The organism is Anaerotignum propionicum DSM 1682 (genome assembly GCF_001561955.1).
In the GTDB taxonomy this organism is placed as follows: domain Bacteria; phylum Bacillota; class Clostridia; order Lachnospirales; family Anaerotignaceae; genus Chakrabartyella; species Chakrabartyella propionicum.
This window is the reverse complement of sequence record NZ_CP014223.1, coordinates 1,787,819-2,249,191: the sequence shown is the minus strand read 5'-3', so window position 1 is coordinate 2,249,191 and position 461,373 is coordinate 1,787,819. Positions and strand designations below refer to the sequence as shown.

Genomic DNA, 461,373 nt, shown 5'->3' with positions numbered 1-461,373 from the left:
TTTGACAAAAAATTGTTTTTTTATATGAAAATTAATTAGAAATATCATTGACATTCCCCTTACTGCAATGCGTATAATCAGGCTATGATTATTGTTAAATTACAATAATATTTTAGAAAATAAAGGCGAAAAATTGACATAGGTTTACAGAGGAAAACATGAATCCATCTCGAATATTTGAAATATACATAATAATTCCGTTTTATTTTTAAAATATTTGTAGTTTTTTGTTGATTCAAAAAAAAGAATAATATTTTTTATTTCCCAAGAAATAGTGTGTTTATTCTCGTTTTCTATGGTAAAAAAATCGCAAACATCCAAGCTTATTGCTATGAGGATTCTTTCATAGTTTTTAATAAGTATAAACATAAAAGCTATCGATAAAAAATGATTGGAAGGGGGCAGGATGGAGAAGCGGGATTGGAAAATGGAAAGCTATTTACTAACAAGGGAAGGTGAGCGTTAATGGACTTAATGATTAAAAACGGTACTATTGTAACAGAAAAAGAAATGTTTCGAGGCGATATTGCTGTGAAAGACGGAATCATTGCTGCAATTGGAAAGAACCTTTCAGACATTCCTTGTGAAAATGTTGTGGATGCAGAAGGAAAGCTTGTTTTGCCGGGTGCGATTGATGCCCATACCCATTTGGCGATGCCCTTTGGCGGAACAATTTCTGCAGACGGATACTATGCAGGAACAAGAGCGGCAGCCTGTGGCGGGACCACCACGGTTTTTGATTTTGCGCTGCAAGACTTTAACGAAAAAATGTTAGATGTAGTAAAAAGAAGAGATGCCCTTGCGGCTCCCGAAGCCGCTGTGGATTATGCCTTCCACGTTGGCGTAAAGGACGTTCATGGTGATCTCTTGGATTCTATGAAAGAGGCAGTAGAATTTGGTGTTCCATCCTTTAAAGTTTTTATGGTTTATGATTTTGGCGTAACAGACGGTGTTTTTTATCAGGTTCTTGAAAAAGCAAAAGAAATAGGCGCACTTATTTGTGTTCATGCAGAAAATAATGAATTGGTAAATACTTTAGTAGAAAGATATACTTCCGAAGGAAAAACAGCTCCATGGTATCATTACATGTCTCGCCCTGAGTTTGTAGAGGCCGAAGCGGATTTTAGGGCTATTTCATGGGCGAAATCTCTAGATGCTCCACTTTACATAGTGCATTTGGCGAACAAAAAAGGTGTGGAGTACGTAGCGAAAGCAAAAGAAGAAGGCTACCAAATCTATGCTGAAACTTGTCCCCAATATTTGAATTTCACCTGCGATGTCTATAAGAGAGACGACGCAAGAAACTTTGTCTGTTCACCACCTATGAAGGGGCAAGAGAGTCAGGATGCCCTTTGGAAGGCATTAAAGCAAGGCGTAATCGACACAGTTGCCACAGACCACTGTCCATTCCAGCAGTCTGAAAAGGATTGGGGTAAGGATGATTTCAGAAAGATTCCAAATGGCTGTGCTGGTGTAGAAAATATGTATCCTTACATGCTGGCAAAGGCAAACAATGGCGAATTAACCTTTATGAAAGCGGTTGAGGTATGTTCTTCAAATCCTGCAAGAATTTTCGGTTGTACCCAAAAAGGCAGCTTAACCATTGGTAAGGATGCAGACATTGTAATATATGATCCAGAAAAAGACTTTACGGTGGCCTGCGAAACCATGCATTCCGATTATGATCACACCATTTGGGAAGGCACAAAGCTTCATGGGTATCCTGTGAAAACCTTCTCCAGAGGCCGCCTTGTTTACGATAATGGAGAGTTCAAAGGGGAGCCCGGCTGGGGGAAATTAATTAAAAGAAGTTTAAGTCCAAAAAATCTAAAATAGATGGAGAGGGTTATATGAGTAAATATACGCAGCAGGAAAAAAACGGTCTTTATGAATTAACACCCGAAGCAACCGCCGAGCTCAGCAATTCTCATTATTATAACTCGGATTTGGCGCCAACCACTGTAAATGAAAGAACATGGAATGCCTTTAGCATTTGCAACCTTTGGGTTGGTATGTCAATTTGTGTTCCATCCCTTGCCCTTGCATCTTCCTTGGTTGCTTTGGGTATATCACCAATGCTTGCAGTGGTGAACGTTATTTTGGGTAACCTGATTGTGTTAATTCCCATTCAGCTAAACTCTAAAATCGGAACAAAATATGGTATTCCATTCCCCATTTTCTCCAGAATGACCTTTGGAAATAAGGGAACCCAGTTACCTACTTTTTCAAGATCGATTATAGCCTGCGGGTGGACGGCGGTGCAAAGTTGGGTAGGTGGCGGAGCCATTGCTGCATTAATTGGTGTTGCAATCCCCATGTTTTCTGACCAAAGCATGAAAGTTGCTCTTCCTGGTAATGATGGCGTTGTTGTCGGACAATTAATCGGATTTTTCCTCTTCATGCTTTTGGTTTTCGTTGTTGCTTATAACGGTATGGAGAAAGTAAAATGGGTTCAAAATATTGGCGGCCCTATCTTGATTATCGTTATTTTAGGTTTATTAATGTGGTCATTAAATGCGATTTCCGGTTCGGGGCATTCCTTAGGGGATGTATTTGCTGTTGGAAATGATGCAACACTCATTGAACAAAATGGAGGTTTTACCTTTGTATTTATGGCGGGACTAACGGGAAATATTGCCTTCTGGTCCACCATGGCTCTGAATATTCCGGACTTCTCCAGATTTGCAAAGAGCCAAAAGAGCCAATTTATGGGGCAGTTGGTGGGCATGCCAATTCCTATGGCGCTGTGTGCGTTTGTTGGTGCTTTATTTGCACAGGCAACAAAATATACGGTGGGTGAAGCGCTGTTTGATCCTACAAGTGTATTCTATTATGTAGATAACAAGCTTCTTGTTGCAATCTGTGCAGTTGGTGTAATCATGGCAACCATAACAACTTGTGTTGCTGCAAATGTAGTTGCACCTGCAAATGGTTTTTCTAATATGTCTCCTAAAAAAATCAGCTACAAAAAGGGCGTAATCATCACTTGCTTGATTGCAACCTTCGTAACCCAGCCTTGGTGGATTTACGGTTCGGGCGCAAGCTATATCTTTAACTGGCTGAATAATTATGGAACCATTATTGCTCCTGTTGCTGCAATTTTGATTGCTGACTACTTTATCTGTAAAAAACAGCTTGTAGATGTTGCAGGCTTATATCAGGGCGAGGGTGGAAGATATTGGTACAGCGGTGGTTGGAATAAAAATGCAATGATTGCATGGGGTGTATCCTTCATTATTCCTTTAATAGGAAATACTGCTTTAAAATATCATGCTGGTTCCGGTTTAAAGCCTAACTTTATTCAATTCTTAGCTGCCAACGGATATATGGTTTCTTTCATAATTGCCATTGTTGTTTATGTGGCTTTAATGAAATCGGCACAAGGAAACGTAAGCTATGGCTTCGTAAGTCAAGAGGAGCACGAAGGATTTACGATGAATGACAATTAACAATTGTTTCATCATCAATGTGTTTTGAAGATTCGTTCATAACGGACAGTGTATATTGCACCTCTGTATTGCCTATTGGGATTGATTGCAATACAACTGGGGATACCGTTTTGGAAGCGGATAATCCCTAAAAGCCCGTTAAATAAAGAGAAAAAATATAGAAAGAAGGAATGAATGATGTACAAATGCAGTTTAGAGCGAACCAGTGACAAAATCAGAACTTTTTCTAAGTTTGGTGATGCCGGCCACGGAGGAATTACCAGATATTCTTTATCTGACGAGGCAAAACAGGCAAGGGAATATTATATTGAAAGAATGACAAAAATCGGTGCAACCATTGAAACTGATGATTTTGCCAATATGTATGCAACACTACCGGGCAGTGATCCCAATGCAAAAAGAATTGTAATGGCATCTCACGCGGATTCTGTTAAAAATGGTGGTAATTATGACGGTATTTTAGGCGTCATTGGAGCTATGGAGGTTTTGGAAACCGTAGCGGCAGACAATATTCCTCATAAGCATCCCTTGACAGCAATGATATGGACAAATGAAGAGGGTTCCTTATATCCCCCTGCAATGATGAGTTCCGGTGTTGTATGCAATGCTTATCTGCCGGAAGGAATTGCAAAGAATTTTAAGGAAGAGAATATGCTTGCTTCCAAAAGTGTTTTAGATAAAATATCAACCTTTGGCGAGGCTCTTGAAAAAAGCGGTTATAAAGGCAAAAAAGAGAACCGTTTAAGCCCTGACAACTATAAGGCAATGTTTGAATTACATATTGAACAAGGTCCTATTTTGGAAAATGCCGGTTTAGACGTTGGTGTAGTTACCTGTGTTTTGGGTATGTTTAACACCAGAGTGAAATTTTATGGTCAGGCGGCTCATGCAGGCACATTCCCTATGCAATACCGTCAGGATGCCCTTTATGCGGCGGCACAGGCGCTTTGCTATCTTCATGAGGAAATAGATAAGCTTGGATATCCTGAGCTGGTATATACCACGGGGGAGGTAGTTGTTCATCCCTGTGTACATACTGTAATTCCTGATTATGTCGATTTCTCCCTTGATGTACGCCATGAGAATCCCGAAGTGCTGAAACAGGTTTATCAAATCGTTCGGAGCTTGGATGGTCAGGAATGGGCAAAATGCCGTTGTGAAGTGGTGGATCAGTGGAATCGAGATACCGTTTATTTCGATAAAAAGCTGGTGGGCTATGTGAAAGAGGCTGCAGAGGAATTAAATACGAAGCATCAATATATCAATAGTGGTGCAGGTCATGATGCACAATTTGCCGCATATGTTTTGCCAACCACCATGATATTTGTTTCTTCCGAAAAGGGTTTATCCCATTGTGAACCCGAGCATACAAGTGACGAGGTTTGCGCTGAAGGAATTAGTGTATTGCTGAATGCAGTTTTAAAGTGTGATAAAGAATAGTTTTTGAAACTTATCATTTTTTATGACTAAGACTGCCGGGAGGCGTCTGAAAATTTTGAGGCGCCTCCCTCTTTCATCACATTTTTAATGATAATAAAAAAGAAAGAGGGGTATGGAATGACTGAGTGGGAAATGATTTTTAAAGATGAAAATAATTTCTTATGCTTCAGTGACTGAATTTTATTGATACAGAAAGAAAAATGTGATTCATTTTCAGTTTATTCCAGAAAAAACAGAATTGGGTGAAAGTTCAGGTTGATATAATTTGTAGCCTGAAGATATGAGAGGAGTTGAGGAATTTGAGTAAAGTAATTAAATCAACGTATGTTTCTGAGGCTGTTGAAGGCTTTACGCCAAGAACAGCAATGGAAGAAGCTTCAAGATGCTTACTATGCCATGATGCCCCTTGCAGCAAAAGCTGTCCCGCAGGTACAGATCCTGCAAAGTTTATTCGCTCTATTCGCTTTAGAAATGTGAAGGGTGCGGCAGAAACCATCAGAGAAAACAATGTTCTGGGTGGCAGCTGCGCAAGAGTCTGTCCTTATGATCGTCTTTGTGAGGAAGCTTGCAGCAGGTGCGGCATTGATAAACCTATTGAAATCGGAAGATTACAGAGATTTGCTGTGGAACAGGAAGAAGCTCTGCAAATGAATATTTTAAAAGCCCCTGAAACGAAAAAAGCTGGAAAGGTCGCTTGTGTTGGTTCCGGGCCTGCCTCCCTTGCTTGTGCAGCAAAGCTTGCTTTGGAAGGCTATGAGGTTACAATTTATGAAGCTGAAGAAAAAGCCGGTGGTGTTTTGACCTATGGCATTGCACCTGCAAGATTACCTCAGCATGTTGTTGACCATGATATTAATACAGTGAAAAACTTAGGTGTGAAGTTTGTATTTAACACAAAAGTTGGAAAAGATATTTCCATTGAAACCCTTCAGAAAGAATATGAAGCAATCTTTATCGGTGCAGGTTTATGGATGGAAAAACTGCCTGAAATTCCCGGCACAAAACTGACTGGGGTGTTGGCAGCGGCGGATTTCTTGAAAAAAGCGAGAAAATCTGAGGGTACATATGATCCCGGCAGAAGGGTTATCGTAATTGGCGGTGGCAACGTAGCCATGGACTGTGCGGTTTCCGCAAAACTCTTGGGTGCAGAGAAGGTTGATATTTATTATAGAAGAACCCTTGAAGAGGCTCCTGCGGATATGGCTGAATTCCAGTATGCGTTATCTTTGGGTATCTCTATCACCACAAACTTTGCCCCTGCAGAGGTAGTAGGTACGGATAAGGTAGAAGCCATGAAGTTCAATGGTAGAGATGGGGAATCCGAAGCGAAGGTTGCTGTAGACACCGTTGTTTTTGCCATTGGACAAGGGGCTGAGGATATGACAAGCTTGGCACCCTTCTCAGTGAACGAAAAAGGCTTGATTGTGACCGAAGGTGGTTGCAAAACAAATATTGATGGAATTTTTGCCGGCGGTGACGTTGTTTTAGGCGGAAAAACCGTGGTTGAAGCTGTTGCATCTGGAAAAGCTGCGGCAGAAGAGATGATGAAGTATCTTGCACAGAAAGAGGTGAACTAAAATGGGGATTAAAAAAGATTTATCTATTGATTATTTAGGTGTTAAATGTGAAAATCCGTTTTTCCTGTCCTCATCCCCTGTAGGTAGCAATTATGAAATGGTGGCGAAGGCCTTTGAAACGGGCTGGGGAGGTGTTTTCTATAAAACCATTGGTATTTTTGTTGCAGACGAGTGTTCACCCCGTTTTGACCATGTGAAAAAGGAAGGAATGCCTTGGCTAGGCTTTAAGAATATGGAGCAAATCTCAGACAAGCCCACAGAGGTGAACTTTGAGAATATGTATAAGTTGAAAAAGGCTTATCCTGAAAAAATTATGGTTGCCTCCATTATGGGTTCCAATGAAGATGAATGGCGTAAGCTTGCTAAAATGTGCGATGAAGTAGGTGTGGATTTGATTGAGGGAAACTTCTCCTGTCCTCAGATGACATCTCATGCCATGGGTTCTGACGTTGGCTCCAATCCGGATTTGGTGCGGGCGTATTCCAAGGCAGTTGCAGAAACCACCAAAATTCCTTTCATTGCAAAAATGACGCCTAACATTACAGATATGACTATTCCTGCCATTGCAGCAATGGAGGGTGGTGCAAAAGGCATTTCTGCAATCAATACCATTAAGTCCATTACCAATATTGATTTGGATAACATGACGGGTATGCCTGTTGTAAACGGTAAATCTTCCATTTCCGGTTACTCCGGCGCCGCAGTAAAGCCTGTTGCATTACGCTTTATTGCACAAATGCTCCAGCATGAAAAGCTGAAAAATGTGCCTATGTCGGGTATTGGTGGTATTGAAACATGGAGAGACTGTTTGGAGTTCTTACTGCTGGGCTGTAGAAATTTACAGGTAACCACATCCGTTATGCAGTATGGCTATCGTGTGGTTGAGGATATGTCCAACGGTTTGATGCATTGGATGGATGAAAGAGGCTATGATAAGCTGGATGATTTTATTGGTATGGCTTTAGGCAATGTAATTCCAGCAGAAGATTTAAATCGTGATTTCAAGATTTTGCCGGATTTTAATGATAAAAAATGTGTAGGCTGTGGAAGATGTTATATTTCCTGCTATGATGCAGGACATCAAGCAATTGATTGGAATACAGAAAAACGCAGACCAGAACTGAATGATAAATGTGTTGGTTGTCATCTTTGCTTAAACGTTTGCCCTGTTGCAAACTGCATCACACCCGGCGAAGTAAAATGGAAAGATGGCAGACAGGAAGTTGAAATTGCAATGAAAAAAGATTATGAATAAATAACGTTTCATGCCGTTATAAATTCTCTTCCCAATTTAAAATATGAAAAAGCACTCTGAATTGCAGAAATGCGGTTTAGGGTGCTTTTCTGTTTAAGGGGCACTATTCTGAAAGCTTGGGTTTCATTATCAAAATAATGGTACTGATTATAGCAGTACATTCTAATCTCAAATTCCTAAGAAGTAAACTAAGTCTAAAACCCCCTTGCATCGCATAGGACAAGAGGGTTTTTTATATAAATGGAGTAGGAGACTAGGAGGTATTTTATGTTTACACCAAAAGAACTGAAAGACTTAAAAAAAGTGGATCCTCTTGCAGTAAATCTTGATGATTTGATTGATATTAATGATGTTGAAATACAAATGCAACTTCCAAGAGAAGAACGAATTGCGGATTTTATAAGACAAATTAAGAATCCATATTTATTTAAGTGTGGGAATGTCGTTGTTAAGATTGAATTTTCTCAGGCAGAGGTAACTCTGACTGAGCGAATGAAGCAATATATGAGATTGAAGTAGTGACCCAAGATTTTTCTGAGCACAAAAAAGCAGTTTTACCCTTGTTTACTGCCTATTTATACAAATTAGGGAGGGTTTTTATGTTTGGCAATGAAACGCCGAAAGCGTATCGGGCGGGAATTTATTTGCGTTTATCAAAAGAAGATGGAGACAAAATTGAAAGCAATAGCGTACAAACCCAAAGAGCATTGATTCATTCATATATAAAAAACAAAACGATATTCAGTTAGTCAGTGAAAAAATTGATGATGGTTTTAGTGGAGTTACTTTTGATAGGCCGGCATTTCAGGAACTTCTGGAGGAAATCAAACATGGGGTTGTAAATTGCGTTATTGTGAAAGACCTCTCTCGTTTTGGCAGGAACTATATTGAAGCAGGGAAATATATTGAGCAAATTTTCCCTTTTTTAGGGGTACGATTTATCTCAATTAATGACAATATTGATACAGCTAAAGAAAATGGTTATACAAATAGCATGATTGTCCCATTTAAAAATTTATTAAACGATGCTTATAGTCGGGATATTTCAATAAAAGTTAGGTCTCAATTGGAAATGCGGCAAAAGCGTGGTGACTTTGTAGGGGCATTTCCTGTTTATGGATATATACGTGATGAAGAGAATAAACATAAGCTGAAAATTGATGAAACTGCGGCAGAGATCGTTCGGAATATATTTGCTATGCGCATGGATGGATATAATAATTTATACATTGCCGATTATCTTAACCGTTTAGGGGTTCCCTCTCCCATGGAATATAAAACATTAAAAGAAGAGGGTTTTTTTACTTCATTTAAACTGAATCCAAAGGCAAAATGGTCTCCTATGGCTGTGGACCGTATATTAAAAAATGAGCTATACACAGGAAATATGATTCAAGGGAAAGAAACAACGTTGAATTATAAAACGAAAAAAAGGATGGGGAAATCCAAAAAAGATTGGATACGAGTTGAAAATACCCATGATGCCATTATTCCCAAAGAGGATTTCGCCATTGCACAGCAAATGATGTTAAATGATACAAGAACGTCTCCCCAGAGAGACAGTCTTTATTTACTTTCAGGAATGCTAAGGTGCGGTGGTTGTGGAAGCGGTATGGTTCGGAAAATTGTGAAGGCAAGGGGAACTACATATACCTACTATATTTGTGCGAAAAATAAAGAAGATAAAAAGGAATGTTCCAGCCATAGAATCCGAGAGGATGCTGTTTTAGAGGCTGTGTCGGTATTATTGCAAAAGCACAAGGCTATTTTTAATCAGTTAAATGGGGAAAGCATTGCATGGAAGTATGCTTCAAATGAACTTGAAATACAAAAAATATCGGAGCAGATAAGCTGTAAAAAAGAGGAATTACAAAAATATCAGGCCTTAAAAAATTACATATATGAAGATTATAAAGATGGTACTTTGACAAAGACTGAGTATCAAAATATGAAGGCGTATTATGAAAAAATATGTACAGAGACTGAACAATGCATGCATTGTTTAAAACTGGAAAAAGAAAATTTAGAGAATGAGAACTTTAAGAAAAAATCATATAGAATAGAAGCTCAAGCAAGAGATTTTTCTGTGGAATTAAGAAGGTCTGCTTTGGTTTTGATGATAGAGAAAATCATTGTTTTGGATGGGAAAAAAATAAAAATGGTATTGCGTTATCAGGATGAATTTTTCATAAATAGTGAAGGCTGAAATAAGAAAGTCGGAACCCAAAAAATCTTTTTATTTCTGTGTAAAGGGGAAATAAAAATGGCAAGAAAAAGCAGAAAAAATTTGGAACATGAAGTGTTACAAGAACCAATGCACTATCACACAGGTATCTATGTGAGGCTTTCTGTTGAGGATACTCTTTCTGAGGGTAGCTCTATTGAAAATCAAATTTTACTAGGACGAAAATTTATAGAGGAACAGAAAGACCTAATTTTCTTTGATAGTTATATTGATAACGGACAAACAGGCACTCATTTTAATAGGCCTGCTTTTTTAAGGTTGATGGAGGATGTGGAAGCGGGGCGAATTCAATGTGTAATTGTCAAAGATTTTTCGAGATTTGGTAGAAATTATCTCCAAGTAGGAGAGTATTTGGAGAACATATTTCCCCGTAAAAAAGTAAGATTTATTTCTGTGAATGATAATTTTGATAGCAATTTTAAAGGGAATCAAGATGATTTGATTGTACCGCTAAAATCTATATTACATGATAGCTACGCAAAAGACATTTCTAAGAAAGTTAGCACCTCCATAGATGTAAAGAAAAAAAATGGTAATTTTATGAGCGGAAAGCCTCCTTATGGTTATATCCGTTCAAAAACCCATCCATATAAGTTAATCATACAAAAGGAAGCGGCAGAAATTGTGAAAAAAATCTTCTGCTGGAGAATTGAGGGCTTAGGTGTTTCTGTCATTGCTGCAAGATTGAATGAAATGGGAATCCCTACTTGGGGGAAGCTTCATTTGAAGCAGTGGAATCAAACAGATAAAGACTTTTGGTATGGCTCTACGGTTACGAATATTTTGAAAAATCCCTGTTATCTGGGTTGTCTTGTGGAACGTAAATCAGAGAAGGTGTTATACAAGGGTGGGGTGTCCAGAGTGATTCCCCAGGAAGAATGGAACATGATTGAACACACCCATGAACCAATAATTTCTCCAGAAACATTTTATCAGGTTCAAAGAATCATGAATCAAAGGGGTGAGAAAATTTGACTCCGACAATTGGGATATATCTCCGTCTTTCCGATGAGGATGAAAACGGTAAGGAAAGCGACAGTATAAAAGGGCAAAGGGAAATCATTCATGATTACTTATTAAAAAATCAATACCTTGCATCATATGAAACATTGGAGTTTTGCGATGACGGTTTCAGTGGTACAGATTTTCAACGTCCGGGGGTAACAGAACTACTTAGACGTGCCCAAGACGGAGAAATTTCTTGTATCATCGTTAAGGATTTTTCCCGTTTTGGTCGAAATTATATTGAGGTAGGCAACTATTTAGAACAGGTCTTTCCTTTTTTAGGCATTCGTTTTATATCAGTAAACGATAATTTTGATAGCGATAAGGTTTCTAATAATGGGGAGTTCATTGGTAGAGCATTTCAGAATTTAATTTATGACCTTTATAGCAGAGACCTCTCTGTGAAAATTTCCACTGGGAAACGTGTAAAGGCAGAACAGGGAAAGTTTATCACTGCCTTTGCACCCTATGGCTATCAGAAATCCAAGGAGCAAAAGCTTGTTGTTGATGAAGAGTCAGCACCTGTTGTGGAAAGGATTTTTGATTTGGCTTTACTGGGGATACCAAAGGCAGAAATTGCCCGCATGCTGAATAGAGAGCAGGTACCCAGTCCCTTATTGCTGCGAAAAATTCGAAAAGAAAAGCTTTTCTGCCATTGTGTAAATGAGGAATATTTGTGGCATCCTGCAACAATATCAAAGATTTTGAAAGACCAACGATATATAGGGGATGGCATATACGGACGGGTGAAACCAAAGGAAGTAGGTAGTAGATTGGGGAGAAATGTACCAAAAGAGGAATGGATGATTGTATCTAATGCCCATGAAGCAATTGTGAAAAAAGAAGTCTTTGAAAAAGTAAAAGCTGGGTTTAAAAACTATCATGCAAGAGAAAACGCCGAGGTATATCCGCTATGGAAAAAGGTTCGGTGCGGTGTTTGTAATCACGGAATACCCAGAAAAGCTTCCCACAAAAAAAATAAGGCGGACTCTAAGTCAACCTACTGCTGCACTGCCTCAAGGTATTCAGATCGTTTTTCTTGCTATTGTGAAAAGATTGAGGAATACTGTATTACAAGTGCCATTTTAGACTGTTTCAATCAATTATCAGCATTAACGTATGATGAGGAGTTGGATATACAACATCGCCAACAAGTAGAAGAAAAGATTCAAATTGCTCAGAGGCTAATTGTGCAAAATGAAAGGAAACTAAAACAAATAGCCGTTGCCCAGATAAAGCAATATGAAGCATATAGAGACAGTAATATAGATAAGCAGATATTTGTAGAAAAAAAAGCTGAGATACAAAGAGAACTTGGGGAAACAAAGAAAGCATTGCAAGGTGAAAATATTAGGCTGGGTGAATTGCAACAAGAATTAGAAGAGGCATTAGATAAGAAAAGGCCTTATTTGTTATCAAGCTTAACCAGAGAAGCAGTGGAGACTTTTGTTAATGAAGTAATGATTGAGAAAAATGGTTCTATTCGAATAGTCTGGAGTTTTAGAGACGTTTTTTAGGAAAAAGATGAAATATGAAATTAAGTACAGTCATTCATGCATGCACAATAAGGATATGCAAAATGTTTAGCCCTATAATATCAGAAGAGTATGATCGGGATATTCCTAAGCGTTCAGCAATTTCTTGTTGGGTTAAAATGTCTTGATTGGATAAACCATATCGTAGGATAATTACTGTCCTTTCCCTGGGGGTGAGGACTGTTTTTATTGCGTTTAACATTTTTTCTGATTTAATGGAAAAATCGATGGCTTCCACAAAATCCGGATTGTCACTATTGATGATATCCAGCATGACAATTTCATTTCCGTCTCGATCGGTGCCGATAGGTTCGTGGAGAGAAATATCGTTTTGATATTTTTTTCCACTTCTTAGCCACATGAGCAATTCGTTTTGCACACACTTTGCGGCGTATGACACGAGCCGCACATTTTTTTCTACGTTATAGGAATCTACGGCTTTGATGAGACCGATAATGCCTATTGAAATGAGTTCTTCGGGTTCTCTTGCACTGCCGGAATATTTTTTTGCGATGTGAGCCACTAATCGAAGGTTATGAAGAATCAACTTATCTTTAGCTTCTTTTTTTTCTTCCTGGGTTCCTGATTGATAAAGTTTTAAATAGTAGGCCTCATCTTCTTTTGATAGTGGTTTTGGAAATGCGCCGGAAGAGGAAAAGGCAAATAAAAATGGCAAAACAGCAAAAAAAGCGAACATACACTCACCCCCGAAAGATTGAAAATGCTCTGAAACCATGGTATAGATTTATTGTATGTTGCAATTTTGTGTTGCGTGCGTGTCTGAAAAAAAGTTTTTATGTCCTTTTTTTCGAGGACATGTCGTGACAAGGGAGAATTTGATGATGGATTTTGAGAGCAGAGGTCAAAAAATCATGTATAGTTATTAAGGAAGGAGGAATTTCATGGAGCTAAAATTTTTAAAACGGAACAGAACACTGATTATCAAAATAGACGGAGAGATTGACCATCATACTTGTGAGGTTTTGCGAGGGGAAACGGATCGTGCTTTTGAAAAGATGGGAGGGAAAAATATTATTTTCCGCATGGGAGGCGTTTCTTTTATGGACAGCTCCGGGATTGGCGCAATCATTGGACGGTATAAAAATATCCAAAGGCTGGGAGGCAGAATTGCAGTTGCGGAAGCGAATGAAAGAGTTGAGCAGATTTTTCGTCTATCAGCGATGCAATCCCTTATTCCATCATTCCCCAATATAGATTTGGCTTTGGAATATGTGGAAGGAGGGAAGAATTAATGGAATATGAAAATGCTTTTCGCGTGTTTTTCGCCGCAAAATCTCAAAATGAAGGCTTAGCAAGAATTATGACGGCGGCATTTTTATCTCAATATGACCCCACGTTATCAGAAATAACTGATGTAAAAACGGCAGTATCCGAGGCGGTTACAAATGCCATTATTCATGGGTATGAGAATAAAACCGGTGAGGTTGAGTTGTTTTGTGGTTACAGCCAAGGAAAGATTTACATAGAGGTTGCGGATCAAGGAATGGGGATTGCCGATATCAATCAGGCAAGAGAACCCTTATTTACCTCCAAACCTGAGTTGGAGCGTTCGGGTATGGGATTTACCATTATGGAAACCTTTATGGAAGGAATCAGAGTAGAAAGCAAACAAGGAGAGGGTACTAGAATTTTTATGGAGAAAACATTGACTACGGAATGAGGGGATGCCATGGATAGGACACAGGAACTCATTCGGCAGGCAAAAGAAGGAGATCGGCAGGCGAAGGAGACACTATTACAAGAGAATGCCGGCTTGGTATGGAGTGTTGCCAGGCGTTTTCAGGGTAGAGGCGTAGAATTGGAGGATCTTTATCAAATCGGATCAATTGGACTGCTAAAATGCATTGAAAAATTTGATTTTTCCTATGAAGTGAAATTTTCAACCTATGCCGTTCCTATGATTATTGGCGAAATTCGCAGGTTTCTAAGGGATGATGGAGCAATCAAAATAAGCCGAAGCTTAAAGGAACTTGCTGCAAAGGCAAAAAGAATGCAAGAGAAGCTTCAGCAGGAGACCAACAGAGAGGTAACCTTGCAGGAACTGGCAGCCGCACTGGAGGTTGAGGTTGAGCAGCTCATTCCCGCCTTGGAAGCAAAAAAAGAGGTGGAGAGTCTGAATGCGCCCATTGCCCATGAGGAAGATTTGCAGGTGCAGGACAAGCTGGCGGCTAAGGAGGATGGGGAGCAGGTAATTAATCGAATTTGCCTCATGGAGGCGTTGGATAGCCTTGAGGCAAAGGAGAGACAAATTATTGTTCTTCGCTACTTTGAAGACCGCACACAAACGGAGGTCGCAAAGCGCATGGGTATTTCGCAGGTTCAGGTTTCACGCATTGAAAAAAAAGTTTTGGAGCGTATGAGGAAGCGACTGTCCAGTGAATAATATAGCAGCAGAACGATATCTATCAGAGGAATGGAAAAAAGGAATGGGTTTCTTTGGAGGAAGACGCATACAATTAAAATTGAGTGAAAATCAAATGTTATTTTATGAAGATGACCGATGAAATAAAGAGTGAAATTCCTTTTATTTCTTGTGTTTTTAATGTAATACAATAGAAAGGTATATGAATTTTATGAATCTATAATATAAACTCAGTTAAGGATATGGGGGCAGTATTTGTCACGTAAATATGAACAAGAGCTCATGGAAAGCATATTATGCTGTCATGAGCTCATTTTTTTTAAATTTTAGTTATAATTTTTTACCGCATTTGGGACAATAGGTATATTCAGGTGATAGTAAAAAGCCGCAGTCAGGGCAATATGTGTTGTAGTTTTGCTCCATACCCACTATTTCTAAATCATCTTCCCTTAAAGTTACGTTTTCTCCTCGCTCAATGGATTTTCCAATTTCATGGGGAATGGAGAAAGTCGTTTGACAGCAGCTTGAAACGGCATAATATTTTTTTCCCCATTTGAACAAAGGAATAAAGAAAAAACTAAAATATGTGTAAATCATAAAAACAGAAACACTGCCGTAGCGCCCGCATTTTTTGCATATTAGAGTTTGTAAAAAGCCCAAATCTTTTTGGCCTTGGGCGATTCCCCCGATAAAAATCATAAAAAGAGCACATCCTTTGAAATATTTAATGAATTTATTTTACTTCTTATGGCTAACATGATAAAATATTTCCATAAAATTTGCAAGCTTTTCCGAAAGGAGGTAGTTTAAATGAAGGTTGCCCGTTTGGTAATGAGTGCGGTTTCTTTGGCAGTTTCAGCTGCACTTTTGACTTTATCCATTATTGATATGCTCTGTTCCGAAGAGTACTAAGATGAATTGTTTTTCCTCACGTGGGAAAAATAAAACTATGCTGTTAATATGAAATAACAGAAAATTAAGAAGCAAAATGCCGTTTTTTCTTTTTAAAAGTAGAAAAATGTGGTATCATGTTAATAGATAATTGTTATGCCGAAATTTACAATTGTCTATTAAAAACGAGGAGGAATTTATATGGTAAAAGTAGGTATTAACGGATTTGGCCGTATTGGTCGACTGGTATTTCGTGCAGCGATGGAGCGTGGGGACGCTGATGTTGTTGCCGTAAATGATCCATTTATCGATGTGGAATACATGATCTATATGTTAAAGTATGATACAGCTCACGGTCGGTATAATGCGAAAATGGAAGAAAAAGATGGTAAGCTGATTGTAAATGGTAAGGAAATTATTGTTTATAACTGCATGGATCCTAAGGAAATTCCTTGGAAAGAAGCCGGCGCTGAATATGTTTTGGAATCAACCGGTTTGTTTACAACGATGGATAAGGCAGCAGCTCACTTTAACGGCGGGGCGAAGAAGGTTGTTATTTCTGCACCCTCTGCAGATGCGCCAATGTTTGTTATGGGTGTAAATCATAACACCTATACAACAGATATGAAAATTGTATCCAATGCTTCCTGTACAACAAACTGCTTGGCACCTCTAACGAAAGTTATTAATGATAACTTTGGTATTATTGAGGGCTTAATGACAACTGTTCATTCTCAAACTGCAACACAAAAAACTGTAGATGGACCTTCTAAAAAGGACTGGAGAGGCGGACGTGCCGCTTCTGCAAACATTATTCCTTCTTCTACAGGTGCAGCAAAAGCGGTAGGTAAGGTTATTCCTGAGATGAATGGGAAATTAACAGGTATGTCTTTCCGTGTTCCTACAATTGATGTTTCTGTGGTTGATTTAACCTGCAGATTAGAGAAGCCTGCAACCTATGAAGAAATTAAGGCTGCAATTAAAAAGGCTTGTGAAAACGAAATGAAGGGCATTATGGATTATACGGAAGACGATGTTGTTTCCTCCGACTTTTTAACCGATGCACATACATCTATTTTTGATGCAAAGGCGGGTATTGCACTGAATGATAATTTTGTTAAGCTTGTTAGCTGGTATGACAATGAATGGGGCTATAGCAATAAAGCACTGGATTTGATCATTCATATGAACAGTGTTGACAACGCATAATAAAAAAATAAATTGAATGAAGATAAGCTCCCTTTCTTCACAAAAATAGTGAAGAAGGGGGCTTCTGCTATAAAGAGTTATACAAAAATACAAGCTTAAAACTTGTTAAAGACGGGTAATGAAAAGAAATTAAATTAAACTGCTAGTTTTATTTTCTGAGAGATTTTTTTCGTTTAAAAAAGAGTAAATATAATATAGGACAAAAAACGTCCCACAAATTTATGCAAAAATAAGGTTTAGGACGAAAAACGTCCCGCTTTCATATCTAGTTTTCATAAACTTAAAAACATAAAATGGAAGGATTCTGGTTAGAGTTCTGAAAATTATTTATTTGCTGATTTTCAGCTTTTTTTTTTGCTAATTGTGCTACAATATTCATTGCAGAATAGTTTTTCGAACAATGAGAGGGGATACACTAATGGCAATTAAGGTTGGTATCAATGGTTTTGGGCGGATCGGCAGAGTTGTTTTCAGAGTTTTAATGAACCGTCATGACGAATTTGAACTTTGCGGCATAAATTTAAGAAATGCTGAGTTAGACTATATGGTTTATCAGTTAAAATATGATAGTGTTTTTGGACGCTTTAATGGAGAAATTGAAATCGGAGAGAATTGTATCATCGTCAATGGTAAAAAAATTCGTGTATTCAGTGAGAGTGATGCTGGCTTAATCCCTTGGGCAGAATGTGGTGCAGAGTATATTATTGAATCCACAGGGGCATATAATACAGTTTTAAAAGCAGGATTACATAAAATTGGAGGAGCAAAAAAAGTAATTTTAACTGCTCCATCTAAGGATGATGTTATGCCGACCTTTGTAATGGGTGTAAATCATTTGGAATATAAGAAAGAACAGGATATTGTATCCAATGCTTCTTGCACAACAAACTGTTTGGCACCGCTGGTAAAAGTTGTTCATGATAACTTTGGCATTGAGCAGGGTTTGATGTCTACCATTCATTCTGCTACGGCAAAGCAAAAGGCAGTAGATGCCAGAGCGGGACGAGACTGGAGAACAGGACGTTCTGTTTTTGGAAATATCATTCCATCTTCAACGGGAGCAGCAAAAGCAGTTGGACGTGTTATCCCCGAATTGCAGGGCAAACTGACTGGTATGTCTTTCCGTGTACCTACAAATGATGTTTCTGTAGTGGATTTGACGGCAAGGTTAAAAACACCTGCTACCTATGAGCAAATATGCGAAAAGCTGAAAGAGGCTTCCAAAACAACAATGAAAGGTATTATCAGTTACATGAACGATGAAATCGTTTCTTGTGACCTTTTGGGAGACCCCAACACCTGTATTTTTGACGAAAAAGCCGGAATCATCCTGGATGATAACTTTGTAAAATTAATTGCGTGGTATGATAATGAATGGGGTTATAGTAATAAAGTTGTTGATTTAATTGCCCATATGTATTCTGTGGATAACCAGTGAAATCAGTAAATTTTGAGTTTTTGTAAACTTTATATTTATTAATACTAAACCTCTATTATGATAATCATTAATTTAGTATGATAAGCACTAAAGTTGTTTAAAAATCAATTATGATAATGAAATAGTCTTTTCCTTTTGTTAAAAACTAGCGAGAGGAAGGGACTATTTTTATGGATTTAAGAACAATAGCAAATGAATATTTATTTGAGTGTGAGTACAAAAAGTTCTCTCCAAGAACATTAAGAATTTATAATTTGCACATAAATTATTTGATTGATTATTTGAATCAGAAAGGGATTACTGAAGTTGAGGATGTAACACCACAGCACATTAAGCAATATCTTATGGCAAAACAAAGAGCTAGAAATAAGCCAAATTATATCAATAGTATCCTAAGCACATATAAAACAATGTTTAGATATTTTTACAAGGAAGGTTATATTGATAACATTCCAACAGAAGAAGTCGGAAGTATTAGAAAAGAAAAAGTAATAATCAGAACCTTCACTAAAGAGGATATAAGAAAAATGCTTGAGTACTATAACGGAAGAACCTTTTTGGATGTTAGAAACAAGACTATCATTGCAATGTTTTTTGATACTGGGATTAGGTTGTCTGAATTAATAGATTTAAAAGAGGAAGATATTAAAGATGATTATATATTAATCAAGTGTGGTAAGGGTAGCAAAGATAGGGTTGTACCTAAAAGCCCATTTCTTGCGAAGTATATCTTTAAATATCAAGTCATAAGAGAAGAACGCTTTATGGATAGAAATTTAATTGAAAAAGAATTTTTTCTCAGTAAGAACTGTAGAAAACTTTCACGGGAAATGGTGGAGAGAATTGTAAAAGATGCAGGAGAATATGCAAACGTATCAAAAGATATAAGGGTTTCGCCCCATACTTGCAGACATACCTTTGCTCATATGCAACTAATGAACGGATTGGACATTTATTCACTCAGTAGACTATTAGGGCATGAAAATGTCTCAATAACACAAATATATCTGAATGGCATTAAAGACGATGATGTGATTTATCAGAGTAAGAAAACAAGTGTACTAATGAATTTATAGTTAATAAAACCAATACCCCTTTTAAAGCATTTATACAGCTTTCTAAGGGGTTATTTTTTACCCTATGAATTAGTCACCTGTGCTATCAAAATTTTCTACGCTAATGTATACGTTAGATATGCGGGGTAAAAATGGAAGTCTGAAGCATAGCCTATAATTTTGACTGAACACGATTTCGTGTTGACACTAATGATTATCTTAGTACGAATTTCGTTCTGACATTGTAAAGGGGTAGCCGAAACGTCCATACCCCAAAATAGGGTATCATCTAAAGCTATCAATACTATTGATGAATTAACTGAAAAAGGTATCGGTGTTTTACAGACCCTCACACTAAACAATGTTTACTTTGATTTCTTTACCTATATCCTTAGGGAAAATACACGTTTTCCACCTCTAATTTCAACGATAATACTTTTCTTGAGCAATTCATTACTTACAATATTACAATCAATTCTAGGGTGATATATTGCATTTTAAGTCAAGGCTATTTTTGATTCACCTTCAAAGGGGTATCAATCTTTTATTGATTTGACTTTGAAATCAAACCAATTTAAACCCCTCGTACAAAATATACGAGTGCTGCATGAAATTTAATGCACCATGTCTATATTAAACTTTCACGTTCCCCCTTCAAAGGGGTATCGGTATAACACCGACACCTCCCCGTTTTGGGGTACTCGGTGAGACAACCAAATGGCAGTCTCTAACGAGTCCAAGATTGGATTGGTTAATCAGTTACCCTCAAAGTGAGGGGTACTCAGCACGAAATCGTATTCAGTACTTACCAGTTTGTCTACTACTTAACCTCGATTCAATCCAGTAAAATCCCCATTATAGCGATTCCAACATTATTTTGTTGTCTGTACTTAAGTAGCTTATAGCGATTCCAACATTATTTTGTTGGATTTGCTATTTAAATAAGTATTAATCATTAGATAAGTATTAATCATAATTTTAACCACTCCTTTCGGAGGTGATTAACATCTGTACATTTATCTTCTTCTTTTGTTCTATTTTTTACCCATTGGATAATCAAGCAATAAAAAAAGGTGCTATTCAAAATAGTACCTTTTACTTATATAACTCATCTTCATCAATTTCAATTTTTCCATGTTCATTTTCATATTCGGAAACTGCTTTTTCAATTAAATATTCAATTTGCATAGCAATAGAGCGTTTGTTTTGTTCTGCTAAAAATTTAATCTTTTCAAAATTATCATTTTGCATTCTCATAGTGAATGCTCTTTTTTCGGTTGCCATTCTAAACACTCCTTAGTATTCATTCTGACATCATTATAAATCAAAAATAAATAAAAATCAATATTGCATATTGACATCACTATGAAATATGAGTATTATAATAATCAAAGTGACATCACTAAGAAATAAAAGTGAATAATCTGTTTTATACATAAAGGTTTGAAAGCATACAATTTCCTTGTTTTAGCATTTCTTTTTTTTCGGAAATGTGAGAACTAAATAATATAAGGTGTAATGAGCCGATGCACAAAATCATTCGCAGTAATTCCCTAAACTGTACTAGGGATTATATGCGTCAGTGAGATTTCAGTCTTATGCAAACTCACAATAACTAAAGAATAAGAGGGTGGAACGGTATAAGAGGATATAAGCTGACAAGGGGATATACCTACTTGGCTATTAGGCTTATTAGCAAAAGCTAAACTCGTACAGGATTAAGCGACGGGCAATGGCTCCAGAGTGATATTAAATAGAGGTATCTGTCCCGACATTGGGAAAACTCTATTTTCGCTCAAAACAATCCACCTGAATGATATTTTTAAAACCAATGTTGTCAAGCGTAAATTAAACTTTTTTATCCTAAAGGAGGACAAACACAATGAATACAGCAATGAACGCAAACAGAGCAGAACAAGAAGCAATGGGCTATGAAGACTTGCTAGACATTATAGAAGCACAAAATTTTCTTATATCTGAACTTCAAAAGGATATTGACAAACTTCACAAGGAAAAAGAGAAGTTACTATCAGTACCGCCAGTAATTGAGAATGGGGTAGTGGTACAATTGGGGAGGAGTTTTTATTAATGCTTATTAGAAAGTACAAAATACATCGTCAAAGTTTGGTCGCAGAGTCGGGAAACCTTCCATAAACACTTGTAAGATGAATATAAAAAGGGTACACATTGTAAAGGTGCTACCCCAAAACAGGGTATACCTAAGTCGTTCACAACGACTTGTCAGGTACAACGGGGAATTCAAGCTGTCGGGTTTCACGACACCTGAAACGGTAGATATGTAGGTGGGTAACGAAATGCGACATACCCCATGTGTGATATTTAATACACACTATCATGTTGACGTTATTTGTCGAAAAATAATTTGTTAGCAGTCATTTACAACGAGTGCTAACAGGAGTATTATATTAGCGTAAGGAGAACAAATATTCTTTAGTTGGTAAGTAAAGAAAGTGGTGATGTAAATGACCTAGCGAAGTACATAAGAATTAAGTAGAAATGTATTATTAGTCACTGTCAAAAGAGTTAATTAAAAAAGGAGAACAATTTATGGACAACAAAAAAATGATGGAACTTAAAAGAAAAATTTTAGTAACAATGGAAAATATGAAAGAATCAGAAGATTATAATGGTGCGAAGTATCCAATTATTCAACCAGATGATGCTAATGGTTATAACTTGGAAATGATAAAAACTGCATTAGAAGAGATGCTCGTAGATAGACATATAACAGATGGTTTTACAAAAACAATAATTAAAGTTGAAGAAAAACTTTTTGACATAACTAGAGATGGTTTGCAATTAGCAGAGCATTGGAGTAATGATGATAGATGGAAAAATGCAATGGAAGTTTGTAATTACCTTGGTGATTTCAGTACTAGAACTATTCATATGGTATATGACGAACTTGAGAGAAAAGATGTATTGGCTTATATTGACAGTACACAAAAATAAAAAGCTGCCAATATCTAATATACTGACAGCCTAGCCACTCACCATAGGATGAATGATATGTATTAATTTTCTGATAAATCATTATAACATATCATTTAATCTTATGGAAGATTAAATTTATAAAAATTTGATAACCACATAAAACCACAATTTCAAAAGGAGAAAAATGGAAATACAAGAAACTTGGAAACCAATAAAAAACGTAGAATTGCTGGAAGGATTTTCAGCAAGTAATAAAGGTAGAATTAGATGTGATAAAGGTTACAAAAAGAAAGGCGCAAAAAGATATACATTTATTATGGAGCAACATATTGAAAAATCATTATGTAAACATGACACATATATTCTTTTTAAACGAAAAAAATTTTGGGTGAAAAGTTTAGTTGCCAATGCTTTTGGATTATCAGGAACAAAAGAAAAATATATTTTGAAACAGATAGATATGAACCCATGGAACAATTCACCAGACAATTTAATCTTTGTTGATACTTGTACCAATATTGCACTTAAAAGAATTAATCCCTCTAAAATAGATTTGAATGATGCAAAGCTGAAAAAGGAAATAGAAGAAGTAAAACATGAATTACATGAATTTTTAGGTTATAGAAAACGAAGAGCAAAGGACACAGATGTAAGATATAAATATCAACCAAAGCATCCTTTGACAAGTAATTTCAAGTATGTTTTACTAGGGAATTTCTTTAATGATTATGATGACTATGATTCTTGGGATGGCGATGATGAAATGATGAACCCCTATAATGGAGATTTTTGAAAAATCCATTGAAACCCTTGAAAATACAGCAAAAACTAATATTTTTGTTTCCCTACATATTGTGGAGAGCAAGTAATCAAAAAGAAAAATATTTTAATTCTCGTAATTAGAAAATCTTGCAAACCTAGTAAAATCAAGGATTACAAGTATTTTTATTTTTATCTATATTATGGTAATAGTAAATAAAATTTTGCATAATTTTTCAGCTTTAGGGGACAAAAAAATGAGGTAGTCTAGTCTAAACACCTATAAAATGTAGGTTTTTCAAGGGTTAGCAACCATTTTCAAAAACAGAGATAATGACAATAAGGGGACGAGCAAAAAGTGTAATAAAAGATGTGAGAATGCAATTTGTGAATCCCCAATTATAGCGAAATAGAAAACCCTAGTTTTCGTTGATATTAAGCCATTTGTGGACAATTCATTTTTTCTGTATATTAGGGTAAAGGTGAAAAATATATCAGATGTGCTGATTGTGGGATATTAGTTAGACGAAACACAAATAACCAAAAATATTGTAAAGCTTGTGCTTATGATAAGCAATTAGAACGAAATCGTGAATATAAATCAAATTTAGCAATTTAGGATATATTCTAAAATTCTTATAAATCGTCTACATCCTTTGATTTTACAGGCTTTTCTGGACATGCATTTTCAAATTGAGATTTTCCTATATGGTAATAGTATATATAAATTGTCACGATGATTAGAATTAAAATTTTTGCTTGCAACCCTTGATTTCTCTAGCTTTACAGGTGATACCTAACAAGACTGAGATTTTCCTATAAGGTAGAGAGTATAAAATGTAACGATATGTCCCACGAGGTTCTTCACCCACAACTCATGGATTATTTTAAACGACTAAAAATAAAATAGTCCACATTTTATGGGTTTTAAAATACCGCTACTATGGAGGACATATTTAGAAAATTTAATAGTAACGTTTATCCAACCATTAAGAGAAATAACTCTTAGTGGTTTTTTATTGTCCAAAAATCGGAGGTGCCAGTTTCGGCACATGCGATGCGTTTCCGAAAAAAAAGAAATGCACAATATGCATATCCAAAAGTCGACTATCCCGACAATTCAAAAGTATACCAAAGATACTTTAGAATTCTAATGTGACAATTAGTAACTTTTCGGATGTCTGAATTACCGACAACCAAACTCACCACACAAGAAAGGAGGACTCCCCATGAACAAAGATTCAATCGTAATTTTCACAGCCAAAGCAGCACGAAAGTTATTGAAAGAAGGTTTTACCATGATTGATATTAAACCAGATAAGAATGATATTGACGGCAAGAGAAGTGTATTCGTATTCGAGTACAGTAAAGAATTAATGGAGAAGTTAATGGAGAAGTGATTTTAAAACACAAAAGGAGCGAATCAAAAATGACAAACGAAATTAAAGTAATGCAAGATGATGAAATTAAAGTAATGACAAAGGAATTTATTAGACTTAAAGACGCAACAATGAACAATGTTATTAAAATGGGTGAAATCTTAATCAAAGTAAAAGAATCACTTCCACATGGTAAATTTGGAGAATGGCTTGAAAATGAAGTTGATTTTAGCCAACGTACAGCGAACCAATTAATGAAAATTACTCGTGAGTTTGGTTCAAATTCGCAAGCGATTTCTAATTTGGATTCAACAAAGTTATATCTTTTAGCTGAGTTACCAGTAGATGATAGAGAAGATTTTATGAATGAAAATGATTTGCAAAACATTTCCACAAGAGAAATGAAAGAGAGAATTAAAGATTACAAGAAGAATGTAAATGATTTCTGGAACATTGTTGATAGAACACTTGATGAGAATACATATGAAATTTTTGTCGACGAGTTAAAACCATTTCCAAATCATGATTTTTATTTTCCAGAAATGAAAGGAAGAAATTATTTAAATTTTCTTACTAGCATAGAAAAATATGGAATCATTCAACCAGTAATTATTACTCGTGATAATACTATTATTTCTGGACACCAACGTGTTAGAGCGTGTAAAGATTTGGGAATTGTAACAATACCAGCACATTATTTACATAGCGAAAATAAACGCAACTATTCATTAAATGATTTATTGTTAGATGATTTCTTATCTTCCAATTTTCATACTAGAACATCTATTTTTTGGTTAGCCGTTGCTTGGCGTGAATTTTATTTTGGTGACAAAGAGAAGTCTCAAGAATATATGGACAAGTTCGTTAATGAAGGTGATGAAATTGACAAGAAACTTGATGATTGGATGGAAGAAAAACGTCAAGAAATTGCTCAATTAAAAGCAAAGCATAACTAAGACAGATAAATATAATATATCTCCCTGTCCAGTTATTCAGTAATTGGATAGGGTGATTTTCAAAAAAAGGAGACTAAACACATGAGCCAAAAAAAGTATATTTACAATCCCACACAAGCAAGATACTACATTGAACATGGTGTATTGCCATTAGATGTAGACATCCATTATGGAACGATGAAAAAGTTTTGGGTATTCGACACAGCCGCCAGTGCAAAAGTATATGACATGTGGTGTATCAAGTGTGAGGAATTCAAGAGAAATAAGAAAGGATAAGATTATTGTAATATGGTTAAATCAGAAAAAGTTAAGACGGGGCATAATGTAATTGATATTACTACTGGTGAAATCATCATGGAATTATGCGAGGGTGACAGAATTGTTACCAAACAACAAGATGAACACGTTGCAGAATACATAACTAATTTTAACAAAACAGTTCCATTTGTCAAAGTATACCTTTGTGACTGCAATGAATTATATGAGGAATTAACAGGCACAGAGGTTATAACAATTAGTACACTTATTAACTACATATCATACAACGACAACATATTAAGAATTAATGATAAACCTATGAAAATAACAGATATTGCAGACATAATACATAGAGATTATACCAACGTAAAAAAATTAGTTGCATCATTAGAGAAGAAAGATGTCATAAAAAAAATAAAATGGTTTGATGAAAAATGTAATAAAGAAATGAATTGTATTGCTGTCAATCCTTATTTATTTTTTCGTGGTAGAGACATAAAAAGGGGTATAGTTGAACTATTCAAAGATAGCAAATGGAGTAAAGTTTCTTACAAAAAGGGGTAAAAATTACCCCCTTTTAGAGAAAAAAAGGGGTAAAAATTACCCCCTAAATTTTCAAAGAAATGCTGTATTTACAAGCTTTACGGCCGTTTTGTCCTTCTTATATCTTATCAGAGTGGTAACAAGTGTAAAGTACAATAGTTAGGAATAATCTTAAAGGTTAATTATTTAAAGTTAAAATGTAATATCCAGAGTAAATTATCTAAATAAAAACTAAAGGTTAATACTGGCTTGTGGAACACAAGACAAGGTGTGAACTTGCTGACAAGCAAGTTTGCAGCTAAGGGTTTTAACTTATAGAGCAATCCTTATAGGGTAAACAACAAACAACTAACGATGGACACAAAGAAAGGTAAGCGTGGATTAACAGAATGAGCAATTTGCAATTTAATAAAGACTTAGAGCATGGTAAAGTAGGAGAGAAATGGTTTCATGATTTCTGCATTGACAAAGGTATTATTTGTATTAATGTAGGTACAGACGGATTTCTGGGAATTGAAAGTGGTATTGACTTCATTGTCCAGTATCAAGATGGCACGACAGCAAGATTTGATGTAAAATTTGACTCTGTAATGCACAGGTCAGGGAATATGTTTATCGAAATGTATCAGGACACAGGTAAAAAAGGTTGGTACTATAATTCCAAAGCTAACTGTTATTGTTACATTGACGAATACAATGGGATTTTATGGATGTACACTAAGAAAACGTTAGAGGAATACATAGACAGCCATAAGACTATGCTGAGAAGCATTACCAAGACTATTGATAATAGAGAGGTAACAGGCTTACTTGTAAATATCAATAAATTCTCTGTGTGGTGCGAAAATAATAATCATAGGTTGGTTAAATATGTAAGAATGCTTGATGTTGAGGACATTGACGATATTTTATAATTCAGCACTAAACATTGTTTAGGGGAGGGTGTTAAATTGCTCTCTCCTTTTTCTATACACATAAGGAGGTAAATATTTATGAGTTTTTTAACATTTTCGGTACTATGGACATTGGTAAGTATGTTTGTTGTTTCTTCATTGTTTGTTGTGCCAGTGATTATTATTATTGTAAGCTTGATTGAGTTGTTCATTAAATTTTTATATCTATCATGCAAGAAAATTTATTTTAAACTTAAGGCAGGTGTAAGTAAACATGAGAGATAATTCAAAGGTGACAATTCAGAATTTGTTGACGGTGAAAAGTATTATTACAATCTTATTGAGTGGCGTATTTTCCTATTTGGCTATTGTAGGTAGGATAACAGGAGAACAGTTCCTTACCATATTTACAGTTGTAATTGGTTTCTATTTTGGCACTCAGATTAAGAAATTGAATGACAAAGGGGATAATAACAATGAGTGATATTATCAAAGCTTGCAGAGACATTAAAGAGTTATCTCCATTGGCTCAAATAGCTTGTAATCTCTTCCTTGACGAGTGTAAAAAGGTAGGCTTGAATGTTTGCATTACTGAAACTTACCGTCCTCAGATTCGGCAGAATTGGCTATATGAACAGGGTAGAACTAGGGCAGGGAATATTGTTACATGGACAAAGAATAGTAGGCATACTGATAGAATGGCATGGGATATTTGTCAAAATGTTCGTGGCCGTGAATATTCAGATAATACTTTCTTCTCCAAGTGTGGAGAGGTTGCTAAAAGGTTAGGTATAACTTGGGGTGGTACTTGGAGTACACCAGATAAGCCGCATTTTGAGGTTAGTAAGGAATGGAAGTCACCAAAGGAGAATGAAATGGTAGAACAGGGTACAATTATTGTTGATGGTAAGGAATGTAAGGTTGATATGATTCGTAAGGACGGAATTACTTATATTAAGACTAGAGATTTTGCGGACGTGTTGGGCTTAAGGGTTGGCAATAAGGGAAGTGTGCCAGTGATTGAAAGATAATATTACAGGAGGTTAATAAAAATGTGTGTACCTTGGAGTAATGAAACTGAACGGGCTGAATGGTATAAAGATAGATGTGAATTGTATTTAAAATGGTTAGAGACAGCAGAAAAGAAAATTATTGAATTAGAAAAAGAGAATATAGTTTTTGATGTCAGAAAGGAGCAGAAAAAATGACAATTACAAAAATTGAGTTTTGTCCAATTAGTTACGAAAGATATTATGAGCAAATTCAGAATGACACTATGTTAAAACTTGATGGTTTGCCAAGAGACAAAATTCTCCTCTATTCCGACAATGTAGGGATGTTAAAATATGATGGTTTCTTTCGCTTAAATGATGAAGGGGAACTATGTATTTTTAATATCCAACACAAGAAAAAAATGTCCAATGAAAAGCAGCTAGAAATCATAAACGAATGTTTAAGGGAATTGTATTTTATGAATAGAAACAAATGAAAGGAAGTGATAGTATGGCTAACAATGAAAGAGATGTAAGAGGAAGATTCAAAGTTCATGAAGAGTTATCACCGATTCAGTTAAAAATGATTGTAGAATTATTGGATAACGGTGGTAATAAGAGGGAAGCGTGTAGAAAGTTAGGCGTATCTCGTACAACTTTGTACGGATGGATTGACAATACAATTTGGCAGGAAGAGTATAGAAGAGCGTGTGAAAGATTGTATAAGGTAAGTTTAGCTAAATACATGGATAAGCTTGATAAAATGCTCGAATGTAAGGACAATAGAACGGTAATGAAAGCGTTGGAAACTGGATTAAGGTTAAATGGATACTTGAAAACCGATTTGAACATAGAAAAAAATACCACAGAAAACATTGTAGTTTCGTTCTTTGATGGTAGTAAAGATGATGAAAATGAGGAATAAAAGCGTTCGTTTGAGGTATATTCTAAAAAATCATTTTATGAACGCTAGTTTTTGTGATAGATTCGTTGTAAATTCATACTAAAAACGTTCGTAAATAATATTGACTCTAAACGAACTATTTGCTATAATCATTCTAAGGGGTGATTGTATGCAGACTTATTTTTATATCAGAGTATCCACCAAAGAACAGAATACAGCTAGGCAAGAGGTTAAAGCTAAAGAGCATAATATACCTGTTGAGAATGTGTTTATTGAAAAGGTTAGCGGTAAGAATGTTACTGATAGAGTAATGCTCAAACGCTTAATGGACAAGCTACATAGAGGGGATAAGCTTATAGTAGAAAGTATATCAAGGTTTGCTAGGAATACTAAGGACTTATTAAGCCTAGTGGAACAGTTAAAAGAAAAGGGTGTTGAGTTTATCTCTCTTAAGGAAAGCATAGATACAACTACACCAACAGGAAAGTTTATGCTTACTGTATTTGCTGCCGTTGCTGAATTGGAAAGAGATTATATTCTGGACAGACAAAAGGAAGGTATTGCTATAGCCAAGGAGCAAGGCAAATATAAAGGCAGAAAGGCTATTGAATACCCTGTACAATGGGATAAGTATTATAAGCTGTATAAAAACAATTCACTCAAAGCAGTTGATATGATGAAGATATTAGAATTAAAAAAGACAACATTCTATAAGCTACTTAAAGCGTATGAGGGCAACTAATAATGGTTGCTCTCTTTTATTTTGCGTAGATAGGGGGGGACACCCTCATAGGGGAGTATGGGGTGGGGTGTTTTACTACCAATATTTTACGCACACGATTTTTAAACCCAAGTAGAAAGAGGTGATTACTAATTGTTAAACATAGACAAAAGAAATTTTAATCCTGTATATTTTCCCCAAATTACAGACTATTCTCACCGCTATAATGTCTATTACGGGGGACGTTCCTCTGGCAAATCTTACTTTATTGTAGACAAGCTAATCATAAAGGCATTAAGTTCAAAATGTAAAATGCTATTTATGATGAAGCAGGACAATAAAGTTGAGGACACTGTTTGGAGAATGGCACTTGATACATTACATAAATTCAAGCTTTACGATAAATGTAAAATTAATAAGTCTAACCATACAATAGAATTACCTAATGGCAGTTGGATAAAATGTGTTGGCTTGCAAGATTCGGAGCGTATCAAAGGCTATGTAAATATTGATACGGTGTGGCTTGAAGAATGTACAAACTTTTCTGTAGATGATGTGGAACTGATTGACGGTACTATCAGAGGTAAGGCGAAGAATAAAGAAATTTATTTCTCCTTTAATCCTGTAAGCAAGCAAAATTGGGTATATAAATATTTTGGATTTGACACAGGTATTATTCCAGAGGATACATTTATTCTCAAAACTACTTACAAAGATAATAAATGGTGTGATGATGCCACTATGAAACGACTTGAACGATTAAAGGAGCGTAATCCAGCTAGATATAAAATTGAAGCTGAAGGTGATTTTGCTACACTTGACAAACTTGTTATACCTTCTTATGAAGTAGAGGAATTTAATTGGAAAGACAAGCTATACAATGGAAACAACAGAACATTTCTAGCGTTGGGCTGTGATTTTGGTTATCAAGACCCGACAGCGTTTATTGCTGCCGTTGTGGATGATACAGATAAGAAACTTTATATCTTTGACGAACATTATCAGAGGGGAATGCTTAACACAGATATTGCACGAATGATTATGAGCAAGGGTTTCCACAAGGAAAAAATATTCTTTGATTGTGCAGAACCAAAGTCCATTCAAGAAATAAAGAGACTTGGCATTGACAGGGCTACACCATGCCGTAAAGGTAAAGATAGTATTAAACATGGTTTGCAGAAATTATTGCAGTATGAAATCATTGTTCATCCTTCATGTGTTCATACGCAAGATGAATTTGACAATTATTCATATAAGAAGGATAAGAATACCGATGAATATACAAGTGAGCCTTTAGACAATGGGTATTGTCATTTGGTGGATGCCTTAAGATATTCATTACAGATTGTAAAGAAGAAAGCCAACATATTAACCATAAAATTATAAAGGGGTGAAACATTGTATTACCTAGACAAAAACATAGCACTAACTATTGAAAGAATAGAAAAATATATAGAAGATTTCAAGTTTCGTTATCAGCCACGATTGCTGAAGAATAAGCGGTATTTTGACTGTAAAAACGATACCATCATGAGCCGCACATTTGTTGATGTTACGAAACCAAACAATAAATGTGCCCATCCATTTTCCGAGTATATCACAACTTTAATTAGCGGCTACTTTGCTGGAGCACCTGTGACATACGACACCAAAAGCGAGGACTTGAAAAATATTTTATCTTCATACACAGTAAAAGAAGTTTCTCACAACCAGAGTTTAGCAAAGGATTGCTCAATTTATGGTATAGCTGCGGAGCTTCTTTTTATTAATGGAAATAAACAAGTCCAGTTTGAAAAGATTGAGCCTAGTACAGTAATTCCTATTTATTCAACGGATATTACAAAGGAATTGATTTACTGTATTCGTTTTTGGGATTCAACAGACATTCTTACCAATGAAACTACAACCAACATTGAAGTTTATGATAGCCGAGAAATTACCTATTATAGCAAGTCTGTAAATGGAACGGTTCTCACTGGCAAGGAACAGCACTACTTTAAGGAAGTTCCCATTAATATCTATTATAACAATGAGGATTTAATAGGGGATGCCGAGAAGGTACATACTTTAATCGATGGGCTGGATACCTGCGTTAGCGATGACATGAATTTCAGGGCATTATTACAAGATTCATATCTGGTATTCCGCAACACTCACCTTGACGAAGAAGCAATTATTACAATGAAACAGAATAGAATTATCTGCATTGAAGACACTGAAAATGGTATGCAATCCGATGTTTCTTGGCTGAATAAGGATAGTAATAATTCAGAGAGCGAAAATATTAAAAATCGCCTTGCAAGTGATATTAAGATGTTCTCCTGTATCAGTGAGTTAGAAAATAAGTCTCATACAACGGCAACGGCAGCCCGATTAAGTCTTTTATCTCTCGAGCAGAAATGCGCCACCAAAGAAACTTATTTCCGTAAAGCCTTATTAAATCGGTGGGAGATGGTATGTAATTATTATAATCTTTTAGGTAGCAACATTACTATTGAGGATTTGAAAATTACGTTTATTAGAAATTTGCCCACAGATTTTACAGCACTGTCTGATAGTATTGCAAAATTCGCTCCTTATATTAGCAAGCGTTCGCTATTATCTCAAATTCCATTCATTAATGATATTGACGGGGAATTGTCAGCAATGGAACAGGAAAATTCTATTAATTCATATGATGATGATATTCTAAGTGGTGATGATGATGGACAGTAAAACCTATTGGGCTGAAAGAATGGAAAATGCGCTTAAGCTATCTGAAAAGCAAGTGGCACGTCCACTAAAATTATTGTATAGAAAAGCATTCAACAATATTAAGGGTGAATTGCTTAACATATGGCTTGATATGGCGGCAGAGGGTGAGATTTCACAATCAGCACTTTACCAGAGAAATAGAATGTCCAACTTACAAGCCTTGTTATCCAAGGAGTTAAAAAAACTTGGAGAAACGAATATTGAATTTATGCAGACAAGCCTTTATAATACTTTTCAAAATGGCTATGAATCTATGGATAAATTTCTAGGCATTGCAGGTACATTCTCATTTCTGGATGAGCAGGTTGCAAGAGAAATTATTAGCCAAAATTACAAGGGTGCTATATTTTCAGAGCGCATATGGAACGATATGGACAAATTGCGTTTGCAGATTGAGGATAGTGTTACTAAGTCAGCATTACAGGGTAAGGACGTAAGAAAAGTAGCAAAGGAATTGCAGGAAAGAATGAATGTTGCTTATTCCAGTAGCAAACGGATTACTGTAACGGAAACGGGACGTGTATTTAATGAATCTGCAAGGCAAAAGGCTATGGACAGGGGATATACAAGCTATAGTATTTTAATTGAACCAGATGCCTGTGAGGATTGTGTTAGAGAGTTTACAGGGAAACATTTTAATATTAATCAGAGTGTTTTACCTTTGCATCCACATTGTCATTGCACCGTTCTTATAGATGTTGATTAAGGCATTCTCTTAATTTGGGAGGGTGTTATTTTTATGCCTTTTTAGGGGTTAGGCTTTAAAGAAACAACTAATACAACATAAAAATTAAGGGTTGTCGCATAGTGACAAAACTAAAATAGGAGGATTTTAACATGGAAGAAAATACAGACATTAATGTTAATGAAATGCAGGAAGCTGAAAATACTGAAAACAAGACATACACTCAAGAAGAGGTTATGGCTTTACTTCAATCTGAAGCCGACAAAAGAGTTACACAGGCTTTGAAGAAACAGCAAAAAGATTATGAAAAGAAACTTTCTCTTTCTGGTTTGGATGAACAACAGCGGAAACAGGCTGAAAAGGATATGGAAATTCAAGAGCTGAAAGACAAACTCAGGGAGTTTAACGTAATGCAGACTAAGACAGAAATCACCAAAGTATTATCTGCGAGAGGTTTAGATGCTCGTTTTGCAGATTTAATTGAGATTGGTGACGATGTAGAGGAAGCACAAGCTAGGATTGATAGTCTGGACAAGCTTTTTAAGGCGGCCGTGAAAGCAGAGGTTGAAAAACGTATCGGTAGCAATACACCAAAAACTTCTACCATTGGATTAGAAACAGGCATGACAAAAGAGAAGTTTGCACAGTTAAATGACAACGAAAAGATTGCTTTTTTAAAGAGCAATCCAGATTTTTTAAAATAAGGAGACGATAATATGGCAACAATTAACGGAAGTGTAACAACAGTACAGGATACAACAGCAGGATACATTGAAGCATTGGTTGTAAAAAATGCATTTGAAACAGCAATTACTTCTTTGATTAATGCAAAGAATTTATTCACTACAAAATTTACATTGCAGGGTGAAGATGGTGATTTGATTAGAAAGATTACATACACCTATGAGGGTGGTGTGGTAGATGCCGATACGGGCGAAGTAGTTCCTTCAGAGCAAAGAGGTAAATTATCTTATAAGATTCAAGAGTTAAGAATTAAAGCAAAAAAGCAGGCTTTCGACATCACCGATAAAATGAAACGTCAGAATAGCAACACATTAACAATGATGGCACAGGGCAATGCAGAAACTACATACAACTTTATTAATGATAGTTTCTATACAGCATTAAGAACCATTACAAAGACAAGTGAATACACAACATTTAATTGGGATGCGGTAGAGGACGCACTTGCAACATTGAATCTTGAATCAAGAGAAGGAATGTTTTTACTGGTTTCTCCTAAGATGTACTCACAGTTGAAGAAATCAGCGGAGGTTAAAGCTGCAAACAACGGAGAAATTATTTTCTCTGGACAGGTGAAAACTGTTGATGGTTTGAGTATTGTTATTTCTAATAAATTGGCTGAAGATGAAGCTATTATTGCATCTAAGGATACAGTTGTTTATGAATGTAAAACCGATGCAACGGTTACTACTGACGTATATAATGAATTGGAGAAGGAAACTTTTGTAACTAAGTTCGCTGGTATTGTATATCTTGATAACGAGAAAAAGGCTATTAAGTTGACAAAGGCAGTCTAACAAATGGTTAGGGGGTGCGCCAAATTAGGCGTACCCCTTTTATAATGAGGTGAGAAAATGGAACAGTATTTAGAAGTAGCAAAAGCTGTATTTGAAGCCTATACCAACATTCTATATGATGAAACGAATGCGAAGCACCTTACTATTATTCAAGAAATGGCGAAGTGTCACAAGTCCAAAGAAGGTAATGAAGGTTTGAATAGTGTTTCAATCTCTGGGATTTCAGAAAACTATAACGAGTTTTATCCTTATTATATAAGGGTTATGTTGGACAGTGTTTCACAGCCGAAAAGTAAGGTGAGATTCCTATGAGGTATGAAACTTATAAATTGTATCAGCTTGTAGAAACCTTTGACGAATATGGCAATAGCAAAAATGATTTTGAATTTCTTGAGGATATTCAAGTCTATGTCAATGAACAGCACCTAAAAGTAATGGGTACAAATACTTGTTATTTTGTGAAAGCCTTGCAAGGGGTTACACCTTTTAATCAATTTGAATTAGGCGCAGAATACAAGATTTCTAATTCCTATCATGAGTATAAGATAACCTCCTTTATCAATGGGCGATTATCTCAGCTTGTATTGGAAGAGGTGAAAGTATGAATGAAATTTCTTTGAACCTAGAAAATATTATAAACAACATACTTCCCTCTGCGATTCAGCAAGGACTTGATAGAGCTGGGTACATTGTAGAGAACAGCGCAAAAGTAAAATGTGGCGTTGACACTGGCACACTTAGAAGAAGTATTACTCATGATGTAGAGGGCGATACTTGCTACATTGGCAGCAATATTGAATATGCACCCTACCATCATGAAAAGAATCCATTTCTTGAGGACAGTATACAGGAAAACATACAAGAAATTAAGGATTGTTTTAAGGGGGTGCTTGACAATGCTGAATGAAATTTTAACAATTCTAAAAGCTGACAGTGAATTATATTCCCTCTTGGGTGCTACTGTATCAGACAGTAAAATTTATATGAATCAAGGGAAAGCTGAAACTTGTATCAGCTATAAATATTCTATCATTTCGAGTGATGGAATTAAGGCACAAAGCAAGCTAGAAATGAACTGTATTAGTCCCGATTATGGTAAAGCTGAGAGTATATTGAGTAGAGTAAAACAGCTATTAATTACAGTTGGAAATAAACAATTAAACAATGACATTTTAAACGTAGCCTTGAATGGTGGAGGGAGTCTTTTTATTGAAGAAACCAAACAACACATCATTAAGGCTTATTTTATTTTGTCAATTCGAGAAAGGATGATTTAAACATGGAAAAAATCGTATTAGGTAGTGGCAAACTGTACATTGATGAATTTACTGGTGCTTTACCTGAAGATGCTGTTTTGGAAGTCGAAACTAAACTTTTGGGATACATTCAGGGCGGTGCAACGTTGAGTTATAAACCTAGTTTTTACGAAGCAAAGGATGATTTAGGTATAGTATCTAAAAAAATGATTACCGATGAAGAAGCCGTTTTAAAATCTGGTGTTATGACTTGGAATGGAAAAACATTGCAAAAACTTTGTTCTACTGCGAGAGTGACAGAGGATGCAACAAAGAAAATCAGAATTGTAAAAATCGGTGGTGCATCTAAATATGATGGGAAGAAATATGTAATCCATTTTGTACATGAGGATGCGGTGGACGGTGATATTCGTATTACAATTGTCGGCAGCAATGAAGCTGGATTTGAACTTGCATTTGCTAAAGATAAGGAAACGGTTATCAACGCAGAATTTAAAGCGCAGCCACAGGATAACGAAGGAACTCTGATTCTGTACAAGGAAGAGGATAGCAGCATTGTAGCGTAAATGATGATGAAGGGGTACTGTATTTTACAGTATCCTATTTATTTTATAGGAGGAATGTAAATGATTAATCTAGAAAAATTATCCAATCCAACGGTTATTATTGACTTGGGTGGACAGACAATGGAATGCTATTTGCCCACAGAGAAACTTCTCAGAACAATGATGTCTATGGGAAATCAGAGCGAAGAAAAAGCCCTTGATGTATTTTATCTTTGTTTACAAGAGATTTTCAATTCTAACATTGATGGTGATGTTTACGAATATGAAACCATTAAAAAATTCGTCACTTTGTCTTTAGGTAAAAGCATTATAAGTCAGTATTTAGAGGGAGCACAGACACAGTTGGGAAAATAATCATCCCTTGTATGCCATCCAATACAGGGGATGAAATACCTAGTTATTTATTAGTTGAAACGGAGGATATTAAAGCTGTATCGGAATATGCAGGGTTAAACTTTAAGGAATGTCTTGAATTGAACTGTTATGAGTATAGGCAGTATTTTAAAGATGCTTTCGTATATAAATATAAACAATTTAAAGAGGGCAGAGAATACCTTGAGGATTGTTGGCTTTTACAACAGACAAAACCTGATAAAAATAAATTAAGAGAGAAATTCGGAAAGGCGGTATAGTTTTATGCTGTCTTTTTTAGTGCCTTTTGGGAGGTGAGAAATGAATGATAGATTTAGGCAGTTTAGTAGCAAAGGTTGTTGTGGATAGTGGAGACGGTACAAAGAAATTACAAGACTTTTCAACACAAGCCGAAAATACAGATGGCAAGATGAAAACCTTTGCAAACAATGTCTCTGGTGGTGTTAAGACTGCTGTTTTAGGCATAACTGCCGCCGTTAGTGCAAGCGCAGTAGCTTTATATGGGATGGCTACAAAGTCAGCCGAAGCCACAGACAGAATAGATAAAATGTCCCAAAAGATAGGCATTTCAAGAGAAGCCTTTCAAGAAATGGATTTTGTTTGTTCTCAATCGGGTATGTCGGTTGAACAGTTACAAGTAGGGATGAAAACCCTTACTTCTGCTATGGATGGGGTAGCCAGTGGCAATAAAAATAATATAGAACAATTTCAAAAGCTAGGGGTTGCTGTAACAAATGCAGATGGCTCATTGCGTAAACAAGAGGATGTAATGTTTGATGCTATGTCAGCATTACAAAGCATGGAAAATCAAACGGAAAAAGCAAGATTGGCTACTGAATTGTTCGGTAAAAGTGGCTCTGAAATGATGCCTATGCTAAACGGTGCCGCTGGAAGCATTGAGGAAATGAGACAAAAAGCACACGATTTAGGTCTTGTAATGGGTGACGATGCCATAGACAGCGGTGTGGCTTTTACTGATATGGTAGACCAGATAAAGCGTAGTTTCGGGGCTGTTACTACGCAGGTAGGTGTTGAGGTAATGCCTATTTTAATGGAATTGGGGCAATTCATTCTTGATAATATGCCTACCATTCAAGAGGTTGTGAGTACGGCATTTACAGTCATTCAGGAGGTTGTTAGCGTAGCAGGGCAACTTATAGGCGGTTTAATTGATGTCATAAAGGCATTGGTAAAGAATGCACAGACTGAAGGTGCTTTTTTCAATGCAGTATGGGAACAGATTAAGATTTTCATTGATACTACGTTTAGGGGAATACAAGCCTTATTTAGCGCCTTTACAGCTTTATTCAATGGAGATTGGGAAGGATTCTGGAATGGAGTAAAAGAGTTTCTTTCTATTTTGCTTGATGGGCTTATTCAATTGATTACCAATTCAGCAAAGTTTTTTCTTAACGCAGGAAAGAGTATTTTTACTTCACTATGGGATGGCTTGAAAAGTGTATGGGAAAACATAAAAAAATGGGTGCAAGATACAGTAGATTGGCTGACTGATAAATTAACATTCTGGAGAAAAAGTAAAAGTGAAATGTCGGAGGACGATGACGACTCAGACGGCAGCCATAGAAACGGCTTGTCCTATGTTCCTTTTGATGGGTATAAGTCTATTCTACACAAAGGGGAAATGGTACTGACACAAGCCGAAGCCGATAGATACCGCAATGGAGAAAACGGTGGAAGCAAGACGGAAAACTTTATTGTAAACATTGAAAAAGTTGAGAACAGCAACGGCAGAACTACAGGGGACTTAATGAGAGAAATGGAATTTTACAGGAAATCTAAGAAATTAGCTACAGGAGGTGTTTAAGGTGTATCAATATTTTACGTTTAAAGGGATAAATTCCCTTGATATGGGTGTGGTTATGCTGAAAGCACCCTCCATTTATAAACCAACAAAAAGGGTAAATGAAATCCAAATTGCTGGGCGAAACGGTATCTTACATGAGGATACCAATACATATGAAAACTATACAAAAGAAGCCGAATGTCAGGTGATGGACAGAAGCCGTATTGATGATGTTAGCGCTTGGCTGAATGGTTATGGCGAAGTTATTTTCAGCAGTGAACCAGATAAAGTATATCGGGCATTCATCAAGAACCAGATACCTTTTAATAACATTCTGCTGAATTTGAATGATTTCCTAGTACAGTTTGATTGTTTCCCTTTTAAATATTCTGTGGATAAAGCAGATGAGGAATTGAGTCTTACTGCACCCACAACGATTTACAACCAAGGAACCATTTACAGCGAACCAATTATCACAGTTTATGGTACAGGGAATATCGCACTTACGATTAATGAAAAAAACTACACGATTACTGGAATTGACGGCTATGTCACTATCAACAGTGAGATTCAAGAAGTTTATAAGGATAGTACAAATAAAAACAATTCCTTTTCAGCGTTGGATTTCCCTAAATTTCAAGAGGGGGCGAATACAATCAGTTGGACGGGAAGTGTAACAAGATTAGAAATAAAACCGAATTGGAGATGGTTATAAGATGGCGCAAGTCTATAAGAAATTAGAAATTGATGTAAATAAAGAAGTAACAAGTATTATTACAGCCGTGCAAAATGATACCAAAAGCCGATATTTAGATGTTATTTTATTAGACGGCAGTACAGCAATTAACCTCACAGGGCATGAGGTTAGAATATATGGGAAAAAGGCTGATGGGACGGAGTTTTATAACAACGGAGCCATTACCAATGCAACCGCAGGAAGGTGCCAGTTTGAATTGACTTCTCAGGCGTTGGCCGTGGCGCAGGACTTGGAAGTGCAGATAATTTTGTACAAAAATAATTTGGAAGTTCTCAGCACACAGCCCTTTAAGATACATATAGTGAAAAGTCTGATTTCTGCAGGAGCTGTGGAAAGTAGTAACGAATATGGCGCATTGGTGGTGCTATATCAAAACCTTTACGAAGCCCATGACTTAATGACTACCATGGTGCAAAATATCGGTGTCCCCGGGGAGATTGCAGGGCAGCTTACCATTGATACCATGTGGGATGCTTGGGAATATCTTTGCAACTATGTTTCCAAGGATTTGACAACATTGCTACAAAATGCAATCAATAACAACTCTGTGGATGGGGTTGTGCAGAGGTTGGGGAATACTGCGGACACAGGTGGAACGGCAACGGCAGGGACGGTAATGGGGAAGCTAAATGCATTAATCAACAAAAAGCAAATGTTTTTATCAAGGAAGATGGCGTCTGTAACTGCAGGAGTAAGCAGTAACAACACAACAGTAATTAATGGGGCTGGTTTATTTTATAGCGTAACGGCATTATCAGTTAATATTTCTGACAGTATAACAATTAGCGTTGATGGTAAATCGTATACTAACACGATGGGTTATAGTTCTGGGAATGCAATGGCTTGGTTGTATTTGACTACCTCGATGAGCGATATGGAAATTCTAAAAGCAAGCTCATATTCAGGATACTCTGGACAACATTTTTCAGTTATAGAATTTAATAATAACTTAACCATAACTTACAACCCCACCTCAACAAGAAACATAAGAATTTTTTATGCTTTATACGAATAGGAGGCTATTATGTATTATAAAAAACAAGGAAATGTACTTCCAGAAATAAAAGCTGGATGCGTATACGAAGAAAGTTATTCTTATGAAGGATATATATTTTTGAAATATGAAGTAAACAATATTCCGTCAGAGGAAATAGTGGAAATAACGAAAGAAGAATACAAAGCAAATAAACCTATTATTCCAGAATTGGAGCCAGACCCAATGGAACTCATAGAAGATGAAGTCCTACAAGCTGAAATGCTGTTAAATCAGCAATTGATTCTAAGCAAGCAGACAGAAATTGATATAACATTAGCAGAATTACTGCTGAATCAACAGGGGGTGGTGAGATGATTTATAAAATTGTAAAGCGGTATTTTGATTCTCAGATTTATTCTGCTGAGAATGTAGGCATGTTCGTAAAAAGTGGCAAAATCACAGCAGAGCAGTTTGCAGAAATCACAGGGCAGGAGTATGAGGTGGTTTAATGATTACCATACATGAAAAGAATAGCACAACATTTGATACTTTGGGCTTGGGGGCATTGCTTCCGAGCCTTTGTACTGTAAAAGAGGAGTTAAACGGCCTGTATGAATTGGAGATGGAACACCCTTATGATGAGTGGGGGAAATGGGAGGACATTGAAAAGGGACGTATTTTATGTGTAAGTACGCCAAGGGGAAAACAGCCTTTCAGGATTTATAACATTAAGCCTACTATGGAAAGTATTGCAGTGAATGCCCGTCATATCTTTTATGATTTACTGGATAACTTTATTCAATCATGCGGTATCACAGCACAGACACCACAAAGCACATTGAATAGCTTGAAATCAAGTTTTAATTATTCTATGCCATTTACATTTAATACCACACTGACAGGCACAGGAAGCATGGCAGTATCTAGTATCAATCCTATAGCTGCACTTTTAGGAGATGGGAAAGACAATGATAGTTTTGTTTCTGTTTTTGGTGGTGAGATATTAAGGGATAATTATAATATTTCCTTCTTACCCTCCATTGGCAGTGATAAAGGGGTTTCTATCCGATATAGTAAAAACCTTATAGGCTTAGTGATTGAGGAAGATATTAGCGAGGTAGCCACAAAAATATTTCCTATTGGTAAGGATGGCTTAATAGGTTCGCCTGTGAGTAGTTCACATATCAATGACTATCCGTATCCCAAAGCAAGAAAGTATGAAGATTCTTCCCTTACCACACAGGCACAACTTACAGCTTTTGCCCAAAGTATATTGAATAGTGGGGTAGACTTGCCAACGGTAAATATTAAGGCTGATTTTCAGCTATTGGCAAAGACAGAGGAATATAAGAACTTTGCTATCCTTGAAGATGTTCAATTAGGGGACGTTGTGACAGTGGTAAATAGTAAGATGAACTTTAGTAAGAAAGCGAAGGTTATCTCTTATGAGTGGGATTGTTTATTGGAGAAATACAGTACCGTTGAATTAGGGGATTTTGTGGCAGATATTACAAGCAGTATTACCAGCGGAGAGAAAAGCCTTTCAACTGCTTTGGGTGCAAGCACTGAGGTAAAACAGGTATTAAACCTTATCAGTGGTAATATTACCATAGCAAACAATACACTTTATATCAGCATGGATAATGTTAATTACACACAGGCAACAAAATTGTTTCGCTGGGGTACTGGTGGCTTGCAATTCAGTAGCACAGGGGTTAATGGTACATGGAAAACAATAATAGATAGTAATGGAAATTTAGTAACATAAAGGGGTTGATGGAATGAATCATGATGAAATGTCAGTAAGAATTGAGAATGTAGAGGTACGACAGGATAAGTTAGAAAAACGTCAGGATAATTTAGAGCAGCTTACAAATGCTTTCGCAAAAATGGAAACTGAGCAAAGTTACATAAAGAAAGATGTTGGAGAAATTAAAGCAGATGTAAAGGCTTTAGCTGAAAAACCAGCTAAGAGATGGGAAAGTATTGTTGAGAAAGCAATTACTTTTATTGTGGCTGCTGTGGTTGGGTTTTTGTTGAGTGGGGGAACGATGTAAGAAAATATTAGGGTATATAGTGTGATGGCTATATACCCTTTTTTTTACTTCTAAAAGTCTATTTGACATAAGGTTTCTAGTATGATAATCTTCATTGTAGTACGAAAAATAAAGTGTGTTTTAGTATGATAATGATGTGGTTTGAAAAAACAATGGTTTTTAAGATAAGGAAACTCATTATCATAATTGGATTTTTAGACAAAAACTCTTGAAACCCTTGATTTTACTGCGTCCCCAACACCTGTATTTTTGACGAAAAAGCCGGAATCATCCTGGATGATAACTTTGTAAAATTAATTGCGTGGTATGATAATGAATGGGGTTATAGTAATAAAGTTGTTGATTTAATTGCCCATATGTATTCTGTGGATAACCAGTGATTTGAAGATTTCTAAGTTTTTATAAAAACGTATTATTTACCGATACTAAACATCAATTATGACAATGATTGATTTAGTATGATAAGTTTTAAGCGTTGTTAAAAAATCAATTATGACAATGATAGTCTCTTTCTTTTGTTGAAAATTTACAGGAGAAGGAGGCTATTTTTATGGAAATAAAAACTATTGCCAATGATTAAAATTTTCACTTGACTTTATAGGAAATAAAGGAATTACTGAAATTGAATTATAAGATAATGTTCCGATATTTTAAAATTCCTACACAAGAAGTGGGGAATGTAAGAAAGGAAAAAGATATTATAAGGACTTTTACCAAAGAGGATATAAGAAAAAAGCTTAAATGTTACAGCGACAATACATTTCTGGATGTAGGAATAAGATTATCATTGCAATGTTTTTTGATACTGGTATTAGACTTACTGAGTTAATAAGTACCTAAAATCCCATTTCTTGAAACGTTTCGTAGACAGAAATTTTTAGGTGGATAAATAAGTCAACCCATAAAATTGAACATCTATAATTTCTGTAAATTTCATTTTCTCTGTGGAAAATGGACTGACAAATGCGTACCCCATAGAAGACACCTAGTTAAAACGCTTGATAATTTTAAATAAATGATGTATTTTTATATTATTGGAAGGAGTTTAATACAATGAATCGTAAGGTAACAGTACTTAATATATTAACTTTTTTTTGTGCATTAAGCACTTTTATTACTTATGTGATTTTAAATGAACGTTTAATAGGGTGCGTATTAGCATCTGTGTTATGTTGTTTGCAGTGTCTGCTAATGAAACTTGCAAAAAAAGAAAGAGAAGCAAACAACTATGAAGACAAAATTGAAAAATAACTTCGAACTGACCATGATAGTTGATTATTGTGGGGGCAGTTAGGTGCTAGAGAATATTAAATAATTGGATTAAACAATATATTTGGATATGGATTTAGAAGATGATTTAAAGTTCGCCTTCAAAGGCGTTCGTAAAAATGTCAAAGAACATATTTATAATATCACACAAGTGTGGTGTTGATAATTACTTTCTTTTCTTTGACTTTTATAAAGCTAGGTATTACGGTTGGTGTTAATTCATTAAATAAAGTAAGGCAATAGCGCAGTTTAACTATAACACCCATTTTGGGTGTTTTTTTGTATTCTTACAGGGTAAAGGAGAAACAATTTAAACCAGTTGTTTTTATTTTTTCGCTTAAATGAGGATTTTTAAAATATTGGCAGACGGGACTGGGTATAATTAATGGAAAGGGATACAAATTCAGTGAAAGCATTTACGATTTGTGAAATTTTCAAATCATCCCATTTTTATTCATTCTGTATTTGTTAAAATGCATAGATATTATAGAACCAATAATTTTGTAGAGGCTTATTTATAAACGGGGTTACATAAATTACAAAATATAGAAAAAAATTGTACAAAAACAAACAAATATTTTCTACTAACATTTGCTTGTTTTCAATGAAAAAAGAATGTATATTATATAATGATAGTAAAAAATGTAATTGGAATAGAGATTTTGAAAAAGTGAACCACAGTTTTTGTCACAAAATCAGATTGTGAGGACAATATATGCATTGGTATAAGAAATTTAGGCATATTTTTCTGATTGCTATTATTTTTTTTGTAGTCACCTCTTTTCAAACATTTGAATATTTAAGTTATAGCAAAAGTATAATGCAAGAGCAAAGAAAGATTGCGTTTCGTGAAGATGCTGAGGTAATGGGATATCGATTTCAGCAGAGAATGGAGCAACAATTGATTATGCTGGAAGCTTTGGCTGATTATGTTGTAAAAGAAGATGATTTTTCAAAAGAAAATATAATTCATTTCAGAGAATATAATACTTTATTAAGTGACTTTAAGCAAATTGCAATTGCTGATATTGAAACGGGAGAGGCGGCATATTTGGATGGCATAATTGTGGATATTTCCCAAAAGAGATTTTTTCAAGAGGCACTTGGAAAAAGCCGTAGCATACAGTTCTTTCAAGAGGAAGGACGTGGGGATGAGGAAATTATCTTAACAACACCTCTTTATTCCGGAAATATATTAAAAGCCTTATTAATTGCCCATGTGAATTATGAGTCCGTGGAGAAATACATTCTTTCTGACTCATATGGCGGAGAGGGTTTTTTGTGCGTAACAGATAAACAGGGAAATATTATGGGCTGGCATCCGGGGAATAGACATTTTGATGGACAAAACAATATTTTAGCTTTTTTTAACGCAAATAACATTTCCTTAGAAAAAACTTTGGATAATGGGGCGGAGAAAGAAAATTTATTTATCTATAGCAGTGAAGGCAAGGTTTGGTATTCCTCCTATACACCCCTTGAAATAAATGGGTGGTATTTATTTTCTACGTTACCAGAGTATCTCGTTACACAAAATGATGATTTATTTGAGGAATTAAAAATAGACTTAATTGTAAAGATGCTGTTTATAAATATTGCCGCATGCATACTCATTTATTTTTTAATTAGAAATGAAAAGGCGGCGGTTGAAAAGGAAAACAATTGCTTAAGAACGGCAGAGGAAGTTGCCGGAATGATTTCCTTTGAGGGAGATTATCGAAAGGATACCTTTGTAGTCAATAATAATTATTTCAAACAATTTGGAAGAAATCCGGTTATGCACAAAATTAGTGATTTTGCTAAGCCTCATCCTTTTATCTTTGAGGAAGATAGAGAGGTTTTCATGAAATTGGGACAAGAGCTAATTGATGGTAAGGTAACGGGTAATGCCCAATATCGACTGCTGGGGAAAGATGGAAACATACAGTGGCATCAGTTTGTTTATCGTGTATGGCACGATAGACATGGCATACCATTGAAGTGTTATGGCATGATTGTACCCATTGATCAGCAGATGAAGGTAATATCAAAATTACAAATGCAGGTAGAAAAGGATCCGTTGACAGGGGTGCTCAATCGAATGGCATTTGAAATTTATGCGAATTTAAGCCTCAACGGAGAATCGGGGAGCCAGAACCATGCGTTGCTTTTACTTGATTTAGATGATTTTAAGCAGATAAATGATGGATATGGTCATGTATTGGGGGATCATGTGCTTGTTGCGACGGCAGAGCTTTTAAAGGCCTGTGTTCGTAACAGTGATTATGTTGGGCGTCTTGGCGGAGACGAATTTGCGGTGTTTCTTAAAAATGTAAATAAAGAGCAGGCTGCAAAAAAAGCTGCTGAAATATGTGAAGCCCTTGAAAAAGAAGAAATGAAGTCCGATGAGGCAATTGTTACCTGTAGTATAGGGATTGCTTGTTTTCCCCAAAATGGGGCTGACTTTAATGAATTATATTTGCGTGGCGATCAAGCGCTGTATAGAGTTAAGGGAAAGGGCAAAAACAGTTTTATGTTGGCAGATTAGATTTTGTGTAAGTATTGGAATCTGTTTGAGTATGTCAGGAAAATTTTCAAAAGGCTAGCAATAAATTTTGAAAAAACACTTGCATTATGTTGAAATATATGTTAATATGGTCAAGCAGTTTTCCATGCGGATGTGGCGGAACTGGCAGACGCACCAGACTCAAAATCTGGCGGTAGTGATATCGTGTGGGTTCGAGTCCCACCATCCGCACTAGCGAAAGCCATATATGAGTTTATACTCATATATGGCTTTTTTCGTTATTTATGACAATGTGGGATCAATGAAGATTATTATTGTTGGAGAAGAAGAGAGATGAAAATTATTAAAGTTGAAGATAGAGATTGCTGGTAGGACAACTTGTGAATAGTCAGGGAAGATTCTGTGAAAGAAACCCATTTGTTTTTGTCGTCTTGGAGATAGACAATATTCAAAAATATATTTCATAGACTTTAGCAAATATTCCGAAATAAGTGTACACAGTGAGGCAATCAGTTTGACGATCTCTTTCAGCATAATGGCTAAAGAAACTTATTTTCAATTCGGATACTAAATAAAAGATAGAATATTTCCAACCGTTAAATAACATATTTCCTAGGTTAACTTTCGCATATTCTTTTTTATTATAAACTTCATATATATATTTTTATAAAAATTATTAAACGGGGGATCAATAATGTGCACTTCTATAACAATGAAAACAATTGAAAATAAAAGTTTTTTTGGGAGAAATATGGATTTTTCTCATGATATTGACCCTCATTTTTTTGTAGCGCCGCGGCAATATACATGGAAAAGTGCTGCAGATATGAAAAGAATTACAACAAAGTATAAATTTATTGGCATCGGGCAACAGCTAGAAGGGCTTTTAGCCTTTTTCGATGGAGTGAATGAAACAGGTTTTGCAGCTGCGGCTCTTTATTTCAGCGGATATGCAAAATATGATTCCCTTTACCATAACACAAAAAAAATTCAGCTTGCTGCTTTTGATTTTTTGAAATATTTGCTTGGAGGATGCGCAACAGTATTTGATGTAAAGCAAGCCGTTAAGGAAGTAAGCCTTATCGGCATCGCTGATCCTGTAACAAAGACCGCCGCCCCCCTTCATTGGATTGCCACAGATAAAGGCGGAAGATGTGTTGTTATTGAGAAAACCGAAAAGGGCTTTGCCGTTTTTCAAAATCAAATTGGCGTGCTTGCGAATGCACCGGATTTCCCCTGGCATATGGCAAATCTAAATAATTATTGCAACATCACTTCGACTCAACGTGAAGATGTCCAATGGGGGAAGTTGAAGCTTTCTCCACCCAGTCAAGCAGGAGGCACCCTTGGACTGCCAGGAGGATTTGCTTCACCTGAAAGATTTGTGCGCACAGCATTTATAAAAACCCATGCATCTACACCCCCGGATGATGATTCAGCCGTTGAACTTTGTTTTCAGTGTCTGAAAAGTGTAAGCATCCCTAAGGGTGTTGTAATCACAGGACGTAATACATCAGATTATACCTTGTACACGGCTTTTGTAAACCAAGAAAAAGGGGAATATTTCGTGAATACCCATACCAACCAGCAAATTTACAAGGCATCCATAAATGAAAGAAAATACGAACAATTGGGTCAAGAGCTTTTGGATTTGGGCTCTATATTTAAGCCTGTAGAGTTTCTGCCATTTTGCCATTAAATCTTACGATATTTTTTTTCAGCGTTGATGTATTTGACAATGAAAAGTTAGAAAACAAATTAGAGAGGCTCATGTAGTTCCACAGGTGAAAAATATTGGTTTCTTTTTTATAATAAAGATATACATTAATAAAACACAGCAATTACCCCCCGTTTACAGCTCGAGGTACTTTGCTGTGTTTTTAGTTTAAACTGCGAAGCAGGAACAATTGCCTAGTATCCTTATTTATTGATAAAGTTATTATATAGGGTACTTGGATATGATTCTTAAGGGTTGGAGTAAAACATTATTAAAGCATGTCCGAAAATGGCTGGATATTATGAATGAAGAAGTCTATAATTTGAAATAAGGAGGCGAGCATGTATGCCAGAAAAGGATAGCGCTCTTTATGCCGCATTTGTAGCAAAGGATTCACGTTTTGATGGACGTTTTTTTGTAGGTATTTCTTCCACGGGCATATACTGCCGCCCTGTATGTCGGGCTCGGCAACCAAAAGAAGCGAACTGCACCTTTTATGCTACTGCAGCACAAGCTGAACAAGAGGGATACCGTCCTTGCCTTTTATGTAGACCCGAACTTGCACCGGGAACCTCCATAACTGACGCTACAGCTATGCTGGCACACAAGGCGGCAAGAGTGTTAGAAGAAAAATGTGGAACCGGAGATCGTTTAGAGGAAATTGCCGGGCTGCTTGGTTGTACGGATCGACATTTACGCAGAGTGTTTACAAAAGAATATAATGTGACCCCTCTTCAGTATCTTCAGACATGTAGGCTGTTGCTTGCTAAAAATTTACTTACTGACACAAATCTAAATGTATTAGATGTTGCATTGGCGTCTGGTTTGGAAGCCTAAGGCGGTTTAATGATGTTTTCAAAAAGCATTATCAGCTTACCCCTACATCATTAAGAAAACAGGCTGTAGCAGAAAGTCAAAGAAATGGCGAAATTACCTTAGCGTTAGGGTATCGCCCGCCTTATCGTTGGGAAGAAATGCTGAAATTCTTGGCAGGGCGGGCAATTGAAGGTATTGAGGTGGTAAAGAATGACGAATATATGCGCACTGTTCATTTGAAAAATGCAGAGGGGATGTATGCGAGCGGCTGGATACGGGTGGGGCATAAGACAAAAAAGAATGCAATAAGTGTTACTGTAAGTGAATCTTTATTGCCAGTACTTCCTATGGTTTTAGCTAGGATACGGCATTTATTTGACTTATATTGCAATCCGGAAGCAGTGTATGAAACACTGAAGGTTATGAACGACATCCGCCCCGGACTTTGTGTTGCAGGAACCCGTGTGCCCGGGTGTTTCAATGCTTTCGAGATGGCAGTGCGAGCGGTACTTGGACAGCAGATTAGTGTCAAGTCAGCCAGTACATTGGCAGCTAGATTGGTTCGTCATTATGGTACACCGATTCAAACTGGAATAGAGGGTTTAACTCATGTTTTTCCTTCTCCTGAAGGGATATTGGCACTGGAGGGACCTATCGAAACTCATTTTGGTCCACTGGGTGTTATAGGCACTCGTTCCAGAACAATTCTTGAACTCGCGCGGAAAATTACACAGGGAGAAATTAATTTTACCTATTGCCACCAACCGGAGGATGAAATGAAAAAGCTGATGGATATTCAAGGCATTGGAAGCTGGACAGCCCAATATATTGGTATGCGAGCCATGGAATGGCCTGATGCTTTTCTTGAAACTGATGCTGGTGTAAAAAAAGCATTACAGCCTTATACTTCAAAAGAAATATTAAAAATGGCTGAAATCTGGCGCCCCTGGCGCAGCTACGCAACGATTAACCTTTGGAATTCACTGTAAGGAGGTACACTATGTATTACGCAACGACATATATGTCCCCTGTTGGTATGATTACCATGGCGTGTGACGAACACAATCTTGTTGGATTATGGAACGAGGGGCAAAAATATTTTGGTGGAACCATAGCTCAACAGATGACTGAAAAGGAGGACATGCCTATTTTTGAAGGGGTTAGAAAATGGCTAGATCGATATTTTTCAGGTGAAAAACCCCTGATTTCTGAGTTGCCCTTGGCACCCATAGGTGGAGAATTTCGGCAAATTGTATGGTCTTTTTTATGTGAGATACCTTATGGTGAGGTGATTACCTATGGCGAAATTGCCAAGAAAATGGCAGTGAAGATGAAGAAAAGCCAAATGGCAAATCAAGCAGTGGGCGGAGCAGTTGGACATAATCCTATTTCTATCATTATTCCTTGCCACAGAGTTGTGGGTTTCAATGGTAGTTTAACAGGGTACGCAGGGGGTATTCAAACTAAAATTAAATTGCTTGAATTAGAGGGTGTGGACATTTCTCGTCTGTTTATACCCAAAAAAGGAACGGCTCTTTGAAGTTTGATTACACTTTTATGGAAGAACTTTTTTGTTTGAGGGAAATTTTTGATGCACGTTCCATGGGCGATTTAGCTAAAAAAGATTTGGGTAAAAATTTAGAAGCAAATTCTATACCCATTGGATTATGAGAGTATAGCGTGCGAATGCCAGATTTCTTTGTATGATGGTTATTCGCAGCATTTGATGGTACTAATTTAGGTAAAATCACAAATTGTTACTTCCTAAAGTGCTTTGTTTTATCTAAAAAGTAAAATAATTGTATTAAACTTAATTTGAAGAGTTCCTATGAATGTCATTTATCTGATTTATCAGAGTGAATGACATTTTTTTGAAATTATGATAAGATAATTATAGTGATTTACAAATCTTTAAGGGTGGAGATCGTATGAAGGAGAATAAAGTAACATTAATCGTTTTAATAAGTTGCGTATTACTTTTCGGTTGTGGCAGTGATTCGAAGAAAGAAGCGGAGCTTTTGACATTGAAGCAGGAAAATGTCTATTTATTCAAAGATGGATCAAATGTTAATTTGTGGCGGATGGAACGTATTGGTCGAGATGTATATAAACTTTCGGATGGCACAATCCTATTGATGGTAGCAGAACCCAGTGTTCCTGTTGAAGAAAATCAAGAAGGAATAAAGAATTCCAGTTCTCTATATCTAAGTGAAAAGGTTCAAAAGGCAGTATCAACTTTTTATCAAAAACAGGGATTGTTATATGATATTCAAGGAGAATTAGAAAAAGCCTATACTTATTATTTAAGCTGCAAAAAAACAGGGAAAACATTTGACCACTTTTTTATTAGTCAAGATAGCTTTTTTTCTTGTACAAGCAATAATATTGTATGCTTTGATACTTCTGTAACATTGGTTCGTGAAAACAGGGAAGCACAAGATATTCTATTGAGTGCCATATTCGATAAAAGTACGGGTGAGCAACTAAGTATTTGGGATTTATTCGTATATTCGCAAAGTGAGAGTAAAAAGCGATTGCTGAATGCTTTGAAAATTGATGATAAAGTTCTCTTAACAGAGATGGAGAAAACATTTAAGGATGAATATATTTTTCTTTCCCCCAATGGTCTGGTCATTTCTTTCCCAGAAGGAGCATTGCCAAGTGAGAATGCCAGCCTCAGTGTAAAAATTGAGTATATTGATCTTCAAGGTATATTGCAAAGCTGGGCAATTCCACACCCTGGAAAAAAGGGTTAAATATTTATCTGCAAAAAGATGATTCAAATTCTATAAAAAAATGAACTCTGAATCAAATCTAGCATTTTAAAAAGCAGTATGCTTCGGCAAAAAACTCATTTTACGACCCTTTGTTATTTTCATTTGTTATTGGTTAACATAAACTAACTGTATAAATATGTTTTTATATCTAATAAAGGGGCTAGGCGTAATGTATATCCTAAGTTCATAAAGCACATTGATTGTGGGATTAAAAGTGTTATTTAGAAAAATCTAAGCTGGATGGAATTTCTCGATTTAAATTAGGTTACAAATTAAAATTATCCGTTCTAAAGATTTGCAAATGAGAGTGTAAATTGTTTTGTGAGCTATTTTAGTAGATAATTTTGGCTTTTTTTCAATTTAAAATCATTTAATTCAAAGAGCTATTAAAAGGGCATAATCTTCATTCATTTTGAAAATACACTGTTTTGTAGTCAAAAGCTGAGCCACGGCACATATCATTTGCTATGGTTCAGCTTTTACCTTGCGTTTATGAAGAAATAAAATAAACCATAGTTTGGCGTATAGTAATTAAGAATTGCATAGTTTGGAGTTCTTGACATTATTATAGATAGGGGGTAACATGGAAATGAGTTAGCTTAAACTAATTATTAAAGAAATTTGCTGTGGAATAAGGTTTCCTTTTGTTTGGAAGATATCTAAAAGATTATAATATTGTTGGAAGGGGATTGGAAGGTGAAAGACATGACTGCCACAGAAAGAGAAAAAAACTTGTATGGCCGTTCTGTGCAGATTGTATCTCGCTCAGAAGAGCAAATTGTGTATAAGTTGACAGATAAATCAGGGGATGTGCTCATGACAAGCTATCAAATATTTCCGGGAGTTGAACTAATCTATAACGACGTTCATGCCAGAAGATGTTATGTTGAGCGTGCACCCAGAGGAAATTATATAGAAATTAATCATTGTCGTGAAGGGCGTATTGAGTTTACATTTCATGAAGATTATTTCTATTTAACAAAAGGAGATTTTTCCCTGAATGTAAAACATGAATCACCCCATGAATCTTATTTTCCCCTCAGTCATTATCATGGGGTTTCTGTTTTGATTGATCTTGATAGAGCTCCAGAAAATCTGAATTGCATTTTGGAGGATATTAATGTTTCTCCCAAGGAATTGGGGGAAAAGTTCTGCAATGACAGCTTTTGTTTCATTGCCCGCCCCACAGCGCAATTAGAGCATTTATTTTGGGAATTATATTCTGTTCCCATCAGCATTCGCAAAGGTTTTTTTAAAATTAAGGTGTTAGAGCTGTTATTACATTTATTTCATTATGAGGATACTTCCCAGAATGAGATTTGCAAACGAAGTGTAAAAAGATCCAGTGTAAATCTGGCGAAAAATGTATGCAATTATTTGACAGAGCATATGGAGAGTCATATTACCATTACGGAGCTTGGGGAGATATTTCATGTATCTCAGACCACCTTGAAAAAAAGCTTTAAAGATGTTTACGGCGTTTCTATATATTCTTTTATTCGAAGGCAGAAAATGCAGGTTGCGGCTTTGCTGTTACGACAGACTGAGAGTACAGTTTTGGAAATAGCAGGAAAATGCGGTTATGATAATGGGAGCAAATTTGCGGGTGCTTTTAAAAATGTGATTGGGATGACTCCAAATGAATATCGAAATACCCATGTTGAGGAAGATATTTTGCATTTTGGTGCTGTTTATGTTGAGAATTAAGACGAAATAATTTCTTTGACTATTATGTGATTTGAAATATTTCTATAGCTTGTATCAATAAGCTTATTTATTTTGATTCTGAACTTGTGGGTATGTTGTTTTGTTTATCTGATAAAGAATGAAAATTGCCCATTTGGAGTTATAAATAACACAAATGGAGCGGATTTTTAAGCAGGATTAATTTAAGATAATACAAGTGACGCCGAAAGGCGTCTAATATACATTTTAGGTTAGTTATGACTAATCTTAGGAAAGAGGGTTAGAAATGAAAAAGCAATCAGATATTTCAAAACTATTTGAATATGCAGGGAATTTTAAATACCTAACAATTCTATCTTGGGTATTATCTGCCGCCAGTGCACTGGTGGCACTTCTTCCATTTGTTTATATATGGAAGTTCATCAAAGAGGTATTGGAGGTTGCACCAAATTTTAATCAAGCTATCAATTTGGTACATAATGGTTGGATGGCTGTTTTATTTGCGGCTTTGTCTATGGTTATTTATATTGGCGCATTAATGAGCTCTCATATTGCCGCATTTCGGGTACAATCCAATATTCGCTCCCAAGCCATGGGGCATATAACTACCTTACCCCTAGGGTTTATGGACGGTATCGGCAGTGGCAAAATACGTAAAATTATCAATGAATCCAGTGCGGCAACAGAATCTTTTTTGGCACATCAATTGCCGGATACCTTTGGTGCCGTAGCAACTCCATTGGGTCTATTGTTTCTTTTATTGTATTTCGATTGGAGGCTGGGTCTTTTAAGTTTAATTCCTATTGTACTTTCTTTTGTAATTATGGGACTGATGGCCGGACCATCTATGAAAGGCAGAATGGAGGAATATCAAAATGCCCTAGACCAAATGTCTAACGAAGCAGTGGAATATGTACGTGGTATTCCCGTTGTAAAAACCTTTGGGCAGTCGGTTTTCTCCTTCAAACGCTTCAAAGCTTCCATTGAAAACTATGAAAAATGGGTATTGTCTTATACAAAGGAGTTGCGCCTGCCCATGCTTTGCTATACCACAGCAATCAATGGGGTTTTTGCCGTTTTAATTGGTGGGGCATTATTTTTTACATCCTGTGGCGTAACAAATGAATTTCTGCTAAATCTACTTTTTTATATCATTATTACACCAATTATCACAGTCACTTTGAACAAGATTATGTATGCAAGTGAAAATAAAATGGTGGTTGCAGATGCGTTACAGCGTATTGAAAGTGTCATGGATCTACAACCCCTGATAGAGGCTAAAATTCCTAAGCATCCAAAAAACAATTCTATTTCCCTACGGGATGTATCCTTCCGTTATAAGGATTCCAAGAGAAATGTCTTGGATGGAATCAACTTGAACATTGCCAGTGGGGAGGTTGTTGCTTTTGTAGGGCCTTCCGGTGGAGGAAAAACCACGCTAGCCAGCATCATTGCAAGGTTTTGGGATGTAAAGGAAGGGGAGGTTTGTGTTGGTGGCGTGAATGTGAAGGAGATCGGGAAAAAAGATTTGATGGATGCGGTTTCCTTCGTATTTCAGGATAGCCGTCTTTTGAAGGCTTCGATACTGGATAATGTGCTCATGGGAAGACCAGACGCTACCAGAGAAGCGGTATTAAAGGCGCTTCATGCGGCACAATGTGATGATATTATTGAGAAGTTGCCTAATGGAATTGATACTGTGATTGGTGCAAAGGGTGTGTATCTTTCCGGTGGAGAGCAACAGCGCATTTCCATTGCAAGGGTTATGCTGAAAAATGCTCCTATCTTAATTTTGGATGAGGCAACAGCATTTGCTGATCCTGATAATGAAGCAAAGGTTCAGAAAGCCTTTTCTGAATTGTCAAAAGGGAAAACTGTGATTATGATTGCCCATCGACTTTCCACTGTTACCAATGCCCATCGTATTTTTGTTTTGAAGGACGGTAAAATTTGCGAGTCCGGTAGCCATGATGAACTTATGAATGATTCCGTTCTTTACGCACAAATGTGGCAGGAATATAACCGTGCCGCTCAATGGAAGGTAGGTGTTATCAATGATTAAGTATTTACAGCATAAATATGCCCTCTCTGAAGTTGGAGCGAAAGATATGCTAAAAGCCTGTGTCACTTGCATTTTTTCCAATATAGCGCTAATGCTTCCCATTTCCTTGCTCTATTATCTTACTTCCGATTTGATGCAAGGAGGGGTGCCTGATGGAAGAAGGGCGTTTTATATTGCAGGATCAATCATTTGCTTGATACTGATTTTTGGAACCACTTATTTTCAATACAACACTACATTTCTTGCAACATATGTGGAAAGCGGAAAAAGACGAATCACACTGGCTGAAAAACTGAGAAAAATGCCATTATCCTTCTTTGGGAAAAAGGATTTGAGTGATTTGACCAGCACAATTATGGCGGATTGTGCTTCGCTGGAAACGGCATCATCCCATTGGATTCCTCAATTAATTGGGGCAATTGTTTCTACAATTTTAGTTGCAATCAGCCTGTTCTTTATTAACTGGACTATGGCCGTGGCAGCTCTTTGGGTACTTCCTGTTGCTTTTCTTATAGTGCTGTTTTCATCGAAGGTACAGCATTCCTTAGGGGTTAAAGAGATGGCTGTGAAAATGGCATGTGCTGATGGCATTCAGGAGTGTTTGGAATCTGTAAGGGATTTGCGGGCAAATAATGCGGAAGAAATATATCTAAAAGGATTAAATAAAAAGATTAAGGCCGTAGAAAAACGTTCCATTATTACAGAGCTTGGTACTGCTGTTTTTGTGGCATCAGCACAAATGGTTTTAAAACTGGGTATTGCCACGGTAGCTTTGGTGGGAGGATTTTTGTTGACAGAGGGAAGCCTTGATATTTTGACCTTTTTTATGTTTTTATTAGTGGTATCTAGGATCTATGATCCAATGCAGTTAGCTTTGCAAAATCTGGCGGCTATGATTGCCACAAATGTTCAATGCGATCGGATGAATGAAATTTTATCCCATCCCATTCAAACAGGAATTGACCGCTTGAGCAATAAAGGCTATGATATTGAATTTGACCATGTAGGTTTTGGATACCTTCAGAAGGAGCAGGTGCTTCAAGATATCTCCTTTACTGCAAAGCAAGGGGAGGTAGCAGCTTTAATTGGACCTTCCGGTGGCGGGAAAACAACGGTGTCAAGACTTGCTTCACGGTTTTGGGATATCACGAAGGGTAAGATTACAGTGGGTGGAATGGACATTTCTGAAATTGACCCTGAATGCCTCATGACTCTATATTCTATTGTTTTTCAGGATGTAACATTGTTTAATAATTCTATTTTGGAAAATATCCGCATCGGTCGGATGAATGCAACAGATGATGAGGTGATCGCCGCAGCAAAGCTTGCCCATTGTGATGAATTTGCTAATAAACTGCCCCAAGGCTGGAACACCTTAATAGGCGAAAATGGCTCAGAGCTTTCAGGAGGAGAAAGGCAGCGCATTTCCATTGCCCGTGCATTTTTAAAGGATGCCCCTATCATTTTACTGGATGAGGCTACGGCTTCCCTTGATGTGGAGAATGAATCTAAAATTCAAGAGTCTCTTTCTCGCCTGATTCAGAAAAAGACTGTTTTAATTATCGCCCATCGTATGCGCACGGTTGCGGGTGCCGATAAAATTGTAGTACTAGATGGTGGTTATGTTGCGCAACAAGGAAAGCCGGAAGATTTGCTTGCAGTACAGGGGATTTATCAGAACATGGTGCGAATTCAGGCAGAAACGAATCATTGGAAATTAGTTTAGAATTACTATAAAATCTATTTTTCTGACTAACATGGGTTAAAAACAAAAATTTGCTTGTAAGTATTTATAAAAAGACTGTCTATACGGAAGAAAAAGACCATCACATTTCGGTGGTCTTTTTTGTTTTTCAACAGTCCTTTAGAAGATATTAAGAATTTATTGTACTTTTTAAAGAACTTTATCACATTGTGTAGATAAATTTTGAAAGTAAGGAAAACCCCATGAAACCTATCATATTTATGGTTTTTATTTAAAAAATTACATAATTATGGAGAATTACAGTTGACAATTTTCTTAATATTCTTTATACTTAAGTTAACAATTATGTAACAATTTGATTTGATGACTACGGAGGAGAATCTGTTATGATAATTACCAAGGCGTTAAAGCATGTTTGTATTACAACATCAATGATTATGGCTGCTTCCACAGTGGCTTTTGCTGCAGATGCGGGACAAGCTACCGATTCTGCTGTAAATGTTAGAAAAGAAGCGAATGCTGGGGCTGATGTTGTTGGGAAAATAGATAAAGGCTCTGAGTATACGGTGGTTGGAAAAAGTGGAGACTGGTATCAAATCTCTTATGAAGGTGAGAACGCTTTTGTTTCTGCTGACTACTTTGAATTGACAAAAACAGATGCAGTGGCTACAGGCAGCAGCATTAATGTTAGAAAGGCACCTTCGGCTTCGGCAGATTCCTTAGGCAAGTTAAAGGAAGGACAAGAGGTAGTTGTTACTGGTCAAAGCGGCGATTGGTATCGCATTGAGCTTGATGGAGAAACTGCCTATGTTAGCAAGGATTATATCTCAGGAGATCTTTTAACTAAAATTACTTCCGTTGCATCCGCAGCTACAGAAAATGCAGGACAGGAAATAGAGGATACCTATGGTGTGGTTACTTCCTCATCAGGCGTTAAGCTTCGTAAAGAGGCATCTATGATTTCCATTGTTTTAGAAGTATTGCCTTATGGTGCGGAAGTGAATGTTGATCGTGTTGGACAAGACTGGGTTAGAGTTGTAACGGATGATGGTGTAAAGGGTTATGTTAGTTCAGAATTCCTTTCTGTACGTAAAGGCGAACGCACCACCAGATCCAAGGATTCTTCCAAAGGTGCAGAGGTTGTTTCTTTTGCTAAGCAGTACATTGGTACACCTTATGTTTGGGGTGGAACAAATCTTTCTAAAGGCGTAGATTGCTCCGGTTTTGTTTATGCAGTTATGAAAAATTATGGAATCAATCTGAATAGATCTTCTTACTCCATGGTTTCTAATGGAGTTGAGGTTTCCAAGTCTGATTTGCAGGCGGGAGATTTGGTTTTCTTTAATACAGGCGGCAACAGCGGAATCTCTCATGTTGGAATTTATATGGGTGATGGTAATTATATTCACTCAACAGATGGTGCGGCTTATGGCGTAACAACCACTTCTTTAAGCAGCAGCTATAGCGCAAATACATATGTTACAGCAAGACGTGTAATTAGATAATTCTATAGTTGGAAAAATTTTAAGGGCAGATTATCTGCCCTTTTTTGTGCGCTTTATTATATCTTTTGCAATATGAATAATGAACTGTATTTCATGTGGAAATACCAATGTCTGGTGTCTAATTCTTGTGAGTGTATTTTGTATAGAATGAATATGTGTTTCTCCAAAAGGATAAAGCAAAAAATACCCTGTATAGGGTATTTCACATTTTTAGAATGTTTTGACAGGCGTTATTTTCAAGGCACCATTGGAAATGTAACCGCTAACCGGTTTACTGATGTTAACTGTAAAAATGAAATAAATGAATTTCGGTTGTTACAAGAAAAATTCATCAAAATCATCAAAATTTATTCAATATTGAAATAAAAACCTATCTTCTATATTTTTTTCTGCGCAAAGTACGCAGTCTTTTTCTCCTTTTTCTTTTCAAATGGCCGATAGTACGTGTCATTGCAAAGACAATTAGGCATGATAGAAGAATCCCTAATGAAATGGTACCTATTGTTTTAAGAAGTTTCACTTTTGATTCTTTTTCTTGTGTTAAACGAGCTTCTTCAGAGGTTGCGGCTACAGCTGATTGAGCTACAAAGGATGTGGTTATAGTATCTTTTCCTGTTTTTGCTGTAATGGTACCTATTTCTTGTCCCTCTGAAATAGGAGCATCAATCGTTTCTGGGCAGTTGACATCAATTTTGAGGTCTGACAGTGTTGTGTTAGCCGCAATGGTCTTATAAACGTCTTCCTTTGGTACAACCTGAATACTACCCAAGGTGGTTGTTTTATTTTTGTAGGTTTCCACCACATTTACAGTCTTTATGTAATCTCGGGCAGAAAAAACCTTTACAGTTTGAAAATTCGAGAAACCGTATTCAAATAAAGTTTTTGAATCTACATAGTGCTCGGCACCCTTACATTTTAATACAACAGCGATGAGCTGGGTATCTCCCTTTTTTGCAAAGGTAACCAGTGTATTAAGTGCTTCCCAGGTATAACCTGTTTTTCCTCCGGTGGCATATTCATAGTAGTAAATGGATTTTGGGTTAAGCATTTGATGCTGTCCATGAAGATAACGGGTTTCTGTTTGCTTATTTGTTGGTGGGATTTCATAATAAGTATTGCTCATCATTTTTTGATAGGCTTCTTGCTTTAATAGTTCTCTGGCGATGCAAGCCATGTCGTAGGCAGTGGTATAATGGTTTTCATCAAAAAGACCATTTGCATTCAAAAAATTTGTTGATTCACAGCCTAATTCCTTTGCACGTTGGGTCATGTGCTGGGCAAAGGCAGGGATGGATCCATCCACGTATTCCCCGACGGCATTGGCCACTTCGTTGGCAGATCGGAGCAATATGCCATATAAGGCTTGTTCCAAGGTAATCTGCTCGCCCTCTTGCATGGCAATATGGGCACTGCCGGGTTCTATACTGTAAACAGCATCATGGGAAAATGTAATGGTGTCGTTTAGATTTCCTTTTTCCAAGGCTAATAGCACAGTCATAATTTTTGTAATGCTGGCGGGATACATTTTGCTCTTACTATTTTTTTCATATAATATTTCCCCTGTGGTTGCATCCATAAGGATGGCAGCCTCTGCGTTTAACTCAGGGGCTTTTATGGTTTCAGTTGTTACTGGGTTTGTTGGGCTATCCCCTTGTATTGTTTCGCCAAAGGCAGAAAAGCATGGCATAGTTAGAGACAAGGATAGAATAAATATTAAAAATGATTGTTTCATTGACATCTCCTATATAACTTTAACTTTTGGGATTTTTGTGTTAGAATAAAAAGACTTAGGGAGAGAATTAAGTATCTGTTTTAATTTGTAATTTTGATGCGGTAAAAAGTATAATTACTTGTGTTTGCTCCCTGATTTTGTGATAAAATATAAATGTTTGTAAGGGTGTATATCATAATGAAATCCCATTGAATTCATTTTGTTTTATACATACTTTCCAATTATAACAAATTAAGGTGCAAGACAAAAGGGGTTTTTATAAAAATTGGATAAAAAAATGGAAGATTTATCTCTCAAGAAAAAAGGATTACAAATTCTTTTTGCAATTGTTCTGGTTTTTGCAATTACTCTGATTTTTCTTTCAATAAAAGGAGGAAAATCTTTGTGTATGGGCTCTGCCGTTACGGTGGAGGAATTGGAGACCAGATGGACTGGGGAGTACAAGCTTTTTTTACCGGGCACAATTGGGGCAATTAACATTAATACGGCTAACCAAGAAACCTTGGAGTCTTTGCCCGGTGTGGGGAAAAAGCTTGCAAAGGAAATCATAACTTATCGAGAAAAAAACGGACTTTTTCATGGTACAGAGGAAATGATAAATGTCCCCGGAATTGGCATCAAAAAGCTGAATGCCATGAAAGAGTATATTATAGCTGAATAAATAGGAGGTTCTTATGGCATTTCATGTTTTGGTTGTGGATGATGAAAAACTCATTGTAAAAGGTATAAAGTTCTCTTTGGAGCAAGATGGTATGGAGGTTACCCCTGCCTATGATGGCGAGGAAGCCTTGCAGTTGATTAAATCCTCCAGCTTTGATTTGATTGTATTGGACGTAATGTTGCCCAAAATGGATGGGTTGCAGGTTTGCCAGCAGGTAAGAGAGTTTTCTCAGGTGCCTATCATTATGGTTACGGCAAAAGGCGAAGATATGGATAAAATTATGGGATTGGAGTATGGTGCGGATGACTATATTACAAAACCCTTTAATATTTTGGAGTTGAAGGCGAGAATCAAAGCTATTTTACGCCGTAGTGTGAAGAAAGGTCCCGCGGAGGGTGTTGCCAAGAATATTTTAAAGGCAAGGGACTTGGAACTTTCTTATGATAGCCGCCGTGTGTTTATTCAAGGCAAAGAAATTAATCTTACAGCCAAGGAATTTGATTTATTGGAGCTTTTGATGGAGAATCCCGGGAAAGTTTACAGCCGGGAAAAGCTGCTAGATACTGTATGGGGTTATGACTACCCGGGGGATGTGCGTACGGTTGATGTTCATGTCCGTCGACTAAGGGAGAAAATTGAAGCAAATCCCAGTGAACCCAAATACATTTTTACAAAATGGGGAGTTGGTTATTATTTTAATTAAGAGTAAACAACCTGAACGGAAAGAGAAGAAACCTCATTTTCTTAGCTTGCGTTGGATTCTCTTGGCCACCTACGTTGTGGTAGGTATTGTTCCTCTGCTTTTAATTGCAAGTACTATACTACATTCCGTACAGGATTATTTTATTGAAGAACGGAAAAAGGAATTACTCAGCGAGGCAAATGTGATCTCCGGGCAGATAACCTCCCATGATTATATGTTTAATAAGGATGATCGGGATTCATTGGAAGAGACCATGCTAGAGATGAGCCATCAAAATGATTTTCGAGTTTTGGTATTAGATTCCTCTTGCTTGGTAGTGTATGATACCGGTTACAGTGAAGTTGGAAAGACGGTTTTCATCTCCGAAGTCATAGAGGCTTTAGGGAATAAGGATATTGCCAGAGTGCAGGAGGATGGCGTGGTCTATGCGGCAGTTTCCATTTCCGGAAGCAACAACAGCCGTGTGGGTGTGGTTTTGGTTTCTGATGATTTGAGTGATATTTCGGTGACTGTAAGCAATATTGCAAAGAAGGGTAACTTGCTTTTGGCAGGCCTTGCCATTATTGTGATAATCATCATGATTATTATGTCTCAAATTTTTACAGAGCCAATCAAGAAGCTGATCAAAGTCATTCAAAAAATGTCTGAGGGCCATTTTGAACAAAGGGTTCAGGTGCATTCTCAAATTCATAATGAAATGGTGGATTTGGCCTTGGCATGTAATCAAATGGCGGATCAGCTTGAGAAGGTGGAGTCTACAAGACAGCAGTTTGTTTCTAATGTTTCTCATGAATTAAAAACGCCGCTAAGCTCTATTAAGGTTTTAAGCGAATCCATCTTACTGCAAGAGGATGTGCCGAAAGAAATGTATGTTGAATTTCTCCATGATATTAATTCCGAGGTTGATAGAATGGCGGCAATTATTAATGATCTTTTGACTTTGGTTAAACTGGATCAAAAAGAGGTTCCTTTGAACTTTAAAGAATTGGATTTGAATGAGATGCTGGAGGGGATTATCAAGAGGCTTCTTCCCTTGGCAAAAGAAAAAAATATCCACATTCGTTATGAAAAAGTAAAAGATATCACAGCCACAGTAGATGAAATGAAGCTGACCTTAGCTGTTGCAAATTTAGTTGATAATGCAATTAAATATACGCCTGAGGGCGGTGAAGTGGAAATGAAACTGGATGCAGATCATCAAAATGTTTTTATTAGTGTGGCAGATACAGGAATTGGTATTCCTGATGATGAGGTAGCCAGAGTTTTTGAGAGATTTTACCGTGTAGACAAAACTCGAGATAGAGAAACAGGAGGCACGGGTTTGGGACTTTCTATCACCCATAGTACAATTATGATGCACAATGGGAGCATAAAGGTTTACAGCAAGGAGGATGAAGGTACTACCATATTGGTGCGAATTCCGATACGTCAAAATGTATCATAAAATTTGTAATAAGGCCTTTTTATAGAAAGCTAAGAAGGAGGATGGATTTTGGCAAAACTAAAAAAAGTAATTTCTATTATTGTAATTGTAGGGATGGCTTTACTGGTTATCGTTTCAGTGGGTTTATTTTTAAAGGAACAATTCTTTGATGATGGGGAAAGTACCACTGAGCTTTACTATATGAGTGCCAATGGAAAAATGAAAGCAACGGAAATAGATATCCAGACGGGGTCTGAGGTTGATATGATCCATGCAATTTTGGAGGATTTAAGAGCTGGAGTGAAGTCAGATGGAATTAAACCTACGATTCCTCCGGCTTTGGGAGTAAACTCTGTTGTCATCGCAGAAAATGTTGCTACGATAGACTTTAATTCCGCTTACTATGGCTTAAGCAGTGTGGACGAAGTGATTTGCCGCTCATCTATTGTATGGTCGCTGACTTCCCTTAAGTTTTTGAATTCTGTGGTGTTTACCGTAGAGGGTGTACCCCTGAAATCAAGAACTGGCGAAGTCTATGGGGAAATGAATCGTGAGAATGTATTGATTGATCCTTCTGTTTCAGCTACCACAACGGAATATGCTATTTTGAAATTATATTTCTCCAATGCCGATGCCACAGACTTGATAGTGGAAGATCGGGTAGTTGAAGTTAATGCAAATCAACCAAGAGAAAAAACAATATTAGAACAGCTGATAGCGGGGCCTAAGGAAAAAGGCAACTACGCAACGATACCAACTGAAACAAAAATTATGGATATAACCACCACCAGCGATGGTGTTTGCTATGTAAACTTAAGTCAGGAATTTGTTGCAAAACACAATGGAGGCTCAACAGGAGAATTGCTTACAATCTACTCTATTGTTAATTCTCTTTCAGAGTTGGATAATGTGAAAAAGGTTCAATTTCTGATTGAGGGGGAAAAAGTAGAGGCCTTCAAAGGCCATATTGATTTTAGCACCCCTTTTGTTGCTGTTAAGAGTTTAAAAACGGTAAGTTAAGATATTGCTATGAAAATAAAAAGACCGGCCCTTTGGGCACTGATATTCATGATGTGTGGAATATATATGCGGCTAGGTATATCTAAAGAGATATGCCTCGCTTTTTTCGTTTTTTCTCTTCTACTAATTTCACATTTTGTGATGAAAAAGAACATAAAAATGGCAGGCACATTTATTGTAATGGTGATCCTTGGCTTTTTTTTAGCAGGAGATGCTGTGAAACCCTCCTATTCAGGATTAGAGGGACAAGACTTTGTCAAATATGAGGGGATAATTTTTGAGGAAGGGAAAACTTCCTCAGGAAATCAAAAGCTGTTTATGCGTTTGCAGCTGCCTTTTCAAGAAGAGCAGAATAAGACAGTAGGACTATATGCAATTTGGACAGGAGAGAATTCCTTTCAAATTGGAGATGAAATTTTGATTACAGGAGCGGTTTTGCCCTTAGAAGGGAAAACAGTTCCTGGTGGTTACGATGAGAGGTTATATCTAAAGACAAAGAGTATTGATTACAAAATGTATCCTGAGATGATTGAGAAGATTGGTGAAAACAAAAATCTTTTTATGAAATTGCAAGAGATAAAACAACGGGTCTTTGCTGTGTTCGATACGGTTCTACCTCAGAGAGAAAGTGGGATACTAAAAGCAATGGTAACGGGGGAGAGGGATGATATAGACCAAGAAACCAGAGATTTATACATAAAAGCTGGAATCAATCATATTCTCTGCGTTTCAGGTCTTCACGTTTCTATCTTTGTGCTCTTGATTCATTTTCTTATGGAAAAATGCTTGAAGCAGAGTAAGCGGACAGTGTCATTGGTCACTATAGCCTGCTGCTTGTTTTTTTTGATTTTTACAGGATTTTCCCCTTCCTCAGTTAGAGCGGTCATTATGATTACTGTAGCTTTACTTGGGCGGGTTTTCTTTAGAAGAAGTGATATGTTGAACAATGTGGCTATTGCCGCCCTCTTTCTTTTACTTTATCAGCCGTTATATTTATGGAATGCAGGTTTTCAGCTATCATTTATTACTGTGGTGGGCATTTGGATGGGTTTACAGGTTGTTTCCAACGAAACAGATATTATGAGCAAAATGAAGAAAACTTTCATTCTTTCTTTATATGCATCGCTGTTTAGCTATCCCCTTGTGGCATATCATTTTTTTCATATTTCTTTGATTGGCGTTTTTTTAAATTTACTGGTTTTGCCTCTTTGTGCTCCTTTGCTTTTCTTCGCTTTTTTAACGGGGATAGGGGGGCTGATTTTTCCGCCCATAGCAGCAATTTCCGCAGGAGGAGCCTACGGGATTTTAAAGTTTTATCAAATAGTATGCACCATTGGGGTTTCTGTTCCCGGAGGCTATCTATTGATTGGAGCGCCTTCCCTGCTTACCATTGCGATATATTATATTATTTTGTATATGTGTAGTTTTTACGGTAGGAAGTTATGCAATGAAAAAGCCATCCTTTGTGCAATGATTGCTTTGGGATTTTCTGCATTTGGGAATAGGATGATTTTTCATAAGAATACCGTCGCCTTTTTGGATGTGGGACAAGGGGATTCCACGGTTATTTCTACTTACGATGGTAGAGCTGTGGTGATTGATGGCGGCGGCTGGTTCGGTACGGAAATAGGGAAGAATTCGGGAATGAAAGTAGTAAAGCCTTATTTAGAATATCTGGGAGTAAAGGAATTGGATGGAATTTTTTTAACCCATTTTGATTCCGATCATATGATTGGCGTTGTTGAGCTTTGCCAAAGCTTACCCACAAAAGCCGTATATCTGTCGGAGTATCCTTGTTCTGATATGGAAAAATGGCATCTCTTAAAAGAAGTATTGGAAAAACAGGGAATTATGCTGTATACTGTGAAGGAAAATGACATATCAAATTGGGGGAACCGCGGAGAGATTTCTTGTTATTATCCTCCCGATGGTGTGAAATTTATTGGCGAAAATGATAACCATGGATCACTGGTTTTAAAATACGACTATGGTGGAACAAAGATTTTGTTCACTGGAGATGCAGCAGTGGAGGACGAGAGAATTCTTCTTACAAAAGGAGTGGATGTTTCGGCGCAAATTTTAAAACTGGGACATCACGGTTCAAAAAATTCAAGCTGTGAAGCTTTTTTAGAGGCTGTTGCCCCTCAGGTGGGTATCATATCCTGCGGCAACGAGAATCGATATGGTCACCCCCATGAAGATACATTAAATAGAGTGAATGAACAGAGGATCACTGTTTATCGAACGGATAAGCAGGGAACTATTTTAGCGGAAATATCTCCAAAGGGCAGCTATGAATTGGATGCTGTTGCAGAAAGGGAGGCAGTTTATGAAGGAATTAAAAAAACAATGGAAAAACGGTGAGTTTTTGAGTTGTTATCTATTTTATGGCTCCGAAACCTATTTAATTAAAAATTATGAGAAGGCACTTATGGATGCAATATTATCTTCCGGTTCTGAAATGATGAACCACGATATTTTTGAGGAAAAGCGGGCAAGTGCTGACGCAATTATGGATGCTGCTGATACATTACCTTTTTTAAATGAAAAACGACTGATTACCATTAAAAACAGTGGTTTCTTTCAAAAAGGAAATGCTAAGGAGGAAGGGGAGAAATTGCTTGACTATTTCTCAAATTTGCCTGAAAGCGTGTGCATTCTTTTTATAGAAGAAAAGGTTGAAAAAAATAGTCGCCTTTACAAAGCTGTAACGAAAAATGGAGAAGCCGTTGAGTTTAAAACGCCCACTGAAAAGGAATTAACAGCTTGGTTGAAAAAAGAATGTGCCAAAAATGGGGTTTCCATTGAAAATAGTGTCATACAGTTCTTTCTTCAGACCGTTGAAAGTGATATGGAAAATATCATACGAGAGCTGCAAAAGCTAATTTCTTATAAAGGTAACCAAGGCAGTATTGAAATAGAGGATGTGAAGGAAGTCACCACGCCCTCGTTGGAGGCAAAGGTGTTTGATTTGGTTCGTGCCGTAGCAGAGGAAAAGCCGGCAAAGGCTATATCCATTTATCGGAATTTATTACTTTTAAAAGAATCGCCTTATATGGTACTTTCCTTGATTACAAGGCAATTTCGAATGATTTTTACCAGTTCCCTTTTGTTTGAAGATGGATTATCCTATGTTGAAATTGGGCAGAAGCTGGAAATCAGAGATTTTGCTGTAAAAGAATATGTTAGACAGGCAAAACGTTTTTCGAAGGAAGAATGGAAAATGGCTCTTGAGGATTGCTTGAAGACGGATTTGGACATAAAGACAGGGCGAGCCGCTGAAGAAGGGGCTGTGGAACTGCTGATTATGAAATATAGCAGTAAAGCGCTGAGAACCAGTGGGTAAAATAAGGATAGGGACATCCAATTGAATTTAAGGATGTCCCTTTTTATGTACTGTAAAGAGGAGGAATGGAATAGGAATCTTGACAATGCCCCTCCTTAAATGGAAAGGGAACATATATAGTAAGTGTATGAGCTTAAATTAACACTTCTTACAGCTTTGCAACTACACGGCAAGGTAAGCCTGTCATTTCCGCAAAATTCATAGGGCATATATAGGCTTGAAAATAAATGCCATACTTGAGTAAATCTGAAAGATTACACAAGTTTTCCACTATGAAAAGTCCTCTTTCGGCGCAAAATTGATCCATTGGGGTATGCTCCTGCCCACGGCGAACCCCAGCAAAATCAATTCCAATGATAGAAACACCTTTTTCCACCAATGCTTCAATTAAGTCGACAGAAAGCTGAGGATGCTCAGAAAAATAGGCATGGCTACCGTAGCCTACTTTTTCAATAAAGCCAGTGTAAAAAGCAATAAACATTTCTGATTTTACCTTTTCTAAGTCAATATCTAATGTTTCAATTTCTCGATTTACAATTTGGCTGACATCAAAGACAATTGCATTGCGCTCCATATATTCTAAAGGAAACTCTTTGTTCATCACATCAAAATGGGTTCCTAAGTGTCCAAAGAGAGCTTTTTTCTCATTCCCTTGAGCATCAAAAACCATTTTTGGTGTGATTTTTAACGTGATATCAATTAGCATTGTATTCCTCCGATTTTGTTGTTTACTTATTCAAGTAAGTGTCTGATAACTTTGTGAATAACTAAAACGTTTGTGTATTTTAGATGGTAAGAAACGTTAAACTTCTTCCACGGAAGGGACTTTTACATGTTCACCTTTTAAAGCCATATTTTTATAATCTTCTTTGCATGGAATGGTATGTTTAATTTTACTGAATATTATAATTTTGAGGCCACTTCTTTTCAAAAATATTGGACTTGGTTTTCAGCGTTGCTTAATTTAATGAATGTCTATATACATATAAATTCATAAGAAAAGCGAACTTTCAAATTTTAGTTTTCTGCATATTTGATATCAAATCTATTGAGCAAAGAAAAATTTTCTTCCTTGACCTTTGTTCTTTAAGTCCTTGTACACATTATATTGCAAAATTTTATTCTTATCAACAAAAAACAACGGACATTTAGTATAAGAAATAAAAAACAGCGACATCCCTAATTACTTGGATATCGCCATTTAAGTTTATATTTCGTGATAAGATTTTAAAATATTGTTTGCAACTTCCAGCTTACTTTGTCTGCAATCCATGGCATGCTTTTCAATATAGCGATGGGCCTGAGGCTCAGTCATGTGCAGATGCTGAATTAACAGACATTTTGCCCTGTGAACAGTACGGAATTCAGTAAGCTGCTTTTGAAGCTTTTTATTCTTTTCCTGTATTTTTGCAATGCGATTTTCAAAAGCAATTGCAAATTTTACAGTGCGCTCAAATTCTGAACGCTTAAAAGGCTTATAAAGAATAAGAATGCCGTAGTCTTCTCCGCTGTATTCCTTTATGTTTCTATAGGATTCAGGTAGCAACAATACAACAGAAGCATCTGTTCTTTGTGTCATAAAAATCGCTAAATCCTGGGCGGATTCACTTGGCAGAGGAGCATTTATGATAATGAGAGAAGGTGTTTCGGAAGCAATTAATTCTTTTGCCTGCTTGCTGTTGGAAGCGTAGAAAATTTGAGACGAAGAATAGTAGTCCAAAAGGCCAACCAAATTTTCTTTCTCCGTCTCCTTTCCTGCTATAATCAATATCTGATTCATAAAGCTCCTCCTTTCAATTTTTAGTTGTTAAAACATAGTAATATATGCATCTCTTTCTGCTCCAACGGAAACATACTTTATGGGGCAACCAACGGCTTCTTCAATATATTTGACATAATCAAGAGCTTCTTTTGGTAAATCTGCAACACTACGGCATCCGCTGATATCACAGTTCCAACCCTTTATGGTTTCAACAATGGGTTCTGCATCTTTCAAAACAGCGGAGTAAGGGAATTCTGTTACTTCTTCTCCATTGATTTTATATTTTGTGCATACGGGAATTTCATCTAAATAAGATAAAACGTCCATTTTTGTCAATGCGATTTCACTACATCCCTGTACACGAATGCCGTAACGGCTTGCTACAACATCAAAGGGACCTACACGACGAGGTCTGCCTGTTGCAGCACCATATTCTCCGCCGGCTTCTCTTAAGGCATCTGCCCCTGCACCAAACATTTCACAGGTAAAAGGACCTTCACCAACGCAGCTGGAATAAGCCTTCATGATACCGATAACGCTATCCAACTGCAAGTTGGGAACACCTGCACCAATAGGCGCATAGGCAGCAATGGTTGAAGATGAAGAGGTGAAAGGATAGATACCAAAATCGATATCTCTCAGTGCACCTAACTGCGCTTCAAACATAATTTTCTTGCCTGCTTTTTCGGCCTCTGTAATGTACAAGCCGGTGTCAATAATGTTATCCTTGAAAGGCGTACCAAAGGTATCCAACCACTGCAAAACTTCTTCATACTGAACGGGGGCAGCATGATAAACACCTTCGATAACCAGATTTTTATAAGCCACCAGATTTTTGAGTGTAGCTGGATAAGTTTCAGGATGGAGCAAATCACCCATACGTAAGCATTTTTTCATATATTTATCGCCGTAAACTGGGGAGATACCTCTACGGGTTGAGCCAAACTTGGCATCCCCTAGGCGATCCTCCTCCAAGCAATCCAATAGCTTATGATAAGGTAGGCAAATGATGGCCTTGTCACTGATTTTCAGGTTCTCGGCTGTGATTTTTACGCCGGCGCTTTTCAAGCGGTCAACCTCATGATAAAGATGCTCAAGGTCAATAGCCATGCCATTTCCCATGATGTTTACTACATCTTCCCGCAAAATGCCGGAAGGAAGAAGATTTAAAACAAATTTTCCTAAATGGTTAATTACGGTATGCCCGGCGTTATTACCGCCCTGATATCTGCAAACAATATCATAATCATGTGAAAGCAGGTCAACCATACGACCTTTGCCCTCATCTCCCCAGTTGGTTCCAACGATAGAAGTTAACATGAAGATAGCCTCCTTAAATTTTGATATAAAAAATAATGATTGAACTTTTGTATCATATAGAAATTTTAATAGCGTTAATGAGGAATGTCAATGGAGCGCATAATGAATTATTATGCTATTTTTTAGAATTATTAATCATTAGTAAATTTTTATTTCAAAATTACAGGCATTTTGGTTCGTAAAAAGGCATGTTTTTCTATTTTGCTGCTGTTTTTATTTTCGCAAAAAATAAAATAATATGAAAGTTTATGCAAAAAAAGCGGAATAAATAAATTCAAATTTGGCATAGAAATTTTTTATACCCACTATTAATAATCGAATGAAAAAAGCACCGATGACATTTTTAAATGCCATTGATGCAGATTGTATTTTATAATATAGATAAATGCTAAGGTTACAAGTTGTACTTCATAAATTTTCTTTCCCATCCCATTTTTTACTTAAACTAGTTTTCAACGTTCTCAGTTGTACGTTTTTTCTTCTTTTTTTCTGAATTTTGGCTGTCAAATGTATGGGCACGGCCTAGAAAATATGCAATTTTAATCAGTTTTTTTTCTTCCGTTGTTAATTCCTTTTCCGTTAAATCAGCAATATGACGTAGCAAAGCCGCCATGTTTGTTCGGGGTGCCTTGGGCACTGAAATCATCAGAGCTGCAGGTTTAAAGGTTGCGGGAGACAGCTCTTTGGGTCGCACAACTTTAAAAACTTTCGCTGTATATATTGCATCAAATAAAGCATCGTGAAAGGGTGAGTCAACGGTGATTTTCAGCTCTGTCACTGCGTTTTTCAGTCCGATTGCTTGTCCGGCTTCATAATTCAAAAATGCAGAAGCGAATTTTTGTACATTCAGATATTTATTGGGTATGCTGTTGGTATCCAGTTTATAGTATAAAATATTCCGAAATAGGGATTTAATATCATCCGTGCCCCAAGTGCAAAGGATTGCATCCTTATCTGAGATAAAAGAGGCAAAGTGCTGAAAGGCTTCGGTAAAGTCCGGTTGGGCTTTTAACTTTTCTTCGGTGATTCCGGTTATTTTTTCAACAAAAGGATGTAATCTCGGATAGATTTTAGGCTGAATCAATGCATTAAAAGTATCTATTTGCTGAAAAGAATCATTTAATTTTACAGCGCCGATTTGAATGATTTCAAAGGGACATTCAGGCACCGGAGCAACTGCCTCACCTGTTTTGAAAGGAAAGGATTGATTGAACTCTAAATCCAAAACGATATAATTCATGAAAGTTCCTCCTGTCTGAACCAAGTATACACCATTTTTCATATGAAGGGAAGAAGGAAATTTGAGCTTTGGATTATCTATTTTTGTAAAAATAGCATGAAAAATATGTAGTCTTTCGGGAATGATAGAAGGTTATGCTAGAATATTTTTAAGTGTGGTCATACTGGTTTTATCCGTGCACATTTTAGTCCATAATGGTTTGAAATGTTTGGAATAGTCATTCACCATGGTTTAGCTAAACGGGGAAAATGGCTTATTGAATACTTTACAGGGAGAATTGAATTATAAATTAAAGTTCTTTTATGATTGAATCATGAATTATCTTGTAACTATAATTGTCAGGTGATAAAATGAGATGAAAATGGCATACAAAAGCTTAAGGAGGCAAAACATGAAGCTTCATTTTACGGAAGAACAAAAAAAACAAGAACTAAACAAACTTTATTTGGAAGAGGATGACCTTCTCTTGGAAGCTGAATTTGTGGAAGGGGAAGGCAGAAAATTTTTAATTTCCGGTGTCGCTACTATTGAAGGAGAAAGATACCACGAGTTTGAAATTATATGTGAGTTAGCAGAGGATGCTTCTGAAGATCCAGTTTCTGTTATAAATACAGATTGGGTTTGGTATGATTTTAATTTCTAACATAAAAAGGAGGAAAAAATATGGATCAATTTAAATTTTTTATGCCTGCGGAAACTTTTTTTGGCCGCGGATGTATCCTTGAAAATAAAGAATCTTTTTTGACATTGGGCACTAAAGCAATGCTGATTACAGGACGCAGCTCTGCCAAGAAAAATGGTGCGCAAAAGGATGTTACGGATGCGTTGGATGCATGCAAGATTCCTTGGGTGTTATTTGATGAAATCGGTGAAAACCCCGATGTGGAAACCGTGGTAAAAGCAGCAAAGATGGCTCATCAGGAGAAGGTTGACTTTCTGATTGGGATTGGGGGAGGTTCTCCTATGGATGCGGCAAAGGCGATTGCTGTTTTGGCAGCAAACCCCCAAGCTGACAGTGAAATTTTATTTACTCAGCCAGATGCAAAGGCTTTGACTGTGGCGGAAATTCCAACAACAGCAGGAACAGGCTCAGAAGTAACCCAATATTCCATAATGACCCTTCATGAGAAACGTACAAAGCGGGCCATCATACAAAAGGTCTTTGCCAAGGCTTCTTTCTTAGATCCGAAATATATGGATGAGCTTTCTGCAGAAATTACAAATAACACTGCTGTGGATGCGTTAACCCATCTGATTGAAAGCTACTTATCTGTGAATGCCAACTTTTTTAGTGAAAAAATCGTTGAGCTGGGACTATCTTTATTTAAAGATTGCATACCTGCGCTTAAGGAGAGGGTATATACCTCTGAAGTGAGAGATAAGCTCATGCTGGCATCCGCTTTGGCAGGGGTTGCCATCGCCCAGACCAGTACCTCCATTCCCCATTGTCTTGGTTATTTTTTGACTTATGAAAAGGGCATTCCCCACGGGAGAGCAAATGGTATCGTGACACAGGCTTATTTAGAAATGTTCCCCAAGGTAGATAAAAAGGTGGGGCAGCTTCTGCATTGCTTGGACATGAACAGTATTGAGGATATGGGTGCATTTTTGAAGGATGTTTTGCATACTTCAGAAACATTTACCGTTGAAGAAGTGGCTTACTACACAGAGCGAGCCATGGAAAGTCCCCAGAAAATTGCAACCTTCCCATATCCTGCTGTAAAAGAAGATATTTTCAAGGTGTATGAAAAGAGTCTCCTTTCCTAAGAAATAGGACAATTTTCAAAATTCCCCTTTTTTCATAAGCTAATAGAAAAACGTGGGGGGAGATTTTATGCCGAGAGTATATCTTAGCCCATCCTTGCAAAACTATAATCTTTTTATAAATGGCGGCAGTGAAGAGGAATATGTAAACCTAATTGCGGATGCCATGGAGCCATACCTGTTTGCTTCAGGAATAGAATTTACAAGAAACGAGCCGGAGATGCCGTTATCTCAAGTGATTGTAGATGTAAATACAGGTGACTATGATGTGTTTTTTTCCATCCATACAACCACAGCGCCTCCTTTCTTAACGGGTAAACTGCAAGGAGCAAAGGTGCTTTACTATTCCAAAAATCCTTATGGAAATGAGCTGGCTCAAGCCGTTGTGAAAAATATAAAAAGCCTTTATCCCGTTCCCAAGAAGGTGAAGGTTTTACCCTCTGCCACACAAAAGGAATTAATGCAGACAACGCCGCCGGCAGTGGTAGTGGCATTGGGATATAATGATAACATAGATGACGCGCAGTGGATTAAGGATAATGTTCACTATCTTGGAAGGGAGCTTTCTCGTTCCTTGGCAGAATATTTTGGGATTTCTTTTGTAGAACCAGAAGAGGATTAACGTTCTTTGTGGACATATGGAAATTAAATGGACAGTATAAATTTTAGATGATATTAAAAAAGTACGCCCCTTCTGCAGACATTTTTGCAAAGGGGGCATTTTTTATATGAAAGCTCAGAATAAAACCTCGCCAATGCAGCGAGGTAAAGTAAGTTCCTTATGAAAGGTAATCTATAATTGAAGAACAAGTTGTCACTGAATTTTATTTATAATAATTTGCTATCACGTTACGAATCATCGGATAGAGCAAGGCATACCCTGCGTTACTCAGATGAATTCCGTCAAATTGAAAGAAGTCCTCAAAGGCTTCTTCTTTTTTTTGACCAAAGCTCAGAAAAAAAGTCAATTACAGGACAGTTATATTCTTTGGCAATTTTTTGAACGGACTCTGCATAAAGTTTTACACGGTCTGTGGTAGTAAATGGGAAAAAGTCCGTATCAACCACAGGAGGTGGTGTAATGAAAATAGGCAGGGAGGTTCCATTATTAAATTCTTTCTCATGTTGCAAAGAAAGTACAAGTTCTGTAATGGAACGCAGATTTTTTTCATACTCTATTAAAGGGCGGTAGTAATCTTCCAACATTGCGGAATCATTTGAACCAAAAAAAATGAGTACAATTTGGGGATGAAATAACAACACATCCCTGTGAATGCGCTCTAAGGCTTCTCTGGTGGTATCCCCGTTAATGCCCTTATTAATGATACGCCACTTGGGGAAATCTTTCTTAAGGCACGCAGGGTAAGCAATATGATCTAAAACGCCGTATCCATAAGTAAGACTGTCACCAAAAGCGACGATGGTAAAAGGATCCATTTCCTTCACTCCGTTTCATTCAAAATTGTTTGAAGATGCCTCGTCATCCATACTCGGGAAAAAAGGTAAAATCGTTTTCTTATGACTTCGGCTGACAAAGGCCTCCTTGTCTGAATTAAAAAAGAATATCCCCCAAGGTTCCTTTGACTTATCAACATAGGAAATATTCTCTAGGTTAACAATAAATGAACGATGTGTCTGCACAAAATTTTTGTCAGAAAGAGTTCGTTGAATTTGATAAAGGGGACATGGAACATGAATTGCATCATTCTTAAGATGAATGATTGATTTTTTCATGGTGCTTTCAATATATAGAATTTCGCTGTAAGGCAGATTATAAAGTCCCTTAGGGGTATTAATCTGACAAAACTTGCGTTCAACAGAGTGCATTTTTTTGTACATGCCCACATAGTATTGTAACAAACTATTTAATGCTTCTTTCTTTTTATTGTCCAAAGGCAGTAAAAAACATTCGCATGACCGCCAATGTACAAAAGCAGTTACAAGATATTCGATTTTGCTTGAAAAAAGCAGAATCGGTGTGTGTTGATGTTGCTCATGGTTTCTTAATGAGAAGATGACACTGCGCACGGGCATGATGTCTTCTTCAAAACTGAAAAAGAAACAATTATATTCATGTTGTTCAAAAAGAGTGAACCATTCTTCTTTTGTACTAGCACAAGAAACTTCGATATGACCGCATTTTCCACAGAAATCCACTAAATATTCTCGGGTGGGTGCGTCAAAAAAGCCTAGCAAAATCGAAAACATTTTGGCACCTCTCTAAAAAAATTTTATAATCAGTATATCACAAAGCATGAATGAAAAAAAGATATTTTGTTAAAAAAACGAAATATTTGCATGGAAAGAAGGTGATTTATTGCAAAAGCTTGAAGAAATTTATAAATTACTGCCTACCGATGTAGAAAAAAGGCTAAAAACAGAGGTAGCATTTCAGGATGAGCAGATACAAGAGATACGTCTTCGTGCCCTAAGACCCCTTTTTGTAAAAACAAATAAGAAAAAATATTTCTTATCTGATGAAAATGGGGATTGGATCATCACCAGTAGGCATATTAAGGAAGCGGTGGAAAAGTTAGGAGGTTACTCTTTATATGCTTTTGAAGAGGAGCTAAAGCAAGGATATTTAACCGTTTTAGGCGGACACCGTGTAGGATTTTGCGGCAGGGCTGTTCTGGAAGAAGGAAGGGTAAAAACCCTTCGGCAAGTCAGCAGTTTAAATATACGAATTGCTGGAGAGGTAAAAGGCTGCGCAGAGGAATGGATTCCTTATTTATTTGAAAACAACCGACTGTGTCACACGTTCATCGTATCCCCTCCGGGGTGCGGAAAAACAACCCTATTACGGGATATCATACGCTGTCTCAGCTATGGAATAGGCTGTAAAGAGGGATATAACGTGGGGGTTGTTGATGAGAGAGGCGAGCTTGCGGCAATGAAGGATGGTGTCCCTCAAATGGATATTGGACCTTGTACGGATGTGCAGGAAAATTGTCCGAAAGGAGAGGGAATGCTTTTTTTACTCAGGAGCATGACACCTGATGTGATTGCAGTGGATGAGCTTGGAAAGGAGGCGGATTTTATCGGAGTTGAGGCATTGCTTCATGCCGGAGTTACGTTAATATCCACGGTACATGGAAGCGATATGAATGGCATGTTAAAAAATTAAAAAATAAAACAGATGCTGGAGGAGATGGAAAATGGAAGAATCCTGTTTCTTAGTAATAGATGGGGGATAGGTACTGTGCAGGAGATATGGGACAACTTGGGGCAAAAACGATACGAAAGAAGGGTGGAATCATGCTCATTCAAGGAATAGGCGCAATTTTAATTTTGGCGGCAACAACCCTTTGTGGGTTTGCCTTCGCAGCCAAAGAAAAATACAGATTGAAAGATCTTGAGGAAATTGAACGGGGAATCTTACTGATGAAAAATCAAATATCCTATTTGGGCACGCCGCTGACGGAGCTCCTTGAGCAAATCAGTTGGAAAACAGAGGGAATCACCGGTCTGGCATTTCAGGAAATATCTCGACAGATGGAAGAACGGCGGGGGAATTCTGCAGAGGAAATTTGGGAAGGCGCATGGCTTAAGATAGGAAAAAAATCCTATTTGACTGCTGTGGATTTAGAAGAGCTGGTTTCCTTTGGACGAACTCTTGGCTTTATAGAAAAGGAACAGCGTGAAGGCAGTATGGATATGCTTTTGCATTATTTACGGGAAAAACAAGAAGGAATCAAAAAGCGTTTAGAAAAAAATGGACGACTTTATTACAGCATGGGCGTGCTCAGTGGTTTATTATTGGTCATCACATTGCTGTAAGCATATGGGGGAGGATTTGGTATGGAAATCAATATTGTATTTCGTATTGCGGCAGTGGGTATTCTTGTGGCCGTATTGAATCAGGTTTTAATTCGTGCCGGCAGGGAAGAGCAGGCAATGATGACCACTTTGGCAGGGCTTGTAGTGGTTCTGTTTTGGGTAATTCAGTATATCAGCACTCTTTTTGAAACGGTACAGACGCTGTTTCAACTTTAGGGGGGTCAAGCCATGGAGATGGGGCGAATAATTGCACTGGGACTGGTGGGGGTGATTTTTGCGGTGATGCTGAAAAAGGAAAATCCACAAATCAGCCTTATGGTTTCAGTGGTTACCGGGATTTTGATTTTTTTTATGATTTGCACACCGTTAAGCGGACTCATTGGGCTTTTAAGAGATGCCGCAGAAAAAGCCGGCGTCAGCAGTGGATATTTCGGAATCGTACTTAAGGTAATTGGAATTGCTTATTTGGCTCAATTTGGTGCACAGCTTTGCGCTGATGCCGGAGAAGGAGCTGTGGCCGCTAAGGTTGAGCTGGCGGGGAAAATATTGATTATGGCCGCTTCTGCGCCAGTATTAACGGCTTTATTAGAGTTAGTAATGAATTTGGTTTAAAGGGGGAGGAACATGAAAAGAATTTTTATCGTTTTTTTACTATTCCTTGCATTGTTACCTTCACCTGTGTATGCAGAGGATCTTTTGGAAAATCAATTGGACTCTTTGGGGCTGGAAAATGTGGATGCCCGATTAGATGACGGGACAAGCTTCGCCTCCCTTGTGCGGGATATTATCTCGGGTGATTACTCTTTCTCTTTTGAGGACTTACCTCGAACCATTATGGATTTGGCATTTGGAGAATTTAAAACCCAGGGGCGATTGCTAACCCAATTGTTATTGGTTGTCATATTGAGTGCTGTTTTAAAACAAGTCAGTGGTTCTTTTCATGGGAAGTCCGTGGGGGAAATGGGGTTCTACATATGTTATATGGTTTTGATTGTAGTAATCATTACTTCGTTTTACAGCATTTCTGCATCGGTAGTAGATCGAGTTGACAGTACCTGCAAGGTATTTTTAGGGATGCTTCCGATTTTTCTGGTGTTATCTGTTTCTGGGGGAAATTTTACACAGACAGCTTTAATGGGCCCTACCATTATGGGTGGCTCCACAGCCCTATCTTTTGGAATAAGAGATTTTATTGTGCCGGCAATTCTTTTGGCAGTGGCTTTAGAAATGGCAGACCATATTTCGGAGAAACCAATCCTATCCCGTTTTGCACAGTTGCTTCGTCAAGGGATTTCTTGGACTTTAAAAGGCGCAGCAGTCCTTTTTATGCTTTTGCTTTCTTTACAAAAGGTGGGTGGTGGTGCGCTAAACGGCCTTGCGGCAAAAACCGCCAAAATTGCTGTGGGCTCTGTGCCTGTTGTTGGCGATGTTATGGGTGGCGCCATAGAAACAGCGGCGGCAGTGGCGAAAACATTAAAAAGCGGAACATTGGTGGGTGCAGCCATTTTTTTGTTATTGCTGTGTATTCCACTGTTGGTCAAGCTTGCTGTCATACTATTGGTGTTTAAAGTGACGGCAGCGGCGTCAGAATTTATTTGTGAAGAACGGCTGGTGGACTGCATTAGTGCGGCGGGGGATTATACCGCTTTGTTGCTGGGAGTGGTTTTTCTTACGGAGGGAATGTTTCTTTTTTCCGCCTTACTACTTTTAGGCGGGTTATAGGGGGGAATTGGAATGATGGAGGCCTTAGGCGCATATATAAAAACTATAACGGCTTTGACCATTTTCTCTGCGCTGGCTTGTATGCTGATGCCGGATGGCTCCTTTCGCAAGTATGTGGAACTGGTTCTTGGTGTATTGGTATTAACTGCTGTAATCAGCCCTTTTTTAAGAATTTTTGGTACAGATCAAGGGCATTTGGAGCTTGGTTTACTTCAAAATCAAGCCCGACTGGAAAAAAATTTCTTGTCAAGCAAGGAATATGAATCAGTTGAGCAACAGCGGATATCAGCGGCGTATGGTCAAGTGCTGGAGGATAGAGTCAAAGAGGATCTGACAAAAAAATATAAGGATATAGATTGGGTAAATGTTACCTTTTGTCAGGACTTCAAAGATGAAAACTATGGCACCATAGAAAGCATTACCATCGGTTGTGCCGAGGGAAATGTAGAAAAAATACAAACCTACGCCGCCAATAGGTATGGATTGGCAGAGGAAGCAGTAACAGTGGAAAAATGACGAAAGAAGGGTGACATAAGATGCAGAAAGACTTTTGGCGGGATTTATTCCGGCCGGAAAATAAAAAGACAGGCAATAATATCATTTTGGCATTATTGATTGGTGTGCTTTTGATTATTTTGGGAAAAACATTCTTCCCCACGGAGAAACCTATGGCGGAAGTGAAACCGGATAAGCAAACAGCCCAAGTACATAAATCAAATGAACAGGATATGGAAGTTCGTATGGCAGAAATTCTTTCGAAAATTCAGGGTGCGGGACAGGTTGATGTCATGTTGACTTTTCGTGTAAGTACTGAAAGTGTGGTGGCTCATGAAGAAAAAACGGAAGAATCTCGTTCTCAGGAAAACGGAAAAACCAGCGAAAATTTAAGTAAAGAAACGACTGTTGTTATGACTGAGGATGGAAAGGGAAATACATCACCTTTGGTGCTGACGGAGAACTCTCCACAAGTAGAAGGGGTGGTGATTGTGGCTCAGGGCGGCGATAATGCCGTTGTCTGCAAAGCGTTAAGCAGTGCGGCTCAGGCATTATTGGATGTACCGGCTCATAAAATTGCTATATTAAAAATGAAATAAGGGGGAAAAAGAATGTTTGTCATTAAAAGAAATCAGGTAGTGGTTACAGCACTGGCAGTTATGATTGCAGCGGCAGGTTATTTGAATTTTCAGGATAGTAAGGCTTCCCAGCAAACAAAAACTGCGTTACAGCTCACGGAAGAGGGGGATGCGTCTGCGGCAATTAAAGATTATGACACCCTTCCCGATGATATTTCCGCAAATGAAATTGGTTTAGACCCCATTACTGCAGAGGCTTCCAATACCACTGGAGATGGGGCGGCAGTGTTTGTAAGTGCAGATGCAACCTTGGCAGGCTCGCAATTTTTTGCTGAGGCAAAGTTAGATCGGGAGCAGGCAAGAGCAAAGCAAAAAGATATTTTGACAGAGATGATGAATAACGAAAACGTTAGCCAAAGCCAAAAAGACAAGTGTGGCGACAGTATGCTGCAATTGCAGGAAAGAATAGAAAAGGAAACTGCCGCTGAGGCAATGATTGAAGCAAAAGGCTTTACTGAGGCTTATGTGCGCATTGATGACCAAACCGTTGATGTCGTTGTAGATAAGGCAACATTGTCGGATTCGGAGGTTGCGCAAATTGAAGATATTGTAAAACGGAAAACAGGTTTTAAGGCTGACCAAATCAGAATTAATCCTTTGAAAAAGTAAAATATACTGAAACATGCAATATCAATACATTCTTGTACATCATATTTGTTATTTGGGGCATTACTAAATTCATGTCAAAAAAGATAATGCCAACATATAAGAGCAAAAGTTTTTTAATGAGGCATTTGCAACAAAATGATTGAGACGTTAAGCGGCTAAAACAGAAACATGTAATATACCAAAAAACGGTTCCGCAACTGCAAAGAATTGCAGGTATTCCACTAGATTTTTTCTGTGGGGACTTGACAAGAGAGCGGCTGCAAAACTGCTGTTGGGCATTTATGTTTCGGATTGAGGCCGCTTAATTTTATTTATTTAAGTATGATTAAAGGATGTATATTTCATTGCATTCCAAACCCTTTTCTGATATAATGAAACCCGATAATGCTTATTTTGTATGAATTTTCTAGGAATGCATAGAATCATGTATAAAGAAGACAGGAGGTAGTTAAAATGTCTGAAAATAAAGTGATGGGCGGTCAAATAGAAATTGCCGATGAAGTCATTGGCGTTATTGCGGTTACTGCTGCCCTTGAAGTTGAGGGCGTTTCAGGAAATGCACCGAATAATGCTTTAACAGAGCTTTTTGGGAAAAAAGGGCAAACAAGATGTTTGAAGGTTGCCAAAGATGAGAATGAAGTTGTTCTTGATATGGATATTATTGTAAACTTTGGCACAAAGGTTCAGGTTGTGGCAGAAGAAGTGCAAAAGAAAATAAAAAATGCTGTGGAAACCATGACAGGGCTTCATGTTCCCGTTGTAAATATTAGTGTTTCGGGAATTGTAAAAGAAAAAACTGTCAAGACTGCAGAAGAACTGTAAACAGTGAGTTGTCGGGATACCACTCCAAATTTCGGGGTGGTATTTGTCCTTTTTATTTTTGTGGAGGATTTAAAAATATGAGCCGTAGAAGTGCCAGAAAAAATGCGTTTTTCCTTTTGTTCCAGATGGATTTCAATCAGGCGGAGGAATATGAACAGGTGAAAGAAATTTTCTTTGCGGAAGCGGAAGAACCTGTGGAAGAAGAAGATAAAGACTTTATTGTAAACGAGGTTGAGGGTACAAGAGCCCATATGGAAGAAATTGACCAAATTATTGGAGAATGCGCCAAAGGCTGGAATACAGACAGAATGTCTAAGGTTGACTTAGCAATTCTCCGATTGGCAGTATATGAGCTTCGTTTTAGCAAGGATACCCCCGTGGGCGTTGCCATTAATGAAGCAGTGGAATTGGCGAAAAAATTCAGCTCTGATGAAGCACCAGGGTTTATCAATGGTATTTTGGGCAAGGTGGTACAATAACAGAAATACTCGAGAAAAATGGATCCTAGACTTTTAGACTTGTATACAAGATAGAAGAAATTTGCCTGAAAATTGTATTTTTCCTGCATTTTCTCTTTTCTATGAAACACTGTTTTTGTTAGCTTGAGTATCCCCCTTTAATACTCGAAAAAAGAAACTGAGATAATTATATGGGAATTCAGTATGATTATTTTCCAAGAAATATCATTCGGGAATAAAGATAAATGGAAATGAAGGATAAAAACTTCTTAAATCTGTCAATATTAAGAGAAGAGCTGTCTGGAATGAAGGAGCGGGCTTATGATTGAACCAAAGGTTTTTTCTGTGGGGCAAATAAATAGGTACATTAAAAACCTAATGGAGAACGACTTTATTTTGAGCAGTCTTTTGGTAAAAGGAGAAATCTCAAATTTTAAAGCCCATTCAGGTGGACACCTGTATTTCAGCCTAAAGGATGCCGTAGGGGCGATTTCTTGTGTTATGTTCCGTCAGGATGCCTTAAGTTTACCCTTTGAACCGGAAAATGGCATGAGTGTCATTTTGTATGGTCATGTTTCCCTTTACGAAAAGACAGGGCAATATCAGCTCTACGCTGAAATGATGGAGCCCATAGGCATTGGCTCTTTGCAAATTGCGTATGAGCAATTGAAGAGGAAGCTGGAAGAGGAAGGTTTGTTTGATGAGGATTTCAAACGGGAAATTCCTCCCTATGTGGAAACTATTGCTGTCATTACTTCCCCTACAGGGGCAGCAGTGAGGGATATTATACAAATTGCAAAACGACGAGACCCTAGAGTGAAGATTGCTGTTTTTCCTGCTTTGGTGCAAGGAGAAAGGGCGGCGGAGGACATTGTGCAGGCGTTAAAGCTAGCCAATGAATGGGGAAAAGCCGATGTGATTATTCTTGGTCGTGGCGGCGGTTCCATTGAGGATTTATGGGCGTTTAATGAGGAAAAGGTGGCAAGGGCAATTTTTGCTTCTGAAATCCCTGTGATTTCTGCCGTGGGGCACGAAACGGATTTTACCATTGCAGACTTTGTTTCTGATTTAAGAGCACCCACACCCTCTGCGGCGGCTGAATTAGCTACCCAGCCTTTGATGCAAAAAATAGAGTTTGTTTTACAGCTTGAAAAGCGTTTGGAAAGAAACTGTATGGCAATGATAGAGGATGCCAAGCGCAGGCTGTTATATATAAAGGAGCGCCCAGTGTTAAAACGTCCCTTGGAGCGCGTTTACAATGCACAACTTCTATTAGATAAGATGGAGTTGGCTATGTCAAAGGCGACAAAACAAAAGCTCCTGCGTTATAGTGAAAAGATAGGAACGCTTGACACAAGGTTGGTTGCATCTTCTCCCTTTTCGGTGATGAAGCGGGGCTATATGATTGGGATGAATGAACATAATAAAGCATTTGTTTCTGTAAAACAGGTTGAACTTGATGAAGTGATTCGTTTAAGGCTTCAAGATGGACATTTAAAAGCAAAGATATTGGAAAAGGCGGTGATAGATCTTGGCGAAGAAAAAGCTGACATTTGAAGAATCCATAGAACGGCTGGAAGAAATCGTGGAGAAGCTGGAGCAAGAAGAGGTTTCTTTAGACGAAGCTGTTGCTTTCTATAAGGAGGGCTTGGCTCTTTCCGGATTTTGCAAAGAGAAACTGGCTGTGGCAGAAGGGGAAATTCTTCTGTTACGCAAGGAAGCAGGTCTATGGCAAGAGGAACCTTTTCAATCAGAGGAGCAGGAGATATGAATGATTTAAATAAACAAATGAATCAATGGATTGCATATATTGAAGAAAAGCTGGAAGTATTCATGCCGAAACAAGAGCAATTTCCTCCCGTTATTTTTGAAGCAATGGCATACAGCCTTTTTGCTGGTGGAAAACGTTTGCGTCCCATGATGCTTTTGGCGGCCTGTGAGGCTGTTGGCGGTGAAAAGGAAGAAGGGCTGCCCTTTGCTTGCGCAATGGAGATGATTCATACCTATTCCTTAATTCATGACGATTTACCTGCCATGGATAACGATGATTATCGCAGAGGCAGACTGACCAATCACAAGGTTTTTGGTGAAGATATGGCAATTCTTGCAGGAGATGGCTTGCTGCATAACGCTATGGAAATAATGGCGGATGCTTGCTATCATAACCCTTCCAAAAAAACTACGGGAGCTATGCAGGCGATTGCCCATGGAGCAGGTATTCATGGCATGTTAATCGGTCAAGTGGTAGATGTTTTTTACGAAGGTAAGCCTTTGGAGGCAAATATTCTTGAATTTATTCATATAAATAAAACAGCGGCTATGATTCGGGCGGCCTTAAAGGCCGGTGCCATTCTGGGTGGTGCAACAGATACAGTAGCAGAAAGTTTTGCATTGGCCGGTGAAAAAATTGGTGTAGCCTTTCAAATTTTAGATGATATTTTAGATGTAACAAGCACCATGGAGGAATTGGGTAAGCCCATTCATAGTGATGAAAGAAATGAAAAAACCACCTATGTTACCCTTTATGGCATTGAAAAATCCAGAGAGATTGCTTGTAAACTTTCGGATGAAGCAATTTCAATTTGGAATGAGCTGGGAGAAGGCTGCATATTCTTAAAGGATTTAACCGAATATTTAACAAAAAGAACCTATTAAGAATCTGGGATGACGGAAGAAAGAAGATGGGAGTATGGGATTCGGAGAAATCACATATAACGTGCCGTTATGGGCGGCAATCATATCTTGGGCCATTGCTCAAGGTTCAAAAATTATTTTGACATTAATTATTGATAAGCGTTTTGACGCTACCCGCATTGTGGGAACAGGCGGTATGCCAAGCTCTCATTCAGCTTTGGTTATGGCTCTTGCTTTTAGTATAGGGAAATATAATGGGTTTGGTTCTCCCCTATTTGCTATGGCTTTGATATTTTCCTTTGTTGTAATGTATGATGCAGCAGGGATTCGAAGAGCGGCGGGAAAGCAGGCTGAGATTATCAACATGCTGTTGATTAAACATGAAGTGCCTGATATGGAGAAGTTAAAGGAACTATTGGGACATACACCGTTGGAAGTTTTTGTCGGTGGACTTCTTGGAATCGCGGTAGGCTTTTGGATATAGAAATGGTAGAGAGCAGGTGAAGCTGTGGGAGGATTATTAGACAGAATCCAAGCCACTGGAGATATTAAAAAAATGAAGGAAGAAGAATTGGAGCCTCTCTGTAAAGAGATGAGGCGCTTTCTGCTGCAAAATGTTTGCAAAACCGGTGGACATTTGGCCTCAAATCTAGGGGTGGTGGAATTAACCGTAGCACTAGAGTACATCTTTAACCTTCCTGAGGATAAAATCGTATGGGATGTGGGTCATCAAGCCTATATCCATAAAATATTAACGGGGAGAAAAAAAGATTTTTCTACCCTTCGCCAATTGGATGGTCTTAGCGGTTTCCCAAAACCCAAGGAAAGTGATGCAGATGCTTTTGCCGCAGGGCATAGCTCTACATCTATTTCAGCAGCACTGGGCATTGCGAAGGCAAGAGATTTGCAAGGAAAAAATAATAACGTGATAGCTGTCATTGGGGATGGCTCCATGACGGGCGGTCTTGCCTATGAAGCGCTGAATAATGCAGGGCGGGATAAAACAAATTTCATTGTAATTTTGAATGACAATCAGATGTCCATTGACAATAACGTAGGTGCGATCAGTAAACACTTAAATAGTCTGCGCACCAGCAACCGATATCGCACCCTGAAGGAAAACTTTAAGCAGTTTAGAGATCAGGTCCCTGTTCTTGGTAAGGCGACTTATTTGGTTTTGGAAAAAGTTCGAGACAGTGCAAAACTGCTTTTTTTAGAGGGAGCAGTCTTTGAAGAATTCGGTTTTAAATATATTGGCCCGGTAGATGGCCACAATTTGGAAGAGATGCTTGAGATATTTCGCAATGTTAAAGATGCACAAGAGCCTATCTTGATTCATGTTAAAACAACAAAAGGCAAAGGCTATTTGCCAGCAGAAAATAATCCTGGGCCCTTCCATGGCGTTGGACCCTTCGATATGAAAACAGGAAATGGTTTGAGCAAGAGTGAGCATCCCAGTTGGTCTGCAGTTTTCGGGAAGAAAATGGTGGAGCTGGGCGAAAAAAATCCCAAAATAGTTGGGATTACAGCGGCAATGTGCAGTGGAACAGGTTTTGAAGCCTTTCAGGCTGCCTTTCCCGACCGCTTTTTTGACGTTGCCATTGCCGAACAGCATGGAACAACATTTGCAGCAGGTTTGGCGAGTCAGGGTATTATTCCTGTATTTGCAGTATATTCTTCCTTTTTGCAAAGGGCGTACGACCAAGTAATTCATGACGTTTGTATGGAAAATTTACATGTAGTATTTGCTATTGATCGGGCTGGAATTGTTGGCGCAGATGGAGAGACCCACCAAGGTGTTTTTGATCTATCCTACTTGACTCATATACCCAATATGACAGTGCTATCCCCCAAAAATGCTTGGGAGCTGGAGGAAATGCTGGAGTATGCTGTGAATGTATGTGAGGGGCCTGTTGCAATACGCTATCCCAGAGGGACAGCTGAAATAGATTTTGCGGAACATAAACAGCCCATTTGCTATGGGAAGGCAGAGGTTATACAAAAAGGCAAGGGAATTGCTATATTGGCAGAGGGACATATGCTGCAAGCTGTGAAGCAGGCGGCAGAACGGTTGACTCAAGACGGACTGGATGCCCCAGCTCTGGTGAACATGCGGTTTATCTCACCCTTAGATGAGGAACTGCTACTTGAAATCACGAAGGACTGCAATGAAATTTTTACGGTGGAGGATAATCTTCGAAAAGGTGGCTTTGGCTCAAAAGTTTTAGAGTTTTATAGTGATGGTGGTTATCGGATTTCCGTGACCAATTTGGCGTTTCCTGATAAATTTATTGAACAGGGTTCTCAAAGCCAGTTGTTTGCTCGTTATGGTTTAGACGCTGAGGGCATTTACAGAAAAATCAAGGGGAAAATAGGAGAAAGCTATGGCAGATAAGGAAAGACTTGATGTCTTACTGGTAGAAAAGAACTTAGCCACTTCGAGGGAGTTGGCAAAGGCATATATTATGGCAGGAAATGTATATGTTGATGGAATGAAAGAGGATAAAGCAGGCACAAAGGTTTCCGTTACGGCGTCCATTGAGGTAAGAGGTCCCCAAATGAAGTATGTGAGTCGTGGCGGCTATAAATTGGAAAAGGCCATAGATTCCTTTGGTATTTCATTAGAAGGGAAAATTTGTCTGGATATTGGTGCATCAACGGGCGGTTTTACGGATTGTATGTTACAAAACGGAGCTATTAAGGTATATGCCATTGATGTGGGATATGGGCAATTTGCGTGGAAGTTACGGACAGATGAACGGGTAGTGTGCTTAGAAAAAACCAATGTACGTTACATCACTCAAGAGCAAGTGCCCGATGCGGCAGATTTTGCCTCTATCGATGTTTCCTTTATTTCCTTAACCAAGGTGTTGCCGGCGGTTTTGGGAGTTATGAAGGAGGACGGTCAGCTTGTATGTCTGATTAAGCCCCAATTTGAAGCAGGCAGAGAAAAGGTTGGCAAAAAAGGTGTGGTAAGGGATATTGCGGTGCATAAAGAAGTTATTGTTGCAATAGCGGATTATGCATTTGAGCAAGGGATTGGTATTTTGGGTCTTAGTTTTTCTCCAATTAAGGGACCAGAGGGTAATATCGAATACTTAATCTATTTGGATAAAAAACAGCAGGGTATGACAAGGGAGGAGGTTTATTTCCTTTTAGAAGACATCGTGGGGAAATCTCATGACGCACTTCAATAGGAAATAGAGTAGCCTATGATAAAAGTCGGATTGATTCCCAATATTGAAAAAGATAAGGATTTGGCTGTTACCAAGCGTTTGGCAAGGCACTTATTAGATAAGGGATGTATCCCCCAGTTGCCGGAAAAAATTGCGGAGCTTGCTGGCTTGGATATGTATGCAAGAAAAGAGCATGAAATATATGAACATACAGATTTTATCATTTCCCTTGGGGGAGATGGAACCTTGTTGGGCGTGGGCAGAAGAGCCAGCCAATTTAACACACCAATATTAGGGGTTAATTTGGGCACGCTGGGATTCTTGACGGCAGAGGAAAAAAATAGAGCCGAGTATGCCATTGATAAAGTATTAATGGGAGACTACAAAAAAGAAAAAAGAATGATGCTGGAAACTTCGATTTCAACGGACGAAGGACGCATAGACGGTATTACGGCATTAAACGATATTTGTATTTCAAGAGGTCTGCTTTACAAAATTTTGGAATTCAATGTATTTGTAAACGACGAATATGTAGATACTTTGCGGGCGGATGGAGTTATTATTTGTACGCCTACGGGATCTACTGCATATAATTTATCTGCGGGTGGGCCTGTTTTAAAGGCAGATGCACAAATCATTGCCATTACGCCCATTGCACCCCATACCTTGACTAGCCGTTCCATTGTGGTCTCCGCTGATGATGTTGTAACGGTAGAGGTGAATCCCAGAGAGGATACAGCTTTTACGATCAGTGCTGACGGACAGGAGAGCTGGAGTCTGACTGGTAAAAAGGTAGTTCAAATCCGCAGGGCAAGGGTTTATACAACTATAATGAAAACGAATCCGCAAAACTTTTACGATGTTTTGCGTCATAAACTATCGAGATAAAAATGGCATAAAAAAAGGAGGCGCGGGCTATGAAAATTGCCAGACATGCAAAAATTCTTGAGTTAATCGAGAATTATGATATTGAAACACAGGACGAATTGGCACAAAGGCTGTGTGATGAAGGATTTATGGTTACACAGGCAACGGTATCCAGAGATATTCGAGAGATGAAGCTTACAAAAATTGCTACAGAAAAGGGAAGACAGAAATATGCGGTTATTTCCGGTAATGATACTGAAATAACAGAGAGATTGACCCGTGTGTTTAAGGAAGCAGTAGTCAAAATGGACTATGCACAAAATATGATTGTCATTAAAACCTTAGAGGGCATGGGGATGGCTGTTGCCGTTGCCCTAGATAACATGCAAAATTCAGAAATTTTAGGTACAATTGCCGGAGATGACACAGTTTTTTGTGTGGTTCGTACTCATAATCAGGCGGCTGTTATTATAGAAAAGCTGTACCGTATCATTCATAGTGCATAAATTCCGATAGGAGGGAATGTCTATGCTGGAAAATCTGCATATTAAAAATGTTGCGCTGATTGAAGAATGTCAGGTTTCTTTTGGAAAAGGGCTGAATATTTTAACAGGAGAAACGGGAGCGGGTAAATCCATGCTGATTGACTCCCTTCAATTTGCATTAGGCGGAAGAATGGGAAAGGATTTCTTGCGCAGAGATCAAAAAATGGCTTTGGTAGAAGCTCTTTTTTCCATAAAGGATTCCGGTTTTGAAAACAAACTTCTGGAAAATGGGATTGAACCTGAGGAAGACGGAACTGTGCTGATAAGTCGTACATTAAGCGATACGGGAAAATCTGTGTGCCGTATCAATGGCAGTATGGTAACAATCAGTATGCTGCGGGAGCTTGCCACGGATTTGATTGATATTTATGGACAGCATGAACACCAATCCCTTCTAAATCCATCGAAGCATATTCGTTTATTAGATCGGTTTTGCAATGGGGATTTTGATAAGGTGCTAGAGGCTTATAAAAAAAGCTATGATAAAAGAAAAGAAATTGATGCTCAGCTGGAAAAATTGATGGGCGATGAGGCACAAAGAGAACAGCGTATGGATATTTTAAACTTTCAAAAGGAAGAAATAGAAAATGCTGCTCTATCTCCTACTGAGGAAGAGGACTTGATAGAGAAAAAGAAACGTCTGACTCATATGGAGCGTCTGATACGTTTAACAATAGAGAGTACAAATCTTTTGTATGATGGTTCGGAGGACATGCCTTCTGCCTGTGACAATGTCAGCATGGCTGTTGGAAAGCTTAGAGAATGTGCTGCCTTAGATACAGCCATTGAAGGTTATTACAATGATCTTGAGGATGTTTATGCAAGGCTTGAGGATATTTCCAGAGAAATAAAGCGATATGCCCAAAATTTAGAGGATGATCCCTCTGAATTAGAGCGGGTGGAAGAGCGATTGCAAACCATATATAAAATGAAGCGCAAGTATGGTGGAAGTGTAGAGGCGGTTTTAGAATTTTATCATAAGATTTCCAAGGAGATTGAATTTTTTTCAAACAGTCAGGAGCGGGTGATTCAACTAAGTACGGCAAGAGAAAAGGAGCAGCATCTTTTAGAAGCTTCCGCCAGACAATTAACTGCTTTGCGTGAAGCAGCTGCGGAAAGAGTTGCTAAGCAAATTGAGGAATCTTTAAAAGATATGGAAATGAATAATGCCAGATTCTACATACAGGTGACCCCGCGGGATGAGTGGAATGCCATGGGCAAGGACAAGGTAGAGTTTTTAATCTCACCAAACAAAGGGGAGGATTTGAAGCCTCTTTCCAAGATTGCCTCCGGTGGGGAAATGAGCCGTGTTATGTTGGCATTAAAAGCTGTTCTGGTAGATGCAGATGAAATAGAGACTTTTATTTTTGATGAAATTGATACTGGAGTCAGTGGCAGAACCGCAGCGAAGGTGGGAAAGAAAATGAGCCTGATTGGTGAGAAAAGGCAAATTCTTTGTATTACTCACTTACCGCAGATTGCGGCAATGGCGGACAAGCATTTTCTCATCGAAAAGAAAACAATGAATGATCAGACCCTTACTATAGTAAAGACTTTAGATGAGGAAACTTCCATTGGGGAAGTTGCTCGTCTAATGGGAAGTACAACGGTAACGCAAGCTACCCTGACAGCCGCAAAAGAATTGCGGGAAGGAAAGAAAAGTTCTATTTGCTGATGGGGTTAAAAAAGCGACATTATCGTTTAGGCGAAAATGCCGCTTTTTTGGAAAAATTTATAATTTAAATTCCTCTGGTTTTTGGGCAACCTGAAGAGGAGAGTTCTGAAAAATGTTGTTGCTTGCATAAGGATCCCCACCGTCATTATCTTGCCTGCTTAGGAGCCATTGGATATAAAGAAGCAATTCTTTTTTTCCACGGTCATCTAACTTACCGAAATATTCATTCAGAATTTCGTATTCATCTGTTTTTTTGTCGGGTTCATAGGGTCGTCGGATTTCATTCACTCCCAAAAGAAAATCCAAAGATACATTGAAAATAGATGCAATTTTTTTTAAGTCGGAAATAGAAGGTTGATTATGACCTGACTCATAGTTTGAAATAGCGGTTGCGCCATAAGTTAATTCTTTTGCTAAAGCCGCTTGTGTAATTTTTTTTTCTTTTCGAAGCTGTCTAAGCCTTTCATGAAATTCCATAGAAACACCTCATTATAGTAGAGAGCATATTTTATATAAGAATGATTATAGAGTGAAATATCGTAGGGCGAAAGATATAATCATAAAAACGGAAAAAAAAACAAAAAAAATCATGGTTTATGGACTAAAAGGGAATCAATATTATTATTGATGTCTTATGTCAAAAAAAACGTAGAATGTATTGACAAGTCTAGAAAAAAATGATATTTTTAAATCACAGAAATCATATAGGAATACTATGATATAAAAAAGACGCCGAAAGGAGCATTTTTATGGCAACGAAAATATATATGGACAATGCGGCAACAACACCGGTAAGGGATGAAGTTTTAGATACGATTCTCCCTTATTTTAAAGAGTTTTACGGCAATGCATCCAGTGTGTATAGTATTGCAAAAGAGAGTAAAAAAGCGCTGGAAAAGGCAAGAGAACAGGTAGCAAAGGGAATTGGTGCAAAGGCAGAAGAAATTTATTTTACTGCTGGAGGTTCTGAGAGTGATAATATGGCGCTGAGGGGCGTTGCAGAAGCTCTTGCGAAAAAAGGCAACCATATCATCACCACTAAAATTGAACATCATGCAATTTTGCATACCGGTGAATATTTAGAGAAACAAGGTTGTGAAGTAACCTATTTACCAGTAGATGAATTTGGAAAGATTTCTTTGGAAGAACTTGAAAAAAGTATTCGCCCTGAAACGATTCTAATTTCCGTTATGTTTGCAAATAATGAAATTGGCACAATCCAACCCATTGCAGAGATTGGCAAGCTAGCCCATGAAAAGGGAATCTTGTTTCATACAGATGCAGTGCAGGCTGTTGGGCATGTTGCTATTGATGTGAACGAAATGAATATCGACTTGCTCTCTATGAGTGGTCATAAATTGGGTGCACCAAAGGGCATCGGTGCAATTTATATTCGCAAAGGCATTCCCATTCTACCACTGATTTTCGGTGGAGCTCAGGAGAAGAAAAAACGTGCAGGCACAGAAAACATTCCAGGGATTGTTGGATTAGGTAAAGCAGTAGAGTTGGCAGTTAGTGAAATGGAAACTGAAACAAAGCGTCTCATTCATTTAAGAGATAAATTGATTAACGGAATTTTGGAAAAGGTGCCTCATAGCCGTTTAAATGGACACCCTACAGATAGATTACCCGGTAACTGCAATATTTCCTTTGGCTATATTGAAGGAGAATCCATGTTGTTATTGCTTGATGCCATGGGCGTTGCTGCTTCCAGCGGTTCTGCTTGTACTTCAGGCTCTTTGGATCCTTCTCATGTATTGATGGCTATTGGTTTGCCTCATGAAATTGCCCATGGTTCTTTAAGATTGACCTTGGACCGTGGCAATACAGAGGAAGAAGTTGATTTTATCTTGGAGAAAATCCCTGATGTTGTTCAAAAATTAAGAGACATGTCTCCCTTATATGAGGAAGTAGCGAATAAAAAAGCCTGATGTTAGAAAACGAAGGAGGAAGTTTAGATGGAATACAGCGAGAAAGTAATGGATCATTTTATGAACCCCAGAAATGTTGGTGTCATTGAAGATGCAAGCGGCGTAGGCCAGGTTGGCAATGCAAAATGCGGCGACATCATGAAGGTTTATTTAAAAATAGAAGATGGACGTATTGAAGATGCAAAATTTAAAACCTTTGGATGTGGTGCTGCTGTGGCAACCAGCTCTATGGCAACAGAATTAGTAAAGGGGAAAACAATTCAGGAAGCATTAGAGGTTACAAACAAGGCTGTTATGGAGGCATTGGATGGTTTGCCCCCTGTAAAAGTACACTGTTCCTGTCTTGCAGAGGAAGCACTTCACGCAGCTTTGTGGGATTATGCGGAAAAAAATGGCGTGAAAATTGAGGGTTTGAAGCCACCTGTGGATGATGTGGATGAATTGCATCACATGGAGAATGAAGAATAAAATAGCGTAGTTTTTAAAATAGACGGCTGAATCAGAGCCGCCTATTTTTTTATTGTTCGATTTCCCTAGAAAAAGCTACCTGCTCATCATAGGGCAGGATAAACCACCAGTTGGGCTGGTGATTTTTACTTCATTCTTAGACGCTGGATCATTTTATTAGAATTTGTTGGTTTTCGCTAGTTTTTTATTTCAGATAATAAACAGAAAGATAAATGAATATAAATGAATTTAATATATTTTCAGTGAAAGGCAAGTAAATATGGAAAGATACAACATGACATTCCTATTAACCTCTCTAATGATAGTGAAAACCACCACCCAAACTGATAGTCATGATTTCTAAGAAAAATTGTCAAAAAAACAACTTGAATATTGGAGAAATAACTTTAATTTCAAATTATAAAAGAAAACGATATTTATTTACACAATTTTACTATTTATGACAGTTTGGTTATCAAAAAATTACTAATGTTTGTTTATTTGTTTGGTATAAAGTGACAAAAATTTAATTTGGATATTTAATTTAGAGGGAAATCGGTACAAGTGAAGAAAACTATTATATGTATATATTGTTTAATAATGATATTATGTATACAAAATTATGCAATGTGGCATTTGCCATTAAAATTGAATTAGGAGGTTGGTATTATGAAAAATTACACTGCAGACAAAGTTAGAAACGTAGTTCTATTGGGTCACAGCGGTTCCGGTAAGACAACATATGCCGAAGCAGCTCTCTTCTATTCCGGCGCAACGAAGCGCTTTGGAAAGGTTGATGAGGGCAATACCGTTGGTGACTATGAAGCAGAAGAAATTCGTCGTAAGGTATCAATCAATACATCTGTATTACCCGTTGAGTGGCAGGATACAAAAATCAACTTCCTAGATACCCCAGGTTATTTTGACTTTATTTCGGAAGCAAAAATGGCAATGAGCGTGGCAGATACAGCGTTGATTTTGGTTTCGGCAAAATCAGGCGTTGAAGTAGGAACAGAGAAAGCATGGGAATCTATTGAAGAGATGCATCTTCCAAGGTTTTTCTTTGTAAATCAAATGGACGATGAAAATGCAGATTTTGAAAAAACTTTGGCAGATTTGAGAAGTAATTTTGGAAAAGCAGTTGCTCCCTTGCAAATTCCTTTTAATGATGAAGATGGTAAATTTGTTGGTTTCATTAATTTAATTAAAAGAGATGCAAGAAAAAAAGTGAACGGCAAATTGCAGGCTTGTGAAGTGCCGGAAGATAAAATTGACGAAGTAGAGGTTCTCCGTTCTATGTTGGTAGAAGTTGCTGCTGAAAGCAGTGAGGAATTAATGGAGAAGTTCTTTAATGATATAGAATTGACAGAAGAAGAAATTTACGATGGTTTGTTATTAGGTATTGAAAACCGTAGCATTGCTCCTGTTATGTGTGGCTCTGCAACATTGGGCTATGGGGTGAAATTATTAATGAATACCCTTGTTAGATTTACACCTCCGGCAATGGAATCAAAGAAGAATTTCCATGCTTTTATAGACGGTACAGATACGGTGCTTTGCAGTACTGATGATAAAAATTTTTCTGCTTTTGTCTTTAAAACTATTTCAGACCCCTATATTGGTCGTCTGAATTTATTTCGGGTTATGACAGGTAAGCTGGATAACACCATGAGTATCTATAATGTTGAAAAGGATACTATGGAAAAGGTGGGTCATCTTTATATTGTTCGAGGGAAAGAGCAAATTGAAGTAAATGAATTACATACAGGAGATATTGGGGCATTGGCCAAACTTTCTAATACTTCTACCCAAGACACTTTGACTTGTAAAGAGCATCCCATTGTTATTCCAAAGCTGCCTTTGCCAAGCTCTGTTCTATCCATGGCAATTCAGCCGAAAGGAAAGGGTGATGAGGATAAGCTTTCTGCCGCATTGTCAAAAATCAGGGAAGAAGACCCAACGATCAAAATGGAAGTTAATAAAGAAACAAAACAAACTATAATTTCCGGCATCGGTGAACAACAGCTGGATGTTATGGTGAATAAATTAAAGACAAAGTATAAAATCGAAGTTGAAATGATTGATCCTATTATTCCATATAGAGAAACGATTAAAGGAAAGTCATCTGTCAGAGGGCGCTATAAGAAACAATCCGGTGGACACGGACAATTTGGTGATATTGTTATGGAATTTGAGCCTAGTGGTGATATGTCCTTGCCTTATGTATTTGAGGAGAAGATTTTTGGCGGTTCTGTGCCAAAACAGTATTTCCCCGCTGTTGAAAAAGGCTTGCAAGAATGTGTTTTAAACGGCGTTTTGGCAGGGTATCCTGTTGTTGGTTTAAAGGCTACGTTGACAGATGGTTCTTATCACCCGGTGGATTCCTCTGAAATGGCGTTTAAGATGGCAACCTCAGTTGCGTTCAAGGAAGGTGTGCCCCAGGCAAAACCTACCTTGCTGGAGCCTATTGATCATGTTGAGGTGCTTATTCCGGAAAAATACATGGGAGACATTATGGGGGATATTAATAAGCGCAGAGGCCGTATTCTAAGCATGGATTCCGTTGGCAGTAAGAAATGCATTGTGGCAGAGGTGCCTGCATCGGAAATGCATAAATATGCTACCGATCTGCGTTCTTTAACCCAGAGCCGTGGCGATTATAAACATTATTTTGAACGCTACGAGGAAGTGCCCGCCGAGATTCAGAAAAAAATTATTGAACGTAGAATCGCAGAGAAGGAGAAATAAAGTTCTAACTTACTTCATATAATCATGACAGACACGAACCGCAAAGGGTGACTTCTATATTCTCTTGGCGGCAAGTGTCTGTTTTTGATGGAAAAATTGTTAAAACATATTTTTTTGCAGAAGAATCATTTTATTTTATTTGTGCTCCGTTTATATTGCGTGCAAAAGTCACTGACAAATCAATAAAAATATGTTATGATTAATTCCAACGTAGGAAACAATTGGTATGATGAAATATCATTTATCATTGGATACAAAAAATAACGATGTTCCGTCCTTCTATGAAAACCAATGGAAGGGTAATTTGTACAATGCTAATGAATGATTATTTCCTATGTTTAGAATGAGATATCGTAAATTGAGAAGAATATGCTTAAAATTGACTTAAAGAAGTAAGGAGGTTTATATATGCTTGATGTTGCAATTATTGGCGGTGGCCCTGCGGCACTATCTGCAGCGTTAAACTGCCGACAGAGAAATAAAACCGTATGTGTTTTTGGCAGAAGCTTGGACAGTTCATTATTGTTTACAGCGGAAAAAGTGGATAATTACTTGGGAATGCCTGATGTGAATGGCGAAGAACTGCTTAACCATTTTTATGCTCATGCTGTAAAAAAAGGCGTAGAATTTCAGGAGTGTCGTGTTACCCAGATTTTAAACGTTGGCGAACATTACATGATCAATGCAGAAAATAACTTTATTGAAGCGAAGGCCATTATCCTTGCAACAGGCCTAAGCAAAAGCAAAGGCATTGCAGGGGAGATAGATTATCTGGGCAAAGGTGTGAGCTATTGTGTAACTTGCGATGGCATGCTGTATCGCAACAAAAAAGTCGTGGTTGTAAGCGAGAATGAAGAAGGAGAGGCAGAAGCGAATTTTTTGGCTGATATTTGCAAAGAAGTATCCTACATCCCTCTTTATAAAAATATTACATTTTTGAAAGATAACGTAAAGGTTATCAATGCGGCACCTAAGGCAGTAGTTGGTGCTGAGGATAAAGTTGCGGCGTTGGAAACGGATAAAGAAACGGTTTCTTGTGATGGTATTTTCTTTGCAAAAAATACAATGCCGCCTGACAGTTTGTTATTTGGTTTGAAAACGGATGGAAAAAATATTGAGGTAGACAGACGTATGGCTACAAATTTACCACGGGTTTATGCTGCGGGAGACTGCACCGGTGCACCCTATCAAATTGCAAAGGCAGTTGGAGAAGGCTTGGTAGCAGCACTGTCGGCGGTTTCTGATATAGATAAAATGAAGAATGTATAATAGACTCCCTTCAGGCAATAAAAAAAGAATGGGCAGAAGCTTTGTCCTTCTATTTTGGGAAACTAATTGGATATTCCCAAAACTTGAATAGCCTGAAGGGGGTTTTTTGGTTCTTTTAGAATAAGGAAGAAATAGCCTTTATTGATTAAAATTTACTAAGAAGAGTTTTGTTTTAGTAATAAAGCAGTAAATGAAAGAAAATAAGAGATATTTTTAGAAAAAATGAAGTGTATTACTATTTTTAGCATAATAAGTTCTAATTTAACCAAATTGTGGCTAAAATGAATGTAAATATAATTTGAATATTCTTGAAAAAATGCTAATATAATATCAGAAATCAGCACTCGGTTAGGTTGAGTGCTAACAGATACAAATAAGGAGGTAATGATATGAAACTTTCACCATTAGGAGATAAGGTAGTATTAAAGCAGTTGGAGGCAGAAGAAACAACAAAATCAGGTTTGATTTTAACTTCTCAGTCCAAAGAAAAACCCCAGGAAGCAATTGTTGTTGCGGTAGGCCCCGGTGGCATGGTTGGGGATACCAAGGTTGAAATGGTTCTAAAAGAAGGGGATCATGTTATTTTCTCCAGATATGGCGCTATGGAAATCAAGTTTGACGGCGAAGAATATCTGGTTATGAAGCAAAATGATATTTTGGCAGTAGTAAAAGACTGATATAGGAGGCGTTAGAGATATGGCAAAGGAAATCAAATATAGTACAGAAGCCAGAAGTGCAATGGCTGCAGGGGTTGATAAATTAGCAAATACAGTTAAAGTTACATTAGGGCCCAAAGGACGTAATGTTGTTTTGGATCGCAAATTTACATCCCCATTGATTACAAATGACGGTGTAACAATCGCAAAAGATATCGAGTTGGAAGATCCTTATGAAAATATGGGTGCTCAGTTAGTAAAGGAAGTTGCTACCCAGACAAATGATGTTGCCGGTGATGGTACGACCACCGCAACTGTTTTGGCACAGGCAATGATTCAAGAGGGCTTGAAAAATATTGCAGCAGGTGCAAATGCAATTATATTAAGAAAAGGTATGCACAAAGCAACAGAAGCGGCTGTGGCTGAAATTAAGAAAATGAGTCAGGCTGTTACAACAAAAAAACATATCTCCAATGTTGCTGCAATTTCTGCAGGAGATGACGAAGTTGGTGATATGATTGCCGACGCCATGGAAAAGGTTACAAACGATGGCGTAATTACAGTAGAAGAATCCAAAACCATGAAAACCGAGTTGGAATTGGTGGAAGGTATGCAGTTTGATAAAGGTTACCTTTCTTCCTATATGTCCACAGATATGGAAAAGATGGTTGCTATTTTGGAAGATCCATATATCCTTGTAACAGACAAAAAGATTTCCAATATTCAAGAGTTGGTACCTGTTTTGGAACAGGTTATGCAGGCAAACGGCAAAATTTTAATTATTGCTGATGATGTGGAAGGGGAAGCTTTGGCTACCTTGGTTGTAAACAAATTAAGAGGAACCTTCACTTGTGTTGCTGTAAAGGCACCTGGTTATGGCGAAAGAAGAAAAGCTCAGCTTGCTGATATTGCCGCATTGACAGGCGCACAGGTTATTTCTGAGGAAATTGGTTTGGACCTGAAAGAAACAACATTGGATATGTTGGGTCGTGCGAAAACAGTTCGTGTTGAAAAAGAATTGACAATCATTGCTGATGGCGCTGGGGCAAAAGATGAAATTGAAGGCCGTATCCATCAAATTAGAAAGGCAATTGACGAGACGGATTCTGACTTTGATAGAGAAAAATTGCAGGAAAGACTTGCAAAACTCAGTGGCGGTGTAGCTGTGATCAAGGTTGGTGCAGCTACAGAAACTGAAATGAAAGAAAAGAAGCTTCGTATGGAGGATGCTTTGGCGGCAACAAGAGCTGCTGTGGAAGAAGGCATCGTTGCCGGCGGTGGTACAGTTTTGGTTCATGCAATTGAAAGTGTGAAAGCTGCGTGTGAGAATTTAACTGGTGATGAGAAAACAGGCGCAGCCATCGTTATAAAAGCGTTGGAAGCACCTTTGCGTCAGATTGTAGAGAACGCAGGCTTAGAGGGTTCCGTTATTGTGAATAAAGTAAAAGAAATGCCTGAAGGTGTTGGATTTAATGCATTAACAGAGGAGTATGTTGAAATGGTAGAGGCTGGTATTCTTGATCCTGCAAAGGTAACAAGAAGTGCATTGCAAAACGCAACATCTGTTGCATCCTCTTTCCTGACAACAGAAGCTGTTGTTGCAGAATTGCCTTCAAAGGCTCCTGCTATGCCTGATCCCGGTATGGGAGGAATGGGCGGCTATATGTAATAAAAGATGCAGTCTGTTGATAGTGAATTTTAGAAAGTCCTCCTGCTTTTGCAGGGGGACTTTTCAATGAATCTAACTTATCAAGGCCATACTGAAATAAGGAAAGCTTCATCTAAATTTATAAAAAATCAATTTGTCATACAAAGATTTTGAATCATTCCTAGTTTTCTAAGGAAAGCACTAAAATATATGTATAATTTGGTTGGATAATGGAAAAACTTCGAAAAATAAGAGAATAATTCATAATATTGCATACTGAATTCATAGAAAGGTGGAAAGGGGGAGAAAGAGTTTCATGTATGGATTAGCAGAAAAATGAAATATTTTTATTAAAAGAAAAGGGAAAAGGACATAATAAATTAACATAATATTTAAAATTTGTATTTTTTGTCGAATCTTTTGCAAAATGTCCTTGAATGGAAAACACATGTACAAATCATGAAAAAAATGTCCGTCCAGAAAAAACTTTTTTGGGTTTTTCTATTGACTTTGACAAAAAAGTTCATATATAATTGCTGTACTAGGAAAAAAAGATTTTTCATTCAACAGTATAATTTAAATTTTGAAGTTGAATTGGAAGGGGGAATTTAGTTTGCTGCAGGTATTCGATATTATCGGTCCTATTATGATTGGACCATCCAGTTCACACACTGCCGGTGCCGTTCGTATTGGGAAATATGCACGTTCTATTCTGGGGGACACGCCTATTTCTGCTCTTATTCGTTTTAGTGGTTCTTTTTCAAAAACTTATAAAGGGCATGGTACTGATAAGGCAATTGTTGCCGGTATTTTAGGCATGGAAACAGATGATGAGCGAATTCGTACAAGCTTGGAAATTGCAAAAGAAGAGGGGCTTGCGTATACCTTTGAGGAAACTGAAATTGACGGAGCCCATCCAAATACAGCGGAAATCATTTTGAAGTCTGCTGATGGCAAGGAGATTTTGGTGCAAGGAGCATCAATTGGCGGTGGTAACATCATTATCAATAAAATTAATAATACAGTGGTTTCTATTACGGGAAAATCGGATACGCTGATTATCCCTCATGAGGATGTTCCTGGTATGATTGCAATTGTAACAAACATCCTTGCGGAACATTCTGTGAATATTCATGGATTTTCTCTATGCAGAGATCACAAAGGTGGTACAGCAGTAATGACCATAGAAATTGATGGTGACATTGATGAATCTATTAATAAAGTCATTTTAGAACAACCCAATATTTTGGCTTCGACAATATTAAAAGCTATTTAGTAAATTTTAAAATAAAATATCAGCTTTTGTGTGTTAGTTTCAGATGCGTCAATGAGGCAAGAGAAAACCCATTGGCATGTTAAATTGAATTGAAACACGAGAATATTTAATTGAAAGCTGCATTTTTGATTTTTTACAAGGAAACAAATAGCTTTGATAATAATTTGCATTTAAATAAGTCTTTCGAAATGGGGTTAGGAAATGAAATATGATTCTTTAGCAGATTTGGTTGTACAGGCCGAAAAGCAAAACGTGCCTCTTTGCAGGTTGATTTTAAAAGATCAGGCTGAATCAACAGAGACAGATGAAACTGTACTATTTGAAAATATGAAGCGTTCCTTAACTGTTATGCGTGAGTCCGTAGAAACAGGCTTGGATAGTCAGAAGCGTTCTGCCAGTGGGCTTACCGGCGGAGATGCTTTTAAAATGAATGAAGCTGTTAAGGCAAACAAAAATATTTGTGGAAAAATTTTCGGAAATGCGATGGTAAAAGCCCTTGCGGTTTCCCAAACAAATGCCTGCATGGGAAGAATTGTTGCTGCGCCTACTGCGGGTAGTTGTGGTATATTGCCTGCTGCACTTTTAACAATTTCCGAAGATAGAAATATTCCTGATGATGATGTTGTGATGTCTTTATTCACCGCATCAGCAGTGGGATTGGTCATTGCAAACAAGGCAAGTATTGCCGGTGCGGAAGGCGGATGTCAGGCAGAGTGTGGTGCAGCAAGTGCAATGGCTGCGTCGGCTTTGGTTGAGCTTTGCGGGGGGACACCCAAGCAGAGTGAACATGCTTGTGCCATCGCATTAAAGAACATTTTAGGCTTGGTTTGTGATCCTGTTGCAGGTTTAGTTGAAATTCCTTGTATTAAGAGAAATGCAATGGGTGTTGCAAATGCTTTTGTAGCCGCAGAGTTGGCTTTAGCGGGCGTGGAGAGTGCAATTCCTGCCGATGAGGTCATTTATGCAATGAAAAAGATTGGGGAGGCAATGTCTCCAGCTTTAAAGGAAACGGCTGAGGGAGGCTTAGCTGCCACACCAACTGGTAAAAAGCTTTGTGAAAAAGTTTTTGGTCATAGTTAATCATTATTTTATCTTTCGTACAACCATTGTTACTGGAATAATAATATTAAAAAAATAGGAGAATGGATAAAATGGGTAGTTTATTACAAAAATGGAATTCTATCAGTCTTGTTAAGCGTATCTTGGCAGGTTTGGTTATTGGTGCTATTCTTGGCAAAGCAATTCCAAACATAGCAGTTATTGCTCTTTTGGGTGATTTATTCGTTGGTGCATTAAAGGGTGTTGCGCCAATCTTAGTATTTTTCTTGGTAATGAGCTCTTTGGCTCAGCATAAAAAGGGTGCAAAGACAAACATGGGTACTGTTATCGCCTTGTACTTAATTGGTACGTTCTCTGCTGCTGTAGTTGCAGTTATAGCTAGCTTCATGTTCCCTGTAACTTTAACTTTGACAGATATAGCTACTGAAGCTAGTGCACCTCCAGATGGTGTTGGCACAGTTATTAAAACTTTGCTTTTGAACGTAGTTCAGAATCCAATTGCATCTCTTTCAACAGCAAACTACATTGGTATTTTAGCATGGGCAGTTGTTTTTGGTCTGGCTTTGAAGCATTCTTCAGATCATACAAAAACAATGCTGGGCAACTTTGCAGATGCAGTTTCTCAGGCAGTTAGATGGGTAATCAGCTTTGCACCTTTTGGTATTTTAGGTCTTGTTTATGCAACAGTTTCTACAAGTGGATTAGGTATTTTCACAGACTACGGCAAACTTTTATTAGTGTTAGTAGGATGTATGGCAGTTGTTGCTTTGGTTGTAAATCCTTTGATTGTTTTCTTGAATATCAAACAGAATCCATATCCTTTGGTATTTAAGTGCTTGAAGGACAGCTTCATTACAGCATTCTTTACACGTAGCTCTGCTGCAAATATTCCTGTTAATATGACTCTTTGTGAATCTTTAGGCTTGGATGAGGATAACTATTCTGTATCCATTCCTTTGGGTGCAACAATCAACATGGCAGGTGCCGCAATTACCATCACAGTAATGGCTTTGGCAGCGGTAAACACATTGGGTTATACTGTTGATATCGGTACAGCTGTTGTATTAAGTGTTGTTGCTGCAGTTTCCGCTTGTGGTGCATCCGGCGTTGCTGGTGGTTCCTTGCTCTTGATTCCTCTGGCATGCTCCCTGTTTGGTATTTCTAATGATATCGCTATGCAGGTTGTAGGTGTTGGTTTCATCATCGGTGTTGTTCAGGATTCTTGTGAAACAGGCTTGAACTCCTCTACAGATGCATTGTTTACAGCAGCTGCAGAATTTAGACAGTGGAAGAAACAAGGAAAGCCTATTAAATGGTAATATATTTTAAGCTATGAAATCGTAAATGGTTGTACGAAAATAGTTTTTAAAGTATAACAAAGGTGTTATCTATATGTAATGAAAAATAAGATTTATTGAGAGAAGCGGTGATTGCATCACCGCTTTTTGAATGTAGAAAATAACGCACTCAGTGGTGGTGACGTTAAATGGTTTAATGATCGATGAAAAAAATAAGTAGTAGTTGGACAAAAAAATGAGAAGTATTATATTTGCGGTAAACACGAAAGTGGTAGAAAAAAAAATTATGAATAAGCCTTTGCTATTGAAAGGGAATAAAAAGTACATTTATGTTCAGAAAGTATTTAAAAAAGCAGACATGGAGAAAGAAGATTTCGTTGCTCCATGTTTGCTTCGTAATTTGTTATAAAAGCTTATTTTGTTTGGCGAGGATAGACCATATTTTCTTCTTTTAGGCAGGCTAAAACTTCATCTGCGAATTTTTTACACTCAATTTTAGTTATTTCTAAATTGTGATCTAAATAATTTCCACACATTTCTGCTTTTGCAGCAGGAAGCTCATCTGAGAAGTGACTCATATAGTTATAGCATTCTTTAAAAATATCTGCCACATCTTTGGATTCTAAATCTCCTTTAAAGATTGCATACATGCCAGTACGGCATCCCATTGGACCAACATAAATTGTTTTTTCTGCCCAAAGGGAATGGCTGCGAAAGAAGGTAGCCATTAAATGCTCAATGGTGTGCATAACCGCAGTATCCATAACCATTTCACGGTTGGGTTCCTTCATACGGATATCAAATGTAGTCAATACTCCGTTTTCAACAGTATCCTTTCTGGATACATAAATTCCTCTTAGTAGTATATTGTGATCAATGCCAAAGCTGGTAACATCCATAATTTCCGTCCTTTCTTTTTACAATTTCAAACAAGGTCATTCTAACTGTTTTTTTAAAGAATTTCAAGTAGAACTTTATATGCAAGGGGTTGTTAGGCAGAGATTTTTGGGGTAAAATGTTTTATAATGTGTACAAATATAGAAGATAAAGGAGAATGTATATGGCAAAGAAAATTACAAGAGATGAAGCATGGGAAATACTCACAAAATATAATAAAGAACCCTTTCATTTGCGTCATGCAGAGACGGTGGAAGGTGCAATGCGCTATTTTGCCAAGGAGCTAGGCTATGGAGAAGATGAGGAGTTCTGGGGCAATGTTGGCTTACTCCATGATGTGGATTTTGAAATGTATCCTGAGGAACACTGTATCAAATGTCAAGAGATAATGAAGGAGCATGATTTGGAAGAGCCCTTGATTCATGCTGTGGCTAGCCATGGATATGGCATCTGCTGTGATATTGAGCCAATTCATGAAATGGAAAAGGTTCTTTTTGCGGTGGATGAGCTGACGGGCTTGATTGGTGCGGCGGCATTAATGCGTCCATCAAAAAGCGTGCAGGATATGGAGTTGAAGTCAATCAAGAAAAAATTTAAGGATAAAGCTTTTGCTGCTGGTTGCGACAGAGATGTAATTCGAAAAGGTGCAGAGAGACTTGGTTGGGAACTGGATGATTTAATGGTTAGAACGTTGGAAGCCATGAAGAGTGATCCTAGAAATTAAAATTCATTTGTGAAGTGAAATGAAAACGATAAGCGGCATACAAAGGTTTCTTTTGAAAGACAATAGTTTGTGAATGGCGAGAAATATTTTAAGCGTAAGAAATTTCAGGCTGAGGGTATAATATAAAGGGCATCCTTGCGAATGGGACTTTCTTTTATAATTAGTAATTGGCAAATTTTTTGATTTACAGCAGGAGAGAGTGTCTAACAAGAGAAATGCAATTCCTTTCAATTATTATACAACAAATTTTTTATCAATAAAAAATAAAGAACTTTTTTATTTGGCATTCATATCGTCTATGAATGCCAAATTTTTTTAAAAACTCCTAATAAATACAGTAATAATTATTTTTATTGGGGACACAATAATATTGAAATAAAAACAAAGGAGGGAACAAACATGGAAAAATGTAATGAATGTATTAAATGTACTGTAGAAAAATGTAGACATCACCACAACGCAAAAAATTACTGTACACTTGACGCAATTCAGGTTGGTACACACGAAGGAAATCCTACAATGGATCAGTGTACAGACTGTCAATCCTTCGTAGTAAAATAAGATAACCGGTTATTTTTTTGATAGCGGGCTTCTTTTTATGAATCGTCATAAAAGGGAGCCTGCCTTTTTTATTTTATAAAAGAATTAACTTGCTAGGATAAGCGGCTGTGACGTAAAATATAGCAGAGGTGATAGTAGAATGAAGCTTTATCTTATCAGACATGGAGAAACGGATTGGAATTTGCGCAACATGTTTTATGGCTGGACAGATTGCGATATTAACCAAGAAGGAATTAATCAAGCACATAAATTGAAAAATTTTTTTAATACTGTTACTTATGACAAAATATATTCCAGTGATTTGCGTCGCGCTGCCCATACGGCTGAAATTATTGCTAGGGACAAAATGATTCCTGTGCGGAAAAATAATTGCTTTAGGGAACTGTTTTTTGGAGATTGGGAGGACAAAGAAGGCTCCTACATAAAAGAAAACCATAGAGAGGAACTGAATCGTTGGATTAAGGAATGGAAAACATCATCTCTTCCCGGCGGAGAGGCTTTTTTAGATTTTTATGACCGAGTGACAGTGGGACTAACCGGGGTTATAAAAGAAAATAAAGGTAAAAACATCATTATTGTCTCCCACAACGGCCCCATGAGTGCTATGCTTTGCCATTTGACAGGAGCAGGCCCAGACGGTTTTTGGAGATTCTTTTCAGAACAAGGCTGTTATAGTTCCGTATTGGTTTCGGATGCAAAAACAACCATAGAAAAAATAAATTGCCCCGTAAAATAATTGAAAGCAACACAGACCTAATTCGCGGCTGATGCTTTCACAGGATAAAAACTTGACAGCATAGATGAATGCACGAATATTTAAAAAAAATCAGGCTGTAAAGGAAAAGTACTTGACAGCCTCATTTTTTTTAGTATGATGTCTTAGGTAGTTGTAAAGTGATTTTCCTTTACAGGGGGAATGAAAGATGGACGAGATATTAAGGCTGACCTTTCTCTATGATTTTTATGGAGAGCTTTTGACAGAAAAACAAAAGCTGGTGTTTGAGATGCATTATCAGAACGATCTTTCTCTTTCTGAAATCGGAGAAGAATTATCAATCAGCCGACAGGCCGTGCGAGATCAGCTAAAGCGCACAGAGAAAATTTTGATTGGATACGAAGAGAAGCTGCGTTTGGTAGAACGCTTTCAACAGCAGCAAAGAGCTGTGCTTAAAATGAAGAATATTCTTGATGAAATTGGCACAGGTGAAGTTAGTAGAGAAACAACGGAAGCGATTGTTACCATGAAGCAGATTGCTGATGCAATACTATCCTAAAAGGAGGGCGATCTATTATGGCATTTGAAAATCTTTCCGCTAAGCTGCAGGAAGTATTCAAACAGCTTCGGGGAAAAGGTGTTTTGACTGAAGATGACGTAAAGGCTGCAATGCGAGAAGTAAAGATCGCGCTTTTGGAAGCAGACGTAAACTTTAAAATAGTCAAAGACTTTATAAAGACGGTTACGGAACGTGCCGTTGGCGTTGAGGTTTTACAGGGGTTAAACCCGGGACAGCAAGTTATAAAAATTGTAAATGACGAGTTAATTTCGCTGATGGGGAGCACCCAAAGCAGATTAACTTATTCAAACCGCCCCCCTACAGTATATATGATGGTAGGCTTACAGGGTGCTGGTAAAACCACCAGCAGTGGCAAATTGGCAGGTCAGCTTAGAAAGCAAGGAAGAAATCCTCTTCTGGTAGCCTGCGATATTTACCGCCCTGCCGCAATTAAGCAGTTACAGGTGGTAGGGAAAAATTATGGTATCCCTGTGTTTGAAATGGGTACCGAGGTTAGCCCTGTGGAGATTTCCAAGAAAGCTCTGGAATATGCCGCAGAGCAGCACCATGATGTAGTTTTGATAGATACCGCAGGTCGTTTGCATATCAATGAAGAGTTGATGCAGGAGCTGTTGGATATCAAAGCCACAGTAAGACCACAAGAGGTTCTTTTGGTGGTTGACGCTATGACTGGGCAGGATGCCGTAACCGTAGCGGGTAGTTTTGACAGCCAATTGGGTGTTGATGGTATTATTATGACGAAGCTTGATGGCGATGCCAGAGGCGGTGCCGCACTTTCTGTCAGAAGTGTTACCAACAAACCAATTAAATATATCGGTATGGGTGAAAAAATGGAGGATCTTGAGCCTTTTTATCCCGACCGCATGGCTTCCAGAATTTTGGGGATGGGCGATGTTCTTTCCCTGATTGACAAGGTACAGCAAAATATCGATGAGCAGGAAGCAATGGAGATGCAAAAGAAAATGCGCTCCAATGAGTTTACTTTGGAAGACTTCCTTTCTCAAATGCAGCAAATTAAGAAAATGGGTCCGCTGAAGGATTTAATGGGAATGATTCCCGGGATGAACGGACTGAACCTTGAAAAGGCCATGGAGGGGGTTGACCCTGCCAAAGAAATGGTGAAGGTAGAAGCCATTATACAATCCATGACCAAAGAGGAGCGTTCCAATCCATCCATTCTCAATGGCCCAAGAAAAAAGCGCATTGCCAATGGCTGCGGCAGAACTATTGCCGATGTGAATCGTCTGTTGAAACAGTTTGAAGAAATGAAAAAAATGATGAAGCAGATGAACAATATGCAAAAAGGCAAAAAAGGAAAACTTCCTTTTTTCCGATAAATTTAGTTTAATTTTTTAGGAGGTGAAATGATATGGCAGTAAGAATCAGATTGAAAAGATTGGGTGCAAAAAAAGCTCCTTTCTATAGAATCGTTGTTGCGGATTCCAGAACATCCAGAAACGGTAAATCTATCGAAGAGATCGGTTACTATGATCCTACAAAGGAACCCGTTGTTCTGAAAGTTGATGCAGAAGCAGCTAATAAGTGGCTTACAAACGGTGCACAGCCTTCCGAAACTGCAAAGGCTCTGTTGAAAAAAGCTGGCGTAATCGGCGAATAATCCGAAGGCGGGAGGCTTGACTATGAAAGAACTATTAGAGGTCATTGCAAAAAATCTTGTGGATTATCCGGATAAGGTTCAGGTAACCGAAACTGAAAATGAACGTACTTTGGTGCTGGAATTGAAGGTTGCTCCTGAAGATATGGGTAAGGTTATCGGTAAACAAGGAAGGATTGCCAAAGCAATTCGTACATTGGTGAAGGCATCCGGCGTTCACGAAGATAAAAAAATTATCGTTGAAATCATTCAATGAAATGTTTACCCATATTTTGGGTATTATAAGGGTGTCGACGTAGTCGACACCCTTTGAAAAAGCACGGTTTTCAAACGAGGAGTTTAAAATGTTGTTATATGGCAAGGTGCTTGCATCCTGCCTGTTTTTGTATGAAGAATTCATAAATTTTTGAGGTGTGTATGGAACAGTATTTTGAGATTGGAAAAATTACGGGTACCCATGGGATACGAGGAACAATGCGCGTGTTTCCTACAACACAGGATCCTACCAGATTTGAACGATTAAAAGAAATTATTGTGGAAATCAGGGGAAAGAGAGAAATCTTTCATATACAAAAGGTGGCATACCATAAGCAATTTGTTTTGCTTACTGTAAAAGAAATTACTGATATAAATGTGGCGGAGCTTTACAAAAACGGAACAATTATCATTCCAGATTCTGCGGCGATTCCCTTGGAAGAGGATGAATATTACACCAGAGATTTGTATGGATTAAAGGTTATAACAGAAGATGGGGAAGCATTGGGTGAACTGACAAAAATCTATGTAACCGGTGCCAACGATGTTTATGGAGTACAAAAAAGTCCCGAGGATAAAGAGCTTTTGATTCCTGCTATCAAAGATTGTATTAAGAAAGTAGATTTGGAAGCAGGTATTATGACAGTGGCACTTCTGGAAGGGTTGAGGTAATGAAGCAGTTCTTTGTTTTAACACTATTTCCCGAAATGGTTCAGGAGACACTATCCCATAGTATTTTGGGACGAGCCCAAAGGGATGGGTTAATTACTGTTGAATCCATAAATATTAGGGATTTTTCCAAAAGTAAGCATTTGCAGGTAGATGATTATCCCTATGGCGGGGGAGCCGGCATGGTTATGCAGCCCCAGCCTATTTTTGATGCCTATCAAAGTGTTATGCCAAAGGCAGGAAACAAGACCCGTGTTCTTTATATGTCGCCTCAGGGTAGACCTTTTACCCAGCGTGTGGCGGAGGAATTGGCACAGGAGGAAAGCCTTATATTTTTGTGTGGACATTATGAGGGCGTAGATGAACGAGTGATTGAAGAAATTGTTACAGATGAAATTTCCTTGGGAGATTTTGTTCTTACAGGAGGAGAACTAGCGGCAATTACTATGATTGATGCCGTTTCCCGTCTGATGCCCGGCGTTCTTGGAAAAGAGGCTTCCTTTGAGGATGAGAGCTTTTCTCAAGGGCTTTTGGAATACCCCCAATATACTCGTCCTCCTGTTTTTATGGAGCATGAGGTGCCTCAGGTGCTTTTAAGTGGACACCATGGTAATGTTGAGAGATGGCGCAGGGAGCAGTCTCTTCTTCGTACTGCTCAAAAGCGACCGGATTTATTAAAGACAGCTGATTTGAACCAAAAGGATATGAAATTTTTAAAAGAAAATGGCATCGAGGTTTAAATCACCGGACATGCCTTTTTTATGGTCGTATATTAAGGTCAACAGCCACAAATTTGCCACTGATTCCTTGTCTATCTGACTCCATTATTTCCTCAGCCTTCGCAAAAAGAACTCTGAAATACCTCTAGTATTTTTGAGCTTTTGATTTGTCTGATGAAAAGTCTGGTGAGATAATTGCAGGAATTGAAAGAAACTGAATATAAAGTCAATATTTTAGGAGGAAATTTTTTATGAGTAACCACGCAAGTACTGTTGCAAACCCGGCGCCCCTTGGTCTTCTAGGCTTTGGTATGACCACAATTTTATTGAATTTACATAACGCAGGCATTATATCATTATCGGCAGTCATTATCAGCATGGGTCTTTTCTTGGGCGGCTTTGCGCAAGTTGTGGCAGGCATTATGGAGTTTAAGGCGGGCAATACCTTTGGCGCAACAGCATTTACTGCATATGGAACCTTTTGGTGGTCTTTGGTTGGAATTTGGCTCTTGCCTTCTGCGATTCCTCAAGGCAGTGTACAGAGTGCAGATGAGCTCTCTATGGCTTTTTATCTGCTACTGTGGGGCATTTTTACACTGGGCATGTTTATTGGTACCTTAAAGCATAATATGGCTTCAAGGGTTGTATTTGGTTCTTTGACGGTATTATTCTTTTTATTGGCGTTAGGTGATTTTACAGGCAGTCATTTTATCAAAATGATAGCCGGATATGAGGGGATTTTCTGTGGCAGTAGTGCAATTTATTCCGCTATTGGTCAGATTTTAAATAATGAGTTTCAAAAAGAAGTTGTAAAGCTATAAAAATGAAGAAAGCAGCCATTTCCTGTTTGTCACCAAAGGAAAAGACTGCTTTTTTATTTCTTACTTTTTGATGCTTATTTATTCATATTACGAATATGCATGTAAACGGTGTTTTTAGAAATACCCAAATGATCTGCAATGGTTACAACAGAATCTTTTAAGTTAAAAATACCCTTTTGATATAAAGTAGAAACGATTTCTTTATTTTTATTTGAAGAGGAAATAGAGAGATTACTATAGACTGCTTTTTTTGCTTCTTCCAGAGCGTGAAGCATCAGTTCTACTGTATTTTCGACAAAGGTCTCTGAAATATTTTCCTGTTTTGTACTTTCGGATGGCGTCATAAAATGTACCAAATCGGAGATAGGTGATGATAAATACATATTGATACACAGTAACCCAATAATATTCTCTTTTTCTCCCATAATAGCTGAGATTGAGGATTTAAAGGTTTCGCCTCGTTTATTTTTTGCGAAATAATAAAGATGATTTAGGTTTGGTTCTGCCATCATACGGTTGAGAAACGATAATGTAACTTCAGAAATAGAAGCGCCAACCTGCCTGCCGGATAGGTGACCGTTAATGATATGCATAACGGAATGATCCATGTTTTCAAGATTATGTATAACCACTTCACAAAAGTTTCCTAAGAATTCAGCAACACCTTCTGCTACATTTACATATGAATATAAGATCGCTCTGTCATGATCTGATAATGAAAAGCTCTGACTTTCCATGGTACACCTCCAAAAATATTATAAATTAAAGTATATCAAAAATAGTGTATCTTTTCAAGTGCAGAAAAGGTTTCCTTATAAAAGGCAAGCAAAATTAGAATGAAAATGCTACTAAACAAAAACAATCTTAAAATAAGTATCATTTGGAGGACAAAAATTTTAAAGTTTGACTTTGAAGTGGGATCATAATTTAATATTTTCGTTAGTAAAAAAGTTGAATCTTTTTTGTGCGGTATAAATTGTTTTATTCCCATTAAAGATGAAGGCAAAGGCGCAAACAATGATGAAATAAATTGTATTTTGGGATCCAAACACCTCCGCACCAATCAGAATGGGTGCTAATAATGTATTGGTTGCGCTGCCGAAAACTGCGGAATAGCCAAGGGCAGCAACAAGAGTAACAGGTAGGCCCAAGAGGCTTCCTAATACCATACCTAGGCTTGCACCGATAGAAAATAGAGGAGTAACTTCACCGCCCTGAAAACCCACGGATAGGGTCAAAACAGTCAATAAAAGCTTAAGAAGCCAATCGTATTGATATATTTGTTCACCCATAAGGCTAAACTGGATTAGGTTGGTACCTAGGCCACAATATCTGCCGCTATGCAGCAGCAAAAACAGCAGAGATAAAATACAACCCCCCATAAAGATTCTTTTCATAGGATTCTCAATAAGGATAGTTAATTTATTTTTGCAAAGGTTTAACAAAAGAGCAAAAATACCTCCCACCACTCCAAATATGATTCCCAAAAGGACAAGCTTAAATAAAAGTTCAGATGAAAAGGTTAGTGTATTTGGAAGGTCAATAGAGAATTTTTCTAGGCCCAATAAATGAGAGGTCATGCTTGCTGTATAAGATGCAACCAACGCAGGAAGCAAGGCTTCATATAAAAATACACCGGATACAAGTACCTCCAAAGCAAAAAAAGTTGCAGCGATTGGTGTTTGAAATAGACCGGCAAAACCCGCAGCCATGCCGATTACCAACAGAATGCGAGGATTGTTTAAAAATATTAGCTTTCTGGCAATGGTATGAGCAACTGTGGCGCCTAGCTGTACAGCAACGCCTTCCCGCCCTGCGCTCCCGCCAAATAGATGGGTAATCCATGTGGTAAATATGATTAAAGGAACAAGCATTTTTGGAATACGTTCTTTGTCACCATGGCCGGTCTGAAACACAAGGGTCATACCTTTTATGCTTTCTTTACTGAAATAACTGTATAAAAATGTGATACTCAGGCCTGCAATGGGCAAAAAGGGAACCAAAAGGATAGCATGCTCGCCTCTGAATTGGGTAATTTTCAGCAACACTTTCCCAAAGAGTGCATCAATACCACCGATGATGATTCCGACGAATAGGGCAATCAGGGAATATAAAAATATTTCTTTGTACTCTTGAATTATATTTCGTATCAATAGTATCCTCCTAAATGCAAATGAATAAATGCCCTATTTATGTAAAAAAAAGACATTTCTTTGCGCTGTGATTAAAAAATGGTTCATTTTTATTATAGCAGTGTGGATTTGCTATGACAATGTTTTTGTACATTCAAAACGGAGCGATTCCTTAAAACAAAAGGATTGTATGATAAGGAGATTGGCGCAAATAAAAATTGCTCTTTTGGTGTAACTTCATAAAAAAATCCCCACTGCAAGGTATTTCCTTACAATAGGGCTTTTCAGTTGTTATGCGTTATGGAATAAAGCCATAGTGAGGTAGAAGAAACTTATCAATTCTTCTACCAATAAAAAATGAGTCACCCGGGGCTCGAACCCGGGACACCTGGATTAAAAGTCCAGTGCTCTACCAACTGAGCTAGTGACCCGCAACGAAATTTAGTATATATGAAAATAAAAAAAATGTCAATCATTTTTTTTAGAAATTTGACAAAAAATTTATATTTCTTTTCTGTTTGGATTCGGATAGAATAAAAAGAATATTAAGAATTCTGTAAGGAAGTTTGTTTTATTTTGTAAAACTATCCTGTTATGATAAAATAGTAATAATTTGCGAACATAGGGGGGATTTACTGATGGATAAATTTAATATTTTGGTTTGTGATGATGACAAAGCAATTGTTGATGCAATAGAAATTTATTTGAAACAGGAAGGGTATCATATCATTAAAGCTTATAATGGTTTAGAGGCTTTAAAGGCGTTGGAGGAAAATGAGATACATTTGATTTTGCTGGATATCATGATGCCAAAGCTGGATGGTTTAAATACTACGGTTAAAATTCGGGAAACCTTAAATATTCCTATTATTATTTTGTCAGCTAAATCTGAGGATACAGACAAAATTTTGGGGCTTAACTTTGGTGCAGACGATTATATAACAAAGCCCTTCAACCCACTAGAGCTTTTGGCAAGGGTGAAAAGCCAGATGCGTCGATATACCGCCCTTGGCAGTATTGCGGAGAAAAGTAATGTAATAAAAATTGGAGAGCTTGAGTTGGATAAGGATGCGAAGGAGGTTCGTGTCAGCGGAGAACCTATTAAGCTTACAGCAACAGAATATGGCATTCTACAGTTGTTAATGGAGAATGCTGGAAAAGTGTTTTCTATTGATCAAATCTATGAAAGGGTTTGGAATGAGTTATCTTTTGCCCCGGAAAATACAGTTTCAGTACACATCCGCCGCATCAGAGAGAAAATCGAAATCAATCCGAAGGAGCCTAGATATCTAAAGGTGGTGTGGGGCATTGGATACAAAATTGAAAAAATATAGAAGCTACCAAAGAAAATGGAAAATAGCAGGGATAGCTCTCCTTTTTATTTGTGCCATGGCCAACTTTTTTTGTGGGATTATAACAGCAAATATTTCAAAGCACTGGAATAGGGATATTATCGAAGCACATTCTGTTTATGATACCTATGAGTTTAAAAACAGCTTTGCCCAGGCACTGGATGAGGTTATACTTTCAGAAGTGTATTATCGCAACGAAAGTCGCATTAGTAGTGGTGAACTGATAGACAGGGAGGAACTGCTTACCGATTTCAAACGATATTACGGCATTAAGGAAGGCATTATCACAGGGAATACGTCCATCAATGAAACCTTTGACGGATTGATTACCCATGGAAGTATCCCAAATTCTTTAAAACATAATTTTGATGAGTATAAAGAGCTGGTAGAAAGCCGCCTGCCCCTCTATCGGAAAATGTACATTCAAAATCAGTTGGATGACTTTAAAAGCAGCATTCGCTATTTAAACGGAATGACAAACTTTCTTTATTTTGTGGAAGATAGCAGTGGTAATGTTGTTGCCGGTAATACAACAAGGGGAGAAATGAGCAATATTGATCGTACCATTGTTCTTTCTTCAGGCTTTAGTAGCGATAAAATTGGGGTTATGGGCTATACCAGCAATAACTCTATCATGGAAACCAGTGATTATAAGATATATGCGGGAATTCGGGAACCTTTTGTATACGGGGATGCTTTTTATACCCTTGGCCAGGAATATGTTTTTGCAAAGGCAGGTTTACCCATTTTGTTTGGGGTATTTACTGCTTCTACTATTATCATAATTTTTTGTTTGGTTTATTTGATACGTGTTGCGGGACAAAGTGAGAAGGGTGGAAAGGTTACTTATTTAGCAGTAGATAAAATTTATAATGAGATTCATTTTTTACTGGTAATTGGATTAACAACCTTTGCAGTATTTTTTGGAGTTGCAATTTTAACAAGCATTTTAAATGAAACGGCCATTTTTTGGGCATATATTTTTAATACCATATTGGGGATTATTTATATTTGTGATATTGCCGCTATCATTTCATATATTATGTCTGTCTCAAGGCAAATCAAAGGCAAAATCTTTCTGCGAAACACTTGGGTTTCTGTAACCATTCGCCGCATGTCAGAATTGTTTACAGGAAAAACCTTCCGAGGCTGGATGATTTTCGTTATGCTTAGCTATGGATTGGGAAACTGCGTGATTATGGGGTTCATTATTTTTGCTGCGCAAATGGGATATTACTTCATTTGTTTCTTGTGTGTGCTGGGTTTATTTCTTTTCAACGCTTTTTGTATGTATCTATTTTTAAGGGCTTTGCGTTCATTGAAAAGAATAATGATTTCTGCCAGAGAAACATCAAAAGGTAATCTGCAATATAAATTAAATTTGGAGGAAATTTCTCCTTCTTTTTCGAATTTTGCAATGGATATTGCTAACATACAGGATGGACTAAAAAATTCCGTAGAAGATGCGGTAAAAGGTGAGAGGATGAAAACGGAGCTTATCACCAATGTTTCCCATGACTTGAAAACGCCTTTAACCTCCATTATTTCTTACGTTGATTTGCTTCGAAGTCTTAGTTTGGAAAATAAAGTGGCTTCACAATATGTGGAAATATTATATGAGAAGTCTTATCGATTAAAGCAGTTGATTGAAGATTTGATTGAAGCCAGCAAGGTTTCCAGTGGTAACATTACAGTTTCAAAAATGAGGATAGATTATCGGCAAATAACGTTGCAGGCTATTGGAGAGTTGGAAGAGAAAATTGAGGCTGCTGGGCTTGAAGTGAAGGTAAGCTGTCTCGAGCCGTTGTATATCTCTGCTGATGGTAGGCATTTGTGGCGGATATTGGAGAATTTAGTTTCCAATGCGGTAAAATATTCTATGCCCGATTCTCGTGTGTATATCGATATTTTTCAAGCAGAAGGACGGGGTATTTTGGTTATGAAAAATATTTCTGCCACTCCAATAGATTTCGATGAAACCAGATTGACTGACCGATTTGTTCGAGGGGATGCTTCCAGAACCACCGAAGGCTCGGGACTGGGGCTTTCCATTGCACAGAGCTTGGCAGAAGCCCAAGGAGGCACCTTTGGCATTAAGGTGGATGGAGACTTATTTAAGGCAATCGTCAGTATGCCCCTTTGGGAAGATGGAGAAGAAATTTTTGCAGAGGATGAAGTTGAGATGCAATAGAGAGAAGATGAAGTCTTTAAATCTCTCACATTAGCATTTCACTATATATCAGTTTTTTAATGCTACAATAAATAGTAAAAGGACTACGTTATGCACTTAAGAGTAAATATCTAGTTTTAAAACGGATGTGATGCGCCTAAGGGAAATAGGGCGTTTTAAGACCTATTGGTTACTTGCAGGAACGCATCATTTTGTTATAGACTAATTTGTAAAAAGATTGAAAGTGCTGAAAGGGTGTCGATTTTATCGACACCCTTAACTTTTGTATTTTAAATTTCTCTTTTGTAGATTATTATTTTTATCTGAACGGTAAGGAGAAGTACAAAAATTAAATTACGGAATTAAAATTGCTTTACAGCATTCTCCGCTTTTCATTAAACGTAAGCCTTCTTGGAATTCTTCCAATGGCAATGTGTGGGTGATAATAGGGGAGAGATCTAAACCTCCAGCAATTAAGCCCTTTGCATCTTCCCAAGTTTTATACATCAGTCTTCCGGCAATGCCCTTAATCACTTTTCCGCTGTAAACAAATTCGGAAAAGTTAAAATCAACGGAACCGTCAGGTAGACCTGCCGCTGCCATTTTACCTTCGGGAGCCATGCACTCAATGGCTGTTTTGATTGCTCTGATGTTTCCTGTAAACTCGATTACAACCTCTGCACCATAAGCAGTTTTTGCTTTAATCTCTTTTACCACATCAACTTCCATGGGGTTTAAGACTTCATCAGCGCCCATTTTTAATGCCAGTTCACTACGCTGTTTGTTGATTTCAACAGCAAACACCTTGGCAGCACCGCATTTTTTTGCAACTGCGATTGCCATAACACCGATGGGGCCGCATCCATTCACTAAAACAGTTTTTCCGGCAACGGGGAATTCCATTGCGGCATGAACTGCTACACCAAAGGGTTCCATAATGGAGACAATTTCCACAGGAGTAGAAGGATCATAAACAATGGCATTTTCAGCAGGAATAGCAATATATTCTGCAAAACAGCCGTCTCTCGCTACACCGATGGTTTTTGTATTAGGGCAGACATGCTCGTTGCCATTGTGGCAAAGGGAGCAGGAATTACAAACAATATGTGTTTCTGCTGAAACCAAATCGCCGATTTTGATTGTTGTTACATGATCACCCACTGCAATCACTTCTCCGGCAAACTCATGGCCAATAATAGTGGGGGGATTGATGCGTTTTTGGGACCATTCGTTCCATTCCATAATGTGAACATCGGTACCGCAAACTGCTGCAGCCTTTACTTTTATCAGTATGTCGTTGGCACCATAAGTTGGAACGGGTCTTTCTACAAGAGCTAATGCACCAACTTCTGGTCGTTCTTTCACTACACATTTCATCATTTGTGACATAATGTTTCCTCCTTGGTATAAAAAAAATGAGAAAATAGCACATTCATTTGTTTTCATTTTAAGATAAGTACATTGTTTTGTACAATACATAATTTTTGTCTTAAGATAACTTTTTTTTATCATTAACAGTAATGATCTTAAGATATATTCATTTACGTTTTTAACTCAAAAATTTATTTTATCTGGAAAATAGAAAAGACCCCAAAAATGTGTACATACCTTTTTGGGGTCTATCTGTTGATTATATTGATGATTTTGCAGAATTCTCAATGAAATCGAGAATTCTTTTGGTAAGTGGCTGGAGATGACCATCCTTTTGATATAAAATACCGATTTCCAGATACATTGGTTCCTGAAAAGGCCTTGTGACCAGTGCTTTGTGGGCATATAAAGCACGGGACATATGGTTTCCATCCACATTGATGATGCCGGAGCTATTGCCCAAAAGGATTTCTTCAATATAACTGGTTTGATGCAAATGCTTTGAAACAACCTTCAAATGAATGTTTCTTTTTGCAGCTTCCATTTCCAATCGTTTTGGTAAATAAGAGGATGCACCAAGGCTGGTTATGGGAGTGGAATTTAGAAGTTGTATGGGAATTTTATCATATTTCGCCAATTCACTATCTTCCCTTAGCAAGAGACATATTTCTTGCCTGTATAGTGGGATGGAGGCAACAGGAAAATCTGAAATATCTTCGGGAATTACGTTAATTGCAACATCAACTTCTCCGTTGGAAATTTTTTGAATGTGATAATAAGCACCTCCTTCATCGAAAAAAACCTCCTCGTTTTCTGCTAACGAGGGCAGAAAAGTTTGATAGATTCGATGAACAATATCAGGGGGAGCTGTTGGGGAAAGGCCTAAGCGCAGAATTTGTTTTCGATTTCTGCTTTTTGCAAGCATATCCTTTTCAATGGAACGTAATTCTTCCAAAATGGGTATAATTTTTGCAATAAAGGTCTCTCCGTCAGGGGTAAAAAACAGTTTTTTTGGGGTTCGAATGATTAATTTTACATTAAAGTCATCTTCAAGCTTGCGAATTGCCGCAGAAATAGCAGGCTGAGAAACAAAGAGTGCTTCAGCCGCTTTTGTAAAGCTTTTATATTTATAGATTGCTTCTAAGTATTCCAACGCTTTAAATTGCATATCTATACCCCTTTATTTTTTGCATCATAAATTTTATTTATCTTTATTATAACACAAAGAAATTGTAAAAACAGTATCTCGGAGATTTGTTTATTGAAAAAACAACTTGGTGGGAATCGATGGAAATTATAAAATGTCGAGGATGAAAATTGAATTGAAAAGAATAAAAAAAGCAGTTTTTGTCGAAAAACATCTAAAGTTATGTTAACAGAAAATACTTGTAGTTAACCACGTAAAGTTTGGATTTTTTGTGGGATAATAATCATCGAAAATTCTTTGGCGTTTTTGTACTATGGTGCGAGATAGGTTAATTAATGTAAATTTTATAAATTTAGGATAAATGTGATTTCCAAATATTTATAATGTTGATAACGATGATAAATAGACTTCCTTTATCAGTTGATCGACAGAGATTGAATATAAGTTATGTTAACTTTATAATTTTTAAATATATTGGGAATTATCACAGCAAAATATTGGAAATTCAAATTTGAAAAAAATTTTATGTCAAATCTATTGACAAAACCTAAATTTATGAATTAAAATAAACCTGTTTTCAATCGCATATAGCGAGAACACTTTTGACCAGTTTCGATTAAGTATGAAACTCAAGGCCATACGGACAGCCGGGTCAACTGCCGATTGTGGAAATTAATTCCACATTATTGATTGCGTTAAGAGCGCAACTTTTATAAGTTGGCAACTCAATTGCCAGTTGGTTACTTCATAACCAAGTGTACTAGGGTACACACTTGTGAAACGGTCAATAGCAGGAGTAGTAAAAGTAGTTCTTACTATATAGACTCTGAAAACATTTTGGCGACAGGCGAGAATCTCTCTGCTGTAAGGGTAGAGGTATATAGATTTTTGCGTATGCCTTAATTCAATTGAGCGATTTATAAGATGTGCCATAGAATACTGTGGTGCATCTTTTTTTGTTTGGGGGGTTCAGAATGGAAGATAAAATGAAATTATATGGCTTTAATAATCTTACAAAATCTTTGAGCTTTAATATTTATGATATTTGTTACGCCAAAACGGCAAGAGAACAGCAGGATTATATTAAATATATTAACGAGCAGTATAATTCCGAGCGTTTAACCGCCATTTTAACAAAGCTTACGGAAATGATTGGTGCAACGGTGCTGAATATTTCCAAGCAGGATTATGAGCCTCAGGGTGCCAGTGTAACTTTTCTCATTGCAGAGGTGAATATGGCAAAATCCAGAAGCGGCGAGACCGTTGTGGCACATTTGGATAAAAGCCATGTTACCGTACACACCTATCCTGAGTATCATCCGGAAACCTCCATTGCAACCTTCCGTGTGGATATTGATGTGGCAACCTGCGGGGAAATCACACCTCTTTCTACTTTGGATTTTTTGATTGGCAGTTTTGATTCCGATATTATCACCATGGATTACCGTGTACGGGGATTTACTCGAAATATGAAGGGTCAAAAGCTGTTTATAGACCACAGCATTACTTCTATTCAGGACTATATACACAACGATATTCTCCAGAAGTACGATGCTATTGATGTAAATATTTATCAGTCTAATATTTTTCATACCAAAATGCTGATTAAGGATTTGGTATTGCAAAATTACTTGTTTAATTCCGATGTTTATGAAATTCCTCCCAAAATTCGTTTGGATATAACAAACGCTTTGCGACAGGAAATGATAGAAATATTCAGTGGTACCAACGTTTATCAGGAGGTGAAGCCCCTTGAAAGATCAAAGTAAAATGCCTTTAATGGAAGCCTTAGAGCGGATGAGACACGACCGACTGGTTCCCTTTGATGTTCCCGGGCATAAGCACGGAAAGGGAAACCCCCAACTGACGGAATTCTTGGGTGAAAAGTGCATGTCTGTAGACGTAAACTCCATGAAGCCTTTGGATAACCTTTGCCATCCGGTTAGTGTGATTAAAGAGGCTGAGGAACTTGCCGCAGAAGCCTTTGGTGCGGCGCAAGCCTTTTTCATGGTAGGGGGTACAACCTCTGCGGTGCAAACCATGATACTTTCCAGTGTAAAATATGGAGATGAAATCATATTGCCCAGAAATGTACACCAAAGTGTAATCAATGCATTGGTTCTTTGTGGTGCAGTGCCTGTTTACATCAATCCGCAAATGAATAAAAAGCTGGGCATTGCATTGGGAATGTCTGTTGAGGATGTGAAAAGAACCATTGAAGAGCATCCTAACGCCAAAGCCATATTGGTGAATAATCCCACCTATTATGGCATTTGCTCCAATTTAAAGCAAATTACCCAACTTGCCCATGAAAAGGGCTTACTGGTTCTTGCAGATGAAGCTCATGGCACCCATTTTTATTTTGGGAAGGACATGCCCATTTCTGCTATGGCGGCAGGTGCGGATATGGCGGCAATCAGTATGCATAAATCAGGAGGTTCTCTAACCCAAAGTTCCCTATTGCTTTGTGGCAAGGGCGTAAATGCAAACTATGTAAGGAAAATCATCAACCTTACCCAAACTACCAGCGGCTCTTATTTATTGCTTTCCAGTTTGGATATTTCTAGGCGAAATCTTGCCCTGTGGGGAGAGGATACCTTTGAGAAGGTAAAGAATTTTGCCCAGTATGCAAGGGAAGAAATTAACGCCATCGGTGATTATTACGCCTATTCAAAAGAACTAATCAACGGCGACAGTGTGTTTGATTTTGATACCACCAAGCTTTCCGTAAACACCTTGGATTTGGGGCTGGCGGGCATTGAGGTTTACGATTTGCTGCGGGATGAATATGGCATACAAATTGAATTTGGAGATTTGGGGAATATTCTCGCCTATATTTCTGTGGGGGATAAAAACAAAAATATTGAACGCCTGATTAGTGCCCTTTCTGAAATTAGGCGAATTTATAAAAACGACAATAAAGACATGTTAGATACGGAATATATTAGCCCCACCGTTGTCATTTCTCCACAAAAAGCCTTTTATGCGGATAAAATGAGCCTGCCTTTGGCAGAGTGTAACGGCAAGGTTTGTACCGAGTTTGTGATGTGCTACCCTCCGGGCATCCCCATCTTAGCCCCGGGGGAGCGTATTACCCGGGAAATTATTGCTTATATCCAATATGCCAAGGAAAAGGGCTGTGTTATTACGGGGCCGGAAAGTATGGATATTACCCGGTTGAACGTATGGAAAGGAGAAGAAAATGGATGATTTATGGTATAGCGAATATCACACGCCTCATGTGCGTTTTTCTGTAAAGGTTTCCCGCCAGCTTCATTATGAGGAAAGTAAGTATCAGAAAATATCAGTGTTTGAATCTCCTGAATTTGGACGTTTTTTAACTTTGGACGGTATTATGATGCTTACGGAACGGGACGAATTTATTTATCACGAGGTGATTACCCATACTGCCATGGCTGTGAATCCTGAGATAAAAAATATATTGGTCATTGGTGCGGGAGATGGCGGTGTGGTTCGAGAACTGGGAAAGTATCAAGGTATAGAGTCAATTGACGTGGTGGAAATTGATGAGCGAGTTGTGGAAGTTTGCAAGGAATTTCTTCCCCAAACTTCATGTGGCTTTGAAGATGAAAGGGTACATTTGCATTATCAGGATGGATTGAAGTTTGTGCGTCATACGGATAACCTTTATGACCTGATTATTGTGGATTCCACAGACCCCTTTGGCCCCGGTGAGGTGCTTTTTACCAAGGAATTTTACGGGAACTGTTATCGTGCTTTAACGGAGCAAGGGGTTTTGATAAATCAGCATGAAAGTCCTTTTTATGAAGAGGATGCAAAAGCAATGAAGTCAGCCCATCGCCGCATTTCACATGCATTCCCAATGAGCTTTGTTTATCAGGCGCACATCCCTACCTATCCTTCAGGACATTGGCTGTTTGGATTTGCATCTAAATCACTCCATCCCCAAAGGGATTTGAAAGCAGATGCATGGAATGCTCTGGAGATAAAAACAAAATATTATAATACAGAGTTGCACCAAGGAGCCTTTGGCTTACCCAATTACGTAAAGGAGATGCTAAAGGATGAATAAAAATATACAGACATTTTTGGCGTGCGAAGCTGAATATGAAGCTGCGGAAATGGTGCTGTTTGGCGTTCCCTTTGATGGAACCACCTCTTTTCGTCCCGGTACACGCTTTGGTCCTTCAGCCATCCGTAGCGAATCCTTTGGGATAGAAACCTATTCTCCATACTGCGATAAAGATATGACGGAACATCAAATTTTTGACGGTGGAGATTTGGAGCTCCCTTTTGGCAATACGGAAAGGGTGCTGGAGATGATTCAAGAATATGCGGCGCAAATTCTGAGTGATGGCAAACGCTTTGTCATGCTTGGTGGGGAGCATTTGATTACATTGGGGGCAGTACGTGCCGTGGTGGAGCGTTACCCCGATGTTCATATTATTCACCTGGACGCTCATACTGACCTTAGAACGGATTATTTGGGAGAAAGTCTTTCCCATTCTACCGTAATCAAACAGGTGTGGAACCTTGTGGGAGATGGAAGAATTCATCAATTTGGCATTCGCAGTGGCGAAAAATATGAATTCGAATTTGCCAAAAAGCATACCAATCTCCATAAATTCGACCTTGGGGGCTTTTCAGAAACGATAGCTCAACTGAAGGATAAGCCTGTATATTTTACGCTGGATTTGGATGTATTGGATCCCTCCGTTTTTTGCGGAACTGGCACTCCGGAAGGGGGCGGCATTACTTTTAAAGAATTAATGGAAGCGGTTTTACAGTTGCATCAGTTAAACATTGTAGGCTGTGATATTAACGAGCTTTCACCTCACTATGATCAAAGCGGCAGTTCCACTGCCATTGCTTGTAAAATTACACGTGAAATATTACTACAAATTACAAAGTAAAGGAGACAGAAAAAATGGGAAAATGTATGATTATCGGTTGCGGCGGCGTTGCCAGTGTTGCAATTCACAAATGTTGCCAAAACAGCGAGGTTTTTGAGGAAATTATGATTGCCAGCCGTACCAAATCCAAATGTGATGCATTAAAAGCAAAGCTTGATGGCACAACAAAAACAATCATTCACACAGCACAGGTAGATGCGGACAACGTGGCGGAATTGGTTGTGCTCATCAACGAGTTTAAGCCTGATGTTGTGCTGAATCTGGCTTTACCTTATCAAGATTTGACCATTATGGAGGCTTGCCTTGCCACAAAAACCCACTATGTGGATACTGCAAACTATGAACCTTTGGATACTGCTAAGTTTGAATATAAATGGCAGTGGGATTACCGTGAGAAATTTAAGGAAGCAGGTATTTGCGCATTGCTAGGCAGTGGTTTTGACCCCGGCGTTACCGGTGTGTTCTCCGCTTATGCACAAAAGCATCACTTTGATGAAATCAATTACATTGATATTCTTGACTGTAACGGCGGCGACCATGGTTATCCATTTGCAACCAACTTTAACCCCGAAATTAATATCAGAGAAGTAACCGCAAACGGCAGTTATTGGGAAAATGGACAATGGGTAGAAACAGAGCCAATGGAAATCAAGCGTGAGTACGATTTTGCGGAAGTTGGTAAAAAAGACATGTATTTGCTCCACCATGAGGAACTGGAAAGCTTGGGCTTAAATATAAAAGGGATTAAGAGAATCCGTTTCTTCATGACCTTTGGACAAAGCTACTTGACCCATTTGAAGTGCTTAGAAAATGTGGGCATGACTTCCATCGAGCCTATTGAATTTGAAGGAAAGAAAATTGTGCCCTTGCAGTTTTTGAAAGCAGTATTGCCCGATCCTGCAAGCCTTGGTCCTCGTACCGTTGGAAAAACAAACATCGGCTGTATCTTCCAAGGAATGAAGGATGGTAAAGAAAAAACGTATTATCTCTACAATGTTTGCGATCATCAAGAGTGCTACAAAGAAGTAGGCAGCCAAGCAATTTCTTATACCACAGGTGTGCCTGCCATGATTGGAGCAATGCTTGTAATGACCGGAAAATGGAATCAGCCTGGTGTTTGGAATATGGAAGAGTTTGATCCCGATCCATTTATGGAAGCGTTAAATAAATGGGGCTTACCTTGGGTGGAAGATTTTAACCCTGAGTTGGTGGACTAATGGATAAGCGCTTATATTCAATAGAAACACCATGTTATGTGGTTGATGAGAAGCGTTTAACTGAAAATCTGGTTATTTTAAGAGACGTTGCCAATCGTGCCGGCTGTAAGATTCTGCTGGCACAAAAGGCGTTTTCCATGTTTTCTGTGTATCCTCTTATTGGGCGCTATCTGGACGGAACAACCGCCAGTGGTCTATTTGAGGCAAAGCTTGGCAATGAAGAGATGGGCAAGGAGACCCATGTTTTTTCGGCGGCATATATGGAAAAAGAATTTGATGAGATTGTGAAGATTTGCGACCATATTTCCTTTAATTCATTTGCCCAGTGGCAGAAATATGGGAAAAAAGCGCTTGATGCGGGAAGAAGCTGTGGCATTCGAATTAATCCTCAGCATTCCACCCAAGAGCATGGTATATATGACCCATGCGCTGAAGGCTCTCGTTTAGGCGTGACCATAGAGAATTTCAGGCCTGTGTTGCTAGAGGGAATTGATGGTCTGCATTTTCATACGCTGTGTGAACAAAACAGTGATGCTTTAATTGAAACCGTGGCGGCAGTGGAAGAAAAGTTTGGCGAATTTCTTCCCCAAATGAAATGGGTGAACTTTGGCGGTGGTCATCATATCACCCGTGAGGATTATGATAGGGAAGCCTTGATAGACTGTATATTACGGTTTAAAGAAAAATATCATGTGGAAGTATATTTGGAACCGGGGGAGGCAATCGCCTTGAATGCAGGGTATCTGGTGACCTCTGTGTTGGATATTGTTCACAATGGTATTGATATTGCTCTTCTGGACGCATCTGCAGCATGCCATATGCCTGATGTGATTGAAATGCCCTATCGCCCGCCTTTGTGGCAGGGAGGAGAGCCTAATGAGAAGGCCTATACCTATCGATTGGCAGGGGCAACCTGTTTGGCGGGGGATGTCATTGGGGACTTTTCCTTTGCACAACCTCTTTCCATAGGGGACAAGCTGGTTTTTATGGATATGGCAATATACTCTATGGTGAAGAATAACACTTTTAATGGAATGTGCCTCCCATCCATTGCAGTTTTACACGAAAGTGGAGAATTAAACATCATACGAAAATTTGGATATGAAGATTTTAAAGGCAGACTTTCTTAGAAATAGAAGAGTGACTTAAACTAAAATTTGAACCATAAGTGTAGAAAAATGTTGTAAAAAACTATGGTATTAAGTAAAATAATAAATAATTTTATGAATGAAATTTTAAGTTAACCTCCATAACCGTTATTGTTATGGGTAGATGATAAAAAAAGGTAATATCTATGGTTATAAATTTTGTTGGAAGGCTTTTGTAATAAGCAGAGGGAAAATATATTCACCCCTCTGCCCAGTGGTTAGGGGGAAGAATAGGATGATTGTAGCAAAATTCGGCGGCAGTTCACTTGCAGATGCAGCACAGTTTCAAAAAGTTAAAGACATTGTTTTCGCAGACAGCCGCCGAATGCTTATCATTCCCAGTGCGCCTGGTCGTAGATTCGATAAAGATGAAAAGGTAACCGACCTTCTTTATCGTTGTTATAATCAGCAGATGGCAGGAGAGTCCTTCCAAAAAACCTTTGAAGAGATTCAACAGAGATATTATGACATTGCCTCACAGCTTCATTTATCTTTGGAGCTTAAGCCATATTTTCAGGAAATTCACAAGCAAATGGAAGCGGGAGCTTCGGCGGATTACTGTGCCAGCCGAGGGGAGTTCTTAAATGGATTGCTGTTATCAAATTATTTAGGATATGAATTTTTAGATGCGGCAGAGGTTATTTTCTTTGACGAGCTGGGTGAGTTTGATGCGGAAAAGACCAACGATATATTGAAGCAGAGATTAGAGTTGCTGGATAAGGCAGTGATACCCGGCTTTTACGGAAGCAACCCTGACGGAAGCATACGTGCCTTTTCTCGTGGGGGAAGTGATATCACGGGAGCCATTGTTGCCCGTGCTGCCCAAGCAGAACTATATGAAAATTGGACTGATGTTTCTGGCTTTCTCATGGCTGATCCTCGTATCGTTACCGATCCTCGTCCAATTAGCCACATTACTTATCATGAAATGCACGAGCTTTGCTGTGCAGGAGCCACAGTGCTTCATGAGGACTGTGTGTTTCCTGTAAGCAGTGCAGGGATTCCCACGAATATTCGCAATACCAATTTGCCCCAGCACCCAGGAACCATGATTACGTGTAACGCTTTGCAACGAGAGGATTTTGCTATTTTTGCTGGTGTTTCAGGTAAGAAAGGTTTCAGTATTCTGGTGCTGGAAAAGGAACAGACAGATCATACATGGTCATTTGTTCAAGAGGTTTTATACGTTGCGAAAAAGTACGGAATCAAATTTCAATATCTCCCGTCAGGAGCCCATTGCGTTTGTTTGCTTGTAGAAACCAGACAGTTTCTTGAGAAGCAAGATGCTTTTGAGAGTGAAATTAGAAAAAGCAATGTGCCGTTTTCTATGACAATTCAGCCGGATATCGCAGGTATTGTTCTGGTGGGATATGGGATTATTCATAATCGCTTGGCAGTCAATCGAATTTATAAGGCCTTACAGCGGCAGAATATTGATGTTGTTATGATTAATCAAGGCAGTGGTGAGCTGAGCACATGGGTAGGTGTCCCGGAGAATCAGATGGAAGAGGCAATTTGTGCAATTTATGAAGAGTTTCTTTGATTTTGATGCTAGGGACAGTTGTTGTTGGTGTAAATTGACATACATATAAACCCTATGTAGTTACAATGTGGATTGTAGGATTAATTTGCGTTGGCTTTATGTAAAATTCAATATTAAAGTGTACTCTTAATATATGAAAATTCATTTATGTGCAATGAACTACAAAACATGCTTTTTCCGCTCAATAAAAAAAGAAGCCAAAATGGCTTCTTTTTTATTGATTAAATTGGCATTGCGCCTTCTTCGTTCATTTTTCTGTTATATCTATGCTCGTTTAAAACAACCTGCGAAATATTCATGGCATGGTCAGAAATACGTTCCAGATTTGCAAGTACTTCAAGGTAATGGATACCTGCATTTACATTACATGCTGCATTGGAAAGTCTTTCGATATGGCCTGCACGCAATCTCTTTTCTAATTCGTCAACCTGTTCTTCATAAACAGCAGTTTTTGCCGCCGATGCGATGTCATCGTTTTCCAAGGCTTTTAATGCGTTATCATAGCTGGAAAGGGCAGCATGAATCATTTCTTGCAAATCTTCCATGGCATTATGGGTAAAGCTCAAATCTTCATGCTTCATTTCCTCTGCCAGCTCAGCAATATTTTCTGCATGGTCACCCACACGTTCCATATCACTGATGGTATTTAAAAGAGAGGTTACGATTTGATTTTCGCGATCACTAATTTGTAATGTGCAAAGCTTAATGAGATATTCAGAAATACCATCACACACTCTGTCAACCACAGATTCTCTTTGCTTTACCTCTTCAAATCTTTCTGGCGTGGCATCTTGCAATGCATCCAATGCGCATTGGAGATTTTCTCTTGCAATGCGTCCCAAACGGATAGTTTCTTTTTTTGCGCCTTCTACTGCAAGACTTGGTGTTTGCAACATACGTTTGTCCAAATGAAGGAGCTGACCTTCGTCCCCTGTTGTAGATTCCGTTACACCATTGAGCTTCATAGCAATACGGATGATCCAACCGGAAATAGGGAAGATTAATAATGTTGTACCAATATTGAAAGCGGTGTGGATTGCACTGATTTTTGTTTGGGATATGATTCCTAACCCAACCTCTGGACTTGCAGAAGAGAAGTAAATCATCGCAAAGATACTGAATATAAATGTACCAATAATATTAAACATCAAATGCATATATCCTACGCATTTTGCATTTTTACCTGCACCAATACCACTGATTAAAGCTGTAACGCAAGTGCCGATATTCTGGCCCATGATAATAAACACCGCAGCATTAATGGGCACTAAGCCTGTTGCCGCAAGAGAGAGTAAAATACCCTGAGATGCAGAGGAGCTTTGAATAATTGCTGTAACACCAGCACCAACTAAAATACCCAGCAATGGATTCTGACCTAATGTTACAAAGGCATCTCTAAAGACTTGAGATTCTCGTAGAGGAGATACACTATCGGACATTGTATGCATACCGATAAATAAAATACCAAAACCAATAATAATAGAAGCAATTTCTCTATGCTTCATTTTCTTTCCGCCGATTTGCAGAATAACACCAACCATTACCGCCAAAGGAGCCATCGTGGTGGGGCTGAACATTTTTGCCCATTCGGAACTGGAAACCAGCCAGCCTGTTACTGTAGTACCAATATTGGCACCCATAATAACACTCATGGCTTGTGTTAGGTTCATCAGGCCTGCGTTTACAAAGCCTACAACCATAACAGTTGTTGCCGATGAACTTTGGACGATTGCCGTAACGAGGGCACCCAATCCAATACCCATAACTTTATTTTGCGTTAAAGCTTCGAGAATAGACTTCATTTTTGTGCCTGCTGCATTTTGTAAACCCTGGGCCATATAGTTCATACCGAAGATAAACATGGCGAGCCCACCAATAAATGGGATGATTATATTTACGTAATCCATTTCTTCCTCCAATAAAAGTATCTAGTAGTAACACCTGCAAAATAGCCACAGTTATCATAACATAACGTGACAACTGTCGCAATCAACTTTTATCTGCTTTTAACATTTTGTGCAACTATATGAATTTTAAGTAAAAATCCTGTAAACTTTTGCTGATATGTTCATATTGAGAAGGGGAGGATGATTCCACCGCCGGCTACATATTCTCCATCATACAAGACAAGAGACTGCCCGGGGGTAATTGCTCGTTGAGGCTCATCAAAAGTGCACTCCATAATATCTGTATCTACCATTCTCACGGTACACCAGGCCATTTTATTCCCATAACGAATTTTACCTTGCAAACGCATTCCATCCTCAAATTTTTCCAGTGCCATATGGGCTAAATCCCCAACACGAAAAGTCTTTTGAAATAACGATTCATTCTCACATAAGACAACTTGGTTTAGCTTTGGATTAACAGCGTAAACATACATGGGCTTTCCAAAGGCAAGACCTAAGCCTTTTCTCTGACCCACGGTGTAATGAATAATCCCCTTATGTTTCCCTAAAACATTTCCTTTCAAATCAACGAAGCTTCCGGATTTTCCACTATTACCACTCTCATTGATAATAAAGGACGCATAATCTCCATCGGGAATAAAACAAATATCCTGACTGTCCCCTTTTTTTGCAATAAAGCCATCAATCTGCTGAGCGATATTTCTTACCTCGTCTTTTGTGTATTCTCCAATTGGTAAAAGCATTGCCTCCAATTGTTCCTGTGTTAGGCGGTATAAGGCATAGGTTTGGTCTTTTTCCGCTGTTTCTGAATTGCGAATGGCATAGCGTCCTGTTTTGGGATGTTTCTCAACCTTTGCATAGTGTCCTGTGGCAATATAGTGGGCACCAAGCTGGCGGGCTTTTTGCAAGAGAGCCTCGCCTTTAATATATCGGTTGCATACCACACAGGGATTTGGCGTAAGCCCCTGGAAATACCGACGAATAAAATCGTCAACCACATTTTCTTTAAATTCCTTTCTGAATTCTAAAACAAAGTGAGGGATTCCTATTTTTTCTGCAACCATCTTTGCATCTTGAATTGCCTGAGCACCGTTTTCACCTGGCCATAGGTCCATGGTGACGCCAATGACATCATAGCCCTGTTGATTTAGTAAGTAAGCGCAAACGGTACTGTCTACGCCGCCGGAAAGTCCTACAATTACTTTTTTATTGTTCACTTTTTCCTTTTCCTCCCTTTGATATGATTCTCAATAAATTGCTTCCGTGCATGTTTTCTTTCAAGCTTTAAGTATTTTTTCACGTATGCAAAAGTGACGTCTTCACCACATTCCGCAAGCATCTTCAAAAAGTGTTCCAAAAGCTTTAAAGAATCTATGTGCATAATCTCATGAACAAGACGGCTTTGCAAATGATATTTCCAAGGGCTTGCATCTGTATATTTGTCCTTCTGATACGTCTTGCAAGCAGCAATCCGATCCATAAACATTTCTGCCACAAAGCGGACAGGCATTTTCATTCCACCCAACAAGCGATCTTGGCCTCTGCTGTAATCAATCCAATATTCAAAGTGGTGTTTATTTCTTCCTTTATGATGCAACCATGAGCTGGAATACCCTTTATCCTCCCGTTCGGCATTGTTTGGACTACGATCTCCTTGAAAATATTTTGCGCCTACCAAAAACTCGGTGGGTGAGAATTTAGAAAGATCATGGGTCAATCCCTGCCAATAAAGCCCCACTCGAAAACAGTGTTGTCGAACTAAATATCTGTGGTGCGTAATTGTTTTCAGGTGCTCCATTGCTTTCATTTTTATACCTCCATATATAGAGCTTGTGATTAATTATAAAGCTCTTACCTTATTTGAAATTAAAAAAAAAGAACTATGTAAAATTTTTCTTCTGCACAAAAAGACACTCCTGCCGAAGACAGAAGAAACCAAGAAATGATGATTTACTCCGAGAGGATATCCAATGGGAACATCCCCCTTGTAGGATTTTTAAAGCCTATCTAGCAAATGGGCTTTTCGATAGCAATATCTATTATATTTTTTGACAAGCACAACTCATATGCACCGTAAACAACGGTAAATAAAGAAAAACAAATTTCACGAAAGGCGGTAGGAGAAAAAGAAATAATGCGTGAGCCTACGTTGGGTACATATTCCACCAAGCCTTGCTTTTCCAGCATGGTAAGTGCTTCACGTATGGGGGAATTGCTCACATTTAATTCAGCTGTTAATGTGTCAATATTGATTTTTTCTCCTAAATTGAAGCATTTTTGTCTTGCCAATGAAAAAAATTCAGATCATCTGAATATGGTTTTTGGATAATACTTGTTGTATTTTTAGCTTGCTTGTTCTTGGTATATAATATAGGAAGTTTCCCAATTTTTTTGGGTGTAGTATCCTCTGAATCTTGTTGCATACCACCATAAGTACTTTGGGAAGCCAATAAAATGAGCGGCACAGGCCATTGCCCGGCCGCTATATTTTTGCCAAAGCTTTTATTTTACTAATTTGGAAATTACTTTAAAGTGGGGGGATTTAGCTCCGCCGGTTAATTCAAAAAGGGCAGCCTCACATGTTGTTAAAATGGCACCTTCTGCCTTCATTCTTTCCAACCCAATTTCTTTGTCATATGGATTTCTGGAACCAACGCAATCCGCAACAACAAAAACCCGATAGCCATCGTCTAAAAGGTCGAGCACTGTTTGCAAAACACAAATATGTGCTTCCACACCACAAATCAAAATGGTTTTCTTTTGCTGAGCTTTTACCCAATTTGCAATTTCTTCACATTCAAAACAGCTAAAGGTATGTTTTTCCATATACTGTAAAGACTCTATGGCACCACTGAATTCGGGAACAGTTTCGCCTAATCCCTTGGTGTATTGCTGGGATACCGCAAAGGGCACTCCAATTTCAGTCAAACCCTGTGCCAACATCACTGCTTTTTTTACTATTTCTGCATTCTGGTTGATAACAGGTACCAATTTTTCCTGAAAATCAATAAACAGTGCCGCTGTATCTTCTGCATAAATTCTCATCTGCAATTTCCTCCTAAAATCAATGTTATGTGTAAAAGCGAATGCAGACGGAATCATTCAAAAATGATACCTTAGGACATTACGCTTTTTACCTACATTTTACATGATATTAAAAGGGTTGTCCATTGAATTACACATATTTTTGCATATGCTTTAATGCGCTTTTTTCCAAGCGGCTTACTTGAGCTTGGCTGATTCCGATTTCCGTACTAACCTCTGTTTGTGTTTTTCCTTCAAAGAAGCGCAGGGAAACAATTCTCTTTTCTCGGTCAGAAAGATGATGCATTGCTTCACTTAACGAAAGGTTTTCCAGCCATAGCTTATCTCCATTTTTTTCATCACTCACTTGATCCATTACAAACAAGGTGTCGCCACCGTCATGATAAACTGGTTCGTATAATGAAACGGGATCCTGGATTGCATCCATGGCAGTGACAACACTTTCTCTTGAAATTCCCATTTCCCTTGCGATTTCTTCTATTGTAGGCTCTTTTTCACGTTCAGCCATGAGGCGTTCCTTTGCCTGTAATGCTTTATATGCAGTATCCCTTAAAGAGCGACTTACCCGAATGGAATTATTATCCCGAAGGTATCGTCTGATTTCACCAATAATCATTGGACAACAATAGGTTGAGGGCATTACTTGCATATTGATATCAAAATTGTCGATCGCCTTAATTAATCCGACCACACCAACTTGAAATAAATCATCCATATTTTCGTTTCTGTTTTCAAATCTTTTTATGATACTTAAAACCAATCTGAGATTTCCTTCAATTAATTTTTCTCTGGCAGACTCATCGCCTTCTTTAAATTTAATAAAAAGCTCTCGTGCCTCAGCACCACTTAAAGTTGGTAAATTTGAAGTGTTAATACCACTGATTTCTACTTTTCCATAATAACCCATTATGCCAACTCCTATCAAGCAATTTGGCAACAAAAATGGCGAACCATTTCAGTTGAAGATAATAAAAATCTCCCCCTGAATGTAGTAATTTATACCTTGCAAATATCGTCATTTTCTTTTCGGTTTTATTGTGAAATTAAGAATTATGAGGTTTTGGGGTTTTTCGAAATATATTTCATGGTCTGTTCTTAATTTAAAGCCAGATATATGAATAAGGCATATAGGTTTTCTGGGAATGAGGGGTGAGGGAAGTACTGACAGTCATTAATTTTTAAATCGTAGAGTACACTTTAATAAATTTATGTATGGAAATGATAGAAAATAAACTGGATTATATTTCACTCGTGGGCGGCTCGTTTTTTTAATACAATTCAATATTACATTGTGCAAATAATGCACAATGTATACATATTTTTGCAGATTTGTTGACAGATTCAAAGACAAAAGTGCGCTGTAGGAAATATGTTTTAAGAATACTACTTTATTTTTGAAAATTAACAAGTAACCTTTGTTAAAAAGCGCTAAAAAATAAAAAAAGAAATTAGTTATAAAATTAATAAAAATTAGTTTATTGTGCACAAATAATGTAACTATATTTTATATAAATACAACAAAAATGTTTTAAAATAGTATTGACAATATTTTTTTAAGGTGGTAAACTGCGTTAAGTAAAGGCAAAGGTGCTGGGTCATATTCTCCCGGCGCCTTTTTTTGTTGTCTAATTTAAAAGGGGGTAGTGTATATGGATGCGATAGGGTTATTTGAACAGGCGTCGTCCGATCTATTTGGTGTTTGGTTTTTGATGGGCGCGGTATTGGTATTTTTTATGCAAGCTGGGTTTGCCATGGTTGAAACAGGATTTACCAGAGCAAAAAATGCCGGTAACATTATTATGAAAAATCTTATGGATTTTTGTATCGGTACTGTGGTGTTTTTGCTCATTGGGTTTAATCTCATGATGGCAGAGGATACCCTATTTGGGTTTGTTGGAATTCCAAATTTGAATCTTTTTACTGATTTTGCGAATTTCCCTTGGTCCTCCTTCGTTTTTAACTTGGTTTTTTGTGCAACAGCCGCCACCATTGTTTCCGGTGCAATGGCAGAGAGAACAAAGTTTAACGCTTACCTGATTTACAGCGGGATAATCAGCTGTCTGATTTATCCCATCGAGGCAGGCTGGATATGGAACAGCAACGGATGGTTATTCAAGATGGGTTTTATTGATTTTGCTGGCTCATCGGCAATTCACATGGTTGGTGGTATTACAGCTCTCATCGGTGCTAAATTATTAGGCCCACGTATTGGAAAATACACAAAAGGGAAAGATGGGAAAACAGTTGTACACGCAATCCCTGGGCACTCTTTGACATTAGGTGCGTTGGGTGTATTCATTTTATGGTTTGGTTGGTATGGATTTAATGGTGCTGCTGCAACTCAGGTTGGGCAGTTGGCACAAATCTTTGGTACGACTACAATTGCAGCAGGATTTGCAACGGTGACAACAATGATTTTCACTTGGCTGAAGAATGGGAAGCCTGATGTTTCTATGACATTAAACGGTTCCTTGGCAGGGTTAGTGGCAATCACTGCTCCTTGTGCAAACGTTGATGCTTTCGGTGCAATTATAATAGGCATTGTGGCTGGTTTCTTAGTTGTTTTGGCTGTTGAATATATTGATATTAAGTTACATATTGATGATCCCGTTGGTGCTGTTGCAGTGCATGGTGCAAATGGCCTTTGGGGAACGTTAGCCGTTGGTCTATTTAATATTTATGAGAGCGATGGTATTACAAAAGGGTTATTCTACGGTGGTGGTGTTGAGCAGCTTATGAAGCAGTTTATTGGCGTTCTGGCAATTGGTGCTTGGACGGCTATTACCATGTATATTGTCTTTACAGTAATAAAGAAAACAAACGGCCTTAGAGTAACACCCGCTGAGGAAATTGAAGGGCTTGATGTAAGTGAGCATGGTCTTGCAAGTAGTTATGCAGATTTTATGCCGGTTACCAATTCCTATGGCGGTTTAGTCGGCAGTGCGCCGTCTAACGAGTTGATTGAGGAAAAAGTTTCGGTATCTTCGGTATCTATGGATGAAGCGGTTCCTGTGGAATATAACTTCCCTGGCAATTCTCTTGTGAAACCGAAAATTACAAAGGTTACGATTATCACACGTCAGAGCAAGTTTGACGAATTAAAGAGTGCCATGAATGCAATTGAAGTAACAGGCATGACTGTCATTCAGGTTGTTGGTTGTGGGTTACAGAAGGGCAGCAGTCAATACTACCGTGGTGTACCTGTTGAGATCAATCTTTTACCCAAGATTCAGGTGGAGATTGTTGTTACAAAGGTACCTGTAGAGCGGGTTATTGAAGCGGCGAAGAAAGCGCTTTACACTGGCAACATTGGCGACGGTAAAATCTTTATCTACAATGTTGAGGATGTTATCAAAATCAGAACCGGAGAGACTGGTTACGACGCAATGCAGGGTGAAGAGTAAAAGGCTAAAGACCAAGACCCTGGGCTTTGCAAAAGGAATTAAGACCTTGGGCTTTGCCCAAACCCACTTGCTTTTTGAAAAAAGCAAGACCAAAAACTTTTATGAAACCCGCATAGATATGCGGGTTTCAATTGGTTATGGGATATACGTGTTGGCTGTTATCATATATCTGTTATTATGGCTGTTTATTGCTCACTTATTGTCACTATATAATTTAATTCCTCATTTCTCAGGATACAGATAGTACAATTCCCTAAAATTAGGGATGGTGTGGTGTATAATTACATCACAGGTGGTGATATTATGAACGAAAACTTTTTTAGCAGGCGGATCTCACAGTTACGGACTGCAAAAGGGGTTTCTGCAAGAGATATGAGCTTATCTTTAGGGCAAAGTGAAAGCTATATCAATAAGATAGAGAATGGGAAAGCCTTTTTGTCTATGCAAGCATTTTTCTATATTTGTGAATATTTCGGCATTGCTCCCAAGGATTTTTTCGATGAGGAAATAAGCAATCCCATTTTAATCCATGAGGTATTGAAGGACTTAAATATGCTGGATGACAAACAAATCGGAAACATTCATGAGATTGTAAAGGCTTTAAAAAAGTAAGGCAAGTACATGGAAAAATCTATAGGGTGTCAATAAAGTCCATGACACCCTATAGATTTTTTATTTTTTTCTTGGTATTTAAATTTGTGAGAAATTGCTTCAATAAACTCATCTACCGTAGGAACTTCCCCGTGATATGTAATGCTTTTTTGTAAAACCATTTCACTTAGTGTTTTGTCCTTTTTTTTATAAGAATTCTCGATAGCATCCTGCATTTCTTTCTTCACTTCAGTTACAGATATTCCGTCCTCTTTTGCAATTCTTTGATAGATACGTTTCATATTCAAGTGAAATCTCTCCTTCTTAAATATTTAATATTGTATTTAAACAATTTTACAACATTTAATATTGTAAGTCAATTATAATAAGATTTTAAAAATTGTACATAGTATAAAATTAAAAGGTACAATGTTGTATATAAGGAGATGATGAGATATGTATGATAGGTTTATTTCAGAAAGAATATCAAAACTACGAATAGCAAAAAAGGTTTCTGCCCGTGACATGAGCTTGACCATTGGGCAAAACGAAAATTACATTAATCATATAGAAAATGGCAAATCTATGCCTTCTATGCAGGTGTTTTTCTATATTTGCGAGTATTTCAATATTACCCCAAAAGATTTTTTTGACGAAGAAACCAATAACCCCTCATTACTGAATGCCGTTTTGAAAGACTTGAATGCGTTAACCGAACATCAAATTTTAAATATACATGAAATTGTGAAAGGACTAAAAAAATGAAGCAAGTGGTTAATACCACATGCTTCATTTTTATTTGGACAATTTCAGTCATTCTGATTTTTAGTGCTTCAATGTTACTGTTTTTGCTTCTGAATTCCATGAAACGTGAGTGCCGTCAACTTCCATAATCTTCATCCAATCCCTTAGAGATACGAATAGACGACCATCTTGAATTTCAGCGGCTGTAGCAAGATCAACTGTTGCGCTATCTTTTGTCAAAGTCTTTTGATTTGCAACAAGAGTAAAGAGTTTATTGTTATAAGAAATTTGTGCTGTTTTTGTGGTTGCATCCCATTTGATATCAACGTTGGGGTCAGAGAGAACCAATAAAGCCCGTAATGGCAGCATGGTGTAACCGTTGGTGATATAGGGTACAGCATCTGAAGTATAGGCAGTTTCGCCATTCTTTTTGATTTCTTTGTTACCAATTGTAATCAAATAAGTATTTTCCGTAACTTCTTCTGTAGGCTTTTCTTCAGGATTCTCCGTGGGCTTTTCTGGAGTTTTTGCTTCAGCTTTCGATAAAGTTACAATTTCTTCATCTTTGTCGCGGGTTTCTTTATAATCGAAGGTAATGCTTTTGGGATCAACCCCGCTTTTTGTGACAACAAAAACTGCATCATCATTTAGGTCATCGGGGAAAGTAAGTTTTGCATCATCTTTTACGGTAACCGCAACTTTATTTGCTTTTAAGTCATAAATATAAATTGCATGTCTGGGAGAATCCACATTAATTTCGGCTTTGCTATCGATAGATAATACGCCGCTGTTTACATAAATTCCACTGGCACCTGCACTTTCAATATTGATTTCCAATTTTCCTTTCCCATCAATAATCAAATCACCCTCACTGTAAACGCCGTTGCAGTGATAAGAATTGGTGGTGATTTTATTATTTTTTCCTTCTAAATAAAGGGTACTGTCTTTGGGGAGTAAAATAGCTGAACTTTTTTCACGGACACCTGTTTTTACCACACCTTGAAAATTGTTCAGTGTTAGAATTTTATCACTGGCGTCCCAAGTCCAATTATCCCCTTGCTGGTCAGCTTTCACCTCTCTGAAATCCATCATCATAAGACTGATTTCTGTTTCTGCATCTGCCGCTAAAGCGGTAACAGGAGCAAAGCCCATTACTGTGCAACAGCATAAAAGAATAGAAATAATTTTTTTCTTCATTTTGAAACCTCCTTTTGATATATTTTAGCATGTTGTGTAAAAAAGTGAAGGAAAAAAACTTTTTTTATTCTGACGAGTAAATTTTGGAAAAGTTCCCAGAAGATTAAAATTGAGTGTGTTTCTTGTAGCATCAACATTTTATATGGTGTATAATAAAGTTTAATGAGAATTTGAAAAGGAAAAGAAGTGGAGGATTTACATGAGATATATCAATGAATTAAGGGAAGGCGAAAGCATTGTGGAGCACTATTTGTGCAAAAGCAGACAAAGCCTGAAATCAAAAAACGGGAAAACCTATTTATCCCTTAAGCTACAGGATAAGACGGGTATGGTAGATGCTAAGGTTTGGGATATGAATAAGGATATTCAAAGCTTTGCGGAAAATGATTTTATTAAAATAGACGGTTCTGTTACTGTTTTTAATAATGATTTGCAGATTAATATAAAAAGAATCAGACGTAGCATGGAGGGGGAATATGACCCTGTGGATTTTATTCCATCTACGGATAAAAATATTGATGAAATGTTCCAGCAGCTTTTGGATTATATTAAAACCATCGAAAGTCCTTACATCAAGGAAATGCTAGAGGAAATCTTTTTGCGCCATCCTTTGATTAGTAAAGAATTTAAGTTTCATTCTGCCGCAAAAAGTATGCATCATAGCTTCCGTGGCGGCCTGGTGGAACATACATTGTCTGTTACTCAAATTTGCGATTTTATGTCAGGGAGATATCAATTTGTAAATCGAGATATTTTGATTGCATCTGCTATGCTTCATGATGCGGCAAAAATTATGGAATTGTCAGATTTCCCGGAAAATGATTATACCGATGATGGTCAGCTTTTGGGGCACATTTTCTTGGGTGCCGAATTGATTAAGGATACAGCGGCAAAAATTAACGGCTTTCCTAAACAGTTGGAATCTTTGTTGAAGCATTGCATCCTCTCGCACCATGGAGAATTGGAATATGGCTCTCCTAAGGTGCCTGAAACAATTGAGGCATTTATTTTGCATTGTGCCGATAATATGGATGCAAAAACAAAGATGATTGAAGAAATGCTGGCGGCGGATAATACCCAAGGGAATTGGGCAGGCTTCAATCGGATGCTGCAAAGAAATATCCGACGTTCGGATTATAAATAAGAGGAAAAAACGATGGAGAGAAAAACGATTTCAGCCCACGAAATCAATAAATATTCTTATTGCCCTTATCAATGGTACTATGAAAAGCTGTATGGCAGAAAGGAATTGCGTCGCCTATATCAGGAGCGAAACGAGGCTCTGGCATTGGGGGATGGTATGAACGCTAACTTTACAAAGGGGCTGGAATTTCATAAACGAAATTATGCAGAGCTTCGCTTGAGAAATTTGGCGTGGAAAATAGCGGTTCTGCTTTTAATCCTAGGTGCAGTGATTTACTATTTGATGCAAAGTGGTGTAGATGTTGGATTTTATTAAGAGCTTAGAGTGGGCAGATTTATTTTTGATGATAGCAGTTCTGATTTTATTGGTACTGTTTTTGTTCCGTGGCCGTGGTTGGTCCATAAAAAAGCTTCCCTCATCTAATCGTATGGGGGGATACGCTTTATTTTATGCCGACCAAAAGCAAAACGGAAAAAATGAAGAAAATTTCGGCAAGTTATTGCATTCTGCTGAATATGAGTTGCAGGGTAAGCCGGATTATATTTATAAAAAAAGGTTAGGGAAGGGATTAGTCCCTGTGGAGCTGAAAAGCGGCAAAATTGGGGACGATCCTCTGCCCCATAGAGGAGATTTGCTGCAACTTGCGGCGTACTTTTTGATTATAGAAGATGTTTATGGGGTTCGACCTAAGTTTGGTAGATTGGTATATAGTGACTATATGTTTGTTGTAAAAAATATTAAGAGCTTGCGTAAAGAAGTTTTGAATACAACGAAAGAGATGCGGGAAATGCTGATTTATGGTGTAGGTAAAGCCAACCCAAGCTTTGTAACTTGCCGTTATTGTGTATGTAACGGCACAGTTTGTGAATATTCAGGGACAGAAATTATTGGAGGAAAAGGAAATGAGTCTTCCTGTAGAGAAGAATGAAATATATGAAATGACCATTGATGCATTGGGTAGCAATGGAGAGGGTATCGGTAGAATTGATGGTTTTACCATTTTTGTAGAAGGGGCGTTACCCGAGGAAAGAATTAAGGTACTCATTCTAAAAATAAAAAAAAGCTATGGATATGGAAAATTGGTAGAAATTCTTTTAGAATCCCCATATCGCGTGGAACCTTCCTGTCCCGTAGCAAAGACTTGCGGAGGGTGTCAGTTGCAACACTTATCTTATGAAGGGCAACTAGAATATAAGGCAAAAAAGGTAAAAGATGATTTGGAACGCATCGGGGGATTGAAAGATATTGGGGATGTGCCTATTTTAGGAATGGAAAATCCTTGGAGATATCGAAATAAGGCTCAATTTCCAGTAGGAATGAGAAAAACTGGCGCAACTGAAATTGGTTTTTATGCAAAACGTAGCCATCGGATTGTAGATTCGTCGGTATGCTTCTTGCAGGATATTGTAAATGATGAAATAATTTCCGTGGTTCGAGAATTCATGGATGAATTTAAAATATCAGCTTATGATGAAGAGAAGCATAAGGGTCTGGTGCGCCATATTTTGACCAGAGTGGGAAAAAATAGTGGCGAAATCATGATTTGTATTGTACTAAATGGGAAGAAGCTTCCATATAGTGAGGTTTTGGTGGAACGGTTAAGAAAAATTGATGGTGTTGTCTCTATTGTGATTAATGTCAATAAGCAACAAACCAATGTAATTCTGGGTGAGAAAGTGATTACCCTCTGGGGAAAAAGTTCTATAGAAGATACCTTGGGTGATATTTCTTTTGAAATTTCTCCATTATCTTTTTATCAAGTAAACCCAACACAAACTGAGGTTTTATATAATAAGGCTGTTGAGATGGCAAACCTGAATGGCGAAGAGACAGTTTTGGATTTGTATTGTGGAATTGGTACAATATCTCTATTTTTTGCAAAAAAGGCGAAGAAAGTTTTCGGCGTGGAGATTGTGCCAGAGGCGATTGTTGATGCAAGAAAAAATGCAGAACGAAATGGTATTCAAAATGTATCTTTTGAGGTTGGTGCAGCGGAGGTCATAATCCCTAAATTATTTCATGAAAAGGGGATTACTGCTGATGTCATTGTGGTGGATCCACCAAGAAAAGGCTGTGATGAGATTCTTTTAAACACCATTGCATCTATTAAACCGAAGAAATTAATTTATGTTTCTTGTAACCCTGCAACGCTGGCGAGAGATGTATCGATACTAACGGAAAAAGGGTTTAAGGTGGAGGATGTTCAAGCGGTGGATCAGTTCCCAATGACGACCCACGTTGAAGCGATAATAATGATGACGTATTGTGGTGACAAGACGAAAAAAGAGGATTGAACCACAAGATGTTGTGGTTTTGGAGCGATTTTTGAGCGAAAAAACAGGCAAATATGTCATCTGTTTGAGGGCGGAAAATAAGCAAAAATATAGATGACATATCAAAAAAGAGGAGAATTTCATGGTATTAAGGCTAAGTGGTAGGTCAACTGATGATCTGCAACTTAGCCTTTTTATGTACCTTAAAATTAATATTAATCTATAACAAGATCTACTATGAAAGCGTAAAATCATTTACATTCCTATTTATATAGTGCCGAAAATTTCCCCATCATCGCAAGAAGGCAAACGGAGAAGAGAGATACCGTTGCCATACCAGCCACTTTTTCTGAGAAATATTCATATGCAATACATGTGAGTATTATTTCAATTATAATAATGACCAATGCTCTCATTCTCATTTGTGACATTCTGTTTTCTGAAACAGGATGATTGGGGTGAACCACTGGGGCAATTTTATATACAATAAAAAAACTAACTATTAATATGATTCCCATTAATGCTGGGATTTCAACTAAGGGATATGAAAAAATACATAAATAAGATAATAAAATAGATGACAACATGCATTTCAAATGAGAGGATGCATGCATTCCCCCTAGATGAATCCGCAGAGGTGTAAAAAATAGCATCCATAGAATCATTTCAAATGTTTTGTGAAACATCAATGCTGTTAAGATTAACAAAATATCTGAGAATAACTCATTAAGCATGCACTCTGCGCCATATGTATATATTTCATGGTCATCTGAATTTGCTCCATTTTCCACGAGCCAGTCAGCCCAAGTATTTGCAATTTTAAGTATCATGATTGCCTCCTCATAAAATAGTGTCTAAAAAAGCCTTTCTTACATGTTCAAGGTAAGTATTGCTAATGGGTAGCGTTGCGCCATTAGAAAGAAATATTTCATTCTTCACAATTTTCTCTACATGGTTCAAATTTACTAAAATTGAACGATGACACTGGGTGAAGTGATAAGGAAGATGACTGATCATATCTGCCACTTTTGCTTTATGAGAATAGGTTGTCTCCAATGTATAGATATCTATGTAATGGTTTGCGCTGGAGAAATAAAAAATCTGATGATACGGAATTTTTATTGTCTGATTGTTATTTTGAATAATATAGTTTTTTTGTTTAGTCAATTGATAGACCATATTCATGCATTTTTTGATGTCTTGTTCTTGTACAGGTTTCAGTAGATAGTGCAGAGCTTGAACATCATACCCCTGAAAAACATATTCTTTATAGCTCGTCAAGAATACGATGGAACCTTGATATTCGTTTTTACGCAGACTTTGAGCCAAAGATAATCCGTCCATTGTTTCGTCTAATTGAATATCTAAAAAAGCCACGTCATACAGATTAAAATCAGTTTTCAAAAAGTCAGATGCACTTTTAAAATGCACCAAAGAAAGCGTGCAATTCAGTTGTTTCGCCCAATGGTTTAAGGTTTTATCTAACTGCTCCGCATATATAAGTTCATCTTCAACAACAGCAATGTAAATATTCATTTCTCTTCCTCCTCACGTTGAAAGGGGATCATGATAGTAGCTGCAAAAGAACTGTTTTCAGGCTCATAATTGAAAAAACCACCGTAATTCTCAACAATTTTATTGATGTTATGAAAACCATATCCATGTTCAGGTTGTTTTTTCGTGCTGATAAGTTTTTTATTGTCAAAAAGGTAAATGCCATTCGAACTATTAACTACTTTAAAATAAAGCATGCCTTTATGTATCTTAATTGTGATATTGATATAAGGTGGTTGTTGTTGGTTTGGTTTATTGCAAGCCTCTATGGCATTATCCAATAAATTTCCTAAGACAATACATAAGTCTGTTTGTGGTATGGAAAGCTTTTCAGGTAAAAAAATAGCTTGTTCCACAGCAATGCCGTGGGATTTTGCTATAAGGATTTTACTAGAGAGTATTGCATCTAAAGTAAGATTTCCTGTTGAAACCATAGAAGTTAAATTTGTAAAATCAGAGTTAAACTGCGCCAAATATGTATTTAACTCAGAATATTGCTGGTTTTCTAAAAGCATTTGCATAGCCTGTGTGTGATGATGATAGTCGTGTTTCCATTGACGTAGTGTTTTCATAGAAGCCTGAATATTTTCTAAGTGATTTTCCAGAAGGCTTGCTTCTCGCAGTTGCAATCTAAGGGCAGAATTTTTATGGAAATAATCACCTAATACTTCGAATAAAAATACACATCCTAACAAAACAGATAAATATACAACGCCGATAAAGCCAAGCTTAGTAGTTATTTGGTTTCCAGGAATAGATAGAGATAGTTCAATAAGCATATCAGATGCAACAATACCAAGAGATAATAGTATAAATAATACAATTTGTAATACTCGCGGTAATAAAATTGCTTTTTTACAGGAAAGTTCAATTATAGTAAAGTAAAAAACAGAACAAACCACCAGATAAATCAAAGTCATTTGAATGCGGATAGTTGATGGAACTGTCAGTGTATTTAAATCATAGTTTGTAAAAAAAGATACCATAGAAAAAACAACTGTGTTTGAAAGAATTCCAATGACAGATGCGGAGCACCCCCAAAAAAACCGAGAACTATAATTAGATTCAAAACAAACAGTTGAAAAGATAATGTCGGCTACCAAAAGCAAGAAGATTACAATATTTGTGTGTTGGACTGCAACGTTTAAAATTGTAGTAAAAATAATTAAAAGAAAAAAACCAAGATAAAGTCTTACGACTTTATCTTTTTTATATCCAAGTGCCTTTGTTAGTAAATAGCAAAACATACCTTCTTCAAGAAGGTTAATGAATAATTCCCATCCAATCCATAAAATTGACATAAGTATCCCCCGTAAGATGTTTTTAAAACTTTCCAAATACATCATAGCATGACAAAAATAGACATACAATCATAAAAAAACTTATTTCACGACCTAAAAAGCCTATTTCACGACCTACCACTAGAAATTGGTAAATTATGTTGTTATTATACTTCGTGAAAGGGGGTCAAGTGTAAAGGTAAAATTAACGATGTATTTAGATTTGATTGGGAGGGATAAAATGATAAATTTTAAAGAATTTTTGAGAAGTAACAGTGTTAAATTGTCGGCACATTTGCTCTGCACTTCGGCATCCTTTTTTGCGATCATGATGTGCCACGGAAGACTGTATGAACCAAAGGTACCAGAAAGATTAAAGAAGTAAAGAAGAGTATGATGGGGTTAATTAATGTTTTTAAGTACGTGAATACTTAAGGAATCTGCTATTTTTAAAAGAGAGTACAAAGAAAGGATGATTATTTTGAAGAATAAATTTATATCAATATTTTTAGCAGTAGTTCTACTTTTAAGTAATTTTGTAACACCGGTGTTTGCAGCGGATGGTGTGAAAGGAAATGTATCAGAAAGAAGTATTCAACAACAATTATCTAATAAATATACGGATGCAATATATGGAGATAGCTGGCAGAGAAAATATACAATCACTCTTCTGGATGAGCAAACAAACAAAAAAAGTGTCTTTGTAATTCCTGCAATAAATAATGGGAAAATAGATAAAAATGTTTTTGAGTCGAATTTACCTAAAAATCTAAAATTAGTTGACTTTCAGGTGGTCGATAATACTAATTTTGTAAATAATAACAATATTAGGTTGTTTGCTGTTGAAACACTTTATGACATTGGTTGTTTAACTTTATCTTTAGCAGAATTTGCAGTGAATCCAACTTTTTGGAATGGATTTAATGTAGTTTTGGATGGCGCTGCAGTTGTTCTGCCTTTTGTTCCATCTGTAACTGGCGTAACCCGAATGATTAAGAATAGTGACAAACTCGCTGATGCGATGAAGTGGGGCGTTGCGAGATATGATGATTTGCGAGACGCAAAAAGTGGTATATCAAGGTTTAAAAACTATGAAGCACACCATATTATAGAGAAAAGGTTTGCAAAAGTATTTGGTGTTAGCGAAAATTCGATGTTTGCAATTACTATCCATAAAAATGATCATAGATTAATTACAAATAAAATGGCAGAGATGATACCTTATCGGTCAGACTATTCTAGGTTATCAGAAAGTTATGTAAAAGATAAAATGATTAAGGGATATAATGAATTGTATCAGGAAACAGGAGATGATTTATATAAATTTTTAAGTAGGTTTGTTGAAGAGAGTGATCAAATTAGTACAAGCAAGCGTGTAAAAATAAAAGTTCCTTAAATAAATATAATAATCTGGTTTTTAAATGATAATTAGTATAAAATGTAGAGTATTAATACTCTGCATTTTATACTTGAAGGGGGAATATCTGTGAAAGTATTATTTTTAGGTTTCCTTAAGCTGAAATTTGACTCCAATAAATATATAAGCTTTAAAAATTATATTGAATTTAAAGAAAAAGTTGATAATATATTTGAGGTAAATAATATTGAATTAGAAAAAATTCCTCAAAAACCTACTTTGGATGATAGCTATGCTTTTTATGATTTTATATTAGAATACCAAAGTGAAAAATATTACGAATTCATGAGCATAATGGAAGAATTTAAACTAAATGATCAAGTTCATTTTAGATTAGAATTTAAATTTACAAATAAAGAGATGGAGCAGGCACCTTTGCTTTCTATGGCAACACATTATGATTTTTATGCAACAAATATTAAATTTCCAAGTGAGTTTGGGACAAAATATGATAAGGTTTTCGTTTGTCCAAAATGTGGATCAATAATTTATAAACAAATATCTGAACTATATTGGAACACGGCACAAATGAAGAAAAAATTATTTCTAGAGATTCCTGCTGATTTTTATAGTGGAAGCCATGCAATTATAATTACTGAAAGACTTGCAAATATATTTAAAGAGCAAGGTTTTACCGGATATTCCCTAGAACCGGTGATACATGTGGGTAAAAAGGATAAAGAAATAAAGTGCTTTCAAATGATAATTAATCATACGATGCCTCCATTTTCAGAAAAAATGCCTTATATCATTGATGAAGATGATTGTTTGTTTTGCAGCAAAAAGGGGCGAATTAAGTTTCCACCATATTATGATGAAGCCTCTTTGAATTATTATGAAGATTTCAATCTATCCTACGAAGTAAGTTGGGGAAAAAAGAGTCGACAATCTTTGTTATTAGTTAGTCAACGGGTAAAACGACTGTTTGATACTTTAAAAATAAAGCCTGTTTATGAACCTGTAGTGATTGTGAAAGAGGAATAGCTTTAAAGAAAAACTATCCCCAAAATGTCTTAGAAAGCGGAGATTTAGTATGAAGGTATTATATTTAGGTTCTCTTATGCTTGATTATGAACAAAATAAATTCAAGAGCTTTAAAAATTATATTGAATTTAAAGAAAAAGTTGATTATATATTTGAGGAATATAATGTCGAATTAGAAAAAACTCCTGAAAAGCCTACTTTGGAGGATAGCTATCTTTTCTATAATTTTACATTAGAATATGAAAGTAATACATTTAGAACATTTATGGCAATAATAGAAGATATACAACTAAAAGATAGTATCACTTTTCAATTAGAAATTAATTATACCAAAAAAGAGATGGAGCAGGCACCTTTACTTTCCATGGCAACATATTATAATTTTTACGCAACAAACGTTAAATTTCCAAGTGAATTTGGGACGGAATATGAAAAAGCACTTGTTTGTTCCAAATGTGGATCAATTGTGTATAAGCAAATATCTAATTTATATTGGAATACAGCACAAATGAAGAAAAAGCTGTTACTAGAGATACCTGCTAATTTTTATAGTGGAAGCCATGCAATTATAATTACAGAAAGACTTGCAAATATATTTAAAGAGCAAGGATTTACTGGATATTCCTTAGAACCGGTTATACATGTGGGGAAAAAAGATAAAGAAATAAAATGTTTTCAAATGATAATTAATCATACTATGCCTCCACTTTCAGAAAAAATGCCTTATATTATTGATGAAGATGATTGTTTGGTTTGTACTAAAAAGGGAAGAATTAAGTTTTTTCCACTATATTATGATGAAGCATCTTTGAGTCATTATGAAGATTTCAATCTTTCACATGAAGAAAATATTGGTAAGAAGAGTAGGCAATCTTTGGTATTGGTAAGTCAACGAGTAAAACACCTGTTTGATACTTTAAAAATAAAGCCTGTTTATAAACCTGTAGTGATTGTGAAAGAAGAATAGCACTTGTACTTAAGTAATTTCAAAATGTTTCCTGTGATTTGTTGACCTCCAATTGATACGTGATAAAGCAATCAGTTTGGAGGTTTAATTTAGGAAATAAATTATTTCGGATAATTAAAAAATCTATTATTGTTGAAATGCAAGCATTCTGTAATTCAACTTAGTTATATGCTTATGTAGGATTTTTCTATATAAGATTATAGAAGAGTATGAGGTTGATTTGGGGCTGAAAATGAGTATTGAATATGTACATGAAATCATAAATAAAATTAAAAATAAAAAATTATACTTAGAAGGGGGGATGGAGGAGAATGAAACACCTACTTCTATTGCCACAGAAGAAATGATAAAAGAGGCAGAAGATTATTGCAAAATAAAACTACCTGAAAGCTTTAGAACATTTCTGAAAGAATTTTCTAATGGCAATATATATATGTATGGAGTTGAGCCAATGGTAGGTGTAGGTTTAGAACATATTATGTGTTCTTTAATGAATTGTGGCAATTCTTTGGGCTTGCTCAGCATTAAAGATTTTGATAAAGAGTGTTATATAGTTCCGCAAGATAAACTTGTAAAGATTAATCAATTAGTCCCATTTACTTTTGGAAATGCAGACCAATTATCATTAGACCATTGGGTTTTTATATGTGATAGAGAATATCCCAATAATGAATATCCTGTGGGCTATATTACCCAGAGCTCTCACAACATTGTATATGCTTTGGAAAGCTTTGAAAAATGGCTTGAAATATTCTGGGAGGGGAATAAAGATATTGATGGAGAGTATCAAGCTGTAATTAGTATACTCTTTCCTGATTATCGTAGTTTGATAGATTTGTTGGATGCCAGAACAAAAGAAGAACTTATTTCAATATATCCGCAGATTATAGAAAAGAATAAAGATAATTTAATAAAATACGGCGTATATCAAAAGTGATATTATGTGATGGTGTTTTGATGTCTCTCGTTCTGGGTGTACCCGTTTCTAAATAGTATATATTGTTAATTATGCTCTATACTTTTGCATACCCAAGGTTTTTAAGCCAGTTTGATATTAGGGATAGAAAAGCTTCCGTTGGATAAACGGAACTTTTCTATCCTTTTTTAAGGATAGACGGGGGTAAATATGAAAAAGAGATTAATAAAGTTAGATATGGTATTTGTTATTTTGTTTTGTTCAAATTGCAGTTTGGTACAAGCGGAGCCGTTATCAACAGAAACAATACAAACTTCTCCTACAGAAAATAGAGTTATTTTAAATACCGAGGGGAGTATCACTGAGTAAAAATGTAGTTGATTATGCAATTAACAACAAAAACTACTTTAAACTAAGGGGTGTTGCAATGCTCATTGATTTTGATGTTGAGTGGGATGCCGGAACAAGAGCAATAAAGCTAGATTTGTCAGGTAAATATAATAATTCAACGGATCAAGTGGATAAGGTTTTAAAAAAAGCAACCGCTGTTCCTATTAAGCAAAATATTATTGTGAATGAGGTAAAGCTTACTCTATCTGGATATAACATTAACGGTTATCATTATTTTTCTGTAAGAGATATAGCTGAGATTGCGGACTTTGAATGTACTTGGGATAAAGATAAAAACACAATGTCCTTACATAAGGTTTTAAAGGGAAACATTAGTCAAGAGGATATAAACAATCTAAATGAATTGGCAAAAGAGTATATTGATGATAGACGAAAACAAATAGTCATTAATGATAATGATATCAGGTATGTTGCAAAATCTAAGAACTACGATGAGATTGAAAGTTATTTTAAAAATAATATAAACCGTGATTTTAATATAAATGATTTTGTTGTTGAAGAATATTCTCCGTTAGGAGATGTAGTGATAGATACAACTGACACAGGAAACAACGTGATACAGTTGCCGCTCAATATGCTGGATATCCGATATTATGTTGGTGAGTATCGTTCCTCCTATGGTTACCATGTTACTGTAATACATGGATATGCAAAATTAATTGATTATCTGGATGAATGGAATAATGATTTACATTAAGATAATATTAAGTTTCCCACAATATCTGACGAAGAACTTAAACAAAAGGCAGCAGCTTATCATCCGGGAAATAAGATTACTGACTATAATATTGACGTTCATTTGATATGAAGACGTTAAGTTTTGAGGCATATGTTAGTGTTAATTTTATTACAAAGGACGGGTATTATGTGTCAGAGGGACATAAGTTTACGCTGTAGATCTTTCATGCAAATATTATGCAGATTGTATTCTGGAAGTAAAATAGTATTATGAGAAAATCAATAGATTAGAATAATCAGTAACACTTTTCAACCGTAGCTCAATTGTTATGTACCAAAGAGCAATGGGAATTACGAAGCTTGTAGGAAGTGATGAAAACAGAAACCAAAGTTACACCGATTACAGCCAAGTAAGTGATTGGGCAAAAACAAATGTTAAGAATGTATTAGCGGCTCATGTATTTAATGGCACAACAGCAACAATGATATCGCCTAAAGCGAATTTGACTTATGCAGAAGCAGAGGCTGTAAGAAATTTGTTAATTGAGTCAAAATTAATTAGTGAGTAGAAGGTTGTGCTAGTTAAAAAGTATTCATAGTATTAAGGCTAAGATGTAGATCGAGTAATGATCTGCAACTTAGCCTTTTTGTATACCATAAAAATGATATTATTTATAAGGAGGATCACTATGGACAATGAAAATTTGATTATCATTCCATCGCTATCTAGTTTTGAAAATACCCTTGGAATATATGATAGAAAAATTAAAGGAGCAGTATTTATCCCAAATAAATCTAAGTATATCAACTTGTATTCTCTACAATCAGCACTGAGGCAATTAATATTTCTAGATTTGTTTGGCTGGGTTACAAATGAAAAAGGATTCCAAAGAGGGAACCATAGAATAAAGAAACTGTTTGACCTTTATAATAAGAAAGAGATAGATATGGCAATCTGTTATTCGAAAGAAGTTTTATTAAAATATGAATTCAGTTTAGAAGATTCAAGAAAATCTATTAAAAAGAGTGGAATTCCCATTTATTGTATTAAGGATTGTATTCTTATAAAAGAAGGTGAGATGATTTCTTTGTCATAAACTGTAAAATGCTTCTCCTTGCTTTCTATCAATTGTTGTGATAGCATAGTGTTATAAGTGATAGAAACTGATAGAAGGAGTGGAGTTATGAAGCTATATGAAAGTGAAACGGTTGAATTGAAAGAAATCTATACCTCTGATTTAAAGAAAGAGATTGTTGCCTTTGCGAATACATATGGTGGGACAATCTATATTGGCGTACAGGATAGTGGACATATCATTGGTGTTGATAATGCTGATTTTGTAATGCAACAAATCTCCAACTCCATAAGAGATAGTGTCAGACCTGATGTTTCCATGTTTGTTAACATTGGATTGTTACAAGAAGATAAGAAGTTTTTTATTAAAGTGACCGTAAGCCAAGGCACAAAAAAGCCTTATTACCTATCAGATAAAGGACTGAAACCAACAGGTGTATATGTTAGAAGTGGAACAACATCTGCCCCAGCATCTGAAGATGCTATCCGTATGATGATAAAAATGGCAGATGGCGATTCATTTGAGGAAAATCGTTCTCTAGTTCAGGAGCTGACTTTTAATAAATTAGAAGAGGAATTGCAAAAAAGAGACTTAGAATTTACAGAAGTTCAAATGAAGAATTTAGGTATTCTTTCTCCTGATGATATTTATACAAATATGGGGTTGCTTGTTTCAGATCAATGCAAACACTCAATCAAATTTGCAGTTTTCCAAGGAATAGATAAGTTAGTGTTTAGGGATAGAAAAGAGTTTACCGGTTCCCTATTTACTCAGCTTACAGATGCCTATAGAACCATTGACTTTTATAATGGTACAAAAGCGACCTTCCATGATTTGTTTCGTACAGATGAGAGAGATTATCCGGAAGATGCAGTTCGTGAAGCATTGCTGAATGCTATCGTGCATAGGGATTATTCATTTAGTGGCAGCACATTTATAAACCTCTATTCCGACCGTTTAGAGATGATATCTTTAGGCGGATTGGTATCTGGGTTATCATTAGAGGCAGCTATGCTGGGAGCATCACAACCCAGAAATGAAAAACTGGCAGCTCTATTTTATAGAATGAAGCTAATTGAGGCATATGGAACAGGTATTAGCAAAATCATTAGTTGCTACAAGGGGTTAACAGTACAGCCTAAGTTTGAAAATGTAGAAGGGGCATTTAGAGTAGTTCTACCTAATATACATGCCAAAGTATTAAGTGCAGAAGAACAAAAGTACTTACCGGTACTCAGATTGTTTGAAAAGCAAAAAGAAATCACTCGTTCTGATGTTGAAGAAGCCTTGGGCAGTGGTACGACTCACGCAATTAATATTCTTAAAGAAATGTTAGATAAGGATTTAATTCGTAAGGTTGGAAATGGCAGATTGACGAGATATGTGCAGAAGTAAAACAAATTTCACGTACATACTCTAATTATGCAAACTAAAAGAAGCGCATGTATAAACAGATAAATGCATTTCTAACTGATTTATGTTGATAAGGAAAAAATATGAACGGACAAAATAGATCTGATGTTAAAATTGAAGAGGAGTTTTTATATCTGCCATTGGTGCTGGTGGTGGAAAGGGTTCTATTTTTAATTTAGCTTGGGAGCAGAAAGTGAACTAACTGAAATGGTTGCAAACAGTGTAAGAAGAATGGGACTATAATTTGAATAACTCAACCTACCCTTGAAGCGATAAAACAGATGACATAATAAATATGCAAAATAAAATTTTTTATTCATCAATTGAACAATAATATGCGAAATATTTGGATAAATATGCATAAAATCCAGTTGATCTGTTCCCTATTACGAGTCACGTTGAAGCGATAATAATGATGACGTATTGTGGTACTAAGGCTAAAAATGGGGTTTAAACCACAAGATGTTGGTGCGCCCAGCCAAGGGTGTGATATTTAACGGGTGGAAACCCCGTCCGATAAGGTGAAGCCCCACCATCGGTAGCAAGCCTAGAGTATGTTTCTGGTAACAGGGCATGCAAAGCAAAGGGAGTTAGGTAGCAGGGTCAAAAGGCAGTTTAGCTTCGAAATTTGTGGATGGTTCAGAGTGCCGACGCCGTCAACATAGCGGAAGGCAACACGCAGATATTCGTCAAAGGGTTAGATATCTGAGGCTCTGCGGAGTTAGAAGTCAGCCATGCTATACAATGATGTCACATCAACTGGGGAGAGCCTGCCGTGTCCACACTATGTGTGTATGAGTGGTATGCAGACAGAGATGGCTGCAGAAGCATGACAGGCAGTCGGATGGCCTGATAGTACCAATGAAGGTGGTAATGCCACTGGAGGGAAGCGGAGAGTAGGTTGTTCCTCGCAACCTTGCCATACAAGTTCATATCAAAGAGGAAACATTAGCTACACACTGAGGTAGGAAACTGATGGAAACGAAATTGGAGAGAATATCACAGTTATCAAGAGAAAATCCGGATATGGTGTTCACGTCTATAGGACATCTGATAGACAAGGAACTGCTTAGGCAGTGCCATACGGACATGGATGGAAAGAAAGCTGTTGGCATCGACGGAGTTACAAAGGAGATGTACGGAGCGAATCTTGAAGAAAACCTGGATAAACTTGTGGAAAGTCTGAGACGGAAATCCTATAAGCCACAGCCTGCAAGGCGGGTGGAAATACCAAAGGACAACGGCAAGACGAGACCACTCAGTATCTACTGCTACAGGGATAAGTTAGTGCAGGAGGCGTTGAAAAGAGTACTCGAGGCTGTTTTCGAACCTCACTTCTACGATGAAATGATGGGCTTTCGCCCAAAACGTAGATGTCACATGGCAATTAAGAAATTAAATGTGATGATTGAGATGTGTTACACGAATTATATCCTTGATGCAGATATTAAAGGGTTCTTTGACCATTTAGACCATGAATGGATAGTTAAGTTCGTAGAATCAAGAGTCAAAGACCCTAACATCATTAGGCTGGTTAGAAGAATGCTGAAGGCAGGAATCATGAAGGATTTTCAGTATGAGGAGTCCGAAGAGGGTAGTGGACAGGGTTCTATTTGTTCACCTATACTCGCAAACATCTACATGCACTATGTACTTGTATGGTGGTTCAAGGAGAGGATACAGCCGAACATGAAGGGTTTCTGCGGATTAGTGGTGTATGCAGACGACTTTGTAGTCTGTTTTCAATACAAGCACGAAGCAGAAGAGTTCTACACGAGACTAAAACACAGGATGGGGCACTTTGGACTGGAGCTTGAGGAAAGTAAGAGCAGGCTGATTAAATTTGGGCGTTTCGCCGAAGCAGATTGCAAGCGAGAAGGAACAAAGCCAGAAACTTTTACCTTTCTCGGTTTCACACACTACTGTTCCAAAGGTAGGAACGGAAAGTTCAGAGTGAAGAGGAGAACCAGCAGGAAGAAATTCAGAAAGAAATGCAAAGAGATAAACCAACTTCTAAAGGGAGAACTTAGATTTCTACCAGTGAAGGAAATCATAAAGAAGCTGAACCAAATACTTGTTGGTTATTACCATTACTACGGGATTACTGATAACGGACCAAGCCTTGACAGATTTAGATTCAAAGTGATAGATATGTTGTTCTATTGGCTTAATCGAAGAAGTCATAGGGAAAGCTATACGTGGAAAGGACTTGAAGAGATGCTCAAAGTGTTCCCGATAGCCTATGGCAAGGTCTATGTCAATGTCTATGGATAACTGTTGAACAATTAGACTTGTAAAGAGCCGTATGCGGAAAAGCCGCACGTACGGTTCTGTGAGGGGTGCGTCTAGTAATGGGCGCGTCTACCTCGACTGGTTTTGAAGCGGTTTTTGGGCTTAAAAATAGGCGAAAAAGTGCCGTTTTTGAGCCTTAAAATATGGTGGAAATATAGATGACATAGGGCGTTTTTACAAAATAGAGGGATATAAGAGGTTAAGTCTGGGTCATAAAATTGACACTTCGGCTTAACCTTTTTTAATATATATGGAAATATTATGCAGATGCATGTATAATAAAGTAAAAAAGGTATAAGAAACAATGGATTCAATTTTTGCACATTTAAAACCATATTGCTGATATAAGTTTAACTTAAGCAGTCTGGATTTACAAACTGTTTTATGATTTATCTATAATAAAGATTCTGGTTTTAGCAATAATGGGAAAATAAGTTCAAGCACTTTTAAAAATAGAAATAATTATTTCTGAAGGATTTATGAAATACTATATAGCGATTTCAGTGTGTGCACGATGTGTATTAAGAAAGCAGGGACGTTATGGTCAAAAAAAATAAGTCAAAAACAAAATCTCCCCAAAAGGTAAAGATTGCAAAGGCTACTATTGCAGAATTACAAGAATTCAGAAACGGTGGAGTAATAGCATTACTAGGATTTACATATCAATATTTATACTCATGCTACTTAATTCTAACCCAGATGGATAATACAACAACTTTCTATCTTGAGGGGGTTGAAGACATTGATTTTATAAGGTGTTTAGGCGCATCTGATATCCCAGTCCACATACAGTTGAAATACTCATCGGTAAAGCAAGATGCCAGCTTTCTTAAAGATGTCCTGAAAAACTTTCTTGAAGCATATTTGATAGATAAGCATCGAAACTTTAAGTTAGTATATGATTTTTCTGTTTCAAAAGGTCATTTCAGCAACTTGATAGACGGCACAGTTGATGAGGCAACTTTTCTGTATTGGAATAATATTGTCACGGAAATTAAGAATGGTAATTCTCATTGGAATTGGAGTGACTTTTCTTTTAGTGATTTTTTGTCAAAGCTTTCATTCGAGAACAAGATCAAAGACTCTTTAGAGCGGGAGATTGAAGCTGTATTAATTGAGACATATGACATTGTAACTGACAACATCAAATTATTTGCCAACAGCTTAAAGTACTGTTGTCTCGAGACAATGACCCAAAGGAAGGGTATCTGCAAGTCTGACCTTGATAATCTGATTCAATCAGTAAAAGATGATATTGCCAAAGGTGCATTTAACCCTGCGCTGGGCTGGATTAAAAAAATTGATTATACTCCCAGTGCCTCTGGAACAGATGTGAGTTACTATGAAGGGAAAAAGGCCACCCCTCAAGATATTGCAAACGGCTTGCCTGTAAGAAGATCTCAACTTGAGCAGTTGGTCTTAAAGTCTATTTCCAAGAATGCGGTTACTGTAATAAAGGCTTCAAGCGGACAAGGGAAAACCACAATGGCACTTCAAACGTGTTTCACCTTACTCAAAGAATATACTATATATCAACTTCGCTGGTGTAGCGACGCAAAAGAGTTAGATAATATAGTGAGATTCTTTAAAGCAAGGATTAGATTAGGGGAAAAACCAATTATTCTTCTTGATAATCTGGATGCACAACTAAGTGAGTGGAATCGGTTGGCACAGCTTTTTCAGGAAGATATTTGTTTACATTATAAATTTCTTATTACGACCAGAGAAATAGACTGGTACAACTACGGTAATGATATTAGCAATATAAAATCGATGGAAGTAATTAAACTTGCCCTAGATGAGGCAGATGCATTAGAAATATTCAATGTGCTGCAAGGTGCAAAAAAAATACATCCAACTGTTAAGACTTGGAGAAAAGTGTGGGAGCAGGTGTCTGACAGAAGGCTTCTTATCGAATATGTATATCTGTTGACCCACGGCGAGATGCTATCAGACAGGATATCTTATCAAATATCGCAAATTAGTTCATCAGTAAACGGAAATATAAAATGCGAATTGCTACGGCTAGTTTGTTTTGCCGATATCTGTGGTGTGAGATTGTCACTAAGACACCTAATTGCAGATCTTAGGCCAAAAATTTCTTGTGACATAAGTGAGCTTTTGAAAAGCATTGAAAACGAATTTCTGATCAAAGTTGATAGTGAAAGCAAATATATCGAAGGATTACACCCTGTGCGCTCTAAGCACATTGTAACAAGTTTACACGAGTTCTATGAGATAGATGATACAGCCTTACAGGTGTTGTGTATGTGCGAGCGGAACTATCTTCCCAAACTGTTTTCTTGCTTGCCACTTTACATTTCTTCAAAAAATGAATTTTACACAAAAGTTGTAGATGCTTTATGGAATCCAGCAGATTTAGGTAGTTATACACAGGGCCTGCGCGGCTTATTTTCAGGAAGTGTAATGCAATACTACCGCGAGCAAAAAGCTATCCTTGATAATGCAAATATTCATGGAGGACTTTTCCTTCTTTCAAGCGAATTAAGTCCCTTCACAAAAGTTGATGAATTCGACGTGTCAATAAGTACCTTGGATAGTATGCAAAAAACTTTGCCGGATAACAAAAACATTAAATACTTATGTGAGCTTAGAGATAAGATTCCTAAATATGTGCTATTAGAAACCGATATACATTGTTTTAGTGAAAAGCTTTTTTTCAAGCTTAGAGGAAACAAACTATTTGAAACCATCGAAGATATATCTTCATATTCAAATATTATGTACTGGCTCTACAATATTGATCACCGATTTAATTTGTCTAGTGAGATTGCCCTGAAAAATCTTTGGGAGAATAATGTACGGGTATCTTACGACGCACTGGCTCTAATATTGTACACTTGCTTCTGTGGAAATGAGAAAGAATACAGAGCGTTCGTAGGGGACTATATTGATAATATTTTGCAGTATTTAAAAGAAAAAACAAATTCTCTGCAGGTCTATTTAAGTGAAGCCGATAATGAAATTCATGTGGAATATATTTTGCTGGCGAGTAATATAAAAAAAGCCAACTCAGAAAGTGTCTCCAGATTAACTTCAATTTGCAGAATACTTCCAATTTTTAATGTATATTGTGCCGATGCATTAAAACCGACCATTAATATATTGGAAGGATATAAAGTGCCAGATGATGCCCATAAGACCATGCCGGTCCGAAATATCGTAATAACATTTCACCAAGAATTCAACTCACTATGGAACAAAACACTGATGAGCAACTATGAGTGTGACACGATCTTGGAATGGCTGGAACATTGGTTTTCAATTAGAAAGAACATCTGTATCCTGCTGGATAAATCCTCTTCGTGTGTTTACCATTTGCTTGGTAAAAAGAAGCTAGACAGTTTGGCTACTGAGGTAGATACGCTACGAGAAACTATCAGAAGAGACACCATCTGCGAATTAAAGTTTCCACACGAAGACAGACCGTTTGAAGAAAAGTCAGCATTACCAGAAGGATTTAGTCATGTAAAAAGTAAATATTTCAGTAGCATTGAAAATTTTGGCAACCAATTTCCCGGTTTCTTACTAAAAAAAGAAGACGATGCGAGACTTGCCTTGGTTAATATTAAAACCGCTCGTGAATATTTGAGTGCTATGCAGAACTTATTTGGTGAAATGACCACAAAGTACAAACTATTGATTGCGGAGCATGCAACACTATGCAATCACGAACAAAACGCTTCGGAGCAAATCATTATGGCGTGTCTTTACTATGAAAAGCATGCTCCTAACGAATATTTTAGCAAGTATCAAGTTAAGGCATGGTACGAGGGCTACTACAAACAGTTGCTGACGACAAATGAACTTCAGTTATCTGCACTATCAGAGAACTTTAAGGTCATATTTCCACAGCGTTATCTGCAGGATGGTATCTTAACTAGTTATCCTGTTATCATTCAAGAGCTAGACTTTTCGGATGAAGCCATGTTGTTGCGTGTTATGTGTTCTTGCCTAGGGTTTGCGGAGAGCTGTATTGATTATTTGGTCTTGATGAGTTGCGATTCACAGGGAAAAGTTGCACGAGGAGGTCTTAAATTCTCCAAATCAGCATTTGTAATAATTCAGAATGCACTTGAGAATGACGATTCTCAACCAGATGGCTCGTTCCTTCCGTTTCCGATTGATATCATACCACAAATAGTAGATTGCTTTGGCCGTGGTTATGAACTAGCCTCTGCTATTGTAACCGGATATGAAGGAATTGATAAGATTGCTGAACTGTTATGGGCATACACTAAGGTGCAGGAACTCCTAACCGATGAGCGTGACATTCAATACCGCAAACGAACGGAAGAAAACTTAAAAAACGAAATTTTGGCAACGCTTTCTTTATATAAAGATAAAATTTTATTGGATGATCTCAAGTCAATACAGTCACTTTGCGATAGAGTAATACAAGGACAGCGGTTCGGTAATGATGAGATGAATAAGTTCTGCAAAGCTTTAACGCTAGTTAATGATCAATCTAGGCCAGTATTCAATGAACAATAACAGCCAACATTAATTTCCCGTTATGTTTATTAGAAGTTTTTCAAAATCTTGATCTTTTAGTAAATTGTATGAGTTGACAGGCAAAAGAGGATGAAAAATGAAATCTACAAAATTAAGGCTAAAAATTTGCTTATTTTTATTCATAATATTAATGGGGTCATATTGTTATTCCAATTCACGGTATAGTCAACGATACAATATCATAATAGACAATCGTTCTGATGGTTTTATCGATAAAATATCGTTTAAGCCAGGGAGGGACAGCACTGAAATTTTGGATGTTACACATGTGGCACCACATGAACAAATAGAGATTTCTCGGCAATTCTACAGGGCTGGTGAAAATTTTTTTGCTATTATTGATACACCAAGCGAGAGTGGTAAGATAATTCCTTTAGCCTATATTTATTCTGAGAATTCTGTTAATATTTCAAAGATAATAATTGATGATACAAAAGATAATAAGATTACAAAGCTAACAGTGCTATCGTTTAATAATTTTGCAAACATTATTCCATGGTGGATAAGATCCTTTTATGATTATGAAGAAGTAAATTATGATGATTTGTAGAGACGGGGAGAATAATTTGTGTACATATTATGTTCACATAGTGGAACTAGCTTGAGGGGACAGTAGTACCAAAATGCGAAGTACAAATTATTTATATTTATGAGGGAGAATAATTATGAAAAATCTTAATATTTTGTTGTTTTTAGGTTGCTGTGTAATTGGCGTTTGTGTCATTATCTCAGGCGCAATAATTGCATATAAACTTCCTGAAACAGAAAGTTTTCCGAACAATATTTCTGTTTCGACAACGGATGCAGAACCTGAATTTAAAGATTTTCTTTCTGAATACGAAGTTGCTGCTTATTTTAGCGTAAACAATGACGATGTGACAAAACTTATTCAGTCAGGTGAAATAACTCCTTTCGGTACAAAATTTGGAGATTCATATGTGTTTAGTAAAGATGCTTTAGAAGATTGGATGAATGGTAGAATATCCCAAGGAAAGTGATTTTCTTGTTCTTGTTATGAGCATAATTTATTTATTGTAAGCGCGAGATTATTTGAGTTTTGAAGGGAATATTTAAATTCTAGTTATGTTTATGATTGTACACTAAGAGTTATGGATTGTTAATATCGTGAGGTGAAATATGTGGAAAGTATTGCTCTTAAAATAGTTAATAATAATGGATTGAGAAAATTGGAAAAAGAAATTGACCAGCTCAAGGATTCAACAGAAAGAGATGTCAGAGAGCGATTGCTTGATGCTATCTGGGATAAAATATACGAATATGATGCACATATACTTGATTATGAATATAAACAACATATTATTGAGCTATCTAAGCGAGGGTTAGAATTTGTTCCAGTTGAAAAGAATCCTGTGGTAGCGAATTGGGATGAAGTATTTACATCAGCGGTTTCAGAAGAAACAAAGAAGCATGCAAAACACTATAATGACCAATATAAATGGCATCTCTTTAGCTTTGATTTACTAGATGCCTTAAAATTGGACGCTGCAAGAGAGATTTTTGATACAATAGAAAAAGATGCAGTCTATTTATTTTTTCAGTATGCAGAGGAATGTTATTTTGTAAAGAATGCTTCTTTGCTTAAAGCAAAAGACTTAGACTTTGATAGTGATATGAGTAAGGCGGACATATATGTTTTTGATCCAGTAGGAAAATGGACATATGTAAAGACACACGAGGATTCATGTGGACCATATTTCTACAGTATTAATTGAGCATACTTCGCAATAAATTCAATTTCTTAGTATGTTTATAGGCAGTAATTATTATGAAGATACTTTCAAATTTTCGGAGCAATTTTATCTGTACTCGGTGGTTTTTCCTCAATATTGGCGGTATATAAGTTGAATGAAAAATAACTTCCTGTTAATTTCCGATTATGAGTAGTGAATTATCCGAGCAAAGGCTCAGAAAAAAAGCAACCGAGTAGAGACCTAGTTCCCTTTGGTTGGATAATTCCATAGCGCGAAACCGCGAACGGATTACATATGCTATGGGAAAAGCATTCTGTATTTTCTTAAAAAAATATAAAAGATCACAGTTTTAACCCGATTTTCAGGCGTTATTGTGTAAAAATAAACCATTTTCTGTTAAAATAAGCATAGCAAAGCTAGCCTGTCTCTGAAACAGGCTTTAAAGGCAACCGTAAGCATTGCCTAGCTTATGCAGTTTTGACTACCGGCGGAGAAAGTCCGGTTCTGAGCAAACCAGAGTATCCGCAGTGTTGACACTGAGATGGTTTTCTGCCGAGAATTCTTTGGATAAGTTGTTCGGCAGAAAGCTTTTCTTTGGGGGCAAGACTAGTTCTAGTTTGAATTTTCATATTCGCAGTTTCTTCTGTTTGCCTCGACTGGAGAGAAACCCGTAGTGCCGTATCTTCATAAAACCTTGTGGTAAGATATGCATAAGAAAGCGTCTTATAAACTCGTCAATATTTAGCACCATCTCTTTCCAACGACTGTTGTCGCGATAATCCCGCCATTTAAAGGTAACAGTGTCGTTTTCTAATTTGAGAATACGATTGTTAGAAATCGCTACCCGGTGAGTATAACGGCCAAGATAATCAACAACACAAGGGGCATCTTTAAACGGTGGTTTACAATAAACAACCCATTCTTTTGGTAGCACATATCCAATAGGTTTTGTTCTATTTCAGGTATTTGGAGCTTTAGCAACGCCAGAAACTTCCCTCGAAATTTACGCGAAAGAACCCGTACCGGCAGAAAAAACTTTTTACGTGAAGGTTGCCATTTACCTAAAGTAGTTAATCCACCGGAAGGAATCAATACCATGTATGTGTGGATGAAAGCAAAGATTCTGACCCCAAGTGTGAAGTATGGCTGTAAGCCCAATAGATGCACCTAAATATTTTTTGTCATGGGATAGCTCTTGCAGTGTTTCTGCAACACACCGAAACATCAGATTGTAGCAAGCACGCTGATTATTGTAGATTAGCCAGTTCAGTTCTTGTGGAACAGTAAACACAACATGAAAATAACCGATGTTTAATAAATCTGCTTTCCGTGCATCAATCCAACGTTCCTTGGAAAGGGTTTGACATTTCGGACAATGTCGGTTGCGACAGGAATTGTAGGATGGTTTTTCATAGTTACAAGATGGACATTTATCCATATGCCCGCCAAGTCGAGCAGTTCTACAATTCTGAATTGCATTCATAGCTTTGTGCTGAACAATAGACATTTGATGTTTTCTGCGATAATTTTCTCCGTGCTGTAAGAAAATATCTTGCACCTCAGGCATTGGACTTTACCTTTGATTTGCGTCCACGCTTTTTGGGTAGCGTGTCTAATGGGCTTTGAACCAACTGATTGGTATTGCTTAAATGCAGATAAAATGATGTGGTTTGGATAAAGGTATGTCCTAGCAACTCTTTGATGCAACATACTTCTGCGCCGGATTCCAGTAGATGTGTAGCGAAGCAATGCCGTAATGTATGAACAGTAAATGTATTGGGGAGATTGGCATTTTTACAGTGTCTATGGAATGCATCTTGAATTGCCCTTGTGGTCATGATGTTATTCTTTCTTCCTCTGGAATAAAATAGATATCCATCTGGATGGCTGGGACGATAGTGCTTCCAATACTCTCGTAAAAGCTCAAGATTTCGTTGAGAAAGGAGTGTGTACCGTTCTTTTCCTCCATGAGAGACAAAGATGCGCATCTGCTCACTGTTTATATCTTGAACACGTAGTCGAGCTACCTCTGATATGCGCAATCCTGCACCGTATACAGTTTCAAAGATTGCTTTATCCCGAAGATTATCAATAGTAGAAAAGAACAGTACGATTTCACTTTTGGTCATGATGGATGGCAAGGGACGATATTGGCGACGTCTGGGAATGAGCTGATAATTAAGGTTTCGCCCTAACACGGCACCAAAAATAAAACGCAAGGCACTATTGTAGATGTTTACTGTCCCAGATGATTTACCTGAATCCAGTTGGTAGAGAAGAAACTCACGGATCTCATTTTCACCCATTGTCTCAATGGGACGGTTGTCAAAGTATCTGAGAAATAAAGTTAGTTTCCCCAGGTACTCTTCAACGGTGTGTGGCGATAGACCTCTTAGTTTGATTTCTTCATAAGCCCGTACATAAACTTCTTCATTAGTCATAGAATCATCTCCTTTAAAGTAATGATTCCATTGTATCTGAAAACTGAAAAAACTGCCGTGTTTCAGCAGTTTTAACAGGGTAATATATGGTTTTGGAAAGAGCCACCGCGCTAGCGGTTTAGTGCTATGTTTATAAAATACAATTGATAGAGGTTGCGATAGAGAGATGTAAGGGGTCAGCATTTTAATATATTTAATACGGGAAGATGTGGAGGGGGTTTTTAATATGATTAAAAAATGTATTATTTTTTTGTTTTGTTTAGGTTTGCTTTTTTCGGCGTCTGTTACGGTTTTTGCAGAAGATACTTATCAATTTGAAAAAATACAAGGCGGATATTCTGTACTAACGGGTAAAGTCGAAAAAATAACCAATGGAAGAATAAAGCTTACAAAAATAAGTGATGATCTTTGGAGTGATATTATTGGAACGCAAAAGGCAAACTATATTATTCTTGACACAACGAATTTTGAGGATACAGAGTTTTGTGACGGGGATGTAATAAGGGCATATTTCCAAACTAATATTATGCTTGATTATAGAACAGAAATTGACGAAGATGATTATACATTTGAGCTTTTGGCTTATCAGAGGAAAGACCAAGAAATTTCCGTTGTAGAAATGGCGAAATTCTTGGAAGGAATAGGCGTTTTGAATGGGTATGAGGACGGGGAACTACATTTGGAGCGAAATATAACCAGAGCCGAATTTACTGCACTTATGGTGAAAATTTACCATACGTATACATCAAAGGAAGAGGACGAAATTGAGTTTCCATTTAAGGATATTCCAAAAGACCATTGGGCTAGAGAGCGTATTATATGTGCATTCGCCAATGGAATGATAAGCGGAAAGAATAAAGATACCTTTGCCCCCGACGAAAGCATCACCATAAGAGATTATATTGTTGTTTTGTTGAAAGCCAGTGCAAAAAACGAAGAACAACGCAAACTTCTTTTAGACACTGCTAAGACTTTAGGCGGTTATCCTGATGGATATTTAAAAATTGCCAAGGGAAATGGGCTTATTGCAGATCAGTTACCTGAGAAAATTGCTTCCAGAGGGGATATTGCCAGAATTTTGTACAATGCCTATAATCATGAAGCAACTATCACATATATTAAGGCTGCCAAACCTGTTATATATCTTTATCCAGAAAAAGAAACCGATGTAAATGTAAAAGTTTCTTTTATGGGGGATTTTACGTTTACATATCCCGAATACAAGGACGGTTGGGCTGTAACGGCAAGACCGGATGGAACCGTGATCAGTGGTACAACGGAATATCCTTACCTTTTTTGGGAAGGAAAAGTAATGAATTATTCACCCGAATTTGATGAAGGGTTTTTAGTTAGTAGAAAAGAAACGGTTTCTTTTTTAGAGGAAAAATTGAAAATACTAGGTCTCAATGAAAAAGAACGGACAGATTTTATTACATATTGGACACCCCAACTAATAAAAAATAATTTTAATATCATTAAATTTGATACAGAGGAATATGCTTCGAAAGCTTCTCTTAACATTGTACCTCAACCTGATAGTATAATTAGGGTATTTATGGTATATAAAGTTGCAAATGGAAATGAGAGCATAAAGAAACAGCAATTAAGTGCGGTTGAAAGAAATGGATTTGTTGCTGTTGAATGGGGTGGAGCTTTAGAAGAATAAAATCAAGAAATTCTTTTTAACTATTTTGATATTAACTAACTTATTTAACTGTGCATTATGTTTATACAGCGGAACCAGCCTGAAGGGTGTGCGCTAGTACCCTGATAATTGCGTCATTACTTAAAGGGATGTTTAGGGTGTACATTAATGAGTTGCAAATTTATTATATTGTGAGAAGGAGAAACCGAATGAGCGGATTTTTTAATGTGGGTAGCATTGTTCTAGGCACTGTATCATGGATAATACCAATGCATGCAGTAAGACAATATCACAAGGGGTGTAACCCAAAAAACTTTTCGATTTATAGCTTCACTACTTGTGCCATTGCACTGGTTTTTCAATTATTTGAAATAAGACACAGAGTGGATATAGAAGATTTTAGTACCATTATGGACACGATTGGGGCAATCTCTGTTGTATCTGTTATTCTTGTTGTCATTACTTTTGTACTTAATATTATAGGAACTTATTCATGTAATAATGAAAGCAAGTAACTTTTAGGTAGAAAATACCATACAGCAATTCAATTGCTCATTATGTTTACACAGAGCAACTGGATTGAGAGGTACACTTGTTTGTTTTATTAGTGTATATCAAAGGGGTTATGGATTAATGGAAAAGATTAATTGGAAAATATTAAACGCAGCATTTTGGATAGAGATTATTTTATCATATATTTTACCTTTTAAGGTTGTTAATCACTTTCAATATAATATTGGTTGGCCTATACAATTTATTTCGGTATATGATTCGAAGCCTGTACTAAATCCGCTTATGTCAATGAGTCTTAATCCGTTAGGATTATTGCTAAACGGAGTTATCATATATTGGGCTATTTCAGTTGCAGTAAAAGCTTATAACAAACTCAAATACCACGAGACAAAATGAGCATACCTCGTAGCAGAATCAACTTCTAGTTATGTTTATGATATGCCGTAGATTAGTAAATTAATAAAAACAATGTGTTTTATAGAATCCGAGAGAGCAATACATCAAAATTTTTTTGTGGAGGGAAGAACAAGTTATGGAGCTGAAGAAAATATTTTGGAAAGTACCGTTATTTTGTATCGCCGCAGGCGTGATAGCTTTTTACATGGAAGTTTTTCTTATGATTCGATTTGTTATTGTTAAGCTTCCAGATGGAACTATTAAAACAGATAATACACGAGAGCTTATAATCTATGGATCCATATTTATTGTGACACTTATAGTTGGAGGCATGATTTTTTTCCGGAACATGACGCGAAAAGAGATTTTTTTTTCTGCATCAATTATTGTCGCTATCGGCTTGATAATGGATTTAACTCAATGGGCGTTTAACCTAACAACTGGTCGGGGGGCTGTCTTTTTCATGTATGCTTCTCAAATTTTCGAGTGGAGTAGTATTGTACCTCAGTTATTCCACCGAGTAAATGAAAATCTTTGGCTTGCTTCAGTTATTGGTAGTTTAACACCTTATTTATTTATCCCGTTTGGCAAAAAAGAGCAAGTATAAATTGCTGTTTATCATTAACGTAGGATTGTATTTTTTAGTAAAGCCAGTTGCTCATTTTGTTTATAATTCTACATACAGGTAAGGGGAACAATGAGGATCAGTGCAAATTTAGATTATTTTTTGCTTCTCACATCGGGATAAGGCAGTATAGTAATAATATTTCAAACAATTTTAGTGCTTAATTGAATATTGTTGACAAATTAAGGAGGATTTTCGCATGAATGGCATTAAACTTAAAGACATACTGCGATTCGATGAATTGAAGCAACGCTTCCCGAAAAAGCGTATTAAGTTGCGGTTTAATACAGACTGGGAGGATGCGCTCTCGGATGGCTCAAAATGCAAACGCAACTTTTTAGAGATGTATGAAGACAATAGCCCAACTCTTGTTGATGAGATGCTTTCTAACGGCTCTGAAAAGAAAAATCGTAATTCTAACGAAGACCTAACTTTTTTATTCATTAAGATTGACCGACAAAAGAATCTGTGGTTGTTTGTTGATGCATATAATATTACTGATGCGAATGGGCATAAGGCGGTTAACCCTGTAACACATAAAGAATATAATTCTGCAAGTGCGGAACGATTACACGAATACGAGCCTTTTTTCGGGCGCTTGGTCGTAGAGTGGAAAAACCTATCTCAGCAGTTCTATTATGTTAAGCCAGAGATCATAGACAGCATTGAGCTCACAGAGATTCTTCCTTTGCCTTATCTTGAATCCGGTGAATCGTTTCCAGGTTACGAAGTGGTCAGTAAGACATACCGAGAACTGCGCAAGATTATTACCAAGCAAGATTGGTGCGATGCTCTAAGCAATATTTACGGAGTATATGTTCTGGCAGATGAATCAAATGGCAAACTATATGTCGGCTCGGCTACTGGAGAACAAGGTATTTACGGACGATGGTCTACTTATCTTAATGATGGCTACGACAAAACAGAAGAAAATGACAAGGGTTACCCTAATAAGGGCTTAAAAGAACTCGTTGAAAGCAATAAGATAGATTACATAAAAAATAATTTCCGCTACTCAATTTTGGAGTGTTTCCCTAAAAATGAGTTTGGTAAAGGAAAAACCAGAGAGCGCGAGCAATACTGGAAGAGAGTGTTACAATCAGCACATCCAAACGGGTATAACTATAATTAAACTCCGACATTCCTTGTGTATGAGAATGAGCTTAGCAGTATGTTTACACAGTGAAACTAGCTTGCAACAGTAGTCTACAACAATCTCTGCGAAGAATTAGGAGAAATATTTATTATTGAAAATCATGTAGCTAGTTGTGTTGTTTAAGAACGATGGAGCATTTTCAATGAAGAAATTTATATTTGGAGCTTTGATAACAATCATCGGACTCATCTTTGCCGCCTTTTCTTTTATATGGCAGTCATCAATCCTTGGGATTATAATGGCATTTCTGGACTTTTGGGGTCTTTCCTTGGTACGAATATGCTTGTGCCGTTTATAGTATCCATCACTGTAATGATAATAGGTCTGATCATTTGCGGATATGAAGCATACCGTAGAAGGGAGCAAACTAGGCAATTTAAATAGAAATACGAGTTTCCCAATTTGTTTAAGGTATACAGTTCGATTACACAGAGTCCAATGTTGTGGATAACGGTAATTATCAATACGAAACGAAAATATTATTATTTTTATTGTGTTTATCTTTGTTCTACAAGGAGAGAAGAGAATGACTATGAAAAAAATAGCGATATTAGTTTTATCTGCATTTGTGATTTTTTCCATGGCTGCATGCAATGCCTCATCTAAGGCAGAGGCGTTTAGCGAGGAAAAGTTTTTAGAGGATATTACGCCTAATGTGGTTTGCCTTAATTCCTGTGTGCAGGAGATGTTTGGTGCAGAGGTTGGATCTGATGAAGATAGCTATTTAGCTGCTTATGAAAGCGAGAGTGCCTATGCTGATGGCATGGGTGATATTGCTCTGCTTTTTAAACCGGGAGAGGAGAGCAAATATGTGAATTATTTTATTGACCCTATAGGTTCCTATTATTATCCCGTAAAACTTCAAAACAAATACGGAGGTAAGAGACTATTTAAGAAAATATTTATCAGATGAAGTTATCGATAAATGGTTTTCAAACGACTTTTTGGAATATGAGGGACAGCTTTATTTAAGAAGGGGTTCAAGGGGCTATGGTGCGATGGCATGTGATTTAGAAAGTCTGAAGTATGTAGAAGAAAAGGATGAAAAACAATATGTCACTGTTGATTTTAAGCTCTTTGATGAGTTTGACCATACGGAAACATTGGAATTTTCAAAGGTTCATGATGTATGGATTATGACAAATGAAGTAGTACCTGCCGTTAACGAAACGATTGAAAACAGTGACAAAGAAGTATCGGAAGAAACGGCTATACCCCAAAAGAAGGATGATTATTCGGGTTCGTATGTTGACAGGCAGGGAACAGAAGACATATACAATAATTTGGATTTAACATATTTGGAAGATGAGTCATATCAAGCCACGATTGGTATCTTCCGTTTGGCACAATTAGATGGAGTTGCTAAGGTCGATGGAGAAACTCTTTCTTTTGAAGATGAAGTTTATAAGGTAAAAGGTATAATTATCGTACAAGACAATAAGGCGGAGTTAACCATTACAGAATCTGGTTTTGAATATATTAATCAAGGAGACGTTTTTGAGTTTTCTGAAAAACTATAGCAACATGGAATAAGATGCATATTTAATATCAGGAGCGGAAAGAACTTCCTAACAACTTAATGACGAAATATCTGAGAGCAATGATATCAACGTATATAAATACGATATCATTGCTCTTTTTTCATATAAGAAAATCAATAAGCTTTGGTTTAGCAGGGGCTCCTGCTTGAACTAAGGCTTATTTTTGTACCCAAAAATGAAAAGGACGTGAGAAAAATGCCAAGATTATTTATGTATGGAACAGAATTACAGGAGATGGAACAATTGATGATGCTTGTTCCTAGATTTTCGCCTAGGCAGAAAGGATTGATTGTGGTGGGAGAAACAACGGATGTACAAGGGGGAATTAAGAAATGCCGTTCCTATGAAAAATGCGGTAAAGATAATTGTGGAAAAACCACTTGCACCAATCTTACGAACAGCACGGGGATGGGTAGAGTACACTACAGAGAAATGATTATAGAATGCTTTTCAGAAATCAGCCATTTCTATTTTAGAAAAAGGCTTTCAGACTTAGTTGCAAGTTCTACGGACGACTGGTTTATCAGTGAAGCCCATGAGGGAAGATTTGAAAATGTTTGTGAGATGCTCAAAATTCATAAAATGGACAGAAATCCACGCTACCTTGCCACTCTGTTTCTGCTGACTGCAGATGGTAGGTTATGCAGTCTTGTAAAAGAGCATATATATTCCAATCGTTTTGAATTTAAGCATATTCGTCTCAGCAGTATGACCACGCAGAGCTATGCCTTATATCAGGTGGCAAAAACCATCTATACCGGAAAAGAATACATAAAGCTAAATGAAATTGCAGATAAGTACTTGATAGATCATCAAACTTTTATGGCGATTATTCATGCAATTCTCATTGTAAAATATGGCGGTGAAATTTTGAGTTTTAAAATGTCATGAATGCTTGATTTTACACTATGATGAACTTTCTAAATAGATATTTATTTTGTATAGGTCATCAAATCGGAAATTTCGCAATCCAAAACAAAGCAGATGCGAGTAAGAACATCTATATCCATTCTCTCAATATTTCCGTTGTACCATTTATCGGCTACTTCAAAACGAATGTTGGCAAGTTTAGCAAGCTTGCTTCTGGTCAATTCTTTGCTGTCCATGATTTCTTTTACGTGAAAACTGATTTTTCCGTAATCTTTTATTTCAAAAATTGAGTTATTGTTCATATTAGTCACCTCTTTACAGCTATTCTATATGTAGTATTACATATTGACTATACACATATAAATAGATACTATATATATAGTATTACAAAGGAGGAATAAAACTATGCAGAAAAAAGAAATCGCTTTATGTTTTAGCGGTCACAGAAGCGAAAGGCTTCCAAAAAGTAAAGAAAACCTTGAAAATTTGAAATTAAAAATAGGGGAGGAAGTCGACAGAGCGATTAAAAATGGAACAGACACCTTTTACTTCGGAGCGTGCTATGGATTCGATTTACTGTGTGCAGAAATTGTGCTCATGCGAAAACGAGTAGTACATATTTCAGAGCCAAAAGTAATAAAGCTCATTGCCGTAGTTCCCTATGAAGAACAGGCAAAAAATTGGAACGAGGTGAATCGAGAACTATATTTCACAACTCTCGCTCAGTGTGATGAGGTCATTACCCTAAATGCAAAATATCATCAAGGTTCTTTTCACCAGAGAAACCGATATATGGTGGACAATAGCAGAAAAATGATATGCTACTACGATGGCAGTAAAGGTGGCACAGCATACACCGTAAAATATGCAGAGAAAAATAATGTGCAAATAATAAACCTATACGAATCTTAATAAATTCGAGTCACATCAAAAGGTGACTCTTTTTTAATGCGAAAAACAGAATGGAGGAAAAAATGAGAATAACAATCCAGAACCCTGTGAACGAAAGAAAGGAAAGCCTTTGGTTTCCTTGGAAAGGCGAAGATTTTGAAAAAGCTTGCATTAGCTTAGAAATCCTCCCAAGTACAGAACCAAACTGCACCATTGTAGAAGTATCCGATGAAAGGCTATCAACTTTCCTAAAAGATAAGAACTGCAATATTGATGAGCTGGACTACCTAATGAAACGGTTGGACAGTTTTGATAGGGATGAGTTGCAAACCTTCTACGCTATGGCATATGCAGAAAAGGCAGAAACTGCGACAGACCTTATCAATATTACCTTCAACACCCACTGTTACAGCCTTGTTGCCGATTTCAGCGACCTTGATGCGGTAGGCAAGAAAATGTACCTAACAGAACAAGGTGCGGTCAGCGAGAAAGAATTGCAAAGCTTTGACGGCAGGGTGTATTTTGAAAAACTGCTTGCTGAAAATCCTAACTCAATGATTACGCCCTATGGAATTCTTTATCAAAATAAAAATCCTATACAGACAATCTATGACGGACTGTACTTTCCTCTATATCATTGGCAAGATGAAATTGCGGAGCTGCAAGTGGAAAAAAACGGTTATATTCAATTTCTCTATCTGCCTTGCACTCAAATGCAAATAGAATATGCCTTGCTAAGATTGGATGCAGATGCTCTGTCAGAATGCAGTCTAAGTCTTACCAGCGACCATTTTCCAGACAGAATGCTTGAAATTCTAGCTGACCAAAAACCCCTCTGTGAGAACATGGATAATCTTAATTACTTTGCAACTAAGTTTCGAGAAATAGGCACCCAAGAGGAAAGTTATGTTGAAAAGCTCATAGAATTTATTAAACCAGATAATCAAAAGGACTTAAAAGTACTTCTGGACAGTATGTATGAGTTTGAACTTTTCCCCAATATCCATACTGCGGAAGAATATGGTAAATATATCATCTGCGAAAGCGGACACTTTGAATATGATGAAAACCTTGAACAATACATAGACTTTGAACGCTATGGCCAGCAGAAAATTGCTAATCAGAACGGTGCATTTACTGAAAAGGGTTACGTTCTTTATCACGGTTATAATGGGGAGCTCGCACAGGTTTTATGGGAGCATCTTGGAATGGAAATCCCAATGGAAGACTTTCAGGAACTAAAGCTGTATATGCCGCTTCGTGGGACCACGTATTATGATGAGAATGACTATGGAGACTTTTATCAGGTAGATTATAAAATCGATGTTTGCCCAGATGAGCTGGCGGAATATAAAGATGAAATTTTGCAAGCGATTGAGCGAAATGCCCTACCCGAAGAAACGGAACGAGGATTGATGAGATACTACTGCGATCAGGATAGCGTCAATGCGAAAGTAAAAAGATATGATTTCTCAGTGGAAGAAGTGAATGGACAGCTGATGGGAGTTGCAAACCTGATTTTAAATGCACCCCTTGATGATAGGGAACTTGCCAGAATAAAAGATGAAATTACAGGTCAAGCCAGTGATGGATGGGGCGAAGGTTTTGAGCAAAGAGAAATTCCATGCAACGGCAAGGAGGTGTATGTCAGTTTTTGGAGTGCAAAAAACTGGAGTTTGCAGACCGCTGAAGAATTGGGAATAAAACAGCAAAATCATGATATGAAGTTTGGAGGAATGTAAAATGCCAAAGGAAGCAGTAGAAAATAGGCAGTTTGGTTTCACAAAAGAAGGCTTGGCAGCTCTGAAAAGAGCATCCGATCCAGCCGTCAACCATTCCTATCGATGGTTTGTATTTGAAAACTTAGGACTGCAAAATGAGGTGTTGGAATATGCACCTTCCTTGGAAGAAGCCATCCACCGATACCAAAGCTCAGTCAGTGGCAAAAAGCTTTTGGGGGTTACAAAGGATGAAATTGCTACGGTAGATATTTTGATAAAAGAAAATGGGGTTGAAAGAATTCATTCAAACTACAAGGATTCAGACAGTTTCAATCACGATATTGTTATATTGCAGGCGGTTTCAAAACTGGAACAGCTTGTGCAACAGAATCAGCAAAAACAAGAACTAACAGGGGAGGGATTTAAAATGAGAGGATTTTCAAGAGAATATATTGAAAAAATCAAAGAACAGTACCCAGTGGGCACAAGGCTTGAGCTTACTTCAGATATGGATGATTCGTATGCTCCCGTGCTTGCAGGAACACAAGGCGAGGTGATTTCAGTTGATGACATAGGAACTTTGCATATGCAGTGGGACAATGGACGTTCCCTTGGCATTGTAATAGGTGAGGATTATGCATTGCAAATAAAAATGTGAAGTGTAATCTTGGAAATGGCATAAATGCTTACTCATTTCCAAAAACACTTCACATAATTTTAGCTAAGAGATTTGCCAAAGTCTTCGAGCCAAGTTAAAAGATTTGAATCGCCCGTCCAGCTCGGAGAGACATCATGCTCAGGGATAAGTGAAACTTTTTCCAATGCCTTTCGTTTCATTTCAAGATTTGCCTTTGCGTAAACCTCCGTAGTCGAAATATTCACATGGCCTAATATATCTCTGATATAGACGATATTTATCCCGGCTTCCAGCATGTGCATTGCTTTTGAATGTCTCATAACATGAGGTGTAACATTGGGTGGGATGGATGAACTTTTTGTTCTTGCCATATCAGCGTATTTTTTTAGAATGTAAGTTACTCCGGCTCTGGTAAGCGGTTCTTTCCTTTGATTGCAGAATAATGGATATTGTAAGGTGTGGGGTTCACCAAGCTTGTGCTCTGTCATATAATTACGCAGCAGCTTAGTAGTATTGGACATCAACGGAACAATGCGGGTTTTGTCACCTTTTCCATGAAGCTTAATCTGTGCCGGAGGTTCAAGCCGTATTGAGGAAACGGTTAAGTCCACGAGTTCCTGCACCCGGCATCCTGTATCATAAAGCAAGCACAAAAGCACCAGATCGCGCCGTTCAGATTTTTTTGTAGCGTTGGGCTGAGAAAGAATTAACTGCAAATCCTCCTGCGTTAAATATGCAATCATCGGTGATGGTGTTTTACGCAATGGGATTTCTAAAATACTATGACTTTGGGATATAAGTTCCGGGCGGCTTGTTTGAACATATTTAAAGAATGAATGAATTGCCGCCAACCGTTGGTTAACCGTTGATCTTGAGCAGTTACGGGATGTTTCCAACCAACTGAGAAAATCAAGAATGCAATCTGCGTTAATGACCTTAAACGTAATCTGATCCGAGTTCAAATTTTGCTCATCCTTCAGATATTTCAGCAACAATTTAAATGAATCACAGTAAGAAGAAATTGTATTTTTACTGTAATTGCGCTGTGAAGGCAGGTAGATACTAAGGAAATCGGCTAACAATTTTGGAAACAGATTCTCAGTCTTCCTCATGCAAATAGTCTCCTTCCGGTATCACACCACCAAAATTAGCTTCAAATACTGAAACAACCTCCGGGTACATGTCTGCCGTCAATCTTAAATAATGCCCGGTTGCACTTAACCGTTTATGGCCTAAATATGCGGAAAGCACTGGCAGCATAGCGTTTAAATCCTTTCCGTTACGGACCCAGTTTTTTAGGCATGAAACAGAAAAGGTATGGCGTAAATCATGAATACGAGGACCATTGTCGGTTCTCGGGATATTTGCAGCTCTTAATAGCTGACTCCATGCATATTGCATACTTCCCTTTGAATAGAAACCGCCGTCAGGAGCCGGTAAAAACACACTGTCTTGTGTATGCTCTTGATGCATCTTAGCTGAAAAAGCACGGCATCTTTGAGTAAGCTCCGGCGACATAGGGATATAGCGATCGGTTCTGTTTTTTCCATCAATTACTGTTAGAACTCCATTTTCCAGATCAACATCTTTTAATTTGAGAGATAAAGCCTCCCCCAATCGCAGTCCGCAGCAATACAGTATTCTAAACAGCAGCGATAGCACCTCTTGCCTTTGTGGAGACCAGGTGTATGACTTTAACGCATCTGCCGCACTAAAAATCCTTGCAATTTCATCATCCGAAAAAATATAGGGAACGAAATCGTATTCCTTGTGGAGAGGTTCAATCGTTGTCAAATGCGTATCCAGACCATGATTTATGAAATACTCAGTCAACTGGCGCATTACAACTTGACGACTCTGCCATGTTTTATGAGATTCATGGGAGCGCTTCAATCCCCATTCAAGGACAAGATTGCGTGGCAATGAGTCAGGGGGCGTATTCAATACAATACAGAGGCGATCTATCTCACGCAAACGAAAAGCTTCGGCACTGTATTTAAATCCAACAGCTCTTTTTTCTGAAATGAAAGCTTCTAAATGTTTGCCAATAGGCCCGGTATACTCAAATGTTCTAATCGGATTGCGTTCTTTAGCCATACACAGCCTCCGGGTTCAGTGCACACTGGCGAAGTTTGTTAATATCTGCACGCAGATATATTCTGGTGGTGTCAGAGCTTGAATGTCCAAGTATTGCAGATTTTGTTTCAATCGGTATTTCTTCATCCAGTAACCGTGTAGCCAAGGTAAAGCGAAAGGTATGAAAACCGTGAGGCTTCTCCGTGCAGACAGGAACATGTGCATCACGTAAATATTTTTGCATGACATACCAGAAGTTTTTCACTTTACCAAAGGGAGGAGCGTGGCGAACAAAGACATATTGCGAGCAATCATCCTTTGGGCGGCCATATTTCAAGTAATCAATAATTGCATCTCCAACAGTAGCAGTAAGCGGTAATTCTTGTGGTTTACCGGTTTTATCCTGTATGAAACGTATTTTGCATTCTGCCCACAGTAAATTATCAAATGTCATATTTACGATATCTCCGGTTCGCAACCCTAATTGAGTAACAAGCATAAAAACTGCGTAATCACGTTTTCCAACAGATGTTCCGCGCTCAATCACCCCTAAAATTCGTTCAATTTCTTCCTTTGTCCATGTTTGTGCCAGGCGTGGGCGAGGCTTCTGTGCTTTAAGGACACATTTTGATAAATCCGTGGAAATATATTTTTGCTCGTACAGAAATTCAATGAATGTGCGAAGATGACACATTTTCTGATTTATGGATTTTAGCGCGCGTGCCGCAATGAAAATTGTATACTGGTGAATGTGCTCAGCTTTCATTTGAGCAATATCTGCTATTCCGCTTTGTGCAAGATGGAGTAAAAAGGGACGAATAGTATATAATTTTGCATTAATGGTGGATTTACTGTTGTTCCGCTTTTGGCAAAGTTCTTCATAATGCTTCATGATTTCTCGGTAATATTCTATATCCTCTGTTCTGTTAAATTTGGATATACGGAGAATTGTTCCTCCTGATTGCAAAATAGACAGCATAAGCAAGGGACGGACAAATGTCTCAAAATCATGGACAGATATATTACCATTTAAATTTTCATCTGTATACTCAATATTCAATTCTTCTTTTAAAAAACAGCCTACCAGTTCTGAGCTAAAACACGTGATTTTATGCTTGTGGGCATAGTTTGAGAAGAGCTTCCAAATGTGCTTATGCCGCCTGATATATCTCTCGCTTGGGTTTTGCTTTAGTAAATTTTCGTGAGCCTTTTCTATTAGCTTAGTTATTGTTAATGATTCCAATCAGTGTACCTCCTGCATTAGTTTGACACTGGTTAGTATCACCTTTTCCAAGTATATTATGCAAAGTCTTTTCTCTTAAACTTAATACAACAAAGGGGTTCGATACGAATCGCTTCACATTTTTATTTGCAATGCATAATCCTCGTTATGCGGTTAGTCACATAACGAGGATCACTTCAAGGTGCTTTCCAAACCACAGGAGGAGCAGTTTATGGATTCCCAATGGATTGGGGGTATAAGCCAGTGAAAGAAGTGATGTAGGAAAAAACTCTGAATGAAAGAGAACAGTTTTAAAACAGCCGACAGGATGATGTAAAAATATCATTCTGTCGGTGTTTTTGTGGAAAGGAAGAGTGTGAATGCATGAACTTATGATTTTTGAAAAAGAGGAATTCGGCAAAATAAGAACTTTATTAATTGACGGAGAACCTTGGTTTGTGGGAAAAGATGCGGCAGAAATATTAGGATATTCCAATACCAGAGACAGCCTTTCCAAACATGTGGAGAAGGAAGATAAGGCTGGCGTCGCAATTCACGACGGCAGGCAAAATCGAGTAATGATAGCAATCAACGAAAGTGGTCTTTATTCCCTTATTTTCTCCAGTAAGCTGCCAACTGCCAAAAAGTTTAAACGCTGGGTAACCACGGAAGTTTTGCCGTCCATTAGAAAACATGGAGTTTATATTACCATGCCAAAGCTTGGTGAGATTATGGCAAATCCTGAAAGCTTGGAATTGCTTTTAAAACAGCTTCTACTTGAAACACAGAAAAACAAGAAACTAAAAAATGAGGTTGCAACCCTTGTACCCAAGGGGAAATATTTTGATAAATTGATTGATTCTGAAATGCTCACTGATTTTCGCACCACTGCCAAGGAATTAGGGCTAAAGCCAATGGCGTTTACTCAATTTCTGATTGATAAAAAATACGTCTACCGTGATAAACATCAAAGGATTCTTCCAATGCAGCCTTATGTGCATTATGGAATTTTTGCAATCAAAGACTTTTACAACAATGGGTATCATGCTACGCAGACACTGATCACTGTTCTTGGAAAGCTTCATTTTTTAGAACAAATAGGGGATAAAGAACAAATTTAAGGCCGATTGTTTCTCTGCTTAGGCAGGAAAGCAGTCGGTCTTTTTTGCTTCTTGGAAGGAAGGTGGTTGATAAGTGAATAGCTTTATTTCGTGGATTGGTGGGAAAAAGGCTTTAAGAAAGCTATTATATAAGCTGTTTCCTAAAAATCATACACGTTATATAGAAGTATTTGGAGGTGGTGGATGGGTACTCTTTGGGAAAAGGCAGAGAAAGAACTGCATGGAGGTTTACAACGATTTTAATTCAAATCTTGTAAACCTTTTTTTATGTGTGAAAGAACGTCCCCTTGCTTTTCTAAAAGAGCTTGGGTTTTTACCTTTGTGTTCAAGAGGTGAATTTGGGGTTTTGAGAAAGTTTATTGAACAGGAAGAATTTACAGATGCCTATATGGCTGAGGAGCTGGAATTGGCAGAAAAATTTATCCCTCCTCCGTCGGTTGATGAAATGAAGCTTTTATATGAAAAGAAATCCCAGCTCTATGAAGTAAAAAGAGCAGCCGCTTTTTTCAAATTGATAAAGTACAGCTATGGCAGTAGTACAACATCCTTTGGTGGTCAGCCATGTGATATTCGAAAGTGTTTCAAAATCATATGGGAAGCCTCAGAACGATTAAAGGACGTTGTTATAGAAAACAAAGATTTTGAGGACTTCATTAAACAGTATGACAGGGAGGGAGCATTCATCTACTGTGATCCGCCTTACTTTGGAACAGAGGGGCATTACGCTGTGGGTTTTGCAAAAGAAAATCACGTAAGACTTCGGGATACTCTTTTAGCTTGCAAGGGACTTTGGATGGTGTCCTATAACGATTGTGAGTACATCAGGGAGTTGTATAAGGATTTTCATATTCGCACAGTTGTCCGTATTAATAACTTGGCTCAGCGTTATGAAGGAGGTGCGGAGTATAGAGAAGTGATTATTACAAATTTTGATCCAAAGAAGATGGTTATAAAGGATTTGAGCTTTCAAATGAATCTTTTTTCTGATTTGGACGACGAGGATGAACAGTTTGAATATTACTTAAAAGAGGATTAGGAGGAAATGTACATGAAAAAATTAGAACATCAAGGATTGACTGTTGAAAACGAAATGATTGAATTTGCAAATTTAGGAGATGAAGTAGTTGTTACTGCATTAGATCGTCTTGTGATTCTGACAAGAGCAAGAATGACGGCATTGGATATGGTAAAAACCATTGCAACCCTTGCGGAAGTCACTCAAAATCTTCTTGCTACATTGGCGAAAAATTGTGGTACTTGTGAGGATTGCGGCCATTGTGAGGAAATGGATACAGAAAATATTAAGATTCCCAATTATATGTTGGAAGTCGCAGGGATTCCAAAGGATGCAAAGCTGATTGCCTTTGCTGAGGAAGACAGCGGAATTGTCCGTGTGGAACAGGCAGAATACGACCATGATATTGCAGATATTCCCGAGGATATTCGTGAATTGCTTTCAAACTATGGAATTTGTATGGGCGAGCTGGATGCATTGCTTGTAAAGGGGGAATTTCTTCATGGATAAGAATTATGTATATCCTTATAGTTTTCAGTTTGCAAAGGGAAATAAGGAGCTAAGTTTATACAAGGAATCCCATAAAGCAAATGTAGATTGTAAAAATGCCATTGAAAAAGCCATCAGTCAACATTTCGATGGCCTAAGGCTTGAAAAAAACACGGCAGAGCAAGTGATTTCTCAGTTTGGCTATGACAGAGTTAATTTTGTTCTTGCTAATTCAGTACAGCAAAAAAGTTATGACGGCAGGTTTTCTCGTGACAATAAGGAGTGGGCAAATAGTTTTTTTATTCTACCCGATAAGATTCAGGGCTTTGATAAACGGCTGGAGTATGCAGTGGATAGTCACCCTGCAGTGCTGGAGGGCTTTATCAATCAGGCAAGGCGAGCCTACCAAGCCTTGAATTTGTGGGAAGCAAAACATTGTAACGATGCCACGGGGCTTAACTTTGAGGGGAAGGTGATGGTGCTTCGTGCCACGAACCTCAAGGATGAGTATAAAAATCCTCGAGACCAGCTTGTTTTGTGTGAGAGCGGATTTGGCTGTTCTCCCACAGCTAGTGGAAGAAAGGTGTTCGGACGATTTCTGGCTGACGGTGAGCGTTGTCAGTATGAACGCTCAGATTTTATTGGAGAATTAAAAGCGGAACACCTACCTGACTGGGCAGTTGAAAAGCGAAAGGAGATGGGAGTGAGCATGGTGGAAGGTCAAAGCATGGGGGGAATGGAAATGCAGTAAGGGGGTAAAAAATGAGTAATATACAAATCAAAAAGGGCTTTATTTACTACTACGGTAATCCAGCTGGATATGTAAAAGAGCAAAATGCAGTGGTGGATACCATGTTTCAAAGGGAAGAACTGAAAGAATGGCTGGCCGAGAAAAATCTCTCAGCCACTTGGACAGACGGTGTATTTGAACGGCTTTCCAGGGGTGAAAAGCTGGCAGAATTAAATGGGGAAAGCAAGCCACTAAAAAGAGTCCGAATCTGGCAGCTAAAAGCCGATTCGGACTTTGATTTGCGGTTTATTTCTTTGGAAGAGAGCCAAAAGAAATTTGGTGAACCAAGGATTGAAAATTATGAAACCGTTTATGATGGCGAGCTTGCTACCAACGATTTAGAGGGGATCTATACCAAATTCAATATTGACCACCCTCACGGTTATGAGGGGCATTCCCTGTCCATGTCCGATGTAGTGGAACTTTATGATGACGAAGGGAGTGTTTTTCATTATGTAGACCGAATTGGGTTTAAGGAGATTGACTTCGAACAGCCGAAACAGGACATGTCAATAAAAATGTAAAGGATGATGAATATGAAGAAAAACAACCAGCTTAACTATGATGTGAAAATCCAAAGCATAAGAGCAGAAGGTACTTTAAAGGCAACGGCAACTGTGAATATTAATGAAGCCTTTGTCATTCGGGGTGTTAAGGTGAAGGATGGCAGTAAAGGCCTATTTGTTACCATGCCCAGCTACAAAGCAGGAAACGGAGAATACAAGGATATTTGTTTTCCTTGCACCGCAGAAGCAAGAAAGGAATTTGACCAAGCAGTGATGGGTGCATATGAACAGGCATTGTCTCAAAAGCAGGAGCAAAAACAAGAGACATCCACACAGGAGCAAAGCAGTGCTCCAACGATGACCATGTGAAATTAGGAGGATATACAATGAAAAATATAGTAAAAAAGGCAGTGGTTTTTTTAAAGGGAAAGGCAATGCAGGTACAGTCGTTTTTTATATTGCAGTCTGCAAAACTGCGGTTTGCAGCAGCCAATAACCGTGGTGAAAATTACGTAGACAGTGCCGTTAAAATACTTATTGCTGTGGTTTTGGGAGGACTACTTCTTGCAGGACTTTATGCATTATTTGGGGATGTGGTGATGCCAACCTTGGAAACCAAGATTAAGGAAATGTTCAATTATGCTGGCTGACGGAGGGATGGTATGAAACAGAACCTAAAAAAGACAACTTCTCTATTTTTGATTATTTGTCTTGTACTAGTAATGTTTAGTGAGAGTGTATATGCAGAAAAGCCAATATTTCAAGACAGTTTAGGGCATTGGGCAGAGGACGCCATCCTAAAGCTGACGGATGAGGGTGTGATATCTGGGTTTCCCGATGGCCTTTGTCATCCCGATGAAATCATAACAAGAGCAGAATTTACAGCACTGGTTGACCGCAAAATAGAAAGGAATAAAGATGGTGCAGTCAATAGACCTTCTGATTTTACTGATATCAAGGGACATTGGGCGGAAAAAAACATCACCAAGTTGACCAGCCTTGATATTATTTTAGAAGAAGAATATCCAGAAAAACAATTTTCCCCAGATGAGCCGATTACCAGATTGGAGATGGTGAAAATGCTGGTTCGTGCATTGGGGACAGAAAATCACAGTACAGATTGTATCTGTGAACTTGACTTTACCGATGCACAGTTGATTAAAAGCGAGGATAAGATCTACGTTTGCATGGGGAAGAAATATCGCATTATTAGTGGTTATCCCGATGGAACGATGCAACCGGGTGGCAGTGCAACCCGTGCAGAAGCCTTTAAAATGCTTGTAAAAGAGGAAGAAGCCAGCGAACAGATTAAGAGAGAGAAAGAACAAAGTTCTGTGATTGAAAATCCAGAGGGGAAAAACTCCCATGGAGGCAGTGGCGGTGCATCTTATGTGCCTGAGCCACAGTTTAGTTTCATTCTTCCCGAAACAGTGTATGTGGGAGAAGAAATTGATATTAAAAGCGAAAGCCAGAATGTAAGCGCAGTAGCTTGGGCTGTCTTGAAAAATGGTATTTCCGTGGAAATACCTGACGTTATGGAGGGAGAACTAAAGTCAAACGGCGGTATTGTCAAAATCAAGGAAAAGGGGACATACACCTTTACTGCAACAGCAAAAAATAGTGTTGGAAAGGAAATCACCTGTGAGCAAACCGTTACAGTTTACCCTGTGGTGACGGCAGACTTCTATATGCCACAAACAGCACATACAGACACCAGCATTGCTGTGGATTTGAAAACAGAAAATCTTGGTCAAAACCTTGTAGTATGGTATCTGATAAAAGATGGTATGGCAGTGAAGCTTGAAAATGCCGTTACAGGAGAACTTGGTAATAAAGGGGGAACGGTGCAGTTTAACAGCAAAGGCAGTTATGAACTTACTGCAACGATTACCGATGAGCTTGGTAAGGTTTGTACGGTATCAAAGAATATTGATATTTATCCTGTTGCAGAAATCAATTTGACCTTGCAGTCTGTTACCCATACAGACAAAACCATTGCTTTCCATGTTCAGACAAAAGACGCTGAGGAGATGACCGTAAATTGGTCACTTAAGAAAGATGGAGAACCCGTAGATATTAAAAATTTCATTGAGGGTGAACTTAGCCTTGGAGAAAACAATATTCGTTTCAAGGAAAAGGGTGTTTATCAGATTACAGCTACACTAACTGATAAAACAGGGCGAATTTTTATAGATACGGCAGAAATAACTGCATATCCTGTTGGCACTGTTGGTTTTTATCTACCATCTGTTCTCCACACCGATGATACAGTAAATGTGGAAGCAACACTAAACGAAATCGGAAACCATACTGCTTTGTGGTCTCTTAATAAAGACGGTAAAGATGTACAGCTTTCTGAATTTATCAGTGGGGATTTGACCAATGAAGGTGGGGAGGTGGGTTTCAAGGAAAAAGGAATTTATATTCTGAAAGCTTCCTTTACCGATGACGGACAGAGAGCCTATTCCTATGAACAGCAAATTAAGGTGTATCCTGTGCCAACGGTCAGCTATACGCAACCGCAATATGCACATACGGATACAGGAATTGAAATAACGGTAAAAAGCACAGATTTGGATGGGCTCACCATTAAATGGCTTGTAGATAACAGCTTTGGTTATCAAGATTGGAGTACCTTTGTGGAGGGTTCGCTTTCCGATGCAGGAGGAAATATCAAGTTTAAGCGGGCAGGAATTTACGAGCTTGTTGCCAGAGTGACTGATGAAACAGGCAGAGTATTCCTTTTTGAGCCAAAGAAAACAACCGAGGTTTTGCCAGTGCTGACAATTGACTTCAACCTACCGAAAGTGGCTTACACCGATACTACAATTGACCTGAGAACAAGCGGGCATAACAATGCCCTCCCAGTGGAATGGTCGCTGAATAAAAACGGTCAGGCTGTCTCTTTAAGCAAAGTGCTTGATGGAACATTGAATGCACTTGGTGGAAAGGTGACTTTCAAGGAATATGGTGAGTTTGTTTTAACGGCAACCATGACAGACTTTTTAGGAAGAAGCTATACCCACAGTGAAGAAATCAAAATTATGCCGGTATTGGATTTTACTTTCACAATGCCGTCAGATGTTCACTATGGAAATAGTTTTCCAGTGACGATTTCAAATGCAAAGCATACTGAAAATGCATCGATTGTTTGGGCACTTACCAAAAATGGCGAAACAGAAAGCTATACAGGAGCACTGACTGAAAAAGGTGGAAATATTTCAATTTCAAATACCGGTAAATTTGTATTTACTTCTGTTGCAACTGATATTCTTGGCAGAGAGAGTAGGTGTACCCAGGAAATCACAGTGACCAACACTGCACCGACTATCACAAATCTTGTAGCAATCCCAACCAGAACCGTGAAAGATGGCAAATTTCTGGTGAACATTTCTGCCACGGCGGCTGATGCAGACGGAGATAAATTTGAACTTGAGTGGGATGGCAGAGTGGCAGACGGTTATTATGCAGTAGGAACCCATACGATGAAGGTCCGTGCCAAAGATATTGCAGGGGCGTATTCCGATTGGACAGTGAAAACTTTTACTGTAGTGAACAGTGCACCGACCATTACAAACTTTACAGTAACTCCCACTAGAACAGTGAAAGATGGTAAATTTCTTGTGAATGTTTCTGCTACAGCGGTAGATGCAGACGGAGATAAATTTGAGCTTGAGTGGGACGGCAAAGTGGAAGACGGTTACTATTCGGTAGGAACACATACCGTGAAGGTTCGTGCAAAAGACATTGCAGGAGAGTGCTCTCAGTGGGCGGTAAAAACCTTTACTGTGGTAAACGTAGCACCGACTATAACAAACTTTACAGTAACTCCCACTAGAACAGTGAAAGATGGTAAATTTCTGGTGAATATTTCTGCTACAGCGGCGGATACAGATGGAGATAAATTTGAGCTTGAGTGGGAAGGCAAAGTGGCAGACGGTTACTATGCGGTAGGAACACATACTGTGAAGATTCGTGCAAAAGATACTGCAGGGGCGTATTCCCAGTGGGCTGTGAAGACGTTTACAATTGCAAGCAGTGCACCGACTATTACAAACTTTACAGTAACCCCAACCAGAACAGTGAAAGATGGCAAATTTTTAGTGAACATTTCTGCTACAGCGGCGGATGCAGATGGAGATACAACTGTGCTTGAATGGCAGGGCAAAAATGCAGATGGCTACTATGCAGTAGGTACATACACCATAAAGGTTCGTGCAAAAGATGCAGTAGGCTCCTATTCTCCGTGGTCGGAAAAGACATTCACTGTAGCAAACTCTGCACCGGAACGGCCTGTGATTACCAGAACTCCTAATGGAAACAGCGTTACACCCGGAACTGCAGTAATCATCACAGCACAAAGCAGTGATGCAGATGGAGATGCCATCACCTATGTATGGGAGAACAGACCATCGGAATCGGCAGTGTACCCTTTAGGCAAAAATGTAGTGAGAGTCAAGGCTGTAGATAGTGCAGGAGCAGAATCTCCTTGGGCTGCCATTATGTTCTTCGTTGCTGATTCAAACGGTTCGGGCGGTATGACTTTGTCAGGCCCAGACTCTACCATTTTGGAAAATGGCATTGAAGGAGCTACTATCACGGGATATACCTTTACCGTTCCCCCTGTATCGGGTCACAGCGGTAACGATTACGGCAGAGTTAGAGGGTATAACATACTTACAGAAGCATGGGATCAGCTTGACTATGAAACAACGAATAACGGTATCACTTTTGAACGAAGTCTAAACAGTGGACTATATTCCAAATTGGAATTCTACTACTACACAAACCATAATTGCATGTACAACAAATCTAACATAACTTACACCGTCGATTATTATTTTGAATAAGGGAGGACTTTTAATGAAAAATTCAATAGAAAAAGGCTTTAGCTATGTAAAGAAAAAATCAGCACGGATGTACTCATTTTTTATGATGCAGTCTACAAGAATGCAGTTTGCCGTTAGTAACAACCGTGGCGAGAATTATGTTGATTCGGCAGTCAAAATACTCATTGCTGTAGTTTTGGGTGGCCTGCTACTAGCAGGACTTTATGCATTGTTTGGTGATGTGGTTATACCCACTCTGGAAACCAAAATTAAGGAAATGTTCAACTATGCAGGCTAACGGGCAGGCTAACGGCATCGCACAGGCGGTGCTTTTTTCTTTTCTGCTGATTTTGGTGTCTGTGGAAGATGTGAAAAAAAGAGAGATTCCACCACTGTTTTGTGTAGGAGTTGCCCTCTGTGCACTGCTGAATTTTAAGGCGGAAAATCTTTTGGGACTTGGCATTCCAATGATTTTATGGATAACCGCCGCATGGATTTGCCCAGAACAGCTTGGCGGTGGAGATATTAAACTCACTGCCGCTGTAAGCCTTGTTCTTGGCTTTACTGCCACAGCATATGGCGTTATCCTTGCCTTTTCCCTTGAACTGGCAGTATTTATTATTTTAAAGCACAGGCGAAAGCTTACAAAGCAAGAGGCAAAGGAGTTTCCAATGCCTCTTGCTCCTTTTTTAACCATTGGCTTTTTAGTAACATATTTTATGAATTTTGGAGGACTGATGCTATGAGTAAAAGCAGAAATAACAAATGTTTTATTGCACTGTGGGTCATTGTTCCTATGGTCACAGCACTTGCATTTATGCCCAAAGTGATTAAAGAAAGAAAAAAGAGAAAAGACACATCATCATTCTAAGGAGGTAGAAAATTATGAATATTTTGAAAAATAGAACGGTTGTGGGAGTGATTTGCATTGTGCTATCGCTCCTTATTTGTTTTGGTGTTACACCCTTATTCAATAAAGGAATGAGCCAAAAGACAGAGATTGTACGTGTGGCAAAGGAAATTAAGGCAGGAGATGAAGTTACAAGTGATATGGTACAGATGGTTGAAGTAGGAGGGTACAACCTGCCTGAAAATATCATTAAGAATAAAGATACCGTCATTGGCACCTACGCAACCGCTGATTTATCCATTGGGGATTATATTTTAAATACCAAGGTATCACAAGTTCCTGCTGTAGAAAATGCCTATCTATATAACTTGGATGGCAGTAAGCAGGCTATTTCCATTACTATTAAAAATTTTTCAAATGGTCTTTCCGGCAAGCTGCAAAGTGGGGATATCGTATCGGTCATTGCACCCGATTATAGAAAACAGGGAGCTACAATTATTCCTCCAGAGCTTAAATATGTTGAGGTCATTTCTGTAACTGCACCAAACGGTTATGATGCTAACACTGGCGAGCAAATTAAGGGGGAAGATGAGAGAGAGCTTCCTTCAACCGTTACCCTACTTGTAACTCCCGAACAAGGAAATGTGTTAGCAGAGCTCGAGGCTGACGGAACGGCACATCTTTCCCTTGTTTATCGTGGCGTTCCCGAAAAGGCACAGGAGTTTATTCTTGCACAGGACGAAGTTATTGCAAAAATTTATCATCCAGAATTGACGGAAACTACAGACGAGGAAAATGCAGTTGATGCATCTGTTGAAAATTCTCAAACCGTTGGAAATACGTCAGAGGAGGACTAAGCACAATGAATTTCATGAAAAATTCTATTTTTTCTCGAGAGCAAAAAGCAGAACCCGTAAAAGAAGATGTTTTACATGGTGGTGTGCTTGCGGTTTGGGGAAGCCCCAGTTCTGGAAAATCAACGGTTGCAGTAAAGCTTGCAAAATACCTTGCAGACAAAAAGAAAAATGTAGTCTTGGTGCTGTGTGATATGACAGCACCCATGCTTCCCTGTATTTGCCCACCTTCGGATTTGGAATGTGAGAAATCCCTTGGCAGTATTTTATCAGCAACCCATGTGACAGAACCCCTTGTGAAATACAACATGATTACCCACAAGAAAATGTCTTATCTCACTATCATCGGTATGCTGAAAGGAGAAAATGAATATACCTATGCCGCTTATTCCAAAGTGCAGGCACAGGAGTTGATAGAGAGTCTGCGAAAGATTGCTCCATTTGTGATTATTGATTGTGGCAGTTACATTGCAAACGATATTCTCTCCGCCGTTGCCTTGTTGGAAAGTGATAGCGTGCTGCGTCTTGCAAACTGTGATTTAAAATCCATCAGCTACCTGTCAAGTCAACTACAGCTTTTGCAAAACAGCAATTGGGATATGGAAAAGCAATATAAGGTGGCATCTAACGTGAAATCCAGTCATGGTATTGAACATATGGCAGGGGCAATGGGCAGTCTTTCTTTTAAGATTCCCCATTCCGATGAGGTGGAACAGCAGTATCTTGAGGGAAATTTGTTTGCTGATTTATCTCTAAAGGGCAGTCGAGAATTTCGCAAGGAGATTGAAAAAATAGTGAAGGAGGTGTTTGGGTGTTAGGAAATAAAAGAGGAAATTCTGTGTTTGCAACAGAGAATCATCAACAGATCGTTACGACGCGAACAGAAGCAGATAACAATATACAGGCATTAGAACCTATGGAAAAGGAAACTGTAAAAGAGGAATCTGTACCAGATGAAATGGTATCGGTAGAAAGCAGAGCCAGTGATCTTATCATTCCCGCACAAAAACAGAAAGAGGTAGGGGAATTGGGTACAGGGAACCGCACCCACTCCTTATTTTTTGCCCCAGAATCAGAAGGCAGGGATTTCTCTTCAGTGCTAAAGGATGTGCAGGAGCACATATCAAGCAACTATTCACAACTGATTACCAATGACGACCTACAAGATGCCAAAGAGCAGATGAAACGGTACATTGGCAAATATGTGATGGATGAGCGAATTGCAGTCAAAGGCATGGACGGCGGCGAGCTGGTAGATGCTCTGTATACAGAGATGGCAGAGTACGGATTTTTAACCAAATATATTTTTGGAAAGGGCATTGAGGAAATCGACGGTGCGACACGTTCCTAACTGAAAAGGTTAGGCACTAAACAAAGAACGTAAAAAGTTCAGTTTGGTAGAACTGGTAATCCAATAGGTGGAATGATAGGGTAACGCCTTGAAACGCCTTCCTAAACACTGCGAATGGCACAATAGCAATTAAGTGCAAATTGTGTTATGAAGCTCGCTAAAGTCGTCTGTATGCACTTGCTAAGGTCAGAAATGATACAGCAAAACCAAGCCAGAGGTGGCTGGGAGTGTTAGGGCGGGGTCTACAAAATGCCTATGGTTAGAATTTTATCAGCTAAAACTGATGAATGGCGAACTCTTGAATGTACGGGTCTAAATCTCTAAATAGTCTAACGGCTATGCTTGCTATTGCAAGGTCTGTGAGGATAAGTAAAACTTGTCGATATGAAAGTCCTTTCATCGTTACAGGCGGTGACAAAACAGACAGGCTCAAAGAGAGAACCTAAGGGCATATATGAATAGATAGGATTATCGGAACGTGGTAAGTCAGCAACGTGGAGAGCTTAATCTCTATGAAGCGTTAGCAAGGAAAGCCGTAAGATATAACTTGCTTTTATGCTGATGAAAGTAGTGGCACAGTACCTGTGAAGCCGTGATAATAAGCGGTGGAGGGATAGCCACAAGTCAATATTTTACAGTAAAACACAACTCACAACCAGTAGAAAAACTGCATAAGGTTCGAGTATGACTAAGAGAGGCAAAATTTCCTGCAAAGGAAGTGAGAGCCGACTTATGGCAACTAAAAAGCTCAAAAAGAAGCAAAGATTAAGAAACAATGAGTATTACGATACTCAAAAGATTTACGACAACCTTTATTCAAAGGCAGGGCAAAACCAAAAATTTAATAACCTCTATGACATCATTATTAGTAGTGAAAATATACTGCTTGCCTATCGTAACATCAAGAGAAACAAAGGCAGCAAAACAAAAGGAACAAACAGCACTACCATATTAGATATTGGAGAACAAGAGCCAGAAAAGCTAATTGCTTATGTTAAAAATCGTATAGCTAGCTTTAAACCAATGTCGGTAAGGAGAGTTGAAATTCCTAAGGATAATGGCAAAACAAGACCGCTTGGAATACCCACAATGGAGGACAGGCTGATACAGCAATGTATCAAGCAGGTATTAGAACCAATCTGCGAAGCAAAATTTTACAAACACAGTTATGGTTTTAGACCAAATCGAAGCACGCACCATGCAATTGCAAGAACCTTGGCACTAACCAACAGACACAATTTTCAATATGTAGTTGACATTGATATTAAAGGATTTTTTGATAATGTTGACCATGGAAAATTGTTAAAACAGCTTTGGAGTTTAGGAATACAAGATAAAAGGTTAATTTCTATTATCTCAAAAATGCTTAAAGCTGAAATAAAAGGTATTGGAGTACCGACAAAAGGTGTACCGCAAGGTGGTGTACTAAGCCCGATTTTATCCAATGTGGTATTAAATGAGCTTGACTGGTGGGTGGCAAGTCAATGGGAAAATCACAAAACGCATACGGAATATAAAAATCCAACAAGGAAATATGAGTTAATGCGTAAGGGTAAGCTCAAAGAAGTGTTTATCGTCAGATATGCTGATGATTTCAAGCTGTTTTGCAAAGACAGAGATACCGCCAATAAAATGTTTATTGCTACAAAACAATGGTTAGAGGAACGATTAGGACTTCAAATAAGTCCTGAAAAATCAAAAATAGTAAACCTTAAAAAGAAGTACTCTGAATTTTTGGGTATTAAACTAAAACTTTGGAAAAAGGGTAACAAATATGTTGTCAAATCTCATATGACAGACAAAAGCATAGAAAAATGCAAGAAACAACTCAAAGAAAAAATCAAAGTCTTACAGCATGATGCAAATGGAATTCATGTACAGCATTTTAATGCAACGGTACTGGGTATACATGGATACTATAAAATTGCAAGCCATATCAGCAAGGACTTTGCCCAAATTGCTTTTCATGTCAACAAGAGCCTTTATTGCAGAACGAAATGTATTAAAAGTAAAACAGGTAAAAAGAGCAAGGTATATGAAAAATTCTATGGAAAATCAAAAGTAAAACCACTGTATATCCAAGGGGTAGCACTGTACCCTATTCATTTTGTACAGACTACACCGCCGGTTTGCTTCTCACAAGATGTGTGCAATTATACACCACTGGGCAGAAAGAAAATCCACGACAAGCTACAAAACTTCAATTATGACACCTTGATTTATTTAATGAACAATCCTGTAAAGGGTCAAAGTGTCGAGTTTAATGACAATAGAATTTCATTGTATGTGGGGCAACGTGGACGGTGCTTTATAACTGGCGAAAAACTGCAAATATCCAATATGGAAGTACACCATAAGACACCCAAACATTTAGGTGGGAAAGATGAATATAGAAATTTAGTGTATGTTACCTTTGATATTCACAAGCTTATTCATGCAACAACGCAAGAAACCATAGAAAAATATTTGTTGAAGCTTGAAAAATTACCTGTTGATTTAGAACGATTAAACAAACTGAGAATTTTAGTTGGAAATTGTGAGATTAGTGTAAATAAGTAAATATTGAGGGAACGCCGTGTGAAATGAAAGTTTCATGCACGGTGTGGAGTGGGGGAAAATTCGGAGATAACTTCAAAGAATTACCTATCACTATTTAACTCTTGGCAAGACATTGAGGTGCAATATTCGGACGGAAGAAATGTGAAATTAGAGGAGCATTTTGACTCCCCAGAACATGCCATTAACGTGGTACGAAGAATGCTCCATGTATCGGGCATGGTGCTTGATAATGCCAGTCCTGCAATCCTTGGGCACCTATCCAAAAACATTCGTATTGCCGCACTTAAAACACCTCTTGTAGATGAAGATGTGGGTATTGCCGCCTCTATTCGTATCGTAAATCCTCAAAGCATGAAAAAAGAAGATTTTGTGCGTAGTGGAACGGCAACTGACATCATGCTGGATTTTCTTTCATACCTCATCCGCTATGGCATTTCTGTTTGTGTTGCCGGTGCAACCTCAAGCGGAAAAACGACGGTGCTTGGTTGGCTTTTAACCACTATTCCAAACAATAAAAGAATTTACACCATAGAAAATGGTTCTCGTGAGCTTGACCTCACACGATATGAGGATGGAAAAGTAGTAAACTCGGTCATTCATACCCTCACTCGTGATAGTGAAAATGAAAAGCAAAAGGTGGATCAGATTACACTGCTGGACATGGCATTACGCTTTAATCCCGATATTGCAGTAGTTGGTGAAATGCGTGGAGCAGAAGCCAATGCGGCACAGGAGGCGGCAAGAACAGGTATTGCAGTGCTGACAACCATTCATGCAAATTCCTGTGAAGCTACCTACCGCCGAATGGTATCCCTTTGCAAACGCGCAGTGGATATGAGTGATGAAACCCTGTATGGCTATGTAACGGAGGCATATCCTATTATTGTGTTCTGTAAACAGCTTGAAAACAAGGAAAGACGCATGATGGAGATTATGGAATGTGAAATTTTGCCTGATGGCACAAGAAATTACCGCACGTTGTTCCAATATATCATTACAGAAAATCGCATGGAAGAAAACGGAGCATTTACGATTATTGGTCACCATGAACAGAAAGAATCTATTTCCGAAAGCCTGTCAAAGCGGCTTTTAGAAAATGGCATGCCAATTGAAATGATTAAAAGCCTTAAGGAAAGGACGGTGAAAACAGCGTGAATATCATACTTTTAGTTGCCTGTATCGGAATGATTACAGGCTTTTTTATTTTGCTTTCCATTTCTCCCACAGAGTTTACTGATGGAATATTTAAAGGATTTTTAAGTAAGCCCAAAAGTATTAAGGATGAAATTAACGAGGTCACCAACCGAAAAAAGGTCGGGTTTTTGAAAAGGGAGATTACTGAGGCACAGGAAATTCTAAAAATCACAGGTCGTGAGAAACGATTTCCTATGTTATGTATGATTTCTTTGGCACTGTTTGCAGTGGGTGGTTCCATTGCCATTATGATGAGTAACTTTTTTCTGGTCCCTGTTCTTGCCGTAGGTTTTATGCTCCTGCCGTTTTGGTATATCAGATTAACCCAGACTCATTTCAAAAAAGATATTTCAGCAGAACTGGAAACAGCACTCAGTATCATTACAACGGCGTATCTGCGAAATGAAGATATATTAACAGCGGTGGAGGAAAACATTGCTTACTTAAATCCGCCTGTTTTATCGGTTTTCAAAGGATTTATCTATAGAATCAAAATGATTAATCCTGATATAACGGCAGGATTGCAGGCTATGCGTGGGCAGATAGAGAATGCCGTTTTCCGTGAATGGTGTGATGCCTTGATAGCTTGCCAGTTCGACAGGGGGCTGAAAAGCACCTTGACGCCTATTGTTTCAAAGCTTAGTGATATGCGAGTGGTAAACGGTGAGTTGGAGAATATGGTGTTTGAACCACGAAAAGAATTTATTACTATGCAGGTGTTGGTAATAGCTAATATACCACTTTTGTATTTCCTCAATAAGGATTGGTATCACACACTGATGCACACGAGTGTGGGGCAGATTGTCCTAGCAATTTGCTTTACAGCAATGTTTATTTCTATGGCATTTGTAATTAAGCTTACCCAGCCTATAGAATATCGGAGGTAACTGTATGAAAAATAAAATAATGGTAAGAGAGGTGGAGGAATGCAACTGATGATGATACTGTTTGGCAGTTTGTTTGCTGTAGGATTATTTTTCATTTTTGCTGATATTTTGAAACTGCCAAGCCTAGCCACAGGAAAAGCTATGCTATCTGCAACAAAGCAGAGCAGGGAAAAATCAAAAAACATGGATGCCCTCATAAATGGATGGGCGGTCAGGTTGGCAAAGTTCTTACCAATGGACGAATATAAGAGAATCCGTTTGCTGAATACCTTAAGTGCCGCAGGCATGAAAGAAACACCAGAAGAATTTATGGCAAATGCAATTGTGAAATCGGGATTCATTGTACTTGCAGTTGTGCCGGCTCTTTTGATTTTCCCGCTGATTGCTCCAGTTTTGCTATTTCTTGCAGTGATTATTTATTTCAAGGAAATCCGTAAGGCAGATGAAAAACTGTTAGCAAAACGAGAAAAGATTGAGGTTGAACTGCCAAGGTTTGTGGCAACGATTACCCAGGAGTTAAAGGCAAGCCGAGATGTTCTTTCTATCTTGGAGAATTTTAAGAAAAATGCAGGTGAAGACTTTGCTAAGGAACTGGATATTTTAACAGCCGATATGCGTTCCTCATCCTATGAGGCAGCCCTCACGAGGTTTGAAGCAAGGATTAACTCTTCCATGCTTTCGGACATTGTAAGAGGGCTCATTGGTGTGCTGCGTGGGGATGATGGTGCCATGTATTTTCAAATGCTGAGCCACGATATGAAGCAGTTAGAGTTGCAACGACTTAAGGCGCAAGCAATGAAGATTCCGTCGAGAATAAGGGTATTCAGTTTTATGATGTTAATATGCTTTCTGATGACCTATATCGTGATTATTGTCTATGAAATTATTCGTTCCCTTGGCGGAATGCTGTAAAGGGGGCAGATAATATGAAAAAAATGATGAGGGCATTCAAAAACAATCGTGGTGAGGGATATATTGATGTGGTGGTGCTTGTTCTTTGTGCCATGCTGGTGATTGCTGTAGCAGTTAAAGTGTTTCCTGCCTATATTGTAAAACAACAGGTGGATACCTTTGCTACCGAGCTTGTTAGGGAGGCGGAAATTGCAGGGCAGGTTGGGACGGAAACTTCAAGGCGAGAACAGCTTCTCGCTGAAAAAACAGGAATCAACCCAACTGTTGAATGGTCCCAAATAGGTAAAATTCAGCTGAATGAGGAAATTTCTGTGGTTGTTACCTATGAAGTGAATATTGGAATGTTCAATGGTTTCGGCTCTTTTCCTATTACTTTAAGAGGAGAAGCAATGGGAAAAAGCGAGGTATATTGGAAATGATCAGTATGGCGTTGATTCAATTCGCACATTAAATTAACTATTAGTTTAAGTTTTGTGCCTGCGGTTGAACTTAGCGGAAAGGAGAAAAATGGTAAATAAACGATTAAAACCACTGAAAAACAATCGTGGCAACGGCTATCCTTTTGCTGTTGCCATCACTCTTTGCCTTGTTTTGATTTTTACAGGCATTTCAGAATATTTTCGCTTGATGATTGTTGCACAAGGTGTGAGAGATGCTTTGCAGGATGCAGTCATTTCTACTGTGGTAGAAAATTATGATGATGTGTATCATGGAGTGCGTGAGGGGTATTCGGGAGGGTATCAACCAACTGCCGAGGACTTTGAGGAATCCATTGATTATGGGAATATTTATGATAAAATGGATAATATACTTGGTCTGACTAAAAACGGTGGGTATCACGAAAAAAATGCCTCTGGCAGTGAAACACAGTTTAAAATATGGAATTTGGACGTGGTGATTCGTAATGCACCCTTCGCAGATAGTGATAGGGCTGACAAAAGATTTGAGATTGACAGTACTGTTATGCTGGAAGTTCCTGTTTCTTTTGGAGGCAAACTACTACCTCACATGAAGATAAAGGTGAAAAACAGTGCCGGGTATACTCCAAAATTTTAACTATTCAATAGCTATATAAATAATGTTAGACTTTCAGATTTTCTTGTGGTAGTGTGTGGCTTGTAAGGGTAGATACATATACAAGGAGGCGAACAGCTTATGAAAAATATGAATGAAAAAACAAAGAAATGGATCATAGTGGCAGGTGGCCTTGCCATTTGTGCTGTGCTCGTAATGGCGATTGCAGGGCGGTTCAGCAAACCAGCTACAGAAGATGCATTACTTCCAATACAGAGTGCTGATGGGAAAGATATAGTAGTAGATGAATCAAATAATATAGAAAAAGAAAACCAGATTATAGTATCGCCAATTGAAGTTTCTGAACAAGTAGATGATGGAAACGGTGCTGTGGATCAGGGAACGGAGCAGACGATTCAAGACGATGCTGAAAAGCCAATTTATACCGAAGAAGAGCTTACAAATCCTGACCAAAAGCCAAATGGAGATGAAGTAACAGAGCAGGATATATCAGTTGACCATGATAAGGTGCAAACACCTTCAGAGACACCAAAACAGGACAATCAGCCACAAAGCGGAGATAAAAAAGATGGTCAAATTTATGTGCCGGGATTCGGATGGATAGAAGATGAAGGTGGCGGAGGCGAAGCAACTGTCGGCAAAAGTGATGGTGATATTAATAAACAGGTGGGTATTATGGGTGAATAAATATAGTAAATAAAATGCACTGCTAATAAGCAGTGCATTTTTGTTTGCAGAAAGGAAAAATAAAAATGAAGAAATGTTCTAAAACATCCGTTGCGTTAACAATCATATTATCTCTTCTAGTTTCTACAACAGCATTTGCTGTTGGCGACGGAAATATTGATGCTGGAGGTGGTGGTATGGACAATGGGACAAGTGTCAATGTATGGTCTCCAGGAAATGATGGTGTCCGAGTAACAGTTGTTCGTGCCAGTGATTATACGGTTGTTACTACACCGATTGACCTAACAAACAAGTCACCAAATAATATTCAAATGCATTTTGGCAAAGTAAGTAAAATTCAATATAGTGAGGGGGTTGGATTAACGCCTTTAACAAGTAAATATCGGTATATAAATCCTCCACAATCGATGCCCACAATTATAAGCGACAAGGGAAACAGCAATATCGACGCAATCAAGAAATATTTTTGTTCGGAATACATTGTTCAGATGATTGCCAACCATACGGGCATGAACTATGACATTCTTATTGGAGGAGAATATAAACTACTTCTCGAACCAATTGCCTATTACAAATTTGAGGGTGTAATGATTGCAACTACAGCAACAGAGGCAGCGATGTATGATGAGCAAATCAGTGGACTGCTCAGACGAAGAATGGTGGCTCTTTCTCATCAAAATTTACCCCTTGCTATGTTTTTGGAGGTTTCAGATTTAGGCTATCCTGCATGGAAAGGAAGTACATCAAAAGCCGCCTCCAATGCAGATATCAAATCATCACTTGGACTTGGGGTTGTACGTTTTACAGAGTTGCCGGAATCTCCTGAAATTGTAACCCAAGATTATGAGTATCGTGTAAATACAGAAGTTATTACGGCAGTTACTGTCAGTGGAGGGCAAAGTGACCCAGATAACCCAACTAGAGTCACTTTTTCCATCGACGGCAGAACATACAATGTAGGGAATGTGTATTATCCTGAGGGTGATAGTCAGCTTGCGTGGGTAAAATGGACAACGCCAGATATAGAGCAGGACATGGTGATTCATGTATCCGTGGAAGGCCCAGGTGGAACAGATAAAACTACCATTCACTGTAAGATTGTCGATCTTGATAAGAATCCTCCTCCAAACCCTATTGCTGATGATAGAAACGACACATTTTTGCCAGTATCTGTTCCTAAGCGTGCAGAAATGACAAGAGCAGACTGGAGCGTTTGGGATCCTTGGTGGCAAGAATATTGGGTATGGCATGGTGATGATGAGGACGGATATTGGTGTGACCACGGGTGGTGGGAGTTCGATCTCGATAAGTATTATGCTAGATTTTCAGCTAATATGAATATCCGATGTGACAGTAAAAATCCAACTGCCAGTGGTGGAGTAATGAAGTCAGGATACGGCATCAATGAAACCGTAACGGCATCGGTAAGCAGTAACCAAAGCTCTGCAATTACATATCCGCAGACTGCTGTAAGCTATTTTCCTGAGTTTGGATACGAAACCTATTGGAGACTTTTGGATAGGATGAAAGATGGATCATCAACTAGCTTTGAGTTTCAAAATAATAAGTATTCCACCTATAAAAATAGAACCCATTTCACACCGATTTGGATGCCAGACGGCAATTATACAGTAAACACTTGGGCAGCAGATAGCTGGACGCCAGTAGGAATGCTGTCAATGAATTTAACTGATAGCTTAACAATAAAGGGGAATTTATGGCAGGATTGGCATGTGGCACCTCTGAAGCCATAAAGGGAGGGATAGAATGTATGAAAAAATACAAAAAACTTGCAGTTATAATCACAGTATTGCTTGTTTGCCTGTTCTACAGTATAACGGCATTTGCAGCAGGAACGGGAGATGTAGCGGGAGCTATTGAAGGAACATGGACGACGGCATCGGGGCAAATCAAAACTGTGGTGAATAAAGTAATCTTTCCAGCAATTGACCTCATTCTTGCGGTGTTTTTCTTTGCCAAGCTTGGGATGACGTACTTTGATTTTCGAAAACATGGTCAATTTGAGTGGAGTGGCCCAGCAATTTTGTTTGCCTGTTTGGTATTTACATTAACGGCCCCTCTGTATATTTGGTCTATACTCGGATTATGATGTTAAGAAGAAAGAGGATAACCTCGTCGAAAATTATGAAGTTATCCTCTTTTAAATTGATTAAAATTAGCTCAAGCTGTGACTAAGGTGGATTACAAAATGCCGGCGATTTCACTTCTTATCACTCCCATTTAAAAAACTTAATTGCGATTAATGAGCAAATAAATGTGATAACAATCATGATGATTATTGGTAGTATAGCATTACCAACAGGCAATCCAAGTGTAGCGGATTTCAATATCTTTATGCCTTGTGTAAGCGGTAGAATATCAACAATTTTTTGCATTGCAGTTGGCATTACTTCGTAGGGTAAAGTTGCACCCGAAAAAATCAGCATCGGAAAATACAGTAAACTTGCAACCATTCCCGCTACTTTAGAATCCTTTGAAATGCCACCCACCATCATACCGATAGAAAACATTGAAATCATAACTAAAAGCCAACCGAGAATAAACTGATAAATACTGCCTTGCATACGAAACTTGAAAAATGCAGTTGCGACAATAAACAGTGTGGCTAATGATACTAACGAGTAAAGCGCATAGATTGTAACCTGAACAAGTAAGATAATTGTAGGCTTCACAGGTGTTACCTTAAATCTTTTCAAAATATGCTTGCTTCGATAGTCTGAAATAACTAACGGCAGGCCCATAACTCCACCAGCACAGATAGCAATAGTGGCTATTGCTCCAAATGATTGTTCTAAAAATGTGTAATCAGCCCCCACAAAGGCCGGCTTGTTGCTATAAATAACGCCAAGTACAACAAGTACAACAATTGGCATGCAAATAGCGAAAATAAACATATCCATTCCACGAAGCGATAGTCTGATTTCTGTTTTAAGCATTGTACTAAATGTTTTCATTTTCTGCTGCCTCCTCATGTGTGTACCAAAGATAAGCATCCTCAAATTTATCATAAGGACTTCCAGCAATGGCATCTTCGATTGTACCGTAAAAAACTAAATTACCTTTTCTGAGGATACATATTTCATCACAAAGAACTTCAACCTCATCCATAAAATGAGAGGTTAATAGAATAGTGAGTCCTTGATCCTTTAATTCTTTTAAAATATGCCAAACATCTCGTCTTGCTCGTGCATCAAGACCTGTTGTAAGCTCATCAAGAAAAACCACCTCTGGATTTGGAATAAGTGCAAGTATGATAAACAACCGTTGCTTTTGACCACCTGATAGTTCTTTTACTAAGGTTCTGGATTTGTCAGCAATACCGAATTTTTTAAGTAGAGTAAGATAATCGGTGGCATTCTTATAAAGAGATGATGTCACCTCACAAAGCTCTCCAACACGAATGTTTTCTTGATAATTTGCCTCTTGAAACTGAATACCAACATTTTGAAACAATTCCTTCCGATTTGCTTTTGGATTTAATCCTAAAATTGAAACTGCTCCATTTTCCATAGGTTTTGTTCCAAGTATACATTCAATTGTCGTGCTTTTACCTGCTCCATTTGCTCCAAGCAATCCAAAAGCAGTACCTTTTTTTACAGTAAAGCTTAAGTTAGTTACTGCTTTTAGCTGTCCGTATGATTTTGATAGATTTTCTACCTTAATAATATCATCCATTTTCATAGCCTCCTTTTCGTAATATAAAAAGAATAACACCAAACAAAAGTCTGGTGTTAAAGTGGAGGGTTTGAATATTTATTTTTCATTTCGTAAAGCATTGATTTTATAGCAATTGCATTTTCTTTTGCACTGCCCAAAGATACAATTAGCCTATCACAGGCTGATATGATCTCTTCGTTATAATCTGGTGTATTCAATACTGCGCTAATATCTGCTTTAGAATTTCTATCAAGTGCATTCATCATACGTAGAATTGCAGAAAGGGAATAGTTGGCACATTTGAGCGAACGGATTATTTTAAGTTTTCTGATATCATCATCAGTATAAACACGATAACCGTTTTCCTTTCGCTTGACTTTAAACAGTCCATTCATTTCCCAATTTCGGAGAGTATCCATTGATATTCCAAGTTTCTCAGATACTTCTTTTCTCTTTAAGGATTGTCGATTTTCTTGGCTACTTCCTTTAAGCAGTTCTTTTACTATTTCTACCGCTTCATTGGCATTATGAATTTCATTTCGAACTGAGTAAACATACTCTTTCGTTAGTTTAATTGCTTTATCAAATTCACATGATGCTGACAGCTTAACAATAGAAATTGCTTTTTTACGTAGCCCATTTTGAAGTACCTCAATCTGAAAAGCTGTCCGAGCCAGTTTGAACTGTTCAAGATGCAAATCTGTAAAGACACGGTATCCATTTTCTTTACGCATAGGTTTTGATATTAGATCTAAATCTTCATACATTCTCACTGTGTTCGGATGTATACCAATTATCATTGCAACTTGATTCGTTGTATATGTGTTTTCTATAATATCACCTACTTTCAATAGGAAGAAAAATTTATAATAATTTTAACATAGTAAAAAACTTGCTTCAACCTTCTAAATATGAATAGAGGATAGATCAATCGTGAAACTAAAAATTCGCTCACCGCCCTTTTGCAAGGAGACTCTGGACGATACTTGGATTGTGATGGTGAAATAAAAAGTAGGCAACCAAACTGTTAAAACAGAGTGGTTGCCTATACTTTAGATGAAATCAAGATTAGCTTTAGTAGCCCTGATTTAGACTCACTAAGATATTTGCTCATAACAATACTACAATAGCACAGTCTTTGTAGCAATTTTGTTACAGAACATTGCATCATGTTCTACGAAAATTATTGTAGGTTTAAACTCAAGTAACAGATTTTCTATCTGCATTCTTGAAATTACATCAATATAGTTAAGGGGTTCATCCCAAACAAGCAAATGAGCTTTTTCGCACAAGCTTTTTGCGATAAGAATTTTTTTCTTCTGTCCAGAACTAAAAAATTGAATCTCTTTTTCAAATTGAGAACGAGAAAAATCAAGCTTGATTAACATTGATCTAAATAGGTTTTCATCTATACTGTTATCATAGATGAAATCAGATAAGTGTCCTTGTAAGTCATCGGTGTTTTGGGAAACATAGGATATTTTGACCTGATTATTATTTTCCAATGTCCCGTTAAAAGTAATTGATTCTCCACATATCAGTTTGAGAATGCTGGATTTACCGCTTCCGTTTTTGCCACACAAAGCTACACGATCACCGATTTCAATATTAAATCCAATCTTTTCGCAAACAGATACACCATTATAAAAAATCGAAATGTCCGATAATGTAATTAGTGTATCATTATAAAAACTCAACTGATGAATTTGAAGTGATTCAGATGGTTCAATGTTCTTCAAAAGTTTGGATTTTGCTTCAATCGCATCGTTTTGGTGCTTCTCAATCGTCTTTGACCGTTTCATCATTTTTGCAGCTTTATGACCTATATATCCTCTATCCGCTGATCCGCTTCCAAATTTTGATGCTTCAATACGATGAGACCAAGTTGCTTTTTCTTTTGCGCTGGTTTTTAATCGACTAATTTCTTTTTTAGTTTTTCATTTGTAGTAATTTCAAAATTATCTATACGCTTTTTATTTTCAAACCAAGAAGAAAAATTTCCTTGTTGGATTTCTATTGAAGTGCGATTGATAGAAAGAATATGATCCACAGAACTATCAAGAAAAGCACGGTCATGTGAAACAAGGATAAACCCTTTCTTTTTATTCAGATAGTTGCTTACAATTTCTCTACCTTTTTGATCGAGATGATTAGTTGGCTCATCAATTAACAAAAAAGAATTATCTTTTAAGAACAATGTAGCCAGTAGTAGTTTGGTCTGTTCGCCGTTTGAAAGTGTAGAGAACGGACGATAGAGTATTTCTTCAGATACCTCTAAATAATTCAGCTCACGAATAAGCATCCAATATTCATAATCGGGAATTAAATTTTCCACAACATCAAGTGCGTTCATTGTTGTATCCGAAACATGAAATGGAAAATACTGAAAATTAACGGTGGAGGTTATCTTTCCGCTAAATTCATATTTACCCAACAGTAGATTCAAAAATGTTGTTTTGCCTTTTCCATTTCTTCCTATAAATCCTAATTTCCAATCTGTATCAATCTGAAAGTTTACATTTTCAAAAATATTTTCATAGCATCCTGGATAGGAAAAAGTTAAATTATTTACGTTAATTAATGACACTGTTTTGTCCTCCTTAAAAAAGTGGTCGCAAGAAAGTTAATTCTTACAACCACTACAAGACAAAACAATGCTTATAAAAAAGCACAGCTCAAGTATAGTAAAAGTTGAAAAAGCAGATAACCTTCTTGCACAGGCACAACAAAACAACGGCTCCTACCGTTTAACAGTTTTATTAGCCTTAAATAATTAGCAAGAAGTATTAATCATCTTTTCAACTCCAATCTGACATTTTGTTTTATTATAGCATGTGTAGAATAGAATATCAATACATAATAAATATGCTCCCTAAGGGGTAGTACTATTTACTATGGTTTACAGCGATGAACGAGAATTGCTGAATTGTGGAGCACTTGAGCTGCGTTCACCATCTTTTTGCAAGCATACCCTGGACTATACTTGGGATATGACGGTGAAAATATAACGAGGACAGCCTTGCTGATAGTGCAAGGCTGTCCTCAATTTCATACGGATTTAACAACTGTTCTGTTTAAGACAAAGGTGTATCAATTTTCATTGTTAGATGGCAAAGTCTGCATCAGCGCAAAGAAATGTTCAGGCTTACCGGTACTAAAATACTTGTACCAGGCTTCCAGTGTGTTTGATTGAAAAACGCTTAAGTGTTCAATGATTTGCTTTGCCCACAATAAGCCTCCGGTAGAACCCGCGGTAATGAGGTTGTTATCCGCTACAGACGAATCGTCTATATAAAAATTTTGGCCTTTATAACAGGGAGAAACCATTTCAAGAAATCCCGATCCATTACTGGTATGTGGACGATTATCCAAAAGCCCAACATTGGCAAGGGCAGCAGTGGCTCCACAGATTGCACCCACCACCGCACCTGCAGAAAGGAATTCACTTGCTCTTTCGATAATAGTTTCATGCTTTGTGTCGCTCCATGTATTTGCACCCGGCAATAGCAATGCACTTGTTTCATTTACAACCATATTGTCAATCAGGCAATCAGGCATAATTGTCAGTCCTCCCATTGTACGGATTGGCTCCTTAGAGCAACTAACCGTTTTGAGAGATATACTCTGTGCATCCTTTTTGAAAAAGCGAGCAGAATTTAGCTCCGAAGTAACATATCCCAATTCCCAGTCGGCTAAAGTATCAAGAATATAAACATAGATTGTAATCATAGATTTCCTCCATTTGATGGGTAATATTGTTTTGTTTGCTTTTTTATTGTATCATATGATTGTTGACAACTGTGTGGCAACAATTAAAAAAGGAGATATTGGTCCAATGAAAATAGACAGACTTGTTAGTATGATTATGATACTTCTGGATAAAGAACGGATAGGTGCACAGGAGTTAGCGGATATGTTTGAAGTTTCACCTCGCACAATCTACCGTGATATAGATACAATTAATATGGCAGGTATTCCTGTCCGCTCCACATCAGGAGTGGGTGGAGGATTTGAAATTATGCCAAACTATAAACTTGATAAAAAGGTTTTTTCCACTGATGATCTTTCTGCTCTCTTAATGGGGCTTTCCAGCCTTTCAAACACAGTACGAGGTGATGAATTGGTAAATGCCCTTGCAAAAGTTAAGAGCTTTATCCCTGCCGATAAGGCGAAAGACATAGAATTAAAAGCAAATCAAATTCATATAGATTTGAGCCCTTGGATGGGTAACAGGAATATCCAACCGTATTTGGAAATTGTAAAAACAGCCTTACAGGAAAGCAGGCTACTTTCGTTTCAATATTCAGCTCACCACGGAAATAAAACTTCACGAGTAGTCGAGCCGTATCAGCTTGTATTGAAAAATAGTCATTGGTACTTTCAAGGCTACTGCCATAAGAGGAGTGATTATCGCTTATTCAAACTATCGCGCATATCAAATCTACAAATAAAAGAGGAATCTTTTATGCCACGAGATTATCAGAAACCGATTTTAGAATTTTCGGATATTTTAGAAACAATACAAACAAAAATTAAAATTCGCATTCATAAAGCTGTGATGGATAGGGTGCTTGATTTTTGTGCTTATGAAGAATTTGCTCCAGATGGCGATGAGTATTATATTGTTGATTTCCCTTTTATAGAGAACGATTACTATTTTGATATTCTTCTTAGTTTTGGAAATAAATGTGAGTGTTTAGAGCCGTTATATATACGCACAGAAATGAAACGCAGAATACACGATATCGCTGTCTTGTACGAAAACTGAAATATGGATATTTTTATGGCTGAAGAAAAAGATAGTAAGTCAAATAAACCACCGTTCTTATGCAAGAATTGACTGGACGATTTTGGCGATGCAGTATTACGAATGATAGTTAATTATTTTAATATGCCTTGCAGATGTCATATTATCATCTTATAATAAAAGCAGTAGAGGTGATAATATGCAGATTAATAGGCTGTTTGAAATGATTTATTTACTCCTGAACAAAGAAAGTATGACCGCCGGGGAGCTTGCCACGCACTTTGAGGTTTCTCCCCGCACCATTTACCGGGATGTGGAGCTTCTATCCTCGGCGGGAATACCTATTTATATGACAAAAGGAAAGGGCGGTGGAATTTCATTGCTCCCTGACTTCGTTCTCAATAAAACCGTACTGACCGATGGCGAAAAGTCAGATATCTTGGCAGCACTTCACGCGGTAGAGGCGGTCAATTTGGAGCAAACCAATACTGCGGTGCAAAAGCTGTCATCCTTGTTTGGAAGCACCAACGCCGATTGGGTTGAAGTCGATTTCTCTGGTTGGGCAAATGCTGAGGAGGAAGCACTGCTGTTCAGCCAGCTCAAAACCGCCATTCTTGGAAAGATAAAAGTGGTATTTCATTATCACAGCAGTGAGGGTAGTACACAGCGTACAGTAGAACCCATGAAACTCTGCTTTAAGGGGCAAAGCTGGTATCTTTATGCTTTCTGCACAGTGCGTCAGGATTATCGCTTTTTTAAGCTGCGGCGAATGAAAGAGCTGGAGCTGATGGATGATCACTTTGAACGTACCGCCCCTGCAAAGATATTTGAAGACGACAAGATATTTCAAGATGATTTCGTAACCATCACGCTGAAGCTGTTAAAGAAAATGGCATATCGTGTATATGATGAGTTTTCGCAATACAAGACGCTCCCAGACGGTGATTTTATTGCACAGCTTACCATGCCCAGAGGCGATTGGGTCTATCAATATCTTGCGACTTTCGGTGAGCATTGTGAAATTTTAGAGCCAGAGGACATCCGTCTGCAAGTAAAAAAGAAACTGCAAAAAACGCTGGCACAATATTTATAATATGACACGCTGTTGTCAACTGGTCTTTGCTATGATGATAACATCAAAGACAAGGAGGACGATTAAAATGAACTATGAAGTTGTGCATTTAGAGGAAAAGATTATGGTTGGGGTAAGTGCTGCGACCAGCAACAGTGACCCTCAAATGGGGAAAATTATTGGCGGGCTTTGGGAGAAGTTGTACCAAGGCGGCATCAATGCCGTGATAAAAAACAAGGTAAATGAGTATGCCATCGGGCTCTATTCTGATTATACGGAGGATGGATATTGCGTAACGGTAGGAAATGAGGTTTCCAAGGCAGAAAATCCTGAGCTGACCATAAAATCAATCCCTGCCGGAAAATACGCTAAATTTTCTGTGCATGGACATATGGAAAGAGCCGTCTCCGATTCGTGGGGAGAGATTTGGCAGACGGATTTAGACCGCAGTTTCACAGGCGATTTCGAGGAATACCGAAATGCCGACCCGGAAAACTGTGATATTGATATTTACATTGCCCTGAAGTAAAAAGGAGGAAAAATGCATGAAATTAGATGGCTTTGGAATTTTCGTGAAAGATATGCCAACTATGGTGCGCTTTTACCGTGACGTACTTGGTTTTGAAATCAAAGAGGAAGATAATGCAAGCAATGTCTATCTGATGAAAGATGGAACTTTGTTTTTGCTTTATCGTAGAACCGATTTTGAGCAGATGGCAAAAAGGTCATTTTCTTATGCCAATGATATTAACGGCCATTATGAAATTGCAATGAGTGTCCCAAACTATACCGCAGTGGATGATACCTTTAAGCAAGTTGTTTCAAAAGGTGCGGTGCCTGTCTTAGAGCCTACAACAGAGCCATGGGGACAGCGGACTTGCTATATTGCAGATCCGGAGGGCAACCTAATTGAAATTGGCTCATTTACGAAATAAGTACCCATACGATTGGAGGATTGTGCATGGCATCATCAATGGATTATGTTTTGTACGTTTGCGAGCAGATGAGCCTTGCAGGATCTATTACCTACAAGAAAATGTTTGGCGACTACGCTGTTTATTGTGACGGTAAGTGTTTTGCCCTCGTTTGCGATAATCAGCTCTTTATCAGCCCCACCGAAGCAGGTTTGGGACTATTGCCTGAAGTTACCATGGGTATCCCCTATGACGGAGCAAAGCCCAGAATATTGCTGGAAGAAATTGAAGATAGGGATTTTTTGTGCAGGCTGGTACAGGAAACCTGTGCCCAATTGCCGATGACAAAGCCAAAAAAGAAAAAAGGAGAGTCAATGACAAATGGACTTTAAAAAAGAATATGAACGAATGATGGAAAAACAGACAGCAATGGCAATCGCAACGGCTGTGGATGGAGTGCCCAATGTACGCATTGTCAATTTTTATTACGATGAGGAGCTGAAAACCCTGTATTTCTCTACTTTCGGCAACAACCAAAAGGTTGTGGAACTTGGGGAAAATCCTCATGTCGCATTCACAACGATTCCGGAAAACGGAGAAGAACATGTGCGAGTAAAGGCTGGTGTTGTTAAAAAAAGCTCTGTTTCAGTTGAAACAATTAAGGCTAAGTTTCTATCGAAGATGCCGGAATACATTATGAGCATTCCTGATGTGCTCCCTGCGCTTATCTTGTTCGAAATAACCTTTGATGAGGCAGATGTGGTCATTGATTTTGAACACATGGAAACCATTGCGGTATAATTAGGATAACCCGGCTGATTTTTACAGCCGGGTTAGTTTTTGTAGATATTGAATTGCTGCCTTTATACAAGGATAATATTATCTTCGGTTAAGTAGTCAATGGTATGTCAAAGAGTATGCTCATAACAGGAAGATGCCAAAAAGCATTCATCTTGATAAAAATAAAAGCTGTTTTTCTATTTCAAGCCCAAGAAATCTATTTTTCTCAATTAAAAGTTCATTCAATCTCTGCTTCTCGTTTTCTGATGGCACAGCATACGAACGATTATATGAACAAATCCATCTGCTTATTTGTGTATGGCATAAAATTTCCAATTTTTCATAGTCACTGCCAAGTAGCATCAATGCGTAAATCAGTGATTTCCATTTCGAACTTGAAAATAAGAGAGTGGCACATTTTACCTTTACATTCTCATTGGAAGAAGCTTCTTGGAGTTGAAATATTCGTTCAAAATCATAACCTTTATTTTTTCTAAGTAGTAATGTTGTTGTCTTGATAATACCTGCATGTTGGGAAGACAACATCTCTGTTATACGAGGAATGAATTTTGCTGAATCCAAACGCATTAACGCAGTCATTGCCGCACGAATAATGGAAATACAGTCGTTTGCTAAATAATTTTCTATTAAATTGCAATCTTCATGTATGCCCACTTCACCTAATCCTAATAGACTGACAACTGGATCTGTGGGTAGATTATTGATATAAAGTTGCCGAACATCAATTACTCTTTCGCTTTTAGAAATAATACTACGAGCTAATGTTCGAACTTGTGTATTTCTATCCATCAGCATATTCTCAGATATATCTAAAGCAATATCAGGTTTATAGTCGTATAAGAAATGCAATGCCAATATGCGATTGGGTGGATATTTGTCTTTAAGAAATTGTCTACTCAATTCATCAAGATCCGCTTTTGTTTTTAAAAGCAGTTGAAAAACCATTTTTCTTAAAAAAGGATCTTGCTCATGTTTTATATGAGTAAGCAGACATTTATCGTCAATTTTAGGTAAATTACCAAGAACAGATATGCAAAATCGTCTTGCTCGTATTTCTCTGCTGTTTAGTCCTTTTTCTATCAAAGATTTATTGGATCCAAAGGCACTAACTATAATTGAAAGAATACTACTAAATTCACATCTCTCGCTTCTACGAAGTTTTTCCATAAGAGGCAGTGCATTAACTATCTCCTCATCACTTGCATTTATAAATCTTTTGGAAAGCAATAACAATGCCGATTGACGCACTTGATCAACCCAGTCGTTACATCTCAAAAGAATAAAGAGGAGTGATTCATTATGTGTCACAAGAGCATTTATAGCTTCTTCTCTAATATAGCCATTAGGATTAAAAGATGCAAAAATAAAAACTGTACGTTTCTCATTCTCAGACATTTGATTAGTAATAAATTTTTTGATATTTAATGCCCTCCAGTTGATACTCCATTCCACTGAAGTTGTTTCACGCATTCGTATATCGGTTTGGCAAAGTTCATCAAATGAAAGCTCATTTAAAAATTCATTTAATGCCTGAGCAGCCTTCAATTTATGTTTGTCAGAATCTTCTGCGAAGACGCAAAAAATCCATGGGAGATATCCCAAATCCCCTTTTTTTAGATGTTCAATATAACTATCTAAATGAGAAGAATAAAAGTTAAGTTTTTTATTAAAAAACATTGCATCACAGCCTTCCAACATAACTACCTTTTCAGAAAGTTTTCTGTAGATATTTAATATGAGTTTAACACAGTAAATTATCACTTTCAACCAACTCGTGATGAAGCTGTCCTTTTCAAGATTTCTATGGACTATATCGCTATGTAACAAAGTAAATGCTGTTGCTATTTACTTCACTTCTTGTTGGTATTGGATATAGCTTTCGCTTAGGATTTAGAGTATGCTTTGCTTGCAAAATTAAAAAAGGGGGGAATGGGATGAAAGAAACAAAAAGTTTATGTGCCAAAATTCCCATTGAATTGCACAATAGGGTAAGAACAAGCCAAGAAGAAAGCAGACTTACGCTAAACCAATATGTAGAAAAGTTGCTCATTGAATATTATCAAATGAAGGAGGGAAAAAGCATGGCCCAAACAAGGACACTTGCTTTGCAAATATCAGAGGAACTTTTCTTAAGGATTAAAAATCACCTTGATAAAAACCAGCATTTAACCCAAAAGGCATTTATCACAGAGCTCATTATAAAGGCTTTAGATGAAGCTGAGTTGTAATAAGATAATAATCAGTAGTAAGGATAGAAAATATCCTTGCTTTTTCATGTCAAGGTTGTTGGTTTTAGGTATAGCTAATATTCATTAATGATGCTATTGTGTTGTGCTGAAGGAGGTGAGAAAAATGCAGAAAGAGAAATTACTTAGTGAGCTGTACAACGGAAATTTGTGCCCCATAGCAAAGGAAGTGGTACAGGGAAGTGAATATCAAAAGTGCATGGCTGAGTTGGCTGAGATTGAAGAAAAATTTAGTGACCTGCTGGATGCAGAGGAGAAAGAAAAATTGCAAGACTTTGTTACAGCACAAGGAAAACTCTGTTGTATCAATGCTGAGGAACGATTTACGCAAGGCTTTCGCATGGGAGCAAAACTGATATTGGAAATAATGAATAAAGATGACGGAGAGCTGGAATTTTTGGAAAATTAGCACTCCGTCATTTTTTATGCAACCCTGAAGCATATCGTGAAAACGGTATGCTTTTTTTTTGGATAGAAAGGAGGTTACGCTTTTTGTTTATATGGGATTTTTTGCTTAGTGATGTGATGGATCAAATCATTGATTGTTTTTATGGACATCTTGTAGGCTTTTTGGGCGACTTTTTTGCTCTGATGGGCAATATGGGGGTGGAATTATTTGAGATGAATTGGGTTCAAAGCATTGTGCTGTTTTTTTCTTATCTTGCATGGACTCTTTATGTTACAGGGCTTGTGGTGTCCTGCTTTGAAACCGGAATTGAATATCAGAACGGACGAGGAAATCTTAAGGATGCAGGGATAAATGCCATCAAAGGGTTTATGGCAGTCAGCCTATTTACTGTTGCTCCAATAGAACTGTATAAGTTATCGGTGAATTTACAAGGAAGCTTTACTACAGGAATTACAGGTCATGCAAATGGAATCAGTGAATTAGCGAACGGCATTATAACTGGATTAAGCAGTGCGGGGAATATTGATGCTGTTGTCAGTTCTAATGTTTTTGGCGGCATGTCAGACGTTACTTCACCTATTATGGGCTTGTTCACGATTATTCTGATGGGATATGCGGTGATAAAAGTATTCTTTGCAAATCTCAAGCGTGGTGGTATTTTGCTCATTCAGATAGCTGTTGGAAGCTTATATATGTTCTCTGTTCCCCGTGGATATTTGGATGGATTTATAGGGTGGTGCAAACAAATTATAGGACTTTGTTTAACTGCTTTTTTGCAAGCAACCATACTTACGGCAGGATTAATGGTATTAAAAGACAATGCATTACTGGGTTTGGGACTTATGCTGTCCGCCGGTGAAATTCCAAGAATTGCAGGGGCATTTGGTTTGGATACTTCAACAAAAGCAAATGTCATGAGTGCGGTATATACGGCTCAAGCCGCAGTAAATACAACTAGAACCATTGTTCAAGGGGTGGCGAAGTAGAAAGGAAAGTGCTTATAGAATGGAGATGATTTGAATGTTTACAATGGGAAGCCTTTTTGATGGGATTGGCGGATTTCCCCTTGCCGCAGTTCACAACGGAATTGTTCCTCTGTGGGCCAGTGAAATCGAAAGTTTTCCCATCCAAGTTACAAGAATTCGTTTCCCCCAAATGCTCCATGTTGGTGACATTACAAAGCTTGATGGTAGCAAGCTTCCTGTTGTGGATATTATTTGTGGAGGCTCACCTTGTCAGGATTTATCTGTAGCAGGAAAAAGAGCAGGACTTGAGGGTGAACGTTCCGGACTCTTTATGGAGCAGATTAGAATAACAAAAGAAATGAGGTGTGCCAATGGAAAAGACGGAAAAGCAAATGACCTTATTCGACCTCGATTCTTCGTTTGGGAAAATGTCCCCGGAGCCTTCTCCTCTCAGGATGGAGAAGATTTCAAAGCGGTTATTGAAGAGACCGTTCGAATTGCAGACGACACCGTATCTGTACCTCGACCTGCGGGAGGGGTATGGAAACCTGCTGGGTGCATTTTGGGAGGAGAATTCTCTCTTGCTTGGAGAGTTCTCGATGCTCAATACTGGGGTGTCGCCCAAAGACGCAAAAGAATCTTTCTTGTCGCAGATTTTGGAGGACACGCCGCTCCCCAAATACTATTTGAGCAAGACCGCTTGCTTGGGAATACTTAGACGAGCAAAATCAAGGGGTAAGGAGTTGCCTAAACAATTAAAAACAGCATTGGAAATACAAGCCGGAATTACACAGGCAGATAATAGCAGTCTATCAAGTATGAACGACATGAAATCTTATCACATTAATCAAAGGGATGAAGGAATTGATCTTGAAAATCTTTCGGGTGCATTGATGGAAACACAGAATATGCAGATGCAGACCTTTGTTACAGAACCAATGTTTTGTTTAAATGACCAAGGTGGAAATCGCATGGATATTACCGAAAACATAACAGCCACATTAAGAGCCAACATGGGTGGGAATCTTCCCATTGTTTTGGGAAGTCAGCAAGTAGGCAAGGCAATTTGTGAAAATTTTTGCCGGATCATTACATCAGCTGCCGGAACAAGGGGAGAAAATCAGCCTGTACTGTTTGATAATCACGGAAAGGATTGCAGATATAACGGACCGCTGAAAGTTGCACCCACAGTGGCAGCAGTCTATGGAACAGGTGGCAATAATATTCCTCTTGTTTCAAAGCCCGTTGCGTATAGCTTGGATAGCAAAGACAGCAATTCAATGAAATCTAATAACTCATTATCAGGGTGTCGGAAAACAGATAAATCACGAACCCTTGATACTGGAAACCCAGATCCAAGTAAAAACCAAGGTGGAATTGCTATAGTACAGGAAAGCTATTGCATTGCCAGCAATACGATTAACCGCCAAGATCATAACGGTGGCAACGGTCAAGGGGTGCAGAAAGATATCAGTTATACCCTTACAACGTCGGATATTCATGCCATCTATAAGCCTGAACCTTATCAAGATGTAGTAGGAACATTATGTAATGGTGATTTGAAAGGTGCAGGCAATCAATATGTCAGCCAAGATAAGTGTATTATTGATAGCCAAAGCACCATCTATGGACAGTCTGCATTTGCAGATTACAAGGAAGGTTGTAGCACTTTAAGAGCGGAAGGCGGTGACAATGGTGGAGGAAGTGAAAATCTTGCAGTATCACGTAACCTTGTCCGTAGGCTGACACCTCTTGAATGTGAAAGACTGCAAGGCTTTCCCGTGGATTGGACAAATATACCAAAAGCCTCAGATTCGCCAAGATACAAGGCACTTGGAAACAGTGTGGCAATTCCATGCGTAGACTTTGTTCTCCGGGGAATTGCTTTTTTCTTGGGAAAATCCAAGGAAGAAAGTCTAACTATTAAAAGTCAAGACTAAAATTGTATTTATGATAAAAATATTGAAAAGCATTTTTTATAAATCAGCACCTTGAAAACTGCATGACAAATAGAGCATCTTTGCAGGTGCTCAAAAAGGAGATATTTATTTACACCAATTTAGGATGCTTTGAGGTATGGCCGTTTTGTCTTTTCAAGTTGGTAAATCACTCTTACGAGCTTTTTAGCAGCATGGGATACCGCAACATTGTAATGCTTACCTTCCGCACGTTTCTTTGCCAGATAGGCAGAAAAAGTAGGATCCCAAATACAAACAAACTTGGCAGCATTAAATAGAGCGTATCGCAAATATCTGGAATCACGCTTCTCCATATGTGAGTAGGAAGATTCCAACTGGCCAGATTGGTATGTAGAAGGGGATAATCCAGCATAGGCAAGTATCTTGTCTGGAGAATCAAACCGATTAAAGTCACCGATTTCCGCAAGAATCATTGCTCCCATACGCAGGTTGATTCCTGGAATCGTTGTGATGGGCGAGTTTATGTCAGTCATAATTGCCTTGATGTGAAATTCGATTTCGTCAATCTCAGAGGATAGTTCATTAATTAATTTGATGGTGTGCCTTAGTTCCAAAGATTTAGCTGGCATATCCGAGCCGATGGATTGTCGAGCTGCTTCCCGAATGAGAGTTGCTTTGTCTTTGGAATAATGCCCTTTGGAAGCCAGTTCTAAAAGGTGGGTAAGTCTAGTCAGGTGAGCATGGGAGATAGCCTTTGCAGATGGGAATTCGCTCATCATAGCATAGACAGAGGCAATATGAAGAGAAGGAACGAGTTTCTCTAGTTCAGGGAAGAGAATCACCATAAGCCGAGCAACGGACGTTTTGAGTTTTGCACGTTCTTTTACTTTATCAAACCGATAGCGTGTAAGTGACTTGAGTTGTTCATTGTGGTAAGATGTGTCTGAGTAGGATTTTAAGTCAACATCAGACATGAGCATGGTAGCAATCGTATGGGCATCCACTTTATCCGTTTTGGTCTTTCTAAGGCTTAGGCTTTTTCTGTAAAGACTAGTAAGTAACGGATTGATAAGAAAGGTCGGGCAACCTTTATCAAGAAGATATCCCAAGATGTTATAGCTGTAGTGTCCAGTGGCTTCCAGTCCTACTTTTACTTTAGTCATATCATCTGAAACGGATTCAATCTTCTGATAGAGTTCATCAAAGCCCTCTCTGTTGTTTGGAATGGTAAAAGAATTAAAGAGCACTTCACCATCTGAATTAGCGATAAAGCAATCATGCTTATCTTTGGCAATATCAATACCTACGTAAATCATAAAAATCTCCTTCAATGTGTATTTGACACTGTTTAGAACCCACAGGTGCTCTTCGTAGTTGTGAACTCGTTCTAAATAAACCGTCATGCGGTATCTAACTGATCAACAATCAAACAAAGAGACTGTGGTTGGACACTTTCTGAAACCATCAAGTGGTAGAGAGGAAAAACCAATCCACAGTATCTTATATATCATAGCCATACCTATAGAAAAGGTAAAGAGAGGCTATGGAAAGCAGTATATACGGTCCTTGGAGAGGGACTATAAACACTACTACTATATAATACGAGTGAGGAAAGTTAAAATGTATATGTATCCTGATAACTTAAAAGCAAAAGCAACACTATGGCTGTGGGAACTGCGTGACATTGGAATCATTGGAATAGGATTGCTTATTTCTGTTTTTGCCCTTGCTCAAACAGGCATCCTATTCCCAGTTGTGATTACTGCGGCATATGCTTTTTTAAGCATTCGCATTGAGGATATGAGTATCTTGGATTTTATCCGATATGCTGTATCCTTTTTTATTTTAAAGCCACAGACATATGAATGGGCAGCATAATGCTGCACCCATATTTTGTTTGAACCAAGAGCAAATCACGACCTGATTATCCAGAAAGACAAATGTAGAAAGGAAATTATTAAGTATGAAAAAACAGAGAGAAAAACATAAAAATTCCACAAGAGAACTGATGGGAATTACGGAAATTACTGATTACAGCCTTGTTACGCCATATGGTGAACTTGTATATTTCATCATCCACCCAACCAATATCTCTGTACTTTCGGAAAGCAGTGTAAGCAGTAGAATATATGCACTGATGACGGTACTGAAAGGTATTGCAGAAATTGAAATGCTCTGCCTTAATTCCAAAGAGAATTTTGATGACAATAAGGAGTATCTGAAAAATCGTATAGAGGAAGAGGAAAATCCGATGATACGAAAACTTTTAATGCAAGATAGCACCAATCTTGACCGAATGCAAGTGCAGATGGCTACTGCTCGAGAATTTCTCATAATCATTCGATTGAAAAATGAAAAAGAAAGTGACGTGTTTCCGTATTTATCTCGTATAGAAAAGAGCCTAAAGGATCAGGGCTTTACAGCAAGACGAGCGGATAATGCGGATATTAAAAGAATTTTGGGAGTGTACTTTGAACAGAATGTTACTACTGATAGGTATGAGGATTTTGATGGTGATAGGTGGATGGTGCTGGGTGATGCGTAAGGCTTCTCATTGAAAACATCTGACTAAAGCGGTATAATGACCTCGACTCAAACCTAAAAATCTATACAAAACAAGTGCATCAACTTAAATAGCTCAATTTTAATTCGCTGTGTGGTAGAGGTTTTTCTGTGCAAGACTAAAATCATCAAACACGAATTTACTAGTGCAATCAAGAATTTAACTATTCATTTAACAATTAAATATTAAAAAAGCCTTGACCCCTACGGAACGTCATAGATTAAAGTGGTTTTATCAGGAGAAAGGAGGCATATGACAATGAGGACAGTAAAGGAAATATCAGATTTGACAGGTATTAGTGTGCGTACACTTCACTATTATGATGAGATTGGGCTTTTGAATCCGACAGAGAAGAGCGATGCTGGATACCGTCTTTATGACGAAAAGGCACTGGAAACATTACAACAGATTTTGTTTTTCAGAGAATTTGATATTCCGTTGAAAGAAATCAGAACAGTGATGTGTAATCCTTCTCTTGATAGAAATAAGATTCTGCAAATGCAGAGGAAAATGTTAGTGGCAAAAAAGGAGAGGATGGAATGCCTGATTGCCAGTATCGATGACATTCTGAAAGGAGAAAATAAGATGGATTTTGCAATATTTACAAAGACGGAAATTGAAGAACTATGTCAAACAACACTAGACCATATGCCGAACAACATGAAGGAGATTATTATAAAGGAATTTGGTGGAATTGAACAGTGGCAAAAGCATTATGTGGAGCGTTGTTCAAAAGAGGATATGCAAAAAGGCTATCAGAAAATGGTCGAGTGGTATGGGGATAAAGAAAGTGCTTTCAACGCTATGAATAACCCTCCAAGTAAAGAGGTGGGCGAGGCTTTTGGAAAAAAACTAGGGGCGATTGAGAAAAAGCTAAGTGAACAGAAAGATTATCCTGTAGATTCATTTGAAGTTAAGCAGATAATTGGTGAGTATGGTTTTGTTATGAAACAGTTTACGCAAGTAAAACATGAAACTGGTATGATGTTGTCTATGGCGGCCAACTATCGGGGTGAAAGAGAAAAGAAGTTTTTTGATGAAAAATATGGTGAAGGCTTCTCTGAGTTTGCCGCTAGAGCAATCGAAGCTTTTTACAAGGATAAATAAGTTTTATAATGTTAAAAAGGTATACCATTAAAATTCTGTTTGACTTGAAAAATTAGAGCAGACACTTTAATGCCGAATAACTTATCAGAAAAGGAAGCTCTCAAAATAAGAATGCTTATTATTTAGATACCAGGGGGTGCAATATGAGTGAGCTGCAATATAAAAATCTTGATATTTGTCATGCAGAGGGTTTATTAAATATTTGGGCAGATGCAGATGTTATTCAGTACACTAACATGAAACTTCCATGTACTTTAGAGGATGTTGAAAACAGAATTGAGATATTTAAGCCTTTAGATGTTTTTGCAGTAATCCAAAACGGAGAGCTCATTGGAATTATTGGTTGTCCACCAATAAACAAAGAGAACCTGCAATATGGGTTATTCTATCAGTTTTGCAAATCATCATGGGGACAAGGAAACGCCACCATTGCTACAAAGTGGTTACTTGACTACATGAAGCAGAAATATAAAAATGTAAAATTGTTTGCAGATGTATTAGTTGATAATGTGGCAAGTGAAAAAATCTTAAAGAAGTTTGGTTTTGAACAGTTTTCAGAAGAATTAATAGAACGTGATGGTTTAAAACTTAAAGTTCATAACTACAAATTATGAGTAATACCACCCAAAGCCTAAATACCTTAATAAAACAAAATATCAATTAACCTAAAGCAACTTCATTCGAGAGGTTGCTTTTTTGAAATAAAATAGAGAGAGGACTGAAAATCAAAGGATTGCAGCTGAACTAAGCAGTCAAATCAAAATATTTTTAGATATGATTGCTCTAGCGGGAATTAAATCTAATGTAGATTTTTATTTGCGGAAATTCATTGTGTCTGGGCACTTCGTGGATACCTGACAAGGTAGTTTTAGACGATGAAAAAGCAATGGGAAGCTGACGCAGTACATCAGCTTCCATTTTGCTTGTTTGGCAAGGTTATAGCCAAACTGCCCAATCACCGAAGTCGAACGTTCCGCTGTCGTGATGAAGCTTGCCTTCATTGTCAAGTTGGCGGAACGCATCGCGCATACGAACGAGTATTTCAGGGTGAATATCCAAAGAATGGTGCGCCGGCAACACTCGCTTTGCAAGCAGCGCCGCAACTTTTTCCAATGAGTTCAGATATGCCTGGGGATCGGTGGAGGGATAATAGGCAAACAGTGTGTCCTTATAAACCAGGTCTCCAGTAAAGAGGTAGCCGCTTGCGGCTTCCCAGAAACACATATGTCCTGGGGAATGACCGGGGGTGTGTAATACTGTAATGATCCTGCCGCCAAGATCAATGATGTCGCCATCGCGCAGCACTCTTGTGGGCGTTCCCTGAAAGAACTCATATGTGCCGACATCGTAACCCTCCGGTGGATCGCAGCGGTCAAGCACCATTTCACGTATAGTATCCATGCTCAAAGGGAATTCGCCGGAAAGCCAATTGAGTTCCGCTTCATGCGCATAAAAATCAGGATAGCGTTTGTGACTGCCGATGTGATCCCAGTGAATATGCGTAGCGACAGCTGTCACTGGCTTGTCGGTCAGCTTTATCACCTCCGCAGATATGTCGCAGATACCAAGCCCTGTATCAATCAAAAGCGCATGTTCGCTTCCTTGGAGAAGATAACAATGTGTTTCTTCCCAGTGACGATATTCGCTGATAATATGTGTTTTAGAATCAATTTGGTCTATTGTAAACCACGGTTTCATATTAGCCCTTCTTTCAAATTATATAAACAATTAAGAAATACATTTATACCTAATAATACCATGAAAATTCCAGAAATTGTAGCACCGTCACAGAAATGTGGCGGTATTTTCAGTGATACCAAGTAAAAAGAAAGGAAGTATCCATTATGATAAAGCAAACAAAGCCAAAGGTTCCACAAAAGGAGGATACAAAAATTAAGGATTTTATTGACATGATCGCGCCAGGCATCATCAAGTTTCAGACTGACCATTTTATTTGCGGAAACACATTTCGCTGTGTGTGGGCACTTCGTGAGTATCCCACAGTAACTGAAGAACAGGCAATCCTACGCCACTTAGGTGAGAAAGATGGTGTGACACTGCGTATCTATACAAGGCAGGTAACACAAATAGAAGAAAAAAGAATCATTCATAATGCTACAAATAAGAACAGAATGAACACTGCAAACACTAACGATTTGCAAGAAAGTGTCACGGCTGAAAGTAATCTGCAGGATGTGGTTGCTTTGGTATCAACAATGCATCGAAATCGTGAACCACTCTTGCATTGTGCAGTATACATTGAACTGACTGCAAGGGACTACGACAGCCTAAAGCTATTACAAATTGATGTTTTGACAGAACTTGTTCGAAGTAAGCTTAACGTGGATAGGCTGTTGCTCCGTCAACAACAAGGCTTTTTTTGTGTTGGTCCATCAGGTAGAAATATTTTTGGCAGTCAGTTTGAACGAGTACTCCCAGCTTCATCCGTTGCAAATCTGTATCCCTTTAATTATTCGGGGAAGACAGACAGCAACGGTTTTTATTTAGGCAGAGATAAGTTTGGCAGTAACATTCTTGTGGATTTCGATAAGCGAGATGATGACAAAACCAATCCTTGTATTCTCATATTAGGCAACTCGGGACAAGGTAAAAGCTATCTTCTCAAGCTGATTTTGTGTAATATCTTAGAGTCTGGAAAAAGTGTAATTTGCCTTGATCCAGAACATGAATTTGCTGAGCTGGCAGAAAATTTAGGTGGTTGTTTTGTGGATTTGATGAATGGGCAGTATATGATAAATCCACTAGAACCGAAAAGTTGGGACGACGGTGGATCGCCACAGGATAAGGATGCACCCATTGCATTTAGACAAGCAACCAAACTCAGTCAGCACATCAGCTTTTTAAAAGATTTTTTCCGTAGCTATAAAGACTTTGATGACAGGCATATTGATGTCATTGAAATTATGCTTGGCAAATTATATTCCAATTTGAATATCAGTGATAGCACCGACTTTGCATCCCTTGAATCTAAGGACTATCCCATCTTGTCTGACCTTTATGCGCTGACTGAGAAAGAATATAAAGACTATGACAAAGCAAAGTATCAGCTTTATACAGCTGAATTGTTACAGGAAATTCTACTGGGACTGCATTCTATGTGTAAGGGTGCAGAGTGTAAGTTCTTTAACGGACACACCAATATCACTTCAAACAGATTTATTGTGTTTGGAGTAAAAGGTTTATTAAATGCAAGTAAGAATGTGAAAAATGCTTTGCTTTTCAATGTTTTATCCTTTATGAGTGACAAACTTCTTACTGAGGGGCATACGGCGGCTGCCATTGACGAACTGTATTTATTCCTTACAAATATGACCGCCATTGAGTACATCAGAAACTTTATGAAAAGAGTACGAAAGAAAGAGTCCTCCGTAATTCTGTCCAGTCAGAATTTGGAGGACTTTAATATTGAGGGCATTCGTGAGATGACAAAACCGTTGTTCTCCATCCCCACACACCAATTTCTTTTCAATGCTGGTGCTGTTGATGCAAAGTTTTATATGGATACCTTACAGATTGAACAAAGTGAATACAATCTTATCAAGTTCCCTCAGCGTGGGGTATGTTTGTATAAATGCGGTAATGAGCGATATAACCTTTTGGTTCATGCTCCGAAATACAAGGAAAAATTGTTTGGGAAGGCTGGTGGCAGATAATAATGGGAATATGGCAACAAGATATGCTAGAAAAGATAATAGCATTTTATTGACTATTAGAGAAAATATTGGGTAAAAGGAATTTTGTCGATGGATTAGAAATAAAATTGAGAAATCACCTTGACAATATATGGGGTTACCGATACATTGAAGATGGGTGATATACATTGACGATAATGGAATTATTAAAAGAAAAGGGACTGTCACGATACAGATTATCTAAAACAAGCGGTGTCCCGTGGGCAACCCTTGCAGATATTTGCTCTGGCAAAACAAGCCTTAACCGATGCAGTGCAGAGACACTTTCAGAGCTGTCTAAAGCACTGAATTTATCCATAGAAGGAATACTGAAGCTGGAACCAGAGTATTCAAAAACCGAAAAAACAGGGAAGCCGGCGGATAAAGCATATTTGGAAACAAACTTGTCTCCGCAATTAACAAAGGCGATCAAAGATTATGAGCAGGGAGAAAAAGACAAAGTTTCCTACATGGATTGTCTGTGGGGAGAACTATATGGCTCTATCAATGCAGACTTTTGGTCAGACTGTCTCACAGAAGAACAAGCAAATTATTTAAGGAAAAAATATCTTTACGGAGAGGAGGAGTTGAATGATTGATTTGGCATAATCAGCCGTCAGTATTTTTATAGGTTAGAATGGTTTATTAAAGGCAAACAGTAGTTTAATATGAAAGGGGAATTGTCTTATCAAAAAAGGAACATTGGAGTCGGTATTGTGCGTAGCAAGGGCTATCGCATAATTAAAATATGAAGATAGTCCTTGCGTAATCCTATTTTCTGAATATTTAGGAGGTGCACAATGGACTATAAAAATGCAATTTGTGTATTGCCAGACAATTTAATTACGGCAATACAGCAACATATAGATGGAGAATATCTTTATATTCCACGGAAAGGTGAGAATAAAAAGGCATGGGGAGAGCTTAAAAACAGCAAACAATTATATGCCAAGCGAAATGCTGTTATTTTCGAAGAATATAATGGTGGTATGACTGTGAAGGAGCTGTCCAACAAATATTTTTTATCTCCAAAAACTGTCTATAAGATATTGTCTAGCATGAAAAATAACAAGTGAATCATAGAAAGCGACATGGATTGAAAACGCATGTCGCTTTTTTATTTCTGCACTATTTTGTAGGAAGCTTTTACCAAAGCAGGGAAGTATAATGAAACTATGATAAAAAGAAAATAATGATAAGGAGAATTACAATGGAGTATACAAAAAGTCAAAAGTACAACACCCCAGAATTGATGGCCAAAATCATGGGGCCTAACCCCTTTAAATTACAGGAAGAAATGCTTCAAAATCATGAAATTCCTGATGGTAGTAGTGTTTGCGACCTTGGAAGTGGGCAAGGGCTAACAAGCGTTATGCTGGCAAAAGATTATGGCTTTAAGGTTTACGCCGCTGATTTGTGGAGTGAACCCCATGCAAACTGTAGATTCTTTTATGAAATGGGGCTAACCCCTGAACAAATTACCCCTGTTAAGGCGGATGCAACTGACTTGCCTTTTGAGAAAGAATTTTTCGATGCAGTTGTTAGTACGGATTCCTATAACTTTTGGGGGCGTGACCCAGAATATTTAGATGCAAAGCTGTTACCCTTTGTAAAAAGCGGCGGTTATCTTTACATCTGTGTTCCCGGTATGAAAAAGGATTGCCATGACAATCTTCCAAAAGAATTGCTCCTTTCATGGACACCGGAGCAGCTTGCCTATCTGCGTGATATGACCTATTGGACGGAAATATTGAATCATAGCCATGATGCGGAAGTCATTTCTATTTATGAGATGAAGGGAAACAATGACGAGCTTTGGGCAGATTGGTTGAATCAGGAAAATGAGATTGCCGTTAACGACCGCAAGACAATGGGTGCAGGAGGCGGCAAGTATTTGAACTTTATTGCTTTTGTGTTGAGGAAAAAATAATTGAGATAGACAATATTGTCTATAAAAGTATTCAGTAAGAATTGAAGAGAGCCTAATAAATAGCTTATACCTCAAAATACACAATACAAACATGAAACCACGTATCCAAGGAATGAAATTGATTTTGGAGGTGATTTTTATAGCAAACCCTGTTTTAATTGCCAAGGCTTTGGTGATGGCATTGAGTAATGATAAGCTCCGTAGAGGCATGGGTTGGACAATTGCTGCAATCCTCTCGCCTATTATTGTTATCCTTGCACTGCTGATTGGAATCATGTCTGCAACAGCAGATCACAACACCACGGCAATAGATTTATGTTTTAATAGTGGTGTGATATCGGGTAATGTTCCTGAAGAATTTATAGATTATATTGAAGATATGCAGTATAGCTTTAGCCTTTTGGACTACGATATAAATAAAATTAACAATCAAACAGAGAATGGAAACAGCCTCGACTCGCTAAGGGTTAAGGCTGTTTTTTATGCTCTGTATTTCGGCGCTGACCGCCCGTCACTTGTGAATACCTTGCAGTTTTCAGATTGCTTTGTAACCTATGAAGAGCGTTCTCGAACCGTCACCGATGAGGAAGGAAATGAAAGCGAAGAAACCTATACCGTAGCAGTTCCCATCATAGACCTTTCGATTGTTTACAGAAACATTGAAAATATGATGGAAATTACGGTGACATCAGAAAACCAAATGAATGCCAATCGCATTTATGCGCTGGTGAAATATGGGCATGGAGCAATCGGTGTAGATGAACTTCCATACCCCGGCGAACCCATTGGCGATGGCAGTTACAAAGAACTGATTGAGGAAGCAGAAAAATACTTGGGTTACCCCTATGTTTGGGGTGGTTCAAATCCAAGAACGTCCTTTGATTGTTCGGGATATGTTTGCTGGGTCTATACCCAGTCGGGAGTTTATAATCTCCCTCGAACTACTGCAACAGGAATTTATAATCAATGTGCACTGGTACCGAAAACTGAAGCAATGCCCGGTGACTTGGTGTTTTTCAAAGGGACTTATGCAGGTGCAGGCATAGCATCTCATATAGGAATTTATGTGGGAAATGGAAAGATGCTCCATGCTGGTGATCCTATTGGCTATGCCAATATTAATACAAAGTATTGGCAGAAGCATTTCCTTGGGTTCGGTAGGCTACCAGATACTAATTAAAAATCTAATCAAAGATGGATGTTCATTGAAATAGGAGGAATTATTTTATGCTTAGGACGAAAGCAATATTTCAAGAAATGCTCTTTATTTAGACAGAGGTTTTGGAAAAGTAAGCTTTAGGAGGAATGTGGAATGAAAGAAAATAAAATTAAGGTTGTAAAAATGGATATTGGTAAGCCGCCAGTAGTAAAAGAAATTGATAACACCCTTGGGGCATTACAAACTGAAGTTGGTGGGCTTATTGAATGTGTTTACCTCGATGATGGATGCATTGCTGTTGTCAATGAAGAAGGAAAATTAAATGGAATGGAACCAAACCGACGCTTGGGCTCAGATATTATCTGTGGTCCATTTTTTGTTTGTGGTGATAGTGAAGACGGTGAATTTGTTTCACTGGATGACAAACAGGTGGAAGAATACATGCAAATGTTTTCTGATGTTCCTATTTTTACTGGGGAAGAACCGGAGCTTAAACCACGAATGACATTTATGGGTTTTGATTTCAAGTAAACCAGCATGCTTGTACGCTGATTTTGTTTGAATTCTTCATAAAACAATGATAGAATAATAGGCAAGATTGGAAAGTAGGTGAGAAATTGATTTATTACCTCAAGCACAAAAATTTAAATGTTTTGGAGATGGAAATAGACGAAGAAACAAGCACAATTGTGAAGGTGTTTAATGTCATAGAGGCGGAGCATATTCCTCTTGGAGTCCGTTTTGAGCATCAGATTGTTGACAGAAAAGCACTGAATCATTGGTTTAAAGGGAGAAGCATTCCAGCAAGTAGAGAAAATATTGACCGTGTACTTGAAGAAGTTGGTGAATTGAATACAGGTGGCTTGGCACTTAAATGTTATGGGCTCAGCTTATCGGACTGCTACTGGATTTGCCCAAAAGGTTCTGACCTTGACTTTGATAAAATTAATTTCTTTGAAAATGACTTTTCCAAGGATATGGGTGAAATTTTGTTTGGCAAACAGCTGGACAGTTTCAGCTTAGTATCTCCCGATAATACATCTGATGGCTGGTTGAAAAAGAAATGGATTATCTTAAATGAAGATAGATACCTCCTAAAAGGAGCCAGCGGTGTGTTTAGGCAAGAACCGTTTAATGAGAAAATAGCAGGAATGGTGATGGAAAAACTTCGTTTGCTACATGTGGAATATGAAGTGATTTTTGAGGACGGAATGCCATACAGCCTGTGTAAAAACTTTCTCTCAAAGGATACAGAGCTAGTGTCTGCATGGAGCGTGTACAGTCATTTCAAGAAACCAAATCACCTTTCTGCATATGAACATTTAATAGAATCCTACGAAAAAATAGGGATTACGAATGCAGTTGAAAACATAGAAAAACTTCTGGTAACAGATTTCTTGATTGCTAACACTGACAGACACATGAACAACTTTGGCATTGTGAGAAACAGTAATACTCTTGAAGTATTGGGGGCGGCACCTATCTTTGATAGCGGTACCTCTCTGTTTATGTCAATGCCAACCAAGGTAGAAGTTGATGATATAGAAAGCAAACCGTTTGCCAAGACCCATGAAAAACAGATAAAGCTAGCCAGTGATTTGCAGAAATTTGACGTTGAAAGTGTCCTTGAACTTAGAGAAGGAATCAGAACCAACCTTTCTCAAAATCCTTTTATGGATGAGGAAAGAATTGAATTTGTCATTAAGAACTTTGATGGAAGAGTGCGGCTGTTGCTAGAACTAATGCAGGAACAGCGGCAGATGCAATCCCACAAAATGATATGAAGAACATAAAAAGCTAACTGGCACATCGCATTATGCGGTGTGCTTTTTGTATTTTGAAAGGAGTATCCAATGAAAAAAGCAACCTTAACCATTACTTTTGAAAAGGAAAAACTGGATGCACTCACTTACTATATGGAGAAAAAGGATGTGAAATTGCAAGCAGAACTTTCCGATACCATCCAAAAGCTCTATGAAAAGTATGTGCCACAGCCAACACGAGAGTATATAGAAGATAAGCTGCAGTGTGAAAATATGCCGAGTAAGCCTAAAAAGATGGAAACAGGCAGGAGTAATGCTTCTCAAACAGTAAATGGCAATTCATAAGAAGGTGATATTCACTGTTGTTGCCCATTGTGTGCCCTTGTGTGCCACTTTTGTTCCAAGGAAGGGTAGTAACACCATAATAAGAAAATGGGGGCGAATTTAGAAAGGTGTGGGGAAAATGTGAAATGCGATGAAAACAGAACTCAAATCACCACACAACATCACAAATCTTAAGTGAACCCACCTATTGATTTAGGTGCGGGATAAAGAGAGGTGGTCGCAAGCGACCGCCTCTCTGTCACAAAGCTCGGCAGTGCCGAGCTTTTCTAGCATTATCATTAGGTGGTCAGAAAACAGAGTTTGTCACGCTTAGGTGGTCAGCAATCAATGAGAAGACCGTTGTTATGGCATTTACAAGGTGCTCAGAAAGGTGGTTTTGATGATAAGGAGTGATATTTTGAAAGAACCACAAAACAAGAATAAGAAAAGAACAGCGGTTTGGCTGTATCCAGAAACATTTGAAAAAATGGATCTTTTATTGAAAGAGGATAATTGCAATAACCGCAGTGAGTTTATTGAAAAAGCATTGACTTTTTATATGGGATATTTAGTCAGTAATCAGAGTACAGATTATCTTTCTAAAATTCTGCTTGGAGCAATTCAAGCTACACTTAGAGAAACTGAAAATCGTCAATCAGCAAATCTCTTTCGCTTGTCAGTAGAGATGAGTATGATGATGAATATTCTTGCCGCCGGACTTGAAATCAGTGATGAAGATTTGAGAAAACTTCGTGGCAGATGTGTTGCCGAAGTAAAAAGAAATAAAGGCAGGATTAATATGGAGGATGCAGTAAAGTATCAAATGGGTATCGAGGAATAAGAAAGAAGGGAGATTTTTATGCCAAGGATAATTTTTAAATGTCCCTATCTAAAAGGCAGTAATAACACAGCACATTTATCCAATCTTGTAAAATACATTGCAACAAGAGATGGTGTGCAAAAGTTTAGCGCCGAAAATAAAAATCTCCCTTCCACAAAAAAGCAGGTAGAGCTTATCAAAAATATCTTGAAGGAGTTTCCCGACAGTAAAAATTTATTTGAGTATGAAGATTATATTCAAAACAAAACAATTGAAAATGCCTCTGACTTTATTTCCATAGCATTAGAACACAACCTTGATATAACAGCGAAGAAAGAAAACTATGTGGGCTACATTGCAAATCGTCCAAGAGTAGAAAAAATATCTTCCCATGGTTTATTTACAAACGGAACAGATAAAATAGTTCTCTTAAAGGTTGCAGAAGATGTTGCTAATAATGAGGGGAATGTTTGGACACCGATTATCTCGTTAAGAAGAGAGGATGCTGTAAGCACAGGATTTGATAACGTAGAAAAGTGGAAAGACTTTCTTGAATCCTACGCACCAACCATTGCTGAAAATTTAAAAATACCGATAGAACACTTTAAATGGTATGCAGCTTTTCATAATGAGAGCCACCACCCACATATTCACATGATTTGTTACTCCACAGATATTCGCAGAGGATATCTCACCAAGGATGGTATCAAAAATATAAAGTCCGGATTGGTGTCGAATATTTTTCATAATGAGATGAAAGAAATCTATGCCGAGCAAAGTCACAGAAGAGATGCTTTAAAAGCAGAAAGCAAGAAAATATTTCTTCATCTGATTGCAAAAATGAAAACTGGCAATGTTCAAAATCCAAAGTTGGAGTTGTTACTCCTTGAACTTGCTGAAAAGCTAAAGCTTAAGAAAGGCAGACGAGTCTATGGCTACTTATCTCCAAAGTTGAAAAATATCGTGGACAGTATTGTAGATGAATTAGCAAAAGAAAAAACAGTCTTAGATGCGTATAACCTGTGGTATGAAATGAGAAATGAGGTGCTTAAAAGCTATTCTGATAAGCTTACTGACCCTATACCGCTTTCTAAGCAAAAGGAATTTAAGTCAATCAAGAATTTTATTATTGCAGAGGCAGATAAACTCTCTAAAAATGAAATCGGCTTATCAGAACTTGAAGATATTAAAGTTGATGGAGAAGAATATGAAAATACCTCAACTGAATATTTCGTAGATAAAAATTCTGAAGAACTAAATGAAATGTCTGATTTTATAATGGATGAAACAGAAGATGACTGTATAGAAGAACCTTTTACACCACACATAAAATGGTCTGAAGATTATAAAAAGGCGCGAAAGTTTTTGTTCGGTACAGAAAATGAAGAACCCGACTTTGAACAAGCAATGGAGCTTTTGAAATTAAAATCAGAAAAAGGCAATGTGCTTGCCGTATTTGATATAGGACGAATGTATGCAGACGGTCTTGGTGTAGAAATAAATGCAGAACAGGCACAGGATTACTATGCAAAGGCTCTGGAAGGCTTTCTTATTGTTGAGAACAAAAAGCCGTGGAAATACACTCAGTACCGCATCGGTAAAATGTTTGCACAAGGACTTGGTACAGAACAAAATTATGAAGATGCTGTGGATTGGCTTTCAAAATCATCTGCGGAGAAATATAAGTTTGCAGAGTATTCTCTTGGCGGTCTTTATTATCGTGGGCAAGGCGTAGAGCAAAACTATGGAAAAGCCTTTGAACTTTATCTGCGGTCTGCAAAGCAAGGATTTCCTTATGCAGATTTTGAAGCTGCCAAAATGTTTCGTGACGGTATAGGCACAGAAAGAAATGAAAAGCAGAGCAATATTTATTTCAAAAAAGCATTTGTAGGCTTTGAAGATTTAGAAAAACAAAACAGAGATGATAAACTGCAATACCGTCTCGGTTGGATGCTGCAAAATGGAATTGGGAAAGAAAAGGATATTGACAGAGCAAAAGAGTATTTCCAAAAGTCCGCAAAAGTTGGAAATACATTTGCTTGCTATTCTCTTGCAAAAATCATCATTGCAGAGGAAAATCCGGCAGAGGAAGAAATAAAATCAGCAATTGAATATTTAAAAACTGCATCTGATAGTGGTAACCCATTTGCACAGTATGCTCTTGCTAAACTTTATTATGAGGGAAAATATATCGGGCAGGATATATCAAAAGCGGTTGAACTGTTTACATATTCAGCCGAACAGGATAATGAGTGGTCAGCTTACCGACTTGGTAAGATATATTTGACAGAAGACAACTTCAAAGACATTACTTCTGCCACTCGGTGGCTTAAGCAATCCGCAGAAAAAGGCAATCAATTTGCTCAGTACGTTCTCGGAAAACTATATCTTAAAGGTGAAGAAATTCCGAAAGATGTTGAAAAGGCATTGCAGTATCTTACTTCATCAGCGGAACAAGGCAATCAGTTTTCACAGTACATTCTTGGCAAGACATATTTAATTGGCGAAGGGGTGGCAAAGGATAAGGAAACTGCTGTGAAATGGTTTACTTTATCAGCAGAACAAGGTAATGAATATGCAAAGTTTTTTCTTGAAAATATGGATAAATGGCATGAGCCATCATTAGGTTTTGCAGTTTCAAGGTTATTTCATCATATGAGCCGAATTTTGGAGGACAACATTTCAAAGCCCAAATCTCCTGTCAGTCTTACGGTAGACAGTAAGTTGCTGCGTAAGTTAAAGCAAAAGAAAATGACGCAAGGCCATAAGCAAGATGACCATGAGCAGAATATGAGTTTGTAAATCGGCAGTCTTTCAATCGAAAGGCTGCTTTTTTTACCCTTAAAACTATAGAAAGGATTTTTATTATGAAAAACAAGCAGAAAAATACTTATTCTAGTTCCAATGCACTTGAAAAACAGAATCAAAAACCAAACATGAAAGGCTATCACGTTAAAAGGATAGCCTTTCATCGTAAAGTTGGTAAAAAATCATAAGGAGGTCTTTTATGGGTAAATACATTTATTTTACTGAGGAAGAAAAACGGCAAGCAAATAACGTTGACCTTGAATATTTTCTACGTCAACAAGGTGAAACATTGATTCCATCCGGTAGAGAGAAAAGGTTAAAAAGTGACCACAGCATTACTGTTCGAGACAATGAATGGTACGATCATGCAACGGAAAAAGGCGGTCTTGCTATCGATTTTGTGCAAAACTTTTACGGCTTATCTTTTCCCGATGCTGTAACCATGCTTCTTGGTGATGAGATGGGTAAAGTTTATCATTGTGCTGAAAAGAAAGAAGAAATTAAAAAGCCATTTAAACTGCCACCACATAGTAAGGACATGCGGAGAACTTTTGCCTATCTCATTAAGCACAGATGTATTGACAAAGATGTAGTTAGTTTTTTCGCCAAAGAAAAGTTACTGTATGAAAGCTATGAAAAGTCTAATGACGGAACAAAAGAATATCACAATGCAATTTTTGTAGGATTAGATGAAAACGGTGTGGCTCGTCATGCTCATAAGCGTGGAATCTATACTAATGGTAAAGGTTTCAAAGGGAATATTGATAGCAGTGATCCTTGTTACAGTTTCCATTTGCGTGGAACAAGTGACAGGCTCTATGTGTTTGAAGCACCCATAGATATGCTGTCTTTTATCAGCCTACATAAAGATAACAATTGGAAACAGCACAGTTATGTTGCCCTCTGTGGACTTTCGGAACAGTCAATGCTTAAGCAGTTGGAGATTAACTCTCAAATGAATAAAGTGGTTATGTGTTTGGACAATGACAAAGCCGGCATTAATGCGTGTGAGAAATTCAAAAATTTGTTATACGAACAAGGTATAGTTGCTTCTCGTCTATCCCCTGCGATGAAAGATTTTAACGAAGATTTACAAGAGGGAGTAAAAGAGCAGACACAATGTTATGAAATGAAGATGGAATAAAAATACGCAGAGGGTTAAAACTCTCTGCTTAGAAAAACATTTATTTACTTACGGTGGGGTAAGTGATGCTAGGGAATTTCACATTATCCATCTTACAGCCAGATTACCCAGTCACCGTAATCATACGTTCCGCTCCCATGATGCAGCGTTCCCTCAGCTTTAAGCTTACGAAAAGCATCTCTCATACGTATAATAATTTCAGATCCAATGTCCAGTGTATGATGTGCAGGAAACACCTTTTTAACCGAAAGATCAGAAATCTTTTCAAGAGAACAAAGATAGGCTTCGGGGTCTGTGGACGGATAGTAAGCAAACAAGGTATCCTTATAAACTAAATCTCCTGTAAAGAGATAGCCTTGTTCTGCCTCATAAAAACACATATGTCCAGGTGAATGTCCAGGAGTGTGAATGATTTCAATGCTTCTGCCTCCGAGGTCTATCACCTCGCTCCCGTACAATATTTTTGTGGGCATACCCTGAAAGAACTCATAAGTACTCACGTCATATCCTTCGGGTGGGTCGCAACGATCTAATAACATTTCACGTACAGTGTCCATGGAAAGAGGAAAGCCACCGTTTAGCCAGTCAAGTTCCTCTTCGTGGGCATAAAAACTTGGAAAATATTTATGCCCACCGATATGATCCCAATGTATATGCGTTGCAATTGCGGTTACAGGCTTATTGGTCAATTTTTTTACTTCATCATAAATATTGCAAATACCAAGCCCTGTGTCAATGAGCAAACTACGTTCTATGCCGTTTAGTAAATAACAGTGTGTTTCCTCCCAGTGACGGTATTCGCTGATTATGTATGTATTGTTATCAATTTTATCTATTGAAAACCAGTCTCTCATAATAGCCACTCTTCTTTCTGCTTTAATTTTAAATGCGTAAAATGTAAATCCAACTTATCCACTTGAAAAAAATCTAGCTAAAAGCGAATCAAGATTTTTTTTACTAAACCGATTGTATTACAGTCTGTTTTTTATAATTATACTATTTAAAAATCTAAAAAGAAAGGACCATCCCATGAACGAACAACTTATAATCCTAATATCATCAGCCGCCTTTATGCTCCTTGTCTTAGGCGGTCTTTCTTTAATTGCACACTTCTATACCCTCAACGGAATCAAATCCAAAACCGTTGGTGATGGTCAGCACGGTGTGGCAAGGTTTGCAACTAAAAAAGAAATACCTCAAATTTATCATCCTGTAACCTTTCAAGTTGCTGATTGGAGAAAAGGCGAAAATCTTCCAATGGAGCAAGGCTTGGTTATCGGATCAACAGGAAGAAAAGGAACTGTCACTGCACTTGTAGACACAGATGATGTACACTGCTTGATGATTGGTGCAGCCGGTGTGGGTAAAACCGCATTCTTTCTCTATCCCAATTTGGAGTATGCCTGTGCCAGCGGTATGAGTTTTATAACTACTGATACCAAAGGTGACTTAGCAAGAAATTACGGGACTATCGCAAAAGAAAACTATGGCTATAATATTGCTGTCATTGATCTGCGTAACCCAACGAGAAGTGATGGAAACAACTTATTGCATCTTGTAAATAAGTATATGGACATATATCATGCTGATAATAAAAAATTTTATGCTAAAGCAAAAGCTGAAAAGTATGCAAAGATTATTGCAAAAACAATTGTATCTCCCGATGGGAATAATGCCGGAATGGGACAAAATGCATTTTTCTATGATGCAGCAGAGGGACTTTTGACAGCGGTGATATTGCTCATTGCAGAATACTTACCGCCAACTGAAATTGATGGACAATTAGTAGATAAAAGGCATATTGTTTCTGTGTTCAAAATGGTGCAAGACCTAATGGCACCAAGTCAAGTGAAAGGAAAAAGTCAGTTTCAACTATTAATGGATAAGCTGCCATCAACCCATAAAGCAAAGTGGTTTGCAGGGGCTGCTATTAACTCTGCAGAACAAGCAATGGCATCTGTTCTCTCCACTGTACTTTCAAAGCTCAATGCTTTTTTGGATACAGAGATGGAGCAGATTCTTTGTTTTCATTCTTCTATCGATGCCGAAACTTTCTGTAAAGAAAAGTCGGCAATCTTTCTTATACTTCCAGAGGAAGACAATACAAAATATTTTATGGTGTCATTATTTCTACAGCAGTTCTATCGTGAAATGCTTATGGTGGCGGATGAACACGGTGGCAAACTTCCAAACCGTGTGATGATTTATGCCGATGAGATTGGAACTATTCCCAAAATTGAGTCATTTGAAATGATGCTGTCCGCAGGACGCTCCCGAAGAATTTCTGTTGTTCCTATCATCCAATCTTTTGCACAGCTTGATAAGAATTATGGTAAAGAAGGCTCTGAGATCATCACAGATAACTGCCAACTGACGATATTCGGGGGATTTGCTCCTAACTCTGAAACAGCACAGGTACTTTCTAAATCTTTGGGCAACAGAACGGTAATGAGTGGCAGTATCAGCCGTGGTAAAAACGATCCTTCACAATCATTACAGATGATAGAACGCCCGCTTTTAACTGCGGATGAACTGAAATCATTGCCGAAGGGTAGCTTTGTGGTGATGAAGACAGGTGCTCATCCCATGAAAACTAAGCTGAAATTATTTTTAGACTGGGGCATTACTTTTGAAAAATCGTATCAAATGGAGGAAAAATCTCATCGCAAGGTTTATTATGCAGATAAATATGAGTTGGAACAAAATATTCTAAAGGAAATGGCGGCTGTTGAATTAGCAGACGAAACAGATGATAACCAACATAGAAAAAAAGGAGGTAAGCGGCATAACCATATTGCAGAAGATGAAATTAATCCGAGGCGGAAAGTACTCAGAACATAAGGAGGGGAATCTTTGAGCTTATTTGGAAATTTATATCAAGAAGAACTGCCTTCACGAGCTAAATCAGTGTATATGTATCTGAAAGACCGCAGTAACGCAGATGACCAATGCTGGCCTTCCATCAAAACGATTGCAAAGGATACTTCTATGTCGGTGAGTACTGTGAAAAGAGCCATAGAGGACTTAGTCCGCTATGGTCTGCTTACGAAGCAATTTAGATATCGTGAGAATGGCAGTCATACATCTAATCTATATCTTTTAAAAAAATAAGCGGTTAATCATCAAAAAGGCATTGTTTCCGCTAAGGGCATACTATGCCTTTTTGTATACAGAAAACCACGCGTTGGACGCGTGGTTCCGTAAATATTATATATTTGAATATGTCATAAACACTCCTTCTGTTAAGATAGAATTGCGGCCTGTCAACTGCAATTTAGATAACAGAAGGAGGACATTCAAATGGGTTTGAATGATATAAATAGTTTATCGCATTCAAAATGGAATTGCAAATACCATGTTGTTTTTGCACCTAAATATAGAAGATTAGTATTTTATGGAGAGAAAAAAGTAGCCATAGGGAAAATACTGCGTCAATTGTGTGAATGGAAGGGTGTAAAGATTATTGAAGCCGAAGTATGTGTAGACCATATACATATGCTTGTAGAGATACCACCTAAATATTCAATATCAAAGTTTATGGGATATCTCAAAGGTAAAAGTAGCACAATGCTCTATGAGCAATTCGGCGAACTAAAATATAAATACAGAAACCGGGAGTTTTGGTGCAAAGGATATTATGTAGATACAGTTGGAAAAAATGAGAGCCGAATTGCGGAGTATATTAAAGGGCAACTTGCTGAGGATAGAATGGGAGAACAGTTAACGATGAGCGAAGTGGGTGCTTTTAAGAAAAAGAAGAAGTAAGTAATGAGCTACGCAACTGACAGGCCGGATTACACGTTTGACGTGTAGGCGAGGAGCAGAGGGCTATGCCCGTAAAATGAAAACCACGCGTTAGACGCGTGGATGGTTTTTTTGTGGTCTGAGGTGGAGTTCATGATGGACTGGCAAGAAGGAATCACTTGAAGAATAAATCTAACAGCACAGAAAGAACAAATTAGTAAGAGTATATCTAGAGGAGTTTAGTATCTATGCATGAACTTGATTTGAGAATAGGAGAAAGTACTTACTAAAAAAAAGTCAATAAAACAATAAAGGATATCAAAGGTATATGTAATTATGTCAAGGGGAAATGACAAGCAAATAGAGGAAAAGTAGAAAAAGATGTAATAATAATGAGTGAATAGTGGGTAGTAACACCTCACTATTCACTCATTATATTTTTGACCTAAGTTGAGAATATTCGTGCTTAAACGTATCTTACGCAGTTGTTGGAAAAAGATTTTTTATAGTAGTTGAAATAACGTTTATCATGAGATCGGAACTTTCAGGAGAATCATAACGAAGCAACGAACCGGCACCTGAAAATATAAATTTTAATTTTAGTTCATTTTCAACTGTTGCGGGTATGTCAGTATTTTCTAGAACCTTGGCTGCCAAGGCATTACAAAAATAAAACTGAGCACTTTGGTTAAATGATATATTGTCTTTTGAAAAAAACGGATCACTTTCAAAGACTGGATTATTAAAAGAACCAATAACTAAATTTCTTGAAAATTCATTAGGGTTTGTCAAAAAGAGATTTAAGAAATCAATTCGGTCGACAAGTTCTTTGAAATGTTCTTTAAGAGCATGTTGATATAAATCGTAGATATCAGAATAGTGCAAGTAAAAAGTACCTTTATTGATTTCTGCTTTTTTCGCCAATTCTGATACAGTAATTTTATTAACGCCCTTTTTATGGAGCAGCTCTATTAAGGCGTTATAGATTGCACGCCTTGTCTTAATAATTCTTAAATCGATTTTTGATGCATCATCACTGGTTGAATTGAAAATTTTTTTTGAGTTTATCATTGCTAAATCACACTCCGTATATGGTTAAAAAAATAATAGACAGATTTTAAATAAAGTTGATTAATAAACAAATTATAATAATTGATTATTGAATAATCAACAAATGTTCAATAAAATAATATCATCAAAGATGTTAAATGTCAAATGAGTGTTCCTATTAGATTGATTAAAAGAATAATATCATTTCATTGCCAGTTGAGTTAGGCAATTGATAAGAGGTAGTAAAAGATATTGCTTGTAAATTAAAGTTTGAACTGGTCTTGATAATAAAGAAACTGGTTCCTTAAGAAAGGAAGAAAAAGTATATGAAAACAAAGCATTGGACTGACATTAAGTTCAGCAAGGATATTTTAACAGATGCTTTAACAAAGCACATTCTTGGGCTCACACAATATGGTATGGCTGACTTTGCAGAAGTAATGGAAGTTATTAGTCAAGTTAAAAAAGGTGATGAAGAGTCGTGGATTAATACTTGGAGTAGTATGGCACAGAAACTCAAAAGCAGGGCTGAATTAGCTGAGAAAAAATCTCAAAAGGTTACAGCTTCTACTGCTTATCTTAGAGCTTCAACTTATTTTCGTGTAGCTACAATGTATTTCGGAAAAATAGATGATCCGCGTATGAAGAATTGTACTATTGAAAGTCACAATTGTTATGAAAAATATCTTGGATTATCGGAATATCCGGGAAAATATGTTGAAATTCCTTATGAGAACACTTATCTTCCGGGACATTATTATCATTCACCTTTTGCAAAAGAAAAAGCACCTTTACTTATAATCACGCCTGGTCGAGACACTTGGGCAGAGGATACTCGCTGGGTTTACGATGGTGCAATTAAAAGAGGTATCAATTGTTTGATATATGATGGACCAGGCCAGGGATTTGCATTAAGACTTGGTGGACTTCCTTTTAGACCGGACTGGGAAAATGTCATGAAACCGGTAGTTGATTTTGCATTAACTTTGCCGGGGGTGGATAGAAATAGGATTGGGCTTATGGGACTTAGTTTTGGAGGATTTCTAATTCCGAGAGCAGTGGCTTTTGAAAAAAGAGTTAAGTTGTGCATTGTTGATCCTGGAAATATTAACTGGGGCGGAGCATTTGCAGAGAGACTACAGGTGATTAAGAGAACACCAAAATTTTTACGTCCATCATTTATGAATTTTATGTTACAGGATTATGCATGGAAACAGGGTGTCTCTGAAGATGAAGTGATTGAAGAGTTAAAGAAATATGATAACACATCTATTCTTGATAAAATTACATGCAGAATGCTTGTAATGGATGGGACAAAAGAACCCATGTTTGGGGAGGCAAAGAAGTTTTACGATGCTCTAAAGTGCCCCAAAGATTATATGCTATTCGATGAAGATACTACGGCGCAAGCTCACTGTCAAATGGGGAGCTATGCGACAGGTACAGAATATTTATTTGATTGGATTAGCGATAATTTATAAAAACAATTAATCGCTTACTTGACTAAATTGCTAAAGAGGTAAGAGTAAGGGCTAATGGATAAGATCTATTAGTCCTTGTTAATTGAAATGGCTGAATGAGAGAAAGGAAGAGGAAGAGTTTATGGAAAATATTATTTTTTGTTTTTCGGGTACTGGGAATAGCCTTGCAGTTGCACGAGATATAGCTAATCACATTGGAAACACAAAAATTGTATTGATTGCAGATTTGATGAATGAAGAGTTTATTGATTTACCATATGAAAGCATTGGGATTATTTGCCCCGCTTACTTTAGCAGTTTGCCACCCATCATTGAGCAATTTGTAAAGAAACTTAATTTTAGTGATGCAGGTTATGTTTATGCTGTAATAACTGCAGGTGCTCTTCATGGAAATTCTTTTAATAGGTTAAGTAGCATTATAGCAGAGCGTGGTGGATGTTTGAATGCAGGATACCCTATGCAGATGCCTGGAAACTACATTGCTATGTACGGCGCATGGCCAGTTTGGCTTCAAAGTTATCTACTAAAGAAAGCGAAAAAAAAATCCTTAAAAATTAGCCATAGCATTAAAGCAAAGATTTCTAATCGAGCAGTAGTTAAAAGAAATAAAGAACCAAAATCTCTCATCGAAAAAATGGATAATTATGAGAAATTGGCACTTGAATACAGCGTGACTGACAAATGTATAGGTTGTGAAACATGTGTAAAGTTATGTCCTATGAATAATATTAGAATGAATGCTAATAAGCCGATATTTGGAGAAACTTGTGCGCGATGTATGGCTTGTATTCAGTGGTGCCCTACAAAGGCAATTGAATATAAAAATTCAACAAATAGAAAGCATTATACAAATCCTGATATAAAGGCTATTGATTTATTCTCCAAAACAAAAAGTGAGATTTTGAGTAAAGAAACATAATATTTACGAATTAGTAATAACGGTAGTCTATTTAATTAGAAAGTTGAATTGTAGGAAGGACATAATAAAAATTTAAAGGAGTGCAAATAATGAACTACATTGCGGTTGTTTTAAGAAAGATTTCAGATAATTTAAGAAAAATGCCGGATATCCTGAAAAAACATAAAAAAGTAATTATTCCTTTAGTAGTGGTTCTCATTGCTATAACTGCTTTATTTAATATAGCTTCGAAGTCGGAAGATATAAATAATTCTGACTTGAGCGAAACAAAAGATGTATCTGAAAAGGTTAATGTAGAAACATTAAGGGTTAGTAAGGACACGCTAACGGATACAGCTAATTATTCGGGTGTAATTGTACCAAGTTCTACGGTTAATGTACTAAGCACCATAAGCGGAGATGTGAATAAGAAATATTATGAAGTAGGTGAGCGTGTTAACAAAGAAAGTGTTTTGTTTGACATGGATACGGAGGATATTCTAGATAGTGTAAATATTGCTGAAGTAACAGCTGCCAATGCAAAAAATGCAGTTGAAAAAGCAAAAATAGCGTTGAATAACGCTTCTCACGATTACGACGTAAATGCTCAATTATTTGATGCAGGAGTTATAGCTAAAAACACTTTTGATAACATTAAAACTACATATGAACTTGCCAAATTGAGTCTGCAAGATGCTGAAAATGCATATAAAGTGGCTGAAACTCAGTTAAGTATGAACCGTAAAACACTGCAAGATGCTTCAGTAAAAAGTCCAATAAAAGGTGTTGTCCTAGAATCTAATGTCAATGAAAATGCTTTCCTTTCGGCGGGAACGATAGCTTATGTAATCATAAATTTAGATGTTATTAATATTGAAGTAAATGTAACTGAAGATATTATAAATACAATTAGATTAGGCGACTCTGTAGATGTTAAGATTGCATCTGTTTCAGAAGAATATTTTAAGGGGAATGTTATAAATATTTCTCCGGGTGCAAATTCTGATGGGACTTTTAAAGTTAAAATTGAAGTTTTAAATAGTGACAATCTTCTTAAGAGTGGCATGTTCGCAGAAGTTGATTTCGTGAAAAATTATCTTGAAAATGTACTTACCGTGCCGGTGAATTCGGTTTTATCGGAAAATGGTCAAAATTATGTTTATATAGTTGAAGATGGGATTGCTAAAAAAATGGCAGTAAAGTTGGGATTTGACCATGGCGATAATATTGAGATATTAGACGGACTTAGTGAAAATATGCTTGTTGTTACAAAAGGGCAACAATATGTCAGCGATGGTTTAGCTGTTGTAGATGTTACTGAAGTGAACCAATAATTGAATTTAAACAAAAGAGAACAATAACAATGGAAGCATTAATGATCTAAAGTCTTTTAAATATATTACAGAGGAGTGAATTATAACATGACTAAAATTTCAATTAAACGGCCTGTTACGACGATGATGATACTCATCGTTGTAATTTTGGCCGGTTTTCTAGGATATAAACTAATGCCTTTAGCATTCATGCCTACCACTGATACGGCAATTGCAGTTGTAAGTACAACATATACTGGTGCAGGTCCTGAAGAGATGGAAAAACTAATTACAAAACCAATAGAAGAGTCAGTTGGAGTACTAGCTGGCATTGATACTATGAGTTCAACATCGGCGGCGGGTTCTTCTATTATTACAATACAATTTGTTGATGGAACAGATATTGATCAAGCTGTAATTGATCTTAGGGAAAAGGTAGATTTAGTTAAACAATCTTTACCAACGGATGCAGATGAGCCAACGATATCAAAGGTAGATACAAATACAGAAACGCTTTCAGTTGGTGTCACTAGTGATATATTGGATGTCAACAGCTTATATGATATGCTTGACCAAAATATTACCGAAAAATTTGAGAGAATTGAAGGTGTTTCTTCAGTAGATATTATAGGTGGAGAAGAAGATGAAGTGCAGATTACCATTGATTCTAGAAAATTAGAGGGGTATGGCATTTCAGTTGCACAAGTTCGTCAAGCGCTTATTGCAGAAAATCAAAACATTCCATCAGGTACCGTATCATACGGAGATACAGATCTGCAGTTAAGGGCAGTAGGTGAATTTAAATCTATTGATGACATAAAAAACATACCTATATTAACTAATAATGGGAATTCTATATACATTAGCGATATAGCACAGGTAAAACTGTCAACTAAAGACAAGTCTACAATGTCAGTAATAGACGGCAAAGAAGGAATTTTATTATCAATAGCAAAAGCATCAGATGCCAATGTTGTAACTGTTAGTGATGAGGTTATAAAAGAAATTAATGAAATAATTAAAGCCTATCCTGAGCTTCAAATAAAATTACTTACAAATACTTCAGAGTACATAAAAACATCTGTTAATAATGTGCTTCAGACCGCGTATACAAGCACAATTATTGCTGTTATAATACTTCTTCTTTTTCTTGGCAATTTTAGAACGTCGCTTATAATAGGTGTTTCTATTCCAACCTCAATTTTAATAACATTTGGATTGATGTATATATCAGGTTTAACGATGAACACAATTTCTATGGGTGCTATTGTAATTGGTATTGGTATGCTGGTTGATAGCTCAGTCGTTGTAATAGAGAACATCTCAAAACATTTTGAACTTGGTAAGACACCTAAACAAGCAGCGTACGATGGGACACGAGAAGTTGGTATGGCAATTTTTGCTTCCACATTGACTACAGTTGGATGTTTTCTCCCTTTGGCATTTATTTCAGGTGCAATTGGTCAAGTATTAAAAACTATTTCTTTAACTATATGCTATTCTCTTTCTGCGTCATTAATAATAGCCCTAACATTTGTCCCTATGGCTAGTTCAAAACTTTTAAGGAAAGGTACCGACGAAGATAAAAGGAATACTTTCTCCAAGATACAGGAAGTATGGGTAAAAGGGATTAACAAACTTGATACGGGATATAGAGCACTAATTGAAATTTGTTTAAAAAATAGAATAAAAACAACAGCTGTAATAATAGGAGTATTTATACTATCATTAACCATTGTTCCTGGTATGGGAATGGAGCTATCTCCAGGAAGTGACCAAGGAACTGTAAAAGTAACTGTAGAGATGCCAAGTGGTACAAAATACGTTGAAACAGAAGCAATGGTCTTAGATGTAATAAATAAAATAGGTACAATTCCAGAAGCAGAAAATTCCTATACACAAATTGGAGGGAGTGTCTTAGGGCAGAATTCTGATCCGACAATTTATTTCAATCTTTGTGATAAACAGCAACGTGAAAGAACTACTGATGAAATCATAGATGACATTAAAGGGAAAATTTCAGGTATAGCTGGAGCAAAAATTAAAGTTGAAATGGGTGAAAATGCGAATACAATGGCCGGAGGTAACTATGATTTAAATCTTAATATTACTGGTTCCGATTTAGATACACTTGAGCAAATTGTTGGAGAATTAACAGATCAATTTGCTGAGATACCTGGAGCTATTGAATTTGAAACCTCACAAGATGAAGCGCTTCCAGAAGGAAATATTATTCTTAACAGAAGTAAGGCTGCTAAATATGGTATTACAACAAGTGATGTTGCTAGTGCTGTAAATATGGTTACATCTGGTGTAGTGGCTTCTCAGTATAATATTGATGATACAGAAGTAGATATAAGAATTAAATATGCGGATGAAAAAACGGAGCGTATCAATGATTTAACCAATGTTATGTTGACTACAAATCAGGGAACTAAGATTCCACTTTCAGAAGTAGCAGAAATTTCTACAGATAAAGGTGCTTCAAGCATTACTAGGAGAGATCAACAACGATATATAACGATTTATGGAAAATTTGATGCTGCAATGGACACTGGAACAATTCAAAGTCTTGTAGAAGAAAAGTTAGATGTTTATCAATTTCCAGAAAATTATGGTTATAAATTTACTGGGGAAATGGAAACAATGGGGGATTCACTTGTGGAGATGATTTTAGCACTCATTGTTGCTGTGGTATTGGTTTATGCGATTATGGCATCACAGTTTGAGTCGTTAGTTTATCCGTTTATCATTATGTTTACGATGCCAATGGCAATTACAGGAGGTATATTAGGACTCAAAATAACAGGTAATCCTATTTCGATTATTGCTTTTCTAGGATTTATTATGTTGATAGGTATAGTTGTAAACAATGCGATTGTTTTAATTGATTATGCAAATCAGATGAAAGAGCAACATGGTGTCAGTGCCAACGAAGCGATGTTGATGGCTGGGCCGTCTAGATTGCGTCCTATTTTGATGACAACATTAACAAGTATATTTGGACTCTTACCAATGGCTATTTCAACTGCTTCTGGTACAGAAACACAAAAACCAATTGCAATTACAGTGATGTTTGGCTTAACGCTTTCTCTATTTATTACACTTATATACATTCCTGTTTTATATTCTTTTGTAGATCAGGTTCTTGCAAAATTTAAAAAGTCGTCACAAACAGAATCTGTGGAGGTCTTCTGATTTTAAGTAAATCAACTGGAGAATGCCAGCCAGCTTGCTACAGCACCTCTGGGTGCGAAATGGATACATAAAAGTGACCATGGAAGTGGCAAAGCAGAGTATATCAAGAAGAACTGCCTTTATAGGTAAATACAGGGTATATATGTATTTGAATATCGCAGTAACTCAGAGGGAGAATGTAGGCTTTTAATTAAAACTATTGCAAAGGACACTTCTATGTCGGTGAGTACTGTGAAAAGAGCCATAGATGACTTAGCCCGTTATGGTCTGCTTACGAACGAATTTAGATGTCGTGAGAATGGCAGTCATACGTCTAATCTATATCTTTAAAAAAAATAACCGGTTAATCATCCAAAAGGCATAGTTTCCGCTAAGGGTATACTATGCCTTTTCTGTGGTCTGAGGTGGAGTTCATGGTGAACTACCAAGAAGGTATCACCCTAAGATAGATTTAATATCAGAGAAAAAAATAATTTTAGACAGCTTAAGGAGCTAACAAATTTGATATTTATTATAAATTTGGATAATTCTTATAAATTTTCACATGGTTCGACAATGTTTTTAGATAAAATAACTTATATTTATATCATAAACTGTATGAAAAAGTTGTCAAATCATATATGAATGTGGAGGACATGTATATGATAAAACATTATGGTATTGAAGTATTAATATGTATTGAGAGCAGATAGTCAAAATTCAATTGACTTTGTCTGCTCTTTTTTTATATTTCAAATAACAAAGGTGTTAGCTGTGTTAATTATAAAATTAATTTTTAAATATAACCATTTAGGTGACAAAAAAATAAGGGGATTGGCACAGCAGCGTAAGGAACTCTTTATCTTTTGCAGAGGTTGCTGTGTAGGTGAGGGTGGTGTATATGAAGTACTGCGGTATAAGACAGCGCTTGAATATACATTCAATAAACTATCGATTGAAGTTGCATCTGCACAAAATACATAAACGTAGCCATAAAAGACGAACCAGCAGTAAAGAAAATAGAAAATATAAATTAAATTTAAGCAATGAAGTAGAACCACAGTGTTTTATGACTTCGGATATTAGTGCCAAATTTATTCCAACAAGGAATAAGTTTGGCTTTTTTATTTTTACAGATAGTTTAGGGTTTGTTGGCTGTCGTTCCCCTCCGTTTTTTTGAACTTTGATTATTTTTCAAAATTCAGAAAGCGGAGGAAAAGTAAATGACTGTAAACAGAAGAATACCAAATTATAAAAAGATGTATCCAAGTGCAAGTGATGAAGTTATTAAGGTTTTAAAACAAGGAGCAAGAAAAGCAATTTACCAAGAGTATGATTTGAAGGCTGAAACTTTTGTATTAGATGATGAAAAGGAAAAAGCCTATTTTGTTCCAAGCAGAGAAGATTCATTAGAACGTTTGATTGAAGCAGATATGCAGTTCTGTGACGAAAAAATTGATGTGGAGGAAACAGCTGTCAAAGAAGTTATGATTGAGAAACTTCTAGACAGCTTAAAGTTTCTTGCGCAGGAAGAGAAGGAACTTATAAATGCTCTTTTTTACGAAGAAAGAAGTGAGCGTGAATATGCAGAACAGTTAGGTGTTTACCACAATGCGGTACATAAGAGAAAGAACCGTATTATTAAAAAGCTGAAAGTTTTAATGACAAAATAAAAGTTCAGGGTGTGCAGCCTCCTCACTTAACGTTGAAGTAAGTGAGGGGGTATTTTTATCCTCTTAAAGTACTTTGAAAATTAAATATCCGATTTCATAAATACATTAGCTGATGAGCCTTAACCGGGAGAGCAACTTTGATAGATGCGCTGTGACCTCCTGTAAAATCAGGACAATCCATGAAAATGGATTTTTTCTTCCGGATTTTATTAATGCGGCCAACATAAGGAGCGAGCGGGTCCGTCTGATCATGAAACAATTTATAGTGGATTGTATTGCCATAACCTTATCAGCCTATAATGATACTTCTGTCCAGCCACAGACTCACGCAATGGGGGCAGCCTGCAGAGATCCTGCAGGAGGTGAGATTCCTATGATGAGAATTAACTACTCTCAGTTTATGTAAATCGCCCTAAACTTTGCGAAAGCAAGGCTGTGTACTTGGGAAGTAGTGTCAAATAAAGTACAGAAATATAAGCTAACTGACTTAATGTCAGAAGCAATGGGGATTACCTATGTTTTATCTGCTTTTGCAGTACAAACGCAGACAGCGGTAATCCCTATTTTTGTGATATTAAGAAAAACTATATAGGAACGGAGGAAATGATATGGATTTAATGAAGATAGGTGCTGAAATTGCCGAAGAACATGAAATGACAATAGAACAATCTCAAAATGAAGTGCACTATAAAATGTCAATTAAGTTTCTTGATATTCTAAAGAGAAAAGGCATTGTTTCTGATGTTGAGTATGCACAAATAGATGAACTAAACCGCCAATCCTTTTCTCCAAGCCTTGCAAAAGTATATGTGTAATAACACTTGCTATTATAAGTTCTTTGGGGTATCGTGTGTTGCTAACAGAAGGCTTACTTCTGGGAAAGGAGGAGAACTAGATGGCGAAAAAGGTCAAAACCATAGAACCTGTAAGGCAGAAGGTTCTGCAAGAATTAAGACCAAAGAAGAGAGTTTGTGCCTACTGCAGAGTCAGCACAGATAGTGCAAAACAGCATACTTCCTATGCTGCTCAGACAAAATATTATAAAGAATACATTGAAAGCCGAGCTGAATGGGAATTTGCAGGTATCTTTGCAGATGAATCAAGTGGCACTAAGGTAAAAAATCGTGATGAATTTCAGAGAATGATAATGGAATGTGAAAAAGGAAACATCGACCTTATCATTACAAAATCCATCACAAGATTTGCGAGAAATACCATAGATAGCATTGAAACAATTAGAAATCTGAAATCCCTTGGGATAGCGGTATACTTTGAAAAAGAGAATATCAATACCATGTCAGAACAGAGTGAGCAGATGCTGACAATCCTAAGTTCAATTGCACAAGGTGAATCGGAAAGCATCTCCACAAATAATCGCTGGGGTATTCAAAAAAGATTTGGGGATGGAAGTTACATACCAAGCTGTGTGGCATATGGTTATACCAAGGATGAAGATGGTGAGCTTATTATCAAAGAAGATGAGGCTGAAATTATCCGAAGAATTTATAATGAATACTTAAGCGGAAAAGGCAGTTATGCAATCGCCCAAGATTTAACTCATGACAATATCCCAACCATCCGAACAGCAGAAAAATGGCATGATGGCGTAGTAAAGGGGATTTTACAAAATCCAATTTATAAGGGAGAATTGCTGCTGCAAAAAACATATACAACAGATGTGCTTCCTTTCACAAAGAAGATAAACCATGGAGAACTACCCATGTACTCCGTGAAAGACAGTCATGAACCTATTATTGCAGAAGAACAGGCAGAAAGAGTTCGGGAAATTTATGAATACCGAAGAATGCAGATGGGCATGGATGACAGCGGTAAATACCAAAACCGCTATGAATTCAGCAGTAAAATCATCTGCAAAGAATGCGGTGGAACATTTCGAAGACAGAAAATGTATATCGGCAAGCCTTACGAGAAAATACAATGGTGCTGTATTACTCATATAGAAAACCGGAAAAAGTGTAGCATGAAAGCAGTAAGAGAGGATATTATCAAAGATGCTTTCCTAACCATGTGGAATAAGCTTGTAAGCAACTACAGTGAAATCCTCTATCCCCTCTTGGAATCCTTAAAAAAATTAAGAGTCAATAAAGAACAGGAAGAGGAAATTCTCAAACTAAACAATAATATATCGGAGTTAATGGAGCAGAGCCATATCCTACAGCGAGTCATGCTAAAAGGATATATGGACTCTGCTGTTTTTATGGAAAAGCAGAATACAATTAACGTTGAAATTGAGGAATACAAGAAAAAGAGAAATGTTTTCCTTGAAAGTAATGGTTATGAAAAAGAGATTGAGGGAACAAAAAGGATACTGCAAATTATAAAATACAACCCGATAATTATGGACGATTATCAAGAAGAACTGTTTATCCATACAGTAGATAAAGTCCTAATCGGTAAAATCGGTGACATTACATTTAGGCTTATTAATAACCTTGAGTTGACAGAATATATAACAAAGAGGTGAACGCAATTATGCAAACATATATGCCAATCGGATACAAAATGGTGGATGGCAAAATACAGATAGATAAAGAAAAATCTAAAACCGTAAAAAGGATTTTCTCGGAATACCTAAATGGAAAATCTTTATTAGCCATAGCAAAGGAATTGAGTGAAAAAGAAGTTCTAAATGCAAATAACAAAACCAAATGGACACACTGCGGTATAGGAAGAATCCTTGAAAATACTAAGTATATGGGGGATGAAGCTTATCCCGAATTGATTGATAAAGTCACCTTCGACAATGTTCAAACCAAGAGAAATCAGAAAAAAAATCAGCTTTGGCGTAAAGCAAACCGCAAGAAAAGTCAAAGCTTGTTTGCAAACGCTTGTGTTATTATAAGCATAACCCAATAAACCCAGTAACAATAAGGTTTTCAAAGGTTATGCTTATTTTATTTCCCCAAATTAAAATAACACTAAGGAGATTACATATTATGAAAACCATAGCAATAGTAAATCAAAAAGGCGGTGTAGGTAAAACTGTTACAGCAGTAAATCTAGCTATTGGACTTGCTAACGAAGGCAAAAGAGTGATTGCTATAGACCTTGATGCACAAGGTAGCTTAACGGTCAGCTTAGGTTATAATGAGCAAGATAAAATGGATACCACCGTTTCTACAGTTCTTGAGAAAATTATTAAGGACAAACCAATCGCACCTAGCGAGGGTATTTTACACCACGAGGAAGGTATCGATCTGCTACCTGCTAACATAGAATTATCTGGACTGGAGGTTACTTTAGTCAACACAATGAGCCGAGAAAGCGTGTTGCGTGAATACCTTAAAGTAATTAATAATGACTATGATGTGGCAGTCATTGATTGCTCTCCGTCATTGGGTATGCTAACCATCAATGCGCTTACCTGTGCAGACGAAGTCATTATTCCTGTACAGGCACAGTATCTTTCCATTAAGGGTATGGAACAGCTTTTTAGAACTATTGGCAGAGTACGAAAGCAGCTTAATCCCAAACTTCAAATTGGTGGTATATTGATTACCATGGTGGATATGAGAACCAATTACACCAAAGATATTATAAATCTTTTGAACGATACTTACGGTAGTAAAATTAAAATTTATGACAGCATTATCCCACTCTCTGTAAGAGCTGCCGAAATCAGTGCTGAGGGTAAGAGCATTTATCTTCATGATCCAAGTGGTAAAGTTGCTATTGCCTACGAGGGACTTGTTAAGGAGGTCGTATAAATGAAAAGTAGTGCAAGTAAAATCAAAATGACTTCCTTCGATGACTTATTTGGGGATAATGAAGAAACTACATCTATTGAAGATACAGCCAACCGTATACAACATATAGAAATATCAAGGCTGTTACCTTTTGCCCATCACCCATTCAAGGTGCTTGATGATGGAAAAATGGAGGAAACCAAGGAAAGCATCGCAAAGTATGGTGTCCTTGTCCCTATCATTGCAAGACCTAAAGCAGATGGAACTTTTGAAATCATTGCAGGGCATAGAAGAAAACGAGCCTGTGAGTTGTTAGAAATTAAAACAATACCTACTATGGTGCGTGATTTAGATGATGAAGAAAGCACCATCATAATGGTAGATAGCAATATCCAAAGAGAAAACCTTTTGTTTTCCGAAAAGGCTTTTGCTTACAAAATGAAGTTAGATGCCATAAAAAGTCAAGGAAAACGAAATGATTTAACTTTAGCACAAGTTGTGCCAAAGTTATCAGCTAGAGAAAAAGTTGCTCAAGATGCTGGTGTGAATAGAATGGAGGTTACACGCTACATTCGCTTAACTGAACTCATTGCTGCCCTCTTAGACATGACAGATGAACGTAAAATTGCTTTTAATACTGCGGTGGAAATTTCCTATCTAACCCAAGAGGAGCAGGAAATACTGCAATCAAAAATAGAAGAATTGATGATTATCCCCTCTATGGCACAGGCTACCAAGCTGAAAAAATACAGCAGTGAGGGCACTATAAACGAAACCGTTATCGACGCTATTCTTTCTGAAACAGCAGATAAGCCTGTAACCGTAACCTTAAAAAGCGAAAAGCTAACCAAGTATTTCCCTAAAAACTACTCTAAAGAGCAAATAGAAGATGTTATTACTACCTTGCTTGAAAAGTGGCACAGTGAGTACAAATAAATAAATATAAATTTGTAATGTCCCCTTGACTGATTTAATTCGGCCAGGGGATTTTTCGTTTTTAGATAAAATCTAGGAGGACTTAAAATGACTGTTTTAAAACTTAATTATCATTACGGAAATGAAGCTGAACAATATTCTTTTTATCGAATACCAAAGATACTGTTTACCGATGAACGTTTTAAAAGCCTATCCATTGATGCAAAAATGCTCTACGGACTTATGCTTGACAGAATGGGGTTATCCGTTAAAAATAACTGGTTTGATGGTGAAAACCGAGTATACATTTACTTTACACTTGAAGATGCCTGTGCATTTATGGGTCAGAGTCAATCTAAAATGGTGCGTATTATGGCAGAGCTCGATGATAAAAAAGGCATTGGATTGATTGAACGTAAAAAGCAAGGGCAAGGTAAGCCTACGATTATCTATGTCAAAAATTTTAGTTCTTTAGTTTTGAAAAAAGATCGCAGTCCTAAGACAGTATTAAAAAAACACAGTAAACCTAACTTTATAGCAGAAGATAAGACTTCCCATAATGACAAGTCTGAACAGGAAAACATCGATGAAACTGGCATAATACAGCCTTTACCTGTGGATGCCTCTGTGGATAAATGTGACAGTACAGGTGATTTTTCTCGTGTTACATATGAATCGAAGATGCAGACTACTGAATATGAAAGTTCTTCACTTAACAAAAAAGGAAGTCAAGACTTTTCAAAATGGAACACTAATAATACTAAGATTAATAATACTGATTTGAGCGATACTGACTCTATCAATCTGTCAAAAGAGAGGCAGACACAAAAGGAAGACTTGACAAGCTCGGCGTTCTTGATGGATAGGATGGATGAGCGAAAATTGTACAGTGAAATTATCAAAGAAAATATTGGGTACAATCATTTTGCAGAAAAAAAGCCTTATGATACAGATGAAATTGATGGAATTGTGGAATTGATGCTTGATATTGTGTGTAGTAATGCACAGACTACCCGCATAGCTGGACAGGATATTCCAACGACAGTTGTAAAAAGCAGATTTTTGAAATTGGACAGTAGCCACATTGAGTATGTGTTTGACAGTCTTTCCAAAAACACTACAAAGATAAATAACATTAAGGCATATCTGTTGACAAGCCTATATAATGCACCTGTTACGATGAGTAGTTACTATTCGGCACTTGTCAATCACGATTTATACGGCAAATAAAATTCAATTAGCTGAGCGCAAAGCTATCTTGACCCATTTTCGTTAGGATGGCTTTTTTATATATAACAATATCAAGAAAAGAGGTTCCTTTATGCAGAAATTTCTTTTATACAGATTGGTGATACCGCCTTAATTTTCAAGAATAGAAAAAGTTAAAAAAATAAATTTGAAAAGGAGTTTTTTGATGAGACTAAAGTTGAATAAATCAACCCAAGTCATTTTGATTGTATGCTTGGTGCTAATGAGCTTAACCGGTTCAGCTTTTGCTATGCAAAAGATGTTCACGGACAGTGTGGGGCATTGGGCAGAAAAAATTATCAATACACTTGCGGCAGAAGGTGTTGTAAGCGGATATCCCGATGGACTGGTTCACCCCGATGCTACGATTACGAGAGCAGAGTTTTCGGCATTGGTGGCACGAAACACAAATAACATTACCACAAATGACAATATCCTTGATGTTGAGTTTACAGACATCAAAGGTCATTGGGCTGAAAAAGAAATAAATCATCTTATTCTTACTGACATAATCGAGCCAAACGATTACGGCAGTGAATTTTCCCCTGATGAACCTATTACACGCTATGAAATGCTCCGTATGCTTGTAAGAACATTAGGTAATGGTTTGCATGAAGATAACTGTAAATGCGAAACAGGCTTTACAGACCTTGAAGCAGTATCGAAAACACAGCTTGAATATATCTGTATTGCAAAGAAATACAGCATTGTAGACGGTTTTCCCGATGGAACGCTGAAACCATTTTGGAATGCAACCAGAGCAGAAGCCTTTGCTATGCTGTTAAACCAAAACAAAGCCGATAAAATAATAAAAGAGGAATCAGCAGACAAGGAATTAGTTGATAAGGAACAGAAACAGCAGGAGGATGAAAAAAATAAGCCTACAAAACCATCAAGGCCTTCAAGTGGTTCTTCCTCCAGTGGCGGTAGCAGTAGTGGTGGGAATGATAACACTACCCCTGTTTTTAGCTTTGATTTACAACAAGCTGGCTATGTTGGAGATACCTTAAGTGTTACTACCGATAGTAAATCTGTTAGTACTGTTACTTGGTCTTTAGAAAAAGACAGTGTTACCGTTGCCTATGACAAATTCTTGGACGGTGTACTTGGCAATAATGGTGGAAGTATCAAAGCAAAAGAAAGTGGAAACTACACATTAATTGCCACAGCCAAAAACAGTCAAGGAAAAACCACGATCGCCAGGAATAGTTTTACAGTATATGCAGTAGTTACAGTACAACTGGATGCACCAAAGAGTAGTTATACCGACAGGGAAGTTGATATAGATTTTGTCTCTGAAAATCTTGGTAGCAATGCAGTAAAATGGACCATTTCCAAAGATGGGACTGTCGTAAATATTGATGATGTAATAGACGGAAAACTTGGTGACACAGGTGGTTCTGTCTTTTTTAGTGGAAAAGGGTTATATACCGTAACAGCTTCGGTGGTAGATGGTATGGGCAACCCTAGTTCAGCTTCAGCAGAAATTACGATTTATTCTAAAGTTTTACTTAGTTTGGATTTGCCAAACAACACCTATACTGATAAGCCTGTTTGCATTGATGTAAATTCCCAGAATGCAGATATGCTGAAAATCAACTGGGAGTTATCCCGTAATGGTACAAATGTCATAATTGACGAATACATTGAGGGCATTTTAGAAGACGGTGAAAATATCCGTTTCAAAGAAAAAGGTGTCTATAAGCTGACAGCTTCCATTACCGACGATAACGGTCGTAAATATTCGTGCAGTATAGATATTACCGTATATCCTGTTGGCTTTGCCGGATTTTATTTACCGGAGATATTCCACACCGACGACTTGGTTATGGTAGATACCAATTTTGCTGAGATTGGTAATAGTACAGCAAACTGGGTACTTAAAAAAGACGGTAAAGTAGTTTCTATGGCTGAATTTATCGAGGGTACACTTGATAATGACGGTGGCTCTATAAAATTCATAAAAGCCGGTAAGTACACACTTTCCGTATCCTTTAGCGATGAGGGTGGCAGAGCATACAGTTATGAGCAAAATTTTCAAGTGTTTGCAATTCCTGTTGTAACCTACAATTTACCGGAATTTGTTCATACGGATAAAGAAATTGAGATTACAACAACACTTGTAAATGTAGGCGATTTGGAAATTGAGTGGCTTATCGATAATACCTACGGGTATCAAGATTGGAATACCTATGTTGATGGGAACTTGGATAACAATGGAGGTAAAATTTATTTCAAACGAGCCGGTGTTTATGAGTTGGTGGCAAGAATTACTGACCAAACTGGACGAGTATTCCTATTTGAGTCCAAAGATAAAATTGAGATTTTCCCTGTTTTAGACTTTGGATTTACACTTCCAAATCTTGCCTATACCGATACCGTGCTTGATTTCAGAACCCACGGAAACAATCAAGTATTGCCTGTGGACTGGACAATTACTAAGGACAGAATTGCAATAGTGTTTGACAGTGCAGTTGATGGCACACTGAATGCTAATGGCGGTAAATTCCGTTTCAAGGAATATGGCACTTATGTTTTAACAGGCACCATGACAGATTACCTTGGTCGTGAGTTTTCTCACAGCGAAGAAATAACTGTTATGCCATTTGTTGAATTTAGCTTTTCGGTACCGAACAGTATCCACTATGGAGCAGATTTTGAGGTTACCATAGATAATACCATTCACGCTGATATGTATGATGTGAACTGGGTACTGAACGATAAAAACGGTGTAGTAACCTTTGATGGTTCTCTTGGTAATAGTGGTGGTACAATGGCTATTGACAAGCTGGGAACATTCACATTAACAGCAACCATTACCGATAAAGAAGGAAGATTGTTTGCTCACAGTGAAAATATTGAGGTGCTAAACACAGCACCTAATAAGCCAGTTGTTACAGCTGAATTAACTAGAACTACGAAAGATAATAACTTTTTAGTAAAGATCGGTGCCACTGCCACGGACCCGGAAAATGATGAAATTACGTTTGAATGGGACGGAAGAACGGCAGATGATTATTATCCTGTTGGGATACATGAAATTCGAGCAAGAGCAAAGGATGTTGCAGGAACATACTCTGAATGGGAAAGTATTACTTTTGAGGTTACCAATCTTACGCCTACAGTTACGGTGACAGCAGTCCCTACAAGAACCACGAAGAATGGTAATTTCTTAGTAAATATCTCTGCTATTGCAAATGACGAAGATAATGACAAAACCACGCTTGAATGGGATGGACGCACAGCAGATGATTACTATCCTGTTGGTAGCCACACCATTAAAGTAAGAGCGACGGATATTGCAAATACCTATTCCGAATGGGAAAGTGTAACTTTTGATATTATGAATCATGCACCTACGGTTTCCGTAACAGCGATCCCTACAAGAACCACGAAGAATGGTGATTTCTTGGTAAATATCTTAGCCACAGCAAATGATGCTGACGGTGATGCAACGAGTCTTGAATGGGAAGGGCGTAAAGCGGACGATTACTATTCTGTTGGTAGCTACACTGTTAGAGTAAGAGCAAAAGATATTGCTGACAGCTATTCCGTGTGGCAGACTGTTACTTTTGAGGTTGTCAATCATACACCTATGGTTACAATGACAGCAGTGCCTACAAGAACTGCAAAAAACGGAAATTTCTTTGTAAAAACTTCTGTTGCTGCTACGGATGCAGATAGGGATAAAACAACACTTGAGTGGAGTGGTAAAGCAAGTGACGATTATTATGCAATTGGTACTCATACTATCAAGGTTAGAGCAAAAGATGAGGCCGGGGTTTATTCAGAATGGGTAAGCCAAACATTTACGATCAACAATTCAGCACCAACTACACCGGTGATTACAAGAACCCCAAATGGTAATTGTGTAGACCCCGGAAGTGCCGTTACAATCTCAGCAAGCAGTACCGACCCCGATGGAGATATGGTCACATATATTTGGGAAGGACGAGATAGTGAACGACAGGCTTATCCTCTCGGTAAAAATGTGGTGCGCGTAAAAGCTGTTGATGCTACAGGTGCTGAATCGCCTTGGGCTGCTATTGTATTCTTTGTAGCAGATGCAACCAGTGGAGGCGGTATGACTTTAACAGGACCCGACTCTACTATTAATGAAAATGGTCTTGAGGGTGCAACTATCACTCAGTATACTTTTACAGTACCTCCAGTTGATGGGCATAGTGGTAATGACTTTGGTCGTGTTCGTGGTTACAATGTAAAAACCAACCAATGGGATCAATTAAGTTATGGTACTACAAGTAACGGAATTACCTTTACTAATACGCTTGACGCAGGTACTTATTCAAAATTGGAGTTTTATTACTATACAAATCATAATTGTAGTGCGACACGTTCCTAACTGAAAAGGTTAGGCATCGATTGAAAGGAGGACAGATAATCGATAGAACTAATGCTCTGAGAAGTGGAATGACGGAGTAACGTCCCGAAACGCTTCCCTTAATACTCCGACTGGCAGTTTGAAATGTAATTAGAGAACTGTCAGACGCTCGGTGAAGTCGAGAGAGAGTTGCCCAAACAGGACAAATATGTAGCTGTGGAAAGCTGTTCAGCGATGAATGGTGCAACCTATATTTCGGAGGTCTATAAAATACCTATGGTGAGAATGGGCAGTTGTCCTGACGAACTTGCGAATGTACGGGTCTATAAGTGGTGTGTACAGAAATGTATATGTGCCTTCGGGCAAGTGCGTGAGGTAGAGTAAGAATTGCACTTATGAAATACCTTATACTGTTACAGGCAGTATCCAGCGTACAGGCTTAAAGCAAGCACCTAAGGGTATCATGAACAGATAGGAGCATTGGAACGTGGTAAGCCGTAAAACGTGGAGATGATTACACATCTGTGATGCGGTGGTGTCGAAGAACAATAAGCGCCTTTAATTACGGTGAAAGCGATGGCATGACCTTAAAAGACAGAACCAATCTGTTAGAGGAATAGCCATTAGTCGTTGGTGATTTTAATTTGAAGTGATGTGAATTAAAAAATATCATTTCTAAGAAATATGCAAATACACAAAGCATAATCAAAATCGAAATCAGCTAACGATGGAACGCCGTGTGAAATGAAAGTTTCATGCACGGTGTGGGACGGGGGAAAATCCAGAGATAATTTCAAAGGATTACCTATCGTCATTGTACAACAAATCCAACATTACTTATTCTGTTGAATATTACTTTGAGTAAGTATTTTCCGATGGAAGGAGTGGTTTTTTGCAAGAAGATATAAACCATAGAAGCATAACCTTTGGCGTAAATAGCTCCAAAATGACAGGGAAGTTGTTGCTAAAGCTAATCAAGCTATATCTTACACACAAAAAGGAACTGCCCCACGGTAAACAGACGATCAAACAGCTCGCAAAGCACGGTCAAGGGATGACAAACATTGAAATTACAGACAAAAACATAAAGTGCTTTGAAAAGTATGCAAGAAAATATGGCGTGGATTTTGCTCTCAAAAAAGACATTACCGAAACACCACCTAAGTATCTTGTTTTCTTTAAGGCAAAAGATAATGATGCTATTCTCTCTGCTTTTAAGGAATTTACAGCAGACAGAATGCGAAAGATTGAAAAACCGTCTGTATTGCAAGAGCTACGGGAACAGAAAGAAAAAATCAAAAATGCCGTAGTGGAAAAGGTCAAGAAAAAGGAGCAGGTGCGATGACAGATAAAGTGAAAAAACAAATAATCCTGCATATTCCGTATCTGTTCATCGGTTTGTTTATGACTAAGGTGGTGCAGGGCTTCCGCTTTGTGAATGGTGCAGATTTATCAGAAAAGCTACTTCATATTGGTGATGGATTAGCCCTTGCTTTTAAAAGCTATTTTCCAAGTTTTCACCCTGGAGATTTACTTTTCGGACTGCTTATTGCAGTTGTTATAAGGCTTGTGGTGTACATACGAGGGAAAAATGCAAAAAAGTATAGGCACGGTAGAGAATATGGCTCTGCTTGTTTTGGTACTCCAAAGGATATTGAGCCGTTTGTCGACCCTGTATTTGAAAACAATATTATTCTCACCAAAACTGAAAGCCTAACAATGAGCAGTAGGCCCAAGAACCCAAAGGATGCGAGAAACAAAAATGTGCTGATTATAGGCGGTTCGGGCAGTGGTAAAACAAGATTTTGGTTGAAACCCAACCTTATGCAGTGCCATAGTAGCTATGTTGTTACCGACCCAAAAGGTTCCATTGTCATTGAATGCGGCAAGCTACTTGAAAAAGAGGGTTACAAAATCAAAATTCTCAACACCATTAACTTCAATAAGTCGATGAAATACAATCCTTTTTCTTATATCCGATCAGAAAAGGATATTTTGAAGCTGGTTACTACCCTAATTACCAATACCAAGGGTGACGGCAAAGGCGGCGATGATTTTTGGCAGAAGGCCGAAACACTGCTCTATACTGCTCTGATTGGCTACATCCACTATGAAGCACCAGAGGAAGAAAAGAATTTTAACACCCTTATCGAAATGATTAACGCAAGTGAGGTGCGAGAAGATGATGAGAACTTTAAAAATTCCGTGGATAGAGTGTTTGAACTTTTGGAGAAGAAGTCCCCAGACCACTTTGCAGTAAGACAGTATGCAAAATATAAGCTAGCTGCTGGCAAGACAGCCAAAAGTATTTTGATTTCTTGTGGGGCAAGGCTTGCCCCATTTGACATTAAGGAGCTTCGGGATTTAACAGAATATGACGAACTGGAACTTGATACCTTGGGCGATAAGAAAACTGCCTTGTTTTTCATCATCTCCGATACTGATGATACCTTTAATTTCTTGGTATCAATGGCATATACACAGTTATTTAATCTGCTTTGTGAAAAGGCTGATGATGTGTATGGTGGCAGACTTCCTATCCACGTTCGTTGTCTAATTGATGAAGCTGCTAATATTGGGCAGATACCAAAGCTGGAAAAGCTAATGGCAACCATTCGTTCCAGAGAAATATCTGCTTGTCTTGTATTGCAGGCACAGAGCCAGTTAAAGGCACTCTACAAGGATAATGCAGATACTATTATCGGCAATTGTGACAGTATGATTTTTCTCGGTGGTAAAGAAAAAACTACATTAAAAGAACTAACTGAAACAATGGGCAAGGAAACGATTGATACTTATAATACTTCCGACACAAGAGGAAGTCAGAGAAGTTATGGGCAAAATTATCAGAAGTTGGGAAAGGAGCTTATGAGCATAGATGAGCTTGCTGTTATGGACGGCAGTAAGTGTATTTTACAGCTTCGAGGTGTTCGCCCATTCCTCTCGGATAAATATGATATAACAAAGCACAAAAACTATCAATATTTAGCCGATTATGATAAAAGAAACACCTTTAGTATAGAAAAGTATCTGTCCACAAAACTGAAAACAAAGCCCAACGATGTATATGAGGTTTATGAAATGGGCGAAATCGAAGAATAAGGCACTACCGGTAATGGTGGTGTCTTTTCTACTACAAAAAACATTTAAAGGAGATTTTATATTATGGATTTTTTCAATGAAGCAATAAAAGTATTACAAACTCTTGTTGTGGCACTTGGCGCGGGACTTGGTATTTGGGGTGTCATCAACCTTTTGGAAGGCTATGGTAATGACAATCCGGGGGCGAAATCGCAAGGTATTAAGCAGCTTATGGCAGGCGGTGGGGTTGGACTTATTGGAATGACGCTTGTTCCCCTTCTCTCTGGACTTTTCGGTTAATAGGAGGTAACAAATGCAAAGTATCATCGACGCTATAACCGAATGGATTAAGGAGATTTTAATCAGCGGTATTATTGGAAACTTGACAGGGATGTTTGATACCGTTAATTCCCGTGTCGGTGAGATTGCAAGTGAAGTGGGAAAAACTCCGTCAGCGTGGAATGGCGGAGTTTTCTCCCTTATTCAAAATCTTTCCGAAACCGTTGTAATTCCCATAGCGGGGATAGTATTAACCTTTGTAATGTGTTACGAGCTTATCTCAATGATCATTGATAAAAACAATATGCACGATTTTCCACCCTCCGATATTTTTAAATGGATTATGAAAACCTTTATTGCAGTGTTAATTGTTACCAATGTGTTCGATATTGTAATGGCAATTTTTGATGTATCTCAAAGTGTTGTGGCAAGCTCCGCAGGCTTGATTATAGGCGATACAGGTATCAATATTGAAAGTGCCATCGGCAACTTGGAAACGGTATTGCAAGAAATGGACATCGGACCATTGATGGGGCTTTTTATTCAAAGCTTTGTGATACAGGTAACGATGCACGCACTGTCATTTTGCATTTTTATTGTCATTTACGGAAGAATGATGGAAATTTATATGGTAACCTCCCTTGCACCGATTCCCTTTGCGACAATGAGCAATAAAGAATGGGGTAGCATGGGACAAAACTACATTAAATCCATCTGTGCCTTGGCATTTCAAGCGTTCCTCATTATGGTGTGCGTGGGCATTTACTCCGTACTAATCAATGATATTGCAATGGGCGATGACCCAATGGGTGCAATTTGGGGCTGTCTTGGCTACACATTGCTATTGTGCTTTACCTTATTCAAAACAGGAAACATTGCTAAGGGTATTTTCAATGCCCACTAACTTTATAAAGGAGAACGCTTATATGAATATGAAAAACGCACCTACCATTGATAATGAAGCTGTTGCCGAGTTTTTTGGCAACCTAGAGGGGTGTTTAGAAAATATGGTAGACAGCCCCTATGAGCAGATTGAGGGTGAAACCTTTGTGATTATGACGGCGAGGGATTTCCACTATTTGCAGAACTGTCAAGCTCAGCAGCCTTTTATTAATTTGCTTTTGGAACAGCTTGAAGATTTCTCTATACAGCAGCTGGATCATATTCGTACCCTTGCCACCTCACAGCTAAATATTAAAATGGTAAGGGATTATTTTGAAAGAAAGGAATTAGCCTAATGGATACAAGACCTTTTTATCCCCACAGCTTTGGGGAAGCAAAACGAAATGAGGATACCGAGCGATATGTACTTTCCCACAGTGCCAATATTGATTGTAAAAATGCCATTGAAAAAGTTATCAGAGAAAACTACGATGGTTATAGACTTGGCAAAGATATCGCTAAGCCTGTCATTGAGGAATTTGGCTTTGATCGTATGAAATATGTGCTTTCTTATACGGTACAGAATTTTGACTATGATGGTCGTATCAGCAGCAATAACAAGGCTTGGGCAAAAGAAACCTTTGTGCCGGAGGACACAGTTATGGATAGAGATAGAAGAAATGAATTTTTAGTCAATTCTTCTACGGGGCTTGTGGACCTCTTTATCAACCAGTACAAGCAAGAATATGAAAAACTGAATTTGTGGGATAAAACACAGGTGAACCCTCCCAAGGATATGAATTTTGAGGGCAAGGCTATGGTTTTAAAGCCGGAAATTCTAAATGAACAGCATAAAACAAGGGATGAGCAGTTGTTCTATGCCTTTGGTGGCTTTGGCTGTGATAGTGAAAAGGGTAATAAAAAGGTAATGGGTGAATTTCTCACTGATGGAGAAAAAACCAACTTCTATCGCTTTGATTTTTTGGGCGAAGCCAAAATAGACCTATTACCCGACTGGGCAAAGGAAAAACTTGCTGAAAAGACGAAGGAACGAAAGCCCTCCGTTCTACAGCAGTTAAAGGAAAACAAGGATCAAATGAAGAAGGGTAGTCTTGCCCCTGTGATAGACAAAAAACAGGATAAGGGGGAACGCTAATGGCTTATGTATCTGTTCCAAAAGACCTTAATGCGGTCAAAACAAAGGTTATGTTTAACCTTACCAAAAGACAGCTTATTTTCTTCTCTCTTGCAGGGATTGTGGGATTACCCATATTTTTCATCTTAAAAGGCAGCATTGACATTACCGTTGCAACTCTTGCAATGATGGTTGTTATGCTACCTTTTTTCTTATTTGCAATGTATGAAAAGCACGGACAAAAACCCGAAGTGATCATTAAGCAGATATATATGGTCAAAAAAGGCTTGCCATCGGAGCGACCCTATAAAATTCAAAATGCCTACACACTTTTGGAAAAGCAATATAATCTCAAAAAGGAGGTAACGCAAATTGTCAAAGGACAACACAAAACAGGAAGTAAAGCTCACAAGAGCTGAGAAAAAGGAAATCAATAACATTATCGCAAAGTATAAAGGCGATGATAAAAAAGCAATGTCTGCACAGCAAAGTATCCCCTATAAACGCCTTTATCCCGATGGTATTTGCCGTGTGGATGAGGACTTTTATTCCAAGAGCATTTTATTTGAGGACATCAACTATCAGCTTGCGGAAAACGAGGATAAATCCGCTATTTTTGATGGTTGGAGCAACTTTCTCAACTACTTTGATACGTCCATTAAATTTCAGCTCTCTTTCCTTAATATCACAGGCAACGAAAAGATATTTGAAGATAGCATTACAATTGCACCACAGGAGGATGATTTCAACTCTATTCGTGAGGAATATTCTGATATGCTCCTAAAGCAGCTTTCCAAGGGCAATAACGGCATTATCAAGCGTAAGTATCTCACTTTTGGTATTCACGCAGATAGCTACAAAAAGGCAAAAACAAGGCTTGAACGAATTGAAACCGACATCTACAACAACTTCAAAAAGCTGGGTGTGCGTATGGAAAGCCTTGACGGAAAAGAACGGCTCCATCTACTTAGAAATATGCTTTATATGGACGAGAAGCAATCCTTTAATTTTGAATGGAATTGGCTACCTGTATCGGGGCTATCCACCAAAGATTTTATTGTTCCTTCGTCCTTTTATTTCGGAGATGCCAAGCGATTTAAGACCGGAGATAAATTTGGTGCAGTATCCTTTATGGAGATACTGGCTCCTGAACTCTCCGACCGTTTGCTTGCAGATTTTCTTGAAATTGAGGGAAATCAAAATGTAACAATGCACATTCAGTCAATCGACCATACCAAAGCCATTAAAATGGTAAAACGCAAGCTGTCTGACCTGGAGAAAATGAAGATTGACGAAGTGCGCCCAGATAGGGCATTGTGTGAAGTAGCGTAAGGTACTACCCCGTAAGATAACACGGGAAACAGCCTGCCTAACCGAAAGGCGAAAGCTGACACGGGAACATAGCACGGCAGGAAAGCGGTAAGTCACCTAAAGGCATTTTGGTGCGACTGAACCGCAATGTTAAGCGGATACGAGGTTTAAGTTGAATTTACTGAACGTGAGTTTCTAATTCCTGTTATTTTCAGGTGGAGGAAAATGTCTGAAACCTCCGGCATGAGAACGGTTGATTATGTTCGTCAATCAATCGGTTATCATCAATTTCATGCAATCTGTAGGAGAACTTATGGCAACGAAACGAAAGCGAAACCGACAATCCTCATTTACCTACACACAATGCTAACTGGGGATACCCTAAACAGGAGCGCCACCACGGAGGTGAATAATCGGCTATGGCTATTGAGCCTGAAAATCCTGCATGGGTACGGAGCGTTCGTAGTAGTCCGAGGGCGGTAACACCGTCTACATGGCGAAGGGACGCAGTTATTGTGTACTAAAATAAAAGTTGATTAGGGAGGAAAACCTCAAATGCAACCAACAACCGAAATTTTAGCAAGAATCAGTAAAAACTCACTTGCAAACAAAGAAGAAGTCTTTACAAAACTGTATCGCTACCTGTTGCGTCCTGACCTCTATTTTCTGGCATATAACCACTTGTATGCTAATAATGGAGCGGCAACGAAAGGAGCAAACAATGATACGGCTGACGGTTTCAGCGAAGTAAAAATTTCAAATATCATAAAATCGCTGTCTGACGATACCTATCAGCCTACGCCGGTAAGGCGAACCTACATCTCCAAAAAGAGCGACCCCAAAAAGAAGCGTCCGTTGGGAATACCCACATTTACGGATAAGCTGGTACAGGAAGCTCTGCGCATGGTGCTTGAAGCGGTATATGAGCCTGTCTTTCTAAATGTGTCACATGGGTTCAGACCGAAAAGAAGCTGTCATACCGCACTAACTACATTGAAAAAGGAGTTCAACGGCACACGTTGGTTTGTTGAGGGCGATATTAAAGGTTGCTTTGACAATATCGACCACGCTGTACTTGTAGGTTTCATAAACAAAAAAATCAAGGACGCACGGATTATCAAGCTGATTTACAAGTTCCTGAAAGCGGGATATTTAGAGAATTGGCAATTTCACAAGACATACAGCGGAACACCGCAGGGCGGCATTATCTCGCCGTTGCTCGCCAACATCTACCTGCATGAGCTGGACAAGTATGTAATGAAGCTGAAAACCGAGTTTGACACACCCAATACGGAGAAGATAACGCCTGAATACCGAGAACTTCAAAACGAAATCAAAATGCTCTCCTATTACATCAAAAAGGCAGACGGCACGGAGAAAGAACGGCTACTTGCAGAATATAAACCAAAACGCAAGCAGATTATGTCAATCCCGTGTACTTCGCAGACCGACAAAAAAATCAAATATGTTCGGTACGCCGACGATTTTATCATAGGTGTAAAAGGGAGCCAAGAGGACTGCCAGTGGATTAAGAGTAAACTTGCCGAATTTATAGGCGGAACGCTGAAAATGGAACTCAGTGAAGAAAAAACTCTCATTACCCACAGCAGTGAATGTGCAAGGTTCTTAGGCTATGATGTGCGTGTTCGGAGAAGTGGAGAAATAAAGCGTGGTGGCCCAGGCAATGCCAAAAAGCGGACGCTGAATAATCATACTGAACTGCTTGTGCCATTTAACGACAAAATCCATAAATTCATCTTCTCAAAAGGAATAGCGATACAGAAAATCGACGGGACACTTTTTCCTGTACATCGTAATTCTCTGCTACGGCTTACAGATTTAGAAATCGTCACTACCTACAATGATGAGCTACGAGGGCTTTGCAACTACTACGGTATGGCAAGCAATTTCCACAAAATGAAGTACTTTGCCTACCTCATGAAATATAGTTGCTTAAAAACCCTTGCGTCAAAACATAAAAGCAGTATCTCAAAGGTCATTGCCATGTTCAAAGACGGCAAAGGCGATTGGGGTATCCCGTATGAAACAAAAACGGGTGAAAAACGGGGATATTTTGCGAATTATATTGACTGTAAAGAGGTAAAGAATCCGACTGACATCATTAGTAATGCGGCCATTATTTACAGTCAATCGGTGACCAGCCTTGAAAAACGGTTGAAAGCAAAAGTTTGTGAGCTATGCGGAACGACTGAAAGCGACCATTACGAAATTCACCACGTCAACAAGCTGAAAAATCTGAAAGGCAGGCAAACGTGGGAAATCGCAATGTTGGCTAAACGCCGAAAAACGCTTGTGGTGTGCAGAAAATGCCACCATGAAATCCATAATATGTGAGTTTTACTGAACGAACAATGACAGAGCCGTATACTCCGAGAGGGGTACGTACGGTTCCCGGAGAGGGTGGTGCAGACCTACCGCCGAAATGCGGCAAGGCGGCACTTCCCTACTCCACCAAAAAAAGGCGGTTAGAAGCGGATATGATATGGATATAATGCCCGCTGACCTTGCTCTGTTCCTCACGGAGATGAAAAAGCTATTACAGGATTTGCAAAGCAGAAATGAGCGACTTTTCTATTTTACCTTTATGATTGTAAACACTGAAACTTCTAAAGATAAACTAGATAATATCGTTTTTGGAGCAACAAGCCTTGCCGGAAAGCATAACTGTATTCTCCATAGGCTTGACTACCAGCAAGAGCAGGGATTTATGAGCTGCTTGCCACTGGGGAAAAACTTAATTGACATCAGAAGGTGTATGACCACCACAGCAACGGCGGGATTTGTACCTTTTACCACTTGTGAACTGTTCCAAAACGGCAATGCCCTCTATTATGGTATCAATGCCTTGTCGAGCAACCTATTAATGGCTGACAGGAAATTGCTTAAAAACCCTAATGGACTGATTTTAGGCACACCGGGTTCGGGAAAATCTTTCTCAGCCAAGAGAGAAATCGTCAATGTGTTTCTTATTACTGATGATGATATTGCAATATTAGACCCAGAAGCCGAGTACGCACCCCTGGTGCAAAAGCTGAACGGTCAGGTCATTAAAATCTCTCCACTTTCCAAACAGTTTATCAATCCAATGGATATTAGCCTTGATAATATGGAGGAAGAAAATCCACTTATCTTAAAGAGTGATTTTATCCTATCCCTCTTTGAGGTGATGATGGGCAAGGTACAAGCTGATGAAAGAAGTATCATCGACAGCTGCTTGCAACAGGTTTATATGCCGTATTTTGTAGACCCCAAAAATACTCAAATGCCAATTTTAAAGGATTTGTATAACACGATTTTAGAGCGAAACAGCCCACAGGCAAAGCACATTGCCGATTGTATGGCGATTTATGTCACGGGCTCATTGAATGTGTTTAATCATCGCACCAATGTGGATATTAGCAATCGTGTGGTGTGCTTTGATACCAAGGAGCTGGGTAACGCTCTAAAAGAGTTTGGTATGCTTGTGGTGCAAGACCAGATTTGGGGCAGAGTCAGTAGAAACAGAAATGATAAAAAATCTACACGTTATTATATTGATGAAATGCATCTGCTTTTGGGCAAGGAGCAAACCGCCAATTATACGGTAGAGATTTGGAAACGCTTTCGTAAATGGGGAGGTATTCCCACAGGCTTAACGCAGAATGTAAAAGACTTTCTTTGTTCTCCACAGGTGGCAAACATCTTTGAAAACTCGGACTTTGTGTATCTACTGAACCAAGCAGGTGGTGATAGAGAAATCCTCTCCAAACAGCTTAACATCTCCCCACATCAGCTATCCTATGTTACCAATTCGGGAGCTGGTGAGGGACTTTTGATTTACGGTAGTATCATTATTCCGTTTATTGATCACTTCCCAAAAGATACGGAGCTTTACAAGATAATGACTACAAAGCTAGAGGAAGTGTAAGATGGAGGATAAATTAAATAAATCTCGTTTAAAACTTGAAAAAGCTGAGTTGGAACGAGATAAAGCACTGGAAAAGGGACTCAAGAATAAGAAACAACTCAAAATGCAAAGAAAGTTCTATGAGAAAGAAAAGCCAAAGTCAAAGCTGGATTTTGGCGAAAACAAGTCAAAACCTTCTGATAAGCTAACAGACAAACCAAAATCATCTGATAGCTTGGTGGATATAGTTAAACCACAATCCACCATGGTGCGAAAATTCAAGAACGCACCACAAAAGGCAGTTGCCAGCAATATCCATAAAGAAATTTCCGAAAGTGAAGATGATAATGTGGGTGTTAAAGCCACCCACGGCAGCGAGCAGTCTGCTGAATTTATGGGTAGAAAATTGAAATCAGCATACGAGCATCAGAAATTAAAGCCCTATAAAACCCTTGCAAAAGCGGAAAAGAAGCTGCAAAAATCACAGGTTAATTACACCTACAACAGGGCTATGGCTGAAAACCCACAGTTAGGTAGCAGTCCATTTTCCAAGTGGCATCAAAAGCAAAATATCAAAAAGCAATATGCCAATGCTCGCAAAGCCGGTACTGCTACCCGTAACACAGCCACTACCATTAAAGATATTGTTAAAAAAGGTGTTGATACAGTTGCTGCGATTGCAGCTAATACTGTGAAAAACCCTAGGATTTTAATTATCTGCGGGTGCTTTCTGCTAATAATCATCATTTGCGGTGCTTTGTTTTCCTCTTGCTCTGTGATGCTCCAAGGTGGTTTCAACTCCATTGTGGGTACTTCCTATAACTCTGAGGATGAGGATATTGTAGAGGTTGACAACGATTACAAAAACCTTGAAAAAGAGTTGAAGGATAAAATTGACAACATCGAAAGTGATTATCCTGGTTACGATGAGTATCGTTATAACCTTGATGAGATCGGTCATAATGCCCACGAACTTGCGTCTTATCTTACAGCCTTATTGAAATATTATAAGCCAAATGAGGTACAAGGCGAACTGCAACAGATTTTTGATTTACAGTATAAGTTGAAATTGGAACGAGTGGTAGAAATTCGTTACCGTACTAAAACGAGAACGGACAGCGAGGGGAATTCTTATAAGGTAAAAGTACCTTATAAGTACTATATTTTAAAAATCACTCTTATCAATACACCTATCAATAACGTGGCTGAGGATTTGCTAACTGCTGAGCAATTTGAATTATTTAGAGTTTACCTTGAAACCAAAGGCAATAAGCCTAATGTTTTTGGGGACAAATACAGCGAAACCGATAGCAATCAAGATTTAGGATATCAAGTGCCTGCCCATAACCTCACTGATGAGGAGTTTGGTAAAATGCTCAAGGAAGCTGAAAAATACATAGGTTACCCATATGTTTGGGGAGGTAGCAGTCCTTCCACCTCTTTTGATTGCAGTGGTTTTGTATGCTGGGTAATCAATCAATCGGGTGTGGGCAACATCCCTCGCACCACGGCAACAGGGATATATAATCAAACAACACCAATTCCCAAAAGCGAAGCAAAGCCGGGAGATATAATCTTCTTTGAGGGTACTTATGACAGTGCAGGAGCAGTTTCTCATGTTGGGATTTATGTAGGTGATGGAATGATGATCCATTGCGGAAATCCCATTGGTTACGCGAATGTAAATAGCGGATACTGGCAAGACCATTTCTATGCTTATGGAAGAATACAACCATAGAGTGGATTTTTTGTTTCAAAGGAGGTATACTTATATGTAAGATTATTTTGATAATTAAGCAGTCTTTGAAATAAAGCTTTTTGAGAGAAATTTATATAATAGGGGGGTGGTAAGATGGAACAGATAAACAATTTAAGTAAGGTTGTGAATAAAAACAGGAAACTATTTTGGACAATCATTATAACTTATATTGCAATATTCGTTGGTTGTGCAGCTTTTCCAATATTCCCCCAATATACAGGCTATTCAAATATAATTTTACACTTAGCAAATGCAGTGTATATAACACCATTAATGCTTGTTGCTTTACTTGGTAAGGGCGAGGCTATAAAAGCATATAGTGTTTCATTTATTAGTTTGTTGATAGGAATGATTTGCAGATATTTAATTGAATTTGGTGAGGTGTCTAATAGCGTGAACTTTACCATAGCCAATATAGTATCTTTTCTCGTTATATTGCCGTTAATCTATACTCTTACTTATTATTTATATAGCCGAAAAATAAATTAAGGCACTGTCTATTATGAGCCCATCATTGTAAAGAACCAAAATAGCAAAAATCGAATTAAATCTAAATAATTAAATTATGCGAAATCAAGAAAGACGGGAGAAATCTCGTCTTTTTTGCGTCCAAAAGGAGGAATTTTCATTGCAAAACAAGTTAACTAAAATCAAAAAGGATATTCAGAGAACAGAAGAAAAAATCACTGAATACCAAAACAAACTAAAATTCTTACAAAAGGAAAAGACAGACCTTGAAAATCTGATGATGATTGATGTTCTTAGAAAACACAAGGTAAATCATAACGATTTGCCTACAATATTGCAGATTTTTGAGGAGGAAAAAGGTTCAAGTGTACCACTTAAAATAAACAATACGGAGGAACAACAAAATGAAAAGATTTAAAATGTTTACTACAATGCTGGTGATGAGCTTACTATTTTGCGCAATGTCAACCGTAGCCTTTGCAGGTGGCGGTTTTGAATACGACGAAACCCCGCCTGTGGCTGTGACACCAAAGGAGGAAACCACACCCCTTACGCCAGAGGGGAATTTGACCCTTGTTGATGATATTACCACCACTTCCGAAACAGACAAGCAGTTTATCACCGCAGTTTCAAAAAATGGCAACTATTTTTACCTAGTCATTGACCGTGCAGGAGATAGTGATAATGTATACCTACTTAATATGATTGATGAGGCCGATTTAATGTCATTGATGGAGGGTAAAACTGCCAAGATTGAGGAGAAGCCAACAATCCAAGAACCCGTTCCTACTTCCGCAGAGCCAACAGAAGAGCCCACAGATGATAAAACAGATGAAACCAAAAGTAACACCTTGCCGCTGTTAGTGCTTGTATTGGCTATGTGCGGCGGAGGTGCTTTTTATTATCTGAAGTTCGTTAAGGGCAAAAATACTCATAAAGGCTCTACAAATTTGAATGAACTCAGCGACGATGAATATTCCGATGATGAGGAAGAATACGAGCTTGACCAGGATGATAGCTATTTAGCAGATGATGAAAACACAGATTACAGGGAGGAATAAAAATTGAGACTAGTCATTGCAGAAAAGCCCTCGGTGGCACAGAGTATTGCAAAGGTGCTGGGTGCTACCGATAAAAAAGATGGATACCTTGAGGGCAATGGATATTTCGTATCGTGGTGCGTTGGGCATTTGGTAGGTCTTGCCGGCACCGATCAATATAATGAAAGTTATAAAATGTGGGATTTAAAGGATTTGCCTATTATTCCACAGAGCTTTGAATACGAGGTATCAAAGGGCAAGGAAAAACAGCTTAAAATCCTTTGCATGCTGTTAAATGACCCTAAAGTAGATGCAGTAATCAATGCCTGTGATGCCGGGCGTGAGGGCGAGCTTATCTTTCGCCTGGTGTATCAATTTGCCAAGTGTCAAAAGGCGATGAAAAGGCTTTGGATCTCTTCTATGGAGGATAGTGCCATACAAAAAGGCTTTGAAAATCTAAAAAACGGAACTAGTTTTGATCTGCTTTATGAAAGTGCTGCTTGCAGACAAAAAGCCGATTGGATTGTAGGCATCAATGCTACAAGGTTGTTTTCACTGCTCTACAATCAGCAGTTAAATGTAGGCAGAGTGATGTCTCCCACGCTTTCTATGATTGTGGAACGTAATGCAGGCATCAAAGCCTTTCGTCCCGCACCCTTTTATACTATTGTCCTTTATAACGGTGCAGTGGTCTTTACCTCTGAAAAAACGGAGGGAAAGGCACAGGCGGAGGAACTTCTTAAAAGGTGCAAAAATCAGCATTTAGTAGTTACAAGCATTGAAAATAAGGAAAAGGCAGAAAAACCGCCAAAACTGTACGACCTTACCACCTTGCAGCGAGAAGCCAATCGTAAATTAGGCTTTACCGCCAATCAAACATTGGAATATACCCAAAGCCTTTATGAAAAGAAGCTATGTACCTATCCAAGAACCGACAGTCGATTTTTAACCGAGGATATGGCAGATATCTTACCGGAGCTGTCACTATATGCTTTGACAACTTTGCCATTTCCAAGGGATGAAGAATTTGATGTACCTTGCAATGCTCAGCTTGTGATTGACAGTAGCAAGGTTACCGACCACCACGCCATTATCCCCACCAAGAGCCTAGCAAACTATGATATAGAACAGCTTCCATACGGAGAAAAAGCAGTCTTGACACTCATCATGTTAAGGCTGCTTTCTGCTTTAGGGGATAACCACAAATATAGTGAAACGGTGGTAACGGCAGGCTGTGGCGATGCTGTTTTTACAACCAAAGGCAAAACTATTTTGCAAAATGGCTTTAAGGAATACGAAGTGCTCCTTAACATGGTCGAGAAACAGGACGAAAAATCACTTCCTCTTATGGCTGAAGGCGAAGTCATTGAAAATTGTAACGCAGAAATGAAGGAAGGAAAGACTTCTCCACCTAAGCAATTTACCGAGGATACCTTGCTTTTGGCTATGGAGACAACGGGTAAAGACGAAAATATCGAAAAAGAGTTTTGTGGTATTGGAACCCCTGCTACGCGTGCAGGCATTATTGAAAAACTCATTAGTGTTAATTTTTTGGAACGCAAGGGAGATAGGAAAACAAAGTATCTTCTGCCGACAGATAAGGGCAATGCCCTCATCACTATTTTGCCCGAAAGTATCCAATCCCCACTGACTACGGCTGAATGGGAAGAAAAGCTAAAATCCATAGAAACAGGCGATTTGTCCGCAAATGAATTTCTATCGGAAATTTCTAAAACGACCGAGAATCTTGTCAGGACCTATGATGTGGTAAAAGGAAGTGAACAGCTTTTTCCCTCACAAAACAAGGTGATTGGAAAATGCCCAAGGTGTGGTAGTAATGTAATTGAGAACAAAAAAGGATTTTGCTGTGAAAACAGAACCTGCGGTTTTGCCCTCTGGAAAGGAAATAAGTTTTTTACTTCCAAAAAGAAAACCTTAACCGGAAAATTAGTAAAAGACCTTTTAACCACAGGCAAATGCAAGTTAACAGGCTGTTATTCAGAAAAAACAGGTAAAACCTACAATGCTACTGTTTCCTTTGATGATACAGGCGGTAAATATGTCAACTTCGTTTTAGAATTTGAAAAAAGGGGGAAGTAAGAGATGAGTGATTATCAAGTAAAAGATTTCATGGATTTGGTCAATCAAAATCCAAAAGAGGTTTTGTTTGCTCTAACCAACGATCAGAATTTGAGGGATAGAGTGAAAAAGCTTGTAAATATGTGCGATATTGGGCGGGACTTGGATACTCCCCACAGTTTTGAGGAGCTAAGTATGATTTACGATTACACAAAGAATATTTGGTTAAAGTCAGAAGATTATGCCATAGGGGATATTCAGTATTTTGCAGCAAAGGCAATCAACCACAATATGATTGATGTTTCTTCTCTTTCCCTCATTCCTCTCAGAGAGTTTATTGATGCCCTTTGTGATGATAATACCGATGCGCTGTATAAAGCTGTACTGACTGCATTAGAAAATACCGATGATCGGCTTTTCTTTGACAAAGAAAATGGTACACTGACTTGGCTATACTACAATCCCGATAGCATTGCAGGTGGACAATTTGTGCAGAATATGCTGTCCTATGAACAGATTTTAGAGGTTGCTAAAATTACAAGTAATCCACAGGATTTTTTCTATGACCAGTTAGAAAGCAGAGCAAAACAAGAACTGGGCGATATTGATACCGATGAATTTGTTGCTAGGCGGGCAACTTTTTTAAGTGGTAGCCATACTCTTTCCGGCATTTCGGAAAACACAATGGAAGCTCTAATTACTCTTGCAAAGGAAAGCGAAAACTACTTAAAGACCGCTGAGATGAGCAGCGAGCAAAATTATAATCAAATTGATGGTATTATCAACAACGAGCTCCCTCGCACCATTGGTGGATATGCTGTTACCGAAAGTCATATTGTTAGCAATTATGAGTTTGCCTTTGGCGAAAATGAAAAGGCTCCCTCACCTTATGGCTCTTGGCAAAGGAATATTAAAAACGATGAAGAACGAGCTGATGGCGATAACTGGTTTTGGGGGCATTATTTCAGTGACAAAGACAAGGCTGTTTCCGATTTTAAGGAACGCATCAAAGGTGCTTTGGAAGAAGTGGCTACGAAAAGCCACTCAGTTACCACAAAGCTAAAAGCCTTTAAAGAACTGGAAAACCAAAGCGAAGGTGCAATTCATAAAAATAAAAACTTTGAGCGATAATACCTGTTGACAATATGGGATAAATCCCATATAATATTAATGAGGATAAACACATATCCTATAAAGGTGGATTACAAATGACAGATTTTGAAATCGAATTTTATAAAAATCAAAATGGAGATGTTCCAGTTAAAGATTTTGTCCTTTCTCTTGATACAAAAATGAGAGCCAAGATGTTGCGGTGCATTGAAATTTTAAGGAAGAACGGAAATGATTTACGAGAGCCATATACAAAGCCTTTAGGTAATGGCATATTTGAACTTAGAGCAAAACAAGGTAGTGATATTTCAAGGGTGTTATATTTTTTCGTAATTGGGAGAAAAATAGTACTAACAAACGGTTTTATCAAAAAAACGCCGAAAACACCACCTAAAGAAATTGACCTTGCTGAAAAGTATCGCAAGGATTATTTAGAAAAAAATGGAAAGGAGTTGTAATTATGCGTGATGATTTTGATAGACTTTTAGAAGAAGAATTGAAAAATCCTGAATTTCAAAAAGAATGGAATGTTCTTGAGCCAGAGTTTAATATCATTCAAGCAATGATAGATGCTAGAAAAAATAGTCACCTTACACAAAAGGAGCTTGCACAAAAAACAGGCATTAACCAAGCAGACATCAGCAAACTTGAAAATGGCAATGCAAATCCTACTCTTTCCCTTTTACAAAGGCTTGCTGAAGGAATGGATATGCAGTTGAAACTTGAGTTTATTCCAAAACAAGAAATTGTCGTAAAATAATGAAAAGCAATCCCGATACAAGGATGGACCTCTTTGTATCGGGATTTATTTATTTTTTCCTTGCTGGTTTTACGTTCACTTCGGGGTTTATATCCCCGATTATTTTGCCATGCTCATTTTCGTATTCTTTGATATTGTTGCGAATTAACACGAGAATGTGGCTATTAACAGAACGTCCCTCATAATCAGCAACAAAAGCAATTTTTTCAAGCATTTCTTCTTCGATACGTATGGATACACTTTTGATAGACATAAACAAGCACCTCTTTTAGATATATTGTGTATTTATTTTACATATAATCCGTGTTATAATTTGGAATATAGATATACTATGTGTTTATAAAATGTAAGGAGGATTAAATTTGAGCAATCGAAGTATTTATAGAAAAATAGCAAAGCAAAATGGTATGAGCATGAAAGAAGTCAAAACCGAGATGCAGACAGCACTTGAATACGCTTTTACATCGAATGACGATAGTATTATAAAAGCCTATCAGGAGCAGGTTCCCCGCAGGGGAGAAGTCCCCACACCCGAAGAATTTATAAAATATGCTGTCAACAATCAAATATCAAAAATTCAATCCCGATATAAGGACTAACCTCTTAGGATTGGGAAACAATTAAAAGCTGGACATGTTGGATTACATGTGCAGCTTTTAATCATATTTTCATCAAATAACGGCAATGTGAAAAATTCTATAAGACCTATTTCTAAGCCCAAATACATCTCATGAATTACTCAAAATTTTATAAGTGGTAGGAGCACTTAAGTACACGTATATGTCGTAAGGGAGAAGTCCCCGCACCCGGAAGAATTTATAAAATATGCTGTCAACAAGATAAAAGCAATCAAATAACAGAAAATCAATCCCAATACAAGGGCAAACCTCTTTGTGTCGGGATTTTTTATGTCCAAAATCAAATTTAAGGAGGAGCGAATGAGCAGAATAAACGAAGTTTCAAAGCTATTTGCCGATACCAAAGAAGATGTCTTGAAAAATATCAGTAACTGGCAAGACTATCTTACTACCGCAAGCAAACTCTATAAGTACAGTTTTGATGACCAGATTATGATTTACGCACAACGTCCCGATGCCACCGCTTGTGCCAATATCGAAATTTGGAACAAGAAGATGAACCGCTGGGTGAAACGAGGTAGCAAAGGCATTGCCCTTATCCGTCAAAATCAAGGTGGAAAACCTCGTATTGAATATGTTTTTGAGGTTTCCGATACCAATGAGGTACGAGGAGCAAAAACGCCGTATCTGTGGGAAATGCAACCAAACTATCACGAGGATGTGCTAAAGCAGCTCACAGGGTCTTATGGCGAGATTAAAAAAGATGATTTTGCTAGTAACCTTATGGAGCTTACTGAGCGAGCCGTGGGTGAGCATTACCGAGAGTTTTTGCACGATTTAAACTATGATCTTGAGGATAGCTTTTTAGAGGGAATTGACGAGCTAAATATGGATGTTGCCTTTAGAAATGCTGTTACTACTAGCGTTCAGTATATGGTGCTTACACGGTGTGGCATTGATGCAAGAGAATATCTTGACGAGGACGATTTCAGAGGAATTACGGACTTCAATACCCCTGCTGTCTTCTCTCATTTGGGCAATGCCATTAACTTGGTATCAAATGAAATGCTCCTCACCATCGGTGCAGTGATAAGAGAAAGTGAGCGAAATTTACTTGCAAAATCTATTGATAATAAGCGGAAAGTAGATTATACTGACAATATAGAATTTAGCACTCTAAAGCGTGAAAGTAAAAATATAAAGGGGGAAAATGACAATGGCAGAAAAGGTGAATTATATTCAGAACGGAGACTATCGGATACCGGATTTACAGATGGAGGATTTGGAGAATCTTCCCGATACAGTGGGCAAGTATGGAATGATGAGAGAAACGCATCTCAAGGAGAACCGCAGGGGAACCTACAGCCGAATGCTGCAAGACGGGAGTCTGTGGCCGCATTTGGTGGAGGTGGACAGGACAGCTCACAGTCAAGTAGAACAGATGACAGAAGAAATGATGAAAGCACAGGGAGTAACCGAGGCGCTGAAAGCCAAAGATCAACTTCTTTGGGTGCAGATGACAACAAACATCAAGCTACAATCCGAAGAAGTGGTGATGAAGGACTTGATTTACGCAAGGTAAGTGGCAATCAAGTATCTTTATTTCCTACTATCCATGAACAAATTGAGTCTATTGCAGAAAGTAAAGCAGTAAGCGACGAAGTCCCAAATGGGTTAAGCGTCACGTTTGCTGCTTTTTCTTTTGCCCAAAACAGCCTATTTGATGCTGAATCTATTTCCTTTGAAGTGGTGGATAAGATTTTAGCAACAGGTGGCGAAGAAAAAAACAGCACTTCCCTTATCGCTGGATATATGGCATTTAATACTGATCTTTTTGAAAATGCAGATTATCTAAAAAATCATTATGGTAGAGGTGGCAAGGGCTTTGAGATTGATGGAGTAAAATACTCTTTTTGGTATGATGAAGGCGGAATTTCCATTGCAAGGGGAAATCAGACCTATCACGCACAGAACAAAATAAATCTTTCTTGGGTGCAGACTGCCGAAAGGATTAGAAATCTACTGGAAAAGGGCGAATATCTCACTGCCGATAAACTGGAACAGTCAAAAGAAGTTTATCAAAAATATGTGGCTGAATATTTTTCCTTTATGTATCGGGACAAAGCCGAGGATTACACCAATGAAAAACTTGATCCTATTGTAACGAAATTTGTATATCCTGATTGCACAGAGGAAATTTGTACTCATTTGACGGATAAAGAAAAGTTGTCTACTTTAATGATTGGATTAAAGCAAATGGAGCAGGATTTTATTGCAGATAAAGATGCAACTATGCGAATTACCTTTCATACACCAACTGAAATTATCGGCATGGCAAAGAATTTTCAAAATGAGCCTGTTATTTTCCCCTCCAAAGAGGAATTTGCTCCAATTACTCCGTCTTTTATTACCCAAGACGAACTAAATGCCATCTATGCAACTGATAACCGCACAAGGCATTTTAATACTTCTCGCATTGATACCTATGCCTTTTTCAAACAAGGGCATACAGAGAAAGAGAAATCCGACTTTCTAAAAAATCATTATGGCTGGAGTGGCAGTGGACACTGGGGTATTAGCTTAAACCATTCCGCAAAGGGTACTATATACGCAAGGGAAATTGATTTTAAGCCCTACGCAACCGTGATGGAAAACTGGGGACAGGTAACAAAGCGAATTGACCGCTTGATTGCTGAAAATCGCTATCTTAGCAGTGCTGAGCTTGCCTACATTCCCACTTATGAGAAAGAAAAAATTGCAAGAGGTATCGTTCACTTTTACAGTTACGCTCCATCGGATATAGAAAAACCTTTTACTGCGCCAATCAGTGATTACAGCTATATGGATAGGGCTGTAAAAGAGGTTGCGGAGCAGCTTGAGGATAGCGAGTTTGTAGATAATCTTATTGGACAGATGGAATATGTGTTAGGACATACCCTCTCTGATGCGCGTGGGTTTGACTATATGCAGAAGGCTTTTGCGAATTTAAAGGATTTTCAAACCGGTGATTACTCTGTTTTCAAAAGCCAAGAATACGCCATAAAGCGGGTGGAAAAAGACCTTGAGGAACTGGACGAGGACAGTATCGACGATATTACCAATATCGCCAAAAAACTGGAACGCAAACGAAAATCCACCCACAAAGAAACAGACAGTGAACAGCTCACCCTTGATTTAGTAGGCAGTTCCGTATCATCCATCTTAGAAGATAGGGGGCTTATGGTTTCCGACGAACTTATCGACTTTGCTACAGAAAGCCTTGAAAACCCCACAAATGAAAATATAGTTGCCAAGGTAGAAGAAATTATTAAGGAAGAAAGCAGAATGACCGAGCCTGCTCAACTTGCATATCAAGTGGGCAACCTTTACTTCTCTATCCAGGAAGTTGCCGAAGGCTACGATTATTCTATCTTTGATGAAAACTTCCACCTTATTAATGGTGGCGTTTATGATGATCCATCTATTTCTATGGAGCAAGTCATTAACCGGATTTGTGAAGATGATTTGGTAGAGGGTATTTCTGCACTTACTGACAGGGACAATGCAAAAGAGATCGCCTACAACTACCTTTTAGAGCAAACAGAAACACAAGCAGCTGAGGAGCTACAAGTAGTTACAGCTTTTGATGAAAATCTTGGTGATTTTGATGAGGTAGTCGAAACAGCCATTGTAGAAGAAATTGGCGAAAAGCGCTCCCGTGAGCGAATGGAAGAGCTTGTTAGCGACGAAAAAACCATAACCGAATATTTAAACCAAAAAACAGACCACCCACATCAGATTGTAGGCATACAATCGGGTAGTCTGCTTTTGTTTTATGGTGATGATGCCGAGATAACTGCACCTATTCTTGGTCGCAAGGTAATTGAGCGAGACATATCACTTATCGGTAATACCAAAGTAACTGGCGGTTATGTGGCGGATTGGCAAGTGGCAACAAAAAACCTTAAAGATAAAGGAATTAACTTCTGTTTCATTGGAGAAGAAAACGGCGAGTACCACACCATTACTGAGCATTATGCAAAGGATTATATTCCTATTGGTATGGAGCTTACAATCGGTGGTAGAGATTTTGTTATTGACAGCGTAAATTATGACTTTGACAAGGTTTCCTTGCGGGATACAACCTTCCAAAATGGCACTGGCTTTCCTATCTTTCGCAGTGAAACTGTGGATTATATCCGCTATTTTGTGGAGCAAAAGCAGGCACAGCTGCAAGAGCAAAATATCTCTATTGTTACTGATGAAAAGCAGCCAGAGCACCAAACAATGATCAATTTTGATTTTGGCGGTGGCAGTTTAGAGGATACACCTTTTGCCCCTTTCACTAAACAAGTAGAAAAAGAAATTACGGATACTTCACCTAAAATCAATTACGCAATTACCAATGATGATTTAGGTGTCGGTACAGCCAAAGAAAAATATGCCCATAACATTCTTGCCATTCAAACCCTGAAACAGCTTGAAACGGAAAAAAGACGAGCCAATGCTGAAGAGCAAGAAATCTTATCACAGTATGTCGGTTGGGGCGGTCTTGCCGATGCTTTTGACGAAAACAAGGATAATTGGCGAAGTGAGTATACCGAGCTAAAAGCCATACTCACACCCGATGAATACGAAATGGCAAGAGCCAGTACCCTTAATGCCCACTATACCTCACCCACTGTTATTCGTGCGATATATAAGGCGCTGGAAAATATGGATATTCCAAATGGCAACATTTTAGAACCTGCAATGGGCAGTGGTAACTTTTTCGGGATGCTGCCACAGAGTATGCAAGCCTCAAAGCTCTACGGTGTGGAATTGGATAGTCTAACCGGAAGAATAGCAAAGCAGCTTTATCAGAAGGCAAATATTCAAATGAAAGGCTTTGAGAAAACTGATTTTTCCAATAACTTTTTTGATATGGCAGTGGGTAATGTGCCTTTTGGTAACTACAAGCTCAATGACAAAAAGTATGATAAGCTGGGTTTCCTGATACATGATTACTTTTTTGGTGCGACTCGTTCCTAAGTGAAAAGCTTAGGTGCAAATTTAGAAAGGACGGTGAAAACATAATATTTGCAAACTGATAATTCGATTGGTGGAATGACGGAGTAACGCCCCGAAACGCCAACCTTGATACTCCGACTGGCTCTACTCAAAAGGTAGATGTTCAGAAGCTCGGTGAAGTCGGCAGAGAGTTACCGTATTGTGCTATAAAAGTACAACGAAAGCTGTTCAGCGGTGAATGGTGTAACCTATATGCCGGAGGTCTATAAAGTACCTATGGTGAGAATGACTTAAAAAGTCTGACGAAGCCTTGAATGTAAGGGTCTAAAAGTGGGCTGTACAGAAATGTACAGTTATCTAAAAAGGATAGTGTGTGAAGTAAAGTAAAAATCGAAGATATGAAATACTTTATGCCGTTACAGGCGGTATCAAGCACACAGGCTCAGAGAGGACACCTAAGGGTATATGTAAAGATAGAATTATTGGAACGAGGAAAGTAGAGAAGCTAATAAAATATTAGTTAGCACAGGAATTCATAACTGTGTGAGTTCTCTGCGAGAGCGATGGCACGACCCTTGATGTTTCTGTAATGGAAGCGGAGGAACAGCCATTAGCCGTTTATGATATTAAATAATAACAAAGTAAACATTCACAGCTTCGAGTATGACAAAGAAAATCAAATCCGAGAGGAGGAGATGCCTGTGACAAATGAGAAGCAGAAAAAGAACTCAAAATTACGCCATTTGGAGTATTACAACCTACAAGAAACTTTAGATAAATTATATGCAGACAGTGATGACGGAAAGATTTTCACAAACCTGGTGTCACTCATCACACAAGATGAAAACATACGACTTGCATATAGAAGTATTAAGCGAAATTCAGGTAGTAGCACAAGCGGTATAGACAAAATTACAATTCGAGATATTGAAAAGATACCCGAAGAAAAATTTGTATCGATTGTGCGAAAGAAGCTCCAATGGTACAAACCAAAAGCAGTAAGGCGAGTAGAGATACCAAAACCCAACGGAAAAATGCGACCACTCGGTATTCCCACTATGTGGGACAGAATAGTCCAACAGTGTATTTTACAAATCCTTGAACCTATATGTGAGGCAAAATTCCATGATAAAAGCAATGGTTTCCGACCTAACAGGTCAGCGGAACACGCTATGGCACAAGCCTACACATTCATACAAAAATCACATCTGCATTTCGTAGTTGATATTGATATTAAAGGTTTCTTTGATAATGTCAACCACTCAAAGCTGATAAAGCAGATGTGGAAATTGGGGATACAAGATAAAAAGTTGCTATGCGTAATTAAAGAAATGCTGAAAGCACCTATTGTTATGCCAAACGGTGAAATGATAATGCCCACAAAAGGCACACCACAAGGCGGCATATTGTCACCATTGCTATCCAATATTGTTTTAAATGAATTGGATTGGTGGCTATCGAGTCAATGGGAAAAGCACCCTGCGCATAATATTAAAGAACATATAACAAAAACAGGTGCAATACATCGTGGCAGAGCCTATGAAGCTTTTAGAAAATCAAATTTAAAAGAAATGCAACTTGTGAGATATGCTGATGACTTCAAAATCTTCTGTAAAACTTATGACGAAGCCGTTAGAGCATTTAATGCTACAAAACAATGGCTATATGATAGGTTGAAATTAGAGGTCAGTGAGGAAAAGTCCAAAATTGTAAATCTTAGAAAAGGACATTCTGAATTTTTAGGTTTCAAAATTACCGTTATGGAAAAAGCAAAGTCCTATGTTGTTAAATCAAGTATGTGTGACAAAGCCAAAAAGCGAGAAACAGAAAATTTGATACAACAAATCAAGAAAATTGCTCACCCAAAAGATGATAGGGAGAGGGCAACCTTAATCAATGAGTATAACTCAAAGATTATGGGTATGCACAACTACTATCAAATTGCAACAGCGGTGAGTGCGGATTTTCGAGATATAGGGCGAAAAGTTGATGTTGTGAGAATGAGCCAAATTAAAAGAAAAGCGTTATCCACAAAAGGTGAATACAGAGGGGCATTATACATTGAACGAAGATATGGAAAAAGCAAACAAATTCGATTTGTAAGCGGTAAACCTTTAGCTCCTGTGTCTTATGTAACACATAAAAGCCCTATGTGGAAACGAAAGTCGGTATGTAAATTCACGTCCGAGGGCAGAAAGGAAATCCATAAAAATTTAGCGGTAGACACAAAGACGATGATTTTACTTATGAGAGCAAAAGAAGTCAGCAGAACCGTTGAATATATGGATAATCGCATTTCATTATATGTAGCACAAAATGGTAAATGTGCCATTACAGGAAAAGTCTTATATATTGATGAAATACACTGTCATCATAAAATTCCAGTTAGTCAAGGTGGGAATGATAGATATGAAAATTTAATCATTTTACACAAAGATGCACACCGACTTTTACACGCTACAACAGATGAAACAGTTAAAAATCATCTTTCACAATTAAAACTAACTCCAAAACAAAAAGAAAAACTCAACAAACTGCGATTGTTAGCAAAACTTGAAAAAATCTAAATATATGAGTTAATTACTGCTCGAATATTGTAAGTTTACTTTAGTTAAAACCAATTCATAAACGGTGGAACGCCGTGTGCGGTGAAAGTCGCACGCACGGTGTGGAGTGGGGGAAAATTCGGAGATAACTTCAAAGAATTACCTATCACTATGAAAATCCCTTGATAAGGTTAGAAGTGGCGGTGTAGTGGCCTTTATTACTTCTAAAGGCACGCTTGATAAAGCAAGCAGTGAAGTGAGAAAACACCTTGCTGGGAGAGCCGACCTGCTGGGGGCTATCAGACTGCCTAACACAGCCTTTAAAGCCAACGCAGGAACGGAAGTCACCAGTGATATTATTTTCCTCCAAAAGCGTGACCACGCACCGGAGCGTTTACCTTCTTGGGTAGAGCTTGGCGAAACTGAGGACGGTATTACAGTCAATAAATACTTTGAGGAAAACCCTCAAATGATTATGGGCAGCATGAAAATGGTATCGGGTCCTTTTGGAATGGAAGCCACCTGTGTTCCAAACCATGAAATTCCCCTTACACAACAGCTTGAACAAGCAATACTCCACATTCTATCACCCGATAAAGCACTGCTAAAAGACCCTGTTACCGTTATAGATGGAGAAAAAGAAGTTACCACTATTGAAGCCACTCCCGATGTGCGAAATTTCAGCTATGCGTTTATTGATGACAAGCTATATTATAGAGAAAATAGCAGAATGAAGCCTGTTTCTCTGTCTGATACAGCAGAAAAGCGAGTAAGTGCCTTACTTAGCATTCGTGATAAAACCAGAGAGATCATTGAAATGCAGTTGGAGGAATGTTCTGACGAAGAGTTGCAAAAGGCACAGCTAACATTAAATATAATTTATGACGATTTTAATAAGAAATTTGGGCTGATTAACAGCAAAGCTAATAAGCAAGCCTTTGCAGATGATGTTTCCTATCCGCTCCTTTGCTCTTTGGAGCAATTGGACGAGAATGGCAATCTAAAAGCCAAAGCTGATATGTTCACCAAACGCACCATAAAACAATCGGTTAAGGTTACCGCTGTTGATACTCCTACGGAAGCGCTGGCAGTATCTATTTCTGAAAAAGCCCGTGTGGATATTGGTTTTATGGCACAGCTTTTAGGTGGAGAGGATAACATACCTGTTATCATTGAGGATTTAAAAGGGATTATCTTCAAAGACCCTTTAAGTGATGCAGACAATAACCTTATTGGCTGGCAAACAGCTGATGAATATCTATCAGGCAATGTCCGTGAAAAGCTTGCCATTGCAAGGCTATCTGTTTCAGATAATCCGCAGTATCAAGTCAACTTAGATATGCTTACAAAAATACAGCCAAAGGATTTATCCGCAGCTGAGATTGATGTTCGCATTGGTGCGACTTGGGTAGACCCAGAATACTATAAGCAGTTTATGTTTGAAGTTTTAGGCACTCCACGTTATATGCATAGTAGCAGGATTGATGTTATGTATTCAAAGCATACAAGCGAGTGGAATGTTAAGGGGAAAATGGAGGATAGGGCAAACCCTCGTGCCCTTGCCACCTATGGCACAAAACGCAAAAATGCCTATCAGATTATAGAGGATAGCTTAAATCTTCGTGATGTGCGTGTTTTTGATACCGTCATTGATGATGACGGCAAGGAAAAACGAGTGCTAAATGGTAAAGAAACCACCCTAGCACAGCAAAAGCAGGAAGCCATCGGTGAAGCCTTTAAGGAATGGATATGGAAAGACCCACAGCGTCGAGATGTTTTGGCAAAGAAATACAATGAAATTTACAACTCTATCCGTCCTCGTGAGTTTGATGGTCAGCATATTAAATTTGATGGTATGAACCCAATCATTAAGCTAAATTCACACCAAAGTAACGCCGTAGCTCGTACCCTTTACGGTGGTAACACCCTCCTTGCTCATGTGGTTGGCGCTGGGAAAAGTTTTACCATGGTGGCAAGTGCCATGGAGGGTAAAAGACTTGGTTTGCAACAGAAGTCTCTATTTGTTGTGCCCAATCATCTAACTGAACAGATGGGTGGAGATATTCTTACCTTATATCCTGGTGCAAATGTCCTTATTGCCACAAAGAAGGACTTTGAGCCTGCGAACCGCAAGAAATTCTGCTCTCGTATTGCCACAGGCGATTTTGATATTGTGGTTATCGGGCATTCTCAATTCGAGAAAATTCCTCTATCGGTAGCAAGGCAGGAGGAAATCCTAAAGACACAAATTGATGAAATTCTCTTTGCAATACAGGATGCAAAAAGTCAAAATGGTGAACGCTATACCGTAAAACAGCTTGAGAAAACGAAGAAAAGTCTTGAAACAAGGCTTGAAAAATTGTCCTCGCAAGAACGCAAGGACAGCGTAGTAACCTTTGAAGAATTGGGGGTAGATAAGCTCTATGTAGATGAGGGACACCTTTTTAAAAATTTGTTTCTTCAAACAAAAATGCGTAATGTTGCCGGTATCGGACAAAGTGAAGCACAAAAATCTACCGATATGTTTACTAAGTGCCGTTATATGGACGAGTTGACAGGCGGTAAAGGTGTTGTTTTTGCCACTGGAACCCCCGTGAGTAACTCAATGACGGAACTCTACACAATGATGAGATATTTACAATATGGAACCCTTCAAAGGCTTGATTTAACCCATTTTGATAGCTGGGCTGCCAACTTTGGTGAAAAGGTCACCGCTATTGAACTTGCTCCGGAGGGCACGGGTTTTCGTGCTAAGACACGCTTTGCAAAATTTTTCAATCTTCCAGAGCTGATTAACATTTGGAAAGGTGCAGCAGATATTCAAACCGCTGATATGCTAAACCTACCTGTCCCCATAGCACATCACACAACCGTTGTAACCAAGCCCTCCGAGTTTCAAAGGGAAATGGTAAAAGACCTTGCAGACAGAACAAATAGCGTTCGAAAAAAAGAGGTAGAGCCTAATGTGGATAATATGCTGCGGATTACTTCTGATGGTAGAAAGCTGGCACTTGACCAAAGGCTACAAAATGATCTGCTCTCCGATGATGAAAACAGTAAAATCAATACCTGTGTAAACAATGTATTCGACATTTGGGAGCAAAGTATCGATACCAGAGGAGCACAGCTAATCTTTTGCGACCTCTCCACTCCCCATTATGACGGTACTTTTAATGTGTATGATGATATTAAAAACAAGCTGATGGAAAAAGGTGTCCCACCGGAAGAAATCAAGTTTATTCACGATGCCAACACCGAGCAACAAAAGGCTGAGCTTTTCGCAAAGGTGCGAAGTGGTGATGTTCGTGTGCTGATTGGTTCAACACAAAAAATGGGTGCCGGCACGAATGTCCAGCGGAAATTAGTGGCACTTCATCACACAGACTGCCCGTGGCGTCCGGCGGATTTGGAGCAGCGTGAGGGAAGAATTATAAGGCAAGGTAATGAGAATAAAGAGGTTAAAATCTTCAAGTATGTCACAGAAAATACTTTTGATGCCTACAACTGGTCGCTGATCGAAAATAAACAAAGGTTTATCGGTCAGATCTTCACCAGTAAATCGCCTGCCCGTAGTGCAGATGATATTGATGCTACGGCGCTTTCTTATGCTGAGGTTAAAGCACTCGCCACCGGTGACCCAAGAATTAAGGAAAAGATGGATCTCGATATTGCTGTTGCAAAGCTCAAGCTATTGCGTTCTAACCACCAAAGTCAGAAATACGATATGGAGGATAGGCTCATCAAATACTACCCACAGGAGATTAAAAAGACTGTGGAACGCATAGATGGACTAACCAAGGATTACAAGTTGGTACAGGCTCACCCCATAGCTGAAGATAGCTTTTCTATGACCGTTAAAGGCAAACTATATACTGAAAGAAAAGCTGCCGGGGAAGCTGTTTTACAGGCTTGTAAGGCTATCCTAAACCCCGAGGATAGAGTGAAACTTGGTGAGTTTAGAGGGTTTTCAATGACCCTGTATATTGACAATGGCACATTTAGGATTGCAATGAAAAACAATATCACACATATAGCAGAACTGGAGAACAATATTACAGGTAATATTGTGCGTATTAACAATGCTCTTGAAAATATGCCTAAAACCATTGACAACCTCAAAAACCGTTTAGAAAACCTAAATGCCGAGCAGGCAGCAGCACAGTCTGAGGTGGATACCCCTTTTCCCAAAGAGCAGGAATATAAGGAAAAACAGACACGGCTTACACAGCTTAATATCGAGCTTGACAATGCAGAAAAGGAGGAAGAAGAAGCCGATCATACCGAAACCGAACAGGAGAAAAAGCCATCTGTTCTAAAGATACTCAAGGATTTCAAAGAAGAAATCCGAGCCGATGACGGCACAACCGAAAGCCAAAAAAAGTCTTATGAAGAAAGATAACTATCCCTTCATGTAGACTGCAAAATCAAACAAGGAATGGTTTGTTTTTTGCAGACCATTCCTTTATTTTTTTATCAGAATATTTATGCTTCCATATTGACTTTAATGCTCTAAAGCGATAGAATGAAGATAGAAAAGCAAACGTCAAGGAGGTCGAAAAAATGAGGACTTTATTTAAAATATTGCTATTTCCCATCATCGCAATTTTAACCGTATTAAGCTTAGGTTGTCGATTGATAACCGTAGTCAGCGGAACAATTATTGGTACAATTTCTTCACTACTGTTTCTATTTACCCTTGTATGTTTGGCTATGGGGTTTGCCCAGTGGGAACAGGCAAAAGGATTGTTGCTTCTCTGCCTTGTATTCAGTGAAATCGGACTGTTTGGCTTGGCAAACCTCCTTCTAAATGGTGTAGATTGCGTTACAAGAAAGCTACGACAAGTTTAAAAGTTAATCATCATATTATAGGCTACTTCTTCGGAGGTAGCCTTATTTTTTAGGGAGGATTTATGGCAAATAGAACACGAAAAATACAGCTGCATTTTATGGTTGATGAGCAGGAACGCAAAATCATAGATGCAAAAATGGAGTTAATCGGCACCAATAATTTAGGTGCATATCTTCGCCGTATGGCTATTTACGGTTATATGATAGAACTGGATATGGAGCCATTAAATAGGCTCACCGTGGAGCTTTCACGCATAGGCAACAACCTTAATCAGCTTACCAAAAGAGCCAACGAAACAGGCAATATTTATATTGATGATATTGAGGTCTTGAGCGGTGATATAAAGGCAATTAAAGAGGGTATTCGCAGCTTTATAAATGATCTTTTTGCTGATGAAAAATAGGAGATGATTTTATCGCCACGACACGAATTATTCCAATGCACATCAACAAGGGTAAAACCCTTACCCAGTGCCTTGCAGATAGAACCGATTATGCTAAAAACCCTGACAAAACCAATAGTGGAGAATTAGTCAGTAGCTTTATGTGTGATGCTGATTTAGTGGATAGTCAGTTTCTCTTATCCAAGCAAATTTACCTACAAAAAACAGGCAGAATACAAAAGAATGATGTAATCGCTTATCAGCTTAGGCAGTCTTTTAAGCCAGGGGAAATCTCTCCGGAGCTTGCCAATCAAATTGGCTACCAATTAGCAGAAAAAGTAACAAAGGGTAACCACGCATTTATTGTAGCTACCCATATAGATAAGTCCCATATTCATAATCACATCATTTGGAACTCTACTAATCTAAACTGCAAGAAGAAGTTTAGAAACTTTTGGAATTCTACCAAAGCAATTCAAAAAACAAATGACTTACTTTGCTTGCAAAATGGTCTGTCTATTATAGAAAATCCAAGGGGAAAATCAAAAAATTATGGCAGTTGGCTAGAGGAGGAAAAGCCACTTAATTTCTCTGATAAATTGCGGCTTGCCATTGATGAAGTCTTAGCGGAAAAACCGGAAAACTTAGATGAGTTTTTTAGCAAAATGAAGTCTAAAGGCTTTGAAATTAAGACAGGAATAAATCTCGCCTTTAAGGGTGCTGGACAAAGGAAATTTATACGTTTACGGTCACTTGGAAAAAGTTATCAAGAGAATAATTTAAGAGAAGTTATCGAGGGTAAAAAGGAGCATAAGCCACAAAAAAGAGTTCGTAAATATAACGATAAAAAAGTTAATCTTGTCATTGATTTGCAGTCTAAAATCAGTCAGAAAAAAGGCGCCGGATATGAGCGTTGGGCAAAGACTTTCAATCTTAAACAGCTTGCAAAAACGATGAACTATCTAACCGAAAACAACTTGCTAAATTATGAAGATTTAAGGGCAAAAGCCGAGGTCATTATAAACGAGTTTTCCCGCGTTTCTGACAGCTTAAAATCTGCTGAAAAACAGATGGCAGAAATATCTATTTTGCAGAAAAATATTATCGACTTTGCAAAAACAAAGGCTGTTTATGAGGATTACAAAAAATCTGGATATTCTTCTAAATTCAAAGAAGAAAATATTACTGAAATTCTGCTCCACCAAGCCGCTAAAAATTATTTTAAAGAGGTGGGTTTAAGCAAGCTCCCAAAGATGGCAGACCTAAAAATAGAGTATGCTACTCTCTTTACCGAGAAGAAAAAGGCATACTCTAAATATAATTCTTTGAAAAAAGAAATGCAGGAAATTTTGAATGCGAAAGCCAATGTAGAGCAGCTCCTTGAGTTTGATGAAAAAGAGGAACACCAGCAAAAGAAAAAAGCTGAGCAGTCCTTATAAACCGCAAGCGAAGCAAGGTGCTGCTACTCTCAAAATGAGAGTATTAAAAACACATCAGAGACTGATTGTGTTTTAGTGGGGATTGGGGATACTTCTCCAACAAGCGCCTGCCAGTGTGTACTGGCAGTCATTGCTTGCCAAGATAATCATCACTTACTGATTAATCTGGTAATCAGTACATTTGAGTAATCAGCACTTTGCCGAATAAAGCCAGAAACACGGAGGTTTTAAGGGGAAAGGTGCTGATTACTTTTCCTTTAAAGCGCCAATTGCCGCCCACCTTGAAAATGCGGCGGGGGGCAAAGGTAATGATTACAATCGGGCTGCGGTCATCGCGTTCTATTCATGCTCAAAAAAATGATGATTACTCCGCGAAAACTAAGCTAACCCATATAGATGCTTTAAGGTTTCTTCGTCGGTGACACAAAAGCGTTCGGAACTGCGTTTCCCGCGAAGCGGATTGCCTGCTGCCGTGGATTTTTCCATAGCCTTGCGCTTGTGTTCGGTATCAGCGTAGGCATAGACATAGGTTGTTTCGAGCTGCGCGTGGCCTAGCCATTGCTGGATCAGCGTCAAATCCATTCCGTGTTGGTACAGGTGCATCGCCCGGCTGTGGCGAAGCAAATGCGGATGATTAGTTGTTACAAATGCAACTATCATATCAGTTATAATTGCTTTAGATAGAGTTCTTAATCAAGTAGTGTTTTTATCTAAAAAAAGAATAAAATAAATTCCCAATACATGATAGAGATGCATTTATTATGTATACGAATTAAATTGAGAAGCCAAGGAGAAATCCCCAGCACTTATTATACATAGATAATTACAAAAATCCGTTAAGTAGGGAAAGTAGCTAGTATAAGTAACACACGATAACGACAAATGGTTCAACCTTGATGTGGAATCGTTTAAATACACACTTAATAACAACTTACGTACCCGCCATTTCTTTGGCGGGATTTTTTTATTACAAGAGGAAAGAATTTGATGACGTATTATGGATTTTGAAAGAAGTTGTAGCAGAGAAAATGGAATTTAAGTCTGGGATGGTTGAAAATATAAAAACGTAAACAAACTAAAAAATGTAACGATTTGATGGGAATTCATACCAAAATATGATAAAATTATTATAGATATTTCAGTGATTTAGATTTGAGTGTTCAAGGTATTAAAGTTCTGACAAATACACTTGTTATCAATGGATATTCTAATAAGTAAAAAGTTAAGGGAGGGTTTAAGTGGCTGGTTTTTGCAAATTTGAAATTGGACAAACTGTATCTCATACAGATATCATTGGGGAATTTCAATGTGGGAATATGGGTGAATGCGTAGGTCAAAAGCAACAAACTCTTTAATAATAATCTCTGATCATACAAAAGGCTTGTATGAGGATAAGTGTTTTGGGGACATTCTCCATTATACAGGCATGGGGAAAAGTGGAGACCAAGATCTAATGTTTATGCAGAATAAAACACTAGCCCAGTCTGATATAAATGGCGTTGAAGTTCATTTATTTGAAGTGCTGGTGCCGACTGAATACATATATCGTGGTATTGTATCTCTGGCGGGCAAACCTTATCAGGAAAAACAAAAAGGCGATGATGGAGTTCAAAGAAAAGTATGGATGTTGCCGTTAAAGTTGCAAATAGGCTCCCAAACTGTTCCTGAAGATTCATTAGATACATACATTAAAGAAAAGGAAAAAGCGGCAGTTAAATTATCTCTAGCTGATCTGAAAAAACGTGCTGCACAAAATGAAAGCGATAGAGTTAGTAGTCGTAAAGTTATAAGTAATGTTTTTATTAGAGATCCGTTTGTAGGTGAATATGCGAAACGTAGAGCTCACGGCATATGTCAGCTGTGTGGTCAGGAAGCCCCTTTTATAATAAAGAAGGAAAACCATATTTGGAGTGTCATCATATAGAATGGATTTCAGAGGGTGGAAGCGAAACAATTGATAATACAGTAGCGTTATGTCCAAACTGCCATAGGAAAATGCATGTGCTTAATTTACCTGACGATAAGACTAAGTTAAAAGCTCAAGCTAAACATGAGTGATATAAAGAATTGCTGATTTTGGAATAGGCAGATAGTTTTTTAAAATTGGAGGCAACTACATGGCAATTATGTATCCAAAAGTTATTACTAGTGATGCAACAGTTGGTGAGAAAAGGGTATTTAATATTTTAAAAACAGCATTACCCGATAGTTATTATGTCTGGTTCAATGCCAGAATTAATAATAGATACCCAGATTTCATCATTATGGAAGCTGAACTAGGAATTGTTGTTTTAGAGGTAAAAGACTGGGAGCTTAATTCTGTTAGTAAAGCTGATAAGAATTTGTTTTATACAACTTCAAATGAAGCTAAGAAGAATCCGATAGAGCAAGCTAGAGAATATACGCTTATTCTAATAAATGAATTCAAGAAATCTCAAGCTCTTGTGCAGCAAAGCGGTAAATATAGTGGTAACTTGTTATTTACATATGGGCATGGAGCAATACTTTGCAATTTAAGCAGGGACTCTTTTATTATGAAATTTGGCAACGTGTTTGACGATGATTTTGTAATATATAAAGAAGGTTTATATGCTATTGAAAATGATGTAGTATTACTGGAGGAAAGGTTAAGAAGAATGTTTCCCACAAGGTTTGATTTTTCTCCTTTAAGCAAAAATCAAATGGATGAGATTAAAAGAATATTAAATGGGCAACTAGATTTTGAAGCTGTTAATAAAGAAAGCGTATGCAAAGTAAAAGAGGAAAGAGAAGTAAATTCAATGTTGATGGGTGATACCTTGACTAAGGATGGTTTCTCTGATGGTAAAAAAAAGGCTCATGGTATTACTTTGAAAAAGAAATCTTATGTGATTTTAGTAGTTTGCTTAATTTTAATACTGAGTATTTTCAAAGTCATTGGTGCTGATAGAGTTTCAGAAGTTAATTCTGAATTTTTCAATAATAATTCTTCAACGAGCAATGAAAAGTTCACTAGTTTTGAAGGTTATATAGAGTGCATTGAAAAGTTTGATAACGGTGCTGTCCGATTAAATATAAACAATGGTTTGGAAAGTTGGGAAGTTTATATTGGAAAGGATATAGGGATTAATCAGAATCAATTTGTATTAGATTCAGAATATAAATTTACTGGGGAGATTGTAGATTATAACGGAACAATACAAATTCATCCTCAAAAAACAGAGGATATAATTCTAATTCAGCAAAATAACTTCTTTCCAGTTGTGGTTACAAAAATTATTGATGGCGATACAATATATGTCCTAGATGATAATGGTGTGGAGATAAAAGTTCGATTAATTGGTATGGATTGCCCAGAATTAGGCAGTGTTGATGAATCTGGAGAACAAGCGTCTCAATACACTGAGAAAATTTTATTTGATAAAACAGTATTTTTGGAAAAGGATACATCTGAAGTTGATAAATATGGGAGAGCCTTACGATATGTCTGGTTAGATTTGCCGGATAGCAGAGATATAGAACAGGTTAGAGATAAAATGGCAAACGCAAAATTAATTGTAGATGGATATGCAAAAGTTGCCACATATCCACCTGATGTGCGTTATGAAAAAATATTTTTGGAGCTTCAATAAGGCGTCGGTGTTCTTTAATATATTATATTTATTAAATGAAAAGGGGATTGTGACTTTGGTGTAAATAAATTAATGGTAGTATCAGTAGTCTGTAGTAATTAATTCCTAAAAGGATGTTTAATTACAGAAGAAACAGCAATTGTTATGCGGGGTAAATTATGTGGGGCATATTACAAGGTATTATAGCCATTTTTTTAGTCATATTAATACTTTCTTTGAGAGAAAGTGAGAATAAATGGATCGCATACGTTGGGTGGGCGATTTTTGTTTTAGCAAAAATACTTCATTAACTTATTGTGTTTTATAATTTATTAGTAGTACGGATAAGGAGTGGTAAGAATGTATTGTATACAGTGTGGGGTTGAACTGCCAAATGAGGCAAAGTTTTGCTCTAATTGTGGTGCAAAACTTGACAACAATTTTGAACAAATAAAATCTAAAAATAATAAGAAAGTTCTAAAAGAAGAAAAGCGGAGGTATCCAATTTTTGATAAATTTGTTACGTTCCCAAATGATATAACTAATTATGTAAGAATTTATTTGGAATTTAAGGAAAAAGCTGAATGGGCAATAACCTATGTTAAAGATTTAATAGAAAATGAATATAAAGGTTTAAATAATATTGTTGATGATCTTGACGTTGATATTTGTGATGTAGATATAGAATTAGAGAATTTAATATTTAATGAACTAATTAATAGTGGTGTTTTAGGGTACAGTAAAGATGATATTTCAAAACATCTTTATGAAGTAACGAGAAGGTTTGATTTGGTACTAGCTGAAATTATAGAGACAAATGATAGAATTGAGGAGAGTGTCTCAAATACTAAAATTTATAGAGAGGCAAAAAAGAACTCAAGAGGAAAACTTATTGGCGGTGGTTTTGGTATCGGCGGGGCTATTAAGGGGATAGCTATGGCTGGAACTTTTAATATGGCAACAGGAATGCTACATTCAGTTTCGAATTCATTATCTAATGGGAACACGGAGTATAATGCCAGGAAACAAAAGGAAAAAATCTTTTACGATAGAAACATTAGAGAGAGTTTATATGAATCTATATATTATGATGTGCTTAATGCACATGTTGTTTTAATAGAGTTATTAGGATTAAATGGAATTAAGGTTTCAATGTATTCTGAAAAAATGCAAGAAAAAGCATATAATATATATGATGCATTATCAAATGGAAATATAAAGGGCGAAAAAATTGAGCAGGCAATTTGTGAAATGATTACATTATTTCCGTTGGAAAGTAATTTTTATGAATTGGCAGCAAAAAGCTTTCCGGCAGAAATAGATAAAATTAATGTAATTTCCGCCGTATTTAAAATTGACTTGACAACAAATTTGAATAAGCAAGAAGAAAATATAAAGTTAGCTGCTGAATGCCTATGTGCAAATAGTTTGTATAAAAAACTATCTAATTGTATGACATATAGCATGGATGATAATTTGTCATTTATATCTAATTTTTTAGAATTACATTATTTTAAAAAAATCATTATTCTTTCAAACGAAAACAAGAAAAAACATTCTAGAGATGTGGAAAAATTTGGTAACATTTTTGCTTGTTTCTCAAAAGGTGAACGTCCATTAGCAATTTATGGTGACTGCAGAGAAGGTTTTGTAATAACGAATGAAAAATTATATATTCAGACTAAGAAAATAAAAATAGTAAATAAAATTTCTTTTTATGATTTTGAAAACTGTACAATAGAATGTGGCTCTGACCAATCTTCAGAAAATTCCATTGTATTTAATGAATCGATACGGATACATATATCTAATACAGAAATAGAACGCCGAAATATTCATTTCCAGGAGATAATAAATTTTCTTGTTTATCTTATGTTTTTTATAAACTGTAATGTAGATGGTAGAAGCGAGCTAATTAAAGATGATATTTTAAGGATTCTTAATATTGACACTACTGATTTATTTATCCCTTCAATGGAAAACGCATGGGTAAATAGAAATCAAAATTACGATTCAATTATGAGAGTTGTAGCAGGTTTATACAAAAATCTGCCAACAGAACTAAAAAAATACTGTTTTACTGCGGATGCTTTAAGTGAGTATACAAATTTTGATTTTATTAGATTTAAAAATGCAATAGATTTTTATGGGGATAAGTATAGAATAAATAATGAGATGCCGTTATTATGTTTTGATGATTCGGCTTCAATAAATAGTCCTGCAGGTTTTATTGTTACAAATCAAAGCATTATCTATTTTTATTACCAGTTATTTCAAAATCCGGCGGAAGGCAGAATTCCATTAAAATCAATATATTCATGCGTACCTGTGTGTAATGTAGTATCTCCGCATATTGTTATTAATGAGGAAATCAAAGTTAGAGCATGTAATGCAACAACAAATATTGAATGTGTTACGGATTTGATTGATAAACTAATAAGTAAAATAACTACAATAATGGGTTCCGATTTAGAAACAGATAGTATTGTTGACACAATAAAATTATCTGAGAACGTTAGCAAACCAGTTGAGTCAGGGACTTTTATACAAGAGTCTGAATTGGCTAAGTTTTTTGAAGTAGAATTAAGTGAAAAAAAAGAATTGAAAAACTATATTTGTTTATTAGACGAAATTAAAAAACCATCGCTTAATGATAGTAAACGCGTACATTGTGTCTTAGAAAAATGTCGCATAGATCCAATGGGTGATTGCGAAAAACCAGTCTTATTATATGACGATACACTATCAAAATCAGGTAATGAAGGATTTTTGGTGACTTCAAAAAGGATTTATTATTATTATGTTTTTGAAGGAGTAAAAACTATTGAGTTAAATCTAATAGAAAGTGTCACAGCTGTTAAAAAGCTTATTAGCCCATATATTCTTATAAACAACAATATAAAGTTAGGCATTGCTATGGCAGGAAATAGAAATATTGATATTATGGTTGATATGATTGAAAAAATTATCGAAATATATAGAATGGGTGATTAGGTTTTTTTATATACCATCCAATGGAATATATGATTTGACTTATTTTGGGATAAAGGTTAATTCCTGCAGGGCATTTTTTCAAATATGAATTGTCCATAAAAATAGTGTATTTATAGGCTTATGGGAAAAAATGAAAAAAATATGAAACAAGACTTTTTTAGAATTGTAGAATGGATGGAAAATTCTGATGGATTTATTAGGAGGAGTAGGTGATACAAATGAGCAAGAAAGAGAATAACAAAAAGATTAACAAAAAGATCAACAAGGAAGCAAAATGGCGTACAAAAGTTGAAAGTGATAAACAGTTAGTTAATTTTATTGATAAATGCGAATTAACCAAAGAATTTCCAAACCAAATTAAAAAAGATAATATTAAAGTGCTGATTATATTATCGAAATTGAATTCTCAAGATTTAAATGATTTTGAAAAAAAACTCATTAAAAAATATCAGAAAGCAAAAATGAGAATTATGAAAGCAGAAATAATTTATGAAAAAATATGTTATAATAAGGTAAACGATGAAAAGAAAGAAAAGAAAGAAAAGAAGGCTAATAGAACTAGTGAGTAAACTTATTTATTGTACACGAAGCTTATTCATATAAAAGAGGTTGTCTGCTCAAGAATGATTTTAAGAACTTCTATAGTTTTATCCCAATAGACCACCTTATCGGGTAATGTAAATTACATTGAACGAACAAATAGAATTATGCGGGCAGGAGTAATAAATCATGGGGGTGACTTGGGTGGATGAAATTTTGAAAAACCTAAAAAACGATGGACGTTTGCTGAAAAAGATATCTAAAAAGGAACAAACCCTAGAAATGTGCAAGGTAGCTATCAGTCAAAATCCCAAGGCACTACAGTATGCATCCAGAAAATGTATTGATGCAAAAATTTGTTTAAACGCGGTTAAGAAGGATGGAAATGTATTTAAATGTGTTCCGAATCAGTTTATTACCAAGAAAATGTGTTTGTTGGCTGTTCAGGCGGATCCGAATTTGCTTTATAGTGTTCCTGTTGAATGGAGAACGAAGGCAATATATTTGGTTGCGCTAACAAAGAAAGCAGAGGTTTTGTCACATATACCCCATGAAATAAGATGTGAGATATTGAATGAAGAAACCCCAGTAGAACTTCTTGAAAATATAGTTGAATTTAACATAAACTGGCTAATATATATGCCTGTTTGTCGAAAGGGTATTGATATTTGCTTGGCGTATATAAAGAAAGACTTCTCTAACTCGCAACATTTGCCTGTGGGAATAAAGCAGAATCAAGAGATTTTAGATTATCAAAAATCTGAAGGAAAAATCGATATTCTTAGTAAACTATACAATTCGGAAACTGATTTATTTATGACGAATATAAGGGTGGTTTATGACAAAAGATCTTCCACTTTAGATAATTGTAGACTGATTGATGATTTGTATACTATTGAGCTGGAATTCCAGAACTTTGATGAATTTTACAGGTTTTTGGATGGCAATTTATATGATGCTGAATTATGGGAATACAAATTCGAAGGCATTGACCTAAAGCAATATAACATTGAAGGAGCAGTGATTCATCAAGACGTTTTGGCAGAGCAAGGACTATTTGACGGTAGTTATTTTGAAGTACTGAAGAAACGCATAGAGTGTATTGATTTAACTAATGTCGAGAAAGACGAAATTTGTCTTCATGTAGGATTCAATTATCCGAAACCAGTTGATGATAATGAATATGAAAGATTCGATAATAACCACATACCATTTTTCTATGTGAGTGACATCCATCTCGGCCATAGGGTTGCACATAAGTTTATACTGAGAGCAACAAAGGAAGAAATTAGATCATATATTAAAATTCTGGTGCATAAAATGCTAGCATCGAGAGGAACGGTGCCTTATGGCAGCTATCTCTTAATTGCAGGGGATACTGCTTCTGAATTTGAGATGGCAAAAATGTTTTATGATGAATTAGTGTGTTTGTGGAATCCCCACGATATTGTAGTTATCCATGGAAATCACGAACTTTGGGATCCAAGGGATGAAATGGAAAACAATATTCAGGTATATCGTGAATACTTTAAAAGACTGGGGATCAATTTTTTGCAAAATGACTTACTATTAGTGAAGGACCGAATTCACCAATTAATACTTAGTGAGGATAAAATCATTGAACTTAGCCAAGGCCGATTAAGAAAATTGGCACAGGAGTGTTCTATAATAGTCCTTGGAGGCATTGGGTTTAGCGGATTAAATGATAAATATAATGCGGCGAATATGCGCTATGGAAAATCTTTTGAGGAATTGGAATCTATAGAAGAGGCACTGAAAAAGGATGTTTCTGAAACTCGTAGATTTGATACCATATATCGAAAATTGCTACAGGATCTTCCTAATAATAAGGTCATAGTGCTTACACATATGCAGAAATGTGACTGGAATGCAGACTTACATAATCCAAACTGGATTTACGTAAATGGACATAACCATAAAAATTACTTTAATATCAGCGGTAAAAAAGCGGTTTATGCAGATAATCAAATTGGATATAATACAGAAACGATTGGACTGAAAACTTCTATATTGATAATGAATATGATATTTTTACGTATTTAGATGATGGAATTCATGAAATAACAAAGAGTCAGTATTTAGATTTCAATAAGGGAAAGCTAGTGCAGATGACATTTGGAAGAGAAGATGGTCAGATTTACGTGATAAAGAAGAACGGATATTATATGTTTTTTCTCTACTGCTTTTATTCCAAGCAATCAAAAAATAAATATCTTTACCTTTTGAATGGAGGTAAGTTGAAAAAAATTCTACAGAATAGATTGGGAGATTTAAAATTTTATTATTATGATACTATAGAAAACTATACGGAAAATGTTCGCCTGCTGTTAGACAGATATACGGGTGGTCAGAAGAAAATTTCTGATTTTGTAAAAGGTCTTGGAGGATCTGGAAAGATTCATGGTTGCATAGTAGATGTAGATAAACCGGGAATTTTCGAATCATATTCTTATTGCCACTTGTTTGTTAATCCGATAGATGGAAGGATCACACCTTACTTTGCTTATGATGTTTCATCCAGAATTGTTTACAATGATTTCAAAGCATTATTGAAATCACAGAAGTCTTGTAAATTATTGCAAGATAATTACAAAAGACGCGAAAAGGAACTGAGTTTAAATATGCCTGCCCTACAGTACTCTAGCCAGTTGGAGGAATGGGGATATGAAAGTTCTATGTATGATGAAGGCAGCTATCTATATAAGATTTCAAGAATTATTAAAAGCCTTCAATATGTTGCTGAAAAAAGTATTGTTCGTATATGGAATGAGGAATTACTAAATAGTGATTTTATTAATCGTATCAAGGCCGCTAACAGAATTGAGGACATGATTGACGATACACTCATTGTAGAAATTAATGGTAAGTAGATGATAGATATGTTCCAGCAAACAAAAAATTACTGTTGACCAGTTCCCTTCAACAAGCAAAGGCATAAAACATCAATCTTATTCTCTCAATCCACGTTGAGACGAGTTGACTGCTATATGAACGTTAGACCCATTGAATTTACTGGATTCTTAAGGTTATAAAATATGGTTACCCATACAGGAAAAGGTCTCACCGTTGAGAAGGTAGACATGAGAAACAGGGTATCGTTGACCTGATTAAGGGATGTGGGTGTGCTGTAGACCATATAAGGTGATGCAAGAACTAAACAGGTAATAGATATACGCACTCATTTTACTTGTAGATGGGTGTGTTTTTTATTTGGATAAGTTATAAAGCCATTTGAAATTTTTTACATTTGGGTATACAATATAAAGGGTTGATTTTTGTAAAAAATTGCATAGGATTGGAGTTTTTTGTATGGGGAATGTCATTGGTTCAAATGAGCAGATGATAGATAAAATAAATGAAATTCTGAAAAACAAAAAAAATGCAGTTATCAATATTGTAAATGATAAATTAACAATATCTGTTTTTGCTTTGTTGGAGCAAAATTTAAAAAATGTTAAAGAGATTAACTTTGTAATTCGTGATACAAAATTTGTTCCAAATCAAACTGAAATAACGCATGAGTTTGAAATGACGCCAAATGATATTCTTTATAACTCTTATGATATCGTAGAAAAAAATAAGTTGAAACATTTTGCGAAGGCAAAATCCATGCACGATTTTATAAAGAAAAATGTGAATGTTAAAAAGGTAAATCCTAAAATTAAAATTGGTGGGAATGTAATAATTATAGATGATGATTTTATGATACAAGGGTCATCTTCTTTGGAGGTATCCCCTAAAAAACAGTATAATTCATTTAGGAATATAAACTTTGATACTATGTTAAATGGTACAATGGATAAAGAACAGATACTTTCAGCATTAAATCTTTTCAATCAAATTTGGTTTAATGAACAGGTATCGTCTGATTATAAAGAAGAATTATTGCAAAGTCTTGAGTATGTATACAAGGAACATGCACCAGAATTTTTATATTATTTTACTTTAAACGAATTGTTTGGGTATCAACTTGATAGTGGCGTGGAAAGATTTGAACGGGACAGTGATAAATTCAAAAAAACTGAAATATGGAATTCTCTTTATGACTTCCAAAAAGATTGTGTAGTTTCGGCAATTCAAAAGTTGCAAAAATACAGAGGTTGTATCATTGCTGATTCTGTTGGCTTGGGTAAAACCTTTGAAGCCCTTGCAATTATAAAGTATTTTGAAATAAAAATGGATAATGTATTGGTGCTTACACCTGCCAAGCTTTATGATAACTGGAAATCCTTCAGAGGAACTTATAAAGATAGTTTTTTGAAAGAATCCTTTAATTATAAAATTATGTTTCATACCGACTTGTCAAGATATAAAGGAATGTCAACTTCAGGTGAAGATTTAAAACGGTTTAATTGGGGTAATTATGATTTAGTGGTTATTGATGAATCCCATAATTTCAGAAATCGCAATGATAGATATGACGAAAATGACCAGCTAATTATGACAAGGTATGCAAGACTTCTTCAGGAAGTAATTCTAAAAGGTAAAAATAATACAAAGGTACTTTTGCTTTCTGCAACACCCGTCAATAATAGTTTGGTTGACTTAAAGAATCAAATTAGTATTATTACGGCTGACCATGATTTTGCATTTGAAGAATATGGAGTCCAAAGCGTGGATAATTTAATGAGAAAATCTTCTGCTGTAATCAATACTTGGGAGAAAAATAGAAATCATAAAAAAGACGAGTTGTTGGACAGTTTGCCATCAGAATTTTATAAACTCTTGGAAATGATGACCATATCTAGAAGTAGGAAACATATTACAAATTACTATGGTGATAATAAAGTGGGTAAATTTCCTGACAAAAATGTTCCGCTTACCTACTCCCCCGAAATTGATTCAGAGAATCAATTATTGAAATTTAAAGAAGCAAATGACATATTAGAGCAGTTGAATCTTAGTGTATACACACCAACGAAGTATATTAAGAGCGAGTTTGTTCCTATGTATGCAAAAAAATACAATGCCAAGGGCAAACGTGGCGGTAATATGGATTTCACAACACAGGCAAAAGGAATGATTGTGCTTCATAGATTTAACCTTTTTAAGAGATTGGAAAGTTCTGTTTATTCTTTTGCAGAAACATTACATAGACTTCTTGATCGCATTGACAGGACGGTTGCAATTTTGGAAAGCGGCGGTCGAGTTGAGGAATATGATGTAGACGATGAAAATGGAGAAGATATATTCCTTGACGGCAAATATGAAATAGATGTCAAGCATTTAAGAGTGAATGACTATTTATATGATCTTGAAAACGACAGAGAAGTATTGCAGCTAATATATGAGGATGCAAAAACAATTCTTGATTATGATAGGGATAAAAAAATAAAGGTTCTAGAAGATGTCATTGCAAAGAAAGTGACAGAAACACCCTATAACCTGGGGAATAGAAAGATTTTGATTTTTTCAGCTTTTGCTGATACCATCAACTACATCTACAACAAAATAAATAAAGAGTTATTAAAGAGCGGATTATATACAGCCAGTATCAGCGGTTCAAATATAAAGGTGAATAATCGAAATGTGGAAGCTGATTTTAATGATGTATTATGTGCTTTTTCTCCAAAATCCAAAATGAAAAAGGAAATTCCACAAGAGGAGCAAATAGATATTTTAATTGGCACTGATTGTATTTCCGAAGGACAGAATTTACAAGATTGCGACACCGTTATCAACTTTGACATTCAATGGAATCCTGTATCCTTGATTCAACGTTTTGGACGAATTGACCGTATTGGTAGCACCAATGAGAAAATTCAAATGATTAATTTTTTCCCAAATGTAGAATTGAATGAATATTTAGGGCTGGAGCAACGGGTGAAAGGGAAAATGACGGTCTTGAACTTAGTGTCCACAGGGGATGAGGATGATCTTACTCCTGAAATGAATGATTTTAATTTTAGGAAAAGGCAGTTGGAACGTCTGCAAAAAGAAGTCATTGATATTGAAGATGCCAATGAAAATATATCTCTTACCGACCTTAATATGAATGAATATTTGTATGAATTATCAGATTATGTAAGTAGAACGCCGGAAATAAAAAAAGTGCCAAGGGGCGTGTATTCTGTAACGGATGGCGAAAGGCAAGGTGTTTTATTCTGCTTCAAGCATAGTAATCTTCAGGATAGGCCAAAGTCTGATAGTTCCCTGTATCCATATTATTTAATTTACCTTGATAATAACGGTGAGGTGCTTTATGGGAATGGAAAGGCTCGAGAAGTGGTTAAGATTTTTAGAAAGCTTTGCTATGGGAAAAGGGAGCCTGTTGCACAACTGGTTAACCAATTTTTTAGCAGAACAAATAATACAAGAGATATGAAAATTTACTCTGAGCTTATTAATAAAGCAGTAAACTCCATCAAAGGCAAAGAGGAAGAAAAAGCAATTCAAACAACCTTTGATTTCGGGGGATTTAATAATGCCTTTGGGGAAGAAACAGCGGATGACTTTGAGTTGATTTCATTTTTGGTGGTGGAGTGATGTTTAATTTACCGAATCAATATAAAGTGGGCAAAAAAATACCAATGAAGGACTTTATTCCAAAGGATTTCAAACCCGAATTAAAAAAGAAGATAAAAGATATCGTAAAGAGCGTTGTCCTTGCCGATCAAGTTATGGGGGAGGATATTCATTCTTTGGCAAATGAAGAATATAACTGTCAAGTGATTCAGTTTTATGATTTTGAGCTTGCGGATATAAAAAAAGCTGCTTTTGTAGCCAATCTCTATCAAGAAATCATAAAGTCTCCCTGTGTGCTTCGATTATATGACAGCAGGAATGAAGTATATTCTTTTGCACTGAAACGACTGAATCAGAATGATAAAACGCAGATTGTGGTTACAGATAAGCTGCTTACTGGGGGATACCCCATAGCAATGCCTAGTTTTGAGAAAAACACCTTGCAAAATGAGCTTTCCTTTGACAATATCAAAAACAAAACCAACAAAGTAGCGTTTTATTTAGAAATTTATGTACGAGCCTATATTCTTATGAATGATAAATTGTATGCAAATATAAAGTCTTTTCTATCAAAGCCAATATGGTATAATGAACGTACAGTAATAGAGGTATATAAATTGCTGTATCAAATTGCAGTCAATAAAGAAAATGTGCAAAAATCCATATCCAATAGGGAGAAAATGCAGTTAAATCAGGAAATTAGGCAATTCATTTCCGAATTAGATAAAATATAAGTTTATGGAGGAAAAAAATGGACTACACAAAAGTACCACAAGAGATAAATAACGTTGTCGGTGATAATGTAAAACTACTAGCACAGCTATTTCCTTCTGCTGTGAAAGATGGACAAGTTGACTTTGAGGCTTTGAAAGATGAGCTAGGTCAATTTGAGGAAGTTGGCAAAGAAAAATACGAGCTTACTTGGGCTGGCAAGCAAAATGCGAAGAAAAAAGCACAAGAAGATGTTTATAACAGAACCCTAAAATATATTGAAGCGGATAGCAAAAACCCTGAAACTACCGAAAACCTATATATCGAGGGTGATAACCTTGAGGTGTTAAAACTTCTTCGTCAAAACTACTATGGTGCAATCAAAATGATTTACATTGACCCACCGTATAATACTGGTGATGACTATATTTATAATGATAAACGTAGAATGAATAGAATACAAAGCGATATTTTAGAAGATATAAGAGATGATGCGAGTAGTTTAATGGTGAAAAATCAGAAATCCTCTAATTTGTTCCATGCTAAATGGCTTGATGAAATATATCCAGTTTTAAAACTTTCAAAAGATCTATTGAAGGATGATGGTGTTATATTCATTTCAATTGATTACAACGAAAACTTTAATCTTCGAGCTATAATGGATGAAATATTTGGAAGAGATGCCTTTATTGGTGAAATATATTGGGAGTCGAAAACAAAATCGCAAAATACAGAAACATCTTTTAATAAATTGCAGCCCAAAGCTGAAATGATATTTGTATATTCAAAAAAAGAGAAAAGACGATTTAATTTAATTAAAAGTGGAGAAAAAAAATATCCATTAAATGATAAAAATGGTGTGTATCGTGAACATATTCTAGAGGTAATGAACGCTAACGGTATCCGTGGCAGGGAAACTATGATTTTTGATATTAGCGATGGTGTTGCCACAGTTTCACTTCCAGAGGGGAAACAGTGGCAAATCGGTCAAGAACAGGTTTCAATTTATAAAAATGCAGGTGATTTATTTATTCGTGATGATAAAGTAATTATAAAGATGCGGCCGTCATATGAACGGAATGAAAAGACAGAACCTTTTTGGGGAATGTTTACTAAAGAATTAGGAACAGCAGAAAGTGCGAAAAAAGAATTGACATCATTATTAGGAACCCATGGATTTGAAACAGTTAAGCCAATTGAAATTATTAGACGATTAACTTACCATGGGACTAATAATAAAGATATTATTCTAGACTTTTTCTCAGGTTCAGCCACAACTGCCCACGCAGTTATGCAGTTAAACGCAGAAGATGGTGGAAACCGTAAATTTATAATGGTGCAAGTAGCAGAAGAAACTGATAAAAATAGCGAGGCATCTAATACAGGGTTTAAAAATATATGCGAAATAGGCAAAGAACGTATTCGCCGTGCTGGCGAAAAACTCAAAGAAGAAATTGAAACTGCCAATGCACAGCTTAAACTTGGTGAAGAACCAAAGCAAGTGCCTGACATCGGTTTTAAAGTATTCCGTACAGCAGACACCAACATTAAATGGAACATTAGAAATTCAACTGCGGAAATCAATTTGGATACAGCAGAATCTCCCAATATTGATTTGATGGACTTTTTCCATGGGGTGAAGGATGTAGATGTTGTGTATGAAGTAATGCTTCGTCAAAAAGACGTACCGCTTTCTGCAACCTTGGAAACATTAATGGATATTGGCGGCAGAACCTATTTGTATGGCAGTGCTTATTTGGTTTGCCTTGAAACAGAAATTACAGTGGATTTGATTGATAAGCTGGCAGCACTTGACCCATTGCCCATTAAGTTTATCTTTAGAGATTCCTCTTTTAAAGATGATATTAACCTAAAGGATGAAACCTTTAGACGACTAAAAAATCTTGTTGAAAGAAATTCAGGGCTCACGAAAAAAACTTATACCGTAGAGTTTATATAAGGGGGAAGTGACTGTGGCAAAAAGAATTGCGTTCCAATTTGATGATGAATTGGACTATCAATTACAAGCAATTAAGTCTACTGTGAAATTGTTTCAGGGACTTCCTCGTCAAACAGATGGTATTTATCGAACAAACCGTACCAAAAAAGTCGGTGAGGGTGATCCTGTAAGAAATCAAAGCATTGTAACAGGCAGTAGATTGCTGCAAAACCTAAGAGAAGTACAGCTTGAAAATAAGCTGTTTGCGGATAATGCCCTTGCCAATAATAACTTTACCATTGAAATGGAAACTGGCACAGGCAAAACCTATGTGTATCTTCGTACCATATTGGAGCTTTACAAGGAATATGACTTTAAAAAGTTTATGATTGTCGTTCCAAGTATTGCAATCCGAAAAGGCGTGGAAAAATCCATTGAACAGCTAAAAGACCATTTTAAAAGGCTTTATGATGTGGATTTATCGAAACATAGCTTTATTTATGATAGCAATATCCCGAAAAAGATTAGTTCAAGCCTTATTGAAACCAATGATTTGAGCATTTGTGTAATGAATATTCAAGTCTTTAATAAGGATACCAATAAAATTCGTACCGAAGATGAATACGGACAGATCTTGTGGGAGGATATCAAGTACATAAAACCCATTGTTATTATAGATGAACCACAAAAAATTGAGGGTCAAAAAGGTAAGAAATCTAAGTCCTTACAAGCCATTGAAGATATTGAGCCTTTGTTTGTATTGCGGTATTCAGCGACGCATAAACAGTTGTATAATCAAATTTATAAGCTGGATTCCTATACTGCGTATAAAGATGATTTGGTTAAGAAAATACAGGTCAAGACTGTCAATGGGATTATAGAAAAAGATTATCCCTACATTCGATATGTTGCTTTTACGAAGGATTTAAAAGCAAGAATCGAGATGTTTTCCCAAAAGCAAGGGGATTCTATTCGCTTTAAAAGCTTTGATGTTTCAGCTAACACTTCTCTTGAGGAGTTATCGGGTGGCCTGGTGCAATATAGAAATATGCGTGTGGCGGAAGAACCTCATAAGCAAAAGCCTTTAAAAATTTCAACAACAGAGGGTATGATTACCCTTGAACTGGGAGAAAGCAATAATGGGCTTGAAGATAGCGAGGCAACTCGTATTCAAATTAGACTTGCAATTAAAAATCATTTTGAAAAACAGTTGTCTATTTTAAAAAGTGGCAAGAGAATGAAAGCCTTGACCCTATTCTTTGTTGATGCTGTACGCAAAGTTAGAGATCATAGCCGTCCTGATGGCAGAGGGGAATATCTACGGATTTTTGACGAGGAATATGCAGAGGCAATAAAAACATACGAAAATCAAATAGAGAAATATAAAGAATATTTCCCTGAATATCAAGATGTTTTAAAGGTTCGGGAGGGGTATTTTGCGCTTGATAAAAAGAAGAATGAAGTGGAAATTGAGGACTGGGACGATAGCAAAGGCGAGATGGAGATAAAGGCTAAGTCACAAGAAGATATTGATCGTGGGATTAGCTTGATTCTTGAAAAAAAAGACGAGCTTATTTCTTTTGAGGAACCACTTGGTTTTATTTTCTCACATTCAGCACTGCGTGAAGGTTGGGATAATCCTAATGTATTTACGCTTTGCACACTAAAAAATGGAAGCTCTGATATTGCAAAGAAACAGGAAATTGGTAGAGGTTTAAGACTGCCGGTGGATATTACGGGCAATCGTTGCTTAGATGCAGAGGTAAACGAATTGACCGTTATAGCAAATGACAGCTATGAGAATTTTTCAAGAGTACTACAAGAAGACTTTAATCAGAGTATGAACTTTAATCAGAATGAAGTGACAGCGGATATTTTAACCGTTACGCTTGAAAAAGCAGGTGTTCCAGAAGAAAAAATAACTGCTGAACTGGTTGATACTTTTAAGCAGGAGCTTATTCGTAAAGGGATTTTTGACAGTAACAATATTTTGAATAAAAATATAGAACAAACAACGAAACTTCTTGCCGACATTGTTTTTGAAGATGAAATTCTGAAAGAACACGCTATAAATTTAAAAGAATATTTCGCAAAGCTTATGGTGCAAAAAGGCTCACATCGTATCGAAATTAAAAATGGTGATAATGAGCCGTATGTGAATACAATTCGTGCGTTTGTATCTGAATATGAGTTCCAGAAAATCTATTTTGGCTTATTTAATAGTTTGAAAAAGCGTACTCTTTATAAGTGTAAGGTGGATAAAGAAAAATTTATTGAAGGTTGCATTAAAGAAATAAACACGTATTTACAATTTTTTAAAATTAACAAAGCAGTGAATATTGTTACAGGCAAAGCTGGATTTAATGATGCTCAAATGTTTGCAATGGAGAAGTCCGGAGACAAGACATTTGATCTTGAGGTGGGGATTAAAGTTGCGCCTAAGAGTGATTTTGAAATTGTGAACTATATTATGTATCATACAATGTTGCCACGACTTGCCATCTTTAAAATATTACATGGCATAGAAAAAAGAGAAGCTCTTAACTTTCAAGATATCCTAGACAAAATAACACAAAAGATTTTAGTGGGATTAAATAATGCAAAAGCAGCAAACATTTCTTCTTATGAAGTAATTGATGGTTATGAGCTGGAAGAAGGGCAAATCTTTGCTATAGATACTATTAACGAAGAGGATTTTAATGAAGAATGGCGAGTTTTTAAATCAAGTCCAAACAGGAAAAATGCTTTAAATGAGTACTATAAAATGGATAGCAAAGGCGAAAAAGCATTTGCAGAAAAGTTGGAAGCAAATGAAAATATTGTTTTGTTTACAAAATTGAAAAAAGGTGGCTTTGTAATAGATACTCCTTATGGCAATTACTCTCCAGACTGGGCGATTGTTTGCAGAAAAGAAGGATTGGAAGAAGGTGCTGTAGGGATTTACTTTATTGTTGAAACAAAGGCTGATAAGGCTGAGAAAGACTTAACCGATGTTGAAATAAATAAAATCCATTGTGGTGAATTGCATTTTCAGGCAGTATCAGACTTGGTTAAATTTGATTGGGTCAATTCTTATGAGGATTTTAGAAAAAAGTTTGGCGTGAAAGACACAATTTGATTTGAAAGAGTGTGGAGCAGGGGGAAATTACATGGCAGACATTAAATATGACATAGTAAAAGAAATTGGAGTATTATCTGAGAATGCAAAAGGTTGGACGAAAGAACTGAACCTAATCTCTTGGAACGAAAGAGACCCCAAATATGACATCCGAGAATGGTCACCTGAACATGAAAAGATGGGAAAGGGAGTAACTATTACTGCCGAGGAATTGAAAAAATTAAAAGATTTGCTGAATGGGATGGAAAGTGGCATTGATTATTAAGGAATGTTTGGATGAAAAAATTGATAAAATTGAAATAATTAATAGGGAGTTTCAGGTGAATAAAAAGGGAAAAGAAGAACGTGAAAAAGAAAAGGAATTAGTTAATAAAATGTCCATAGAGGACGGAATTACTTACCTTGAGGAAAAAGCAAAAAGTTTAAGAAGAGAATTAGAAGGACGGCAAATTGAAAAGGTAACGTTGGGTATTAAACTGTAGAAATGCTTTGTATTATTTCAGTTATAAGCGAAGTATATAGTGTTTTGTAAACATCGGGTGTTATTGTGAGAATAAGGAGCCTTTGCATGAATTTGATGATTAATTATTGGGACATTGGGGGAGAAGGTGTTGGTCAAGCACGCCAAGCATGTGGGGCTTTTATTTGAGGATGGATTGGAGTTGGAGGCGGAATTGGGGCAGGGGAAAGAATAGTAATTAAAGATAGCAAAAACAGTGCCTTCGGTGTAAAACCGAGGGCTTATATTTTTATGAATATAGTAGTGGGAAATCATAGAAATTATTATAAAAATGGATTATAATGTAATGAATTGGAGAGGGGGTAATGATTTGAATAATTTTAAAATTAATATTAAAGGGCAAGTAAATACTGTTAGTTTGCCAGCTTATAAAGCGCTATGGCCGCTTTTTGAGACAATAGTTAATTCAATTCAATCATTAGAAGATTCATTTAATGCAGAAAATGGAGAGATAACCATCATTGCAAATCGCACTTCGGAAAGACAGCTTGATCTTAAAGGCAAAGAAGAAATAACGCCATTTTATGAATTTGAAGTAATTGATAATGGGAATGGATCTAATGATACAAATTATGATTCTTTTTTGGAAGCTTATTCAAGCTTGAAAATTGAAAAAGGTTGCAAAGGCATTGGCAGATTTTTATGGCTTAAGGCTTTTTCCAGCGTTCATATAAAAAGTGTATTTAAACTAAAGAATGAATGGTATAAAAGAGAATTCGATTTTACTGCTGATAAAGGGATAGAGCCAGAAAATAACACTGCAATAACAGATGAAAGAAATTTCCTGACGAGAGTCAAGTTAACTAACTTTGCTTATAAATATAAAACAAAAGCACCAATTTCCTTGGAACTTCTGGGGAGAAAAATTATAGAACATTGCTTACTTTATTTTCTCAAGATAGATTGTAAAATGAAGTGCGCCAGAGATATAGGGTAAAAAATAGCCCATACTGAAAACTACGTGTAGAATGGAGTTGTCTAGACAACATTCAAACGGAGGCAACAGTATGAGCTACCACCATTTTACCACATATGAGCGCGGCAGGATAGAAGAATTATTGTCACTAGGTTACTCGCACAGAAAAATAGCGGAAAGGCTAGGTCGCCATCGTTCGAGTATTGACCGTGAGATTCACCGCAATGCGACCAGTGAAGGCTATGGCGGTGAGCATGCACAGGTTGCATACAGTACTCGACGCAAACATTCTAAACCCAAGGGAAAGCGCACAGATGATTTGGTTACTACCATCACAGAAAAGCTGTGGGCAACTTGGTCACCGGAACAAATAGCCAACACAGTAACGTTAGGAATCGTCAGTTTTAAAACCATATACAATTGGCTTTATTCTGGTGTTCTTTCAGCAGTTACCGTGCGGAACCTACGGCAAAAGGGTAGGCGCAGAAAGACTGAAAAGCGTGGTAAGTTTTCTATGGGAATCCCCATCTCTGAGCGACCACACGAGGTCAAAAGCAGAGAAGTTTTTGGCCACTGGGAACTAGACAGTATGGTTTCCAGCCGTGGAGAAAGCAAAGGGTGCTTTGCTACCTTTGTAGAAAGGAAAAGTCGTCTGTACACTGCTTTCAAGACACCAGACCGAACTGCTTCTTCTATGCAAACAGCCATTACTGCACTTTACAATATCCTCCCAAAGGGTGCTTTTCAAACTGGAACAACAGACCGTGGTAAAGAGTTTGCTTGCTGTACCGCCATTCAAGATCAATTAGGCTTAACACTCTATTTTGCCGATGCCTATTCTTCATGGCAACGTGGAAGCAACGAGAATTCCAACGGGCTACTACGGGAGTTTTATCCTAAGAAAACAAACCTTGCTTTGGTCTGCCAAGAAGAATTAACACACAACCTGTTTCTCATCAACTCCAGACCCCGTAAGTGTTTGGGTTGGAAATCCCCCATTCAAGTCTTTCTTCACGAAGTGGCGCACTTGTCTTGACAATTCATCTCAATGAAAAATGTCCCAAAATCATATTAGAGGATAATTTTAATGAAAAAATTAATCTTAACGATTATTTTGAAAGGAATATAAAAGATTCTATACATCAAGATCAGTTTGTTATTAACGGGGAAAAATTTGTACTATATCATATTCAAATGCAAGAAGGTATAAATAAGCATGAACTACATCTATGTGCAAATAATCGAGAAGTAAAATCTTATGAGTTACATAAATATATTCCTGATCTACAACGAAAAATTATTTTGGAGGATGAAAAAAGTTTCTATTACGTTGGTTACTTAATAGGAGCGTATTTAGATGGCAAAATTAATATGAATAGAACTTCTTTTGAATTCGAGGAAGAAGATACAGATTTGCTCAACACAATATCAGGCAAAGAACTGGTAGAATCTTCGAAAGAATACATTATGGCATATCTTGGGGCTGATTTGGAAAAAGTCAATCAAGAAAAATGCGAATACATTAACTCTTTTGTAAAAAAGGAAAAGCCACAGTACAGATATTTGTTAAATAAAAAGCCGGAATTGTATAAGATGATACCAGCAAACTTATCGAAGGATAAACTGGAATTAGAACTTCATAAAGCTGCTCAAGAATGGGAAGCGGAAATTCACAAACAAGCCAAAGAAATCGATAAGAAAGTTAAGTCTGGGGATTTTAATCAAGAAGATTTTGATAAAATATTTAATGAGTATTGTAGTTCGGTATCGGATATTAGTAAAGCAAGTTTATCCGAATATGTTATACGTAGAAAAGCTATTTTGGAATTACTTGAAAAATCGTTAGAACGTAGAGATGATAATAAATATAATTCTGAAGCAAGTATACATTCTATTATATGTCCGATGAGACATACTTCGGATGATATTGCGTTTGAAGAAATGAATTTGTGGCTTATTGATGATAGATTATCATATCATCAGTTCTTAGCCTCAGATAAACAAATGAAATCCTTGCCTGTATTAGAAACAGATGTTGATAAAAGAATGGACATAGCTGTATTTGATCAAGCTATATCATTTTCAGCTGAAAAAGATAGATTTAACTCCATATCCATTATTGAACTTAAAAAACCTAATAGAAATGACTTGAAAGATGATGATAAAAATCCTATTAATCAGGTCTTGGGATATGTTAATGATATTCGCAATGGGAAAGTAAAAAAAGCAAATGGCAGAGATTTTGGGAACGTTAAAAATACTGCTTTTTATTGCTATGTCATAGCGGATATGACCGAGTCACTGAAATTAGATGCGGAAAATGCAAGTTTAACCTTAACACCAGACGGGGAAGGTTATTACGGGTACAATCAACCGAGAGGGGCATATATCGAAGTGATTTCTTATGATAAAATGGTAAGGGATGCAGCTCAAAGAAATCAAATATTATTTGATAAGTTATTTTGTCCTAGTGTCAATGAAATGTTAAATTCAAAATTGCAAGTATCATAAAATATGTGAAAGGGGATATCGATAGATCGTTGATTGGTTTAAATGAATTTGAGGATGGATTAGAGTTTGAGGCGGAGTTGGAGAAGGTGAAGAAATAAGGGATGACTACTAAAGGTAGAGGCTGTGGTGTGGAGAAATTCTGGTTTCAGCCTTATTTTTCGAAAAGTCATTGATACTCAGTTGGAGCGCGCCTAAAATATTTACATAAATTGAAGTATTTTTTTAATTCGAAGTAATTTTCGTAAAGAGAATTAAAAAGAAGTATCTAGTTTTTCCATAAATTAATAGCATTGTTTAGCCTGTGCAAGAAGTATGATTTTGGAGGAAATTTATGAAGAGAAATACATTTTTACGAAATTGTTTTTTGCGTGGGTTGCTTTTGGTACCACTGATATTAGGTATGGTAGGATTCTTAAAGGAATATCCGCAGGAGTATCTGAATGCAGTCTATTTTTCGCTACGATTATATGGCATGGAATATGATTTAGAGCATATTACTCCAGTTTTGGAGGTCGCAAGGTGGACGGCTCTTCTTGCGACATTTACGACTCTTTTTTTAACCATTAAGTCAATTTCCAATGCTATTGTAATCAAATGGAAACTGTTATATCCAGATACTGTTGCCATATATGGAACAGGTAGCGCAGCCCATTATTTACTGGAGGATATTAGCCAAAAGAAGATTCGCCGAAAAGTCATCTCTACAAACGTTTTTGTACCAGCGCATACCCATGTTATAATGCTGGAAAATGATGATGAGGCAATGCATTTTTTTTCAGAAAATTTAGAACGTTTCCGTGCAGGCGATTGTGTATATATCCAACTTGAGGACTTCAGTCCGCATGTCCTAAATTATAGTGGCTTAGCTCTTTATCCGTTTAGTTTGTCTGATTTGACAGCGCAACTGTACTGGAGAAAGCAGTCTGAATGGATATGTAGCAAATGCTATGAGACGGGCTCTGTTAAGATCTGTTTGATTGGTGCTGGTTTGTATGGAGAAAAAATGCTTTATTTTGGTTTGCTTAGCAACATATATACTAGGGATCAGTCTATTGAATATCATTTGTTTGGAGATTGGTCTGAATATCAGGCATTGCATTTTAATTGGGACAACATTGCTTCTCCTGGCGATCGAGTTGTTTTTCATTCTGAGGCATGGTATCAATGGGCAAATCATCTATGTGACATGGATATGCTAATTCTGTGTGAAGATGACCAGCAAGTTAATCTGCATATTGCACAGAGAATAAACGCTATTTTACCTAAATGTAAATTTAGCCTTCGGCTTGGGGATGACGGTATACTGCAAGATAAGTTTCTCCCCTCGCAGATAACACTCTTTGGCAGCTATAACAAATTATGTTGTCAGGAATTTATCCTACAAGAACAACTAATCGAAGACGCTCGCCTTCAGCACAAAGCTTATATGCAAGCGCACCCAGAAAGCAATATTCCAGCATGGGAAGAACTAGATCCCTTTACTAGAAATTCAAATATTTCTAGTACTTCTTTTGAAAAATGTAATGTACCTTTAATCAAAGCAGAATCAAGGACACTAAATGACATTGAATTATTAGAACGTCTGTCGGAATTAGAACATATTCGTTGGTGTCGTTATCATTATTTACATAATTGGAGTTACCGACCGGGAAAGAAAGATTCTATTCATCAGACGCACTGTGATTTGCAGTTATATAAGGATTTGAGCCATGAGGCGAGAATTAAGGATTGGCAGGCACTCAGTCATTGAAATTGATTGCTTAATAATTTTTACAATAAAATAAAAGTTGAGAGGTGGAATTATATGAATTATGAGTTATTCTTAAGTTACAGAAGAGAAGATAAACAAGTTGTGGATTTTTTTTACAATGATTTGAGTGATCAGAAACATCGTGTTTTTTATGATACTCAATCTTTGCTGTCTGGTGATTTCACTCAAGAAATAAAAACGGCCATTCAAGAATCTGAGCTGGTTGTTTCAATATTGACATGTCAAAGCATTAAACGAATGGTAGAGACTCAGAACGATATGGTTCGTCTAGAATTGGAAACAGCAAGAGAAGCACAAAAGGCTATACTTTTTCTGTGGCTGACTAATAATTTTGAGCAAAGTCAGCTATATGATCAGATGACTGTCTATGCAGAAGATGAGTTTATCGTTTGGCTAAGCAGGCAAAATATTATACCCTTTACATCGAAAAGTGATTCAATTAAAAAAATGAATGATAAAATTTTAGAAACTCTAGAGTTTGAAGTACGTAAGAAGTTTGATGCTATCCGACAAATATCTAAAAAAGAAAAAGACACTTGCTTGAAGTTTACTATTAATGGTAAACAGTATGAATATCACGGTACTTCTCGCTATTCATCCTGGGAAAAAAATTTTCTTCCTTATCAAGAAGGTGTTTTAATAGATGCAGCAAATCCTTTTGCAGTTAAAGTATATGAAGGTACATGGGACGGTAGTGATATGTTTTTAGGGGAAGGTCAGGTTTATTTAGAACAAAATGATCAACGCAAGTTAGTATATCAGGGAAGTTGGCTTAAGCTGCAATATCATGATAATGACGGAAAGATATATAATGAAAAAGGCGATTGCATTTATCATGGATGTCTGATTGAAGGTGAGAAAGCACTATATGGTGAAGAAATTTTTGAGGATGGTACCACGTTTCGGGGATGGTACAAGAATAATAAGCCTTTAACAGGCGATATGCGTTATAGCAACGGGGATGCCTTTGCAGGGAAGTTTAGAAATAATAAGCCGGATGGATTTGGGCGCATGCTTTATGCTGAAGGTGGATCTTATGAGGGAGACTGGATGGAAGGAAGTCCATATGGAAATGGAACTTTAATTTATAAACATCTTGGTAGTGAAATCTGGTATAGTGGGGGTTTTAGTAAAGGAAAAAAAACTGGTTGCAAAAGAGGATTTCCTATGGAGGTTAAAATCAAAAAAATAGGTGATCAAAATTTTAGACGTGTTTTTTTTAGTGAGGATGAGAGTCGTTTTGATGGGGTTTTTTCGGGACACGGAGAGTTTACCTATAGCGATGGAAGTAAGTATATCGGTAAATGGAGTAACGGAAAAAAAGCCTCTGGCTATTTGGTTGAAAATGGACAGAGTATTCAAATTGAAAATAATATTCCTTGTGGTATTACAATGGACAAACAACTATGGGATCGATTATTGTGTCTAATGGATGAAGAGTGGCGGGTATTGCACCTGCTCGCAAAAAAATCAAATGATATTTGCTTTGAGATAGAGTATATCTATAGTAAGAATTATGGTGGGTTGTTGGGCGATTTTGTATCAGAATATGCGAACAAGCTAGAGTTTGAATGCTCTCAGTTGTCAATAGAAGAATATCCTTTTGGGCAGCCTCTAATTCAGAGATTGGCTGTTTTTGTCCAGTTACCTCCAAGTTTACGAGTAAGATTACCGCAGGAGGAACTTAGTAATATTGGAGAGTTGCTTCGCAAAGAATTCCAGAGACGAAACAACGAAGATTCTATGGGGCTGGATTTTTCTCGATTGGATAAGCAGGCGGCTGAAGGATTTCAAATTGAGGAAAAAACTTCTGATAAGACTGAAGGTCGCATTGATTGGAGTGAGTTTTTTGGTAGATAATATGGAAAAGAAAATGATGTTCTACACACAGAAATTTAAGATGTCACCTCGCAATATAATAACTTTTCGATTTTATGAGATATAAAATGGAAGGGGCTTTCCTTTCACCCTACCTTGGAAACGTGGCAGTTACTATAAAATTTGCAGGAAAATTATAGCTGATGGCTACTCTCACCCCACGTTGAGACGATAGCGTTAATGACAAGGGTGGACAAGTAGGGGCGTGAAAAAACTTTGAAACAAGAGAAATCCGAGAGATGGGAGGGCATCCCTGACTCTCGGATTTTTTTGCTGGTGAGATAAGGATGAGTGAGTTTCTTGGATGGAAGCCGTAGGAGGAGTTGACAGGATAACTTTGGGGCAGGTTGAGGAGATAGGGCTAACGGGGATTCAAAAGAGCATATCCATATTAAATTGGTTAAAGCGGTTGGTTATCAAAACTTAAGATTAAACTATCTACATACATTTATTGAAATATTAGGCAAAATTTGTTATTATATATGTGGAAAAAGAGTATCGCTGGGACATTAATTAATGTTATAAAATTAGAGGAGGATTAAAGAAAATGAAAAAGCTAACATTTTTATTTATAACATTCGTGTTACTTTTAAATTGTTTTGCCTATGCTGATGACTCCATTAATGTAGTGAACCTATGTCAATAAAGTGGACACCAAAAGTGCGACTTTATACCATGCCTATGGCAGCCTGATAAACTGCATCAGGTGTCTGATAATTTAAACTGCTGTGAATTCTTTTACGGTTATACCATGATTCTATATATTCAAAGATTGCAGTAAATGCATCTTTTGAATCAATATATGTTTTTTGATGGACTTCTTCTTTCTTGAGCAGTGAATGAAATGATTCAATACAGGCATTGTCGTATGGACACCCCTTCCGGCTAAATGAATGCCGAATCCCATGCTTGAGAAGGTACTTTTCAAACAGATCACTTGTATATTGAGTTCCGAGATCACTGTGAAGAATAATTCCTGTTGGCTTTGATGTATTCATGCAGGCATTTTCAACTGCTCTCAATGCCAGCTCAGCGGTCATAGAAGTTCCATATGCCCAACCAATTATTTTTTTACTATAGAAGTCCATAACGGAGGCCAAATAAGTCCAACCATCCTTTAATGTGTGGATATATGTGATATCCGTACACCACTTTTGATTGATACCAGTGCTTGAAAAGTCCTGCTTTAATATATTTTCTCGTTCAATAACTTGCTGGTTGCTGGGATAATGACGGTATTTCTTAACCACAATAGAACGCAATCCAAGAACTGTCATGTGTCTTTGTACACGTTTTAAACTGACACGGTTGCCATTAGAAATCAGTACCTTTTGAATTTTAGGTGCGCCATAACGTTTTTTACTATCATAGTATATTGTTTGGATTTCTTTATCGAGTTTCTGACAGTCCAGTTCTCGTAGGGATGGTACCCAACGCAAGCGTTTGTAATAAGTGCTGCGACAAATCTTAAGCACCTTACACATGACATTGATAGGATACTGAGTTTGATGTTCTTTTATGAAGGCAACAATTTCGTCTATAGTTTTTTTGCGAATATGGCTGTAGCTTTTTTTAATATTTCATTCTCCATTTCAAGTTGAGCCATCTTTTTCTGGAGTTCTTTATACTTTTTCATAGAAACTGTGGCTCCATTATCGTCCTCGACAATTGGAGAATAAAGTTTAATCCATTTGTAAATAGTCTGCTCGATTAAGCCATATTCACTTGCAAGCTTTGTAACTGATGTGCCGGCATGATAAAGATCAACGATTTGTTGTTTGAATTCTTCTGGGTACCTGTTACCTGATTTGTGGGTCATGTGAACACACATCCTTTCAATAAGATTTTACTGTGTCACACTTTTGATGTCCACTAAATCATACTAACATCATAGTATTATGTGGAAAAAAACTTGAGTTTGATGTAGAGCCTACAGTTATAAATGGAAGAACGATGTTACCTGTAAGAACAATTTTTGAAGCACTTGGGCTAGGTGTTGGATGGGACGAAAGTACAGGAACAATTATAGGTACTAAAGATGGTTTAGTTATCACACTACAAATAGATAATAAGGAAGCAAAAGTAAATGATAAAGCCATGATGCTAGATGTACCGGCAACAGTTATCGACAACAGAACTGTTGTTCCTGCAAGGTTCGTGGCTGAGGCGACAGGTGCAGATGTAGATTGGGACGGTTCAACTCGTACTTTCTATATAGATACGACAATAGAAAGTAATCTTAACGTTTTTGGTGGTAATGTAAAAAATGTAGAGATAAAATCAGTCAAATCAAATATCTTTTCCGAGAATGACATAGAGTCTGCCATCAATACCGTAATCGCATATTTTAAAGCAGAATTTTCGGGCTGTACGCTTACAGAAATAGTCTATGCTGGAGATGACAAACAAGAATTTGCATATCTAGCTTCTCAATATAATGCAGATGAGGTAATTGTTCTTGTGTCATCGTTTGATGTTGATTCTTCTGGAGGCGATGGCTCATTGACTCCCAATAGCACTTATTCAGACTGGAAATGGATATTGGTAAGAGATCGGGGTGGACAATGGAAGCATTTCGATCATGGCTATTAAGGGATATAACTATTAATAAGCATTCAGGCCTACCAAATGGTATTCTTTTATTTCTGCAAGACAATTAAGACAGTGTACAGATATATGTTTGGGTTTGAGTTAGGATTGTGCCATATCGTCCATATGTGATTTTAAAATAAAGCCATTTTAAAATAAAGAAATTATACGGGATATCCTGTAAATAAATTATAAAAACAAGAATGCAGTGCTGGCGCTTGAAAGAAGCTCCTGACACTGTTTTTTTTATGCCATTATATGTTGCAACTGAGGAATTATGATAGCCATCTTAGGATGACCACAAGGGCAAGAATAGCTCCTCCAAGAGGTGTTATTGTGCCATACATCTACATTTTGTCGAATAATGTTATTATAACAACTGATAATTTTAAATTAAACAGTGTTATGCCTTTTTACCCTAAAGGTATAGCACTGTTTTCTGTTTGCAGTTTTAAAAAAGTAGCACATGGTTGTCGTTCTCCTCCTGTTTGAATTTGTCCATAAAAATAAATTCAAAATAATGGAGGAAAATATAATGCCATTTTATGTAACAATAACAAATTTGCAAGGCGAAGAAATTAAAGTTAAGGTTTCAGTTGAAATATTTGAACTTTTTGAAGAAGAACGAAAAGAGATTGCGCGTTTGCGCAAAGAGAAAGAAAGACACGCTTTTGATGAAGATGTGGAAAGTGATATTGCTGGATATTTACATAGCCTTCGCACAACATCCTTGGAAGAAAGAGCTATGCAAAGGCAAGAATTAAAATCCGCTGTTGATGTGATTAAAAGCTGCACACCTGTTCAGCAAAGAAGATTTTATCTCAATCGTATTTTAGGCTATTCCTTTACTGAAATTGCAGCAAAAGAACATTGCTCGGAAAGAGCAGTAAAGTATTCAGTTGATACTGTAATCAAAAAACTAGAGGAATTAAAAAATTCTTTATAAAACATACTTCAAAACGGCCCTACTTCTGTCCTATATAGTAGAGGGGTAAATTTACTAAGGTTTATTCCCTCGTTGCAGCTTGAAAATTGAATATCGGTATAGAAGTTTTTGCTTTACTTGTGTGAGCACCGAAGTAAGACCGTCAAGACCCCCTGCAAGGTGTTTCACCTTGTAAAAAGATAATTTCAAAGGGTACGAGCGATCAGTCTATGGACTTCTAAAAACAGTGGTTCTGTGTAATATGCCAAGACAACAAGTAAAGCAAAACATCAATCCGTGTCCAACGGTAAAAGGGATATTCTGCGAATATGGTGGACAGCTTAGTCACCTGTCATAACACCTATCGGCGGAATAATGCAGCCTGCATCATCACTTGTGATGAATAAACCTGTAAGCTAACTTCTATACTCCCGTATCGGGGGCGAGCAGTAGGATAATCCTTCAGTACTTTTGCTTTGCAAAAGCCACCTTCGGTGGTCTGACTTCTTTCAGATACCCATTATCCGAAAATACGATACAGCTTCATATAAAGAACGATTACAAAGGGCAGATAGTTTATTTTTGAATAAACACAAATTCTCTGTCCTCTTGTATCTGGTGAGATGCAAGACTTGTCCCCACAAGGTAATAACTTCTTGTGGGGCATGGTGTTGTATTTGATTAAGAAATGAAAAAAGATTTGGAGGTTATGAATATGAATGGTATTGATTTTGAAGCAATGAAAAAGGTAGATGTGAGAACCGTTAACCGTTCCACACTCAAAGATATTAACGATGTTGTTGTAGATATAGCACTTCCCAAAGAGGAACGACTTCGTAGCTTTATTGAGCAGATAGGCAACCCATATTGCTACAAATGTGGTGATTTGGTAGTAAAGGTATCTTTTGCCGAAAATACATCGGCAACTTTAGAGGATAGATTGGAGCATTACCTTTCGACAATGTGATTTTTTAAATGCAATGGAACAGTGTTGACTTTAGTGCTTTAAAGTGATATCTTTAAAACCAAATAAGCAAACCTTTGAAAATCCATTGTGAATGTTTTTGGGGAATTACATTTACTCAGTACATTTTCTTTTTGAAAATGCCGATTGCGATGCAATCGTTCCGATCTTTTCGGGTACATAATGGAGGTTTCAAAATGGACAAATTAAATACAGATACAAAATATCGTGCAAGTATCTATCTCCGTCTTTCGAAAGAAGATGGGGATAAATCAGAAAGCGACAGTATCGGCAATCAAAGAGATTTGATTCATCATTTTCTAAAGGACAAGCCGGACATCGAGGTTGTTTCGGAACGAATTGATGATGGATACAGTGGTGTCAACTTTGACAGGCCGGCTGTAAAGAAAATGATTGAAGATGCAGAGAATGGTGTTATCAACTGCATTGTGGTAAAGGATTTATCACGCTTTGGTCGTAACTTTGTGGAAGTGGGAAAATACATAGATCAAGTGTTTCCTGCTTTGAGTATCAGAGTGATATCTATCAATGAAAACTTTGATAGTATCAATGGTCGAAGTCAAAGTGATAATATTTTACTGCCGTTTCTCAGTTTGATTAACGATGCTTACTTGCGTGATATTTCGATAAAGGTTCGGAGCCAGTTGGAAATCAAACGCAAAAAGGGCGATTTCATTGGCTCTTTTGCTGTTTATGGGTATTTTAAGCACCCCGAAAATAGACATAAACTTGTGATAGATGACTATGCTGCTGATATTGTCCGAGATATTTTCAAATGGAAAATCGAGGGGCAAAGTCAGCAGAGAATAGCCGACAAGCTGAATGAGCTTGATATTCTGTCCCCTATGGAATATAAAAAATTCTGTGGGATGGAATATCAAACAAGTTTCCAAACCAATGCAAAAGCAAAATGGTCGGCCGTGGCTATTGGGCGTATACTCAAAAATGAATTTTACGTGGGGACTTTGGTGCAAGGGAAACGCACGACCCCAAATCATAAGGTGAAAAAGACGGTAACGAAGCCAAGTGATGAATGGATAAGGATTGAAAATAATCATGAACCTATTATCACAAACGAGGAATTTGCCATTGTCAATGAACTCTTAAACAGTGATACAAGGGTTGCTCCACACAAAACAGAGGTTTATACCTTTTCGGGACTTCTCTACTGTGCAGATTGTGGCAATCAGCTTGTTCGCAGCAGTGTATGCAGGAATGGGAAAACCTATTTTTACTATATGTGTGGTAAAAATAGAATTACAAAGAAGTGTACTAGCCATCGCATCAGTGATACAGCCATTACCGATGGTATTTTGGTTGCGTTAAGACAACACATTGCAAATATTGTGGAGATGGAACGCATACTGAAATACATTGACACCCTTCCATATAAAAGTACCAATGTAAAGAAACTAAATGTTCAAATTATCAGCAAGGAAGATGAGGTAAAACGATATGAGCATTTAAAAACAGCACTTTTTGAAAATCTTTCTGACAGTATCCTGGATAAAAATGAGTATCTTCGTTTGAAGTATGTTTATGATGAAAAGCAACAATCCGCAGAATTGGCAATTACAAATTTAAAGCAAGAAATTGATAAACTGATAAAAAATCGTACCGAGGAAACCTTGTGGATAGAAAAATTCAAGCTCTACCAAAATATTGACACCATTGACCGAAAAATAGCGGTCAATCTCATTAACAAAATTACGGTTTATGACGATAAAAGGCTTGAAATCAGCTTTAAATACCAGTACAATTTTGACCTTGCTCTTTCTTTCATTCAAAGTATGGAAAAAGAAATATCGCCCCGAAATAAAGTGAAGGAGGCGGTATAATAATGGCAAGAGTAAGCAGAAAAAACAAGGCTCAGGCGATCTTGGAACCAATAGAACACGTTTACAATACAGCAATTTATATCCGTCTTTCTATAGAGGATAGTGGCACAAACAGCAGTGAAACCATTGAAACACAGCAATATATGGTGGAGCAGTTTGTTAATGCTCAAAAGGATATGAAACTGTATTCACTTTACCAAGATAACGGTTTTACAGGCACAAACTTTCAAAGACCAGCCTTTGAGCAGATGATGGACGATGTGAGAGATCGAAAGATAGATTGTATCGTAGTAAAGGATTTATCCCGTTTTGGTAGAAACTACATTGAAACAGGCTATTATCTTGAAAAGATATTTCCGTTTTTAAATGTACGCTTTGTTGCTATCACCGATAATTATGATACCCTGAAAAATAGTAGCAGTGATGATATGGTTGCCTCCCTTAAAAATATCGTCAATAGCTTAGTAGCAAAGGATATATCTCATAAGTCGGCCACTGTTCTTCACCAGAAACAGCAAAATGGCGAATATATCGGAGCCTTTGCTCCCTATGGTTATATGAAAAATCCAGATAAGAAAAACCATTTAATGATTGATCCTGTAACAGCGCCTATCGTAAAGGAAATTTTCAAGTGGAAAATTGAAGGCATTGGTTATATTTTAATTGCAAGAAAACTAAATGAAATGGGTATTCCCTCGCCATCGGTATATAATTACCAAAACTCTAGATACAAGGCAAAGAAAATTCCAACGGGAAAAGCTACAATGTGGCAAGGACAAATGGTAAAGCAAATTATAAATAACTTTACTTATACAGGAAATGTGACGCAGGGAAAAACAGTGGAATCCCTTTGCAACGGGTTACCCCTTACCAAGAAAGATAAAAAACAGTATATAGTGGTGTATGGTACGCACGAGGCGATTATTGATGAAGCAACTTTTCGCAGATTAGGAAATACGATTGATGAGGTTGCCAAAAAGCGGAAGGCGAACAGCGAGAAATATCCTTTTACAGAAAATATTTTTAAAGGCAAGGTGTTTTGCGATGAGTGTGGGCAAAAAATGATACGCTATAAAAATGCAAAAAAATCTGCTAAGACACGCTATGTCTTTCTTTGTAATCAATACGCACACAATTTACAGCTATCTAAATGCAGCAAAAAATGCTTGGGTGAGCCAGAGCTTATCAATGCCATTCTTTTAAGTTTGAGAGCACAAGTAGAGTTGACTTTTTCATTGGAAGATAAATTGAAAAAGCTGAAAAGTACAAAAAAATACATAGCAAAACAGAAAAAAATCAAAACCGATTTAGTAAATACGGAAAAGCTGATTACTAAGAACTTGCTGTTATGTACAGCACTTTTTGAAAATTACACTGACGGGACCATACAACTAGTAGAGTACAATCGCTTGAAGTCCGATTATCTAAAACAGGCTGAGGAACTGGAAGAAGCCAAAAACAGATTGCTAAAAGCACAAGTTTTAGATGGAAAAATATTATCCCCACAAAATGAGTGGATCAAGGCTTTTAGAGGGCAAAAAGATACCACAGTATTAAGTCGTGAATTTATTGAGCTGATGATTGATAAAATCATTGTTAGTGGATATAACGATGTAGAAATTGTATGGAAATTCGCTGATGAATTAGCGATTCTCACTGAGTTTGTGGGAGGTGCTGCATAATGAAAACCATTGCGATATATCTCAGACTATCAAATGAAGATATAAATGAAGGGGAAAGTAACAGCATTTCTAATCAAAGGGATTTGCTTATAAACTACATTTCCACAAATAAAGACCTACAAGACTATGAAGTTTTGGAGTTTATTGATGATGGATATAGCGGAGCAACTTTTGACCGCCCTGCACTGAATAAACTGCTAAAGTTGACTGGTAAAACAATTGATGTCGTAATGGTCAAAGACTTTTCCAGATTTGGTAGAAACCTTATTGAAGTTGGAAATTATATTGATCAAGTATTTCCCTTTTTAGGCGTGCGATTTATTGCAGTCAATGAAGATTACGACAGTAAAGACTATAAAGGTAGTACCGCAAGCATTGATGTAGGGCTAAAGGCTTTGATTTATGAAATGTATAGCCGAGATATTTCCCAGAAAATACGAGCAGTGCAGAAATCTAAGTTTCAAAAAGGTGAATATCTTTGTACTTTGCCATTGTATGGTTATATGCGTTCGGAAATCGAGAAAAACAAGTTAATACCAAGTCCCGAAACCGCGCCTATTGTGAAACGAATATTTGAGCTTGCTTGTGAAGGGAAAACACCAACGCAAATTGCTGTGATTTTTAATACCGAAGGTGTGCCTTCTCCTTATATGTACCATAAAGAAAAAGGTACAGACAAAATGAGAGGGTGGAAATTAAGCAGCGAAAACACTATTTGGACGAATGCCATTGTTCATCGTTACCTTAGCGATGAGCGATATACAGGTAAACAAATAAGTCGCAAACGTACGAAGATTGATATTAACACAAAGAAAACTATGCTTCTTCCCAGAAGTGAATGGATAATCTGTGAAGATGCTCATGAGCCAATTGTTTCAAGAGATGTATGGAAGCAAGCACAGCTGGTCATGAAACCATATAGGCCTAAGCCATATACAATCGCAGACTATAACCTGTTTAAAGGATTATTAAAATGTGAGCATTGTGGGCGAACGCTTACTTTTTTCAAAAACATAAAAGAACCTTGTTATCGTTGCGCAACAAGAAGGTTTGTTACTTTTTGTGAGTGTAAAGATGTTCGTATCAATGAACAACAGCTAAAGGATTTTGTTCTGTCTGAAATGCAAAGGAAAATTAGATTATTTATTTTTGAGGATATTAAGAATGGTAAATCCGATAAAAGCAGTTTTCAAGTTGAAATTGAATGCATAGAAAAACAGATAAGACAGCTTGATTGTAAAAAGACTTTACTCTTTGAGAGTTTGGCAGATGGCAAGTTGTTAAAAGAAGATTTCAAAGAAAAAACGGCGGAGTTATCTCAAAAGAAAACAGATTTTGAACATGAGAAAACAGCGTTACTTCAAAAACTAAATGATACTTACGTAGTTAAGGATAATGCAGCAAAACATTTAGGCAAATATGCAGGAGTGCAGGAACTTACCCAACAGCTTGTAGCAGAGTTGATTCAAACAATAAAGGTTTTTCCCGATAATAGCCTTGAAATTGTTTGGAACTTTAAAGACTGTATAAAAGATTAAGTTATTTTTTTATGTATGTCTTGACACAAGCTAACGAAAAATATATGGGTGATGCCCTGATGCAGAAAACCTATACAGTGGATTTTCTGACGAAGAAAAAAGTGATAAATAAAAGTATCGAACCGCAGTACTACATAGAGGATAACCATGAAGCGATTATCCCAAAGGAGTTGTACCACCGAGTACAAGAGGAAAAGGCACGAAGGGGTGCGATCTACCGACCTGCATCTAAAAAAGCAGATGCACCTTCTGTCAAAGGTAAGTACAGCGCCAAATATGTGCTGTCCGACATTATGGTATGTGCAGAATGCGGTCAGCCCTACCGCAGGCAGGTATGGTCGAAGTATGGTGTGAAAAAAGCCGTGTGGCGCTGTGACAACCGCCTCAAGCACGGTTCTAAGAGATGCAAGCATTCCCCCACCCTGAAAGAAGACAGCCTCCATGAAGCCATTATGACCGCAATTAATAACGTGGTAGAGGATCAGGGAGAATTTGTGCAGGCATTTCGAGAAAATGTCATCCGTATCATCGGAAACTACTCAGCACAGGCAGAGCCTACGGAATACGATGAGCAAATCGAACAGCTTCAACAGGGAATGATGAAACTTATCGAGGAAAGCGCCAAAACCGAGTGTGCAGATGATACATTTGATAAAAAATACCGCATTATCGCAGATGAAATCAAGGAGCTAAGGAAGAAAAAGACAAAGGTGCTTCAAGAACGACACCTGGCAGAAGCCTATGAACAGCGTCTGCAGGAGATGAATAGCTACACGAAAAAAATCAACTACTTAAAACGAGAGTTTGACGATGACCTTGTCCGCAGACTGCTTCAAACAATCCGAGTTATCAGTGAGTGCAAAATAGAAATTCAATTTCAATCGGGCATCGTAATCCGACAAGATGTCCTGTGTGATGATTAAATGACGGCAGGAGCCGAAAGACTAGCGGTTCCTGCCAGCATATAAAGTACTGTTAAGAATAAAATCCTCAGACAGTGGGCTGAGGGTTTTATTGTTGGCAGCGCTATTCTATCGTACCTTGACAGCGTATCGGAACACCGATATAATGGAAATAGGTGATGAAAATGACAATACAACAGCTTATGCAGGACATGAATATGTCCCGCTATCGTTTATCAAAAATCAGCGGGATTCCATGGGCGACTCTCGCAGACATATATTCGGGAAAAACACATCTCGACCGATGCGGAGCAGGAACGCTTTCCAAGTTATCCAAGGCTCTTGGTCTTTCCATTGAGGGACTGCTGGAACTGGAATCTGAACCTATAGAAACCGCACCGGATGGTAAGCCCCATAATAAGACATATCTGGAAACCGGATTATCCAGCAGCATTCAAAAGGCAATCAAGGATTACCTGCAAGGTGAAAAAGAACAGGTTCTGCATCTTGATTGTCTGTCGGATGAATTATATGGAGCCATTAATGCTGACCTTTGGTCAGGTATAATTACAGAGGAACAGGCCGGCTATCTGCGTGAAAAATATCTTGGACTAGGTGGAAAGAAGGATGGAATACATGATTGATTTTACATCCTGTGAAGTGAATAAATTCAGAATCCACACCAAGATAACTTTGAGCAACTGGTTTTGTAATATAGGAGGGGTGTCTTATGCCAATATTAAAGAATATGGAAATACCAAAACCACAAAATTGGCAGGACTTTGAGCGATTAGTCGAAAGCTATTTAAGGATGAAATGGCCTAATTGCATGATTGCTTTATTTGGAAGTGGCGGGCAAACTCAGCATGGAGTGGATGTTTATTTGCGAGATAAAAATGCCTCTTTTGTTGGAGTGCAATGCAAAAAAGTAGAAAGACTAACTTATGCCCAAATTCAGAAGGAAATTGATAAAGCGAAGGATTTCACTCCCACGTTGACAAATTATATTATTGCTACTTCTATGAAAAAAGATGCCCGGCTACAGGAAAAAGTGAATATTCTAAATTCACAGCATTTTGAAAAAGGGTTATTTTCAATAGATATTCTTTTTTGGGAAGATATCATTGCACTGATTGTATCGGATGAAAAAGTATTTGCTCAGCATTATCCTCAGCTTTCACCGGACAAAGGAAGAGCAAATAACTGCACTACCGTGCACGCTGCAAATATAAAGGATTCTGTCATAGGAAATAACATTACAATAAATACATCTAAGAATCAAAATATCAAGAAAACTCCGATTCAGGACACTATTGGCAGTAATACATACATGAAAAATTATGTGAAACATTTAATTGATAGATATCATGAATTCAAGAAGGCCACTGAAAACATGGACAGGAGTCCAATGAATTATGCATTGCTTTACAATGCGATAAAGAGAGAAATCGGTTTTAAGTGGGATGAAACTCCTAATGAACGTTTTGAAGATCTGTGTGAATTTTTACAGAGAAAGATTGATAATACCATATTGGGAAAGAAACAGAAATCACAGGGGATCAAAAATTACAGTACATATGATGAATTTCAGGTTAAGACACGCGGAGCAGTGAGGAAGCAAACTTAAGGAGATGGTCTATGAATATACAAGATTTAACCGAGCAGGTTGCCAATTTGATTTCCTTAAAACAAGAAGGAGACCATTGGGATTTTAAACGGGAATGGTATATCAACAAGGCGGATCTTCTGCATGATATTATTTGTATGGCAAATAATTTATCAAGCCAAGACGGCTTGATTATTATCGGTATTGATGAAGAAAGAGATTATGAGATACAAGAAATGGTAGATGATTCTAACCAGAAGAAAACACAAGATTTAGTATCTTTTTTGCGTGACAAGAGATTTGCCGGTGGAATCAGACCCACTGTTACAGTCCAATCAATTCTTTTATCTGAAAAATCTATTGATGTAATAGTCATACATAGTGATCGCAATACTCCGTATTATTTGACGGAACAATATCAGGGAGTTTATGCAAATAACATATATGTTCGCATTATGGATACCAATACGCCGAAAAACTCTTCGGCTGACATTAATATTATTGAAACTCTTTGGAAGAAGCGTTTTGGAATAGATGCGACAGCACTTGAACGTGTCATTCTGTATTTGCAAAGTCCATCAGATTGGGTTGACTCGGCTGATGAATCCAGAAGGTATTATAAGTACGCACCGGAATTTGTAATAGAACAGATCTCGGCTGCAGATGACAGGGACGGTTATGAGTTCTATCTGTTTGGGCAATATGATAGTCGTCCTCACTGGTATGATATCAATCTCTATTATCATCAAACATTATTAGATTCTTTGGGAGGAGCAGCATTAGATGGAGGCCGATATTTCACGGCTACTCCTAAAATAGAAGGGCTATCTTTAGACGGAAATAGAATGGATTGGGATATTAGTTACAAGTATCTCATTAAAGAGTCAATAGAGTATATCGTTCATAAATTTTATATTACTGATGACATGGATGAGGAACAAACATCAAGGAGACGTTTCTTAGAGTGCATACTTATCTTTGAATCAGAGATTGAGAAGGTAAGATTTGATAAATTTGTGAAAGAAAATTATGCTAACTATAATGCTGATGATTTTGAAGGTATGCTTCCACATTTCCCCAATATAGAGGGATATGTAATGAGTGCTTTTAAAAAAGATTATTTAAATGCACTTATTTTGAAAAAAATGTTAGATGACTTTAGGGCCACTTTTTGATGAATTGATCCTTAATTATTTGATTATATTATGGCTTGTATATGCAGAATATAGAAAACTGGGAGGTGCAACTATGTATTTGTCTTCATTACAAATAAAAAATTTTCGGTGTTTTAATGATGATGGGCACATCATTAATTTTAATCCAGGTTTAACTGTTTTGGTAGGAGAAAATGACTCAGGTAAATCGGCTATAATGGACGCTATCAGAATTGTACTTGGAACAACAGATTTCGGCTGGATTCGTATAGAAACAAATGACTTTTTTAATGAGGACATCTCTCGAGAAATTAGTATTAGTTGTAAATTCACTAGTTTGACCCCAGATGAGCAAGCCTACTTCTTGGAATGCTTGACATATGAAAAGAAAGGAGCAGTAAATACGCCTTGTTTGTATTTACACTGGAAATGTAAATATTTATTATCATTTAAACCACCCAGGCCAGTTTCTTCATTTTCTACAGGTAAGGATGGTAATGGCCCTGCCCCATCCTCGGAAGCTCGTGAGCTGCTACGTATTACATATTTAAGAGCCCTGCGTGATGCTTATAGTGATATGCAAGCCGGAAGGCATTCACGTTTATCTCAGATTGTCCAAAACATACCGGGTTTAAATCAAGGAAAAAGTGAGTTTCAAGACGGAATGGATATACATGAATTGTCATTGGTAGGTATTACAAACTTATCAAACAATTTGTTGGCAGCTCATCCCTCTCTTAAGTCAATAAATGATGATATGACAGAAATATTAGGTAAGCAAATGCTCCTAAAAAAAGATATCATCAAAACAAGATTTGAGGTGGCAGGTTCCAATAGCAATGATCTTCAAAAGACATTGGCTCTTTTAGAAAAACTTGACTTGGCGGTCGATAAAAATGCAAGTGCTATGCAAGGTAAAGTTGGATTGGGCACGAGTAATATTATGAGTATGGCATGTGAACTACTTTTACATAAAGAAGCTGAAACGGAAAAGAAATCATCGTTCCTACTTATTGAGGAGCCGGAAGCTCATGTGCATGCCCAGCGGCAACTAAAGTTAATTCAGTCTCTTGAAAATGAAGCAGAAAGCAAGCAACAACAGATAATTATTACAACACATTCACCATTGTTAGCTTCTGTGGTAAAAATAGATAATATTGTAATGGTAAAAGAAGGGCAAGTGCTTCCATTGGCAAAAGGTCATACAATGTTGGATGATGATGATTACAGGTATTTGGAAAAGTATTTGGATGCTACAAAAGCCAACTTGTTTTTTGCACGAAGTGTAATTATTGTAGAAGGGCCTGGAGAAGCTCTGTTACTTCCTACCATAGCCAAATTATTAGGATGTAGCTTTACGGATTTCGGAACTTCATTAGTTGATGTTAGAAGTACAGGTCTGCGTCGCTATGCAAGAATATTCCAACGTTCCAATATTGATGATACTTGGGGCATTAAAGTTGCCTGTGTTACTGATAGAGATGTTATGCCGAACTGTGCTCCTGGTATTTGTATTGACGAAAAGTATACGCTAGATCCGTCAACATGGCCGAAAAAGGAAGACCGTAATTGGAGAGCAGAAGCGGATTTTACGTTGGAAGAAGCGACCTCTCATCTTAAGAATATAAAGCAAAAAGCAGATGGACAACAGGTTGTAACATACATCGCAGATCACTGGACTTTGGAGTATGACTTGGCTTTTGCAGGCTTAAGTCATAGTAAAATGCAAGAGGCTTTAATTAGGGCATTAGTTAAAGTAAGCTACGCTAAGCAAAATTGGGATAAAAAAACAGATGATATTAAGACAGCAATCAAAGCATTACCTACGTTAGAGGATAGATCCTCTTATTTCTATAAATATTTTGCGAAGAAGACCGCATCTAAAGCGGATTTTGCACAACAGTTTGCATTTGAACTTGAAGATGCTTTCACAGGAAATGTAAGTGAGTTAAAATCTATGTTGCCAAGTTATCTAGTGGATGCAATAGAATACGTTGCAGGGGAATAAATCATGGGAATTGAAAGGTTGGAGCAAATCAAAATTACTGATGACGATATTACTTGGGTTGAGTCCATTATGGGATTTCGCTTTAATAATGATAGAGTCAACATAATTAAAAACTTAGAATCAATAGATGTCCAGGCGTTTCCGGGAAGCGGAAAAACGACCACACTCATTGCAAAATTAGCAATTTTAGCAAGAAAATGGCCATACAATAATTCAGGTATATGTGTTCTGTCACATACAAATGTTGCGCGTGAAGAAATTGAAGAGCGATTAGGAAATACAGATATTGGAAGAAAGCTTTTGGCGTACCCGCACTTTATTGGGACGCTTCATTCCTTTTTTGATACATTTGTTGCATTGCCTTGGATTCGATCAAAAGGCTTTTGCATGAATATGATTGACTCAGATGTTGTAAGAAAATCTCGCTGGTATATGCTCCCTCGTGGCACAAGAGTGTATTTAGAGAAGAACTATAGAGACGCACAAATTTGTAGCTACAATGGGAATATAGGACGTATAGACTGGGACAAACAGGGTGAAACACGTCAGAAAATTTTAGAAGCAATACAGAAGTCTCAAAGTGATGGAAACTTTACATTTGATGAGATGTTGCTATATGCAAAGCAAGCGTTTGATGAATGTGATTCTCTACCTGTTGGACTGCAGCAGCGATTTCCAATAATTTTTATTGACGAAGCACAAGATACTAATTCATTTCAATGGGAGCTAATTCATAAGGCATTTCCGGAAGCAAGCGGCATGACGATTCGACAGGGATTTGGTGATAGCAACCAAGCAATTTATAATTATGTTAATGAGATCGTTGAACGACCTGCGTTCCCACGTCCATCACCACTGTTGTTGAGTGAGAGTAAAAGATTTGATAATAGAATAGCACATTTAGCAAATACTGTAGCTATTTCTGCGGAACAAATGAAAGGTACAGAAAATGATTTTTCTGGAAAACAAAGTAGCCATACACTTTATTTATTTTCAAAAGATAAGGTTGGACAAGTCATTGAGGAGTTTGCACAACTTTTGTTAGATACTTTTTCTGATGAAGAATTGTTGAAAAATAAGAAACGTGGATGCCATGTTATTGGAATGGTTCATGTGAAGAAAGACGAAACTACAGAAAAACAATTTCCCAAAGGCATATATGACTATTGGCCGAATTATGAAGCTAGAAGAACAAGCAAAAGTATAAATCCTAATAGCCTTATAGAATATTTTAGAATGGGACGCTTTGAATTTGAAAAAAACAATGAATTATGCGCACAAATAGAATGGATTGCAAAAGGTATCCGGAGACTCATCAACAAGGCAAAAGGTCAAAATTTAATAGCCGCAACCAATAATCCTTTTTTATCAATTATCAAACAATTTCCTGAAGAAAAACAGTTGGAGATACGAAAGGATTTTTATGTATTGTCTTCTGCTGATATTTCGAAAGAGGAAGAGTGGCAAAGCGTAGTTAGCATTTTGAAAGATATTTTAAAAGGACTTGATTTGACAATAAATGAAAAAGTCAAGGAATTTATAGCATGGACAAATGAAAACTATTTCAGTTGTAATGCCCAAGAAGCAATACCACAAGTGATGCCAAATCATTATGTTTTTGAGGATAAAATAAGTGAACGTTGCGTTGATTTGGAGTTCGGCAGTATTCATTCAGTAAAAGGAAGAACACATTTGGCTACTTTGGTATTAGAAACCTATTCAAAAGCTCACAACATGAAAGCTATACTTAAATATCTATGCAATAAGCCACCCAAATCTGTAGGGTCGAATCATAGTCGCTTAAAGTGCCAGTATGTAGCTATGACGCGTGCGAAAGCTTTATTATGTCTTGCAATGCCAATAGAGTTTGTTGATGATAAGGCACAAAAATCATTGCAAGATACAGGTTGGACGATAAAAGTTGTAGACTAAAGCTGTAAAAATAAAGCTCTTGAGGGTTTTATTAGAACAATTCAAGCGAATATGAAAGTAATGGCGTATCGGGCTGTTGGTGAGGTGAAAATATGGATTCAGAGAAGTGGTTATGGCCTTCAGAAAATATGGATTTTGAAAAAGTAGATAATGCTGAGTACCAAGTTGAAGTAAAATGGAGTAAGAAACCATTTTGGGATTATAAAAATCTATCGTATCAATTCTATAATTGCGGCTTTCAGGTCTTTAATAACGTTATTGAAAGTGGTCACGATAATGTTAAGTCGGATATGTGGTTTCTAACTGGAATTTTTATGATCCGGCAAAGTATGGAGTTGGGACTAAAGGCGCTATTATGCAGAATATGTACAAAGAAATCTGAAATACAATCTGTTTTTGAAAAATGTTGCCATAATTTATCTGCACTTTGGGCGGAGTATTATTCTGATGATAAAGAGAATTATTTAACACAAGAAGAAAAGCAATGGTTGGAAGAATACTTCATTTCTCTAGAATTAGTAGATGCACAATCAGATATGTTTCGTTTTCCATTTGAGGACGATTTTCTTTCTAAATACAGGAATAAGTTTATTGATAATGTAGATGTAGCAAATAATTTACTCCAGGCATCTGCTCTCATTAAAAAGTGTATAGAATGTGGTATAGTAAGTTCGGATGATAGTTTTGATAATAATCTTAAGCCAGAGTTCTTTATTATGGCATCACATGGAATCGGCAATTGCTATTTGTGGCAGAGTTTGACCGATGAAGGATTTCATGTGAAGATAACAGGTTATATAGCGGTTGCAGATTTCATTTTTAAAAATAAAGAGCTACATAATGAAGAGAAACTATATCCATTAATGTTTACGTTAAGAAATGCATTAGAACTGTGTTTGAAGAGACTTTTTTACAGCAGAGTTGAAAAAGGCGTATCAAAGCATGCTTTTTTTTCAAAAAGAAAGAGTCACCTAATAAAAAAAGATCTCTGGAAGAATGTAAAACCGGTTATTTTATATTATGCTAGTGAACAGGGACAAGATACGGATTTAATAAATATTGTAGAAAAGCAGTTGGATGTAATTAATAGAATTGATAAAAATGGAGATAACTTCAGGTACCCAACATCCTATAGCTTGGAATATAGAATTAATAATAGACGGTTTGACTTGAAGAATATATATGAATTTATGCGGGCATTGTTGAATTTTTTTGAAGGCTGCGATTCAATGTTAGATGCTATAGCGGATTATGAATCAGAAATGAATTCTTATTACAGTAGCTATTATTAAAAACATTTTGTCGGTTAAAATATTGATAGGAGATTATCGAATGGGTAAAATAGCTACACCACAAATTATTACAGAGCAGATTATGGAGCTGTGTCAATCTATATCTGAATATCAACCTATATATGTTCCAGTAAAAGCAAGTTCAAAAAGTCGTTTTAATGAGTGCTTTCCGAACGTCGCTGAATATGTTGAAGAATATGGTGGTCAAAGTGTATTCGGTAGATGCATTTGGCAAAGAGCAAACGTTTTAATCGAAGCAGAAGCACATGCTGTGTGGAAGTCTCCAAACGGTGATTTAATAGACATTACTCCTCACATCAATGAAGAAAAGTCGATCTTATTTTTAATTGAACCCCAGATGGTATATAGAGGTAATATAATACCTAGTATCCGAAAAGAATTGACTTCATCCCCGTTAGTGGCAGAATTTATTTCTCTCTTTAATGAACGTGACCAAATAGCAGCAGAGGCCAACGGTAATACATATACATTAACAACAACTATGCTTAAAAGGATGTATGAAATAGAGGAGTTATTGAATCAGAAGGTTGGTCGTAATGATCCATGTCCATGCCAATCTGGAATTAAGTATAAAAAATGCTGTAGTCAATATATGGCATAAAGAAGTGATTGTTCACATGGTCAACAGTTATGTATTATAAATATGCATATAATATAGTGCTTAATATTGATTTAGAATAAGAACTACTCCAGAAAGGAGGGATGAAAAATGGTATTGTCAGAAAAACTGAAGAGTCTCATACAGAGTATTGCTACAACGCCAGAGTTCTGGAAAATCAATTATTACTTACGATCAATGAAAAAAGCACCACACGGCGGTGTCTTTCAGATTGGATACCCAAACACATTTTTAAAATATTACTCCGTACCCACATATCTGTTTTTTACGCCTAATGCCGAAATCCCGGCTCCTGTGTTGGATACAGCTGATAAATTTCGTGCGATGATTAATTCTGCAGATGTTGATGCTGAAGAATTATTGCGGTATTGCCTAAGCATTGACCCGGATGATCTAGGGAACCCTCATAATGGAAGTCGGATGTATATTGCAACTTGCGGTAAGATAATCACTTACGTCGGACGCAACGAGATGGAGCATATGGACGCTGCTTCTAACGCCATCGAAGGAAAAATAGGCTATTTGGACAACTTCCATATTGATGAAGAAAGCCTTGTTTTTCTCTTTATTTTCACCCTTATGGAAAGCTTTGCTCACAGGATTCATGATATAGACGAAATCGTCAATTATGAAAAACTGATATTGCCTATTGATAAATATGGCCTGAGTGATGTGACAGATGCGGAATTTGAGCGGCAAGGGTTTAGGTTGAATGATAAATACTATCTCTACAATATTTTCCTTGATACGTCGATAGGGAGTCCTATATCCGATGTGCCGAAAACCATTGAGATAATTCAGGGAATAAGGCCACCTGTACAGATACTTACACGATGCGATGAAAATCTCGCGGTACCCTATTCACGAATGGTCAGCACGGCTACAGTGGATTTTCAAAAATGGCGTGGCATTACACTCAACTTCGATAATATTACTGAACAGATGAAGAGCGGCAAAGAAACCATAGTACATTTTGATCCTCAAACGTTACATAAAATCTTTGTTTACATCAAGCGCGGAGCTGATGAAACTGGGGCAGAGTTCTACCATGTGAATGTCGAACAACTCTGGAATCCTGATATATTTGCAGACGCTGAGCACGTAATCATGACTAATTATATTCACGGAACATACTATCCAGCGAGTGAGACATTTGAACATATAGACTTTTCTATAAACCAGTACGGCAGAGAAATCTTTGAAGCTAAATATCGCGATGCAGAAAAGTTGACCGGTGTTTCCATCGGCGTATACGGAAATATGCATTACAAGATATGGTGCACCAGGGGCAGCAATCTCGTACCTACGGTGTGGGCTGATCTTGTATGCGCATCACTTGATGTGCCATTCCGAAGCATTTTCATGGAGACATTGGCGGTACTTATACAGAGGATTTAATTTAAACATTTTCATACGCGAAGGTTGTATTTTTTTATGTAAGCATTAATTATTCTATCGCCTACGCCAAGGAAAAAATGCGTCTTTCAGGAATCCGATTCGCAGCATCTACACACGTTGAAGCGATAATAATGATGACGTATTGTGGTGATAAGGCTAAAAATGAGGTTTAAACCACAAGATGTTGGTGCGCCCAGCCAAGGGTGTGATATTTAACGGGTGGAAACCCCGTCCGATAAGGTGAAGCCCCACCATCGGTAGCAAGCCTAGAGTATGTTTCTGGTAACAGGGCATGCAAAGCAAAGGGAGTTAGGTAGCAGGGTCAAAAGGCAGTTTAGCTTCGAAATTTGTGGATGGTTCAGAGTGCCGACGCCGTCAACATAGCGGAAGGCAACACGCAGATATTCGTCAAAGGGTTAGATATCTGAGGCTCTGCGGAGTTAGAAGTCAGCCATGCTATACAATGATGTCACATCAACTGGGGAGAGCCTGCCGTGTCCACACTATGTGTGTATGAGTGGTATGCAGACAGAGATGGCTGCAGAAGCATGACAGGCAGTCGGATGGCCTGATAGTACCAATGAAGGTGGGTAATGCCACTGGAGGGAAGCGGAGAGTAGGTTGTTCCTCGCAACCTTGCCATACAAGTTCATATCAAAGAGGAAACATTAGCTACACACTGAGGTAGGAAACTGATGGAAACGAAATTGGAGAGAATATCACAGTTATCAAGAGAAAATCCGGATATGGTGTTCACGTCTATAGGACATCTGATAGACAAGGAACTGCTTAGGCAGTGCCATACGGACATGGATGGAAAGAAAGCTGTTGGCATCGACGGAGTTACAAAGGAGATGTACGGAGCGAATCTTGAAGAAAACCTGGATAAACTTGTGGAAAGTCTGAGACGGAAATCCTATAAGCCACAGCCTGCAAGGCGGGTGGAAATACCAAAGGACAACGGCAAGACGAGACCACTCAGTATCTACTGCTACAGGGATAAGTTAGTGCAGGAGGCGTTGAAAAGAGTACTCGAGGCTGTTTTCGAACCTCACTTCTACGATGAAATGATGGGCTTTCGCCCAAAACGTAGATGTCACATGGCAATTAAGAAATTAAATGTGATGATTGAGATGTGTTACACGAATTATATCCTTGATGCAGATATTAAAGGGTTCTTTGACCATTTAGACCATGAATGGATAGTTAAGTTCGTAGAATCAAGAGTCAAAGACCCTAACATCATTAGGCTGGTTAGAAGAATGCTGAAGGCAGGAATCATGAAGGATTTTCAGTATGAGGAGTCCGAAGAGGGTAGTGGACAGGGTTCTATTTGTTCACCTATACTCGCAAACATCTACATGCACTATGTACTTGTATGGTGGTTCAAGGAGAGGATACAGCCGAACATGAAGGGTTTCTGCGGATTAGTGGTGTATGCAGACGACTTTGTAGTCTGTTTTCAATACAAGCACGAAGCAGAAGAGTTCTACACGAGACTAAAACACAGGATGGGGCACTTTGGACTGGAGCTTGAGGAAAGTAAGAGCAGGCTGATTAAATTTGGGCGTTTCGCCGAAGCAGATTGCAAGCGAGAAGGAACAAAGCCAGAAACTTTTACCTTTCTCGGTTTCACACACTACTGTTCCAAAGGTAGGAACGGAAAGTTCAGAGTGAAGAGGAGAACCAGCAGGAAGAAATTCAGAAAGAAATGCAAAGAGATAAACCAACTTCTAAAGGGAGAACTTAGATTTCTACCAGTGAAGGAAATCATAAAGAAGCTGAACCAAATACTTGTTGGTTATTACCATTACTACGGGATTACTGATAACGGACCAAGCCTTGACAGATTTAGATTCAAAGTGATAGATATGTTGTTCTATTGGCTTAATCGAAGAAGTCATAGGGAAAGCTATACGTGGAAAGGACTTGAAGAGATGCTCAAAGTGTTCCCGATAGCCTATGGCAAGGTCTATGTCAATGTCTATGGATAACTGTTGAACAATTAGACTTGTAAAGAGCCGTATGCGGAAAAGCCGCACGTACGGTTCTGTGAGGGGTGCGTCTAGTAATGGGCGCGTCTACCTCGACTGGTTTTGGAGCGATTTTGGGGCTTAAAAATGGGCAAAAAAGTGCCGCTTTTGAGCCTTGAAAAATGATGAAAATATAGATGACATAGGGTGTTTTTACAAAATAGAGGGATATAAGAGGTTAAGTCTGGGTCACATCAAATGACACTTCGGCTTAACCTTTTTTAATATATATGGAAATATTATGCAGATGCATGTATAATAAAGTAAAAAGGTATAAGGAACGATGGATTCAATTTTTTGCACTTTTAAAACCCATATTGCTGATATAAGTTTAACTTAAGCAGTCTGGATTTGCAAAGTGTTTTTGATTTATTGATAATTAAGATTCCAGTTTTAGCAATACTGGGAAGTTCGCTAATTAGCCTTATTGCAAGTCTGTTTCTCTTTAATGTAGCTATAGTTATATTCTTTATCAAATAATAACCTGTTGTATAGGAATTATGAGTATGACAGGAAGTCTGTTTAACTACCGGATTTCTAACATATTTATGATAGATGTTTTAAATTATTGAGAGCTTAATTTGGGAGGATATAATAATGTTTGAATCAAGATGTGGTGTGTGTTGCAATAACTGCGGTCGCAAAGAGTATAATGGTACCTGTAATCTAGACAGGTTACTTCAAATTTCTTAGTGAATTCTGTTATAATAAATACATCTAAAAAAGGACGGTATTCACATGAAAAAAAGACGTAGTTTTACACCAGAATTCAAAATACAAGTTGTACTAGAGCTTCTTCGTGAAGAAAAGGAGCTGAATCAAATAGCTGCTGAGCATGAGATTGCTCCAAATGTTCTTCGTAACTGGAAGAAAGAATTTTTAGCTAATGCATCAAGTGCCTTTGATAATAAAAAAGAAGCTTCTTTTGAACAAGAACGTATTGACTACGAAAAGAAAATCGATCAACTTTATAATACAATTGGCCAGCTTACGGTAGATGTGAACTGGCTCAAAAAAAAATCTGATCAAGCTCTTGGACATGGCTGGGAAGAAAGAACTGGTTACAAAGGACGATCCTAAACTGTCTATCAGTAGACAGTGTAAACTCCTTGAGCTTAATCGTAGTAGTATTTACTACCAAGAACAAGCCCCTACTGTATGTGAAATAAAAATTAAGCATCTTATTGATCGTATTCATATGGATCATCCAGCATGGGGAACTAGGAGAATATCTGCACATCTTATAGAGCAAGGCTATTTCGTAGGAAGAAAGCTTGTGAGACGTTACATGCAAGAAATGAGAATCTATGCCATCTATCCAAAACCAAACCTTTCAATGCCTAATAAGCAGCATAAGGTTTACCCTTATCTACTGCGTAATCTTACTATTGATAGGCCTAATCAAGTATGGTCTATTGATATCACATACATTCCCCTTGGCAGAAGCTTTATGTATCTTACTGCTATTATTGACTGGCATTCTCGTTACATAGTAGGTTATGAGCTTTCGGACACATTACAAGTTGAATCGGTAATAGCTTGTGTTAAAAAGGCTATTGCCATATATGGAGTACCTGAAATTATTAATAGTGATCAGGGCAGTCAGTTTACTAGCCTTGAATATACTAATCTCTTAAAGCATCACAGCATCAAAATCAGTATGGATGGTAAAGGGCGATGGGCAGATAATATCATTGTTGAAAGATTCTTTAGAACACTTAAATATGATGATATTTATATTTATCATTACCAAACCCCTAGAGAGCTACGGGCTGGTATTAATAAGTTTATGAAATCCTATAATGAAGAACATCCTCATTCAACACATGGTTACAAAACACCATATGAAATTTATCATGGGGTAAAAGTAGCATCTTAATGGAGGATTATTTGTCATACCTACAAATATGTATATTCCTTCTGACAAACAATCACTGGTAAAAAATGGTTCATTAAGAATTTACTTTAGGCTGCCTTGACAAAGGAACCACTATACCCTGCATCACCAAACTCTTTGTATGCATTAACCCACTTTAACACTTGTTTATTATCACAATTACCAATGTTGTATTTCTTTGCTAAATAACTAGAACCTCCTTTTCGAGATAAATAATCTTGTACGACAGTTTTCTTAAATAAAAAACTATATTTTGCCATAAAAAAACCGACCCCTAAAAGTTAGATTTCAGGTCTAACTTTACAATATTAATCTTTTTAAGTCTTTCAATTTTTTCACGCCTTTTAAGATAACTACCAATACAATCGTAACAATAGCTATCTGAAGAGGAAGAAAGGCAATATCTTGGAAAATATAAAAAAACGTATCCCGCGGGGAATGAAAAACTACAATTTGTACTGCATATATAAATACAGAAATTAGCACCAAAACTAAAACAATTAGAAAGCCTGTGATTTTTTTCTTCATATCCTTTCCCCTCTATTTCAACATAATTGATAAGTGCTCGAATTATCAAGTCGTTTTTTCAATAATAGCCTAATTATCATTCAGCCTATTGTACCGACCCCTAATGATGACAAGGAAAAAGATTACATTTCGAATTTAAATTTTACAGTAACATTTGAGGTTATATCTCACAGATATACTACAAAAAAATAGAATAATTGATATATTTCCTGAAAGTAAAATATTAGAGAGTGGAAAAAACTTAATATATAAGATAATGATTATAAACAGGCTAAGCTTTAGGTCAAATAAGACCTACAGCTTAGCCTATTTTTTTCCCTGTCCAATTATTATGCATATGCATAAAAGGTGCATAAAGCTTGTAAAAAGGCTGATGTTTTGACTAATTCTAAAAATTAACTATATAAAATATGCAGATAACATTGAACATTTTAAATCTATGAAAAATATTAGCCTTATCATTTTATACAATAAACATCAAGTATTTTAATGTATATTGCTTGTCGAATTATAATATATGCACAACAATTAAATGATTTTCTCGTTCTCGCCTTTATGGCATAGAAATTGCTATTAATAATACTGTCTAAATTTATTATAAAGGAGAAATGAAAATGAGAAAAATCACGTTCAAGCAAGATGGAAAGATTTATTACGGCTGGTGGCAGGTTCTGGTTGGTTTTCTATTGATGTCATTTGCTTACGTAGGCTTCATTTCAGTTACAAGCGTTTTTGTATTACCAGTTACTGCAGAATTCGCTTGTGAACGTTCTGAGTTTATGTTGTACTCCACAATCTTGTGCCTTGTAAGTGTAGTGGCGGCTGCATTTATGGGCAAAAGGATGGCAAAAGGCAATATAAAATTAATCATGTTAGTAAATGCACTTATTGCCGGTGTTGGCTATTTTGGCTTCTCGAGATCAAACTCGTTGTGGCAAATATATGTTTTTGCGGCAATCTTGGGTATCCCTTTCACATGTTTAACAACTATGCCTATTTCAATCTTATTGAATAATTGGTTTGGAGGAAAGATTAAAGGTACGGCAATGGGTTTGGCTTTTTTGGGTAGCGGTGTTGGCGGAATGGTGTTAACCCCTGCCTTAAACTATGTTAATACTACATTTGGATGGAGAGTGGGTTATCTTACTCTTGCAGCGATCTTTGTTTTCTTTTTAGCACCAATTATCCTATTGTTAGTTGTTAAGACTCCTGCAGAGAAGGGTCAAACAAGAGTGGGTGAAACAGCATCCGAATCTAATACTACAGAAGCAAAAGGTATGTACATAAACGATGCTAAGAAAAGTCCTATGCTGTGGTTGACTTCTTTGGCAATATTTATTGCGGTAGTAGGCTCTAGTGGTATTTTGGCAAACTCAGTTGCTTTCTTTGTAGAGTGTAACTTCTCAGCTACAACAGCAGCTTCTGTAGCAGGATTGATGCTTGGTTCTTTAACGCTTGGAAAACCTTTAGTTGGTATGGTATGTGATAAATTTGGTGTACAAAAAGGTAGCATTTTAAGCTTTTCAACATTTTCATTATGTTTTTTTCTTTATTCCTAATGACTCAGTATAAAATGTTAGTTGTTTTAGTTATCCTATTCTATGCTTTTGGTTGTGCGGCAGTAACTATATGCCCTCCGTTGTTAACTTCTTACCTTTTTGGTGAAAAAGACTACGGAGCAATCATAGGTATTTTCACTATGGCAACGAATATCGGTGGTGCTTTTGGTGGAACTGTTGCGGCTAAAATTTTCGATATGACTGGGAGTTATGGGTCTTTCTGGTTGGTATCAGGGGTTTGTATTGCCTTATCAGTTATTTTATGCTTAATAAGCTTTAAAATAAGAAAAAAATATCATTATTAATTTCAAAAGTTGGATGTTGTATTAGTTTTATATTAGAAGGAGAGCGATTTAAATGGGTAAACTTTTAAAGGCAGACTATGTATTTAAAAATGGTAAAGTTATTACAGTAAACAGTAACGATGATGTAGTAAGTGCTGTTGCAATTTTAGATAACAAAATAATTTATGTTGGAAATGATGTTGAGGCGGAAGAATATATTGGAGAAAATACCAAGGTTTATGATTTGAAAAACAAAACATTAACTCCTGGTTTCATTGATTCTCATCAACACACGGCTCATACTGCTGCATGGAAAAATATGTTTTATAATTTAGACCCATCCTTTGCACCAAACAAAGAAAAAATGTTCGAAATTATAAAAAGGGCTGTCAAAGAAACTCCACCAGGGAAATGGATTTTATTCTGGGGTTATGATGAAATGAGGATGGAAGAAGGTGAAGCACCAACGTCTAAAGAGCTAGATGAAATTGCACCCGATAATCCATTGTTAATAGGTAGGTTCTGCGGGCATGTGGGGAGCTTTAATTCAAAAGCATTGGAAATAGGTAATATTAATATTAATACTGCAAAGGACTTTGTTGAAGGTCAGGTTGCAATTAATGATGGTCAGTTAACAGGTCAGCTTTATGAAACTGCATATTATCACATGTGGAATTTTGCAGATATTGATGTAGACAAATTAATTCGTGCATTAGGGATTGAAAGTGGCGAAATTTTGAAATACGGCGTCACTACTACTCATGATGCAGGTTCCTATGGGGCTACAACCTATTATGCCTATAATCAAGCCATTAAGAATAAATCTTATAAATTAAGAGTTGCACCGATGTTTTTTAATTTGCTTGGAAAAGAGAATGTAATAAGAGACATAAAAAGATATATTGATGTTGGCATAGGCTGTCTAGGAAACGAAAGGCTTAAATATGGCATTATGAAAATTATGATTGACGGTTCAAGCAGTTCACCTAGTTGTGCTGTAAGCATTCCGTACTGCCATGATAATGGAACAGGAATTTTATCTATGTTGCCAGAAGAAGTTGAAGAAGTGGCATTAGTGATTCATAAAGCAGGACTGCAGGCGGCAGCACACTGCATAGGCGATAGAGCTGCTGAAATCTGGATTACTGCAATTGAAAAGGCGCAAAAGGCATTCCCAAGAGAAGACTCTAGGCACCGTATTGAGCATTGTGGAATGGCTAATTCTGATCAAATTAAGAGAATTAAAGATTTAGGTATGATACCAACGCCAAATACAAGATTTTTATACCTTAATGGTGAAAGGTACTTTAAGTTCTTTGGCGAAAGAGCAAATAGCCTATTTCCTTGTAAAAGTTGGGTAGATGCTGGGGTAAAGGCTGCAATTGGTACCGATGGTCCAATTGTTAGCAGCAATCCTTTGCTCGGGTTGTCTTCAGCTATTGATAGAAGAACAAGTGTGGGTAATCCTATTGGTCCGGAACAGAATATTACTATTCTTGAAGCAATTCGTATGTATACATATAATGGTGCATATGCCACTTTCGAGGAAGATATAAAGGGAAGTATTGAAGTTGGTAAACTGGCAGACCTTGCTGTTTTTAATGGAGACATATTAGAATCAACTGCTTCTGAGCTTGAAAAAATAGACTGCTTACTTACTATGGTAGATGGGGAAGTAGTTTATCATAAGTAACTATTGAAGAAATTTTAAAATTGAATTTATGAAACAACAAATAAAAAAGCTTTCTGTGACAAATTTTATTGTCATAGAAAGCTTTTAAGCGTGTGTGAAGAAAAGTCTGTAAATACTAATCTTCTATGATAAGAACTGGTCTGAGAGCTTAGGAATAAGCCTTCAGACCTTGTTTTATATATAACAGCAAATATTGATGTATGTCAATAGCAGGCGAAAATACCGCCTGTAAAAAATCAGCATAAATTAGTGACTTATTGAGGTAGCCGTCCCTCATACATGATACTGAGTTCGCCATAAACCTGTCCCCAGTATCTAAGTGGCAGATTCCATTTTTTTGTTGCCTCAAACGTAGATAAATACAGGGCTTTTAGAAGGGCTGTATCACTAGGTAATACGCTTCTTTGGCGGTTCAGCTTGCGGTAAGTTGCATTCAGGCTTTCAATAGCATTTGTGGTATAAATTACTTTACGCACCTCTATTGAAAATTTAATGGTCAATATCCGATATATCTTTCTGGCGTTTTTTTGACTACTTGTGGTTTGAAGGTCGACTTACGATCCTGTGGAACCTGGATATTCATGCTTCCGTAGCTACTATTGATACGCTTTGACTTGTAACCATTGCGGTAATCATCGCTGTCAGAGCGTTCTGATTTTTCATAGCCAAGATGGTCATCCATTTCAGCGTCCATCATTTCTTTGATGGTGCCCCCAAGCAGATCCTTCTGCCGACTGAATATCATACTCCTGCAGAAGCTGCTGAATGATGTTGCGTTTTCCGTCTGTCATTTGTACCTTGTGAACTGGTTTCTTTTCTCTTGCCATAATAAAAGGGCTCCTATGATTTAATATCGTATCATAGAAGACCCTAAAAAACCATATTTACAGAAAAACTTTCACAGACTCGCTTTTAACTTATCCAAGTTCCAATCAGCGAGTAAATCTAATACTTCATAGTCATTTAGTCTTTAAAATAAATTTTCTATCTTTCCATTTTTTTTATTTTTTTCAAGTTGAGATTATATTTTTTCAATCTTCTAGAAATAGTTGATTGACTTACATTGAGATGTTCGGCTAGTTCCGTTGTTGTGTTACAAAATTTAATAGCATCTAGCAACTCATTCTTTTCTTTAACCTCTTTTGTTTTTGAGGAAGAAGTATTATTTAAAATAGAACTTGCTGGATTATAATTAGCTGGAAAATATGTAACGAATTCATTCGTAATTTCTAAGTTATCAATAATGTCGTTTGAACTAAGAACCATGTTACTTTGAATTATATTTATTAATTCACGCACATTCCCATTTAACCTACAATTTTGTAACAGTTGAACTGCTGAAGGTGAAAAACTTTTTTCCATACCGTACTTTAAATTTAAGCTATTGCAAATGTTCTCAACTAATGGAGGAATGTCCTCAGTTCTTTCTCTTAACGGAGGAATATTTAAAGAAATCATATTTAAACGATAAAACAAGTCTAATCTAAATTGTTTATTATTTATTTTTTCTATTAAATTTGAATTTGTTGCTGAGATAACTCTAACATCAACTTTAATTGGTTCATTACCACCAATTCTATAGAACTCGCCATCCTGTAATACGGTAAGGAGTTTAACTTGAGATTCGAATGGCAGCTCACCGATTTCATCCAAGAAAAGTGTTTTTCCATCGGCATAATCAAGCAGTCCTTTTTTGCCAGAATTATTTGCTCCTGTAAAAGCCCCTTTCTCATATCCAAATAACTCTGATTCAATAAGCGTTGGGGGAATTGCTCCACAGTTAATTGCGACAAATCCATTTGAACTTCTGTTGCTATGTGCATGAATATACTTTGAAATTAAACTCTTTCCTGTGCCAGATTCTCCAGTAATAAGAACGGATAAATCCGTAGGTGCAATTTTTTTTGCTTTTTCTAATAAATCACTTATTTCTTTACTTTTATAGATAAATTTTGGAATTTTACCTTCTTTACCTATGTCCCGGTATTTCTCTAGCTCCAACTTAAACTTTAAGTTATTTGCTTTTTCTTCTTTAAGCCTATTAATTAAATTGGCTTTTTCGCTTATGTCAAAAACATAATTTATTACATGTGTAGTAGTATTTGTTTCATCTTTAACGGGTATGCTTTTAGCCATGATCCCCTTTTCAAAGGGTGTACCCTTTTGTATTGTTTGCTGAACGACCAATGGTATACCAGTTTTTAGTGCACTTAAGCTTGATGATCTATGCACTATACCTGAAATAGCTAAATCTTGCATGTTTTTGCCTATTAAGTCTTCAATTGCATAATTTGTTATTTCTGCATGTCTTTTGTTTGCCTTAATTACAGTCCCTTTTTGGTCTGTTATCATAATTCCTGTAGGTGAGTTATCTATTACATAATTTAGAAGTTTTAATTCAGAAATTTTGTCCATTTGAACCTCCTAAAAGTGTGGAAAATAGTAATTTGCGGAACATTGGAATTAACTTTATTTCACATATTTAATTATAATTATTGTAAAATATTATGCAAGCTTCTAATTGGAAAAACTTTTTTAATTATACTAAAATTTTGAGTTTAGATACTGTTTTTAATACATATTTTTTTATAAGCTTTCGAGTTACCTTTATTTTTGAAATATATGTTTTTAAAGGGAAGAACTCTCCTAAAATTGCACCGCCTATAATCATGATTGCACCGAGCATTTGAGTGTGTGAGATATTTTCGGTAAGGAATATCACCGAAAATATAACCGCAGAAAGGGGCTCCAGATACCCGCAAATTGCAACCGTCTGCACTGGCAAATTGTTAATAGAAGAAAAATAAAAATAGCAACCAATACCTGTATTAAAAAGATCAAGTGTCAATATCCAAACCCAATCGTTGCTGCTAATTTGTAGGGCGAAGCCGCTTTTAATTAGAATAAACACGGTAACGGTAAGGAAACTTATAATAAGCTGTAGTACGGAGTTTTCCAATCCTATTATGTGTTTACATTTCTTATTAAAAATAACCATGATTGAGTACATTACAGCGGACATCCCTTCGAACAAATTCCGTTTTAATTATGTTATATGTAGATTCTGCTACTGCTTTATTGGTCTTGCCCCCATTTATTGAACTACATATAATGTTAGTAAATCGAGAAATCTAACTAACAAAGGATGGTAAAATTACGGCTAGAAAAAAATATACAACCGAGCAAATTGTTTTGATTCTCAAGAAAGTAAAAGTGCTTTGCTCTCAAGGAAAAAGCATTGCAGAAGCTTGTAGACAAAATGAAATTTCTGAACAAACATATTATCGTTGACGAAAAGAATACGGGGCATGAATACGAGTGACGCTACAAAAATGAAAAATCTAGAAAAAGAAAATGCTAGATTGAAAAATCTTCTGGCTGATTTAAGCCTTCAAGATGCAATTTTAAAAGATGTAAACTCAAAAAACTTCTAAGCCCGTATAAGCGTAAAGCGGCTGTTTATTATGTTATGAAAAGATTTCAAATAACACAAAGACAGGCTTGTCGGACGTTAAATGTACACCGCAATTCAATAAGATACCAACCTGTCGTAAGGGATGACGAAGAAGAACTAGTAAAAGAAATCATTGAACTAGCCACAAATTTTGGACGCAAAGGTTATCGTATGGTAACAGATATACTACGAAATCGAGGATATAAAATCAGTTATAAAAAAGTCGCTCGTATCTGGCAACGAGAAGGGCTCAAGCGCCCAAAAAAGCAAACAAAAAAACGTAGAATCTTTGGTTCTGATGGGAATTGCGTACGCCTTAGAGCAATGCATAAAAATCATGGATTTAAAAAGCAAACTTTACTTTTTACTTTGGAAATATCAAAACCAATACTAACCATGATTATTCTCCAGTTATTAATATAGCAAGTAAAACATTAATTTTATTTAGATACAGAGTGGCTTGGGAATAGTGCGACGGTTATAGGTTGGATTGAAACAAAGGCTGATAAGAATAGGTAGGACTTAACCGAAGTTGAACAAACAAAATTATAAAATGTGCGAAATTGCATTTTCAGGCATTATCAGACTTGGTTAAATTTGATTGGGTCAATTCTTATGAAGATTTTAGAAAAAGTTTGGTGTGAAAGACACAATTTAATTTGAAAGTATACGGTCGAGGGGGAAATTACATGGCAGACATTAAATAAGACATAGTAAAGAAATTGGGATAGATTTATAAAAATAAAAATAACTTTTGATTTGCATTTTAAAGAATATAGTATATAATTATTATAAAATAAAAATTATTATCAAGGAGGGATTTTATGAAAATATCACTGAGAGACAAATTTCCTGAAATAACAGTAGAAACAACAAAGGGAAGGATTCATTTGCCAGATGATTATCAAGGAAAATGGTTTGTGTTGTTTAGTCACCCGGCAGATTTTACTCCAGTATGTACTACTGAATTTGTTTCTTTCCAAAAGAAAAAGAAACAGTTTGATGATTTAGGCGTTGAATTAATTGGATTAAGTGTGGATAGTTTAGAGTCTCATGAGAAATGGATTCAATGGATAAAAGAAAATATTTATGTTCAAATAGAATTTCCTATTATTGATGATGAGAAGAGAAATATTTCTGAAACCCTTGGCTTAATTCATCCAAACGAAGATGATACAGCGGCAGTTAGAGCAGTAATTATTGTAGATCATAATGGAAAAGTAAGAACTATGTTGGAATATCCGAAAGAGATAGGAAGAAATATTGATGAAATATTGAGAGCGGTGAAAGCATTAAAACTGGCGTCTATTAAGAAAGTTTTTTCTCCGGCAAATTGGCCTCATAATGAAATTATTGGAGACAAGGTTTTATTTCATAGAGGAGAAAATGATGTTCCGGTATTAGACAAGGAAAGAGGGATCTATAGTTTATCCGACTGGTTTGTGTATAAGAATTTAGACGAGCAAGAGTAATTTATTGGAAAAAGATAGAAGTATCAAAGCATCAGATACAATCCCGTATCTGGTGTTTTTTTGTCTAAAAATCATCAAATTTTTACCATATATGTGTTTACTCTAAGCAAGAATCATTGGAAATCATTGGATATGTGGACTGAGGGGCATTGTAATATAGTGAAGAAAATGGACACGTTTTTTAATAAAAATTGTCTGAGAGCATTTAATTAGTGGTGCTCTCAGTATAAATTTTCAATTTCGTTAAAGGTTAACATACCAAGTGAACCGTGAGGCCTTTTGGAATTGTAGTATACCTCAATGTACTCAAAGACTTATTTGAAGTTCATGAAAAGAGTGATAATTTTGTCGATTAATTTCTTCTTTTTTTAGATATTTGAAGAAACTTTGCAACATGCATTTTCAAAAGGATAGCCCTTTTTAGAAAATGATTGCACAACATCAAGAGAATCTAACAGCTCCCGAAAAGAAAAGGCAGTATATTGAGATCCTCGATCAGAATGGAACATAAGCCCGTAAGGAGCCTTTCTATTTTCATACGCTTTTTTGAAAACAGTGATTACCAGGTCAACATTTGGTCTGCCAGAAATATGCCATGCAATTACTTTACGGGAAAAGAGATCCATGACAATACAAAGTTATTGCCATTTTCCCCTTACTTTAATGTAATTAATATCACTTACCCAAACCAGCTAGCTATATGATTGGTTGGGAAGGTTACAGTCTATGATGAGAAGTTCGCGGTGAGGATAATTGTGGATTTTGCAAGGATTAACATACTAAATTATAATTCACCGATGTAATTATGATAGTGTAGGAAACAGGAAATTTTCCGACGATTTTTGTATTATATTGTATAAATTTTATAAATATGCTAAAATTAAATTGAAAAAAAATGTATAGTAGCGTAGATGTTGAAATCCGATTTAATAAGGTTTTATGGAAAAGTGCACCTTATTCTTATTGGGAAAGTGGGGGTTTTGGATTTTTCGCTGTACGAAGTAAAGGACCTATTAGTGGTATGGCTACACTTTTTGTACAAAAAATTAGCAACATGATTTGTTATCACAGCATACCACTATTGGAAAGGAGGAATTTAAAATTGTTTAAATTTATTAATAATATTAAATTTAAAGCAAAACTAAATGTTTTTGTAGCGTTGATTTTTTCTTTAATAATATTAGTATCCGCTATTTTGCTATACAATGCGTACCTTGGAAAACAAGATGATCTTGAGTTTATTGATCAAACCATTCGGAACAATTATGACAGAAATATAAAAGACCAAGTAGATAATGTAATCACCTTGCTGGATGGCATTTATGAAAAATATGATTCTGGCGAGCTTACTTTTGCAGAGGCACAGACCTTAGGTGCTGATTTAGTACGTGATCTTAGATATGATGGGGAAGGCTATTTTTGGATTGACACAATAGATGGAGTCAATGTGGTACTGCTTGGTTCCGATACAGAAGGAACTAACCGCTATAATTTCTTCGATTCTAACGGAGTTCCCGTTGTAAAGAAATGTATAAAAATTGCTTTGGAATCCGAAAGCGGATATATAGATTATTGGTTTCCTAAAGCAAACCAAACTCAACCTGTCATGAAAAGGGGTTATGTAAAACTGTTTGTACCTTTTAATTGGGTTGTGGGAACCGGAAATTATATTGATGACATTAATAAATCAATTGAAGATAAAAGAAAGGACATTGACACTGCCTTTCAAAATCAAATTTTTGCAATTTCCGTTTTGTTTTTGCTACTTATTATAGGCACCATTTCTTTAGTTTCTTTTTTCGCAAAGAGTATTACAATACCATTACAAAAGACTACTCATTTGGCAAATTTGATTTCTAATGGGGTTTTGGACGAGCACATCGATAATAACATTAAAAAGAGAAAGGATGAGATTGGTCAACTCGCTACTTCAATTGAAAAGATGAGAAATTCAATTAAACAGTTAATTGATGCATTAACAGAAAATGCAAAAATGCTTGAACTGGAAAAAGAGCTCTTTGGGACGACTCTTAAGTCAATTGGCGATGCAGTGATTTCTACAGACCAAAACGAAAATATAGTATTAATGAATACTGTTTCCGAAGAATTAACTGGCTGGAAACAGGAAGAGGCATCTGGTAAACCTTTTGAGGAAGTATTCAAGATAATTAATGAATACACACGAGAAAAATGTGTGAATCCAGTGACAAAAGCTTTGCAACTTAAAAAAGTTGTTTCTCTTGAAAATCATGCTGTTCTTATCACGAAAAACGGGGATGGGATTCCTATTGAAGACAGTGCTTCTCCCATTACAGATATGAATGGAAATATCATTGGTGCAGTTTTGGTATTTAGAGATGTTACTGACCAAAAAGAAAAACAGAAAAAAATAGAATACCTAAGTTATCATGATCAGTTGACAGGACTATTTAATAGGCATTTTTTTGCAGAAGAAATAAAACGATTAGATGTAGATAGAAATTTACCCTTTACTATTGCAATGGTAGATGTCAACGGCCTTAAGCTTACAAATGATGCCTTTGGTCACGAAGTTGGAGATTTGCTTTTGCAAAGTGTAGCAAAGGTTTTGAAAAGCGAATGTAGAGCAGAGGATATTGTTTCAAGAATTGGTGGCGATGAATTTGTCATATTGCTTCCACGAACGAGTTCAGTCGAGGCAGAGTTAATCATCAAAAGGATATACAAGGCTATGGAACTTCAGAAGGTAGATAATGTTGTAATTTCTGCTTCCATTGGTTGGGAAACAAAAGAAAGTAGTCATGATGATATTAGGGAAGTGTTTGCTAAGGCTGAAGACTTTATGTACCGCAAGAAAATAACAGAGAGTCAGAGCATGCGAAATCAAACCATTAAAGTTATCATGCATACCCTTCATGAGGCGAATGCCCGAGAAAAGATACATTCAGAAAGAGTTAGTAAGTTGTGTCGCAAAATCGGTGAAGCAATGAAGTTAGATAATGAGGTCATAAAGGAACTAGAATTAGCAGGCTTAATGCACGATATTGGTAAGATTGCAATTAATAACGATATTTTAAATAAGCCAGGAAAACTTACAGAAGCCGAATATGAAGAAGTTAAAAAGCATCCTGAAATCAGTTATCATATTCTGAAATCGGCAGACGTGTATACAAGACTAGCTGAATATGTGCTTTCGCACCATGAGCGCTGGGATGGTAAGGGGTATCCAAGAGGTCTGTCAGGTGAAGATATACCTTTAGTTTCAAGAATTATAACCGTTGCAGATGCTTATGAGGCTATGACTGCAATTAGGACATATAAGGGTGCGTTTTCTCATGAACAAGCGATTGAAGAACTAAAAAGATGTTCAGGAACTCAGTTTGATCCTGAAATCGTTCATGCGTGTCAAAAATATTGTTGGACGAGGAAAGGCGAATTCTAATTGCATTGTTTTAGCAGGTATAAAGCTCCTTATATGAGAGGCATGATGCCTTATGCTGCACGATGTGCTTTATAAGCAAATTTTATACTGTAGTGGTGCAATTTTGATTGACCTAGACAATAATAGCTAAGCTAGGAGGAATAGGAGATGATGGAAATTTCATTATTAAAAATGAGAAGAGTATCTGTAAGCTTATTTCTTATATATACTTAAGGTTTAGGAGATGAAATAATGGATAATGTAAATGTACTTCTAGAACATCTGTCTGTTTTCAAAAATTTATATGAAATGGTAAGAATAGTTGATCCTATAAATAAAAGAGTAATTATTGATAATAAAGGTTACATTCCTACAGTTGGTAATTGCTTTGACCTTTGGAAATCCAAGAGCTATTGTTCTAACTGTATATCGATGAGGGCATATAATGAAGAAAACACCTTTGTTAAAATAGAGTATAATAAAGAGAAAATTTACATGGTAATTGCTTCACCTTTTAACATTGGCACTAATAAATATATTTTGGAGCTATTAAAAGATATAACAGATTGTTCGATTATTGAAAATTATGTCAATAAAACAGTCGACGAGGTTCAAAAAATTATAGAAGAGATGAATAATAAAATTATTAAGGATGAGTTAACTGGCATATATAATAAAAGATACATTAATGAGAGATTACCTATTGATATAATAAAAAACAGCAATGAAAAAAATTCATTTTCAATTTTGATGACGGATATAGACCATTTTAAATTTGTTAATGATAATTATGGACATTTAGCTGGAGATAAAATTTTAGTTGACTTTGCATACATATTATCAAAATCGATACGAGAAGGAATTGATTGGGTAGCGAGATATGGAGGAGAGGAGTTTATTATTGTATTAAACTATGCCGATAATAGTATTGCTTATGAAATAGCGGAAAAAATCAGGAGAAGTATTGAAAATAATATATTTACTTACGAAGGGCAAGAAATAAAGATCACAGCTAGCTTTGGAATATGTACTATGCCTAATGATGACATGGATTGGAAGGCAAACGATATGATTTTGCTTGCTGATAAGAAGCTTTATGAGGCAAAAAATACTGGACGAAATAAGACTGTTAAATAGAAATTACTTTGATTGTGAATTGCCTGTTTTAGTTTAAACAACTTAAAAGCATATTTTATAATGTTTTTAATTTACCCGGAAAATAGGAATAAAAAGACATTATGTTCTGTAAATCTTGAGGAAACATAAAAAAGCGATACTTATGACAAAATTTTTGTTAACTTAACATAAACATGGCTTGGCTTGAAAAAATTGAGGAATTTCTTACCTACCAAGAGGGAATTAGTAGAGCGAGTAAGAGGAGCAAAAAGCTTGGAAAATACGGTTTCCGAATTTTTGAATGAAATTTCTCTGTGATATGAATTCTTGAATTTCCTTGTAAAATCACTTGTTGGGAACTGGCAATCCTTAGGATTGAGTGGACTGATTAGCTTTTGGTGGTTGAGGAGTATTATATAAAATAGGAATTGGTTTGATGCACCCATTAGATTTTACTGATGGGTGCATTTTACAGTTGTAAAGGATAGGCTGAAGATATACTGCATAATGAAAAAAGTAACAAATTAAAATATTGTTTGATTACCTTTTGGATTTTAATAAGACTAGAAGAATGATAATTATTTTCTTGGAAGTATAGTTGAAAAAAGAAGAAAAGATCCCTTATTATGATGTGATTGATGGGAATCAACGGTTGACTACATTGACATTTTTTTCTGTAATTGCGCCACATCTGAGTCAGATGCCTGATAGAAAAGGTGTCATGTCTGGCATGAAAGTTTAGCACATCAAAATGTAAATACCAGATATATTTGTGACGAATTTGGTGGCAATTTTTGTTTTGTTTTCTTCGATGTAAACACGAATCCAGTTTGAAAGAAATATTATTTAGTAACATATATTGCATTAGATAATGTGTTCAGCTACAATATTATTAAGAGGTTGTGCAAAAACGGAGGTGTGATTTTGAAATTTAATAAAATCAACTTTAATGATATTGTAAATACGATAGGTTTTTATATTTGTATGTATGATAAAGAAGGTATCATAAGATATTATAATTTGGCCTTTAAAAATGCTTATCTCCATGGTTCAGAAGCATTTGTAGGTAAACATTTTTCTTCTATTGAAAATGTTGAGTATCAAGGGGTTACTGGAATTAAAGCCGTCATTGAAACAAGTGAGGGGCAGTCTTATCAAAAAAAGATTGAAAATTTAGGGTTGTTTTATATTAATACTGCTCCCATATTACATAATGGTGAAATTAATTATATTATTGAAACAATTGCAACACCGTTTAAAGCACCCATCCTTCCAGTTAAAGAACATGTACCCGAAGCTCCTGCGCAAGATATGTTTTTAGGTGATATTAAAATGCAGTCTATCCTCGAAACAATAAGCAGAATATCTAATTTTGATTCTACAATTCTTATAACAGGTGAATCAGGGACAGGGAAAAGTATGTTGGCAAAATATATTCATTCAAAGAGCAAACGGGCAAATAAACCATTTATTACTATAAACTGTGCGGCTATCCCTGAAAATTTGATAGAATCAGAACTTTTTGGTTATGTCGCAGGTGCTTTTACAGGTGCAAGTCAAAAGGGGAAAAAAGGACTTGTTGAAGCAGCAGACACAGGAACCCTTTTTCTAGATGAAATAGGGTTATTGCCGCTGCAGCTTCAATCGAAGTTTTTACAGCTTATTCAGGAAAAAACTTACACCCCCATTGGTGCTTTAAAGTCTAAAACGGTAGATGTAAGGATTATTTCTGCAACTAATCTTAATCTAAAAAAACAAGTAATGGAGCATAAGTTTCGTGAAGATTTATTCTATCGTTTAAGGGTAATTGAATTTCATATGCCCCCCTTACGAGAACGTGTTGATGCCATTAATCCTCTTATAGATTACTTTTTGCAGTTATATAACAAAACATACCACATAAACAAAAGTATTACCTTTGAAACAAGGAAGTTGCTTTGTTCTGGGGGATGGAGTGGAAACATACGGGAGTTACAGTACGTTATGGAAAGACTAGTTGTGACTTCGCGTGACGATCAGATTACTGTTGGGGATATTCCAAGCTTCCATGAGACAGATACTGTCGCAGAAAATAATGAAATAAAAAACATTAAATTTGAAGATGAAGTAGAAGCCTTTGAAAAAGAGTTGCTTTTTAGATATTATTCAATATACAAAAGTACCTATAAATTGGCAACTGCCATTGGCATAAGTCAGACAAAAGCATCTAGGCTTCTCCGAAAATATAATATTCAATAATAGGAACATTCTAAATTTACAAATGGCAGGTGACGACATGAATTTTAAAAAAGAAATAAACGATGAGAGGGAGAAAATTATTTCCTCCTTACAGGATTTAGTAAAGATTATAAGTATACAACAAGAAGGCTCTGAAGGAATGCCATTTGGCAAAGAAATGAACGATGCTCTTGTTTATGTATTAGATTTAGCGGAGAACATGGGATTTCATGTTAAAATGTTAGATGGGTATTGTGGATATGTGGAATACGGAGAAGAAGATTTATATATAGGCGTTTTTAGTCATGTAGATATTTGTAGCGCAGGAGATATGTGGGCGGTGCCGCCGTTTGAAGGTCGTATTATAGATAACAAAATATATGGTAGAGGTACTATGGATAACAAAGGGCCGCTTATTGCTGCATTATATGCTCTTAAAGCAGTTAAGGAATCAGGAAGAAAATTGAATAAAAAAGTTAGACTTATCATTGGCACCGATGAAGAGCGTTATTTTAAAGATATGGCTCATTACTTGCAAATTGAAAAGCCTCCCATTGCAGGCTTTACACTAGATGGTCATTTTCCTGTTGTATATGCAGAAAAAGGTCTTGCTATGCTTGAATACCGTGGTGATTTTCCACAAAACGATGATGAACGAATCGTTTATTTAAAAGGGGGCACTGTTGAAAACACTGTCCCAGGATACTGTGAAGCGTTTTTAAGCACGAACCGTCCGGAAGAAATCGTAACGAACCTTTCTAAATTTGCAATAGAAAACAGACACAATATGTCTGCAAGAATTGTAGAAAATGGAGTCGTGATAGAATCATATGGTATGGAAACACACAGTATGGCCCTGGAAATGGGTATAAATTCCATATGTCCGATGATCAGCTTTTTGTATAGAATCGGTTTTGGAAAAGGACAGGTAAGAGGACTTATTACGTTCCTAAATGATTATCTAGGCCATGATATCTACGGCGAAAAGCTAGGTGTAGACTACAGTGATAGTTTCTCAGGGAAACTGACGATAAACTTTGGCATTATAGAGTTTGACGGTGAAAATGCAGTGATTAGACTAGATATTCGGTATCCGGTTACATGCGATTTTGTAGAAACTCTAGAGAGGCTTAAGCATATTTTTGATTCAAATGGATTTAAGGAATACGAACGTTCTTACTGGGATCCTGTTTATTTCCCAAAAGAACATTTTTTAATCGAAGCCCTTTTAAAAGCATACAGACAGGTAACCAAAGATAAATCTGAACCTATAGTTAGTGGAAGTGGAAGTTATTCAAAGGTAATTCCTAATGTTGCTGCTTTTGGAGCAATCTTCCCAGGAGGAAACCAGGCATGGCATAGAGTAAATGAATATATTGAAATTGACAGTCTAATAAAAATGACTGAAATATATGCGCATGCTATTTATGAATTAGTATCACTCTAGTACTAAGTCGAAAACAACTTATTAATTATTGCGAAAATAATTAGCGAGTTGTTTTCGACTTATTTTTTTGGCATAACAAGTCGATTTTAACTTAAATTCTATCTTATGAATGTCTCGGTTGAAAATAAAGTTGAAAAAACTACTTAAATAAAAAAATTTTTTGTGGGTTTTTAAGTGTTTTAAAGGATTTGATTTTTCTTTGGCATCAATTTTGCTTATAAAAGATATGTAGACATCTGTATTATACTATTTATTTACTAAAGGAGCGTGTGATTATGAAAGAAAAGAAAAAAATCAAAATGCCGTCATCATTTGCAATTATTATAGGTATTATAATTCTAGTTGCAATACTATCATGGATATTACCGGGGGGTGCATATGATTATGTAGATCCGACAGCTTCAAAGCTTCAGCCTATTGCAGGAACATTCCATATTACCCAATCAAATCCACAGGGACTGGGAGCAATTATATTGGCACCTGTTAACGGCTTTATGGATTCGGTAGATATTATTCTTTATACACTTGTTATAGGTGGTTTCTTAGCAGTTGTTATGAAAACCGGTGCAATTGATGCAGGAATAGGGCATACGATTAGAAAGCTCAAAGGTCGTGAAAAACTTTTGATTCCTATTTTAATGTGCATCTTCTCCTTTGCTGGGGCAGCTTTTGGAATTGAAGAAGAAACTCTTCCATTTTTCCCTGTACTCATACCAGTTCTTTTGGCAGCGGGGTATGATACCTTAGTCGGTTTAAGTGTAATTAAAATGGGGGCAGCGCTCGGTGTTATGGGATCAATTGCAAATCCTTTTGCAGTGGCTATTGCAAGCCGCTTTGCCGGTATTTCCATTGGCGATGGTATTTTAGTAAGAATTGTTCTTCTTGCAATTTATATACCGGCCGGCATCATATTTACGATGAATTATGCTGAAAAAGTGCGCAAGGACCCAACAAAGTCTCTTGTGTATGCTCAAGCAGAAGAAAATAAAAAATTTTTTCTAAAAGATGCAGATTATGACAATCTTCCGGAACTTACTGGAAAACGAAAACTTACACTTGTTGTATTTTTAATTTCATTTCTTATTATGCTTTGGGGTGTACTTCCTTGGGAAGACCTTGGTATTGCATTTATTCCTACGATGTACTGGTGGTTTGGTGAACTTTCAGGAATATTCATCGCCGCTGCTATTGTTGTTGCAATAATTAACCAAATGAATGAGGATGATTTCATTGATACATTTATTAATGGTGCAAAAGATCTGCTTAGTGTTGCCATAATTATTGGCGTAGCACGTGGAGTAGCTGTTATTATGAACGATGCTATGATTACAGATACTATCCTTCATGCCGGGGAACTACTTTTAATGAATGCTTCTTCTGTGGTTTTCTCAGTAGCTACATACGTTATTTATTTGGTGCTTTCATTCTTTGTTCCCTCAAGTTCCGGTCTTGCAACATTATCAATGGGTATCGTAGCACCGCTTGCGGATTTCGCAAATGTAGGTAGAGAAATTGTAGTTATCGCATACGCAGCTGCAAACTCGATGATTGCTCTAGTTGCACCAACAAGTGGTCTTTTGATGGGCGTACTTACAATGACAAAAACATCTTATAGTATATGGATGAAGTTTGTAGGAAAATTTCTATTTGTTATCGCTTTAGCAACTATAGGTGTACTTGTAGCTGCTACTCTCATTATGGCATAGGAGGAGTTATGTTATGAAAAGAATTTTAGAAAATATTGAACCTTGCTATGTATTTCGTTACTTTGAAGATCTTACAAGAATACCAAGAGGTTCGGGCAACGAAGATATGGTGTGTGAATATCTTATAAAGTTTGCAAAGGATCATGAATTTACATATTATAAAGATGACATGAAAAATGTGTTAATCAATGTTCCTGCAACCCCAGGTTATGAAAATCACCCAGTTATTATTCTTCAAGCACATACCGACATGGTTTGTGAAAAAAATGAAGAAACAATACATGATTTTACAAAGGATCCAATCAAAATAGAAATAGAGGGTGACAAAGTCATTGCTAAAGAAACAACTTTAGGTGCAGATGATGGTATGGGTATTGCGTTAGCAATGGCGTTAGCAACTGATCCCGAAGCTGCTCATCCAGCTTTGGAAATTGTTTGTACAAGTGATGAAGAAAGAGGAATGTCTGGTGTTGAATTCTTTGATGCCTCTGTGTTAAAGGGAAGGACGCTAATCAACCTTGATGCTGATGATGAAGGAGTGTTTGTAGTTGGCTGTGCAGGGGGGCCAGTGATAAGAACAGAAATCCCTGTTGTATGGGAAAATGTTACAGATGAGTTTATTCCTGTACAAATTAAAATTGCAGGTTTAAAAGGAGGTCATTCTGGCGAGGATATTCATCGGGGTAGAGGAAATTCGAATATACTACTCAATAGAATATTAAGAAGAATTGAAAGTGCTATGCATTATTATATCTCTGAAGTTAGTGGTGGCCTTCAGTATAATGCTATTCCACGAGAAGCGGAAGCTACAATATTTGTACCTAACAAAAATTTAGAAGAAGTATTGAAAATTGTGAACGAAATGACAGCTATATTTAAAAACGAATATTATTTGATTGAAGATGATATGAAAATTAGTGTGGAAAAAGTAGTCGCCGTTTCCAGAAGGGTTTTATCCAAAGAATCTCAGAAGGGTTTTATGAATTTTATTACATTTTCGGAATGTGGAATTACGAGGATGAATCTCCAGCTTGACGGAGTGGTGGAAAGCTCTGTAAGTGTTGGAGTTGTGCGTACTGAAGCTGACAAGCTTATTGTGATGACAATGACAAGAAGCTCTATGAAAAGTATGTATATGGAAATGTATTATAAGATTGTAAAATTAGCCCAAGAGGTAAAAGGTAAAATACAAATTCTGAACAATTGTCCCGAATGGGAGTTCAATCCTAAATCTGAAGTGAAACAACTATTTGAAAAAACATATGAGGAAATATTTGATAAAAAGCCTAAGGTGACTGTTTTGCATGCTGGTCTTGAATGCGGTATATTCGCAAAGAAAATTCCTGAATATGTGGATATGATAGCTGTTGGACCTGATATTCGTGATTTACATACACCAGGTGAATATGTTCTCATTTCTTCTGTGCAAAGATTTTATAAGTTTTTTAAAGAGGTATTTAAACTATTGTAATAAATAGACAAAATAGGATGTCGTTTATAATACGGATTTAATACAGTATTTTACAGGTCTCAGTAATTTTAATTAATTTTGTAATTCAAAAAAGGATAAAATAGTAAATGAAAAAGGGCATAAATGATAGCCTAAAAATAAATCTAGAAAAGAGGTTATGCCTGAGCTTGAAAAGAGTAATGTTACCCAAGTAAGTTAGATATTGAAGCGTAGCAGTGTATTGACTGCTACGCTTCTTTTATGCACCAAGAGATTGGGACTGTATTCTATTGAACTCATTCTCCTAGCTAGTCTTTAATTCTTTGCCTGTCGCCTGTGTTGACTTCCGCTATGATTTCTATTGCATCAATCATTACTCATTTATTAATTAATATTGGATTATTCAATCTGACGGGTAGAGCCAGTTGGACTATTGTCAAAAGTAGACACAAAAATAAAAAAATAACAAAAGTCTCTACCTTTGAAGAGGCAAAGAGAAAAATACAAAAAACTGTAGATGACTTCCAAAAAGAAATTGCAAGCGAAGGTTGTGTAGATATTATTTGGGATTCTACAGTAAATAAGTATTATAAAAAAACATTCATCCTGAAAAATGCTCTTAATAATAATCACATACGAGAAAATATAAGTAGTAATGTAATTCATAATTTAAGCAGGTTTTTAGATATGTGCCAAAATCCTGAATTTCATATAGCTTTTGTTGGAGCTATTAAAGCGGGAAAATCTACATTAATCAATGCATTATTAGGTCAAGATTTAGCTTCTACAGCAGTGACACCTGAAACAGCTGCTTTAACAAAATTTAAGGCTGCAGAAAAACAAAATTATGTTAATCTAACTTTCTACTCTCAGGAGGAATGGAATATTCTTTGGAATAGCGTAAGGGAGTCTAAGGCAGAAGTATTTATGCAAGAGTATGGGGAACTTAATGCAGAAGCAGAAAAAAATAATTGGTTAAACAAAGAGCCAGTAACAAAATTTTTTGATAACATTGAAGAATTAAAAGAAGAGATTAAAAAATGGACTTCATCTAAAGAGGCAACGCATTATTTTGTAAAAGAGGTCGAAGTTGGGATTATAAACTCAAATATTCCAAAAGGGGTAGTATATGTCGATACTCCAGGATTAGATGATCCAGTTAGATATCGTTCAGATATAACAAGAACATACATAGATAGAGCCAATGCAGTTCTTGTTTGTGTTAAATCTGATGCTTTAACAGGCGGAGAACTTGCTACTATATATAGTGTGTTTGCAAATAGTAGATACAATCCTGAAAAAATTTATGTGGTAGGAACTCAGCTTGATACATTAAATAGACCAAACGAAAATTGGAAGGAGCAAAAACAAGAGTGGATGAAACACTTAAGTAAAAAAGGCTGTTTTGGTAGCAATAGTTTAGCACAAAGCAAGTTACTTAGTGTTGCGGCATATCTATATAATTTAATTATAGGATATGATAATTTAAGTGATGATGATATTTTTTATGAATTGGAACCAACAGCGAGTATAATGGTACCTGTAATCTAGACAGGTTACTTCAAATTTCTTAGTGAATTCTGTTATAATAAATACATCTAAAAAAGGACGGTATTCACATGAAAAAAAGACGTAGTTTTACACCAGAATTCAAAATACAAGTTGTACTAGAGCTTCTTCGTGAAGAAAAGGAGCTGAATCAAATAGCTGCTGAGCATGAGATTGCTCCAAATGTTCTTCGTAACTGGAAGAAAGAATTTTTAGCTAATGCATCAAGTGCCTTTGATAATAAAAAAGAAGCTTCTTTTGAACAAGAACGTATTGACTACGAAAAGAAAATCGATCAACTTTATAATACAATTGGCCAGCTTACGGTAGATGTGAACTGGCTCAAAAAAAAATCTGATCAAGCTCTTGGACATGGCTGGGAAGAAAGAACTGGTTACAAAGGACGATCCTAAACTGTCTATCAGTAGACAGTGTAAACTCCTTGAGCTTAATCGTAGTAGTATTTACTACCAAGAACAAGCCCCTACTGTATGTGAAATAAAAATTAAGCATCTTATTGATCGTATTCATATGGATCATCCAGCATGGGGAACTAGGAGAATATCTGCACATCTTATAGAGCAAGGCTATTTCGTAGGAAGAAAGCTTGTGAGACGTTACATGCAAGAAATGAGAATCTATGCCATCTATCCAAAACCAAACCTTTCAATGCCTAATAAGCAGCATAAGGTTTACCCTTATCTACTGCGTAATCTTACTATTGATAGGCCTAATCAAGTATGGTCTATTGATATCACATACATTCCCCTTGGCAGAAGCTTTATGTATCTTACTGCTATTATTGACTGGCATTCTCGTTACATAGTAGGTTATGAGCTTTCGGACACATTACAAGTTGAATCGGTAATAGCTTGTGTTAAAAAGGCTATTGCCATATATGGAGTACCTGAAATTATTAATAGTGATCAGGGCAGTCAGTTTACTAGCCTTGAATATACTAATCTCTTAAAGCATCACAGCATCAAAATCAGTATGGATGGTAAAGGGCGATGGGCAGATAATATCATTGTTGAAAGATTCTTTAGAACACTTAAATATGATGATATTTATATTTATCATTACCAAACCCCTAGAGAGCTACGGGCTGGTATTAATAAGTTTATGAAATCCTATAATGAAGAACATCCTCATTCAACACATGGTTACAAAACACCATATGAAATTTATCATGGGGTAAAAGTAGCATCTTAATGGAGGATTATTTGTCATACCTACAAATATGTATATTCCTTCTGACAAACAATCACTGGTAAAAAATGGTTCATTAAGAATTTACTTTAGGCTGCCTTGACAAAGGAACCACTATACCGTTTTGTGTAGGTTCTTGCGTTTGTTGAATAATTGATAATTTTTAAAATAAGAAAATAGATTACTTGGAGGAAAAGAATGAAGTTACAGGATAGAAATTATGAATTGATATTAACTGAAAAAGAGCAGGAGGCATATGAAGCAGAACTTGCATATGAATCAAAAAAAGGACCAAAGAATACTCGCAACTTTCCACGTTTTTCCCATCCAGATAAAGAAATAAGAAAATTCATATGGCATAAAAGGTCTCTCTTCCCCAACAATTTTCTGTACTTGGGAGAATACAAGGACATGGATTTTGAACTAGAAGCTAGTAAATTACAAAATATAATATATACTGCAGAAAATGAGTTGAAAATTCAGCAATATATTAAGCAGAATAAGAAATGGTTTATACCTGGATCAATATTCTTGGATTATAATTTTGGTCATCATGATGCATATCTATTCCCAGAACAGCAACTGGGAAATGAGTATGCTGCTGATTATATGCTAGTGGGAAAGAATTCTGATGGATATAGTATTGTCCTTATTGAATTTGAAAAGGCAAACACACACTATCTTATTACTTCAGCTAATACAGAAAGTGAAAGTGTAAGAAAGGGCTTAACCCAAATACAAGATTGGAAAAGGTGGATAGATAGTAATAGGGATTACTTCTTGAAAAATATAGAACTTTTACAACAAGGGATAGATGTTCCTGTATACAGAATATATTATTATCTAGTTGTAAGTAGAAGAGATTTTATGAATCTAACGGCCTTAGATGTTCGAAGTCAAAGTATGTATGAAAAAATAAATACTAAGATTGTGACATTTGATAGATTGGTTGATAATATAAAAAAACTAGGAGAAAGACTTACCTGGTAGTTCTAACAATTACACCTGTGTATTTGAACTGCCGATTATGTTTATTCGTGTAAATTAAGGAGTTATGGATTGGTGAAAAAGCTGATATTAAAGTGGAAGTGAAAATCACTAAGCTGGATGAAAAGGTGGTTGAAAAGTATAACGAAGTTGCCAAGGCAAACAGTGCAGAATTGGTATTCCCTCCTGTGCAATTTGAAATTGTAGCAAAGACAACAAACACGGACGGAACAACAAAAGAACAGAGTATCAATAAGTTTAGCAACTATGTAGAAAGAGTTATGGAAATTCCATCTGGCGTTGACCCTAGCAAGATTACAACAGGTGTTGTATTTAATGCAGATGGGACTTATAGCCATGTCCCTACAGAGGTATATCAAAAGAATGGTAAATGGTATGCAAGGCTGAATTCCATGACTAATTCGGACTACTCGGTTATTTGGAATCCAGTAACCGTAAAGTCCGTTGAACATCATTGGGCAAAAGATGCAGTAAACGATATGGCGTCAAGATTGGTTGTTTTTAATGCAGAGAGTTTTGAGCCAGATAAAGCTATAACTAGAGCAGATTTTGCAGAGTATATCGTTAGAGCGTTGGGGTTATATAGAGAGGGCTCAAAGCATGAAAATAATTTCAAAGATGTAACTGCTACAGACGCAAGAATATTAGGGATACTGATAGCAAATGAGTATGGCATTGTTTCGGGGGATATGCTGATGGAACATTTAGAGGAGATAACCAGATTACAAGAGAAGAAGCAATGGCTATGTACCAAAGAGCCATGAAGATTACAAATCTTGTAGGAAATGATGAAAATCGTTACCAAAACTATACAGATTTTGCTCAAGTAGGTGATTGGGCAAAAACAAATGTAAAGAATGTATTATCCGCCCATGTATTCAATGGAACTACAGCGGTAACCATATCACCGAAAGCGAATCTGACTTACGCAGAAGCTGCTCAGGCAATTAGGAACTTATTAGTTGAATCAAAATTAATTAACAGGTAATAACAAGATGAAATGGAGTGCTTTTTAAAATAAGGGCACTCCGTTTTGATTGAACAACTTCAATAGATTTAAGTTGTAGTGGACCAGTTCCCTTCAACGGCCAAAGATATAAAACATCAATCCTGTCCTCTCAATCCACGTTGAGACGATAGCGTTGATTACAAGGGCGGACAAGTAAGGGGTCTAAAAAGGCTTAAAATATAGGGTTTCCGAGAGTTGGGAGTATTTTCCTGACTCTCTGTTTTTTTGTTTTTGAGAGAAGGGAAAAGACAATTTGTAAATGTAAGCCGTAGGGTTGAGTGGACAGATTAGCTTTTGATAGGTTGATGAGACAGCATTGTTGAAAATAGGCAAGTTAACAATTATGTAAAAATTAGGATTTATATATTTACTCAAAAAGTGAAAATAAAGATAAGCAAAAGGATACTATGTTAGCAAAAAAAGTAGTTCTTTTGTAAAAGTTGATTTTTAGAGAAACTAAAATAAATAATGTAGATTAATCTTGAAACATAACGGGGCATAGTGAGATAGAACTGGGAAAATTACTAAAATTATAAGCAATAACATATTGAAAAAATTTTATTTATGTTGTTTTAACAACATAAATGTTGTGAATTACATGATATTATTGTGTCAACAAATAAAAATAACATTTTAACGAGTGATTCTGAAAAGGAGATGTTCTTATGAAGTATTTTGTGAACGACAGTTGTATCGGGTGTGGGTTATGCGCAATGGCTTGTCCAGAGGTTTTTGAAATGACGGATGCAGGGATTGCAATTGCTTCCAAAAAAGAAGTTCCCACAGATGTGCTGGATGCAGCCGCACAGGCCCAAAGTGGCTGTCCTGTGAATGCCATCGAAAACGATGACTGAGGAGGTTCTTGAGTGAATTATATCAAAAACATAGAACATGAAGCAGCCTTGTTTTTAAAAGACGAAGTTTCTGTTCAAGCTGGGCAAATTGTAAGTAAAACGCTGACACAAAATCACCATATCAGCATTACTCTTTTTGCATTCTCGAAAGGTGAGGAAATCAGCTCTCATGATTCTAGCGGTGATGCAATGGTTTTGGTATTGGAAGGAACAGGTCAGTTCACTGTGGATGGCTCTGAATACGTTTTGAGTGCAGGGGAGACCTTGATTATGCCTGCAAAGAAACCTCATGCGGTATTTGCCAAAGAAGCCTTCAAAATGATGCTTACCGTTGTTTTTCCACCAGTGAGCTGATAGAAAACAAATGATAAAAACGATAAAAATTAAAATCATATGAAGATAAAGGAGTAATAACCATGGAAAATAAAATGTTTTGTTATCAATGTGAGGAAACTGCAGGATGTACTGGATGCACTCAGATGGGTGTTTGTGGCAAAAAGCCCGATGTTGCTGCAATGCAGGATCTATTAATATATGTAACTAAGGGTCTGTCAGCTGTTACTACGGCCCTTCGCGTCCAGGGTGGGGAGGTTTCCTCCGCAATAAATCATTTGATTTCATTAAATCTTTTCATAACGATTACCAACGCCAACTTTGATAAAGAAGCTATCACAGCCCGTATCCGTGCAACACTGGATGCAAAGCGTGAACTGCTTGCCCAAGTAAGAAACGGCCAAATGTTGCCTGAGGCGGCACATTGGGATGGAGATGAAGCTACATTTGAGGCAAAGGCGGCTATGGTAGGTGTGCTTTCTACAGAAAATGAAGATATTCGCTCTTTGCGTGAACTGATTACTTATGGTTTAAAAGGACTTTCTGCCTACTCCAAGCATGCCAACGTTTTGCTGGAAGAAGATACTGAAGTTGATGCCTTTCTCCAGCGTGCTTTGTCTGCCACTCTGGATGATAAGCTTTCCGCAGACGATTTGGTGGCGCTGACACTGGAAACTGGAAAGTATGGTGTTTCCGGTATGGCTCTGCTGGACAAGGCCAATACACAAGCCTATGGCAATCCCGAGATTACCAAGGTAAGCATTGGCGTGGGTTCTCGCCCAGGTATTTTGATTTCCGGGCATGACCTGAGAGATTTGGAAATGCTGCTTCAGCAGACCCAAGGAACCGGTGTGGACGTATATACTCACTCGGAGATGCTTCCTGCTCACTACTATCCTGCATTTAAGAAGTATTCCAATTTTGTGGGTAACTACGGGAATGCTTGGTGGAAACAGAAAGAAGAATTTGAGTCCTTTAATGGCCCGATTCTCATGACTACCAACTGTATCGTTCCTCCTAAGGATAGCTATAAAAATCGTCTGTATACCACTGGTGCGGCAGGCTTCCCTGGTTGCAAGCATATTTCTGGTGCAGTCGGAGAGGAAAAGGATTTCTCTGAAATCATTGAACAAGCAAAACGTTGTGTAGCTCCAACAGAAATTGAAACTGGAGAAATCATCGGCGGCTTTGCACACAACCAAGTTCTGGCTCTGGCTGATCAAGTGGTTGGGGCTGTGAAATCCGGTGCAATCAAAAAGTTTGTGGTTATGGCAGGTTGTGATGGTCGTTCCAAAAGCCGTAATTATTATACTGACTTTGCTAAGGCTCTGCCCAAGGATGCGGTTATCCTCACCGCAGGTTGTGCCAAGTATAAGTATAACAAGCTTGATTTAGGTGACATCGGCGGGATTCCCCGCGTATTGGATGCGGGACAGTGCAATGACTCCTACTCCTTGGTTGTGATTGCCCTAAAGCTGAAAGAGGTTTTTGGATTGGAGGACATTAACGATTTGCCAATTGTTTATAACATTGCTTGGTATGAACAAAAGGCAGTGATTGTACTTCTGGCTTTATTGCATCTGGGTGTAAAAAATATTCATTTAGGGCCAACACTTCCTGCCTTCCTTAGCCCGAATGTAGCAAAGGTATTGGTGGAGAATTTCGGCATTGCAGGGATTGGAACAGTAGAGGACGATTTAAAGCTGTTTTTTGATGAAGCTGCCACAACCGACGCTGTTAGTGGTGATATGATTATGGGCGATATTTTGCGCAAATACCCTGAAACCGCTCCTGCACTGATGGAGTGTGGAATGCATTGTCTGGGTTGTCCTTCCTCCCAGATGGAGACTTTGTCAGATGCATGTATGGTTCATGGCTTAAATGTGAATGATGTGCTAAAAGCTGTTAATGATAAGGTAAACGGATAAGTTTAAGATTAAGGTCATGGGATACTTTGTTGTTCCATGACCACATTTTTAGAAAGGGATGAGCGTATGAGTGCGTTTTTAGGGCCAATTCATTACTGGCTTTACCGCAAAATTCAGTTACAGGAGAGCTTGACGGAAGCAATGCTGTCTTCCATTTCGTCTGAGGACGATCGTACCGCCTTGGAAAATAAGCTGAATACCGTTTATGGAATTGTTGAACGACGCCCATTGGAACAAGTGATAGATAACGGAAATATCCATGGTTGGTTGCAAAGCCAAATCGGCATTGCGGAGAAACGCTTTGCCGCCGCAGTGACAGAAATTTTGCATAACGATACTACACAAATTGAAAAGCTCAAACAGGCAGCATTTCAACTGGGGTTGCAAAATCCGTTGCCTGCTTCTAGTGATGCCCAAGCAGTTTACCGCGCATTGAATGATGTACTGTTGGAGGGTATGCCCTGTGACCATGTCAATGAAATTTTGGAACAGAGCGCAGAACATGTTCTTTGGCACCAGACGGTGGATTTGCATTTGCCTTTTTGGGATGCAGTAGGCGGAAAGATTGAAAACTATTATTTATTGCGAGGTGCCTTTATTTTAGGAAGTCTTTCAGGCAGTGGTTTTTCTTTTCAGCAAATAGACAAGCAGTTTCTCATTCAGGAGGTGTAAAAAATGAATTCTATTGATTTAATGGTGCAGGAGCATAAAAATATTCTTTCCCTTGTAGCGGTAATCCGTAATGCGTGTTGTCGTATATTAGAGGGTGATCCTGTGGAAGTAAATGATTTTCGGGATATGATTACATTTGCACGAACCTATGCGGATCAACATCATCATGGAAAAGAGGAGCAGATTTTGTTCCGAGAGATGATGGGTAGACTGGGTACCGCTGCCGTGAAGCTGATTCAAAACGGCATGTTGGTTGAGCATGATATGGGAAGGTTTCATTTAGGGGAGCTTGAAAGCGCATTAGGGCGTTATGAGTCCACGCCGAATACTCTGGACAAGCTGGAAATTCTGGTGAATGCAGGTGCATGGGTGAACCTGTTACAACGTCATATAGACAAAGAGGATAACGTAGTCTATACCTTTGCAGGCCGCAGCCTTACGGATGATGTTTTGCAAAGTATAAACAGTGAAGTGGAGCTTTTTGAAAGTCAAGCAAAAGAGAAGGGGATTCAGGAAACCGCTTTGAACTTGCTAAAGCAGCTTATAGAAAAATATTGCTAATTTAAAGAAAGAAGGGACAATATTATGGGCTTTGAACAATGGAAGGATCAAATTTCAAATTTTGAATGCATTGATGTTCGCCACCTACAAGGAAATTTTTTTCCCGGATTGCAAAAACGTGCTGGTGGTTTGAGCAAAGGTTCTGGGTTAACAATTATTCAAACCTTTGAGCCACTACCCCTTTATGCACCCATGGAAGCTCTGGGATTTGAACATTTTGCAAAACAAGTGGGAGCGGATGAGTTTCATATTTATTTCTACCGCGTGCAGGAGACGGAGACGGCTGAAATGGCTCCCTTCCGCCCCTTGGCTTTGCTGAACTATCCCATGATTGATGAAAGGCTGGGCCAAATAGCTGTGGACTTTTGGGATCTTACATGGAATGACCAAAAGCGAACGTTACCTTACGAGATGCGGCTGTTGCTTTCTTTGACCAATGCTGTGGGTGCGGGGCGAATGCGTCAGGCAACGAGAGAATTGGTAAAGGCGTATATCCATGGGCTTGATTCTGCTGCGTTGGATGATGTCTTTGAACTTCTGGCGTGGAATCAGGGAATTGGTTATTTTAGTTCGGAAATCGGACCGTCACAGCTATTTCAAGCATATAAGCTAATCAAGACTCGTGAGAAATCAGGAAAGCAGTGCAGGGAAATTGAACAGGAATTGATGGAGAAGTTTGGGGAAAAGAATCCCGAGGTTAAGGTACAGTAACGCCCATTTTTTTCACTAAAAAATATTCTAGAAATATAGCTGAAAATCAACGCTATTGATCGACTTGCTCCTCTGCTCATAGTATCATAGCCTTAGCAAATGAAAAATGTGTAATATGAAATGGTGGGATAAAGATGGATGCTCTTTTTTTATCAAATACAAGTTTGTTTCGTGGAATTACACCAGAAGAAGTGACTTCTATGTTGGGCTGCCTGTTGGCGGAAGAAAAATGCTACCAAAAAGATGAAGTGATTTACCGTGCAGGTGATACTGTCCCTAAAATTGGGATAGTAATAACCGGTAGTGTTTCTATTGAGCACGATGATCTCTGGGGAAATAAAAGTGTTTTAGATAAAATCGGACATGGCCAAGTATTTGCGGAAACCTATGCCTGTGCGCCGGGAGAACCCTTGATGGTTAGTGCTGTGGCTGCTGAAAGCACAGTGGTTTTATTTCTGAATGTAGCCAAAACATTACAACCGTGTTCATCCGCCTGCGGACACCATGGAAAGTTAATTCGTAACCTGTTGACAATTTCGGCTCAGAAGAATTTAACTTTATCCCGTCGTATTTTTCATACTTCAGCAAAGTCTATTCGCGGGCGGTTACTTTCTTATCTTTCTTTCCAGGCCACTCGTGAGGGTAGACGTGAATTTGACATCCCTTTTAATCGGCAGCAGTTGGCCGATTACTTAAGCGTAGACCGCAGTGCGCTTTCGAATGAATTAAGCAAAATGCAACGGGAAGGGCTGATAACGGTTCATAGAAACCACTTTTGTATTAAATCCGACTTGGAGTGAAATTTATTATGTTGGACATACAAGGAAAAGCCAGTTACGCTTGAAAAAAATGAAGTGGTGGGAGCAAACAATAATGTTTCCACCTTTTTTAATTTAATGTTGCGCACGCAACATTATAAAGAGAAGCTTATGTTAAACTATAACTATCACTAACATAACTAAATCAATCATGAATAAAAGGAGGAAGATTTATGCATTATTCAATTTCAGAAATGTGTACAGTTCTCGGAAAGGTTATCCAAAAGCCGGATCGTAGTTTTTCATTTTTGGCGTATCTCCTGAGGGGAGAAAAAAATGTGCTTATTGATACTGTTCCTGAAAAAGCTGGAGAGGTGTTCATGGCTGAATTAAAACAATTAGTTCCTCTTAGCCAGTTGGATGCCATCATCCTTAATCATTCCGAGGAGGATCATAGTGGAGCTCTTGGACTATTGCTGTCTGACAGGGCAGATATTCCAATTTACTGCACAGCAGCTTGCAAACATCGCTTGGTTTCTCGTTATCCAAATGCAAATTTTATAGAAGTTACTAATTTATCTACTTTGAAAATTGGAACATTTGAGTTCCGCTTTACCCATACGCCAGGATTACATTGGGATGATAATATGGTCACTTATTTTGAAAATGAGCAAATTTTGTTTTCTAATGATTTGTTTGGGCAATATTTGGGATGCGAACCCCCCTTGGATAAAGACTATACCAATGATAGCGTTTTACAAGGAGCGAAAACATATTTCGACAAAGTATTTGCACAGGCAACTCCCAATGAAAAACGCGCTGTCTTGGGCTTGGCAGACTTGAATTTGAAATCTATCGCCCCTGGGCATGGCGTAATTTTGACAGGAAAATTGGATGATGTTTTTGCTCTTTATAAAATAGAATGCACAGTGGTTTAATTGGTCATATCACAAGTGTAATAGGTATAACCGTTGTAAAAGAGTTAAAACTAAAATTTGGGGCTAATTATTATTTTATTTTAAAAGATGAAATGTATTCTTTTCAAAGTCTAACAGGCCCTCGGAACGCATTTGTGATAATTCACGGGTTAATGCGCTGCGGTCTGCACATAGATAAGCTGCCATCTCAAGACGTCCCAAAGGAACATCAAAATAGGAACATCCCTGCTGTTGTGACTGAATGGAAAGATAGGTCAAAATTTTTTCACGCAAAGTTTTTTTAGAGGTTACTTCGATTTTTTCTATCAGTTGGACATTCTTACTGCTAATAAGACCTACCATATTTTCGATTAACCGATGATGAAAGGTGCAGGACATGCTGCAAGAATGTAAGACCTTGCTATAAGGAAGAAATAAAATCAAACAGTCTGCGCCTACAGCAAAAGTAACTTTAGAGTCGGAAAGGTTTCCACATGCAAAAGTTTCTCCGAATATTTCTCCTGTTTTCATGGAAACGATAAGGGTTTGGGTGCCCCAAATGTCCTCTTTAATCATATTAACAGCTCCACTTAAAATGACGCCAACAGATTTTATTGATTCACCTGCAAGAAAAATAAGTTCTCCCTTTTTATAGGATCGTAAATAGCTTCCCAGACAAGTAAGCACAGAATTAATTTCGGTCTCCTTGATTCCCTCGAATAATGGCATTTTCTGAAGTTGTTTGAGATAAACGTCATGCACTTAGACCACCTCCTTGAAAGGAGTATAAATCAAATTTTTATATGTTGCAAGGGCAACATATAGGTGTTTATTTAGTGAGATGAGAAATAGTGCCCAAAAGTGCTGTCGCAGAGGTTCCTGTATGTAGACATTTTATGATATGGATGGAAAACACTATTGTGCAATGAAGGAGCCATACGTTTTTACTGTCCTGATATAGATATTATTAATGTTTCTAAAATAGAAATGGTTGTTGAAAGTGAATTGTCGTAAGCTGGTTTTTATAGTAAGTTGACAATAGATTATGATGCTAGATTTAATTAACTTTACTATTTAAAAAAGGAATCAATCAGCGGTTTTACCTTGCTGTATGATTCCTTTTTTCAGTATTCTTTTTTTATTGTGATTGTATGGTTATTAATTTCGATAAAACCCTCATCTTTTAATTTTTTAAGCTCTCGAAACAGGGATGGTCTTTGTACCCCCAAATAGTCTGCCAGTTGTCTTTTACTCATTGGAATTAAAATTACCGAAGATTTCTGTAGGATAGCTTGCTGTTTAAAATAATCCATAATATTTTCTCGAAGCGTTCTTTGCGTAAACATTGCTATTTTTTGATTAATTCCTTGTGAATTTTGTGAAATTGACCTTATATAATGCAATGTAAAATTGTAGTCGTGCAAAAATTCTAAAACAGCATTTATGTCAACGTGGATTATTTGACAATCTGTAAGACAATAGATATTAAGAGGATAACTGTGGTTTTCACCAAATAATAAATTAGCTCCGATTACACTTCCCTTACTAAATTCAAATATCGTAGTTGATGAACCATTCGTTGATAAAGAATAGGCAACTAAACTTCCTGACAATACAATATCTAATATACGGCAAGTTTCATTTTCATTATGAACGGTTACACCTTTCATATAGTGTTTTTGATAAATATGATTGCCTTCCGTTTGTTTTTCTAAATCAGATTCTTTTATAGCTGAAAATAATGGAATGTTTCGTAAAATGTCAATATTCATGTGTATTAATCCTCCATTTAAAAACATTATATCAAAAAGAAACATCGGTGTCTATTTGAGGATTATAAATTGTTTTATAATTGTGTTATCAAAAAAGAATGGGGGATTTGTATGGATATATTTACAGCAGCAATGTGGATAGGAACGATGATATTCCTTTTGATTTCCTTAAAAAAGGATAAAGCTAAGACACTAAAAGCGCTTAAAATGGCATTTGGTATGGGAAAGGGGATGTTGGGAAGCATATTATCGATTATTTTTTTAATCGGTTTGATTTTAACAATATTACCGCCAGAAAACATTGCCAAATTTGTAGGAAGTCAATCCTTGTTTATAGCAACAGTGGGATCAGCGGCATTTGGAACAATTACACTGATCCCTGCCTTTATTGCTTTTCCGCTTGTCGGTACACTGGTTGACGCCGGGGTTAGTATTGTTCCTTCCGTAGCATTTCTAACTACACTTACTATGGTAGGGGTTGTAACATTTCCACTTGAAAGGCGTGAATTTGGGCTTAAATTTACTGCAACCAGAAATGGATTAAGTTTTATATTTGCCATAATTATCGCTATGGTAATGGGGGTGATTGTATGAAAATCTTAAAAAAAGCGAAAGATAATATTTTCTTGATCGTGGTTGCAGCTGCCTATATCCTGATGTTTTTAATTAAACCAACGATGGGTGTTACATCAATGAAAAACAGTGCTTATTATATTAAAGAAATGCTTATGATAATGCCGGTGATTTTTGTTCTAACTGCACTTTTGGATACATGGATTGCAAAGGAAAAAATCACAAAATACTTAGGAAAAGAATCCAAAGTTAATGGTATTATATTGTCGTTTGTTTTAGGCAGCATATCTGCGGGACCCATATATGCAGCATTTCCTATGTGTGTCATGCTTCACAAAAAGGGGGCTTCTGTACGAAATTTGGTTATAATTTTAAGCTCGTGGGCAGTAATAAAGGTTCCAATGCTTTTAAACGAAGTGAAATTTTTGGGTATGAAGTTTATGGCAATTCGTTGGGTATTAACCGTAATTGCGATAGTGGTATTTTCGTGGGTTACTGCAAAAATTGTGAAGGACGAAGATATCGTACAGAAAGAAGAAAAAACAAATGGACTTACATTAAACAAGGAATTTTGCATGGGATGTACAATGTGCAGCAGAAATTACCCAGAGATTTTTGGTATGCAAGGTAAAAAAGCATATGTAAAATCTTTTGACTTTGAAATAGACAGAGAGAGGCTTAGCCAAACAATAATGGCTTGTCCCGTTCAAGCCATTCATTATAACGAATAAAGAAATTGTTGGAAAATGATATACATTTGTCAAAATTTGTTGTATAATTTAACCATTAGATACTTAAACATTATGGAACTAATGAATAAGCATCTATATAATTACAATTTAAAACTATAAATAATGAACAAGAGGTATAAAAATGATCGAGCAAATTTATGAAATGTCAACTGGAGATGAAAAAGCGGTTGAAAAAGTAATTCAGGATGAAAATATTCATTATATTCATATGGTCTTTCATAAAGATCAAGGGCTCCCTGAACATTTTTCTAATTCGAACGTTTATATGACTGTGGTAAGGGGGACTTTATCTATTGGACTAAATGATCAAGATGTTCATCAGTATGATAAAGGAACTCTTTTAAAGATTCCTGTTAGCACAAAGATGATTGTAAAAAATTTATCTGAAAAAGTATTGGAGCTAATTGTTGTAAAAGCACCGGCACCCTTGAAATAGTTAAAAAACCACAAACATTGAAAGGAGGAACGAAATGCTAAAATATATATGTGTCCCATGCGGATATATCTATGACCCACAAATAGGCGATCCTGATAGTGGTATAGCTCCAGGGACTGCTTTTGAAAATATTCCTAATGATTGGGTTTGTCCAATTTGTTTTGTGGGTAAAGATGAGTTTGAACCAGTAAAAAAATAGTACAAAGGAGGGAACAATTATGAGTATGTTTTGTTACCAATGTCAAGAAACTGCAAAAGGTACGGGTTGTGAGATAAGAGGTGTATGTGGCAAAAATGAGGAAGTTGCAAAATTGCAAGACTTATTGATTTATGTTACAAAAGGAATTTCTGAGGTAGTTGTGAAGGGCAAGCTGGATGTCAAATCTATAAGTGAAGTAAATCATGAAGTTTTAAAAAGTCTTTTTATTACCATTACAAATGCTAATTTTGATGGTGATGCAATCGAAGTTCAAATTAATAAGATGATTGGACTTAGAAATGAGTTGAAAAAACAGGTACATGGTGTTACCTTCAGTGATGCGGCGGCATTTGAAGTGAGTGACAGAGCATCTATGTTGGAAAAGGCATCAAAAGTAGGTGTACTTTCAACTGAAAATGAAGATGTTCGTTCTCTTAGAGAAATGATTATTTACGGTTTAAAAGGTATGGCAGCATATGCCCATCACGCTCTTAATATTGGCAAAGAAGATATTGATATCAATGCATTTATTTATGAAGCACTTGACGCTACCCTCAATGATTCGCTGTCGGCAGATGATCTTGTGGCTTTAACATTAAAGACAGGCGAGTTTGGTGTTAAGGTCATGGCACTGTTAGATGAAGCAAATACTTCTAAATATGGAAATCCTGAAATCACCAGTGTTAATATTGGTGTTAGAAATAACCCTGGCATACTAATTTCAGGTCATGACCTTACTGATTTAGAGCAACTTATGGAACAAACAAAAGACACGGGCGTTGATGTTTATACTCATGGTGAAATGCTTCCAGCACATTACTATCCTTTCTTCAAAAAGTATGACAATTTCGCTGGAAATTACGGCGGTTCCTGGTGGCAGCAAGTTACCGAATTTGAACCCTTTAATGGACCGATTCTGTTTACAACAAACTGTATTGTACCTCCAAGAAGTGAGGAAATCAGAAAAAGAATCTTTACTTCTGGTGCATCGGGTTATCCTGAATGTCCTCACATCACAGCTGATGAAAATGGTAAAAAGGATTTTTCTGAAATCATTGCTATGGCAAAGCAGTGTAAGCCTCCTGTAGAAATTGAATCAGGTAGTATTGTTGGCGGCTTTGCACATAATCAAGTTTTTGCTCTTGCAGACAAAGTGGTGGATGCAGTAAAATCCGGAGCAATTAAAAAGTTCTTTGTTATGGCAGGCTGTGATGGCAGAATGAAATCCCGTGAGTATTACACTGAGTTTGCGAAAAAACTCCCTAAGGATACAGTTATTCTCACTGCGGGATGTGCAAAGTTCCGTTATAATAAACTTGAGCTAGGAGATATTGGTGGTATTCCAAGAGTTCTTGATGCTGGGCAATGTAATGACTCTTATTCTCTTGTAGTAATCGCACTGAAGCTAAAAGAAATATTTGAACTTGAGGATGTTAACGACCTGCCGATTGCATATAATATTGCTTGGTATGAGCAAAAAGCCGTAATTGTATTACTTGCATTGCTTTATTTAGGTGTTAAAAATATTCACCTTGGTCCTTCGTTGCCGGGATTTTTATCTCCTAACGTTGCAAAGGTTCTTGTTGAGAAGTTTGGCATCGCAGGTATTGGACAAGTTGAAGATGATATTAAGTTGTTTATGGGCGAATAATTTGTAATGAAGTTTTAAATTAAAGGCAAAGATTCTGATTAACATTGGAATCTTTGCTTTTTATATTTGCATTATAATTTTTCACTAGCCATATCCAAGAACGTTTTAGACGACACAAAAATGGAAATATTCAAAAAATTGATAGATCAATGAGTAGCTATAATGCATCGTAGACGGCTTGTTACAATTGACCTTTTGTAAAATTATTTGGGTGCCCAACATATTCTTTGGAAGTAATGAGAATTGGATTATAAATTATGATAAATTTACTTAAACAAGACTTCTTATAAAATTGTTAAATTATTCTTGTGAAAATCAATTAATCCTTCATTTTTTCTGCATAATTCTCGGGATAAAGCACTTCGTTCTACGCCTAAATAGTTTGCTAGCTCTTGTCGATTAAAGGCCAAAGTAATGGTGTTTTTGGATGAATTCAAACTATAAAGATAAACAATTATTTTATCTCGGATATGTTTTTGTGTTAATATACGAAGTTTTTGGTTTTGAAAAATATTATTTTTTGCAGTTTCTTGGAGAAGATTTGCTGTAACTCTAGAAGCATGTGGGCAACAAACTGCACGAGGAAGAAAAAGGTTTGAAAACTTTAGAAATAAAATCGTACTTTCCTTTTGTGCTACAACTTGAATGGCTGAACATTCGGATGATACGCAAGCATATGCTTCTCCAAAAAGACTGCCTTTTATAATTTTTCGCACACTATATTCATTCCCACAGGAATTTTGCATGAGGACACGAATCTCTCCATCTAGTAAAATTCCTGCAAAATTTATTTTATCAAAATAGTCATAGATAATTTGATTTTTATCAAATTTTTTTGTATGCCCGTCAAGGCATTGAATAATATTTACAATAGCATCTTCATCTGAGGATGCGAATAAAGGCATTTGTTTTAGAATGGATAAATATTGTTTCATATTTTCCTCCTTTTTGTTGCTATAGCAACCGAATTTTCAGAATAAAAATGCTAATATATTCTTGAGTTAATTAAAACTAACTTGATTTTGGGAAGTGTTAGTTGATTCTAACTAAAAATATTATATTATGGAAAGGACAAAAAATCAATGAAAAAACTAATATCTTTATTACTTGCGGGCTGTATGTGCATTGGGTTGGCTGGTTGCCAAAAAGCAGATGTAAATTCAGAAAATCCAGATACTCAGTCTACTGCTAGTACTTCTGCGACTGAACCAGTAACAATTACAGTTGGCGTGCCCACTGCACCACCAGCCTTACCTATTTTGCATATGATAGAAACAAAGGCATTGGGGGAGAATGTTGAAATTAAGCTAGATGTTTGGGATGAGCCAGAAACTCTAATTGGTATGGTGCAAGATGGCGAGCATGATATGTTTGCGTTTCCTCTTACTGTTGTTTCCAAGCTATACAACAAAGGGCTCGATGTGCGTTTGATGAATGTAAATACTTGGGGCGTTACTTATTTTATGACATCCGATCCGGATTTTGATTCATGGGATGATTTAAAAGGAAAAACCGTATATATTCCTCTTCAGTCTTCTCCTCCAGATGCGTTAACACAATATTTTCTGGCAGAAGCAGGCTTGGAAGTTGGAAAAGATGTTGAAATAATTTATGCAACAACGCCTGAAGTAGCTACCTTGCTTGCATCTGGTGAGGCTGTTTATGGAACATTGATTGAGCCGCAGGTAACAAAGGCCTTAATGGGAAATGAAAATTTGCGAATTGCTTTTAGCTTTGAAGATGAATGGCAAAGGGTTACTGGAACAGACACAAAAATACCTAATGCAGGATTTGGAACAACGCAAAAATTTATCGACGAAAATCCAGAGTTAGTTGCTGATTTCCAAAACGCATATGAAGAATCTGTTACTTGGGCAAACGAGCATCCAGAAGAAATTGCTGCGTTAGCTGAAAAGTATTTAGGCTTGAAAGCAGCTGTGATACAAAAATCCTTACCAAATATGGGCTTGGAATTTAAGTCGGCACAGGATGCGCAGACGGAGCTGGAAATGTTGTATCAGCTGTTGTATGATTTTAATCCAAGTATGATTGGCGGAAAAATAGCAGATGCGAGATTATATTATGTGGATGAAAAATAATTCAAAGAGAATTCATAAGATGCTGTCATTTTTCATTGTCTTTGCAGTTTGGAAGGTGTTTACATTATTCTTCCCCCCTTTTGTTGTACCAACAATCAGTAGTGTTTTTACTAGCCTGTTACATATTTTTTCTGGGTTAGAGTTTTACCAAATGATTGGAATTACGGTAATCAGGCTGACAATAGGGCTTACTGCAGGCATAGGAGTAGGATTAATATTAGGAATTATAATGGGATATAATTCTCATATGAAAGGGATTTTATCACCAATCATAGGGCTTTTTCAAACAATACCACCTGTTTCTTGGGTGGTATTGGCACTTGTTTGGTTTGGTTTTAACGGAAGGCCTGCAATTTTTATTGTGATAACGTCGACCTTTCCGATTATTGCAATTAATATTTGTGAAGGCATCTCCAATATTGAAAAAAATTTATTACAAATGGCACAGCTTTATCGCTTTTCTCAGAAAAAACGTTTCATGCATGTGGTTTTGCCTTCTATTATGCCATATTTTCATTCGGCATTTCAGGTGGCATTGGGAAGCGGATGGAAGATTGCTGTTATGGGAGAGGTGTTAACAACAAGTGATGGCATAGGGGGAATGATTAAATTAGCAAGACTTAATATTGAGCCGGAAAATATTATTGCCTGGTCCATTGTTATTGTTATGTTATTTTATCTTTCGGATTTTTTTTGTAGGAAATTATTTTTGAATAAGGGGAATTTAGAATGCTAATAGTAAAGGATATAAGCCAAAATTTTGGGGAGCTGCCTGTATTAAAAAACATTAGCTTTCAAGTGGAGGATAATGAAATCGTTGCAGTGCTAGGACCATCAGGATGTGGGAAATCCACCTTGCTCAATATTATTGCCGGACTTCAAAAACCGAAGGCTGGTTTCGTTGCGGGAGCGGACCATGCAATTTCATTTGTATTTCAGGATGATAGACTTTTGCCATGGAGAACGGTCTGGCAAAATATCAGTCTGGTAAATGATCAGGAAAACAAAGAAGAAATAAGAAACCTGATTCATGATGTTGGGCTGGAAAATTTTGAACAATACAAGCCGTGCCAGCTTTCTGGAGGAATGAAAAAGAGGTGTGGAATTGCAAGGGCATTTTACTATAAAAGTGAAATTCTTTTGATGGACGAACCATTTCAGGGTTTGGATTATTGTTTACGACACGAGATGCTCAATATGCTCTTACGCGTATGGAATGCCCGTAAACAGGCAGTGTTGTTTATAACGCACGAAATTGATGAGGCTATCATTGTGGCAAATCGCATTCTTGTGTTATCAGGAAGACCAAGTAAGCTTGTAAAGCAATTTATTTTACCGCCGCAAGGAGAAAGAAATGCAAAAAGCAATCAACTAAATGAAATACGGCAAGAAATTATATCAATTATAATGGAGTAAAGGAGAATGTTATGGCAACGCTAAGAAATTTACCGACTGACAACCCGGAATGCTTCTCTGAAATGATAACACCAAAAAAAAATCAAGTTGTTAGTATGCTTTTATCTTCCAGTGAACATATTTATGTTACGTTATTCACGTTTGCAGACAAAGAAACGGTCAGCGAGGAAGAATATTTTGGGGATACTTTGTACTATGTGTTAGAGGGAGAAACATTAATTAAGCAGGGAGAAAAAATGAGTCATTTAAAAACAGGCGATGTTTTTTCGGTACCTGCACATACCCTTCATGCGATTGGTGGAAAAGGATCATTTAAAGTATTGCAAATTACTGTTAACGAATAAAGGAGAGAAATTATGTCAGAGTTAATTAAAAATGTAGCACATTCTACGCCGTTTGAGCTTGTAAATTTAATTGAATATGAAAAAGGAAAAGTGGCCAGCCTTACATTTGCGCAAAAACCTGGAGTTGGTATTACGCTGTTTGCCTTTGATGAGGGCGAGGGGGTGAATACTCATGCGGCGCCGGGAGATGCAATGGCTGTTATTTTAGATGGAGAAGCAGAAATAATCATTGACGGAAAGGCATTTACTGCAAAGGCCGGGGAGGGGATTGTTATGTCAGCAGGCATCCCCCATGCTGTAAAATCAATTACACGCTTTAAAATGCTTTTAACGGTTGTGAAATAAGAATATTATAAGCGAAAAAGAGCGGAGGGCGTGGCTTCTGCTTTTTTTATGAGGTGATGAGATGAATTATTTTATGGGTCTTGATATGGGTAGCGCATCAATAAAGGCAGTTATATTAAATGAAAAGAAAGAAATTTTATATAAAAATAAATTTTTACATTTTGGCAAGCCTTGCGAAGCTGCCAAGAAAATTATTTCGGAAATTGCTTTGGAATATAAAAATAAAAGGGTTCAAATTTTACTGACTGGAGCAAATGCTAAGCTTATTGTAGATGAAACTTGGATTGCCCGAGATATTCCCTCGATTGAAAAAGGCTTATCGGCGCTATGCCCAAGTGCAAAATCAGCCATTGAAATTGGTTCACAAAATGCAAGATTTTTAACACGATTGGGAGAGGATACGCCGCCTATGTTTTCTGTCAATGAAAATTGTGCCGGAGGCACAGGCTCATTTTTTGAGGATCAGATGTATCGGTTAGGCTTAAAAACAGAGGATTATTCTAAAATAGCAGCAAAGGCTGTTGCTGTTCCTAGATTATCTGGCAGATGTTCTGTTTTTGCAAAGACGGATATTATCCACAGACAACAGGAAGGGGTTTCTACTCCAGATATTTTGCTTGGGCTTTGTTATGCTACCATTAGAAATTTGAAATCAACGATTATAAAAAATCTTCCTGTGGAAAAACCTGTTGCTTTATGTGGTGGAATTATTCACAATAGCGGCGTAATAAAAGCGGTGAAAGAAATTTTTGAATTAACAGAGGAAGAATTAATTGTATTGGAGGAGTGTGAGTACATTCAGGCCATAGGTGCAGCAAGCATGGCAAAAGAGAAGATTGGTTCCTTTACTTTGCAAGATTGTGACGAAAGAATAGATCATTATTTGCAAACACAAGTTTCAGATAGTAATATTTTGCGATTGCCATCTTTAGTCCTTTCGAAGGATACTGTTATTCAAGAACCTGTGTGCGTTCCTGTGAAAGAAAGCGTTTGTTGCAGTATGGGAATTGACGTGGGTTCTACCAGTACCAATATTGTTTTGATAAATCAAGACGGAGAAATAGTGGATTTTCAATATTTAAGAACAAAGGGAGATCCCCAAGGCGCTGTTAAAGAGGGGTTTCAATCTATAAAAGAAAGATTTGGTAATATTCTTATTATTAAGAGCGTTGGCGTGACTGGTTCGGGCAGGTATCTTGTTGGGAAAATGATAGGCGCGGACTTTATTAAAGATGAAATTACTGCGCAAGGAAAAGCTGCTGTCTGCGTTTGTCCAGAGGTAGATACAGTTTTTGAAATTGGCGGTCAGGATTCCAAATATATTCAGCTCGAAAATGGTTATATTAAGGATTTTCAGATGAACAAGATTTGTGCCGCTGGCACAGGCTCTTTTATTGAGGAGCAAGCGAATCGATTAGAAGTAAGGCTGGATGATTATGGGGAAATAGCTTTGTCTGCAAAACACCCTGTAGATTTGGGAGAACGGTGTACGGTTTTTATTGATAGTAATATTGCCGCATGTCTTTCTAATGGTATAGGAAAAGCAGATATTTTAGCAGGCTTGTGTCACTCTGTAATTCATAATTATTTGTTTAAGGTGGTTGGAAATAAGCCTGTTGGAAATCACATTGTTTTGCAAGGTGGTGTGTGTTATAACCCTGCGATTGTTGCTGCGTTCCAAGGTGCCTATGGTGCAAAAGTAATGGTTTCGCCATATTTTTCAGTGAGCGGTGCTTATGGTGTGGCAGTGCTTGCAGCAGAAGAAATTGGAGAAAAACAAACGATATTCAAAGGCTTTGATTTATCACATTTTGCTGAGAATGAAGATTTTTCTGAAAATATTAATATAAAATTGAATACAAATTTTTATGATAAAGCAAAGGAATACTTATTGGAAGGATATAAAAGAGAGCTTTTTTCAAATAAAATAACAATTGGGATTCCTTATGTATTGGTTGTACACAAATTATTTCCAATGGTTCGGGCTTTTTTTGAGGCGTTGGGATACAACGTTTTACTATCACCAGAAACCGATGAACAGATTATCGCATTATCGCAAAAATATGCGCAAGCAGAAACCTGTTACCCAGTGAAATTGATCTATGGACATATGGCCTGGTTGGCAGAAAGGAAGGTAGATTATATTTTCTTGCCAAGCATAATAACCATGAAACATGAATGCTCCAAAGTGTATCATAATTATGGTTGTATGTATATGCAATCTGCGCCAAAGCTGATTTTCGAAAATATGGAGCTAGGTAAACAGGGAATAGTATTATTAAATCCAATGTTTTCCCTTGATTTTGGCAAGAAAGCAATGGCGGATGCAATGGTTGATGTGGGAGTTTCTTTAGGAAAAGTAAAGCCTATTTGTGCAGCCGCACTGATGCGAGGTGCGATGGCTGTCAGAAAGCATACAGAGCAAGTGGAAAAATTGGGCGAAGAATTATTGGATAGTTTAAATCCTGATGAAAAGGTTCTTGTCATTGTGACACGAACCTATGGAATAGATGACCCTGTGTTAAATATGGGTATACCTGAGGAATTGTTGAAAAGAGGATATAAAGTCATTACCCTTTCTCATCTTCCGGCACATAGCATGGATATTTCCAAAGAGTATGGAAATTTGTATTGGCCTTTTGGTCAACATATTCTTTCGGGTGCAAAACTCATTGCAAATCATCCGAACTTGTATGGGGTATATCTTACCAATCATGGCTGCGGACCAGATACTATGCTTTCCCATTTATTCCATAAAGAAATGGGAGAAAAGCCTTATTTAAATATTGAAGTGGATGAACATTTTTCTAAAGTTGGTGTTATAACAAGGATAGAGGCTTTTTTAAACAGTTTAAATGCACAGCCAAAAGTTTATGTAAATCATAGAAAAGAGTTTTTCTCTGATTTACCCCAAAAAAAGGTGGAAATATTACATAAGGCGCAAAAAGATCAAAAACTATACTTACCATATTTGTACCCATATAGTCAGATTATTTCCAACAGATTAAACAAAAATGGATATAGTACAGAAGTTTTGCCGCAGACCAATGCACAGAGCCTTGCATTGGGAAGAAGCAAGACACGCTCAAAAGAATACTTATCCTTTACTGCTTTAGTGGGAGATGTATTGACAGCAGTACAGCAAATGAAGGAGCTAATACAAATTTTTATTCCACAAACAGAGGGTAGCGAGTCGGACGGAATTTATACAAGGGTTATTTACGATTTTCTTCCGAAAAATGATAAAATAAAATTGGTGACAGCAACCTTGGAAACTCTTCCTTTTGAAAGTGAGTTTTTTGAAGAATTTTTTATGGCAATTTTAGCAGGTGATGCAATTTTGTCCGCCCCAATTTCGCAGCGAAAAGAATTAATGGAACAGGTACTTTCTTACGACAAACTTACCATTGAACATCTGGCTGCGTTGGCGAAAAATATTTTACTATGTAAACAAAAGAAAATTTCTGTAATAGGGGAGCCGTATATTTTGTATAATTCTTTTTTGAATGAAAAATTATTAGAAGTTATGGAGGAGGAGGGAGAAAGAATACAATGGATGCCGTTAAGTGAATATTTATGCTATTTATGGAAAAAACGTGCTGAGACAAAGTCTCAAAAAGAAATTGTGAAAAGCTGTGAAGAACAAATGAGCATGGTTTCTAAACTACTTTGTGAGAATAGTTCTTTTTCTGAAAGCTTGGATATGTTATTTTGTGAAGCTGAAAAAAAGTTTCCGAAACTGACAGGAGCAAATGCTTCTTATCGATTTAGTAAGCATGCGTGTACAAAAAATTGTCAAGCGGTGGTTGATATTTCTTCTTTGTATGAAAATGCCCAAACGATTATAAATTTGATGCAAGGAAAATGTGAAGTACCAATTCTTTCTTTAAGTTTTGAGGGTAGCAATGATATTAGGGCAAAAGAGCGGCTTCAGTCTTTCCTATATTATATGAACAAACAATGAGGTGATTTGTTGTTAACGATGGTGTTTTACGGCATTGCAGGAACCTTGTTGTTAATTTCTGCAAGTAAAGACAAGAAGAAAACAAAAATGGCATTAAAAAAAGCATGGAAGTCACTTCAGAATATGCTTCCTCAGCTTTTAGCAATTTTATTGTTGATTGGTATTATACTTGCAATTTTAGATAAAGAAGTAATTGCAGAGTTTTTAGGTGCATCTTCAGGAGGAATAGGGTTGTGTATTGCTGCAATTATAGGGTCCATAACTTTGATTCCTGGCTTTGCAGCGTTTCCTCTTGCAGCTTCGCTTTTGGAAAACGGAGCGGGTTATGGTCAAATTGCAATGTTTATATCAACTTTAATGATGGTAGGGGTGGCAACGCTACCCCTCGAAATTACATGCTTTGGTAAAAAAACAGCTATTAAAAGAAATATTTTTGCATTTGTTTTTTCCATCATTGCTGCGCTTATAGTAGGAGGAATACTTTAATGAAAAAAAGTACTACTAATCTTTTAAAAAGCTACGAATATGTGCTTATTCTTATTATTATCATTGCCTTGATGTGTATCATTCAACCTTCAGAAGGGTATGCAGCTATGGTAATAACCAAGAAAAATCTTTTGGAAATGGTATATGTCATACCACCCGTTTTTATTCTATTAGGGTTGCTCGATGTATGGGTTCCAAAAGAAACAATGATGAAATATATGGGTAAGAATTCCCGAGTGAAAGGTATTGTTCTTGCTTTTATGCTAGGTTCTTGTGCGGCAGGGCCTTTGTATGTATCTTTTCCTATTGCGGTTACGTTACTTAAAAAGAGAGCATCCTTTTTTAATGTATTTGTTTTTATTGGAGCTTGGTCGACCACAAAAGTCCCAATGTTTTTATTCGAAACGAGTAGTATGGGGTGGAAATTTTCTATTTTACGATTAATTTTGAGTGTGATTGGAATTTTAATTATTGCAAAAGCCTTGGATATTACTACAGATAATATTGATAAAGAAAAAATTTTTAATTATGTAGAAAGTGAGGTATAAAAGCAGTGTAAAATTCAATGGAGAGACAATTTTTTAAAATGAACAGTTTTAATAATTTTTTACTAGATGTTGGTACTATAACCAAATAGAATAAATAAAATACAGTAAAGGAAATATGATTCAATAGAACAAGAAGGATTTCAATATGGCATATCATAGTAATTTTTTGGCTTAGTATGATGAATTTATATCAATAGGATGTTATACATGTCAAACAATTGTTATGAGCTTGGTCTTAAAGTAAAAATCATATGATTTGATCTAGAAGAAGAAACGCATGATTGCAATCGTGCTTTTTCCTTTTGAGATATCAATTCTAATTGCATTTTTATCCATAGGCAATGGCTCCAATTGCTCATTGCCGATTCAATTTGCTTGGTGACACGAACGCCCTGAAATATCAGTGGTTCAGCTCGCTGAAATGAACGCTGCAACAAGAAGGATGGCTGACGGTTTCTATTATAGACGTAATCAGTCCAAAAGAGGTGTCGTCAGACTCAATACCTTATTGTAGCTTTGACAAGAGATGGAAGGAAACCCGGAGTGTTATGTTTGGATCCGAATATATAGTAGCAAAATGGGTGTTTTAGGCTACTGAATAGTAAGGGATTATCTGAAATGATATAATATATTCTATTCATGATCGACAGTGTACTGATATTGTTTGAGTTGGGTTTGTTTTGTATTATTGTAAAAGATTTAAAAACTGAGGCTGGCAAAGGATATTTTCTGTAAGAAAATTATAAAAAGAAAGAGGTAGTGCTGGCGCTTGAACGAAGCTCCTGACACTGCCTTTTTCTATGCCATTATAGGCTGCAATTGAGGAATTATGACAGCCATCTTAAGATGACAGCCAAGGGCAAGAATAGCTCCTCTTACGGAGATATTTTTATGCCATTCAGCTACACTTTATCAAATGATGTATTAATAAAAATAGATAATTTAAAATTAAACAGTGTTATATCTTTTTATCATAAAGATATAGCATTTTTTTCTGTTTTCAGATTTAAAAGAATAGTCCCTCGTTGTCGTTCCCCTCCATTTTTGAATTTGTCCCTAATAAATTCAAATAATGGAGGAAAAGATATGTCATTTTATGTAACGATAACAAACTCTCAGGGGAAAGAAATCAGGGTTAAGGTTTCAGTTGAAATATTTGAACTTTTTGAAGAAGAACGAAAAGAGATTGCGCGTTTACGCAAAGAGAAAGAAAGACATTCATCTGATGAAGATGTGGAAAGTGATATTGCTGGATATTTACATAGCCTTCGCACAACATCCTTGGAAGAAAGAGCTATGCAAAGGCAAGAATTGAAATCCGCTGTTGATGTGATTAAAAGCTGCACACCTGTTCAGCAAAGAAGATTTTATCTCAATCGTATTTTAGGATATTCCTTTACTGAAATTGCAAGAAAAGAGCGTTGTTCCGAGGGCGCTGTTCGTCTTTCGATAAATAAAGTTTTAAAAAAATTAAAAATAATTAAAAAATAGCCTACGTTTTTGCCTTACTTCTGTCCTATATAGTAGAGGGGTAAATTTACTAAGGTTTGTTCTCTCGTTGCAGCTTGAAAATTGAATATCGGTATAGAAGTTTTTGCTTTACTTGTGTGAGCACCGAAGTAAGACCGTCAAGACTCCCTGCAAGGCGTTTGGCTTTGTAAACAAGATAACATCAAAGGGTATGAGCGATCAGTCTATGGACTTCAAAAAACAGTGGTTCTGTGTAATATGCCAAGATCTCAAGTAAAGTAAGACATCAATCCGTGTCCAACGGTAAAAGGGATATTCTGCGAATATGGTGGACAGCTTAGTCACCTGTCATAACACCTATCGGCGGAATAATGCAGCCTGCATCATCATTTGTGGTGAATAAACCTGTAAGCTAACTTCTATACTCCCGTATTGGGGGCGAGCAGTAGGATAATCCTTCAGTACTTTTGCTTTGCAAAAGCCACCTTCTGTGGTCTGACTTCTTTCAGATACCCATTATCCGAAAATACGATACAGATTAATAAAAAACGTACTACTAAAGGCAGATGATGTTATTTTAGAATAAACACAAATTTTATGCCTTTGTATATCAAATGAGATGCAAGACTTGTCCCCACAGGGTAATAACTTCTTGTGGGGCATGGTGTTGTATTTGATTAAGAAAAGAAAAAGATTTGGAGGTTATAAATATGAATGGTATTGATTTTGAAGCAATGAAAAAAGTAAATGTGAGAACTGTTGACCGTTCCACACTCAAAGATATTAACGATGTTGTTGTGGATACATCACTTCCCAAAGAAGAACGACTGCGCAGCTTTATTGAGCAGATAGGTAACCCGTATTGCTACAAATGCGGTGATTTGGTAGTAAAGGTATCCTTTGCCGAAAATACATCGGCAACTTTAGAGGATAGATTGGAGCATTATCTTGCAACGATGTAAATTATTTTTGAGCACAATGGAAAGATATTGACTTTAGCGCTTTAAAGTGATATCTTTAAAAGCAAATAAGCAGACCTTTGAAAATCCATTGTGAATGTTTTTGGGGAATTACATTTACTCAGTACATTTTCTTTTTGAAAATGTCGATTGCGATGCAATCGTTCCGATCTTTTCGGGTACATAATGGAGGTTTCAAAATGGAAGAATTAAATACAGATACAAAATATCGTGCAAGTATCTATCTTCGTCTTTCGAAAGAAGATGGGGATAAATCAGAAAGCGACAGTATCGGCAATCAAAGAGATTTGATTCATCATTTTCTAAAGGACAAGCCGGACATCGAGGTTGTTTCAGAACGCGTTGATGACGGTTATAGTGGTGTCAACTTTGACAGACCGGCTGTTAAGAAAATGATTGCTGATGCAGAGAATGGTGTTATCAACTGCATTGTGGTAAAGGATTTATCACGCTTTGGTCGTAACTTTGTGGAAGTGGGAAAATACATAGATCAAGTGTTTCCTGCTTTGGGTATCAGAGTAATATCTATCAATGAAAACTTTGATAGTATCAACGGCCGAAGCCAAAGTGATAATATTTTACTGCCTTTTCTCAGTTTGATAAATGATGCTTACTTGCGTGATATTTCGATAAAGGTTCGGAGCCAGTTGGAAATCAAACGCAAAAAGGGCGATTTCATTGGCTCTTTTGCTGTTTATGGGTATTTAAAGCACCCTGAAGATAGACATAAACTTGTAATAGATGATTATGCCGCTGATATTGTCCGTGATATTTTCAAATGGAAAATGGAGGGACAAAGTCAGCAGAGAATAGCCGACAAGCTGAACGAACTGGATATTCTGTCCCCTATGGAATATAAAAAATTTTGTGGGATGGAGTATCAAACAAGTTTCCAAACCAATGCAAAAGCAAAATGGTCGGCTGTGGCTATTGGGCGTATATTGAAAAACGAATTTTATGTAGGGACATTGGTACAAGGGAAACGCACTACCCCGAATCACAAGGTGAAAAAGACGGTAACAAAACCAAGTGATGAATGGATAAGGATTGAAAATAATCACGAAGCTATTATCACAAAAGAAAATTTTGTCATTGTGAATGAACTCTTAATCAGTGATACAAGGGTTGCTCCGAATAAAACAGAGGTTTATACCTTTTCGGGACTTCTCTACTGTGCAGATTGTGGCAATCAGCTTGTTCGCAGTAGTGTGTGCAAGAATGGGAAAACCTATTTTTACTATATGTGTGGCAAAAATAGGACTACCAAGAAATGCACAAGCCATCGTATCAGTGATGGAGCTATTACGGAAGGTGTGGTAGTTGCGTTAAGACAACACATAGCAAACATTGTGGAGATGGAACGTATACTGAAATACATTGATACGCTCCCATATAAGAGTACTAATGTAAAGAAACTGAATGTTCAAATTATTAGCAAGGAAGATGAGGTAAAACGATATGAGCATTTAAAAACAGCACTTTTTGAAAATCTTTCTGACAGTATCCTGGATAAAAATGAGTATCTTCGTTTGAAGTTTGTTTATGATGAAAAGCAACAATCCGCAGAATTGGCAATTACAAATTTAAAGCAAGAAATTGATAAGCTGGTGCTAAATCGTACCCAGGAAACCTTATGGATAGAGAAATTCAAGCTCTACCAAAATATTGACACCATTGACCGAAAAATAGCGGTCAACCTCATTGATAAAATAACGGTTTATGACGATAAAAGGCTTGAGATCAGCTTTAAATATCAGTACAACTTTGACCTTGCTCTTTCTTTGATTCAAAGTATGGAAAAAGAAATATCGCCCCGAAACAAAGTGAAGGAGGCGGTATAATAATGGCAAGAGTAAGCAGAAAAAACAAGGCTCAGGCGATTCTAGAACCAATAGAACACGTTTATAACACAGCAATTTATATCCGTCTTTCTATAGAGGATAGTGGCACAAACAGGAGTGAAACCATTGAAACACAACAATATATGGTGGAGCAGTTTGTTAATGCTCAACAGGATATGAAACTGTATTCCGTCTACAAAGATAACGGTTTCACAGGTACAAACTTTCAAAGACCTGCTTTTGAGCAGATGATGGACGATGTGAGAGATCGAAAGATAGATTGTATCGTAGTGAAGGACTTATCCCGTTTTGGTAGAAACTACATTGAAACCGGTTATTATCTTGAAAAGATTTTTCCGTTTTTAAATGTACGTTTTGTTGCCATCACCGATCATTATGATACTCTGAAAAATAGTAGCAGTGATGATATGGTTGCTTCCCTTAAAAATATCGTCAATAGCTTGGTGGCAAAGGATATATCTCATAAGTCGGCTACTGTTCTTCATCAAAAACAGCAAAAGGGGGAATATATCGGTGCCTTTGCTCCCTATGGTTATATGAAAAATACGGATCAGAAAAACCATTTAATAATCGACCCTGTAACAGCACCTATTGTAAAGGAAATTTTCAAGTGGAAAACTGAAGGCATTGGTTATATTTTAATTGCAAGAAAACTAAATGAAATGGGTATTCCCTCTCCATCGGTGTATAATTACCAAAACTCTAGATACAAGGCAAAGAAAATTCCAACGGGAAAAGCTACGATGTGGCAGGGACAAATGGTAAAGCAAATTATAAATAACTTTACTTATACAGGAAATGTGACGCAGGGGAAAACCGTGGAATCCCTTTGCAACGGGTTACCCCTTACTAAGAAAGATAAAAAACAGTATGTGGTGGTTTATGGTACACATGAGCCTATTATTGATGAGGCGACTTTTCATAACTTAGAAAAGATGTCTGAAAGCATAGCAAAGCAAAATAATTATAGTAGGAAATACCCATTTAAGGAAAATATCTTTAAAGGGAAAATATTCTGTGCTGATTGTGGGCAAAAAATGATACGTTACAAAGGGGTCTCTAAAATCGGAACAGTAAGATACACATTTCTTTGTAATCAATATGAACATAACTTGAAATTATCTAAATGTAGTAAAAAATGTTTGGGCGAGCCGGAGCTCACCGATGCAATTCTTTCAAGTTTGAGAGCACAAGTAGAGTTGACTTTTTCATTGGAAAATAAACTTGAAAAGTTAAGAAGTACAAAAGAATACAAAGCTAAACAGAAAAAGATTAAAACCGATTTAAAAAATACGGAAAAGTTGATTTCTAAGAACTTGATGTTATGTTCTGCCCTGTTTGAAAATTACAACGACGGCATCATAGACCTAGTAGAGTACAACCGCTTGAAGTCTGACTATCTAAAACAAGCTGAGGAACTGGAAGAAGCCAAAAATAGCTTGCTAAAAGCACAGGCATTAGATGAAAAAATATTATCCCCTCAAAATGAGTGGATCAAGGCTTTTAGGAGACAAAAAGATACTACAGTATTAAGTGGTGAGTTTATTGAATTGATGATTGACAAAATTATTGTCAGTGGATATAACGATGTAGAAATCATATGGAAATTTTCTGATGAATTGGCTTTTCTCACCGAGTTTGTGGGAGGTGCTACATAATGAAAACCATAGCGATATATCTACGAATATCCAACGAAGATATAAATGAGGGAGAAAGTAACAGCATTTCCAATCAAAGAGATTTACTTAGAAATTACATCTCCACAAAAAAAGACCTACAAGGATTTGAGGTTTTGGAATTTATTGATGATGGATACAGCGGAGCAACTTTTGATCGTCCAGCACTGAATAAACTACTTAAGCTGACTGGTAAAACCATTGATGTTGTAATGGTCAAAGACTTTTCCAGATTTGGCAGAAACCTTATCGAAGTGGGTAACTACATTGACCAAGTATTTCCCTTTTTAGGAGTACGGTTTATTGCAGTCAATGAAGATTACGATAGCAATAATTACAAAGGTAGTACTGCAAGCGTTGATGTTGGTTTAAAGGCTTTGATTTATGAAATGTATAGCCGAGATATTTCCCAGAAAATACGAGCAGTGCAGAAATCTAAGTTTCAAAAAGGAGAATATCTTTGCACTTTGCCGTTGTATGGTTATATGCGGTCTTCAAATGTAAAAAATAAGCTGATACAAAATCCAGAGACAGCACCTGTTGTAAAACGAATATTCGAGCTTGCTTGTGAGGGGAAAACAGCAACGCAAATAGCTGTGCTTTTTAATACCGAAGGTGTGCCTTCTCCTTATATGTATCATAAAGAAAAAGGCACAGATAGGTTGCGAGGTTGGAAATTAAGCAGAGAAAACACTATTTGGACGAATGCTACTGTTCATCGCTACCTTAGTGATGAGCGTTACACAGGCAAACAAATAAGCCACAAACGAACTAAAATTGATATTAACACAAAGAAAACAATACAAGTTCCAAGAAGTGAGTGGATAATCTGTGAAGATGCTCATGAAGCAATTGTTTCAAGAGAAGTTTGGGAGCAAGCGCAGCTGGTTATGAAATCATATAGGCCTAAGCCATATGCAATCGCAGACTATAACCTGTTTAAAGGATTATTAAAATGTGAGCATTGTGGGCGAACGCTTACTTTTTTCAAAAACATAAAAGAACCTTGTTTTCGTTGCGCAACAAGAAGGTTTGTTACTTTTTGTGAGTGTAAAGATGTTCGTATCAATGAGCAACAGTTAAAAGATTTTGTGCTGTCTGAAATTCAAAGAAAAATTAGATTGTTTGTTTTTCAGGATATGAATAAAGGCAAAATTCAAAACAATAGTTATAAAGTTGAAATCGAACATATTGAAAGGCAGATAAAACAGCTTGATTGTAAAAAGACTTCACTCTTTGAGAGTTTGGCAGATGGCAAATTGTCAAAAGAAGATTTCAAAGAAAAAACGGCGGAGTTATCTCACAAGAAATCAGATTTTGAACATGAGAAAACTGCCTTACTGCAAAAACTAAATGCAACTTTTGTAGTTGAGGATAATGCAGCAAAACATTTAGGCAAATATGTAGGAGTGCAGGTACTTACCCAACAGCTTGTTGCTGAGTTAATTCAAAGAATAAATGTCTTTCCTGATAATAGCCTTGAAATTGTTTGGAACTTTATAGATTGTATAAAAGATTAGATTATTTTTTTATGTATGTCTTGACACAAGCTAACAAGATTTACTGTGGAGAATGTGGAGAGCCGTATCGAAAGTATACGGAACATTCCGGTAAGGCTTGCGAAAAGAACAGGTGGAAATGCAAAAAATATATATTTAAGAACCGAGTACTATGCAGAAATCTCTTCTATACCGATGAGGAATTAAAAAAGGTTTTTATAAGTACAGCAAATAAGCTTATTAAAAATCAACGATTACTAGATAAACCTTATAAAAAAGAACCTCCTAAAATCAGTAAAGAACTGCTTGAGATAGAAAATCAAATAACTCGGTTTGAAGAAGATGAGGAATTTTCATCACAAGAGTTGGCGGATTTAATCTTTAAAAGAGCAGAACTTACTTACAGCACTTCTAAGATAGACAGCTACGAAATACAGACACAGAAGATAAAAGAAATATTAGACGGTCAAGACCCGTTGACAGAATTTGATGAAGAATTATTCAAAGGTATGATAGATAAAATCATCATCTATCAAGACGGTAAAGTGGAAACAGAATTTATAAACGGACTGAAAATCAGTGAGATTTTAGAATACAAGCGAAAGGATGAGAAAAATGACTGCAGCTAAAAAGACAGTGGCAATCATACCGCCGCAAATGAAATATGACAGACAATTAAGAGTAGAGCAGAAAACACTGCGTGTAGCCGCCTACTGCCGAGTAAGCACCTTGCTGGAACAGCAGGAAGGGAGTTATGAAGCACAGGTTGATTATTACACCAATAAGATAAACAGCAACCCGAATTGGAAATGTGCCGGGATATTTGCTGATGATGGAAAATCAGCCACACAGACAAGTAAACGTGATGACTTTAACACCATGATTGATGCTTGTATAGAGGGGAAAATAGACTTGGTGCTTACCAAATCGATCAGCAGATTTGCGAGAAACACGGTTGATGCCTTGCAAAACATCAGAAAGCTAAAAGAGAAAAATGTCCCCGTCATATTCGAAAAAGAGGGCATTAATACAATGGAAAGCGGTGGAGAACTGCTAATCACCATACTTAGCAGTCAGGCACAGGAGGAAAGCAGAAACATCAGTGAAAACACAAGATGGGGTTTGACGAGAAAATTTGAAAATGGAATCATTTCTGTGAATCACAAAAAGTTTTTAGGATACACAAAAGATGGAAACGGCAACCTTGTGGTGGTACCCGAAGAAGCAGTAATCGTAAAAAGAATTTATAGGGAGTATCTTGAGGGCAGCAGTATTGTTCAGATATGCAAAGGATTAGAAAAAGACGGTATTAAGACCGTCACAGGACTTGACCAATGGCATCCGGGAACAATCGACAAAATGCTTTCAAATGAAAAATTCTGCGGCGATGCACGTATGCAAAAGACCTATACAGTAGATTTTCTCACCAAGAAAAGGGTGAAAAATGATGGATATGTCAGACAGTACTATATAGAGGATAACCATGAGGCGATTGTTCCAAAGGAGTTATTCCACCAAGTACAGGCAGAAAAAGCAAGACGTGCAAGTTTAAATAAAGCGGCTGTTACAAGAAAAAAGAACAGGGAATTAAAAGAGAAAAGCAAATATAGTTCTAAATACATACTTACTGATCTGATGGTATGTGCAGAATGTGGTCATGCCTACCGCAGGCAGATATGGTCCAAGTACGGTGACAAATCGGCAGTATGGAGATGCGAGGATAGGCTGAAACAAGGTAAAAAATCAAGATGCCAGAACTCACCAACCCTAAAGGAAGAGCAGCTCCATGATGCAATTATGAAAGCAATAAATAATGTAGTAGAAAATACAGGTGATTTTATAGGTACCTTCAGAGAAAACGTAATAAGAGTTATAGGTAACTACAGTACCCAAGGTGTTACAACCGAATATGACGAACAGATAGAAAAACTGCAACAGCAGATGCTTACACTCATAGAAAATAACGCAAAACAAGGTGCTGTCAGCGAAGAATTTGATGAAGAATATAAAAAACTATCAGAACAGATTAATGAACTCAAAACAGCAAAAATAAAGATGGTACAAGCGCAGAAAAATGCAGAAAACTATGTTCAAAGAGTTGAGGAATTAGACAAGACGATGGGTAATGTTAACCCACAAGTAAGAGAGTTTGACCAAGACCTTGTGAAAAGACTGATTTCCTCCATAAGGGTACATAAGGGCATGAAACTGGAAATACAGTTTCACTCGGGAATAGTGGTCAAACAAGATGTTGACTACTATGAATAGGGTTAAAATATGAAGCTAGAGATACAATTCCACTCGGGAATTGTGGTAAAACAAGAAGTGGACTACTATGAATAGGCATTAAAACAGGAGTAGGGTGTCTTCCCTGCTCCTGTTGAATTTAAACTGATAAGAATAAAATCCTTAAAGTTTTGAGGACTTTATTGTTGGTGGTTTTGTTATTTTCATTCTATATATTCTGTAAAATTGTGTCTAATGTGACGTTTTATTGTTGTAAAACATTTGGAAAAGATATACAATTATAGCAACAATGATGTTTATATCATTATCTCGATTAGGAGGTATCATTTTGTCAACAGTAAATGAATTATTAGATATGGCAAAAAGAGAATTAACTAACATTAAATCTGGTGAAATATTCTTAGTTCGTGATCTTTTCAAAGGATACGAGTGGAATAGAATATCACGAAGTAACAGACTCCTCCTTGGCACCTTATTTCTCAACTATATCAAAAGTAATGATATAAGCGTTGTCGCGATTGAAAAGACTTCATCTGGGCAGCAGAGATATAAGAGTAATAATGGGTTGAAGGAGGATTAATATGTATATACAAGAGTTAAACCTTACAAATTTTAGAGGATTTAAAAAAAGTACAAAGATACAATTCACTAAGGACATAAATGTTATTGTAGGTGCTAATAACTCGGGGAAAACCACTATTATTAAAGCATTAGAATTATTGTTTTCAGAGGGCTCTTCTAAGAGATTATCTATTGATGACTTTAATCATAATACAAGTATTGAAGAATTAAAGACAAGCCCACCCAAAATTGTCATTAGTGCAAAATTAGTTGAATCGGAAAATGAAGAAGAATATTCGGAAGACTTGATTACGGTTGCTACTTGGCTAACAAAAATTAAAAAACCATATGAAGCAACAATAACATATGAATTTTCACTTCCAGATAAAGAGGAAGATGACTATAAATCAATAATAGGAAAATTAACAAATAAAGATATTGAAGATTATTGGAGAGAAATAGAAACTACTTTTTTGAGAAAATATACATCAAAAATTTTCATCGGAAATCATAAACATAGGACATCAGTTGATTCGGACAGTATAAAAAAGTTTGATTATCAATATTTAGATGCCATTCGTGATGTGGAACGAGATTTATTTACTGGAAGGAATACGTTATTAAGAGAAGTTATTGATTTTTATATGGATTATGATATTAAAATTGATGAAAAATTAAGCAAAAAGGATAAACAAGAACAAATACGCCTAAAGAAGAAAGATTTCTCAAAAAAAGCAGATGTATTAATTGCAGATTTACATACTAGGATGAGTGGCGGCAAAAAAGAAATGCTGAAATACGCCGAGAAAACAGGTGCTGATTTTGATAATATAACACCTTCTTTTGATGGGAAAATTTTAGATACAGAACTGTATTCAGCTTTGAGATTGGTAGTGGAAAATAAAACAGGAGTAAAACTTCCTGCAACACGTAATGGGTTGGGATATAATAATCTGATATATATATCATTATTACTCGCAAAGATGCAAAAGAATGCTTCAGGAGAATATATGGGTAATAATGCTAAAGTTTTTCCTGTTTTAGCAATAGAAGAACCAGAAGCACATTTGCATCCTAATATGCAATATAAGCTTTTGAAGTTTTTAAATGAGAATAGTATGCATGAAGTGAGACAAATTTTTATTACGACTCATTCCCCTAGCATAACAGCAGCGGTGGATTTGGATTCCATTATAGTTTTATATAAATCTGAGGATGAAACAAAAATTGCATATCCAGGCAAAGTTTTTTCTCAAAGTGAAGAAGACCAAGCATCAAAAAAATATGTAGAAAGGTTTTTGGACGTCACAAAAGCCGACATGTTCTTTGCAAAAAGCATTGTTTTTGTTGAGGGTATTGCAGAACAATTATTACTACCTGAATTTGCAAAATATAGCAATTTAGATTTAACTGATTCACATGTTTCGGTTATAAATGTTAATGGAAGATATTTCAATCATTTTTTAAAATTATTTGATACAAATAAGAGTCAATATGCAATTCCTAAAAAAATAGTCTGTCTTACGGATAAGGATCCAGTGATGAAAAAAATTAAGGATAAAACAACAGAAGAAGATGATGAAAATAGTAGTTGGAAATCTTGCTTTCCCTTTTTACTCGAAAGTGACAAATTGAATTATGAATATAAAAAAACATCCAATCCTTTAACTGAATTGTATCAGCAAAGAGAGAAAACGGATTTAATTAGAGTTTATACGCAAAAAGAGGGCTCTACATTTGAGTATGAAATGATACTTGAGAACATTAAATGTGATCAATTACTTACCGAATCAGTAGCAAATAAAGAAGAAATTAAGAATATGATGGAAAAATATCATGATGATATCAACAAATCACAGACAGAAGATTTAGTGAAAAATATGCGTAATGGTAAATTTAAAGATATAATAAATAATTTTTTACAAATAACGAAACTTGAACCATCAAGAATTGCAAAACATATTATTGCAGCAAGATATTTAAATTCAATCAAAAAAGGTGAAGTAGCACAAGAGCTTTCATATATTATTTCTAGTAATATTAAAAATAGTAGTGACACTAAAGAAAAAGTTTTTGACTTTGTAGTCCCAACATATATAAGTGAGGCGATAAAATGGATTTGTCAGTAGCAAAAAAATTAAAAGATAGCGACGAAAGAATTAATATTTCGAATCATTTTAAAATTGTTGCTGGGCCTGGTGCTGGTAAGACTAGATTTCTTATTAATCATATCAATCATATTATTGAAAAATCTGATAAGATTTCTGACATAAGAAAAATAGCTTGCATCACATATACTAATGTTGGTGTAGAAACAATAATTTCCAGATTAGGTAAATCTATAGATTATGTAGATGTAACTACAATTCATAGCTTTTTATATCTAAATATTGTTAATCCCTATTTATGGGTTCTTGAGGATGATTATAAATTTGATTTTATTAATATTGATGGTCATGATGACATAGTGCCAACATTTAGCATAATGAATGAATGGAAGCGGAGAACAAGGCAATATGCGCTAAATGATAATAATAAATTAGCTAAAGAATTATCTAAATTACATTGGTATTTAGACGATGGAGAACTAATATTGCGCTTTAAAGAAATTTGGGAAGGAAAAGTTGGATCTTACAATATTAAAAAGGATTCCTACTTAGAATACAAAAAAATTTGTTGGGAAAAAGGTTTGTTATCCCATGATGATGTGTTATTTTTAAGCATTAAGATAATTGAAAAATCCCCTCGTATTTTAGAGATTATTCGAGGTAAATTTCCATATGTTTTAGTGGATGAATTTCAAGATACTAATCCTATTCAAACAAAAGTATTAAAGCTTATTGCTGAAAAAGAAACTATTGTTGGAGTTATTGGTGATGAGTGTCAATCAATTTATAAGTTTCAAGGTGCAGATGTGACACAATTTACTGAATTTGACTTGCCAGAACTTAAAACATATTATATTGAAGATAATCATCGTAGCACACAAGAAATAATAGGCATTTTAAATTATATGCGAAATGATAAAAATTTTCATCAAGAATCGCCAGAAAACAAACATGGACACAAACCTACAATTTTAATAGGGGGCTTTATTGATTCGTATAATGAGGCAATTAAATTATGTAATAAAGATGAATTGTATACACTATCCTTTAAGAATGAATTATGCAACATGATACAGTATGGTATTGATAATTATTTTTCTGAGAATATATTTGATGAATTTATTTTTTCTGATGGAGATCGTGGGAAGATGATATTTTATATAATTCATTCATTAGAATGCTGCAAACAAGATAAATTTAAAGATGCAATTAAATACATGAAAAAAGCTTATCGGAAAATAAAAGATTTTGACGACAAGGCTACATTAGAAAATTTAAAAAGATTATATAATCTTTATTCAAGAATACAGCAAATTAATATTAAGGAACTTTATAATAATTATATATTTGGATTTTATGGTGTTAAAGCAAAAGTAACAAGTGGAAAAGCTAATAATTATTATAAAAACTTGACCTATAATAAAGTAGCTTGTGTGATAACAATAGCCGATGATGATGGTAAATTTAGAACCATCCATAAGGCTAAAGGTGATGAATTTAAAAACGTTTTACTGCTATTGGAACCTAAAGAACAATATAACGAAGAAACTGAATTATCTTTTTTACTTAACCCTGATATGGGTAATGAAAGCCATAGAGTTTATTATGTAGCTTTAAGTAGAACTATGGAAAATCTGTATATTTCTATTCCGCAGTTGTCGGATGAAAACAGACGTAAACTAAATAACTTTGAGATTAGGGAGGTAAGAACAAAAAGCTAAGCAGGATGATATAATAGATTTTAATAAAAGGAGTGTTAAACAATGTGAAAAATAACACCCTTGTTCAGAAAAAATGCAACAACCAATTGTATAGTGATGTGAACAAATTTTGATAAACAATATTGACGTTGATTCCCATGAATTAAAGGGGAAAAGTATAAGATATTTAAAAACTATAAAAGGAAGATATATGGAAAATTACTTATTGCAAATGGATAAAGATAAAAGTGAGTTTATAAAGAAAAACAATTCTGATGAGAAAGTTTATTTAAGCAAGGAACTGTATTTTTATCAACCTATTATATTTGATTTAGATAAAATTAAGTTTTCGCATGGTTTTTATGCTGTAAAAATAAAAAAAACCACTATAATTTTGCATGATCAAATAAATAACATAAAAGTCCATTTTTCTGATAAAGATGTTAATTTTATTATTAAAAAAATTAAAGTTAATCAGAAAATATTTTATGATTATTTAGAAAAGAACATATTGAATTTAATTGCTAACAAAGATTTAAATGAAATTATATTTACATTAGGAAAAACACAATTCAAAATTTTGGGGATATCATTTTCAGAAGAATTTAATAGTGTTCAATGCGAAAACCCTGCTGATATTGATTTAAATGGAAATGATCTAATTGGGTTACTTAATTTAATAGCTGAAAAAGAAAGAACAGATAGAAACAAAGAAAAGTTAAAAAATACATTTGCATACTACATAAGGTCGTAAAGCATTTGATTTTTTATTGATTTTCTAGTATAATTATTTTGCTATAATTATGGTGTCCCAGTACGGCTCTATGCCACCTCAGCATTCTGAGGTTAATGAAATCACAATCTTGAAAAATTTGAATTTGATGCCTCAAATATTTGAGAATTTAATTTATCGGCCAGAACGACTTGTTCTGGACCTTACAAAATCAAATTCTTTTGTGACTAACTTTAACAAATTTTTGTGGGACACTTTTTATGGAGGATGTATAATGGAATATATCTTTAAAAGTAAACCCGAATTTGTAGAACCAATTCGGGTTTTATTTTTATGCGGAACTAATTTTAATGACAATGATAGCGACAAAAGAATTGCAATAGAAAAAATTTTGAAAGATGATAGCTCGAATAGAGTAGTAATTTTAGAAAAGTATTTTAATTTTTCTAAAAAAGGGGATAAAAAAAGTTTTTTATCTTATTATGATATTAATCTTTTCAATCTATATAATATTGAGAATTTGGCTGCTCTAACAGCTACCAACGTTATTATTATACATGAGTCGATATCTACTGCAGGCGAATTAGCTATGTTTGCAAGTAATACAAATCTTCAAGGTAAGATAATAACTTTGGTTCCAGAAAAATATTCTGTAGAGGAAGAAAAAGTATCTGCCTTTTTAAGTTTAGAATTTTGGAGCAAAAAACAAACTATTCTTAAAAATGAAGTTATAAGATTTTACCCACAAATAAAAAAAGTTGGTATTTCTAAAGATAGAAATACCTATTATACTTATTTTCCGAATAATATGTTTCCTTATGAATTAGGAAATCAACTAAAATCAAAAATAATCACTCAGCAAACTACGAATATGCGATTATTTGGGGTTGGATATAAAAGGGTCAATGCTGATATTACATATACGAAAGATACTTATGTGAATTTTGAATATGCAGTTTTTAAAAATTATGTATTTTCTTTATTATCTATAGATGAATTCCGCTGTAAGATTAGACAATGCAATAGAATAGTTGAATTGAAAAATCTATTTAAAAGTATGTTTATAAAAATGCTGAAAAATACCATAGTTGATCAAAATAAAGAAGTAAAAGGTAAAATAAAAATTAGATTTAATAATCAGCCAAATTTAAACTTTGATAATGCTTTGTTTTTTATGATTTATATTATGCATGCATGTAACCTAATTCATATAAAAAATGAAGATGATAATCTTATTAGTGTAGATATTAGGAAAAACACATCAGAGATTTTTAAATCATATTCGGTTTTAATACAACCAATTGTGCAAAAGGAATGGGGGGATTAAAATATATGAATAATGATTTATCCACATTTTATATCCCTAAAGCGAAAGGTTATAGAAAAATAACCACATATAAAGATAGAAATGGTGACCTTATCAAATATCATGACAAGGTTAATATCTCACTGCAAAAAAGGCTCAAGCAATCAATTTTTGCCAAAGCATATATAAAAAAAAGATCCATTGTTACGAATGCTAAAACACATATGTACAATGATATCTTTATCTCTATGGATATAAAGGATTTCTTTCAGAGTATTACTCATGATAGGCTTATAAATACATTATATTATGAAATAAATAAAAATAGCGTAGGGCATTTTACATTAGAGCAATGTAGAGATTTGGTAAAATCATGTTCTACTGGACAAAGGGGTATTGCAATTGGATTAAAACCTTCGCCGATACTAGCCAATATTTACCTTAAGGATTTTGATGGTGTTTTATACGGATGGCTTAAAAAATTAGATTTGGATAATGTTATTTACACTCGATATGCAGACGATATGATGGTTTCGTATAGATCTAATTCTAAGGATACTGTACCAATAAATAAAGAAATAATTAGTAAAGTAAGTGAACTTCTTAAACTATCTTATTTAAGATTAAATGCAAGCAAAACACGAATTATCAATCTTAATATATCAAACCATGTAAGAATAACTGGAATTAACATTATTAAAAATGATGATAATTTTCGAATGTTAACTGTTGGAAGAAAGCAAAAAGATGATCTGTATTACAGATCAATAGGACTGTTTATAAAAGAAACAAAAGACGATAAATGGTATTTGGAAGCTAAAAAAATTCAAGGTATGCAATCTTTTATTCTTTCTGTTGAAGGAGAGCGATATCTCAATACATATTCTAAAAAAATGAATATTGTTATAAATGATTTAGGTTTTAAAAACTTAAAAGACCTAATTGATAATTTGATATAATTTATAAAATATATCCAGCCGCCAAGGAACCACCAGCTCCCCACGACATCATTATTGTCTACTCAAGGCACGTTGAGACTGTGATTCTGATGACACGTTGTGGTAAAAACGAAAAATAGAGCACTTAAACCACAATATGTTGTGGTTTTGGAGAAAAAAATGGGCAAAAATTAGGCTAAAAAATGCCCGATTTTTGCCCTGATTTTTAGGGGAAAATATAGATGACATAGGGTAATTTCGACGTTGACAGATTAAAAGTACGGATTTCATTAGCTTAAAGAAAAATTATATTGTATTAGATAAATGGTAATTTGTCGAGAAGTTTGCTGTAATGGGAAGCAGGTAGTAAAATATAAGTTGGGCTAGATATTTTTGATTAAAGGAAATGCAGGATATTAATTCTGCGTTCATGATAGGAGATGTGATAGCAATGGATGAAGTTGAAAAGTATATTAAAGAATATCAGAAGCAAGCATTGTCTGTGATTAAAGATTAAAGAAACAATAGATATCATTTTTTATGATGAGGGTCATAGAGAACCTGCTAGAATATTGAGAAATGCTATCAGCAATTTAGATAAAAAAATGATATTATTTACTGCAACTCCGTATAGAAATGATAATTTCATTTTTAACATTGATAATAAATATGAATTTTAATATAGTTGGTTCCATTTTAGTGTTAATTTCACTTTATGGCGCACTATCTTATCAATATAAATGTACATTTTTTATCCTCGAAGATATATATAAAATGAATACTGATGTTTTTGAAGGAAAGATAGAGAAAAGGGTATGCTCAGACATATTACCCTATGGGGTTATGATTGTTAATTTGGAAAAAGAGAAGGAAAAATCCGGAATATATCACTTGAATATTAAAGATAAAAAACTAATTCCTGTCGGAAGTTGGGTAAGAATATGTTACATGAAAAAATCAAGAATAATAATTGATTTTGAGGTAACAAAAATGGAAACTGAAGACTCCCCTCGGGTAATCAATTGGTGGTTGTAAAAGTAGCAAAAATTTAATTCGGAAGATCTGTTTCCATTAACGTTTTGGTAGCAGGTTTGCCAGCAAGTTAAGTCCTCCAAAATCCTGCATAAATGAATATAGTAGTTGAACAATTTTAAGGACAAATAAAATATAAGAGGGAGGTGTGAAAATGCAACGTAATATTGTAAAATTACCTATTTCAGAATTGATTGCCGGCATTGTTGGGACACTGTTTTTTTTTGTGATTCTATTTATGATGATTCTCTTTCCAAATGATTCTGATGATTTCTTGGTATTCCTAGGATTTGGCATATTTATGGCAATGGGAATAGTATTAATTTTATCTTGGTTAATTTGGAGGGTTGAGTATGATGAGGAGGTATTTGTTTATCATAGCAAATTAGGTCATAAAACCACAGTGCCCTATTCAAACATTAGCAAAATTAAATTAACACCAGATGCGATTCATCTTTATGTAAATCGTCGAAGATATACAATTTATAGAAAGTCAAAAGATGTGGATGGCTTCTTGGAAATACTTTCAAAACGGTCGTGGGACGGTGTTGAAGTTATTGACAGGGTTACCATATGAAAAGATAGAGATTTATTATGATGGTATGGACAGAGTTTTGAGGAAATCTGTAGCTACACTTTACAGGTTCTGGAAACAAAAGTTATTCCTATACATATACTGTGATTTATGCGGAGTATACTCATGTTGTAGCTTTAGCGGAGGTTCCGACTGACGAAAGGAAGGAAGAACAAATAACCACCTGTTATGTTGAAGTCGTAAAATGAAAGTAGACAAGGAATTTAACCACCTTGCCTACTTTTTATTTTGGCTCTATGTCAATAGTTGGGATGGGATTGATTTTCAATCTCGCCCTTCAAAATCCAATATTAGTTATAGTTAGACGAGCGTGTGAAGAAAAGTCTGTAAATACTAATCTTCTATGATAAGAACTGGTAATAAAATATATGTTATTAGGTGTGAAAATTTTGACGATATGGCACTTGTACATCAATAACTGAAGTTTATGATCCTTCTACCGATACATGGACTGTTTTGACTCCTATGACAACGCCTCGTTCGGGATTCCAAACAGAAGTTATTGATGGTAAAATTTATGCCATTGGAGGATATAGTGGTGTACACCTTGTTGGGCCCGGTTGCGAATGTAGTATTGATTCTCTTTCATCAGCAGAAGTTTATGATCCGTCCACTGATAAATGGACAACTTTAGCTTCTTTGTCAACAGCTAGGTGTTGATTACAAACAAAAGTGATTAGCGGAAAAATTTATGCTATTGGAGGTTTAAATAATAAAGTTGGGGATTCCAAATGGACCCGATATCATCAGCAGAAGTTTATGATCCATCCACTATTACATGGACGATTTTGGTCTCTATGTCCACAGCACGCGCAACTTATTGGTGGAATGCATGCACCTTCTATGGAATCATATGCCGTTCCTAAAAATGCAACGCAATAGCCATGCGTAATCTTTGGGGAAATTAAGTACCGTATATATGTGCTTCAAAAAATGACGTCTAGCAAATACAAGCTAGTTATATCACTTTTTGTGGCACTTTTTATATATAACTTTGATTGGTCTTGTGGGTTAGTTAATCAGGGCGGAGTTTAAGGAAAATACTCTCTTAAATGGGACCTAATAAAAATTTTTTTTTTGAAATTAATATTTACACTTTTTAGAATTCTGTCTTTTTATATAGTGAAAAGAAAATGTCGGCGTCTTCTTTCTCAAATAACAAAAAAAATGTAAATTGGTAAAAATGGTAATAACGTTATCATGTACCAAAAAAATGTAGCAAAAAATAAAAACAAACACTTAGGAGGTAAACATTATGGATCCAATTTTAGGACAAATTCAACTTTTTGTTTTTGGGTTTGCACCACAGGGGTGGGCGCCATGTAATGGGCAAACGCTTCAAATAATGCAAAACCAATCACTTTATTCACTATTGGGAGCTACCTATGGAGGAAATGGAAGTACAACTTTTTGTCTGCCGGATCTCAATGGTGCAAACAAAGCATCTCTTAGAACGGACGGATATTTGTACTATTACATCGCAACGGAGGGCCTCTATCCTTCAAGACCATAAGCATTGCTTGATAGATTAATTATAAATCTTTATTTTGTATTGGAGGTAATTTTATGGAATACGATTTTATAGGAGAAATCATGCTCTTCGCATTTAATTGGATACCGGTATATACCCTTCCATGTGATGGCAGGATTTTACCTATTCAAGGAAACGAAATGCTATATTCAGTGATAGGACCTGTTTACGGCGGAGATGGGAGGACGACTTTTGCCCTGCCAGACCTTGGGGGGGCACAGCCGCATCCCAGTATGCAGTATTGTATCGTTACATATGGCATTTATCCGACACGCTCCTAAGCAAATATGATTTCAGAAAGGATGGAAACAATATGTCTTATAACTTAACGAATGGCAAGCTTCCTACGGCGAGCAGTTTTGTGTTTCCGTATGTGCCTTCACGGACAACCGATGGAGCCATAACCGCCCCACAGGATAGATGGCTGACCATCACTTTGCCTGCTGCGCTCATGGTGGATTTGCAAAGTGTATATTATGTGAATAGATGGGTTGTAAGCAATCTAGGTGCTGCACAATGGCAGAACACTTATAATATGAAAGGATACTCTTTGCAGTGCAGCCTTGATAGTCAGAATTGGTGGACAGTGGATTCGGTATCAGACAATACTGCAAGTGCAACAGATCGTACTTTCCCCCCTGTTTTGACACGTTTTGTAAGGTTATATATAGCCTCAAACAGTGGTATGGCTATTCATCCCACGTATGCATCTATTGCACGCTTTGAGGTTTGGGGAGATATTCCTACGAGTGGGTATCTTACTTATCAGTGCAGGAGCATTGACGCCGACATTTAGCAAAACTACATACGCTTATTCCTCCACTGTAGGGTTTAATGTGGCATCAACAACGGTAACTGCCGTACTAGAGGATGCTAACGCCCAGCTTAAAATTAATGGTGTTGCGGCAGTGAGTGGACAGCCTTCTAGTGCAATACCTCTAGCTGTTGGAAATAATACGATACCCATTCAGGTAACCCCTCAAATAGGACCGGTACAGAATTATAGCGTTATGGTTACAAGGCCTGATAGTACAAGATTAACAAGCTTAACAGCAATAGATAACCTAAACAACCAAATTTCTCTAAAACCTTCCTTTGATTCGAATACAACATTGTATAATGTGTGTATCCCTCAAGATTCAACGGCAACGACTTTGAATATTACTCCCGTAAAAGAGGGAGTAAATGCCACCATAGCAGTGAATGGAACCGCTGTAACAAGTGGCATGCCTTGGCCAGTAACCATTCCGGAGGTAGGAGGAAGCGTAAGTATACCTTTTAAAGTTTCAGCACCTCAGCTAGCGGACACAACATATACAGTGAATGTGGCGAAAGCAACAAGTGCTTATTTGCAAAGTGTAACGGGTATTCCAGGCGTTAATTTTGTGAAGACCACTTACGATTACACAACTAGCATTACCGCACCAAAGGTGAAGGCAACTGTTATTCCAGAAGATACTAGTGCAACCATTGAAGTGACGATAAATGGCACAAGTGTTCCGTATACACAAAGACTTATCTATACACTCAATACTGGTTTAAATGAATTGATTATTAAAGTAACATCTTCCTTCGGCGGAGATAGCAAAACGTATGCTTTTCACATTACGAAGTCATAAAAGTGGAGAAATATCCTTCGAGTTGCTTGCGCCTCGGAGGATATAGATTAAAAAGCTTTGTATCATCTAGTCCAAGGATTCCAGGATATTTAAACAGGAATTTTATATTTTAAAATTGGAATGGATAAGCGAGGAATCTGGATGAAAAAAATATTAGCTTTCATTTGCACGGTAGCGATATTATTTCAGGGGCAAGTAGCTTTTGCTGCCCCTCTTATTGGTGGTATAGCAAAAGATGCTACGGCACCGTTAATTACAGAAGAAAGTACCGAGATTGCTACGTATAATGGAGATGGTGGGGATCCTTATGCGTTTAGAATTATTCCCTTAAATTCAGCCCATTTATACGATTCAAACAATAGGTACTATTGATAAAATCGGGGAGCTCTTTCAGAGTGGCGACACAGAAACGAGTATAGCTACAGATGATGTAAGCGGAGATAATGGTTTAGATTTTAAAATAACACGGTATCTACAAGCAGGGACAACTTATTATCTTTGTGTAGTAAACTACACTAACAATGGGGATGTTGTCACACTCATTATTACCGGTGGTGGCTTGAGCACAGAAGAACCCCTGTACTAAATACGACAAATCCTTCAGGGGGGGAAGTGGCACGGTATATGCAGGGCACCCTTTACCGCAAAAGGTGGAACAGGTGATATAATCTACACTGTGACCCGGGCGCACTTCCAGCAGGCTTGTCGTTGGCAAGTAATGGTGCTTTAAGTGGCACACCAACGGAAGAGGGAAGCTTTACTTTTATTGTGTCTGCAACAGATAGCCATAGCTATTCAATTTTAATAGGTGCACCATTCAGTACTAATGCAGCATTGAAAGCATCCTCGACAGTGAAAGGTGTGACAGCGACACTGGGTACACCAAATGCTACCCCTAGCTCTGCAATAGCGGGAGCAGTAACGATTACAGCGGCAAAAGCGGCAGATACCAGCAATGGGACTACCTTAACGGATTAACACCTGGTGCACCAGGAACAGTGGATGAGGGAGCGAAAACCATTGCGTTGACAGTGTCTTATGGTACAGATGTGACGGCATTGGTGCCAACCATAACACATACAGGTGCAAGTGTATCTCCCAATACAGGGGTAGCGCACAACTTCACACATCCAGTAATCTATACAGTAAAAGCTGCAGACAATAGTGAACAGCAGTATATAGTGACGGTAACGAGAGCATTTGCCAACAATGCAGATTTGTCAAACCTTAGTTTAAGCAGTGGAACCCTTTCGCCTGCTTTTGCAAATACTACAACAAGCTATACAACAAGTGTAGGTCATGGAGTGGGCAGTATAACATTAACTCCTACCGTAGCTGATCATAATGCAACAGTTACCGTCAATGGGACAACCGTACCAAGTGGCCATGCTTCAGGAGCAATCAATTTAAATGTGGAAGCCAATACTTTAACGGTAGTGGTAACGGCACAAGACGGTACAACCACAAAAACCTATACTGTGATAGTAACGAGAGCAGGTCAAGTAGTGGAGGTTCTTCGTCAGGAGGCACCAGTGGAGGAACTACGGCTGCAACAGCGCAACCAAGTCAGAGCACAAGTCAGAATACAGTGGTTGTTGTGAATGGTAAAGAAGAATGCAGGATAATAAAGCTGTTGAAAGTAAAATTGACGATGCTATTAAAAATAATACAACTGGAACAGGCAATGTTATTCAGGTTCCAGTGGCTGATACGAAATCCGAAGTAGCTAAAGTTGAATTAACTGGTGATTTTGTTAAGAAATTGGAAGAAAGCACTTTTGATGTATCTGTAAAACGTGATAATGTAGAATACGTAATTCCTGCGGAAGAATTCACAATAAGTAAAGTTGCAGAAAATCTTGGACTAAAGGAAAAGAAACTTGCTGATATTAAAGTAGAAGTGAAAATCACTAAGCTGGATGAAAAGGTGGTTGATAAGTACAACGAGGTTGCCAAGGCAAACGTGGCGGAATTGGTATTTCCACCTGTACAATTTGAAATAGTAGCAAAGACTACCAAAACAGATGGAACAACGAAGGAACAGTCCATCAACAAGTTTAGTAACTATGAAGAAAGAGTCATGAAGATTCCAGCTGGCGTTGACCCTAGTAAAATTAAAACAGGTATTGTATTTAATGCAGATGGTACCTATAGCCATGTCCCTACAGAAGTATATCAAAAAGATAGTGAATGGTATGCAAAGCCGAATTCTCTAACCAACTCAGATTACTCTGTTGTTTGGAACCCAGTAACTGTAAAATCTGTTGAAAATCATTGGTCAAAAGATGCCGTAAATGATATGGCTTCCAGATTGGTAATCTTTAATCCAGAGGGGTTTGAGCCCAATAAAGCGAACGAGAGCAGATTTTGCAGAGTATATTGTTAGAGCATTGGGGCTGTATAGAGAAGGCTCAACACACGAGAATAATTTTAAAGATGTTAGCGCTAGATTTTAGAACTTCAGAGGAAACGATACAATTTTGTGAAAGTCTCTGTGAAAAATATCCCATTTGTTCAATAGAGGACGCACTCTTCGAAGAAGATTGGGATGGATGGAAAAAACTTCAGGATCGGCTAGGGGATAAGGTTCAGCTTGCTGGAGATGACCTTTTTGCTACAAACACAAAGAGACTTAAAGAAAACAAAAGTGCAAATGCTATTCTTATTAAAATGAATCAAATAGGTCAATAACTGAAACCCTTGAAGCTATAAGAATGGCAAAAGAAAATGGTATGGCAGTTGTTATCAGTCACCGCTCAGGTGAAACAGAGGACACTACTATTTCTGATATTGCAGTCGCAGTAAATGCAGGGCAAATTAAGACAGGTGCACCTTGCAGGACAGAAAGAACAGCAAAATATAATAGACTATTAAGAATTGAAAATTATTTATAATGTATGGTTGTTATTGGAATCTTTTAAATTAGGTGGTATCATAAAGAAAACCTGTTGACAAAATAGCTTTAAAACCTTCTTTGTGGCATAATAACCTATATTCAGGAATCAAAAGTGTCTGTAAGAGAAAAAGCCGAAACAGGTGGATGAAAAGCTCCGTGAATTGAAGCTAGGTTCGGCAACTAACCGAGAAATCAAACACAGAACCCGAGTAACCGGTGCTTTTCATGATGTGTAAAGTGCGTTGATTACTTGTATGTGCTAAACTTCCGTTACGTAGCAGGAACCCAATGGGGAGCAAAGTCTGAAAAAAGTGGCTGAACTTTTGAAAACCGCTGAGAAATCATTTGAAGAAGTTATAAAAACTAAGGTTTTATTTCAGATATTAAGGATTTTTCAGATATGGATGCAATTTATTGTGAACTTTTTTGAACTTATGCAGAACCATATCCTGCAAGATCCTGTGTTCCATATCTGCAAGAAAGATTATTCCAATGATAAGTTCAATTAGAATTTATCAAACCGATGAAAGGATTTATCTAGAGTACACAAAAGATTGGTCAGTTAGTACTAACGTCGAAAAAATCATAGAGTTAGACGATTATTCTATGAGTATGTGCGTCGGAGAAATATTTACAAATGAATAGTTTTGAAGAATAAATGTGGCATGTAAAGTCACACTTAAAGGCACTAGATAAGGTGGTAAGATTTTAATGAATTTAAAGGATAGAGCGCGCCAATTAAAAATAGATATTCCGACTTTGTTTATAGCATTGAAAGATAAAGAGACACCCTTCACAGCTAAAATCTTAGCTGGTATAGTTGTAGTATATGCATTATCCCCCGTCGATCTTATTCCAGACTTCATCCCAGTCTTAGGATATTTGGATGATCTCATCATACTTCCCGCATTGATAGCAATGACAGTTAAATTAATTCCTAGTGACATTATGAAAAGATGTAGAGAAAAGGCCGAGGGTAGCTTAAAAGCAAAAAAGAATTGGTTATATGCTATCCCTTTTGTGCTTGTCTGGATAGTTATTTTGCTGTATATACTCCACGCCATTTTCTCTTAGTAAGCTATTATTCACTGATGAAAGAGGTGCTAACGTGGACTATATAATACTTATACTGTGCAGTTTTATTGCAGCACTCATTTCCGGAGCAGCCGGTTTTGGTGGCTCATTACTATTGTTGCCAGTAGTAACTGCCTATATGGTTACAGAAATTGCAGTACCGATTTAACTTTAGCCCAACTAAGATTACTTATTATGCAAAAAATTTATAATCAAACTTAATGAAATGAAAATTCAGTGTGTAAAAATAGGCTAAATAATTTGACTTTTTAGATAGAATGGTAACGAGTGTATAGGCAAATATCATGACAAAATATTTTTGATTAAGATTAATAATCGGTGTGATAAAATCCAGTTATTTACAATATTCAAGAAATGTTCTATACTGGTTTTAACAATTCTACAGACAAATACACGAAAAGGATTTAATGATGAAAAAAATAATGGTTAAAATCTTGAGTTTTGTAGTAGTATCTGTGCTATTCGTGCCGATTACAAATGTATATGCTAATGAGGAAAAAACAAGCTGGATGGAACTAGCTTCGATACCTACAAAGAGATTGACATTTCAATCGGAAGTAATTGACGGTAAAATCTATACCACCGGAGGTAGTTGGAACAGCGATTACACAAAAAAATTTGCACACATAGAAGTTTACGACCCTTCTAAGAATACATGGACTAATCTCACTTCTATGCCAACAGCTCGGTGGGAATTCCAAACAGAAGTTTTAGACGGTAAGCTTTATGTCATTGGAGGCAGTAAGCTGGGGACTGGGGAGCTTGTAGCGTCTACAGAAGTTTATGATCCTACTACAAATACTTGGTCAAAGAAGGCATCTATGCCGAAAGTCCTATCAGATTTAAATGGATTCAGACCGAAGTTGTTGATGGTAAAATCTATAATTTTGGGGTTATTCCTGATGAGACTAGGACACCAATAACAGAGGTTTATGATCCCTCTACTGATATATGGACTATTTTAGCACCTATGCCAACGTCTCGTCAGGAATTTCAAACAGAAGTTATTGATGGAAAAATATATGCCATTGGAGGATATAGTGGCCCGCTGGGAACGAATAATATTTCCCGTGTGGGTTCACTTTCAGTAGTAGAGGTTTATGATCCTACTACCGATCAATGGAAGACACTGGCTTCTATGTCAGCAACAAGATGTTTTTTTCAAACAGAAGTCGTTGACGGCAAAATATATGCTATTGGTGGTTTGGAACGTAAAGGTTGGAGAGTATCTAGGTAAGGTACTATCATCAACTGAGGTTTATGATCCATCTGTAAATAAATGGACGACTCTTTCGGATATGTCCACAGCCCGACATTTTTTTCAAACTGAGGTCATTGACAATAAGATTTGGCGCTGGACCGTTTGGCCCTGATAATGATTTATTGTCAGCAGAGGCTTTTGATCCATCTATAAATAGATGGACAACTTTTCCATCAATGAAAAAAGAAAGGTCGATTTTTCAAACAAAAGTAATTAATAATGTGATTTACGCCATTGGGGGAATGAATGTAACCGCTATGGAATCCTATGCCGTTCCTACTAGTGCATCAAAATAATACTGAATAATCTTTATTTAAATTAAGGGATGTATATAAGTGCATCAAAAATAATATCTTACAATGTGATCATTTTTTTGGTGAAAAAGGTGAAATTACTTTTTTAATAGAAGACGGTCTAGCGACTCATTATCATTGTTGTCAGTAATAAGATAAGCAATCAGTTAATGGATAAGTAATAATAACTGCATATTAAAAATATTTTAATATTAGTTATAATGAGTCTAATGTTCCTATAAAAAGACAATTTACCTTTAAAGATGTACCCTATGAAAGAACTAAATATTATCGGTAGGTGAGGCTACCACAGGGATACGGGTTACTGCCGCGGAGTAGTGGAGACACTATGAGAAGGTAAACAGTCCATATCGAAACCAAGGTATGGAATAATGTAATTTCATTGCCCTGTGAAGCTAAAGCTTGAACGATGGAGAATCAGCGTTTATCGCTGTCTTTTTAATGCGCTTCGGCTACTAATGCCGTAAGTGTGTTTTGTTGGGGATATAACCCTTGCCATTGTTCAATGTGATGGCAAGGGTTTTTTTATTGCTAAACTTTATAAAGGTTCACAAAATTAAAAATTTTGGAGGTGAGAAGAATGGACGAAGGAAGGAGTAGTAGCATAAATCCAGACGGGCACAGTCAAAATCAAAATAGTATATTAATGGATAGTGGTATAGATATGCTTTACGTTCTATTCTTCTGCCCTAAATTGATTCAATAAGGCTATGTCCTTTGGTTTATGCTGACTTCGTATATCTATCCGGCATTTGCCGAGAATAAAAAAGGAGGCATATACCAATGAACAAGAAAAACAAGAAATTAACCGCTTCTAAGATTGCGGCAAACATGATTAAAAATGATAGTACAGATAGAAGATATTACGAGGTTTCAGCTAATGAAAGGAATGAAGTTCTCCCAAGGCTATACGCCTAAACTGCTTATTTAGCTGATGACTTCTGCAATTTATTTGCAGAGTGATCAGCTTTTTTGGTTTAAAAAGGAGGAAAGTATGATTTATTCTGCATAAGTATCACATATGTGTTCTATAGCTTTTTTGTGTTTGAATAGTTTTTTCTGCTTTTTATGATGTTTATGCATCTGCAACATAGTACATTGAGCAATATCCCGCGTAGGTTACCACGTTTTTTATATTTCACCATATATAAACCATTCTCTACATGGAAGTTTTGCAAGCTAGGGCATTGGGCTTATTGTATTAGGGATGTGTTATATTAATAACAGAATATTAAAGGTGATGGTATCTTTGACTTAATAAACATGTTATTTAACCACTAAAAAATGGATGTTCAAGTCTGAGTAAACAGATACTTAAACAAAATATAATTCTCTCAATTAGTTAAGCATAGTTTGCCAGCCTTGGATGACTATCTAATTTGATTCGCTCGCCTGTTGGAATCAAGGGTACTCAAAGTATTTTTTCACTGGAGAGTTTGATAAATTTTTCTTAAACTTGCATTCCGTAGAATTGTACTAATTTTAATTCTTTTTGTTGACGTGAAATACGTTGCATTATATACTAAAATAATTAACAAATTAACAATGTATGAGTAAAAACACTAGAAAATGTGTGGGTGGTGTAGAAGGATGACAAATCGATTTCAACGAAATGGGATTTTTACAGGCGAGGAACAGCAACAACTGAAACACAAGAAAATTGCAGTAATCGGTTGTGGTGGTCTAGGTGGGTATGCTATCGAAATGTTTGCCCGCGTTGGTATTGGACATTTGACTGTCGTCGATGGGGATGTATTTGATGAGACAAACTTGAACAGGCAATTGCTTTGTGTTATGGATACATTGGGAAAACCGAAAACGGCAATTGCTGCTGAACGTGTAAGAAAAATTGATCCAACCATACAAGTAAATTCCGTATGGAATTTTATTGAGAATGATAATGTGAAGGAAATTATTAAAGGCCATGATATTGTTATAGATGCACTGGATTCAAATGTTGCAAGATATTTACTTGTGGAAGCCTGCAGAGAGATGGAGATACCATATGTGTATGGTGCGATTGCAGGTTGGTACGGACAGGTAAGTGTTATTTTTCCTGGGGATATGTGGGTTCGAAACTGTTTAATGACAGCAAGTGCTAAGGGGATTGAAAGCGAGATCGGTAACCCGTCTTTTTCGCCGGCTTGCATTGCAAGTTATCAGGTATCTCAAGCCCTTAAGGTACTTCTTGATAAAGGGGGGGTGCTTAGAGAGCAAATATTATTTTTCGATATGCTTAATAATGAATTTGAAATTCTTGAACCATGACCTTAATTTTATCTGGTTTCAAGAATGAAGAAAAGGCAAAATCAATTCCAAGGTATACTTCCTAATGGGATCGAAGGTAGTATACCCGATAGGTATCCCTAAAAAAGGTGATGTCTCCCGTTTTGAAAGGAATTAGGTGCTCTTTAAAGCACTCTATTTCTTGAATGTTTTTTTATTATCATAAATTAAGTAGGTATCATAAAATGGAGGGGTGGTTTAGATGAAGATTTTTAAAGAACGCAATAACGTTAGCATGGCCTTATTACTGTTAATTTTAGGATTTACATTACTTACAACTGGATGTAAGCAGCAGCAAGCTTCAGACCAGACTACTCAGGATGAAGCAAGTGCCATTGTATTAGCCACGACCACATCCACGGAACAAACAGGATTACTGGATGCAATTATTCCGGTGTTTACAAGTGAAACTGGGATTGAGGTGAAAGTTGTAGCCGTTGGTTCGGGACAGGCATTGACAATGGGAGAGACAGGTGAAGCAGATGTACTTTTAGTTCACGCTAAGTCTTCAGAAGAGGAATTTGTAGAAAAAGGTTTTGGTATTGAACGGTATGACGTTATGTATAATGATTTTATTCTTGTTGGACCTAAAGATGAAGAAGCTTTACCAGAGGAGTGCAAAGCGGATATCGTAGGAGCGTTAAAATACATACAGGAAAATAAAATTACGTTTATTTCTCGTGGGGATGATTCCGGTACACATAAGAAGGAGCTTTCAATATGGAAGACGGCAGGCATTGAACCTTCCGGAGATTGGTATATTTCTGCGGGTAAGGGTATGGGAGAGGTACTTCAGATGGCTGATGAAAAAAAGGCATATACCTTGAGCGACCGTGGAACTTTTCTGAGCATGGAGGATTCCCTTGAGCTTTCAATTGCAGTCGAGAAGGCCAGTGATTTGCTGAACCAGTATGGTGTAATTGCGGTTAATCCTGAGAAAAACCCCAATGTGCATCTTGAGGAAGCGCAGAAGTTTGTTGATTGGATTCTTTCTGAAAAAACCCAGAAATTAATTGGAGAATTTGGTGTTGAGAAATATGGACAGGCATTATTTGTACCCAATGCGAAGGCATAATTATGGGATATATCATAAACGGTTTTAAAGAGGCTTTTGTTCTATTGTTTTCAGGTGATACTGAGATGATTCGAATCATCCTGCTATCCTTATTTGTCTCCGGCACAGGAACCATATTTGCTGCAATAATAGGGGTTCCCCTTGGTCTTTGTTTAGGAATAAAAAGATTCCCTTTAAAAAGATTTTTTGGGAGTGTCGTCTATACAGCCATGGGATTTCCGCCGGTGGTTATTGGCCTTTTGGTTGCTATATTTTTATCAAGAAAAGGCCCTTTCGGCAGATATGAGCTTCTTTTTACCCCACAAGCAATGATGATTGCTCAATTTCTGTTGGTTCTGCCAATTATAACTGGGATTCTTTTTGGATCAGCAAAGGATAAGGGGCAACAGGTTTTGGAATTGGGACATACACTAGGCGCTAATCGAAGAGAAAGTCTGAAATTATTAATACATGAGTTAAATTCTTCGGTTTTACTTGCCGTTATGACTGCATTTGGACGAGCCATATCTGAAGTAGGCGCAGTAATGTTAGTCGGTGGAAATATCAAAGGGAGCACAAGGGTTATGACAACCTTTATCGCTATGAATAACAGCATGGGTGCATATGAGCGTTCCATTGCCATGGCAATCGTTTTATTAACAATTTCCTTATTAATAAATGGCATTGTCCATCATTTAAACGGAGGGAGAAACTATGTCGATTGAATGCAAATCTATTAGCAAAACCTTTCATAACCGAAGGCTATTCCATGATATAAGCGTGGTTTTTCCCCAGGGCATTTGCAACTGTGTTATAGGAGAAAACGGAACGGGAAAAACCACATTGCTGAAAATAATTGCTGGATTAATCAAGGCAGATGCAGGAACAATTATAATGAAGGGGAACTGTACCTATGCAGGGAGTAATCCATATATGTTGAGAGGGACGGTCTTTGAAAATATCAACTATCCACTGACGCTGAAACGTCAAGGTGGAAAATCCAATGAAAATCAAGTGAATCAGATGATTGACAGATTGGGTTTAAATAATCAAAAACATCAGGAAGCCTGTACGCTATCAGCAGGAGAAAAGCAAAAAGTTGTTCTTGGAAGAGCTTTGGTGTGGAATCCAGATGTTTTATTATTGGATGAACCAACAACGAATATTGATCAAAAAATGATAGCAAGCGTTGAGGAACTGCTGATGGAATATGCAGATAATAGCTCCCATACCTTTGTTGTAGTCAGCCATGACCATGAACAAATCAAGAGATTTTCAGGACTTCAATGGCACTTGGTAGATCAGCGGCTGGTAAAGAAATAAAGGTTTACATTATAGCAATACAGCAAAAGAAGTAGGAGGTTTTCTATGGCATATTTAAATGTTACAAAAATTGAAGAGGCTTTAAGTCAGATGAAGCTGCGGTTTCAAAGAAAAGATTCGACAGTAGAAATGGTTGATTTAGAGGCTTCCCTTGGGCGATATTTAGCGAAGGATCTTTATGCTACAGAAAATTTACCATCCTTTCGGAGATCAATGGTGGATGGATATGCCGTTTTAGCTAGTGATACGTTGGGCGCATCAGAACAGTCCCCTATGATTTTACAAGTTGTGGGGATCGTCGATATTGGTTGTAAATCAGAATTAAATCTAACTACTGGATATGCTGCCTATGTTCCCACGGGAGGTGAGATTCCTGTGGGGGCGGAGGCCATGGTAATGATAGAACATACGGAAGCACTAGGTCCGGATATTGCCATTTATTACACAGCCACCTATGGTGAAAATATCGTAGGGATAGGTGAGGACGTTCAAGAAAGGACGCTTATATTAAAGAAGGGAACACGTTTGGCACCCCAACATGAAGCAATACTAGCAAGCCTTGGATATGCTGAAATTCCTGTGGTCAAGAAACCAAAAGTATTCATCCTGTCGACGGGAGATGAATTGGTGGATGTCTCTTCCACACCTGGATATGGACAGGTGAGAGACTGCAATTCCACCATTATTCGAAACATTGTGGAATCCTGTGGCTGTGAGGTCGTAGATAGTGTTCGGGTTATAGATGAGATAGAAGCATTTCAAAAGGCATTAAGGAATGCAACTGTTTCGGCAGATGTTGTTATATTATCGGGTGGCAGTTCAGCCGGTATCAAGGATATGACACAGTTGGCCATTGACAGTCTAGCTGGTAATACAGATTCTCCCAATGTTTTTATTCATGGATTGGCAATTAAACCTGGAAAACCAACGGTAGTGGGACAAATTGGGGAGAAACCTGTCATTGGTTTACCCGGGCATCCAGCTGCATGTTTTATTACAATGAAAGCATTTGTGGAACCGTTTTTGAATGATTTCATAGGGAAAAATGAAACCGAGATAAGAAGGATTCCCTGTATCTCAGGGTTTCAGCTTCATGCGGCAGGTGGCAGAGACGTATATCAATTGGTAGAAATGGTATATGAGGAGGAGAAGCTTACAGCACATATTTTGTATGGTAAATCAGGTATGGTCAGTGCTTTGGCGAAGGCAAATGCTTATGTCGTTATAAAGATGAATCAGGAAGGGATAAAAGTGGGAGACAATCTGGTAGCATATCTTCTTTAAGGAGCGGGAAAGTATGATTTTTCGCTTTTTATACCAAATTGCCTAAGACACAACGTTTGCAGGTGTTAAGAAAGGCAGGTTTTTATGGAAAGAAATATCTATTTACAAACTGTAACATTGGAAGAAGCCCTTCAATGTTTTGAAGATAAAACCACTGCATCCTTCCGTAAAACGATTGAGGAAATTCCTGTAGAAGGGAGCTTTGGAAGGATTACAGCGGAACCCATTTATGCAAAATATTCCAATCCAAATTTCAATGCTTCTGCTATGGATGGAATTGCAGTGATTTCGAAAACAACACGGATGGCCGATGAACGAAATCCGGTTCGTCTAACCAAGGATACAGAATTTGTTTTTGTGGATACAGGGGACGTCATTTGTGAGCCTTACGATAGCGTCATCATGATTGAGGATGTAAGAATAATTGATGAAACACACGTGGAAATAATTACACCGAGTCATCCATGGCAGCATGTCCGTATGATAGGAGAAGACTTCGTTGTAGGAGAGATGCTGCTAACAAGAAATCATAAAATCACTGCAGTTGATTTGGGAGCTCTGGTGAGTGGAGGAATAGAGAAACTCAAGGTTTATGCGCCATTAAGAGTCGGATTAATTCCAACGGGCACAGAAATTGTTGAAATAGGAACAAAGCTTAAATCTGGGGATATTCTGGAATCCAATACCCGAATGTTTGCAGGGTTAGTGCTTGAAAGTGGTGGAATGCCGATACGATATCCCATTGTATCCGATGATAAAGAATTGTTAAGGCAAGCACTGCAAAAAGCGGTCAAAGAAAATGATTTTGTGGTAATCAATGCAGGCTCGTCAGCGGGTAGTGAGGATTATACCGCATCATTAATAAAGGAGCTTGGCGAGGTGTGGATACATGGCATAGATATTAAACCGGGAAAGCCGGCCATCCTTGGTGCTATTGAAGGAAAGCCCGTCGTGGGGATACCCGGTTATCCCGTATCAGCCTATATGACGTTTAAGCATTTTGTGATCCCAATGATTGAGGGCATTAAGCCACCGCAAAAATGGATGGAAGCCACTTTATCCCAAGCAGTGCCTTCCTCTTTAAAGCATAAAGAGTTCGTCCGAGTACAACTAGGAAATGTGGATGGAAAAGTGATTGCCACACCACTAAAAAGGGGAGCTGCCTCAACAATGTCCCTAGTAAAGGCTAATGGGATTTTAACGATAGAAAAGGAATCGGAAGGCTTTATCTCTGGCAGTAAGGTAATGGTAGAACAAACAAGGAAACATTTGGAACTTGAAAAAGCCCTTGTCTCGATTGGAAGCCATGACTTGATTATGGATTGGGTAGCAGATTTGCTTCTGGGAGAAAAAAAAGAAACCTATCTTTTATCCGCTCATGTAGGAAGCTTAGGTGGGATTTTGGCTATCAAAAGGGGGGAAGCCCATGTAGCGCCCATTCACCTTTTGGACGAAAATACCGGAGAGTATAATGTGAAAGAGGTATTAAGATATCTATCTGGGGAAGAAATGATACTGATAAAAGGAATGAAAAGATGGCAAGGTTTCTACATGCGTAAAGAGGATACAATGATTGATAGCATAAGGGATTTAGTCCAAAAGAATCTTTCATTCATAAACAGGCAAAAGGGATCGGGGACAAGATTGTTAACAGATTATTTTTTGAAGAAGGACCTCGTGAATAAAGATCAAATCAAGGGATATGAAACAGAGGTTTTGACGCATACCGCCGTTGCACAGGCTGTTCTTTCCGGTAATGCGGATGTTGGCGTTGGAATAGAATCTGTGGCAAGGCAAATGGGGTTATCATATAAAGCTGTAGCCAAGGAGGATTATGATTTTTTAATACCCAAACGTTTTATGGAAATGACAATCATTAAGGATTTCATTGATACGATTCAAAGCGAGGCATTTAAACAAAGACTTGTTGAAGCGGGTGGTTATGAGATTGAGCCGCTACAATACGTGTCGATAGGAGGTAATTCATGCAAGATAACTTTGGAAGGCAGATAGAGTATCTTAGATTGTCAGTAACAGACAGATGCAATTTAAGATGTCGGTATTGTATGCCTGAATCAGGCATACTTAAAAAAAAGCATGAAACAATCCTTCGAAACGAAGAATATCTTCAAATTGTTGAAACGATGGCAACTTTGGGGATTAAAAAGGTAAGGATAACAGGTGGTGAGCCCCTCGTTAGAAGAGGTTTACCTTCCTTAATTCAAGAGATAAAGAGGATCGAAGGCATAAAAGATATTTCCTTAACGACAAACGGTATCTTGTTGGAATCTCAGGTTGAAGAACTTAAGGAAGCAGGGATAACAAGAATGAATATAAGCGTTGATTCTTTAGTTCCGGAAAGCTACCAACAATTGACCAGAGGTGGCAATCTGGCTAGTGTGTTACGAGGAATAGAAAAAGCGAGGGAGCTTGGATTATCACCCATCAAAATCAATGTGGTGCTGATTAAGGGGTTCAATGATCATGAAGTGGAACACTTTTTAAACTATTTTGACCCATCCATAGAGGTACGATTTATTGAGCTCATGCCAATTGGAGAGGCTGCTGCGTGGAATAAGGATCGGTTTTTAAACTTAAATGAGTTTTTATTAAATCGCCTGGACTTGACTCCGGAACCTAATCATGGCAATGGAGGACCCTGCAGATATTATCGACATACAGAAACAGGAAGATGGGTAGGAATCATTAATGCAATCTCAGACCATTTTTGTTTAAGTTGCAATCGATTACGGGTAACTGCCGATGGCATGCTGAAAACCTGTTTACATAGCACAACAGAAGTGGACTTGAAACCTTATTTGCATGATCCAGATGGGTTAAAAAATAGTATCATCAATGCAATTCATTCGAAACCGGAAGCGCATCAATTAAATCAAGAGGATGTCGTTCCGATTTTAAGGAATATGTATACCATAGGAGGCTAATATGTCACTGACACACATGAATGAATTAGGGTACGCTAAAATGGTTTCTGTCGAAGAGAAAAAAGATACATTACGCATTGCCAGAGCCATTGGAGAAATCGTTGTTTCCGCCGAAACCTTCGAAAGGGTAAAAACAGGAGGAATCAAAAAAGGGGATGTTCTAACGGTAGCTCAGGTTGCAGGGATTATTGGTGCCAAACGAACCAGCGACATTATTCCCATGTGTCATCCTCTGAACTTAACGGGTGTGGACCTCGAATTTAATATGATTGATGAAACCAATACAATTCAAATTACGGCGATTGCTAAGGTTATTGGAAAGACGGGAGTTGAAATGGAAGCGTTGACAGCTGTTACGGTAGCGGCGCTAACCATTTATGATATGTGCAAGGCCATAGATAAAGAAATGGTAATTCAGAATATTTATTTGGCAGAGAAAACGGGCGGAAAAAGCGGACATTACTTAAGAACCAAAGAAAACTAATTTCAAGATGGGAGGAATGGTCATGCTAGGGAAAGTAATTGCAATTAATATTAGTGAGACAAAAGGGGTGCCGAAAACATCTATTCCGGAGGCAAATATGATAGCCGATTTTGGTATTGAAGGGGATGCCCATGCAGGAAAATGGCATCGCCAAGTGAGTCTCCTTGCCAATGAAAGTGTTGATAAAATTCGTAAGCAAGGGTTTCAAGGTTTGTGTACCGGTAGATTTGCCGAAAACCTAACAACGGAGGGAATTGAGTTGTGGACCATTCCTGTAGGCAGTAAGGTTTACATTGGACAAACCCTTCATGAGGTCACTCAAATAGGAAAGGAATGTCATTTTGGCTGTGCAATTAAGAAACTGGTTGGTGAATGCGTTATGCCCAAGGAAGGTATCTTTACAAAGGTTATTGAGGGTGGAAAAGTCAAAGTAGGGGACGAAATTAGGGTGGTGCCTCTTGAAAGTGGGGAGCAAGAATGAGAAGGGTTGGAATCATCGTGGCAAGTGATCAAGGCGCAAAGGGATTGAGAACGGATGAAAGCGGAGCGTTAATCAGAAGCATTGTAGAAGAAGAAGGATTTGAAGTTGCGAAACTGGAAATCGTTTCCGATGATATTCCAAAACTTCGAGATGCCCTGATTGAGATGGCAGATGTTTTAGGATGTCACTTGATTTTTACTACCGGTGGTACGGGATTCTCCAAGCGTGATAATACCCCAGAAGCTACCCGACTGGTTATAGAAAGAGAATGTCCCGGAATTGTGGAAGCAATGCGCTGGAGCAGTTTCCAAAAAACGCCCAAAGCAATGCTGAGTCGTGCCATATCCGGTATTCGAGGGGATAGTATTATTGTCAATATGCCGGGGAGTCCAAAAGCCGTAGCCGAATGTATGGAAGTAATCCTCGATCCTCTAAAGCATGGTATTGATATCTTAGTGGGCGATGCCAGAGAATGTGCCCGAAAATAGGGGTAGGCATAGACATTTTGGTGATATTATGCTATAATTTGAATATAATGTAGCTGTAGTAGTATAGCTTATCCGAGTCAGTTTTTCTAAAGTCATTCCTAGGAATACCATGAAGGCTGACCAATGGGTAGAATAAGGAAACTTTGCTGCCTCCCGTTATTTGGAAAGGATAGGATAAAACTGGTTGTACTTTATTATCCTGTGCACTTTAGCCGTAAAACGCTATAAAATTAACCAAATAAGGGAGGCTTTTATTATGCAAAAATTCATCCGAATTGACATGACAACATTGCAAGCAACAACTATGGATGTGCCAGAGAAATATGCTGGCTTAGGTGGACGTGCCCTCACATCAAACTTTGTGAATGATGAGGTAAATCCCACTTGCCATGCACTTGGTAAGAACAACAAATTGATTTTTGCACCTGGTTTACTGAGTGGAACATCTGCGCCAAATTCAGGGCGTATGTCCGTTGGCGGAAAAAGCCCACTGACTGGAACTATTAAAGAATGCAACACAGGTGGTTCATCCTCACAAAAATTGGCGAAGATGGGAATTAAAGCGTTTGTTATCGAAGGGATGCCAAAGGGCGATAAGTTTTATATTATTAAGATTGATATGAACGGCGTCACCATCGATGAAGCGCCGGCTGAAATTTTAGGTGGGTGTGGAAATTACGATGCAATTAAAATATTAGGCGAAAAATACGGTACACATGTAGGAATTGCCATTGCAGGGCCTGCTGGAGAATATCGGTTGCCCTCTGCAAATATCTCATTTAAGGATCCTGACGGAAATATCCGAAGTGCAGGTAGAGGTGGCTTAGGTGCAGTTCTTGGATCTAAAAAAGTAAAAGCAATCATTATTGATGATAAGGGAGCGGGTAAGGTTCCCATAGCAAATCCTGAAGCTTTTTCTGCAGCTGCCAAAGTATTTGCAAAAGCAATTCTTGATCATCCGGTTTCGGGGCAAGGCTTGGCGAGCTATGGAACGGGTGTTTTGGTCAATATACTGAATGAAGCAGGTGGTTTACCATCCTATAACTTCTCGAAAGGACGGGTTGACCATAGCGATAATATCTCTGGTGAAACAATCAATGCGACCATTGCTGAGCGTGGTGGTGATGGTAAAGTATCTCATGGATGTCACCCAGGATGTCTTATGCGCTGTTCACAATGGTATCCAGATAAACAAGGTAAATACATAACCAGCGGGTTTGAATATGAAACCATTTGGGGCTTGGGCGCAGATGCTGGAATTGATGATCTTGATGCCATTGCCTATATTGATCGTGCAATGGATGATGTGGGTGTAGATAGTATTGAAGTTGCTGTTGCTGTGGCAACTGCCATGGAAGGCGGATTAATACCTTGGGGTGACGGCAAGGCAGTTCTTGAGATTGTCAAGGACATTGCAAAGCCCACACATATTGCAAGAATAATTGCAAGCGGCACAACTGTTGTTGGAAAAGTTTGTGGCTTGTACCGTGTGCCGGTTGTTAAAGATCAGGCTATCCCTGCATATGATCCACGTGCAGTTAAGGGGATTGGATTGACCTATGCAACGACCACCATGGGTGCAGACCATACAGCAGGATATTGTATTTCGGGTAACATCTTAAAGATTGGCGGATATATTGATCCACTTAAGAAAGATGGTCAGATAGAATATGCAAGGGCAATGCAAATAGGTACGGCAGCAGTTGATAGTACTGGATTGTGCCTATTCGTATACTTTGGTATTGCGGACAATCCCGGTGGATATCAAGCTTTAATTGATATGATTAATGCTCAGTATGGAATAAATTTGACAGCAAACGATGTAGATGAATTGGGCAAATCAGTGCTAAGAGTAGAAAGAGATTTTAATAAACGTGCAGGCTTCACAAATGCCCATGATAGATTACCAGAATTCATGGAGTATGAACCCATTGAACCACACAATGTTGTATGGGATTTCACACCGGAAGAAATTGATGAAGTTATGAATTTTTAATATAAAGGCAACACCGCATAATTCGCGGCTGACGCCTTGTACGCCCATCTGATTGCATCTTTTCCGTCAGCCTGCACAAAAATGCTCGCAAATACCTCCAGTATTCCTGCGCTTTTTGTTTCGTCTGACGAAAAATGTGACTACACAGCTGGACATACAGAGCCATGCGGTATTACCTAAAGTATAGGTTCGTATCAGCCTATCGGTCAAACAAGGTGAAAAGTCGAACTTCGGTTCGACTTTTTGGCTCTAATGAAGTACTGACCCAAAAAGATTGTATTTGAATGCTTAAAGTTTTTGTGAGGAAACTGTGGAAAGGGGTAAGATATGGAGTGCACAAATAAAAAGCTTGAAATTAGAGGCTTTCTGCAACTAGATGCATACCTACGGAAGCGGTATGGAAGTATGCCTTTTTATATAGAGATAGATGAACCAATAAATGGATTGGAATTATCTGAACAATTAGGTATACAAAAGGAAGACGTAGAAGTGATATTCGTGAATGGATTTGTGCAACAGTTGGATTACTTAATTCAACCTGGGGATCGTATTGCATTTTTACCCCCTGGATGTCCGGGGCCGTATCGCATTGCTTTGGGGTTTTATGGTAAAAACCAAGATAATGATGCTAATTTTGTGATACAGAATGGGGAGGGAGTATATGAAAATAACAGTGAAACTTTTTGCAACCTTGAGAGAAAACCGAGAGAAACTTTTTGATCTTGATGTTGAATCGGAATTAACAACGAAAGATGTGATAGAATCTTTAAAAATACCGGTGGCAGATGTTGCCATTATTATGATTAATGGCAGAGGCGGTACTTTAGAGAGTATACTAAAGGAACATGATGTGTTGGCATTATTTCCGCCTGTGGGTGGAGGTTGACAAAAACTCAGAGAAAACAATTTTTATTATGATTAGTAATCAGGAAAAGATGGTCATTCAATTCACAAGTTAATGAATTTTATGATAGATTAATTTATATAGGGTAAGGATGTATATGCTACAAATGAGATACAACATCCGAGTTCTGGAGTAAGATACCATTAAAGGGTAAAAGTAAAGGCGTAAAGGCGGAACTGATAATGGAAAACACACTCAATTATATTCAGAATGGGGGCTATCTGATACCTGATCTTCAGATGAAGGATTTGGACAATCTTCCCGATAAAATTAGATTGAAACTAAAGCTTCAATATGCTATAATAAAGCCAACCAAAACTAATAAAGTTTTGAAATTAAAACGATTGTTACTTTAGGAGAAACTGTTCATGACAAAAGGACAAATTGAGTCGAAAATAAGCGAAGCAATAAGTAAGTTTGAAATTGAACAAATGGGACGTGGACCAGAAAAAATACGAACAATTATTATACAAGATATAATTTTTATTAGATTGAAAGGGTTTTTAAGCCCCTCGGAAAAAAATTTAGCCCAAAACCGTGAAGGTGTAGAACTAATAAAAAAAGTAAGAGCTGCGTTATTCGAAAACGCACGAATGAGCTTAGAGGGGGCCATTAAGTCCGTTATTGATGTTAATGTGATTAGTACTCATTCAGACGTTAGCACGAAAACAGGCGAAAAAATTATAGCAGTTGTTGTGGATAAAAATATTGAAGAAAGTATAAATGAATAGAATTGGAAGACTTAATGAAAGGTTTTATACCAGTCACATAGTTAGCCAATAACAATTTTCCTTAAGGGATTTGTTATTGGCTTTTTTTATTGTTAGATTTCAAAATGAAGTGCTGTCAGCTTTAAAACCATCTATAACTGGCTTTACGCTGGAATTCTGCCCACAGTAACCGTAAAGATTCTACGTCAAAAGGGAAAATGCAGAAAATCTGAAAACGTGGTAAGTTTTCAATAGGCATATCCATTTCTAAACGATCTAAAGATGTTAAAAGCAGAGAAACCTTTGGACACTGGGATCTTGACAGTATGGTTTTCAGCCGAGGAACTATACGAAAAAAATGAATGGTAGAACAGAACTGATAAAAGAAACACTGATATATGACTTGAGTGAAAAAACAGTGAGGTGTATAAATTCTGATGAAATTACAACAAATGAAATTGAAAGAAGCATTAAAATATAATAAAAGGTGGGTATATATTGTTTTAGGCATTATTTTTATGATGTTTTTAGGAACTGTATATTCTTATAGTGTATTTAGGGTTGCGTTGGAGAAGGATTTGATGATAGGTGCTGCAGAAAGTGGAATGCCTTATATGGTAGCATTGGCTTTCTATGCGTTGTTTATGTTTTTAACGGGCAGATACATTGAGAAGTTTCAAGCGAAAAAAATATTAATACTTGGCGGTCTGCTGGTTTCCTTAGGTTGGATATTATCATCTTTTGTTTCGAATATATTTTTGCTAACGATTACCTATGGTTGTATTAGTGGCGCGGGTGTTGGAATAGCTTATGGTGTTCCTTTGTCTGTCATTGCAAAGTGGTTCCCGGATAAAAAGGGGATTGCCGTTGGGTTGATTCTTATCGGATTCGGACTCTCTCCTCTCGTAACGGCTCCAATTGCCAGATCCTTAGTTGAAAGTTATGGCGTCATGAAAACATTTTTCATTCTTGGAGTGAGTTTTGCTGTGATGTTGCCAATTTTAGCGATTCTTTTTAAATACCCAAGTGATGAAGAGGTGTTAATTTTCAATAAAAAAGTAAATCAGAGTTCTGAAAACTCACGGGATTTAACATTAAAGCAAATGATTAGAACAAAGAGTTTTAAAGGTGTATATTTAAATTTTTTAATTGGTACCATGATAGGACTTATGGTGGTTGGAATGACAATCAACGTAGGCTTAGACTACTTTCAGCTTGATTCACCAACTGTGACTAGAACCATGGCAATTTTTGCTATTTTTAATGGGGTTGGAAGACCTGCATTTGGTTGGGTTACAGATAGATACTCATCTAGAAAGGCAATGACAATTTCATATTTTTTAATTATGTCATCTGCAATGGGGCTAGTCACATCAGGTAAGCATACTTTAGTTTATATCCTAACATTTTCAATCTTCTGGTTTAATTTGGGGGGGTGGCTGGCAATTGCTCCGACGTCAACACTTAAGTTATACGGAATAAAGAATAATAGTCAAAATTACGGATTGGTGTTTACTGCCTATGGTGTTGGTGCGATTGCAGGTGTTTCAACTTCTGGATTAATACTTGATTATTATGGGAATTATGATTATGTGTTCTATTATATCATTGTGTTATGCATGGTTGGCATTATTTTGACAACCAAATATATTAATAATAAAACTGAAAAGATTGGTTGACTCTACATAATTTACAATTGCTATTTTGATAATTACTGCTGGAATTCTTGTTTTTCCTTTTGTAAAAGATAAAGCAAAGACAAAAAATGCACTAAAAAAAGCACTATTTATGGGTAGAGGCATAGCTCTAACTATCTTTGCAGTTATCTTTGCCATAGGAGTGATATTAGCAATACTGCCACCCGAGGAAATTGCTGACATCATTGTAAAGCAAAAATTTCTCGTAGCAACAATAGCCGCGATTTTTGACAATGCTTACCATGATTGGTGTTGTGGCACTTCCACTTGAAAAACGAGAGTTCGGCACAAAATTGGCGGTTACTCGCAACGCACTGAGCTTTATATTCTCTATTGTGATTCGGTGATGATGAGGGTGATTTTATGAGTAAAGAAGCAAAGTTAAAAAGAACAATCTATTTTTAATTGGGGTCGTGATTGCTTATTTATTCCCCTGTTAGACGCCTATAGCTGTGATTGCTTTTGAAATCAATTGACGAGTGAGAATGAAATAATTATAATAATAAACAGAACGAAATTCTGTTTATTATAGGGAGAGTTACTATGTCGAGAAAAGCTGTTTTAGCGGGTGGTAAACGAGATGAAATTCTAAATGCCGCATTAGAATTATTCTTAAGGAATGGGTACGAAGCCACTTCTATTCGAATGATTTTAGAACACGTCAACGGTGAGGTTGGTATGTTTTATCACTACTTTAATTCCAAACAAGAAGTATTTGACAAAGCGGTTGAGTTCTTTTTCAAAAAGAGCGGCGAAAAAATTTCAGCCATAGTAACCAATCATGCCACTCCTCGATTAATGCTTGAGCAGCTTTATGATTGTTATACCAGCAGTATGGAGGAATTATCTGAAATAGCGAATGGATCTATTCACTGGTCGATATTGTATGCTCTGCATGATCAGACTTTAGAAGCCATGCTCCCTGCTTTCCGGTCGATGATACATGGATTGCTGCAAGCGGCAGACAGCGACGACGGCTATTGTAAAGAGTATCTTGCATCTTTCCTCCTAAAAGGGATTAGTGGCTTGGTGCATGATAAGACATTCTTTGTTTTGCCACCTGAAATTAGAATACAAGAAACGATGGAACTCATATGCAGAACATTACAAATTCCATACGCCATATTTGTAGATGAAGCGAGGTATCAATTATGAGGCAATATATACTGACCGAACGTGCGCATCTGATGTGTCCCAATATGCACTTTGGTATCAAGGCAAAAATCGCGGGCAGATACGAAAAAGGAAAAGTGCAAAATGTGCTTCGGGAACTTGAGTTGGCTCACCCATTTTTGAAAAGCGGTGTTGCCAGAGAAGTGAAAAGCGGAAAACTGTATTATTGCTGGTGCGAAGAATTGCAAGCCCCAATCTTTGAAAAAGACAATTCTTCTCAATGGTCTAATGATTACAGCGATATAACAAGATGCGGCTGGGATGCTTTTCACGAATGTCTTCTGAAGATTGTTCTATATCCAGGAGATGAAGAATTTGAAGTGATGTTTATTGCTCATCATCTTTTGGGTGACGGACGCAGCATATTGGGTTTGGTATGTGAATTTGCAGATTGCTATATATCCGGGAAAAAGCCTACACATGCAGAAGAAAATTTGATTATGTCTATTGATGAACTTCCCAAAGGCAGCCAGCTTTCCGCAATCAGTAAACAGATGATAGGGTATGCAAACCGCAAATGGAAAAATGAAAAGCGTACCGTTAATTATGAGGATTATAGGAGATTCGAGGGAGAATTTATTGCAAACAATTCGGTATCTTATATTGAGGAAGCATGGGATACAGCAAAGACCGAAGAAGTTCTAAAAAAATGCCATGAGCAAAGTCTCTCATTGAATGACTATCTTGTTGCCGAGATGATGTGCAAGGAAAAAACGAGTCGGGTTGTGATTGCAGTGGATATACGCAAGCATCTCTCCCGCTACCAATCAGGTGCGTTGGGCAATTATGCCTCTGCAATTGCAATAGAGGTTTCAAATCAACCCGAAGATATTGAGTCCGTGGCGAAGTCGGTTTCGGAAAAAGTGAAAAAGAACATAGGCGATCCGAAAAAGCTCATGATGATTCTTGCCTGTTATCTCCATATGAAGCCAGAACTGATTGATGCTGCTGCAATTACAGTTATGGGTGGCTTTGAGAGCGAAGCAGGAAAGTTTGTCGGGTCGCTGATTCTTGGGTATAAAAAGCGAAACGGTCACAGCGTTACTAACCTTGGTAATGTAGATAATCCGAACCTTGTTGAAGCTATGTTTATCCCCCCAGCGTCTCCGGCGAATGTTAAAACGATGGGTGTTCTTTCGGTAAACCACCGTTTGAGGAAATGTACTGCCTATTATCAATAAATTTGGTAATTAGGAGTAATATTTAATATAAGCAATAGCGTTATCCGTGATTTATCGCAGATAACGCTATTGCTTTTTGTTAGACGAAAATTAATGACTATGGCGAGGAGAGTTTTTTGAAAATCAAAATCCATTCACCGTCTTAATGAAAGGATACTTTGGACTATACTTGGGATATGACGGTGTAATATAACTAAGGGCAGCCTCGCATTATCAGCAAGGCTGTCTTCAATTTCATACGGATTTAACAACTGTTCTATTTAAGACAAAAGTGTATCAATTTTCATTGTTAGATGTGAGCGAAACAAGTGTATTGCTATTGCCGGGCGAAAATACTTGGAGCGACCCAAAGCATGGAACTAAATCAAACACACTGGAAGTCTGGTACAAGTATTTTAGTACCGGTAAGCCTGAACATTTCTTTGCCCTGATGCAGACTTTGCCACTAATCGTTTTGAGAGAGATATGCTGTGCATCCTTTTTGAAAAAGCGACCAGAATGATGTGGGTAAAGGTCAGTAATCCACAAAAACAAGGAGGCTATTTGCAGCCCCCTTGAACTATTCAGTCAACTATTTAAAAGTGTAAAAGTAAGTATTAAAATTCCATTATACTGTCTAAGATAGTCTATGCACTATCCCAAGTGGCAGGAATAACTCGGCGTGGAAGCCTTTTTCATCGGCATACAGATTAATAACGCTTTAGAACACATTGCTATATCCTTACCTGCAGAAATCGAGAATAAATGTATTGGCATAAATCGTTTTTATGACTTTAAAATAATCTTCAATTGATTTACTTATGGATACAAATAGTGATTGCCTATTTTCTTGAATTGAATTCAAATAGTCAATGGGCATGGATAGAATGCTCCCGTTTTTCTGTAGATTTGTTAATTAAAAGAAAATGGAAGGTTCAACTAAAAAAGATAAAAGTTTGCTGATATTTTACATTTCGGCAACCTAAAGAATTCAATAAATATTTTTATACCTATCTGTTAAGCATTGAAATGAAATCTATTTTTGTTGTTCTGATTGCTCTAAACGAATATCTCTAATTTTTTCAGAATGAGTTAAATTTGTTCCATAGTCAGGATTGATTACCTTCATTCTAGCAAAAAGGTGGCGATACATAATATCTTTTGCAAGGAGAGGATCTCTTTTTTGAATAGCCTGAAAAACGGACATATGATCGTTAAAACTATCCATTTTTATGGAATTGTCAACAAATTTATTGAAGTTACCATATTCGTCAGCTGAAAGCTGTTCTAAAATTGTGGTTAAAAGGTTTTCAAGGATATCATTTCTTGCGTACTTCGCAACCTGTCTGTGAAAATGAAAATCGTCCGTATGGAAAAAATTCGTAATCACGTGCTTTTTTGTATCTTCCTCTAAGAGATGTTTAAGAAAAATAATTTCCTCATCTGTAGCCCTTAAAGTTACATAATATGCTAGTTCTGGTTCAATAATCATAGTGAAGCTGAGAACTTTTATCTTACATACTGGACATTGTCATGTTTGGTGTGAGAAAATCAGATTATAAGTTGTCAAGAGGGAATTTTAAGTGAATAGTAATTTTTAAGTGTAAAAATGAGCTTTTTAAGTGTAAAGGCTCATTTTTTCTTTATTATAGGTTATTTTCAGAATTGAAAAATAACAAATTTAAGTTAAATAAAGGAGGAAACGAATATGAAAAAAAAAATTCTCTCTTTGCTGCTGGCTTCTAGCATGATGATTTCTTTGGGGATGCTGCCCACAGGCTGTTCATCAGACAACAGCGCATCAAACAATGTTGAAGCTTTATGGGATGGAGGTAACACCAGAAATAAGATTGTCGCTATTAGCGATATCCATCTCGGTATTGAGGACAAGTATTCCGAAACATTGAAAAACCGTCCCATATTGATTGAGTTTTTACAACGCCTGCAAAAAACTAAGGATGTGCGTGAACTGGTGATTGACGGTGATTTTCTGGACGAGTGGTTTTTGCCCGTCTACTATCCCAGCTATACAGATCAACGTCAATTTTATAAAGACGCAATAGCTAACAATCAGGGGGTTATTGATGAATTGAACAACGTCATTGACAGTGGGATAAAGTTAGTCTACGTGCCTGGCAACCATGATATGACACTGGAGGCAGATGTTTTACAAGAGGCCATTCCAAAGCTTGTCCAGGCAAGAGATGCGCAGGGACTCGGTACTTATTACACAGGCGACCGCAATGAAATTGCAATCGAACATGGTCATCGTTATGATGTATTTTCTGCTCCAGATACGGTCACTAATGCAGAGCTATGCGGCAATGCAAATACCATCCTGCCGGCTGGCTATTTCTATGCACGCTATGCTGCAACATGGGTGTTAGAGGGCCGTCCAAAAGTTGAAAAGGATATTCCTGTGGTAACAAAGGTGCCCGATCAATCCGACGTAGACCAGTATGGCGCTTATATTTATTACTCACTTCTCAAGGACATCTCTACACGTATGACGCCTAATGAGAACCTTGATGAAAAAATATTCGATATGCACATTTCAGGATTTGATGACGCGTATAGCTATCTAGACTTCTATCCGACGCAGCAGGCGGATGGAACGATTTCCGCACCGGTGTTGTTTCGAAATATTCAACGCACATGGCAGGAACGTCAGATACTTAATAAGGTAAAGGTTACCAACTCCTTTACTGAGGCGGTGGCAGGAACCGTGAATTGGGATTACTATGCCGCACAAGCAAAGGCACAATATTTGGATAATCCCAATGAAAACGTGGATGTAGTGGTGTTCGGTCATACCCATGTACCTATGTATTGTGATACGGGCAACGGAAAATATTATTTGAACGATGGAACATGGATTGACCATAATACAGATTATCCTGATGCTACCCGTACATTTGCAGTCATCACCACCGGTGATGAGACCACAGCCGCAATTTACAGCTATTCAGAGGATGGCTCTATAACCGATATTACTTCCAGCGTCAGTAAAACAGATGAAAAAAATACCGCTAATTCCTTAGAAAATGTGGCATTTGATTATAAAGCAGTAGAAAACTACGGTGATGATGCCAAGCAGGCACGTTATGTTGAGGTGAGCGGCTTAAAAGACAATACTGTACAAGAAAAATTGAATAAGGAATTAAAAGACTTTTGCCTCTCGCCAACTCTTTCTTCTGAGAGCGATACCACCTACGATATTATGCCTGTTTTTGAAGTTGTAGGTGGAGATTTGCTAAGCATAAGGGTATATAATACCGCCTATACTGCAGGAGCGGCTTACCCTGTAAATTCAATACAGACACAGCTATTCAGCTTGACGACAGGGGATAAAAATGCCGGGAATATCTGGGATTTCATAAAAGATAAGAATGCATTCAAACAGTTGGTGCTTGACGGCAAATTAGGAATGACAGCCGCAGGAGTTGAAGGTGAAATACCCAAAGATCTCAAATCGGAGGCGTATAAAAAACTTTCAGAGAGCATTGACACTTCCGAATTTGCAAAGCAGTTTTACTTTGGTGACGGAGGCAACTTGAATGTATGGTGTGAGGGCAAAAATCATGCCACAGGGGACTATTGGCTGTTTGATATTCCTGTCACAGAGTTGGAAAATATTGCAAGTGACCGATTGCTCCCTATTATTGAAGCTATAAAAAAACTTAGCAATTGAAAATTGGATATGCAAATTGAAAATAAATTCCATCCAAAGCATTTGAAAAAATATCACTGTATTCTTGCCGAAAGGAGCGTGATGGAATGGAAAAGCCCAGACGCGAGGATGCGCCGCTGAAGGTCCCTAATACCGAGGGTAACGTGTGGCCAAAGCAGGTTTGCCTTGCTTTTCAGCCAAGAGCCGATACTCCCGAGGGACTGCGGCAGTGCTGGTACTGCCAGTACGCTGACTTTCATCTTGACAAGCCCCGTGTCCTAGATGTGGGCGTATGCTATTGGCCAAAAAAGATAACAAAATAGAGATATAGAAACAAGATGAGAAAAAGACTTTCAAGTTTTTGGCTCTCCGTACGCATGACTCTGACACCGCTGGCAGTTTCGGCTAAGGAAGAAGAACGGTTAGATCGCATTTCAAACAAAAGAGGGAGTTGCCAATGCATGTTGCAATTTATGACGACAGTACTAATGACAGAAAGTGGCTGCAGGCACTTGCCACCGAAAACGGTCACGGCATAGAGAGATTGCCTCTACAGAGAACGTGCACTTCTGCTTGCATGGAACAGGAACTCATCTTCAAGACAGTACTCCACCACCGACACCTATTACATGGGTTATGCGGAATTGACAAATGCAAGACAATTGTGAGTGTTACCAAGAGCATAGACGGCAAAACCATTAACATTTATGGCGGCGACGTACTGAAAATGTGGGAGGAGTAAATTGCAGTAAAGTATTATCATCGTATACACGATTGCATCAAGGTATGTCTGAAAACAATCTGCGTATTCTGCCGCAAAATCTACGAATAGCCAACCTATTAAGGCATTACCATAAATCGCTACACTGGATATAAATCAGAGAAAGGGGGCGTTAAGATGACAAACGAATGGTATGAAGAGTTACTTCGATGCGCCGAGGGAATGTATGTCATGAAAGAGGAGAGCAAGGAAATCGTCTGGGTGAATCGCTTTTTTACGGACGCTCTAAAAACACCCTGTGTGGGAGAGCTTTGCTGGAAGGTATTGCTAAGACGAGAAACACCGTGCCCCTTCTGCCCCAGACTCTCTGAACAGGATGGCGTCTATGTTTGGGACTATTATGAGCCAAACAGCAAACGTTGGATGAAGGTAAAGCACCTCGTTTTTCGTAGGGATGGCGTCCTCTATCGGGCGGGCAACATTAACATGATCGACGATGTGATGCACTTAAATTATGAGACAGTGCAGGAAATTTCCATGCTGCAAACTGTTCTGGCAAAGAATAGGGATGAAATGACCAGCCTGACCAAGGAAGCCATCTATGATGCCCTAACCGGTCTTTTGAACCGCAATTGCTTCAAAATGGATCTGGAGCGAGAGTATGTGAATGTACCTGGACTAGGAATCCTCTACTTTGATCTCAACAACTTAAAAGCCACGAATGATAAATACCGCCATGCAGCGGGAGATGTATTATTGCGGCGATTGGCTGATGTATTGCGGCTAGTTTGCGCTCAGGCGCAACATGCCAAATGCTACCGTGTCGGCGGGGACGAATTCGTGCTGGTGCTCTCCCGAAGCACGAAGGAGACATTGAAACGCTGTGCCAAAATGTTTGACGGCTATATGGATAACTATAACCGTAATCAGACCTATTTTTGCAGCGTTGCGATGGGGCAAGCGTTTTCCCAAGACCCATGTGATCCGGAGCTGCTGGTATCTAAGGCGGATGATGATATGTACTACTGCAAACAAAAAATGAAGGAAAAAATACAGGAAAGATTCCTCTGAAAATCCCCGAGATACAACCCATTTTGCAATGTTCACTAAGCTGTAAGTAAGGTATCTGCATCGGATAATCGCCTTCCCACAAGGTGCATGTGGTGGATGCCGCAGTCCTGACGGGCGTCTGGTGGTTTCTTCGTATCATGTCTGCCCACATTAGAGCTAAAAACGATGCGGTTTGCCAATTAGCGCACACGCAAGTAGGGAGGGATTTAAAGGTGTTTTTTGCATGGGTAAAAGCTGTGCTGCTTGTAGCTCTTACATCTACGAGAGCATTGGGATACTAAGTAATCTTGAAATTCACCCAAAGAAAAATTACTTGCTAAAAGGAGGTATTATAACAACCTTAGTTGGCGCTGGTGAAGCAAAATGGTGTGAACCTAACCTCTTGAGGAAGCTGAGGACTACTATATAAAGCTAAATTTTGAAGTAGCCAAACGCTCTGATGAGGAATTGGAGAATGGGGCGGGAGAAACGACTGTAAGGACACGATTTGCCCCTTGACCTGTCCCGTCCCTCTCCAGAGAGTGGACTGACTGGGATGCTACATTATCAAATTGAAAGATGAACAAATTTCTACACAGTTGACCACTTAAAGGAGATCATAGCATGAGCGGTAACAATATTTTTCGAAAATCAAGCTTGGAGCGGGTGTCCTCACCCGAACAACTCAATGAATACATAAAGGTTTCCCGCCCCAGCGTGTGGCTGATTTTAGGAGCGGTAATTATTCTGCTTATCGGTGTTTGCGTCTGGGGTGTGTTTGGTACGCTCACTTCCACAAAGCATGGAGTGATGGTAGTACAGGGGAATAAGGCCGACTGCTACGTTTCCGTTGAGGAGGCAAAGGCCATCACCCCCGGCATGGAAGTGAAAGTGGTTAGCAGTGTGGGCACCATCACGGCGGTGGCTTCCGCACCTATGGAAATTACCGATGATTTCGATGCCTACGCCCTTTATCTGAGTGGATTGAAAATGGGAGACTGGGTGGTTTTGATGAATGTGGACATTTCCGTCCCTGATGGCGCATATATGGCTGTGATAATCACAGAATCCATTTCGCCTATCTCGTTTGTGTTGAATTGAGGTGGCGTATGTCAGGAAAAAAGAAGAAGCTCAAAAAACCAATTAAAAATGGGCATGCGAAGGTACCCGTTGTGATGCAACTGGAGGCACTGGAGTGTGGTGCGGCAAGTCTGTGCATGGTTCTGGCCTATTTCGGTAAGTGGGTGCCCCTGGAACAGGTACGTGCAGACTGCGGTGTCTCACGGGATGGCTCCAAAGCTTCCAATATCCTTAAAGCGGCACGAAACTATGGGTTGAATGCTCAAGGTTACCGCTATGAACCCCAGCAACTCAGAGAAAGCGGCTGTTTTCCCTGCATTATACATTGGAACTTTAATCACTTTGTGGTTCTGGACGGATTCAAGGGCGGCAAAGCATATTTAAACGATCCTGCTAAAGGGGCATACCTTGTCTCAATGGAGCAGTTTGATAAATCCTTCACCGGTATATGTATCTTTTTCGAGCCAAGTGAAGATTTCGTTTCGAATGGAAAACCCAAGAGCACCTGGAGTTTTATCAAAAAGCGCATGGTGGGTACAGGAACGGCAGTGTCCTTTGTGATACTTACCACGGCGATCACCTCATTGATCGGTATCATCAATCCTGTTTTTTCCCGTGTGTTCTTGGACAGACTGCTCACGGGGCAGAACCCCCAGTGGTTTTATCCCTTCCTGCTGGGACTCTCCCTAATGACCGCCGTGACGCTGATCGTGGCGTGGGTGCAGGCAGTCTATACGCTAAAACTGAATGGCAAGCTGGCCATCGTTGCTAACGCATCGTTTTTGTGGCATGTGTTGCGGATGCCCATGGAGTTTTTCTCCCAGCGGATGGCGGGGGACATTGCCATGCGTCAGAGCCTAAATGAGGGTATTGCAAGCGCACTAATTTCTACTTTTGCACCGTTGGTACTCCAAACGGGCATGATGGTGTTTTACTTTATAGCCATGCTGCGATATAGCGTTTTGCTCACGGCGGTGGGCCTAGCATCCATTATTGTTAATTTATTTATGGCGCGGATTATTTCTCAAAAGCGGATTAACGCCACTCGTGTGCAGATGCGGGACGCCGGCAAACTAGCTGGCTCTACGGTGGCTGGCATTGAGATGATTGAGACCATCAAGGCCAGCGGTGCAGAAAACGGTTTTTTTGAAAGATGGGCAGGTTATCAGGCAGGAGTGAATGCCCAGACAGTGAAGTTTGCAAACGTCAACCATTTTTGGGGTTTGGTTCCCACTTTGATTGCTTCCCTCACCTCCACCGCCGTGCTGATGTTGGGTGTGTACCTAACCATACAGGGGCAGTTTACCGTAGGCATGATCTTTGCGTTCCAGGGCTTTTTGGGTGGTTTCACCGATCCGGCACAGTCTCTCATTGCAGCAGGACAGACCCTTCAGGAAATGCGCACCAACATGGAGCGTACAGAGGACGTAATGGAGTACCCAACTGATGTGAACTATTTCAACAATTCCCACGAAACCTCCGAATACGGTAAGCTTTCCGGTGAGGTGGTGATGAAGGACGTGACCTTTGGCTATTCCCGATTGGGTACCCCCCTCATTGAACATTTTGATCTACACCTAAAACCTGGAAGTCGGGTAGCATTTGTCGGAACTTCCGGGTGTGGTAAGAGTACCATTAGCAAGCTGATTTCAGGGCTTTATCAGCCCTGGAGCGGTGAGATTTTGTTCGACGGCAAGGCGATTAGAGACATCAATCACAGCATTTTTACAGGTTCGGTGGCGGTGGTGGATCAGGACATCATTCTTTTTGAGGACACCATTAGCAATAACATTAAAATGTGGGACACCTCCATTGAGGACTTCGAGGCCATTATGGCCGCTCGAGATGCCAACCTCCACGAGGACATCATGGGAAGGAATGGCGGCTACTCCTACAGGCTGATGGAAGGTGGTAAGGACTTATCAGGCGGACAACGCCAGAGGTTGGAAATTGCCAGAGTTTTGGCTCAAGATCCTACCATTATTATTATGGATGAGGCCACCTCAGCTCTGGACGCTAAAACCGAATTCGAGGTGGTCAATGCCATCAAGAACCGCGGCATTACCTGCATTGTCATCGCCCATCGGCTTTCCACCATCCGAGACTGCGACGAGATTGTAGTTATGGAAAAGGGTAAGGTGGTTGAGCGTGGAACCCACAACGAGCTTTATGCTAAGAGTGGGATATATACCTCGCTGGTTGCCAGCGAATGAAAGGAGGGCGAGAGCCATGGGGTGGTTTGATGAACAAATAAAACAGCGCATCCGTGCCGATGACGACGCCTTTGCGGATGTCTTTGCCTCCATGGCGGGGGTGGTCATGGGACGGGGAATGACCCGTATTTTGATGGATGACTGCCAGAAAACAAAAAATGCCGTGGACGAAATTTTGAGATTTTATCGCATCAAGTCCTCAGAACTGCCAGCAGAATTAACCGATATTAACGAGCAGTTGGAATATTTGTTGCGCCCTTCAGGTGTCATGCGGCGAGTGGTAAATTTGGAGGGCACATGGTATTGCGATGCGGTGGGACCTTTTTTGGGAACCCTCAAAAACGGCGGTGTGGTTGCCCTGCTACCCCATGGACTTTCGGGCTACGCTTTTTTCGATCACGAGAGGGGCAAAACCGTGAAGCTAAACAAGGAAACAGCGACATTGCTTGAGGTAGAGGCTGTCTGCTTCTATAAGCCGCTGCCGCTGAAAAAGCTGGGCATCCGTGATCTGCTTTTATATATCGCCCGGGCTCTTTCGCCTGCAGACTACACCATGGTAGGTATTGCAACATTGGCGGTCACCCTTATTGGGATGCTAGGGCCGAAGCTCAATAATATAATTTTCTCCAGCGTTATTGAAAACGGTGATATGCGGCTATTTCTAGCGGTAACGGTGATGTTGACGGCAACGGGTGTGGCAGGTCTGCTTATCGGTACGGTGAAAAACATTGTCGTGGATCAGCTTCAAACAAAAATCGGTTCGACGGTTCAGGCGGCTTCCATGATGCGGGTGCTGTCCCTTCCGGTGGAATTTTTTAAGGAATACAGCGCAGGCGAGCTTTCTGCTCGCATCCAAAGCATCAACAGTCTGAGCAGTATGTTGGGCAGCGCCATTTTGACCACTGGACTCACCTCGGTGTTCTCTTTGGTGTATCTTGCACAGGTATTCAATTATGCTCCGTCACTGGTTGTTCCTGCAATCGTCATTACACTGCTGACGGTGGTATTCACAATTTTCTCCACTTTGATGCAGATGAAGCGCTCTCAACGGATGATGAAGCTGGGAGCTAAGGAATCGGGGCTTATCTATTCTTTCATCAGCGGTGTGCAAAAGCTTAAGCTCTCCGGTGCAGAGAAACGTGCCTTTTCCAAGTGGGCGGAACTCTACCGCCAAAAGGCAAGCCTCATCTACGATCCTCCTATGTATCTAAAACTGAACACGGTTATCTCTACTGGCATTTCATTGGTGGGTACTATTGCGCTTTACTATACGGCGGTAAAAACAGGGGTGTCTGTGGCAGACTATTTCGCATTCAACATAGCCTATGGCATGGTGAGCGGCGCATTTCTTTCCCTCTCCGGTATTGCCTTGACGGCGGCAAATATTAAGCCTATGTTCGAAATGGTAAAGCCTATTTTGGAGACGGTACCGGAGGTTTCCAACGGCAAAAAGGTGCTAACCCGTATTTCAGGAGGAATTGAACTCGACAATGTTTCTTTTCGTTATATTGATAGCATGCCGCTTATAGTGGACAACCTGTCAATTAAAATACGCCCTGGGCAGTATGTTGCTCTGGTAGGAAAGACCGGCTGTGGAAAATCCACCCTCATGCGACTGATGTTGGGATTTGAAACACCCCAAAAGGGATCTATCTACTATGACGGCAAAGACCTTGCCACGGTAGATCTCAAATCTCTGCGACGGCGAATCGGTGTGGTTATGCAAAATGGTAAGCTTTTCTCAGGGGATATATTCTCAAATATCACCATCACCGCACCGTGGCTTACAATGGACGAGGCATGGGAGGCGGCGGAACTGGCCGGCATCGCCCAAGACATTCGAGATATGCCCATGGGAATGCACACAATGATTTCGGAGGGCAGCGGCGGTATTTCTGGTGGGCAGCGCCAGCGGTTGATGATTGCTCGCGCAGTGGCATCGAAACCCCGCATCCTTATGTTCGATGAGGCGACCTCTGCTCTGGATAACCTGACACAGAAGACCGTGGTAGATTCGTTGGCAAAACTGAAATGCACCCGCATCGTCATCGCCCACCGACTATCCACCATCAAGGGGTGTGACCGCATCATCGTGCTGGATTACGGGAAGGTTATAGAGGACGGCAGTTATGACGAGCTCATCGCCAAGGACGGCTGCTTTGCTCAGTTGGTTGAACGTCAAAGACTAGACGACACGGAATTCGTGGGAAAAACCACATTATTCTAACAAAAAATTTAAAGGAGGTAATTATGATGGATGACAACAAGGATTTACAGAAACAGGGAAATGCTCTCACCGACGAGGAACTGGATCAAGTGGCCGGTGGGATGGTAAATCAGGTAGGGGTTTTAGAAAATCAAAACAAGGATATGCTGGGTTCGGCAGAGCCTATCAAACCTACGGAACGGAAGTCAAACCCATTCTCCCAGAACTGTGGCTGAAATTGCTTTTTAACAGTAACGAAAGCATTGGTACATAGATGATTTTAGAGGAGAAAGTACAATGAATAAAATGCGCTTTTACTATCAAAAAGGAAGTGTGTATGTAAAGCTATTTTTTTTCCTATCCTCATATTGCTAAGTGCATGATGGGGAGTTGAACAATGGGACAGTAATGACAATCGTTAACCGACCTTTGGCGAAACCTTATCATATTACCGAGATTACGTTACGTTTTAGAGCAAATTCATGGCATCAAAAATGTACGAATCGTAACAAATCCATATACAAAAACTAAAAAAAGGAGATGTAAAATTATGAAAGATGAATTTATGTTGAAATTAAAGGAAAAAGCAAAGGAAATCGAATCTGCTGCTAAGCTTTTCAATTTGGCAAAGGAAAATGACATTGCGATTACTGCGGAGGAAGCAGCAGAATATTATGCATTCTTGCACCCTCAAGGCGGATTGCTGAGCGACGAGGAGTTGGATAATGTAACAGGTGGTTGTAATGATACTGATCCAGACAAGATATGCGGCGAATGCGGACGTCCTTTACACAAATTTTATGAAGCTGGTACGAGATACCAGTGTGATTACTGTAAATTCCATAATCTTTTTAAATAAGAAAAAAACGCATATGCTAGCCACTATTGTAAAAAGCCATAGCTGGCTATTACTCAGCGTAGGTACTTATGTTTATGATTACAACACAAACAAAATCCGAAAGGAGGCACACGAAAGATATGAAAAGACAAAATCATTACATCCTAAACTCCAATATTGCCCTGCGCTCGTGGATGATGGCACCCTACGCCTATTACATAAAGGGGCAGCGGGATGCGGTAGGTCTTACACAGGAGGAATTTTTGCTATTACTTCGGTGTGATGGTAGGCAGGAGTTGGCAGACAGCGAGCTTTTGCAAAGGATGTTGTCATGCAATCTGTGTGCTCCTTGCGGAGAGAACGCGGTTTTAAACGATTGGCAGAGGCTGATATTATGCGAAAATCGCTATTTCCCTTCCATGAACTGGGAAATCACCGCCAAGTGCAATTACAAGTGCCTTCATTGCTTCAATGCGGCGGACAATTCGTCCCTGGGGGAGGAATTCTCTTGGGACGATTGCACCCGCCTCATGGACCATGCCCAAGCCTGCGGTGTGAATGCATTCACCATTACCGGCGGTGAACCCATGCTGCATCCTCATTTTATGGAAATCCTATGGGGTATTTATCAGCGGGGGATGTATGTAGAGGAACTTAATACCAACGGTAGTTTTATTACAGCGGCTGTGCTTGAAGAGATGAAATCCTTTGGATGCAACCCTCTGATGAAAATTTCCTTTGATGGACTGGGGCATCACGATTGGCTGAGAGGGCACAAGGGTGCGGAGGAAACGACTCTTACAGCCATTCGGCTATGTATTGAAAAAGGATTTCGTGTAAAGGTGCAGACCAACGTTCATCGTCTAAATCTTGCTACTATATTGCCCACTGCTGAACTGCTGGACCAGCTGGGTGTAAGTGAAATGCGAATCATCCGCACGAGCGAAGCACCCCGTTGGTTGCAAAACAGCGCCGAACTGTGTGAGGGCGGTGCGTGCCTGAGCTTCGAGGATTACTACGACGCCATGCTGGTCTTTACCCATGGCTACGTTGCAAAGGAACACCGCATGCAAATGAGGATATGGCAGTTTTTGGACGTTTTCCCAACAATGCAGCGGTATCACTATCGCCCCGTCTCTTGTGGTGAGGGCGAGTATCGTGATTCATTGCCTGTCTGCGGTGGCAACCGAAAAATGGTAGGCGTAAACGCGTCCGGCGAACTGATACCTTGCCTTCAAATGTCGGGCTATTTTGATAAGCATGGCATTCGGCTTGGCAACGTCAAAGAGAAGGAACTCAAAAAGCTGCTTTCCGAAGGAGCATATCTGGATGAAGTATGTACTTGTGTTGGGCAGCTTGCCAAGCATAATGAGAAGTGCCAACACTGCCACTGGTGGAAATTCTGCATAGGCGGTTGCCGTGCCTTGGGTCTTGCCATCACTGGGGATCAGCTGGGCGAGGATAAAGCCAAATGCCTTTATTTCAACGAGGGTTATATTGAAAAAACGGATGCCATTTTTCTGGACAGCGGGTATCTTCCAATAAAGAGCATCAAAACGCTTTAGAGAGAAAAGGTGGGGGAATAACCCACCTATAAACAATGAAGGACAAATACCCCAAATCAAGGATTCATTATGGAGGCGCTATTTTTTGAAGATGCCTTAAAACTAATGGATACGGATGGACATACAGGATGGCATAGAGATATCATGCAAACTTTTCGGAGAGCATTCCATTGGCAAGGGAAAAATGACTGTTTGAATAAATTAAATTTGGAGGAAAAGAAAATGACTATTGACAAGGCTTTAAATGCAACCGAGCTGACTGTGACACTGGTCGGTCGTCTGGATACCACCACAGCACCCCATCTGGAGGCTGAGCTAAAGACTTCATTGGACAATGTGGATTCCCTCATTATGGATTTTTCAGAGTTAGAGTACATATCTTCCGCCGGTTTACGGGTGCTCCTCTCCGCCCAGAAGGTGATGAACAAGCAAGGTAAAATGGTGATTCGCCATGTTAACGAAATCATTCTTGAGGTGTTCGAAGTAACAGGGTTTACGGACATCCTTACGATTGAATAGGCAACCATGAAAATAGCCTATATAGGTATTGACATGCTCTATCCCGCACTACTCTCGCTGGCTGGGAACTGTGAGATCATGGAAGTGTTTACCTGCGAAACCGATAATGAGACAGAATTTAATTTGCAGGTGTGTGCTTTCGCAAGAGAGCATAAAATTCCTCTTACTGTAGGGAAAATCAAAAGGGAGGACATAGTCCGTCTTAAAAAAAATGGCTGTGATGTCGTGGTCTGTGGCGGATATTATCACCGTATCCCTGTGGACGACTCCTTGCCTATGGTGAATATCCACCATTCCTTGCTGCCCATAGGTCGCGGCGCGTGGCCTATGCCGGCGACTATCCTACGGGGTCTTACAGAAAGCGGTGTGACTGTACATAAAATAACAAAGGAATTTGATGAGGGAGACATTTTATTGCAAGAAAGAGTGCCCGTGGCACCAAAGGAAAATCTGCGAACACTGACTGCAAAACAACTGGCACTGTTACCCGACATGATGAAACGTCTGGTAACGGAGTTTGACCTGCTTTGGGGGCAGGCAGTTCCCCAAGGTAAGGGTGAGTATTGGTCTTGTCCCATGGAGAGTGACTATCCCATTACTGAGCATATGTCTACGGTGGAAGCCGACCTCATACTGCGTGCCTTTTATGGCTATGAGTGCATCTATCAAATACAGGATAAGCAGTATGGTTTAGTAGGTGGTGTGCTTCAGACAGATGAAAACACAAGGGATCATCGTTTCCCGGTGCAAGGTGGCTTTATTGAGGCAGAACAAGTAAAGGAATTATAATGATGGATACACAACAGATTACATTGAAAATGAAAGCCTCTGTGGATGGGATTCGCATGAAATGCCATCATACAGCGGCTTCCCATGCCTTTGCCACCCTCTATATCTGGCAGGAGGGTATGGGATTGAGCATCCATCTTGAGGATGGTATGTTTGCGGTGAGATGCCGCTGGCGAGGTGAGAACGCATGGTTTTTCCCTTGCGGGGAGGATCATTTGGTTCGCCGAGGGGTGGAAGAATTGCTGTTGGAAAAAGACTTACGCCTATGCTATTTGCGGGAGGAGGATACAGCTTTTTTAGAGAGGGAATTTCCTGGTCGTTTTCAAATTACAGAAAAAGAATCCGACCATGAGTACCTATACCACAGAGCAGAGCAAGTATCACTGTATGGAAGCCGTTTTTCTGGACTAAGGAAGGATATCCGACGTGTGGAAAAATTACATAGGGTGAGCTGGGAGCCTCTTTGCTCAAAAAACATTAGTGATGCCCTAATCATCAGCCGTGCGTGGCATCGGCAAACGGACGGACCCGAGGGGCTGGAGGATATGGCCGCATCGGAACGTCTTCTTTTGGAGTGGGACGCCCTTGATGTGCAAGGTGTTGTAGCTTCTGTGGATGGGGAACCCTACGCCATAGTTGCGGGTTATCCTCTTTCCCCTAGTTCTTTTGATTTTAGTCTTTCCAAGGAAAAAAGCCGTCTGTCTGGCCTGTCTGTTTATACCCGGCATGCACTTGCCTGCTCCTTGTCCGATGCATACACACAAATCAATGCAGAGGAGGACTTGGGCATTGAGGGTCTACGGAATATGAAGCGCTTAATGCGCCCTGATGGACAGATAAAACAGTATGAGGGGAGGGCAAAATAAGGATGAAACATGAAGTGAGGGATTATTTCACAAGTAAAATGTTTCGTAGACAGTTTGCCCCCGCTCTTATCTCCGCCGTTGGTTTGGCGGTGGGGGACATGGCAGATGCCATTGTGGTGGGCCAGCGCATGGGTGTGACCGGTCTTGCAGCAATCAGTCTGGCACTGCCGGTTTTTATGGTGATTAATGTGTTGATGCATGGTTTTGGAATCGGAGGTTCTATCCGCTTTTCCACACTGTTGGCAAATGGCAAAAAGGAGGAAGGGGTAAGGGGGTTTCAAGGACTGCTTGGAGTGGCTATATGCATCAGCATGCTGTTGTCAGCGATAGGAATTTTGTTTTTGACCCAGTTGCTGGCTGTGCTGGGGACAACGGCGGCGGACGGAGCTCTGTATGCTGTCAGCCATACTTATGTACAAATTATTCTATTGGGAATGCCAATTTTTTTTATCAGCTATATTTCTAATTATTATTTACGCAATGACGACAATCAACGGTTGGCAAGCTTCGGCTTTACGGTGGGAAATCTCAGTGATATTGCCCTCAACATAGTGTTCGTGCTAATAATGGACTTTGGGGCAGCAGGTGCGGCATGGGCAACTGTCTGCGGTCAGATTATTTCTATCTACCTCTACCTGCCGGGTCTTGGATGCAGATCAGGTGCTCTTCAAATTTTTCCGTTTCGACCAGATTTCAAAGGAACATTCGCCTGCTTACGGATAGGATTTTCCTCCTCGGTACAATATTTGTTCTCTATGCTGTTTCTTTTAATTTCGAACAATGTATTGCTTCGCCTTTCCGGAGATTTGGGTGTTGCAGTTTTTGATATGGTGCAGAATGCCTCCTTCCTTATTCTTTACCTTTATGATGGAACAGCAAAAGCCTCACAGCCCTTAGTAAGTACATTCTGCGGAGAGCATAACGACACAGGGAAGAGGCGGACGCTGAAACTAGGGCTCTGCTGGGGAACGGCGGTGGGTTCGACGGCGATGCTGTTGGTCGTGTTATTTCCCCATATGGTCTGTCACTTGTTTGGCCTGACGGATTCAGCCACCATGGATATGGGTGTCTATGCTCTACGGATCTTTTGTCTGAGCACAGGCTTTGCCGGAGTGAGCATTCTGCTGGAAGGTTATTATCAAGCTTGTGGCGAGGAAAAAAATTCCTTGATACTAGCCACTTTGCGTGGCGGAGTTGTATTGATTCCTGTTACACTGCTGATGTCGGTAATGGGGATTTCCGCCTTTTGGTGGCTATTTCCTGTGACGGAATGTCTGTCGTTGTTTATTTTTCTCCTATGGCACAAATTACGAAGAAAAGCACAGATGGGTTTCGACGCCACACGGATATGCACGAGAACAATCCAAAGCAAGAAAGAGGAACTTGCGCCCTTGATTGAAGAGCTAAACAGGTTCTGTGAGCGCTGGGATGCAAATGTGAAACAGAGATATTTTGTGACTATGGCGGTGGAGGAACTTTGCACGGCCATTAAGACGAAAGCTTTTGACAACGCCAACGGCTATATCCAGCTTACAGTGGTTGCCCAGGAGGACGGTATGTTTGCGTTGCATCTCAGGGATAACGCCGTATCCTTTAATCCTTTCTCCCTGCAGACGGAGAAAGTGAATGATGGTGACAATTATGATATGGATGCCATGGGTGTACTGGTAGTTCGGGAAAAGGCAAAGGAGTTTTTTTATCGGCGATATCAGGGATTTAACACTCTGGTTGTCAAAATATAAAGGAGGGTCGAGATGAAACTGAAACTATCCCTGGGGCAAAAGGCCGTCTGCGCCACACTGATTTTGGCCTTTGTTCTGACGGTAACGGCGGTTTTAGTCAGCTACCACGTCTACTCGGTTACGATGGATACCCATTATCAGACGCTGTCCATGAATGTTGCGAAAACTGCCGCAAGAGTGGTTGATTCCGGAAAGGTGGAGACCTACACCAAGGCAGTCATGGACATCTATTCCCAACATCCATCCCCCGAGTTTTCTGATACCCAAGGGAAACAGGAATATTTGGCACAGTATGACGGGATCAAGGATGAAGGTTATTGGCAGCTTTTCAAAACAATGGAGAAGGTGAAAGAGTCCAACGACGTCCTTTCCCTTTATATCTCCTATATGGATCCCAAAACGATGACAGGGATTTATATATTGGATGCGGATACATCAGAAAAAGCCTGTCCCACCGGAACATGGGAAAGCATCTTTCCTGAGAATTATGAGGTGATGTCCCATCCGGAAGATGGTTTCCCTTCATATATTAGCAACACAGAAAAATTTGGCTGGCTCTGCTCGGCAGGTGCCGCCGTTCTGAATCAGGATGGACAAGTTGTTGCCCATGTCTTTGTAGATATTTCCATGAATCGTGTGATGCGTGACCGATACGACTATCTGATTCGGCTTTGCCTCATTTTATTGGTCGCGACCTTGGCTTTAATCCTACTTTTCATCTGGGTGGTTAACCGTGCGCTGGTATGTCCTGTTAACCGTTTGGCAAGCGCGGCGGCTTCCTACGTTTCCGATAAGGAATGCGATGGGAAGGGGCAGTCCTCCATTGAACAACTTAATATTCATACAGGAGACGAGGTGGAAAGCCTTTGTGGTGCCATCAAGCAGATGGAATGTGACATAAACGGCTATATTGAGAACCTCACCGCAGTTACTGCCGAAAAGGAACGTATCGGGGCAGAGCTGGACGTGGCCAAGCACATACAGGCCAGTATGCTGCCTTGTATCTTCCCGGCATTTCCCGATCGAACGGAGTTAGATATCTATGCCACTATGACGCCTGCCAAGGAGGTGGGGGGTGACTTCTATGATTTCTTCCTTGTGGATGACGATAGGCTTGCCATGGTGATGGCTGACGTGTCCGGCAAGGGAGTGCCAGCGGCTCTGTTTATGGTGATTGCCAAGACACTCCTGAAAAACGTAGCACAGACGGGTCTCTCGCCCAAAGCCGTGCTGGAGAAAGTCAATAATCAGCTCTGCATGAACAACGAGGCAGAGATGTTCGTTACGGTTTGGTTAGGCATTTTGGAAATTTCCACCGGTAGATTGACCTGCGCCAATGCTGGTCACGAATATCCTGTACTCAAACGTGCAGGCGGAGACTATGCACTCATTAAGGACAAGCACGGTTTTGTGTTGGCAGGAATGGAAGGCACCCGCTATAAGGAATATGAGATTCAAATGGAACCCGGGGACAGGATGTTTCTCTACACAGACGGCGTGGCTGAGGCAACCAACGCCTATAATGAACTATACGGTACCAATAGAATGTTGGATGCATTAAACCGCAACAAGGATACGGGTTGCGAAACTCTGCTGTGCCGCATGAAAGAGGAAATCGACACTTTTGTAGGGGAGGCACCCCAGTTTGACGACATTACCATGCTGGGTCTGGAGTTGATGCCCCAAAACGGTCCGGCCATGAAAAAGCTGAAGCTGACTCCCACCCTTGAGTCTATTGAACAGGTCACTGCCTTTGTGGAACAGGAGTTGGAGAAAGCAGGCATTCCCTTGAAGGTGATTGTTCAAATGAACATCGCAGTGGATGAGATATTCTCCAACATTGCTCGGTACTCAGGTGCCGACGATGCCACTGTGGGCGTAACTGCAAAGGATGGTTGCATTACCCTGCGTTTTGCCGATAACGGCAGCCCCTATGACCCCACTGAGAAGCCCGATCCGAATACCAGCCTTTCTGCCGAGGAGCGGAATATTGGTGGTCTGGGCATTTTTATGGTGAAAAAGTCCATGGATACTGTCGAATATGAATATCAAGATGGGTTCAATATTTTGACGCTTACAAAGTTAAGCGACTCCAAATAAGAATCCCATTATTAATCAGACATCTATTTAAAAGTAGCTAAAGAAATACGCAGTGATTTTTTCACTGCATATTTCTTTACCATTTCCTTATAAAAATATCTCTTTCCTCAAGCAAACTATCCACGGTTTCTAACCCTAGTTCATGCAACATTTTAACTACGTAAGGACTATCAAATGGAGTTTTGTAAATTGCTTCTTCTCCATATCGACGAACACTTTCCTTCCCTTCTTCTTTCGGAATTAACGCTTTTGGGCCCCCTACGCAACCACCAACACAGCCCATTCCTTCATAGAAGTTGGCATTGCCTGCTCCTGCGAGAATATCATTGAGCATCTTCTTGCATCCCGCAACTCCATCTGCATGTCGTGTTTTTACAGTAATCTCTCTGGTTGGATTAATGCGCTCTACGGCTTCACGCACCGCTTCACTGACACCGCCTGTTCCCGCATAAATTCTGCCTGCCTTAGAAGAATGGTCCCGTTCATCTTCTTTCATTTCTTTTAGATTAAGTCCTGCAAAGTCAAAGATATCTTGAATCTCTTTAAATGTTAAGACAAAATCCGTAGAATCTCTAACATCCTTTTCCTTTGCTTCTGCCTTTTTTGCCATACATGGGCCGATAAAAACCGTTATTGCTCCGGGATAAAGTTCCTTTATGGAACGTCCACAAGCTACCATGGGTGAAACAGCCGCAGGGACATGAGAAACCAGCTGAGAATATACCTTTCTGATCATAGCAATCCACATAGGGCAGCAGCAACTCGTTAACTGAAAATCCTCTTCCGTCTTAATATTTCTATCAAACTCTAACGCTTCCTTCAGGGTCAAGATATCAGCAAACAGAGCAACTTCTACCATTCCAGTAAAGCCGATTCTTTTAAATGCAGCACGCAATTTGCCTGGAGTGATCTCATCTGAGTACTGGTTTACAAATGCAGGTGCAATCATTGCATATACGGGCCTATTGGCATTATAAAGTGCTTCTAACATTGCCAAGGAATCCTTGCTCTCAATCATGTTTGCTTTTTTACAATTTTTAACGCAATCCCCGCAACCAACGCAATTCTCGCCGTTAATATCGATATTTCCATCAGGATTTATAAACAGTGCATCAAACAAACATTTTCCCTTACATTCATCTTTCTCCTCTGGGGTACAATTGCATTGACCTGTACGAAGAACCACCTCATGCTTGTATGGATTTATAAGGCAGTCTAAATGATGAGGATCATAGCCCTCATTCTCTATTAAGTTTAATTCTTCAGGCATTTTACTATTAACAGCAGCCTTCAAAAGTCTATTATATAGGTCTTCAAATGTCATGGTTTTACCTCATTTATCGCAATGTAATTTAGTATTCTTGAAACTACAATATCTAATGTGGTTGAAAAAAATTATTCTATAGTGTAAATATGTCCAGAAATGACGGCTTTATGTTATGATTAGTAGATAAAGTTACTGATTCTCTATGTATAGAAGTGATGAGTTTGAAAGTAAACTAGGTGAGCGATGTAGAATATTTAAAAATAAATAAGTATTAATATAGCTAGTATTTATGTTAACCATGTTGGAAATTTGCTTGTATACATACGGTGCCAAATATCACAAAGAAGAATGAATTCTATGATTGCTAAACCAATTCACGTAATCGCACAGCTAGATTGGACTATCCATTTATCCAACAGAGAAGCGGAAATATCATATTCTTAGTTATGTCGCATTTCCTTTTACTATTTTAATAGAGAGCAACGTTGGCTTTTAAACTCAGGGGTATAAGTTCGACGTGGTCTCCTTGATTCGGTCATGATTAGTGCCCCTTTGGTTTAATAAGATAATATTACATTTCCTTAAAATAACTGCCCAGTTTATTGTAGCCTATTCGTTTCATAGAGACATTCGGCTTTGCTCATATTTTGAACCACATGATGTGATTTATAGTAAAAATACAAAAGCCCAAGAGGTAAATTGGTATCCTAGATCACTATGAAGAATGATTTCAGAATGTTGCAGGGGAACATTGAATGTGTTTTACAACAGGAAGATGCAACATCAGCGGAAAATATCATGCTAAGCTGGAAAGCCTACAAAAGGAACTGCTACAAAGGACAAATGGGACAGTAGAATATAATGATATTGCGGATGAGATATACCGATTAAGGGAAGAAAAGCAGAATGTGTTACCGGAATATTCCTAGCATGAGGGTTTGAAACAGAGGATTGCTGCAATGGCGGGATTTCTAAATGGAGAGTTGGAGCAAATTAATATTTATGATGAACAACTGTTAAGAAGCTGATTGAAAAATAAGGGTCTGTGAGGATAAATTTTTGGAAAATTTAAGTCTGGTTTAGAATCTAAAGTAAAATTATCATGCAAGAAATGTGCTGACAATTAATACTAAAATATGATATAATTAGCGCTAGAATTATCATCAAGTCGTTCAAAATTATCATTCGGACGTCGGCTTGGGTCTGTTTTGAAAACCCAGTAGGGCAGTTTAAATCAAGGAAGGGATTCATAACTAAAATTTTGTAAGTTGCATAGTGACAAGGGTCCAAATTATACTTTTGCAAGGATTCACGCTAACAGGACGCATGCAATCTTTCAATTTAGTTAAATGCCAGCCGTAAAAGGAAGGGGAGTTATACATAATCTTACTGGTTGTACGAAAACAAAGGAACTTTAGCTTATAGAATATTTTCGCAAATACTAGTAATATCATAAGAAGGGGCTGATATCATGATGACTTGTTTCAAACAAATTACAATGAGATTACCATTAATTATGTTAATGGTAATCGTTTTACTGACGTCAGGTAGCATTGCAGCCTACGGTGCATTTGTGGACGAAATTGTGTTCGTAGACGATGCACTTGAGGACTACAAAATGCTGATGGATTCGATTCCAGAAGGGGTTCGGGTTGTGGTACTGGATGGCAAGAAGGATGGAATAGAACAAATGGCAGAGTACCTAAAAAATAAGAATGATTTAGATGCCATCCACATTATTTCCCATGGAGGTGCCGGTGAAATAAGTGTTGGAACTGCTGTGTTGAATTCTCAAACCATGGGAAGCTATTTAGAAAAACTTGATATTATTGGACAAAGTTTGAAGGAAAATGGGGATCTTCTTTTATATGGCTGCGATGTTGCTTCTGGGGGATTAGGCAAACAGTTTGTAGAAAATGTAGCACGAATTACAGACGCAGATGTGGCGGCATCAGAGGATGAGACAGGTTCTGCGGCACAAGGTGGAAATTGGATATTAGAATTTCAGTCTGGGATAATAGATACAAGAACCGGTTTATTTTCAAATATGGATACATACCCTTTTCTTTTAGAGGTTAAGGAAGATTTAATTCATACATATTCTCAGAATACCTGGGCGTTTAACAAATTGGCGGTTGATCCTGATGGGACTATTTACCTTACCCATAAGGTAAGTGGTACCGAAATAGCTGTTAAAGAATGGAATGGTACAAGTTGGAGCCCTTTACCAAGTATAACGACAGCTAATACGGGGGATACAGGTTTTTCCGATGATCTTGATTTAGCGGTTGATTCAAATAATAAACTGCATATAGCTTTTAGGCATAATATCGGTTCAGGTGTAACCAGCCTTAGAGGTGTAAAATATGGATTATACAATGGATCGAGTTGGACGTTTGCAGAAATAGAGGCTTATAGCGACCCGAGCGGGGGGAAAAACTTCGATGACCCGTCAATTGCGGTGGATTCTGAAGGTTTTGCACATATGGTATATCTTTATTCGGATTCTACTGGATATTATTTAAAATATGCAACTAATCGTTCTGGTTCTTGGGTTACTAGTACTGTTGTTGTGGGTGCGAGCGGTGGTATCGATGAAATTCATAACCCTGGTATCGTAATCGATGGAAATAACATAGTTCATGTTTCTTATGTCAAAGAAGATAATCAAAATGATTGTTTTGGCAATTATTATTATACTAAAAAGACCATAGGAGAGACCAATTTCCCTACGGCACAAAAGCTGATTGATGCTGTTTCACAAGGGAAAAACTACTATTATACTCCTTTAGTAAGTGATAGTTCCAATTCCTTATACTTCGCTTATTATGAAGAATCGTATGATGAATCTTATGCATTTCAAAATACTACTTCTTACCTGAACACAAATAAGTCTGGCAGTTGGCAGAGTACACAAGTAAATTATGATAATGTTAGAATGACTAGCCCGATAGGTGTATATGTTGTTAACTCAAAGAAGTATTTATTAATGCATTCATTTTCAGCAGACTGGTCGGAGAACTATTTTTTTGCGATGGCTGACTATGGAAGCGGATGGTTTAAAGGTACAAAAACAATTATTCCAGCTTTAGTCGAAGTGGGGGGCTATGAAGACGAAAGGGAATTTGTTGTTGATTCATCTGGTAACTTTATGCTGGTAATGTTACATGGTGAGTTGAAGAAAATCAGTAGCTTGACTGGAACAAGTGACGATTTTGGTTTAGGCACATTAGCGCCGGAAGATGTAGAAATTACAGGCTTTGATGCAATATCAAACGTAAGCGCAGGAACAGCAGGAAGTGCAACTTATTCAAGTGTAGCAGAGGTACAAGCAGCACTACATGAAAATGTAACTGCCAACGCAGGTGCAGTGACAGTACCAGTAACTGCATGGGTAGATACAGATGGATATAATCCAGCAGTAGCAGGTAGCTATACCTTCACAGCAACCTTGGGAGCAATTCCATCAGGCTATGCAAATCCAAATGACTACACAGCAACAGTGGAAGTGGTAGTGTCAGCACCGGAAGATGTAGAAATTACAGGATTTGATGCAATATCAAACGTAAGCGCAGGAACAGCAGGAAGTGCAACTTATTCAAGTGTAGCAGAGGTACAAGCAGCACTACATGAAAATGTAACTGCCAACGCAGGTGCAGTGACAGTACCAGTAACTGCATGGGTAGATACAGATGGATATAATCCAGCAGTAGCAGGTAGCTATACCTTCACAGCAATCTTGGGAGCAATTCCATCAGGCTATGCAAATCCAAATGACTATACAGCAACAGTGGAAGTGGTAGTGTCAGCACCGGAAGATGTAGAAATTACAGGCTTTGATGCAATATCAAACGTAAGCGCAGGAACAGCAGGAGGTGCAACTTATTCAAGTGTAGCAGAGGTACAAGCAGCACTACATGAAAATGTAACTGCCAACGCAGGTGCAGTGACAGTACCAGTAACTGCATGGGTAGATGCAGATGGATATAATCCAGCAGTAGCAGGTAGCTATACCTTCACAGCAATCTTGGGAGCAATTCCATCAGGCTATGCAAATCCAAATGACTATACAGCAACAGTGGAAGTGGTAGTGTCAGAACCGGAAGATCTAGAAATTACAGGCTTTGATGCAATATCAAACGTAAGCGCAGGAACAGCAGGAAGTGCGACTTATGCAAGTGTAGCAGAGGTGCAAGCAGCACTACTTGAAAATGTAACTGCCAACGCAGGTGCAGTAACAGTACCAGTAACTGCATGGGTAGATACAGATGGATATAATCCAGCAGTAGCAGGTAGCTATACCTTCACAGCAATCTTGGGATCAATTCCATCAGGTTATGCAAATCCCAATGACTACACTGCAACAGTAGAAGTGGTTATTACGGGGACAGTAGCAAGCAACGATGCAACACTGAAAATATCTTCAACGATTAAGGGGCAGACAGTGACAAGCCTAGGTACGCCAAGTTCAACGTTGGGTTCTGTAACAGGGGGTACTGTGACCATAACAGCAGCAAAGGCTGCAGACACTAGCAATACAGGTAGCTTCATCACGCTGTTTGAAAAGAACAATACTAATGCAACGGTGAAAGTAGTGAAGTATGCATCAGGTGCTTCAACAGCAGGCTTTGCGTCGGATACAGCTTATGCCAATCAGGCAATTAGTAATGGGGATTTCTTTATTATAAAGGTGACAGCAGAGGATACATTAATTGTAAATTATTACAAAGTAAAGGTAACAGTAACCTCTGCATCTAGCGGTAGCAGCGGCGGTAGCGGCAGCTCTGCCACAACAACCCAGCCAAGTCAGGTTACAAGCCAAAATACAGTTGTTGTTGTGAATGGTAAAGAGCAAAATGCAGGAAAAGAAACACAGAAAACTGAAGACGGAAAATCAACAGTAACAGTAGCTATTGATAATAAAGCTATTGATAATAAAATTGATGAAGCCATTAAAACAAATACCACTGGGTTAGGCAATGTTATTCAAGTTCCAGTAGCTGATACAAAATCTGAAGTGGCTAAAGTTGAACTTACTGGCGATATTGTTAAAAAACTGGAGGAGAACACATTTGATGTATCCGTAAAACGTGATAACGTAGAATACATAATTCCTGCGGCTGAATTCACAATAAGCAAAGTAGCAGCAAACCTTGGAATACAGGAAAAAGCTCTTGCTGACATTAAGGTGGAAGTGAAAATCACTAAGCTGGATGAAAAGGTTGTTGAAAAGTACAACGAGGTTGCAAAGACAAATGGTGCAGAACTGGTATTTTCACCAGTGCAATTTGAAATTACAGCAAAGACCACAAACATTGACGGAACAACTAAAGAGCACTCAATCAATAAGTTTAGTAACTATGTAGAAAGAGTTATGGAGATTCCATCTGGTGTTGACCCTAGTAAAATTACAACAGGTATTGTATTTAATGTAGATGGTACCTATAGCCATGTCCCCACAGAAGTATATCAAAAAGGTGGTAAATGGTATGCAAAGCTGAATTCACTTACCAACTCCGATTATTCAGTCATTTGGAATCCAATAACTGTAAGGTCTGTTGAAAATCATTGGTCAAAAGATGCAGTAAACGATATGGCTTCCAGATTAGTTATTTTTAATTCAGAGACTTTTGAGCCAGATAAAGCTATAACAAGAGCAGATTTTGCAGAGTATATTGTTAGAGGATTGGGGTTGTATAGAGAAGGCTCAACCCATAAGAATAATTTTAAAGATGTAACTGCTACAGGGGAAAGAACCTTAGCAATATTAATAGCAAATGAGTATGGAGTTGTTTCAGGATACGCTGATGGTACATTTAGAGGAGATAACCAGATTACAAGAGAAGAAGCCATGGCTATGTACAAAAGAGCCATGAAGATTACGAAACTTGTAGGGAGTGATGAAAATCGTTATCAGAACTACACTGACTACAGTCAGGTAAGTGAATGGGCAGCAACATATGTTAAGGAAGTATTATCATCACATGTCTTTAATGGTACAACAGAAACTAAAATTTCACCAAAGGCAAGTTTAACCTATGCAGAAGCGGCGCAGGCTATAAGGAACTTGCTGGTGGAATCAAATTTAATTAATAAGTAGTTAGGTATAGCTGTTTAAAGAAATTTATAATGAAAAGGCTAAATTGCAGGTCAGTTATAACCTCAACTTAGCCTTTTTTATATGCCATAAAACAGATATTATTTTATTAGGAGGTTTACTATTGTAAACATCGTTATCTAGTATTGAAAATACCCTTGGAATACATGATAGGAAAATTAAAGAAGTAATATTTATTCTAAAAAATCTGAGCATACCAACTTGTATTCTCTAGAACAGTATTTTGAATAGTCATTTGGCTAATAAGCGCTTCAGGGGGTAAGAGATGCTCCCTTTGCTTGCTTTCTAAAAAGGCAATTTGTTTAAGAATTTTTATCCCGTTGGTTGTGATGATACATGTTATTCATAATAAAAATAAAATATAATGAAGACTGTAATTATGGCAACACAATGTCATAAAACGTCTTTCTTAAGGTGGTTCAGCATTTGCTCTTCGGCGTCTCTCATAACCTTTTATATGTGACAATCACGATTCTCGTCATTTCACAAGTAAAAAGTGCTAAATCAAGCTAATTACCGTTAGTTTGTTATTTAAAATTGACGAAAGACTGATATTTATCTTCATTGAGTACATCCTTTATACCTTAACCAATCTTTATAGATGGCAATATAATTTCTGCTTTCAGCCCACTACTTGTATCGCTGGATAAAATCAAATGTCCCTTATGCGCTTTTGCAATTCTTGCAACCATTGGTAGTCCCAACCCATGCCCATTCTGTCGAGGACGTTTTCTTTTAGAAGAAAAGGGCAATTCCAATAGATCAGGAAGTTCATTTTGAGGAATTCCCTTGCCTTTATCATCTACGATGAAACTACAAGTGTTATTGTCTGCATCAAAGGATATTTGTAACAGTATCAGGCAACCTCCAGGATTATGTTTAATGCTGTTTTGTATCAGATTAGTAATGGCTCGTGTTAATAGCTGCTCATCTCCATTAACCTGTGCGTTTTCATCTAAAATTTCTACTTCCAGTATAAAATGTTCATCTAATCCGCTGTTCAGGAATTCAGAAGCGATTTGTCTTGCTAATACTGATAGGCGAATGGGCTTTTTATTAAGAGGCTGCATTTCATATTCCAGCATTGAAACCAGATTTAAGTCGCTAATAAGAGAGCGCAGTTTTTCTGCCTGCTGGCGTATGATACCTGCTTGCCGTCTTTGTTCTGTTGGAAGATCATTATTTTCCTCCAGATTACTTGCATATCCAAGTACCATAGAAAGAGGAGTTCGAATATCATGTGAAATACCTGCAATCCAGTTTGAACGAGCTTCGTCTCTGGTTTGCAAACTATCGTTTTTTTGTTTTAATAAAGCTGAGGTACGGTTTACACTTTGTGCAAGATTGGCTAAGACTCCTTTTGGCTCTACATATATATTTTTATCTTCAGCAAGATCTTGAATACCCTGAGTTAGCGGATGGATAGATCGAATCAATCTGGAGCCGATGAAAAGAGAAAAAAGTAATGCTAGTGCAATATTTCCAACTAGTAAAGAAGTAATTCGCAGCGGCAAAGAAGATACCCAGCTTGTAGGAAGTATATGCTGGTATTTTGTCATACCTTTTTTTGGATATCCGACAACTACCAACCCTTTATCATGTTCCCACACAAAAACAGGATAATCCATCAAGTAGTAACGAGTAAATTTTGCCACGTCGACTAAAGAATATGTTTTATTTAGTTCTTCGGGAAGCATATAATTCCATGCTACGTGTCCTGTATTGTCAATCAGCATTGCCCATCCATTATTCTGTTTCAAAAGTTTCACTGAGGATGAATCTAAAGAATAGGAATTGGGCAATGAATGCAAACTTTCTGCTACGTTTTGAACAACAGCACTTGGAGAGTTTACATCGTTCATCCCTTTGGATACCCAGGTAGCGAACAGAATAAAATTGAAAATTAAGAGAAGGATGGAAAGAATAATGGTTGAACCAATAAAGCGTCTTAAGATTTGTGTTGTTCCCTCCATCTTTACACCCCCCCAACCATCAACTTGTAACCTAACCCTCTAATGGTAAGCAAATATTCTGGATTGGATGGGTTAGCCTCAATCTTTTCACGGATGCGCCTGATATGAACCATTAGTGTATTTTCGTAGCCATAATAATCATCTCCCCAGGCAGCTTGGCAAAGGGCATCACTGGTTACGATACGATTTCTATTTTCATAAAGCTTTAACAGCAATACAAGTTCTTTTGCTGTCAAAGGATTTTCAGTGATGCCATCTCGGACAATACCACCCTCTAGATTAATAGTACGCTCTCCTAATTGGAAGGCAGGCCGTTGCTCCTGCTTTGGCGGTGCATAAACCCTTCTCAGAATTGCCGTTAAACGCAGAATGAGTTCTCGTGGCAAAAATGGTTTTACAATATAGTCATCTGCACCAAGGCCAAGCCCCAATAGACGGTCCTCGTCTTCTCCTCTTGCGGATAAAAAAAGGACGGGCATATTTGATATTTGTCGCAATGAGGACAGAAGGGAGAAACCGTCTCCATCTGGTAGCATAACATCTAAAATGGCAATGTCAGGTTTTACAGACCGACAAGTTTCTAAAGCCTCCATACAATCGGAAGCTTGATAAATACGTATAAAGCCTTCTTTACGTAAGAAATTATCCATCATATTTCTTATTTCACGCTCATCATCTACGATGAGCAGTTTTTTGTTCTTTAAATCATTCATGTAATATCACCCACATTAATTATATATTACTTTTAATATTATTCCACCATTACATTGCTTTTATTTTAAGATTTAAGGTTGGCGTAAGGTCATTGTCAGCTTGAAGAAAGGTTAATTATTTATACTATAACCTAAGTTCAATAACGAACAAAATGGAGGGAATCAAAATGAATCAGATTATTTCTACACATAACCTTTCAAAACGATATGGCAATACATATAGAGTGAAAGATGTAAATTTGGCAGTATGTGAAGGAGATATTTATGGATTTCTTGGTCCTAACGGGGCAGGAAAATCCACCACATTAAAAATGATTTTGGGGCTTACACGACCGACTGATGGCGAAGTGAGGATATTTGGAAAGGATCTTGGAGCAAACCGCCGTCTCATTTTGAGCGAAACCGGATCACTCATAGAATCGCCATCCTATTATGGGCATCTAACAGGATTAGAAAATATGCGTGTTATTCAGAGGCTCAAGGATGTACCCGATAAGAATGTGTGGGAGGCTTTAAAAATTGTCCGATTAGAAAATCAAAAGGATAAAAAAGTGGAACAGTATTCCCTGGGCATGAAGCAACGCCTGGGGATTGCCATGGGGCTCTTGTCTTTTCCAAAGCTTTTGATTTTGGATGAACCAACAAATGGTCTTGATCCTGCTGGTATTGGTGAAATCCGAGAACTGATTAAATCGCTGCCCGAGCGTTATGAAATGACAGTGTTGATTTCCAGTCATTTGCTTTCTGAAATTGAGCAGATGGCAACCACAGTGGGTATTATCAACGATGGGTTATTGATGTATCAAGGTAGTATGGAAGATTTAAAAAACAAAAATCGTCCAACGATTTCGTTAAAGACACAGAACAACAAGTTGGCGTATCAGTTGCTTTTTGATAAAGGTTTTTCTCCCAAGGAACGAGAAGACGCTTTGGTATTTGAATACTTGACGAACAAACAGGTGGCGCTGGCAAATAAAAGCTTAGTTGAAGCGAATATTGATGTGTTGCGTATTGAAGAACACAAGATGAATTTGGAGAGTATTTTTCTTGATATTACAGGAAAGGGGCATAGCTTGTAATGAAAATGGTTGGTCTTGAATGGTATAAATTGCGTCATAAGCATCTGTTTTTGATGGTAACATTATTTTTATTTGTGGAAATTGGATGGGCGTTCATGGCAGCAAGTATGTCGATTTCACGCAATTCGGATAATGCCCGATGGGAGTTGCTTATTGCGATGTTATCCTCAATGAATGGTTTGTTCTTACCCATTCTCTCAGCGATATGTGTATCTCGCATCTGTGACATGGAGCATAAAGGAAACACGTGGAAGCTATTGCTGACTGCTTCTGTAAGGCGTAGTCAGCTCTATGGAGCAAAATATATTTCTGCAGCTATCGTCATATTGTGGGCATTCATGCTACAAGTGATTGCTATTATAGCATTTGGTATTATCAATGGTATTGAACAGCCTGTGCCATTATTTTTAATAATCCTATTCTTTATAGGCACGGTTTTAACCAATATGGTCGTGATAGCATTGCAGCAATGGGTATCCATGGCAGTAAAAAACCAAGCTTTTGCATTATCGCTTGGTATGGTGGGTGGATTCATTGGCTTGGTAGCAGACATGCTGCCGTCAGGAGTACGTAAGATTTTTGTATGGTCTTACTACACGGGTTTAAGTCCCGTCACACAAAGCTATATAAGTGAAAAAATGCAGTTTATGGTACGTGATATAAGTTCGTTACTGCCTGCAGTGGGGATATTGACTGTAGCTGGAATTGGGATTTATCTGGCTGGAAGTATCCACGTATCCAGGCAGGAAGTATAAGGAGGATTGATTATGTTAAGACGTTGTATTTCTGCAGAATGGATGAAGCTACACCATTCCCATATATGGATAATCTTGATGATTCTTCCCATATTAAGCGTTTTGATTGGCAGTGCTAACTTTTATATGAACCAAGGTGTATTAACAAAAGAATGGTACAGTCTATGGTCTCAAGTGGGTTTGTTTTATGGAGAATTCTTCTTTCCCATTCTTATTGCAATTTGCTGTGCATACATGTGGAGACTGGAGCATCATAATAAGAACTGGAATATGATCATGACTGCACCTGTGTCAACCACCAGTATTTTTCTATCTAAAATTAATAGTAGTTGGTGTACTAATGATTTTAGTTCAGATATTCTTTTTTATATTATATTTTTTAGGAGGTAAACTGGTGGGTATAACCTCAGAACTTCCAGGAG

The 461,373-nt window shown here is 37.5% G+C and carries 434 protein-coding genes, 2 tRNA genes, 15 pseudogenes and 4 riboswitches (1 of these 455 running past the window's edge); of the genes and pseudogenes, 387 read left to right on the top strand and 64 right to left on the bottom strand.

The annotated features are described in order from the left end of the window. Positions 1 to 465: 465 nt before the first annotated feature. From hydA to CPRO_RS10450, 10 genes are all read left to right on the top strand, one after another. Positions 466 to 1,836 (top strand): dihydropyrimidinase, encoded by a 1,371-nt coding sequence (gene hydA, locus CPRO_RS10490; protein ID WP_066051446.1) that lies wholly within the window; start codon positions 466 to 468, stop codon positions 1,834 to 1,836. 14 nt (positions 1,837 to 1,850) lie between these two features. Beyond that, on the top strand, positions 1,851 to 3,449 hold the full coding sequence (locus tag CPRO_RS10485) for an NCS1 family nucleobase:cation symporter-1 (protein ID WP_066051443.1): 1,599 nt from the start codon (positions 1,851 to 1,853) through the stop codon (positions 3,447 to 3,449). Positions 3,450 to 3,626: 177 nt separating this feature from the next. After that, the gene (locus CPRO_RS10480; protein WP_066051440.1) at positions 3,627 to 4,889 is read left to right on the top strand and encodes a Zn-dependent hydrolase; all 1,263 of its coding nucleotides are present in this window, start codon (positions 3,627 to 3,629) and stop codon (positions 4,887 to 4,889) included. A gap of 299 nt (positions 4,890 to 5,188) precedes the next feature. Next, entirely contained in the window at positions 5,189 to 6,466 is a 1,278-nt protein-coding gene (locus CPRO_RS10475) for an NAD(P)-dependent oxidoreductase (protein ID WP_066051437.1), read from the top strand. A gap of 1 nt (position 6,467) precedes the next feature. Then, entirely contained in the window at positions 6,468 to 7,721 is a 1,254-nt protein-coding gene (gene preA, locus CPRO_RS10470) for an NAD-dependent dihydropyrimidine dehydrogenase subunit PreA (protein ID WP_066051434.1), read from the top strand. A gap of 267 nt (positions 7,722 to 7,988) precedes the next feature. Next, positions 7,989 to 8,240, top strand: coding sequence for a DUF6870 family protein (locus CPRO_RS10465; protein WP_066051431.1), 252 nt, complete (start codon positions 7,989 to 7,991; stop codon positions 8,238 to 8,240). Positions 8,241 to 8,320: 80 nt separating this feature from the next. Further along, complete coding sequence (locus CPRO_RS15825; protein WP_157881669.1) at positions 8,321 to 8,470, top strand: recombinase family protein; 150 nt, start codon at positions 8,321 to 8,323, stop codon at positions 8,468 to 8,470. Next, positions 8,428 to 9,927, top strand: a complete 1,500-nt coding sequence (locus CPRO_RS15820; protein ID WP_330383892.1) for a recombinase family protein — start codon at positions 8,428 to 8,430, stop codon at positions 9,925 to 9,927. The genes CPRO_RS15825 and CPRO_RS15820 overlap by 43 nt, the downstream gene beginning before the upstream one ends. Before the next feature lie 57 nt (positions 9,928 to 9,984). Continuing rightward, positions 9,985 to 10,941, top strand: a complete 957-nt coding sequence (locus CPRO_RS10455; RefSeq protein ID WP_066051428.1) for a recombinase family protein — start codon at positions 9,985 to 9,987, stop codon at positions 10,939 to 10,941. Beyond that, positions 10,938 to 12,488 (top strand): recombinase family protein, encoded by a 1,551-nt coding sequence (locus tag CPRO_RS10450; protein ID WP_066051425.1) that lies wholly within the window; start codon positions 10,938 to 10,940, stop codon positions 12,486 to 12,488. Before CPRO_RS10455 ends, CPRO_RS10450 begins: the two co-directional genes overlap by 4 nt. Positions 12,489 to 12,522: 34 nt before the next feature. Here the strand turns inward: CPRO_RS10450 and sigK are convergent, their stop codons facing one another. Then, positions 12,523 to 13,203: an RNA polymerase sporulation sigma factor SigK gene (gene sigK, locus CPRO_RS10445; RefSeq protein WP_066051420.1), complete on the bottom strand. Its 681-nt coding sequence runs from the start codon at positions 13,201 to 13,203 to the stop codon at positions 12,523 to 12,525. A 205-nt stretch (positions 13,204 to 13,408) separates the two neighbouring features. Between sigK and CPRO_RS10440 the strand changes: the two genes are divergently transcribed. Genes CPRO_RS10440 through CPRO_RS10430 form a run of 3 tightly spaced genes read left to right on the top strand, consistent with a single transcriptional unit; the run spans position 13,409 to position 14,910 of the window. Next, positions 13,409 to 13,759 carry an STAS domain-containing protein gene (locus CPRO_RS10440; RefSeq protein WP_066051417.1) on the top strand — a complete coding sequence of 117 codons (351 nt, stop codon included), beginning with the start codon at positions 13,409 to 13,411 and terminating at the stop codon, positions 13,757 to 13,759. Then, positions 13,759 to 14,187 carry an anti-sigma F factor gene (gene spoIIAB / locus CPRO_RS10435; RefSeq protein ID WP_066051415.1) on the top strand — a complete coding sequence of 143 codons (429 nt, stop codon included), beginning with the start codon at positions 13,759 to 13,761 and terminating at the stop codon, positions 14,185 to 14,187. Before CPRO_RS10440 ends, spoIIAB begins: the two co-directional genes overlap by 1 nt. 9 nt (positions 14,188 to 14,196) lie before the next feature. Next, positions 14,197 to 14,910: a SigB/SigF/SigG family RNA polymerase sigma factor gene (locus CPRO_RS10430; protein WP_066051412.1), complete on the top strand. Its 714-nt coding sequence runs from the start codon at positions 14,197 to 14,199 to the stop codon at positions 14,908 to 14,910. Between the two features lie 309 nt (positions 14,911 to 15,219). Here the strand turns inward: CPRO_RS10430 and CPRO_RS10425 are convergent, their stop codons facing one another. Then, positions 15,220 to 15,588 (bottom strand): zinc ribbon domain-containing protein, encoded by a 369-nt coding sequence (locus CPRO_RS10425; protein ID WP_066051409.1) that lies wholly within the window; start codon positions 15,586 to 15,588, stop codon positions 15,220 to 15,222. A gap of 393 nt (positions 15,589 to 15,981) precedes the next feature. On the opposite strand from CPRO_RS10425, the gene gap (CPRO_RS10420) reads away from it, so the two are divergent. The 3 genes from gap (CPRO_RS10420) (at position 15,982) to CPRO_RS10410 (ending at position 19,503) form a co-directional block, all read left to right on the top strand. Beyond that, positions 15,982 to 16,989 carry a type I glyceraldehyde-3-phosphate dehydrogenase gene (gene gap, locus CPRO_RS10420; RefSeq protein ID WP_066051407.1) on the top strand — a complete coding sequence of 336 codons (1,008 nt, stop codon included), beginning with the start codon at positions 15,982 to 15,984 and terminating at the stop codon, positions 16,987 to 16,989. Positions 16,990 to 17,407: 418 nt separating this feature from the next. Then, positions 17,408 to 18,427, top strand: a complete 1,020-nt coding sequence (gap, locus tag CPRO_RS10415) for a type I glyceraldehyde-3-phosphate dehydrogenase (RefSeq protein WP_066051404.1) — start codon at positions 17,408 to 17,410, stop codon at positions 18,425 to 18,427. Positions 18,428 to 18,597: 170 nt separating this feature from the next. Next, positions 18,598 to 19,503 carry a tyrosine-type recombinase/integrase gene (locus tag CPRO_RS10410; RefSeq protein WP_066051401.1) on the top strand — a complete coding sequence of 302 codons (906 nt, stop codon included), beginning with the start codon at positions 18,598 to 18,600 and terminating at the stop codon, positions 19,501 to 19,503. 1,074 nt (positions 19,504 to 20,577) lie between these two features. Here CPRO_RS10410 and CPRO_RS10405 read toward each other — a convergent pair. Next, a complete protein-coding gene (locus CPRO_RS10405; protein ID WP_066051398.1) occupies positions 20,578 to 20,766 on the bottom strand; it encodes a hypothetical protein in 189 nt (62 codons plus the stop codon). A 598-nt stretch (positions 20,767 to 21,364) separates the two neighbouring features. Between CPRO_RS10405 and CPRO_RS10400 the strand changes: the two genes are divergently transcribed. The 40 genes from CPRO_RS10400 to CPRO_RS10215 all read left to right on the top strand — a co-directional run bounded on the left by CPRO_RS10400 (position 21,365) and on the right by CPRO_RS10215 (position 50,458). Then, positions 21,365 to 21,571, top strand: coding sequence for a hypothetical protein (locus CPRO_RS10400; protein ID WP_066051394.1), 207 nt, complete (start codon positions 21,365 to 21,367; stop codon positions 21,569 to 21,571). Between the two features lie 479 nt (positions 21,572 to 22,050). After that, the gene (locus CPRO_RS10395) at positions 22,051 to 22,455 is read left to right on the top strand and encodes a hypothetical protein (protein WP_066051390.1); all 405 of its coding nucleotides are present in this window, start codon (positions 22,051 to 22,053) and stop codon (positions 22,453 to 22,455) included. Positions 22,456 to 22,621: 166 nt separating this feature from the next. After that, a complete protein-coding gene (locus CPRO_RS10390; protein ID WP_066051387.1) occupies positions 22,622 to 23,230 on the top strand; it encodes a hypothetical protein in 609 nt (202 codons plus the stop codon). Positions 23,231 to 24,425: 1,195 nt separating this feature from the next. After that, the gene (locus CPRO_RS15595; protein ID WP_200777673.1) at positions 24,426 to 24,596 is read left to right on the top strand and encodes a hypothetical protein; all 171 of its coding nucleotides are present in this window, start codon (positions 24,426 to 24,428) and stop codon (positions 24,594 to 24,596) included. A gap of 29 nt (positions 24,597 to 24,625) precedes the next feature. After that, complete coding sequence (locus CPRO_RS10385; RefSeq protein WP_066051384.1) at positions 24,626 to 25,531, top strand: DUF3102 domain-containing protein; 906 nt, start codon at positions 24,626 to 24,628, stop codon at positions 25,529 to 25,531. Between the two features lie 81 nt (positions 25,532 to 25,612). Further along, positions 25,613 to 25,807: a hypothetical protein gene (locus CPRO_RS10380; RefSeq protein WP_066051381.1), complete on the top strand. Its 195-nt coding sequence runs from the start codon at positions 25,613 to 25,615 to the stop codon at positions 25,805 to 25,807. A 12-nt stretch (positions 25,808 to 25,819) separates the two neighbouring features. Then, positions 25,820 to 26,353: a hypothetical protein gene (locus CPRO_RS10375; RefSeq protein WP_066051378.1), complete on the top strand. Its 534-nt coding sequence runs from the start codon at positions 25,820 to 25,822 to the stop codon at positions 26,351 to 26,353. A 368-nt stretch (positions 26,354 to 26,721) separates the two neighbouring features. Then, complete coding sequence (locus CPRO_RS10370) at positions 26,722 to 27,246, top strand: hypothetical protein (RefSeq protein ID WP_066051372.1); 525 nt, start codon at positions 26,722 to 26,724, stop codon at positions 27,244 to 27,246. Between the two features lie 253 nt (positions 27,247 to 27,499). Then, a complete protein-coding gene (locus CPRO_RS10360) occupies positions 27,500 to 27,709 on the top strand; it encodes a hypothetical protein (RefSeq protein WP_066051368.1) in 210 nt (69 codons plus the stop codon). Beyond that, complete coding sequence (locus CPRO_RS10355) at positions 27,702 to 28,256, top strand: M15 family metallopeptidase (protein WP_066051365.1); 555 nt, start codon at positions 27,702 to 27,704, stop codon at positions 28,254 to 28,256. Before CPRO_RS10360 ends, CPRO_RS10355 begins: the two co-directional genes overlap by 8 nt. 21 nt (positions 28,257 to 28,277) lie before the next feature. Continuing rightward, positions 28,278 to 28,433 carry a hypothetical protein gene (locus tag CPRO_RS15380; protein WP_157881668.1) on the top strand — a complete coding sequence of 52 codons (156 nt, stop codon included), beginning with the start codon at positions 28,278 to 28,280 and terminating at the stop codon, positions 28,431 to 28,433. Next, on the top strand, positions 28,430 to 28,714 hold the full coding sequence (locus tag CPRO_RS10350) for a hypothetical protein (RefSeq protein ID WP_066051362.1): 285 nt from the start codon (positions 28,430 to 28,432) through the stop codon (positions 28,712 to 28,714). The genes CPRO_RS15380 and CPRO_RS10350 overlap by 4 nt, the downstream gene beginning before the upstream one ends. 14 nt (positions 28,715 to 28,728) lie before the next feature. Then, positions 28,729 to 29,142, top strand: a complete 414-nt coding sequence (locus tag CPRO_RS10345) for a helix-turn-helix domain-containing protein (protein WP_066051359.1) — start codon at positions 28,729 to 28,731, stop codon at positions 29,140 to 29,142. 148 nt (positions 29,143 to 29,290) lie between these two features. Further along, a complete protein-coding gene (locus tag CPRO_RS10340) occupies positions 29,291 to 29,863 on the top strand; it encodes a recombinase family protein (RefSeq protein ID WP_066051356.1) in 573 nt (190 codons plus the stop codon). A gap of 132 nt (positions 29,864 to 29,995) precedes the next feature. Further along, entirely contained in the window at positions 29,996 to 31,228 is a 1,233-nt protein-coding gene (locus tag CPRO_RS10335) for a PBSX family phage terminase large subunit (protein ID WP_066051353.1), read from the top strand. A gap of 12 nt (positions 31,229 to 31,240) precedes the next feature. After that, on the top strand, positions 31,241 to 32,557 hold the full coding sequence (locus tag CPRO_RS10330; RefSeq protein ID WP_066051352.1) for a phage portal protein: 1,317 nt from the start codon (positions 31,241 to 31,243) through the stop codon (positions 32,555 to 32,557). Beyond that, positions 32,547 to 33,302: a minor capsid protein gene (locus CPRO_RS10325; protein ID WP_066051350.1), complete on the top strand. Its 756-nt coding sequence runs from the start codon at positions 32,547 to 32,549 to the stop codon at positions 33,300 to 33,302. The genes CPRO_RS10330 and CPRO_RS10325 overlap by 11 nt, the downstream gene beginning before the upstream one ends. 131 nt (positions 33,303 to 33,433) lie before the next feature. Then, positions 33,434 to 33,985, top strand: coding sequence for a capsid assembly scaffolding protein Gp46 family protein (locus CPRO_RS10320; RefSeq protein ID WP_066051347.1), 552 nt, complete (start codon positions 33,434 to 33,436; stop codon positions 33,983 to 33,985). A 12-nt stretch (positions 33,986 to 33,997) separates the two neighbouring features. Next, on the top strand, positions 33,998 to 34,822 hold the full coding sequence (locus CPRO_RS10315) for a hypothetical protein (protein ID WP_066051345.1): 825 nt from the start codon (positions 33,998 to 34,000) through the stop codon (positions 34,820 to 34,822). 57 nt (positions 34,823 to 34,879) lie between these two features. Next, positions 34,880 to 35,134, top strand: a complete 255-nt coding sequence (locus tag CPRO_RS10310) for a hypothetical protein (protein WP_066051342.1) — start codon at positions 34,880 to 34,882, stop codon at positions 35,132 to 35,134. After that, the gene (locus CPRO_RS10305) at positions 35,131 to 35,427 is read left to right on the top strand and encodes a hypothetical protein (protein ID WP_066051339.1); all 297 of its coding nucleotides are present in this window, start codon (positions 35,131 to 35,133) and stop codon (positions 35,425 to 35,427) included. Before CPRO_RS10310 ends, CPRO_RS10305 begins: the two co-directional genes overlap by 4 nt. Beyond that, positions 35,424 to 35,729, top strand: coding sequence for a phage virion morphogenesis protein (locus CPRO_RS10300; protein ID WP_066051336.1), 306 nt, complete (start codon positions 35,424 to 35,426; stop codon positions 35,727 to 35,729). The genes CPRO_RS10305 and CPRO_RS10300 overlap by 4 nt, the downstream gene beginning before the upstream one ends. Next, a complete protein-coding gene (locus CPRO_RS10295; RefSeq protein ID WP_066051334.1) occupies positions 35,719 to 36,099 on the top strand; it encodes a hypothetical protein in 381 nt (126 codons plus the stop codon). Before CPRO_RS10300 ends, CPRO_RS10295 begins: the two co-directional genes overlap by 11 nt. Before the next feature lie 2 nt (positions 36,100 to 36,101). Next, positions 36,102 to 36,644 carry a hypothetical protein gene (locus CPRO_RS10290; protein ID WP_066051331.1) on the top strand — a complete coding sequence of 181 codons (543 nt, stop codon included), beginning with the start codon at positions 36,102 to 36,104 and terminating at the stop codon, positions 36,642 to 36,644. 60 nt (positions 36,645 to 36,704) lie between these two features. Continuing rightward, positions 36,705 to 36,998 (top strand): hypothetical protein, encoded by a 294-nt coding sequence (locus CPRO_RS10285; protein WP_066051328.1) that lies wholly within the window; start codon positions 36,705 to 36,707, stop codon positions 36,996 to 36,998. A gap of 11 nt (positions 36,999 to 37,009) precedes the next feature. Beyond that, on the top strand, positions 37,010 to 37,276 hold the full coding sequence (locus CPRO_RS10280; protein WP_066051327.1) for a hypothetical protein: 267 nt from the start codon (positions 37,010 to 37,012) through the stop codon (positions 37,274 to 37,276). 44 nt (positions 37,277 to 37,320) lie between these two features. Continuing rightward, on the top strand, positions 37,321 to 38,841 hold the full coding sequence (locus CPRO_RS10275; RefSeq protein WP_066051324.1) for a hypothetical protein: 1,521 nt from the start codon (positions 37,321 to 37,323) through the stop codon (positions 38,839 to 38,841). A gap of 1 nt (position 38,842) precedes the next feature. Beyond that, positions 38,843 to 39,535: a phage tail domain-containing protein gene (locus CPRO_RS10270; RefSeq protein ID WP_082754326.1), complete on the top strand. Its 693-nt coding sequence runs from the start codon at positions 38,843 to 38,845 to the stop codon at positions 39,533 to 39,535. A gap of 1 nt (position 39,536) precedes the next feature. Beyond that, positions 39,537 to 40,592, top strand: coding sequence for a BppU family phage baseplate upper protein (locus tag CPRO_RS10265; RefSeq protein ID WP_066051321.1), 1,056 nt, complete (start codon positions 39,537 to 39,539; stop codon positions 40,590 to 40,592). 9 nt (positions 40,593 to 40,601) lie between these two features. Beyond that, positions 40,602 to 40,928 carry a hypothetical protein gene (locus CPRO_RS10260; RefSeq protein WP_066048777.1) on the top strand — a complete coding sequence of 109 codons (327 nt, stop codon included), beginning with the start codon at positions 40,602 to 40,604 and terminating at the stop codon, positions 40,926 to 40,928. Beyond that, complete coding sequence (locus CPRO_RS15020) at positions 40,925 to 41,062, top strand: XkdX family protein (protein WP_236782342.1); 138 nt, start codon at positions 40,925 to 40,927, stop codon at positions 41,060 to 41,062. The genes CPRO_RS10260 and CPRO_RS15020 overlap by 4 nt, the downstream gene beginning before the upstream one ends. After that, complete coding sequence (locus CPRO_RS10255; protein ID WP_066051318.1) at positions 41,062 to 42,321, top strand: phage tail spike protein; 1,260 nt, start codon at positions 41,062 to 41,064, stop codon at positions 42,319 to 42,321. The genes CPRO_RS15020 and CPRO_RS10255 overlap by 1 nt, the downstream gene beginning before the upstream one ends. Positions 42,322 to 42,334: 13 nt before the next feature. Beyond that, on the top strand, positions 42,335 to 42,610 hold the full coding sequence (locus CPRO_RS10250; protein ID WP_066051315.1) for a hypothetical protein: 276 nt from the start codon (positions 42,335 to 42,337) through the stop codon (positions 42,608 to 42,610). A 1,053-nt stretch (positions 42,611 to 43,663) separates the two neighbouring features. After that, entirely contained in the window at positions 43,664 to 43,861 is a 198-nt protein-coding gene (locus tag CPRO_RS10245) for a hypothetical protein (protein WP_066051312.1), read from the top strand. Positions 43,862 to 44,699: 838 nt separating this feature from the next. Then, on the top strand, positions 44,700 to 46,406 hold the full coding sequence (locus tag CPRO_RS10240; protein WP_157881667.1) for a sensor domain-containing diguanylate cyclase: 1,707 nt from the start codon (positions 44,700 to 44,702) through the stop codon (positions 46,404 to 46,406). A gap of 126 nt (positions 46,407 to 46,532) precedes the next feature. Next, a tRNA-Leu gene (locus tag CPRO_RS10235) sits at positions 46,533 to 46,616 on the top strand. Positions 46,617 to 47,079: 463 nt separating this feature from the next. Next, complete coding sequence (locus tag CPRO_RS10230; protein ID WP_066051306.1) at positions 47,080 to 48,084, top strand: linear amide C-N hydrolase; 1,005 nt, start codon at positions 47,080 to 47,082, stop codon at positions 48,082 to 48,084. 363 nt (positions 48,085 to 48,447) lie between these two features. After that, on the top strand, positions 48,448 to 48,939 hold the full coding sequence (locus CPRO_RS15810; RefSeq protein WP_066051303.1) for a bifunctional transcriptional activator/DNA repair enzyme AdaA: 492 nt from the start codon (positions 48,448 to 48,450) through the stop codon (positions 48,937 to 48,939). Continuing rightward, the gene (locus CPRO_RS15805; RefSeq protein WP_066051301.1) at positions 48,903 to 49,907 is read left to right on the top strand and encodes an AlkA N-terminal domain-containing protein; all 1,005 of its coding nucleotides are present in this window, start codon (positions 48,903 to 48,905) and stop codon (positions 49,905 to 49,907) included. The genes CPRO_RS15810 and CPRO_RS15805 overlap by 37 nt, the downstream gene beginning before the upstream one ends. Positions 49,908 to 49,918: 11 nt before the next feature. After that, positions 49,919 to 50,458 carry a methylated-DNA--[protein]-cysteine S-methyltransferase gene (locus CPRO_RS10215; RefSeq protein WP_066051297.1) on the top strand — a complete coding sequence of 180 codons (540 nt, stop codon included), beginning with the start codon at positions 49,919 to 49,921 and terminating at the stop codon, positions 50,456 to 50,458. Positions 50,459 to 50,465: 7 nt separating this feature from the next. On the opposite strand, the gene CPRO_RS15505 is transcribed toward CPRO_RS10215, so the two are convergent. After that, positions 50,466 to 50,669, bottom strand: coding sequence for a hypothetical protein (locus tag CPRO_RS15505; RefSeq protein WP_159430675.1), 204 nt, complete (start codon positions 50,667 to 50,669; stop codon positions 50,466 to 50,468). Positions 50,670 to 50,846: 177 nt separating this feature from the next. On the opposite strand from CPRO_RS15505, the gene CPRO_RS10210 reads away from it, so the two are divergent. The 5 genes from CPRO_RS10210 to CPRO_RS10190 all read left to right on the top strand — a co-directional run bounded on the left by CPRO_RS10210 (position 50,847) and on the right by CPRO_RS10190 (position 58,653). After that, a complete protein-coding gene (locus tag CPRO_RS10210) occupies positions 50,847 to 51,674 on the top strand; it encodes a hypothetical protein (protein ID WP_066051295.1) in 828 nt (275 codons plus the stop codon). 726 nt (positions 51,675 to 52,400) lie between these two features. Beyond that, positions 52,401 to 53,402 carry a helix-turn-helix transcriptional regulator gene (locus CPRO_RS10205; RefSeq protein ID WP_066053952.1) on the top strand — a complete coding sequence of 334 codons (1,002 nt, stop codon included), beginning with the start codon at positions 52,401 to 52,403 and terminating at the stop codon, positions 53,400 to 53,402. A gap of 265 nt (positions 53,403 to 53,667) precedes the next feature. Further along, the gene (locus CPRO_RS10200; protein WP_066051293.1) at positions 53,668 to 55,443 is read left to right on the top strand and encodes an ABC transporter ATP-binding protein; all 1,776 of its coding nucleotides are present in this window, start codon (positions 53,668 to 53,670) and stop codon (positions 55,441 to 55,443) included. Continuing rightward, positions 55,436 to 57,169, top strand: coding sequence for an ABC transporter ATP-binding protein (locus CPRO_RS10195; protein ID WP_066051290.1), 1,734 nt, complete (start codon positions 55,436 to 55,438; stop codon positions 57,167 to 57,169). Before CPRO_RS10200 ends, CPRO_RS10195 begins: the two co-directional genes overlap by 8 nt. A gap of 365 nt (positions 57,170 to 57,534) precedes the next feature. Continuing rightward, positions 57,535 to 58,653 (top strand): C40 family peptidase, encoded by a 1,119-nt coding sequence (locus CPRO_RS10190; protein WP_066051287.1) that lies wholly within the window; start codon positions 57,535 to 57,537, stop codon positions 58,651 to 58,653. Between the two features lie 370 nt (positions 58,654 to 59,023). On the opposite strand, the gene CPRO_RS10185 is transcribed toward CPRO_RS10190, so the two are convergent. Beyond that, positions 59,024 to 60,385: a D-alanyl-D-alanine carboxypeptidase family protein gene (locus CPRO_RS10185; protein WP_066051282.1), complete on the bottom strand. Its 1,362-nt coding sequence runs from the start codon at positions 60,383 to 60,385 to the stop codon at positions 59,024 to 59,026. A gap of 388 nt (positions 60,386 to 60,773) precedes the next feature. Between CPRO_RS10185 and CPRO_RS10180 the strand changes: the two genes are divergently transcribed. Genes CPRO_RS10180 through holA form a run of 6 tightly spaced genes read left to right on the top strand, consistent with a single transcriptional unit; the run spans position 60,774 to position 67,538 of the window. Continuing rightward, positions 60,774 to 61,046, top strand: coding sequence for a ComEA family DNA-binding protein (locus CPRO_RS10180; RefSeq protein ID WP_066053947.1), 273 nt, complete (start codon positions 60,774 to 60,776; stop codon positions 61,044 to 61,046). A 13-nt stretch (positions 61,047 to 61,059) separates the two neighbouring features. Continuing rightward, complete coding sequence (locus CPRO_RS10175; RefSeq protein ID WP_066051280.1) at positions 61,060 to 61,749, top strand: response regulator transcription factor; 690 nt, start codon at positions 61,060 to 61,062, stop codon at positions 61,747 to 61,749. Continuing rightward, the gene (locus CPRO_RS10170; RefSeq protein ID WP_082754323.1) at positions 61,697 to 63,193 is read left to right on the top strand and encodes a sensor histidine kinase; all 1,497 of its coding nucleotides are present in this window, start codon (positions 61,697 to 61,699) and stop codon (positions 63,191 to 63,193) included. The genes CPRO_RS10175 and CPRO_RS10170 overlap by 53 nt, the downstream gene beginning before the upstream one ends. A gap of 48 nt (positions 63,194 to 63,241) precedes the next feature. Beyond that, on the top strand, positions 63,242 to 64,192 hold the full coding sequence (locus CPRO_RS10165) for a GerMN domain-containing protein (protein WP_066051278.1): 951 nt from the start codon (positions 63,242 to 63,244) through the stop codon (positions 64,190 to 64,192). A gap of 9 nt (positions 64,193 to 64,201) precedes the next feature. Beyond that, positions 64,202 to 66,556, top strand: a complete 2,355-nt coding sequence (locus CPRO_RS10160) for a DNA internalization-related competence protein ComEC/Rec2 (RefSeq protein WP_072743659.1) — start codon at positions 64,202 to 64,204, stop codon at positions 66,554 to 66,556. Beyond that, on the top strand, positions 66,522 to 67,538 hold the full coding sequence (gene holA / locus CPRO_RS10155; protein WP_066051272.1) for a DNA polymerase III subunit delta: 1,017 nt from the start codon (positions 66,522 to 66,524) through the stop codon (positions 67,536 to 67,538). The genes CPRO_RS10160 and holA overlap by 35 nt, the downstream gene beginning before the upstream one ends. A gap of 148 nt (positions 67,539 to 67,686) precedes the next feature. On the opposite strand, the gene CPRO_RS10150 is transcribed toward holA, so the two are convergent. The 4 genes from CPRO_RS10150 to CPRO_RS10135 all read right to left on the bottom strand — a co-directional run bounded on the left by CPRO_RS10150 (position 67,687) and on the right by CPRO_RS10135 (position 71,860). Beyond that, the gene (locus CPRO_RS10150; RefSeq protein ID WP_066051268.1) at positions 67,687 to 68,244 is read right to left on the bottom strand and encodes a cyclase family protein; all 558 of its coding nucleotides are present in this window, start codon (positions 68,242 to 68,244) and stop codon (positions 67,687 to 67,689) included. 501 nt (positions 68,245 to 68,745) lie between these two features. Continuing rightward, complete coding sequence (locus tag CPRO_RS10145) at positions 68,746 to 69,318, bottom strand: ANTAR domain-containing response regulator (RefSeq protein ID WP_066051265.1); 573 nt, start codon at positions 69,316 to 69,318, stop codon at positions 68,746 to 68,748. 27 nt (positions 69,319 to 69,345) lie between these two features. Further along, on the bottom strand, positions 69,346 to 70,620 hold the full coding sequence (locus CPRO_RS10140) for an adenylosuccinate synthase (protein ID WP_066051261.1): 1,275 nt from the start codon (positions 70,618 to 70,620) through the stop codon (positions 69,346 to 69,348). 445 nt (positions 70,621 to 71,065) lie between these two features. Next, positions 71,066 to 71,860 (bottom strand): 3'-5' exonuclease, encoded by a 795-nt coding sequence (locus CPRO_RS10135; protein ID WP_066051257.1) that lies wholly within the window; start codon positions 71,858 to 71,860, stop codon positions 71,066 to 71,068. Between the two features lie 391 nt (positions 71,861 to 72,251). On the opposite strand from CPRO_RS10135, the gene CPRO_RS10130 reads away from it, so the two are divergent. The 3 genes from CPRO_RS10130 to CPRO_RS10120 all read left to right on the top strand — a co-directional run bounded on the left by CPRO_RS10130 (position 72,252) and on the right by CPRO_RS10120 (position 74,246). Next, positions 72,252 to 72,503, top strand: a complete 252-nt coding sequence (locus tag CPRO_RS10130) for a hypothetical protein (RefSeq protein ID WP_066051256.1) — start codon at positions 72,252 to 72,254, stop codon at positions 72,501 to 72,503. A 20-nt stretch (positions 72,504 to 72,523) separates the two neighbouring features. Then, positions 72,524 to 73,627, top strand: a complete 1,104-nt coding sequence (locus tag CPRO_RS10125) for an iron-containing alcohol dehydrogenase family protein (protein ID WP_066051253.1) — start codon at positions 72,524 to 72,526, stop codon at positions 73,625 to 73,627. Positions 73,628 to 73,694: 67 nt separating this feature from the next. Then, positions 73,695 to 74,246: an N-acetylmuramoyl-L-alanine amidase family protein gene (locus tag CPRO_RS10120; protein WP_066051251.1), complete on the top strand. Its 552-nt coding sequence runs from the start codon at positions 73,695 to 73,697 to the stop codon at positions 74,244 to 74,246. A 299-nt stretch (positions 74,247 to 74,545) separates the two neighbouring features. Here CPRO_RS10120 and CPRO_RS10115 read toward each other — a convergent pair whose 3' ends face one another. After that, positions 74,546 to 75,061 (bottom strand): SGNH/GDSL hydrolase family protein, encoded by a 516-nt coding sequence (locus CPRO_RS10115; protein ID WP_066051248.1) that lies wholly within the window; start codon positions 75,059 to 75,061, stop codon positions 74,546 to 74,548. 15 nt (positions 75,062 to 75,076) lie between these two features. Further along, entirely contained in the window at positions 75,077 to 75,832 is a 756-nt protein-coding gene (locus tag CPRO_RS10110) for a LytR/AlgR family response regulator transcription factor (RefSeq protein ID WP_066051245.1), read from the bottom strand. A 109-nt stretch (positions 75,833 to 75,941) separates the two neighbouring features. On the opposite strand from CPRO_RS10110, the gene spoIIIAA reads away from it, so the two are divergent. The 19 genes from spoIIIAA to recN all read left to right on the top strand — a co-directional run bounded on the left by spoIIIAA (position 75,942) and on the right by recN (position 91,045). Then, positions 75,942 to 76,751 (top strand): stage III sporulation protein AA, encoded by an 810-nt coding sequence (spoIIIAA, locus tag CPRO_RS10105; protein ID WP_157881666.1) that lies wholly within the window; start codon positions 75,942 to 75,944, stop codon positions 76,749 to 76,751. An 86-nt stretch (positions 76,752 to 76,837) separates the two neighbouring features. Continuing rightward, positions 76,838 to 77,404, top strand: a complete 567-nt coding sequence (locus CPRO_RS10100) for a stage III sporulation protein AB (RefSeq protein WP_162264908.1) — start codon at positions 76,838 to 76,840, stop codon at positions 77,402 to 77,404. Between the two features lie 21 nt (positions 77,405 to 77,425). Continuing rightward, entirely contained in the window at positions 77,426 to 77,620 is a 195-nt protein-coding gene (gene spoIIIAC / locus CPRO_RS10095) for a stage III sporulation protein AC (RefSeq protein WP_066051238.1), read from the top strand. 12 nt (positions 77,621 to 77,632) lie between these two features. Next, positions 77,633 to 78,016 (top strand): stage III sporulation protein AD, encoded by a 384-nt coding sequence (spoIIIAD, locus tag CPRO_RS10090; protein WP_066051236.1) that lies wholly within the window; start codon positions 77,633 to 77,635, stop codon positions 78,014 to 78,016. 12 nt (positions 78,017 to 78,028) lie between these two features. Further along, a complete protein-coding gene (locus CPRO_RS10085; RefSeq protein ID WP_066051232.1) occupies positions 78,029 to 79,126 on the top strand; it encodes a stage III sporulation protein AE in 1,098 nt (365 codons plus the stop codon). A 12-nt stretch (positions 79,127 to 79,138) separates the two neighbouring features. Beyond that, the gene (locus tag CPRO_RS10080) at positions 79,139 to 79,642 is read left to right on the top strand and encodes a stage III sporulation protein AF (RefSeq protein ID WP_066051229.1); all 504 of its coding nucleotides are present in this window, start codon (positions 79,139 to 79,141) and stop codon (positions 79,640 to 79,642) included. A gap of 20 nt (positions 79,643 to 79,662) precedes the next feature. Continuing rightward, a complete protein-coding gene (locus tag CPRO_RS10075; RefSeq protein WP_066051226.1) occupies positions 79,663 to 80,220 on the top strand; it encodes a hypothetical protein in 558 nt (185 codons plus the stop codon). A 12-nt stretch (positions 80,221 to 80,232) separates the two neighbouring features. Next, positions 80,233 to 80,868 carry a SpoIIIAH-like family protein gene (locus tag CPRO_RS10070; RefSeq protein WP_066051224.1) on the top strand — a complete coding sequence of 212 codons (636 nt, stop codon included), beginning with the start codon at positions 80,233 to 80,235 and terminating at the stop codon, positions 80,866 to 80,868. Positions 80,869 to 81,321: 453 nt separating this feature from the next. Then, positions 81,322 to 81,690, top strand: coding sequence for an Asp23/Gls24 family envelope stress response protein (locus tag CPRO_RS10065; RefSeq protein ID WP_066051222.1), 369 nt, complete (start codon positions 81,322 to 81,324; stop codon positions 81,688 to 81,690). 77 nt (positions 81,691 to 81,767) lie between these two features. Beyond that, positions 81,768 to 82,169: a transcription antitermination factor NusB gene (nusB, locus tag CPRO_RS10060; protein WP_066051219.1), complete on the top strand. Its 402-nt coding sequence runs from the start codon at positions 81,768 to 81,770 to the stop codon at positions 82,167 to 82,169. 300 nt (positions 82,170 to 82,469) lie between these two features. After that, complete coding sequence (xseA, locus tag CPRO_RS10055) at positions 82,470 to 83,705, top strand: exodeoxyribonuclease VII large subunit (RefSeq protein WP_066051216.1); 1,236 nt, start codon at positions 82,470 to 82,472, stop codon at positions 83,703 to 83,705. Further along, positions 83,680 to 83,919, top strand: coding sequence for an exodeoxyribonuclease VII small subunit (xseB, locus tag CPRO_RS10050; RefSeq protein WP_082754318.1), 240 nt, complete (start codon positions 83,680 to 83,682; stop codon positions 83,917 to 83,919). The genes xseA and xseB overlap by 26 nt, the downstream gene beginning before the upstream one ends. Continuing rightward, positions 83,916 to 84,803 (top strand): polyprenyl synthetase family protein, encoded by an 888-nt coding sequence (locus CPRO_RS10045; RefSeq protein WP_066051211.1) that lies wholly within the window; start codon positions 83,916 to 83,918, stop codon positions 84,801 to 84,803. The genes xseB and CPRO_RS10045 overlap by 4 nt, the downstream gene beginning before the upstream one ends. Before the next feature lie 34 nt (positions 84,804 to 84,837). Next, positions 84,838 to 85,266, top strand: a complete 429-nt coding sequence (locus tag CPRO_RS10040; RefSeq protein ID WP_066051208.1) for a divergent PAP2 family protein — start codon at positions 84,838 to 84,840, stop codon at positions 85,264 to 85,266. Between the two features lie 24 nt (positions 85,267 to 85,290). Further along, on the top strand, positions 85,291 to 87,177 hold the full coding sequence (gene dxs, locus CPRO_RS10035; protein WP_257721867.1) for a 1-deoxy-D-xylulose-5-phosphate synthase: 1,887 nt from the start codon (positions 85,291 to 85,293) through the stop codon (positions 87,175 to 87,177). Then, positions 87,167 to 87,979 (top strand): TlyA family RNA methyltransferase, encoded by an 813-nt coding sequence (locus CPRO_RS10030; protein WP_066051205.1) that lies wholly within the window; start codon positions 87,167 to 87,169, stop codon positions 87,977 to 87,979. The genes dxs and CPRO_RS10030 overlap by 11 nt, the downstream gene beginning before the upstream one ends. 15 nt (positions 87,980 to 87,994) lie before the next feature. Continuing rightward, on the top strand, positions 87,995 to 88,846 hold the full coding sequence (locus CPRO_RS10025) for an NAD(+)/NADH kinase (protein WP_066051202.1): 852 nt from the start codon (positions 87,995 to 87,997) through the stop codon (positions 88,844 to 88,846). 29 nt (positions 88,847 to 88,875) lie between these two features. Next, positions 88,876 to 89,331 carry an arginine repressor gene (locus CPRO_RS10020; RefSeq protein WP_066051199.1) on the top strand — a complete coding sequence of 152 codons (456 nt, stop codon included), beginning with the start codon at positions 88,876 to 88,878 and terminating at the stop codon, positions 89,329 to 89,331. Between the two features lie 22 nt (positions 89,332 to 89,353). Then, on the top strand, positions 89,354 to 91,045 hold the full coding sequence (recN, locus tag CPRO_RS10015) for a DNA repair protein RecN (protein ID WP_066051196.1): 1,692 nt from the start codon (positions 89,354 to 89,356) through the stop codon (positions 91,043 to 91,045). Between the two features lie 57 nt (positions 91,046 to 91,102). On the opposite strand, the gene CPRO_RS10010 is transcribed toward recN, so the two are convergent. Then, the gene (locus CPRO_RS10010) at positions 91,103 to 91,522 is read right to left on the bottom strand and encodes a helix-turn-helix domain-containing protein (protein ID WP_066051192.1); all 420 of its coding nucleotides are present in this window, start codon (positions 91,520 to 91,522) and stop codon (positions 91,103 to 91,105) included. Between the two features lie 272 nt (positions 91,523 to 91,794). Here CPRO_RS10010 and nifS point away from each other — a divergent pair, with 272 nt between their 5' ends. The 9 genes from nifS (at position 91,795) to sstT (ending at position 103,398) form a co-directional block, all read left to right on the top strand. After that, positions 91,795 to 92,976 (top strand): cysteine desulfurase NifS, encoded by a 1,182-nt coding sequence (gene nifS, locus CPRO_RS10005; protein ID WP_066051189.1) that lies wholly within the window; start codon positions 91,795 to 91,797, stop codon positions 92,974 to 92,976. A 27-nt stretch (positions 92,977 to 93,003) separates the two neighbouring features. After that, positions 93,004 to 93,444 (top strand): Fe-S cluster assembly scaffold protein NifU, encoded by a 441-nt coding sequence (nifU, locus tag CPRO_RS10000; protein ID WP_066051186.1) that lies wholly within the window; start codon positions 93,004 to 93,006, stop codon positions 93,442 to 93,444. A gap of 648 nt (positions 93,445 to 94,092) precedes the next feature. Then, a complete protein-coding gene (fusA, locus tag CPRO_RS09995; protein WP_066051183.1) occupies positions 94,093 to 96,171 on the top strand; it encodes an elongation factor G in 2,079 nt (692 codons plus the stop codon). A gap of 408 nt (positions 96,172 to 96,579) precedes the next feature. Further along, positions 96,580 to 97,440: an NAD(P)/FAD-dependent oxidoreductase gene (locus tag CPRO_RS09990; RefSeq protein WP_066051180.1), complete on the top strand. Its 861-nt coding sequence runs from the start codon at positions 96,580 to 96,582 to the stop codon at positions 97,438 to 97,440. Positions 97,441 to 97,829: 389 nt separating this feature from the next. Continuing rightward, a complete protein-coding gene (locus tag CPRO_RS09985; RefSeq protein ID WP_066051177.1) occupies positions 97,830 to 98,117 on the top strand; it encodes a co-chaperone GroES in 288 nt (95 codons plus the stop codon). A 19-nt stretch (positions 98,118 to 98,136) separates the two neighbouring features. Continuing rightward, positions 98,137 to 99,765, top strand: a complete 1,629-nt coding sequence (gene groL, locus CPRO_RS09980; RefSeq protein WP_066051174.1) for a chaperonin GroEL — start codon at positions 98,137 to 98,139, stop codon at positions 99,763 to 99,765. A gap of 592 nt (positions 99,766 to 100,357) precedes the next feature. Continuing rightward, the gene (gene sdaAB / locus CPRO_RS09975; RefSeq protein WP_330383833.1) at positions 100,358 to 101,020 is read left to right on the top strand and encodes an L-serine ammonia-lyase, iron-sulfur-dependent subunit beta; all 663 of its coding nucleotides are present in this window, start codon (positions 100,358 to 100,360) and stop codon (positions 101,018 to 101,020) included. A 201-nt stretch (positions 101,021 to 101,221) separates the two neighbouring features. Then, positions 101,222 to 102,100: an L-serine ammonia-lyase, iron-sulfur-dependent, subunit alpha gene (gene sdaAA, locus CPRO_RS09970; RefSeq protein WP_066051171.1), complete on the top strand. Its 879-nt coding sequence runs from the start codon at positions 101,222 to 101,224 to the stop codon at positions 102,098 to 102,100. Between the two features lie 71 nt (positions 102,101 to 102,171). Then, on the top strand, positions 102,172 to 103,398 hold the full coding sequence (gene sstT, locus CPRO_RS09965) for a serine/threonine transporter SstT (protein ID WP_066051168.1): 1,227 nt from the start codon (positions 102,172 to 102,174) through the stop codon (positions 103,396 to 103,398). Between the two features lie 392 nt (positions 103,399 to 103,790). Here the strand turns inward: sstT and CPRO_RS09960 are convergent, their stop codons facing one another. Then, entirely contained in the window at positions 103,791 to 104,276 is a 486-nt protein-coding gene (locus CPRO_RS09960; protein ID WP_066051166.1) for an S-ribosylhomocysteine lyase, read from the bottom strand. A gap of 161 nt (positions 104,277 to 104,437) precedes the next feature. On the opposite strand from CPRO_RS09960, the gene CPRO_RS09955 reads away from it, so the two are divergent. The 10 genes from CPRO_RS09955 (at position 104,438) to CPRO_RS09915 (ending at position 110,933) form a co-directional block, all read left to right on the top strand. Further along, positions 104,438 to 104,998 carry a hydrolase gene (locus CPRO_RS09955; RefSeq protein ID WP_066051162.1) on the top strand — a complete coding sequence of 187 codons (561 nt, stop codon included), beginning with the start codon at positions 104,438 to 104,440 and terminating at the stop codon, positions 104,996 to 104,998. A 399-nt stretch (positions 104,999 to 105,397) separates the two neighbouring features. Continuing rightward, positions 105,398 to 105,559 carry a DUF1540 domain-containing protein gene (locus CPRO_RS15010; protein WP_072743652.1) on the top strand — a complete coding sequence of 54 codons (162 nt, stop codon included), beginning with the start codon at positions 105,398 to 105,400 and terminating at the stop codon, positions 105,557 to 105,559. A gap of 139 nt (positions 105,560 to 105,698) precedes the next feature. Next, positions 105,699 to 106,295 carry a histidine phosphatase family protein gene (locus CPRO_RS09950; RefSeq protein WP_066051160.1) on the top strand — a complete coding sequence of 199 codons (597 nt, stop codon included), beginning with the start codon at positions 105,699 to 105,701 and terminating at the stop codon, positions 106,293 to 106,295. A gap of 187 nt (positions 106,296 to 106,482) precedes the next feature. Continuing rightward, the gene (gene ylxM, locus CPRO_RS09945) at positions 106,483 to 106,833 is read left to right on the top strand and encodes a YlxM family DNA-binding protein (RefSeq protein WP_066051155.1); all 351 of its coding nucleotides are present in this window, start codon (positions 106,483 to 106,485) and stop codon (positions 106,831 to 106,833) included. 17 nt (positions 106,834 to 106,850) lie between these two features. Next, positions 106,851 to 108,191, top strand: coding sequence for a signal recognition particle protein (ffh, locus tag CPRO_RS09940; protein ID WP_066051152.1), 1,341 nt, complete (start codon positions 106,851 to 106,853; stop codon positions 108,189 to 108,191). A gap of 32 nt (positions 108,192 to 108,223) precedes the next feature. Beyond that, positions 108,224 to 108,472 carry a 30S ribosomal protein S16 gene (rpsP, locus tag CPRO_RS09935; RefSeq protein ID WP_066051149.1) on the top strand — a complete coding sequence of 83 codons (249 nt, stop codon included), beginning with the start codon at positions 108,224 to 108,226 and terminating at the stop codon, positions 108,470 to 108,472. A 22-nt stretch (positions 108,473 to 108,494) separates the two neighbouring features. Further along, positions 108,495 to 108,725 (top strand): KH domain-containing protein, encoded by a 231-nt coding sequence (locus CPRO_RS09930; RefSeq protein WP_066051147.1) that lies wholly within the window; start codon positions 108,495 to 108,497, stop codon positions 108,723 to 108,725. A gap of 161 nt (positions 108,726 to 108,886) precedes the next feature. After that, the gene (rimM, locus tag CPRO_RS09925) at positions 108,887 to 109,396 is read left to right on the top strand and encodes a ribosome maturation factor RimM (protein ID WP_066051143.1); all 510 of its coding nucleotides are present in this window, start codon (positions 108,887 to 108,889) and stop codon (positions 109,394 to 109,396) included. After that, positions 109,396 to 110,133: a tRNA (guanosine(37)-N1)-methyltransferase TrmD gene (gene trmD / locus CPRO_RS09920; protein ID WP_066051142.1), complete on the top strand. Its 738-nt coding sequence runs from the start codon at positions 109,396 to 109,398 to the stop codon at positions 110,131 to 110,133. The genes rimM and trmD overlap by 1 nt, the downstream gene beginning before the upstream one ends. 230 nt (positions 110,134 to 110,363) lie before the next feature. After that, entirely contained in the window at positions 110,364 to 110,933 is a 570-nt protein-coding gene (locus CPRO_RS09915) for an acetate uptake transporter (RefSeq protein WP_066051139.1), read from the top strand. A 74-nt stretch (positions 110,934 to 111,007) separates the two neighbouring features. Here CPRO_RS09915 and CPRO_RS09910 read toward each other — a convergent pair whose 3' ends face one another. The 3 genes from CPRO_RS09910 to CPRO_RS09900 form a co-directional block, all read right to left on the bottom strand. Further along, positions 111,008 to 111,670: a helix-turn-helix transcriptional regulator gene (locus CPRO_RS09910; RefSeq protein WP_066051137.1), complete on the bottom strand. Its 663-nt coding sequence runs from the start codon at positions 111,668 to 111,670 to the stop codon at positions 111,008 to 111,010. Between the two features lie 183 nt (positions 111,671 to 111,853). Further along, on the bottom strand, positions 111,854 to 113,086 hold the full coding sequence (locus tag CPRO_RS09905; protein ID WP_066051134.1) for a chloride channel protein: 1,233 nt from the start codon (positions 113,084 to 113,086) through the stop codon (positions 111,854 to 111,856). Between the two features lie 337 nt (positions 113,087 to 113,423). Next, positions 113,424 to 113,496, bottom strand: a tRNA-Lys gene (locus tag CPRO_RS09900). A 207-nt stretch (positions 113,497 to 113,703) separates the two neighbouring features. Here CPRO_RS09900 and CPRO_RS09895 point away from each other — a divergent pair. Both CPRO_RS09895 and CPRO_RS09890 read left to right on the top strand, forming a co-directional pair. Continuing rightward, positions 113,704 to 114,399, top strand: coding sequence for a response regulator transcription factor (locus tag CPRO_RS09895; RefSeq protein ID WP_066051131.1), 696 nt, complete (start codon positions 113,704 to 113,706; stop codon positions 114,397 to 114,399). Further along, positions 114,374 to 116,608, top strand: coding sequence for a sensor histidine kinase (locus CPRO_RS09890; protein ID WP_066051128.1), 2,235 nt, complete (start codon positions 114,374 to 114,376; stop codon positions 116,606 to 116,608). Before CPRO_RS09895 ends, CPRO_RS09890 begins: the two co-directional genes overlap by 26 nt. Positions 116,609 to 116,941: 333 nt before the next feature. Here CPRO_RS09890 and tdh read toward each other — a convergent pair whose 3' ends face one another. Together tdh and CPRO_RS09880 are read right to left on the bottom strand one after the other, a co-directional pair. Beyond that, entirely contained in the window at positions 116,942 to 117,976 is a 1,035-nt protein-coding gene (gene tdh / locus CPRO_RS09885; RefSeq protein WP_066051126.1) for an L-threonine 3-dehydrogenase, read from the bottom strand. 241 nt (positions 117,977 to 118,217) lie between these two features. Next, entirely contained in the window at positions 118,218 to 119,126 is a 909-nt protein-coding gene (locus tag CPRO_RS09880; protein WP_066051123.1) for a LysR family transcriptional regulator, read from the bottom strand. Between the two features lie 953 nt (positions 119,127 to 120,079). Here CPRO_RS09880 and speD point away from each other — a divergent pair. From speD to CPRO_RS09845, 7 genes are all read left to right on the top strand, one after another. Next, positions 120,080 to 120,874 carry an adenosylmethionine decarboxylase gene (gene speD, locus CPRO_RS09875; protein ID WP_066051120.1) on the top strand — a complete coding sequence of 265 codons (795 nt, stop codon included), beginning with the start codon at positions 120,080 to 120,082 and terminating at the stop codon, positions 120,872 to 120,874. 1 nt (position 120,875) lies between these two features. Then, positions 120,876 to 122,315, top strand: a complete 1,440-nt coding sequence (locus CPRO_RS09870) for an aminotransferase class I/II-fold pyridoxal phosphate-dependent enzyme (RefSeq protein ID WP_066053934.1) — start codon at positions 120,876 to 120,878, stop codon at positions 122,313 to 122,315. After that, on the top strand, positions 122,308 to 123,159 hold the full coding sequence (speE, locus tag CPRO_RS09865; protein ID WP_066051117.1) for a polyamine aminopropyltransferase: 852 nt from the start codon (positions 122,308 to 122,310) through the stop codon (positions 123,157 to 123,159). Before CPRO_RS09870 ends, speE begins: the two co-directional genes overlap by 8 nt. Continuing rightward, positions 123,152 to 124,000, top strand: a complete 849-nt coding sequence (gene speB / locus CPRO_RS09860) for an agmatinase (RefSeq protein ID WP_066051114.1) — start codon at positions 123,152 to 123,154, stop codon at positions 123,998 to 124,000. Before speE ends, speB begins: the two co-directional genes overlap by 8 nt. A gap of 14 nt (positions 124,001 to 124,014) precedes the next feature. Next, positions 124,015 to 125,217 (top strand): saccharopine dehydrogenase family protein, encoded by a 1,203-nt coding sequence (locus tag CPRO_RS09855; RefSeq protein WP_066051111.1) that lies wholly within the window; start codon positions 124,015 to 124,017, stop codon positions 125,215 to 125,217. Beyond that, positions 125,217 to 126,347 carry a carboxynorspermidine decarboxylase gene (nspC, locus tag CPRO_RS09850; RefSeq protein WP_066051108.1) on the top strand — a complete coding sequence of 377 codons (1,131 nt, stop codon included), beginning with the start codon at positions 125,217 to 125,219 and terminating at the stop codon, positions 126,345 to 126,347. Before CPRO_RS09855 ends, nspC begins: the two co-directional genes overlap by 1 nt. Before the next feature lie 253 nt (positions 126,348 to 126,600). Beyond that, complete coding sequence (locus CPRO_RS09845) at positions 126,601 to 127,908, top strand: aspartate kinase (RefSeq protein ID WP_066051105.1); 1,308 nt, start codon at positions 126,601 to 126,603, stop codon at positions 127,906 to 127,908. Between the two features lie 221 nt (positions 127,909 to 128,129). Here CPRO_RS09845 and CPRO_RS09840 read toward each other — a convergent pair whose 3' ends face one another. The 6 genes from CPRO_RS09840 to sigG all read right to left on the bottom strand — a co-directional run bounded on the left by CPRO_RS09840 (position 128,130) and on the right by sigG (position 133,770). Further along, on the bottom strand, positions 128,130 to 129,815 hold the full coding sequence (locus tag CPRO_RS09840) for a Na/Pi cotransporter family protein (protein ID WP_066051104.1): 1,686 nt from the start codon (positions 129,813 to 129,815) through the stop codon (positions 128,130 to 128,132). Between the two features lie 161 nt (positions 129,816 to 129,976). Further along, positions 129,977 to 131,035 carry a tRNA 2-thiouridine(34) synthase MnmA gene (mnmA, locus tag CPRO_RS09835; protein ID WP_066051100.1) on the bottom strand — a complete coding sequence of 353 codons (1,059 nt, stop codon included), beginning with the start codon at positions 131,033 to 131,035 and terminating at the stop codon, positions 129,977 to 129,979. After that, on the bottom strand, positions 131,032 to 131,625 hold the full coding sequence (locus tag CPRO_RS09830; protein WP_066051097.1) for a DUF5662 family protein: 594 nt from the start codon (positions 131,623 to 131,625) through the stop codon (positions 131,032 to 131,034). Before CPRO_RS09830 ends, mnmA begins: the two co-directional genes overlap by 4 nt. Before the next feature lie 200 nt (positions 131,626 to 131,825). Further along, entirely contained in the window at positions 131,826 to 132,107 is a 282-nt protein-coding gene (locus tag CPRO_RS09825) for a GntR family transcriptional regulator (RefSeq protein WP_066051094.1), read from the bottom strand. A 213-nt stretch (positions 132,108 to 132,320) separates the two neighbouring features. Beyond that, a complete protein-coding gene (locus CPRO_RS09820; RefSeq protein WP_066051091.1) occupies positions 132,321 to 132,863 on the bottom strand; it encodes a hydrolase in 543 nt (180 codons plus the stop codon). Positions 132,864 to 132,993: 130 nt separating this feature from the next. After that, complete coding sequence (sigG, locus tag CPRO_RS09815; protein ID WP_066051088.1) at positions 132,994 to 133,770, bottom strand: RNA polymerase sporulation sigma factor SigG; 777 nt, start codon at positions 133,768 to 133,770, stop codon at positions 132,994 to 132,996. 742 nt (positions 133,771 to 134,512) lie between these two features. Between sigG and CPRO_RS09810 the strand changes: the two genes are divergently transcribed. Both CPRO_RS09810 and CPRO_RS09800 read left to right on the top strand, forming a co-directional pair. Next, positions 134,513 to 136,267 (top strand): ammonium transporter, encoded by a 1,755-nt coding sequence (locus CPRO_RS09810; protein WP_066051085.1) that lies wholly within the window; start codon positions 134,513 to 134,515, stop codon positions 136,265 to 136,267. A gap of 303 nt (positions 136,268 to 136,570) precedes the next feature. Continuing rightward, a complete protein-coding gene (locus CPRO_RS09800; protein ID WP_066051079.1) occupies positions 136,571 to 136,879 on the top strand; it encodes a helix-turn-helix domain-containing protein in 309 nt (102 codons plus the stop codon). A 29-nt stretch (positions 136,880 to 136,908) separates the two neighbouring features. Here CPRO_RS09800 and CPRO_RS09795 read toward each other — a convergent pair whose 3' ends face one another. After that, positions 136,909 to 137,160, bottom strand: a complete 252-nt coding sequence (locus CPRO_RS09795; RefSeq protein WP_236782427.1) for a sporulation initiation factor Spo0A C-terminal domain-containing protein — start codon at positions 137,158 to 137,160, stop codon at positions 136,909 to 136,911. Between the two features lie 154 nt (positions 137,161 to 137,314). Here CPRO_RS09795 and CPRO_RS09790 point away from each other — a divergent pair, with 154 nt between their 5' ends. Beyond that, positions 137,315 to 137,623, top strand: coding sequence for a helix-turn-helix domain-containing protein (locus tag CPRO_RS09790; protein WP_066051073.1), 309 nt, complete (start codon positions 137,315 to 137,317; stop codon positions 137,621 to 137,623). A 60-nt stretch (positions 137,624 to 137,683) separates the two neighbouring features. Here the strand turns inward: CPRO_RS09790 and CPRO_RS09785 are convergent, their stop codons facing one another. After that, positions 137,684 to 138,799 carry a copper amine oxidase N-terminal domain-containing protein gene (locus CPRO_RS09785; protein WP_066051071.1) on the bottom strand — a complete coding sequence of 372 codons (1,116 nt, stop codon included), beginning with the start codon at positions 138,797 to 138,799 and terminating at the stop codon, positions 137,684 to 137,686. A 199-nt stretch (positions 138,800 to 138,998) separates the two neighbouring features. On the opposite strand from CPRO_RS09785, the gene CPRO_RS09780 reads away from it, so the two are divergent. From CPRO_RS09780 to rlmD, 4 genes are read left to right on the top strand one after another with little or no spacing between them, the layout of a single operon-like run. Further along, the gene (locus CPRO_RS09780) at positions 138,999 to 139,943 is read left to right on the top strand and encodes a 3'-5' exoribonuclease YhaM family protein (protein ID WP_066051068.1); all 945 of its coding nucleotides are present in this window, start codon (positions 138,999 to 139,001) and stop codon (positions 139,941 to 139,943) included. A 12-nt stretch (positions 139,944 to 139,955) separates the two neighbouring features. Further along, positions 139,956 to 140,258: a hypothetical protein gene (locus CPRO_RS09775; protein ID WP_066051066.1), complete on the top strand. Its 303-nt coding sequence runs from the start codon at positions 139,956 to 139,958 to the stop codon at positions 140,256 to 140,258. Continuing rightward, on the top strand, positions 140,242 to 140,871 hold the full coding sequence (locus tag CPRO_RS09770) for a PD-(D/E)XK nuclease family protein (RefSeq protein ID WP_066051063.1): 630 nt from the start codon (positions 140,242 to 140,244) through the stop codon (positions 140,869 to 140,871). The genes CPRO_RS09775 and CPRO_RS09770 overlap by 17 nt, the downstream gene beginning before the upstream one ends. Then, a complete protein-coding gene (gene rlmD / locus CPRO_RS09765; protein WP_066051060.1) occupies positions 140,846 to 142,237 on the top strand; it encodes a 23S rRNA (uracil(1939)-C(5))-methyltransferase RlmD in 1,392 nt (463 codons plus the stop codon). Before CPRO_RS09770 ends, rlmD begins: the two co-directional genes overlap by 26 nt. 242 nt (positions 142,238 to 142,479) lie before the next feature. Here rlmD and CPRO_RS09760 read toward each other — a convergent pair whose 3' ends face one another. The 3 genes from CPRO_RS09760 to CPRO_RS09750 are packed head-to-tail and all read right to left on the bottom strand — an operon-like array spanning position 142,480 to position 145,071. Continuing rightward, a complete protein-coding gene (locus tag CPRO_RS09760) occupies positions 142,480 to 143,046 on the bottom strand; it encodes an accessory gene regulator B family protein (RefSeq protein WP_066051058.1) in 567 nt (188 codons plus the stop codon). Between the two features lie 10 nt (positions 143,047 to 143,056). Then, positions 143,057 to 143,752: a LytR/AlgR family response regulator transcription factor gene (locus CPRO_RS09755; protein ID WP_066051053.1), complete on the bottom strand. Its 696-nt coding sequence runs from the start codon at positions 143,750 to 143,752 to the stop codon at positions 143,057 to 143,059. Continuing rightward, entirely contained in the window at positions 143,749 to 145,071 is a 1,323-nt protein-coding gene (locus tag CPRO_RS09750) for a sensor histidine kinase (protein WP_066051050.1), read from the bottom strand. The genes CPRO_RS09755 and CPRO_RS09750 overlap by 4 nt, the downstream gene beginning before the upstream one ends. A 460-nt stretch (positions 145,072 to 145,531) precedes the next feature. Here CPRO_RS09750 and CPRO_RS09745 point away from each other — a divergent pair, with 460 nt between their 5' ends. The 14 genes from CPRO_RS09745 to CPRO_RS09685 all read left to right on the top strand — a co-directional run bounded on the left by CPRO_RS09745 (position 145,532) and on the right by CPRO_RS09685 (position 161,473). Continuing rightward, on the top strand, positions 145,532 to 146,446 hold the full coding sequence (locus CPRO_RS09745) for a hypothetical protein (RefSeq protein ID WP_066051047.1): 915 nt from the start codon (positions 145,532 to 145,534) through the stop codon (positions 146,444 to 146,446). A gap of 90 nt (positions 146,447 to 146,536) precedes the next feature. Continuing rightward, a complete protein-coding gene (locus CPRO_RS09740) occupies positions 146,537 to 147,451 on the top strand; it encodes a hypothetical protein (RefSeq protein WP_066051043.1) in 915 nt (304 codons plus the stop codon). 49 nt (positions 147,452 to 147,500) lie between these two features. Beyond that, a complete protein-coding gene (locus CPRO_RS09735; RefSeq protein WP_066051038.1) occupies positions 147,501 to 148,418 on the top strand; it encodes a hypothetical protein in 918 nt (305 codons plus the stop codon). 220 nt (positions 148,419 to 148,638) lie between these two features. Then, the gene (locus CPRO_RS09730; RefSeq protein WP_066051035.1) at positions 148,639 to 149,355 is read left to right on the top strand and encodes an SMI1/KNR4 family protein; all 717 of its coding nucleotides are present in this window, start codon (positions 148,639 to 148,641) and stop codon (positions 149,353 to 149,355) included. Positions 149,356 to 149,544: 189 nt separating this feature from the next. Continuing rightward, positions 149,545 to 149,703, top strand: coding sequence for a hypothetical protein (locus CPRO_RS15370; protein ID WP_157881665.1), 159 nt, complete (start codon positions 149,545 to 149,547; stop codon positions 149,701 to 149,703). 58 nt (positions 149,704 to 149,761) lie between these two features. Continuing rightward, positions 149,762 to 150,442: a hypothetical protein gene (locus CPRO_RS09725; protein ID WP_066051032.1), complete on the top strand. Its 681-nt coding sequence runs from the start codon at positions 149,762 to 149,764 to the stop codon at positions 150,440 to 150,442. Between the two features lie 310 nt (positions 150,443 to 150,752). After that, on the top strand, positions 150,753 to 150,992 hold the full coding sequence (locus tag CPRO_RS09720) for an S-layer homology domain-containing protein (RefSeq protein WP_082754315.1): 240 nt from the start codon (positions 150,753 to 150,755) through the stop codon (positions 150,990 to 150,992). Positions 150,993 to 151,112: 120 nt separating this feature from the next. After that, the gene (locus CPRO_RS09715) at positions 151,113 to 151,520 is read left to right on the top strand and encodes a hypothetical protein (protein WP_066051024.1); all 408 of its coding nucleotides are present in this window, start codon (positions 151,113 to 151,115) and stop codon (positions 151,518 to 151,520) included. Positions 151,521 to 151,607: 87 nt separating this feature from the next. Continuing rightward, entirely contained in the window at positions 151,608 to 152,894 is a 1,287-nt protein-coding gene (locus tag CPRO_RS09710; RefSeq protein ID WP_066051020.1) for an RNA-binding domain-containing protein, read from the top strand. A gap of 993 nt (positions 152,895 to 153,887) precedes the next feature. Next, positions 153,888 to 155,186, top strand: coding sequence for a group II intron reverse transcriptase/maturase (ltrA, locus tag CPRO_RS09705; protein ID WP_066050611.1), 1,299 nt, complete (start codon positions 153,888 to 153,890; stop codon positions 155,184 to 155,186). Between the two features lie 558 nt (positions 155,187 to 155,744). After that, on the top strand, positions 155,745 to 159,719 hold the full coding sequence (locus CPRO_RS09700; protein ID WP_066051017.1) for a P-loop NTPase: 3,975 nt from the start codon (positions 155,745 to 155,747) through the stop codon (positions 159,717 to 159,719). A 97-nt stretch (positions 159,720 to 159,816) separates the two neighbouring features. Further along, the gene (locus CPRO_RS09695; protein WP_066051014.1) at positions 159,817 to 160,290 is read left to right on the top strand and encodes a hypothetical protein; all 474 of its coding nucleotides are present in this window, start codon (positions 159,817 to 159,819) and stop codon (positions 160,288 to 160,290) included. Positions 160,291 to 160,405: 115 nt separating this feature from the next. Then, positions 160,406 to 160,738 carry a helix-turn-helix domain-containing protein gene (locus CPRO_RS09690; RefSeq protein WP_066051012.1) on the top strand — a complete coding sequence of 111 codons (333 nt, stop codon included), beginning with the start codon at positions 160,406 to 160,408 and terminating at the stop codon, positions 160,736 to 160,738. Positions 160,739 to 160,879: 141 nt separating this feature from the next. Continuing rightward, the gene (locus CPRO_RS09685) at positions 160,880 to 161,473 is read left to right on the top strand and encodes a DUF4275 family protein (protein ID WP_066051009.1); all 594 of its coding nucleotides are present in this window, start codon (positions 160,880 to 160,882) and stop codon (positions 161,471 to 161,473) included. Positions 161,474 to 162,077: 604 nt separating this feature from the next. Here the strand turns inward: CPRO_RS09685 and CPRO_RS16280 are convergent. Genes CPRO_RS16280 through CPRO_RS09675 form a run of 4 tightly spaced genes read right to left on the bottom strand, consistent with a single transcriptional unit; the run spans position 162,078 to position 163,893 of the window. After that, entirely contained in the window at positions 162,078 to 162,386 is a 309-nt protein-coding gene (locus CPRO_RS16280) for an IS91 family transposase (RefSeq protein ID WP_422664667.1), read from the bottom strand. Then, positions 162,293 to 162,550: a transposase gene (locus CPRO_RS16275; protein WP_422664666.1), complete on the bottom strand. Its 258-nt coding sequence runs from the start codon at positions 162,548 to 162,550 to the stop codon at positions 162,293 to 162,295. Before CPRO_RS16275 ends, CPRO_RS16280 begins: the two co-directional genes overlap by 94 nt. After that, complete coding sequence (locus CPRO_RS16080; protein ID WP_330383831.1) at positions 162,510 to 163,019, bottom strand: IS91 family transposase; 510 nt, start codon at positions 163,017 to 163,019, stop codon at positions 162,510 to 162,512. The genes CPRO_RS16275 and CPRO_RS16080 overlap by 41 nt, the downstream gene beginning before the upstream one ends. Then, positions 163,012 to 163,893: a tyrosine-type recombinase/integrase gene (locus tag CPRO_RS09675; protein WP_066051006.1), complete on the bottom strand. Its 882-nt coding sequence runs from the start codon at positions 163,891 to 163,893 to the stop codon at positions 163,012 to 163,014. The genes CPRO_RS16080 and CPRO_RS09675 overlap by 8 nt, the downstream gene beginning before the upstream one ends. A gap of 226 nt (positions 163,894 to 164,119) precedes the next feature. Here CPRO_RS09675 and CPRO_RS15005 point away from each other — a divergent pair, with 226 nt between their 5' ends. The 8 genes from CPRO_RS15005 to CPRO_RS09635 all read left to right on the top strand — a co-directional run bounded on the left by CPRO_RS15005 (position 164,120) and on the right by CPRO_RS09635 (position 170,660). Continuing rightward, positions 164,120 to 165,559 carry an S-layer homology domain-containing protein gene (locus CPRO_RS15005; RefSeq protein ID WP_082754313.1) on the top strand — a complete coding sequence of 480 codons (1,440 nt, stop codon included), beginning with the start codon at positions 164,120 to 164,122 and terminating at the stop codon, positions 165,557 to 165,559. Positions 165,560 to 165,747: 188 nt separating this feature from the next. Further along, positions 165,748 to 166,053 carry a hypothetical protein gene (locus CPRO_RS09665; protein WP_066049292.1) on the top strand — a complete coding sequence of 102 codons (306 nt, stop codon included), beginning with the start codon at positions 165,748 to 165,750 and terminating at the stop codon, positions 166,051 to 166,053. A 118-nt stretch (positions 166,054 to 166,171) separates the two neighbouring features. Beyond that, positions 166,172 to 166,447, top strand: coding sequence for a hypothetical protein (locus tag CPRO_RS09660; protein ID WP_066051003.1), 276 nt, complete (start codon positions 166,172 to 166,174; stop codon positions 166,445 to 166,447). Positions 166,448 to 166,583: 136 nt separating this feature from the next. After that, positions 166,584 to 167,054, top strand: coding sequence for a hypothetical protein (locus CPRO_RS09655; protein ID WP_066051000.1), 471 nt, complete (start codon positions 166,584 to 166,586; stop codon positions 167,052 to 167,054). 217 nt (positions 167,055 to 167,271) lie between these two features. Next, on the top strand, positions 167,272 to 168,204 hold the full coding sequence (locus CPRO_RS09650; RefSeq protein WP_066050997.1) for a GIY-YIG nuclease family protein: 933 nt from the start codon (positions 167,272 to 167,274) through the stop codon (positions 168,202 to 168,204). A 550-nt stretch (positions 168,205 to 168,754) separates the two neighbouring features. After that, the gene (locus tag CPRO_RS09645; RefSeq protein ID WP_066050995.1) at positions 168,755 to 169,141 is read left to right on the top strand and encodes a hypothetical protein; all 387 of its coding nucleotides are present in this window, start codon (positions 168,755 to 168,757) and stop codon (positions 169,139 to 169,141) included. A gap of 85 nt (positions 169,142 to 169,226) precedes the next feature. Next, positions 169,227 to 169,748 (top strand): hypothetical protein, encoded by a 522-nt coding sequence (locus tag CPRO_RS09640; protein ID WP_066050990.1) that lies wholly within the window; start codon positions 169,227 to 169,229, stop codon positions 169,746 to 169,748. Positions 169,749 to 169,964: 216 nt separating this feature from the next. Then, entirely contained in the window at positions 169,965 to 170,660 is a 696-nt protein-coding gene (locus tag CPRO_RS09635) for a hypothetical protein (RefSeq protein WP_066050987.1), read from the top strand. A gap of 41 nt (positions 170,661 to 170,701) precedes the next feature. Here CPRO_RS09635 and CPRO_RS09630 read toward each other — a convergent pair whose 3' ends face one another. Beyond that, a complete protein-coding gene (locus tag CPRO_RS09630; protein ID WP_072743615.1) occupies positions 170,702 to 170,941 on the bottom strand; it encodes a helix-turn-helix domain-containing protein in 240 nt (79 codons plus the stop codon). Between the two features lie 103 nt (positions 170,942 to 171,044). Here CPRO_RS09630 and CPRO_RS09625 point away from each other — a divergent pair, with 103 nt between their 5' ends. The 3 genes from CPRO_RS09625 to CPRO_RS15800 all read left to right on the top strand — a co-directional run bounded on the left by CPRO_RS09625 (position 171,045) and on the right by CPRO_RS15800 (position 173,909). Continuing rightward, on the top strand, positions 171,045 to 171,551 hold the full coding sequence (locus CPRO_RS09625) for an SLOG family protein (RefSeq protein ID WP_066050984.1): 507 nt from the start codon (positions 171,045 to 171,047) through the stop codon (positions 171,549 to 171,551). A 62-nt stretch (positions 171,552 to 171,613) separates the two neighbouring features. Then, the gene (locus tag CPRO_RS09620; RefSeq protein ID WP_066050980.1) at positions 171,614 to 173,272 is read left to right on the top strand and encodes an antirestriction protein ArdA; all 1,659 of its coding nucleotides are present in this window, start codon (positions 171,614 to 171,616) and stop codon (positions 173,270 to 173,272) included. Position 173,273: 1 nt separating this feature from the next. Beyond that, on the top strand, positions 173,274 to 173,909 hold the full coding sequence (locus tag CPRO_RS15800) for a DUF4314 domain-containing protein (protein ID WP_236782339.1): 636 nt from the start codon (positions 173,274 to 173,276) through the stop codon (positions 173,907 to 173,909). Positions 173,910 to 173,968: 59 nt separating this feature from the next. Here CPRO_RS15800 and CPRO_RS09610 read toward each other — a convergent pair whose 3' ends face one another. Genes CPRO_RS09610 through CPRO_RS09600 form a run of 3 tightly spaced genes read right to left on the bottom strand, consistent with a single transcriptional unit; the run spans position 173,969 to position 177,207 of the window. After that, positions 173,969 to 175,000 (bottom strand): site-specific integrase, encoded by a 1,032-nt coding sequence (locus CPRO_RS09610; protein WP_066050977.1) that lies wholly within the window; start codon positions 174,998 to 175,000, stop codon positions 173,969 to 173,971. After that, positions 174,987 to 175,985 carry a tyrosine-type recombinase/integrase gene (locus CPRO_RS09605; RefSeq protein WP_066050975.1) on the bottom strand — a complete coding sequence of 333 codons (999 nt, stop codon included), beginning with the start codon at positions 175,983 to 175,985 and terminating at the stop codon, positions 174,987 to 174,989. Before CPRO_RS09605 ends, CPRO_RS09610 begins: the two co-directional genes overlap by 14 nt. Next, positions 175,978 to 177,207, bottom strand: coding sequence for a site-specific integrase (locus tag CPRO_RS09600; RefSeq protein WP_066050972.1), 1,230 nt, complete (start codon positions 177,205 to 177,207; stop codon positions 175,978 to 175,980). Before CPRO_RS09600 ends, CPRO_RS09605 begins: the two co-directional genes overlap by 8 nt. 359 nt (positions 177,208 to 177,566) lie before the next feature. Between CPRO_RS09600 and CPRO_RS09595 the strand changes: the two genes are divergently transcribed. The 23 genes and pseudogenes from CPRO_RS09595 (at position 177,567) to CPRO_RS09490 (ending at position 198,375) form a co-directional block, all read left to right on the top strand. Continuing rightward, on the top strand, positions 177,567 to 178,307 hold the full coding sequence (locus CPRO_RS09595; RefSeq protein WP_066050969.1) for a BRO family protein: 741 nt from the start codon (positions 177,567 to 177,569) through the stop codon (positions 178,305 to 178,307). A gap of 73 nt (positions 178,308 to 178,380) precedes the next feature. After that, a complete protein-coding gene (locus tag CPRO_RS09590; RefSeq protein WP_066050966.1) occupies positions 178,381 to 179,343 on the top strand; it encodes a DNA adenine methylase in 963 nt (320 codons plus the stop codon). Positions 179,344 to 179,355: 12 nt separating this feature from the next. Further along, on the top strand, positions 179,356 to 179,832 hold the full coding sequence (locus CPRO_RS09585; protein WP_066050963.1) for a recombinase family protein: 477 nt from the start codon (positions 179,356 to 179,358) through the stop codon (positions 179,830 to 179,832). Then, on the top strand, positions 179,825 to 180,562 hold the full coding sequence (locus CPRO_RS09580) for a DUF3849 domain-containing protein (RefSeq protein WP_066050960.1): 738 nt from the start codon (positions 179,825 to 179,827) through the stop codon (positions 180,560 to 180,562). Before CPRO_RS09585 ends, CPRO_RS09580 begins: the two co-directional genes overlap by 8 nt. Positions 180,563 to 180,573: 11 nt before the next feature. Beyond that, positions 180,574 to 181,125 (top strand): YodL domain-containing protein, encoded by a 552-nt coding sequence (locus tag CPRO_RS09575; RefSeq protein WP_066050957.1) that lies wholly within the window; start codon positions 180,574 to 180,576, stop codon positions 181,123 to 181,125. Between the two features lie 12 nt (positions 181,126 to 181,137). Further along, complete coding sequence (locus CPRO_RS09570; RefSeq protein WP_066050954.1) at positions 181,138 to 181,476, top strand: SpoVG family protein; 339 nt, start codon at positions 181,138 to 181,140, stop codon at positions 181,474 to 181,476. A gap of 65 nt (positions 181,477 to 181,541) precedes the next feature. Next, complete coding sequence (locus CPRO_RS09565; protein ID WP_096348667.1) at positions 181,542 to 181,757, top strand: DUF6133 family protein; 216 nt, start codon at positions 181,542 to 181,544, stop codon at positions 181,755 to 181,757. Positions 181,758 to 181,769: 12 nt separating this feature from the next. Continuing rightward, a complete protein-coding gene (locus tag CPRO_RS09560; protein WP_066050948.1) occupies positions 181,770 to 185,957 on the top strand; it encodes an S-layer homology domain-containing protein in 4,188 nt (1,395 codons plus the stop codon). A gap of 82 nt (positions 185,958 to 186,039) precedes the next feature. Beyond that, entirely contained in the window at positions 186,040 to 186,234 is a 195-nt protein-coding gene (locus CPRO_RS09555) for a DUF6133 family protein (RefSeq protein WP_479688661.1), read from the top strand. Further along, on the top strand, positions 186,224 to 186,682 hold the full coding sequence (locus tag CPRO_RS09550; RefSeq protein WP_066050942.1) for a prepilin peptidase: 459 nt from the start codon (positions 186,224 to 186,226) through the stop codon (positions 186,680 to 186,682). The genes CPRO_RS09555 and CPRO_RS09550 overlap by 11 nt, the downstream gene beginning before the upstream one ends. Beyond that, positions 186,679 to 186,807 carry a hypothetical protein gene (locus tag CPRO_RS15920; protein WP_257721866.1) on the top strand — a complete coding sequence of 43 codons (129 nt, stop codon included), beginning with the start codon at positions 186,679 to 186,681 and terminating at the stop codon, positions 186,805 to 186,807. The genes CPRO_RS09550 and CPRO_RS15920 overlap by 4 nt, the downstream gene beginning before the upstream one ends. Positions 186,808 to 186,821: 14 nt before the next feature. Then, positions 186,822 to 187,643 carry a Flp pilus assembly protein CpaB gene (gene cpaB / locus CPRO_RS09545; RefSeq protein ID WP_066050938.1) on the top strand — a complete coding sequence of 274 codons (822 nt, stop codon included), beginning with the start codon at positions 186,822 to 186,824 and terminating at the stop codon, positions 187,641 to 187,643. A gap of 5 nt (positions 187,644 to 187,648) precedes the next feature. After that, entirely contained in the window at positions 187,649 to 188,458 is an 810-nt protein-coding gene (locus tag CPRO_RS09540; protein ID WP_066050937.1) for an AAA family ATPase, read from the top strand. 140 nt (positions 188,459 to 188,598) lie between these two features. Then, positions 188,599 to 188,973 (top strand): annotated as a pseudogene (locus CPRO_RS15590) (type II secretion system protein E); the annotation flags it as partial. Positions 188,974 to 189,723: 750 nt separating this feature from the next. Next, positions 189,724 to 191,550: a group II intron reverse transcriptase/maturase gene (ltrA, locus tag CPRO_RS09530; protein WP_066050931.1), complete on the top strand. Its 1,827-nt coding sequence runs from the start codon at positions 189,724 to 189,726 to the stop codon at positions 191,548 to 191,550. A gap of 96 nt (positions 191,551 to 191,646) precedes the next feature. Then, positions 191,647 to 192,705 (top strand): annotated as a pseudogene (locus CPRO_RS09525) (ATPase, T2SS/T4P/T4SS family); the annotation flags it as partial. Further along, positions 192,702 to 193,631 (top strand): type II secretion system F family protein, encoded by a 930-nt coding sequence (locus tag CPRO_RS09520; protein WP_096348665.1) that lies wholly within the window; start codon positions 192,702 to 192,704, stop codon positions 193,629 to 193,631. The pseudogene CPRO_RS09525 and the gene CPRO_RS09520, both read left to right, overlap by 4 nt. Before the next feature lie 39 nt (positions 193,632 to 193,670). Further along, positions 193,671 to 194,543, top strand: a complete 873-nt coding sequence (locus CPRO_RS09515) for a secretion protein F (protein WP_066050928.1) — start codon at positions 193,671 to 193,673, stop codon at positions 194,541 to 194,543. Positions 194,544 to 194,557: 14 nt separating this feature from the next. Then, positions 194,558 to 194,962 carry a DUF4320 family protein gene (locus CPRO_RS09510; RefSeq protein WP_330383829.1) on the top strand — a complete coding sequence of 135 codons (405 nt, stop codon included), beginning with the start codon at positions 194,558 to 194,560 and terminating at the stop codon, positions 194,960 to 194,962. 88 nt (positions 194,963 to 195,050) lie between these two features. Further along, a complete protein-coding gene (locus CPRO_RS09505) occupies positions 195,051 to 195,599 on the top strand; it encodes a hypothetical protein (RefSeq protein WP_066050925.1) in 549 nt (182 codons plus the stop codon). A 99-nt stretch (positions 195,600 to 195,698) separates the two neighbouring features. Further along, positions 195,699 to 196,265: a DUF6550 family protein gene (locus tag CPRO_RS09500; RefSeq protein ID WP_082754310.1), complete on the top strand. Its 567-nt coding sequence runs from the start codon at positions 195,699 to 195,701 to the stop codon at positions 196,263 to 196,265. Positions 196,266 to 196,330: 65 nt separating this feature from the next. Continuing rightward, positions 196,331 to 198,019: a DUF8193 domain-containing protein gene (locus CPRO_RS09495; protein ID WP_066050922.1), complete on the top strand. Its 1,689-nt coding sequence runs from the start codon at positions 196,331 to 196,333 to the stop codon at positions 198,017 to 198,019. Between the two features lie 17 nt (positions 198,020 to 198,036). Then, positions 198,037 to 198,375, top strand: coding sequence for a DUF3852 domain-containing protein (locus tag CPRO_RS09490; protein ID WP_066050919.1), 339 nt, complete (start codon positions 198,037 to 198,039; stop codon positions 198,373 to 198,375). A gap of 121 nt (positions 198,376 to 198,496) precedes the next feature. On the opposite strand, the gene CPRO_RS09485 is transcribed toward CPRO_RS09490, so the two are convergent. The 5 genes and pseudogenes from CPRO_RS09485 to CPRO_RS09465 form a co-directional block, all read right to left on the bottom strand. Further along, a complete protein-coding gene (locus CPRO_RS09485) occupies positions 198,497 to 199,240 on the bottom strand; it encodes an ABC transporter permease (protein ID WP_066050917.1) in 744 nt (247 codons plus the stop codon). Beyond that, a complete protein-coding gene (locus tag CPRO_RS09480; RefSeq protein WP_066050914.1) occupies positions 199,227 to 199,961 on the bottom strand; it encodes an ABC transporter ATP-binding protein in 735 nt (244 codons plus the stop codon). Before CPRO_RS09480 ends, CPRO_RS09485 begins: the two co-directional genes overlap by 14 nt. A 56-nt stretch (positions 199,962 to 200,017) precedes the next feature. Further along, complete coding sequence (locus tag CPRO_RS09475; RefSeq protein WP_072743617.1) at positions 200,018 to 200,776, bottom strand: MerR family transcriptional regulator; 759 nt, start codon at positions 200,774 to 200,776, stop codon at positions 200,018 to 200,020. A 288-nt stretch (positions 200,777 to 201,064) separates the two neighbouring features. Further along, positions 201,065 to 202,530: pseudogene (abc-f, locus tag CPRO_RS16160) on the bottom strand (ribosomal protection-like ABC-F family protein). Positions 202,531 to 203,033: 503 nt separating this feature from the next. Further along, complete coding sequence (locus tag CPRO_RS09465; RefSeq protein ID WP_066050907.1) at positions 203,034 to 203,672, bottom strand: type 1 glutamine amidotransferase family protein; 639 nt, start codon at positions 203,670 to 203,672, stop codon at positions 203,034 to 203,036. A 106-nt stretch (positions 203,673 to 203,778) separates the two neighbouring features. Here CPRO_RS09465 and CPRO_RS09460 point away from each other — a divergent pair, with 106 nt between their 5' ends. The 6 genes from CPRO_RS09460 to CPRO_RS09435 all read left to right on the top strand — a co-directional run bounded on the left by CPRO_RS09460 (position 203,779) and on the right by CPRO_RS09435 (position 207,477). Next, a complete protein-coding gene (locus CPRO_RS09460) occupies positions 203,779 to 204,711 on the top strand; it encodes a helix-turn-helix transcriptional regulator (protein WP_066050904.1) in 933 nt (310 codons plus the stop codon). Between the two features lie 178 nt (positions 204,712 to 204,889). Next, positions 204,890 to 205,783 carry a helix-turn-helix transcriptional regulator gene (locus CPRO_RS09455; protein ID WP_066050901.1) on the top strand — a complete coding sequence of 298 codons (894 nt, stop codon included), beginning with the start codon at positions 204,890 to 204,892 and terminating at the stop codon, positions 205,781 to 205,783. A 67-nt stretch (positions 205,784 to 205,850) separates the two neighbouring features. Then, a complete protein-coding gene (locus CPRO_RS09450; protein ID WP_066050899.1) occupies positions 205,851 to 206,291 on the top strand; it encodes a GyrI-like domain-containing protein in 441 nt (146 codons plus the stop codon). Positions 206,292 to 206,307: 16 nt separating this feature from the next. After that, positions 206,308 to 206,697 (top strand): VOC family protein, encoded by a 390-nt coding sequence (locus CPRO_RS09445; protein WP_066050896.1) that lies wholly within the window; start codon positions 206,308 to 206,310, stop codon positions 206,695 to 206,697. A gap of 26 nt (positions 206,698 to 206,723) precedes the next feature. Next, positions 206,724 to 207,068, top strand: coding sequence for a TfoX/Sxy family protein (locus CPRO_RS09440; RefSeq protein WP_066050894.1), 345 nt, complete (start codon positions 206,724 to 206,726; stop codon positions 207,066 to 207,068). Continuing rightward, positions 207,058 to 207,477 (top strand): pyridoxamine 5'-phosphate oxidase family protein, encoded by a 420-nt coding sequence (locus CPRO_RS09435; RefSeq protein WP_066050891.1) that lies wholly within the window; start codon positions 207,058 to 207,060, stop codon positions 207,475 to 207,477. Before CPRO_RS09440 ends, CPRO_RS09435 begins: the two co-directional genes overlap by 11 nt. Positions 207,478 to 207,624: 147 nt before the next feature. On the opposite strand, the gene CPRO_RS09430 is transcribed toward CPRO_RS09435, so the two are convergent. Further along, a complete protein-coding gene (locus tag CPRO_RS09430) occupies positions 207,625 to 209,175 on the bottom strand; it encodes a hypothetical protein (protein WP_200777665.1) in 1,551 nt (516 codons plus the stop codon). A gap of 236 nt (positions 209,176 to 209,411) precedes the next feature. Between CPRO_RS09430 and CPRO_RS09425 the strand changes: the two genes are divergently transcribed. The 5 genes and pseudogenes from CPRO_RS09425 to CPRO_RS16315 all read left to right on the top strand — a co-directional run bounded on the left by CPRO_RS09425 (position 209,412) and on the right by CPRO_RS16315 (position 213,037). Next, positions 209,412 to 209,705 carry a 4-oxalocrotonate tautomerase gene (locus CPRO_RS09425; RefSeq protein WP_066050887.1) on the top strand — a complete coding sequence of 98 codons (294 nt, stop codon included), beginning with the start codon at positions 209,412 to 209,414 and terminating at the stop codon, positions 209,703 to 209,705. A gap of 124 nt (positions 209,706 to 209,829) precedes the next feature. Then, positions 209,830 to 210,132, top strand: a complete 303-nt coding sequence (locus CPRO_RS09420) for a DUF6809 family protein (protein ID WP_066050884.1) — start codon at positions 209,830 to 209,832, stop codon at positions 210,130 to 210,132. Between the two features lie 83 nt (positions 210,133 to 210,215). Then, the gene (locus tag CPRO_RS09415; RefSeq protein WP_066050881.1) at positions 210,216 to 211,118 is read left to right on the top strand and encodes a conjugal transfer protein TrbL family protein; all 903 of its coding nucleotides are present in this window, start codon (positions 210,216 to 210,218) and stop codon (positions 211,116 to 211,118) included. Between the two features lie 43 nt (positions 211,119 to 211,161). After that, positions 211,162 to 212,138, top strand: a pseudogene (locus CPRO_RS16270) (DNA cytosine methyltransferase); the annotation flags it as partial. Next, a complete protein-coding gene (locus CPRO_RS16315; RefSeq protein ID WP_479688671.1) occupies positions 212,111 to 213,037 on the top strand; it encodes a DNA cytosine methyltransferase in 927 nt (308 codons plus the stop codon). The pseudogene CPRO_RS16270 and the gene CPRO_RS16315, both read left to right, overlap by 28 nt. Positions 213,038 to 213,156: 119 nt before the next feature. On the opposite strand, the gene CPRO_RS09405 is transcribed toward CPRO_RS16315, so the two are convergent. Then, positions 213,157 to 214,332: an IS110 family RNA-guided transposase gene (locus CPRO_RS09405; RefSeq protein WP_066050878.1), complete on the bottom strand. Its 1,176-nt coding sequence runs from the start codon at positions 214,330 to 214,332 to the stop codon at positions 213,157 to 213,159. A 304-nt stretch (positions 214,333 to 214,636) separates the two neighbouring features. Between CPRO_RS09405 and CPRO_RS09400 the strand changes: the two genes are divergently transcribed. The 4 genes from CPRO_RS09400 (at position 214,637) to CPRO_RS09385 (ending at position 217,300) form a co-directional block, all read left to right on the top strand. Continuing rightward, a complete protein-coding gene (locus CPRO_RS09400; protein WP_066050875.1) occupies positions 214,637 to 214,894 on the top strand; it encodes a hypothetical protein in 258 nt (85 codons plus the stop codon). A gap of 85 nt (positions 214,895 to 214,979) precedes the next feature. Beyond that, on the top strand, positions 214,980 to 215,561 hold the full coding sequence (locus CPRO_RS09395) for a hypothetical protein (RefSeq protein WP_066050872.1): 582 nt from the start codon (positions 214,980 to 214,982) through the stop codon (positions 215,559 to 215,561). Between the two features lie 276 nt (positions 215,562 to 215,837). Then, positions 215,838 to 216,686, top strand: a complete 849-nt coding sequence (locus CPRO_RS09390; RefSeq protein WP_066050869.1) for a MerR family transcriptional regulator — start codon at positions 215,838 to 215,840, stop codon at positions 216,684 to 216,686. Positions 216,687 to 216,829: 143 nt separating this feature from the next. Then, positions 216,830 to 217,300 (top strand): GNAT family N-acetyltransferase, encoded by a 471-nt coding sequence (locus CPRO_RS09385; protein WP_066050865.1) that lies wholly within the window; start codon positions 216,830 to 216,832, stop codon positions 217,298 to 217,300. Between the two features lie 322 nt (positions 217,301 to 217,622). Here CPRO_RS09385 and CPRO_RS09380 read toward each other — a convergent pair whose 3' ends face one another. After that, complete coding sequence (locus tag CPRO_RS09380) at positions 217,623 to 218,384, bottom strand: MBL fold metallo-hydrolase (RefSeq protein ID WP_066050862.1); 762 nt, start codon at positions 218,382 to 218,384, stop codon at positions 217,623 to 217,625. A 146-nt stretch (positions 218,385 to 218,530) separates the two neighbouring features. Between CPRO_RS09380 and CPRO_RS09375 the strand changes: the two genes are divergently transcribed. The 11 genes and pseudogenes from CPRO_RS09375 to CPRO_RS09325 all read left to right on the top strand — a co-directional run bounded on the left by CPRO_RS09375 (position 218,531) and on the right by CPRO_RS09325 (position 230,326). Further along, complete coding sequence (locus CPRO_RS09375) at positions 218,531 to 220,360, top strand: VirB4 family type IV secretion system protein (RefSeq protein WP_066050859.1); 1,830 nt, start codon at positions 218,531 to 218,533, stop codon at positions 220,358 to 220,360. 176 nt (positions 220,361 to 220,536) lie between these two features. After that, positions 220,537 to 220,977, top strand: a complete 441-nt coding sequence (locus CPRO_RS09370) for a helix-turn-helix transcriptional regulator (RefSeq protein WP_330383889.1) — start codon at positions 220,537 to 220,539, stop codon at positions 220,975 to 220,977. Positions 220,978 to 221,178: 201 nt separating this feature from the next. Beyond that, positions 221,179 to 221,454: a CD3324 family protein gene (locus tag CPRO_RS09365; protein WP_066050855.1), complete on the top strand. Its 276-nt coding sequence runs from the start codon at positions 221,179 to 221,181 to the stop codon at positions 221,452 to 221,454. 134 nt (positions 221,455 to 221,588) lie between these two features. Continuing rightward, a complete protein-coding gene (locus CPRO_RS09360) occupies positions 221,589 to 222,308 on the top strand; it encodes an SAM-dependent methyltransferase (RefSeq protein ID WP_066050852.1) in 720 nt (239 codons plus the stop codon). A gap of 808 nt (positions 222,309 to 223,116) precedes the next feature. After that, a pseudogene (locus CPRO_RS16310) lies at positions 223,117 to 223,488 on the top strand (C40 family peptidase); the annotation flags it as partial. Between the two features lie 132 nt (positions 223,489 to 223,620). Then, entirely contained in the window at positions 223,621 to 223,998 is a 378-nt protein-coding gene (locus CPRO_RS09350; protein ID WP_066050849.1) for a DUF3846 domain-containing protein, read from the top strand. 86 nt (positions 223,999 to 224,084) lie between these two features. After that, entirely contained in the window at positions 224,085 to 225,251 is a 1,167-nt protein-coding gene (locus CPRO_RS09345; RefSeq protein ID WP_066050846.1) for a HipA domain-containing protein, read from the top strand. A gap of 69 nt (positions 225,252 to 225,320) precedes the next feature. After that, positions 225,321 to 225,575 (top strand): DUF6103 family protein, encoded by a 255-nt coding sequence (locus CPRO_RS09340; RefSeq protein ID WP_066050843.1) that lies wholly within the window; start codon positions 225,321 to 225,323, stop codon positions 225,573 to 225,575. Between the two features lie 397 nt (positions 225,576 to 225,972). Beyond that, positions 225,973 to 226,395 (top strand): hypothetical protein, encoded by a 423-nt coding sequence (locus tag CPRO_RS09335; protein WP_236782337.1) that lies wholly within the window; start codon positions 225,973 to 225,975, stop codon positions 226,393 to 226,395. An 18-nt stretch (positions 226,396 to 226,413) separates the two neighbouring features. Next, on the top strand, positions 226,414 to 229,176 hold the full coding sequence (gene mobP3 / locus CPRO_RS09330) for a MobP3 family relaxase (RefSeq protein ID WP_066050837.1): 2,763 nt from the start codon (positions 226,414 to 226,416) through the stop codon (positions 229,174 to 229,176). Positions 229,177 to 229,381: 205 nt separating this feature from the next. Next, the gene (locus CPRO_RS09325) at positions 229,382 to 230,326 is read left to right on the top strand and encodes a DUF3991 and toprim domain-containing protein (protein WP_066050834.1); all 945 of its coding nucleotides are present in this window, start codon (positions 229,382 to 229,384) and stop codon (positions 230,324 to 230,326) included. 92 nt (positions 230,327 to 230,418) lie between these two features. Here the strand turns inward: CPRO_RS09325 and CPRO_RS09320 are convergent, their stop codons facing one another. Then, positions 230,419 to 231,180, bottom strand: coding sequence for an MBL fold metallo-hydrolase (locus tag CPRO_RS09320; RefSeq protein WP_066050831.1), 762 nt, complete (start codon positions 231,178 to 231,180; stop codon positions 230,419 to 230,421). A gap of 175 nt (positions 231,181 to 231,355) precedes the next feature. Between CPRO_RS09320 and CPRO_RS09315 the strand changes: the two genes are divergently transcribed. From CPRO_RS09315 to tnpA, 3 genes are all read left to right on the top strand, one after another. Beyond that, a complete protein-coding gene (locus CPRO_RS09315; RefSeq protein ID WP_066050829.1) occupies positions 231,356 to 233,167 on the top strand; it encodes a VirD4-like conjugal transfer protein, CD1115 family in 1,812 nt (603 codons plus the stop codon). A 12-nt stretch (positions 233,168 to 233,179) separates the two neighbouring features. Next, on the top strand, positions 233,180 to 233,437 hold the full coding sequence (locus tag CPRO_RS09310) for a helix-turn-helix domain-containing protein (RefSeq protein ID WP_066050825.1): 258 nt from the start codon (positions 233,180 to 233,182) through the stop codon (positions 233,435 to 233,437). 189 nt (positions 233,438 to 233,626) lie between these two features. Next, positions 233,627 to 234,091 (top strand): IS200/IS605 family transposase, encoded by a 465-nt coding sequence (gene tnpA, locus CPRO_RS09305; protein ID WP_072743611.1) that lies wholly within the window; start codon positions 233,627 to 233,629, stop codon positions 234,089 to 234,091. Between the two features lie 456 nt (positions 234,092 to 234,547). On the opposite strand, the gene CPRO_RS09300 is transcribed toward tnpA, so the two are convergent. Beyond that, entirely contained in the window at positions 234,548 to 235,141 is a 594-nt protein-coding gene (locus tag CPRO_RS09300) for a TetR/AcrR family transcriptional regulator (protein WP_066050822.1), read from the bottom strand. A gap of 305 nt (positions 235,142 to 235,446) precedes the next feature. Here CPRO_RS09300 and CPRO_RS09295 point away from each other — a divergent pair, with 305 nt between their 5' ends. The 33 genes and pseudogenes from CPRO_RS09295 (at position 235,447) to CPRO_RS09135 (ending at position 271,685) form a co-directional block, all read left to right on the top strand. After that, positions 235,447 to 236,601: an alpha/beta hydrolase family protein gene (locus CPRO_RS09295; protein ID WP_066050819.1), complete on the top strand. Its 1,155-nt coding sequence runs from the start codon at positions 235,447 to 235,449 to the stop codon at positions 236,599 to 236,601. A 121-nt stretch (positions 236,602 to 236,722) separates the two neighbouring features. After that, a complete protein-coding gene (locus CPRO_RS09290; protein ID WP_066050815.1) occupies positions 236,723 to 237,520 on the top strand; it encodes an EFR1 family ferrodoxin in 798 nt (265 codons plus the stop codon). An 89-nt stretch (positions 237,521 to 237,609) separates the two neighbouring features. Continuing rightward, positions 237,610 to 238,833 (top strand): efflux RND transporter periplasmic adaptor subunit, encoded by a 1,224-nt coding sequence (locus CPRO_RS09285; protein ID WP_066050812.1) that lies wholly within the window; start codon positions 237,610 to 237,612, stop codon positions 238,831 to 238,833. Between the two features lie 87 nt (positions 238,834 to 238,920). Then, on the top strand, positions 238,921 to 242,010 hold the full coding sequence (locus tag CPRO_RS09280) for an efflux RND transporter permease subunit (RefSeq protein ID WP_082754308.1): 3,090 nt from the start codon (positions 238,921 to 238,923) through the stop codon (positions 242,008 to 242,010). A gap of 129 nt (positions 242,011 to 242,139) precedes the next feature. Then, a complete protein-coding gene (locus tag CPRO_RS16150; protein ID WP_072743609.1) occupies positions 242,140 to 242,340 on the top strand; it encodes a helix-turn-helix domain-containing protein in 201 nt (66 codons plus the stop codon). An 872-nt stretch (positions 242,341 to 243,212) separates the two neighbouring features. Then, the gene (locus CPRO_RS09270) at positions 243,213 to 243,662 is read left to right on the top strand and encodes a sigma-70 RNA polymerase sigma factor region 4 domain-containing protein (RefSeq protein ID WP_066050804.1); all 450 of its coding nucleotides are present in this window, start codon (positions 243,213 to 243,215) and stop codon (positions 243,660 to 243,662) included. 250 nt (positions 243,663 to 243,912) lie between these two features. Continuing rightward, positions 243,913 to 244,068, top strand: a complete 156-nt coding sequence (locus tag CPRO_RS15355) for a hypothetical protein (protein WP_157881662.1) — start codon at positions 243,913 to 243,915, stop codon at positions 244,066 to 244,068. A 202-nt stretch (positions 244,069 to 244,270) separates the two neighbouring features. Continuing rightward, positions 244,271 to 244,477, top strand: coding sequence for an SHOCT domain-containing protein (locus CPRO_RS09260; protein ID WP_066050798.1), 207 nt, complete (start codon positions 244,271 to 244,273; stop codon positions 244,475 to 244,477). Positions 244,478 to 244,557: 80 nt separating this feature from the next. After that, positions 244,558 to 246,147: a recombinase family protein gene (locus CPRO_RS09255; RefSeq protein ID WP_066050795.1), complete on the top strand. Its 1,590-nt coding sequence runs from the start codon at positions 244,558 to 244,560 to the stop codon at positions 246,145 to 246,147. Between the two features lie 8 nt (positions 246,148 to 246,155). Further along, entirely contained in the window at positions 246,156 to 246,539 is a 384-nt protein-coding gene (locus CPRO_RS09250) for a recombinase family protein (protein ID WP_066050793.1), read from the top strand. A gap of 77 nt (positions 246,540 to 246,616) precedes the next feature. Beyond that, entirely contained in the window at positions 246,617 to 247,390 is a 774-nt protein-coding gene (locus CPRO_RS09245; protein ID WP_066053907.1) for a ParA family protein, read from the top strand. Continuing rightward, positions 247,391 to 248,305: a ParB/RepB/Spo0J family partition protein gene (locus CPRO_RS09240; protein ID WP_066050789.1), complete on the top strand. Its 915-nt coding sequence runs from the start codon at positions 247,391 to 247,393 to the stop codon at positions 248,303 to 248,305. An 87-nt stretch (positions 248,306 to 248,392) separates the two neighbouring features. Further along, complete coding sequence (locus CPRO_RS09235; protein ID WP_066050786.1) at positions 248,393 to 249,514, top strand: DUF6017 domain-containing protein; 1,122 nt, start codon at positions 248,393 to 248,395, stop codon at positions 249,512 to 249,514. Positions 249,515 to 249,698: 184 nt separating this feature from the next. Then, positions 249,699 to 253,895, top strand: a complete 4,197-nt coding sequence (locus tag CPRO_RS09230) for an S-layer homology domain-containing protein (protein WP_066050782.1) — start codon at positions 249,699 to 249,701, stop codon at positions 253,893 to 253,895. 871 nt (positions 253,896 to 254,766) lie between these two features. After that, positions 254,767 to 255,219: a PcfB family protein gene (locus CPRO_RS09225; RefSeq protein WP_066050779.1), complete on the top strand. Its 453-nt coding sequence runs from the start codon at positions 254,767 to 254,769 to the stop codon at positions 255,217 to 255,219. Further along, positions 255,216 to 256,976 carry a VirD4-like conjugal transfer protein, CD1115 family gene (locus CPRO_RS09220; protein WP_066050775.1) on the top strand — a complete coding sequence of 587 codons (1,761 nt, stop codon included), beginning with the start codon at positions 255,216 to 255,218 and terminating at the stop codon, positions 256,974 to 256,976. The genes CPRO_RS09225 and CPRO_RS09220 overlap by 4 nt, the downstream gene beginning before the upstream one ends. Before the next feature lie 63 nt (positions 256,977 to 257,039). Further along, positions 257,040 to 257,255, top strand: coding sequence for a Maff2 family mobile element protein (locus CPRO_RS09215; protein WP_066050772.1), 216 nt, complete (start codon positions 257,040 to 257,042; stop codon positions 257,253 to 257,255). A gap of 13 nt (positions 257,256 to 257,268) precedes the next feature. Further along, positions 257,269 to 258,138, top strand: a complete 870-nt coding sequence (locus CPRO_RS09210) for a VirB6/TrbL-like conjugal transfer protein, CD1112 family (protein WP_066050768.1) — start codon at positions 257,269 to 257,271, stop codon at positions 258,136 to 258,138. A gap of 22 nt (positions 258,139 to 258,160) precedes the next feature. Further along, a complete protein-coding gene (locus tag CPRO_RS09205) occupies positions 258,161 to 258,472 on the top strand; it encodes a hypothetical protein (protein ID WP_066050766.1) in 312 nt (103 codons plus the stop codon). Then, complete coding sequence (locus CPRO_RS09200; protein WP_066050764.1) at positions 258,472 to 259,272, top strand: DUF3849 domain-containing protein; 801 nt, start codon at positions 258,472 to 258,474, stop codon at positions 259,270 to 259,272. Before CPRO_RS09205 ends, CPRO_RS09200 begins: the two co-directional genes overlap by 1 nt. Beyond that, positions 259,272 to 259,670 carry a PrgI family protein gene (locus tag CPRO_RS09195; RefSeq protein WP_066050759.1) on the top strand — a complete coding sequence of 133 codons (399 nt, stop codon included), beginning with the start codon at positions 259,272 to 259,274 and terminating at the stop codon, positions 259,668 to 259,670. Before CPRO_RS09200 ends, CPRO_RS09195 begins: the two co-directional genes overlap by 1 nt. Then, complete coding sequence (locus CPRO_RS09190) at positions 259,624 to 260,583, top strand: hypothetical protein (RefSeq protein ID WP_066050756.1); 960 nt, start codon at positions 259,624 to 259,626, stop codon at positions 260,581 to 260,583. The genes CPRO_RS09195 and CPRO_RS09190 overlap by 47 nt, the downstream gene beginning before the upstream one ends. 534 nt (positions 260,584 to 261,117) lie before the next feature. Further along, positions 261,118 to 262,917 carry a reverse transcriptase domain-containing protein gene (locus CPRO_RS09180; protein WP_066050750.1) on the top strand — a complete coding sequence of 600 codons (1,800 nt, stop codon included), beginning with the start codon at positions 261,118 to 261,120 and terminating at the stop codon, positions 262,915 to 262,917. Next, on the top strand, positions 262,914 to 263,075 hold the full coding sequence (locus tag CPRO_RS15500) for a hypothetical protein (protein WP_162264906.1): 162 nt from the start codon (positions 262,914 to 262,916) through the stop codon (positions 263,073 to 263,075). The genes CPRO_RS09180 and CPRO_RS15500 overlap by 4 nt, the downstream gene beginning before the upstream one ends. Then, a pseudogene (locus CPRO_RS09175) lies at positions 263,036 to 264,490 on the top strand (VirB4-like conjugal transfer ATPase, CD1110 family); the annotation flags it as partial. The gene CPRO_RS15500 and the pseudogene CPRO_RS09175, both read left to right, overlap by 40 nt. A gap of 1 nt (position 264,491) precedes the next feature. Further along, a complete protein-coding gene (locus CPRO_RS09170; protein WP_066050743.1) occupies positions 264,492 to 266,207 on the top strand; it encodes a C40 family peptidase in 1,716 nt (571 codons plus the stop codon). A 114-nt stretch (positions 266,208 to 266,321) separates the two neighbouring features. Further along, a complete protein-coding gene (locus tag CPRO_RS09165; RefSeq protein ID WP_066050741.1) occupies positions 266,322 to 266,717 on the top strand; it encodes a hypothetical protein in 396 nt (131 codons plus the stop codon). Between the two features lie 139 nt (positions 266,718 to 266,856). Further along, entirely contained in the window at positions 266,857 to 267,114 is a 258-nt protein-coding gene (locus CPRO_RS09160) for a DUF4315 family protein (protein ID WP_066050738.1), read from the top strand. Next, positions 267,101 to 267,757, top strand: coding sequence for a DUF4366 domain-containing protein (locus CPRO_RS09155; RefSeq protein ID WP_066050735.1), 657 nt, complete (start codon positions 267,101 to 267,103; stop codon positions 267,755 to 267,757). The genes CPRO_RS09160 and CPRO_RS09155 overlap by 14 nt, the downstream gene beginning before the upstream one ends. A 3-nt stretch (positions 267,758 to 267,760) precedes the next feature. Continuing rightward, entirely contained in the window at positions 267,761 to 269,836 is a 2,076-nt protein-coding gene (locus CPRO_RS09150) for a DNA topoisomerase 3 (RefSeq protein ID WP_066050733.1), read from the top strand. A gap of 3 nt (positions 269,837 to 269,839) precedes the next feature. After that, complete coding sequence (locus CPRO_RS15585; protein ID WP_066050730.1) at positions 269,840 to 270,946, top strand: DUF4316 domain-containing protein; 1,107 nt, start codon at positions 269,840 to 269,842, stop codon at positions 270,944 to 270,946. Positions 270,947 to 271,023: 77 nt separating this feature from the next. After that, positions 271,024 to 271,383 (top strand): type II toxin-antitoxin system RelE/ParE family toxin, encoded by a 360-nt coding sequence (locus tag CPRO_RS09140; RefSeq protein ID WP_066050728.1) that lies wholly within the window; start codon positions 271,024 to 271,026, stop codon positions 271,381 to 271,383. Positions 271,384 to 271,385: 2 nt separating this feature from the next. Next, positions 271,386 to 271,685 carry a helix-turn-helix domain-containing protein gene (locus tag CPRO_RS09135; protein ID WP_066050725.1) on the top strand — a complete coding sequence of 100 codons (300 nt, stop codon included), beginning with the start codon at positions 271,386 to 271,388 and terminating at the stop codon, positions 271,683 to 271,685. Between the two features lie 49 nt (positions 271,686 to 271,734). Here the strand turns inward: CPRO_RS09135 and CPRO_RS09130 are convergent, their stop codons facing one another. After that, complete coding sequence (locus CPRO_RS09130) at positions 271,735 to 271,938, bottom strand: type II toxin-antitoxin system antitoxin (protein ID WP_066050722.1); 204 nt, start codon at positions 271,936 to 271,938, stop codon at positions 271,735 to 271,737. 109 nt (positions 271,939 to 272,047) lie between these two features. On the opposite strand from CPRO_RS09130, the gene CPRO_RS09125 reads away from it, so the two are divergent. The 8 genes and pseudogenes from CPRO_RS09125 to CPRO_RS09095 all read left to right on the top strand — a co-directional run bounded on the left by CPRO_RS09125 (position 272,048) and on the right by CPRO_RS09095 (position 286,468). Then, positions 272,048 to 272,284 carry a sporulation initiation factor Spo0A C-terminal domain-containing protein gene (locus CPRO_RS09125; RefSeq protein ID WP_066050719.1) on the top strand — a complete coding sequence of 79 codons (237 nt, stop codon included), beginning with the start codon at positions 272,048 to 272,050 and terminating at the stop codon, positions 272,282 to 272,284. 309 nt (positions 272,285 to 272,593) lie between these two features. After that, positions 272,594 to 275,839, top strand: a pseudogene (locus CPRO_RS16055) (LPD16 domain-containing protein); the annotation flags it as partial. Positions 275,840 to 276,631: 792 nt separating this feature from the next. Beyond that, positions 276,632 to 277,255, top strand: a pseudogene (locus CPRO_RS16145) (N-6 DNA methylase); the annotation flags it as partial. Positions 277,256 to 277,947: 692 nt separating this feature from the next. Next, positions 277,948 to 279,819 carry a group II intron reverse transcriptase/maturase gene (ltrA, locus tag CPRO_RS09115; protein ID WP_066053905.1) on the top strand — a complete coding sequence of 624 codons (1,872 nt, stop codon included), beginning with the start codon at positions 277,948 to 277,950 and terminating at the stop codon, positions 279,817 to 279,819. Positions 279,820 to 281,110: 1,291 nt separating this feature from the next. Then, positions 281,111 to 284,197 (top strand): annotated as a pseudogene (locus CPRO_RS09110) (helicase-related protein); the annotation flags it as partial. Positions 284,198 to 284,358: 161 nt separating this feature from the next. Beyond that, positions 284,359 to 284,646, top strand: a complete 288-nt coding sequence (locus CPRO_RS09105) for a hypothetical protein (protein ID WP_066050709.1) — start codon at positions 284,359 to 284,361, stop codon at positions 284,644 to 284,646. Between the two features lie 62 nt (positions 284,647 to 284,708). After that, entirely contained in the window at positions 284,709 to 285,050 is a 342-nt protein-coding gene (locus tag CPRO_RS09100; protein WP_066050706.1) for a plasmid mobilization protein, read from the top strand. A 35-nt stretch (positions 285,051 to 285,085) separates the two neighbouring features. Continuing rightward, on the top strand, positions 285,086 to 286,468 hold the full coding sequence (locus CPRO_RS09095) for a relaxase/mobilization nuclease domain-containing protein (RefSeq protein ID WP_236782336.1): 1,383 nt from the start codon (positions 285,086 to 285,088) through the stop codon (positions 286,466 to 286,468). Between the two features lie 378 nt (positions 286,469 to 286,846). Here CPRO_RS09095 and CPRO_RS14970 read toward each other — a convergent pair whose 3' ends face one another. Continuing rightward, positions 286,847 to 287,128, bottom strand: a complete 282-nt coding sequence (locus tag CPRO_RS14970) for a tyrosine-type recombinase/integrase (RefSeq protein ID WP_082754305.1) — start codon at positions 287,126 to 287,128, stop codon at positions 286,847 to 286,849. 664 nt (positions 287,129 to 287,792) lie between these two features. Between CPRO_RS14970 and CPRO_RS09090 the strand changes: the two genes are divergently transcribed. The 18 genes from CPRO_RS09090 (at position 287,793) to CPRO_RS09010 (ending at position 313,424) form a co-directional block, all read left to right on the top strand. After that, entirely contained in the window at positions 287,793 to 288,392 is a 600-nt protein-coding gene (locus tag CPRO_RS09090) for an SRA domain-containing endonuclease (RefSeq protein ID WP_236782335.1), read from the top strand. Next, positions 288,320 to 288,526, top strand: a complete 207-nt coding sequence (locus tag CPRO_RS16140) for an HNH endonuclease (RefSeq protein ID WP_334292469.1) — start codon at positions 288,320 to 288,322, stop codon at positions 288,524 to 288,526. Before CPRO_RS09090 ends, CPRO_RS16140 begins: the two co-directional genes overlap by 73 nt. A 59-nt stretch (positions 288,527 to 288,585) precedes the next feature. Next, on the top strand, positions 288,586 to 290,079 hold the full coding sequence (locus CPRO_RS09085) for a thermonuclease family protein (protein WP_066050700.1): 1,494 nt from the start codon (positions 288,586 to 288,588) through the stop codon (positions 290,077 to 290,079). Positions 290,080 to 290,418: 339 nt separating this feature from the next. Then, positions 290,419 to 293,052 carry a zinc ribbon domain-containing protein gene (locus CPRO_RS09080; RefSeq protein ID WP_066050697.1) on the top strand — a complete coding sequence of 878 codons (2,634 nt, stop codon included), beginning with the start codon at positions 290,419 to 290,421 and terminating at the stop codon, positions 293,050 to 293,052. 218 nt (positions 293,053 to 293,270) lie between these two features. Further along, the gene (locus CPRO_RS09075) at positions 293,271 to 293,621 is read left to right on the top strand and encodes a hypothetical protein (protein ID WP_066050694.1); all 351 of its coding nucleotides are present in this window, start codon (positions 293,271 to 293,273) and stop codon (positions 293,619 to 293,621) included. A gap of 160 nt (positions 293,622 to 293,781) precedes the next feature. Continuing rightward, positions 293,782 to 295,656 (top strand): DUF4116 domain-containing protein, encoded by a 1,875-nt coding sequence (locus CPRO_RS09070; protein ID WP_066050692.1) that lies wholly within the window; start codon positions 293,782 to 293,784, stop codon positions 295,654 to 295,656. 194 nt (positions 295,657 to 295,850) lie between these two features. Then, positions 295,851 to 296,483 carry a hypothetical protein gene (locus CPRO_RS09065; protein WP_159430667.1) on the top strand — a complete coding sequence of 211 codons (633 nt, stop codon included), beginning with the start codon at positions 295,851 to 295,853 and terminating at the stop codon, positions 296,481 to 296,483. A gap of 439 nt (positions 296,484 to 296,922) precedes the next feature. After that, the gene (locus CPRO_RS09060) at positions 296,923 to 300,099 is read left to right on the top strand and encodes a DEAD/DEAH box helicase (protein WP_066050685.1); all 3,177 of its coding nucleotides are present in this window, start codon (positions 296,923 to 296,925) and stop codon (positions 300,097 to 300,099) included. Beyond that, on the top strand, positions 300,099 to 300,812 hold the full coding sequence (locus tag CPRO_RS09055; protein ID WP_066050681.1) for a DUF4391 domain-containing protein: 714 nt from the start codon (positions 300,099 to 300,101) through the stop codon (positions 300,810 to 300,812). Before CPRO_RS09060 ends, CPRO_RS09055 begins: the two co-directional genes overlap by 1 nt. A 17-nt stretch (positions 300,813 to 300,829) precedes the next feature. Further along, positions 300,830 to 302,749, top strand: a complete 1,920-nt coding sequence (locus tag CPRO_RS09050) for a site-specific DNA-methyltransferase (protein WP_066050677.1) — start codon at positions 300,830 to 300,832, stop codon at positions 302,747 to 302,749. A 13-nt stretch (positions 302,750 to 302,762) separates the two neighbouring features. Further along, positions 302,763 to 305,846 carry a restriction endonuclease gene (locus CPRO_RS09045; protein ID WP_066050672.1) on the top strand — a complete coding sequence of 1,028 codons (3,084 nt, stop codon included), beginning with the start codon at positions 302,763 to 302,765 and terminating at the stop codon, positions 305,844 to 305,846. A 31-nt stretch (positions 305,847 to 305,877) separates the two neighbouring features. After that, positions 305,878 to 306,111 carry a YdbC family protein gene (locus tag CPRO_RS09040; protein ID WP_066050669.1) on the top strand — a complete coding sequence of 78 codons (234 nt, stop codon included), beginning with the start codon at positions 305,878 to 305,880 and terminating at the stop codon, positions 306,109 to 306,111. Next, on the top strand, positions 306,095 to 306,328 hold the full coding sequence (locus CPRO_RS09035) for a hypothetical protein (RefSeq protein ID WP_159430665.1): 234 nt from the start codon (positions 306,095 to 306,097) through the stop codon (positions 306,326 to 306,328). The genes CPRO_RS09040 and CPRO_RS09035 overlap by 17 nt, the downstream gene beginning before the upstream one ends. Before the next feature lie 348 nt (positions 306,329 to 306,676). Further along, positions 306,677 to 307,303, top strand: coding sequence for a hypothetical protein (locus tag CPRO_RS09030; protein ID WP_066050663.1), 627 nt, complete (start codon positions 306,677 to 306,679; stop codon positions 307,301 to 307,303). Between the two features lie 70 nt (positions 307,304 to 307,373). Beyond that, entirely contained in the window at positions 307,374 to 308,318 is a 945-nt protein-coding gene (locus CPRO_RS09025; protein ID WP_066050660.1) for an IS30 family transposase, read from the top strand. Further along, a complete protein-coding gene (locus CPRO_RS09020) occupies positions 308,258 to 309,793 on the top strand; it encodes a hypothetical protein (protein ID WP_143148983.1) in 1,536 nt (511 codons plus the stop codon). The genes CPRO_RS09025 and CPRO_RS09020 overlap by 61 nt, the downstream gene beginning before the upstream one ends. Positions 309,794 to 310,124: 331 nt before the next feature. Next, on the top strand, positions 310,125 to 311,543 hold the full coding sequence (locus tag CPRO_RS09015) for a hypothetical protein (protein WP_066050655.1): 1,419 nt from the start codon (positions 310,125 to 310,127) through the stop codon (positions 311,541 to 311,543). Positions 311,544 to 311,597: 54 nt separating this feature from the next. After that, positions 311,598 to 313,424: a toll/interleukin-1 receptor domain-containing protein gene (locus tag CPRO_RS09010; RefSeq protein WP_066050652.1), complete on the top strand. Its 1,827-nt coding sequence runs from the start codon at positions 311,598 to 311,600 to the stop codon at positions 313,422 to 313,424. A 686-nt stretch (positions 313,425 to 314,110) separates the two neighbouring features. Here the strand turns inward: CPRO_RS09010 and CPRO_RS09005 are convergent. After that, positions 314,111 to 315,261, bottom strand: a protein-coding gene (locus tag CPRO_RS09005) for an IS3 family transposase (RefSeq protein WP_096348663.1) whose coding sequence is annotated in 2 segments (ribosomal slippage) — positions 314,111 to 315,009 and positions 315,009 to 315,261 — 1,152 coding nt in all. Because the reading frame shifts where the segments join, the coding sequence is not laid out codon by codon here. A 68-nt stretch (positions 315,262 to 315,329) separates the two neighbouring features. Here CPRO_RS09005 and CPRO_RS15495 point away from each other — a divergent pair. The 18 genes from CPRO_RS15495 (at position 315,330) to CPRO_RS08910 (ending at position 337,843) form a co-directional block, all read left to right on the top strand. Next, positions 315,330 to 316,034 (top strand): copper amine oxidase N-terminal domain-containing protein, encoded by a 705-nt coding sequence (locus CPRO_RS15495; protein ID WP_422664674.1) that lies wholly within the window; start codon positions 315,330 to 315,332, stop codon positions 316,032 to 316,034. Between the two features lie 532 nt (positions 316,035 to 316,566). Continuing rightward, positions 316,567 to 316,977 (top strand): RNA polymerase sigma factor, encoded by a 411-nt coding sequence (locus tag CPRO_RS08990; protein WP_066050644.1) that lies wholly within the window; start codon positions 316,567 to 316,569, stop codon positions 316,975 to 316,977. A 694-nt stretch (positions 316,978 to 317,671) separates the two neighbouring features. Next, a complete protein-coding gene (locus CPRO_RS08985; protein ID WP_066050641.1) occupies positions 317,672 to 317,923 on the top strand; it encodes a DUF6870 family protein in 252 nt (83 codons plus the stop codon). 194 nt (positions 317,924 to 318,117) lie between these two features. Beyond that, positions 318,118 to 319,779: a recombinase family protein gene (locus CPRO_RS08980; protein WP_066050639.1), complete on the top strand. Its 1,662-nt coding sequence runs from the start codon at positions 318,118 to 318,120 to the stop codon at positions 319,777 to 319,779. Between the two features lie 2 nt (positions 319,780 to 319,781). Then, on the top strand, positions 319,782 to 321,461 hold the full coding sequence (locus CPRO_RS08975) for a recombinase family protein (RefSeq protein ID WP_066050636.1): 1,680 nt from the start codon (positions 319,782 to 319,784) through the stop codon (positions 321,459 to 321,461). Then, on the top strand, positions 321,461 to 322,999 hold the full coding sequence (locus CPRO_RS08970) for a recombinase family protein (protein WP_066050633.1): 1,539 nt from the start codon (positions 321,461 to 321,463) through the stop codon (positions 322,997 to 322,999). The genes CPRO_RS08975 and CPRO_RS08970 overlap by 1 nt, the downstream gene beginning before the upstream one ends. A gap of 11 nt (positions 323,000 to 323,010) precedes the next feature. Continuing rightward, positions 323,011 to 323,922: a recombinase zinc beta ribbon domain-containing protein gene (locus CPRO_RS08965; protein WP_082754303.1), complete on the top strand. Its 912-nt coding sequence runs from the start codon at positions 323,011 to 323,013 to the stop codon at positions 323,920 to 323,922. A 164-nt stretch (positions 323,923 to 324,086) separates the two neighbouring features. Further along, entirely contained in the window at positions 324,087 to 324,545 is a 459-nt protein-coding gene (locus tag CPRO_RS08960) for a helix-turn-helix domain-containing protein (RefSeq protein ID WP_066050630.1), read from the top strand. Between the two features lie 104 nt (positions 324,546 to 324,649). Continuing rightward, positions 324,650 to 325,528, top strand: coding sequence for a hypothetical protein (locus CPRO_RS08955; RefSeq protein WP_143148981.1), 879 nt, complete (start codon positions 324,650 to 324,652; stop codon positions 325,526 to 325,528). Between the two features lie 11 nt (positions 325,529 to 325,539). Then, positions 325,540 to 326,682: an AlbA family DNA-binding domain-containing protein gene (locus CPRO_RS08950; protein WP_066050626.1), complete on the top strand. Its 1,143-nt coding sequence runs from the start codon at positions 325,540 to 325,542 to the stop codon at positions 326,680 to 326,682. A 73-nt stretch (positions 326,683 to 326,755) separates the two neighbouring features. After that, positions 326,756 to 328,669 carry an ATP-dependent nuclease gene (locus tag CPRO_RS08945; RefSeq protein ID WP_066050623.1) on the top strand — a complete coding sequence of 638 codons (1,914 nt, stop codon included), beginning with the start codon at positions 326,756 to 326,758 and terminating at the stop codon, positions 328,667 to 328,669. 3 nt (positions 328,670 to 328,672) lie between these two features. Continuing rightward, positions 328,673 to 330,601, top strand: a complete 1,929-nt coding sequence (locus tag CPRO_RS08940) for a UvrD-helicase domain-containing protein (RefSeq protein WP_066050621.1) — start codon at positions 328,673 to 328,675, stop codon at positions 330,599 to 330,601. A 92-nt stretch (positions 330,602 to 330,693) separates the two neighbouring features. After that, the gene (locus tag CPRO_RS08935; protein WP_066050619.1) at positions 330,694 to 331,893 is read left to right on the top strand and encodes a hypothetical protein; all 1,200 of its coding nucleotides are present in this window, start codon (positions 330,694 to 330,696) and stop codon (positions 331,891 to 331,893) included. Between the two features lie 40 nt (positions 331,894 to 331,933). Further along, positions 331,934 to 332,515: an SEC-C metal-binding domain-containing protein gene (locus CPRO_RS08930; RefSeq protein WP_066050616.1), complete on the top strand. Its 582-nt coding sequence runs from the start codon at positions 331,934 to 331,936 to the stop codon at positions 332,513 to 332,515. 108 nt (positions 332,516 to 332,623) lie between these two features. Then, on the top strand, positions 332,624 to 333,931 hold the full coding sequence (locus CPRO_RS08925) for a hypothetical protein (RefSeq protein WP_066050614.1): 1,308 nt from the start codon (positions 332,624 to 332,626) through the stop codon (positions 333,929 to 333,931). A 695-nt stretch (positions 333,932 to 334,626) separates the two neighbouring features. Continuing rightward, positions 334,627 to 335,925 (top strand): group II intron reverse transcriptase/maturase, encoded by a 1,299-nt coding sequence (gene ltrA / locus CPRO_RS08920; RefSeq protein ID WP_066050611.1) that lies wholly within the window; start codon positions 334,627 to 334,629, stop codon positions 335,923 to 335,925. 777 nt (positions 335,926 to 336,702) lie between these two features. Further along, on the top strand, positions 336,703 to 337,044 hold the full coding sequence (locus CPRO_RS16050) for a transposase (RefSeq protein WP_066050552.1): 342 nt from the start codon (positions 336,703 to 336,705) through the stop codon (positions 337,042 to 337,044). Further along, positions 337,004 to 337,843, top strand: a complete 840-nt coding sequence (locus tag CPRO_RS08910; protein WP_066050549.1) for an IS3 family transposase — start codon at positions 337,004 to 337,006, stop codon at positions 337,841 to 337,843. Before CPRO_RS16050 ends, CPRO_RS08910 begins: the two co-directional genes overlap by 41 nt. A gap of 86 nt (positions 337,844 to 337,929) precedes the next feature. Here CPRO_RS08910 and CPRO_RS15580 read toward each other — a convergent pair whose 3' ends face one another. Beyond that, the gene (locus CPRO_RS15580; protein ID WP_066050607.1) at positions 337,930 to 338,121 is read right to left on the bottom strand and encodes an IS3 family transposase; all 192 of its coding nucleotides are present in this window, start codon (positions 338,119 to 338,121) and stop codon (positions 337,930 to 337,932) included. 40 nt (positions 338,122 to 338,161) lie between these two features. Further along, positions 338,162 to 338,389 (bottom strand): hypothetical protein, encoded by a 228-nt coding sequence (locus CPRO_RS08900; RefSeq protein WP_066050603.1) that lies wholly within the window; start codon positions 338,387 to 338,389, stop codon positions 338,162 to 338,164. A 614-nt stretch (positions 338,390 to 339,003) separates the two neighbouring features. Here CPRO_RS08900 and CPRO_RS08895 point away from each other — a divergent pair. The 3 genes from CPRO_RS08895 to CPRO_RS08885 are packed head-to-tail and all read left to right on the top strand — an operon-like array spanning position 339,004 to position 341,925. Next, entirely contained in the window at positions 339,004 to 339,948 is a 945-nt protein-coding gene (locus CPRO_RS08895) for an MFS transporter (RefSeq protein WP_066050601.1), read from the top strand. Positions 339,949 to 339,962: 14 nt separating this feature from the next. After that, positions 339,963 to 340,253 carry an MFS transporter gene (locus CPRO_RS08890; RefSeq protein WP_236782334.1) on the top strand — a complete coding sequence of 97 codons (291 nt, stop codon included), beginning with the start codon at positions 339,963 to 339,965 and terminating at the stop codon, positions 340,251 to 340,253. A 52-nt stretch (positions 340,254 to 340,305) separates the two neighbouring features. Next, positions 340,306 to 341,925 carry an amidohydrolase gene (locus CPRO_RS08885; RefSeq protein WP_066050592.1) on the top strand — a complete coding sequence of 540 codons (1,620 nt, stop codon included), beginning with the start codon at positions 340,306 to 340,308 and terminating at the stop codon, positions 341,923 to 341,925. 254 nt (positions 341,926 to 342,179) lie between these two features. On the opposite strand, the pseudogene CPRO_RS14965 reads toward CPRO_RS08885, so the two are convergent. The 3 genes and pseudogenes from CPRO_RS14965 to CPRO_RS16255 all read right to left on the bottom strand — a co-directional run bounded on the left by CPRO_RS14965 (position 342,180) and on the right by CPRO_RS16255 (position 344,923). After that, positions 342,180 to 342,752, bottom strand: a pseudogene (locus CPRO_RS14965) (transposase). A 157-nt stretch (positions 342,753 to 342,909) separates the two neighbouring features. Continuing rightward, positions 342,910 to 344,340, bottom strand: coding sequence for a sigma-54 interaction domain-containing protein (locus CPRO_RS08875; protein ID WP_066050586.1), 1,431 nt, complete (start codon positions 344,338 to 344,340; stop codon positions 342,910 to 342,912). Between the two features lie 124 nt (positions 344,341 to 344,464). Next, entirely contained in the window at positions 344,465 to 344,923 is a 459-nt protein-coding gene (locus CPRO_RS16255) for a DMT family transporter (RefSeq protein WP_236782424.1), read from the bottom strand. A gap of 155 nt (positions 344,924 to 345,078) precedes the next feature. On the opposite strand from CPRO_RS16255, the gene CPRO_RS16250 reads away from it, so the two are divergent. The 3 genes from CPRO_RS16250 (at position 345,079) to CPRO_RS08855 (ending at position 346,851) form a co-directional block, all read left to right on the top strand. Next, positions 345,079 to 345,216: a transposase gene (locus CPRO_RS16250; protein WP_082754299.1), complete on the top strand. Its 138-nt coding sequence runs from the start codon at positions 345,079 to 345,081 to the stop codon at positions 345,214 to 345,216. 178 nt (positions 345,217 to 345,394) lie between these two features. Beyond that, positions 345,395 to 345,802 (top strand): IS3 family transposase, encoded by a 408-nt coding sequence (locus CPRO_RS08860; protein WP_066050581.1) that lies wholly within the window; start codon positions 345,395 to 345,397, stop codon positions 345,800 to 345,802. Between the two features lie 401 nt (positions 345,803 to 346,203). Beyond that, positions 346,204 to 346,851 carry a peroxiredoxin gene (locus tag CPRO_RS08855; protein ID WP_066050578.1) on the top strand — a complete coding sequence of 216 codons (648 nt, stop codon included), beginning with the start codon at positions 346,204 to 346,206 and terminating at the stop codon, positions 346,849 to 346,851. A gap of 368 nt (positions 346,852 to 347,219) precedes the next feature. Here CPRO_RS08855 and CPRO_RS16135 read toward each other — a convergent pair whose 3' ends face one another. Next, on the bottom strand, positions 347,220 to 347,477 hold the full coding sequence (locus CPRO_RS16135) for a DDE-type integrase/transposase/recombinase (RefSeq protein WP_066050576.1): 258 nt from the start codon (positions 347,475 to 347,477) through the stop codon (positions 347,220 to 347,222). A gap of 476 nt (positions 347,478 to 347,953) precedes the next feature. On the opposite strand from CPRO_RS16135, the gene CPRO_RS08845 reads away from it, so the two are divergent. The 20 genes and pseudogenes from CPRO_RS08845 (at position 347,954) to CPRO_RS08750 (ending at position 369,716) form a co-directional block, all read left to right on the top strand. Next, positions 347,954 to 350,272 carry an HD domain-containing phosphohydrolase gene (locus CPRO_RS08845; RefSeq protein ID WP_066050573.1) on the top strand — a complete coding sequence of 773 codons (2,319 nt, stop codon included), beginning with the start codon at positions 347,954 to 347,956 and terminating at the stop codon, positions 350,270 to 350,272. Between the two features lie 231 nt (positions 350,273 to 350,503). After that, on the top strand, positions 350,504 to 351,388 hold the full coding sequence (locus tag CPRO_RS08840; RefSeq protein ID WP_066050568.1) for a GGDEF domain-containing protein: 885 nt from the start codon (positions 350,504 to 350,506) through the stop codon (positions 351,386 to 351,388). A 903-nt stretch (positions 351,389 to 352,291) separates the two neighbouring features. Then, positions 352,292 to 353,605, top strand: coding sequence for a sigma-54 interaction domain-containing protein (locus CPRO_RS08835; protein ID WP_082754297.1), 1,314 nt, complete (start codon positions 352,292 to 352,294; stop codon positions 353,603 to 353,605). A 37-nt stretch (positions 353,606 to 353,642) separates the two neighbouring features. Continuing rightward, positions 353,643 to 355,031 (top strand): dipeptidase PepV, encoded by a 1,389-nt coding sequence (gene pepV, locus CPRO_RS08830; protein ID WP_066050565.1) that lies wholly within the window; start codon positions 353,643 to 353,645, stop codon positions 355,029 to 355,031. Between the two features lie 275 nt (positions 355,032 to 355,306). Further along, entirely contained in the window at positions 355,307 to 356,737 is a 1,431-nt protein-coding gene (locus CPRO_RS08825; RefSeq protein ID WP_066050562.1) for a YfcC family protein, read from the top strand. A gap of 13 nt (positions 356,738 to 356,750) precedes the next feature. Beyond that, positions 356,751 to 358,208, top strand: coding sequence for a beta-Ala-His dipeptidase (pepD, locus tag CPRO_RS08820; protein ID WP_066050559.1), 1,458 nt, complete (start codon positions 356,751 to 356,753; stop codon positions 358,206 to 358,208). Between the two features lie 330 nt (positions 358,209 to 358,538). Then, positions 358,539 to 359,738 carry a dynamin family protein gene (locus tag CPRO_RS08815; protein WP_066050555.1) on the top strand — a complete coding sequence of 400 codons (1,200 nt, stop codon included), beginning with the start codon at positions 358,539 to 358,541 and terminating at the stop codon, positions 359,736 to 359,738. Positions 359,739 to 359,806: 68 nt separating this feature from the next. Then, positions 359,807 to 360,148: a transposase gene (locus CPRO_RS16045; RefSeq protein ID WP_066050552.1), complete on the top strand. Its 342-nt coding sequence runs from the start codon at positions 359,807 to 359,809 to the stop codon at positions 360,146 to 360,148. Next, positions 360,108 to 360,947 carry an IS3 family transposase gene (locus tag CPRO_RS08805; RefSeq protein ID WP_066050549.1) on the top strand — a complete coding sequence of 280 codons (840 nt, stop codon included), beginning with the start codon at positions 360,108 to 360,110 and terminating at the stop codon, positions 360,945 to 360,947. Before CPRO_RS16045 ends, CPRO_RS08805 begins: the two co-directional genes overlap by 41 nt. A gap of 195 nt (positions 360,948 to 361,142) precedes the next feature. Then, positions 361,143 to 361,934 carry a Shedu anti-phage system protein SduA domain-containing protein gene (locus CPRO_RS08800; RefSeq protein WP_066050546.1) on the top strand — a complete coding sequence of 264 codons (792 nt, stop codon included), beginning with the start codon at positions 361,143 to 361,145 and terminating at the stop codon, positions 361,932 to 361,934. Between the two features lie 278 nt (positions 361,935 to 362,212). Continuing rightward, positions 362,213 to 362,494: pseudogene (locus tag CPRO_RS16245) on the top strand (hypothetical protein); the annotation flags it as partial. 197 nt (positions 362,495 to 362,691) lie between these two features. After that, positions 362,692 to 362,940, top strand: a complete 249-nt coding sequence (locus tag CPRO_RS08790) for an S-layer homology domain-containing protein (RefSeq protein WP_066050541.1) — start codon at positions 362,692 to 362,694, stop codon at positions 362,938 to 362,940. Between the two features lie 686 nt (positions 362,941 to 363,626). Continuing rightward, entirely contained in the window at positions 363,627 to 363,815 is a 189-nt protein-coding gene (locus tag CPRO_RS08785; RefSeq protein WP_066050538.1) for a ferredoxin, read from the top strand. Between the two features lie 12 nt (positions 363,816 to 363,827). Next, positions 363,828 to 364,169: a cupin domain-containing protein gene (locus CPRO_RS08780; protein WP_066050536.1), complete on the top strand. Its 342-nt coding sequence runs from the start codon at positions 363,828 to 363,830 to the stop codon at positions 364,167 to 364,169. 62 nt (positions 364,170 to 364,231) lie between these two features. Then, the gene (gene hcp / locus CPRO_RS08775) at positions 364,232 to 366,076 is read left to right on the top strand and encodes a hydroxylamine reductase (RefSeq protein ID WP_066050533.1); all 1,845 of its coding nucleotides are present in this window, start codon (positions 364,232 to 364,234) and stop codon (positions 366,074 to 366,076) included. Positions 366,077 to 366,142: 66 nt separating this feature from the next. After that, positions 366,143 to 366,748 (top strand): hypothetical protein, encoded by a 606-nt coding sequence (locus CPRO_RS08770; RefSeq protein ID WP_066050530.1) that lies wholly within the window; start codon positions 366,143 to 366,145, stop codon positions 366,746 to 366,748. 3 nt (positions 366,749 to 366,751) lie between these two features. Then, complete coding sequence (locus tag CPRO_RS08765; protein ID WP_066050527.1) at positions 366,752 to 367,309, top strand: hemerythrin domain-containing protein; 558 nt, start codon at positions 366,752 to 366,754, stop codon at positions 367,307 to 367,309. Between the two features lie 24 nt (positions 367,310 to 367,333). After that, positions 367,334 to 368,020 (top strand): DUF2249 domain-containing protein, encoded by a 687-nt coding sequence (locus CPRO_RS08760; protein WP_200777685.1) that lies wholly within the window; start codon positions 367,334 to 367,336, stop codon positions 368,018 to 368,020. Positions 368,021 to 368,154: 134 nt separating this feature from the next. Further along, positions 368,155 to 368,820 carry a Crp/Fnr family transcriptional regulator gene (locus tag CPRO_RS08755; protein ID WP_066050521.1) on the top strand — a complete coding sequence of 222 codons (666 nt, stop codon included), beginning with the start codon at positions 368,155 to 368,157 and terminating at the stop codon, positions 368,818 to 368,820. A gap of 191 nt (positions 368,821 to 369,011) precedes the next feature. Next, positions 369,012 to 369,716, top strand: a complete 705-nt coding sequence (locus CPRO_RS08750) for an FprA family A-type flavoprotein (protein WP_066050518.1) — start codon at positions 369,012 to 369,014, stop codon at positions 369,714 to 369,716. 75 nt (positions 369,717 to 369,791) lie between these two features. Here CPRO_RS08750 and CPRO_RS08745 read toward each other — a convergent pair whose 3' ends face one another. Together CPRO_RS08745 and CPRO_RS08740 are read right to left on the bottom strand one after the other, a co-directional pair. Then, entirely contained in the window at positions 369,792 to 370,457 is a 666-nt protein-coding gene (locus CPRO_RS08745) for a Crp/Fnr family transcriptional regulator (RefSeq protein ID WP_236782333.1), read from the bottom strand. 362 nt (positions 370,458 to 370,819) lie between these two features. Then, positions 370,820 to 371,467 carry a Crp/Fnr family transcriptional regulator gene (locus tag CPRO_RS08740; protein ID WP_066050516.1) on the bottom strand — a complete coding sequence of 216 codons (648 nt, stop codon included), beginning with the start codon at positions 371,465 to 371,467 and terminating at the stop codon, positions 370,820 to 370,822. Between the two features lie 111 nt (positions 371,468 to 371,578). Between CPRO_RS08740 and CPRO_RS08735 the strand changes: the two genes are divergently transcribed. From CPRO_RS08735 to hcp (CPRO_RS08715), 5 genes are all read left to right on the top strand, one after another. Further along, the gene (locus CPRO_RS08735; protein WP_066050513.1) at positions 371,579 to 372,061 is read left to right on the top strand and encodes a permease; all 483 of its coding nucleotides are present in this window, start codon (positions 371,579 to 371,581) and stop codon (positions 372,059 to 372,061) included. Further along, the gene (locus CPRO_RS08730; RefSeq protein WP_066050510.1) at positions 372,058 to 372,771 is read left to right on the top strand and encodes a permease; all 714 of its coding nucleotides are present in this window, start codon (positions 372,058 to 372,060) and stop codon (positions 372,769 to 372,771) included. The genes CPRO_RS08735 and CPRO_RS08730 overlap by 4 nt, the downstream gene beginning before the upstream one ends. A 142-nt stretch (positions 372,772 to 372,913) precedes the next feature. Beyond that, complete coding sequence (locus CPRO_RS08725; RefSeq protein WP_066050507.1) at positions 372,914 to 373,228, top strand: cupin domain-containing protein; 315 nt, start codon at positions 372,914 to 372,916, stop codon at positions 373,226 to 373,228. 34 nt (positions 373,229 to 373,262) lie between these two features. Beyond that, positions 373,263 to 373,427 (top strand): rubredoxin, encoded by a 165-nt coding sequence (gene rd / locus CPRO_RS08720; protein ID WP_066050505.1) that lies wholly within the window; start codon positions 373,263 to 373,265, stop codon positions 373,425 to 373,427. A gap of 19 nt (positions 373,428 to 373,446) precedes the next feature. Beyond that, positions 373,447 to 375,078 (top strand): hydroxylamine reductase, encoded by a 1,632-nt coding sequence (hcp, locus tag CPRO_RS08715; protein WP_066050502.1) that lies wholly within the window; start codon positions 373,447 to 373,449, stop codon positions 375,076 to 375,078. A 284-nt stretch (positions 375,079 to 375,362) separates the two neighbouring features. On the opposite strand, the gene CPRO_RS08710 is transcribed toward hcp (CPRO_RS08715), so the two are convergent. Continuing rightward, a complete protein-coding gene (locus CPRO_RS08710; protein WP_066050499.1) occupies positions 375,363 to 376,013 on the bottom strand; it encodes a Crp/Fnr family transcriptional regulator in 651 nt (216 codons plus the stop codon). A gap of 147 nt (positions 376,014 to 376,160) precedes the next feature. On the opposite strand from CPRO_RS08710, the gene CPRO_RS08705 reads away from it, so the two are divergent. The 58 genes and pseudogenes from CPRO_RS08705 (at position 376,161) to CPRO_RS08435 (ending at position 429,708) form a co-directional block, all read left to right on the top strand. Next, a complete protein-coding gene (locus CPRO_RS08705; RefSeq protein ID WP_066050496.1) occupies positions 376,161 to 377,177 on the top strand; it encodes an ABC transporter substrate-binding protein in 1,017 nt (338 codons plus the stop codon). A 151-nt stretch (positions 377,178 to 377,328) separates the two neighbouring features. Continuing rightward, positions 377,329 to 377,913 (top strand): ABC transporter permease, encoded by a 585-nt coding sequence (locus CPRO_RS08700; RefSeq protein WP_236782332.1) that lies wholly within the window; start codon positions 377,329 to 377,331, stop codon positions 377,911 to 377,913. Next, entirely contained in the window at positions 377,907 to 378,593 is a 687-nt protein-coding gene (locus tag CPRO_RS08695) for an ABC transporter ATP-binding protein (protein ID WP_066050491.1), read from the top strand. The genes CPRO_RS08700 and CPRO_RS08695 overlap by 7 nt, the downstream gene beginning before the upstream one ends. Positions 378,594 to 378,604: 11 nt before the next feature. Continuing rightward, a complete protein-coding gene (locus CPRO_RS08690; RefSeq protein WP_066050487.1) occupies positions 378,605 to 378,937 on the top strand; it encodes a cupin domain-containing protein in 333 nt (110 codons plus the stop codon). A gap of 12 nt (positions 378,938 to 378,949) precedes the next feature. Then, complete coding sequence (locus tag CPRO_RS08685; protein ID WP_066050484.1) at positions 378,950 to 379,282, top strand: cupin domain-containing protein; 333 nt, start codon at positions 378,950 to 378,952, stop codon at positions 379,280 to 379,282. A gap of 61 nt (positions 379,283 to 379,343) precedes the next feature. Continuing rightward, positions 379,344 to 383,246: an acyl-CoA dehydratase activase gene (locus tag CPRO_RS08680; RefSeq protein ID WP_066050479.1), complete on the top strand. Its 3,903-nt coding sequence runs from the start codon at positions 379,344 to 379,346 to the stop codon at positions 383,244 to 383,246. Positions 383,247 to 383,264: 18 nt separating this feature from the next. Beyond that, a complete protein-coding gene (locus tag CPRO_RS08675) occupies positions 383,265 to 383,732 on the top strand; it encodes a permease (protein ID WP_072743685.1) in 468 nt (155 codons plus the stop codon). After that, positions 383,732 to 384,280 (top strand): permease, encoded by a 549-nt coding sequence (locus CPRO_RS08670; RefSeq protein ID WP_066050473.1) that lies wholly within the window; start codon positions 383,732 to 383,734, stop codon positions 384,278 to 384,280. The genes CPRO_RS08675 and CPRO_RS08670 overlap by 1 nt, the downstream gene beginning before the upstream one ends. Positions 384,281 to 385,171: 891 nt before the next feature. Beyond that, positions 385,172 to 385,771 (top strand): RNA polymerase sigma factor, encoded by a 600-nt coding sequence (locus CPRO_RS15320; protein ID WP_159430687.1) that lies wholly within the window; start codon positions 385,172 to 385,174, stop codon positions 385,769 to 385,771. Positions 385,772 to 386,460: 689 nt separating this feature from the next. Beyond that, positions 386,461 to 386,712: a DUF6870 family protein gene (locus tag CPRO_RS08660; RefSeq protein ID WP_066050466.1), complete on the top strand. Its 252-nt coding sequence runs from the start codon at positions 386,461 to 386,463 to the stop codon at positions 386,710 to 386,712. A gap of 197 nt (positions 386,713 to 386,909) precedes the next feature. Further along, positions 386,910 to 388,571 (top strand): recombinase family protein, encoded by a 1,662-nt coding sequence (locus tag CPRO_RS08655; protein WP_066050464.1) that lies wholly within the window; start codon positions 386,910 to 386,912, stop codon positions 388,569 to 388,571. A 2-nt stretch (positions 388,572 to 388,573) separates the two neighbouring features. Continuing rightward, positions 388,574 to 390,250 (top strand): recombinase family protein, encoded by a 1,677-nt coding sequence (locus CPRO_RS08650; RefSeq protein WP_066050462.1) that lies wholly within the window; start codon positions 388,574 to 388,576, stop codon positions 390,248 to 390,250. Then, complete coding sequence (locus CPRO_RS08645; protein WP_066050459.1) at positions 390,250 to 391,788, top strand: recombinase family protein; 1,539 nt, start codon at positions 390,250 to 390,252, stop codon at positions 391,786 to 391,788. The genes CPRO_RS08650 and CPRO_RS08645 overlap by 1 nt, the downstream gene beginning before the upstream one ends. Then, positions 391,773 to 392,396: a recombinase zinc ribbon domain-containing protein gene (locus CPRO_RS08640; protein WP_066050456.1), complete on the top strand. Its 624-nt coding sequence runs from the start codon at positions 391,773 to 391,775 to the stop codon at positions 392,394 to 392,396. The genes CPRO_RS08645 and CPRO_RS08640 overlap by 16 nt, the downstream gene beginning before the upstream one ends. Continuing rightward, positions 392,383 to 394,035 carry a recombinase family protein gene (locus tag CPRO_RS08635; protein WP_330383822.1) on the top strand — a complete coding sequence of 551 codons (1,653 nt, stop codon included), beginning with the start codon at positions 392,383 to 392,385 and terminating at the stop codon, positions 394,033 to 394,035. The genes CPRO_RS08640 and CPRO_RS08635 overlap by 14 nt, the downstream gene beginning before the upstream one ends. A gap of 307 nt (positions 394,036 to 394,342) precedes the next feature. Further along, complete coding sequence (locus CPRO_RS08630; RefSeq protein ID WP_096348681.1) at positions 394,343 to 394,594, top strand: single-stranded DNA-binding protein; 252 nt, start codon at positions 394,343 to 394,345, stop codon at positions 394,592 to 394,594. A gap of 1 nt (position 394,595) precedes the next feature. After that, positions 394,596 to 396,704 carry an ATP-dependent nuclease gene (locus CPRO_RS08625; protein ID WP_200777684.1) on the top strand — a complete coding sequence of 703 codons (2,109 nt, stop codon included), beginning with the start codon at positions 394,596 to 394,598 and terminating at the stop codon, positions 396,702 to 396,704. Continuing rightward, on the top strand, positions 396,689 to 398,404 hold the full coding sequence (locus CPRO_RS08620; protein WP_066050446.1) for an ATP-dependent helicase: 1,716 nt from the start codon (positions 396,689 to 396,691) through the stop codon (positions 398,402 to 398,404). The genes CPRO_RS08625 and CPRO_RS08620 overlap by 16 nt, the downstream gene beginning before the upstream one ends. 109 nt (positions 398,405 to 398,513) lie before the next feature. Next, positions 398,514 to 399,137 (top strand): hypothetical protein, encoded by a 624-nt coding sequence (locus CPRO_RS08615; protein WP_143149005.1) that lies wholly within the window; start codon positions 398,514 to 398,516, stop codon positions 399,135 to 399,137. Positions 399,138 to 399,390: 253 nt separating this feature from the next. Then, positions 399,391 to 400,443 carry a hypothetical protein gene (locus tag CPRO_RS08610; protein WP_066050439.1) on the top strand — a complete coding sequence of 351 codons (1,053 nt, stop codon included), beginning with the start codon at positions 399,391 to 399,393 and terminating at the stop codon, positions 400,441 to 400,443. A gap of 5 nt (positions 400,444 to 400,448) precedes the next feature. Next, positions 400,449 to 401,381: a reverse transcriptase domain-containing protein gene (locus CPRO_RS08605; protein ID WP_066050436.1), complete on the top strand. Its 933-nt coding sequence runs from the start codon at positions 400,449 to 400,451 to the stop codon at positions 401,379 to 401,381. A 753-nt stretch (positions 401,382 to 402,134) separates the two neighbouring features. Beyond that, positions 402,135 to 402,395: a hypothetical protein gene (locus tag CPRO_RS08600; protein ID WP_066050433.1), complete on the top strand. Its 261-nt coding sequence runs from the start codon at positions 402,135 to 402,137 to the stop codon at positions 402,393 to 402,395. 151 nt (positions 402,396 to 402,546) lie between these two features. Beyond that, entirely contained in the window at positions 402,547 to 402,969 is a 423-nt protein-coding gene (locus CPRO_RS08595; protein WP_066050430.1) for a DUF6560 family protein, read from the top strand. A gap of 426 nt (positions 402,970 to 403,395) precedes the next feature. Beyond that, positions 403,396 to 403,449: pseudogene (locus tag CPRO_RS16240) on the top strand (hypothetical protein); the annotation flags it as partial. A gap of 3 nt (positions 403,450 to 403,452) precedes the next feature. Beyond that, positions 403,453 to 403,647: a Kelch repeat-containing protein gene (locus tag CPRO_RS16235; protein ID WP_082754294.1), complete on the top strand. Its 195-nt coding sequence runs from the start codon at positions 403,453 to 403,455 to the stop codon at positions 403,645 to 403,647. A 71-nt stretch (positions 403,648 to 403,718) separates the two neighbouring features. Continuing rightward, the gene (locus tag CPRO_RS16230; RefSeq protein WP_323393403.1) at positions 403,719 to 403,853 is read left to right on the top strand and encodes a Kelch repeat-containing protein; all 135 of its coding nucleotides are present in this window, start codon (positions 403,719 to 403,721) and stop codon (positions 403,851 to 403,853) included. A gap of 389 nt (positions 403,854 to 404,242) precedes the next feature. Further along, positions 404,243 to 404,500 carry a phage tail protein gene (locus tag CPRO_RS08590; protein WP_066050427.1) on the top strand — a complete coding sequence of 86 codons (258 nt, stop codon included), beginning with the start codon at positions 404,243 to 404,245 and terminating at the stop codon, positions 404,498 to 404,500. A 53-nt stretch (positions 404,501 to 404,553) separates the two neighbouring features. Then, the gene (locus tag CPRO_RS08585) at positions 404,554 to 404,799 is read left to right on the top strand and encodes a phage tail protein (protein WP_066050424.1); all 246 of its coding nucleotides are present in this window, start codon (positions 404,554 to 404,556) and stop codon (positions 404,797 to 404,799) included. Between the two features lie 32 nt (positions 404,800 to 404,831). Next, positions 404,832 to 405,314 (top strand): discoidin domain-containing protein, encoded by a 483-nt coding sequence (locus CPRO_RS08580; protein WP_066050422.1) that lies wholly within the window; start codon positions 404,832 to 404,834, stop codon positions 405,312 to 405,314. After that, entirely contained in the window at positions 405,268 to 406,137 is an 870-nt protein-coding gene (locus CPRO_RS08575; protein WP_159430685.1) for a cadherin-like beta sandwich domain-containing protein, read from the top strand. Before CPRO_RS08580 ends, CPRO_RS08575 begins: the two co-directional genes overlap by 47 nt. Positions 406,138 to 406,278: 141 nt before the next feature. Next, a complete protein-coding gene (locus CPRO_RS08570) occupies positions 406,279 to 406,509 on the top strand; it encodes a hypothetical protein (protein WP_066050416.1) in 231 nt (76 codons plus the stop codon). Positions 406,510 to 406,833: 324 nt separating this feature from the next. Next, positions 406,834 to 407,115, top strand: a pseudogene (locus CPRO_RS08565) (putative Ig domain-containing protein); the annotation flags it as partial. Between the two features lie 20 nt (positions 407,116 to 407,135). Next, entirely contained in the window at positions 407,136 to 407,738 is a 603-nt protein-coding gene (locus CPRO_RS08560) for a cadherin-like beta sandwich domain-containing protein (protein WP_066050410.1), read from the top strand. 13 nt (positions 407,739 to 407,751) lie between these two features. Next, positions 407,752 to 408,522, top strand: a complete 771-nt coding sequence (locus CPRO_RS08555; protein WP_066050407.1) for a hypothetical protein — start codon at positions 407,752 to 407,754, stop codon at positions 408,520 to 408,522. A 71-nt stretch (positions 408,523 to 408,593) separates the two neighbouring features. Then, positions 408,594 to 409,030 (top strand): annotated as a pseudogene (eno, locus tag CPRO_RS14950) (phosphopyruvate hydratase); the annotation flags it as partial. A gap of 713 nt (positions 409,031 to 409,743) precedes the next feature. Continuing rightward, positions 409,744 to 410,106: a YkvA family protein gene (locus CPRO_RS08535; protein ID WP_066050395.1), complete on the top strand. Its 363-nt coding sequence runs from the start codon at positions 409,744 to 409,746 to the stop codon at positions 410,104 to 410,106. Positions 410,107 to 410,140: 34 nt separating this feature from the next. Next, on the top strand, positions 410,141 to 410,275 hold the full coding sequence (locus CPRO_RS15915; protein ID WP_257721865.1) for a hypothetical protein: 135 nt from the start codon (positions 410,141 to 410,143) through the stop codon (positions 410,273 to 410,275). A gap of 274 nt (positions 410,276 to 410,549) precedes the next feature. Further along, positions 410,550 to 411,050 (top strand): Kelch repeat-containing protein, encoded by a 501-nt coding sequence (locus tag CPRO_RS08530; protein WP_157881652.1) that lies wholly within the window; start codon positions 410,550 to 410,552, stop codon positions 411,048 to 411,050. A 47-nt stretch (positions 411,051 to 411,097) separates the two neighbouring features. Next, the gene (locus CPRO_RS14945; protein WP_072743676.1) at positions 411,098 to 411,364 is read left to right on the top strand and encodes a Kelch repeat-containing protein; all 267 of its coding nucleotides are present in this window, start codon (positions 411,098 to 411,100) and stop codon (positions 411,362 to 411,364) included. Beyond that, positions 411,318 to 411,500 (top strand): Kelch repeat-containing protein, encoded by a 183-nt coding sequence (locus CPRO_RS16225; RefSeq protein WP_072743674.1) that lies wholly within the window; start codon positions 411,318 to 411,320, stop codon positions 411,498 to 411,500. The genes CPRO_RS14945 and CPRO_RS16225 overlap by 47 nt, the downstream gene beginning before the upstream one ends. Further along, a complete protein-coding gene (locus CPRO_RS15490) occupies positions 411,463 to 411,684 on the top strand; it encodes a Kelch repeat-containing protein (protein ID WP_162264905.1) in 222 nt (73 codons plus the stop codon). The genes CPRO_RS16225 and CPRO_RS15490 overlap by 38 nt, the downstream gene beginning before the upstream one ends. A 280-nt stretch (positions 411,685 to 411,964) precedes the next feature. Next, positions 411,965 to 412,124, top strand: a riboswitch (M-box (ykoK) riboswitch). A 454-nt stretch (positions 412,125 to 412,578) separates the two neighbouring features. After that, a riboswitch (Fluoride riboswitch) is annotated at positions 412,579 to 412,653 on the top strand. Positions 412,654 to 413,292: 639 nt separating this feature from the next. Then, positions 413,293 to 413,970, top strand: a complete 678-nt coding sequence (locus CPRO_RS08520) for a HesA/MoeB/ThiF family protein (protein WP_066050387.1) — start codon at positions 413,293 to 413,295, stop codon at positions 413,968 to 413,970. A 33-nt stretch (positions 413,971 to 414,003) separates the two neighbouring features. Beyond that, positions 414,004 to 414,118, top strand: a riboswitch (molybdenum cofactor riboswitch). 72 nt (positions 414,119 to 414,190) lie between these two features. Then, entirely contained in the window at positions 414,191 to 415,063 is an 873-nt protein-coding gene (locus CPRO_RS08515; protein ID WP_082754291.1) for an ABC transporter substrate-binding protein, read from the top strand. Between the two features lie 2 nt (positions 415,064 to 415,065). Beyond that, entirely contained in the window at positions 415,066 to 415,767 is a 702-nt protein-coding gene (locus CPRO_RS08510; RefSeq protein ID WP_066050385.1) for an ABC transporter permease, read from the top strand. Further along, positions 415,757 to 416,365: an ABC transporter ATP-binding protein gene (locus CPRO_RS08505; RefSeq protein ID WP_066050382.1), complete on the top strand. Its 609-nt coding sequence runs from the start codon at positions 415,757 to 415,759 to the stop codon at positions 416,363 to 416,365. Before CPRO_RS08510 ends, CPRO_RS08505 begins: the two co-directional genes overlap by 11 nt. A 45-nt stretch (positions 416,366 to 416,410) precedes the next feature. Further along, positions 416,411 to 417,649, top strand: coding sequence for a molybdopterin molybdotransferase MoeA (locus CPRO_RS08500; RefSeq protein ID WP_066050379.1), 1,239 nt, complete (start codon positions 416,411 to 416,413; stop codon positions 417,647 to 417,649). Between the two features lie 84 nt (positions 417,650 to 417,733). Then, positions 417,734 to 419,662, top strand: coding sequence for a molybdopterin biosynthesis protein (locus CPRO_RS08495; protein ID WP_066050376.1), 1,929 nt, complete (start codon positions 417,734 to 417,736; stop codon positions 419,660 to 419,662). Beyond that, entirely contained in the window at positions 419,635 to 420,594 is a 960-nt protein-coding gene (gene moaA, locus CPRO_RS08490) for a GTP 3',8-cyclase MoaA (protein ID WP_066050373.1), read from the top strand. The genes CPRO_RS08495 and moaA overlap by 28 nt, the downstream gene beginning before the upstream one ends. 1 nt (position 420,595) lies before the next feature. Continuing rightward, positions 420,596 to 421,078: a cyclic pyranopterin monophosphate synthase MoaC gene (gene moaC, locus CPRO_RS08485; RefSeq protein ID WP_066050369.1), complete on the top strand. Its 483-nt coding sequence runs from the start codon at positions 420,596 to 420,598 to the stop codon at positions 421,076 to 421,078. 22 nt (positions 421,079 to 421,100) lie between these two features. Then, positions 421,101 to 421,559 (top strand): MOSC domain-containing protein, encoded by a 459-nt coding sequence (locus tag CPRO_RS08480; RefSeq protein WP_200777683.1) that lies wholly within the window; start codon positions 421,101 to 421,103, stop codon positions 421,557 to 421,559. Further along, complete coding sequence (locus CPRO_RS08475) at positions 421,556 to 422,047, top strand: MogA/MoaB family molybdenum cofactor biosynthesis protein (RefSeq protein WP_066050361.1); 492 nt, start codon at positions 421,556 to 421,558, stop codon at positions 422,045 to 422,047. Before CPRO_RS08480 ends, CPRO_RS08475 begins: the two co-directional genes overlap by 4 nt. A gap of 59 nt (positions 422,048 to 422,106) precedes the next feature. Beyond that, positions 422,107 to 422,234, top strand: a riboswitch (molybdenum cofactor riboswitch). A gap of 69 nt (positions 422,235 to 422,303) precedes the next feature. Then, complete coding sequence (locus CPRO_RS08470; RefSeq protein WP_066050358.1) at positions 422,304 to 424,043, top strand: aldehyde ferredoxin oxidoreductase C-terminal domain-containing protein; 1,740 nt, start codon at positions 422,304 to 422,306, stop codon at positions 424,041 to 424,043. A 327-nt stretch (positions 424,044 to 424,370) separates the two neighbouring features. Continuing rightward, positions 424,371 to 424,763, top strand: coding sequence for a MoaD/ThiS family protein (locus CPRO_RS08465; protein ID WP_143149003.1), 393 nt, complete (start codon positions 424,371 to 424,373; stop codon positions 424,761 to 424,763). Next, positions 424,705 to 424,929, top strand: a complete 225-nt coding sequence (locus CPRO_RS08460) for a MoaD/ThiS family protein (RefSeq protein ID WP_066050354.1) — start codon at positions 424,705 to 424,707, stop codon at positions 424,927 to 424,929. The genes CPRO_RS08465 and CPRO_RS08460 overlap by 59 nt, the downstream gene beginning before the upstream one ends. A gap of 386 nt (positions 424,930 to 425,315) precedes the next feature. Further along, positions 425,316 to 425,678: a Na-translocating system protein MpsC family protein gene (locus CPRO_RS08455; RefSeq protein ID WP_066050351.1), complete on the top strand. Its 363-nt coding sequence runs from the start codon at positions 425,316 to 425,318 to the stop codon at positions 425,676 to 425,678. A gap of 416 nt (positions 425,679 to 426,094) precedes the next feature. After that, entirely contained in the window at positions 426,095 to 427,336 is a 1,242-nt protein-coding gene (locus CPRO_RS08450; protein ID WP_066050348.1) for an L-lactate MFS transporter, read from the top strand. A 561-nt stretch (positions 427,337 to 427,897) separates the two neighbouring features. After that, positions 427,898 to 428,509 (top strand): TetR/AcrR family transcriptional regulator, encoded by a 612-nt coding sequence (locus CPRO_RS08440; RefSeq protein WP_066050342.1) that lies wholly within the window; start codon positions 427,898 to 427,900, stop codon positions 428,507 to 428,509. Further along, positions 428,506 to 429,708: a hypothetical protein gene (locus CPRO_RS08435; RefSeq protein WP_066050339.1), complete on the top strand. Its 1,203-nt coding sequence runs from the start codon at positions 428,506 to 428,508 to the stop codon at positions 429,706 to 429,708. The genes CPRO_RS08440 and CPRO_RS08435 overlap by 4 nt, the downstream gene beginning before the upstream one ends. A 1,015-nt stretch (positions 429,709 to 430,723) precedes the next feature. Here the strand turns inward: CPRO_RS08435 and CPRO_RS08430 are convergent. Beyond that, on the bottom strand, positions 430,724 to 431,179 hold the full coding sequence (locus tag CPRO_RS08430; RefSeq protein ID WP_066050337.1) for a FadR/GntR family transcriptional regulator: 456 nt from the start codon (positions 431,177 to 431,179) through the stop codon (positions 430,724 to 430,726). Positions 431,180 to 431,395: 216 nt separating this feature from the next. Here CPRO_RS08430 and CPRO_RS08425 point away from each other — a divergent pair, with 216 nt between their 5' ends. The 14 genes from CPRO_RS08425 to CPRO_RS16040 all read left to right on the top strand — a co-directional run bounded on the left by CPRO_RS08425 (position 431,396) and on the right by CPRO_RS16040 (position 449,046). Next, positions 431,396 to 433,378: a metallophosphoesterase gene (locus tag CPRO_RS08425; RefSeq protein WP_066050334.1), complete on the top strand. Its 1,983-nt coding sequence runs from the start codon at positions 431,396 to 431,398 to the stop codon at positions 433,376 to 433,378. A 436-nt stretch (positions 433,379 to 433,814) separates the two neighbouring features. Next, complete coding sequence (locus CPRO_RS08415) at positions 433,815 to 434,099, top strand: hypothetical protein (protein WP_066050328.1); 285 nt, start codon at positions 433,815 to 433,817, stop codon at positions 434,097 to 434,099. Between the two features lie 156 nt (positions 434,100 to 434,255). Next, complete coding sequence (locus CPRO_RS08410; RefSeq protein ID WP_066050325.1) at positions 434,256 to 435,149, top strand: GGDEF domain-containing protein; 894 nt, start codon at positions 434,256 to 434,258, stop codon at positions 435,147 to 435,149. 603 nt (positions 435,150 to 435,752) lie between these two features. After that, the gene (locus CPRO_RS08400) at positions 435,753 to 436,229 is read left to right on the top strand and encodes a hypothetical protein (RefSeq protein WP_066050319.1); all 477 of its coding nucleotides are present in this window, start codon (positions 435,753 to 435,755) and stop codon (positions 436,227 to 436,229) included. An 8-nt stretch (positions 436,230 to 436,237) separates the two neighbouring features. Next, positions 436,238 to 438,421: an NHLP family bacteriocin export ABC transporter peptidase/permease/ATPase subunit gene (locus CPRO_RS08395; RefSeq protein ID WP_066050316.1), complete on the top strand. Its 2,184-nt coding sequence runs from the start codon at positions 436,238 to 436,240 to the stop codon at positions 438,419 to 438,421. A 16-nt stretch (positions 438,422 to 438,437) separates the two neighbouring features. After that, complete coding sequence (locus CPRO_RS08390) at positions 438,438 to 440,648, top strand: NHLP bacteriocin export ABC transporter permease/ATPase subunit (protein WP_066050313.1); 2,211 nt, start codon at positions 438,438 to 438,440, stop codon at positions 440,646 to 440,648. 26 nt (positions 440,649 to 440,674) lie between these two features. Further along, positions 440,675 to 440,863, top strand: coding sequence for a hypothetical protein (locus CPRO_RS08385; protein ID WP_066050310.1), 189 nt, complete (start codon positions 440,675 to 440,677; stop codon positions 440,861 to 440,863). 314 nt (positions 440,864 to 441,177) lie between these two features. Then, a complete protein-coding gene (locus CPRO_RS08380) occupies positions 441,178 to 441,486 on the top strand; it encodes a hypothetical protein (RefSeq protein ID WP_066050305.1) in 309 nt (102 codons plus the stop codon). Positions 441,487 to 441,605: 119 nt separating this feature from the next. Further along, positions 441,606 to 443,030, top strand: coding sequence for a radical SAM/SPASM domain-containing protein (locus tag CPRO_RS08375; RefSeq protein ID WP_066050302.1), 1,425 nt, complete (start codon positions 441,606 to 441,608; stop codon positions 443,028 to 443,030). A 69-nt stretch (positions 443,031 to 443,099) separates the two neighbouring features. Beyond that, on the top strand, positions 443,100 to 443,549 hold the full coding sequence (locus CPRO_RS08370; protein WP_330383821.1) for an STAS domain-containing protein: 450 nt from the start codon (positions 443,100 to 443,102) through the stop codon (positions 443,547 to 443,549). 6 nt (positions 443,550 to 443,555) lie between these two features. Continuing rightward, complete coding sequence (locus CPRO_RS08365; protein ID WP_082754289.1) at positions 443,556 to 444,338, top strand: formyl transferase; 783 nt, start codon at positions 443,556 to 443,558, stop codon at positions 444,336 to 444,338. A 2-nt stretch (positions 444,339 to 444,340) separates the two neighbouring features. Beyond that, a complete protein-coding gene (locus tag CPRO_RS08360) occupies positions 444,341 to 445,204 on the top strand; it encodes a DUF2156 domain-containing protein (RefSeq protein WP_159430679.1) in 864 nt (287 codons plus the stop codon). Positions 445,205 to 445,206: 2 nt separating this feature from the next. Beyond that, a complete protein-coding gene (locus tag CPRO_RS08355) occupies positions 445,207 to 446,946 on the top strand; it encodes an MATE family efflux transporter (protein ID WP_066050293.1) in 1,740 nt (579 codons plus the stop codon). A gap of 12 nt (positions 446,947 to 446,958) precedes the next feature. Continuing rightward, complete coding sequence (locus tag CPRO_RS16040) at positions 446,959 to 449,046, top strand: ATP-binding SpoIIE family protein phosphatase (protein ID WP_066050290.1); 2,088 nt, start codon at positions 446,959 to 446,961, stop codon at positions 449,044 to 449,046. Positions 449,047 to 449,122: 76 nt separating this feature from the next. On the opposite strand, the gene CPRO_RS08345 is transcribed toward CPRO_RS16040, so the two are convergent. After that, positions 449,123 to 450,370, bottom strand: coding sequence for a [Fe-Fe] hydrogenase large subunit C-terminal domain-containing protein (locus CPRO_RS08345; protein ID WP_066050288.1), 1,248 nt, complete (start codon positions 450,368 to 450,370; stop codon positions 449,123 to 449,125). Positions 450,371 to 450,705: 335 nt separating this feature from the next. After that, positions 450,706 to 450,852, bottom strand: a pseudogene (locus CPRO_RS15775) (transposase); the annotation flags it as partial. 216 nt (positions 450,853 to 451,068) lie between these two features. Here CPRO_RS15775 and CPRO_RS15315 point away from each other — a divergent pair. Both CPRO_RS15315 and CPRO_RS08340 read left to right on the top strand, forming a co-directional pair. Continuing rightward, complete coding sequence (locus CPRO_RS15315; protein ID WP_157881651.1) at positions 451,069 to 451,242, top strand: hypothetical protein; 174 nt, start codon at positions 451,069 to 451,071, stop codon at positions 451,240 to 451,242. 542 nt (positions 451,243 to 451,784) lie between these two features. Next, positions 451,785 to 456,413: a DUF4347 domain-containing protein gene (locus CPRO_RS08340; protein WP_066050284.1), complete on the top strand. Its 4,629-nt coding sequence runs from the start codon at positions 451,785 to 451,787 to the stop codon at positions 456,411 to 456,413. A gap of 602 nt (positions 456,414 to 457,015) precedes the next feature. On the opposite strand, the gene CPRO_RS08335 is transcribed toward CPRO_RS08340, so the two are convergent. Together CPRO_RS08335 and CPRO_RS08330 are read right to left on the bottom strand one after the other, a co-directional pair. After that, on the bottom strand, positions 457,016 to 458,404 hold the full coding sequence (locus CPRO_RS08335; RefSeq protein ID WP_066050280.1) for a sensor histidine kinase: 1,389 nt from the start codon (positions 458,402 to 458,404) through the stop codon (positions 457,016 to 457,018). A gap of 2 nt (positions 458,405 to 458,406) precedes the next feature. Next, a complete protein-coding gene (locus CPRO_RS08330; RefSeq protein ID WP_066050277.1) occupies positions 458,407 to 459,117 on the bottom strand; it encodes a response regulator transcription factor in 711 nt (236 codons plus the stop codon). 167 nt (positions 459,118 to 459,284) lie between these two features. Between CPRO_RS08330 and CPRO_RS08325 the strand changes: the two genes are divergently transcribed. The 4 genes in view from CPRO_RS08325 to CPRO_RS15765 are tightly spaced (at most 12 nt apart) and all read left to right on the top strand, a layout consistent with a single transcriptional unit that may run on beyond the window. After that, on the top strand, positions 459,285 to 460,196 hold the full coding sequence (locus CPRO_RS08325) for an ABC transporter ATP-binding protein (protein WP_066050274.1): 912 nt from the start codon (positions 459,285 to 459,287) through the stop codon (positions 460,194 to 460,196). Then, positions 460,196 to 460,951 carry an ABC transporter permease gene (locus CPRO_RS08320; protein ID WP_066050271.1) on the top strand — a complete coding sequence of 252 codons (756 nt, stop codon included), beginning with the start codon at positions 460,196 to 460,198 and terminating at the stop codon, positions 460,949 to 460,951. Before CPRO_RS08325 ends, CPRO_RS08320 begins: the two co-directional genes overlap by 1 nt. Before the next feature lie 12 nt (positions 460,952 to 460,963). Next, complete coding sequence (locus CPRO_RS15770) at positions 460,964 to 461,341, top strand: ABC transporter permease (protein WP_236782331.1); 378 nt, start codon at positions 460,964 to 460,966, stop codon at positions 461,339 to 461,341. Positions 461,342 to 461,345: 4 nt separating this feature from the next. Continuing rightward, positions 461,346 to 461,373 carry the 5' portion of an ABC transporter permease gene (locus CPRO_RS15765; RefSeq protein ID WP_236782330.1) on the top strand. 323 nt of this gene lie beyond the right edge of the window, so 28 of the gene's 351 nt are visible here — the first part of the coding sequence; its start codon is at positions 461,346 to 461,348; its stop codon lies off the right edge, out of view.

Coding starts and splice junctions, on each gene's coding strand:
- CPRO_RS08925 (WP_066050614.1), top strand. CDS start 332,624: ATGGTATTGTCAGAAAAACTGAAGAGTCTCATACAGAGTATTGCTACA.
- CPRO_RS09340 (WP_066050843.1), top strand. CDS start 225,321: ATGAAAAAAGCAACCTTAACCATTACTTTTGAAAAGGAAAAACTGGAT.
- CPRO_RS09870 (WP_066053934.1), top strand. CDS start 120,876: ATGCCTTTAATGGAAGCCTTAGAGCGGATGAGACACGACCGACTGGTT.
- CPRO_RS09930 (WP_066051147.1), top strand. CDS start 108,495: ATGAAAGAACTATTAGAGGTCATTGCAAAAAATCTTGTGGATTATCCG.
- CPRO_RS15370 (WP_157881665.1), top strand. CDS start 149,545: ATGAAAAAGAGATTAATAAAGTTAGATATGGTATTTGTTATTTTGTTT.
- CPRO_RS09390 (WP_066050869.1), top strand. CDS start 215,838: ATGAGGACAGTAAAGGAAATATCAGATTTGACAGGTATTAGTGTGCGT.
- CPRO_RS08430 (WP_066050337.1), bottom strand. CDS start 431,179: ATGATTATTGAACCAGAACTAGCATATTATGTAACTTTAAGGGCTACA.
- CPRO_RS09550 (WP_066050942.1), top strand. CDS start 186,224: ATGCAGGCTAACGGGCAGGCTAACGGCATCGCACAGGCGGTGCTTTTT.
- CPRO_RS09460 (WP_066050904.1), top strand. CDS start 203,779: ATGAAAATAGACAGACTTGTTAGTATGATTATGATACTTCTGGATAAA.
- CPRO_RS08400 (WP_066050319.1), top strand. CDS start 435,753: ATGAGCGGTAACAATATTTTTCGAAAATCAAGCTTGGAGCGGGTGTCC.
- CPRO_RS09780 (WP_066051068.1), top strand. CDS start 138,999: ATGAGATATATCAATGAATTAAGGGAAGGCGAAAGCATTGTGGAGCAC.
- CPRO_RS08875 (WP_066050586.1), bottom strand. CDS start 344,340: ATGGACAAAATTTCTGAATTAAAACTTCTAAATTATGTAATAGATAAC.
- CPRO_RS09180 (WP_066050750.1), top strand. CDS start 261,118: ATGCAACCAACAACCGAAATTTTAGCAAGAATCAGTAAAAACTCACTT.
- CPRO_RS08595 (WP_066050430.1), top strand. CDS start 402,547: ATGCAACGTAATATTGTAAAATTACCTATTTCAGAATTGATTGCCGGC.
- CPRO_RS10065 (WP_066051222.1), top strand. CDS start 81,322: ATGTCTGAAAATAAAGTGATGGGCGGTCAAATAGAAATTGCCGATGAA.
- CPRO_RS08500 (WP_066050379.1), top strand. CDS start 416,411: ATGGCATATTTAAATGTTACAAAAATTGAAGAGGCTTTAAGTCAGATG.
- CPRO_RS08505 (WP_066050382.1), top strand. CDS start 415,757: ATGTCGATTGAATGCAAATCTATTAGCAAAACCTTTCATAACCGAAGG.
- CPRO_RS08655 (WP_066050464.1), top strand. CDS start 386,910: ATGGAAGAATTAAATACAGATACAAAATATCGTGCAAGTATCTATCTT.
- gap (WP_066051407.1), top strand. CDS start 15,982: ATGGTAAAAGTAGGTATTAACGGATTTGGCCGTATTGGTCGACTGGTA.
- CPRO_RS09690 (WP_066051012.1), top strand. CDS start 160,406: ATGAAAAATCTTAATATTTTGTTGTTTTTAGGTTGCTGTGTAATTGGC.
- CPRO_RS09555 (WP_479688661.1), top strand. CDS start 186,040: ATGATGCAGTCTACAAGAATGCAGTTTGCCGTTAGTAACAACCGTGGC.
- CPRO_RS10215 (WP_066051297.1), top strand. CDS start 49,919: ATGTATTACGCAACGACATATATGTCCCCTGTTGGTATGATTACCATG.
- CPRO_RS08940 (WP_066050621.1), top strand. CDS start 328,673: ATGGGAATTGAAAGGTTGGAGCAAATCAAAATTACTGATGACGATATT.
- CPRO_RS09140 (WP_066050728.1), top strand. CDS start 271,024: ATGACAGATTTTGAAATCGAATTTTATAAAAATCAAAATGGAGATGTT.
- CPRO_RS09955 (WP_066051162.1), top strand. CDS start 104,438: ATGGCAAAGAAAATTACAAGAGATGAAGCATGGGAAATACTCACAAAA.
- CPRO_RS10485 (WP_066051443.1), top strand. CDS start 1,851: ATGAGTAAATATACGCAGCAGGAAAAAAACGGTCTTTATGAATTAACA.
- CPRO_RS15585 (WP_066050730.1), top strand. CDS start 269,840: ATGAGTGATTATCAAGTAAAAGATTTCATGGATTTGGTCAATCAAAAT.
- CPRO_RS09895 (WP_066051131.1), top strand. CDS start 113,704: ATGGATAAATTTAATATTTTGGTTTGTGATGATGACAAAGCAATTGTT.
- CPRO_RS15770 (WP_236782331.1), top strand. CDS start 460,964: ATGTTAAGACGTTGTATTTCTGCAGAATGGATGAAGCTACACCATTCC.
- CPRO_RS08895 (WP_066050601.1), top strand. CDS start 339,004: ATGAGAAAAATCACGTTCAAGCAAGATGGAAAGATTTATTACGGCTGG.
- CPRO_RS09710 (WP_066051020.1), top strand. CDS start 151,608: ATGAAGCTATATGAAAGTGAAACGGTTGAATTGAAAGAAATCTATACC.
- CPRO_RS10360 (WP_066051368.1), top strand. CDS start 27,500: ATGAGAGATAATTCAAAGGTGACAATTCAGAATTTGTTGACGGTGAAA.
- fusA (WP_066051183.1), top strand. CDS start 94,093: ATGAAAAATTACACTGCAGACAAAGTTAGAAACGTAGTTCTATTGGGT.
- spoIIIAC (WP_066051238.1), top strand. CDS start 77,426: ATGGAAATCAATATTGTATTTCGTATTGCGGCAGTGGGTATTCTTGTG.
- CPRO_RS09570 (WP_066050954.1), top strand. CDS start 181,138: ATGAAGAAAAACAACCAGCTTAACTATGATGTGAAAATCCAAAGCATA.
- CPRO_RS09130 (WP_066050722.1), bottom strand. CDS start 271,938: ATGTCTATCAAAAGTGTATCCATACGTATCGAAGAAGAAATGCTTGAA.
- CPRO_RS10070 (WP_066051224.1), top strand. CDS start 80,233: ATGTTTGTCATTAAAAGAAATCAGGTAGTGGTTACAGCACTGGCAGTT.
- CPRO_RS10135 (WP_066051257.1), bottom strand. CDS start 71,860: ATGAATTATATCGTTTTGGATTTAGAGTTCAATCAATCCTTTCCTTTC.
- sdaAA (WP_066051171.1), top strand. CDS start 101,222: ATGAAATATGATTCTTTAGCAGATTTGGTTGTACAGGCCGAAAAGCAA.
- CPRO_RS09170 (WP_066050743.1), top strand. CDS start 264,492: ATGGAGGATAAATTAAATAAATCTCGTTTAAAACTTGAAAAAGCTGAG.
- CPRO_RS09220 (WP_066050775.1), top strand. CDS start 255,216: ATGACAGATAAAGTGAAAAAACAAATAATCCTGCATATTCCGTATCTG.
- CPRO_RS09420 (WP_066050884.1), top strand. CDS start 209,830: ATGCAGAAAGAGAAATTACTTAGTGAGCTGTACAACGGAAATTTGTGC.
- CPRO_RS16040 (WP_066050290.1), top strand. CDS start 446,959: ATGAAACTGAAACTATCCCTGGGGCAAAAGGCCGTCTGCGCCACACTG.
- CPRO_RS10075 (WP_066051226.1), top strand. CDS start 79,663: ATGCAGAAAGACTTTTGGCGGGATTTATTCCGGCCGGAAAATAAAAAG.
- CPRO_RS09880 (WP_066051123.1), bottom strand. CDS start 119,126: ATGCAATTTAAAGCGTTGGAATACTTAGAAGCAATCTATAAATATAAA.
- CPRO_RS09095 (WP_236782336.1), top strand. CDS start 285,086: ATGCACATCAACAAGGGTAAAACCCTTACCCAGTGCCTTGCAGATAGA.
- CPRO_RS08600 (WP_066050433.1), top strand. CDS start 402,135: ATGAATACTGATGTTTTTGAAGGAAAGATAGAGAAAAGGGTATGCTCA.
- CPRO_RS08455 (WP_066050351.1), top strand. CDS start 425,316: ATGACAAAAGGACAAATTGAGTCGAAAATAAGCGAAGCAATAAGTAAG.
- CPRO_RS10130 (WP_066051256.1), top strand. CDS start 72,252: ATGAAGCTTCATTTTACGGAAGAACAAAAAAAACAAGAACTAAACAAA.
- CPRO_RS10230 (WP_066051306.1), top strand. CDS start 47,080: ATGTGCACTTCTATAACAATGAAAACAATTGAAAATAAAAGTTTTTTT.
- CPRO_RS08345 (WP_066050288.1), bottom strand. CDS start 450,370: ATGACATTTGAAGACCTATATAATAGACTTTTGAAGGCTGCTGTTAAT.
- CPRO_RS08520 (WP_066050387.1), top strand. CDS start 413,293: ATGACAAATCGATTTCAACGAAATGGGATTTTTACAGGCGAGGAACAG.
- CPRO_RS08960 (WP_066050630.1), top strand. CDS start 324,087: ATGACAATACAACAGCTTATGCAGGACATGAATATGTCCCGCTATCGT.
- CPRO_RS08515 (WP_082754291.1), top strand. CDS start 414,191: ATGAAGATTTTTAAAGAACGCAATAACGTTAGCATGGCCTTATTACTG.
- CPRO_RS10410 (WP_066051401.1), top strand. CDS start 18,598: ATGGATTTAAGAACAATAGCAAATGAATATTTATTTGAGTGTGAGTAC.
- CPRO_RS08980 (WP_066050639.1), top strand. CDS start 318,118: ATGGACAAATTAAATACAGATACAAAATATCGTGCAAGTATCTATCTC.
- CPRO_RS10030 (WP_066051205.1), top strand. CDS start 87,167: ATGGCAGATAAGGAAAGACTTGATGTCTTACTGGTAGAAAAGAACTTA.
- CPRO_RS16235 (WP_082754294.1), top strand. CDS start 403,453: ATGACAACGCCTCGTTCGGGATTCCAAACAGAAGTTATTGATGGTAAA.
- CPRO_RS09950 (WP_066051160.1), top strand. CDS start 105,699: ATGAAGCTTTATCTTATCAGACATGGAGAAACGGATTGGAATTTGCGC.
- CPRO_RS09075 (WP_066050694.1), top strand. CDS start 293,271: ATGAGCAAGAAAGAGAATAACAAAAAGATTAACAAAAAGATCAACAAG.
- gap (WP_066051404.1), top strand. CDS start 17,408: ATGGCAATTAAGGTTGGTATCAATGGTTTTGGGCGGATCGGCAGAGTT.
- CPRO_RS08440 (WP_066050342.1), top strand. CDS start 427,898: ATGTCGAGAAAAGCTGTTTTAGCGGGTGGTAAACGAGATGAAATTCTA.
- CPRO_RS08840 (WP_066050568.1), top strand. CDS start 350,504: ATGGATAATGTAAATGTACTTCTAGAACATCTGTCTGTTTTCAAAAAT.
- speE (WP_066051117.1), top strand. CDS start 122,308: ATGGATGATTTATGGTATAGCGAATATCACACGCCTCATGTGCGTTTT.
- CPRO_RS09845 (WP_066051105.1), top strand. CDS start 126,601: ATGATTGTAGCAAAATTCGGCGGCAGTTCACTTGCAGATGCAGCACAG.
- CPRO_RS08755 (WP_066050521.1), top strand. CDS start 368,155: ATGGATGCTCTTTTTTTATCAAATACAAGTTTGTTTCGTGGAATTACA.
- CPRO_RS08385 (WP_066050310.1), top strand. CDS start 440,675: ATGGATGACAACAAGGATTTACAGAAACAGGGAAATGCTCTCACCGAC.
- CPRO_RS08945 (WP_066050623.1), top strand. CDS start 326,756: ATGTATTTGTCTTCATTACAAATAAAAAATTTTCGGTGTTTTAATGAT.
- CPRO_RS10310 (WP_066051342.1), top strand. CDS start 34,880: ATGGAACAGTATTTAGAAGTAGCAAAAGCTGTATTTGAAGCCTATACC.
- spoIIAB (WP_066051415.1), top strand. CDS start 13,759: ATGGAATATGAAAATGCTTTTCGCGTGTTTTTCGCCGCAAAATCTCAA.
- CPRO_RS08635 (WP_330383822.1), top strand. CDS start 392,383: ATGACTGCAGCTAAAAAGACAGTGGCAATCATACCGCCGCAAATGAAA.
- CPRO_RS09250 (WP_066050793.1), top strand. CDS start 246,156: ATGCAAACATATATGCCAATCGGATACAAAATGGTGGATGGCAAAATA.
- CPRO_RS08695 (WP_066050491.1), top strand. CDS start 377,907: ATGCTAATAGTAAAGGATATAAGCCAAAATTTTGGGGAGCTGCCTGTA.
- CPRO_RS10380 (WP_066051381.1), top strand. CDS start 25,613: ATGAGCCAAAAAAAGTATATTTACAATCCCACACAAGCAAGATACTAC.
- trmD (WP_066051142.1), top strand. CDS start 109,396: ATGAAGCAGTTCTTTGTTTTAACACTATTTCCCGAAATGGTTCAGGAG.
- CPRO_RS09010 (WP_066050652.1), top strand. CDS start 311,598: ATGAATTATGAGTTATTCTTAAGTTACAGAAGAGAAGATAAACAAGTT.
- CPRO_RS08680 (WP_066050479.1), top strand. CDS start 379,344: ATGAATTATTTTATGGGTCTTGATATGGGTAGCGCATCAATAAAGGCA.
- nusB (WP_066051219.1), top strand. CDS start 81,768: ATGAGCCGTAGAAGTGCCAGAAAAAATGCGTTTTTCCTTTTGTTCCAG.
- CPRO_RS08740 (WP_066050516.1), bottom strand. CDS start 371,467: ATGAATATTGACATTTTACGAAACATTCCATTATTTTCAGCTATAAAA.
- CPRO_RS08335 (WP_066050280.1), bottom strand. CDS start 458,404: ATGGAGGGAACAACACAAATCTTAAGACGCTTTATTGGTTCAACCATT.
- CPRO_RS09675 (WP_066051006.1), bottom strand. CDS start 163,893: ATGACTAATGAAGAAGTTTATGTACGGGCTTATGAAGAAATCAAACTA.
- CPRO_RS09755 (WP_066051053.1), bottom strand. CDS start 143,752: ATGAATATTTACATTGCTGTTGTTGAAGATGAACTTATATATGCGGAG.
- moaA (WP_066050373.1), top strand. CDS start 419,635: ATGCAAGATAACTTTGGAAGGCAGATAGAGTATCTTAGATTGTCAGTA.
- CPRO_RS09660 (WP_066051003.1), top strand. CDS start 166,172: ATGGAAAAGATTAATTGGAAAATATTAAACGCAGCATTTTGGATAGAG.
- CPRO_RS09775 (WP_066051066.1), top strand. CDS start 139,956: ATGGAGAGAAAAACGATTTCAGCCCACGAAATCAATAAATATTCTTAT.
- CPRO_RS08375 (WP_066050302.1), top strand. CDS start 441,606: ATGAAAAGACAAAATCATTACATCCTAAACTCCAATATTGCCCTGCGC.
- CPRO_RS10370 (WP_066051372.1), top strand. CDS start 26,722: ATGAGCAATTTGCAATTTAATAAAGACTTAGAGCATGGTAAAGTAGGA.
- CPRO_RS08555 (WP_066050407.1), top strand. CDS start 407,752: ATGCAGGATAATAAAGCTGTTGAAAGTAAAATTGACGATGCTATTAAA.
- CPRO_RS09195 (WP_066050759.1), top strand. CDS start 259,272: ATGGCTTATGTATCTGTTCCAAAAGACCTTAATGCGGTCAAAACAAAG.
- CPRO_RS09260 (WP_066050798.1), top strand. CDS start 244,271: ATGGATTTAATGAAGATAGGTGCTGAAATTGCCGAAGAACATGAAATG.
- CPRO_RS08365 (WP_082754289.1), top strand. CDS start 443,556: ATGAAAATAGCCTATATAGGTATTGACATGCTCTATCCCGCACTACTC.
- CPRO_RS10440 (WP_066051417.1), top strand. CDS start 13,409: ATGGAGCTAAAATTTTTAAAACGGAACAGAACACTGATTATCAAAATA.
- CPRO_RS09370 (WP_330383889.1), top strand. CDS start 220,537: ATGGAATTATTAAAAGAAAAGGGACTGTCACGATACAGATTATCTAAA.
- CPRO_RS08465 (WP_143149003.1), top strand. CDS start 424,371: ATGGAGTGCACAAATAAAAAGCTTGAAATTAGAGGCTTTCTGCAACTA.
- CPRO_RS09215 (WP_066050772.1), top strand. CDS start 257,040: ATGGATTTTTTCAATGAAGCAATAAAAGTATTACAAACTCTTGTTGTG.
- CPRO_RS10430 (WP_066051412.1), top strand. CDS start 14,197: ATGGATAGGACACAGGAACTCATTCGGCAGGCAAAAGAAGGAGATCGG.
- CPRO_RS10340 (WP_066051356.1), top strand. CDS start 29,291: ATGCAGACTTATTTTTATATCAGAGTATCCACCAAAGAACAGAATACA.
- CPRO_RS16080 (WP_330383831.1), bottom strand. CDS start 163,019: ATGCCTGAGGTGCAAGATATTTTCTTACAGCACGGAGAAAATTATCGC.
- ffh (WP_066051152.1), top strand. CDS start 106,851: ATGGCATTTGAAAATCTTTCCGCTAAGCTGCAGGAAGTATTCAAACAG.
- CPRO_RS08760 (WP_200777685.1), top strand. CDS start 367,334: ATGGGCTTTGAACAATGGAAGGATCAAATTTCAAATTTTGAATGCATT.
- CPRO_RS08330 (WP_066050277.1), bottom strand. CDS start 459,117: ATGAATGATTTAAAGAACAAAAAACTGCTCATCGTAGATGATGAGCGT.
- CPRO_RS08825 (WP_066050562.1), top strand. CDS start 355,307: ATGAAAGAAAAGAAAAAAATCAAAATGCCGTCATCATTTGCAATTATT.
- CPRO_RS14970 (WP_082754305.1), bottom strand. CDS start 287,128: ATGATAGTTGCATTTGTAACAACTAATCATCCGCATTTGCTTCGCCAC.
- CPRO_RS08730 (WP_066050510.1), top strand. CDS start 372,058: ATGAAAATCTTAAAAAAAGCGAAAGATAATATTTTCTTGATCGTGGTT.
- CPRO_RS09760 (WP_066051058.1), bottom strand. CDS start 143,046: ATGATACTTAAAATTGCAAATACTTGGGCTGACTGGCTCGTGGAAAAT.
- CPRO_RS10205 (WP_066053952.1), top strand. CDS start 52,401: ATGACTGCCACAGAAAGAGAAAAAAACTTGTATGGCCGTTCTGTGCAG.
- CPRO_RS10045 (WP_066051211.1), top strand. CDS start 83,916: ATGAATGATTTAAATAAACAAATGAATCAATGGATTGCATATATTGAA.
- CPRO_RS10110 (WP_066051245.1), bottom strand. CDS start 75,832: ATGTTTTCGATTTTGCTAGGCTTTTTTGACGCACCCACCCGAGAATAT.
- CPRO_RS09450 (WP_066050899.1), top strand. CDS start 205,851: ATGAACTATGAAGTTGTGCATTTAGAGGAAAAGATTATGGTTGGGGTA.
- CPRO_RS10120 (WP_066051251.1), top strand. CDS start 73,695: ATGCCGAGAGTATATCTTAGCCCATCCTTGCAAAACTATAATCTTTTT.
- CPRO_RS09090 (WP_236782335.1), top strand. CDS start 287,793: ATGCGTAGGTCAAAAGCAACAAACTCTTTAATAATAATCTCTGATCAT.
- CPRO_RS09270 (WP_066050804.1), top strand. CDS start 243,213: ATGACTGTAAACAGAAGAATACCAAATTATAAAAAGATGTATCCAAGT.
- CPRO_RS08750 (WP_066050518.1), top strand. CDS start 369,012: ATGCATTATTCAATTTCAGAAATGTGTACAGTTCTCGGAAAGGTTATC.
- CPRO_RS08475 (WP_066050361.1), top strand. CDS start 421,556: ATGAGAAGGGTTGGAATCATCGTGGCAAGTGATCAAGGCGCAAAGGGA.
- CPRO_RS08470 (WP_066050358.1), top strand. CDS start 422,304: ATGCAAAAATTCATCCGAATTGACATGACAACATTGCAAGCAACAACT.
- cpaB (WP_066050938.1), top strand. CDS start 186,822: ATGAATATTTTGAAAAATAGAACGGTTGTGGGAGTGATTTGCATTGTG.
- CPRO_RS08700 (WP_236782332.1), top strand. CDS start 377,329: ATGATTGGAATTACGGTAATCAGGCTGACAATAGGGCTTACTGCAGGC.
- CPRO_RS10300 (WP_066051336.1), top strand. CDS start 35,424: ATGAATGAAATTTCTTTGAACCTAGAAAATATTATAAACAACATACTT.
- CPRO_RS09325 (WP_066050834.1), top strand. CDS start 229,382: ATGGGTAAATACATTTATTTTACTGAGGAAGAAAAACGGCAAGCAAAT.
- CPRO_RS09585 (WP_066050963.1), top strand. CDS start 179,356: ATGAAAAAATTAGAACATCAAGGATTGACTGTTGAAAACGAAATGATT.
- tnpA (WP_072743611.1), top strand. CDS start 233,627: ATGGGTTTGAATGATATAAATAGTTTATCGCATTCAAAATGGAATTGC.
- CPRO_RS09350 (WP_066050849.1), top strand. CDS start 223,621: ATGAAAGAAAATAAAATTAAGGTTGTAAAAATGGATATTGGTAAGCCG.
- ylxM (WP_066051155.1), top strand. CDS start 106,483: ATGGACGAGATATTAAGGCTGACCTTTCTCTATGATTTTTATGGAGAG.
- CPRO_RS10350 (WP_066051362.1), top strand. CDS start 28,430: ATGACAATTACAAAAATTGAGTTTTGTCCAATTAGTTACGAAAGATAT.
- CPRO_RS09785 (WP_066051071.1), bottom strand. CDS start 138,799: ATGAAGAAAAAAATTATTTCTATTCTTTTATGCTGTTGCACAGTAATG.
- CPRO_RS09240 (WP_066050789.1), top strand. CDS start 247,391: ATGAAAAGTAGTGCAAGTAAAATCAAAATGACTTCCTTCGATGACTTA.
- CPRO_RS09165 (WP_066050741.1), top strand. CDS start 266,322: ATGGAACAGATAAACAATTTAAGTAAGGTTGTGAATAAAAACAGGAAA.
- CPRO_RS08785 (WP_066050538.1), top strand. CDS start 363,627: ATGAAGTATTTTGTGAACGACAGTTGTATCGGGTGTGGGTTATGCGCA.
- xseA (WP_066051216.1), top strand. CDS start 82,470: ATGATTGAACCAAAGGTTTTTTCTGTGGGGCAAATAAATAGGTACATT.
- CPRO_RS10020 (WP_066051199.1), top strand. CDS start 88,876: ATGAAAATTGCCAGACATGCAAAAATTCTTGAGTTAATCGAGAATTAT.
- CPRO_RS10315 (WP_066051345.1), top strand. CDS start 33,998: ATGGCAACAATTAACGGAAGTGTAACAACAGTACAGGATACAACAGCA.
- CPRO_RS15580 (WP_066050607.1), bottom strand. CDS start 338,121: ATGGCAAAATATAGTTTTTTATTTAAGAAAACTGTCGTACAAGATTAT.
- CPRO_RS15020 (WP_236782342.1), top strand. CDS start 40,925: ATGATTTATAAAATTGTAAAGCGGTATTTTGATTCTCAGATTTATTCT.
- CPRO_RS09205 (WP_066050766.1), top strand. CDS start 258,161: ATGAATATGAAAAACGCACCTACCATTGATAATGAAGCTGTTGCCGAG.
- CPRO_RS10150 (WP_066051268.1), bottom strand. CDS start 68,244: ATGCTAATTGATATCACGTTAAAAATCACACCAAAAATGGTTTTTGAT.
- CPRO_RS16050 (WP_066050552.1), top strand. CDS start 336,703: ATGAAAAAAAGACGTAGTTTTACACCAGAATTCAAAATACAAGTTGTA.
- CPRO_RS09820 (WP_066051091.1), bottom strand. CDS start 132,863: ATGAGAATTTATGCAGAAGATACAGCGGCACTGTTTATTGATTTTCAG.
- CPRO_RS09770 (WP_066051063.1), top strand. CDS start 140,242: ATGTTGGATTTTATTAAGAGCTTAGAGTGGGCAGATTTATTTTTGATG.
- ltrA (WP_066053905.1), top strand. CDS start 277,948: ATGCCTGTGACAAATGAGAAGCAGAAAAAGAACTCAAAATTACGCCAT.
- CPRO_RS10140 (WP_066051261.1), bottom strand. CDS start 70,620: ATGTTAACTTCTATCGTTGGAACCAACTGGGGAGATGAGGGCAAAGGT.
- sigG (WP_066051088.1), bottom strand. CDS start 133,770: ATGGGTTATTATGGAAAAGTAGAAATCAGTGGTATTAACACTTCAAAT.
- CPRO_RS09855 (WP_066051111.1), top strand. CDS start 124,015: ATGGGAAAATGTATGATTATCGGTTGCGGCGGCGTTGCCAGTGTTGCA.
- CPRO_RS10025 (WP_066051202.1), top strand. CDS start 87,995: ATGATAAAAGTCGGATTGATTCCCAATATTGAAAAAGATAAGGATTTG.
- CPRO_RS16255 (WP_236782424.1), bottom strand. CDS start 344,923: ATGGTTATTTTTAATAAGAAATGTAAACACATAATAGGATTGGAAAAC.
- CPRO_RS09495 (WP_066050922.1), top strand. CDS start 196,331: ATGAAGAAATGTTCTAAAACATCCGTTGCGTTAACAATCATATTATCT.
- CPRO_RS09630 (WP_072743615.1), bottom strand. CDS start 170,941: ATGAACAATAACTCAATTTTTGAAATAAAAGATTACGGAAAAATCAGT.
- CPRO_RS10080 (WP_066051229.1), top strand. CDS start 79,139: ATGATGGAGGCCTTAGGCGCATATATAAAAACTATAACGGCTTTGACC.
- CPRO_RS09650 (WP_066050997.1), top strand. CDS start 167,272: ATGAATGGCATTAAACTTAAAGACATACTGCGATTCGATGAATTGAAG.
- nifU (WP_066051186.1), top strand. CDS start 93,004: ATGGAATACAGCGAGAAAGTAATGGATCATTTTATGAACCCCAGAAAT.
- CPRO_RS08910 (WP_066050549.1), top strand. CDS start 337,004: ATGGCTGGGAAGAAAGAACTGGTTACAAAGGACGATCCTAAACTGTCT.
- CPRO_RS09595 (WP_066050969.1), top strand. CDS start 177,567: ATGCATGAACTTATGATTTTTGAAAAAGAGGAATTCGGCAAAATAAGA.
- CPRO_RS08770 (WP_066050530.1), top strand. CDS start 366,143: ATGAGTGCGTTTTTAGGGCCAATTCATTACTGGCTTTACCGCAAAATT.
- CPRO_RS10455 (WP_066051428.1), top strand. CDS start 9,985: ATGGCAAGAAAAAGCAGAAAAAATTTGGAACATGAAGTGTTACAAGAA.
- CPRO_RS09360 (WP_066050852.1), top strand. CDS start 221,589: ATGGAGTATACAAAAAGTCAAAAGTACAACACCCCAGAATTGATGGCC.
- CPRO_RS10390 (WP_066051387.1), top strand. CDS start 22,622: ATGGAAATACAAGAAACTTGGAAACCAATAAAAAACGTAGAATTGCTG.
- CPRO_RS10355 (WP_066051365.1), top strand. CDS start 27,702: ATGAGTGATATTATCAAAGCTTGCAGAGACATTAAAGAGTTATCTCCA.
- CPRO_RS09465 (WP_066050907.1), bottom strand. CDS start 203,672: ATGATTACAATCTATGTTTATATTCTTGATACTTTAGCCGACTGGGAA.
- CPRO_RS10245 (WP_066051312.1), top strand. CDS start 43,664: ATGAATCGTAAGGTAACAGTACTTAATATATTAACTTTTTTTTGTGCA.
- CPRO_RS09445 (WP_066050896.1), top strand. CDS start 206,308: ATGAAATTAGATGGCTTTGGAATTTTCGTGAAAGATATGCCAACTATG.
- CPRO_RS08900 (WP_066050603.1), bottom strand. CDS start 338,389: ATGAAGAAAAAAATCACAGGCTTTCTAATTGTTTTAGTTTTGGTGCTA.
- CPRO_RS08510 (WP_066050385.1), top strand. CDS start 415,066: ATGGGATATATCATAAACGGTTTTAAAGAGGCTTTTGTTCTATTGTTT.
- CPRO_RS09405 (WP_066050878.1), bottom strand. CDS start 214,332: ATGATTTACGTAGGTATTGATATTGCCAAAGATAAGCATGATTGCTTT.
- CPRO_RS08650 (WP_066050462.1), top strand. CDS start 388,574: ATGGCAAGAGTAAGCAGAAAAAACAAGGCTCAGGCGATTCTAGAACCA.
- CPRO_RS08705 (WP_066050496.1), top strand. CDS start 376,161: ATGAAAAAACTAATATCTTTATTACTTGCGGGCTGTATGTGCATTGGG.
- CPRO_RS09795 (WP_236782427.1), bottom strand. CDS start 137,160: ATGAAACGTATCTATCAAAGAATTGCAAAAGAGGACGGAATATCTGTA.
- CPRO_RS09210 (WP_066050768.1), top strand. CDS start 257,269: ATGCAAAGTATCATCGACGCTATAACCGAATGGATTAAGGAGATTTTA.
- CPRO_RS08580 (WP_066050422.1), top strand. CDS start 404,832: ATGTCTTATAACTTAACGAATGGCAAGCTTCCTACGGCGAGCAGTTTT.
- CPRO_RS10195 (WP_066051290.1), top strand. CDS start 55,436: ATGATTAAGTATTTACAGCATAAATATGCCCTCTCTGAAGTTGGAGCG.
- groL (WP_066051174.1), top strand. CDS start 98,137: ATGGCAAAGGAAATCAAATATAGTACAGAAGCCAGAAGTGCAATGGCT.
- CPRO_RS15315 (WP_157881651.1), top strand. CDS start 451,069: ATGTGTTTTACAACAGGAAGATGCAACATCAGCGGAAAATATCATGCT.
- CPRO_RS09315 (WP_066050829.1), top strand. CDS start 231,356: ATGAACGAACAACTTATAATCCTAATATCATCAGCCGCCTTTATGCTC.
- CPRO_RS10175 (WP_066051280.1), top strand. CDS start 61,060: ATGGCATTTCATGTTTTGGTTGTGGATGATGAAAAACTCATTGTAAAA.
- CPRO_RS10345 (WP_066051359.1), top strand. CDS start 28,729: ATGGCTAACAATGAAAGAGATGTAAGAGGAAGATTCAAAGTTCATGAA.
- CPRO_RS15920 (WP_257721866.1), top strand. CDS start 186,679: ATGAGTAAAAGCAGAAATAACAAATGTTTTATTGCACTGTGGGTCATT.
- CPRO_RS08860 (WP_066050581.1), top strand. CDS start 345,395: ATGAAAAGATTTCAAATAACACAAAGACAGGCTTGTCGGACGTTAAAT.
- CPRO_RS09840 (WP_066051104.1), bottom strand. CDS start 129,815: ATGGATTACGTAAATATAATCATCCCATTTATTGGTGGGCTCGCCATG.
- CPRO_RS09790 (WP_066051073.1), top strand. CDS start 137,315: ATGTATGATAGGTTTATTTCAGAAAGAATATCAAAACTACGAATAGCA.
- CPRO_RS09655 (WP_066051000.1), top strand. CDS start 166,584: ATGGAGCTGAAGAAAATATTTTGGAAAGTACCGTTATTTTGTATCGCC.
- CPRO_RS10285 (WP_066051328.1), top strand. CDS start 36,705: ATGATTAATCTAGAAAAATTATCCAATCCAACGGTTATTATTGACTTG.
- CPRO_RS09385 (WP_066050865.1), top strand. CDS start 216,830: ATGAGTGAGCTGCAATATAAAAATCTTGATATTTGTCATGCAGAGGGT.
- CPRO_RS10040 (WP_066051208.1), top strand. CDS start 84,838: ATGGGATTCGGAGAAATCACATATAACGTGCCGTTATGGGCGGCAATC.
- CPRO_RS08805 (WP_066050549.1), top strand. CDS start 360,108: ATGGCTGGGAAGAAAGAACTGGTTACAAAGGACGATCCTAAACTGTCT.
- CPRO_RS09505 (WP_066050925.1), top strand. CDS start 195,051: ATGGTAAATAAACGATTAAAACCACTGAAAAACAATCGTGGCAACGGC.
- CPRO_RS09230 (WP_066050782.1), top strand. CDS start 249,699: ATGAGACTAAAGTTGAATAAATCAACCCAAGTCATTTTGATTGTATGC.
- CPRO_RS08890 (WP_236782334.1), top strand. CDS start 339,963: ATGTTAGTTGTTTTAGTTATCCTATTCTATGCTTTTGGTTGTGCGGCA.
- CPRO_RS08390 (WP_066050313.1), top strand. CDS start 438,438: ATGGGGTGGTTTGATGAACAAATAAAACAGCGCATCCGTGCCGATGAC.
- holA (WP_066051272.1), top strand. CDS start 66,522: ATGAAGGAATTAAAAAAACAATGGAAAAACGGTGAGTTTTTGAGTTGT.
- CPRO_RS08885 (WP_066050592.1), top strand. CDS start 340,306: ATGGGTAAACTTTTAAAGGCAGACTATGTATTTAAAAATGGTAAAGTT.
- CPRO_RS09960 (WP_066051166.1), bottom strand. CDS start 104,276: ATGGATGTTACCAGCTTTGGCATTGATCACAATATACTACTAAGAGGA.
- CPRO_RS09645 (WP_066050995.1), top strand. CDS start 168,755: ATGACTATGAAAAAAATAGCGATATTAGTTTTATCTGCATTTGTGATT.
- CPRO_RS08725 (WP_066050507.1), top strand. CDS start 372,914: ATGATCGAGCAAATTTATGAAATGTCAACTGGAGATGAAAAAGCGGTT.
- CPRO_RS09135 (WP_066050725.1), top strand. CDS start 271,386: ATGCGTGATGATTTTGATAGACTTTTAGAAGAAGAATTGAAAAATCCT.
- CPRO_RS08975 (WP_066050636.1), top strand. CDS start 319,782: ATGGCAAGAGTAAGCAGAAAAAACAAGGCTCAGGCGATCTTGGAACCA.
- CPRO_RS08675 (WP_072743685.1), top strand. CDS start 383,265: ATGGTGTTTTACGGCATTGCAGGAACCTTGTTGTTAATTTCTGCAAGT.
- CPRO_RS08325 (WP_066050274.1), top strand. CDS start 459,285: ATGAATCAGATTATTTCTACACATAACCTTTCAAAACGATATGGCAAT.
- preA (WP_066051434.1), top strand. CDS start 6,468: ATGGGGATTAAAAAAGATTTATCTATTGATTATTTAGGTGTTAAATGT.
- CPRO_RS10190 (WP_066051287.1), top strand. CDS start 57,535: ATGATAATTACCAAGGCGTTAAAGCATGTTTGTATTACAACATCAATG.
- CPRO_RS09100 (WP_066050706.1), top strand. CDS start 284,709: ATGGCAAATAGAACACGAAAAATACAGCTGCATTTTATGGTTGATGAG.
- CPRO_RS08790 (WP_066050541.1), top strand. CDS start 362,692: ATGGCTATGTACCAAAGAGCCATGAAGATTACAAATCTTGTAGGAAAT.
- CPRO_RS09665 (WP_066049292.1), top strand. CDS start 165,748: ATGAGCGGATTTTTTAATGTGGGTAGCATTGTTCTAGGCACTGTATCA.
- CPRO_RS08590 (WP_066050427.1), top strand. CDS start 404,243: ATGGATCCAATTTTAGGACAAATTCAACTTTTTGTTTTTGGGTTTGCA.
- CPRO_RS08415 (WP_066050328.1), top strand. CDS start 433,815: ATGCATGTTGCAATTTATGACGACAGTACTAATGACAGAAAGTGGCTG.
- sigK (WP_066051420.1), bottom strand. CDS start 13,203: ATGTTCGCTTTTTTTGCTGTTTTGCCATTTTTATTTGCCTTTTCCTCT.
- CPRO_RS09485 (WP_066050917.1), bottom strand. CDS start 199,240: ATGAAAACATTTAGTACAATGCTTAAAACAGAAATCAGACTATCGCTT.
- CPRO_RS10250 (WP_066051315.1), top strand. CDS start 42,335: ATGAATCATGATGAAATGTCAGTAAGAATTGAGAATGTAGAGGTACGA.
- CPRO_RS09500 (WP_082754310.1), top strand. CDS start 195,699: ATGAAAAATATGAATGAAAAAACAAAGAAATGGATCATAGTGGCAGGT.
- CPRO_RS09635 (WP_066050987.1), top strand. CDS start 169,965: ATGCCAAGATTATTTATGTATGGAACAGAATTACAGGAGATGGAACAA.
- CPRO_RS08570 (WP_066050416.1), top strand. CDS start 406,279: ATGAAAAAAATATTAGCTTTCATTTGCACGGTAGCGATATTATTTCAG.
- CPRO_RS09725 (WP_066051032.1), top strand. CDS start 149,762: ATGCTCATTGATTTTGATGTTGAGTGGGATGCCGGAACAAGAGCAATA.
- CPRO_RS09575 (WP_066050957.1), top strand. CDS start 180,574: ATGAGTAATATACAAATCAAAAAGGGCTTTATTTACTACTACGGTAAT.
- CPRO_RS10385 (WP_066051384.1), top strand. CDS start 24,626: ATGACAAACGAAATTAAAGTAATGCAAGATGATGAAATTAAAGTAATG.
- CPRO_RS08985 (WP_066050641.1), top strand. CDS start 317,672: ATGAATGGTATTGATTTTGAAGCAATGAAAAAGGTAGATGTGAGAACC.
- CPRO_RS09605 (WP_066050975.1), bottom strand. CDS start 175,985: ATGGCTAAAGAACGCAATCCGATTAGAACATTTGAGTATACCGGGCCT.
- CPRO_RS09540 (WP_066050937.1), top strand. CDS start 187,649: ATGAATTTCATGAAAAATTCTATTTTTTCTCGAGAGCAAAAAGCAGAA.
- CPRO_RS09280 (WP_082754308.1), top strand. CDS start 238,921: ATGACTAAAATTTCAATTAAACGGCCTGTTACGACGATGATGATACTC.
- recN (WP_066051196.1), top strand. CDS start 89,354: ATGCTGGAAAATCTGCATATTAAAAATGTTGCGCTGATTGAAGAATGT.
- CPRO_RS10405 (WP_066051398.1), bottom strand. CDS start 20,766: ATGGCAACCGAAAAAAGAGCATTCACTATGAGAATGCAAAATGATAAT.
- CPRO_RS16315 (WP_479688671.1), top strand. CDS start 212,111: ATGGGTGGGAATCTTCCCATTGTTTTGGGAAGTCAGCAAGTAGGCAAG.
- ltrA (WP_066050931.1), top strand. CDS start 189,724: ATGGCAACTAAAAAGCTCAAAAAGAAGCAAAGATTAAGAAACAATGAG.
- CPRO_RS08425 (WP_066050334.1), top strand. CDS start 431,396: ATGAAAAAAAAAATTCTCTCTTTGCTGCTGGCTTCTAGCATGATGATT.
- CPRO_RS08395 (WP_066050316.1), top strand. CDS start 436,238: ATGTCAGGAAAAAAGAAGAAGCTCAAAAAACCAATTAAAAATGGGCAT.
- CPRO_RS09510 (WP_330383829.1), top strand. CDS start 194,558: ATGAAAAAAATGATGAGGGCATTCAAAAACAATCGTGGTGAGGGATAT.
- CPRO_RS08460 (WP_066050354.1), top strand. CDS start 424,705: ATGAAAATAACAGTGAAACTTTTTGCAACCTTGAGAGAAAACCGAGAG.
- CPRO_RS14945 (WP_072743676.1), top strand. CDS start 411,098: ATGCCAACGTCTCGTCAGGAATTTCAAACAGAAGTTATTGATGGAAAA.
- CPRO_RS08535 (WP_066050395.1), top strand. CDS start 409,744: ATGAATTTAAAGGATAGAGCGCGCCAATTAAAAATAGATATTCCGACT.
- CPRO_RS08450 (WP_066050348.1), top strand. CDS start 426,095: ATGAAATTACAACAAATGAAATTGAAAGAAGCATTAAAATATAATAAA.
- CPRO_RS09640 (WP_066050990.1), top strand. CDS start 169,227: ATGGCATGTGATTTAGAAAGTCTGAAGTATGTAGAAGAAAAGGATGAA.
- CPRO_RS08610 (WP_066050439.1), top strand. CDS start 399,391: ATGGAATATATCTTTAAAAGTAAACCCGAATTTGTAGAACCAATTCGG.
- CPRO_RS09290 (WP_066050815.1), top strand. CDS start 236,723: ATGGAAAATATTATTTTTTGTTTTTCGGGTACTGGGAATAGCCTTGCA.
- CPRO_RS10115 (WP_066051248.1), bottom strand. CDS start 75,061: ATGGATCCTTTTACCATCGTCGCTTTTGGTGACAGTCTTACTTATGGA.
- CPRO_RS08815 (WP_066050555.1), top strand. CDS start 358,539: ATGATTTCTATTGCATCAATCATTACTCATTTATTAATTAATATTGGA.
- CPRO_RS08990 (WP_066050644.1), top strand. CDS start 316,567: ATGCCATTTTATGTAACAATAACAAATTTGCAAGGCGAAGAAATTAAA.
- CPRO_RS15320 (WP_159430687.1), top strand. CDS start 385,172: ATGCCATTCAGCTACACTTTATCAAATGATGTATTAATAAAAATAGAT.
- CPRO_RS09735 (WP_066051038.1), top strand. CDS start 147,501: ATGAAGGTATTATATTTAGGTTCTCTTATGCTTGATTATGAACAAAAT.
- rd (WP_066050505.1), top strand. CDS start 373,263: ATGCTAAAATATATATGTGTCCCATGCGGATATATCTATGACCCACAA.
- CPRO_RS10325 (WP_066051350.1), top strand. CDS start 32,547: ATGGACAGTAAAACCTATTGGGCTGAAAGAATGGAAAATGCGCTTAAG.
- ltrA (WP_066050611.1), top strand. CDS start 153,888: ATGGAAACGAAATTGGAGAGAATATCACAGTTATCAAGAGAAAATCCG.
- CPRO_RS09750 (WP_066051050.1), bottom strand. CDS start 145,071: ATGTCAATTTTATGGATTGGATGGGAATTATTCATTAACCTTCTTGAA.
- CPRO_RS10160 (WP_072743659.1), top strand. CDS start 64,202: ATGAAAATAAAAAGACCGGCCCTTTGGGCACTGATATTCATGATGTGT.
- CPRO_RS09155 (WP_066050735.1), top strand. CDS start 267,101: ATGAAAAGATTTAAAATGTTTACTACAATGCTGGTGATGAGCTTACTA.
- CPRO_RS09015 (WP_066050655.1), top strand. CDS start 310,125: ATGAAGAGAAATACATTTTTACGAAATTGTTTTTTGCGTGGGTTGCTT.
- CPRO_RS10280 (WP_066051327.1), top strand. CDS start 37,010: ATGCCATCCAATACAGGGGATGAAATACCTAGTTATTTATTAGTTGAA.
- CPRO_RS09620 (WP_066050980.1), top strand. CDS start 171,614: ATGAGAATAACAATCCAGAACCCTGTGAACGAAAGAAAGGAAAGCCTT.
- CPRO_RS08340 (WP_066050284.1), top strand. CDS start 451,785: ATGATGACTTGTTTCAAACAAATTACAATGAGATTACCATTAATTATG.
- CPRO_RS16230 (WP_323393403.1), top strand. CDS start 403,719: ATGGACCCGATATCATCAGCAGAAGTTTATGATCCATCCACTATTACA.
- mobP3 (WP_066050837.1), top strand. CDS start 226,414: ATGCCAAGGATAATTTTTAAATGTCCCTATCTAAAAGGCAGTAATAAC.
- CPRO_RS15010 (WP_072743652.1), top strand. CDS start 105,398: ATGGAAAAATGTAATGAATGTATTAAATGTACTGTAGAAAAATGTAGA.
- CPRO_RS08320 (WP_066050271.1), top strand. CDS start 460,196: ATGAAAATGGTTGGTCTTGAATGGTATAAATTGCGTCATAAGCATCTG.
- CPRO_RS08765 (WP_066050527.1), top strand. CDS start 366,752: ATGAATTCTATTGATTTAATGGTGCAGGAGCATAAAAATATTCTTTCC.
- moaC (WP_066050369.1), top strand. CDS start 420,596: ATGTCACTGACACACATGAATGAATTAGGGTACGCTAAAATGGTTTCT.
- nifS (WP_066051189.1), top strand. CDS start 91,795: ATGGCAACGAAAATATATATGGACAATGCGGCAACAACACCGGTAAGG.
- CPRO_RS10210 (WP_066051295.1), top strand. CDS start 50,847: ATGAAGGAGAATAAAGTAACATTAATCGTTTTAATAAGTTGCGTATTA.
- CPRO_RS08625 (WP_200777684.1), top strand. CDS start 394,596: ATGTATATACAAGAGTTAAACCTTACAAATTTTAGAGGATTTAAAAAA.
- CPRO_RS08685 (WP_066050484.1), top strand. CDS start 378,950: ATGTCAGAGTTAATTAAAAATGTAGCACATTCTACGCCGTTTGAGCTT.
- CPRO_RS15800 (WP_236782339.1), top strand. CDS start 173,274: ATGCCAAAGGAAGCAGTAGAAAATAGGCAGTTTGGTTTCACAAAAGAA.
- CPRO_RS10255 (WP_066051318.1), top strand. CDS start 41,062: ATGATTACCATACATGAAAAGAATAGCACAACATTTGATACTTTGGGC.
- CPRO_RS09050 (WP_066050677.1), top strand. CDS start 300,830: ATGGACTACACAAAAGTACCACAAGAGATAAATAACGTTGTCGGTGAT.
- CPRO_RS10200 (WP_066051293.1), top strand. CDS start 53,668: ATGAAAAAGCAATCAGATATTTCAAAACTATTTGAATATGCAGGGAAT.
- CPRO_RS09985 (WP_066051177.1), top strand. CDS start 97,830: ATGAAACTTTCACCATTAGGAGATAAGGTAGTATTAAAGCAGTTGGAG.
- CPRO_RS09425 (WP_066050887.1), top strand. CDS start 209,412: ATGAAAGAAACAAAAAGTTTATGTGCCAAAATTCCCATTGAATTGCAC.
- CPRO_RS09515 (WP_066050928.1), top strand. CDS start 193,671: ATGCAACTGATGATGATACTGTTTGGCAGTTTGTTTGCTGTAGGATTA.
- CPRO_RS15825 (WP_157881669.1), top strand. CDS start 8,321: ATGTTTGGCAATGAAACGCCGAAAGCGTATCGGGCGGGAATTTATTTG.
- CPRO_RS16225 (WP_072743674.1), top strand. CDS start 411,318: ATGCTATTGGTGGTTTGGAACGTAAAGGTTGGAGAGTATCTAGGTAAG.
- CPRO_RS10260 (WP_066048777.1), top strand. CDS start 40,602: ATGTATTATAAAAAACAAGGAAATGTACTTCCAGAAATAAAAGCTGGA.
- CPRO_RS09085 (WP_066050700.1), top strand. CDS start 288,586: ATGGCAATTATGTATCCAAAAGTTATTACTAGTGATGCAACAGTTGGT.
- CPRO_RS09055 (WP_066050681.1), top strand. CDS start 300,099: ATGTTTAATTTACCGAATCAATATAAAGTGGGCAAAAAAATACCAATG.
- rimM (WP_066051143.1), top strand. CDS start 108,887: ATGGAACAGTATTTTGAGATTGGAAAAATTACGGGTACCCATGGGATA.
- ltrA (WP_066050611.1), top strand. CDS start 334,627: ATGGAAACGAAATTGGAGAGAATATCACAGTTATCAAGAGAAAATCCG.
- CPRO_RS10305 (WP_066051339.1), top strand. CDS start 35,131: ATGAGGTATGAAACTTATAAATTGTATCAGCTTGTAGAAACCTTTGAC.
- pepV (WP_066050565.1), top strand. CDS start 353,643: ATGAATTTTAAAAAAGAAATAAACGATGAGAGGGAGAAAATTATTTCC.
- CPRO_RS15595 (WP_200777673.1), top strand. CDS start 24,426: ATGAACAAAGATTCAATCGTAATTTTCACAGCCAAAGCAGCACGAAAG.
- CPRO_RS09430 (WP_200777665.1), bottom strand. CDS start 209,175: ATGTTGGAAGGCTGTGATGCAATGTTTTTTAATAAAAAACTTAACTTT.
- CPRO_RS09695 (WP_066051014.1), top strand. CDS start 159,817: ATGAAATCTACAAAATTAAGGCTAAAAATTTGCTTATTTTTATTCATA.
- CPRO_RS10010 (WP_066051192.1), bottom strand. CDS start 91,522: ATGGAATTTCATGAAAGGCTTAGACAGCTTCGAAAAGAAAAAAAAATT.
- CPRO_RS08710 (WP_066050499.1), bottom strand. CDS start 376,013: ATGAAACAATATTTATCCATTCTAAAACAAATGCCTTTATTCGCATCC.
- CPRO_RS10395 (WP_066051390.1), top strand. CDS start 22,051: ATGGACAACAAAAAAATGATGGAACTTAAAAGAAAAATTTTAGTAACA.
- CPRO_RS09435 (WP_066050891.1), top strand. CDS start 207,058: ATGGACTTTAAAAAAGAATATGAACGAATGATGGAAAAACAGACAGCA.
- CPRO_RS10320 (WP_066051347.1), top strand. CDS start 33,434: ATGGAAGAAAATACAGACATTAATGTTAATGAAATGCAGGAAGCTGAA.
- CPRO_RS09320 (WP_066050831.1), bottom strand. CDS start 231,180: ATGAGAGACTGGTTTTCAATAGATAAAATTGATAACAATACATACATA.
- CPRO_RS08965 (WP_082754303.1), top strand. CDS start 323,011: ATGTATGTCTTGACACAAGCTAACGAAAAATATATGGGTGATGCCCTG.
- CPRO_RS08435 (WP_066050339.1), top strand. CDS start 428,506: ATGAGGCAATATATACTGACCGAACGTGCGCATCTGATGTGTCCCAAT.
- CPRO_RS10185 (WP_066051282.1), bottom strand. CDS start 60,385: ATGAAACAATCATTTTTAATATTTATTCTATCCTTGTCTCTAACTATG.
- CPRO_RS09490 (WP_066050919.1), top strand. CDS start 198,037: ATGAAAAAATACAAAAAACTTGCAGTTATAATCACAGTATTGCTTGTT.
- CPRO_RS09700 (WP_066051017.1), top strand. CDS start 155,745: ATGGTCAAAAAAAATAAGTCAAAAACAAAATCTCCCCAAAAGGTAAAG.
- CPRO_RS09440 (WP_066050894.1), top strand. CDS start 206,724: ATGGCATCATCAATGGATTATGTTTTGTACGTTTGCGAGCAGATGAGC.
- hcp (WP_066050502.1), top strand. CDS start 373,447: ATGAGTATGTTTTGTTACCAATGTCAAGAAACTGCAAAAGGTACGGGT.
- CPRO_RS09480 (WP_066050914.1), bottom strand. CDS start 199,961: ATGGATGATATTATTAAGGTAGAAAATCTATCAAAATCATACGGACAG.
- CPRO_RS08955 (WP_143148981.1), top strand. CDS start 324,650: ATGGAAATACCAAAACCACAAAATTGGCAGGACTTTGAGCGATTAGTC.
- CPRO_RS08410 (WP_066050325.1), top strand. CDS start 434,256: ATGACAAACGAATGGTATGAAGAGTTACTTCGATGCGCCGAGGGAATG.
- CPRO_RS15810 (WP_066051303.1), top strand. CDS start 48,448: ATGCCAGAAAAGGATAGCGCTCTTTATGCCGCATTTGTAGCAAAGGAT.
- CPRO_RS09080 (WP_066050697.1), top strand. CDS start 290,419: ATGTATTGTATACAGTGTGGGGTTGAACTGCCAAATGAGGCAAAGTTT.
- CPRO_RS08735 (WP_066050513.1), top strand. CDS start 371,579: ATGGATATATTTACAGCAGCAATGTGGATAGGAACGATGATATTCCTT.
- CPRO_RS10100 (WP_162264908.1), top strand. CDS start 76,838: ATGGGACAACTTGGGGCAAAAACGATACGAAAGAAGGGTGGAATCATG.
- CPRO_RS10125 (WP_066051253.1), top strand. CDS start 72,524: ATGGATCAATTTAAATTTTTTATGCCTGCGGAAACTTTTTTTGGCCGC.
- CPRO_RS08935 (WP_066050619.1), top strand. CDS start 330,694: ATGGATTCAGAGAAGTGGTTATGGCCTTCAGAAAATATGGATTTTGAA.
- pepD (WP_066050559.1), top strand. CDS start 356,751: ATGAAAAGAATTTTAGAAAATATTGAACCTTGCTATGTATTTCGTTAC.
- CPRO_RS09610 (WP_066050977.1), bottom strand. CDS start 175,000: ATGAGGAAGACTGAGAATCTGTTTCCAAAATTGTTAGCCGATTTCCTT.
- CPRO_RS10265 (WP_066051321.1), top strand. CDS start 39,537: ATGGCGCAAGTCTATAAGAAATTAGAAATTGATGTAAATAAAGAAGTA.
- speB (WP_066051114.1), top strand. CDS start 123,152: ATGAATAAAAATATACAGACATTTTTGGCGTGCGAAGCTGAATATGAA.
- CPRO_RS10145 (WP_066051265.1), bottom strand. CDS start 69,318: ATGAATCAGATATTGATTATAGCAGGAAAGGAGACGGAGAAAGAAAAT.
- CPRO_RS16045 (WP_066050552.1), top strand. CDS start 359,807: ATGAAAAAAAGACGTAGTTTTACACCAGAATTCAAAATACAAGTTGTA.
- CPRO_RS09455 (WP_066050901.1), top strand. CDS start 204,890: ATGCAGATTAATAGGCTGTTTGAAATGATTTATTTACTCCTGAACAAA.
- CPRO_RS16135 (WP_066050576.1), bottom strand. CDS start 347,477: ATGGATCTCTTTTCCCGTAAAGTAATTGCATGGCATATTTCTGGCAGA.
- CPRO_RS08970 (WP_066050633.1), top strand. CDS start 321,461: ATGAAAACCATTGCGATATATCTCAGACTATCAAATGAAGATATAAAT.
- CPRO_RS09040 (WP_066050669.1), top strand. CDS start 305,878: ATGGCAGACATTAAATATGACATAGTAAAAGAAATTGGAGTATTATCT.
- CPRO_RS09565 (WP_096348667.1), top strand. CDS start 181,542: ATGCAGGTACAGTCGTTTTTTATATTGCAGTCTGCAAAACTGCGGTTT.
- CPRO_RS09060 (WP_066050685.1), top strand. CDS start 296,923: ATGGGGAATGTCATTGGTTCAAATGAGCAGATGATAGATAAAATAAAT.
- CPRO_RS08690 (WP_066050487.1), top strand. CDS start 378,605: ATGGCAACGCTAAGAAATTTACCGACTGACAACCCGGAATGCTTCTCT.
- CPRO_RS09720 (WP_082754315.1), top strand. CDS start 150,753: ATGTACCAAAGAGCAATGGGAATTACGAAGCTTGTAGGAAGTGATGAA.
- CPRO_RS08380 (WP_066050305.1), top strand. CDS start 441,178: ATGAAAGATGAATTTATGTTGAAATTAAAGGAAAAAGCAAAGGAAATC.
- CPRO_RS08495 (WP_066050376.1), top strand. CDS start 417,734: ATGGAAAGAAATATCTATTTACAAACTGTAACATTGGAAGAAGCCCTT.
- CPRO_RS09400 (WP_066050875.1), top strand. CDS start 214,637: ATGTATATGTATCCTGATAACTTAAAAGCAAAAGCAACACTATGGCTG.
- CPRO_RS10180 (WP_066053947.1), top strand. CDS start 60,774: ATGGGCTCTGCCGTTACGGTGGAGGAATTGGAGACCAGATGGACTGGG.
- CPRO_RS09255 (WP_066050795.1), top strand. CDS start 244,558: ATGGCGAAAAAGGTCAAAACCATAGAACCTGTAAGGCAGAAGGTTCTG.
- CPRO_RS09830 (WP_066051097.1), bottom strand. CDS start 131,625: ATGAAAGCAATGGAGCACCTGAAAACAATTACGCACCACAGATATTTA.
- CPRO_RS16140 (WP_334292469.1), top strand. CDS start 288,320: ATGTCAGCTGTGTGGTCAGGAAGCCCCTTTTATAATAAAGAAGGAAAA.
- CPRO_RS08620 (WP_066050446.1), top strand. CDS start 396,689: ATGGATTTGTCAGTAGCAAAAAAATTAAAAGATAGCGACGAAAGAATT.
- CPRO_RS10480 (WP_066051440.1), top strand. CDS start 3,627: ATGTACAAATGCAGTTTAGAGCGAACCAGTGACAAAATCAGAACTTTT.
- CPRO_RS08605 (WP_066050436.1), top strand. CDS start 400,449: ATGAATAATGATTTATCCACATTTTATATCCCTAAAGCGAAAGGTTAT.
- CPRO_RS09285 (WP_066050812.1), top strand. CDS start 237,610: ATGAACTACATTGCGGTTGTTTTAAGAAAGATTTCAGATAATTTAAGA.
- CPRO_RS10425 (WP_066051409.1), bottom strand. CDS start 15,588: ATGATTTTTATCGGGGGAATCGCCCAAGGCCAAAAAGATTTGGGCTTT.
- CPRO_RS09810 (WP_066051085.1), top strand. CDS start 134,513: ATGGATGCGATAGGGTTATTTGAACAGGCGTCGTCCGATCTATTTGGT.
- CPRO_RS10295 (WP_066051334.1), top strand. CDS start 35,719: ATGCTGAATGAAATTTTAACAATTCTAAAAGCTGACAGTGAATTATAT.
- CPRO_RS09715 (WP_066051024.1), top strand. CDS start 151,113: ATGGACAATGAAAATTTGATTATCATTCCATCGCTATCTAGTTTTGAA.
- CPRO_RS09380 (WP_066050862.1), bottom strand. CDS start 218,384: ATGAAACCGTGGTTTACAATAGACCAAATTGATTCTAAAACACATATT.
- CPRO_RS10400 (WP_066051394.1), top strand. CDS start 21,365: ATGAATACAGCAATGAACGCAAACAGAGCAGAACAAGAAGCAATGGGC.
- CPRO_RS09105 (WP_066050709.1), top strand. CDS start 284,359: ATGAGGACTTTATTTAAAATATTGCTATTTCCCATCATCGCAATTTTA.
- CPRO_RS09235 (WP_066050786.1), top strand. CDS start 248,393: ATGACTGTTTTAAAACTTAATTATCATTACGGAAATGAAGCTGAACAA.
- CPRO_RS08370 (WP_330383821.1), top strand. CDS start 443,100: ATGGAGGCGCTATTTTTTGAAGATGCCTTAAAACTAATGGATACGGAT.
- CPRO_RS10465 (WP_066051431.1), top strand. CDS start 7,989: ATGTTTACACCAAAAGAACTGAAAGACTTAAAAAAAGTGGATCCTCTT.
- CPRO_RS09800 (WP_066051079.1), top strand. CDS start 136,571: ATGAACGAAAACTTTTTTAGCAGGCGGATCTCACAGTTACGGACTGCA.
- CPRO_RS08355 (WP_066050293.1), top strand. CDS start 445,207: ATGAAACATGAAGTGAGGGATTATTTCACAAGTAAAATGTTTCGTAGA.
- rpsP (WP_066051149.1), top strand. CDS start 108,224: ATGGCAGTAAGAATCAGATTGAAAAGATTGGGTGCAAAAAAAGCTCCT.
- CPRO_RS08660 (WP_066050466.1), top strand. CDS start 386,461: ATGAATGGTATTGATTTTGAAGCAATGAAAAAAGTAAATGTGAGAACT.
- tdh (WP_066051126.1), bottom strand. CDS start 117,976: ATGTCACAAATGATGAAATGTGTAGTGAAAGAACGACCAGAAGTTGGT.
- CPRO_RS09365 (WP_066050855.1), top strand. CDS start 221,179: ATGGACTATAAAAATGCAATTTGTGTATTGCCAGACAATTTAATTACG.
- CPRO_RS08530 (WP_157881652.1), top strand. CDS start 410,550: ATGGTTAAAATCTTGAGTTTTGTAGTAGTATCTGTGCTATTCGTGCCG.
- CPRO_RS09910 (WP_066051137.1), bottom strand. CDS start 111,670: ATGGAAAGTCAGAGCTTTTCATTATCAGATCATGACAGAGCGATCTTA.
- CPRO_RS09200 (WP_066050764.1), top strand. CDS start 258,472: ATGGATACAAGACCTTTTTATCCCCACAGCTTTGGGGAAGCAAAACGA.
- CPRO_RS08585 (WP_066050424.1), top strand. CDS start 404,554: ATGGAATACGATTTTATAGGAGAAATCATGCTCTTCGCATTTAATTGG.
- CPRO_RS09915 (WP_066051139.1), top strand. CDS start 110,364: ATGAGTAACCACGCAAGTACTGTTGCAAACCCGGCGCCCCTTGGTCTT.
- CPRO_RS09395 (WP_066050872.1), top strand. CDS start 214,980: ATGAAAAAACAGAGAGAAAAACATAAAAATTCCACAAGAGAACTGATG.
- CPRO_RS10375 (WP_066051378.1), top strand. CDS start 25,820: ATGGTTAAATCAGAAAAAGTTAAGACGGGGCATAATGTAATTGATATT.
- CPRO_RS09295 (WP_066050819.1), top strand. CDS start 235,447: ATGAAAACAAAGCATTGGACTGACATTAAGTTCAGCAAGGATATTTTA.
- CPRO_RS09625 (WP_066050984.1), top strand. CDS start 171,045: ATGCAGAAAAAAGAAATCGCTTTATGTTTTAGCGGTCACAGAAGCGAA.
- CPRO_RS09375 (WP_066050859.1), top strand. CDS start 218,531: ATGATAAAGCAAACAAAGCCAAAGGTTCCACAAAAGGAGGATACAAAA.
- CPRO_RS15005 (WP_082754313.1), top strand. CDS start 164,120: ATGATTAAAAAATGTATTATTTTTTTGTTTTGTTTAGGTTTGCTTTTT.
- CPRO_RS08855 (WP_066050578.1), top strand. CDS start 346,204: ATGAAAATATCACTGAGAGACAAATTTCCTGAAATAACAGTAGAAACA.
- CPRO_RS09025 (WP_066050660.1), top strand. CDS start 307,374: ATGAGCTACCACCATTTTACCACATATGAGCGCGGCAGGATAGAAGAA.
- CPRO_RS08480 (WP_200777683.1), top strand. CDS start 421,101: ATGCTAGGGAAAGTAATTGCAATTAATATTAGTGAGACAAAAGGGGTG.
- CPRO_RS09560 (WP_066050948.1), top strand. CDS start 181,770: ATGAAACAGAACCTAAAAAAGACAACTTCTCTATTTTTGATTATTTGT.
- CPRO_RS16275 (WP_422664666.1), bottom strand. CDS start 162,550: ATGGTATTGATTCCTTCCGGTGGATTAACTACTTTAGGTAAATGGCAA.
- rlmD (WP_066051060.1), top strand. CDS start 140,846: ATGAGTCTTCCTGTAGAGAAGAATGAAATATATGAAATGACCATTGAT.
- CPRO_RS15380 (WP_157881668.1), top strand. CDS start 28,278: ATGTGTGTACCTTGGAGTAATGAAACTGAACGGGCTGAATGGTATAAA.
- CPRO_RS09990 (WP_066051180.1), top strand. CDS start 96,580: ATGCTTGATGTTGCAATTATTGGCGGTGGCCCTGCGGCACTATCTGCA.
- CPRO_RS08800 (WP_066050546.1), top strand. CDS start 361,143: ATGAAGTTACAGGATAGAAATTATGAATTGATATTAACTGAAAAAGAG.
- CPRO_RS08930 (WP_066050616.1), top strand. CDS start 331,934: ATGGGTAAAATAGCTACACCACAAATTATTACAGAGCAGATTATGGAG.
- hydA (WP_066051446.1), top strand. CDS start 466: ATGGACTTAATGATTAAAAACGGTACTATTGTAACAGAAAAAGAAATG.
- CPRO_RS10290 (WP_066051331.1), top strand. CDS start 36,102: ATGGAAAAAATCGTATTAGGTAGTGGCAAACTGTACATTGATGAATTT.
- spoIIIAD (WP_066051236.1), top strand. CDS start 77,633: ATGGAGATGGGGCGAATAATTGCACTGGGACTGGTGGGGGTGATTTTT.
- CPRO_RS08670 (WP_066050473.1), top strand. CDS start 383,732: ATGAAAAAAAGTACTACTAATCTTTTAAAAAGCTACGAATATGTGCTT.
- CPRO_RS15355 (WP_157881662.1), top strand. CDS start 243,913: ATGAAACAATTTATAGTGGATTGTATTGCCATAACCTTATCAGCCTAT.
- CPRO_RS10240 (WP_157881667.1), top strand. CDS start 44,700: ATGCAAGAGCAAAGAAAGATTGCGTTTCGTGAAGATGCTGAGGTAATG.
- CPRO_RS09070 (WP_066050692.1), top strand. CDS start 293,782: ATGGGGGTGACTTGGGTGGATGAAATTTTGAAAAACCTAAAAAACGAT.
- CPRO_RS10275 (WP_066051324.1), top strand. CDS start 37,321: ATGATAGATTTAGGCAGTTTAGTAGCAAAGGTTGTTGTGGATAGTGGA.
- CPRO_RS08950 (WP_066050626.1), top strand. CDS start 325,540: ATGAATATACAAGATTTAACCGAGCAGGTTGCCAATTTGATTTCCTTA.
- speD (WP_066051120.1), top strand. CDS start 120,080: ATGGAAGATAAAATGAAATTATATGGCTTTAATAATCTTACAAAATCT.
- CPRO_RS10085 (WP_066051232.1), top strand. CDS start 78,029: ATGAAAAGAATTTTTATCGTTTTTTTACTATTCCTTGCATTGTTACCT.
- sstT (WP_066051168.1), top strand. CDS start 102,172: ATGGGTAGTTTATTACAAAAATGGAATTCTATCAGTCTTGTTAAGCGT.
- nspC (WP_066051108.1), top strand. CDS start 125,217: ATGGATAAGCGCTTATATTCAATAGAAACACCATGTTATGTGGTTGAT.
- CPRO_RS08360 (WP_159430679.1), top strand. CDS start 444,341: ATGGATACACAACAGATTACATTGAAAATGAAAGCCTCTGTGGATGGG.
- CPRO_RS09580 (WP_066050960.1), top strand. CDS start 179,825: ATGGATAAGAATTATGTATATCCTTATAGTTTTCAGTTTGCAAAGGGA.
- hcp (WP_066050533.1), top strand. CDS start 364,232: ATGGAAAATAAAATGTTTTGTTATCAATGTGAGGAAACTGCAGGATGT.
- CPRO_RS08645 (WP_066050459.1), top strand. CDS start 390,250: ATGAAAACCATAGCGATATATCTACGAATATCCAACGAAGATATAAAT.
- CPRO_RS09300 (WP_066050822.1), bottom strand. CDS start 235,141: ATGATAAACTCAAAAAAAATTTTCAATTCAACCAGTGATGATGCATCA.